This window comes from Alistipes provencensis (assembly GCF_900083545.1).
Taxonomy (GTDB): Bacteria; Bacteroidota; Bacteroidia; order Bacteroidales; family Rikenellaceae; genus Alistipes; species Alistipes provencensis.
On sequence record NZ_LT559262.1, the window covers coordinates 864672 to 1326044 of the forward strand.

At 58.3% G+C, this 461373-nt stretch carries 356 protein-coding genes, 2 tRNA genes and 1 pseudogene (2 of these 359 running past the window's edge); 183 read left to right on the top strand and 176 right to left on the bottom strand.

Annotated elements, in window-relative coordinates; genetic code table 11:
- The 5 genes from BN5935_RS03485 to rimI all read left to right on the top strand — a co-directional run.
- Positions 1–773, top strand: the end of a protein-coding gene (locus BN5935_RS03485) for a glycogen debranching enzyme N-terminal domain-containing protein (RefSeq protein WP_204244883.1). It extends 1333 nt beyond the left edge of the window; the window shows 773 of its 2106 coding nt (coding positions 1334–2106); the start codon falls outside the window, past its left edge; it ends in the stop codon at positions 771–773.
- Between the two features lie 143 nt (positions 774–916).
- A complete protein-coding gene (locus tag BN5935_RS03490) occupies positions 917–2236 on the top strand; it encodes a glycosyltransferase family 4 protein (protein ID WP_317041638.1) in 1320 nt (439 codons plus the stop codon).
- Between the two features lie 8 nt (positions 2237–2244).
- Positions 2245–3462: a glycoside hydrolase family 57 protein gene (locus BN5935_RS03495; protein WP_064974876.1), complete on the top strand. Its 1218-nt coding sequence runs from the start codon at positions 2245–2247 to the stop codon at positions 3460–3462.
- 127 nt (positions 3463–3589) lie between these two features.
- The gene (locus tag BN5935_RS03500) at positions 3590–5065 is read left to right on the top strand and encodes a RimK family protein (protein WP_064974877.1); all 1476 of its coding nucleotides are present in this window, start codon (positions 3590–3592) and stop codon (positions 5063–5065) included.
- Positions 5062–5535, top strand: a complete 474-nt coding sequence (gene rimI, locus BN5935_RS03505; RefSeq protein ID WP_064974878.1) for a ribosomal protein S18-alanine N-acetyltransferase — start codon at positions 5062–5064, stop codon at positions 5533–5535. Before BN5935_RS03500 ends, rimI begins: the two co-directional genes overlap by 4 nt.
- Here rimI and BN5935_RS03510 read toward each other — a convergent pair.
- Positions 5507–5854, bottom strand: coding sequence for a winged helix-turn-helix transcriptional regulator (locus BN5935_RS03510; RefSeq protein WP_064976820.1), 348 nt, complete (start codon positions 5852–5854; stop codon positions 5507–5509). The two genes, rimI and BN5935_RS03510, sit on opposite strands and share 29 nt — an antisense overlap.
- Before the next feature lie 166 nt (positions 5855–6020).
- On the opposite strand from BN5935_RS03510, the gene BN5935_RS03515 reads away from it, so the two are divergent.
- Positions 6021–6548 (top strand): DJ-1/PfpI family protein, encoded by a 528-nt coding sequence (locus tag BN5935_RS03515; protein WP_064974879.1) that lies wholly within the window; start codon positions 6021–6023, stop codon positions 6546–6548.
- A 35-nt stretch (positions 6549–6583) separates the two neighbouring features.
- Here BN5935_RS03515 and bla read toward each other — a convergent pair whose 3' ends face one another.
- The 4 genes from bla to BN5935_RS03535 form a co-directional block, all read right to left on the bottom strand.
- Complete coding sequence (gene bla / locus BN5935_RS03520) at positions 6584–7465, bottom strand: class A beta-lactamase, subclass A2 (RefSeq protein ID WP_064974880.1); 882 nt, start codon at positions 7463–7465, stop codon at positions 6584–6586.
- 6 nt (positions 7466–7471) lie between these two features.
- A complete protein-coding gene (locus tag BN5935_RS03525; RefSeq protein WP_064974881.1) occupies positions 7472–8386 on the bottom strand; it encodes an AraC family transcriptional regulator in 915 nt (304 codons plus the stop codon).
- Positions 8387–8506: 120 nt separating this feature from the next.
- The gene (locus tag BN5935_RS03530; protein ID WP_064974882.1) at positions 8507–9373 is read right to left on the bottom strand and encodes a diacylglycerol/lipid kinase family protein; all 867 of its coding nucleotides are present in this window, start codon (positions 9371–9373) and stop codon (positions 8507–8509) included.
- Positions 9374–9380: 7 nt separating this feature from the next.
- On the bottom strand, positions 9381–10391 hold the full coding sequence (locus tag BN5935_RS03535; RefSeq protein ID WP_064974883.1) for an FAD:protein FMN transferase: 1011 nt from the start codon (positions 10389–10391) through the stop codon (positions 9381–9383).
- Positions 10392–10581: 190 nt separating this feature from the next.
- On the opposite strand from BN5935_RS03535, the gene rpsO reads away from it, so the two are divergent.
- The 6 genes from rpsO (at position 10582) to BN5935_RS03565 (ending at position 17403) form a co-directional block, all read left to right on the top strand.
- A complete protein-coding gene (rpsO, locus tag BN5935_RS03540; RefSeq protein ID WP_064974884.1) occupies positions 10582–10854 on the top strand; it encodes a 30S ribosomal protein S15 in 273 nt (90 codons plus the stop codon).
- Positions 10855–10946: 92 nt separating this feature from the next.
- The gene (pnp, locus tag BN5935_RS03545; protein ID WP_064974885.1) at positions 10947–13190 is read left to right on the top strand and encodes a polyribonucleotide nucleotidyltransferase; all 2244 of its coding nucleotides are present in this window, start codon (positions 10947–10949) and stop codon (positions 13188–13190) included.
- A 207-nt stretch (positions 13191–13397) separates the two neighbouring features.
- Entirely contained in the window at positions 13398–15119 is a 1722-nt protein-coding gene (locus BN5935_RS03550) for a hypothetical protein (RefSeq protein ID WP_064974886.1), read from the top strand.
- Positions 15120–15292: 173 nt separating this feature from the next.
- Positions 15293–16174, top strand: a complete 882-nt coding sequence (gene deoC, locus BN5935_RS03555) for a deoxyribose-phosphate aldolase (protein ID WP_064974887.1) — start codon at positions 15293–15295, stop codon at positions 16172–16174.
- Between the two features lie 139 nt (positions 16175–16313).
- Positions 16314–16868 (top strand): 4Fe-4S dicluster domain-containing protein, encoded by a 555-nt coding sequence (locus BN5935_RS15080; protein WP_147625764.1) that lies wholly within the window; start codon positions 16314–16316, stop codon positions 16866–16868.
- Complete coding sequence (locus tag BN5935_RS03565; RefSeq protein WP_064974888.1) at positions 16849–17403, top strand: RNA polymerase sigma factor; 555 nt, start codon at positions 16849–16851, stop codon at positions 17401–17403. The genes BN5935_RS15080 and BN5935_RS03565 overlap by 20 nt, the downstream gene beginning before the upstream one ends.
- Positions 17404–17464: 61 nt before the next feature.
- Here the strand turns inward: BN5935_RS03565 and BN5935_RS03570 are convergent, their stop codons facing one another.
- From BN5935_RS03570 to BN5935_RS03580, 3 genes are read right to left on the bottom strand one after another with little or no spacing between them, the layout of a single operon-like run.
- On the bottom strand, positions 17465–17683 hold the full coding sequence (locus BN5935_RS03570; RefSeq protein ID WP_064974889.1) for a hypothetical protein: 219 nt from the start codon (positions 17681–17683) through the stop codon (positions 17465–17467).
- On the bottom strand, positions 17676–19310 hold the full coding sequence (locus BN5935_RS03575) for a S41 family peptidase (RefSeq protein ID WP_064974890.1): 1635 nt from the start codon (positions 19308–19310) through the stop codon (positions 17676–17678). The genes BN5935_RS03570 and BN5935_RS03575 overlap by 8 nt, the downstream gene beginning before the upstream one ends.
- Entirely contained in the window at positions 19310–20527 is a 1218-nt protein-coding gene (locus BN5935_RS03580) for a DUF3078 domain-containing protein (RefSeq protein WP_064974891.1), read from the bottom strand. The genes BN5935_RS03575 and BN5935_RS03580 overlap by 1 nt, the downstream gene beginning before the upstream one ends.
- 95 nt (positions 20528–20622) lie before the next feature.
- Here BN5935_RS03580 and nfo point away from each other — a divergent pair, with 95 nt between their 5' ends.
- Positions 20623–21471, top strand: a complete 849-nt coding sequence (gene nfo, locus BN5935_RS03585) for a deoxyribonuclease IV (RefSeq protein WP_064974892.1) — start codon at positions 20623–20625, stop codon at positions 21469–21471.
- A 29-nt stretch (positions 21472–21500) separates the two neighbouring features.
- On the opposite strand, the gene BN5935_RS03590 is transcribed toward nfo, so the two are convergent.
- The 5 genes from BN5935_RS03590 to BN5935_RS03610 form a co-directional block, all read right to left on the bottom strand.
- Entirely contained in the window at positions 21501–22700 is a 1200-nt protein-coding gene (locus BN5935_RS03590) for an aspartate aminotransferase family protein (protein ID WP_064974893.1), read from the bottom strand.
- Positions 22693–23403: a TrmH family RNA methyltransferase gene (locus BN5935_RS03595; protein WP_064974894.1), complete on the bottom strand. Its 711-nt coding sequence runs from the start codon at positions 23401–23403 to the stop codon at positions 22693–22695. The genes BN5935_RS03590 and BN5935_RS03595 overlap by 8 nt, the downstream gene beginning before the upstream one ends.
- Entirely contained in the window at positions 23384–24301 is a 918-nt protein-coding gene (rsgA, locus tag BN5935_RS03600; protein WP_064974895.1) for a ribosome small subunit-dependent GTPase A, read from the bottom strand. Before rsgA ends, BN5935_RS03595 begins: the two co-directional genes overlap by 20 nt.
- Positions 24291–24809: a CvpA family protein gene (locus tag BN5935_RS03605; protein ID WP_064974896.1), complete on the bottom strand. Its 519-nt coding sequence runs from the start codon at positions 24807–24809 to the stop codon at positions 24291–24293. Before BN5935_RS03605 ends, rsgA begins: the two co-directional genes overlap by 11 nt.
- A 109-nt stretch (positions 24810–24918) precedes the next feature.
- Positions 24919–25137: a helix-turn-helix domain-containing protein gene (locus tag BN5935_RS03610; RefSeq protein WP_082944188.1), complete on the bottom strand. Its 219-nt coding sequence runs from the start codon at positions 25135–25137 to the stop codon at positions 24919–24921.
- Between the two features lie 152 nt (positions 25138–25289).
- Here BN5935_RS03610 and BN5935_RS03615 point away from each other — a divergent pair, with 152 nt between their 5' ends.
- Together BN5935_RS03615 and BN5935_RS03625 are read left to right on the top strand one after the other, a co-directional pair.
- Positions 25290–28739, top strand: a complete 3450-nt coding sequence (locus BN5935_RS03615) for a hypothetical protein (RefSeq protein ID WP_064974897.1) — start codon at positions 25290–25292, stop codon at positions 28737–28739.
- Positions 28740–29079: 340 nt separating this feature from the next.
- On the top strand, positions 29080–31113 hold the full coding sequence (locus tag BN5935_RS03625) for a glycoside hydrolase family 2 protein (protein WP_064974899.1): 2034 nt from the start codon (positions 29080–29082) through the stop codon (positions 31111–31113).
- Here the strand turns inward: BN5935_RS03625 and BN5935_RS03630 are convergent.
- Both BN5935_RS03630 and ispG read right to left on the bottom strand, forming a co-directional pair.
- On the bottom strand, positions 31034–31636 hold the full coding sequence (locus BN5935_RS03630; RefSeq protein ID WP_204244884.1) for a WbqC family protein: 603 nt from the start codon (positions 31634–31636) through the stop codon (positions 31034–31036). The genes BN5935_RS03625 and BN5935_RS03630 overlap by 80 nt on opposite strands.
- A complete protein-coding gene (gene ispG, locus BN5935_RS03635; protein WP_064974900.1) occupies positions 31633–33117 on the bottom strand; it encodes a (E)-4-hydroxy-3-methylbut-2-enyl-diphosphate synthase in 1485 nt (494 codons plus the stop codon). The genes BN5935_RS03630 and ispG overlap by 4 nt, the downstream gene beginning before the upstream one ends.
- A gap of 163 nt (positions 33118–33280) precedes the next feature.
- Here ispG and recG point away from each other — a divergent pair, with 163 nt between their 5' ends.
- From recG to BN5935_RS03650, 3 genes are all read left to right on the top strand, one after another.
- On the top strand, positions 33281–35392 hold the full coding sequence (gene recG / locus BN5935_RS03640; RefSeq protein WP_064974901.1) for an ATP-dependent DNA helicase RecG: 2112 nt from the start codon (positions 33281–33283) through the stop codon (positions 35390–35392).
- 77 nt (positions 35393–35469) lie between these two features.
- A complete protein-coding gene (locus BN5935_RS03645) occupies positions 35470–36267 on the top strand; it encodes a DUF3108 domain-containing protein (RefSeq protein WP_064974902.1) in 798 nt (265 codons plus the stop codon).
- A gap of 112 nt (positions 36268–36379) precedes the next feature.
- Positions 36380–37315 carry a hypothetical protein gene (locus BN5935_RS03650; protein ID WP_064974903.1) on the top strand — a complete coding sequence of 312 codons (936 nt, stop codon included), beginning with the start codon at positions 36380–36382 and terminating at the stop codon, positions 37313–37315.
- Between the two features lie 70 nt (positions 37316–37385).
- On the opposite strand, the gene BN5935_RS03655 is transcribed toward BN5935_RS03650, so the two are convergent.
- Both BN5935_RS03655 and BN5935_RS03660 read right to left on the bottom strand, forming a co-directional pair.
- Complete coding sequence (locus BN5935_RS03655) at positions 37386–38459, bottom strand: SGNH/GDSL hydrolase family protein (protein WP_064974904.1); 1074 nt, start codon at positions 38457–38459, stop codon at positions 37386–37388.
- Between the two features lie 88 nt (positions 38460–38547).
- Positions 38548–39552: an ROK family protein gene (locus BN5935_RS03660; RefSeq protein WP_064974905.1), complete on the bottom strand. Its 1005-nt coding sequence runs from the start codon at positions 39550–39552 to the stop codon at positions 38548–38550.
- A gap of 194 nt (positions 39553–39746) precedes the next feature.
- On the opposite strand from BN5935_RS03660, the gene BN5935_RS03665 reads away from it, so the two are divergent.
- The 12 genes from BN5935_RS03665 (at position 39747) to BN5935_RS03720 (ending at position 54095) form a co-directional block, all read left to right on the top strand.
- Positions 39747–40718, top strand: a complete 972-nt coding sequence (locus BN5935_RS03665; protein WP_064974906.1) for a polyprenyl synthetase family protein — start codon at positions 39747–39749, stop codon at positions 40716–40718.
- Positions 40719–40721: 3 nt separating this feature from the next.
- Positions 40722–41981, top strand: coding sequence for a peptidase U32 family protein (locus BN5935_RS03670; protein WP_064974907.1), 1260 nt, complete (start codon positions 40722–40724; stop codon positions 41979–41981).
- 2 nt (positions 41982–41983) lie between these two features.
- The gene (locus BN5935_RS03675; RefSeq protein ID WP_064974908.1) at positions 41984–43114 is read left to right on the top strand and encodes an acyltransferase family protein; all 1131 of its coding nucleotides are present in this window, start codon (positions 41984–41986) and stop codon (positions 43112–43114) included.
- 167 nt (positions 43115–43281) lie between these two features.
- Positions 43282–43476, top strand: a complete 195-nt coding sequence (locus tag BN5935_RS03680; protein WP_064974909.1) for a hypothetical protein — start codon at positions 43282–43284, stop codon at positions 43474–43476.
- Between the two features lie 287 nt (positions 43477–43763).
- A complete protein-coding gene (locus BN5935_RS03685) occupies positions 43764–45122 on the top strand; it encodes an MFS transporter (RefSeq protein ID WP_064976824.1) in 1359 nt (452 codons plus the stop codon).
- Positions 45123–45124: 2 nt separating this feature from the next.
- A complete protein-coding gene (locus tag BN5935_RS03690; RefSeq protein WP_064974910.1) occupies positions 45125–46117 on the top strand; it encodes a S66 peptidase family protein in 993 nt (330 codons plus the stop codon).
- A gap of 202 nt (positions 46118–46319) precedes the next feature.
- Positions 46320–47711, top strand: coding sequence for an aminopeptidase P family protein (locus BN5935_RS03695; protein WP_064974911.1), 1392 nt, complete (start codon positions 46320–46322; stop codon positions 47709–47711).
- Between the two features lie 25 nt (positions 47712–47736).
- Positions 47737–47967, top strand: a complete 231-nt coding sequence (locus BN5935_RS03700; protein WP_064974912.1) for a hypothetical protein — start codon at positions 47737–47739, stop codon at positions 47965–47967.
- A 4-nt stretch (positions 47968–47971) separates the two neighbouring features.
- Entirely contained in the window at positions 47972–48640 is a 669-nt protein-coding gene (locus tag BN5935_RS03705; RefSeq protein ID WP_064974913.1) for an SGNH/GDSL hydrolase family protein, read from the top strand.
- Between the two features lie 182 nt (positions 48641–48822).
- A complete protein-coding gene (locus tag BN5935_RS03710) occupies positions 48823–50985 on the top strand; it encodes an elongation factor G (protein WP_064974914.1) in 2163 nt (720 codons plus the stop codon).
- 321 nt (positions 50986–51306) lie between these two features.
- A complete protein-coding gene (locus BN5935_RS03715; protein ID WP_064974915.1) occupies positions 51307–53532 on the top strand; it encodes an inorganic phosphate transporter in 2226 nt (741 codons plus the stop codon).
- A complete protein-coding gene (locus BN5935_RS03720; RefSeq protein WP_064974916.1) occupies positions 53532–54095 on the top strand; it encodes a DUF4924 family protein in 564 nt (187 codons plus the stop codon). Before BN5935_RS03715 ends, BN5935_RS03720 begins: the two co-directional genes overlap by 1 nt.
- A gap of 24 nt (positions 54096–54119) precedes the next feature.
- Here BN5935_RS03720 and BN5935_RS03725 read toward each other — a convergent pair whose 3' ends face one another.
- Complete coding sequence (locus BN5935_RS03725; RefSeq protein ID WP_064974917.1) at positions 54120–54617, bottom strand: GNAT family N-acetyltransferase; 498 nt, start codon at positions 54615–54617, stop codon at positions 54120–54122.
- A 69-nt stretch (positions 54618–54686) separates the two neighbouring features.
- On the bottom strand, positions 54687–54848 hold the full coding sequence (rpmH, locus tag BN5935_RS03730) for a 50S ribosomal protein L34 (protein WP_010261331.1): 162 nt from the start codon (positions 54846–54848) through the stop codon (positions 54687–54689).
- 200 nt (positions 54849–55048) lie between these two features.
- Here rpmH and murA point away from each other — a divergent pair, with 200 nt between their 5' ends.
- From murA to BN5935_RS03790, 12 genes are all read left to right on the top strand, one after another.
- Positions 55049–56374, top strand: coding sequence for a UDP-N-acetylglucosamine 1-carboxyvinyltransferase (gene murA, locus BN5935_RS03735; RefSeq protein ID WP_064974918.1), 1326 nt, complete (start codon positions 55049–55051; stop codon positions 56372–56374).
- Between the two features lie 147 nt (positions 56375–56521).
- Positions 56522–57091 carry a thymidine kinase gene (locus tag BN5935_RS03740; RefSeq protein ID WP_064974919.1) on the top strand — a complete coding sequence of 190 codons (570 nt, stop codon included), beginning with the start codon at positions 56522–56524 and terminating at the stop codon, positions 57089–57091.
- Positions 57092–57281: 190 nt separating this feature from the next.
- Positions 57282–58196, top strand: a complete 915-nt coding sequence (locus tag BN5935_RS03745; RefSeq protein ID WP_064974920.1) for a dihydrodipicolinate synthase family protein — start codon at positions 57282–57284, stop codon at positions 58194–58196.
- 26 nt (positions 58197–58222) lie between these two features.
- On the top strand, positions 58223–60775 hold the full coding sequence (locus tag BN5935_RS03750; RefSeq protein ID WP_064974921.1) for a sodium:solute symporter family protein: 2553 nt from the start codon (positions 58223–58225) through the stop codon (positions 60773–60775).
- Between the two features lie 124 nt (positions 60776–60899).
- Positions 60900–64118 (top strand): SusC/RagA family TonB-linked outer membrane protein, encoded by a 3219-nt coding sequence (locus BN5935_RS03755; protein WP_064974922.1) that lies wholly within the window; start codon positions 60900–60902, stop codon positions 64116–64118.
- Between the two features lie 22 nt (positions 64119–64140).
- A complete protein-coding gene (locus tag BN5935_RS03760) occupies positions 64141–65610 on the top strand; it encodes a RagB/SusD family nutrient uptake outer membrane protein (RefSeq protein WP_064974923.1) in 1470 nt (489 codons plus the stop codon).
- Between the two features lie 13 nt (positions 65611–65623).
- Positions 65624–66907: a sialidase family protein gene (locus tag BN5935_RS03765; protein ID WP_064974924.1), complete on the top strand. Its 1284-nt coding sequence runs from the start codon at positions 65624–65626 to the stop codon at positions 66905–66907.
- A 12-nt stretch (positions 66908–66919) separates the two neighbouring features.
- Positions 66920–69160: a fimbrial protein gene (locus BN5935_RS03770; protein WP_064974925.1), complete on the top strand. Its 2241-nt coding sequence runs from the start codon at positions 66920–66922 to the stop codon at positions 69158–69160.
- A gap of 72 nt (positions 69161–69232) precedes the next feature.
- The gene (locus tag BN5935_RS03775) at positions 69233–70789 is read left to right on the top strand and encodes a calcineurin-like phosphoesterase C-terminal domain-containing protein (RefSeq protein ID WP_064974926.1); all 1557 of its coding nucleotides are present in this window, start codon (positions 69233–69235) and stop codon (positions 70787–70789) included.
- 87 nt (positions 70790–70876) lie between these two features.
- Positions 70877–71593 (top strand): FadR/GntR family transcriptional regulator, encoded by a 717-nt coding sequence (locus tag BN5935_RS03780; protein WP_064974927.1) that lies wholly within the window; start codon positions 70877–70879, stop codon positions 71591–71593.
- A 23-nt stretch (positions 71594–71616) separates the two neighbouring features.
- A complete protein-coding gene (locus BN5935_RS03785; protein ID WP_235820999.1) occupies positions 71617–72810 on the top strand; it encodes a sialidase family protein in 1194 nt (397 codons plus the stop codon).
- Positions 72807–74477, top strand: coding sequence for an arylsulfatase (locus BN5935_RS03790; RefSeq protein WP_064974929.1), 1671 nt, complete (start codon positions 72807–72809; stop codon positions 74475–74477). The genes BN5935_RS03785 and BN5935_RS03790 overlap by 4 nt, the downstream gene beginning before the upstream one ends.
- A gap of 6 nt (positions 74478–74483) precedes the next feature.
- On the opposite strand, the gene BN5935_RS03795 is transcribed toward BN5935_RS03790, so the two are convergent.
- Both BN5935_RS03795 and BN5935_RS03800 read right to left on the bottom strand, forming a co-directional pair.
- Positions 74484–75176, bottom strand: a complete 693-nt coding sequence (locus BN5935_RS03795) for a hypothetical protein (RefSeq protein WP_064974930.1) — start codon at positions 75174–75176, stop codon at positions 74484–74486.
- Positions 75157–76629, bottom strand: a complete 1473-nt coding sequence (locus tag BN5935_RS03800; RefSeq protein ID WP_064974931.1) for a carbon starvation CstA family protein — start codon at positions 76627–76629, stop codon at positions 75157–75159. The genes BN5935_RS03795 and BN5935_RS03800 overlap by 20 nt, the downstream gene beginning before the upstream one ends.
- 128 nt (positions 76630–76757) lie before the next feature.
- On the opposite strand from BN5935_RS03800, the gene BN5935_RS03805 reads away from it, so the two are divergent.
- The 5 genes from BN5935_RS03805 to BN5935_RS03820 all read left to right on the top strand — a co-directional run bounded on the left by BN5935_RS03805 (position 76758) and on the right by BN5935_RS03820 (position 82073).
- Positions 76758–76829: transfer RNA gene (locus tag BN5935_RS03805), tRNA-Thr, on the top strand.
- A gap of 181 nt (positions 76830–77010) precedes the next feature.
- Complete coding sequence (locus BN5935_RS03810) at positions 77011–78213, top strand: site-specific integrase (RefSeq protein WP_064974932.1); 1203 nt, start codon at positions 77011–77013, stop codon at positions 78211–78213.
- An 87-nt stretch (positions 78214–78300) separates the two neighbouring features.
- A complete protein-coding gene (locus BN5935_RS03815; protein ID WP_235821000.1) occupies positions 78301–80646 on the top strand; it encodes a DEAD/DEAH box helicase family protein in 2346 nt (781 codons plus the stop codon).
- Positions 80647–80879: 233 nt separating this feature from the next.
- The gene (locus BN5935_RS15085) at positions 80880–81566 is read left to right on the top strand and encodes a hypothetical protein (protein ID WP_147625765.1); all 687 of its coding nucleotides are present in this window, start codon (positions 80880–80882) and stop codon (positions 81564–81566) included.
- 234 nt (positions 81567–81800) lie between these two features.
- Entirely contained in the window at positions 81801–82073 is a 273-nt protein-coding gene (locus tag BN5935_RS03820) for a hypothetical protein (RefSeq protein WP_064974933.1), read from the top strand.
- 44 nt (positions 82074–82117) lie between these two features.
- Here BN5935_RS03820 and BN5935_RS03825 read toward each other — a convergent pair whose 3' ends face one another.
- Positions 82118–83218 (bottom strand): ComEC/Rec2 family competence protein, encoded by a 1101-nt coding sequence (locus tag BN5935_RS03825; protein WP_064974934.1) that lies wholly within the window; start codon positions 83216–83218, stop codon positions 82118–82120.
- Between the two features lie 55 nt (positions 83219–83273).
- Here BN5935_RS03825 and BN5935_RS03830 point away from each other — a divergent pair, with 55 nt between their 5' ends.
- From BN5935_RS03830 to BN5935_RS03855, 7 genes are all read left to right on the top strand, one after another.
- On the top strand, positions 83274–84014 hold the full coding sequence (locus BN5935_RS03830; protein ID WP_064974935.1) for an AAA family ATPase: 741 nt from the start codon (positions 83274–83276) through the stop codon (positions 84012–84014).
- Positions 83983–84999 (top strand): DUF3871 family protein, encoded by a 1017-nt coding sequence (locus BN5935_RS03835; RefSeq protein ID WP_064974936.1) that lies wholly within the window; start codon positions 83983–83985, stop codon positions 84997–84999. Before BN5935_RS03830 ends, BN5935_RS03835 begins: the two co-directional genes overlap by 32 nt.
- Positions 85000–85387: 388 nt before the next feature.
- Positions 85388–86125 (top strand): Fic family protein, encoded by a 738-nt coding sequence (locus BN5935_RS03840; protein WP_064974937.1) that lies wholly within the window; start codon positions 85388–85390, stop codon positions 86123–86125.
- 558 nt (positions 86126–86683) lie between these two features.
- Positions 86684–87442 (top strand): hypothetical protein, encoded by a 759-nt coding sequence (locus tag BN5935_RS03845; protein ID WP_147625766.1) that lies wholly within the window; start codon positions 86684–86686, stop codon positions 87440–87442.
- A gap of 59 nt (positions 87443–87501) precedes the next feature.
- Positions 87502–88074: a WG repeat-containing protein gene (locus BN5935_RS03850; protein WP_064974939.1), complete on the top strand. Its 573-nt coding sequence runs from the start codon at positions 87502–87504 to the stop codon at positions 88072–88074.
- 134 nt (positions 88075–88208) lie between these two features.
- Positions 88209–88727, top strand: coding sequence for a hypothetical protein (locus BN5935_RS15090; protein WP_147625767.1), 519 nt, complete (start codon positions 88209–88211; stop codon positions 88725–88727).
- Between the two features lie 588 nt (positions 88728–89315).
- Positions 89316–89714, top strand: a complete 399-nt coding sequence (locus tag BN5935_RS03855) for a retropepsin-like aspartic protease (protein ID WP_064974940.1) — start codon at positions 89316–89318, stop codon at positions 89712–89714.
- A gap of 340 nt (positions 89715–90054) precedes the next feature.
- Here the strand turns inward: BN5935_RS03855 and BN5935_RS03860 are convergent, their stop codons facing one another.
- The 8 genes from BN5935_RS03860 to BN5935_RS03885 form a co-directional block, all read right to left on the bottom strand.
- Positions 90055–92115 (bottom strand): fimbrillin family protein, encoded by a 2061-nt coding sequence (locus BN5935_RS03860; RefSeq protein WP_064974941.1) that lies wholly within the window; start codon positions 92113–92115, stop codon positions 90055–90057.
- Between the two features lie 21 nt (positions 92116–92136).
- Positions 92137–92268 (bottom strand): hypothetical protein, encoded by a 132-nt coding sequence (locus tag BN5935_RS15640; protein ID WP_262481022.1) that lies wholly within the window; start codon positions 92266–92268, stop codon positions 92137–92139.
- A gap of 75 nt (positions 92269–92343) precedes the next feature.
- Positions 92344–93702: a fimbrillin family protein gene (locus BN5935_RS03865; RefSeq protein ID WP_064974942.1), complete on the bottom strand. Its 1359-nt coding sequence runs from the start codon at positions 93700–93702 to the stop codon at positions 92344–92346.
- A gap of 45 nt (positions 93703–93747) precedes the next feature.
- On the bottom strand, positions 93748–93897 hold the full coding sequence (locus tag BN5935_RS15285) for a hypothetical protein (RefSeq protein WP_162272046.1): 150 nt from the start codon (positions 93895–93897) through the stop codon (positions 93748–93750).
- Positions 93898–93938: 41 nt separating this feature from the next.
- Positions 93939–94217 (bottom strand): hypothetical protein, encoded by a 279-nt coding sequence (locus tag BN5935_RS03870; protein ID WP_235821001.1) that lies wholly within the window; start codon positions 94215–94217, stop codon positions 93939–93941.
- A gap of 23 nt (positions 94218–94240) precedes the next feature.
- A complete protein-coding gene (locus BN5935_RS03875; protein WP_064976827.1) occupies positions 94241–95410 on the bottom strand; it encodes an OmpA family protein in 1170 nt (389 codons plus the stop codon).
- 50 nt (positions 95411–95460) lie between these two features.
- Positions 95461–95925 carry a hypothetical protein gene (locus BN5935_RS03880; RefSeq protein ID WP_082944190.1) on the bottom strand — a complete coding sequence of 155 codons (465 nt, stop codon included), beginning with the start codon at positions 95923–95925 and terminating at the stop codon, positions 95461–95463.
- A 452-nt stretch (positions 95926–96377) separates the two neighbouring features.
- Entirely contained in the window at positions 96378–97286 is a 909-nt protein-coding gene (locus BN5935_RS03885) for a tyrosine-type recombinase/integrase (RefSeq protein WP_147625768.1), read from the bottom strand.
- Between the two features lie 483 nt (positions 97287–97769).
- On the opposite strand from BN5935_RS03885, the gene BN5935_RS03890 reads away from it, so the two are divergent.
- The 23 genes from BN5935_RS03890 to BN5935_RS15485 all read left to right on the top strand — a co-directional run bounded on the left by BN5935_RS03890 (position 97770) and on the right by BN5935_RS15485 (position 131546).
- On the top strand, positions 97770–100568 hold the full coding sequence (locus BN5935_RS03890; RefSeq protein WP_064974945.1) for a helix-turn-helix domain-containing protein: 2799 nt from the start codon (positions 97770–97772) through the stop codon (positions 100566–100568).
- Between the two features lie 260 nt (positions 100569–100828).
- Positions 100829–103987, top strand: a complete 3159-nt coding sequence (locus BN5935_RS03895) for a SusC/RagA family TonB-linked outer membrane protein (RefSeq protein ID WP_064974946.1) — start codon at positions 100829–100831, stop codon at positions 103985–103987.
- A 15-nt stretch (positions 103988–104002) separates the two neighbouring features.
- Positions 104003–105538, top strand: coding sequence for a SusD/RagB family nutrient-binding outer membrane lipoprotein (locus BN5935_RS03900; RefSeq protein ID WP_064974947.1), 1536 nt, complete (start codon positions 104003–104005; stop codon positions 105536–105538).
- Between the two features lie 53 nt (positions 105539–105591).
- Entirely contained in the window at positions 105592–106425 is an 834-nt protein-coding gene (locus tag BN5935_RS03905) for a glycoside hydrolase family 16 protein (RefSeq protein WP_082944019.1), read from the top strand.
- Between the two features lie 225 nt (positions 106426–106650).
- Positions 106651–107376, top strand: coding sequence for a GntR family transcriptional regulator (locus tag BN5935_RS03910; protein WP_064976829.1), 726 nt, complete (start codon positions 106651–106653; stop codon positions 107374–107376).
- A 183-nt stretch (positions 107377–107559) separates the two neighbouring features.
- Positions 107560–109335 (top strand): class I mannose-6-phosphate isomerase, encoded by a 1776-nt coding sequence (locus BN5935_RS03915; RefSeq protein ID WP_064974948.1) that lies wholly within the window; start codon positions 107560–107562, stop codon positions 109333–109335.
- A 27-nt stretch (positions 109336–109362) separates the two neighbouring features.
- A complete protein-coding gene (locus tag BN5935_RS03920) occupies positions 109363–110535 on the top strand; it encodes an MFS transporter (protein WP_064974949.1) in 1173 nt (390 codons plus the stop codon).
- Positions 110522–111631, top strand: a complete 1110-nt coding sequence (locus tag BN5935_RS03925; RefSeq protein ID WP_064974950.1) for an ROK family protein — start codon at positions 110522–110524, stop codon at positions 111629–111631. The genes BN5935_RS03920 and BN5935_RS03925 overlap by 14 nt, the downstream gene beginning before the upstream one ends.
- 39 nt (positions 111632–111670) lie before the next feature.
- Positions 111671–114730 (top strand): SusC/RagA family TonB-linked outer membrane protein, encoded by a 3060-nt coding sequence (locus BN5935_RS03930; protein ID WP_064974951.1) that lies wholly within the window; start codon positions 111671–111673, stop codon positions 114728–114730.
- Positions 114731–114756: 26 nt separating this feature from the next.
- Complete coding sequence (locus BN5935_RS03935; protein WP_064976830.1) at positions 114757–116298, top strand: RagB/SusD family nutrient uptake outer membrane protein; 1542 nt, start codon at positions 114757–114759, stop codon at positions 116296–116298.
- Positions 116299–116316: 18 nt separating this feature from the next.
- Entirely contained in the window at positions 116317–119037 is a 2721-nt protein-coding gene (locus BN5935_RS03940; protein WP_064974952.1) for a GH92 family glycosyl hydrolase, read from the top strand.
- 21 nt (positions 119038–119058) lie between these two features.
- Positions 119059–119523 (top strand): hypothetical protein, encoded by a 465-nt coding sequence (locus BN5935_RS03945; RefSeq protein ID WP_064974953.1) that lies wholly within the window; start codon positions 119059–119061, stop codon positions 119521–119523.
- 11 nt (positions 119524–119534) lie between these two features.
- Positions 119535–120503, top strand: coding sequence for a DUF4961 domain-containing protein (locus BN5935_RS03950; protein ID WP_064974954.1), 969 nt, complete (start codon positions 119535–119537; stop codon positions 120501–120503).
- A 10-nt stretch (positions 120504–120513) separates the two neighbouring features.
- Positions 120514–121941, top strand: a complete 1428-nt coding sequence (locus tag BN5935_RS03955; RefSeq protein WP_064974955.1) for a sialate O-acetylesterase — start codon at positions 120514–120516, stop codon at positions 121939–121941.
- A gap of 3 nt (positions 121942–121944) precedes the next feature.
- Entirely contained in the window at positions 121945–123498 is a 1554-nt protein-coding gene (locus BN5935_RS03960; protein ID WP_082944021.1) for a sulfatase family protein, read from the top strand.
- 15 nt (positions 123499–123513) lie between these two features.
- Complete coding sequence (locus tag BN5935_RS03965) at positions 123514–124623, top strand: DUF4185 domain-containing protein (protein ID WP_064974957.1); 1110 nt, start codon at positions 123514–123516, stop codon at positions 124621–124623.
- A 77-nt stretch (positions 124624–124700) separates the two neighbouring features.
- Positions 124701–125303, top strand: coding sequence for a TetR/AcrR family transcriptional regulator (locus tag BN5935_RS03970; protein ID WP_064974958.1), 603 nt, complete (start codon positions 124701–124703; stop codon positions 125301–125303).
- Between the two features lie 139 nt (positions 125304–125442).
- The gene (locus BN5935_RS03975; RefSeq protein ID WP_064974959.1) at positions 125443–125898 is read left to right on the top strand and encodes a hypothetical protein; all 456 of its coding nucleotides are present in this window, start codon (positions 125443–125445) and stop codon (positions 125896–125898) included.
- A gap of 78 nt (positions 125899–125976) precedes the next feature.
- Positions 125977–126618, top strand: coding sequence for a hypothetical protein (locus tag BN5935_RS03980; RefSeq protein ID WP_064974960.1), 642 nt, complete (start codon positions 125977–125979; stop codon positions 126616–126618).
- A 10-nt stretch (positions 126619–126628) separates the two neighbouring features.
- On the top strand, positions 126629–127966 hold the full coding sequence (locus BN5935_RS03985; RefSeq protein WP_064974961.1) for a hypothetical protein: 1338 nt from the start codon (positions 126629–126631) through the stop codon (positions 127964–127966).
- A 21-nt stretch (positions 127967–127987) separates the two neighbouring features.
- Positions 127988–129070, top strand: coding sequence for a serine protease (locus BN5935_RS03990; protein ID WP_064974962.1), 1083 nt, complete (start codon positions 127988–127990; stop codon positions 129068–129070).
- A gap of 15 nt (positions 129071–129085) precedes the next feature.
- The gene (locus tag BN5935_RS03995; RefSeq protein ID WP_064974963.1) at positions 129086–130426 is read left to right on the top strand and encodes a peptidase S54; all 1341 of its coding nucleotides are present in this window, start codon (positions 129086–129088) and stop codon (positions 130424–130426) included.
- Positions 130427–131150: 724 nt separating this feature from the next.
- A complete protein-coding gene (locus tag BN5935_RS15485) occupies positions 131151–131546 on the top strand; it encodes a hypothetical protein (RefSeq protein ID WP_235821002.1) in 396 nt (131 codons plus the stop codon).
- Between the two features lie 65 nt (positions 131547–131611).
- Here BN5935_RS15485 and BN5935_RS04005 read toward each other — a convergent pair whose 3' ends face one another.
- The 11 genes from BN5935_RS04005 to BN5935_RS04060 all read right to left on the bottom strand — a co-directional run bounded on the left by BN5935_RS04005 (position 131612) and on the right by BN5935_RS04060 (position 160039).
- Positions 131612–134014, bottom strand: a complete 2403-nt coding sequence (locus BN5935_RS04005) for an alpha-L-rhamnosidase-related protein (RefSeq protein ID WP_064974965.1) — start codon at positions 134012–134014, stop codon at positions 131612–131614.
- A 39-nt stretch (positions 134015–134053) separates the two neighbouring features.
- On the bottom strand, positions 134054–136375 hold the full coding sequence (locus BN5935_RS04010; protein WP_064974966.1) for an alpha-L-rhamnosidase-related protein: 2322 nt from the start codon (positions 136373–136375) through the stop codon (positions 134054–134056).
- 15 nt (positions 136376–136390) lie between these two features.
- The gene (bglX, locus tag BN5935_RS04015; RefSeq protein WP_235821134.1) at positions 136391–138649 is read right to left on the bottom strand and encodes a beta-glucosidase BglX; all 2259 of its coding nucleotides are present in this window, start codon (positions 138647–138649) and stop codon (positions 136391–136393) included.
- Positions 138650–138713: 64 nt separating this feature from the next.
- A complete protein-coding gene (locus BN5935_RS04020; protein ID WP_162272056.1) occupies positions 138714–140381 on the bottom strand; it encodes a right-handed parallel beta-helix repeat-containing protein in 1668 nt (555 codons plus the stop codon).
- Positions 140382–140453: 72 nt separating this feature from the next.
- Positions 140454–143834 (bottom strand): hypothetical protein, encoded by a 3381-nt coding sequence (locus tag BN5935_RS15095; RefSeq protein WP_147625769.1) that lies wholly within the window; start codon positions 143832–143834, stop codon positions 140454–140456.
- A 10-nt stretch (positions 143835–143844) separates the two neighbouring features.
- The gene (locus tag BN5935_RS04035; RefSeq protein ID WP_064976832.1) at positions 143845–146994 is read right to left on the bottom strand and encodes a glycosyl hydrolase; all 3150 of its coding nucleotides are present in this window, start codon (positions 146992–146994) and stop codon (positions 143845–143847) included.
- A 90-nt stretch (positions 146995–147084) separates the two neighbouring features.
- Complete coding sequence (locus BN5935_RS04040) at positions 147085–149568, bottom strand: glycoside hydrolase family 2 TIM barrel-domain containing protein (protein ID WP_064974970.1); 2484 nt, start codon at positions 149566–149568, stop codon at positions 147085–147087.
- A gap of 69 nt (positions 149569–149637) precedes the next feature.
- The gene (locus tag BN5935_RS04045) at positions 149638–151899 is read right to left on the bottom strand and encodes a RagB/SusD family nutrient uptake outer membrane protein (RefSeq protein ID WP_082944024.1); all 2262 of its coding nucleotides are present in this window, start codon (positions 151897–151899) and stop codon (positions 149638–149640) included.
- A 13-nt stretch (positions 151900–151912) separates the two neighbouring features.
- On the bottom strand, positions 151913–155008 hold the full coding sequence (locus BN5935_RS04050; protein ID WP_064974971.1) for a SusC/RagA family TonB-linked outer membrane protein: 3096 nt from the start codon (positions 155006–155008) through the stop codon (positions 151913–151915).
- A gap of 32 nt (positions 155009–155040) precedes the next feature.
- Positions 155041–156927 carry a RagB/SusD family nutrient uptake outer membrane protein gene (locus BN5935_RS04055; RefSeq protein ID WP_064974972.1) on the bottom strand — a complete coding sequence of 629 codons (1887 nt, stop codon included), beginning with the start codon at positions 156925–156927 and terminating at the stop codon, positions 155041–155043.
- Positions 156928–156946: 19 nt separating this feature from the next.
- Positions 156947–160039, bottom strand: a complete 3093-nt coding sequence (locus tag BN5935_RS04060) for a SusC/RagA family TonB-linked outer membrane protein (protein ID WP_235821003.1) — start codon at positions 160037–160039, stop codon at positions 156947–156949.
- Between the two features lie 564 nt (positions 160040–160603).
- On the opposite strand from BN5935_RS04060, the gene BN5935_RS04065 reads away from it, so the two are divergent.
- Positions 160604–164476, top strand: coding sequence for a hybrid sensor histidine kinase/response regulator transcription factor (locus BN5935_RS04065; protein ID WP_064974974.1), 3873 nt, complete (start codon positions 160604–160606; stop codon positions 164474–164476).
- Here the strand turns inward: BN5935_RS04065 and BN5935_RS04070 are convergent.
- The 3 genes from BN5935_RS04070 to BN5935_RS04080 form a co-directional block, all read right to left on the bottom strand.
- On the bottom strand, positions 164418–166130 hold the full coding sequence (locus BN5935_RS04070) for a DUF5722 domain-containing protein (protein ID WP_064974975.1): 1713 nt from the start codon (positions 166128–166130) through the stop codon (positions 164418–164420). The genes BN5935_RS04065 and BN5935_RS04070 overlap by 59 nt on opposite strands.
- A gap of 9 nt (positions 166131–166139) precedes the next feature.
- The gene (locus BN5935_RS15490) at positions 166140–167888 is read right to left on the bottom strand and encodes a glucosidase family protein (RefSeq protein WP_235821004.1); all 1749 of its coding nucleotides are present in this window, start codon (positions 167886–167888) and stop codon (positions 166140–166142) included.
- Positions 167889–169557: 1669 nt separating this feature from the next.
- Positions 169558–171522, bottom strand: coding sequence for a sensor histidine kinase (locus tag BN5935_RS04080; protein ID WP_064974977.1), 1965 nt, complete (start codon positions 171520–171522; stop codon positions 169558–169560).
- Positions 171523–171892: 370 nt separating this feature from the next.
- Here BN5935_RS04080 and BN5935_RS04085 point away from each other — a divergent pair, with 370 nt between their 5' ends.
- Genes BN5935_RS04085 through BN5935_RS04120 form a run of 8 tightly spaced genes read left to right on the top strand, consistent with a single transcriptional unit; the run spans position 171893 to position 181217 of the window.
- Positions 171893–172261, top strand: coding sequence for a response regulator (locus tag BN5935_RS04085; protein WP_064974978.1), 369 nt, complete (start codon positions 171893–171895; stop codon positions 172259–172261).
- Entirely contained in the window at positions 172258–173430 is a 1173-nt protein-coding gene (locus BN5935_RS15680; protein ID WP_064974979.1) for a sugar transferase, read from the top strand. The genes BN5935_RS04085 and BN5935_RS15680 overlap by 4 nt, the downstream gene beginning before the upstream one ends.
- A gap of 3 nt (positions 173431–173433) precedes the next feature.
- On the top strand, positions 173434–174246 hold the full coding sequence (locus tag BN5935_RS04095) for a TolC family protein (RefSeq protein WP_064974980.1): 813 nt from the start codon (positions 173434–173436) through the stop codon (positions 174244–174246).
- A gap of 12 nt (positions 174247–174258) precedes the next feature.
- Positions 174259–176448: a GumC family protein gene (locus tag BN5935_RS04100; RefSeq protein WP_064974981.1), complete on the top strand. Its 2190-nt coding sequence runs from the start codon at positions 174259–174261 to the stop codon at positions 176446–176448.
- Between the two features lie 24 nt (positions 176449–176472).
- Positions 176473–178017, top strand: a complete 1545-nt coding sequence (locus tag BN5935_RS04105; protein WP_064974982.1) for an O-antigen ligase family protein — start codon at positions 176473–176475, stop codon at positions 178015–178017.
- Between the two features lies 1 nt (position 178018).
- Positions 178019–178909: a glycosyltransferase family 2 protein gene (locus BN5935_RS04110; protein WP_064974983.1), complete on the top strand. Its 891-nt coding sequence runs from the start codon at positions 178019–178021 to the stop codon at positions 178907–178909.
- Entirely contained in the window at positions 178906–180099 is a 1194-nt protein-coding gene (locus tag BN5935_RS04115; protein WP_064974984.1) for a glycosyltransferase family 2 protein, read from the top strand. Before BN5935_RS04110 ends, BN5935_RS04115 begins: the two co-directional genes overlap by 4 nt.
- On the top strand, positions 180096–181217 hold the full coding sequence (locus tag BN5935_RS04120; RefSeq protein ID WP_064974985.1) for a glycosyltransferase family 4 protein: 1122 nt from the start codon (positions 180096–180098) through the stop codon (positions 181215–181217). The genes BN5935_RS04115 and BN5935_RS04120 overlap by 4 nt, the downstream gene beginning before the upstream one ends.
- Before the next feature lie 56 nt (positions 181218–181273).
- On the opposite strand, the gene BN5935_RS04125 is transcribed toward BN5935_RS04120, so the two are convergent.
- A complete protein-coding gene (locus BN5935_RS04125; protein WP_064974986.1) occupies positions 181274–182530 on the bottom strand; it encodes an LruC domain-containing protein in 1257 nt (418 codons plus the stop codon).
- Between the two features lie 148 nt (positions 182531–182678).
- On the opposite strand from BN5935_RS04125, the gene BN5935_RS04130 reads away from it, so the two are divergent.
- From BN5935_RS04130 to BN5935_RS04160, 7 genes are read left to right on the top strand one after another with little or no spacing between them, the layout of a single operon-like run.
- Entirely contained in the window at positions 182679–183284 is a 606-nt protein-coding gene (locus BN5935_RS04130; RefSeq protein WP_064974987.1) for an acyltransferase, read from the top strand.
- Between the two features lies 1 nt (position 183285).
- Positions 183286–184377: a glycosyltransferase family protein gene (locus BN5935_RS04135; protein WP_064974988.1), complete on the top strand. Its 1092-nt coding sequence runs from the start codon at positions 183286–183288 to the stop codon at positions 184375–184377.
- Entirely contained in the window at positions 184358–185836 is a 1479-nt protein-coding gene (locus BN5935_RS04140; RefSeq protein ID WP_064974989.1) for a lipopolysaccharide biosynthesis protein, read from the top strand. The genes BN5935_RS04135 and BN5935_RS04140 overlap by 20 nt, the downstream gene beginning before the upstream one ends.
- Before the next feature lie 6 nt (positions 185837–185842).
- Positions 185843–186976: a glycosyltransferase family protein gene (locus BN5935_RS04145; protein ID WP_064974990.1), complete on the top strand. Its 1134-nt coding sequence runs from the start codon at positions 185843–185845 to the stop codon at positions 186974–186976.
- Positions 186973–187719, top strand: coding sequence for a glycosyltransferase family 32 protein (locus BN5935_RS04150; protein WP_064974991.1), 747 nt, complete (start codon positions 186973–186975; stop codon positions 187717–187719). Before BN5935_RS04145 ends, BN5935_RS04150 begins: the two co-directional genes overlap by 4 nt.
- 10 nt (positions 187720–187729) lie before the next feature.
- Positions 187730–188902: a glycosyltransferase family 2 protein gene (locus BN5935_RS04155; protein WP_064974992.1), complete on the top strand. Its 1173-nt coding sequence runs from the start codon at positions 187730–187732 to the stop codon at positions 188900–188902.
- A 58-nt stretch (positions 188903–188960) separates the two neighbouring features.
- Entirely contained in the window at positions 188961–190127 is a 1167-nt protein-coding gene (locus BN5935_RS04160; RefSeq protein ID WP_064974993.1) for a hybrid sensor histidine kinase/response regulator, read from the top strand.
- Here the strand turns inward: BN5935_RS04160 and BN5935_RS04165 are convergent.
- Entirely contained in the window at positions 190117–191121 is a 1005-nt protein-coding gene (locus tag BN5935_RS04165) for an endonuclease/exonuclease/phosphatase family protein (protein WP_235821005.1), read from the bottom strand. The two genes, BN5935_RS04160 and BN5935_RS04165, sit on opposite strands and share 11 nt — an antisense overlap.
- Before the next feature lie 149 nt (positions 191122–191270).
- On the opposite strand from BN5935_RS04165, the gene BN5935_RS04170 reads away from it, so the two are divergent.
- On the top strand, positions 191271–192230 hold the full coding sequence (locus BN5935_RS04170; RefSeq protein ID WP_064974995.1) for a UDP-glucuronic acid decarboxylase family protein: 960 nt from the start codon (positions 191271–191273) through the stop codon (positions 192228–192230).
- Positions 192231–192318: 88 nt separating this feature from the next.
- On the opposite strand, the gene BN5935_RS04175 is transcribed toward BN5935_RS04170, so the two are convergent.
- A complete protein-coding gene (locus BN5935_RS04175; RefSeq protein WP_064974996.1) occupies positions 192319–193716 on the bottom strand; it encodes a Gfo/Idh/MocA family protein in 1398 nt (465 codons plus the stop codon).
- A gap of 95 nt (positions 193717–193811) precedes the next feature.
- Between BN5935_RS04175 and lnt the strand changes: the two genes are divergently transcribed.
- Together lnt and BN5935_RS04185 are read left to right on the top strand one after the other, a co-directional pair.
- On the top strand, positions 193812–195401 hold the full coding sequence (lnt, locus tag BN5935_RS04180; protein WP_064974997.1) for an apolipoprotein N-acyltransferase: 1590 nt from the start codon (positions 193812–193814) through the stop codon (positions 195399–195401).
- A 12-nt stretch (positions 195402–195413) separates the two neighbouring features.
- Entirely contained in the window at positions 195414–196703 is a 1290-nt protein-coding gene (locus tag BN5935_RS04185; RefSeq protein WP_064974998.1) for a bifunctional folylpolyglutamate synthase/dihydrofolate synthase, read from the top strand.
- A 54-nt stretch (positions 196704–196757) separates the two neighbouring features.
- On the opposite strand, the gene BN5935_RS04190 is transcribed toward BN5935_RS04185, so the two are convergent.
- Positions 196758–197063, bottom strand: a complete 306-nt coding sequence (locus BN5935_RS04190; protein ID WP_064974999.1) for a DUF3467 domain-containing protein — start codon at positions 197061–197063, stop codon at positions 196758–196760.
- 340 nt (positions 197064–197403) lie between these two features.
- Here BN5935_RS04190 and BN5935_RS04195 point away from each other — a divergent pair, with 340 nt between their 5' ends.
- The 10 genes from BN5935_RS04195 (at position 197404) to yidD (ending at position 205449) form a co-directional block, all read left to right on the top strand.
- On the top strand, positions 197404–198081 hold the full coding sequence (locus tag BN5935_RS04195) for a LysE family translocator (RefSeq protein ID WP_010261566.1): 678 nt from the start codon (positions 197404–197406) through the stop codon (positions 198079–198081).
- Entirely contained in the window at positions 198068–198766 is a 699-nt protein-coding gene (gene cmk / locus BN5935_RS04200) for a (d)CMP kinase (RefSeq protein WP_064975000.1), read from the top strand. Before BN5935_RS04195 ends, cmk begins: the two co-directional genes overlap by 14 nt.
- Before the next feature lie 35 nt (positions 198767–198801).
- Positions 198802–199665: a 4-hydroxy-3-methylbut-2-enyl diphosphate reductase gene (locus BN5935_RS04205; protein ID WP_064975001.1), complete on the top strand. Its 864-nt coding sequence runs from the start codon at positions 198802–198804 to the stop codon at positions 199663–199665.
- A 23-nt stretch (positions 199666–199688) separates the two neighbouring features.
- Complete coding sequence (locus BN5935_RS04210) at positions 199689–200159, top strand: hypothetical protein (RefSeq protein ID WP_064975002.1); 471 nt, start codon at positions 199689–199691, stop codon at positions 200157–200159.
- Positions 200152–201813: a S41 family peptidase gene (locus BN5935_RS04215; RefSeq protein WP_064975003.1), complete on the top strand. Its 1662-nt coding sequence runs from the start codon at positions 200152–200154 to the stop codon at positions 201811–201813. Before BN5935_RS04210 ends, BN5935_RS04215 begins: the two co-directional genes overlap by 8 nt.
- 9 nt (positions 201814–201822) lie before the next feature.
- Entirely contained in the window at positions 201823–202998 is a 1176-nt protein-coding gene (locus BN5935_RS04220) for a sensor histidine kinase (protein ID WP_064975004.1), read from the top strand.
- Positions 202998–203942: a DUF4271 domain-containing protein gene (locus BN5935_RS04225; RefSeq protein WP_064975005.1), complete on the top strand. Its 945-nt coding sequence runs from the start codon at positions 202998–203000 to the stop codon at positions 203940–203942. Before BN5935_RS04220 ends, BN5935_RS04225 begins: the two co-directional genes overlap by 1 nt.
- 102 nt (positions 203943–204044) lie before the next feature.
- A complete protein-coding gene (locus BN5935_RS04230) occupies positions 204045–204839 on the top strand; it encodes a uroporphyrinogen-III synthase (RefSeq protein ID WP_064975006.1) in 795 nt (264 codons plus the stop codon).
- Positions 204840–204923: 84 nt separating this feature from the next.
- The gene (locus tag BN5935_RS04235) at positions 204924–205232 is read left to right on the top strand and encodes a ribonuclease P protein component (RefSeq protein ID WP_064976834.1); all 309 of its coding nucleotides are present in this window, start codon (positions 204924–204926) and stop codon (positions 205230–205232) included.
- Positions 205189–205449: a membrane protein insertion efficiency factor YidD gene (yidD, locus tag BN5935_RS04240; RefSeq protein ID WP_064975007.1), complete on the top strand. Its 261-nt coding sequence runs from the start codon at positions 205189–205191 to the stop codon at positions 205447–205449. The genes BN5935_RS04235 and yidD overlap by 44 nt, the downstream gene beginning before the upstream one ends.
- Positions 205450–205651: 202 nt before the next feature.
- On the opposite strand, the gene BN5935_RS04245 is transcribed toward yidD, so the two are convergent.
- From BN5935_RS04245 to BN5935_RS04275, 7 genes are all read right to left on the bottom strand, one after another.
- A complete protein-coding gene (locus BN5935_RS04245) occupies positions 205652–206554 on the bottom strand; it encodes a cation diffusion facilitator family transporter (protein WP_064975008.1) in 903 nt (300 codons plus the stop codon).
- Entirely contained in the window at positions 206551–207483 is a 933-nt protein-coding gene (locus BN5935_RS04250) for a helix-turn-helix transcriptional regulator (protein WP_064975009.1), read from the bottom strand. Before BN5935_RS04250 ends, BN5935_RS04245 begins: the two co-directional genes overlap by 4 nt.
- Positions 207484–207558: 75 nt before the next feature.
- Positions 207559–209391: an LTA synthase family protein gene (locus BN5935_RS04255; RefSeq protein ID WP_064975010.1), complete on the bottom strand. Its 1833-nt coding sequence runs from the start codon at positions 209389–209391 to the stop codon at positions 207559–207561.
- Between the two features lie 136 nt (positions 209392–209527).
- Positions 209528–210184, bottom strand: coding sequence for a uracil phosphoribosyltransferase (gene upp / locus BN5935_RS04260; RefSeq protein ID WP_064975011.1), 657 nt, complete (start codon positions 210182–210184; stop codon positions 209528–209530).
- A 23-nt stretch (positions 210185–210207) separates the two neighbouring features.
- The gene (gene hflX / locus BN5935_RS04265; RefSeq protein ID WP_449353803.1) at positions 210208–211404 is read right to left on the bottom strand and encodes a GTPase HflX; all 1197 of its coding nucleotides are present in this window, start codon (positions 211402–211404) and stop codon (positions 210208–210210) included.
- Positions 211405–211541: 137 nt separating this feature from the next.
- Entirely contained in the window at positions 211542–212219 is a 678-nt protein-coding gene (locus BN5935_RS04270) for an energy transducer TonB (RefSeq protein WP_064975013.1), read from the bottom strand.
- Positions 212220–212318: 99 nt separating this feature from the next.
- Positions 212319–213002, bottom strand: coding sequence for an energy transducer TonB (locus tag BN5935_RS04275; RefSeq protein WP_064975014.1), 684 nt, complete (start codon positions 213000–213002; stop codon positions 212319–212321).
- A gap of 157 nt (positions 213003–213159) precedes the next feature.
- On the opposite strand from BN5935_RS04275, the gene rlmN reads away from it, so the two are divergent.
- The gene (gene rlmN / locus BN5935_RS04280) at positions 213160–214188 is read left to right on the top strand and encodes a dual-specificity RNA methyltransferase RlmN (RefSeq protein ID WP_064975015.1); all 1029 of its coding nucleotides are present in this window, start codon (positions 213160–213162) and stop codon (positions 214186–214188) included.
- 142 nt (positions 214189–214330) lie between these two features.
- A complete protein-coding gene (locus BN5935_RS04285) occupies positions 214331–214759 on the top strand; it encodes a thioredoxin family protein (protein WP_064975016.1) in 429 nt (142 codons plus the stop codon).
- A gap of 163 nt (positions 214760–214922) precedes the next feature.
- Here BN5935_RS04285 and BN5935_RS04290 read toward each other — a convergent pair whose 3' ends face one another.
- From BN5935_RS04290 to BN5935_RS04300, 3 genes are read right to left on the bottom strand one after another with little or no spacing between them, the layout of a single operon-like run.
- Positions 214923–215543 carry a 16S rRNA (guanine(527)-N(7))-methyltransferase RsmG gene (locus BN5935_RS04290; protein ID WP_064975017.1) on the bottom strand — a complete coding sequence of 207 codons (621 nt, stop codon included), beginning with the start codon at positions 215541–215543 and terminating at the stop codon, positions 214923–214925.
- A 4-nt stretch (positions 215544–215547) separates the two neighbouring features.
- Positions 215548–216111, bottom strand: a complete 564-nt coding sequence (locus BN5935_RS04295; RefSeq protein WP_064975018.1) for an RNA polymerase sigma factor — start codon at positions 216109–216111, stop codon at positions 215548–215550.
- Positions 216102–217256, bottom strand: a complete 1155-nt coding sequence (locus tag BN5935_RS04300) for a glycosyltransferase family 2 protein (protein ID WP_064975019.1) — start codon at positions 217254–217256, stop codon at positions 216102–216104. The genes BN5935_RS04295 and BN5935_RS04300 overlap by 10 nt, the downstream gene beginning before the upstream one ends.
- Before the next feature lie 252 nt (positions 217257–217508).
- Here BN5935_RS04300 and tgt point away from each other — a divergent pair, with 252 nt between their 5' ends.
- The 5 genes from tgt (at position 217509) to BN5935_RS04325 (ending at position 223713) form a co-directional block, all read left to right on the top strand.
- Entirely contained in the window at positions 217509–218639 is a 1131-nt protein-coding gene (gene tgt, locus BN5935_RS04305; protein ID WP_064975020.1) for a tRNA guanosine(34) transglycosylase Tgt, read from the top strand.
- Between the two features lie 3 nt (positions 218640–218642).
- On the top strand, positions 218643–219746 hold the full coding sequence (locus BN5935_RS04310) for an LptF/LptG family permease (protein WP_064975021.1): 1104 nt from the start codon (positions 218643–218645) through the stop codon (positions 219744–219746).
- Positions 219747–219756: 10 nt separating this feature from the next.
- Positions 219757–220710, top strand: coding sequence for a PASTA domain-containing protein (locus BN5935_RS04315; protein WP_064975022.1), 954 nt, complete (start codon positions 219757–219759; stop codon positions 220708–220710).
- Positions 220710–221795 (top strand): RluA family pseudouridine synthase, encoded by a 1086-nt coding sequence (locus BN5935_RS04320; protein ID WP_064975023.1) that lies wholly within the window; start codon positions 220710–220712, stop codon positions 221793–221795. The genes BN5935_RS04315 and BN5935_RS04320 overlap by 1 nt, the downstream gene beginning before the upstream one ends.
- 139 nt (positions 221796–221934) lie before the next feature.
- Entirely contained in the window at positions 221935–223713 is a 1779-nt protein-coding gene (locus BN5935_RS04325) for a YgiQ family radical SAM protein (protein ID WP_064975024.1), read from the top strand.
- A gap of 85 nt (positions 223714–223798) precedes the next feature.
- On the opposite strand, the gene BN5935_RS04330 is transcribed toward BN5935_RS04325, so the two are convergent.
- The 5 genes from BN5935_RS04330 to prmA form a co-directional block, all read right to left on the bottom strand.
- Complete coding sequence (locus tag BN5935_RS04330; RefSeq protein ID WP_064975025.1) at positions 223799–225076, bottom strand: YeiH family protein; 1278 nt, start codon at positions 225074–225076, stop codon at positions 223799–223801.
- Positions 225077–225086: 10 nt separating this feature from the next.
- Entirely contained in the window at positions 225087–226142 is a 1056-nt protein-coding gene (locus BN5935_RS04335) for a porin (protein ID WP_064975026.1), read from the bottom strand.
- A gap of 121 nt (positions 226143–226263) precedes the next feature.
- A complete protein-coding gene (locus BN5935_RS04340; RefSeq protein ID WP_235821006.1) occupies positions 226264–226638 on the bottom strand; it encodes a hypothetical protein in 375 nt (124 codons plus the stop codon).
- 34 nt (positions 226639–226672) lie between these two features.
- Positions 226673–227398: a DNA repair protein RecO gene (gene recO / locus BN5935_RS04345; protein ID WP_064975028.1), complete on the bottom strand. Its 726-nt coding sequence runs from the start codon at positions 227396–227398 to the stop codon at positions 226673–226675.
- A gap of 133 nt (positions 227399–227531) precedes the next feature.
- Positions 227532–228362, bottom strand: a complete 831-nt coding sequence (gene prmA, locus BN5935_RS04350) for a 50S ribosomal protein L11 methyltransferase (protein WP_064975029.1) — start codon at positions 228360–228362, stop codon at positions 227532–227534.
- Positions 228363–228432: 70 nt separating this feature from the next.
- On the opposite strand from prmA, the gene xerD reads away from it, so the two are divergent.
- Positions 228433–229329 (top strand): site-specific tyrosine recombinase XerD, encoded by an 897-nt coding sequence (gene xerD / locus BN5935_RS04355; RefSeq protein ID WP_064975030.1) that lies wholly within the window; start codon positions 228433–228435, stop codon positions 229327–229329.
- 8 nt (positions 229330–229337) lie between these two features.
- On the opposite strand, the gene BN5935_RS04360 is transcribed toward xerD, so the two are convergent.
- The 15 genes from BN5935_RS04360 to BN5935_RS04430 all read right to left on the bottom strand — a co-directional run bounded on the left by BN5935_RS04360 (position 229338) and on the right by BN5935_RS04430 (position 243297).
- The gene (locus BN5935_RS04360; protein ID WP_235821007.1) at positions 229338–229649 is read right to left on the bottom strand and encodes a cytosine deaminase; all 312 of its coding nucleotides are present in this window, start codon (positions 229647–229649) and stop codon (positions 229338–229340) included.
- 1 nt (position 229650) lies between these two features.
- Positions 229651–230478, bottom strand: coding sequence for a DUF4296 domain-containing protein (locus BN5935_RS04365; protein WP_064975032.1), 828 nt, complete (start codon positions 230476–230478; stop codon positions 229651–229653).
- A 1-nt stretch (position 230479) separates the two neighbouring features.
- Positions 230480–231685 carry an FtsX-like permease family protein gene (locus BN5935_RS04370; protein ID WP_064975033.1) on the bottom strand — a complete coding sequence of 402 codons (1206 nt, stop codon included), beginning with the start codon at positions 231683–231685 and terminating at the stop codon, positions 230480–230482.
- A 120-nt stretch (positions 231686–231805) separates the two neighbouring features.
- Positions 231806–232147: a 30S ribosome-binding factor RbfA gene (rbfA, locus tag BN5935_RS04375; RefSeq protein ID WP_010261662.1), complete on the bottom strand. Its 342-nt coding sequence runs from the start codon at positions 232145–232147 to the stop codon at positions 231806–231808.
- A 12-nt stretch (positions 232148–232159) separates the two neighbouring features.
- On the bottom strand, positions 232160–232969 hold the full coding sequence (locus tag BN5935_RS04380; RefSeq protein WP_064975034.1) for an outer membrane beta-barrel protein: 810 nt from the start codon (positions 232967–232969) through the stop codon (positions 232160–232162).
- Position 232970: 1 nt separating this feature from the next.
- Positions 232971–235010, bottom strand: a complete 2040-nt coding sequence (locus tag BN5935_RS04385; RefSeq protein ID WP_064975035.1) for an Ig-like domain-containing domain — start codon at positions 235008–235010, stop codon at positions 232971–232973.
- On the bottom strand, positions 235007–235975 hold the full coding sequence (locus tag BN5935_RS04390; protein WP_064975036.1) for a hypothetical protein: 969 nt from the start codon (positions 235973–235975) through the stop codon (positions 235007–235009). The genes BN5935_RS04385 and BN5935_RS04390 overlap by 4 nt, the downstream gene beginning before the upstream one ends.
- Complete coding sequence (gene folK, locus BN5935_RS04395; RefSeq protein ID WP_064975037.1) at positions 235972–236475, bottom strand: 2-amino-4-hydroxy-6-hydroxymethyldihydropteridine diphosphokinase; 504 nt, start codon at positions 236473–236475, stop codon at positions 235972–235974. The genes BN5935_RS04390 and folK overlap by 4 nt, the downstream gene beginning before the upstream one ends.
- Positions 236476–236478: 3 nt before the next feature.
- A complete protein-coding gene (locus tag BN5935_RS04400) occupies positions 236479–237624 on the bottom strand; it encodes a DNA polymerase III subunit (RefSeq protein WP_064975038.1) in 1146 nt (381 codons plus the stop codon).
- Position 237625: 1 nt separating this feature from the next.
- Entirely contained in the window at positions 237626–237808 is a 183-nt protein-coding gene (locus BN5935_RS04405; protein WP_064975039.1) for a hypothetical protein, read from the bottom strand.
- A 6-nt stretch (positions 237809–237814) separates the two neighbouring features.
- Positions 237815–238522: a peptidylprolyl isomerase gene (locus BN5935_RS04410; protein WP_064975040.1), complete on the bottom strand. Its 708-nt coding sequence runs from the start codon at positions 238520–238522 to the stop codon at positions 237815–237817.
- A gap of 14 nt (positions 238523–238536) precedes the next feature.
- On the bottom strand, positions 238537–240003 hold the full coding sequence (locus BN5935_RS04415) for a lipopolysaccharide biosynthesis protein (RefSeq protein WP_064975041.1): 1467 nt from the start codon (positions 240001–240003) through the stop codon (positions 238537–238539).
- A 311-nt stretch (positions 240004–240314) separates the two neighbouring features.
- Positions 240315–241298 (bottom strand): magnesium transporter CorA family protein, encoded by a 984-nt coding sequence (locus tag BN5935_RS04420; RefSeq protein ID WP_064975042.1) that lies wholly within the window; start codon positions 241296–241298, stop codon positions 240315–240317.
- Between the two features lie 69 nt (positions 241299–241367).
- Positions 241368–241922, bottom strand: a complete 555-nt coding sequence (locus BN5935_RS04425; protein WP_235821008.1) for an MqnA/MqnD/SBP family protein — start codon at positions 241920–241922, stop codon at positions 241368–241370.
- Between the two features lie 151 nt (positions 241923–242073).
- Positions 242074–243297 carry a glycoside hydrolase family 27 protein gene (locus BN5935_RS04430; protein ID WP_064975044.1) on the bottom strand — a complete coding sequence of 408 codons (1224 nt, stop codon included), beginning with the start codon at positions 243295–243297 and terminating at the stop codon, positions 242074–242076.
- A 501-nt stretch (positions 243298–243798) separates the two neighbouring features.
- On the opposite strand from BN5935_RS04430, the gene BN5935_RS04435 reads away from it, so the two are divergent.
- From BN5935_RS04435 to BN5935_RS04475, 9 genes are all read left to right on the top strand, one after another.
- Positions 243799–244857, top strand: a complete 1059-nt coding sequence (locus BN5935_RS04435; protein ID WP_064975045.1) for a hypothetical protein — start codon at positions 243799–243801, stop codon at positions 244855–244857.
- Positions 244848–247199: a hypothetical protein gene (locus BN5935_RS04440; protein WP_064975046.1), complete on the top strand. Its 2352-nt coding sequence runs from the start codon at positions 244848–244850 to the stop codon at positions 247197–247199. The genes BN5935_RS04435 and BN5935_RS04440 overlap by 10 nt, the downstream gene beginning before the upstream one ends.
- Entirely contained in the window at positions 247199–247465 is a 267-nt protein-coding gene (locus BN5935_RS04445; protein WP_064975047.1) for a hypothetical protein, read from the top strand. The genes BN5935_RS04440 and BN5935_RS04445 overlap by 1 nt, the downstream gene beginning before the upstream one ends.
- Positions 247462–248334, top strand: a complete 873-nt coding sequence (locus BN5935_RS04450) for a Clp protease ClpP (RefSeq protein ID WP_064975048.1) — start codon at positions 247462–247464, stop codon at positions 248332–248334. Before BN5935_RS04445 ends, BN5935_RS04450 begins: the two co-directional genes overlap by 4 nt.
- A gap of 123 nt (positions 248335–248457) precedes the next feature.
- Positions 248458–249435, top strand: a complete 978-nt coding sequence (locus tag BN5935_RS04455; RefSeq protein WP_064975049.1) for a hypothetical protein — start codon at positions 248458–248460, stop codon at positions 249433–249435.
- Positions 249436–249503: 68 nt separating this feature from the next.
- A complete protein-coding gene (locus BN5935_RS04460) occupies positions 249504–250730 on the top strand; it encodes a phage portal family protein (protein ID WP_064975050.1) in 1227 nt (408 codons plus the stop codon).
- 133 nt (positions 250731–250863) lie between these two features.
- The gene (locus tag BN5935_RS04465) at positions 250864–251337 is read left to right on the top strand and encodes a DUF6712 family protein (RefSeq protein ID WP_064975051.1); all 474 of its coding nucleotides are present in this window, start codon (positions 250864–250866) and stop codon (positions 251335–251337) included.
- A complete protein-coding gene (locus BN5935_RS04470; protein WP_064975052.1) occupies positions 251312–251737 on the top strand; it encodes a phage holin family protein in 426 nt (141 codons plus the stop codon). Before BN5935_RS04465 ends, BN5935_RS04470 begins: the two co-directional genes overlap by 26 nt.
- Complete coding sequence (locus BN5935_RS04475; protein WP_064975053.1) at positions 251730–252131, top strand: structural protein P5; 402 nt, start codon at positions 251730–251732, stop codon at positions 252129–252131. Before BN5935_RS04470 ends, BN5935_RS04475 begins: the two co-directional genes overlap by 8 nt.
- 49 nt (positions 252132–252180) lie before the next feature.
- Here the strand turns inward: BN5935_RS04475 and BN5935_RS04480 are convergent, their stop codons facing one another.
- The 12 genes from BN5935_RS04480 to BN5935_RS04535 form a co-directional block, all read right to left on the bottom strand.
- Positions 252181–253359: a DUF5009 domain-containing protein gene (locus BN5935_RS04480; protein ID WP_082944028.1), complete on the bottom strand. Its 1179-nt coding sequence runs from the start codon at positions 253357–253359 to the stop codon at positions 252181–252183.
- Between the two features lie 12 nt (positions 253360–253371).
- The gene (locus BN5935_RS04485; protein ID WP_064975055.1) at positions 253372–254421 is read right to left on the bottom strand and encodes a glycoside hydrolase family 18 protein; all 1050 of its coding nucleotides are present in this window, start codon (positions 254419–254421) and stop codon (positions 253372–253374) included.
- Between the two features lie 10 nt (positions 254422–254431).
- Positions 254432–255805, bottom strand: a complete 1374-nt coding sequence (locus tag BN5935_RS04490; protein ID WP_064975056.1) for a PKD domain-containing protein — start codon at positions 255803–255805, stop codon at positions 254432–254434.
- Between the two features lie 26 nt (positions 255806–255831).
- Positions 255832–257433 (bottom strand): beta-N-acetylhexosaminidase, encoded by a 1602-nt coding sequence (locus BN5935_RS04495; RefSeq protein WP_064975057.1) that lies wholly within the window; start codon positions 257431–257433, stop codon positions 255832–255834.
- A 1-nt stretch (position 257434) separates the two neighbouring features.
- The gene (locus BN5935_RS04500; protein ID WP_064975058.1) at positions 257435–258991 is read right to left on the bottom strand and encodes a family 20 glycosylhydrolase; all 1557 of its coding nucleotides are present in this window, start codon (positions 258989–258991) and stop codon (positions 257435–257437) included.
- Between the two features lie 10 nt (positions 258992–259001).
- A complete protein-coding gene (locus BN5935_RS04505; RefSeq protein WP_082944193.1) occupies positions 259002–260150 on the bottom strand; it encodes an acyltransferase family protein in 1149 nt (382 codons plus the stop codon).
- Between the two features lie 65 nt (positions 260151–260215).
- Positions 260216–260560, bottom strand: coding sequence for a PKD-like domain-containing protein (locus tag BN5935_RS04510; RefSeq protein WP_235821009.1), 345 nt, complete (start codon positions 260558–260560; stop codon positions 260216–260218).
- 33 nt (positions 260561–260593) lie between these two features.
- Positions 260594–262471: a SusD/RagB family nutrient-binding outer membrane lipoprotein gene (locus tag BN5935_RS04515; RefSeq protein WP_082944029.1), complete on the bottom strand. Its 1878-nt coding sequence runs from the start codon at positions 262469–262471 to the stop codon at positions 260594–260596.
- Positions 262472–262485: 14 nt separating this feature from the next.
- The gene (locus tag BN5935_RS04520; protein WP_235821010.1) at positions 262486–265698 is read right to left on the bottom strand and encodes a SusC/RagA family TonB-linked outer membrane protein; all 3213 of its coding nucleotides are present in this window, start codon (positions 265696–265698) and stop codon (positions 262486–262488) included.
- Positions 265699–265732: 34 nt separating this feature from the next.
- Positions 265733–266935, bottom strand: a complete 1203-nt coding sequence (locus tag BN5935_RS04525) for a family 20 glycosylhydrolase (protein WP_235821136.1) — start codon at positions 266933–266935, stop codon at positions 265733–265735.
- A gap of 4 nt (positions 266936–266939) precedes the next feature.
- A complete protein-coding gene (nagA, locus tag BN5935_RS04530; protein WP_064975062.1) occupies positions 266940–268109 on the bottom strand; it encodes an N-acetylglucosamine-6-phosphate deacetylase in 1170 nt (389 codons plus the stop codon).
- A 4-nt stretch (positions 268110–268113) separates the two neighbouring features.
- A complete protein-coding gene (locus BN5935_RS04535) occupies positions 268114–269430 on the bottom strand; it encodes an MFS transporter (RefSeq protein ID WP_235821011.1) in 1317 nt (438 codons plus the stop codon).
- 278 nt (positions 269431–269708) lie between these two features.
- Between BN5935_RS04535 and BN5935_RS04540 the strand changes: the two genes are divergently transcribed.
- The 8 genes from BN5935_RS04540 (at position 269709) to BN5935_RS04575 (ending at position 280100) form a co-directional block, all read left to right on the top strand.
- On the top strand, positions 269709–270485 hold the full coding sequence (locus tag BN5935_RS04540; protein ID WP_064975063.1) for a 6-phosphogluconolactonase: 777 nt from the start codon (positions 269709–269711) through the stop codon (positions 270483–270485).
- Positions 270486–270529: 44 nt separating this feature from the next.
- On the top strand, positions 270530–271582 hold the full coding sequence (locus BN5935_RS04545) for a substrate-binding domain-containing protein (RefSeq protein ID WP_064975064.1): 1053 nt from the start codon (positions 270530–270532) through the stop codon (positions 271580–271582).
- A 28-nt stretch (positions 271583–271610) separates the two neighbouring features.
- Entirely contained in the window at positions 271611–273089 is a 1479-nt protein-coding gene (locus BN5935_RS04550) for a ComEC/Rec2 family competence protein (protein ID WP_064975065.1), read from the top strand.
- Positions 273086–274231, top strand: a complete 1146-nt coding sequence (locus BN5935_RS04555) for a THUMP-like domain-containing protein (RefSeq protein ID WP_064975066.1) — start codon at positions 273086–273088, stop codon at positions 274229–274231. Before BN5935_RS04550 ends, BN5935_RS04555 begins: the two co-directional genes overlap by 4 nt.
- A gap of 31 nt (positions 274232–274262) precedes the next feature.
- Positions 274263–275567, top strand: coding sequence for a YihY/virulence factor BrkB family protein (locus BN5935_RS04560; RefSeq protein ID WP_064975067.1), 1305 nt, complete (start codon positions 274263–274265; stop codon positions 275565–275567).
- Between the two features lie 20 nt (positions 275568–275587).
- The gene (locus BN5935_RS04565; RefSeq protein WP_064975068.1) at positions 275588–276367 is read left to right on the top strand and encodes a Rossmann-like and DUF2520 domain-containing protein; all 780 of its coding nucleotides are present in this window, start codon (positions 275588–275590) and stop codon (positions 276365–276367) included.
- Entirely contained in the window at positions 276343–276888 is a 546-nt protein-coding gene (locus BN5935_RS04570) for a KdsC family phosphatase (protein WP_064975069.1), read from the top strand. Before BN5935_RS04565 ends, BN5935_RS04570 begins: the two co-directional genes overlap by 25 nt.
- Positions 276889–276986: 98 nt before the next feature.
- Positions 276987–280100, top strand: coding sequence for a glycoside hydrolase family 2 TIM barrel-domain containing protein (locus tag BN5935_RS04575; protein WP_064975070.1), 3114 nt, complete (start codon positions 276987–276989; stop codon positions 280098–280100).
- 57 nt (positions 280101–280157) lie between these two features.
- On the opposite strand, the gene BN5935_RS04580 is transcribed toward BN5935_RS04575, so the two are convergent.
- Together BN5935_RS04580 and kbl are read right to left on the bottom strand one after the other, a co-directional pair.
- Positions 280158–280631 (bottom strand): Lrp/AsnC family transcriptional regulator, encoded by a 474-nt coding sequence (locus tag BN5935_RS04580; RefSeq protein WP_010261751.1) that lies wholly within the window; start codon positions 280629–280631, stop codon positions 280158–280160.
- Positions 280632–280639: 8 nt separating this feature from the next.
- The gene (gene kbl / locus BN5935_RS04585) at positions 280640–281827 is read right to left on the bottom strand and encodes a glycine C-acetyltransferase (RefSeq protein WP_064975071.1); all 1188 of its coding nucleotides are present in this window, start codon (positions 281825–281827) and stop codon (positions 280640–280642) included.
- Between the two features lie 227 nt (positions 281828–282054).
- Between kbl and galE the strand changes: the two genes are divergently transcribed.
- The 3 genes from galE to pth all read left to right on the top strand — a co-directional run bounded on the left by galE (position 282055) and on the right by pth (position 284354).
- Positions 282055–283083, top strand: coding sequence for a UDP-glucose 4-epimerase GalE (gene galE / locus BN5935_RS04590; protein WP_064975072.1), 1029 nt, complete (start codon positions 282055–282057; stop codon positions 283081–283083).
- 123 nt (positions 283084–283206) lie between these two features.
- A complete protein-coding gene (locus BN5935_RS04595) occupies positions 283207–283782 on the top strand; it encodes a 50S ribosomal protein L25 (RefSeq protein WP_064975073.1) in 576 nt (191 codons plus the stop codon).
- Between the two features lie 8 nt (positions 283783–283790).
- Positions 283791–284354 (top strand): aminoacyl-tRNA hydrolase, encoded by a 564-nt coding sequence (pth, locus tag BN5935_RS04600; protein ID WP_064975074.1) that lies wholly within the window; start codon positions 283791–283793, stop codon positions 284352–284354.
- Positions 284355–285113: 759 nt separating this feature from the next.
- On the opposite strand, the gene BN5935_RS04605 is transcribed toward pth, so the two are convergent.
- The 15 genes from BN5935_RS04605 to BN5935_RS04675 all read right to left on the bottom strand — a co-directional run bounded on the left by BN5935_RS04605 (position 285114) and on the right by BN5935_RS04675 (position 303858).
- The gene (locus BN5935_RS04605) at positions 285114–285509 is read right to left on the bottom strand and encodes an RNA-binding S4 domain-containing protein (RefSeq protein WP_064975075.1); all 396 of its coding nucleotides are present in this window, start codon (positions 285507–285509) and stop codon (positions 285114–285116) included.
- Between the two features lie 2 nt (positions 285510–285511).
- On the bottom strand, positions 285512–286855 hold the full coding sequence (locus tag BN5935_RS04610; RefSeq protein ID WP_064975076.1) for an FtsW/RodA/SpoVE family cell cycle protein: 1344 nt from the start codon (positions 286853–286855) through the stop codon (positions 285512–285514).
- Positions 286856–286859: 4 nt separating this feature from the next.
- Entirely contained in the window at positions 286860–288209 is a 1350-nt protein-coding gene (gene murD / locus BN5935_RS04615) for a UDP-N-acetylmuramoyl-L-alanine--D-glutamate ligase (RefSeq protein ID WP_064975077.1), read from the bottom strand.
- A 1-nt stretch (position 288210) separates the two neighbouring features.
- Positions 288211–289455 (bottom strand): phospho-N-acetylmuramoyl-pentapeptide-transferase, encoded by a 1245-nt coding sequence (gene mraY, locus BN5935_RS04620; RefSeq protein ID WP_064975078.1) that lies wholly within the window; start codon positions 289453–289455, stop codon positions 288211–288213.
- A 20-nt stretch (positions 289456–289475) separates the two neighbouring features.
- Positions 289476–290933: a UDP-N-acetylmuramoyl-L-alanyl-D-glutamate--2,6-diaminopimelate ligase gene (locus BN5935_RS04625; RefSeq protein ID WP_064975079.1), complete on the bottom strand. Its 1458-nt coding sequence runs from the start codon at positions 290931–290933 to the stop codon at positions 289476–289478.
- Position 290934: 1 nt separating this feature from the next.
- Positions 290935–293196: a penicillin-binding protein gene (locus tag BN5935_RS04630; RefSeq protein ID WP_064975080.1), complete on the bottom strand. Its 2262-nt coding sequence runs from the start codon at positions 293194–293196 to the stop codon at positions 290935–290937.
- Between the two features lie 6 nt (positions 293197–293202).
- Positions 293203–293718, bottom strand: a complete 516-nt coding sequence (locus BN5935_RS04635; RefSeq protein ID WP_064975081.1) for an FtsL-like putative cell division protein — start codon at positions 293716–293718, stop codon at positions 293203–293205.
- A 4-nt stretch (positions 293719–293722) separates the two neighbouring features.
- Positions 293723–294625, bottom strand: a complete 903-nt coding sequence (gene rsmH / locus BN5935_RS04640) for a 16S rRNA (cytosine(1402)-N(4))-methyltransferase RsmH (RefSeq protein ID WP_064975082.1) — start codon at positions 294623–294625, stop codon at positions 293723–293725.
- Positions 294626–295339: 714 nt separating this feature from the next.
- Entirely contained in the window at positions 295340–296326 is a 987-nt protein-coding gene (locus BN5935_RS04645) for a hypothetical protein (protein WP_064975083.1), read from the bottom strand.
- Positions 296316–296609 carry a helix-turn-helix domain-containing protein gene (locus BN5935_RS04650; RefSeq protein WP_147625770.1) on the bottom strand — a complete coding sequence of 98 codons (294 nt, stop codon included), beginning with the start codon at positions 296607–296609 and terminating at the stop codon, positions 296316–296318. The genes BN5935_RS04645 and BN5935_RS04650 overlap by 11 nt, the downstream gene beginning before the upstream one ends.
- A gap of 241 nt (positions 296610–296850) precedes the next feature.
- Complete coding sequence (locus BN5935_RS04655; protein ID WP_147625771.1) at positions 296851–298551, bottom strand: hypothetical protein; 1701 nt, start codon at positions 298549–298551, stop codon at positions 296851–296853.
- Between the two features lie 375 nt (positions 298552–298926).
- Positions 298927–299691 (bottom strand): DnaB-like helicase C-terminal domain-containing protein, encoded by a 765-nt coding sequence (locus BN5935_RS04660; protein WP_064975086.1) that lies wholly within the window; start codon positions 299689–299691, stop codon positions 298927–298929.
- A 151-nt stretch (positions 299692–299842) separates the two neighbouring features.
- A complete protein-coding gene (locus tag BN5935_RS04665; protein ID WP_064975087.1) occupies positions 299843–301666 on the bottom strand; it encodes a DEAD/DEAH box helicase in 1824 nt (607 codons plus the stop codon).
- Entirely contained in the window at positions 301663–302589 is a 927-nt protein-coding gene (locus BN5935_RS04670; protein WP_064976838.1) for a helix-turn-helix transcriptional regulator, read from the bottom strand. Before BN5935_RS04670 ends, BN5935_RS04665 begins: the two co-directional genes overlap by 4 nt.
- Before the next feature lie 69 nt (positions 302590–302658).
- The gene (locus BN5935_RS04675) at positions 302659–303858 is read right to left on the bottom strand and encodes a tyrosine-type recombinase/integrase (RefSeq protein WP_064975088.1); all 1200 of its coding nucleotides are present in this window, start codon (positions 303856–303858) and stop codon (positions 302659–302661) included.
- Positions 303859–304264: 406 nt separating this feature from the next.
- Here BN5935_RS04675 and BN5935_RS04680 point away from each other — a divergent pair, with 406 nt between their 5' ends.
- Both BN5935_RS04680 and BN5935_RS04685 read left to right on the top strand, forming a co-directional pair.
- Entirely contained in the window at positions 304265–305092 is an 828-nt protein-coding gene (locus BN5935_RS04680) for an acyltransferase (protein WP_064975089.1), read from the top strand.
- 28 nt (positions 305093–305120) lie between these two features.
- Complete coding sequence (locus BN5935_RS04685; protein WP_064975090.1) at positions 305121–306128, top strand: glycine N(alpha)-acyltransferase GlsB; 1008 nt, start codon at positions 305121–305123, stop codon at positions 306126–306128.
- A gap of 22 nt (positions 306129–306150) precedes the next feature.
- Here BN5935_RS04685 and BN5935_RS04690 read toward each other — a convergent pair whose 3' ends face one another.
- A complete protein-coding gene (locus tag BN5935_RS04690; RefSeq protein WP_064975091.1) occupies positions 306151–307242 on the bottom strand; it encodes a hypothetical protein in 1092 nt (363 codons plus the stop codon).
- A gap of 202 nt (positions 307243–307444) precedes the next feature.
- Between BN5935_RS04690 and BN5935_RS04695 the strand changes: the two genes are divergently transcribed.
- On the top strand, positions 307445–308950 hold the full coding sequence (locus BN5935_RS04695; protein WP_204244887.1) for a BACON domain-containing protein: 1506 nt from the start codon (positions 307445–307447) through the stop codon (positions 308948–308950).
- A gap of 180 nt (positions 308951–309130) precedes the next feature.
- Here BN5935_RS04695 and BN5935_RS04700 read toward each other — a convergent pair whose 3' ends face one another.
- The 3 genes from BN5935_RS04700 to BN5935_RS04710 form a co-directional block, all read right to left on the bottom strand.
- Positions 309131–309340, bottom strand: a complete 210-nt coding sequence (locus BN5935_RS04700; RefSeq protein ID WP_229096340.1) for a hypothetical protein — start codon at positions 309338–309340, stop codon at positions 309131–309133.
- A 228-nt stretch (positions 309341–309568) separates the two neighbouring features.
- Complete coding sequence (locus BN5935_RS04705) at positions 309569–310924, bottom strand: sigma-54-dependent transcriptional regulator (RefSeq protein ID WP_064975093.1); 1356 nt, start codon at positions 310922–310924, stop codon at positions 309569–309571.
- Between the two features lie 4 nt (positions 310925–310928).
- Positions 310929–313373, bottom strand: a complete 2445-nt coding sequence (locus tag BN5935_RS04710) for an ATP-binding protein (RefSeq protein ID WP_064975094.1) — start codon at positions 313371–313373, stop codon at positions 310929–310931.
- A gap of 199 nt (positions 313374–313572) precedes the next feature.
- On the opposite strand from BN5935_RS04710, the gene BN5935_RS04715 reads away from it, so the two are divergent.
- The 4 genes from BN5935_RS04715 to BN5935_RS04730 all read left to right on the top strand — a co-directional run bounded on the left by BN5935_RS04715 (position 313573) and on the right by BN5935_RS04730 (position 319316).
- Positions 313573–314493: an ABC transporter ATP-binding protein gene (locus BN5935_RS04715; protein ID WP_064975095.1), complete on the top strand. Its 921-nt coding sequence runs from the start codon at positions 313573–313575 to the stop codon at positions 314491–314493.
- A gap of 13 nt (positions 314494–314506) precedes the next feature.
- Positions 314507–315829: an ABC transporter permease gene (locus tag BN5935_RS04720; protein ID WP_064975096.1), complete on the top strand. Its 1323-nt coding sequence runs from the start codon at positions 314507–314509 to the stop codon at positions 315827–315829.
- 109 nt (positions 315830–315938) lie between these two features.
- Positions 315939–317201, top strand: coding sequence for a phosphoglycerate kinase (locus BN5935_RS04725; RefSeq protein WP_064975097.1), 1263 nt, complete (start codon positions 315939–315941; stop codon positions 317199–317201).
- An 81-nt stretch (positions 317202–317282) separates the two neighbouring features.
- Complete coding sequence (locus tag BN5935_RS04730; protein WP_204244888.1) at positions 317283–319316, top strand: M13 family metallopeptidase; 2034 nt, start codon at positions 317283–317285, stop codon at positions 319314–319316.
- A gap of 205 nt (positions 319317–319521) precedes the next feature.
- On the opposite strand, the gene BN5935_RS04735 is transcribed toward BN5935_RS04730, so the two are convergent.
- The gene (locus tag BN5935_RS04735; RefSeq protein WP_064975099.1) at positions 319522–321819 is read right to left on the bottom strand and encodes a patatin-like phospholipase family protein; all 2298 of its coding nucleotides are present in this window, start codon (positions 321817–321819) and stop codon (positions 319522–319524) included.
- 76 nt (positions 321820–321895) lie between these two features.
- On the opposite strand from BN5935_RS04735, the gene pheS reads away from it, so the two are divergent.
- The 5 genes from pheS (at position 321896) to mnmG (ending at position 328317) form a co-directional block, all read left to right on the top strand.
- Positions 321896–322921 (top strand): phenylalanine--tRNA ligase subunit alpha, encoded by a 1026-nt coding sequence (gene pheS, locus BN5935_RS04740; protein WP_064975100.1) that lies wholly within the window; start codon positions 321896–321898, stop codon positions 322919–322921.
- 12 nt (positions 322922–322933) lie between these two features.
- The gene (locus BN5935_RS04745; RefSeq protein ID WP_064975101.1) at positions 322934–324724 is read left to right on the top strand and encodes a tetratricopeptide repeat protein; all 1791 of its coding nucleotides are present in this window, start codon (positions 322934–322936) and stop codon (positions 324722–324724) included.
- A gap of 7 nt (positions 324725–324731) precedes the next feature.
- Positions 324732–325856, top strand: coding sequence for a murein hydrolase activator EnvC family protein (locus tag BN5935_RS04750; protein WP_064975102.1), 1125 nt, complete (start codon positions 324732–324734; stop codon positions 325854–325856).
- Between the two features lie 95 nt (positions 325857–325951).
- Entirely contained in the window at positions 325952–326386 is a 435-nt protein-coding gene (ybeY, locus tag BN5935_RS04755) for an rRNA maturation RNase YbeY (protein WP_064975103.1), read from the top strand.
- Positions 326383–328317 (top strand): tRNA uridine-5-carboxymethylaminomethyl(34) synthesis enzyme MnmG, encoded by a 1935-nt coding sequence (mnmG, locus tag BN5935_RS04760; protein WP_064975104.1) that lies wholly within the window; start codon positions 326383–326385, stop codon positions 328315–328317. Before ybeY ends, mnmG begins: the two co-directional genes overlap by 4 nt.
- 108 nt (positions 328318–328425) lie before the next feature.
- On the opposite strand, the gene BN5935_RS04765 is transcribed toward mnmG, so the two are convergent.
- The 5 genes from BN5935_RS04765 to BN5935_RS04785 form a co-directional block, all read right to left on the bottom strand.
- Positions 328426–329439 (bottom strand): branched-chain amino acid aminotransferase, encoded by a 1014-nt coding sequence (locus BN5935_RS04765; protein ID WP_064975105.1) that lies wholly within the window; start codon positions 329437–329439, stop codon positions 328426–328428.
- Positions 329440–329487: 48 nt separating this feature from the next.
- The gene (metG, locus tag BN5935_RS04770; RefSeq protein ID WP_064975106.1) at positions 329488–331530 is read right to left on the bottom strand and encodes a methionine--tRNA ligase; all 2043 of its coding nucleotides are present in this window, start codon (positions 331528–331530) and stop codon (positions 329488–329490) included.
- Positions 331531–331677: 147 nt separating this feature from the next.
- Positions 331678–333774, bottom strand: a complete 2097-nt coding sequence (locus BN5935_RS04775; protein ID WP_064975107.1) for a S46 family peptidase — start codon at positions 333772–333774, stop codon at positions 331678–331680.
- Between the two features lie 94 nt (positions 333775–333868).
- On the bottom strand, positions 333869–334810 hold the full coding sequence (nadA, locus tag BN5935_RS04780) for a quinolinate synthase NadA (protein ID WP_064975108.1): 942 nt from the start codon (positions 334808–334810) through the stop codon (positions 333869–333871).
- A 388-nt stretch (positions 334811–335198) separates the two neighbouring features.
- On the bottom strand, positions 335199–336251 hold the full coding sequence (locus BN5935_RS04785; protein WP_064975109.1) for an Mrp/NBP35 family ATP-binding protein: 1053 nt from the start codon (positions 336249–336251) through the stop codon (positions 335199–335201).
- A gap of 255 nt (positions 336252–336506) precedes the next feature.
- On the opposite strand from BN5935_RS04785, the gene sppA reads away from it, so the two are divergent.
- Positions 336507–338273 (top strand): signal peptide peptidase SppA, encoded by a 1767-nt coding sequence (gene sppA / locus BN5935_RS04790; RefSeq protein WP_064975110.1) that lies wholly within the window; start codon positions 336507–336509, stop codon positions 338271–338273.
- Positions 338274–338354: 81 nt separating this feature from the next.
- Here sppA and BN5935_RS04795 read toward each other — a convergent pair whose 3' ends face one another.
- From BN5935_RS04795 to BN5935_RS04885, 19 genes are all read right to left on the bottom strand, one after another.
- Entirely contained in the window at positions 338355–339761 is a 1407-nt protein-coding gene (locus BN5935_RS04795; protein ID WP_064975111.1) for a sulfatase family protein, read from the bottom strand.
- 19 nt (positions 339762–339780) lie between these two features.
- Positions 339781–340596 (bottom strand): alpha/beta hydrolase, encoded by an 816-nt coding sequence (locus tag BN5935_RS04800; protein WP_064975112.1) that lies wholly within the window; start codon positions 340594–340596, stop codon positions 339781–339783.
- Between the two features lie 24 nt (positions 340597–340620).
- Positions 340621–342096, bottom strand: coding sequence for an arylsulfatase (locus BN5935_RS04805; protein WP_064975113.1), 1476 nt, complete (start codon positions 342094–342096; stop codon positions 340621–340623).
- Between the two features lie 66 nt (positions 342097–342162).
- Positions 342163–343791: a sialidase family protein gene (locus BN5935_RS04810; protein ID WP_064975114.1), complete on the bottom strand. Its 1629-nt coding sequence runs from the start codon at positions 343789–343791 to the stop codon at positions 342163–342165.
- Positions 343792–344679 carry an endonuclease/exonuclease/phosphatase family protein gene (locus BN5935_RS04815; RefSeq protein ID WP_064976839.1) on the bottom strand — a complete coding sequence of 296 codons (888 nt, stop codon included), beginning with the start codon at positions 344677–344679 and terminating at the stop codon, positions 343792–343794.
- A 78-nt stretch (positions 344680–344757) separates the two neighbouring features.
- The gene (locus BN5935_RS04820) at positions 344758–345516 is read right to left on the bottom strand and encodes a S1/P1 nuclease (RefSeq protein WP_064975115.1); all 759 of its coding nucleotides are present in this window, start codon (positions 345514–345516) and stop codon (positions 344758–344760) included.
- A 25-nt stretch (positions 345517–345541) separates the two neighbouring features.
- The gene (locus BN5935_RS04825; protein WP_064975116.1) at positions 345542–346312 is read right to left on the bottom strand and encodes a S1/P1 nuclease; all 771 of its coding nucleotides are present in this window, start codon (positions 346310–346312) and stop codon (positions 345542–345544) included.
- Positions 346313–346338: 26 nt separating this feature from the next.
- The gene (locus BN5935_RS04830; RefSeq protein ID WP_162272057.1) at positions 346339–347802 is read right to left on the bottom strand and encodes a sialate O-acetylesterase; all 1464 of its coding nucleotides are present in this window, start codon (positions 347800–347802) and stop codon (positions 346339–346341) included.
- A 2-nt stretch (positions 347803–347804) separates the two neighbouring features.
- On the bottom strand, positions 347805–349685 hold the full coding sequence (locus BN5935_RS04835) for a DUF5017 domain-containing protein (RefSeq protein ID WP_082944031.1): 1881 nt from the start codon (positions 349683–349685) through the stop codon (positions 347805–347807).
- 13 nt (positions 349686–349698) lie between these two features.
- Complete coding sequence (locus tag BN5935_RS04840) at positions 349699–350688, bottom strand: DUF5017 domain-containing protein (protein WP_064975118.1); 990 nt, start codon at positions 350686–350688, stop codon at positions 349699–349701.
- 18 nt (positions 350689–350706) lie between these two features.
- Positions 350707–352317 carry a RagB/SusD family nutrient uptake outer membrane protein gene (locus tag BN5935_RS04845; protein WP_064975119.1) on the bottom strand — a complete coding sequence of 537 codons (1611 nt, stop codon included), beginning with the start codon at positions 352315–352317 and terminating at the stop codon, positions 350707–350709.
- A gap of 13 nt (positions 352318–352330) precedes the next feature.
- Positions 352331–355474 (bottom strand): SusC/RagA family TonB-linked outer membrane protein, encoded by a 3144-nt coding sequence (locus BN5935_RS04850; RefSeq protein ID WP_064975120.1) that lies wholly within the window; start codon positions 355472–355474, stop codon positions 352331–352333.
- A 26-nt stretch (positions 355475–355500) separates the two neighbouring features.
- The gene (locus tag BN5935_RS04855) at positions 355501–357273 is read right to left on the bottom strand and encodes an L-fucose isomerase (RefSeq protein WP_064975121.1); all 1773 of its coding nucleotides are present in this window, start codon (positions 357271–357273) and stop codon (positions 355501–355503) included.
- 22 nt (positions 357274–357295) lie between these two features.
- Positions 357296–358744: a sulfatase family protein gene (locus BN5935_RS04860; RefSeq protein WP_064975122.1), complete on the bottom strand. Its 1449-nt coding sequence runs from the start codon at positions 358742–358744 to the stop codon at positions 357296–357298.
- Positions 358741–360228, bottom strand: a complete 1488-nt coding sequence (locus BN5935_RS04865) for a sodium:solute symporter family protein (protein WP_064975123.1) — start codon at positions 360226–360228, stop codon at positions 358741–358743. The genes BN5935_RS04860 and BN5935_RS04865 overlap by 4 nt, the downstream gene beginning before the upstream one ends.
- 36 nt (positions 360229–360264) lie before the next feature.
- Entirely contained in the window at positions 360265–361176 is a 912-nt protein-coding gene (locus tag BN5935_RS04870) for a dihydrodipicolinate synthase family protein (RefSeq protein ID WP_064975124.1), read from the bottom strand.
- Positions 361177–361199: 23 nt separating this feature from the next.
- Positions 361200–362075, bottom strand: a complete 876-nt coding sequence (locus BN5935_RS04875) for an alpha/beta hydrolase (RefSeq protein WP_064975125.1) — start codon at positions 362073–362075, stop codon at positions 361200–361202.
- A complete protein-coding gene (locus BN5935_RS04880; RefSeq protein ID WP_064975126.1) occupies positions 362072–364132 on the bottom strand; it encodes an FG-GAP repeat domain-containing protein in 2061 nt (686 codons plus the stop codon). Before BN5935_RS04880 ends, BN5935_RS04875 begins: the two co-directional genes overlap by 4 nt.
- Before the next feature lie 50 nt (positions 364133–364182).
- Positions 364183–365241, bottom strand: coding sequence for a LacI family DNA-binding transcriptional regulator (locus BN5935_RS04885; RefSeq protein WP_235821012.1), 1059 nt, complete (start codon positions 365239–365241; stop codon positions 364183–364185).
- A 115-nt stretch (positions 365242–365356) separates the two neighbouring features.
- Here BN5935_RS04885 and BN5935_RS04890 point away from each other — a divergent pair, with 115 nt between their 5' ends.
- The 4 genes from BN5935_RS04890 to polA all read left to right on the top strand — a co-directional run bounded on the left by BN5935_RS04890 (position 365357) and on the right by polA (position 371665).
- Positions 365357–366496, top strand: a complete 1140-nt coding sequence (locus tag BN5935_RS04890) for a DUF6786 family protein (RefSeq protein ID WP_064975128.1) — start codon at positions 365357–365359, stop codon at positions 366494–366496.
- Between the two features lie 11 nt (positions 366497–366507).
- On the top strand, positions 366508–368133 hold the full coding sequence (locus BN5935_RS04895; protein WP_064975129.1) for a ribulokinase: 1626 nt from the start codon (positions 366508–366510) through the stop codon (positions 368131–368133).
- Positions 368134–368299: 166 nt separating this feature from the next.
- Entirely contained in the window at positions 368300–368752 is a 453-nt protein-coding gene (locus tag BN5935_RS04900) for a 6-pyruvoyl trahydropterin synthase family protein (RefSeq protein ID WP_204244889.1), read from the top strand.
- Positions 368753–368788: 36 nt separating this feature from the next.
- Positions 368789–371665 (top strand): DNA polymerase I, encoded by a 2877-nt coding sequence (polA, locus tag BN5935_RS04905; protein WP_064975131.1) that lies wholly within the window; start codon positions 368789–368791, stop codon positions 371663–371665.
- Between the two features lie 47 nt (positions 371666–371712).
- Here polA and BN5935_RS04910 read toward each other — a convergent pair whose 3' ends face one another.
- Both BN5935_RS04910 and BN5935_RS04915 read right to left on the bottom strand, forming a co-directional pair.
- Positions 371713–374469, bottom strand: coding sequence for a peptidase associated domain and porin domain-containing protein (locus BN5935_RS04910; RefSeq protein ID WP_064975132.1), 2757 nt, complete (start codon positions 374467–374469; stop codon positions 371713–371715).
- A gap of 28 nt (positions 374470–374497) precedes the next feature.
- A complete protein-coding gene (locus BN5935_RS04915; RefSeq protein WP_064975133.1) occupies positions 374498–375028 on the bottom strand; it encodes a nitroreductase family protein in 531 nt (176 codons plus the stop codon).
- Between the two features lie 77 nt (positions 375029–375105).
- Between BN5935_RS04915 and BN5935_RS04920 the strand changes: the two genes are divergently transcribed.
- Genes BN5935_RS04920 through folE form a run of 6 tightly spaced genes read left to right on the top strand, consistent with a single transcriptional unit; the run spans position 375106 to position 379392 of the window.
- Complete coding sequence (locus tag BN5935_RS04920) at positions 375106–375945, top strand: HAD family hydrolase (protein WP_064975134.1); 840 nt, start codon at positions 375106–375108, stop codon at positions 375943–375945.
- A gap of 2 nt (positions 375946–375947) precedes the next feature.
- The gene (locus tag BN5935_RS04925; RefSeq protein WP_064975135.1) at positions 375948–376538 is read left to right on the top strand and encodes a hypothetical protein; all 591 of its coding nucleotides are present in this window, start codon (positions 375948–375950) and stop codon (positions 376536–376538) included.
- Positions 376525–377175, top strand: coding sequence for an ATP-binding cassette domain-containing protein (locus BN5935_RS04930; RefSeq protein WP_064975136.1), 651 nt, complete (start codon positions 376525–376527; stop codon positions 377173–377175). The genes BN5935_RS04925 and BN5935_RS04930 overlap by 14 nt, the downstream gene beginning before the upstream one ends.
- Positions 377176–377200: 25 nt before the next feature.
- Positions 377201–377782 (top strand): RdgB/HAM1 family non-canonical purine NTP pyrophosphatase, encoded by a 582-nt coding sequence (rdgB, locus tag BN5935_RS04935; protein WP_064975137.1) that lies wholly within the window; start codon positions 377201–377203, stop codon positions 377780–377782.
- Between the two features lie 4 nt (positions 377783–377786).
- Positions 377787–378764 carry a Gfo/Idh/MocA family protein gene (locus BN5935_RS04940; protein ID WP_064975138.1) on the top strand — a complete coding sequence of 326 codons (978 nt, stop codon included), beginning with the start codon at positions 377787–377789 and terminating at the stop codon, positions 378762–378764.
- A gap of 19 nt (positions 378765–378783) precedes the next feature.
- On the top strand, positions 378784–379392 hold the full coding sequence (gene folE, locus BN5935_RS04945) for a GTP cyclohydrolase I FolE (RefSeq protein ID WP_064975139.1): 609 nt from the start codon (positions 378784–378786) through the stop codon (positions 379390–379392).
- 56 nt (positions 379393–379448) lie between these two features.
- Here the strand turns inward: folE and BN5935_RS04950 are convergent, their stop codons facing one another.
- Complete coding sequence (locus BN5935_RS04950) at positions 379449–381767, bottom strand: PAS domain-containing protein (RefSeq protein WP_064975140.1); 2319 nt, start codon at positions 381765–381767, stop codon at positions 379449–379451.
- A gap of 226 nt (positions 381768–381993) precedes the next feature.
- Here BN5935_RS04950 and BN5935_RS04955 point away from each other — a divergent pair, with 226 nt between their 5' ends.
- The gene (locus BN5935_RS04955) at positions 381994–382887 is read left to right on the top strand and encodes a hypothetical protein (protein ID WP_064975141.1); all 894 of its coding nucleotides are present in this window, start codon (positions 381994–381996) and stop codon (positions 382885–382887) included.
- A gap of 11 nt (positions 382888–382898) precedes the next feature.
- On the opposite strand, the gene BN5935_RS04960 is transcribed toward BN5935_RS04955, so the two are convergent.
- Positions 382899–385736, bottom strand: a complete 2838-nt coding sequence (locus BN5935_RS04960) for a helix-turn-helix domain-containing protein (protein WP_064975142.1) — start codon at positions 385734–385736, stop codon at positions 382899–382901.
- A gap of 288 nt (positions 385737–386024) precedes the next feature.
- On the opposite strand from BN5935_RS04960, the gene BN5935_RS04965 reads away from it, so the two are divergent.
- From BN5935_RS04965 to BN5935_RS05010, 10 genes are all read left to right on the top strand, one after another.
- Positions 386025–389135, top strand: coding sequence for a SusC/RagA family TonB-linked outer membrane protein (locus tag BN5935_RS04965; protein WP_235821013.1), 3111 nt, complete (start codon positions 386025–386027; stop codon positions 389133–389135).
- A gap of 17 nt (positions 389136–389152) precedes the next feature.
- Complete coding sequence (locus tag BN5935_RS04970; RefSeq protein ID WP_064975144.1) at positions 389153–390796, top strand: RagB/SusD family nutrient uptake outer membrane protein; 1644 nt, start codon at positions 389153–389155, stop codon at positions 390794–390796.
- Positions 390797–390815: 19 nt separating this feature from the next.
- Positions 390816–391769 (top strand): PKD domain-containing protein, encoded by a 954-nt coding sequence (locus BN5935_RS04975; RefSeq protein ID WP_064975145.1) that lies wholly within the window; start codon positions 390816–390818, stop codon positions 391767–391769.
- A gap of 21 nt (positions 391770–391790) precedes the next feature.
- Positions 391791–394478 (top strand): M26 family metallopeptidase, encoded by a 2688-nt coding sequence (locus BN5935_RS04980; RefSeq protein ID WP_064975146.1) that lies wholly within the window; start codon positions 391791–391793, stop codon positions 394476–394478.
- Between the two features lie 25 nt (positions 394479–394503).
- The gene (locus BN5935_RS04985) at positions 394504–395406 is read left to right on the top strand and encodes a glycosyl hydrolase (protein WP_064975147.1); all 903 of its coding nucleotides are present in this window, start codon (positions 394504–394506) and stop codon (positions 395404–395406) included.
- 5 nt (positions 395407–395411) lie between these two features.
- Entirely contained in the window at positions 395412–397211 is a 1800-nt protein-coding gene (locus BN5935_RS04990; RefSeq protein WP_064975148.1) for a glycoside hydrolase family 2 protein, read from the top strand.
- On the top strand, positions 397211–398455 hold the full coding sequence (locus BN5935_RS04995) for a glycoside hydrolase family 5 protein (protein ID WP_082944033.1): 1245 nt from the start codon (positions 397211–397213) through the stop codon (positions 398453–398455). Before BN5935_RS04990 ends, BN5935_RS04995 begins: the two co-directional genes overlap by 1 nt.
- Before the next feature lie 204 nt (positions 398456–398659).
- Entirely contained in the window at positions 398660–399301 is a 642-nt protein-coding gene (locus BN5935_RS05000) for a DUF4136 domain-containing protein (RefSeq protein WP_064975150.1), read from the top strand.
- Between the two features lie 26 nt (positions 399302–399327).
- Positions 399328–399954 (top strand): outer membrane beta-barrel protein, encoded by a 627-nt coding sequence (locus tag BN5935_RS05005; protein WP_064975151.1) that lies wholly within the window; start codon positions 399328–399330, stop codon positions 399952–399954.
- Between the two features lie 261 nt (positions 399955–400215).
- Entirely contained in the window at positions 400216–400995 is a 780-nt protein-coding gene (locus tag BN5935_RS05010) for a class I SAM-dependent methyltransferase (RefSeq protein WP_064975152.1), read from the top strand.
- Between the two features lie 58 nt (positions 400996–401053).
- Here BN5935_RS05010 and BN5935_RS05015 read toward each other — a convergent pair whose 3' ends face one another.
- From BN5935_RS05015 to BN5935_RS05065, 11 genes are all read right to left on the bottom strand, one after another.
- Positions 401054–402058: an aldo/keto reductase gene (locus BN5935_RS05015; RefSeq protein ID WP_064975153.1), complete on the bottom strand. Its 1005-nt coding sequence runs from the start codon at positions 402056–402058 to the stop codon at positions 401054–401056.
- Between the two features lie 77 nt (positions 402059–402135).
- Complete coding sequence (locus BN5935_RS05020; RefSeq protein WP_064975154.1) at positions 402136–403218, bottom strand: SGNH/GDSL hydrolase family protein; 1083 nt, start codon at positions 403216–403218, stop codon at positions 402136–402138.
- Positions 403215–404585, bottom strand: a complete 1371-nt coding sequence (locus tag BN5935_RS05025; RefSeq protein ID WP_064975155.1) for an MFS transporter — start codon at positions 404583–404585, stop codon at positions 403215–403217. The genes BN5935_RS05020 and BN5935_RS05025 overlap by 4 nt, the downstream gene beginning before the upstream one ends.
- A gap of 4 nt (positions 404586–404589) precedes the next feature.
- On the bottom strand, positions 404590–405507 hold the full coding sequence (locus BN5935_RS05030; RefSeq protein ID WP_064975156.1) for a glycerophosphodiester phosphodiesterase family protein: 918 nt from the start codon (positions 405505–405507) through the stop codon (positions 404590–404592).
- A gap of 95 nt (positions 405508–405602) precedes the next feature.
- Positions 405603–407294 (bottom strand): DUF6528 family protein, encoded by a 1692-nt coding sequence (locus BN5935_RS05035; RefSeq protein ID WP_235821014.1) that lies wholly within the window; start codon positions 407292–407294, stop codon positions 405603–405605.
- Between the two features lie 21 nt (positions 407295–407315).
- Positions 407316–408182, bottom strand: coding sequence for a sugar phosphate isomerase/epimerase family protein (locus BN5935_RS05040; RefSeq protein WP_064975158.1), 867 nt, complete (start codon positions 408180–408182; stop codon positions 407316–407318).
- A 9-nt stretch (positions 408183–408191) separates the two neighbouring features.
- Entirely contained in the window at positions 408192–410207 is a 2016-nt protein-coding gene (locus BN5935_RS05045) for a fibronectin type III domain-containing protein (RefSeq protein WP_064975159.1), read from the bottom strand.
- A 25-nt stretch (positions 410208–410232) separates the two neighbouring features.
- Positions 410233–411618, bottom strand: a complete 1386-nt coding sequence (locus BN5935_RS05050) for a RagB/SusD family nutrient uptake outer membrane protein (RefSeq protein WP_064976841.1) — start codon at positions 411616–411618, stop codon at positions 410233–410235.
- A 19-nt stretch (positions 411619–411637) separates the two neighbouring features.
- Positions 411638–415057 carry a SusC/RagA family TonB-linked outer membrane protein gene (locus BN5935_RS05055; protein ID WP_064975160.1) on the bottom strand — a complete coding sequence of 1140 codons (3420 nt, stop codon included), beginning with the start codon at positions 415055–415057 and terminating at the stop codon, positions 411638–411640.
- 101 nt (positions 415058–415158) lie between these two features.
- Positions 415159–416136, bottom strand: a complete 978-nt coding sequence (locus BN5935_RS05060) for a FecR family protein (RefSeq protein ID WP_064975161.1) — start codon at positions 416134–416136, stop codon at positions 415159–415161.
- 34 nt (positions 416137–416170) lie between these two features.
- Entirely contained in the window at positions 416171–416518 is a 348-nt protein-coding gene (locus BN5935_RS05065; protein WP_064975162.1) for a BACON domain-containing protein, read from the bottom strand.
- A gap of 187 nt (positions 416519–416705) precedes the next feature.
- Here BN5935_RS05065 and BN5935_RS05070 point away from each other — a divergent pair, with 187 nt between their 5' ends.
- Entirely contained in the window at positions 416706–417257 is a 552-nt protein-coding gene (locus tag BN5935_RS05070) for an RNA polymerase sigma-70 factor (RefSeq protein ID WP_064976842.1), read from the top strand.
- A gap of 63 nt (positions 417258–417320) precedes the next feature.
- On the opposite strand, the gene recJ is transcribed toward BN5935_RS05070, so the two are convergent.
- From recJ to lipA, 3 genes are all read right to left on the bottom strand, one after another.
- Positions 417321–419087 carry a single-stranded-DNA-specific exonuclease RecJ gene (gene recJ, locus BN5935_RS05075; RefSeq protein ID WP_204244890.1) on the bottom strand — a complete coding sequence of 589 codons (1767 nt, stop codon included), beginning with the start codon at positions 419085–419087 and terminating at the stop codon, positions 417321–417323.
- Positions 419088–419336: 249 nt separating this feature from the next.
- Positions 419337–420047, bottom strand: coding sequence for a lipoyl(octanoyl) transferase LipB (gene lipB, locus BN5935_RS05080; RefSeq protein WP_064975164.1), 711 nt, complete (start codon positions 420045–420047; stop codon positions 419337–419339).
- 2 nt (positions 420048–420049) lie between these two features.
- Positions 420050–420931, bottom strand: a complete 882-nt coding sequence (gene lipA / locus BN5935_RS05085) for a lipoyl synthase (RefSeq protein ID WP_064975165.1) — start codon at positions 420929–420931, stop codon at positions 420050–420052.
- A 347-nt stretch (positions 420932–421278) separates the two neighbouring features.
- Between lipA and BN5935_RS05090 the strand changes: the two genes are divergently transcribed.
- Complete coding sequence (locus tag BN5935_RS05090; protein ID WP_235821015.1) at positions 421279–421722, top strand: hypothetical protein; 444 nt, start codon at positions 421279–421281, stop codon at positions 421720–421722.
- A gap of 421 nt (positions 421723–422143) precedes the next feature.
- On the opposite strand, the gene BN5935_RS05095 is transcribed toward BN5935_RS05090, so the two are convergent.
- Together BN5935_RS05095 and BN5935_RS05100 are read right to left on the bottom strand one after the other, a co-directional pair.
- Complete coding sequence (locus BN5935_RS05095) at positions 422144–423067, bottom strand: AraC family transcriptional regulator (RefSeq protein WP_064975167.1); 924 nt, start codon at positions 423065–423067, stop codon at positions 422144–422146.
- Positions 423068–423215: 148 nt separating this feature from the next.
- Complete coding sequence (locus BN5935_RS05100; protein WP_235821016.1) at positions 423216–424163, bottom strand: hypothetical protein; 948 nt, start codon at positions 424161–424163, stop codon at positions 423216–423218.
- Positions 424164–424318: 155 nt separating this feature from the next.
- On the opposite strand from BN5935_RS05100, the gene BN5935_RS05105 reads away from it, so the two are divergent.
- Complete coding sequence (locus tag BN5935_RS05105; protein WP_064975168.1) at positions 424319–424918, top strand: ribonuclease HII; 600 nt, start codon at positions 424319–424321, stop codon at positions 424916–424918.
- Between the two features lie 51 nt (positions 424919–424969).
- Here the strand turns inward: BN5935_RS05105 and BN5935_RS05110 are convergent, their stop codons facing one another.
- From BN5935_RS05110 to BN5935_RS15710, 9 genes and pseudogenes are all read right to left on the bottom strand, one after another.
- A complete protein-coding gene (locus BN5935_RS05110) occupies positions 424970–425440 on the bottom strand; it encodes an ExbD/TolR family protein (protein ID WP_064975169.1) in 471 nt (156 codons plus the stop codon).
- Between the two features lie 3 nt (positions 425441–425443).
- Positions 425444–426049: an ExbD/TolR family protein gene (locus BN5935_RS05115; protein WP_064975170.1), complete on the bottom strand. Its 606-nt coding sequence runs from the start codon at positions 426047–426049 to the stop codon at positions 425444–425446.
- A 9-nt stretch (positions 426050–426058) separates the two neighbouring features.
- Positions 426059–426478, bottom strand: coding sequence for a hypothetical protein (locus BN5935_RS05120; protein ID WP_064975171.1), 420 nt, complete (start codon positions 426476–426478; stop codon positions 426059–426061).
- Between the two features lie 30 nt (positions 426479–426508).
- Positions 426509–427261 (bottom strand): MotA/TolQ/ExbB proton channel family protein, encoded by a 753-nt coding sequence (locus tag BN5935_RS05125; RefSeq protein ID WP_064975172.1) that lies wholly within the window; start codon positions 427259–427261, stop codon positions 426509–426511.
- 354 nt (positions 427262–427615) lie between these two features.
- Positions 427616–428644: an asparaginase gene (locus BN5935_RS05130; RefSeq protein WP_064975173.1), complete on the bottom strand. Its 1029-nt coding sequence runs from the start codon at positions 428642–428644 to the stop codon at positions 427616–427618.
- Between the two features lie 4 nt (positions 428645–428648).
- The gene (locus tag BN5935_RS05135; RefSeq protein WP_064975174.1) at positions 428649–429443 is read right to left on the bottom strand and encodes a TatD family hydrolase; all 795 of its coding nucleotides are present in this window, start codon (positions 429441–429443) and stop codon (positions 428649–428651) included.
- Positions 429440–430540, bottom strand: coding sequence for a DNA-processing protein DprA (gene dprA / locus BN5935_RS05140; RefSeq protein ID WP_064975175.1), 1101 nt, complete (start codon positions 430538–430540; stop codon positions 429440–429442). Before dprA ends, BN5935_RS05135 begins: the two co-directional genes overlap by 4 nt.
- A gap of 66 nt (positions 430541–430606) precedes the next feature.
- A complete protein-coding gene (locus BN5935_RS05145; RefSeq protein WP_235821017.1) occupies positions 430607–431188 on the bottom strand; it encodes a tyrosine-type recombinase/integrase in 582 nt (193 codons plus the stop codon).
- A gap of 63 nt (positions 431189–431251) precedes the next feature.
- A pseudogene (locus tag BN5935_RS15710) lies at positions 431252–431443 on the bottom strand (Arm DNA-binding domain-containing protein); the annotation flags it as partial.
- A gap of 353 nt (positions 431444–431796) precedes the next feature.
- Here BN5935_RS15710 and BN5935_RS05150 point away from each other — a divergent pair.
- Positions 431797–431867 (top strand) — tRNA-Cys (locus tag BN5935_RS05150).
- Positions 431868–431951: 84 nt separating this feature from the next.
- Here BN5935_RS05150 and BN5935_RS05155 read toward each other — a convergent pair.
- From BN5935_RS05155 to BN5935_RS05205, 11 genes are all read right to left on the bottom strand, one after another.
- Complete coding sequence (locus BN5935_RS05155) at positions 431952–432887, bottom strand: DUF362 domain-containing protein (protein WP_394330953.1); 936 nt, start codon at positions 432885–432887, stop codon at positions 431952–431954.
- 151 nt (positions 432888–433038) lie between these two features.
- Positions 433039–435156, bottom strand: coding sequence for a Tex family protein (locus tag BN5935_RS05160; RefSeq protein ID WP_064975178.1), 2118 nt, complete (start codon positions 435154–435156; stop codon positions 433039–433041).
- Positions 435157–435407: 251 nt separating this feature from the next.
- Positions 435408–436310: a sugar phosphate isomerase/epimerase family protein gene (locus tag BN5935_RS05165; RefSeq protein WP_064975179.1), complete on the bottom strand. Its 903-nt coding sequence runs from the start codon at positions 436308–436310 to the stop codon at positions 435408–435410.
- Between the two features lie 12 nt (positions 436311–436322).
- Positions 436323–437201: a 3-keto-disaccharide hydrolase gene (locus BN5935_RS05170; RefSeq protein WP_064975180.1), complete on the bottom strand. Its 879-nt coding sequence runs from the start codon at positions 437199–437201 to the stop codon at positions 436323–436325.
- A gap of 38 nt (positions 437202–437239) precedes the next feature.
- Positions 437240–438715 (bottom strand): Gfo/Idh/MocA family protein, encoded by a 1476-nt coding sequence (locus tag BN5935_RS05175; RefSeq protein WP_204244891.1) that lies wholly within the window; start codon positions 438713–438715, stop codon positions 437240–437242.
- 31 nt (positions 438716–438746) lie between these two features.
- The gene (locus tag BN5935_RS05180; RefSeq protein ID WP_010262072.1) at positions 438747–438911 is read right to left on the bottom strand and encodes a Sec-independent protein translocase subunit TatA/TatB; all 165 of its coding nucleotides are present in this window, start codon (positions 438909–438911) and stop codon (positions 438747–438749) included.
- A gap of 31 nt (positions 438912–438942) precedes the next feature.
- Positions 438943–440016, bottom strand: a complete 1074-nt coding sequence (locus BN5935_RS05185; RefSeq protein WP_064975181.1) for a Gfo/Idh/MocA family protein — start codon at positions 440014–440016, stop codon at positions 438943–438945.
- Between the two features lie 215 nt (positions 440017–440231).
- Positions 440232–441857: a DUF6377 domain-containing protein gene (locus BN5935_RS05190; protein WP_064975182.1), complete on the bottom strand. Its 1626-nt coding sequence runs from the start codon at positions 441855–441857 to the stop codon at positions 440232–440234.
- A 7-nt stretch (positions 441858–441864) separates the two neighbouring features.
- Positions 441865–444066: an alpha-galactosidase gene (locus BN5935_RS05195; protein WP_064975183.1), complete on the bottom strand. Its 2202-nt coding sequence runs from the start codon at positions 444064–444066 to the stop codon at positions 441865–441867.
- Positions 444067–444158: 92 nt separating this feature from the next.
- The gene (locus BN5935_RS05200) at positions 444159–446882 is read right to left on the bottom strand and encodes a peptidase associated/transthyretin-like domain-containing protein (RefSeq protein WP_064975184.1); all 2724 of its coding nucleotides are present in this window, start codon (positions 446880–446882) and stop codon (positions 444159–444161) included.
- Positions 446883–447009: 127 nt separating this feature from the next.
- Positions 447010–449841 carry an outer membrane beta-barrel protein gene (locus tag BN5935_RS05205; RefSeq protein ID WP_064975185.1) on the bottom strand — a complete coding sequence of 944 codons (2832 nt, stop codon included), beginning with the start codon at positions 449839–449841 and terminating at the stop codon, positions 447010–447012.
- A gap of 104 nt (positions 449842–449945) precedes the next feature.
- On the opposite strand from BN5935_RS05205, the gene BN5935_RS05210 reads away from it, so the two are divergent.
- The 11 genes from BN5935_RS05210 to BN5935_RS05260 all read left to right on the top strand — a co-directional run.
- Complete coding sequence (locus BN5935_RS05210; protein WP_064975186.1) at positions 449946–451208, top strand: anaerobic sulfatase-maturation protein; 1263 nt, start codon at positions 449946–449948, stop codon at positions 451206–451208.
- Between the two features lie 680 nt (positions 451209–451888).
- The gene (locus tag BN5935_RS05215; RefSeq protein WP_064975187.1) at positions 451889–452449 is read left to right on the top strand and encodes an RNA polymerase sigma factor; all 561 of its coding nucleotides are present in this window, start codon (positions 451889–451891) and stop codon (positions 452447–452449) included.
- Positions 452450–452502: 53 nt separating this feature from the next.
- Positions 452503–453300, top strand: a complete 798-nt coding sequence (locus BN5935_RS05220) for a FecR family protein (RefSeq protein ID WP_235821019.1) — start codon at positions 452503–452505, stop codon at positions 453298–453300.
- Between the two features lie 473 nt (positions 453301–453773).
- Entirely contained in the window at positions 453774–454334 is a 561-nt protein-coding gene (locus BN5935_RS14855; protein ID WP_204244929.1) for a DUF3575 domain-containing protein, read from the top strand.
- A gap of 188 nt (positions 454335–454522) precedes the next feature.
- The gene (locus BN5935_RS05230) at positions 454523–455122 is read left to right on the top strand and encodes a DUF3575 domain-containing protein (RefSeq protein WP_064975190.1); all 600 of its coding nucleotides are present in this window, start codon (positions 454523–454525) and stop codon (positions 455120–455122) included.
- A 16-nt stretch (positions 455123–455138) separates the two neighbouring features.
- Complete coding sequence (locus BN5935_RS05235) at positions 455139–456671, top strand: DUF3868 domain-containing protein (RefSeq protein ID WP_064975191.1); 1533 nt, start codon at positions 455139–455141, stop codon at positions 456669–456671.
- 66 nt (positions 456672–456737) lie between these two features.
- Entirely contained in the window at positions 456738–457859 is a 1122-nt protein-coding gene (locus BN5935_RS05240) for a hypothetical protein (protein WP_235821020.1), read from the top strand.
- 66 nt (positions 457860–457925) lie between these two features.
- Positions 457926–459050, top strand: coding sequence for a hypothetical protein (locus BN5935_RS05245; RefSeq protein WP_064975192.1), 1125 nt, complete (start codon positions 457926–457928; stop codon positions 459048–459050).
- Positions 459051–459107: 57 nt separating this feature from the next.
- Positions 459108–460253, top strand: a complete 1146-nt coding sequence (locus tag BN5935_RS05250) for a hypothetical protein (protein ID WP_064975193.1) — start codon at positions 459108–459110, stop codon at positions 460251–460253.
- A 69-nt stretch (positions 460254–460322) separates the two neighbouring features.
- Positions 460323–461234, top strand: a complete 912-nt coding sequence (locus BN5935_RS05255; RefSeq protein WP_064975194.1) for a FimB/Mfa2 family fimbrial subunit — start codon at positions 460323–460325, stop codon at positions 461232–461234.
- 38 nt (positions 461235–461272) lie between these two features.
- Positions 461273–461373, top strand: the beginning of a protein-coding gene (locus BN5935_RS05260; RefSeq protein WP_162272058.1) for a hypothetical protein. It continues 2827 nt past the right edge of the window; only the first 101 of its 2928 coding nucleotides appear in the window; the start codon lies at positions 461273–461275; its stop codon lies off the right edge, out of view.

Below are 461373 nucleotides of genomic sequence, written 5' to 3' on the forward strand. Positions count from 1 at the left end.
CGCTGCGGCTGGCGGGCGAGCACGGCGACAAGAAATTCGTGAAGGCTTGGGAGGCGCTGCCCGAAAGGACCGCCGCGGCGTTCAACGAGCTGTTCCGCCTGCCGGAAGGCTATCTGGCCGACTACATCGGCTGCGAGGGCGCTTCGACGGACATCCGTCCGAACATGATCCTCGCCTGCGGGCTTCCTTACAAGATGCTCGACGAAGAGACCCGGCTGGAGGTGATCCGCACCGTGCGCCAGCATCTCGTGACCCCCAAGGGACTGCGGACGCTCTCGCCCCGCAACCCGCTCTACAAGGGTTCGCAGGAGGGCACGCCCGCGGAACGCGACTTCGCCGGCAAGAACGGCTCGGTATGGCCGTGGCTGCTGTCGTTCTATGTGCAGGCCAATTTCGACATCCTCGGCGACGCGTTCCTGCCTCAGGCCGAGGAGATGCTGGCCAACTTCGAGGAGGACATCCAGACCTACGGCATCGGCTCGATCGGCGAGCTGTTCGACGCCGATCCTCCGTTCACACCCCGCGGAGCCATTTCGCAGGCGTGGAGCGTGGCGGCCGTGCTGGACATCTACGGCATGATCCGGCGCCGCAAGCCGGAAGAACAGCCCCGGAAGGCGGAGAAAGTCGTGAAAAAGTCGACAGCAAAGACTGCGAAAGCCCCGAAAAACGTTCGTAAGGAAGGGCCTGCCGTGAAGTCCGCAGCCAAGAAGCCCGCGGCCAAGACGGCCAAGTCCTCCGGAAAAACGGTAAAAAAGACAGCGGCCAAGAAATAAAACAACATTGTGTCGAAGGGAAGTCCCTGCCGAGGCGGGGATTTAGGGGTAGGTCAGACTTATAAACACGGCTGCAGGCCGTGAGCCGGAAACCTCGGGATGCGCGGGTACGATGAAAATTAGTTAAAACAAGGAGAAAAGGTATGAGAGTATTAATGTTCGGATGGGAGTTTCCGCCCCACATTGCGGGCGGACTGGGAACGGCCTGCTACGGAATGACCCGCGGACTGGCGCGCAACGGCGTCAACGTCACTTTCGTAGTCCCGCACGCCTACGGCGACGAGGACCAGCGGTTTACCCATGTGATGAATGCCAGCGACGTCGAGGCCATGTACGGTTCGACGGGCTGCGGTGCGGACGACATTCTGGAGAAGATGTCGTTCATCCACATCGACTCGAACATGGTTCCCTACATCTCGCCGGAGGAGTACGAAGCCTATCACGAAAAATATGTCAAATCGGGCGAACGGACGTGGTCGACGACCGATGTCTGGAAACAGCGCTACACCTTCTCAGGCAAGTACGGCGCCAACCTCATGGAGGAGGTCGCCCGCTATGCCGTGGTCGCCGCGCAGGTGGCCAAGGAGCTGGAAGGGCAGTTCGACGTAATCCACGCCCACGACTGGCTCACCTACTACGCGGGCATCGCCGCCAAACGCATCTCCGGGAAACCGCTCGTAGTGCACATGCACGCCACGGAGTACGACCGCTCGGGCGAGAACGTCAACACGCAGGTCTACGCCATCGAGCGCGCCGGCATGCACGCCGCCGACCGGGTGATCGCCGTGTCGAACCTCACACGCAACATCGTCATCAACCGCTACGGGGTTCCGGCCGACAAAGTCGTCACGGTGCACAACGCCGTGCGCTTCGCCGCGAACAGCGGCAAGGCGCCCGAACGGGGCGTCGAGGACAAGATCGTGACCTTCCTTGGCCGCATCACCTACCAGAAAGGCCCCGACTACTTCGTGGAGGCCGCCGCCAAGGTGCTGAAGCGCGTGCCCGACGTGCGCTTCGTGATGGCCGGGTCGGGCGACATGATGAACCACGTCATCCGCCGCGTGGCGCGGCTCGGCATCGCCGACCGTTTCCACTTCACGGGATTCCTGCGCGGGGAGGACGTGCACAAGATGTTCCAACTGTCGGACGTCTATGTGATGCCCTCGGTGTCGGAGCCGTTCGGCATCTCGCCCCTCGAGGCGATGCGTTCGAACGTGCCGGTCATCATCTCCAAGCAGAGCGGCGTGGCCGAGGTGCTGGACTACGCTGTGAAGGTCGACTACTGGGACGTGGACGCACTGGCCGACGCCATCTACGGGCTGATCAAATACCCCGCCCTCTCGGACATGTTCGCTTCGAAGGGACTCGAGGAGGTCACGAACCTCAAGTGGAACGACGCTGCGGCAAAGATCAAAACGGTTTACGAGGCCGTGATCGAAGAGAATAAGAAACAATCAAAATAGCCATCACCATGAAAACCGTTTGCATCTATTTTCAGGTACATCAGCCCTGGCGTCTGAAGAAATACCGTTTCTTCAACATGGGCAAAGACCATAACTATCTGGATGACCTCCTGAACCGCTCGATCATGCAGAAGGTGGCCCGCCAATGCTACCTGCCGATGAACGCCCTGCTGCTGAAGCTCATCAGGGAGAACAAAGGCAGGTTCCGCTGCTCGTTCTCGATCACCGGCATCGCCATCGAGCAGTTCCGTGCGTTCGCCCCCGAGGTCCTCGACTCGTTCAAGGAGCTGGCGGCGACGGGATGCGTGGAGTTTCTGGCCGAGACCTACTCCCACTCGCTGGCCTCGCTGGCCTCGAAGGAGGATTTTCAGGAGCAGGTCAAGCTGCACACCAGCCTCATCAAGAAGGAGTTCGGTGTAAAACCCACGGCGTTCCGCAATACGGAGCTGATCTACTCGGACGAGATCGGCGAGATGGTGGCCGGCATGGGCTTCCGCACGATGCTGGCCGAAGGCGCCAAGCATGTGCTGGGCTGGAAATCGCCTAACTACGTCTACGCCAACGCCATCGACCAGAAGCTGCGCCTGCTGCTGCGCAACTACAAGCTCTCGGACGACATCGCTTTCCGCTTCTCGAACAAGAGCTGGGGCGAATGGCCGCTGACGGTGGACAAATATGTACAGTGGCTCTCTTCGGACGAGACGCCGGGCGAGGTGGTGAACCTGTTCATGGACTACGAGACGTTCGGCGAGCACCAGAACGCCGACACGGGCATCTTCGAGTTCATGCGCGCGCTGCCCAAGGCGGTTCTGGCCAAGAAGAACGGACTGGAGTTCGCCACGGTGACCGAGGCGGCGAAGAAATACCAGCCGGTGGCCGTGCTCCACTGTCCGCATGTGATGTCGTGGGCCGACGAGGAGCGTGACGTGACGGCATGGCTGGGCAACGAGCTGCAGAACGAGGCCTTCTCGAAGCTCTACGCCTTGAAGGAGAAGGTCGCGGCGCTGAAGAACCCCGATTTCGATTATGTGTGGAGTTTCATGCAGACCTCCGACCATTTCTACTACATGGCCACCAAGTGGCTGTCGGACGGCGACGTGCACTCCTATTTCAACCCCTACGATTCGGCTTACGACGCCTTCATCAACTACATGAACGTCCTCTCGGATTTCAGCATCGAACTGGACAAGGCCGTGGAGGCCAAAGCGGTGAAAAAGCGGGCCTGAGAGCGCCGCAGACATCGACCAAACGGGTTCCCGAGGGAGCCCGTTTTTTTATTTCGCACAATCGGTGCGCAAAGTGTACAACCGATGCCTTATTTGCTTACATTTGGCCCGTTGAAAGCACTTTTTTATGAATAGCGTCCTCATCCTGCTGAACAGCCTCAACGACTGGAAGCCCTACTGCGAAACCGATTCGCTCGTCACCGTCACCGACTACCTCGAACACCGTTACGGGGAGCGGAAGCCCAAACTGGTCATCAACCTCAGCGACGACTACGGCTACAACTCCGAAGGCTACTACTGTTCGCTGCTGGCCCAAGCCCGGGGGCACCGGGTGCTGCCGGGCGTCGAGACCCTCAACAAGCTCGAATCGGGCGCCGGAATCCGCATGACGCGCAGCCTGCAGCAACAGTGCCACCAATGGATCGAACGCAACCGCATATCGGACGAAGTCTGGCAACTGAACATCTACTTCGGGACCTGCCGGGAGAAGGGGCTGGAGAAGATCGCCCGCTTCATCTTCGACCACTATCCCTGCCCGATCCTGCGCGTGGTGATGAACAACCATGCGCGCAACCAGATCGAATCGGTGCAGGCGCTCCCGCTGCGCCAGCTCTCGGAGAGCGAGCAGGACGACTTCGCCAATGCGCTGGACTGCTTCAACAAGAAGGTCTGGCGGTCGCCGCGCTCGGCCAAGCCCGCGCGCTACAACCTCGCCATCCTCTACGATCCGAACGAAAAATTCCCGCCCAGCGACAAGGACGCACTCGCCAAATTCCTCGAAGTAGCCCACAAAATGAACATCCACGCCGAGCTGATCACCGAGGAGGAAGCCACGCGGCTCATGGAGTTCGACGCGCTGTTCATCCGCACGACCACGTCGCTCAACCACTACACTTACCGCCTCGCCCAGCGGGCCGCGATGAACGACATCGCCGTGATCGACGATCCCGAGTCGATCATCCGCTGCACGAACAAGGTCTACCTGTGCGAGCTGTTCGAGAAGGCGCGCATCCCGGCCCCCGCTTCGCAACTGCTGTTCCGGCTCAACGACTACACGTTCGGGGAGATCAGCGAACGGCTCGGGGCACCCTTCATTCTCAAGATTCCCGACGGATCGTTCTCGGTCGGCATGCACAAGGTCGGCAACGAGGAGGAGCTGCGTGCGGCTCTCGGCGAAATGTTCGAACACTCGGCCGTGCTGCTGGCGCAGGAGTTCATCCCCACGGAGTTCGACTGGCGGATCGGCCTGCTGGACGGCGAACCGCTCTTCGCCTGCAAATATTACATGGCCAAAGGCCATTGGCAGATTTACAACCACGCCCACGACGACACGGGCCGCAACCTGTGCGGCGCATGGGAGACGGTGCCGCTCTACAACGTTCCGCAAAAGGTAATCGATACGGCGGTCAAGGCCGCGGCGCTGATCGGCAAGGGATTGTACGGCGTGGACCTGAAACTCATCAACGGAAAGGCCGTGGTGATCGAGATCAACGACAACCCGTCGATCGACCACGAGGTCGAGGATGCCGTGCTGGGCGACGAACTCTATTACCGCATCCTCAACCACTTCATCCACTGTCTGAACCGCCTGCACGCACAATGACGCCTGCGGTCGAAATACGCCCGGCGACAATCGGGGACCTCGACGCCGTGGCGGCCGTCGAACGGCGCTGTTTTCCGGAGGACGAGGCCTTTTCGCGGCGGCAGTTGCGTTATTTGCTAGAACAGGCCGAAGGAGCGTCCTACGTCGCCTGCCGCGGGCAGGAAGTCGTGGGTTACATCACGCTGCTGACGCGGCGCACGGCCCGCAACCTGCGCATCTACTCCGTGGCGGTAGACCCCGCGGCCCGCGGATGCGGAGCCGGGCAGGCGCTGGTGGATGCGGCAATTGCATTGGCCCGACAGCTCGGGCTGGATGAAGTAACGCTTGAAGTGCGCACCGATAACGCCCCGGCCATAGGGCTTTACGCCCGCAACGGATTTCGGGACGACCGACTGCTGCGGGGCTACTACTCCGACGGCGTCGACGCGCGGCGGATGTCGCTCAGGATTTCCGGCGGGCGGCGAGAATAGCCTCCTTGTTCGTCTCGGCCCACTCCACCAGTCCGAAAATATGCGGCAGCAGGCTCCTGCCACGCTCCGTAAGACTGTATTCCACGCGCGGAGGCACCTCGGCATAGACCTCGCGGCGGATCATTCCGTCGGTTTCGAGCATCCGCAGCGTGACGGTCAGCATGCGGTGCGAAATGTCGCCCAGCGTGCGGTGAATCTCGCTGAAACGCATCACGCCGTTGGCATCGAGCGTCAGCAGCACCAGCATCGACCATTTATCCCCCAGCCGGTTCAGGATGTCCCGGATCGGACAACTGCCCGTGGGCGTAAAATTCTGCAAACTTTTTTCCGCTTCCATCCGTTTGGTATTCAGCAATGGTTACTTCGGCGTAACCAACTCATCTTTAGGTGCGTTCTTGTTTTTGCGGGCGGCTTGCCCTATATTTGTACGCAAAGGTAACAAACTTACTGAAAATAACCATTGTTCCACTAAACGAATCGCAATCATGGCAAAGAAAGTAGCCGTCGTGGCCGTGAATCCCGTGAACGGGATGGGCCTGTTCCAGTATCTGGAAACGTTTTTCGAAAACAAGATTCCCTGCACCGTGTTCGCCGTGGCCGACAGCCGCGAGATCCGCACCAACTCGGGTCTCGGCCTGACGGCCGACGACGTGATCGCCAACCTCAAAGGGCACGAGGATGAGTACGACGCCCTCGTATTCGCCTGCGGCGACGCCGTGCCGGTCTTTGCACAGCATGCCGGCGAGCCTTGGAACAAGGACCTGATGGAGGTGCTGAAAACCTTCGGGGAGAAGGGCAAGCTGATGATCGGCCACTGCGCCGCGGGGATGATGTTCGGATTCGCAGGCGTCGCCGCCGGACGGCGGGTCGCCGTGCATCCGCTGGCCAAAGCCGCCGTGACGGGCCCCGTGGCGACGGACGCCCCGTTCGAGATCGACGGCAACTTCTACACCGCGCAGGAGGAGCACGCCATCCCGGCGATGATCCGACAGGTGGTCGAAGCACTGAAATAGCGTATGAAAAAGCCCCTCTGCGGAGGGGCTTTTCGTTATCGCCGGGTGGCGTAATCGTAGACGAGCCGCGAAATGCGGGCGATGACGGCGGCGTTGGTCCGGTCGTCCTCGCGGGAATCCATGACGAAGACCGCAATCGAATAGCTGCGTCCGTCGGGCAGACGGACAATGCCGATGTCGTTGTCGGCGACCATCACGCCCTGCGCATCGCGGAAAGCGCTACCGGTCTTGTGCGCCACGGCGACGCCGGGAGGCAGCAGGCCCCGGAGTTTGTCGGGGCCGGTCGCGGTGGCGAACATTGTCTTCAGCAGAAAATCCCCGGATGCGGCGGAGAGGAGCTCCCCGCGGCGGAAAAGTTCGAGCAGCCGCACGGCGGCCAGCGGCGTGGTCCAGTTGAGATACTGATTGTCCGTACGGCGGTGCATCGTCTCTTCGTCGGCGACGATCACGGTTTCACCGATGCCCAGTCCGGCGATATAGCGGCTCACGGCCTCCGGGCCGCCCAGAAACCGGAACAGCACGTCGCAGACGTTGTTGTCGCTCTGCGCGACGCTGTACGCCAGCAGTTCCGCCGCCGTGAACTCGCCGCCTTCGGGGCAGGCTTCGCGCAGCGGCGACCATGTATCGGGAAGCAGATCGGAGCGGCGGACCGGAATGCGCGTCGTGAGGGGAAGGCCGCGGCGGTCGAGGTCGTCGAGCAGGGCCAGCGCCTGATGGAACTTATAGACGCTCATCGTGGGATAGCGGCAGGCGTTGTTCACCACGAGCGTATCGCCGTCACCGAATACGACCGCGACGCCCACCGTCGCCCGCACCGAGTCGGTCACGGCGCGGACAGCCCGTTCGAGGGATTCGTTACGGGCCGAAAGGGGCATGGCCGCCGCGAGGCAGCAGCAGAGCAGGAACAGTCGTTTCATGGGGTGTTATCCCTTCCGTTTGTAGCGCGAGGGCGAGGTGCCCGTATGCTGTTTGAAATACTTGCCGAAAAAGGACTGGGTCGAGAAATTCAGGTGATAGGCGATCTCCTGAATGCTCATGCCCGAGTATTTGAGCAAAGCCTTGGCTTCGAGGATCACCGATTCGTCGATCCACCGCGCGGCAGTCTTGCCGCTCACCTCCTTCACCACGGACGAGAGGTATTTAGGCGTGATATTGAGCTGCTTGGCGTAGAAGCTCACATTACGCTCACGTTTGTTGTACTGCTGGAGAAGCGACATGAACTCGTCGAACAGCACCTCGCAGCGCCCCTGTTTGATCTCGCCGGGCTGCTCGCGCTGGTTGATCTCGGTGATGATGTAGAACGCCGTGGTGAAAAGCGTGCGGATGATCTCGTGGCGGTAGCGCTCCTTGTCGCTGCGCAGCATGGTCTTGATAAGCTGGAACAACTGGCGGATCTCATCCACGTCCTGCGGTGTCACCTCCAGCACCGGGGCCTTGCCGAAACGCATGTAGACCGGCAGCGAGGTCGAGAGGTCGATCTGGATCTCGTTGACGAACGATTTCGAAAAAGCCAGCAGGTAGGCGGCGGCATTGGACGAGCATTTGACCGTGCGGATGATCGAATCGGGGTTGAAAAAGACGATGGTGTTGGGCTTGATGTTGTAATTCTGCATGTCGATCGACACCGTAGCTTCGCCGGCCATCATGATGATGGCCGTAAAACCGTCGATCGAAGTCGGATAGTCGGCCGTGGTGTTCTTGTCGGCCGTGAGCGCGGAAATGACCAGATCGTCCGAAAGGTAAAAGACATCGCTCATCTCCTTTTTGAGCCGGGAGATGGAAACTTTTCGCAGGTTTTCGCGTCCGCTGCCGCGCGTCGCCTTGCCATTATCCGCCATATCGTCGTAGTTTTTCCGACAAAAGTAACAAAAACGGTCCAAAATCGCAATACCGCCCCCAAAAAGAGTCGGAAAATATTTCACAAAACCCTCTCCGAACCCTCCGCCCGCAGCGGTTCCCTATTGCTGTTTTTCGCACATGATGCGCAGGCCCCCGGCGATGCACTCGATGTGCAGCGGGAATTCGGCGCCCTTCTGTCCGTCGACATCCGTCGGTTCGTTGACCGTCGAACGGATGTCGATCGTTTGCGCCTGCAGGTGGCGGACGATCTTCGGCTGCCCGCCCGCCAAGTAACGGCACATGGCCAGCGTCGAGCGGAAAAAGTTCTTCTTCTCGAGCAGGATGCAGTCGAAAAGGCCGTCCTTGATCGACGAGCGGCGCGCCAAATGGAAACCGCCGGCCGTCTCGCCGTTGAAGATGAGCACCATCAGCGACCGCAGGTCGAAGCGCTCGCCGTCGGCCTCGATCTCGAGCGGCACGGCGTGCATCGAACGGAACTCTTTGACCCCCTCGATGATGTAAGCCAGCTTGCCGATCCGGTGCTTGCGTTTGTCGGGTGTGCGCTGCGAGGTGGTCGTGAAGATGCCGAACGAGAAGATGTTGACAAACCAAAGCCCGTTCACGCACCCCACGTCGACCCGTTCGACGCCTCCCGAAGCGATCTGCCGCGCCGCTTCGAGCGGTTCGCACGACATGCCCAGCGCCCGGGCGAAATCGTTGGCCGTACCCGAGGGAACCACTCCGACGGGAATATCCAGCCCCTTGCCCTTCATGGCGTTGACCACATAGTTGACCGTGCCGTCGCCGCCCGCCACGACCATAAGATCGATTGCCTCGTTGCCGTCGAAGGGGTTTGCACCGAAATCGATCAGTTGGGGCGTGATCTCGTAGCCGTAAGCCCGGAAGACGGTGCAGATGGCCTCGACGTTGCGGGCGACCTTGCCTTTGCCCGACTGCGTATTATAAAGAAATACAGCCTGTTTCATGATATTATTATTGCATAATCAATGCTTCCATAGCCGGTGAAACATACTCCTCGTAACCGTCGCTGCCGTCCGCGAGGATGAAATAGACCTTCACCCCGGGCATGGCGGCCGCAGCAGCCAGCGCATCGTCGGCGCCCATGGCCAGAAACATGGTCCCCAAGGCGTCGGCTTCGGCGCACGTCGGGGCCACGACCGTCACCGACAGCAGGCGCGAAACAGCGCTGCGGCCCGTGCGCGGATCGATGGTGTGGGCGACTTTATTACCCTCCTTATCGAGGTAGAAACGGCGGTAGTTGCCCGAAGTAGCCAGTCCGCCGTCGTGCAGCCGGACCCGTTTCTGGAGGTATTCGCCGTTCGACATATTGCCGTCGAAAGGGGTTTCGATGCCGATGCGCCACGGATTACCCTGCCGGTTGACGCCCCGGCAGCGGACCTCGCCGCCGATGTCGACGATGTAATTCTCGGCACCGTATTTCTCGACCAGAGCGGCCAGCAGGTCGACCGTATAGCCCTTGGCTATCGAATTGAAATCGAGCTGCACGCGGGGATCGTCCTTGACCAGACGTCCGGCCTCGATGCGCACCTTCTCGCGCCCCACGAATTCGAGGATCGAATCGACGTTCGGATGCTCGGTGCGCTCCTTCCCGGCGAAGCCCCACGCCTCGACCAACGGCTTGACGGTCACGTCGTAACGCCCGTCGCTCAGGGAGCCGATACTGTCCGCAAGGCGGAGGTTAAAGGCGATATGACGGTCGACGCTGTCCGTTTCGTTGCGGTTCAGGCGGCTCAGCAGCGACGTGGAGTCGTAGATCGACATCGACACCTTGGCTTCGCGGTCGAGCTCCATGACGGCGGCGTAAAGCTCCTGCGGCGAGACGTCCCGGACGTCGGCCACCACATGCAGCGTCGTGCCCAGCATCACCCCGTCGACCGAGACGTAGGCGGGACGGCGTCCGCAGCCCCAGAAAGCGGTCGCAACAAGCACGGCCAAAGCCCCGCAGATCCCCTTTTTCAGCATAATTCTCACTTGTTTAGCCGCAAAAATACGATTTTCCGGAGTATATTGTAAGTTTTCCGGCCAAAAAGGCAAATAATTTTCTGTTTTGAATGCTTAATTCTTAATTATTTCGTACCTTTGCGGAACGCTCTGGCGTTATCCACGGTAAGGGGGATGCGTCGTAGAGTGGAACGTAAACAAATTTTACACAATGGCTTATTTAACAGCTGAGAAAAAGCAGGAGCTTTTCGGCCAGTACGGCAAGTCTAACACCGACACGGGTTCGCCCGAAAGTCAGATCGCGTTGTTTTCCTACCGTATCAGCCACCTTACAAACCACCTCAAAAGCAACAAGCACGACTTCGGAACCCAGCGCGCACTGCTGCGTCTGGTCGGCAAGCGCCGCGCGTTGCTGGAGTACCTCAAGGAGGTCGACATCGAGCGCTACCGCGCAATCGTCAAGACGCTCAATCTCCGCAAGTAATCCCGAGGAAGAAATGAAGGCAATTCCCGAGAGGGGTTGCCTTCATTTTCGTTGCGAAAACAATCAAAAACACTCATAGGTTTAAATTTTTTATGGAAGAAAAGAAGCTGTACAACGCAGTCCGTAAAACGATCACCCTGGCCGACGGACGCCAGATCGAGATCGAAACGGGCAAACTGGCCAAACAGGCCGACGGCTCGGTCGTCGTCAAGATGGGCGACACGATGCTGCTCGGTACCGTCGTGGCCGCCAAGGATGCAAAACCCGACACCGATTTCATGCCCCTGCAGGTAGAGTACAAGGAGAAGTACGCCTCCATAGGCCGCTATCCCGGCGGCTTCATGAAGCGCGAAGGCCGTGCAAACGACAGCGAGATCCTCGTTGCCCGTCTGATCGACCGCGCACTCCGCCCCCTGTTCCCCGCAGACTACCACGCCGAAGTCTACGTTACGGTCAACCTCATCTCGGCCGACAAGGACATTCAGCCCGACGCGCTGGCCGGACTGGCCGCATCGGCCGCGCTGGCCGTGTCGGACATCCCGTTCGGCGGCCCCATCTCGGAGGTCCGCGTAGCCCGCATCGACGGACAGTACGTCATCAACCCCAACTACTCGGAGATGGAGAAGGTCGACCTCGACATCATGGTCGGCGGTACGATCGACAACATCCTGATGGTCGAGGGCGAGATGAAGGAGGTTTCGGAAGAGGTCATGCTCGGCGCCATCAAGTTCGCGCACGAGGAGATCAAGAAGCACTGCGCCGTACAGATCGAACTCTCGAAGGAGCTGGGCAAGGACGTGAAGCGTACCTACTGCCACGAAGTCAACGACGAGGAACTCCGCCAGACGATCATCAAGGAGCTCTACGACAAGGCTTACGCCATCGCCACGAGCGGCACGATGAAGCACGAGCGCGAGGACAAGTTCAACGCCCTCGAGGCCGAGTTCGCAGCCCGCTACTCGGAGGAGGAGCTCGCCGAGAAGGCTCCGCTGATCCACAAATATTTCCACGACGACGTGCAGAAGAAGGCCATGCGCAACATGGTCCTCAACGAAGGTCTGCGCCTCGACGGCCGCAAGACCGACGAGATCCGCCCGATCTGGTGCGAGGTGGGCTACCTGCCCGCGGCACACGGCTCGGCGATCTTCACCCGCGGCGAGACCCAGTCGCTCACGACCGTGACGCTCGGCACGAAACTCGACGAGAAAGTCAAGGACGAGGTGCTCGTGCAGGGCACCGAGCAGTTCGTGCTCCACTACAACTTCCCGCCGTTCTCGACGGGCGAGGCCAAGGCCGCACGCGGCCTGAGCCGCCGCGAGATCGGCCACGGCCACCTCGCATGGCGCGCCCTGAAGCCGATGATCCCGCTGGGCGAGGAGAACCCCTACGCCGTGCGTATCGTGTCGGACATCCTCGAGTCGAACGGTTCGTCGTCGATGGCTACGGTCTGCGCCGGAACCCTCGCGCTGATGGACGCCGGCGTGAAGATCAAGAAACCCGTATCGGGCATCGCCATGGGTCTGATCTCCGATTCCGAGACCGGCAAGTGGGCCGTGCTGTCGGACATTCTGGGCGATGAGGACCACTTGGGCGACATGGACTTCAAGGTGACGGGTACCAAGGACGGTATCACCGCCACGCAGATGGATATCAAGGTCGACGGACTCTCCTACGAGGTGCTGGGCGCCGCGCTGGAGCAGGCCCGCAAAGGCCGCATGCACATCCTCGGCAAACTCACCGAGTGCATCGCCGAGCCGCGCGAGGACTACCGTCCCTGCGTACCGCGCATCGTACAGATCACCATCCCGCAGGATATGATCGGTTCGGTGATCGGCCCGGGCGGAAAGGTCATCCAAGACATCCAGAAGACCACGAACACCACCATCACCATCACCGAGAACAACAACCAAGGTTATGTCGACATCTTCGGCATCAACAAGGAGGCTCTCGACGGTGCGCTGGCGCGCATCAAGGCCATCGTGGCCATCCCCGAGGTGGGCGAGACGTACCACGGCAAGATCCGTTCGATCGTGGCCTTCGGCGCCTTCGTCGAGATCATGCCCGGCAAGGACGCCCTGCTCCACATCTCGGAGATCGACTACAAGCGCTTCGAGACCATGGAGGAGACCGGCCTGAAGGAGGGCGACGAGATCGATGTCAAGCTGATCGGCGTCGACCCCAAGACCAACAAGCTCAAACTGTCGCGCAAGGCGCTGCTTCCCAAACCCGAGGGTTATGTGGAGCGGGAACGCCGCCCGCGTCCCGAGCGCGGAGAGCGCGGCGAACGCCGCGACCGCGGAGAGCGTCGGGAGCACCACGAGAGCAAGGAGGAGTAAAACGACTGTTAATGTGGATATTTCGGACGGAAATACACCGTTTTTTCCGTCCGGAATATTGCATAATTAGCAAGAGTTTTCTATATTTGCGCTGTTCCGCGGGCTGAAAATGGGCGAATACGCCCGGAAACGGGTTCCGGAACGGACTGAAATAGGGCAAACAAATTTAAAATAAACACATTAATTTTACCTATTATGAAAAACTTAATGAAATTGAGCATGGTGCTCGTAGTTGCCGCACTGGCATTCTCGAGCTGTAATTGCTTCAAGAAGATGGCCAAGAACCGGGACGACATCAAGCTGACGGTCACCCCCGAGATTCTCACGCTGAACAACGGCACCGTTGCCGCCGACATCAATGTCACCTTCCCCGTTGAGTACTTCAACAAGAAGGCCATCATCAAGGTTACCCCCGTCATCGTATTCGAGGGCGGCGAAGTGGCCGGCGCTACCAAATACTATCAGGGTTCGAAAGTGGACGAGAACTACGCTGTCGTAGACAAGATCAACGGCGGCAACTTCACGCAGCATGTGGAATTCCCCTACGATCCCCGCATGGACCAGTGCGCACTGCAGCTCCGCGCCGAGATCAAGTGCCCGAAAGGCAAAGCCAAGGAGTTCGTACTCGTTAACCTGAACACCGGCGCCATCCCCACCAAGGAGCAGGCTGCCGTGCTGGCCGGCAACGACGCCGCTGCCAAGGCCGCTATCGCCAAGGAGTTCGGCCTGACGGTGGCTTACGGTCTGAACACCCTGCAGAAGGACCTCAAGTATGGCGACCTGATGGATCAGATGGCCAACAACTACAAGAAGGTGACCACGGTGGTTGACAAGACCGACCTGCTCTACGCGATCAACTCGTCGGTAGTGACGAAAAAGAACGAGAAGAACGCCGACCTCGGCGCCTTCAAGGAGAACGTGGACAAGAACCTCACGAACGACCGCGCTACGCAGAACATCGCCGTGAAGGGCTACGCTTCGCCCGACGGTCCGGTAAAATTCAACGACAAGCTCTCGCAGGCTCGCAGCGAGTCGGGTAAGAAGGTCGTTGCCAAACTGCTGAAGGACGCCGGCCTCGACATCGACGCCGCTGCCTACGGTGAGGACTGGGACGGCTTCAAGGAGCTGGTCGAGAAGTCGAACATCAAGGACAAGAACCTCATTCTTCAGGTGCTGAGCCTCTACAACTCGCCCGCAGAGCGTGAGACCGAGATCAAGAACATGTCGACGGTATTCGAGGAGCTGAAGAAAGAGGTGCTTCCCGAACTGCGCCGTTCGCAGATCGTCAACAGCACCGACCTTCAGGGCCTGACCGACGCTGAGATCATGGCCGCTTACCGCAACGGCGGCGAGCTGACCGCAGAGCAGTACCTCTATGCCGCTCAGGAGCTGGCCAACGGTGCCGAGGAGCAGGTTGCCATCCTGACCGCCGCTTCGAAGAAGTTCAACGACGCCCGCGTATGGAACAACCTCGGCGTGGCTCAGACGCAGGCCGGCGACAAGGCCGCTGCCCTGAAGTCGTTCGAGAAGGCTGCCAAGCTGGATTCGTCGAAGGAGCTCAACAAGAACCTGCTGCTGGCTAACCTGGCCAACAACAACACCGCCGAGGCCAAGAAGTACGCTGCTTCCGCCGACGCTCAGGCCAAGGCTGCCATGGCTGCCGCCGAGGGTGACTACAAGGCTGCTGCCAAGGGTCTCAAAGGCTACAACGAGGCTATCGCTCTGGTTCAGTCGAACGATCTGGCCGGTGCCAAGAAGGCTATCGCCAAGGACAACTCGGCTGACGCCGACTACCTGCGCGCTGTGATCGCCACGAAGGAAGGCGACCTCAAGACCGCCGAGGCACAGTTGAAGAGCGCCGTTTCGAAGAACCCCGCGCTGGCTCAGAAGGCTGCCAAGGACATCAACCTGAAGCCGCTGCAGAAGTAATTCCGCACGAACCGATAAAAAGAGTCTGAGCCGAAACGGTTCAGGCTCTTTTTTTGCATCTGCTCCGGAGGGTCCGGGCAACAAAGGTCCGAACGGGCCCGTTCTTAAAATAAATGGCCCGGAAGCGACGCGGGATCGAATAATTTTTCTAATTTTGTAAAAAACAAGATCACATGGAATACGCCAACCATCTGAATGAATACGCTCCGGCATGGAGCGCCGCGCAGGTCGACGCCGAAGTCGCCCGCATCCGCAAGGTTGCCGAAACACACAACCACAATACCGAGGTCTACAAATTCTGCTACTCGGCCGTCGACCTCACGACCTTGTCGTGCAACGATTCGGTGACCTCCGTCACGGAGTTCGCCCGCAAGGCCGTGGAGTTTTACCAGAAATACCCCCACATTCCCAACGTGGCGTCGATCTGCATCTACCCCGCATTCGTGGAGACCGTGGGGCTGGCCGTGGACGGCACGCCGATGAAGATCACGAGCGTGGCAGGCGGATTCCCCGCCGCGCAGACGTTCCTCGAGGTGAAGGCCCTCGAGGTGGCGATGGCCGTGGAGAACGGAGCCGACGAGGTGGATATCGTGCTGAACGTGGGCCGCATGCTCACGGGCGAGTACGACGAAGCGGCCAACGAAGTGGAGGTGATCCGCACGGAGATGGACGAGGATGTGGTGCTGAAAGTCATCATCGAGTCGGGTGCGCTGAAAACCCCCGAACTGATCCGCAAGGCTTCGCTGCTGTCGATGCTGGCCGGGGCCGATTTCGTGAAGACCTCGACGGGCAAGATCGACGTGGCCGCAACGCCCGAGGCCGCCGTGGTGATGTGTCAGGCCATCAAGGACTATTTCGACAAGACGGGCCGCAAGGTGGGTTTCAAGGCCGCAGGCGGCGTCCGCTCGGCCGAAGACGCCGCACTCTACTACACCGTCGTCGAGGAGATTCTCGGCAAGGAGTGGCTCACGACCGACCTGTTCCGCATCGGTGCCTCCTCGGCCGCCAACAACCTCCTCTCGGCCATCGAGGGCAAAGAGGTGAAGTATTTCTGACCGCCGGAACATCCGGCAACGATATGCAGCAGTTCCTTCAGAGGGACTGCTGTTTTTCATATCCCGAGGGGGGGGGTAATACAGGCCGTTTAAAATATCCGGGGTGCACAATCGTCTGCATAAGTAGAGAGCAGCGGCAATGACAACCCGAAAACGAAAAATCGTCTTATACACCTTCGACTGCACCGGATGCGGCTACTGTGTCAAGGTCTGCGGCAACGAGGTCCTCAAACTGGTGGACAACGGAGCCTGCCGCTTCGTCAACGTGGCCGATGCGTCGCGCTGCAACGGATGCGGACGGTGCGAACAGCGATGCCCCAACGGAGCAATTTCACTAAAACAACCGGATATCATGAAAGAAAAACTGAAAACCGCAGGATTCTGCCTCGGAGGTACGGCCCTGCTGGCGCTGGGCGTAGCCGTAACGATGTGGCTGTGGAATGCGCTGATCCCCGAAATCGTCGGATGGACGAGCATCAACTACTGGCAGGCGCTGGGCCTGCTACTGCTGATCCGGCTGCTCTTCGGCCCCTTCGGGTGGTCCGAGCGTCCGCGCATGTCGCGCCGGGAGCACCGCCACCTGCACGAAGCGATGCGCGGCATGTCGCACAGCGAAAAACGGGAGTTCATCCGGCGACGGATGCGCGATTTATGCGAACGGGGAACCGCAGCGGATGAAACCGGAAAAGAATAACCCGGCGGAGGTATTCGAGAACTACCGCCGGCAACTGCGGGCCTTCATCTCGCGGCGCGTGGACTCCGAAGCGGAGGGTGAGGACATTCTCCAAGAGGTTTTCATGCGCTTCGTGCAGACCGACACGGTGAACCCCATCGGGCAGGTCGCGGCATGGCTCTTCCGCACGGCCCGCAACCGCATCATCGACCACAGCCGCAAGCGCCGCGAGGAGCGGATGCCGCAGATGCGCGACCCCGACGACGAAAGCGGATTCGTCAGCGAGATCACCGCCCTGCTGGCCGACGACAGCAGTTCGCCCGAAATGGAGTACCTCCGGGCGCTGGTCTGGGAGGAGGTCGAAAAGGCCCTCGGCGAACTGCCTGCCGCCCAGCGCGACGTGTTCGAACTGACCGAAATGGAGGGATTCACCTTCCGGGAGCTCGCCGAGGACACCGGAATCCCCATAGCAACGTTGCTTTCGCGCAAGCATTATGCGGTGAAATACCTTCGCAACCGGTTGGCGGATATCTACGAGGCTTTCCTCTCGGACTGAACCCTTTACGAAAAACGGCGGCCCTTTTGCGGGGCCGCCGTTTCTGTTTATACGGATAACATCAGATCGAGTCCGCGACTCCGACGGTCAGCGAATCCGCAGCGGGGATGGCCGGCTGCATGGGAGTCGGCACCACCGGAGCGGGCGCCACCGGAGCGGGCACCGCCGGGAGTTCATCGCGCCGGATCATCGACTCGAACTTGTCGCGCCGAAGAAAGACGATGACGATCACCGCGATCACCGCCACAGCCACGAGTATGCCGATCAGCCTCTTAATCATTTTTATCCTCCTTCAATATCCCGATAGCGCGCACGATCACGTTGTCCACGGGATAGATGTTCGCATAGAAACCGTTATCCTCCAGCGTCGTGTTGCGGCCGATGTAGGCTCGGAGCTGAGCCTCGATCAGCCGGCGCGAGCGGGCGATGTCACCATAGCGCGGCGCAACGCCCTTGCGGGCGGCATAGCGGACGAAATCGTCGACAAGGGTCTTGTCGCTGTCGAGCAGCGCCTGCAGTTCGTCGATGGTCTTCACGGCGTTGAGCGCCTCGCGGTGCCGGTCGGCATACTCGATCGTATAGCGGTAGAGAATGTTGCGGCCCGACACCTCGACGAAGTATTTCGTCACGTCGGTCGTATCGGCCGGGATGAAGACGTCGGGCATGATGCCGCCTCCGCCGTAAACCACCTTTCCGCCCGGCGTCGTCCGTTTGAGCGAATCGGCGAAATGAATGCTGTCGGCCGAGAAAAACTCGTTGTTCTTATACCGGTTCCAGATATCCTCCTCGTAGCTCTCGTCGTCGCCGATGGTGTAGGGCTTCTGGATCGAGCGGCCCGTGGGGGTGTAGTAACGCGCCGTGGTCAGCCGCAGGGCCGATCCGTCGCTGTACGGTATTTGACGCTGCACGAGTCCCTTGCCGAAGGAGCGGCGTCCGACGATCGTTCCACGGTCGTTGTCCTGCAACGCTCCGGCGAGGATTTCGCTCGACGAGGCGCTCCCCTCGTCGATCAGCACCACGACCTCCATGTCCTGTGCCGAGCCGTTGCCGTCGGCATATTCCCGGAGCTGTTCGTGGCGGCGGTCTTCGGTATAGACAATCAGTTGATCCTTGTGCAGGAACTCGTTGGCCACGGCGATCGCCTGATCGAGGAACCCGCCCGAATTGCCCCGGAGGTCGAAGATCAGCTTCGTGACTCCCTCGGCTCGCAGCGAGGCCAGCGCCTTGTGGAACTCGTCGTAGGTGGTCCGCGCAAACTGTCCCAGTTTGACATAACCCACGCCGTCGACGATGCGGAAAGCCGATTCGATGCTCCTGATCGGGATCACGCCGCGCTCGACGTCGATCGGCACCAGTCCGGAGATGCCCTGCCGCCCGATACCCAGATGCACCGTCGTGCCGCGCGGTCCGCGCAACATCTTCACAACGTTGTTCTGGGGGATTTTCCGCCCGGCGACCAGCGAGTCGCCGATCTCGATGATGCGGTCCCCGGCCTTGATCCCAGCCTTGTCGCTGGGCCCGTGCGGGATGACATTCAGCACGATCACCGTGTCGGTAGCCATGTTGAAGACCACGCCGATACCGTCGAACTCCCCTTCGAGGGGCTCGTTCAGCGCCTGCATCTCCGAAGCGGGGATGTAGACCGAATGGGGGTCGAGTTCCTTGACGAGCAGCGGAATGACGTGCTCCGCAAGGGAGTCCATCGACACCGAATCGACATACTGGTTCTCGATCAGCGACAGCGTATAGGTCAGCTTGTTCGTGGGCAGCGCCATGCGCCCGAGCATGCTCTTGAGCTGCGAAGTGGTGGAATTGCGTCCCAGATACTGCCCCAGAAGCAAGCCCAGAACTACACCCGCGGCCAGCAGCAACGGGAAAAGGACGGTGTGTTTCGAGTTTTTGTACATTACTTGTTCTTAAAGGTATACGTCAAACCGACGCTCAGCAGCGTCCGGGTCTGCACGTCGACATTCTGCGCCCGGTTGTAATACAACTGGAAACTCAACGTCGTCGAGAGGTATTTTGTTGCCTTGATGTCGATGGTATTTTCCCAACGCACCGTGGGGTGGATCGGCAGGCGGGGTTTGTCCTTGATATTGCTGCCGTCGGCAACCCATTTGTCGTAAGCCGTCAGGTATTTGGTATAATCGCCGATCTTGTTCTTCTGGCCGATATCGGAAATCCAGCCGTAGAAAGACTGGACCGTAGTGCGATAGCGCAGATAACCCGTCTTGCCGAAGGTCCGGTCGAAACCGATTTCGACCGACGAACCTCCCTCGTATTTCGAAGTCTTGTCGGGGTCTTCGATACCGTAGGGATAGGCCGGTTTGATCTCATTATTGTCCTTATCCACCTGCCGCATGCGAATCCAGTCGCTTTCGGCGAACGTGGCGTTCAGGGCGAGCGGCGAGATATTGACCGTGATCGGGAACTTGGGCTTGGGGCTCTTGTAGGTGATACCGAACGAAATATCGAGATAACCCGGGGTCATGAACTTGCTTTTGAGGTGCTTCTTCTCCTGCTCGGAACGCGATTTATAGCCGTTGACGAACTGGCTGCGGAACTGGATGATCGAACCGTAGGACCAGTTCTTGGCCATCTCGAAGGCAGGGTTCACCCAAATCAACAACTCATCCTGATTCTTGAACCAGACACCCTCGCTGTCCATGATCTTGTTTCCGCTCTCGTCGACCATCGGCTTACCGTCCGGACCCACGCGCTGGGTCTCGACCTTCATACGGTTGTAGCCCAGCTTGGCACTGAACTTGGTTTCGATGGAAAAGAGGTTCTTCTTGAAGACATGGCGCAGGTTGAAAGTCCCGACCAGTGCAATGGAGTTATCACCGCCCGAGACCGAAATCCACGGGTCGTTGTAGGAGGTCAGCGAACCTTGCAGGCCGCCGCCGAACTCGAGGTAGTTGCGCTCCTTGCGGATGGCCGCACGTTCGGCCTTGTAACGGGCCAGATTGAAATAGTCGACGTCGACGGGGGTGGACTTCAGCTTATCCTGAAAAGTCACGCTCTGCTGCTCGGCATTGACCTCGTCGATCGAAATCTGGGCCGAAGCCGGAATGGACACGAACAGGAGGGCCGCCAGTGCGAGGATCGGGTAAAAATGTTTCATAGCGAAGCGATTCTATTGATTTTCAAGGTACAAATTTATGAATTTATTTACAAAATCCTTAACTTTGTCTGAAAGATAAACTGAAAGAACTAATTATGAAATATTTCGGAGCTCATGTAAGCGCCGCGGGAGGTGTGGACAACGCCCCCGCCAATGCGCACGCAATAGGGGCCACGGCCTTCGCACTCTTCACCAAGAACCAGCGCCAGTGGGTGGCCAAGCCGCTCACCACGGGCGAGATCGACGCTTTCCGCAAGGCGTGCGACACCTACGGCTACCGCCCGGAACAAATACTGCCCCACGACTCGTACCTCATCAACCTCGGGCATCCCGAGGAGGAAGCATTGGAAAAGTCGCGCGCAGCGTTTCTCGACGAAATGCAGCGATGCGAACTGCTGGGGCTCGACCGCCTGAACTTCCACCCCGGCAGCCATCTGCAGAAGATCACCGAGGAGGAGAGCCTCGACCGGATCGCCGAGTCGATCAACATCGCCCTCGACAAGACCCGCGGCGTGACGGCCGTGATCGAGAACACCGCCGGGCAGGGTTCGAACCTCGGGTTCCGCTTCGAACACCTCCGTTACCTGATTGACCGTGTGGAGGACAAGTCGCGCGTAGGCGTCTGCATCGACACCTGCCACGCCTTTGCAGCGGGGTACGACCTGCGTACCGCCGAGGCGTGCGACGCGACGTTCGCCGAACTGGAGCGCGTCGTGGGATTCAACTACCTGAAAGGCATGCACCTGAACGATGCGATGAAGATTCTGGGCAGCCGCGTCGACCGTCACACGCCGCTGGGCGAAGGGATGATCGGCATGGAGTGTTTCCGCTACATCGCCCGCGACAAACGGTTCGACGGCATTCCGCTGATCCTCGAAACCCCGGACGAAGCGCGCTGGGGCGAGGAGATCGCCCGATTGAAAGCATTCGCCGAAGAGGCATAGAAAAAAGGGAGGTTTCAGACCTCCCTTTTTCAGACCCGATCCAGACAATCCCGGATAATCGCAGCGCTTTCGCGGACCTCTTCGCCGGAGATCGTGAGCGGCGGCGAGATGCGGAACGCCGTGTCGCAGAACAGGAACCAGTCGCTCAGGATGCCCGCCTCCTTGAAAAGCTCCATGATGCGGTAGAGTTTCGCCGGCTCGCCCAGTTCGACGGCCAGCAGCAGTCCCGAGCGGCGAATTTCCCGCACGGCAGGATGGCCGGCGAGCAGCGATTCGTACAACGCTCCCTTCGCCTCGACGGTTTCGACCACCCGGTTGTCCAGCAGGTAGTTCAGCGCCGCCAGACCGGCCGCACAGCAGACCGGATGGCCGCCGAAGGTGGTGATATGCCCCAGCACGGGGTTTTCCTGCAAGGTGTCCATAATTTCGCGGCTCGAAACGAACGCCCCCAAAGGCATGCCGCCGCCGAAGGCTTTGGCCAGACAGACGATGTCGGGCGTGACGCCGTATTTGAGCATGGCGAACAGTTCGCCCGTGCGGCCCATGCCGGTCTGAATCTCGTCGAAGATCAGCAGCGCCCCCACCTCGTCGCAACGCCGGCGCAGGGCCTCCAGATACCCCGGATGCGGCGGCCGGACGCCCGCCTCGCCCTGCACGGGCTCGGCAAGTACGCAGGCCGTGCGGCGCGTGATGCGGTTCAGGGCGTCGAAATCGTTGAACTCGATGGCCTGCACATCGGGCAGCAGGGGCCGGAACGCTCCTTTCCACTCCTCGCCCTCGGGGGCGCCCATCACGCTCATCGCCCCGTGCGTCGAACCGTGGTAGGCGCGGCGCATGGAGATCATTTCGGTGCGTCCGGTATAGCGTTTGGCCAGTTTGAGAGCCCCCTCGACCGCCTCGGCGCCCGAGTTGACGAAATAGACGCTTTCGAGCGGCGCAGGCAGCAGCGACGCAATCTTCGCGGCGTACTCCACCTGCGGGGTCTCGACCAGTTCGCCGTAGACCATCACATGCATGTAACGTGCGGCCTGCTCCTGCACGGCACGCACCACGGCGGGATTCGCGTGACCGACATTGCTCACCGACACACCCGCCACCAGATCGAAATAACGTTTCCCTTCGGGGGTATAGAAAAACGAACCCTCGGCGCGCGCGACCTCCACCAGCATCGGCGACGGCGAGGTCTGAGCGACATGCGCGAGGAATTGTTTGCGTAAAATACTATTCATTTTCACTGAATTTTCTTGCAAGGATCGCCTCTGCATCCTTCACGCTGGCGCGCATCCAGCCGTCGAGCACCTCGGCCTGCGCATCGGGCGGCAACTGCCAGCCGTCGACCGTGAGGCGGATGCGTTCGGAGAGCATATAGATCAGGATAGCCGCCGAGGCCGAGACGTTCAGGCTCTCGACCATGCCGCACATCGGGATGCGCAGGAATTCATCGGCCGAGGCGATCACCTCGTCGGAAATCCCGGCGTGCTCCGTGCCGAAAACCAGCGCGAAAGGTCCCCGCCCGACGTCGAAAGTCTCGGGCATCACATCCTCGCGGTGGGGCGTGGTGGCGACGATGCGGTAACCCGCCCCGCGAAGCGCGGCGATGGCCTCCGTCGTCGAGGGGTGCTGCCGGACGTCGATCCACCGCTCGGCGCCGCGTGCGATGTCGGGATTGGGTTCGAAAGAACACAACGTCTCGACGGTGTGCATCTCCTGCACGCCGAACGCCTCGCAATGGCGGATCAGCGCCGCGGCGTTCTGCCCGTGGTACATGTTCTCGGCCAGCACGGTCATATAACGGGTCCGCATGCCGACGGTCTTGCGCAGCACCTCGTAGCGTTCGGGCATCATGAACTCCCGGAGGCAGGCGATGCGTTCCCCGCAGGGTCCGGATTCGGGGCCGAACTCCGGCAAAACGCTATTTGCGGTATTTTTCATCGTCGTCGAGGATTTTCAGGTAACTTTCGTAGCGCGACCACGCGATCTCCCCCGCCTTGACCGCTTCGACCACCGCGCAGCCCGGTTCGTGGGTGTGCGTGCAGTTGTAGAAACGGCAGCCCGGGGCCACGCGCATCATCTCCGGAAAATAGTGCCAGAGTTCGGCATCGTCGATATCCAGCAATCCGAATCCCTTGATACCCGGAGTGTCGATCACCGCCCCGCCTTCGGCCAAGGGGTACATCGTCGAGAAGGTCGTGGTATGACGCCCTTTGTGGTGGCTGTCGGAAATCTCGCCCGTGCGGATATCCAGCGAGGGGTCGATGGCCTGAATCAGCGTCGACTTGCCGACGCCCGAATTGCCCGACACGAGCGTCGTGCGCCCCGCCAGCAGTTCCCGGACCTTCTCCACACCGCGCCCCTCCTTCGCAGAGACCTCCAGCACCCGGTAACCGGCCCCTTCGTACACCGCGCGGAACTCCGCGACGGCCTCCGCGTCCTGCAGGTCGATCTTCGAAAGCAGGATCGTAGCCGGGACCTTGTAGGCCTCGCAGGTCACCAGAAAGCGGTCCGCGAACTCCTTGGGCGTTTCGGGCGAGCGCAGCGTGACCATCAGCAACGCCTGATCGACGTTGGCAGCGATGATGTGCGACTCCTTGGAGAGGTTCGAAGCCCGGCGGATCACATAGTTGCGGCGCGGCGCAATGTCCACGATCACGCAGTCGCCGCCCTCGGCCTCGCACACCACTTCGTCGCCCACGACCACGGGATTGGTCGACCGCACGCCCTTGAGGCGCAGTTTGCCCCGGATGCGGCAGCGCAGCGTCGCGCCGTCGTGCAGGACGTCGTACCAACTGCCGGTGGCCCGGACCACGGTGCCCGTAAATCTATTCTCCATCGGACGGGGTATTTTCGCTCTGCCGCGGCACTTGGTCGCCGACCCACTCCAAGAAAGGGAACACGGCTTCCGAGAGGCGCATGACCGGTTTATAACTTTTCGATTTCTCGATCGTCTCCGGCCCCACGAGGGTATAGTCCTCGTTCAGGTTGTCGAACGCCGAAAAGAGGACGCTCAGCACGAGCAGGTATTTCAGCACCGAGACCGCAATGCCCAGCAACGTATCGGCGATGCCGAACCCCGCGAAGTGGAACAGCTTGCGCACGAGCCGTCCGGCGATGGCGACGATGAGGATGACCGCGACGAGCACCGTGACGAATCCGCCCGCGGCGGCGATGTCGGGGTCGAGCCGCAGCCACTCGCCGACCTGCGTGCCGAACTGCGCCGCGAGCCAGATGCCCGCAACGATGCCCGCCAGAGAGCATACCTGCAAAATGAAGCCCTGACGCCACCCGTTCCAGACGGCCAGCACCAGCACCAGACAGACGATCAGATCAACAGCGTTCAAAAACAACGTTCAATTTGTGTCTGTAAAGATACACATTTTACCGAAACAGCCCAAAAAAAGCACATAAAGGACGATTTGGAGACAAGTATATAAATATAGGTGTCGATCCTCAGCGTATCACGTCGCGCAGGTTAACATTCAGCGCATTACAGATGATGCACATGGTTCTTATGGTCAGATTGGTCCGTCCCGCCTCGATACGGCTCAAGTTGGATCGTTCCATGTCGCACCGGTATGCCAACTCCTGTACGGTCAGCATACGCTCCTTCCTCAACTCCTTGATCCTCGTAGAGATATATCGGATCTCCTCCTGATAATCCATTCCCATTTTAAAAATTTGGACAAAAATTTTGCTGTGCAAATTTTTATATATATATTTGCACCATGCGTATCATATATGATACCATAAGTCAGCGTCGCAAATGAGTAACAAATTGAAAATTACATGCAAAACACATCTTCATTTCAATCTTTCGTACTATGAAAAACAACTTATTCAGAAAATTTCTGGCAGTGTTCCTGACCGGAACATTGCTCGGTGCCGTCGGCTGTAAGGACTACGACGACGACATCAACGACCTGAAGGGTCAGATCGACGACCTGAAGGGCAAAATCGAGCTGAAGGCCGACGCTTCCGCCCTTCAGACGATCACCGACAAATTGCAAAATGTCGACTTCTCGACATTCGTCACCAACGCCCAGCTGGATACCAAGCTAGCCGGTTACGTCGAGAGCAGCAAACTGGTTGACGAAGTAAAAAAACTCGGTTACAAGACCGAAAAGGAGATCCTGGACCTGATCGCTAACAACACGCTCGATCAGGCAGCCATCGACAAACTGATCGAGGCTCAGTTCACTTTCGCCAATATTTGGACGAAGGAGGTTCAGGCGGAAGTTCAGAAGCTGATCGAAACCGAGATCGGTAAGATCGAGGGTGTAACTGCCGCCGATCTCGCCACCATTAAGGCGGAGATCATCAAAGCGATCAATGACGACAAAGAGGTTGACGGTATCCGCGAGGCTATCTCGAATATGGTCGGCTCGGGCTTCTCCCAGTACATGGCCGAATATATCAAAGGCAATCAGGATGTCTGGGCCGGTCAGGTAGGCAATGCCGCTATCGCTGCCATCGATGCTGCCGGTTCCGAACTGAAAGAGAAGATCCTCGACATGATTTCCGAAGACGGCACATTCCTGGAGCAGGATGACCTCACACAGACATTCGCCGAGTACGACAAAAAGATCACGGCTATCTGGAGCGCTATCGACGACCTCGCCGGCCGCATCCAGTCGATCGTATTCGTCCCGACGGAGGTCGGAGCCGATTATGACGTAAACTTCGGCGGTTCGTACATTGCTGGCGCTAAGGCAGCCGACAACATTCCGCTGGCTTCTTCCCCCAAGGTGAAAATCGCTTTCCGTGTAGCTCCTGCTGCTCTTGCCGGAACGCTCGCCGAGCAGATCAACGAGGGAGAGGTAGAGGTTTCGTTCATTCCCGAAGAGGTTAAGACCCGCGCTGCCGAAGCCGAAGCTCCCGTAACCTACGAGGGCGACGTAGTTGCCGAGGACGGCAAACTGATCTTCACGGCTGTTGCCGACGAGGCTCTCTACGAGGAACTCAAAGAGGAGGGCAAAACCTATGCTGTCGCCCTCTGTCTCAAGCAGGAAACCAAGCCGAACGAAGACGGCAACGGATACAAATATGTAGGCTTCGAGATCGTTTCGCCCTATATCTCGACCACGGGTGCATCTGCGGATGTCAAAGCCAATTTCGTACTGGCCAAGGCCGGCGAAGAGGACAAACTCGTCGAGTACACGGATGCCGCCGTTTATCCGCTGGTATGGAACTCGACCGAGACGATAGTACTGTTGAGTGACTATCAGCTCGCTTACAAGGACGGAGAAGAGATCCTTTCGCTGGAAGACGCTGCCGCCAAGTATCTCTGGGATGCAGGTGTTGCCGAAAAGCTGGCATTTGCATACACCCACAAAACTGTAGCCTACTCTGGCAACGCCGGTGATTTCAGCAACCAGACCCAGCTCACGATCGATCCGAAAGACCCGACGAAGTCCGGAGACAGAAACAAGCAGATTACCGTCAAGAACAACGCTGCAAAACAGAGCGTTGATAATGTAGGCGACGTATTCACTGTCACCGACGATCTCACGATTACTTTCGATAAGAAGAGCATTGCATGGCTCTCCGGTATCAAATCGCAGGTTGAGATTACGGGCGACAAGGCTGCCGAGCTGACGGAGATCGACGGCGTGGTCAACTGGAAATATGCAACCTATGCAGCTGATAACACCTACTCGTTCACGGTTACCGTTCCGGCCGACAAAGCAATGGATTGGGAAATGTTCAACGAGTTGCCCGCATCGATCGATGCAGAGGTAGCAGCACTTCCCAAGGATAGCAAACTGGTTCTGGACGGTCAGGATGTACCTGCCGTAACGATCGCTCCGGTCAAGATGCTGAATGCCGAATCGGCACAGCAGCTCACGGTAACCGTAGCCAAGTGGCTGAACGGCAATGGCGAAGTAACCTTCACCGCCGCACCCAAGGTAGGCTCCACCGAAACGTTTGTCAACATCTCCGGTAAGGTAACCTTCAACGGACTGCCTGCATTCTCCTACGAGATAAAGAACGAGGGCGCCAAGGTAGGTGACAACTATGAGATCTCGTTCGAGAAAGTCAACGAAACGTTCTTCGACAAGCAGTATTTCGCAGACAAGGCAGCCGTAGCTACCTTCCTGAAGAACTTGACGCTGAACTATAGCGGTGTAAATGTAGCCGGAAACGACAAGGTAACCCCGATCGTTCTGCCCGCTGAGATTACGCTCGTAGACGGCGCAACGCTCAAACTGGCATTCGACGACGCGAATATCAACTGGGAGAAGCAGCCTTCGTACACCTACACCGTACCGACCGGAACGGGCAAGGGCAGCATCGTCAGCGACGACAAGGCATTCGAAATCAAGCTGACCGGTTCCTACACCCTGACCAACGAAATCTTCTCGCTCAAGGCCAACGATTTGTACCTCAAGCCCGGAGCCGCAGGCAAGAATCCGTTCATCGAACTGAATGCCGGTGTCAAAGACAACGCTGTTGTCCTGAACGCTATCGACCTCAAGCGTGCATACGATATGACCGAAGAGGCTAAGGCTGCAGGCGCAACGGTCAAATACACGCTGGTAAAGGACAATGACGATTACAAGACCTACGAAAGCGTTTATGGCAAAGGCGACGCCTCGAAATGGCCGTCGATCTCGGGCAGCAGCATGAGCTGGCAGAACTTCATCCTGTCGTCGTGCACGGTCAAAGCCGAACTGTTCGACAAGAACGACAAACTTTGCGCTACGGAAGAGTTCGACGTTACGCTGGTAGACCCGATCGACTTCGATTCGTGGAACTTCTTCCAGGGCGGCGAAGTCATCCTCCCGGCTGCAGGTGAGACCGCCGCTACGTTCAACATCGTGAACAAAGTGCTCGCCATGTCGACTGACGGCCGAGAGCCCGGCGAGTACAAGGAGAACAACAAGCCCGTCACGGTTGTCGCTGTTGCACGAGATGTCCTCGGCAATGAAATCTATACAAAGAACGAAGACGACTATACACTGTCGACGCTCGCTACGGCAACCAACGGCTACGGGTTCTTCTACAAAAATGATGAAAACACAGACCTGTATGTTGAATACGGCGAACTGAAATGGGCTACTTCCCCCATCGTAGGCGTAACGTTCGACAACAAGACTGGTGTCATCACGGCAGTAGCCAGCAACGAATCGGTAGCTGCCACGACGGCAACGATCGACGTAACCTACCGGTATCGTTTCGCTTACGAGCCCACCACGGACGATAAGGGCAAGGTAACGGGCTACGAAATGAAGCCGTTCACGAAGTCGATTAAGATCAGCTTCAAGAAATAACACCCGGAGTCAGCTTCCCGGGGCCAACGGTTCCGGGAAGCCCTCCCCTATCTTACGCAGGGGATGGCACCCAAGGAGTTGTTTTTTAGTTAACAAGTTTCACATACATCCTCTGCTTTTTGGCGGACCGAAGAGGCGCGGTCCGCCATTTTTTTGCACCCCTCTCAAAAGGGTCTGCCGGGCACAAAATCCCATCGGTTTGGGTTTGTGCCCGGTTTGTATTATCTTTGCCGAAGATAAACTTCGGCTTAGACAGGCGGCGCCTCGGCATAGTCAAATAAATTTGCCTCTGCCCTCGGCTTGCACTGTCTTTGCACAAGAACATTAAAAACAGCCTGCCATGAAACGATACATAGCGATTCTCCTGCTGCTCACGGGTCTCGTCTCGACGGCCCGCGCCCGCGAGGTCTTCCCGATCAACGAAGGTTGGCGCTTTTTCTTCAAGTCGGAGAAGACCTCCGACAACGCCCGCCACGTCACCCTGCCCCACAGTTGGAACACCGATCCGCTGGCCCAAGGCTACTGGCTCGAAACCACGGGCAACTACCAGAACGGCATGTACCTGCCTGTCGAATGGGCCTCGAAGCGCCTGTTCGTGAAGTTCTACGGCGTGCAGTCGGTGGCCGATCTTTTCGTCAACGGCAACTATGTCGGCACGCACCGCGGCGGCGCCTCGGCCTTCACGTTCGAGATCACCGACAAGGTTCGTTTCGGAACCGACAACGCCATGCTCGTGGTGGTCAGCAACAGCGGCCGCGACGACGTGCTGCCCACCTCGACCGACATGAACCTCTACGGAGGTATCTACCGCGAAGCCGAGCTGATCCTCACCGAGCGCACGGCCATATCGCCGCTCTATCTCGGTTCGGACGGCGTACTCGTGCGGCAGCAAACCATAAATCCTGAGAAAGTCGAGGGTGAGGTCGAGGTGCACATCACCTCGAAAGGCGACAACTCCTGCATGCTGAACGTGGCCATCACGGCCCCGGACGGCGTGCGCACCTACACCAAACGCCAGCGGGCGAAACTCGACGGCAAACCCGTCGTCGTACCGTTCACCATCGAAAACCCGGCGCTCTGGAGCCCCGACCGGCCGGCGCTCTACACCGTGACGGCCTCGATCGGCGACGAGACCGTGACCGACAGCGTCACGGTCCGCACAGGTTTCCGCGCGATAGCCGCCAGCACAGCCGGCGGGCTGACAATCAACGGGGTGCGGGTACCCGTACACGGCGTGACGCTCTACCACGACAACGCCCTTTCGGGCGGTACGCTGACCCCGTGGGATTACGACGCCGACCTCGGGCAGATCCGCACGCTCGGGGCCAACGCCCTGCGTTCGGCGGTAATGCCGCATGCGCAGTACCTCTACGACCGCTGCGACGAGCAGGGGATGCTGGTCTGGGTCGATACGCCGCTGCACCGCTCGTCGTTCTTGGGCGACGTGGCCTACTACGCCATGCCGGGATTCGAACAGAACGGGATGGAGCAGTTGCAGGAGATCATCGCCCAGAACATCAACCACCCCTCGGTGGTGATGTGGGGCATTTTCTCGCGCCTCTGGACCCGGGGCGACGACGTGACGCCCTACCTCAAACGGCTGAACGACGCGGCCCATGCGCTGGACCCGTCGCGTCCGACGGTGGCCTCGAGCGACCAGAACGGCAATATCAACTTCATCACCGACCTGATCGTCTGGCGGCAGGACGTGGGCTGGCGCCGCGGTTCGACCGACGACGTGATCCTGTGGCGCAACCAGTTGCAGAAGAACTGGTCGCACCTGCGTTCGGCGGTAAGTTACGGAGGTCCCGGATTCATCGGCCACAAGAGCTACACGGCGCAGGCCGAGCCGCGTTCGAACTGGATGCCCGAGGAGAAGCAAACGCGCTTCCACGAGGAGTACGCCAAAAACCTGCAGAACGATTCGCTGTTCTGGGGCATCTGGATCGACAACATGTTCGACTACGGAGCGTCGCGCCGTCCCTACGGGGTCAACGGCGCCGGGCTGGTGACGCTCAACCGCCGCGAATGCAAGGACGCCTATTACCTCTATAAAGCGATGTGGAACAAGGAGGAGCCGACGCTGCATATCGTCGACAAACGGCGCCGGCTGCGCGACCACGACATGCAGGCTTTCCGCGTCTACTCGTCGGCCGGAGCGCCCGTGCTGATCGCGGGCACCGACACGCTGGCCATGACCGAATACGCCCCTTTCCAGTACCGGACGGATTCGGTAGCCATGAAGGGGGTGGTCGAGGTGAAAGCCGCGGCGGGAGCGCTGCGCGACAGTGTGACTATTCTTGTCGGCAACGTGCTAAAACCGAAACGGACGCCGGTCCTTCGGCGAACAGCAGGTCCGCAAACGACAAATTAGGGCAGAAGGGCATCCGCTCGGAGAAGACCTGAAAATAGGGCTCGGCAACGAACGCCGGGCCCTCTTTGTGTTTGGGCCGCAGGTCGAGGTCGTCCGGGGCGGCGTCGACATAACTTTCGGAGAGCGCCGGCATCGGGACCTTCGCCAGCGAACACAGCGTGTCGAGCAGGGAGAGGTTGTAATCGACCAGAAATTCCCACTCCCGGCGGTAAAAGGGTTCGAAACGTTCGGCGTAGAAGTCGAAATAGGGCGACGACTTGTAGGAAGCCACCAATGCGCCCCAATGCTGGTGCTGCCAGCGTTTGGAGTAATCGAGGCGCACGTCGCGCATCGGCTGGCGGGGGCGGTTGGCGTTGCGGACGTGGACGGTGAGGTCCATCACCCCGTCGGTGGCCAGTATCCGCGCACGGTTGCGCTCGGAGCGCTTCACGAAGTGCTCGCCGAGGTCCACGACGCAGCCGCCGCGCAGGAGGTGCGTGAAATACTCCACCGAGGGGAGGTATGCGAGGGGAAGGATGGTCATGGCTCGATCCAATTCCCGTTGGCTTTTATCAGTTCGACCAGCCGGTCGAGGGCCTCCTCCTGCGGGATGTTGCGTTCGACGACCTCGCGCCCCTTGTAGAGGGTGATGCGGCCCGGGCCGGCGCCCACATAGCCGTAGTCGGCGTCGGCCATCTCGCCGGGACCGTTGACAATACAGCCCATGACACCGATGCGGAGGTTTTTCAGGTGCGACGTGCGGGCCTTGATGTCGGCGAGGGTCTTTTCAAGGTCGTAAAGCGTGCGGCCGCAACTCGGACAGGCGATATACTCGGTGCGTGAGAACCGCGTGCGCGCGGCCTGCAGAATCATCAGTTCGACCTCGCGGATCTCCGCGTCCGAAAAGCCCGGGGCATCGATCCAAATGCCGTCGGCCAATCCGTCGAGCAGCAGCGGCCCCAAGTCGGCGGCGGCTTTCACGGCGAGCGTCTCCAGCGAGGATTCTTCATAGCGACGTCTGACCACGACCGGTTCGTCGGGAACCTCGAGGTTCAGGATCGCGGCGCGCAGTTCGGCCGTCGGATTGCCCGACACGGCTTCGATCACGCGGAACCCGTCCAGCGGCTCGGTGTGCACGACGGGCACCGTCACGCGCGAACGACGACGGTATTCGGTCGGCGAATAGCGTTCGGGATGCAGCACCTCGAAGCGGCCCGGACGGTCGGAGAAATGGTCTGCAAGCAGTTGTGCCACGGGAATCTCGTTCTCGGGAGCCTCGGTGAGCGACACGCGGATCGTGTCGCCGATGCCGTCGGCCATCAGGGCCCCGATGCCCACGGCGCTCTTGATGCGCCCTTCGATGCCGTTCCCGGCCTCGGTGACGCCCAGATGGATCGGGTAGTGCATATCCTCGGCATCCATCGCCCCGACCAGAAGACGGTAGGCGGCGACCATCACGCGGGTGTTCGACGACTTCATCGAAACGACCACCTGATCGAAATCCCGCTCCCGGCAGACCCGCAGAAATTCCATCGCCGAGACAACCATGCCCTGCGGCGTATCGCCCCACTCGTCGAAAACGCGCTTGGCGAGCGACCCGTGGTTGACGCCGATGCGCAGGGCGGCGCCCCGCTCGCGGCACTGTTCGATCAGCGACTCCAGTTCGCCGTTCTGCGTGCGGTAGTTGCCGGGGTTGATGCGCACCTTGTCGACGTATTTCGCGGCGACGGCCGCGACCTCGGGTACGAAATGGATGTCGGCGACAATGGCCGTTGAAAACCCGTCGGCACGCAACTGCCGGACGACGTTTTCGAGGTTTTCACCCTCGCGGCGGCCCTGTGCCGTGAGGCGCACGATGTGCCCCCCGGCGCGGTCGATACGCTCGATCTGCGCCACGCTGGCGGCGGTGTCGTTGGTGTCGGTATTGGTCATCGACTGCACGGCGACGGGGTGTTGCCCGCCGATCGCAACCCCGCCGATGCGCACCTCGCACGCCGGGCGGCGTATGAATTCCGAAAGATTCATCTGTTTTTCACTTTTACAATTACAAAGATAGTGCAAGGTAAGCGCAATGCCAAACAAGTTTGGCGATGCGCCCGACTTTCACTATATTTACAGAACATAGGATGCGCCTCGGCAATGCTCAAACAAGTTTGGCATTGCGCTCGACTTTCACTATATTTGCCGGGTGGATATACTCGACAACGATATCAAATTCGTAGCGGGCGTCGGCGACGCCCGGGCCAAGCTCCTCGAACGGGAGCTGGGTATCCGCACGCTGGGCGCCATGCTCAGCCATTACCCTTTCCGTTACATCGACCGCACGCGCATCTACCGCATTTCGGAAATCACCGATGCGGCAGGTCTTTCCTATGTTCAGTTCCGGGCCCGCGTGACGGGCATGGCCTATGCCGGTGCAGGACGCAAGCGCCGCTTCACGGCCTTCGTCCAAGACCCCACGGGATCGGCCGAACTGGTGTGGTTTCAAGGCGTCAAGTGGATCGAGAAACGGATCGAAGTCGGACGCGAATACCTCGTCTTCGGGCGTCCGTCGTTCTACCGCGGGGAGCTGTCGATGGCCCATCCCGAGCTGGAGACCATGGAACAGGCCCTCTCGCGCAAGGCCGAGAGCGGCATGCAGGGCATCTACCCCTCGACCGAAAAGCTCGGCAACGTGCTGGGCACAAAGGGCATGTACCAGATCATCTGCAACGCATGGGCGCTGGCCAAAGACCGCATCGCAGACCCGATGCCTGAAGCCGTCCGCACCAAATACGGGCTTATTACGCTCCGCGACGCCATCTACAACATCCACTTCCCCCAGTCGCAGGAGTTGCTCCGGCAGGCCCAATACCGCCTGAAATTCGACGAACTGCTGGGCGTGCAGCTCAACATCCAGCAGCGCCGCACCGAGCGCCTCGCCAAAAGCAACGGGTTCCTTTTCCCGAAGGTCGGGGGCGTCTTCCATACTTTTTACAACGAAAAACTCCCGTTCCCGCTGACCGGGGCCCAGAAACGGGTCATCAAGGAGATCCGGCAGGACACCGTGACGGGATTCCAGATGAACCGCCTGCTGCAGGGCGACGTCGGCAGCGGCAAGACCCTCGTGGCGCTGATGACGATGCTGCTGGCCGTGGACAACGGCTATCAGGCCTGCATGATGGCCCCGACCGAAATTCTCGCCCGCCAGCATTTCGCCACCATCTGCAAGATGCTCGACGGCATGGATGTGAAAACGGCCGTCCTGACCGGATCGTCGAAGGCCAAGGAGCGCAGGCTCGCCCTCGAAGGCATCGCCTCGGGCGAGGTGGACATCCTGATCGGCACCCACGCGCTGATCGAGGACCGCGTGCAGTTCGCCAATCTGGGATTCGTCGTGATCGACGAACAGCACCGCTTCGGCGTGGAGCAGCGTGCGCGGCTCTGGACCAAGAACGAACAGCCGCCCCACATCCTCGTGATGACCGCCACGCCGATCCCCCGCACGCTGGCCATGACCCTGTACGGCGACCTCGACGTGTCGGTGATCGACGAACTGCCCCCGGGACGCCGTCCGATCAAGACGTTCCACTACACCGACGCGGCACGTCTGAAACTCTTCGGCTTCATGCGGCAGGAGATTGCCAAGGGCCGGCAGGTCTACGTCGTCTACCCGCTCATCAAGGAGTCCGAGGCGATGGACTACAAGGACCTCACGGACGGCTACGAAGCCATCTCGCGGGATTTCCCGCTGCCGCAGTACGTCACGGCGATTTGCCACGGCAAGATGAAGCCCGCCGACAAGGAGGAGTCGATGCGCCAGTTCAAATCGGGCGAAGCCCAGATTCTCGTGGCCACGTCGGTGATCGAGGTGGGCGTCGACGTGCCCAACGCCACGGTCATGGTCATCGAGTCGGCCGAACGTTTCGGACTCTCGCAGCTCCACCAGCTGCGCGGCCGCGTGGGCCGCGGCGGCGAACAGTCCTACTGCATCCTGATGTCGGGCGAGAAGCTCTCGCGCGAATCGCGGGCGCGGCTCGAAGCGATGTGCGAGACCAACGACGGCTTCCGGCTTGCGGAGCTCGACCTCAAACTGCGGGGCTCGGGCGACATCAACGGCACGCTGCAGAGCGGCATGGCATTTGATCTGAAGATCGCCAGCCCCACGACCGACGTGCAGATACTCACCGTCTCACGCGAGGCGGCGGCCGAGATTCTCGCCGCGGACCCCGCGCTGGCGCATCCCGCCAACCGGGGCCTCGAGGCGCTGAGGCGCCGCTACTCGGGACGCGAGGAGATCGATTTTTCACGCATCTCGTAATATCGAACACCTTACGAACGTTATTTTATCATTAACCCGTCAACACGACCCTGTCTTATCCAACAAAATCCGTTCCGATGAAACGCTTCCTGACCACCATACTCCTGCTCGCCGCAGCCTCGCCCCTCGCCGCGCAGCTCTACCATCCGGGCGAACAGCTCTTCTACCGCGTGAGCTACAAGGCCAAGATGTTCCCCAACACGGAGGTCGGCGCCGTGGAGGTCAAGACCACCGAGGAGAGCGCCGACGGCAAAACATACTACAAGGTCGAGGGCATCGGCCGTACACTGCCCACCTACCGCTGGTTCTTCAACCTCGAGGATGTCTACACGGTGTGGATCGATACTTCCGAGCTGCGCCCCGTGCGTTTCGTGAGCGACATCCGCGAGGGCGACTACACGTTCCAGAGCTATTACACCTATGTCTGGCCCGATTCGGTGGTCCGCACCCGCTGGCGCAGCCGCCAGAACCCATTTCAGGAGAAACAGATGCCGCTGAACGCCGAAAGCATGGACGCCATCTCGCTCTTCTTCAACCTGCGTTCGGCTTCGGCCGAGGATTTCCACGTCGGGGAGCCGGCCACGCTGCAAATGGTCCTGCAGGATACTGTCCGCCACCTCCATTACCGCTACCTCGGACGCGAGAACAAGAAGATCCGCAACATGGGCCGCTTCCGGACGCTGAAATTCGAATGCCAACTGGGAACGACCGAGGGGTATTCGTTCACCGACGGCACGATCTTCACGATCTGGATCTCCGACGACCGGAACAAAATCCCGCTTTACATCGAATCGCCGGTCAAGATCGGCAGCATCAACGCCTACATTTCGGGCTACAAAGGGCTTAAATATCCCGTCGAGAGCCTGATGAAATAATTTTTTTCGTATATTAGCGGAACAAAATGAACGTTTTCGTCAAGCCGGGCGCAGCACCGAACGAAATTCGGGCCATGCCGAAGCGGGAAAACGAAGAAAGAAATTCAACCTTATGGAAAACAGACAGGGATACGATCCTTCGGAATTCGAAGACGACGATTACATGAACCCCCAGCCCGACGCCGGGAAGTCGATCCGCGGATACCGCATCGTCATCATCATCCTTTCGGTGATTCTGGTGGCGATTTCGGTACTCTATTTCAGCATCCACCGCCAGCAGATGCTCGACAATGAACTGCTGCAGGCCGACCGTGACTCGATCCAGAACGATCTGGGACGCCTGATGACCGACTACGACGATTTGCAGATTTCGAACGACTCGATCTCCGCCGGACTGAATTTCGAGCGTGAGCGTGCCGACTCGCTGATGACGCGCCTCAAGAAGGAGCGGTCGTGGAACCTCGCCAAGATCAAGCAGTACGAGAAGGAGGTCGGAACGCTGCGCACCATCATGAAGGGCTATGTGAAACAGATCGACTCGCTCAACACGCTCAACAAACAGCTTATCAAGGAGAACGTCGGCTTCCGCAAGGAGATATCGTCGGCCAAGCTGCGCGCCGACATGGCCGAGGAGAAGGCCGCCGAGCTGGACAACAAGGTCAAGGTGGGTTCGGTGCTCCGCGCCCGCGACATCCGCCTTGCGGGCCTCAACGAGCGAAGCAAACCCGTATCGAGGGTCAAGAGCGCCGCACGCCTGCGCGTGGATTTCGTGCTCGCGGCCAACGAACTGGCCACACCGGGCAACAAGGCCATCTATGTGCGCATCACCTCGCCCGACGGCTATGTGCTGACCACCGAGGCGATGCCGACCTTCGAATTCGAGGGCGAGCGGCTGAGCTACTCCGCCATGCGTGAGGTCGATTACCAGAATCAGGACCTCGAAGTGGGCATCTACTACAACTCGACCGGATTCGCAGCCGGCACCTACCAAATCCAGCTTTACAGCGAAGGCCGTCTGATCGGCCAGACGCAGGTGGTGATGAAGTAACCCACATGGCGACAAACGTAAAAAAGGGAGGCTTTCCGCGGAAAGCCTCCCTTTTTTATCGTCCGTCCGATCAGCGGATGCCGTGTTTCTTCAGGACCTTCAGCAACTCGGGCTGCAGGTTCTGCGCCCAGCGCCAGTAACCCAAATCCGAGGGATGCGTGCCGTCGGCCGAAGTGACGTGGTCCGCACCCGTGAGGTCGGCCTTGTCGATGAAGTAGACGTTGTCGAAGCGTTTCATCGCCTCGGCCATCTGCTGCCGGGCCATCGCCTGCTTGGCGGCCTCGTTCTTGTCCGATTGGAGATCGAAGTTGCGGCTCTCGCGGTAGATCGTCTGCACGAAGATCAGCGGCGTCGTGGGCAGCGACTCCCGGATACGCGCGATGAAGGGGATCAGCCGCTCGGCGATCATCTCGGCATTGGGATTCGAAAAGGCGTCGAAGACCATCGCGTCGGCATCCTTCACATCGGCGAGGTAATCGGCGAAATAGGGCTGGAGCTTGCAGTTGCCGCTGCAGGCGATGCTGCAAAAGTAAAGCCCCGTGTTGCGGGCGATCTGCATCGGGTAGCTCATGCCGGCGCGGCTGGTGCTGACGCCGTGCGTGAAGCTCGAACCGAAGATCACGATCTTGTGGCGGAAGGGATTTTCCATCGGTACGATCTTCGCATCCGTATCCACGCCGACCTGCAGCGAGGTCAGTTCGTTGTAGTTGGGGAGGTAGAGCAGACACTCCTTTTCGGAATCGTCCATCCCCTTGATCAGCGTGAACGCCTCACCGCGTTTGCGGGGAGCGCGCGAAAAGGCGTACACCCACTCGCCGTCCTTGCGGATGTAGAGGTCGAAGCCCTCCGAAGCCACCCGCGGGGTGCTGGCGCCGTTATAGACGAACGAGGTGTACTCGGGCAGCAGGTCGATGCGCGACGAGTTGGTCTTGAACACCAGCGCCAGACCCGCTCCGCAGCGGACCTGCTGGTTCTCGCCCTTGGTGAAACCCTTGTAGGCGACCGTGTCGATCCGGTGGTAAGGGTGCGGCGTAGGCAGGGCCTTGCCGATCAGATTCAGTTCGGTGGCGTCGACGAACCGCACCTGCGCGGCCGCCGCCCAGACCGTCAGCAATGCGACGGAGAGTAAAAGAAGACGTTTCATAGTTTTTGACGTTCGGATTTATGGATTATCAGTTCAAAAAAAGGGCGAAGTCCGCAAACCTCGCCCTTGCGGGAACGGCCGCCGGGGCCTATTTCGCAGCTTCCTGCCAGATCAGCGCCGAGGCGCCGAGGATGGCGGCATTCTTTCCCTGAATACCGCTCGGAAGCAGTTTCACCTTGTTCTTGAAAACGAAGAGCATGTTCTCCTCCATGAACCACTGCGTGGGCTCGAAGAGCAGTTTGCCGGCCTTCGAAAGACCTCCGAAGAGGAAAATCGCCTCGGGCGACGTCACCGTCACCACGTCGGCCAGTGCGCGGCCCAGCATCTCGCCCGTGAAGCGGAACGCCTCCAGTGCGATGGGGTCGCCCTGCTCGGCAGCGGCCGAGATCATCGAAGCGTCGAAATCCTCGAACGCAATGCTCCGCAGCTTGCTGGGGGCATTCATCTTGGCCATCAGTTCGAACGCCGTGCGCTTGATGCCCGTCGCCGAGACATAGGTCTCCAGACAGCCCTTGCGCCCGCAGCCGCACTCGCGGCCGTCGCGCTCGACGATCACATGACCGAACTCCCCGGCAAAGCCGTCGTGGCCGTAGATCATCTCGCCGTTGGCGACGAACCCCGATCCGAGGCCCGTGCCGAGGGTTATCATCACGAAATCACGCATGCCCTTGGCATTGCCGTAGATCATCTCGCCGATCGTAGCGGCGTTGGCGTCGTTGGTGACGATCGTCTTCACACCGCCGAAGCGTTTCGAAATGTCGCTTCCCAGCGGAAAGACGCGGCGCGCCTCGTCGGGATTGGGGTCCTCGGGTTTGAATTTCCAGAGGTTCGCGGGGTTTTCGATCGTGCCCTTGTGATAATTGGCGTTGGGGGCGCCGATGCCGATGCCGGCCAGCTCGTATTCGAACGAAAGGCTCTGCGCCAATGCGCGCATGGCGTCGCAGAGCTCCTCCACATAAGCCGGATAGTCGTCTACATGGGGATATTTGCGGGTCGAGATGACCGATTCGGCATAGAGGTCGCCGTTTTCGTCAACGAGTCCGAACGCGGTGTTGATGCCGCCGATGTCCACACCGATAGCGAGTTTTTTCATATTGTGATTCAGGTTAAATGTTGAGTTTTCCCTCCATATTTTCTCCGCTCGGCATAATCCGAACAAGTTCGGCTTCTGCTCTTGCTTAACGAAAATGTTAGATTTATCCTGTCAAAGTTAATTTAAAATTCGGCTACTCCAAACTTTTTTTCTACTTTTGGGACAGATTCAGGCCCAAAACCACTACCCGGATTATGCAAAGCAACGAACAGATACTTTCCGCCATCGAGAATTACCTCGCACAGGCCGATTTTCCGGCCGAACCCGAATTGTTGTACGCGCCCATCGGCTATTCGCTGGCCGGAGGCGGCAAACGTCTGCGGCCGATGCTGCTGATGCTCGCCTACGGCACCTTCGCCGACGACCTGAAGCAGGCGCTGCCTGCGGCCGCGGCCGTCGAGGTGTTCCACAATTTCACGCTGCTGCACGACGACATCATGGACAACGCCGCCGTGCGGCGCGGCAAGCCCTCGGTCTATGCCAAATGGGGCCGGAACGTGGCTATCCTCTCGGGCGACGCCATGCTGATCTACGCCTACCGTCTGCTGAGCACCGTCCCGGCGGAACTGCTGCCGCAGGTGCTGACGACGTTCAACAACATGGCCCTCGAGGTGTGCGAGGGACAGCAGTACGACATGGATTTCGAGCAGAAACCCAAGGTCTCGGTGGTCGAATACATGCACATGATCGAGCTGAAGACCTCGGTGCTGCTGGCCGGGGCCGTGGTGATCGGCGCCATGCTGGGCGGCGCCTCCGACGAGGACTGCCGCCGCCTGCGCCGCTTCGCCGTCGAGCTGGGACTCGCTTTCCAGTTGCAGGACGACCTGCTGGACAGCTACGGCGACGAGCGGCTGGGCAAGGCCATCGGGGGCGACATCCTCGAAGGCAAGAAGACCTACCTGATGATTACGGCCATGAGCCGCGCGGACGAAGCGTCCCGCGAGGTACTCCGCACGGCCTACCGCGATCCGAAACTCAGCGACGCCGAAAAGATCGCCGCCGTGAAGGCGGTCTATGACCGGCTGGAGGTGCCGCGCCTCACCGAACAGCAGATATCGCTGCGCTTCGAGCGGGCGCTGTCGATCCTCGACACCCTCTCGGTGGAGCCCGCACGGACCCGACGGATGCGCGACTACGCCATGAGCCTGATGGGGCGGAAAAACTAAGCCATGAAACGCTCGGACATCGAAATAATGGCCCCGGTGGGGTCGTATGAATCGCTTGCGGCCGCCATCGGGGCCGGAGCCGACGCCGTCTACTTCGGGGTCGGGAAACTCAACATGCGCTCGGCCTCGGCAGCCAACTTCACGCTCGACGACCTCGAAAAGATCGTCGCCACGGCCCGCAAAGCCGGGGTGAAGAGCTATCTGACGGTCAACACGGTCGTCTACGAGGACGAGATAGCCGAGGTCCACGCCGTGATCGACCGCGCCAAGGCCGCAGGGGTCGACGCCGTGATCGCCTCCGATCTGGCGGCTATCCTCTACGCCCGGCAGATCGGGCAGGAGGTCCACATCTCCACCCAGTGCAACATTTCGAACTCCGAGGCGGTGCGGTTCTTCGCCCAGTGGGCCGACACGGTGGTGCTGGCGCGCGAGCTGACGCTGGAGCAGGTGGCCGGGATACACCGCAGGATCGTTGCGGACGACATCCGCGGCCCGCGGGGCGAACTGGTCGAGATCGAGATGTTCGCCCACGGCGCCCTGTGCATGTCCGTTTCGGGCAAGTGCTACCTCTCGCTCTACGAGACCAACTGCTCGGCCAACCGCGGCGCCTGCCGCCAGTTGTGCCGCCGCAAATACACCGTCACGGACAAGGAGACCGGGGCGCAACTGGACATCGACGGCCGCTACGTCCTCTCGCCCAAAGACCTCTGCACGGTCGATTTCCTCGACAAAATGATCGGCGCGGGAGTCCGGGTGCTGAAGATCGAAGGACGCGCCCGCGGTGCGGAGTATGTGAAACGCGTGGTCGAATGTTACGACGAGGCGCTCCGGGCCATCGAAGCCGGGAGCTACACCCCCGCTCTGGCCGAAGGGCTGAAAGAGCGGCTCCGGACGGTCTTCAACCGCGGATTCTGGGAGGGTTACTATGCCGGGCGTCCCGTCGTGGAGCACAGCCCGGCCTACGGATCGTCGGCCACCCAACGCAAAGTGTATGTGGGGAAAGTGGTGAATTTCTACAAAAAACTCTCCGTTGCGGAAGTCGCGGTCGAGGCGGCGCCCCTCGCCGTCGGAGAACCGATCTTCTTTCTCGGGGCCACGACCGGCGTCGCCGAGCAGACGCTCGAAGAACTGCACGGACCCGACGGTTCGCCCGTGGATTCCGTCGCGCAGGGCGAACTCTGCGCCATCCGCACGCCCGGGGTGATCCGCCGCGGGGACCAGCTCTACAAATTCATTCCGGCAGACAACGCCGGAACCCGATAACGATGAAACCTCAACCGACCAAACCGACCGCCCCGCAGCGGCTTCTCTCGCTCGACGCCCTGCGGGGTTTTGACATGTTCTTCATCATGGGCTTCGCAGGGCTCGTCGTCGCCCTGTGCAAACTCCGGCCCGGCGGTTTCGCCGACTGGATGTCGGCCCAGATGGGGCATGCCGAGTGGGACGGGTTCTTCCACCACGACACCATCTTCCCGCTGTTCCTCTTCATCGCGGGCATCTCGTTCCCCTTCTCGCTGGCCAAGCAACGTGAAAAAGGGATCGGCGAACGGAGCATCTACACGAAGGTGATCCGCCGCGGGCTGACGCTGGTGGCGCTGGGACTGGTCTACAACGGGCTGTTCAACCTCGACTTCGCGACGCTGCGCCTGCCGAGCGTGCTGGGCCGCATCGGACTGGCGTGGATGTTCGCGGCGATGCTGTTCATCCGGTTCGGAATACGCACGCGCATCGCCCTTGCCGCCGGGATTCTCGTCGGTTACGGACTGCTGCTGCAATTCGTCGGGGCGCCCGACGCCGCAGGGGCCGGACCGCTGACCGAAGCGGGCAACATCGTGGGCTACATCGACCGGACGATCATGCCGGCACACCTCTACGGCAACCGGGGATTCGACCCCGAAGGGTTGCTGAGCACCCTGCCGGCCATCGTGACGGCCATGCTGGGCATGTTCACGGGCGAATTCGTCCGCCGTTCCGAGGAGCAGATTTCCGGCAGCCGCAAAGCGCTCCGGATGGCCGCCGGGGCCGCCCTGCTGTTGGTGCTCGCGCTCTGCCTCGACCCGTTGCAGCCCGTCAACAAGAAACTCTGGACCCCGGCTTTCGTCTTTGCCGCAGGGGCTTATTCGCTGGGGATGTTCGCGCTGTTCTATTATATCATAGATGTACGGCAGTGGCGGCGGTGGAGCTATTTCTTTCAGGTCATCGGCCTCAACTCGATCACGATCTACATGCTCCAGCGGATCGTCCGGGTGAGCTACACCTCCGAGTTCTTCTTCGGAGGACTGGCATCGAAATTCTCGCCCGAGGTCGCCTCGGTGATCTTCTCGGCGGGTTACGTCACCGTCTGCTGGCTGTTATTGCGGTTCCTCGACCGGAAGAAAATATACCTCAAGGTCTGAGACCCTCCCCATCGGAAAAGGCGCATCTTTCGGGATGCGCCTTTTTACATACTCCGGAGGTCGTTTTTTTCAACTATCGAGATTTTTTTATCGAAATTCAATAAATATCAGTTGTTTTTCAAAAAATATTTCGTATATTTGCAGTGTCAAACAAAAGACACATCGCCATGGAAACCGAAAAAGTCATCCGCATCCTGAGCCTCTTTCTCGTCGTGGCCGCCTTCGCCGTGAAGGTCGCCACAGAGCTGATGTTCCCCCAGTCGCTGCACGGGTTCGACCTGCCGATCGTCATCGTACTGATTCTCTGCCTGACGAACATCTGGCGCCGGCCCGCCGAAAAGAGCGAAAAACCAAACAAATAAAACCCACGAAAAAACTCCTTGTCATCGCCGCAATAGCCGCCGCGGCTATCGCCTGCACCTCGAATCACAACCAATTAAAATAAAAAGTTCAAACACGGGTCGACCCGGAGGCGGTCCTCTTACCGGCCGCAGCGACGGCAAAACCCAATAATAGTTGTGTGGCGAAGGCCCGGAATGTTCCGGGTCTTCGCGTTTTTTCGTACCTTTGGGGGCGTAACGCCCCTTTTCATATGCCGGACCGTTTTGTCACACCTTACATACCGGAACGCCCCACGGACGGACTGCCCATGCCCCGGCGGCTCGGGGCCATCCTTGCCGTAGCCTTCGGCGTCTCGCTATCGGTGATCGACGGAACCATCGCCAACGTCGCCCTGCCCACCATCGGGCAGGAGCTGGGCATCTCGTCCGCCGATTCGATCTGGATCGTCAACGCCTACCAGTTGGCCATCATGGTCTCGCTGCTGTCGTTTTCGGCGCTGGGCGACGTGGTGGGTTACCGCAAGGTCTACATCGGCGGGCTGATGCTCTTCACGGTGGCGTCGGTGGGCTGTTCGCTCTCGGGATCGCTCCAGACCCTCGTGCTGTCGCGCGTGATGCAGGGATTCGGCGCCGCGGCCATCACCTCGGTCAACACCACGCTGATCCGTTTCATCTACCCCAAAGCCCAACTGGGACGCGGTATGGGTATCAACGCCACGGTGGTCGCCGTGTCGTCGGTAGCTGGGCCGACGCTGGCCGCGGGTATCCTTTCGGTGGCCGGCTGGCCGTGGCTCTTCGCCGTCAACATCCCGATGGGGCTCATCGCCCTGTCGCTCAGCCGGAGGTTCCTGCCGGCAAACCCCGTGCGGATCAGCGGGCACCGTTTCGACTGGCGCGACGCGGTGATGAACGCCCTGACGTTCGGCCTGCTGATGGCTTCGGTCGAGGGATTCTCGCACGGATTGGACCCGCGCCTGCTTACGCTGGGCGTCGCGGCGCTGCTCGTCATCGGCTTTTTCTTCATCCGCGGCCAACTGCGCGAACCCTATCCGATCCTGCCGTTCGACCTGCTGCGCATCCCGATCTTCTCGGTGTCGGTCGCAACGTCGATCTGCTCGTTCCTCGGGCAGATGCTCGCCATGGTGGCGCTGCCCTTCTATCTCCAGCAAGCCTGCGGCTACAACGACGTCGAGACGGGTCTGCTGCTGACGGCCTGGCCCGCGGTAATCATGATCGTCGCCCCCGTTGCCGGCATGCTCGTCGAACGCATCCACGCCGGACTGCTCGGCGGCACGGGCCTCACGATGATGGCCGCAGGACTGTTCCTGCTGGCGTTCCTCCCGGAACATCCGACCGATTTCGACATCATCTGGCGGCTGGTGCTCTGCGGAGCGGGATTCGGGCTTTTCCAGTCGCCCAACAACAGCATCCTGATCGCCTCGGCACCGCCCGAGCGCAGCGGATCGGCCAGCGGCATGCTCGCCACGGCCCGCCTCATCGGACAGACAACGGGCGCCGCGCTGATGGCCCTGCTGTTCCACATCGTCCCCGAAAACAGCACCCACGCGGCGCTGCTGCTGGCGGGAGGTTTCGCCGTCGTCGGCGCCGCCGTCAGCCTCGCACGCATCTCGCTGCCCCTGCCCGAAGGGCTCACCCGACACAAATGACCATGAAACACCTTTTTCCGATATTGCTCCTGCTCGCTCCGCTCTTCGCCGGAGCCCAATGCCCCGACACCGCCGATTTCATCCGTCCGCCCTACCTGCAGCGGGGCGACACGGTGGGCATCGTCGCCCCGGCGGGCAAACTGCCGCTGAAGACCGACACGGCGAAAGTCCGTCAACGGTTCGAATCGTGGGGCCTGCATGTGAAATTCGGCGCCCACTGCGCCGACCGCGAACAACCCTATTTCGCCGGGACCGACGAGGAGCGCGCCGCAGACCTGCAGGCGATGATCGACGACCGGTCGGTCAAGGCCGTCATCGCCTACCGCGGGGGTTACGGCTCGGTGCGCCTGCTGCCGCTCATCGATCTCGGGCGGCTGCGCGAGCACCCCAAATGGGTGGTCGGGTTCAGCGACATCACCATGCTCCATCTGGCGCTGCGGCGACTGGGCATCGAGAGCATCCACGGCCCCATGCCCGGGTCGTTCCTCTTCGACGAGGAAGATCCCTCGGCCGAATCGCTCCGGCAGGCGCTGTTCGGCGAGACGGTGCGCATCGAGGTCGAACCCCATCCGCTCAACCAACCCGGAGAAGCCTCGGGGCGTCTGGCCGGGGGCAACCTGACGGTGATCGGCTCGGCGACGGGCACGCCCGAAGAACTGCTGACCGATGCGCCGACCGTTCTGCTGATCGAGGAGGTCGGGGAGTTTGTCTACCGCATCGACCGGCTGATGCAGAGCCTCGCACGCAGCGGCAAACTCGGAAGCGTCAAAGCCGTCCTCGTGGGCCACTTCTCGGACATGATGGGGATGAAGAAATTCGGCGTGGCGGACGCCGACGCGGTCATCTCGGCCTACACGCGGCCGCTGGGGATACCGGTCGTCTTCGGATTTCCGGCGGGGCACGTCGAGCCCAACGCGGCGGTTTACCTCGGACGCCGGGTGACGGTCAGCGTGGACGAAGAGGGCGCCCGCGTGGAATTCGCCCCGCAGGATTGACCAATCCCGATTTTTTTGTTATTTTTGTAGAAACCAAACGAATTATATACTTTAGTGTACCGACTGTCCCGAGCGTACGCCATCTCCCTCCCTGAGGGAGGGCCGGGGTGGGGTCAGATTTGTAAATGACGCCGCAGGCGGCAACAACAGCAGTCGAAAGCAACCGGAACACCAAAGTATACGATTACCAAACAAAGTGCTTATGTTTTCAGCAAAAACCTATACCGCGCGCCGTCACGAACTGCGCACCAAGATCGGGAGCGGCATCATCCTCTTCCCGGGCAACCCGCTGTCGCCGAACAATTACCCCAACAACACCTACTATTTCCGGCAGGATTCGTCGTTCCGCTACTACTTCGGGCTGAACGTCCCGTCGATGGTCGGCATAATCGACGCCGACACGGGCGAGGAGGCGCTCTACGGCGATGATTTCACCGTCGAAGACATCATCTGGACCGGTCCGCAGCCCACGCTGCGCGAGATGGGGACCGGGGTCGGCATCACGGCCACGTTCCCGATGGCCGAGCTCGAAAAACGCCTGCGCAGGGCCGTCGCTCTGGGCCGCCGCATCCACTTCCTGCCGCCCTACCGCGGCGAAACCAAACTCCAGTTGTCGGCGCTGCTGGGCATCAAACCCGAGCTGTTGCACGAATACAAGTCGGTGGACCTGATGTTCGCCGTGGCGGAGATGCGCGAAAAGAAGAGCGCCGAGGAGATCGAAGAGATGGAACGCGCCTTCGGGATCGGTTATGAGATGCACACGACGGCGATGAAGATGTGCCGCCCGGGCATCGTCGAGCGTCAGATCGCAGGTGCCATCGAGGGCGTCGCCAAGGCGATGGGGCAGGGCGTATCGTTCCCCTCGATCGTGTCGCAGCACGGCGAGACGCTGCACAACCTCAACGCCGACGGCGTGTTGGAGGAGGGCCGCCTGCTGCTGTGCGACGCCGGAGGCGAGAGTGTCGAAGGCTACTGCTCGGACCACACCCGCACCTACCCCGTGAGCGGGCGCTTCACGCAGAAACAGCGCGAAATTTACGACATCGTGCTGGCCGCACACGACCATGTGGCCCGCATCGTCAAGCCCCACATGATGTACACCGAGATACACAACGCCGCCTACATGACCCTCGCAGAAGGGTTGGTGGGAATCGGACTGCTGAAAGGCTCGGCCGCCGATGCGGTGGCCGCCGGGGCGATGACGATGCTCATGCCTCACGGACTCGGGCACGGCCTCGGAATGGACGTACACGACTGCGAGGCCATGGGCGAGCGGTCGTTCGACTTCTCGTCGATCGCCGAGCGCGCCACCAAGTCAGGCACATGCATCTACCGCGCGGCGTGGCGCATAGAACCGGGAACGGTGATGACCGACGAGCCGGGGCTCTATTTCATCCCCGCGCTGATCGACAAGTGCCGCGCCGAGGGGCTCTACAAAGGCATCGTCGATTACGACACGCTCGACGCCTACCGCGATTTCGGAGGCATCCGCATCGAGGACGACATCCTCGTGACGGAGACCGGCAGCCGCATCATCGGCGACCGAAAGATTCCTATTACAGCAGAGGAACTTGAGGCTATTGTAGGACGATAACAGACCGACTAAACAGAAAACTGCCATGACAGCCAAAACAAAATGGATCATCTACGGATCACTGGCGCTGATCGCCGTGCTCCTGATCGCCATCTTCTCGAAAAACATCGTCAACGGACTTGAAAACCTCTTCGTGAAGATCGCCATTTACCTCATTGTCTTCTGCGCCGGATGGCTCTTGGGCCGCTTCGGTGGAAACCGCCGCCGGAACGACGACGAGCGCAACGCCCGCAACATCACCCAAGCGCAGAAGTAGACCGATGCGGAAAACAATACTCCTGCTTGCCCTCGCACTGCCCCTGCTCGTCGCGGGACAGCAGCGCGACTGGGCCAACTACGGTCGTTACGCCGGGGCCAACGCCTCCCTGACGACAGCCCCCGCCGTCGTATTCATGGGCAATTCGATCACCGAAGGATGGGGACGGAACCGCCCGGAGTTCTTCGCCGAAAACAATTTCGCCTGCCGCGGAATCAGCGGGCAGGTCTCGGCCCAGATGCTCTGCCGCTTCCGCGCCGACGCGATCAACCTCCGCCCGAAGGCCGTGGTGATCCTCGCCGGGACGAACGACATCGCCGGCAACAACGGCCCCATCGAAAACGAACACATCGCCGAAAACATCGTCTCGATGGCCGAGCTGGCCCTCGCCGCCGGAATCCGGCCGATCCTCTGCTCGGTGCTGCCGGCCGCGAAATATCCGTGGCGTCCCGAGATCGAATCGGTGCCCGAAAAGATCGCCGACCTGAACGCCCGGCTGCAACAATACGCCGCGGAGCGCGGACTGACGTGGGTGGATTATTACAGCGCGATGGACGCCGGCGACGGATCGATGCGCAGCGAATACACCAAGGACGGCGTGCACCCCACGCCCGAAGGATATGCGGTCATGGAGGGCGTCATCCGGCCCGTACTGGCGGAGTGGCTGCCCTGACGGGCGGACATATTCCCGACAGACTGAAAAATCGCCTCCCGGGGGCGATTTTTTCATTCCGGGAGTTGTTTTTCCCGAATATTTCGTATATTTATAGTCGCCGTCGCCAAAGCAGCCCCGAAGACGGAGACGGCACGGGAAATGAGAACCTAATTACGAATACCTTAAAACCATACGGGAATATGAAAAACTATTCAGCCAAAGAGATCAAAAACATCGTACTCATCGGCGCGCCCGGCACGGGTAAAACTACCCTTGCCGAAGCGATGGCCTTTGAAGGTAAGGTCATCGACCGCAGGGGTAGTATCGAGGCGAACAACACGCTCTCGGACAACACCGATATCGAGCACGAATACAAGCGCTCGATCTATTCGACGATCCTCTTCACCGAATTCATGGACCGCAAGCTCAACATCATCGACTGCCCGGGCTCGGACGACTTCTGCGGAAGCCTCTTCTCGGCATTCAAGGTCGGCGACGTGGGCGTCTTCCTGTTCAACGCCCAGAACGGCTGGGAGGTCGGCAGCGAGATACAGGCCCGCTATGCGCGCCTGCTGAAGAAACCCGTCATCGGCGTGGTCAACCAGCTCGACGCCGACAAGGCCAATTTCGAAGCCACCATCGAGTCGATCCGCACCGCATCGCGCGTGAAGCCCGTCATCGTGCAGTATCCCGTCAACCAAGGCGCGGAATTCAACGCCTTCATCGACGTGCTGCTGATGAAGATGTACCGCTTCAAGGACCACGACGGCCACCGCGAGGAGTTGGAAATTCCCGCCGAGGAGCTGGAGAAGGCTCAGGAGCTGAACAAAGAACTGGTGGAAATGGCCGCCGAGCACGACGAGGCGCTCATGGAGCTCTATTTCGACAAGGGAACGCTCACGCAGGACGACATCCGCTCGGGTCTGAAGATCGGCGTTTCGAAGCGCGAGGTGATGCCCATCTTCTGCACCAGCGGCAAACGCGACATCGGCACCAAGCGTCTGATGGAATTCATCATCAACGTGGCCCCCGGTCCGCAGAAGGCTCCGGCGTTCCTCTCGACCGAGGGCGAGGAGATCACGGCCGACGAGACGGCGCCCGCCGTGGCGTTCGTCTTCAAGAGCCAAGTCGAGCAGCACATCGGCGAGATCACCTATTTCCGTGTGATCCGCGGCAAGATCGCCGAGGGCGCCGAACTGGTGAATACCCGCACGGGCAATAAGGAAAAACTTTCGCAGTTGTTCGCCGTGGCAGGCAAGAACCGCGTGAAGGTCACGGAGCTCATGGCCGGCGACATCGGATGCACGGTGAAGCTGAAAGGCACGCGCACGAACGACACGTTGTCGGCTCCGTCGGCTCCGGTGACGATCGAACCGATCGTATTCCCCGAGCCGCGCTACCGCGCCGCCCTCAAATGCAAGGATCAGGCCGACGAGGAGAAGCTGGGCAAGGTGCTCAACGACGCCAAGTTCGAGGACCCGACGATTCTGGTGGAATACTCCAAGGAGCTGAAGCAGACGATCATTCAGGGACAGGGCGAACACCACCTGAACATTCTCCGCTCGCGCATCGAGAAGGAGAACAAGCTCTCCTACGAATATATCGCACCGAAGATTCCCTACCGCGAGACCATCACCAAGGTGGCTCAGGCCGACTACCGCCACAAGAAGCAGTCGGGCGGCGCCGGTCAGTTCGGCGAGGTGCACATGATTATCGAACCCTACTACGAGGGGATCGGCGAGCCGAAGAACTACAAGGTTCCCGGAAAGGGCGACATGGTCGTCAACCCCAAGACCAAGGAGGAGTACGACCTCCAGTGGGGCGGCAAGCTGCAGTTCTATTCGGCAATCGTGGGCGGCGCCATCGACGCGCGCTTCATGCCCGCCATCCTGAAAGGTATCATGGAGAAGATGGACGAGGGCCCGCTGACGGGATCCTACGCCCGCGACATCCGCGTGGTGATTTACGACGGCAAGATGCACCCGGTGGATTCGAACGAAATCTCGTTCAAGCTGGCGGCCCGCAACGCCTTCAAGGAGGCGTTCCGCAACGCCGGGCCCAAGATCATGGAGCCGATCTACAACGTCGAGGTGCTGGTGCCGAGCGAATACATGGGCGCCGTGATGTCGGACCTGCAGAACCGTCGCGCGATGATCGCCGGCATGGAGTCCGACAAGGGCTTCGACCGCCTGAACGCACTGGTTCCGCTGGCCGAGCTGTACCGCTACTCGACGACGCTCTCGTCGCTGACATCGGGATCGGCGACCTACACGATGAAATTCGCAAGCTACGAGCAGGTTCCGGCCGACGTGCAGGACAAGCTGCTCAAAGCCTACACCGACACCGACGAAGATCCGGCGTAAGACGCCGCCCGCCTAAGAGCCGGGTTTTAGGGGCGACGGAAGGACAGGATGGCTCAGATCCAGTTCTGCGCCCGGCCAAGAGGCGGGGTTCAGGGGCGACCGGAACATTTCGCATATCGGAACCTCACGTCCGCAAGGACGACAACATGCCCATCCACAGAAAATGCAGCGGACCCTTGCGGGCTCGCTGCATTTCGTATCATAAGGAACGGCCGTTTTACGGCCCGACTTATGTTAAGTTAATGTTAACAATGGATTACGAAACCGTTTCGTCGGAAAAAATGGCGTAAATTTGTTCACAATTTGCACTAAAACCCCAACATGAGCGAAATATACACTGTTATTGTCGGCATTCTGGGAATCCTCGCTATTTCAGGTCTTTTCGTCGGCGTCACGAACGACGCAGTCAATTTCCTCAACTCCGCTATCGGCTCCAAAGCAGCCTCGATGAAGGTCATCCTCACCGTGGCGTCCATCGGCATCATCGTCGGTGTCGTGACGTCGAGCGGCATGATGGAGGTCGCCCGCAGCGGCATGTTCAATCCCGGACTGTTCACCTTCCACGAAGTGATGATGCTCTATCTGGGCGTCATGTTCGCCAACGTCATCCTGCTGGACCTCTACAATTCGTGGGGACTCCCGACCTCGACCACCGTGTCGCTGATCTTCTGCCTGCTGGGCGCCGCGATCGCCGTGTCGATCTACAAGATCTCCAACGATCCGGATCAGGGCGTCTCGGCGCTCGGGCACTACATCAACACCTCGCGCGCCATGGGTATCGTCTCAGCCATCCTGCTGTCGGTCGTGATCGCCTTCACCTGCGGCACGTTCGTGATGTACATCTCGCGCATGATCTTCTCGTTCCGCTACACGGTACTTTTCCGCCGTTACGGGTCGCTGTGGTGCGGCGCCTCGCTGACGGCGATCGTCTATTTCGCCGTTTTCAAGGGCCTCAAGTCCATCCTCGCCGACAATGCCTTCGTCCAGCTCGTCGACAGCCACCTGCCGACGGCTCTGTTCATCTGCTGGATCGTCTGCTCGCTGCTGCTGTTCTTTATCCAGCGGTTCAAGATCAACATTCTGCGCATCACGATCCTGTCGGGTACGTTCGCGCTGGCGCTGGCCTTCGCGGGCAACGATCTGGTGAACTTCATCGGCGTGCCCGTCGCCGGGTTCGACGCCTACTCCATCGCCCGGGAAGCCGGAGATACGCAGATGCTCATGGGGGCCCTGAACGAGAACGTTCCGGCCAACTTTCTGATCCTGCTGGCCGCAGGCTTCCTGATGATCCTCACGCTGTGGACCTCGAAAAAGGCCATGCACGTCTCCGAAACCGAGCTTTCGCTTTCGGCGCAGGACGACGGGGGTCAGCAGCAGTACGGATCGTCGGTCTTCTCGCGCACGATCGTCCGCGCAGCCCTCAACGTCAGCGCAGGCATCGAACGCACGGTCCCCAAGCACCTGCGGGATGCGATCTCGCGCCGCTTCGAATACGAGGACGTCGAGCACAGTGGTTCGCCCTACGACATGATCCGCGCAACGGTCAACCTGACGACCTCGGCGCTGCTGATCGCCATGGCCACGTCGCTCAAACTCCCGCTGTCGACCACCTACGTCTGCTTCATGGTGGCGATGGGTTCGTCGCTCGCCGACCGCGCATGGGGCCGCGAAAGCGCCGTATACCGCATTTCGGGCGTCATGACCGTCGTGGCCGGATGGTTCGTCACGGCGTTGGGCGGATTCCTCATCGCCTTCGTCGTGGGACTGGCGCTGATCTACGGCGGAACGACCGCCTTCATCGTCATCACGATCCTCTGCGGCTGGATGCTCATACACAGCAACTTCCTGAAAAAGAGCAAGGAGAACACCATCGTCAAGGAGCAGGCCGAGACCAACGACGACATCATCGCCAACCTGCGCGACGAGGTGTGCCACACAATGGAGTGCGCCACGAAGATCTACGACCGCACGCTGATCGCCGTCTTCAAGGAGAACCGCAAGGTGCTGCGCGACATGGTCAAGGAGTCGAACGACCTCTTCTACCAGTCGCGCGAACGCAAATACTCGCTGCTGCCGACGCTGAAGAAACTCCAAGGCGGCGATGTCAACACGGCCCACTACTATGTGCAGGTGGTGGATTACCTCAATGAAATGACCAAGGCGCTGATGCACATCACCCGCCCGGCGTTCGAGCATATCGACAACAACCACGAGGGATTGTCGAAAGAGCAGGCCAAGGACCTGATGTCGATCAACGACGACGTGGAGTCGATCTACCGCCACATCAACCTGATGCTGCGCGACGGCGACTTCTCGGAGATCGAAATGGTGCTGACATTGCGCGACCAGTTGTTCGAATCAATCGCCGAGGCGATCAAATCCGAGCTCACGCGCATCAACGAGGCCCGGTCGAACACCAAGGCGTCGATGCTCTACCTGACGATCCTGACCGAGACCAAGAACATGGTGCTCCAGTCGCGCAACCTTTTGAAATCGCAGCAATACTTCCTCAAGCATCTGCCGGGGCCCAAAACATGGATTAAATAATGGATATCGCCAAAGCAAAACGGCGTGAGAATATCGCCGAATACATCCTCTACCTGTGGCAGTTGGAGGACCTGCTCCGGGCCCTGCAATTCAGCCCCGAGGCGGTCTTTTCGACGCTCATCGCCCCCCGCAAGGACATCGGCGAGGAGCAGAAGCACGTCTTCCTGCTCTGGTACATGGACCTCGCCAACCTGCTCCGGCAGGAGGGCAAAGAGGAGAAAGGCCATCTGGAGCATACGCTGCATCTGATTCAGGACCTCCACGACCTGCATCTCCAGTTGATGAAACTGCCCGTGGGCGGGCACTACCGCGCCACCTACGCCCGTCTCGAACCCGAGCTGCCGCGTCTGCGCGCCGTGCTGGGAAATCCCGGAATGAGCGACACGGAACTCTGCTTCCGGGCCCTTTACGCCGCGATGCTCTACCGCATCAAAGGCGAGGGCGACAAACAGGCTGTCGTGGACACGCTCGAATATATCTCCCCGGTGATCGCCGACCTGGCCGACCTGCACGGCAAAGTCGAACGGGGCGAAGTAGATCTGTTCAAAACGGAGGAGAAATAAAGAGGGTTGGCCGCGGCCAACCCTTTATCGTATCTCCAGTCCCATGATATAATCGTTCATGTAATAACCGTCGCCGATGGGGAAATCCCCTTCGCGCAGACGCCGCATGCCCATACGTTCGTAGAAGTGCAGGGCGGGGTTGCGGCGGTTGACGTTGAGCTCCATCAGGCAGGGTGCGGGATGCACGCTCCGGATATGCTCCACGGCCTGCCGGAACAGGAAAGCCCCGGCGCCGAGGCCCTGAAAACGGGGCAGGACATAGATCTTCTGCAGGTGGAAAAGGTCCTCGTCCTGCCGCTCGACCGAAACATAGCCGCACGGCTCACCGTCGGACGAGGCGATAAACCAGACGTGGCCCGCGCGGAACTGCTCCCGCAGGCTCGTCTCGGAGTACATCCACTCCATCATGTAGTCCAACTGCGCGGGGGTGAGTATCTCGCGGTAGGTGGCCGGAAATACCTCTGCGGCCATTCGGCGGATCAGCGGGCAGTCGGTTTCGGCGGCTTGTCGAATGGTAAGCATAATCAATGGGATTGTCTTAAACGAAAGAAGGCCGGCAAAAAGCCGACCTTAAATCTTTCCTGCAGGAAACTAAGCGTACTTGAACGTCGACTCGTCCGATACGGTGAGTTTCTTGCGACCCTTTGCGCGACGCGCAGCCAATACCTTGCGACCGTTGGCCGTAGCCATACGAGCACGGAAACCGTGCTTGTTGATGCGCTTGCGACGCGAAGGCTGGTAAGTTCTCTTCATTGCCATAGCTATCTGATTTTTGTTGTTTCAAACATTTTTACGGATTGCAAAAGTACAACAAAAAAGTGATCCGCAAAAGTTTTTCACGAAAATATTTTCCAAAACCGCGAAAAAAGCCCGGAATCTTTCTATCTTTGGTGTCAGTGCCGTAACGGCTCTTTTATTTGTCACATTTTTCAACGGATACGCTTATTTCGGATATGGCCATATTCAAAGTCGAAGGAGGGCACCGCCTCCACGGGTCGATCACGCCTCAAGGCGCCAAGAACGAAGCCCTGCAAATACTCTGCGCCACGCTGCTGACCCCTCAGCGGGTCGTCGTGCGGAACATTCCCCAGATTCTCGACGTCATGCAGCTCATCGAGCTGCTGCGCCGCATGGGCGTCGTCGTCGAACAGCTCGCCGACGACACCTACGCCTTCTGCGCCCGCGACATCGACTTCGAATACCTCCGGTCGGACGACTACCGCCAGCGCTGCACCCGGCTGCGGGGTTCGGTCATGCTGATCGGTCCGATGCTGGCGCGCTTCGGCGTGGGATACATCCCCAAACCGGGCGGCGACAAGATCGGCCGCCGCAGGCTCGACACCCACTTCATCGGATTCCAGAAACTCGGCGCGAAGTTCAATTTCGACATCGCCGACGAATTCTTCATGGTCGAAGGCCGGGAGCTGCGCGGAACGTACATGCTGCTGGATGAGGCTTCAGTGACGGGTACGGCCAATATCATCATGGCCGCCGTGATGGCCCGGGGCTTCACGACGATCTACAACGCCGCGTGCGAACCCTACATCCAGCAGTTGTGCAAGATGCTCAACCGCATGGGCGCCCGCATCTCGGGCATCGCCTCGAACCTGCTTACGATCGAGGGCGTCGGGGAGTTGGGCGGCACGGAACATACGTTGCTGCCCGACATGATCGAGGTAGGCAGTTTCATCGGCATGGCCGCGATGAACCGCTCGGAGCTGACGATCCGCAGCGTGTCGTTCGAAAACCTCGGCATCATCCCCGCGCAGTTCGCCCGCATGGGCATTCGGTTCGAGCAGCGGGGCGACGATATCTACATCCCCCAGCAGGATCATTACAGCATCGAGACGTTTCTCGACGGGTCGATCATGAACATCGCCGACGCCCCGTGGCCGGGACTGACGCCCGACCTGCTGTCGATCTTTCTGGTGGTGGCCACGCAGGCCAAAGGCGCCGTGCTGATTCACCAGAAGATGTTCGAAAGCCGCCTGTTCTTCGTCGACAAGCTGATCGACATGGGGGCTCAGATCATCCTGTGCGATCCCCACCGCGCCACCGTCATCGGCCACGACCACCGGATGTGCCTCCGGGCCACACGCATGACCTCGCCCGACATCCGTGCGGGCGTGGCGCTGCTGATCGCCGCGATGTCGGCCGAAGGGGTCTCGACGATCCAGAACATCGACCAGATCGACCGCGGATACAAGGACATCGACGGACGCCTGAACGCCCTCGGCGCCCGGATCACCCGTGTCGACGAGTGCGAGGTGCGAAAATAGCAAAACAAGGTTATAAAGTTCCCCTTATCAAAGGGGGATTTAGGAGGATTGTCTGTACTGAAACATAAAACGAAGTAACGGGCGGTCCCACATGAAATACCGATCGATAGACATACCAATACAAAGAATCAAGCCAAATATCGTTTTATGTTTTTGGAAAATGCCAGCAAGAAAGGCTGGATCGAAGTCATCTGCGGATCGATGTTCTCGGGCAAGACCGAGGAGCTGATCCGCCGTCTCAAACGGGCCCAGTTCGCCCACCAGCGGGTCGAGATCTTCAAACCCCGCATCGACGTGCGCTACTCCGAGGAGGAGGTCGTGTCGCACGACGCCAACGCCATCCGCTCCACGCCGGTCGAATCGCCGCAGAACATCCTGCTGATGACCTCCGATGTCGACGTGGTGGGCATCGACGAGGCGCAGTTCTTCGACGACAGCATCGTGGACGTCTGCCGCCGTCTGGCCAACAACGGCGTGCGGGTGATCGTCGCCGGGCTCGACATGGACTACACCGGGAAACCCTTCGGCCCGATGCCCCACCTGATGGCCACGGCGGAGTATGTCACCAAGGTCCACGCCATCTGCGTCCGCTGCGGCAACCTCGCCCACCATTCGCACCGCCTCACCAGCGACGAGAAGCTGGTCGTCTTAGGCGAAACGGACTCCTACGAAGCCATCTGCCGCCATTGTTTCAACAAGCTGACCGAAAAATCGTAACCCCGGCCCGGTCAGCGACCGCTCACGGGATACACAACTCTCAAATATCCTTTTTCGCGGACGGCGGAAACACCTTACGCAAAAAATTTCCTGAAAATCCGAAAAAATTCCCGACTTTTTTGGATTTTCATTTTATCTCACTATATTTGTCATACAAATAGGATTATTCAGCCTATTATTAAAAAAACTTATGAACGCCCATACCATGATCAAACTCTCCGGACTTATCCCTGCCGTATTCACACCGTTCGACAAGAACGGCGCAGTCAACCTCCCGCAAATCCGGCCCTATGCCGACAAACTCGTCACAGACGGTGCCGACGGCGTGTTCGTCTGCGGTTCGACGGGCGAATGCACCTCGATGACCGTCGCCGAGCGCAAAAGCGTCCTCGAAGCGTGGGTCGAGGCCGCCGCAGGCCGCATGCGCGTCATCGCACATGTAGGCGGCACCTGCCAGGCCGACTGCATCGAACTGGCGCGGCATGCCGCCGGACAGCGAGTCGACGCCGTCGGCGCCATCGCTCCGTTCTATTTCAAACCCGCTTCCGTCGAGGAGCTCGTGGATTTCTACAAGCCCATCGCCGCAGCCATCGCCCCGATCCCGTTCTACACCTATCACATGCCTTCGGTAACGGGCGTCAACCTGCCGATGAAGGAGTTCCTCGAAAAAGGCTCGCGTGAAATCCCTAACCTGAACGGCATCAAATTCACCTCGAACAACTTTATGGAGATGCTCGAATGCATCCGTCTCGAAGACGGGCGTTTCGATATCCTCAACGGTTTCGACGAAATGCTGCTCTGCGGCATGGCCGTGGGCGCCCGCGGAGGCGTGGGCAGCACCTATAATTATTCGCTGTCGACCTACCGGAACCTTTACGACGCATTTCTCGCAGGCGATATCGAACGCGCCCGCGTCTTCCAGCAGGAATCGGTGGACATCGTGCATGTCATCATCCGTCACGGCGGCGGTGTCCGCGGCGGCAAAGCCATCATGAATCATCTGGGAATAGACTGCGGCGACTGCCGGCTGCCCTTCGCGCCTTACACCGAGTCCGAGATGCACCGACTGGGCGAAGAACTCGACCGTATCGGCTTTGCGAAATAACGATACCTGCCAACCCCTTCTGACCCATGAGAAACCTGATATTGACTCTTTTCCTGCTCCTCGGCACGGCCGTTTCGACAGCCGGAACTCCCACGACACAACTGACAGAGACCGATGCCATCCGCTGGGACTCCTCGCTCAGCCTGCCGCAACTCGACGGGACGCCCAACATCGGCATCGCCGGCGTCTTCTCGGGGCGTATCGACGGAAAACTGCTGATCGCAGGCGGCGCCAACTTCCCCGACCGCACCCCCGAGGCGAACGGAGAGAAACGATATCATCGGGATTTATATATCTATGACCCTTCCGGGAGCTGGCAAGTCATTCGCGACGCCCTGCCCGAACCCCGGGCCTACGGAATCTCGGTCACACTGCCCGAGGGCGTGCTCTGCATCGGCGGCTGCAACGCCTCGGACTGTACGGATCAGGTATTACTCCTGACACTCGACGGCAACCAGCCCCGCTTCACACCATGGCCTTCGCTCCCGCGCCCCTTGGCCAATGCCGCAGGGGCCCTGATCGGCCATCGCATCTATGTGGCCGGCGGTATCGAGCAAGTAGAGGAGGCCGCCGCCACCCGCAACTTCTTTATGCTCGATCTCCACGACCGCGGACGCGGGTGGCAGGAACTGCCGCCGTGGCCCGGGCCGGCCCGGGCGTTTGCGGTAGCGGCTTCGCAAAGCGACGGGTTCGACAACTGTTTCTACCTTTTCAGCGGCCGCGACTTCTCGGGCGATTCAGCTTGGACCGTTCATAAAGACGGCTACCGTTACAACCCGCGTCTCAAAAGTTGGAACCGGCTCGAAGGAGAATTTCCTGTCATGGCCGGAACAGCAGCGCCATTCGGCACCAACCACATTCTGCTGATCGGCGGCCGCAACGGAACCAATTCCGACGACCAGTTGCTGCGGCTTTACCACACGGTCACGGGAACCCTTACGGAAACTCCCGTTCCCGAAGGAATCATCCTTCCAGTCACGACAAACGTCCTTCCGGACGACGACGGCATCCTGATCACGAGCGGCGAGATACGCCCGGGCGTGCGCACTCCCGTTCTGCTGCGGGGAACGCTCCAAAGCACCATCCACCGCCTGACGGGGCTCGACATCGGCGTCATCACCCTCTATTTCCTTTCGCTGGCGCTCATCGGCTGGTATTTCTCGAAAAACCAGAAGACCTCCGACGACTATTTCAAGGGGGGGGGACGCATCCCGTGGTTCATCGTCGGGCTGAGCATCTTCGGAACGGCGCTCAGCGCCATTACTTTCATGGCTATTCCGGCCAAAGCCTATGCCACGGATTGGAGTTACCTGCTTTTCAACTCGGGCATCGTGCTGGCCGTACCAATCATCGTGTTACTGTTCATCCCCTTCTACCGCAGGCTCAATGTCACCACGGCCTATGAATACCTCGAAGCGCGGTTCAATCCCCTCGTGCGCATCCTGTGCAGCATCGCCTTCATCCTCTTCCAGATCGGACGTATGGGCGTCGTGCTGTTGCTTCCATCGATCGCACTCAACGTCGTCACGGGTTTCGACATCTTCCTCTGCATCACCCTGATGGGCGTCCTGAGCCTCGCTTACACGCTCATGGGCGGTATCGAGGCCGTGGCGTGGACCGAAGCCCTGCAAGTCGTCGTGCTGCTGGGCGCCGCCGTCACGGTGCTGGTCATCGTGTGCCTGCAACTCCCCGAGGACCTCGGAACCATCGTCGCTTCGGCCGCCGAGGCCGGGAAATTCGACCTCGGATCGACGGCTTTCGACCTGCGCCAGCCGACGGTGTGGACCGTGCTGATCGCAACCTTCTTTACCAACATCACCACCTACGGCACCGACCAGACCATCGTGCAGCGCTACCTGACCACCGCCACCGAACGCGAAGCCCGCAAAGGAGTCTACGTCAACGCCGCACTGACCATTCCGGCCACCATCCTCTTCTTTCTGGTGGGCACGGCGCTGTGGGCCTTCTACCGCCACTTCCCGGCGGAGCTGAGCATGGCCGTCCGCGACAGCGACGCCATCCTGCCGTGGTATATCAGCACCCAGCTTCCGTCGGGCGTACTGGGACTGATAATCGCCGGTCTGTTCGCCGCCGCCATGTCGACGCTCAGCAGCAGCATGAACTCCGCCGCAACGGCCTTCGTCACGGACATTCACCGCAAACTCTGCCCCGCCGCGCGCGACGGCCGCGCGCTGCTGCGCACGGCGCGCCTCTCGACCCTCGTACTGGGACTCGTCGGCGTAGGATTCGCATTGATAATGGCTTCGTGGGAGATCAAATCGCTGTGGGACGAATTCTCGAAAATCCTCGGCATCCTGCTCGGCGGTCTGGGCGGATTGTTTCTGCTGGGCCTCACGACCCGGCGCGCCAATACGTTCGGCGCCCTGTGCGGCATCGCGGCCAGCGTCGTCGTGCAGATTCTCGTCGCCCGCAGCGGGTATGTCAACCTGCTGCTCTATTCCACGACCGGATTCCTTTCGTGTTTCATCGTCGGTTATCTGGCAAGCCTCTGCGTCCCCCGCAGCAGCCGCGACACCGATTCGCTGACCATCTACGGAAAACGGAAAACCGGTGCGTAATCCGAACTTAACCACTTCTTCACGACCTTGTCGTCGTGAAGAACATACTCTTCGGCTATATTTGTCTTATAAAACAAATAAATAATAACCAACCCTATATCATGAAACTTAAAATTTCCGCCAAATGAAAAACTCTACCACAAAGAGGCGTTTCGACTCCGGATATGGAGGATGGAGCGTCGCATCGAGATGCCTCCTCTGTCTGGCATTTTTGCTCGCCGGCATGAGCGTCTGGGCTCAGACGCACCGCCTGACGGGGCGGGTCACGGACGACAAGGGCCAAGCCGTCGTCGGGGCTTCGGTCATCGTCAAAGGCACGACCCAAGGCATCACCACGGACTCGAACGGCAATTTCGCACTCGACTTGGCGAACGGCGACGCCACGCTGGTCGTATCGTTCATCGGTTACCGGATGCAGGAGGTCGCCGTCCCCCGTTCGCAGAGCCGCATCGACATAGAGCTGGCGCCCGAATCGATCGCCGTGGACGAGGTCGTGGTGGTCGGCTACGGCGAACAGTCGCGCCGGTCGGTGACCTCCTCGATCGCCAAACTCGACGGAGAGGCGCTGCAAAACATCCCGATTTCGACCGTCGGCGAAGGCCTGAAAGGCAAGATCGCCGGTCTGAAAGTCACGCAGACCAACTTCTCGCCCGGCGGCGGATTCTCCTACCAGATCCGCGGCGGTTCGTCGATCAACGGTTCGAACTCCCCGCTCGTGCTCGTCGACGGCGTCGAACGCGACTTCTCGGCCATCAACCCCAACGACATCGCCTCGATCGACGTGCTGAAAGACGCCGCTTCGTCGGCCATCTACGGTGCGAAGGCCTCGAACGGAATCATCCTCGTGACCACCAAACGCGGCGGTTACAACAAGGCTCCCCGCATCACGTTCGAAGCCAACTGGGCATGGCAGGACACCGAGACCGAAATCGAGTTCCTGAACGCCCGCGAATATATCGAGGTCGTACGCACGGCGGTCGCCGAATACCTGAACATTCCCTCGCGTGCATCCGACGCCCTTAGCTACCTGAACGGAGCCCACTCGGCCGGTGTCGGCAACAAGCCCGACGGTATCTTCTCGACTCGTTATTACGATCCCGCAACGGATGTGCTGCCCGCCGGATACAGGACGATGCCCGACCCGGTCAACCCCTCGAAAACGATCATGTACCGCGACACCGACTGGCAGGACCTGCTCTACAACGGCGCATGGTGGCAAAACTACTACTTGGGAATCGACGGCGGCGGCGAACGGGTCCGCTACTCGGCCAGTCTGGGATACACCGATGACGAAGGCGTGGCCCTCTCGACGGGTTACGACCGCGTGAACTTCAAGAGCAACCTCGACGCCAAGATTACCAAGCGACTGACAGCCAGTTTCGGCGTGGATTTCGCCCGCACCAACACCGAAGCCTACGCCAACCAGCGCAACACCATCTCCCGCGCACTGGCCAATCCGCCGACGATGAACGCCTATTACGAGGACGGCTCGCCGGTCGAGGGCTACAACTCCTCGTCGCAAACCCCGCTCTTCTACAACAAATACTACGACCGGAGCAACCGGAAAAACTACCTGTCGCTCATCGGCGGTCTGAGATGGGAGATCATCGACGGTCTGACGGCCAACGTGCAGGGTTCGTTCTTCCGCACCGACTCGAAAACCAAACAGTTCATCAAGGCCAATGTCTTCGACGCCACGCGGAAATCGTCGTGGGCCCAGACCATGACCGAACGCCAGAAACTCGAAGCCTACGTTTCTTACAAGAAGACGTTCGCCGAAGATCACAATTTCTCGATCATGGGCGGTTATTCCTACCAGAAACGCGACTACGAAACAGTCAGCATGGCCGGATCGGGCGGCACTTCGGACAAGGTCACCACCATTAACGGCTCTTCGGTCTTCGAGCCCGACGACATCTCCTCGTCGGAGCAGGCCGAGTGCCAGATCGGATTCTTCGGACGCCTCAACTACGATTACAAAGGCAAGTATCTGCTGACGGCCACCTTCCGCGAAGATGGATCGTCGAAATTCGCCAAAGACGACCGCTGGGGCTTCTTCCCGGGCATTTCGGGCGGCTGGGTGCTGACCGAAGAGCCTTGGCTCAACGACATCCGGAGGCTGAATTTCCTCAAACTGCGCGCCAGCTACGGTTCGACCGGAAACAACGCCTCGGTAGGCATCTACGACGCCTACGGTTCCTACGGCGCCAGCTACATGTACAACGGGAACTCGGGCATCAAGCCCTCGGAGATGCCCAACGAAAGACTGCAATGGGAGACCTCGAACCAGCTCGACATCGGTATCGAAGCCGGCCTGTTCAAGAACCGCATCTACATAAGCGCCGATTTCTTCGACAAACGCACGCGCAACCTGCTCTACGAGCAGAAGCTGCCCAACACGACGGGCTTCTCGAAGTTCTGGACCAACCTCGGCAAAGTCCGCTTTTGGGGCTATGAACTGGAACTGACCACCCGCAACATCGTGAAGAAGAATTTCAACTGGGAGTCGAAACTCGTACTGAGCTACCAGCAGAACAAAGTGCTCAAACTGCCCGACAACGGGATCGACAAGAACCGCACGGGCGGCATCGCCTTGGGCGACGGCACTTTCTTCGGCGGCATCGCCGAAGGCGAACCCCTCAACCGCTTCTACGGCTATGTCGCCACGGGCATCATCGAGACCGAAGAGCAGGCCGCCAACGCCAATTACGACGCCCTGTCGCGCCTGCCCCAGAAAGGGGCCAAACGTGTCGGCGACTACGAATGGGCCGACCGGAACGGCGACGGACAGATCACCACGGCCGACCAGTTCTGTCTGGGAGTCACCGTTCCGCCCTTCACCGGCGGTTTGCAGAACACGTTCCGGCTTAAAAACTGGACCCTGTCGCTCTACTTGGACTGGGCCACGGGGCACTCGATCTTCGACGAATCCTATTCGCGCTACTTCTACGGCACCTTCACCAACAACTACGCGCTGGCCAAGGATGTGCTGAAAGCGTGGAAAAAGCCCGGCGACAAAACCAAGTACGCCAAGTTTTACGCCAACGATTCGAATTGGGGCAACGACAACTACAACCGCCGCGCGACCAACACGTTCACCTACAAGGGCGACTACCTCTGCCTGCGCGAAATCACGCTGCAATACTCGCTGCCGTCGAAACTCTTTACGAAAGTCGGGCTGAAAGGCGTCACGCTGACCGTATCGGGCAACAACCTCTGCTATTTCACCGAGGTCAAAGGCATTTCGCCCGAAATGGGATCGTCAACGACCTACGACGGCGACGTATTCTACAATTATCCCCCGATCCGCCGTTTCTCGTTCGGCGTACGTCTGATCTTTTAATCAACTTCAAGCAAGAACCGTCATGAAAAACAGACTCATACAACTCGTGCTGCTCGCCGCGGTCTCAGCGGGTTCCGCTTCGTGCCTAGGCGACATGGACATCATCCAGAAAAGCAAGATCACGACTTCGAACATGTGGCTCGACGAAGGCGACGCCACGGGAGCCCTCTACGGCATGTACCACCAGTTCCGCGCATCGTTCCAGACCGCCATGATCTACTGGGGCGACTACCGGGCCGGAACCTTCGCCAACGGAGCCGGCGGCTCGGGATCGGCCGACAAAATGTTCAACAACGCACTCGACAGCAGCGAAACCAAAGGCACCAACTGGGGATCGAGCTACACGACGATCAACAACGCCAACCTCATCCTGCGCCATGTGCCGGGTATCGCGTTCTCGGACGAAACCCGGAAGAATCTCATTCTGGCCAACGCCCACTTCGTGCGCGCCTACACCTATTACAACATCGTCCGCGTATGGGGCGACGCACCGCTGCTTCTGGAGGGTTTCGAGTCGAGCGACAGCGACCTGCAACCTTCGCGCAGCGACGCGGCACTGATCTACGAACAGGTCGCCCGCGACATCGACGATGCACTCCGCCTGATGCCCGCATCGGCCGCCGACTGCACCATCGCCACCCGCAGTGCCGTCCAGATGCTCAAAGCCGACTACAATCTCTGGCTCTACCAGACCCGCGAAGGGGGTGACGACGCCCTCACGGCCGCCGACGAAGCTCTGGCCGAGGTGTTCAAGGATTCACGGCTCGACCTGATCGGCTCCTATGCCGACATCTTCGACATCACGAAAAAGAACAATGCCGAAATCATCCTCACACTCCACTTCGGGCAGGGCGAGTATGAAGGTGGCTATGCCAGCACCTACCTCATCCCGCAAACCCGCTTCCATTCGGCCAGCGAGCATATCGAAACGCATGTCAAACTGATGACCTCCGACGACCAGCGTTTCATCTTCTCGCCGAGCCTCGTGGAACTGCTCTACAAGGACGAACGCGACACCCGCACCCCGGTCAGCTACGGCGACTGGACTGATGAAGAGGAGGGTTACCGCTACACATGGGTCAACAAGTTCGCCGGCAAGTGGGCCGACAACAAGCGCTACTTCATCTCCGACCTGCCGCTCTACCGCTATGCCGAAGCGCTGCTCTTCAAGGCCGAGATCGAGAACGAACGGGGCAACGTCCCGACGGCGCTCGAATACCTCAACCGCGTCGCCAAGCGGGCCTACGGCATCGACAACTATTATGCCTCCTCAGATTACCACAGTTTCAAGGAGTCGCTGATGACCGAGTATCTGAAAGAGTTCGCCGGCGAAGGCAAGAGCTGGTGGAACTACATCCGTCTGGGCTACGCCTTCACGAAGATCGAATCGCTCCGCGGCCGCCAGAACGAGACCAACATCCTGCTGTGGCCCATCACGACCGCCTGCATGAACGAAAATCCGAATATCCGTCAAACGGTAGGTTACAACTAAAAAACACGCCACGATGAAAACCAGAATACTGAACCTCCTGCTTCCCGTGCTGGCCCTGACGGCCGCCGCTTGCGGCGACTCCTTCGAATTCGGCACGCCGACCCACGATCTCGACGAAGGGACCGACCTTTCGGCCGGGACGACACAGGTGCTGTGGAAAAACAAGGGAGCCGTCTATCCCACCAAGCGCATCCATAACTTCCGCATCCCGGGACTGGTCCGGACCCCGCACAAACTGATCGCTTTCTGCGAGGCCCGCGAAGAGACCGGCTCGACCAACAAGGACGGCGGCGACATCGACTTGGTCTACCGGGTCTCGACCGACGACGGTCAGACATGGGGCCCCTCACAGGTATTGTTCGACGACGAGGACAACACCTGCGGAAACGCCTGCGCCGTCTGGACCGAAAGCGGCCGTCTGGTGGTCTTCTGCTGCTGGGCGCGCACCGGAACCACCGAAGCGAAATTCAAAAGCAACTACTTTTCGTTCGAAGAGTCGCAGCGGTATCACAACCATGTAGTGAGCTTTTACTCCGACGACGAGGGCGCAACCTGGTCGGGCCCGTTCAAGCACTTCACCGAGGGCCGCAATTCGAACCCCGACCGCTACCTGTGGACAGGCTTCTTCAAAGCGGGTCCCGGACACGCCATTCAGTTGAAAACCGGCGAGCACAAGGGACGCATCCTCGTCGGCTGCGACCACAAATATCAGGTATTCGGCGGAACGGCCGTACCCGCGGATTCGGAGGATGAAAACTACTACGGTTCGCACGTCGCCTATTCCGACGACAACGGCGAGAGCTGGCATATGCTCGAACTCGACGAGGAGCTGCATTACGGCAACGAATGCGTGCCGGTCGAGCTGTCCGACGGCCGCATCTATCTCGACATGCGCAGCACGGGAGCCTACAAAAACCAGCGCGGCTGGAGCGTCAGCGGCGACGGCGGCATCACATGGAGCCGTTATACGCCGAACCCGCTGCGCACGGACCCGGGATGCCAAGGGTCGATCGTAAACTACAATACGAACGGCGTTCCTTCATCCGTCATCTTAGCCAGCAGCAACAACAGTACGGGACGCGACCATCTTTCGATTCGGGCCAGTCTGGACGACTGCGCCACATGGAAAACGGATGTTTACCAGATTACCGAAGGCAAGTCCGGCTATTCGGATCTGGTCGTCTTCGACGACGGCAGTGTCGGCGTACTCTATGAAAACGGGACATCGGTTTACCGCGAGCAGATCTCGTTCCGCAGGATTCCGGCAGCCACGATCGCAAAATATATCAACGAATAAACCCTCCGAGTCATGAAAAAACGAACCATAAGCCTCCTTTGCGGGCTCCTCGCCATAGCCTGTTCACCCGACCTGCACGACGAGAACAGTGTATTGGAGAACAACCGGCAACAGGCCGAGATGAGCGTCGAGGTGCAGGTCAGCGGTACGATGATCTCGACCCGCTCGACCGCTTCGGCCGAAGAACGGGCCGTCACAAGTTACGACATCTATGTTTTCGACGTCACGACCGATGCCCTGCAATACTACAAGCAGGGAATCGTCCCCGCGGAACCGGAGAAGATCGCCGGAACGCACAACTACCGCATCGGCAGCGAGCAGATCGTGCTTCCGACCTCGGGACAGAAGCACGTCTTCGTGCTGGGCAACGCAGGCAGCAGCGTCACGCTTCCGACGCTCGTCACGCTCGACGAAGCGACCGAGAGCGTCCCGGCCACGGCGCTCAACGATTTCCGCAACGGCGTCGTCGTGACCCCGGCCGGCTCCAAAGCCCCGGCAGCCCCCTTCGTCATGGCCGGCACGACCTTCATCGCCAGTGCCGCCAACGCCCGTGTGCCGGTATGTCTGGCCCGCACCGTCGCCAAAATTTCGCTGCGCAACACGCTTCCCGGCGAGATCGTCCTCTCGGATGTCTCCGTTTCGGGAGCCTCGGCGAGCGTCTATCCTTTCGTAAAGACCATTTCGGTCGATCTGCCGACCGCCGACTACACCGCAGCAGCCGATCCCGCTGCCGGCGAGGAGGCCGGGGCCTTCTACCTGCTGCCGGCGACAGCCAACCAAACGGCCGTCACGGTGAAAGGCACCCTTTCGGGCAGCGATTTCGTCTGCAAGACCACGCTCGCCAGCACCCTCTACGCCGACTACGACTACAAACTGACGCTCCGCAACCGGGGCGGGGAGGTGACGGCCGTGCTGTCGCCCGATTTCAGCGGTGCGGCCGAAGTGGACGCCATCCAGATCACGGGCGAATGGCTTTCGGACAAGAACACCGTGACGCTGCCTTTCACGCCCGAACCGAACTACGGCTTCACGATCGGCTATATCCTCAACGTCGACGGCTCAGCCGAGATCGGGACCATATCGGAAGACTGGTACGACGCCGTCATCGTCAAGGAGGGCACCATCCGTATCCGCACGCTGAAAGAGAACCCCGGCGAGGACCGGACGGCCTCGTTCGCCGTCAATGCCGGCGGTGCGACCTGCAATGTCAAGGTCGTCCAGCAGGGTCTCGCAGGCATCAAGACAATCAAGTTCGGCGATCTGGAATGGATGGACCGTTCGATCGGCGCCACGCTCAGGGCCTCGCAGGCCTTTGCCAACGATGTGCGCAGTTTCGGCTACCTCTACCAGTGGGGCCGCACGATGCCCTTCCCCGCAACCGGCGAGGTGGAGACCGTATCGGCACAGATGACCCCCGCAGAGGCTCTCGCCAGCCCGGCATTCATCGCCTACACGGGCGAAACGCAGGACTGGAATTCGCAGGGCGTCGAAGGCTCCTTCGACCAATACTGGGAATCCGTCACGACGAATCCCTGCCCCGCCGGATGGCGGCTGCCGACCTACGAGGAACTGGCCGGTGTCATGCTCTATCGCAACAATGCCCTGATCTTCGCAAACGGCCAGCAAAAAGCAGCCGAAATACTGCCGAACGGAGTGACGCACCCCTATGTAGGCTTCGGATCGGGAGCCATCACGAAGGATACGGAGACCATGTTCCACTCCGGCATCAAACAAAAGGGTACGGCCAACGCCTGGTACGTCCGCTATCTGTGGATCAATAAAGGCGGCACGCAGACCACGACGCCGCCCTCTTACACCAAAACCCATGAGAAAGACGGACAGAATTACATGACCGGCGGCGAAAATATCCTGCGCATCGACCGGCTCAAAGCCGACGCTTCGGCTGACTTCACAGCGGCGGCGAATGCCCGGAATTTCTGGACGGAGCATGAGACCGATCCCGGCGTGGAGACGCTGGTATTCCCCTGCGGCGGACGCCGCGATGCCACCGGAACCGTCGTGGAATCGAACAACGCCGCATTCTACTGGTCACGCTCGATGTTCACGGGCGGGGACAATCAATATTCGAAGACAGCCACAACCTATGCTTCGGGACTGCTCTATTTCCGTCCGGCGGGCCGTTATATGTTCCTATACGCTCCAGCCATCGGCACGGCCCAAGTTCATGCCGACACCGAAGACCTCGGCTACCGCAATCAAGCGATGCAGATCCGCTGCGTGAAAGAAAAATAAAACACCCGGACCGACCGGAGGGAGACGCTTCAAGGCGTCTCTCTCCGGCCTGCTCCGTTCACCGAAACGAAAATGAAAAAACTGCTCCTTTTAACCGCACTTTGCGCCGTCTGGTGCGCGCAGGCGCAAAAGCCCAATATCGTGGGCCGGGTCACCTGCCAAGGGAAACCCGTCGCCGGAGTCATCGTCTCGGACGGCGAACTGGTCGTCCGGACCGATTCCGACGGACATTATGAAATGTCCTCCTCGAAACCCTGCGGATATGTGTTCATGTCCATCCCCGGAGGTTACGAAACGGCCGCCGACGGCCTGATCCCGCGTTTTTTCGGTTACACGACCCATTGCGACCTCGACGTGATCGATTTCCAGCTCGAAAAACGCCGTAACGACAACTTCACGCTCTTCGTCTCGACCGACACCCACCTTCGGGGCGACCCTGAGGAGCTCGACCTGCCGCAGTTCCGCAAATGGTACCTGCCCGACATTTCGCGCGAAATCGAGCGCACCAAAGGTCCGGTCTATTCGCTCCATCTGGGCGACATGACCACCGACATCATGTGGCACAGGAACGACTTCGCGCTGCGCAAGTACCTCGACGTGATGAAAACCTATCCCTCGCCCGTCTTCCACATCCCGGGCAACCACGACAACGAGCGGTTCGTCGATCCGGCGGTCCCCGACGCGCAATGGGACAGCATCGCGCAGCGCCCTTACCGCCAGATCATCGGTCCGAACTACTACTCGTTCAACCTCGGGAAGGTGCATTTCGTCATGCTCGACAACACCATCGTCCGTAAGGGAGCGCTCAAAAACGGCAGGCGTCCCTCCCGCAACGACTACCGGCTCGACGAACGCCAGCTCCGCTGGCTGGGCCGCGATCTGGAAACCGTCGGCAGCGACACTCCGCTCGTCGTCTGCATGCATGTACCCGTCGCCGACTGGACGGGCATCGGCAGCGACGGCACCCCCGAATTCTCGGCCAGAGAGAACCAGCGGGCCATGCACGACCAGCTCATGCCGCTGCTGGCGCGGTTCGACGACGTGCGGCTGCTGACGGGGCACAACCACCGATTCATCAACATCCCGCTGACCGACCGCATTTTCCAGCACACACTCGTCTCGGCCTCGGCCGTGTCGTGGAAGATCAACGGCCCCGAAAGCCGGCTGGTGAGCGAAGACGGTTCTCCCGGCGGCTATCTGATCCTGCGTTACCGAGGCGGCCGCGCCGACTGGCAGTTCAAACCCAACGGCTACCGGGCCGACCGCAACCAGTTCCGCGTCTACGACCTGAACCAGGTCCCCGAGGAGTTCGGCGGCCAACCGGGCAGCAACCGCTGCCTGATCAACGTCTACAACTGGGACGAACGATGGACGGTGCGCGTGCGCGAGAACGGACGCGACCTGAAAGTCGAGCAGGTGTGGGCCAAAGACCCGCTCTATATCCTGATCCGCCGCGACGCGCTTCCCACGCGCCCCACGGCCTTCCGCGCCGTGGCCAACCCGCACATGTTCTCGGTCGAAGCCTCGGCCCCGGACACACCGCTCGAAGTGACCGTCACGGACCGCTTCGGCCGCAAATACCGCCAAACGGTCCGACGCCCCAAGCGATTCGACTGGCAGACGGAATGACCGGCCGGACCGATCCGGATTCGATTTGTCCGAATAATTTGACATGACAACAAAAATAATTCGTATCTTTACGGAAAATTACCGCAGATGGAGGTACTGAAACTGGACAACCGCAATACTACGCTCGTCGACAGCGTCGAAGAGAGTTTGATTCGCTTCTTCAAGGAGAAGGGCCTGCGCCCGGGCAGCAGCATCCCCAACGAGATCGAGCTGGCCGCATCGCTGGGTGTCGGGCGTCCGGTTCTGCGCGAAGCGCTGAGCCGTTTCAAGATGACCGGCATGATCGTTTCACGCACCAAGAAAGGGATGGTTCTGGGCGAACCCTCGCTGCTCGGCGGCATGAAGCGCTGCATCAATCCGCTGTTGATGAACGAATCGACGCTGCGGGACATTCTGGAGTTCCGCATCGCGCTCGAAATCGGCATCAGCAACAACATCTTCAGCAACCTCACCCCGCAGGACATCGAAGAACTGGAGCAGATCGTCGAAATGAGCCAAGTGATCGGCAACAACAAATACGCGCCCATCAGCGAGCATCGTTTCCATACGAAGCTCTATGAAATCACGGGCAACCGCATCATCTCGGAGTTTCAGGACATCATCTACCCGGTGCTGGATTTCGTCAAGGAGAAGTACCGTGATTTCTTCGAACCCATCGAGCAGGAACTTATCCAGAACAGCGAGCTGGTCACCCACCACCATCTGTTAGAATACATCAAACGCGGCGACCTCGAAGGTTACAAACATGCCATCGTCGAGCATTTCAAGCTCTACACGATCTACCTCGAACGCCACAAACGGTAAAACCCGTCCACATACCGATTACCATGAAACAGACTTTGCGAAGCCTTGTCGGGGGAGTCATGCTCCTCGGCATGATGCCGGCCGCCGAAGCGGCAGCCGCATCCACCGCCGCCGGAGAGTCCGGCGGGTCCGTCCGCAACTCCGCATCCGCCGCTCCCGTCGTCAGCGAAGCGGTCACGGTCTATGCCGAAGGCGAGAAAGGCTATGCGGGATTCCGGATTCCGGTCGTCATCCGCACGAACGACGGCGCACTGATCGCCTTCGCCGAAGCGCGCCGGAACGACAAACGCGACAGCGGCGACATCGACCTCGTGATGCGCCGTTCGGAGGACGACGGGCACACATGGGGCCCGATCACGACGGTCTGGGACGACGACGGCAACACCTGCGGCAATCCGGCTCCCGCGGTTCTCGACGGCGGACGGATCGTCATGCTTGCGACGTGGAACCGCGGCTGCGACCGCGAGCGGCAGATCGAACAGCGCACGAGCGTCGATACGCGGCGTGTTTTCGTGCTCCGCTCCGAAGACCATGGCAGAACATGGAGCCGTCCCGAAGAGATCACCTCCGGAGTCAAGGACCCCGACTGGACTTGGTACGCCACCGGTCCATGCCACGCCATCGTCAAACGCCGCGCTCCCCACAAAGGACGTATCGTCGTACCGGCCAACCACAAACGGCTGGAAAACGGCGGCCATGTCGAATCCTATTCGCAACTGCTCTATTCCGACGACGAGGGCCTCACATGGCAGTCAGGGGCTGTTTCGCAGCGCGGTGGGAACGAAAGCACAGTCGCCGAACTCGCAGACGGCTCGCTGCTGCTGAACATGCGGCATTACGAACGCGGCGACAGCCTCCGACTTTACGCCGTGAGCCGCGACGGCGGGACAAGCTGGAACGTCCAAGGCGAACATTCCGAATTGGTCGAACCCCGCTGTCAGGGAAGTCTGCTTAACCTTACGCACGGCGGCCGTCCCACCCGGAGACTGCTCTTCTGCAACCCCCACGACGCGCGCCGGCGCCGCAACCTTTCGCTGTGCGAGAGCCGCGACAACGGCCGGACATGGCGGCATTTGACAACCGTCTGCCCCGGACCGTCGGCCTATTCCGATCTGGTTCGGCTTGACCGCAACCGCGTAGGCGTGCTCTATGAAAACGGCGACGCCGACGACCTCTACCGCCGCATCTCATTCACCGTCGTTACGCTCCGCCCATGAATCCCCGCACGCTCCTCCTCCCGGCCGCGCTGACCGCCGCCGGAACAGCATTGGCCCAACCCGCGCAGACGCCGCCCAACATCGTCATCATCCTTGCCGACGACCTCGGTTTTTCCGATCCGGGATGCTTCGGAGGCGAAATCGAAACACCCGTACTGAATCGGCTGGCGGCTGAAGGCCTGCGGCTCACGCAGCTCTACAATTCGGGGCGAAGCTGCCCCTCGCGGGCCTGCCTGCTGACGGGACTCTACCCCCATCGGGTAGGTATCGGCGAAATGGTGCGCGACCACCGGGAAGCGTGGCCCGAAGGCTACCGGGGCTATCGCCAAGACAACAACCTCACCATCGCCGAGGCGCTCCGCTCGGCCGGCTATCATACCGCCATGGCAGGCAAATGGCACATGGGAAAGACACATACCCCCGTCGACTGCGGCTTCGACGATTTTTACGGATTCCTCAACGGCGCCATGACCTACTGGAATCCCGAACGTTACGTCCGGCTGCCCGAAACGGCGCCCCGGCGGGAATATGCCCGGGGCGAATTTTACGCCACGGACGTCATCACCGACTACGCCATCGACTTCGCGGCCCGGGCGCGCGAACTGCACAAACCGCTCTTCCTGCATGTGTCGTACAACGCCCCGCATTTCCCGCTGCAGGCGCCCCGCGAACGTATCGATCATTACATGGAAATCTACCTGAAAGGCTGGGATGCGATCCGGGAGGAGCGCGAAACGCGTTTGCGCCGTCTGGGCCTGCTGTCCGACGAAGAGCAGGCCGCCGAACGGGGCGTAGTGCCGGCAAGTCAGTTCATCGACCGCACACGGCCGATCCCGGCATGGGTAGAACTCCCGGAAGAACAGCAGCACGATTTGGCGCGCCGCATGGCCATCTATGCGGCCATGGTCGACATCATGGACCGCAATATCGGACGCCTCGTCGAAGCGCTGCGCGACAACGGGCAGTTGGAAAACACGCTCCTGCTCTTTCTCTCGGACAACGGAGCCTGTGCCGAATGGCACGAATTCGGATTCGACGGTCGCAGCGGCACGAACTACCACATCCACACTGTCGACGAACTCGCCGGCATGGGACAGCCCGGAACCTACCACCACTACGGCACCGGCTGGGCCAATGTCTGCTGCGCTCCGTTCCGCCTCTACAAACATTTCGCACACGAGGGCGGGATCTCGTCTCCGAGTATTCTGTGGTGGGGCGGCCGGGTGAAACGCCCGGGCGGCATCGACCACCAGCCCTGCCATCTCATCGACATCATGGCCACCTGCCTCGACGCCGCAGGAACCGAATATCCCGCGCAGTACGAAGGACGCCGTCTGGCACCGGCCGAGGGCATTTCGCTCCTGCCCCTTGCCGAAGGGCGGCGGCTGCCCGTCCGTCCGATCTTCGCCGAACACGAGGGGAACCGTATGGTGCGTCTCGGACGGTGGAAACTCGTAGCTTCCTATTACAAGGGGCAGCGCTGGGAACTCTACGACATTGCGCACGACCGCACTGAACAGCACGACCTTTCGGCCCAGCATCCGCGCAGGGTCGCACGGATGGCGCAACTCTATTTCCAGTGGGCCGACGCAAACGGCGTACTGCCCTATCCGCAGTTGATGAACGAATACGGCGGACAGCAGATGAAGATTTACAACGAGCGGTAAAAAACCTTACCGGACGGCCCGCAGGGCATCGATGAATCCCGGCCAGAGAACCCACAAGTTTTCAGTCTGGAGCCACAGCTCGCGGGCCTGCGCCCCGAGCGAGGGGTGTTCACCCTCGATATCGTGCAGATAAGCATCGTCGGCAGGGTGTTCGTCAGCCGTAAATTCGGCGAACCAAGGTGCGAAGCGCGTGCGGAAACGCTGCAACTCTCCCTCGGGCAGTTTGCCGTCACGGCGATAGGCCGACCACAGCAGCAACAACTGGCGGCTGGCATATTTGTCCGAGACGTCGTTGATCACCTCGTCAAACAGTTCCTGCTCGTCCATGGCCAAATAATCGAAAGCCAGCAGTTCGCTCCCTTCCAGATGGTCCTCGGGATCGAGCTCCAACAGCATCTCCAACAGCCCCGCCGACATTTCGAAATCGTTGATCAGGAAGTGGTCGATGGCCGAGGCGAGGACCAGCTCCAGCGCCGCACGCGAATTGCGGTGGTTCCATTCGAGGTTGATCTCCTCGTCCTCGGGGATCAGTTCCGCAAGGCGCTGAAAAGCCTGAAAACGCTCGTTACAGGCCTCCTCGACATCGCCGGCGGCCTGCATTTCACGGCTCCGGGAGAGGATTTTGACAAAGTTATAGGGGCCCTCGCCGACGACCTCGAAAGTCTGGTCGGGCGTAGGGTTAAGGAAGGCTTTCTGCATTGTTGTTACGGAGTTTGAAGATCATTGCGACCAAGACTGCCAGTGTCACGGCACCACCCAGCAGGTAGGCCGCCGTACGGTTCTGCATGCCGAACATCAGCGGCGAGACAAAAATATAGCTGGCACAGACGTAGGTCATGACAAGCGCCGGAATCAGTCCCGGCCAGACGGCGCGCTTGCGGGAACGCAGGTAGGCGACGATCATCCAGAGCGTCACGGCCGCAAGGGTCTGGTTCATCCATGCGAAATAGCTCCACATGGTCTGGAACGGCAGTCCGAAGATGATGAGCAGTCCCAGTGCGAACAACGGAATGCTGATGTAGATGCGTTTGCGCAGCGAGCGCTGTTCGACACCCATGAAGTCGGCGACGATCAGCCGCGCCGAGCGGAAAGCCGTATCGCCCGAGGTGATGGCGCAGGCCACAACGCCGAAGATGACGAAGACGGCCAGCACCGGACCCAGCGTCTTGTTGGCGATCACGTCGACCAGCACGGCGGCCTGCCCGCCGTATTCGGCAATGGCGTCGTTCAGTCCCCCGACATTGCCCCAGAAGGCCATGGCGATGGCGGCCCAGACGAGAGCGATGATCGACTCGGAGATCATGGCGCCGTAGAAAATCGAACGGCTCTCGCCTTCGCTGCGCATGCAGCGGGCCATCAGCGGCGACTGTGTGGCATGGAAGCCCGAAATAGCCCCGCAGGCGATGGTGGTGAAAAGCATCGGGACGATGGGGAAGGCTTTCGCATCGGCGATGCAGTTCTCGAAGGAGGTAAATTCCGGGATGGTATATTCCCCGCTGAAAAGCAGGACCACGAGGATGCCGACAGCCATGAAGAGCAGTGCGAAACCGAAAACGGGATAGATGCGCCCGATGATCTTGTCCACGGGCAGCAGCGTGGCGGCGATGTAGTAGATCAGAATGATGCCCAAGATAATGAGCAGCAGCCACGAGAAATTCCCGAAAGCGATACCTTCGAGCGCCGGGATGTCGAGCCGGTTGGCGACAAGCGACGCGGGCTGTGAAAGAAACACGGCTCCCACGAGAATCATCAGTCCCGCGGAAAAGAGGCGCATGACAGCTTTCATGCCGTTGCCGAGGTACTTGCCGGCCGTTTCGGGTAGGCTCGCACCGTCGTGGCGAAGCGAAATGACCCCGGCGATGAAATCGTGCGCCGCACCCATGAAGATGCCTCCGAAAGTAATCCACAGGAATGCCACGGGGCCGTAGGCAGCGCCGAGCACCGCGCCGAAGATCGGGCCGAGACCCGCGATGTTCAGCAGTTGGATCAGGAAGATGCGCCAACGCGGCAGGGGCACATAGTCCACCCCGTCGTACAATCGGCTGCAGGGTGTTTCGGCCTTCGGGTCGATACCGACGAGCCGTTCCAGATAACGTCCATAGGTAAAATAGGCTGCAACCAAAAGCGCGAGGCACACCAGAAAAGTAGTCATATCACAGGTTCGGGTCAGTTTTGACGCGAATATAGCAAGAAAAGAGAGAATTTTTGCAAATTTGTTGCGAGAAATAATTTTTTTTCGGATATTTGCAATCCCAAAGGGAACCTCGGTGTTCCTTGAAGGCTGAATTAGCTCAGCGGTAGAGCACTTCACTCGTAATGAAGGGGTCCCGAGTTCAAATCTCGGATTCAGCTCAAAATAAAAAGACTGATAATCAAAGGATTATCGGTCTTTTCTTTTATATCCCAATCCCTGAAATCCCCGGTTAAAACAGGGCCAAAAGAGGCATTTTCAGTAGAAAATGGGTACCTATTTGGGTACCTATTTTAGTTGGTAACCCTCCTATTCCTTTTCATCTGATAATCCTGCAACAATATGATTATCAAGATTCAACCTATTTGCAAAAAGAACAAAATCAGAAAAGATGGCTGGGCTCCCATATATCTCCGGTTTACCTATAATGGAGAAAAAAGGTATATAAGCACAGGAATCTATATTCGGACTGAGGACTGGAATACTGATAACCAGTGCTTTATAACTGAGAAGCCAGAAAATGAAGAACTCCGACTAAAGATTGAGAGCATCAAATATAAATACCTCAAGCGGCTAAAGCAACTGGAAGCCTTGGATAAAGAAATCACGCTGGATGCCCTGCTTGATGAGAAAAAGGTAAGGACTACCGCCTATACAGCAAAAGAGTGCTTGGAACAGACCATCGAGCGGCTGGAGGTCTTAGGAAAATACAACTCCGCGTCAAAACATAAAGCACTCCTATCTCTGCTCCGACAGTACAAATCCACACCTATTCGACTGGAGGAGATAGATATACAATTTCTGAATGATTTCGAACTATTTCTAAGGAAGCGAGGGAATCGGAATAATAGCATAGCGACCAATTTCAGTATTTTGAAAGCCGCCTATAACAAAGCTGCTGAGGAAGATAAATTTAAGTCTAAATCCAATCCCTTTACTAAATTCAAAGTGGGAAAACTATGGACTGTAACTTCCAAGAGAGCTATCAGTAAGGAGGATATTCAACGTATCGAACAATACACCCCTCTTTCAAAAGCTCCTTATTTGGCATTAGCCCGTGATATTTTTCTGTTCAGTTACTATACAGCCGGAATTAATTTCTGCGATATCGCACGACTTAAACCGAAAAATATTATAGGTGAAAGACTCTATTACACACGGCACAAGACTGAGAAACTGCTATCCTACAAGCTGATGCCCAAAGCTCAGGAGATAATACAGAGATACCAGAAACCGGATTCTGAATACCTATTTCCAATTCTCGACAGCAGTCATAAAACTGAGTTGCAAAAATTCAACCGGATTCACAAGTCCCTTGCGAAAACCAACAAAGCCCTCAAACAAATTGGCGAGGAACTGAAAATCCCCGGCAAACTGACGACTTATGTTGCAAGGCACAGCTACGCAACAGTCCTCCGGAGGGCAGGAGTATCAACCTCTATTATCAGCAGTTCCTTGGGGCATAGTTCCGAGAAAGTCACACAGATTTACTTGGATAGCTTTGAAAATAAACAAATTGACGAAGCGATGCAAAACCTTGTATAAAGTTAAGGGGAACAGCAAAATTTCCCCTTAACTTTTGCTATATTTGCTCAGATAGAATCTATAATAATTATTAAACTAAGTGCGACCGTGGGAAAGAAATCCAATGCATCTCAAAATACAGAGAAAAAAGACCTTGAACTTTTGCAAGATGGAGATATAGATGATATAGATACATCCGGAATTATTTTTAGTGAGTTCTCCCCCGCTACTGCGCCAGATAAGATAGAACAGCCCCAAAAGATAGCAACCAAACAAAATCAAGAAAGAGAACAAAATCCGGAGGTGCAATCTAAAAATATTCCTAATACCTATGGGGATTTATTCGATACGTCCCAAGAGCAGTATTATGATTTTGACGAAGATATTTGGAAAGCTACCCCTATGGATACTCCGATAGATAGCTTGGAGAATCTGAGCCTTGAAATGGATTTTCCAACAGATTGGAGTGCATTAGAAGCTGAGCTAAGTGACCACACAAGCAATCTTGATCTGGGAATTGTTAAAACCAAAGTTAAATTTGAAACAGAAAGATTCACCTTATCTTCTTTTATCCAGAAAATGCCTCATGGCATAGTAGATAAGCAAATAGCAGGCATCGGAGCAACTACTCTGGAGATTAATTCAAAAAGAAATTCTATTATTGTAGTTCCGACAAAGATTTTGGCCTATAACAAATATGCAAAACATAAGGATATAACACTTTATGTCGGAGGAAAGGTCAATAGAGAGCGTAGTGCCACGAGTGATAAAGAGATAATAGGCTATCTTAAAGACGAGAATATTAAGCCTAAAAAATTCCTTGTGGTAGCAGACAGCTTAGCCCGACTATTAGGGGTCATAGGCCAAGAGGCGTATAAGGATTATTTTCTAATGATTGACGAAGTGGATATGATTCAATCAGAGAGTAATTATCGCCCGAAATTGGAATCTTTGATAGACTATTATTTTCAATTTTCACCCAAAAACAGATGTCTTGTAACAGCCACCTTGCGGGAGTTTTCCAATCCTCTTCTGCGGCAAGAATGTAAATTCAAACTTACATGGAAAGATAAACCCCAACGGGATATCAAACAATATTATACAGATGATTTGGATACTTTGACGGCACAGCAGGTTCAATCAATTCCTCAAACCGACAAAATAGTAATTGCCTTTAACTCCATCCGTCATTGCCTGAATATTATTAAAATGCTTTCCGAAGAAGCTCAAAAAGAGTGTGCAATTCTATGTAGCGATTCATCCAAAGAGGAGGCCGGGGATTATTATGCGGAGCTAACAAACACAAATCATCTTCCCCAAAGAATTAATTTCCTAACAAGCTGTTATTTTGCAGGGGTGGATATTGAAGACAGCTATCACCTTATCACGGTTTCCAATGCACACCAAAATTATCAAATGCTGTCTTTAGACAAGCTGACACAGATATATGGACGGTGCAGAATAGCCAAAGGTATATTAAGCGACACTATTATAGCGAATAGCCGTGATGATAGACAGACCAATGCCAATAAAAGCGATGAAGCAACCTTGTTAAAGCAAGTGGATGCAATACTCCAGTTACAAAAGGCCGCATCAGAATTAGGCAGTAAAGATGCAGACCTTGCAGATTTATTCAAGGTAGTGAAAACTGCTATTCGAGAGAAAGCGGCTGTAAAACTTCCCAGAGAGGAACCTGTCAAACTCACCCGAGAAAATATTTACGGGGAAAGTGTTCCTGCCTACATGAATATCGACTATTTGGTTGAACGGCAAAAATTGTGTAATACAATTTATAACTCCAGCCGGAGTCTGAGTTTGGCATTGAAGAAACAGGGCCATACTGTCAGCTATGAATATAAACCAATGTCCTCTACAGCGACACAAGCCGAATCGGAATTATCCTATGAAAAAGAAGCCCGGGATATAATTGATACTCAGCTACAGAAAGCCATCGAGGAAATCCGAGAAATTGCAAAACAAAAAGCAGGACTTTCAAAGGGCAATTTGGCTGAGTATCTTACGCAGAAAAGTTGTAAAGGCTATGTACAAAGACTGTATAAGCTCCGGGAACTGGCTGATGCTGAGACATTGATAGACAAATTATGGGAAATCCGCCATAGCGATAAAAGAGCTTATCATAACCTACAAAATGCCGCTGTATTCTGGGCTTTGGATGACAAGCATCCATTCAAACGGGATTTATTCAGGACATTTAAAATCGGCCGGAAATATAAGACCTCGGAAATCCATGAATTGCTTGCTCCTCTTGTGAAATATCACCTTCATAAGACTATTAAGCAACGTGCGGCAGTCAGTCTGCTGAAAGCCTTGTTTTTAATAGAAAGGCCCAAAACTTACCTCATAAAAGGCAAAAATCCCATGGGATTTAAGAAACACGGTAGTCTGAAAATCCCGAGGACAGAAGAAAATCTGCTGAAATATTTTGTGATATAAAATGCTGATATGCAATAAAATACCCGTCAAAATATTTGCAAAAGTCAAAAATTTTTCTTATATTTGTATTGTCTTTTAGGAGGTTAAGCCCTCCAACAATCAAAATATAAGTTTCATTTTTAAGTGTGTTCGCATTTTATGCGAATCTATATTACCTACTTATAAGATAATAAGGGGAATATAAGGTAAGTATTATAGAATAGCCTAAAATACGAACACTTCTTTTGTAATCCATGAAAAATTACACGGTTATTCAGAATGAGGCGGCTGAAAAACTGTCTCTCAATGATCTTTTTGTCTTCACAGTTCTCTCCATGACTGCCCATGATGACAATACCACAGATGTTACCTATGAACAATTAGCAGAGTTCACAGGAACCTCCATAGGCTATATAAAGGACCATTTTGCTAAGAGATTGAAAAATAGCGAACTATGCGTTATTGAAGAATTTGTAAAGGCAAGTAGAAGACGAAAAAAATATATTCTCCCATCCATTACAAGTAATTTCCGAATAATTCGAAAAGAATTAATTAATGACCGCTTCCTCAGTTCTGAAGAAAAAGGTTTCCTGATAGCACTCTATTGTATTTCAGCCAATAACACTTTTAATATGGGACTACCTGCAGGTCAGGCTATAAAGAAACTGGGTATTTCAAAAACAGCCTACTACAAACACTTAAAATCTTTACAAGCTAAAGGTTATATAAACTTTGTTGGTGATTATCCTCAAAATCCTCAATATGCGAATAATCCCGAATCTTTAATGCTCACTTGTGATTGGTTGGGCTATAAGAATTACAAAGAATGGCTACATAGACAGGAACCATTTGAACATGATACCCCAAAGTCCCTATTTATTATCTATCACACAAATATCTCAGTTAATTCATTATACAATAATACAACTAAGTGCGCATAAGGGCTGGAGTATTTAACTCCTGCCCTTTTCCTTTCTAATCTCAGTCCTAAGCCCTGAGTAAGTATATTATTAATAAGACATAATTTACTGAGTCAAAGGAATCCAAAAATTTTATTTTTTTAATTTTTTTTCAGCTTTATCCGCACAAATCCATTTCAATCCCCACATGACCCCTCCCCGCCTACGGCGTGGGGGATAGTCCCCCGTCACAACCCTTTAAAATCAAATTTTGGTATGGAAAGTACTTTGAAATTCATCAAGACGTGGGAGGTTGCCCAGTTTAAAGCCCAGCAGGAGGTTGATAAGCTGGAAGTAAAGCGAAATCCCCACACAGGCAAGGTATTCTTCGTCTATGGCTTTGAAACAGGCCCTTGCAGCCGGAAAGTGGAAGAGGGGCTTCTGACAGACCCCGTAGTCTCTCAGGTGTGCAATGCCGAGACAGGGGAGATGTTTATGATGCTCCACCAGCGTGGAGAGGGAGGAGCACCTACATTGGCTGTGTTTTAAGTTTTATATTAACAAGAGAGCTGAAAAAGCTCTCTTGTTATATTTTAATATTTCACAATATGTTCGATAAAACATGTTGTAGGGTCATTTGTCACTTGAATTGGATAACAATCTCTCGATAAAATGTCTGCTAAAACTTTACAGGACGGATGTTTGTGAGTATTATTCTTTCCGACGGAAATTATACAGGAAAATGAACCATTATCAAGCAATGATGGATTAAAACTTTTCAACGAGCCGTGATGGGGTATTTGGATAGTCCCAACATCGTAATATTTCTTGATTGCATTAATCCAATTTAAGATATTAGTGTCGATAGTGGCGTCTCCCGTGTATATACAACCAACATAATGGGATATAATAGGACGACAAAAATGACAATACAAATATTGTATGTGTCGTCTAATGTAATATGTGTCTTTCTTAATTGGGCCAGAGTACATTAAAAGAGAATTCTCATTTGTACCGCCAATGCTTTTGTCTTTGTATATAGCTCTAATCTTATTGCAAATGTGTGGTTTTGAAAGACTATCTGCTATATTATCTATATCAAAATCTTTGTCATCTTTAAATGCCTTTTCAAATAACGTCGTAATTAATTTACTTTTCGAGCCATCGTCATGATTATATGGAATAAATATCCAATCGGCAGAAACGGGAATACTGATTCCTTTTCCACTGTCTATTCTTTGTTCATCCTCTAAATTTTCAATAGAATATGGAGGTCTTTCCTCATTATTATAATAGTAGTCCCTCTCCCTATCTGCGGGCCTAATCCATATAATTTTAGCTCCATTGAAATATTTTTGGGGATTTAAAACAATATCGTAAAGATTTTTGTCCTCATAGGTGCTTAGAAAAAAGGCTTTCTGCTCTGGAGACATTAAAGGATAAATTACTGTTTGAATATCCTTAACGGTTTCTTTGAGTTTGGGTATTAAATTGATATGATCTTCATCGAAATGGGATATGACCAAAATATTGATAATATCTTGGTGGTTAAAACTTTGCGCCACAACAGGTGCCAGTAGGTTCTTCCCAGATTTTGTCCCGCAATCATAAACCAAGTTGAAGTTATTAATTCTTTCAGAATAGAAAGCCCCTTGTCCTACCGGATGAAATGTGCGAATGATATTATCAGCCATAATAAGTCTTTTTAGTCATCTAAATATACTATAAATAATTTAAATTTCACCTATCATGTTAACCATCCGCCCCTCTACAAGACACCGTGCTAAAATCAAATTAGCCCTCCAAGGCTGTGCAGGTTCCGGGAAAACCTATTCAGCCCTTTTATTAGCCTATGGCATGACCTCCGACTGGTCTAAAATCGCCGTCATAGATTCAGAAAATGGCTCTGCTGACCTCTATGCCCATCTGGGAAGCTACAATGTGGTCTCCCTCGGAGGAGACTACTCCCCGGAACACTACATCGAGGCTATCGCCCTCTGTGAGAATGCAGGCATGGAGGTAATCATCGTGGACAGTATTTCCCAATGCTGGGACTACCTGCTGGATTTCCATGCAGGACTGCAAGGCAACTCCTTTGCCAACTGGGCCAAGGTCACACCCCGTCAGAATGCCTTCGTACAGAAAATCCTCCAATCCCCGGCACATATCATCTGTACCATGCGTACCAAACAGGATTATGTGCTCAATGAGAAGAATGGCAAGTTAGTCCCGGAGAAAGTAGGGCTGAAAGCCATGCAAAGGGATGGCATGGACTATGAATTTACCGTCGTCTTGGACATAGACCTCAAACACCATGTGCAGGCTTCCAAAGACCGGACAGGGCTATTCATGGGCCGTCCCGAATTTACCATCACTCCGAAAGTAGGCCAAGCCATTCTGAACTGGTGCAACCTCAATTCCCAGCAAACTATCGTACAACCCCAAACATCCCAAAACTATGGAAACAGCACTCCAGCTCCATCCTGTTAGACATAATCTGATTCCCCTGCCAGTATCTCCGCTTCTTCCAGCCTCTGACCATTCGGAAGAGAAACCTTTGAAACCCTTTGTGGAAGCCAACACCAAAGCTGTCACCTTACGGCATCTGCAAGAGGATTGTGTGGTTCCTGTCTTCTCCAAAGACAATGAAGTGACTATCTCCCATCCGGCCTTTGTGGAGACAGTCTATGAGGCGGCACAGGAGTTCTTTCGGGGAGAGAGCATCGACAGCCCTGAGATAAGGGTAAGCCATATCATCAAGGGGAGAATCCCCGAAGCTATCCATAAGCCCGTGAACCAGCTTTTGGAGACAGACAAGACCATCTACTACGAGCGGATGATGTTCTGCTTTGAAATCCCTACTATCTGCCGGACTATCGACCAAAACCCCTTGAAGCTGACCATAGGAGGCGTAAGAGCCTATAACCATGAAAACCTCTACAACAGGAAATCGGCGGAGAAATTCAAGGTCTTCGTGGGCTTCAAAAACATGGTATGCTGTAATATGTGTGTAAGTACGGACGGCTATAAGAGTGAAATCAAAGTAATGAACACACAATCTCTCTTTAAGGCTGCCATGGAGCTGTTTCAACTCTATAACCCCGAGAAGCACACAAGACAGATGCAAAACCTGCTGAGTTCCTCCATGACTGAACACCAGTTTGCTCAGTTTTTGGGTAAGTCACGGCTATATCAATGTCTGCCTCAGGAGGAGAAAAGGAAACTGCCCCAACTGCTGATGACCGACACCCAGATAAATCTGGTGGCAAGGGCCTACTACCAAGACGAGGATTTCGGGGTGGATGCATTCGGCCGGGAGATTTCCATGTGGAGGGTCTACAACCTCCTGACAGGGGCCAATAAGTCCTCCTACATCGACAATTTCTTGGACAGGGCACTCAATGCCTCACAGTTGGCTGAGGGCATCAACAAGGCCCTTTATGGAGAGAGTGAATACAGGTGGTTTGTGGAGTAAGGAAAAGACTGTCGGATTTTCAGAACCTGCACCTTATAGGGAAATGGAACAAAAAAATTCGACAGCTTACCCACCTTACGCACTTACTTTCTATATATTCCAAAACTAAGTGCGTAGAATGACTGTCTGAGATTCCAAACCCTCTTTCTTTTCAACCCACACCTCAGTCTTATCACCCACACTCTTTAGAGTATCACTATCCCTCTCACCCTTTCTCCATTATGATATGAAAGTTGGAGGATGCGCACTTAGTTGGTTGTAATAATACAATCTATCTGCGCATAGACTGTACATCTATCTCCCTTATATAATAGAAAGATAGGTGTACAAGCCCCCAAAAGAGCGACGGAAATTATCTTTTGTCTGAAAATTGTGTATTTTTGTGCGTATGGATGACAAGTTGAAACAGATAGACACCCTTTTAGGTGAACTGAATCAATACAGGGCCAATGAAAATTACCGCATTACGGAGGCTCTGGAGATTGAGTATACCTATGACAGCAACCGCATCGAGGGAAATACGTTGACCCTCAATGAGACGGAAATGGTGGTCAACAAAGGCATTACCATTGCAGGCAAAGGGCTGAGGGAGCATCTGGAAGCTATCAACCACAAAGAAGCTATTGACTTTATCAAGGACATAGCACAGAAAAAAGAGCCTGTCTCGGAAAGGGTGCTGTTGGATATTCACTCCATTGTCCTGCACAGCATAGATAAGGAGAATGCTGGAAAATACCGTCGTGTACCTGTCATTATCAGCGGTAGTAAACACATTCCACCTCAGCCTTATTTGTTACAGCCCAAAATGGATGAACTGTTTCAATGGTATGAGGCAAACAAGGATTCCATGCACCCGGTTGTATTGGCAGCTCAGATGCACGAGAAATTCGTATCTATCCATCCCTTTATAGATGGCAATGGCCGGACAGCACGCCTGTTGATGAATCTTATATTGATGCAACACGGCTATCCCATTGCCAATATCAAAGGGGATAATGACACCAGACGCCGCTACTACCAAACTTTGGAAGAAGCATCTTCGGGGGATAACTCGGCTTTTGTGGAGTTCATTGAAGAGGTGGTGATTCAAAGTCTGGAATACTATCTGCAAATCATCCGGGGATAAACCGGAGTTTTGAGCATGAAAAGGGAGGTGTGGAGCAATCCATGCCTCTTTATTTTTGTCCTCCCCTCAGGGGATAAATCCGATTTAACTTTAAATTCACGCTTATGAAAGATTTGTATATAACGCTTGTTGTCTGGGCTATAATCTGCCTTGTGGCTTACATCAGGGCAGACCCCCGCAAGCAAGAGTAAACATTTCTGAAAGTCAATGTTGATTTTCTGAAACTTTAAACCGAAATTTGTTACTGCAACAGCCCTGAAATTTAGGGTAAGTTATTGCATTATCCGAGTTAGTTTTCTACTTTTGTGGAACATACTAACTGACACGGAAAGTGTAAGTTTATTCCCATAAAGCGAATCTGGAAAATTCATTGATGGTGAGAATAAGCGGACTTATCCTTTCGTCGTATACTTATCACAAGTATATAGGCGTAGGGCTGTTGCTTGTTTTATCCATCGAGGTATTCCAGAACCTGCTTTAGTAAAATAGGCTTTCAGTCCTACGCTTTCTTTTTACTACTAACCATCTGTGGGGGACGGCAGATTTGTCGAATGATATATGCTGACCAAAGAAGAACTCCGAAATTTGATAGGAGCATTTCATCGAGCTGAATACAGAATAAACAATTCTTATGACTGGAATTTTTTGTGTAGTAAATCATTAACATTTTTTGAGTTTGAGGCACAAATGAAAGTTAGTGATATTAAGATAAAAGATAATCCAGACCAATGTAAGATTTCTCACATTATAGCCCAAGGACCCTCTAATAAATATATGGAGTTTGAAACTCAAAATGGGAAAATGCAGGGTCTTGTGAGTCCTAAGATTCAGAAATATGGGATTCTGGGGGCTGTACTTAATACTACACCTATGGTATCTTTAATACATACCAAAGGTATGCTACGATTAGAGCCGTCCTATGAGTATGAATGGATGCTTCATACTGCTGACGAACTAATACAATCTAAAAATAAACTTGGGAGTTTGGTTGCATTATTATTATTGGACTTTTTCAAGAAACCGTTATTGGCATTATGGGAAAAACAGCATTATGGCAGTATATCTGATTTTATAGAAGAAATTGAACAATCTCGCGGTTGGCATTTGGATATTTATTCAAAAGCGCTTATTGACCAAATAATAGCATGTTGGAAGGACGGAGCAATTGAATTGTTATTTGCAAATGACAATACTGAATGGATAAATGAAAAAACATTAGAAGCCTATCAGGATATTAAGCATATTCGACAAACAGAATATTGGAATAAAGAACTACCGGATATAGATGATATAGATGAAGAGGATGATTGGTTTTAATATGTAAATTGAATTCGATTTTTTTTGTTAATATTATGTCGCATAAAAAATAAGAAATTATGAAATACAATTTTCAAAAGCACAATGTAGGCATAATGATTAATAGCAAAATTCTTGCTTCGATAAATCTATTTTTAATCCCGATTATTGGTAATGGAAAAATTGGATTTATTAATAAAAATGAAAAAATTATCATAAACCCTCAATTTGAAGAAATGAAAGACGAATTTTTCACAGAAGATTCTCTTGTTCGAGTAAAACGCGACTCTAAATGGGGAGTTATTGATGCTTTTGGGAAAGTTCGCATTCCTTTTAATAATCAAGAAATCAATAAGTACGGAGATGGGTTATATGAAATACGCGTAGGTCTTGGTGGGCGAGATTCCCGAGGATTAGTCGACTCTAACAACAATATAATTGTTCCAATAGGAGTATATGGCAATTTCTATTATTATAAAGAGTTTGCTATAATTATAACATTGGATAATAAATATGGTGCTATGGATAAGCATGGAGCTGTAATAGTTCCGCCTATTTATGACTCTATTGATTGGACACAAAAGACCGACCCAATATTAACAGCGAAATTGGGAGATGAAAAAATAGAGTTCAATTTAAATCTCCTGAGATAATTATTACTCACTTACTTTTCTATAATATACAAAATCTAACTGCGCAAAATCTGATGGTTAATCAAGTCGTAAAATGCACGGGCTTAATAATATTCGCAATTTGTATATTTAGAAACGCGGTTTATAGTCAAAATTTGAGTTTTACAGAAGCATTCAATTCTGCAAGAATAGAACTCGGGGAATATGGTGCTTTTGAGTACCAAGGGAGACTCTATGGAACATATTATTACGATGATTGGATAAAACTAACAAATTCTGAGAAAAGGCATATATCCCTATTGATACAAATGCGGCATAAAGTTCGAGAATTAGTAAAAAAACATTTTTCTGAATTTGGTAATATCTCAAAATATCAAGAAACCTATAATCCTGACCAAACAATTAATATTTATTTGGAAGTCTTTTCTACAAAACATGGTTCACAAACCTCTGATCGCTATTATCAAATCTATTATACAATCGACTTAACAAAAGATCGACTAAAATATTTATCAGAATATTTTGACCGGAATTCTGTTCCACAACCATACAAAGGGCAGGCTTCAACTATCTATACTGGGTGGATGCAATATTATGAACGGGATTATATTCGAGAGGCATCGGATTTGGCAAAAGAAATTCGAATGATTCTTAATCAAGGTAAAAAGTCTTGATGAAAAATTATATATTCATATTTATTGTATTACTGATGTTTAGATGTTAGATACATATTGAAAACATAAAAGCTATTTAATATATTTTATGATGACGTGTTACGAATGCAACTGTAAGGTTTGCCAGCACATTAACTGTAGTGCTATTCTGCCTCCCAATACTGGTAATGTTATTTTGCCTACCGGTATTCGAAGGGATTCTTCTGTGAATAAAGAATCGATTTTTATCACAGGCTTAATTTATGTTTTTTTGCCTATAATTTTACCTATAATTATTCTCTTGTGGTTAGTATCTTGCGGCGCAAAATATATTAGAAATTATTATTTGCTATGCTTATACACGGATTTATCCCAAAAGGAAGTGATAAAATTTTCTTTTCATATTGATAAAATACTTAGAATTAAAAAAGACAAGAATAACAGCATCCCATTTTCAACAAAGTTTAAATATGACTTATTGATGCTTATGAACGAATATCCTTTCACATGGACTCGTTATTGTGAAAGACATGAAACCATTGTCATTTCGCAACAATTTTATGTATAAAATGATTGATGCCATACAAATCTTTCTGATAGATTACGCCAATGAGAAACTTATCCATAATAGGCTTGCCCCAAGTGGGGTTACCCCTCCTCATAGTACAAGCACAGGCCAAAAACCTGTGCTTTTTGCTTGATACGGGGAGTAATGTCAATGTCCTTGACAGACGAGTAGCTGAGTTCTTCCAACTCTCGGGAGAAACAGCCAAACAGCGTCAGTTTGGAATAGATGGAGAACTCCGAACAACAGACGTTGTTGAACAGGCTTTTTCTTTGGAAGAGCAGGAATACAAAGCTAATTTCTCAGTCATGGACTTGTCTTCAGCCTTTGGAAAAATAGAAGAGGAATCGGGCATACAGATTCATGGCCTCTTAGGATGCTCTTTCATGGAACAGCAAAAATGGATTCTCGATTTTGAAAAACTATGTTTGTTCACTCCCTAATTTCCTACACTCTCAATACACACTCAGTTTTCTATCAATATAAGAAACTAAGTGTGCTATTACCCTATTGTAAACACACTTTCAACCACAGATGAAAAGGTAATTTGTGTTACCTATTTGGTTACCTGTTGAGGTTTTTGGAGAATTTCGATTTTTTAATTAGCTGATTTACAAATTAATAAACATTCAATCAGTTGACAGGGTATTCCACTCGTAATGAAGGGGTCCCGAGTTCAAATCTCGGATTCAGCTCGAAGAGGCGTAAAAATGATCGCGCCGTTCTACGAAGAAAGCCTTGCATAACGAATATGCAAGGCTTTTTCTTTTGTGTATATTGCCGTCACTCGTTGCAGCGGATCGACCACTTGTTGTTGTTGCCGATGACGGCCCGGACCAGATCGTCGCCATAAACCTCCATGTTCGACCAAGTCTGCCCGTAGGTCATCGTCGCGTGCGACGCCCCGGCGAAGTCCATCAGCACGATGCCGACGTTCCCGCGGAAATCGTGCCGGTTGAGCCGGTCGGCCGTATAGCGGTTGTAGAGGTTGGCGCAGTAGTCGTAGTCGCCGACGGCACCGAAGATGTTGATGCCCGAGACCGAACAGTGGGCCGTATCGTAACAGCTCACATAATTCATGCACCACCGGGTGACATCCGTCGTGTTGTAGGTGTAGTCGATACACTCCTCGATGGCCGCATACTTGGTCTTACCGTCCGAGGAGCCGTTCTTGATGTTGTAGAGGTCGTTCACCCGGATCGGGGCCTGCCCGACATCGTTACCGGAGAGCGTCGTGTCGAAAACCACCTTGTCGTGCGTCCAGTTCAGGTAAGCGCCCAGATACTGCCCGTCGTTGGACGATTTATAGTCCTCGCGGATGATGAAGAGGATCTTGCCCCGGGCGTCGGCCAGCGTCATGCGGGGATGGAAGTCGGCGATGCGCCCCTCGCAGTGCGACCGGATCAGGCTCACGACGCTCCTGTCCCACCCCGTCTTGCCGGTGCCGCTGGTATTTTCGTATTTCAGGTGCACCAGCACCGTCTCGCCGGGATGCGCCTCGAGGAACCGCACGAAGCGGTCGAGCACCTGCGAAAGCATAAAGGGCGAGAGTTCCTGCCGGTCGGTCCCGCCGGGTGTGTAGCCGCCGAGCGACGGGTCGCCCAGCGGGGCGATGCCGTGTTGGATCGGGAGGTCCTGAACCGAGGAGCCCGACGCCGAAGGACGCACGTCGAACATGCGCACCCCGGCCGCAAGCTGCTCCTCGAGGGAGAGCTCCTGCGCCTTGATCATCTTGGTGATGTTCATGTAGCCGAACACCACGTTCTGCAACCATTTGAAATGGTAGCGTTCGCTCGGTTTGCCGCTCGTAGCTTCGTAATGCGATCCGAAGATCGTGCAGGCATCGTGCGACCCCGGAATGGAGAGCTGCGAAAGATAGGCGTTATCGGGTAGGCCGGCCATCCAGTCGGAGTAGTCCCCGCCGATCCGCTGCGCCTGAGTCGGCATGTCGCCTACCGTGAAGGTGTAGCGGTGGCCTGCCCGCAGGGTCGCAGTAGAGGTATATTCGTAGGTCTTGCCCTCGGTCGTAACGGCCGAAAGAGTCAGCCCGCGGATATCCTGCGGCAGCATGAAAGCCGTCACGAGGATTTTCGAACCCGCATCGAGGCGGATGTACGGGACCGCTCCGGTGGTCAGGTGCACGGCCAGCACCTTGGAGGTTTTGCCCGGATCGGTCGTGCAGACGCCCGTCGCAATGTCGTAGGTAAATGCTCCCGCCACGGGGTCGTCGCTCGACAGCACGAGCTTCTGCACCTCGACGGCCTCGGAAAAGCCCGTCTGGATCGTGACCGTGGTCATCAGGGGCCGGAATGCGAAAGGCACCTCGGCGCCACGTTCCACGCCCTCGCTGCAGGCGGCCATGTAGGCCAACTGCATGTTGCATTCGCCGTTGTTGCAGGTCTGCACGGAGGGAACGGCCGTCAGGACGATCGACCCGCTGTTGGCCCTGACGGCCGCAGCCGGGTAGAACGCATAGAAATTGTAACGTTCGTCGCTGCCCCACGCCATACCCGTATTGCTGAGGTCCGTCTCGCTCTCCGTCGCTCCGGAGACGCTGACCGTGACCGCGGCACGCTGCGGGGTCGTCTGGGGGCAGAGGATCTCCACCCGGTCGCCATTGCGCCAGTAGATCGGATAGCCGCCGTCGCGCAGGGGCCCGTAGGCCGTGCGGGTCTCGGGCGGAGCGTCCGCCTCATCGTCGTTGTCGATCGAAAAACGGCAGGCGATGCCGTCACCCCCGCTCCCGGGATCGCCGGGACCACAGGCCGTCTCCGTCAGGTCGGTTCCGCACCCGGCCAGCAGGAGCGCAAGCGCCGGCAGCCGGAAAATAGTTCTGTATCTCATAGCGTCTGTTCTGAATGGGCGTTAGTACTCATCGTCCGCAAAGTCCAGCGAATCGGGCCCCAGCTCCCCGCCGTGCGGCTGGGAGATCGCAAATCCCGCCTCCGCCGCAACCGCGAACACCTCCAACTGCGGCTGTATGTAAACTGCTTTCATCAGGTATCTACTTTTATAGACATATCGGGACGGCGTTGCCTCCGTCCCGATATATGCAGGTTTTCTTCGCCGGAATTACTCGATCGTATAGGTGAAGTCGGCGAACTCGACGTGGTAGGAACCGGCCGTACTCATGATCTTGATCATGATCCGCTGTCCGTTCGAAACCGTAAAAGTATGGGTCTGCGTACCGGAGCGGCACTCGTTGTCGTTTCCGCTGATGATATTGTTCCGGTCGCGGAGCCAAGCCTCGGTGATCGGACCGTTGCCCGTCACGCCGATCCGGTACTTGATGTTCACCAGCGCGCGGTTGGTAGCCACCTCGAACGATATCTTCACGGTCTTCTGTCCGTCGCACTGGATCGGAGCCGTCACGAAGGAGCCGTTGTTACTGCTGTTGGTACCGGCCGGAACCTGCAACTGAATACGGTTCTTCTTGAGCTTGTCGTCGCCGTTCTTGTCGCTCTTGATCTCGGCGCGGTAGAAATACCAGCCGTCGAAGAGTCCGTCGGGATCGTACTGCGAAGCCACGGTATAGAATCCGTTGTCTTTCCAAGTATCCGAGCCGTACTTGCTGTCGATGGCATCGGGAACGGTGATCGTAACGGTCTTCTTGTTGCAGGGAACGCTCATCGTGTAGTGGTGGTTGCGCTTCAGACCGGCCAGAGTCAGCGACTTGTCCGAATAGGTCAGGCCGTCGGTGGTCATGACACGGACGGTCAGGGTCGAGTGGATGCTGACCGGGAGCAGGCCGATCACGAACTCCTTCTGTCCGGTGGGAATGGTGATCGCATTGGTGACGGACGAGGCCGTGAAGTTCCCCAGAGCGTCGATCGTACCCGCCGTCGGCAGGACGTTGGCGTCGGTCTCCAGCATGATCTTCTTGGGCGTTTCGCTGGCACCCAGTCCGAGCGTAATCTTCAGACGGGCCATCAGCGGCCTGAAGGTGAAGTTGACGGGCAGCACGGTCGAGGTCTCGTTGACGCTGAAGGGATCCTCCCAGATGTTCGTGTACATGAAATCGTAGTCGGCGAGGTTCGACGTGCAGTAGGCGTCGCCCCATGTGTGCTTGAACGTCTTGTTCACGGCATCGAACGAGGCGTTGCAGTCGTAGGGATAGTAGGCCGCAGCCATCGTGTAGGAGCCGACGGGCACGTCGCCCGAGAACGTGGTGGTCGGGCCCGACTTGTCGGCCGTGAAGAGACAGGTCCGCGTCACGGAGCCGTCGTAGAGGAGCACGGCGACCCGGTCGCCCTCCACCCAGTTGGTGGTGTTGCCGTCGATGGCTGTACGGGTCTGCGCCGAGACCATCTCCTCGGGAATGGTGACCTGCACATACTTCTTCGTATCTTCGAGCGAGGTCACATCGCTGTCCTTGCTGCATGCGCTCATGCCGACTGCGGCAAAAAGGGCAATGGCGAATAATTTTTTCATAAGGCGTCTTTCGTTTTTGTCGTTAATTCTCAACAGGCACTGCCGTTATTCGAAATCGTCGAACGAACGGGAGTTGTCGCCCAGCTCTCCGCCGCCGGTTCCCGGCTCGATGTCGCTGCTTGCGGCGAATCCTTTCTCAACGCATACGGACATGACGTACAGGTCCGGAGCTTCATAAATCAATTGTGTCTTCATTGTCATTTTATGGTGTTTAAATTAGTTGCACATTTCCGTCACTATGCCGCGACGCAGAGCACCCGCATGTATTGCCGTTCCCCGCCGGCGAAAAGGCAGACTTCCAGCACGGCCACCCGGTCTCCGGAGCGGCGCAGGCGGTGCAGTTCCGCTTCGATCCGCAGCTCTTCCGCTTCGGGAAGCTGCCGGCCGACCCACGCCCCGAGCGAATCGGGAGCGTACACGCAGAGCCGCTCCTCCTCGAAGTAGGCCAGCAGGTAGTACGGCGCCGAAGCGGACCGGGGCGTTTCGCCCATGGCAGACAGTGCGGTTCGGGACATGCGGGAAACATTGTCGGCAGTCATTATTCCACGATCACGGCGCGGTTCAGCTCGGGTTCCGCAAAGCGGTTGTTGGTGTCGCCCTCGGCCTTCTTGACGAGGCGGTCCGGAGCGACGCCGTATTTGTTCTTCAGCAGGTTGTAGACATACTCCATCCGCTGCTCGCTGAGGCGCTGGTTCAGCTCGCGGCTGCCCGTAGCCTTGTCGGCCGAGCCGATCAGCGTGAAAGTCTTGTCCTTGTCGGCCTTGATGGCGTTCTTGACATAGAACTCGAGGTTGGTGAGCTCTTTGCTGTCGAGCGTCGCTTTGCCGATCTTGAAGAACAGCACCACGGGCGATGCGGAGACCTTCCGCTCGACAACGACCTTGGCGGGCGCGTTGCGCAGTTTCTCGTTCTCGTCGTTCAGCACGGAGTTTTTCGAAGCGAGTTCGGAATTATTATCTTCGAGTCCCTTGATCCGGTTGAGATAGGGCGTGATGTCGATCGGCTGTACGTCCGAAGCGCGTTTGAAACCGCGGCGGTTGAACTTGTAGGCCAGACCCGCCGTGACGGAGAGCATGCCCTCGCCGAGACGTCCGCCGCTCACGCCGTCGAAACGCTGGTTGACGAGCAGGCAGCGGGCCTCGATCGTCAGGTCGAGCGACTTGCAGAGCCGCACGACGTTCAGCAGGCCGACATCGAAGCCGATCTCGTTGTCGTGGGTGTCATTGCCGTAGGAGCGCGCCCAGCCGACGCCGGCATAGGGCACGAAATTCCAGGTGCGGTCCTCGCGGTAGCCGCTCAGGGCGTTCGAAAGGTTCCACATGGCGTCGGCGTGGAGGTACATCACGCCGAATTTCTCCTTGAACAGGTTGCCGTCGGCGCCCTTGGCATAGAGCGAATTGGCGGCGGTCCAGCCTTTGGCCTGCAGTCCGGCATACCCGACGCGGGCGCCGATCGAGGGAGTGAACCATTTTCCGGCGTGGATGTCCAGCGCCGGGGCCAGCCGTTTGCCGAATTTACCCTCCGAATCGTTCTCACCGAAATAGAGGTTCACACCGCCGGCGACGCCGACAAAAATATTGTCGAACAGCCGGTTGGTTTCGTAAGGGCCGCGCACGATGCGGCCCTGCGCATCGCGGTTTTCTTTCTCCTGCGCCTGCGCAGCGAGGCCGAAAAACAGGAGGAGGGCAAAAAGGCAAAAGTGTTTCATGTTCAAATGTTTTGTAATGAATTAATTGTTTGACATTCGTTTTCGGCAGGTCAGAGCGGTCCCGTCCCGGTACTCCCGCCGCCCGACAGATCCGGCTGCGACAGCTTGAACCGGCTCTGCCGCGACAAGGCAAGTGATTCTAATTCTTCGATTTGTATTTCTGACAGATAACTCTGCATGAGGCGGTCGAAATCCATGCATACCTTCCGCAAAGGCTGCATGGTGAGGATATTCTCGTAGGACCAGAAAATGTTGGAGGCTTCGCGCAGGTCGCCCTCCATCCGGATGACCAGATCGTAGAGCGTCGGACAGGAATCGGGATTCCAACTGTAAGAGGTCTTTCCCGACTGGAAAACACAGGTCACATAATCGGTCTTCGCGACCAGCTTCCGCAGCGTCCGGCGGTACAGGTAGCTGTCCGCTCCCGGACCGATGCAGGCCGCCTGCAACTCGCGGCCCTTCATCAGAGGGGCCCCGGCAGCGGAAGCCTTGCGCAGCACGAGCAGAATTTTCACCGCCCAGAGTATCCTTACAGACAGCATAAAACAGTAACTATTTCAATATCAATATTTTATATATAACTACCGAGACCCATTATTACCAATAATGGGTCTTCTTACAGGTATATGTCTGATTACCAGATAGCAGATACGCTATTCGGACACTCCGGCGAGGGCAAAACGAATGCAATCCGAACGTTTTCAGTCAGTTCGGATCAAGCGAGGCGGAAATAAAATTTAATTAGCTAACAGTCAAAGTCTTACCCCATACGATACAATTTTTCCCCGTAAAATATTTGGTTATATTTATAATTAATCCTACTTTTGCCAACAGTTCAAAATGTCTATAATACAATTCATTAGGTCTTCAAGATACATTATTGGTAATAATGGGTCTTGAATTTTTTTATGTCCTTGTTCCTTTCTCTCCATCCGAAAAATCCGAACGGCTTACAGAACCGGCTTTTCTACAGATCGATGATTTTGCGATTCGCCCGGTCGATGATATTGTGATCGAGCTGCGTGAGGTAGATGTGCGTCGTCCTCTCGGACGTATGTCCCATCCCGGCGCTGATCACCGTGAGCGGCGTGCCGCAGTCACGGGCCAGAGTAGCCCATGAATGGCGTGCGACATAGAATGTCAGCGGTTCCGGGAGATGTAACAGGACTCCGATCTTTCGAATGAATTTGTTCAGCTCGCGCTGCTGCTGGCGGTAATTCTGATAGCTGTCGTCTTTCGCCAGGATCGGAAGGATGTAAGGCGACGCATTGCGGTAACGGTCGATGAGCTGCTGCAACTGCGGCTCGATGCTCATCAGCAGCGTCTGGCCCGTCTTATGGCGCACATAAGTCAGCACGCCGTTGCGGATGTTGTCTGTCCGCAGGTAACACATATCCACGAACGACATGCCGCGGGTGAAGAAGCTGAACAGGAATATATCACGCGCAAGAGCATATCTGGGGTGATACGACGAGAGGTCGAGGCTGAGGATCCGTTTGAGCGTCGCACGCGACAGCGCCCGTTTGCGGGTCACGGTCTGCCTGACGGACAGTTGGCCGAAAGGGTTGGCGTGGGAGGCGGGAATCAGCCGTTTCCTGACGGCCCGGTTGTAGACCGCCCGGAGGTTGCGCAGGTGGAAAATCACGGTGTTTGTCGTCACACCGCGGGCCCGGAGCCAGCGCTCGTAGCGCTCGACCCACCGAACGGTAAACTGCCTCGGCGTCAGACGCAGCCCGTTCAGATAACTCAGCAACAACCGGAACGATGCCCGGTAATTCGCTGCCGACCCTTTTTTTCCTGCCTTTTCGTAATCGAAAATGTGTTGCGAGAAACACGACACGAAGTCGAATTGCTCGCTGCTACGGGCACGACTCATCCCGGACGGGTATGACCCGACAACCGGATGCCGCCCCGTAAAAGCGGAATCTGGGGAATACATAATAATAAAAAATTAATACGAAGAATTAGTCACTGTATGCAAAGATACAAAATTAGCTCCATCTCCAAACATGCAGCGCGGTGATACAGCGCGATTTAGTCTTCCGCCGGCGGACTTTTTAAGCCCCTCACGGAACATTCCGCGCAACCGTATATTCCATACGACACGTTGATAATAGAATATTTAATGCCTTTTCCGACCCTTTTTGAGCCCTGATTGTCCATTCTCCCGTATTCGAGCCGACCGAATGGAATATTGCTCTTTTTTCGACAAAACCGGCGAATCAACCCGCCAAAGTCCGGATTTCGGGGTCATGCGCCGCGGAATAGTCGCTCTCCGAAACCCAGAATTGCAAATAAAATTCCGGCGCGTCGGGATTTTTTATACATTTGTCCGAAAGACCCTCTTGTTTTTAAAAACATGCACTTTCACCTGCACCGCATATTTTTGCCGATTCTCGGACTGATTTTCCTACCGGTCCTCACCGCAGCGGAGATCACGGTTCCGGACAGCGGACAGCTCCGCATACCGATGCACCGGACCCTCGTCCGGAACGTCGAAGCCCGCGACTATCTGGGCGACGTGCAGGTCTGGGACCTCACGACCGATGCCGACGGCCGCCTCTTCGCCGCGACGGGTGCGGGACTGAGCGTCTGGGACGGCATCCGCTGGAGCCTCTGCGAGACGCCCGGAAGCCCCATCCTCCGATGCCTCGCCTACGACCCCGCCGCACGGCGCATCTATGCCGGGGCGGACAACGAGGTCGGCTATTTCACCAAGGACGCCCGGGGCGGGTATACCTATACCTGTTTGTACCAGAACCCCCGGGACGAGGTTCCCGAAATCTTCTGGCGCATCATCCTGCAGGACGGCACGGGCTATTTCCAGACCCACGAACGGATTTACCGCTGCAACCTGCAATCGGGGCGGATGAAGCCCGTCGTGCAGGAGGGCGCCGTCGGCTATATCCATGCCGTCGGAGATGCCGTCTGGTTTCAGGACGGGACCGAATTGTATGCGCTCGGCCCGGACGGCATCGCCCGGACGGGCATCGCGCTGTCCGACCGCGTCATCGCCGTCTATCCCGAAAACGGACGGCACATCCTCGTCACGGAAGGGAGCGGGATTTTCAGTTGGGACGGCGATAGGTCGGTTCCGGCCGACCCGCAGCTCAACGCCCGGCTGGCTCAGGTGCGGCTTTTCGCCGCAAACCGCACCTCCGACGGACGCTACCTGCTGGGCAGCGTGATGGACGGTCTCTACGTCGTCGACGGGGAGTGGCGGATTCGCGGCCATTTTGGGTCGCAGGAGGGATTGCAGCATACGACCGTTCTCTCCGTCGAAGAGACCGCCGCAGGCGACGTTTGGCTCGGGCTCGACGGCGGAATAGCCCGCATCGAGGACTCGGGACCCGGGGTGGTCGTAACGAGCCGTTCGCAGGAGATCGGCAGCGTCTACGATGTCGCCGAATACGGCGGGGCACTCTATGCCGGGACCAACAAGGGGTTGTTCCGATACGACGGGAACGGCGAATTCCGGCTGGTGGAAGGGACTCAAGGGCAGGTATGGCGCCTGATCGACGCCGGCGGCACGCTGGTCGTCAGCCACGACGCCGGGACCTTTACGCTCCGGGAGGGTGCGCTCGTCCGCAGCGAAGGCTGCAACATCTGGCAGTTGCTGCCGTGGACCGACGGAAAACGCTGGCTCGGAGCTGATTTCGAAGGCGGGTTCACGCTCTACGAGGTTCGCGACGGGAAGCTCATCCCCCGAAAGAAGATCGAAGGTTACAGCGGCGTGCACTCCGACATGGGGATCGACCGCTTCGGGAATATCTGGGTTCAGAACCGCGGAGGCGACGCCGTGCGCATCCGGATCGGTGCCGACGAGCAGGTGACGGAGATCCGCACCTACTCCCGGGGAGAATCCCCGGAACCGCTCTACCGGGCACGGCTGGACAATGACATCTACTTTTTCCGCGGCCGCGAGGTACTCGGCTACGACATACACCGCGATTCGCTGGTACGCAACGACTATTACACCGGGATGCTCGCCGTCGTGCGCGACGCTCCCACGGCGCTGACCCAGTCGGGCGACTGCGTTTTCGCCATCTATCCCGACGGAGTGGGCGCCATCGGCCGCCGGGGAAACCGATTCTTCGATTACGGACGGCTGAACATGCCCGAAGGACTGAACATGATCCCCTCGCATGCACGCCGGATCATTCCGCTGGGCACACACACCATCGCCGTGGGACTGCAAAACGGCATCTTCTTCCACGACATGCGCGTACAGGAGGCCGAATACGAAAATCCCCGCACACTGCGGCTCGAACGGCTGCTGCTGCACCTGCGCGACAGCTCCGTATTCCTGCCCGTGACGCCCCGGGAGGAGCCGTATGCCGTGCCGCAGAACTACACCTCGGTCGAGGTCCGGCTGTCGAACCTCTATACCCACGGGCAGATCCGCTATTCGGTCGACGGCGGGGAGTGGACGACCGCCCCGGGCGTACCCGCACTGCGGATCAACGGCCTGCAGAGCGGACGGCACACCGTTCTGATCCGCAACCTCGACCCCGTGAACCCGCCGCAGGAGCCGCTGGAACTGCTCTTCGACATAGCTTATCCGTGGTATCTGCAGGGACGGTTCATCGCCTGCCTGCTTCTGGCGGCCGTGCTGCTGGGGCTGGCCGTCCGGTTCCTGTTCAAACGGGTCGTGGAGCGGCAGCGCCGGGCGCTGCTGCGCGAGCAGGAGCGGCTGCTCGAACGCGAGAAGAAGGAGCACGACATCGAGCTGCTGCGGGTCGAACTGCGCGAACGCGAGCGCAAGCTCATCAACCTGACCATGATGGGCATTCAGCGCAACACGATGCTGGGCGAACTGCGCCGCGAGGTGGAGCAATTCCCCGAGGAGGATCGGCGCCGGCGCGTACTGCGCAAGATCGACTCCTACATGAACGACAAGGAGAACCACGAGCTGTTCGAAAAATATTTCAACACCATTCACGACGGATTCTACACCCGCCTCCTGCAGCGGCATCCGGGGCTCACGCCGAACGAAATGCGCATCTGCGCCTACATCAAGCTCAATCTCAACACCAAGGAGATCGCCGCCTATATGAACATCTCGCCCAGCAGTGTGGAGATCGCCCGCCACCGGCTGCGCAAGAAGATGGAACTGGCTTCGGAGGTCAACCTCCAGCACTACATCTCCGCAATCTGAACCCCTGCGGGCAAAGAGTCCTCCGTTCAACTATTTTACCGCCCTGCTGTAAAGGGTAAAATCTGTGTTAACCGTTTAGTATCAATTTTTTATAATATTTTATTTAGCCTTTTGTAAAGGTCCCGATTTTTTGGTTGTTAAGGTGTAAATGGTTTGTAAAGCCGACTTTTTTGCCCGGCCCGGATTTCTATTCTATTTTTGATCGAAGCCCCGGGCATCGAACCGGGCACACCTTAACCAAAACTACTAAAACATTGCTTATGAAAGGTCTCAACCCCAAGAGCAAGCCGACGAAAGCGGGCCGTCTTGCCGTCCGTCTTCTGGCGGCATTGATTTTCGTGATGAGCGCGGCCGGCGCCTATGCACAGCAGCCGGTCAGCGGAACCGTAAAGGACAAAGCCGGTCAACCCATGGCCGGCGTATCGGTCATCGTCGAAGGCACGACCATCGGCACGACGACCAACACCTCGGGTACATTCACGCTCAACGTCCCGGCCGACGCGACGCTCAAATTCTCGTTCATCGGCATGACGCCCCAGCAGGTAGCCGTGGGCGGCCGCACGCAGATCGAGGTGACGCTGGAGGACGACGCGATCGCCATGAACGCCGTCGTGGTGACAGCCCTCGGCATCAAGCGCGACGAAAAGGCCCTCGGCTACGCCGTGCAGAAGGTGAAGGCCGACGAACTGCAGACGGTGAAGGGCGTCGATGTGGCGACTTCGCTGTCGGGCAAGGTGTCGGGCCTGATGGTCAAGAACCCCTCGGACTTCGCCGAAGCCCCGACGCTGACGCTGCGCGGCGAGACACCGCTGCTGGTGATCGACGGCGTACCCTATTATAACATGACGATGCGGGACATCCCGGCCGACGACATCGAGTCGATCTCGGTGCTGAAAGGCGCCACGGCATCGGCGCTCTACGGCGCCCGCGGCGGCTCGGGAGCCGTGATGGTCACCACCAAGCGCGGGCTGGACAAGAAAGGGTTTTCGGTGGACATCAACTCCTCGACGATGTTCCACGCCGGATTTCTGGCCATTCCCGAGAAGCAGAACATGTACGGCCGCGGCACCACGGGCGTCTACGCATGGAACGGCGACCGCCAATGGGGTCAACTGATGGACGGCTCGGTGGAGATCGAGCAGTGGAACCCCCGCACCAAGCAGATGGAGCTGCGGCCCTACTCGGCGGTGGGCAAGGACAATTTCCGCAACTTCCTCGAATCGGGCTATGTCCTCAACAACAGCATCAGCGCCACGCAGCAGGGCGAACTGGGGAGCTTCCGCGCCTCAGCGTCGTGGATGGACACCAAAGGCGTCTACCCCAACCAGAAATTCGACAAGTACACATTCTCGATCGGCGGCGACATGAAGTACAGGAACTTCTCGCTCTCGGGCAACGTCTCCTACAACAAGCACCACACGCCCAACGCCGGGCAGAACGGCTACACAAACTACGACCCGATGTACTCGCTGCTGATCTGGAGCGGCGCCGACTGGGACATCCGCGACTACCGCGACTACTGGATCACGCCGGGCGAGGCGACCAACAACCCCTACACCCGCGTGCTGGACGACGGCACCATCCAGCAGGCCGGATCGCTCGACAACCCCTATTTCATTCAGGAGGAGCGCATCCGCGAACAGACCCGCGACGTGATGAACGGCAACATCAGCATGAGCTACGACATCATGCCGTGGCTGAAACTGAGCGTCCGCTCGGGACTCGACTTCTATGTCGACAAGACCGAGATGCGCATCGCCAAGGGCAGCCTCACCAACTCGGGCAACACCTACGGTTCGGTCGTGGGTGCCAAACTGGGCTATTTCCGCACGCAGCGCGACACGGGTTACAGCACGAACAACGACTTCATTCTCTCGGGCGACTACACCTTCGGGGACTTCCGCGTGGACGGGCTCTTCGGCGGCAGCATCTTCTACCGCGAGGCCGAGACGCTGATGGCCTACACGGCCGGCGGACTGAGCCAGCCCGACTTTTTCTCGCTCAACAATGCCATCGACGGCGCCAAGGCGACCTCGTCGCTGAAAAAACAGCAGGTCAACAGCCTCTACGGCCGTCTGGCGCTCTCGTGGCGCGACATGATCTACGTCGAGGCCACGCTCCGCAACGACTGGAGCTCGACGCAGGCGTCGACGCCCTACAAATCCTACATCTATCCCTCGGTATCGGGCAGTTTCATCGCTTCGGAGCTGCTGCCCAAGACCGACTGGCTCTCGATCTGGAAGCTCCGCGGTTCGTGGACCATCTCCAAGAAACCCGCCGACATCTACGCCACCAACACCAGCTACAAAGTGACCGCCGACACATGGAACGGCATGACGGGCGCCGCGCAGAACACCACAGGCTACAACATCGCCATCCTCCCCTCGGCCTTCGAGACCTTCGAGGTCGGCACGATGGCCTCGTTCTTCGGCAACCGCCTCTCGTTCGACGTCGCCTACTACCAGCGGCGCAACTTCGACACCCAGAAGAGCGTGGCCGTATCGAACGCTTCGGGTTACTACAACAATCTGGTGAACACCAAGGAGGAGATCACCAACAAAGGCTGGGAGATCACGCTGGGCGGCACGCCCGTCAAGACCCGCGACTGGCGCTGGGACGTGGCGTTCAACTGGTCGCGCTACCGCCGCCACTACACCCGGATCGACCCCGAATACTCGACCGACCGTCCGTGGGTAGCCGTGGGCAAGCGTGCCGACCACATCGTACTCAACACCTTCCAGCAACATGAAGAGACCGGGGAGCTGATCCACGACGCCAACGGCCTGCCGCTCTTCAACACCTATCAGTCGGTCTACGGCTACTCCGATCCCGACTGGATCTGGGGCGCGACGACGACCCTGCGGTGGAAGAACCTCTCGCTGTCGCTCTCGTTCGACGGACGTGTGGGCGGCATGACGCAGAGCTACACCGAAACCTACCTCTGGATCGCCGGAAGCCATCCCAACTCGACCACCGAGGCGCGTTACCTCGACGTGACGAACCCCGGCACGAAGAACCACCTGAGCGAGGGCCTGCGCGTGGCGAGCGGTTCGGCGACGTGGGACGCTCAGGGCAACAAACTCACCGACACGCGCGTATTCGTTCCGAACGACGTCAAGACCACCTACAAGGACTATGTGGGCCGCGTGCACAAGAACAACGTCTGGGGAGGCGTCGCCTCGCCGCTCGACATGTTCCGCACGACGTTCCTCAAGCTGCGCGAGATATCGCTCACCTACGAGGTGCCGGCCAAATACTGCCGCATGATCCGCAGCCGAGGCATCTCGGTCTCGTTCGTCGGCCAGAACGTATTCATGTCGGCCCGCGACTTCAAATATTCCGACCCCGACGGCGGCACGGAGAACCTCTCCGACCCCTCGTCGCGCTACCTCGGTTTCAATGTCAAACTTTCGTTCTAAATCCATGCTAAAGCTATGAAAAGCATATTCAAATACATCGTTCCCGGCATCGCGGTCCTGCTGGCGGCCGGCGGTTGCAGCAACTTCGAGGAGATGAACACCGATCCCGACAAGACGACCAAGGTGAACCCCGCGCTGCTCTGCACCTCGGCGCTCACGACCATGGCCAAGTTCAGCGGCGACGCCAAGGCCTACATCGCCACGGCGGCCCTGCCCAAATACATCGCCTACGCTCAGGAGGGCCAGATGGCCGAACAGTACAACAACATCGGCCGGGGCAGCTTCTCGCTCTACGCCGTCTTTCCGAACCTCGACGACATGGTGTCGTTCGCATCCAAGAGCGGAACCTACGAAGTCTCGCCGTACCGCGGCGTGGAGCATTTCGTCAAAGCCTATATCCTCTACCGCCTGACGATGGAGATGGGCGACATCCCCTGCTCGCAGGCCGGAAAAGGCATGACGGAGGGCATCATGAAGGTCAAATACGACCCGCAGGAGCAGGTATTCGCCACGGTGCTCGCCTACCTGCAGACGGCGGCCGACAATTTCTCGCAGAGTTCGGCCAATTTCGCGGGCGACATCTTCTTCGGCGGCGACCCCTCGAAATGGCTCAAGGCGACCAACGCCCTGCGGCTGAAGGTGCTCATGTCGCTCTCGGAGCATACGGACAACACGACGCTGAACATCAAAGCGGCTTTCGCCGACATCGTGCGCGACGGGCGCCTGATGGAGAGCAACGCCGACAACTTGGCGCTGGCCTACGTCGACAAACCCAACAGCTACCACCCGCTCTATTCGACCAACGACAAATTCGTGGTCAACACGATGATGAGTTCGTTCGTGGTCGACAAGCTCAAGGCGCTGAACGACTACCGTCTGTTCTACTATGCGGCGCCCTACGAGAATGCCGCCACCGACGGCTACACGGCCGACCAGATGGAAGCTTACCGGGGTGTGGACGTGACGCTCGACTTCACGGGGATCAACACCGCCTACAACAGCCGCGACTATTCGCTGCTCAACAAGCGCTATGTGTCGCAGAAGGCCAGCGAACCGCTGGTGCTGATCGGATATGCCGAGCAGTGCCTGCTGATCGCCGAGGCGATCGAGCGCGGCTGGGTGAACGGTACGTCACAGACCTACTATGAAAACGGTGTCAAGGCGGCCCTCGCATTCGTGATGGGGCTGGATGCCTCGACCGTCGGCAAGGCCGTGACGCAGGCCTACATCGACGGCTATTTCACGGGCGAAGCGGCCTACAAGAGCTCCTCCACCGACCGGCTGCACCAGATCTGGGATCAGAAGTACCTGATGACCTTCCTGCAGGACTGCGACAACGCCTACTTCGAGTACCGCCGCACGGGATGGCCCCAGTTGCCGATTGACCCCTCGACGAGCCTCAACGTCAATGCACCCGACAAACTGCCGGTACGCTGGATGTATCCCTCAAACGAGGAGACCACCAACAAGAACAACCTGCTCGAGGCGCTGAACCGCCAGTTCGGTAACGAAGCCGACGAGATCAACGGCCTGATGTGGCTGCTTAAATAGGAACAACCCGGGGAGGGGCGAACCGTTCCTCCCCGGGTCATGCAGATGCGTTTATGAAAAGAATCATTTTATTGCTGGCCGCGACATTTTTCGTTCGCGCAGCCGGGGCCGAAGAACCGGCTGCGACGATACGCACCCCTTCGGGCGCCGCATGGCGGCTGGTCTGGAGCGACGAGTTCGATTACAAGGGTCTGCCCGACCCTGCCAAATGGGATTACGACATCAGCGGCAACGACTACGGATGGGGCAACAACGAGTTGCAGCACTACACGGCCGGACGCCGCAGGAACGTCGGCGTGAAGGACGGCCTGCTGACCATCACCGCCCGCAGGGAGTCGCAGGGCGGCAAGCAGTACACCTCGACCCGGCTGGTCACGCGCGGCCGCCAGACATGGCAGTACGGACGCGTCGAGGCGCGGGTGCGGTTTCCCGAGGGACGCGGAACGTGGAGCGCCGTGTGGCTGATGCCCGCCGATAGCCGCTACGGCGACTGGCCCGCCAGCGGGGAGATCGACCTCGTGGAGCAGGTGGGTTACGATGCGGAGTGTATCGTCGGGACGGTACACACCACCCGCCATTCGCATCTGGACGGGACGCAGAAGAGCGGAAATGTCCGCTCGGCCGACGTAACGCGGGATTTTCACCGTTACGCGATCGAGTGGGAGGCTGACGAAATCCGGTTCTATTTCGACGAGCAGCTCTATTTCACCTACGAGAACGACGGCACGGGCCCCGAGAGCTGGCCCTTCGACCAGCCGTTCTATGTGATCGTCAACCTCGCCGTCGGCGGCAACTGGGGCGGCCAGCAGGGCATCGACGACCGGGTCTTCCCCCAGCGGATGGAGGTCGATTATGTGCGCGTCTACGAAAAGGCGGCGGACGAATAAACCCGATCCCCAGCGGCAGGACAGCGCCGGATTTCACGATCCGGCGCTGTTTTTTTACCAAATGCGATTTGTTGTTTAAAGAAAAAAGTGCTATGTTTGCACATATACTACGAACCCAACGAATCAATTTCGGCGGCTGCAACCGTACAAAGCACTCATAATGGGACGCTTGAAACACGGAAACAGTCATAGGACACATACATAACTCACAATATGTCATACGCCATGACCGAAGTGAAAGTGAACAAACCGCTGCATGTGTTGGCGGAGGAGGCGATCAAGAAGATGATCGTGCTTCCCGAATACCAGAACGGCAAACTGCTGCCCAACGAGATCGAACTCGCGCGCAGCCTCCATATTTCGCGTAACACGCTGCGACAAGCCATCAACAAGATGGTTTTCGAAGGGTTGCTCTGCCGCCGCAAGGGATACGGCACATGGGTCGCTAAGAAGACCATCACGGGCGGCGTGAAAAACTGGCTGAGTTTCTCGCAGGAGATGCAGCGATTGGGCATTCAGGTCAAGAACTACGAACTGCATGTATCTATGGAACAGCCCGATGAGAACGTCCGCCGGTTCTTCGGCATGGAAGACAGCGCGAATGACCTCTGCCTGAAACTGGAGCGTGTGAGGGGGCATGCCGAATATCCGTTCGTGGTTTTCATCTCCTATTTCAACCCCAAATTCCCGATCAGCAGCGACGACAACTTCGCCAAGCCGCTCTACGAGTTGCTCGAAAAGCAATACGACATCGTCGTGCACACCTCCGTCGAGGAGATTTCGGCCCGGTTGGCCGGAAAGCGGGTCGCTTCGAAACTGCGCATCCCGGAAAACGACCCGATTCTGATCCGCCGCCGCTTCGTCTACGATATCAAGGGCGTACCCGTCGAATACAACATCGGCTACTACCGCGCCGACAGCTTCACCTACACGATCACGGCCGAGCGATAGCCGCACAATACAGTTTTGACAGCCTTTAGGTGCTGTTTTCCGTATCGGAAGGAAGTCTCCTTCCGACTTTTTTCATCTCCGGACCAAAAAAAAGTGCCAAACTATTTTGTATTTACAAAATATGTTACTTTATTTGCACAAACAATAATATGTATGAACATATATAACAATATAAGATACACCATGTATAGAAAATCAGACAGTTTCTTGGCCCCCGTCGAGGCGGCCGAAACACCGGCGGGTGAATACGAACTCTACCCGGCATTCGAAATCGGAGATGAGATATTCAGCCGGATCGAGGTGCTCGCAGAGCGGATCGCCGCAGAAAAAAGCGTCGTCATCGACGGTTACGAAGGCGTCCTGTGGGAGAAATTCATCGAGTCGCTGGTCCGCGCCCTCGAATCGCAGGGCCGGAAGGTAGCGACCATTCCCGTGGCCGGAGCGCTGAAGAGCGAGGAGGAGATCGACGCGCTGATCGCCCCGTTCATGGGCGAGGAGGATTCGATCTTCGGCCGCATGACCGACCTGCTGCTGATCGACTTCTTCGACCGTGCGGCCCTGCAGCGACTCACCCCCGACGCAGAGGCGGACATCACCATCCTCTACGGCTGCGGTGCCGCGCTGGCGGACTGGAAAGCCCCGCTCGTGTATGTCGACCTGCCTAAGAACGAACTTCAGTTCCGCATGGCGGCCGGAGCGGCCTTCAACGTCGGCACGACACGCCGCATGGACGCCCGGGAGTCCTACAAACGCTGTTATTTCATCGACTGGCCGATCCTCGACGCCTACAAGGGGGCGCTGATCCCCCGCATCGACTGGGTCGTCGACGAGCAGCGCATCGACGCCTACACGTTCATGAGCGGCGACGCCCTGCGCGAAGGCTTGCGGCGGATGTGCCGCAGCAGTTTCCGCGTCCGGCCGTGGTTCGCACCCGGCGTCTGGGGCGGCACCTACCTGCGCGACCACATCCGGGGCCTCAACCGCGAGGCGCCGAACATGGCTTGGTCGTACGAGCTGATGGCCCTCGAGAACGGCATCATGTTCAAACATAACGACACGCTGCTCGAAGTATCGTTCAGTTTCCTGATGTCGTACGGCTATCGCGAGGTGCTGGGACATTGCGCCGAGGATTTCAAGGAGGATTTCCCGATCCGCTTCGACTTCCTCGACACGATCGACGGCGGCAACCTCTCGATCCAGTGCCACCCGCGTCCGGAGTACATCCGTTCGCGGTTCGGCAAACCCTACACGCAGGACGAGACCTATTATATACTGCGTGCGGCAGACGACGCGCACGTCTATCTGGGATTTCAGGAGGGTGTGCGGAAAGCGCCCTTCACCGCCGCGCTCGAAGAGAGCCAGCGCACCGGAAAGGCACTCGACATCAAGCAGTATGTGCAATGCTTCCCGGCCCGCAAGCACGAACTGTTCCTCATTCCGAACGGAACGATCCACGCCTCGGGCGCCGGCAACCTCGTGCTGGAGATCAGCAGCGCCCCCTACATCTTCACCTTCAAGATGTACGACTGGGTGCGCCTCGACATCGACGGCCGTCCCCGCCCGATCAACATCGAGCACGGACTGAACAACGTCCGTTTCGAACGCAGCGGCAAGGTGGTCCCGGAGACGCTCATCAGCAAGCCGACCGTCATGGAGAGCAACGAAAGCTACACGCAGGAGCACCTGCCCACGCATCCCGACCACTTCTACGACGTGCATCGCTACCACCTGCACGACGCGCACAGCCTGAAGATCGACACCGACAACCGCTGCCACGTCTGGATGGTCGTCGAAGGCGCCGGCGTCGAGGTCGAGACCGCCGACGGGCGCAGGGAACGTTACAACTACCTCGAAACGTTCATCATTCCGGCAGCCGCAGGTTCCTACACGCTGCACAACGCTTCGGGAGACGACGTCATGATGGTCAAAGCCTTCGTGAAAGACACCTACCGACTGTAAACAGAACTCCAACCTAAAACCCGAACCATGAATAACACACACACCCTGAGCCACCTGCTGCCCGTGCTTTTCGGATTCTTCATCATGGGCTTCTGCGACGTGGTAGGCGTGGCGACGAGCTATGTGCAGCAGCATTTCGCGCTCTCGGAAAGCCTCGCGGGACTCATTCCCTCGATGGTCTTCCTGTGGTTCCTGCTGCTGGCCGTGCCGGTGGCTTTCTGGATGAACCGCATCGGCCGCCGCCGCATGGTGATCGTGGGCAACGTCATCACGATCGTCGGCATGCTCACGCCGCTGGCGGATTACTCGTTCGCCGCCTGTCTGATCGCCTTCGCCCTGTTGGGCATCGGCAACACGATCCTGCAGGTGTCGCTCAACCCACTGCTGACGAACGTCGTCGACGGACGCGCCCTCTCCAGCTCGCTGACCGCCGGGCAGGTCATCAAGGCGGTCTCCTCGTTCAGCGGCCCCTTCATCGCCACCTTCGCCGCCGCGACGCTGGGCAACTGGATCTGGATGTTCCCGATCTTCGCCGGGGCGTCGCTGATCTCGGCACTGTGGCTGCTGGCAACTCCCATTCAAGAATCCCCGGCCGAACGGTCGTCGTCGATGGGCGAGGTTTTCTCGGTGCTCCGCGACCGGAAGATCCGGCTGCTCTTCCTCGGCATCGTCGCCATCGTGGGCATCGACGTCGGGCTGAACACGCTGGCCCCGAAACTGCTGATCGAACGGTGCGGCATGCCCCTCGAAAGCGCGGGCTACGGGTCGAGCGTCTACTTCTTCTGCCGCGTGATCGGGGCATTCACGGGAACGCTGCTGCTGACCCGCCTCTCCGACCGGACCTACTACTTCTCCCACATCCTGCTGGGACTCGCCGTACTCGGCGCACTCTACTTCGCACAAAGTCGCTACGCCATCCTGATCGCCCTCGGGGTCGAAGGATTCGCCTTTTCGAGCATCTTCGCCGTCATCTACTCCCAAGCGCTCAAGCATATGCCGGCCCGCGCCAACGAAATCTCGGGACTGATGATTACGGGAGTCTTCGGCGGCGCCGTCGTGCCGCCCCTGATGGGCGTGCTGACCGACGCGGTAGGCTCGCAGGCCGGTTCGCTGGCCGTGCTGACCCTCTTTGCGCTCTACCTGCTGGGCTGCGGCCTGATGATCCGATCCGAAAAAACCGAAAGCCATGTATCAGCATGATGACAGAACCGTCGTAACGCTCGACGCGGGCGGTACGAACTTCGTTTTCGGGGCCATGCGGGGCTGTGAGTTCATCACCGAACCCCTCTGCCGCCCCTCGAACTCCCACGACCTCGACCGCTGCCTGCAAACCCTCGTCGAGGGATTTCGGGAGGTGATCTCCCGCCTCGACACGCCTCCCGTGGCGATCAGCTTCGCATTCCCGGGACCGGCCGACTATCCCCACGGAATCATCGGCGGCAATCTGCCCAACTTCCCGTCGTTCCGCGACGGCGTAGCCCTCGGACCGTTTCTCGAGATGGAATTCGGCATCCCGGTCTTCATCAACAACGACGGCAACCTCTTCGCCTACGGCGAGGCCATGGTCGGGGCGCTCCCGTGGGTCAACGCACAACTGGCCGCCGCAGGATCGCAGAAACGCTACCGCAACCTGCTGGGCGTGACGCTCGGGACGGGATTCGGCTGCGGCGTGGTCGTCGGCGGAGAACTGCTGTTGGGCGACAACGCCTCGGGCGGTGACGTCTGGTGCTTCCGCAACGGCAAATATCCCGAATACATCATCGAGGAGAGCGTCAGCATCCGGGCCGTGAAGCGGGTCTACGCCGAACGCTCGGGCGACACGTCCGACCTCACCCCCAAAGATATTTACGACATTGCCAAAGGCTCGCGTCCGGGGGATGCCGCAGCAGCCCGGGAGAGCTTCGCCGAACTGGGACGCGCCGCAGGCGACACGCTCGCCGCAGCCGCAACCATCGTCGACGGCATCATCGTCATCGGCGGCGGACTGACCGGCGCAGCGGAGTTTTTCGTTCCGGCGATGCTGGAAGAGATGCGCAGCCCGCTGAAGATGATGAACGGCACCGCCTTCTGCCGCATGCAGACCGAAGTGCTGAACCTCGACGACGAAACGTCGCTCCGCCAATTCGTCGCCAACGGCGGACGGCCGCTGAAGGTCTACGGGTCGGACAAGGTCGTAATCTACGACGCCGACAAGCAGATCGGGCTGACCGTCAGCCGGCTGGGAGCCAGCCGCGCCGTCTCTGTCGGCGCCTATGTCTATGCGCTCAACCACATCGGACAAACGGATTCCATTTGACAAGAGAAAGATACAACTAACCAAATACTTGAAATAACCATGAAACAAAAACAACTTGACTTCCGCAGAGGATGGGCATTCCGGAGCTTCACCGCCCTTGTCTGCCTGTTACTGCTGGGTGTTTCCGGAGTCCGGGCCCAGAGCCAGTACGAAGTTTCGGGCGTAGTCACGGACCGCAACGCACAACCCGTCGCGGGAGCCTCCATCGTGGAGAAGGGAACCAACCGCGGAACGGTCACCTCGGCCAACGGCAGCTACACGATCCGCGTGTCGTCGGACAAGGCCGTGCTGGTCTACTCGTTCTTCGGGTGCAAGACCCAAGAGCTCGCCGTCACAGGACGCACGCAGATCAACGTCACACTGCAGGAGGATGCGATAGCCCTCGAGGAGGTCGTCGCCATCGGCTACGGCTCGATGAAGAAATCCGATCTCACGGGCGCCGTCTCGTCGATCAAATCGGAACTGCTCGAGAACAAGCCCATCGCCTCGTTCGACAACGCCCTGCGCGGCCAGATAGCCGGTGTGCAGGTACGCCAGAACGACGGACAGCCGGGGGGGGGAGCGTCGATCCGCATCCGCGGAACGAGCTCGATCAACGGCACCAACGAGCCGCTCTATGTGATCGACGGCGTGCCCCTGATCAGCGAATCGGTGACCGAAGGACAGGGTCTGGTCATCAACCCGCTGTCGAGCCTCAGCACCAATGACATCGAGTCGATCGAAGTATTGAAGGACGCCTCGGCGACCGCCATCTACGGAGCCCGCGGCGCCAACGGCGTCATCCTCGTCACGACGAAGAAGGGCCGCGAACAGCGCGGCGAAGTGCGCTTCACCGCCACCCTTTCACTCCAGACCCCCGAGCAGGCCTACACGATGCTCGACGGCGCACAGCTCGCACAACTGGGCAAGGAGGCTTACGAAAATGCCGGGATGTCCGTTCCGGCCTATTTTCAAGACCCCAAGTCGGTGGTAACGCGCACCAACTGGCTGGACGAAATCTTCCGCACGGCCATCACGCAGAACTATCAGGTGAATTTCGGCGGCGGATCGAAGAAGGTCACCTACAACTTCTCGGCGGGCTATTTCAATCAGGAAGGTATTCTCATCAACACCGATTTCAACCGCTACACCTTCCGCGGACAGGTGGCGGCCGAGATCAACAAATACATCAGCTTCGGCAGCACGATGGGTTACTCGCAGGTGCAGTCCGAAGGTTACGGCAACGCCGACCAGTCGCTGAGCATGATCTCCATGGCCTACGACATGAACCCCGCGCTGCCTGTGTATGACGCCGACGGCAACTACACCTTCCGCAATAATCTCTCCTCGTCGACGGGCGTCTACGGCGGCAACCCGGTCGCCACGGCCCGCAAAGCCGATATGCAGAACCGCCAGAACCGCTTCACGGGCAACATCTACACCGACCTGAAATTTCTTGGCGACGACCGGCTGGTATTCCGGACACAGTTCGGCGTGGACGACATCTTCAGCATGGACCGCATGTTCCTCCCCAACGACCTCGCAGTGTCGGTCGACGGCCCCGGCAAGGGGAATGTCGCCACGTTCAACACCAAGACGTGGGTTTGGGAGAACACGCTCACCTACAAGAACACATGGGGCAAGCACAACCTCTCGGCCATGGTCGGCCAGACGGCCCAGAAATTCACGCAGACCGTCTTCCGGCTGGGCGTCAAGAACTTCGAGGACAACCGCCTCGGCTACCACGACCTGAGCGTCGGCAAGGATGTCTGGCTGAACCAGACGACCGATTCCGAGTGGGCGATGCTCTCCTACATCAGCCGTATCCACTACTCGTTCGACAACCGTTACCTGTTCACCTTCACCGGCCGCGTGGACGGCTCGTCGAAATTCGGCGCCAACCACAAGTACGGCTTCTTCCCCTCGGGCGCCTTCGCATGGCGCATCTCGGAGGAGAAATTCATGAAGGAGGTAAAGAGCGTCTCGAACCTCAAGCTCCGCCTGAGCTACGGTGTGGTGGGTAATGCGGGCATCTCGCCCTACCAGTCGCAGGGTACGCTGGTCTCGGTAAAACCTCCCTTCGGGGACGGCATCGCCAGCGGCGGACTGGCCCCGCTGACGCTGCCCAACGCCGATCTGGCGTGGGAGTCGACCTCGCAGTTCGACGCGGGCATCGACATCGGCCTGTTCGACAACCGGCTGAGCATCACCGCCGACTACTATCGCAAATACACCACCGACCTGCTCTACGCCGTCGACCTGCCGATGTATTCGGGCTACATGTTCTCGATGCGCAATCTGGGCGACCTGAGCAACCGCGGCTTCGAGTTTTCGGTGACGGGCGTTCCCGTGACCACGCGCAATTTCAACTGGACGTCGACCTTCAACATCGACACCAACGTCACCCGCATCGAAAAACTCAACATCGCCGAGGGCGAATCGGCCGGCACGGGCGTGACCCGCATGGTGGTCGGCGACAAGCTGAACAACATCTGGGGCTACAAGACCAACGGCATCGCCCAGCTAGACGAGGACCTGACACAGGTGGCCCAGCTACCCAACCGTCCGATGGTGGCCGGCGAGCAGAAATACCAAGACATCAAAAAGGACGGCATCATCGACCTGAACGATGAGGTCATTCTGGGCAACCTCGCGCCGAAATTCTCGTTCGGATTCAACAACAGCTTCGTGTACAAGAACTTCAACCTCAACCTCTTCCTCGAAGGCACCTACGGCAACGACGTGATCAACTACACGCGCAAGGAGCTGGAGTCGATGGACGGCTCGTACAACAACATCACCACGGTACTCGACCGCTGGACGCCGGAAAACCCCAACGGGAAACTGCCCCGCGCCGACGCCGTGTCCAATTCGTCGGGCTTCTCCGACCGCTGGGTCGAGGACGGCAGCTACCTGCGCATCCGCGACCTGACGATCGGTTACACAATCCCCCGCAAGGCCCTGCGCGGCATCGCCAGCATCAACGTGTTCGTGTCGTTCGAGAACCTCTACACCTTCACCAAATACTCGGGCAACGACCCCTCGATCGGCGGCGGCATCGACCAGAACCTCTATCCCACGTCGCGGAAATATTCGCTGGGCGTCTCGATGACTTTCTAAGCTACTGACCAATAATGATTACGAAGATGAAAAACAGATTCATACATACGATTTTGGGCCTGTCGCTGGGACTTGCATCCTGCAGCGGGTTTCTGGACGAAGTGCCCCTGTCGAACGTGACGGACAAGAATTACTACACCACCGAATCGGACGCCGAGGGCGCCGTCAACGCCATCTACGAAACGGTGGGCATCGGTTCGGTCAGCCAGTGGCAGGGCACGGGCAATGCGAACACCCCCTACGGAGGCGTTTTCTACAACGACTTCTGGCTGTCGCAGGACCTCTTCTCGGACAACGCCCTTCACGACAACTGGCTCTATGCCAACTTCGACAACTTCAGCCTTCCGGAGACCGACGGCAAGGTCAAGACCCTGTGGTATTCCTTCTACCGGGCCATCAACACCGCCAACATCGCCATCGACCGGATTCCGGCCATCGACATGGACCCCGACAAACGCGACCACCTTGTGGGTGAAGCCCGCTTCTGGCGCGGCCTGCTCTATGCCGAGATGGTCAAGATGTGGGGCGACATGCCGCTGCGGCTGAAACCCAGCGAATCGGTCGACGAGCTGTTCGGCGTGGAACGCACAGACCAGATCACGGTGCTCGGCACGGCAATCGAGGACCTGCAGTTCGCCATAGACAATCTGATGGACAACTACCGGTCCGGCTACGGACGCGCCGACGTGCTGATGGCCAACGCCGTGATGGCGAAGGTGTACCTGATCAAGGCCGCCCGGACACACGACGCCGCCGACTACCAGAACGCCGCCGACTACGCCTACGAAGTAATCAAAACCGGGAAATACGACCTCTTCCCCAGCTTTGCCGACAACTTCGTCATCAGCAAGAAGCACGGTATCGAATCGGTCGTGTCGATCAACTACGGCGGCGACGACCTCTGGAAATCGCAGTTCAACGTCTCGCTGCTGCCCGCGGAGATTCGCCAGAACAGCCCCGGCGGCAGCGAAGGCCCCTCGAACGCCAACTCGTGGATCGTTCCGACGGAGAATCTCTACAAATCGTTCGCCGACGGCGACACGCGGCGCGACGTGACGATCATGAAGGATTTCACCTACAGCGACGGATCGACCCTCGTCTTCTCGGAAAGCGCCAAGTATCCCTATTATTTCTGCAAGTTCTGGGACCGCGAGGCGGAGCCCAACGGCCAGAACTCGAACCAGAACTACCCCTATATGCGTTATTCGGAGCTGCTGCTGATCTATGCCGAGGCGCTGAACGAGGTGCACGACGGTCCCACGACCGAGGCTTACGACGCCATCAACAAGGTGCGTGACCGCGCCTTCCAAGACAACGGATCGGGCGACCACGACCTGAAAAACCTCGACTTCGTCGGATTCCGCAAGGCGGTACTCGACGAACGCCGCTGGGAACTCACGCTCGAAGGTTCGCGCTGGTTCGACCTCGTGCGTCTCTCGACGGATTTCGCCGGCGAGGTGAAGCGCGCCAAGCCCGCCGCCTACGTTGCCGACAAGCACAAACTCTACCCGATTCCGCAGTACGAGCGGCTGCTGAACAAGAAAATCACGCAGAATGACGGTTATTAACGGAACAACTCGAAACCAATGAAAACGATAATCAGCATACTGGCCCTCGCAGCACTCTTTCCCCTGACGGGCCGGGCTGCGCAGAACAACATCGCTCCGCAGGCGCACGCGACCGTTTCCGACGCTCTGAGCGAACAATACGGCGCGCAGGGGCTCAACGACGGGGTGATCCGCTACGACGGGCGTGGCGAATGGGCCTGCCAAGGAGCCGTGGCCTCGTGGGGCGTGATGCACATGCCGTGGGCCCAACTGGAATGGGACGAGGAGGTGACGATCGAGCGCGTGGTGCTCTACGACCGCGTATCGCCCGAGGAGCACCTCGCCGGAGGCACGCTCCGCTTCAGCGACGGCTCGGAGGTCAGCGTGACGGGGATTCCCAACGACGGAGGCCCCCGAAGCGTGACGTTCACACCCCGAAAAGTGAAATGGATGCGTTTCGAGGCGACCGACGGCGCGGGCAGGAACATCGGTCTTTCGGAGATCGAGGTCTTCCCGGCCCGGGACGAACGGACTCCGTATGTGGAGTGGGTCGACCCTTGGATCGAGACCACACGCGGACGCTGGTTCTTCTGCACCCCCGCGGCACGCCCGATGGGCATGGTGGCGGCGCACGCCTTCACCCGCAACAAGAATCAGGGCGGCGGCGGTTACAACTACAACTTCCCCGACATCCTCGGATTCACGCAGGTCAACGACTGGATGATCGCCGGACCCAACATCATGCCCGCCGCGGGCGACGTAGACCCGATGCAGGGCATGTCCGGATGGAAATCGCCTTTCAAACATGAGAGCGAGATCATCCAGCCGGGTTACCACCGCCTTTACCTCGACCGTTACAACGCATGGGTCGAATACACGGCGACGGACCGCGCGGCGCTCTACCGTGTGAACTACACGAAAGGCGAGCAGGGCAAACTGCTCGTGGACGTGGGCAGCACGCTGGGCAACTGTTCGATGAACCGGGCCACGCTCTACCGCATGAGCGACACGGTGATCCTCGGTGAACTGATGACGACGGACCGCTTCTGGGGCGGACCGGACAGCATCGCGCTTTACTTCGTACTGGAGTGCAACCGGCCCTTCACGAGCGCCGACGGCTGGAACGAGAAGGGCGTAATGCCCTGCGCGGAAGCCATCGCAGGCGATCAGGCGGGCATGGTGCTCAACTTCGACCTGAAGGAGTCGGGCGAGGTGCTCTTCAAGATCGGCATGTCGTACACGAGTCTGGAAAACGCCGTGGGCAACCTGAAGGCGGAACTCAACGGATGGGATTTCGACGCCGTACGCGGCGAGACGCAGGCCATCTGGAACGAGATGCTGGGCCGCATGGCCGTCGAAGGGGGCAGCGAGGCGCAGCGGATCAAGTTCTACACCGATCTGTGGCATGTGCTGCTGGGGCGTCACAAGATCAGCGACGTAAACGGCTGGTATCCCGACTACACGGGCGGAAAATATGTGGACAAGCGGACATCCGACCCGATGAGACTGCGCCGCGTGGAGCTCGATGCGAACGGCGCGCCGAAATTCAACATGTACGGCTTCGACGGCATCTGGCTCACGCAGTGGAACCTCAACATCCTCTGGGGGCTGGCATGGCCCGAGATCATGGACGACTTCACGGCCTGTCTGGTGCAGTATGCCGACAACGGCGGCCTGCTGCCGCGCGGCGCCTGCGCGGGAGGCTACTCGTTCATCATGACGGGCTGTCCGGCGAGCAGCATGCTGGTAAGCGCCTACATGAAAGGCATCATGAAGAAGACCGACCCGCTGCACGCCTACGAGATCATCAAACGCAACCACCTGCCGGGAGGCATGATGAGCTACGAGAACGCTGACGACCTGAAATTCTACATCCGCAACGGCTGGTGCCCCGGCAACGCGGGCAAGACGCTCGAATGGGCGTTTCAGGACTGGGGTCTGAGCCGCATGGCGGCGCGCTTGGGCAAGAAGGCCGACGCCCGGGAGTTCGAACGCCGCGCCCACGGATGGACACCGCTGTTCAACGCCGAACAGGGGCTGATCCTCCCCAAAAAGCAGAACGGCGAATGGCTCCACCTCGATCCGCTGGACGGCCGGGGCTGGGTCGAGGCCAATGGCTGGCAGGGCACATGGTCGGTATCGCACGACCTGCCGAAACTCGTCGAACTGATGGGCGGAGGCGACGCCTTCTGCGACAAGCTCAACTACGCCTTCGAACAGGCCCGGGAACTCGATTTCGTCTACGCCTACAGCGGCGGCTATGTGAGCTACGCCAACCAGCCCGGCTGTTCGAACGCCCACCTGTTCACCTACGGCGGCAAGCCGTGGCTCACGCAGTACTGGGTGCGCCAAGTCAAGGAACGCGCCTACGGCGGCATCACCCCCGACAAGGGTTACGGCGGCCACGACGAGGACCAAGGTCAGATGGGCGGCGTGAGCGCGCTCATGGGCATCGGTCTGTTCAGCGTCACGGGAACCGAATCCGACGTGCCCTATTACGACATCACCTCGCCGATCTTCGACCGGGTGACCATCCGGCTCAACCCCGACTACTACCCCGGGGGCGAGTTCGTCATCACGACGCACGACAATTCGGCCGACAACTGCTACATCCGCCGCGCCGAGCTCAACGGCCGGCCGTGGGACTACGCCCAGTTCGACCACGAACAGTTCGTCCGCGGCGGCAAACTCGAGCTGTGGCTCGGAGACCGGCCCGCCAAGGAGTGGGGCAAACTCAAATACCTGAATCCGAAACAATAACAACATCCAAAAACTACCGACATGAAAACACCGCATGTTTTCCTGATAACCGCGCTGAGCCTCCTCGCGGCAAGTTGCACCAACGAGCTGGAGAGCGGCAAGGACTACCCCGCACTGGCCATGGGCAACGAGACGCTGGTATTCAAAATCGACAAGGTGATGCAGAACGACACCGACGTAAAGCCTTACTTCACCTTCTTCGACGGCGTGGAGCTGACGCTGAGCTACAAGGACGGAGAGCCCTCGCTGCTGACCTTCACGCAGACCGGAGCGCCGTTCCGCGTAACCACGAAAGATTATGTGGACGTGGAGTGGGAGATCTACACCGGTAAAAGCCCCTATGAGATTCGTGAGAAAGGGACCGGCGAGGTGATCTGCTACATGACGCGCGACCGTCTGGTGACCTTCCCGTTCAAGCTGGGAGCGCCTTCGAACCAATACGAGTATCAGCTCCTGCCCGTTCAGGACGAGAGCGAAAACCAATAAACGAACCGAAGATGAAACGCTATTACAGATACCTGACCATCGCCGCACTGGCGGCCATCGTCGCGGGATGCATGGAATTCCTCAGCATCAACCATCCCGAAACGGCCCCCGTAAACACCGGCGTCGACGCCACGTTCGACGTCAAGATCAAGATCGCTGAGAACATCGGCAGCCGCACGACTCCCGTGGTCGCCATATTGGCCCCCGCGGCGTGGAAAATGGCCGAAAACGCCGTCATCACCTACACGACCAGCGACGGCAGCGGAACGATGGAGATGCGCCTGACGACGGGTGCCGACAAGGAACCCAAAACCGGCGGTACATGGTCCGCGGCGCTGAAATCGCGCATCGGGCTAAAAGGCAACTACGAACCCGTGGAGTGGGTGGCCTTCATCGCCACGACCAATCATAACTGGGTCGACAACGACGAGTTCACGGGAACGATCACCGTCCGTTTCACCACGGGAAGCGAGAACCTCAAGACCAACCTCGCCTATTTCATCGGCAACACGCAGGACGGCGTGCACGACGACGCGCAGTACTACCTGCTCCACGAACAGCCGTTCGAAACCACGGGAGGCAGCAACGCCACGATCGACTACACGCTGCCCAAGATGTGCTCCATTTCACCGGAGGCCTTCACATGGGAGGATATCGTGTCGATCAAATACGACGCCACGATTCAGGTCGACGGGGTCGATTCGCCCCTGAAAGGCGCCGACAAGGTTTACCTGATGGCCCGTGCCTCCTACAACGGCGGGACGCAGGAAGCCGTCGTCGACGAAGTGAGCGCCAAAACGCTGATGACCAAGAACGGGAAGGACAAGTGGATGCTCTACCTCTATCCGCACGAGTTCTTCGGCGTTCCGGCGGGCGTGAAGATCGACAAGGTCAGCTTCTACATGGTCAATGCCGACAAGAGCATCGAGGTGAAGATGCCCGACGGCGAGGAGTTCTCGTTTGCCGAGAACGACAAATAGTCCGGCAGCCATGAAACGCCTGATTCTGGTCGTCCTGTTCGGGTTCTGCGCGTCCTTGGCCGGCGCGCAGGGCCTCGAACTGCCTCCCATTTTCGCCTCAGGCATGGTGCTCCAGCAGCAGACCGGCGTGGAGCTGTGGGGCAAGGCCCGGCCCGGCGCTCGGGTGCGTGTCCGGGCGAGCTGGACGAAGGCCCGGCCCGAAACCGTCGCCGACGACCGGGGCCGCTGGTCGGTGAGCCTGCGGACGCCCGAAGCCGGGTATGAATCCCGGACGCTGACGGTGGAGAGCGGCCGGGAGCGACTGGAACTGACCGACGTGCTCATCGGCGACGTCTGGTTCGTCGGCGGGCAGAGCAACATGCAGATGAATTTCCGCGGCAACCCCGACCAGCCCATCGAGAATGCACAGCGGATACTGCTCCGCAGCAACCGTCCGGGAATACGGCTGTTCCGCGTGGAGAACGGCTATGCGCTGGCTCCGAGCGACACGCTGCGCATCGACGGCTCTTGGGGGCCTGCCGATCCGGAACATGTGAAAGAGTTCAGCGTCGTGGGATATGTCTTCGGCGAAAAGATTCACGAGGTGACCGGCATCCCGATCGGCCTCGTGCAGTCGGCACACGGCGGTTCGACGGCCGAGGCATGGCTGGACCGCACCGTGTTGGAACGGTTCGGAGGCTTCGACCTCGAACTCACGCCCGCAAAGACCGATCCGGTCTGGTACGCCGTCCTGCCGACGGTGCTCTACAACCGGATGCTCGCGCCGCTGCTGCCGATGAGCGTCAAAGGCGTGATCTGGTATCAGGGCGAGTCGAATGTCACCCGCCCCCGGCAGTACCGGGAGCTCTTCACGCAGTTGATCGAGTCGTGGCGCGACTATTTCCGTAACCCGAAAATGCCGTTCTACTTCGTGCAGATCGCACCCTATGAACATCAGGGCGCCAATTCCGCGGAGTTGCGCGAAGCGCAGCTCGAAGTGATGCGCACGGTGCCCGACACGGGCATGGCCGTGACGCTCGACGTCGGGGAACGCGATGTGATCCACCCCGCCCGCAAGGAGGTGGTCGGCGAACGGCTCGCCTACTGGGCGCTGAACCGCGACTACGGTCATCCGGCTTTCGGATGCCGCGGTCCGGAGTTCCGTTCGATGGAGGTGCAGAAAGGACGCGCCCGCCTGACATTCGATTATGCCCCCAACGGGCTCTCATTTTTCGGAAAACAGCCTTCGGGCTTCGAGGTCGCCGGCAGCGACCGCATCTTCCACCCTGCCGAAGCGCGCATCGTACCGGCATTCTGGGGCAACGAAGGGCTGGAGGTCTGGAGCGATGCGGTTCCCGATCCCGTTGCCGTGCGCTACGGATACACGAATTACGTCGACGGTTCGCTCTACAACACCGAGGGGCTCCCGGCCTCCTCGTTCCGGACCGATAATTGGTAATCCATGCAAGAAAGAATCATATGCAGTTGTGCCGCCGGACTGACGCTTTGCGCTTGTGCAAACCGTCCCGCGGAATCGCAGCCGAACGTAGTTTTCATCCTTGCCGACGATCTGGGATACGGCGACCTGTCGTCCTACAATCCACAGGGCCGTATCCGGACCCCGCAACTGGACCGGCTGGCTTCGCAGGGCGTTCGATTCACCAATGCACATAGCTCGGCGGCAGTCTCCACACCGACTCGATACGGACTTCTGACAGGGTGCTATCCTTGGCGAGGACCGCTCAAACAGGGCGTGATATGGACATGGGCCGATCCGCTGCTGACCGATGAACTGACGCTTCCGGAACTGATGCGCCGGAAAGGATACGCTACCGGGCTGGTAGGCAAATGGCATTTAGGGATCGGTTTCGCCACCACCGACGGTGCTCCGGTCGACCGAGCCGCGAACGGGGCCAATGTCGACTATACGCAGCCGCTGCAGGACGGCCCCACGCATCATGGGTTCGACTACTATTACGGAGATGACGTGCCCAACTTCCCACCCTATGCCTTCATTGAGAACGACCGCTTTCCAGAAATTCCGGACCGCCCGTTCGAAGCGGGAATGCCCGGGGTTCCGGGAGTCATGGCAAAGTCGTGGCAGCCCGAAAAACTGTTGGCTACGGAGACCCGCAAAGCGATGGAATACATTCGGGAGCACCGCGACCGACCATTCTTCCTGATGGTCAGCCTGACGGCTCCCCACACGCCCATCGCCCCGTCGGCGGAGTTCGAAGGGCGAAGTCGCGCCGGACGTTACGGCGATTTCGTCGAGGAGATCGACCATCGGGTCGGAGAAATCCTTGCAGCACTGCACGACGCGGGGATCGAAGAGCGGACACTCGTGGTTTTTTCGTCGGACAACGGCTCTTCGTTCCAAGATGGGGGTACGAACGATGAAGAGCGTTACGGCGGTCGTTTCGGCTCGATTCTCGACATGGGCCACAATCCCAGCGGACATTTCCGGGGGATGAAATCCGACTCTTGGGAGGGAGGCCACCACATTCCGTTCCTGCTGCGCTGGCCGGGCACCATACCCGAAGGCATCGTAACGGACGCCCTGACATGCGATCTGGACCTCTACGCGACGCTGGCCGACATATCGGGCGCGACACTCCCCGAAGGAGCAGCCGTCGACAGCCGGTCGCTGCTGCCCCTGTTGGAGGGACGGCAGCCGATCCGGACGACAGCGGTCGCACAATCCGGAAACGGAGTACTCTCCTACTTCAAAGGCCCGTGGAAACTCATTGCCGGCTCCGGATCGGGCGGATCACTCAATCCGTACGGCATCCCCGACCGGCTGCCCGAATACGACAAGTCATCGGGGATCTGGCACAACGTGCAACTGTACAACATGGAATCCGACCCCGAAGAACGTTACGACATGGCCACCCGGCAGCCCCGACTCGTACAGGAAATGCTCGAGGCACTGGCTGGTGAAGTGAAAAAATACGGGACCGGCGACTGGGAACCGGTAGCATGGACGTCGGCGTTCGAAAGTTCTGTCAAACCCTAAAAAACATTTCAAATTATGAGAACACCTGAAATCTGCTATTGCCTGCCGTTCCTGCTTCTTACAGCCTGCGGCTCGAACACCCCGGCGGAAGCCCCTTCCGCACGCGTGGACACCCGCTTCACGACGCTCTATTCGCCCGACTCGAACGGCGTGACGGGCTCCGACGGCACGATTTCAATCGTGCTCGACGACGGCAGCTCGCTCTTCATGACCGGCGACTGTTTCCTCGGCGAGGTCGTCGGTGGAAAACGCGACTTCAGCTACGAGATGATCAACAATTCGCTCATCCACATCAGCCCCGACTACAAATATCTGGGAGCCTATTACGGCGGCACGCCCGAGACGCCCCAGTCGCTCTGCACGCCGTTGGAAGCTGCGACTTCGCAATACGTCTACTGGTACTGGCCCGGGCACGGTTTCCAGCGCGGCAACACGCTCTACCTCTTCATGACCAAATTCTATCAGGGCGGCGAAGGCCAGTGGGGCTTCCGTTTCGACGGCACGGACGTCGTGAAGATCGACATGGCGGATTACAGCGTCAAGTCGATCGAAGAGATTTACGACGACCAGTGCCCCGTCCACTGGGGACACTGTGTGATGAAGCTGGGCGACTGGTACTACGTCTACGGAACCCGTTCGGGCGCCGGTTACGACCCCGCACAACTGTGCGTTTCGCGGGCGAAATTCGACGAGGCGGCTGACGATCTGGGCCCCTACGAGTATTTCGACAGCAAAGGATGGAGTGCCGATCCGGCCGCGGCAGCAGCCTGCCAAGGTCTCGACGTACCCGTCTCGGAGCAGTTCTCGGTCTTCAAACACGGTGATCGCTATGTATTGGTCACGCAGCGCCGGGCACAGCAGGCAGGCGACATCTACTCCTACATCGCCGACACGCCTGTGGGACCGTGGCGGAACAAACAGTTGCTCTACGTCACCACCGAGCAGGACAACGACCGCGAACTGTTCACCTACAACGCCATGGCGCACCCGCAGTTCATCAACGAAGCGAACGAACTGCTGATCTGCTACAACATCAACAGCTACAACCTCCAGAAACCCTATCTGGATGTTTCGACCTACCGGCCCGTGTTCCTCCGCGTGCCGATGAGCATGATCCTCGAGTAGGGAAATCGCACAGAAAAGGCCGTTCCGGAAAGGACGGTCTTTTTTGTTTCCCGAATTTTTCGTATTTTCGTAGCGTCATGAAGACCAACCGCGACGAGATACTGAGAAACTGCTTTACCGTATTCGTCTCCAAGAACTACGAAAAAGCGACCATCACCGAACTGTCCCGCGCCTGCGGACTTTCGCGCATGGGCATACACCACTATTTCCCCAACAAACAGGCCGTCTTCATGGCCGTCGCCGACCGCTACGTCTTCGAGATACAGACCCCCGAAAACAAATTCACGGCCGCAGACGGGACGCTGGCCGAGTTCATCGAACGGTATATAGACGGCGTAAGGCAAACTATGGCGCAACTGCTGGTGCTATGCAAGGGGGGGGGTGACGTCGCGCTGAACATCTACTACCTCAACTTCATGATGCAGGTGCGCCAATACTACCCGGGGGCAGACCTGAAATTCCGGGCGCTGATGCGGCAGACCCAGCGGCACTGGCAGCAGGCCGTGGAGAACGCCGTCCGAAGCGGCGAACTGCGCCCCGGTCTCGATCCGGTGCGGATCGCGGAGTTCTTCCATCAGATTCATTTCGGGCTCTCGTTCGAACAGGCATTCCTCACGGGTCTGGACGCCGACCATCTGGCCCGGCAGTTTCACAGCCTCTACGAACTGCTCCGCAACTGAAAAACAAGACCTTAACAAAACGCATCGAATTTTTGCGCATAAAAAGTATACGTTCGTATATTTTTAGCTGTTCTTTTCACTATATTTGTTCGTCCGGCATGTCCGGACATACACAGCAGTCACCCATACTTTCTTTTTTATGAAAACATTCAACTACACCCCGGCAAGCCCGGTCATGAGCAAGCTCTCGACGATCGGCATCTCACTCTTCATGATCGTATTTCCGCTCATCGCCCCCTTCGGTATCCGCATCGGCCGCATGCGCATTCTCGGGCCCACGGCCGTCACCGTGATCTTCGTGGTCGGAGGCATTGCCCTGCTGATCTTTACCCTGCTTGAAATCCGCAAAGCCCGCGTACTGGCCGCCCAAGGAGCCTCGATCACCGTCGACGGCGACACGGTGACCTATCCCGTGGTGAAAAAGGACAGAATCGAACAGGGCCGGTTCAACATCACGGACATCGAGTGGGTCAAATACGACGAGGAAGAGAACGAGTGCAAGATCAAGACCGTCGACGACCACATCATCCTGCGCACCGATTTCTTCGAGAACTGGGAAGCCTACGAAGCCTTCCGCGCCCTGCTCGGCAAATAAATCCGCCGAACCCGAAAAAAAGCGCCCGTTCCCGGCAGAAAACAAGCGAATTTTGTTATCTTTGATATAGTAAACATCATGCAAAAGATTTTTTACAGCCTGATTACGGCTATCGCGGCCCTGTGCGCCGTCTCCTGCAATGTAATTTCCGGCAATCCCGCCGACAAGGCGGAAAGCTATGCCAAAGCCATCGAACTGACCCGAAAGAACGTCGACGGCGAACGGTTCAAGATCTATTCGGTCTCCTTCATAGAGATGGGCGAACTGTCGAACGACCTCGGACTCGTCACCGTGAAGATGGTCAACAAGGACGACCGTGCCTTCTCGCAGAGCTACTACCTCTCGGGAGCCGAGCCGACCGACCTGCGTGAAGAGCAGAGCGTGTTCGAGGCGCCGGAGTACGAGACCACCGTGGGCATCGATCTCGGCAAGCTCTCGCCCGAGACCATCGCCGCGCAGATCGCCGAAGCCAAGTCGATGCTGCCCGAAGGACACACGTTCAAGTCGGTAGGCCGCTACGAGATCGAGGAAGAGGTTCCGGCCGGCATGTCGCACTTCAACAGGAACAAGGAGCCGGGCAAGCAGACCACCTCGTTCACGGTGCGTTTCACCGAGGACGGCAAGGAGACCGAGAGCAGCGCGGGCAAGACATCGATCATTTATTACGAGGGAAAGGCGACGGTCAACTCCGACGGAAGCCTCTCCATCGAAGACAACTAAACACCGACCCATGAAACAGACACCGATTTTCGTAGCTCCCGTCCTCGGCTCGACCCAGAGCAAGGTCAACACGGAGCTCCTCGAGCAGAGTGTGGAGCGCTACGGCGAGGGCAAGCACCTCGAGGCTTTCCACCTGCTCCTCGACCACCTGAATCCGGAGTTCCGGGCCAAATACGGCAACGCCGACGGCACGGAGTTCAGCATCCCCCACGGCTCGATACTGGTCAACATCCGGATCGCCGGCGGGCAGATGCATATCAGCGTCGATTTTCTGGAGATTCCCGAGAAGGGCCGCGTAGCGATGCTGCGGCAGGTCGCCGACCTGAACATCAACCGCCTGATGCTGCCCCGCTTCCGCAAGGAAGGCGACCTGCTCAAGATGGAGTACGAATGCCCGATGGCACAGAGCCACCCGCACAAGCTCTATTTCGTGCTGCGCAACATCTGCCACGTCGGGGACCGCTACGACGACGAGTTCTGTTCGAAATTCGGGGCTAGACGCACCTACGAACCCCGCATCACGCCCTATTCGGACGAGGAGACCGACCGCGTCTGCGAAGCCGTCCGGCAGGTTTGCCGCGAGACGCTCGACGCGCTGGCCGAATACGCCGCCGAACGCCGTTACGGTTATGCATGGAACGTGCTCGACACAGCGCTCTACAAGATCGCCTACTTCGCCCGTCCGCAGGGACAGTTGATGAACGAGCTGGACAAGGCCGTGGACGACATGGACAAGGAGCTGCCCGTGGCCGAGCTGGTCGCCAAGGGCAAGGCGTTCCTCGAGAAGCTGCTCGCCGCATCGCGCGAGGAGCTGGCGCAGGACCTCTACTTCGCCGACACGCTGATCTCGACCAAACGCCGCTCGTCGCTCAACAACGTGCAGGAGAACATGAAGGATGTCTACAACGAAGCCACCGAGGCGATTCAGGCCGAGAATTACGAGCGCAGCGTCGTGCGCATCCTCTACAAGTTCTACGAGATGTATTTCTACAACGACGTGCAGGACGACCTGAACGCCGTCGTGTCCCGGGCCCTCGAACGTTCGGCCGGCAAGCCGATGGAGGAGGCTTCGGAAATCCTTTACGAAGCGCTGGACAACATCATGGAAGGCGAACTGGACACGGATGACGACGATGCGCTGAACGGACTGGCCGAAGCCATGACGGGCGCGATGGCCGGGGCCGCCGGACAGATGCAGCAGATGGCTTCGGCGATGGAGTCGCAAATCGCCGACATGCAGGCCAAGATGCAGGAGGCGATGATGCGGGGCGACATGGCGGAGTACATGCGTCTGGCGGCCGAATTCCAGCAGAAGATGATGGAACAGGCCATGGGTAAACAGGAGTAACGACAAGTAAAGCGCAAGACAATGGAACAAAACAATATCTATCAACTGGTATTCAAAGTGACCCACGCCGGAGGCTCGGGCAGTTGCTTCTACCTGAAGAACTACGACCTCTTCGTAACCAACTACCACGTCGTCGAAGGATTTCACACGGTCGCCATACACGACAATGACCGCAACCCCTATCTGGGAAGGGTCGTGCTGGTCAATCCCGCGCTCGACATCGCCCTGCTGGCGGTCGACGGCGACTTCTCGTCGCTGCCCGAATTGCAGTTGGCGGGCGACGACTCGCTGGCCATCGGCGGCAAAATCTATGTGGCGGGCTACCCTTACGGCATGCCGTTCACCGTCACCGAAGGTTCGGTGTCGTCGCCCAAGCAGCTCGTCAGCGGCAAATACTACATCCAGACCGACGCCGCGGTGAACCCCGGCAACTCGGGCGGCCCGATGCTCAACGAACGCAACGAGGTGGTCGGCGTGACGGTCAGCAAATTCACGCAGGCCGACAACATGGGATTCGGCATCCGCGTCGAGAATCTGCGCAAACTGCTCGAATCGGTCGGCGAGCTCGACCGCACGGTCTTTCAGGTACAGTGCGGCAGTTGCGACGAACTGATCGCCGAGGAGGAGGAGTTCTGCCCCTCGTGCGGGGACAAGCTGCCCGAAGGAGTCTTCGACGAGCACGACGCATCGCCGCTCGCAGAGTTCGTGGAGAGCGCCATCGCGCAGATGGGCATCAACCCCATTCTGGCCCGCGACGGTTACGACTCGTGGCTGTTCCACAAAGGCAGCTCGGAGATCCGCATCTTCGTCTACGACGGCGACTACCTCTTCTCGACCTCGCCGATCAACCTGCTGCCCAAGAAGGAGGTGGAACCGGTGCTGGACTACATGCTGAGCGAGGATTTCGGTCCCTACAAACTCGGCATCGAAGGCCGTCAGATCTACATCGCCTACCGCATCCACCTCTCGGACATCACCGCGGAGTCCGAGGAGACGATCCGGCAGAACATCGTCAATCTGGCATTCCGGGCCGACGAGATGGACAACATGATGGTCGAGCGTTTCGGCTGCGAGTTCTCGGAGTACTCCAAGAGCGAGGCGTAAACGGACGGGAATGCGATGAACCACCTTTTCCGGCTTCTTTTCGCACTGCTATTCACGATAAACGGCGCGGCGGCGCAATCCGCCGACGCCGTTTTTTATATGGAGATGGACACGCTCGGCGGCGGCATCCGCGCCGGGCAGGAGTACGATCTCTACTACAAGAGCGCCATTCCGTTCGACTCGGTATCGCCCCCGGTGTTCGACGCGCGGATCGAGGTCATCAAAGGCCCCCTGCCGTGGCGCGGGAGCAGCTACACACTCGAAAACGGCCGGGAGAAATCCACCTCCGGCGAAGGGTTCCGCTACCGGATACGTTTCGCCGGCGAAGGGGCGGTCGAACTCCCCGCGGCCGGCATCAAAAAGGGCGGCCGGGAGTATGTGACGCCCGCTGCCGTCGTGCGCGTCCTGCCGGCGATCGGCGATCCGCAGGAGGTCGCCTGCCGGATCGAACTGCGCCCGGAGAAGCCCGGTCCGGAGGAAGATTTCTTCATCACGCTGACCTGCTCGGCCCGCCCCGACAGCAAGGAGCCCACCATCACGGCCTCCGGGCTCCGATGCCGCCCGATCAGCAGCGGTTCGCAGGTCCGAAACGGCGAGGCGCAATACACGTTTACATTCCTCGCCAATGCCGAACGGGGCGGCAAATATGTGCTCCGGGCCGAAAATCTCACATTCGGAGGCAAACCCTATCCGCTGGATCACACCCTGCAAATAGGCCGCATCCGCACCGCGTGGATACACGATTACGGCCCCCTGCTGGCGATCGGCGCCGGGCTTCTGTTCGAAATGCTGTTCCTGCGGCTCCTCTTCCGCCGGGAGCGCAAGGCGGATTTCGCCGCCTTCGTGCTGCGTCACAAGCGCATTCCCCTGACTACAAGTTGGGCGCTGACCCACTACGGAATCCCGTTCTTCCTTGTGAACATCCCGATGTTCTATTGGACAGCCATCCTCTCCGTGGAGTATCCCGCCGCCCGGGAGGGCAGTCTTTGGCCGGACCTCGGGATCGGTGTGTTTCCGCTGCTGCTCGCCGCATTGCTGATCCGGCGGCAATACCGGAAACTCTTCTTCACCCCTGTCCGCACGACGCTCCCGCCCGGGGAACTCTACCCGGCGATCGAGCGGCTTTGCCAAGAGCACGAATGGGTGCCCGACTACGTCGGGGAGGAGTGTTTCGTGGGCCATACCCCGACCGGGGCTTTCTCGTGGGGCGAACAGTTGTTCATCGTATTCGACAAAGGGCGGGTGTGGATCAACAGCGTCGGCAACATGGACCGGCGGGTCTCCGTCTCCTCGTTCGGACGCATCCGCCGGAACAAACGTCTGTTGCAGAAGGCGATCGAACAGACCCGATCCTGACACGGCAAACAAAAAAAGGGCCCTTGATAGGACTACCTTTGAAAATTTGCAACAGTCTGAGCAATCGGGCTGTTGCATTTTTTTACATAGGCGGAGGTAATGAAAAGGCAACGGTTCATTTTCAGTTAATCGCATAAAAATACCGCATTTCAAATAACCTATTGCAATATACGAAAATTCGCAAAATGGGCAAATCCTATTCGATCAAAGAAAAAATAACTAAGTCGACAAGCTATTGCAATAGCAGTTTAAAAATTTGAAGGATCTATCTTTTCTGATAAAATATTTCTAACTCTTAACGACAAGCGTATCGATGTATATGAAATTTAGATTAAAAACAAGACGAATTTTTCATTCATCTATTATTTGCAACAATTTTTGATTGTTCCCATATATAATAAAGCAATGATGAATGAACTTGATTTTCCTGATATCCATAAATAATCTTTATATTTTAATGAAAATCCCTGCAATCAACGATTGCAGGGATTTGGATGGACGACGGAATGCGTTGTTTAGGATATTTAGACGAAATGAATACCTGCATGGTTTTTAGCGACGTCGATGAAAGTCGATATGTTTTCGAGCGATGTGTCGCTTTCGACAGAATGGGAAGGCGAAAAAATGTATCCACCTCAGCACCGATGCCTAGAGGGTGTTCCGATTCCCAGTGCACATCCTCGGGAGACCCGAAAGGCAAGGTGCGTTGCATGGACAATCCCCCATGAAAAGCGAGACGTCCCCGGTATTTGGTGAGCATCGTATCAACGTTCATCACTTCGGGCTGGAACGGATTGAACCAATTCAACCCACAGTCGATCAGGTCGTCAAAAAGCTCTCCCTCGTCTCCGCAACTATGGATCATTACATATTTACCAGCATGGCGTACATGTTGATACATCCGCCGGATACGGGGATAAAGGAACTCCTTCCAGATATCGTATTCCATAATCAACCCCCGCTGCTGTCCCTAGTCGTCGCCGAAATAAACGGCGTCGATATCGAATGTGAGCGCTTTATCGACCTGAGCAATGTTGTAATCGCAAATAGCGTCAAGCAACGAATGGACGAATTGCGGATGGAGATAAAAATCCATCAGCAGGTTTTCGATGCCTTGTAATGACCAAGCCGCGACGAACGCAAACCTCAGACAAACCTTTATCTTCATTCCATTCAATAAAACCGTTACCGAACCGTTATTACCTGCCAACCCTCTTTCAGCGAATATTCCTTCCCCCGCCAGATGAACGTCCCGGCAACCCCTTCAGGCAGATCGATCCGGGCACGGAGCGCTCCGCGACCATCCGCCTCGTAATCGACATCTATTTTCCCGGCCGGGTGCGGAATAGCCCCGGAAACCCGTTTCAGATCGCCCAGCGCAGGTTCGATCCTCACCCGCCGGAAGCCCGGAGCATCGGAATCAATGCCCAGAACGATCCGGTAGAATTCGATGTTCGGGCTGGCGCTCCAGGCATGGCAATCCGATCGCGAAGGTTCGGGCTGTTCGGCCCAGGTAGTCAGCCCCAATGCAAGTTGGTCCCGCCAGATCTGTAAGCCCTCGAACAACATATCGCCGCTCCCGGCACTCTTCATCGCCAGTTGAAGATAGTAACGGAAAAAGACGCTGCATGGCATCACCGTCCGATCGTCTGTTATCCGGTGCAGCAGCGCCGAAGCCTCCTCCCCTTCCACAATGCGACAAAGAATCGCCAGTACATTGACATGCTGGGAGAAATCGCATTGCCCGAACGTATCGGCGAACATGCCTTTTCGGGCATTCCAATATTTCGGACGAATCGTGCCCGAGATAGCATCCGCCGTTTCGGAATACTCCCTCGCAACGGCTGCCGACCCGAATGCGGCCTCCATTTGCGATGCCGCACGCAGCGCATAGACATACAGCAAATCCTGAAATGCCGAATTACCCGCTTCTTCCCGGCGAGGTTCTCCGAGAGGAGTTCCGCTCCAGTCGGCAAAAAACCAATAGGGGATGCGCCGCAGACTATGATCGGGACGCAAATACTGCGCAAACCACGACAGAATGCTCCTCCATGCAGGCAGAAGCGTCCGCAGATACTCCTCGTCGCCACGGTACATCCAATAATCGTGTCCCATGGCAATCCACCACAGCGAAAACGACGGGATGAACTGGTGCAGGTGCGAGGGATAGCGGCTCATGGTGATACCGTCCGGGACGAGTGAACGCCGTCCCTGCTCCAACGCGCTGCGGACCAACCGGTCGTCCCGCGTATTGAACATCGTGATCATCGCCTGAATACGCGCATCGCCGAAATACTGCAACTGCTCGTAATAAGGGCAATCCATATAACTCTCATGGGCGCACAACCGGACCGTCCGCCAACCCGTTTCGAGTATCTCATGCAATACGGGATTCTCCTCAGCCCGAAATTCGCTCTCCCGACGCATCGGGTACATCGAAGTTACAGCCCGTATGTCGTCGATCCTCAACGGCTCGTCCGAAGTCCGGACGCAGATGCGCAGATAACGCCACGTCCGCCACCAAAGCGGTGAGAACACCCGCCCGGAAGCTCCATCGGCCACAATCACATCTTCATAACCGACAAACTGTTTGCCTTCCGTCCGGTCCCGGTTCCCCTTTATTCCACGCACGGGATCTTCGTAGAGCGCCTCGGCGTATCCCAGCGAAATCTCCGCATCACGGCCACCGCTGTAACAAAGAAGCGGATAACCGGTGGTCAGCACCCGGTTATCCAACAATAGCTCGGCCTCGGTATGGGCCGGAACGGTAACGGGAGCACACTCCGCCGGGAAGCACCCGGGAAGCGCAACCTTTTCGGCCCGCCGGACACAAGGGATACGGACCGTATCTGTCTCCATCGGCGGGATAGGACTCGGGACAAGCTGCCAGCCCGGATAATCGGCCGCCCCTTTCATGGCCGCAACGATCCGGCCTACCGCCGGATGCCAGTGCGAATCGTCATACTCCGGGGACTCCCATCCCCAGGGATATTTCGCCGCCACGACCCGTTCGCAGGCCCCGGCCGCATAATAACCGAATACGGGCCGTTCGTGCGGAGAATACGCCTCATTGCGAAGAGTGACCCATGACGTATCAGTATTGACAATCTCTTCACACGGCGTATTACCTTGCAGGAGGAACGCCGTTTTACCGAAACTGATCTGGGCGAGCGGCCGTTTATCGGCGAAATTCCACACGACGGCGGCAACCACGTTTCGTCCGGCGGTCAGATACGGCACGAGATCTACCGTTTCGAAATTCCAGTTCAGCACATCGCCGCAGGCAGGGCCCGTCGAAACCGGGATTCCGTTGACGTACAGTTTATACCGGTTATCGGCCGAGACATGAACGACGAATTTTCGGGGTAACTCCGACAGCCGGAACTCTTTCCGGAAATGACAAACACCGTAAACGCCGTCCGCCAGATCGGGCGCCGAGATCCAACTGGCGGACCAACGCCCCGAAAAGAGCCGGGAATCGATCTCCGGCTGCCTGTACCCTTCGAGCCGCATCTGGGCCCGGACAGACCATGCACACCCCAGCAGGAAACAGCAGCAAGCCGTTTTCAGCAGGATGGCAGGAAACATTCGCAAAAAGGACATATCGTCAATGGTTTATTTCAAGGTTCAATCTCGCTCCGGATCGAATACAGTCTCGATCCGATAGACTCCGGATGTCAAATTCAGTTGAAGGCGCTCCGGTTTCCCATACTTCTCCGCAATCCGTAACTGACCGGCAGTCGGAGCCCGTCCGTCCACTTGCAAACCCTCGGCCTGTTCCGGCAGCGTAACAACGGCCGTCGTGCCCTTCGGCACGGTCACGCTCAACACAAGCTTATTCCCCGCTATCCGCATCTCCTCTTCAATAATGCCCCTGACGGTCGGCACCCGGATCGAAACATTCCGAAGAGAGGCCGGGTCCGGCTCCACCCCGAATACGGAATAGCCCGGTTCCAACGGCCGGATGCCGCAGAGCTGTCCGGCGATAACGGTCAGCGCCCCACCGCTCCAGGCATGGTTCGTCGTACCGCCTCCGTAGCCCTTTTCGCCAATGCCCCATCCTTCGAAGAGCGTCGTATAGGCAGGATCATCGACCATATCGGCAAAACGCTGCGCGGTCCGCTCCATCGCATAACGGCCGTATCCCATCCGGAACAACGCCTCCATGACATATTTTTCCATATAGGGGCTGGCATGGAACTGCGTCCGGAAAACCTCGGAGAGTTTCCCGTAATAGGATTCATCCGCAATGCCGGACAGCACGGCAAGGGCCTGAACCCGGTCGTCCGTACAGCCGTGATACCCGGGATGTCGAAAAGCATGCCCGTTCCAACAGCGAAGGAAACCCTGTTTCACCCGGACCATGAGCACACGGTAGTCCGCGGCATCGTCCGGCCGCCCCAACGCAAGCGCCATATCAGCCGCACTCTCCAGAGCCAAGTAATGCCACCCGGCGAAAATCAGCCGGATATCGCGGTTATCGCCCCAGTCGCCCCAGGTCCAGCCCCCTTGCCGGAAAGCCGTCAGCCCCGTATCGTCCGTCTTCCAGAGCGAAAGATAGCGTTTCACGGCCGGATAAACCCGCCGGACCGTCTCCAGATCCCCCGTGTTCATATAATAATTCCAGAAGCCGTAACGCCCCACGGACGCCAGCATCTGCCCCGGAAGCTCTGAATCGTAATTACCCGCAGGGATCGGAGAAAAAAGCCCGCCATCCGGTTTCTGCCACCCTGCCAGTTCCAGAATCGCCTTGCGCATCAGGGCATGCGTCGAAGTCGAACAAGTATAAAAACTCTCGCCCATCAGCACGACGACATCACCCCACCATTGAGCACGTTCCCGATCAGGACAATCGAAATAGTTGTCGCGCATATTGACGTAGAGCGTGCGCAGGGCCTTTTGCCAAAACCGGTTGTAGAAATCGTCGTCACAGTGGAAGCGGCCCTGCAACTCGGTATCATAGCCGGTTTCCCGATAAGCGACTCGCGTCAGCGCCACATGCTTCGGCAGGGTCAGCCGCAATTCCTGGCCATTCATCCAACCGAACGACTCGTAGATCTGAAGCCCCTGCCGGGTGACATACTCCGCCCGGACGTTGGATGTGCCTCCTGCAAAGGTATGATCGGTCGAAATGCCGACCACGCTTCCGCCCTGCGGGTCATCGACCGTAATCACCGGGGTCATCTGCATATTGTAAGGCAACCGCACGACCACGCTGTCCGCCTCCCCGGCGGAAAACCGTTCGAAACGGGCCTCCCGCACCCCGAAATCCTTCCATTGCGGAATCGGACGTTCGACCAATCTGCCCCAGGGGGCATCGCCCCACCGGCCGATCTCCCGGGCATTCCGAAATCCGTCGAGATCGGACTGATCAGCCGTCTGCCACGCTCCGATATCCCGACGCGCATCGAAACGGATATTCGACTCGGCCAGCCTGAAATTCGGATGGGGCTCACCCGTATTCCCGAAAGCCGGATGGACACGGCAGAGCCACAGGGAGTCGCTTTGCAGGGAAAAATGTTTCCCGACCACCGAAAACAACAACCCGGCCCGGCCGCTGTCCTTGTGGGAAAAACCGTCCTTCCCGAAATGCCACAGCAGGACAGCGATCCGGTTCGTCCCCTTGCGCAGGAAAGGGGCGACGTCCACCCGGTCGTAATACATATCACCGGGGGTCGGGCCCCGTTTCAGGCCACCTTCGAAAACAACGCACTCGCCGTTGATCCACAACCAGTATTTCGTATCGGCCGCAATGCACACCGGTGCGATTGCCGGCAGGGCTTTCAGTTCCACATCGCGCCGGAATGCAATCCAACTGTTCGGAAGGTCCACACCGCTCTCCGACGAGGTGATCCAACGGGCATCGGGGCGCTCCCCGGCCGACGCTCCGAGGTTTTGCAACGGCAAAACCGCAAGCAGGCAGACAAAAAAGCGGATTCTCACGGCCATGTCTATTTTATGATCTTACAATGCGTTAAACACGGATTTACTCAGTTGACCACTATTTGGTCCAACCATTACCTCGAACTCGCCCGGCTCATAGATATAGCGCAAATCGGGCGTGTAGAACTTCAGCATTTCCGTATCGATCGAGAAATCGACCTGCTTCGTCTCCCCGGGCTCCAACCGTATTTTCCGGAACCCCTTCAGTTCCATGACCGGCCGCGTAACCGAAGCCATCCGGTCACGCAGGTAGAGCTGTACAACCTCACTGCCCGGACGTTTGCCCGTATTGGTCACCCGGATACTTGCCGTGACGCACTCTCCCGGCGCCATCTGCGTCCGGTCCAGCTCCAGATCTCCGTATCGGAAATCGGTATAGCTCAGCCCGTATCCGAACGGATAGAGCGGCAACACCGTCTCGTCGATATAACCGGTAACATAGGCGCGGATCGTCCCGGCCTCATCAGCCGGACGGCCTGTCGACTTATAGCTGTACCGCAGGGGAGCCTGCCCGACCGTGCGAGGAAAGGTCATCGTCAACCGCCCGCCGGGCTCCGCATTGCCAAACAACACATCGGCCACGGCCAATCCGGCCTCGGTTCCCGGGAACCAGACATTCAGGATCGCATCCAGATTCGCATCCTCCCACACGAGGGTCATCGGACGCCCTGCGAAGAGGACCAGTACGACCGGTTTTCCGGTCCGTTTCAGCTTTTTCAGCAGTTCCTTCTGGGCGTCGGGAATATCGAGGTAAGCACGTGAAGCCCCCTCGCCCGCCAACTCAGCGGCCTCGCCCATAACCGCCACGATCACATCGGCCTTCCGGGCAACGGCAAGAGCCTCAGCCTCCAACTGTTCGACCGTCCGGTCATCGCGGTCGAAATGTTTATAAGGGGTACCCCAATTCTGCGTAACCCGGTCTTCCATCTCTTTGTCATAGGTCAGGTTGCTACCTTTAGCATAAAGCAGTTTGACCCGGTCGCCGACTACGGTACGCAGCCCCTCCATCACGGAAACAGCCGAATATAAGTCTGCACCCATTGTCCAAGTCCCCAACATATTCGGCTTATTATCGGCCAGCGGGCCAATAACGGCTACGGTTCCCCCGGGCGCAAGCGGCAGCAACTGATTCTTGTTCTTCAGCAGCACGAAGCTTTCAGCCGCCATCCGGCGCGCTTCAGCCCGGTGTTCCGGAGTGAACACATCCGACCGGATTCGCATCGTATCGTTGTATTTGTAAGGATCGCTAAAAAGCCCCAACTTATATTTTGCCCGCAGTATCCTGCGACACGCCCGGTCAATATCCTCCATTCGGACCTTGCCCGCATCAAGCGAGGCTTTCAGCGTGCCCCATAGCCCCTGACTGGCCATATCCATGTCCAACCCGGCCTTAAGACCGCGAGCCGAAACCTTCTGCAAATCCCCGATACCGTGCACGGTCATCTCCCGCACGGCATCCCAATCCGAAACGACGAATCCGTCGAATCCCCAGTCCCGGCGCAGGACATCGTTCAACAACCACTCGTTCGCTGCGGCAGGAACACCTTCCACCTCGTTAAATGCCGCCATCACGCTGCCGGCACCGGCGTCGACAGCGCTTTTGTAGGGCAGAAAATAATCCGTATACATACGCTGACGGCTCATATCCACCGAATTATAATCCCGGCCTCCTTCCGGAGCTCCGTACAGCGCGAAATGTTTGACGCAGGCCAGTATCTGATCGTTACGGGAAAGGTCGCCCTGATACCCCTTCACATAAGCCTCGGCGATCAGCGAAGCCAGATAAGGGTCCTCGCCGGAGCCCTCGGCGACACGTCCCCAGCGCGCATCGAACGAGATATCGACCATCGGGCTGAAAGTCCAGCTCACACCCTGGGCACTCGCCTCGACTGCCGATATCCGGGCCGACCGCTCGATCGTCTCCGGATTCCAGGTGGCAGACATGCCCAACGGTATCGGGAAAACGGTGTTATAACCATGTATCACATCCATACCGAACAGCAACGGAATTCCCAAACGGCTCTCCGTCACTGCAGCCTGCTGAAGTTCAAGCATCTTCGCCGGCGACATCACGTTCAGCAACGCCCCGATCTCCCCTTTGGAAATGCGGTCACCCGTAGCCGATTCCGTCACCGGTCCGGTCATGGCGGACCCGTCCACCGGGACCAGATTCAACTGCCCTATTTTCTCTTCCAGAGTCATCTCGGAGAGCAACTTATCGACAAACCGGTCCATCTCACGATCACCGCTGTCCATCCCCGGATGCGAACATCCGACCATACCCGTACATAATCCCAACAGTACGGTTCGCTTCAATCTCTTCATCATCTTAACCATATTCATATCATTGAACCGGAACGAGTGTGACGGCATCCACGAAAGCCGTCTTGTCTTCTTTGCTGAAACTCCGTATCTCTATCATCCGAATCCCCTCCTCGACGACGAAAGGAGCGCTTTCACAGACCTCATAAGCCGTGGCATCGGCCGGTGAGAACACATCGCTTACCTGTTTGCCGTCGACATAGAATGCCATACTCTGCCCCAAGCCCGAACTCTCTCGATAAGAGGCCTTGCAGGTCATTCTATAGGTCCCGGCAGCCAACGAAACCCACTGCGTCACATCACTCGCCCCTTGCAGGAAAAGCACCTGCGAACCTTCCGGGGCCGGAGGAGGGTTGAAGTCGCTCCCATAGCGCGCAACACCCGAATTTCCGCGGAAAGTCCACACGCCGCCCATGGGACGATGCTCGTATTTTCCATATTCGAGGGCGGGTGATTCGAATCCCCCGTTCGCCAGTGCAGGTGTGCCTGTGTAGGCGGGAGCAATAACGAGCAGCCTCCCGTCGGCCAACTTGTTGCCCTCGATGGTCACCGAGGGATCGGCCGTGGAGACAAACATCACGCCCTCGGGAAGAGAAAACGTATTGTTGCGGATGATACCGTAGTTATTATCATCGAGATGGGTGAAATGGATCTCAAATCCGCGGGGCGAATAGGCATTGCGATGGTTGTTCTCGAAACGGCAATTCTCGATCGTACAATGATCGTTCGCCTGCTCCGAACCACCCCCGCTCTCGAAAAACATAATGGCACATCCGGCATTGTCGTGCATATAACAATTCCGGATAACGACATTGCGGTTATTCCGCTCGAAGTCGATAGCCTCCCCATCGGGGTCCGTGCCGAGACGCTGCTGAAAGGCGAATTCCGAATCGACGACCTCGTAGCCGTCGACGATACCGAGGAAGAGGCCGCAAGTCCCCTGCGGAGCCGCCTGCTGCCCGCCGTAAAACGACTTGCAGTTCTTCATGGTACCGCCCTTCACCCCGATGATCGAATAACCTCCGTAATGGCAATACTCCGCCTCGCAGTCGGTCACATTGATATTCGTACCGCCCGAAACGGCAAACAAATGCATGGTGCGTTCCGAAGTGCAGGAGACGATCTCGACATTGCGGTTGTGTTCCGCATTGAAAAAGATGCCGACATAAGGCATATCTGCCGTATGGATGTTCCTCATCACGATATTGCCGTGTGTCCCGCCATCGTTGATACCCATAACAACGCCGTATCCCGTACCGTTGGAGATCTCCAAGTTCTCGACCTCGAGATAATCCGAATTGTTAATCGTCAGAATGCTGCTCCCGGCAGGCGCCGTCGGGGCCGTCAGGCGCGGCTTCGCACCACTGCCGTATGAAGAGATGACGATCGGTTTTTCGGCCGTTCCCTTAAACTTGGAATTAATCACCGTCACCCCGTTCCATGTATCGCCCGATCGGAGCAGGATGCGGTCGCCCGGTTCGAACGTTCCCCGATTGATCCGGTCCAGCGTTTTCCAGGGGGCATCAGGAGAAGTTCCCGGATTCGAGTCCGAACCGAGCGAGCTGCTGATGTAATAGGCCGGGCCGGCATCCTCTCCGCCGCCTTCGTTGCCGCCTTGGTTACCTCCGGTCGGATTCGGGCCCTGCGACTCCCCGCCGCATGCGGAAATAGTCAGCATGCAGCCAAACATACAAAAGAGTTTTCTAAGTGTCATGGTTCTATGGTTTATCATTCAGTGCTTGTTGAAAAAACTAATCAATTATCAGTAACGTACAATAATTCGCTGTTTTCGTTCATTTTTCGGAAGAACGATCGCCTGACGCTCTGCATCCCACTTTGTCCACAGTCGATCATTAATCGTCACTTCCCGAATCGGCTTTCCAAACGGAGCGTGTACAAAAAGCCGTACGTCAGGCAAACAATCCGGAAGCATAACTTCCGCCTCTATCGTATTGGCGTCAGCACCCGGTTTGAGAACATAGCTAAATAATCCGAAACGGGTTTGTACTCCGAAAAGTTCGACTCGCTGCCCCACCTCCAACCATCGTTGTGGAACTCCATTCGCCAACCAGACTTCATCACCCTGTTCGTCAATTAACATATCGAGAATCTGGCTGACCATGCGTGCTTCATCCGGAGTTTTGTAAAACGGGCCGCTGGCATGTTCCCACATCCGATATTCCTCCGACAACATGACGACATCCGGATAATACAAGGCTGTAAAATTATTGTAGAGACTGCGTATCGCAGCTTGGGTTTCATGGCGATCGAGATAAACACTGATCGGATTCTGCAAACCCGCCTGAAAAACCATTCCGCCTCGGCTAAACCAAAATTCATCGTCCACCCATCCGTGTGTGTTGAGTCCCATCGAAGAAGAGAGCGTCAGATTATCTTCCCAATCGTTCAAAATCCACTCGGCCATTTTGGAATATGGATCTATAAGTCCCGTTTTCAACAAAGTGACCGGCCCATAAAGGACCTCACGCGTAGCCGACAAACGAAGCGTAGGGCGGATATTCATCCCATAACGGTCGTAATACTCCGATTTTTTCGCTCCGAAGTAACGAAACCGCTGATAAGGATGCACCGGGACATAAGGGATACAGGTATTATTACGCAGCCGTACAACAGGAGCCTGTTCCATAGCGCGCTGCAAACTGTGAAGAATATCTGTACGGTATGCCTCAGAGGCCACTCTGTAATATTCAGCTTGTGGCATCTTCGCTTCGGCAAAGGCCTCGGCCATGGATTTCATGCCCAGATAGGCATAAGCATTGGTCGCATACCAATAACGCCATTCGTAGCAATCCTCCAGCATACCGGCAGGCAACAACCCGTAATGCAAAACCGGTTCTCCGTTACGGTCGAAAAGTTTGGTCTGATTGCGCTGCTCGATAATCCAATCGGCGGCGCGCATCAGTTGAGGCGCAACCCGTTCAAGCCACACCTTGTCCCGTGAATGCAGATAGTGATGGGCCATGCCCCAAAGGACAACGCCATGATTCATATTATAGCCTAACGCCGTATAATCAATATCCTCGGAAATGCGGACACCATGAAAAACACTTTTTTGGTCTCCGGTATAAGCTCCAGGCAATTTACAACTTCCCTGTAACTGTAAAAACGTTTCAAGGCAATTTCTGACCGTCTCGACGTCTCCCAACCGGTCCAACAGATGGGTCTGAAAAATGGATTCGTTCGCATAAACCGGATAACTGAATGTAGCGGCAGGAGCCAGATACAGCCCGCTCTCCGGTTCTTTGGTAATACTCATCCGGATATGGGCGACGGTCGACTTGGCCAATGCATTGAAAGTCGGCTCGGGAACATTGAAAACGGTGTTTGCGGAGATAACGCCACGCCAATACTCGATAACCCGATCCCGTTCTGCCGCATAATCCAACAGAGCCAGACGCCGGGCATCAACCGGAGTAAGATTTCCGATAAATGGGAATCTAAAATAAAAAGTTTCCGATGAATTCGCATCCAAGAAGAAGCGACAGCCAATTCCGTGACCGGCATCATCATTGAACACAGCAGTCTGAATAGCATCATTTTTCACATGCGAAACCTGAGCCCGCAGAAATTTTTGCCCGCCAACCAGATCGTATACGGAACCATCCTCAAGTGCGACTTCCGTCAATGCGCTATTCCCTTGCAGCCGGAGATGGGCCTGACGGGCCTGCAACGAAGGATTGGAAACCCGCAACTTCACCATTAAAACGGCCGGTGTAAATTCATTACGCGCCGTATCAATCGGAGAAAAAGAAACCCCGTCGGCGAAAGTAACGAAAGTCTCCTCCTCGAAAAGCAGTCCCTCGTGCCGCCATTGCGCTGAAACGACAGGCAGGCAATCATTCAAGACGGACATGCGACAATTATCTTTATTACGAAGATAACAAGGCTCCTCCCCTGTGCCGAAACTCCATGTAAGCGCATGACCTTTCCAATTACAAAGCGAGAGCGCTTTACCCCGCAGATTTGTCCGGCCTTTATCAATAATCAAATTTCCACCCCATTCAACAGCAAATTTCTGCCAGTTCGCATCACATGCCAACGGAAGATAAATACGATTGCCCGATTGATCATAGGTAGGATCCTTAACCGGAATCTCGTGGCGGGCCCTATCGTAAGAATGTTCGGCTTCGGACATAATTTGCGATCGTATTCCCGAACCATGAATGACTGACGGTAAAAAGGATACAGAGTCATTTGCTGAAGTAATGCAGGCCCCGAAATCGGGAAGATACATAGGTCCGTCAGCGACATCGTCCGTGGCGAAAGAGAACGTTCCCCGATTCGTCCGTACAGTCAGTATAGTCTCTTCATTCGATCCAGACAATAGACACCGGGCAGTTGAGGCCTCGATAACCACACCTTTACGCTTACCGTCGTCGAGCTGCCATCCGGCCTTTCCTGATTTACGGTCTCCCTTTGCCCAATTCCAACCCGAAACATGATGTATGAATCCGTTAAATGCCGAGACACTGCCCATGGCCTCGCCATCTTGCAGAAACTCTATCCGGAAACGTTCTTTTCGGAGCGCAGCCATCGTATATGCTTCCACGCTGTCAATCACACTTCGATATTCCGACGGAAATTTCACCCGTATTTTGAGTGTTCGACGATAGAGTATCTCTCCGGGCAGCCGGTCCGCCGTAGGGAGCTCCCCGATACGAAGCGGCAGGAACGTGCAAACGACACGATTACCATTGACAAGGGTCCGAATATCGGCTTGCACCCACTTGCCACGCCACAAATCATCCTCCTCATCTTCATAAGAAGGCATTTGCGGAGGACGATCAGGCCAGGTATCGTGCCAATATTCCACTCTAAGGCTATCGACCATTTTCTTTAAAGGCGGCGTATGGCACACGATCTCCAGACGCTGGATATCACGAGGCATCGACCAGCGAATTCCCAAATTTCCGACCGGGTCTTCACCTAAAAGGGACGTTCCGGAAACAAGTTCGCAGCCCAATGGCGAGTCGTCATCAGACCAGTAACATGGAGTACCGAAAAAGGCAGCGTTCAAATATTCATCTTGTATAACACGAGTTATCCGATTTATGCCATAGATTGAATTATTCAACATGGACAAAATCGACAATATAGTAATGCTTATAATCCTTTTTTTCATTACTACTCTCCTATTTTACAATCTCATAATCGAACTCCTCGACGACCACCGGTCCGAGCAGTCCGGAAGACTGCAACTCCGAAGATGCGGTCCACGGGTTGACGGGCGTCCAAGTCTTGCGCTGTCCGGGCGACAACCGCTGGTCACCGATCAACCGGTTCATCCAGTTGTTCGCCACCTCGACCTCCAGCGTATTTTCACCTTTCCGTACCAAACCAGAAACATCGACCCGATAAGGGGGCGTCCACGTTCCTCCGGCACAAACGCCGTTCAGGTAAACCCGTCCCATGACCATCACCTTGCCCAGATTCACATAGACAACGCCGGGACCGACGCTTTCAACCTCGAAAGAGGTCTTGTAACGGGCCGTTCCGGAGAAATAGCGGATACGCGGATCGTCCGCCGCCGTCCAATCACAAAGCCGATCGAATACGACCGGACCCTCGGGAGCATCCAGCCCTTCGAAAGTCACCTTCCACGGACCCTCGGCCCGGGCCAGCACGGTCGCTCCGGGAAAATTCCCCACAGATGACGGCCGGGCCTCTTTCTTCCGGTCGAAGACAATGAACGCACTGCCATATGGTTCCAGTTCCAACGGAACTGTCGTAATCCCGTCCTGCCGCGAGAACCCGGGCAGTTGACGAATGCCGCCGGTCAAGGCATCCCACAGTTCCGGTGCACCGCTCTCCGTCCGGAAGGCGGCCTCAAACACGACCTTGCGTTCCTGCTGGTTCGACAAGAAATAGACGTCACCCTGCTCCGTTGCCCGATGGATGAACCGGATATCCATATTCTGCCCCTCGATGCGGCAGTCGGGCCGCATCGAAAGAAATGCGAAAACCTCCTCCAGCGAACAACCGTCGCCAAAAACGCACCCTTTGCCGTAAACGTTATATTTCACCGCAGCCTCGGAGGGCCACATCCGTTCCGCAGTCTTTTTCACCCGTTCATCCGCCCCGGGGTATCCGGCCAAACCGGGCGATCGCTCCGGTGCCGGGCCAAGCACGGTCAGTCCGGCACGAACCATCCGTTCGATCGCATCGAGCAGTTCGGGACGCATGGTACGGAGCTTCGGCAGCACCAGCACGCGGTACTCCATCCCGCCGTCCAGCACAAGCCGTCCGTCCCGTACCTTCGAATGTTTCAACAGCACCTCTGCATTGATATAATCGAACGAATAGCCGTTCGGAAGCGCCGGATCGCACACGCCCGTCATCTTCGGCGCATCCTCCCCGATAAAATAGGCCACATCAGCCACATAACGTCCCTGCTGCAACAGATAGCCGGTCCGCTTGAGGTAATCGACAAAGGCATCCAACTGGCTGAACCATGTGTTTTTCCGATTGAATTCATTGCCGAACCAGGAGCTCATACCCGGGAAGCAGTCTTCGTAAGGCTGATGAATATAGACATGCAGCAGCGTACTGTTGATGCCTTCGGCAAAGAAACGGTCGCCGCGCTGTTTCATCAGGTAGGGGTAGCGGCTGAAGCCCTGCAACCCCGCGGTGAACGATTCGGCCCACACGCGGCGCTTCCCGTAAATGTGCGCACAAGATGACGCCGCCCGATTCTCGATGTCACCCAGCGAGCCCTCGCTCCAGAACTCCCCGGCCACTTCATCGGACTGTCCGCCATATTGCAGAAACTCGCCCGGAAAACCCCAATGGCCGTAATTTTCCAGCCAGGTCGTCAGGCCGTGTTTATGGCTCTCCTCCCGCAACCCGCCGACATAATCATAAGAGACACGGTCGGCGATGAGCCGGCGAAGATCCCAAAGGAAACGGTCGGAGATATCTTGGCTCCCGACAACCGTCCCATGCAAAACCGGAAGATAAGGAAGCGGATCGTAACCATAGGTCTCCTCGAAACGCTCCGCCATATCGTCGGTCCAATTCTGCCCTCCGGTCTCGTAACTATCCTGCACAACCACTTTGAAGGTCCGGCGATCCTCTGCCGGAATACGGCGCAGTATCTCTCCGATAAAGGCATCGAAATGGCTCGCCACATGCTTCTTGCTCATCTTATCGATCTCAAGCCCCAGTCCCTCGGGGCTGGCCGGACCGTTCGTCACGGTCGTAGAACGCATGGCCAGGCGCTCCACCCGCCATTTCCCGGCAGGGACTTCCCAACGCAACGTTCCGTCGCTGAAACTTGCGGTAATATCCTTCACTGCACCCGGATCGACCGGCAGCGATTCCTGTACGACGGGCTGAGGTTCCCAAAGATAGTCATGCCACATGGGAAGCGGCGTCTGGAACATCTTTGCAAGCGTCTTTTCCGGGAAGCGTTCCACCTGCGGAAGAGACGACAGCATAGCTTTAAAAACAGCGCTGCCCGGCGCCGGAACGACCAACCGGTAAGCTGTCGAAAGTGTTTCGGGAAGGGAGACGACGATCGGGGCCAGAGGGTCAAACCCGACGTTCATCTGCAAATTGCTTCTGTCGATGGCAAACCGCTTCAGCAACCTGTATCCTCCGTTTTCCCGGCAGTAAAGCTCCGCCGACGTAAGGATCGGCCTGTCCACCCAAATCGTAAGGCTACGCATCGGCTGCTCTCCCGACACGTTCCAGTCCAGACGCAACTCCTCTCCGTCATGCTTCACCGCCCGTTTCGTATCGCTTTCGGCCGTCCCGGGCAATGGATAGGCGATGACCCGCACATCCTTCGCATCAGCCCCCACCTCCGGGAGGGGGCCCTCGAACAAAGCCGGGCCTTCGATAACGGTCTGCGCCGACGCCAGATAACGCATGCTCTGCTGCGGTTCGACCCAGGGACCTCCCGACTGACTCCACCCGGGACTATTAAAAATACCGATCTCTATATCGAGCTCCCCAGCACGCTTCAACGCAGCGTGCATCACACGCCACCACTCCGGCGAAAAGAGCTGATGCTCCCCATAAGGTTGATCGCCGATGCCAATGTTGCCGATAAAGGCACGGTTGATACCGACCTCCTTCATGGACTCGAGGTCCCGAACCACCCCTTCCTCGGAGATGTTGTCCGACACCCAGTACCAGTAGACGGCCAACGGCGTTTCATCGGGCACACTCCGGAACGCATTACGCATCTGTTCCATCGAAGGGCCGTCGCAGGCCGTTTCACGACATGAAACCGAAAAGGCCGCTACGGCCAACATCATCAGCAATAAGATTCGTTTCATCATAGAGAAAGTATGTTTACAGGTCTATCATCCCTGAAAGGAATATCAAAATAACGACATTATCCGGAATACACAACGCCATCCGGAGGATTATTTTACAGAAATCTCCAACCGCGCTTTGCGCAGGCTCCCGGCCGACGCCTCGAACCCGATCTTCCCGGGATGTTCCCCCGACTGGACAATCGCCACGAGCTGTCCCTTGAAAGCCTTCATCCGCGGATGGTGGAACGGCTCCAAACAGGTCGGATCTCCGTTCGAAACCGCCCGGAACACTCCAACCCCGGTAACCCGGAACGAGATCTCCGGATCGGCATCCGGACAGAGATTGCCGTCCCGGTCCACCACCCGTACCGTGATGAACGAAAGGTCCTTACCATCGGGACGAATGGTTTGCCTGTCGACCGCAAGCTCCAGCCGATAGGGCTCACCGGCCGTATGTACTTCGGTTTCGGCCGCCGGTTGCCCGTTCTTATCATAAGCCACCACCCTCAGCGTACCGGGTTCATATTTCACATCCATCCACATCAGCCGGTAACGGCGCTGGCGCCAAAGTCCCCGGGCGGCCTCTTCGCTGTCGGTCGCGGCCTGTGTCATCGTCGTATCCTTAGCAATACGCCCCTGACTCTTCCCGTTGACAAACAGTTCAGCAGAAGGATAGTTCGTATAGACGAATACGGGCGTCACCTCCCCTTCGCGGCCGGGCCAGGTCCAATGGGGCAGGACATGCAAAGTCTCTTCCTCGGGCCGCCAATGGCTCCGATAGAGGTAATAGCGGTCCTTGGGCAGTCCGGCCAAATCGACAATGCCGAACAACGAACTGTGGTTAGGCCATATCTCGTGGTAGGGCGTAGGTTCACCCAGATAATCAAACCCCGTCCATACAAACTCACCGATACACCAGTCATAATCGTCATGCAGCACAAAATCGTCTTCGGGCAGATTGGACCAACTGCCGCAATCCAGATCGTAGCCCGACGACTGGTTGTCCGGACGGACTTTGTTCGTGGTACGTTCCACCGGAAAATGGTAGGTTCCCCGCGAACTGAATGCAGAAGCGGTCTCGGAACCCATCAGTATTTGCTGAGGAAGCTCGTGATATGCCTTCGTATAGAGATGAGTCCGGTAGTTAAAGCCCACTACGTCCATAATGGCCGCAAAATGGGTGTCGATAGCATCCTGCACCCGGTCGATCCCCATGGTGACAAGCCGCGTCGGATCTTCCCGATGGCAGATATCCTGCAACCAGCGGGCAATTTTCGCTCCCTCGTAGCTGCTCTGGTCGGGAACTTCGTTGCCGATGCACCACATCACCACCGACGGGTGGTTGCGGAAACGCCGGACCGTATTGGTCAGATCCCGTTCGGCCCACTCGTCGAAATAGAGGTGGTAACCGTTCTTCATCTTGGGAGCACGCCACTCGTCGAACGTCTCCACCATCACCATTAACCCCATCCGATCACATAATTCGATCAGTTCCGGAGCCGGGATATTATGCGCGGTGCGGATGGCATTGGCCCCCATCTCCTTGAGGATCGACAGCTGACGACGCAGCGCACTGACGTTGACCGCAGCGCCCAACGGCCCGAGGTCATGGTGCAGGCAAGCCCCCCTGAACTTGATCGGTTGTCCGTTCAGGAACATGCCCCGGTCCGGGACAATCTTCAATTCGCGGATACCGAACGTAACCAGTCGGATCTCCTGAAGTTGCCCATCGGCATAGAGCCGGAGTTCGGCCTCATACAAGTCGGGGGCATCGGGCGACCACAACCGCGGAGCATCAATGACCAAATCCTGACAGAAGGTTCCGCCATCGTATTTGGAAAGCGTTGTTTCGGCCTCCGAAACAGTCCGTCCCCCGGCATCCCGAAGAAGCGTTTTCAACACCAGCCGCGAATCCGTTCCCGCCGGCAATTCGACATCCGCCTGCACCCGCACCTTCGCATAGTCCGGACGAATCTCGGGTGTCGTGAGGCGGATTCCCCACAACGGGATGCGGACCGCCTCCGAAACGACCACATGCACATTTCGGTATAACCCGGCCCCCGGATACCACCGGGAGGACTCGGGATAATTCTCCAACCGTACGGCCAACACATTATCCGCCGGCTTCAACAACCGGGTCGCATCCAGTTGGAAGCTACCGTATCCATAGGGCCAGTAGCCAAGTTTCTCTCCGTTGAGATAGACTTGGGCATTGCTCATGGCACCGTCGAAAAGAATACCTGCCCGTTTCCCGACTGCGAAATCCGGCGCATCGAAACGAATCCTGTACCAGCCGGTACCGACAACGGGCAATCCCCCGGTGCGTCCGGCCTTGAGCGACGGAACGGTCTCGCCGTCCTGCTCGATAGCCACGAACTGCGGATCATTGTTGATGTCGAAAGGCCCGTAAATCGCCCAGTCGTGCGGAACCGTCACACGCTGCCAGCCCGAATCGTCAAAATCCGGACGAACGGCTTCGGCCCGGTCTTCCCGGGTAAACCTCCACCCCTTTTCCAGTTTGAATTCCGTCCGTGCGGCAAATGCGGAAAAAGCGGTCAGTAAAAAAATCGCGGTAAAAGATAATCGTTTCATTCAGCGTTTTGTCATTTATCGGGAAATCCGGCACGGCGACGAACATGGCGCCGTGCCGGAGATCGGCCGTTACCAGCCCGGGTTCTGCCAGTTGCCCCCGGTAAATTCCTGCATCTTGTTCACTTCATCCTGATCGATCGGATAGATATAGTATTTATCCCTCCAATTCGAGCGGGGGAAGCTGATGCGTTCGTATGCATAACCGGCATCCTTCTTCGTAATTTTCATTCCGGTCACGCATTTGTCCGTCTTGTCCAGCACCTTCCAGCGCCGCACGTCGAAGAAACGGTGTTCCTCGAAGGCCAGCTCCACACGACGTTCATTGCGGTAGCGGAGCTCGAACTCGTCTTTCGACATTCCGGCAGGCAGCGAGGGCATCCCGGCACGCGCACGGACGAAATTCACGGCATCGCGGGCCGAAGCCTGGGTTCCGGCTACATCGACCGTCCCGTCGGGGCCCTTGACCTGATAAGCCGCTTCGGCGAAATTGAGGTATATCTCGGCCAGACGGAACAGGCGGATGGCACCATCGGCATTGTTGCTCACGTTCGACTGCCAGTTGTTGAACTTACGCATGTAATAACCCGTGCGGGTACTACGGCGGTTATTCGTCGAGATGCCATCGGTAGAGCCGACATAGGTATAGACATTGGGATCAACCTCGACTTCCGACTCCTCGTATTCGATCGTGATCTTGATCGAAGCCATCACCATGTAGGCAGCAGCCTCCTGCTCCAGAAAATCGAAGCGAATGTACGAATCGGAGCCCCACGAATCGGCGAAATTGTTCTTCATGTGCTCGGTCATGTCGAACGAGAACTCCACGACCTGGCCATTCGTAGGCGCGAGGTCTCCGAGTTCAAGCCGTTTGGCCGGGTCGATCGCGCCGTCCACCACGAAGAAGAATCCCAGATTGCGGAAACGGTCCGTCGTCTCATCGGTCAGATAATAGAACGAAAAGGTCATCTTTTTCAGGCGGTCCCAGTCGATGCCGAAGTTCACCGGTTTGAAATAGGCATAGGGATCGCCGCCTGAAGTAAGAACCGTCCAAACATCCTTGTATCCCTCCCATTCGGACATATAGTTGAGTGTCACATCGTTGTAAGGAGGATCCTGGAATTCCATCAGGAACTCCTTCCGGTCACCGTCTGCGTCGCCCAGCACTCGCTGCGCACCATTGTAATAGATCGAGGCATAGAAACGCGGATCGCGGTTCTCATAGGGATTCTGCGGATCGTAGGTACTGTTGTCTGGATTGTAATTGGGCTGCCGGTGCGTATCGTCCGTATAGGGATTCGCCAGATTGAGCACGGGCTGCCCGTCGGCCGTTTCGTAACAATCGACCAGTTCCTGCGAAGGGCACGGGCCAGCCTTGAGCTGACCGGGCGTGGAGAGCAGACCGGCCTGACGCCATACCTCCATCTGAGCGCCGACCTGAAGGATGGTCTCCTTGTCGGTCGAACGGCGGTCATCGGAACTGGTGATGAAATAGAGCGCGTAGGGATTCTGTGCGATACCGGGCGAAGGAACATTGTCAAAGAGCTTGTAATCGTGGGTCAGCAGCACGGAGAGTGCCTCACGGTTGACCTCGAGGGCATCTTCCCAGTCATACGTCCCGTCGGACCACAGCGGGCTGGCGGCATAGGTCACGGCCTGTGATTTGATGGCATAGGGAACGGCGCGGGTCATGATCCCGAACGACGCTTCGGGAATACCCCAGCCGAAAGCCGTCTCGCTGTAAGCAAGCGCCGCATCGCAATCCTCGACGATGAACCGGACCACCTCGGAAAAGGGAGCCCGAGCGTCTTCCGTATAGTCATGGTCCTGTTCGTAGGTGTTCTTCAACAGCGGCACATCGCCGTAGCGCTTGATGAGCTGCAGGTAGTAGAGCGCACGCAGTACATGCGCCTGAGCGGTCCAGCCGCCCACCTCGTCGTCATTGGACTGGATCAGGGCAGGATCGACGTCTTTGATACGCTCGAGGAACACGTTACAATGGCGAATACCCTGATAAAGTCCCGCCCACGGACTGCCGTCGGTAGAGTAAGAGGCATAGTTCGAAGCGCTCACAGCGTCGGTGTACCATGCGGCATAGCGCGAACCGGCCAGAATATCGTCGGCGTCCTGTGCCTCGTCGGTCAGCGACGAGCGGTCCATATAGGGGGCCGGGCAGTATCCATAGCACGAATTGAGATAGGCCCTCACTCCCCGGCGCTCGGAGAAGAGCGCATCGAGGGAGGTACGTCCGTCGTAGGGAAGGTCCATGACATCGTTGCAGGACGAGGCCAGGCAAATCACGACGAGCAAAATATAATACAATATCTTTTTCATCTGTTCGGTAGATTTAGAAGTTCAGAGAGAGTTTGACGCTATAAAACCGGTAGACCGGAACGGAAAGAAAACTACCCTCGGGACCGAAGTCGGACGATTTCATATTATCCCATGTGAACGGGTTTTGCACGCTGAAACTCAACCGCAGGTTCTCGGCCGAGATGGCTCCGGCCCATTTGCGGGGCAGCGTGTAACCCAGTTCAATATTCTTCAGACGCAGGTAGGAACGATCGTAGAGAAAGAACTCGCTGGTCTCGTGGTTGGTGTTCTTCTGGGTCGACAGCGCCGGGTAGTCGATACGCGCGCCGCTGCGGGCGCGTTCCGCGGTCCACGCGTTACGGTGCAGCGAACCGAACACACCGTCGTAATCGTATTCGTAGATACCCGCCCCGCTGAAGGTCGTGGAATATTTGCCGACACCCTGAAACAGCAGGCTCAGGTCGAACGATTTGTACTTGGCTTCGGCGAAGAAAGCATAATAGACTCGCGGAATGGAACCGGTACCGATGGGAGCCTTGTCACACTCGTTGATCACCCCGTCCTTGTTCAGGTCGAGATATTTCAGGTCGCCGACACGGGGCGTACCGAACTCATAGGTAAGACCGCTCTGGGCAAGCTCTTCCGGTGTGTTGTAGAACGGAGAGCCGTTGCTGCGGTCGAGCAGGTAACCGAATTCCTGCCCGTGGGGAAATCCCTCCTGCCATCTCCGATAGGCATAGTCGGCGTTTTTTTCGGTCTCGCCGCTGCGGATGACCTTGTTCTCCGTATAGGTCAGCCAGCCGCCGACATCGATCTTCAGCCCGTTCTTAAAGGCTTTCGAATAATGCAGGCTCACCTCATATCCCTTGCTCTCGAACTCGCCCGAGTTGGTTGCCGGCAGGTACTCCAGCGGTACACCCTGATACGAGGGAGTCGTCGCAGCACCCGGAACGACCATATTGTCCATCCGGTCGCGGAAGAGTTCGAACGACAGCGAAAGATTGTCGAAAAGCGAGAGGTCCACACCGAAATTGAATTTCTCAGATATCTCAGGGGCGATATCAGGGCTGCCTACCTGCGTTTCGGTCACGGTATTGGAGAACGCGGGGATACTGCCGCCGGCAACCAGCGTCACATTGTCCAGATAGGCATAACGACCCAGCCCGGAACGCTCGGTAGCAGTCTGCCCCCAGGCGACGCGGAACTTGAGATGGCTCAGCCACGAAACGTCTTTCAGGAACGCCTCATTGGAGGCGACCCATGCCGCCGAAAAAGCCGGCGTGGCTACAAAACGATGAGCCCGGGCATATTGTTCCGACCCGGAATAACCCACGTCGAACTTGAGCAGGTAACGGTCATCGAAATTATAGTTCGCCTCAAATCCGCTGACCAGCTTCCGGTAAGGGAGCAATCCCGGCATGGCCGTCTCTTCCGTCGAAAGATCCTGATAGAAGAGATAGGCCATGGCGCCCACCTTGTGCCGGCCGAACTGCCGGTCGTAACCCAGCATACCGCGATAATCAAGCTGGTAATACATCGACGAAGTCTTGCCATAGGTGAGGTTACCGTTAATGTCGCTTCCGTATTTCGAGAACGTGCCGTCCGTGGAACGAATCCATTTTTCATAGGTCTGCGACGTGGAGAGGCTGTTGACCGAGTTGGTCCGGTAACCGAACGAACCGCCCGCCTTCAGGCCCGGCGTGATAAAGCTCAAATCAGCGTTCAGGGCAAACTGCGCGTAGATATTGGTAACCGTATGGCGCACGAATCCCGCACGGTTGATCTGACCGTAGGGCGTGGTCTGTATCTTGTCCGTCACAACGACTCCGCCGCCGCCCGCCACAGGCTCCCCCGTCACCGGATCGACCACAGGCACGGTCGGACCGTAAACCGACGACGGAACCGAATAGAGCAACGGATAGATGTCGGCCAGAAAACCTCCGCCGGGCGTACGCTCACGCTTGATATTGCCCGCCAGACGGAGCGAGGCGCTCAGGAACTTGTTGACCTTGAGGTCCACGTTCGAGCGCACGTTGGCCCAGATGAAATTATTGTTGGATTTGTATTCGTCCTGATCGGTATTGTAGAAACCTCCCTGATGCATCAGGTTGACATTGGTGTAATAAAGCACCTTGTCGCTACCGCCCGAGATATCCACACCGACACGCTGCATGCTGCTGACGTTCTTCAGGAACATATCCCGCCAGTCATTGTCGGGATAGAGGTTACGGTCCGAACCCGTGCGGAATGCCGTGATCTGCTCATCGGAGTAATAGTAATTCTCTCCCAGACCATCGTTGAAGGCCGCCTCGTTGCGCAACGACGCATATTCGGCCGAATTGATGAAAGCGGGTTTCGTCGTCATCTGCTGGAACGTCTGATCCAGCCGCACACCAATCTTCAAATCACCCTGACGACCGCGCTTGGTCGTAATGACCAACACGCCGTCGGCGCCCTGGATGCCGTACAGCGCCAACGATGCCGCATCCTTGAGCACGGTCACTGACTCGATCTCCTCGGCACTGATGTAGTCGAAGGTCTGGAGCATATTGTAGCTGATGACCATCCCATCGATCACGACGACGGGTTGGTTGGCGCGTATCGAAGAGATGCCGCGCACATACATACCCGTATTGGCCCGCGAGGGTTCGGAGTAAGACTCCTGCATAAGCAGACCTTGCAACCGCCCCGCCATAGCCATCGAAAGGTTGCTCGTGGGCGACTTGGCGAGCTCCTTCCCGCTGACCGAAGCCACCGATCCGGAGATATCGCCTTTCCGCTGAACGGTATGGCCCATGTAAACGTGCTCTTCGAGATCGAAGGTCTCGGCGCGTTTCAGAACGATGCTGTCCCGTACGTCCGCCACGGTCACCCGTTCGGAACGATAGCCCGGCAGGTAGAAAAGCAGTTGCTTCGTCCCGTCCGGCACGGTGATCGAATAGAAGCCGTCGGCATCGGTCAACGCCGCACCCTGATGATCGTCTGCGCGGACCATCACGCCCGCCAGCGGAGTGCCGTCATTATCGAGCACCTGGCCCTTGACAATGGTTTCCTGCTCCGCGGCAAGAAGCCGGCCGGCAGCGAACAGGCAAACGCTGAATATTGTGATAAGCTTGATTATCTGTCTCATAATCGTTAATTCGTTTTAGAGATTACTGCCCGTTACCATCCGGGATTCTGCCAATTCACGCCCGTCAGCGTCGTCATGAGGTTCGCCTCGCTCAGCGGGATAGGCAGCCACAGGAATTTGTTCTGGTAGCACAACCGCTCCCCGACCAGTTGACGGGTATAGGAATAATCGTTGTCTCCGTTCCGTGTAACACGCACGGCCGTCAGGTAACGGTCGGTCTTCGAAAGGTCTCCGGAAGGAAGTGACCAGCGGCGTACGTCGTAATAGCGGAAGCCCTCCATGGCCAGCTCGACACGACGCTCGTTGCGGATGCGCAGCATCAGTGCATCGCCGCTCAGCCCGGCATCCAGCCCCGGCATGCCGACACGGCTGCGTATCTCGTTCACGGCCACGATGGCCTCGTCCCCGTGCCCGGCCTCGGCAGCAGCCTCAGCGAAATTGAGGATCACCTCTCCCAAACGGAACATCTTGAAATTCGCCCCGACTCCACCCGGATAGGTCGGCGCCGCGTATGGATGGAGGAACTTACGTTCATAATACCCCGTCCGGGTCCGCTGCGCCCCCTGACCGGCTCCCATAAGGCCCGTGAAGGGCTCCTCGGGATAGGTAGCGATGATACGCGTGCGGGTACCGGGCTCGCCCGGATAGTTCTCGATGCACTTCGGGTCCTCGGTGACTTTCCAATAACAGTGGCGCTTCGAACCGTTGTAATAGATCGAGGCATAAAAACGCGGATCGCGGTTCTCATATGGATTCTGCGGATCGTAGGTGCTGTTATCCGGATTGTAATTAGGCTCCAGATGCGTTTCATCCGCGTAAGGGTTCGCCAGATTGAGAATAGTCTTGCCGTCGACAGTCTCATAGCAATCGACCAGCTCCTGCGAAGGATTGGTTCCCGACTTGTCCCCATTAATTCCGATGCCGTCCATCTGGAAGACCGCACCCTGATCCGCCCTGTTCTGGTAAATGGTCTCACGATCGACCGGATCGGCGGTGTATTCCATCGTCGAGGTGAAATACTCGTTGTAAAGCGCCGCTCCGTCGTTGGGCAGAAAAGCGGTCGCCTCTTTGAACTCCGGATAGTTGACCTTGTTGTAAAGTGTGTAACCGTTCTTTTTGAGATTGGTCACCGCCTCCTTGGTAATACGGTAAGCCTCATCCCAATGGTCCTGTCCGTCGTTATAGAGCGGACTGGCCGCATAGAGAATCATGCGGGCGCGAATCGCTTCGGCCACGGCCTTGGTCATGCGGCCCGCCTCGGCGGTAGTCGTGATGCGCCACGGCAGCTGGGAAATCGCCAGCGCCGCGTTGCAGTCCTCGATCACGAACTGCACCGATTCGTAGAAACTCGGCTTGGCGACCTTGCCGAAGTCGGTGTCCAGCGCATAAGCCTCGCGGACGATGGGCAAGCCGGTACCGTACCAGCGCAGCAATTCGCTGTAATAATAGGCCCGGAGTATGTGCGCCTCGGCTTTCCAGCGCATTTTGTCGGACTGAGAGGTAACATTAGCACCGTCAATGTAGCTCAGAAAGACGGCACACTTGCGGATAGCGGCCCAATAACGGTTCCAATAGTCGCCGTTGCCGAAATTAGCGCTGAGATTCACGATCGGGTGGTTGTCGGCCGAAGCCTGCCCTTTATAAAGCAAGCCCGACATCAGACCAGCCCCTTCGTCGCTGTCCCATGCCTCATCGCTCCAAACCACCAGACCGCGCGACCAGTAATGGAACTTGATACCCATTTCGGGAATGTATTCATAACAAGTATTCAGCCAGGCGCCCGTCTGCTCGTTGTCCTGAAAAATTTGCGGGATGGAGACATATCCGTCGGGAGCCATGTCCAGGGCGCTTTCACAGGCGCTCACCGTCGCCAAAGCGAGCAGGCCCGCCGCTGTACGATATAATTTCGTCAATTTCATAATCTTGGTATTCCTCGGGTTAGAAAGAAAGGTTTACACCGATGTTGAACATCCGGGTCAGCGGATAGTGCATCGGGTTCAAAGGCTCCGGATCGAGGTGATCGGCCAGCAGCCGCGACCAAGTGACCAGATTCTGGCCGCTCAGGAAGACGCGAAGGTTCGTAATGCCGGCCCGGCGCAGCAGGTGTGCGGGAATCGTGTAGCCGATCTCCATGTTCTTGAGCCGCAGGAAGGTCTTGTCCTGAATGAAAAAGTCGTTCCGCTGATGATTGGTGTTATTCGACGTTCCCAAAGCCGGGTAAGTGATCTTCTCGCCGTTCTTCCAGCGCTCCTCGGTCCACGCATGGCGATGCCAGTTGAAATAGGAACCTTCCAGAGAAGTCTCGGTCGCCATATTGCCCAGATAAACCGAATGGAAGCCGCCCAATCCCTGGAAGAAGACACTGAAGTCGATACCCTTCCAGGTCAGTCCGAGCGAAAGGCCATAGGTGCGGCGCGGAACGGTACCGTTACCGATCGGCGCCATGTCGCGTTCATTGATATGACCGTCTTTGTTGAGGTCGCGGTAAACGAAGTCACCGGGACGGGGCGTACCGAAATCATACACGAGGTCCGTCGACGCGAGCGTCTCCTTGGTCCAGTACCCACCGTTGTTCGACCGGTCGATCAGGTAGCCGAACTCCTGACCGAGCGAATAACCGGTCTTGCGGTACTGATAGGCATACCCTTCGCCGAGAGGGATCTCGTCGGCAAACTTCACCTCGTTCCGGTTCAGGCCGAAATTACCGCGAACCATCAGGTACAAGTCCTTTCCGATCTGCTTGTTATAGCTGACTTCAAACTCAACGCCCTTATTCTCGACCTCGCCCATGTTGACACGGGGCAGCTGCGACGCCGTGATACCCTGAAACGCAGGAATGGTATTGCGCTGCGTAAGAATATCGTTACGATCCTCGCGGAACAGGTCTACCGAAAGCGAGAAATCGCGGAAAAGCCCCACATCGACACCGATGTTGTATTTCGAAGCCGTTTCCCATGTGATGCCGGTATTACCGACAATCGCTTCGTTGATACGCTGTCCCAGACCCAGGCTGGGAAGATAGCCGCCGCCAGCCACCGAGATCTGGTCGAGGTACATGAAACGCGCGGCGTTCATCTGGTCGTTGCCGACCTTGCCGTAGGAGGCACGCAGTTTGAGATTGGTCAAGACATTGTTGTCCTTCAGCCACGCTTCATTGCTGACCACCCAGCCGGCAGACACCGCGGGGAAGACACCGAAACGCTTCGCGGGAGAGAACTGTTCCGAACCGTTGTATCCGAGGTTGAACTCGGCAAAATAGCGGTTGTCGTAATCGTAGGTGGCACGCGCTGCGATACCCACGACATTGTAGGGCATTTCGCCGCCGCCCGACTCCCAATGGTCGCGTTGGGCCACGAACGTGGCACCGACCGTATGTCGGCCGAACGTACGGTTATAGGAGAGGATCGCCTGCATGTTGATCTTGTACGACGTGCCGGCGCCCTTGTAGACGATCATGTTGATGTCGTCGGTGAAAGAGTGCATGTAGTTGAACGACTCGCCATCGCTGCCCACCTGAAGGGCGTAGTTCTTGCTGCGCTTGACGCCTTCGGTCGATGTCTGCGAAACTGCATCATAGGAGATCATGCCACGCAGTACGAGTCCTTTGGTCACGAGTTTGCCCAAGTCCCATTCCAAAGCGAAAGTGGAATTCAGGTTAGTATTGACCCGGTTGTGATATCCGAATCCATTGGCATATTCGTAACCGGAAACGCCGAGATAGGTACCGCCGGTCACCGGCGAATAGGCACCCAGAAAGCCTCCTCCGGGGATTCCCACCCCGTGTCCGGGAAGCGTCAGCGGACCGGGCGACAGCGGAAGCATCAGTGAAGAGTAGAAGAACATGGCACCTGTCATCACCTGAGGATCACCGAATCCGGCCCCTGAATAGCCCGGCATACCGACCGTCTCAATATAGGTACCCAGATTCAACGACGCCTTCAGCGACTCGGCCAGCTTGTAGTCGAGGTTCGAGCGGAAACTCCAACGGTTCATGCGCATCGAGGCATCGTAGCCCAACTTCGATTTGGGTTCAGTCTTCAGGTGACCGCCCTGATAGGTGTAGCCCACATTGACAAAATAGGAAAGCCGTTTCGTACCGCCCGAGACATTGGCGTTGACCGTAGTCTGGGGCGCAAACTGCTTGAACATCGCACGGTATTGGTCGATATCCGGATAGAGATATCGGCGGTTGGCCGCTTTCGTGGCGTAGTCCGGATCATTGGGATCAAGCCCCTTGAGCGGATTCTCATACATGGCCGTCAATTCGGGATCGATTCCGGTCTTACCGTCATTAGTCAGCGCCTCGTTACGCATACGCAGGTAATCCAGCGAGTGCAAACGCTCCGGACGCTTGGCAAAAGAGGCAAAGCTCTGCGTAGCATTGATTGAAAGTTTGGCTTTACCCTCCTGACCGCGCCGCGTGGTGATGAGGATGACGCCGTTGGCACCGCGCACTCCGAAGACGGCCGTCGCCGAAGCGTCTTTCAGCACCGAGATCGACTCCACTTCGTTGGGATCGATCGTACGGATATTGTCACGGGGCACGCCGTCGATCAGGATCAGCGGACTGGTCACATTGGTCGTACCGGCACCGCGCAAATAGAGCACGGCATCATCGACACCGGGCTGGCCGCCCGTCGACTGGGTCGAGGTCAGACCCGAGATTCGGCCGGCCAATGCACTGGACAAACTCGTCGAAGAACTTTTTTTGATATCGCTGGCGCTCACAGAAGAGACGGAACCGGTCACCGAGACCTTTTTCTGTACGCCATAACCGACTACAACGACATCTTCGATGGCCGAAGCCTCCTCCTGCAGTGTAACTTCAAGCATGAGGCGGCTGCCGACCGGCATCTCTTCGGGCTTGTAGCCCATGAAAGAGAAGACGAGCACACTCTCCCTGCCGGGAACCGAGATCGTAAAGGCGCCGCCCGAATCGGTGACCGTACCGACCGCCGTGTTTTTGAGCAGGACCGTCACACCCGCCATCTCCATACCGTTGGCATCACGCACCACTCCCTTAACGGTCAACGACCGCTCCTGGGAAAAGGCTGACCCGACACAGAAAAACGAGAATAACACCGGAATCAGGAATGTTATTCCGGAACGTAAAAGTTTTAGCATAACATGATGGGTTAGTTGACAATTTTTAGATTCTTGAAAATGAATCGCCGGAATTCGGCATACCGATAAAAAAAGGATTTGTCATAAGTTGGGTTTTAAAGGTTGATTTCAGATAAGGCAAAATTATTCAATAAACAATAGACCCGGAGTCGCTCTCCGTTCATTTTTTTTCATTTCCCGGTCGATTCCCCTCCGGCAAACTTTGCAAATCCGTTCAAATTATTTTGTTTTCCGGTACCCCCGTTGCTCCGTTCTGAAAAATTACTTATCTTTCCTTAACCTTTTAACGCAAGCCCGAACCTTATGCCGATCAAAGCCTTTTTATGTGTTCTGCTGTTCAACTTCTTATCCAGTAATGCCCGGGGGGGGGACGCCATGATGCCAGACCATATCACCCGGTCTGCCGGCGCGACCTCGCCCAACTTGAGCCACCTGTGTGTCCGGAGTTTCTGTCAAGATAGCCTCGGATATGTGTGGATCGCCACAGCAAGAGGACTGAACCGCTACAACGGTTATGAGTTCAAACACTTCTTCCACGACAAAAGCGACTCCCTCTCGCTGGACAACGACATGATATATTGTGTTTTTCTCGACTCCCAACACCAGTTGTGGGTTGGTACCAGCACGGGAATCAACCGTTATGACTTTGCACACGACCGGTTCCTGCACTATAAAATGCCCCGCACCCAGTACATACTCTCCATCACCGAAGACTCGCACGGCACGATCTGGGCTACCACTACTTCGGGTCTCGGAATAATTGACCAGCAGAACCGGTGCGTGGAGATGGTTTCCGACGAAAGCCTCCAGTCCTCCACGGTCAGTACATTGGTGGAAGATAAGTCAGGAACCCTATGGGCCGGCACCCACAAGGGGCTGGCCTCCCGGACCGGATCGGGCTGGGCATCCGTTGCGCTCGACCGCGACAAAAGCGTGACCTGCATCTGCCCCGATCCCCAAGGGATATTCATGCTCGGGACCAGTTCAGGGATCACCCTTTTCGATCCGGCGACAAGTTCTTTCCTAGAAACGCCAACCATCCTGGCGTCGAATCCGGCCCTGACCAAGGCTTACATCCATTTCATCCGGGAAATCAGACCTCTCAAATACCTGATCGGAACCTCGGCCGACGGAATATTCCTTTACGATGCCCTCCGCCAGACTCTCCAGCAGGATCCGCCCGAATATACGGAACCGCTCCACTCGCGCGAACCCCTGTGCTGTTACGTCGACCGGCAGGACAACGTATGGATCGGATCATTTGACAACGGATTTGCGGTAATCAATACCCAACATAGTTTTTTCAATCTCGATCACGAGATCGACGATACTTTCAAAGATGTTTTCTCCACACGAATCATCGAGGACGAACACCAGAATCTGTGGGTCGGAACACGCTACCGGGGCCTTTGGTTCTACGGAAAGAACCACACGGTCAAACGATACAATGTTTCGAACTCCCCGATATTCAAAGCGGACAACCTTGTCGAAGAGCTCTTCATCGATTCCCAAAACCGGTTGTGGATCGCCGGCTCGGAACAGCTAGCGGCAGGGACATATGACCATAACGGCCAAATCTCCGTCCTGCGCACCATCCCGCACCGGGGGATCGGTTCTGCGACAATTACGGAGGACAGAGCCGGAAACATTTGGTTCGGACTCGCCAGCGGTCTGTTCGTAATCCGGAACGGCAACCTCTCCGGGAAACTGGAAAAAATATACTCCGGAAATATCTCCAAAGTTTATTCGCTTTCCGACGGCAGACTGCTCTTTTCCGCATTCGGAAACGACGTTTACTCCATCGACGCCCAAACCATGTCCGTCTCACCGATGAAAATGCCGTCGCCCGAGACCTCGGCCATCAGCCGGCACTGCGTCGATATCTTCGAAGATTCTCAGAAGCGGATCTGGTTCGGCAGTTACAACGAAGGGCTCATGTACAGCAAGGGTTCGGAATACCGCACCCTGAGCATGGCGGACGGATTGCCCTGCAACGACATCACATGTATCCAACAGGACCGCCTGGGCGACATCTGGCTGAGCACAGCCTACGGCATATCCCGGATCGACCGGGACATGGCCATCACCAACTATTTCGAAAACGACGGCACGAAAGGCAACCTTTTCCACGAAAAGGCGAGCCTGCTTCGTTCCGACGGCACTCTTTTTTTCACAGGCAATCACGGACTGACCTTTTTCGACCCCCAGATCCTGACCCGGAACGACCGCCGCTCCCCCGTGGTGATCGAAGACCTGAAGATCAAAAACGAAAGCGTCATTCCGGCGGAAAAAGGCTCCGTACTGAAAAGAAATATCTCCTATACCGATGGAATCACGCTCTCCCACAAACATTCGGTCATCACGATCGACTACTCGGGAATCGATTTCCTGACCTCCCGCAAGTTGACTTATGCCTACAAACTCGAAGGATTCGACGAAAAATGGAATTTCGTCGGGGAATACCGCCGGGCCTCCTACTCCAACTTCACCCCGGGCGACTATGTTTTCCATGTCAAGGCTTTCAATGGCGACGGGCTGGAAAGTTCCGTTCCCGCAACGCTGAGAATCACCGTAAAACCCGCCCCATGGGCAACATGGTGGGCTTGGAGCATCTATATCCTGCTGCTCGCCGCCGCCATCCTGTTTTTCACCAACCTGCGTATTAAAATCCGGCTCCAGCAGGAACGGCTGGAATTGGAAGCCAACGAACACAAGCGGGAACAGGACGTGAACGAAATGAAGATGACCTTTTTCACCAACATCTCCCACGAACTGCGCACACCCCTGACGCTGATCTCCGCCCCGACCCAGCAACTCATGCGGCTGATCGATCCGGAAAGTCCCGCAGGCAAGCTCCTGACGACGATCCACCGGAACTGCAGCCAACTGCGCCGCCTGATGGACCAACTATTGGATTTCAGAAAGATGGAAGACGGCATGCTCTCGTTGAAGATCGTCCATGCTGACATAGCGGCCGAACTGGAAACCATTATCAGGAGTTACCGGATCGTCGCTGCCGAGAAAAACATATCCGTCGTCTTCTCCCCGCAGGAGCGTCCCCTGAAGATATGGTATGACCCGGACAAGATCGAAAAGATCATGCATAACCTGCTCTCCAATGCCATGAAATACACCCCGGAGAATGGCCGGATCGAAATCGTCGCCGAAGAGCGCAGTATCATGGATATCCACGAACGTTACAAAATCGAATCCCCACAGGAAAGATATTTGGAGATCTCCGTATCCGACAACGGCCCGGGCGTCCCCGAAGACAAGCTGAACGAGTTGTTCGTCCGATACCGGCAAATCGAATCCCCCGCAGGACTGAAACCCGATTACACGGGCAGCGGCATCGGACTCCATTATACCCTGCGACTGGTCGAAATGCACCACGGAAAGATCGTTGCCGAACTCCGGAAACCGACGGGCCTGCGGTTCTCGTTCATCCTCCCCTCCGGCGACGTCTACCGTCCGGAGGAGAAAGCAGAAGCAGGTATTTCCGAAACCGGCGGCGAACTCGAAACCGCTGCGGACATCGACCGGACTCCGGAACTGCGAGATGCCCGGAAACATGAATATACCATTCTGATAGCCGAGGACAATACCGAACTGATGATCTACTTCAGGCAGATGCTCGGCGAAGAATACAATGTGATCGAGGCCACCGACGGGGCCCGGGCCTGGGAGATCCTGCAGAGCGAATGTCCCGACCTGATCCTGAGCGACGTAGTAATGCCGGGGCTTTCGGGCTACGAATTGTGCGCCCGGGTCAAACAGCATCCGGACCTGAGCCATATCCCCGTGATCCTGCTCACGGCGAAAACCTCGATGCCCGAGCAGATCGAAGGCCTGACACACGGTGCCGACGCCTATGTCTGCAAACCTTTCAATGTCGAATACCTGCTGCTGCTGATCGGCAACCAGTTCCGCAATCGCAGCAAACTGCGCAGCTACTATTTCTCGTCACGATCGAAAACCGCCCAAAAAGAACTTCCGGTCAGGTTAAATGCGTTCGACCGGAAATTCATGGACAAACTGATGGAACTGCTGGAAAAATCACTGTCCAACATGGATCTGAATATCGACGACATCGCCAGCGAGCTGGCTTTCAGCCGGACCAGTTTCTACCGCAAGCTCAAGGGACTGACCAACATGGCACCCGCCGATTTCATCCGCGTCTACCGGCTACGGCGGGCCGCAGAGATGATCGAAGAGGGTTCATGGAATCTTTATGAGGTGGCCGAAAACGTGGGATTCAGCAACTACACCCATTTTTCGGTGATTTTCAAAAAGCATTTCGGGGTATCTCCGAAAGATTACAGGAATCGGGGAAATCACGAATGATATTCCAGTCGCTGATCCCTATCACCGGCAAATACTTCCGGAACACCGCCTCTTCCTGCGGTGTTCCCGCCGCTTGGTAGACATGCCAGACCTCTTTTCGCTCCCGTCCGTCCTTGGGGAACTTGCGTAACCCGATACGCAGGCCGTACTCTTGTTCATGGTCCGCCCAGTTATGCCACACATGAGTGTCTATCCCGTCCAGCGCGGCGATCTTTTTCCAGCCCCAGGCGAACCCCGCCGCCTGTTCGCACTGATCCCCCTCGGCGTAGCTCGGCGAATTCGTGCCGTTCTCCGACAGCCAGAGAGGCCGCTTTTCGCGTTCTTCATACCGGTTCCGGGGCGACCGTATCCAACGGTCAAGTACCTCAAGGTTTTTATAGGTGACAATCGGCGTATCCTCGGTATAGAGCGCCTTTTCATCGAGCCACGTCTTGGGTTCGTAAAGGCTGTGAGGATAACAATGAAAAGCCAGCCCCCACTTGAAATCCCCTTCGGCGCGGCAATAGGCATTCAGTATCTCCAACATCTCCCGCGAGGCATAGGTCTTCGGATTGTCGGCAACAGCCCACGCATGGGTATGCGAAGCCATCACCCATGCATGGGTATCGTAGCGCCGCACGATGTTGTGACATAAACGCATGGATTTCACATAGGCATCCATGTAAACCTCCACCGGTTTGCCGGGTCCCATATTGGTCCACTCCAGCCCCGAATCCACCTCGTTGTGCATGATCCAGTAATGAATCCGGCCGTAACGTTCGTCCGACCGGCAATAGCGGGCCGCCAGAAAATCGAGGGCCGCCGCATAGGTCTGGACGCTGCGGAAAGTGGACATGTCGGGCATCGAATAATTTCCCTCTGGCGTATAATCGGGATGCTGCAGCAACGGCCCGATCACGGGATCGACGGCAGACGCTGCATTGTTTATCAGGATGATCGCCGCCACCGCGATCCGGCGGTCCCGGCAAATCTTCAGCGACTCGTCGAGCGCCCGGACATAACCCGCATCGAAATAGTACTTTTCCCCTCCGTAGGTATGTTCGACCCGTCCCGGTCCCGACAGGGAGTACATGAAGGTCGTAATCCGGATATTGACCGTAGCGCTCGTAATGCCGAGCTCGTCCAAATCGCAAATCATCAGCGAATCCGCATGGACATCGCCCAACCCCTTTTTCGAAGCAGGGGACAACGGCCGAGTCTGCTGCTGCGGCTCGATCCGGTCCGCATAGCGGGCATGCGACAGCGGCCGATTCTCCGAGTCCCCGGTCCTGACAATGACCCACCGAGACAACGTGCGGTCATACGACACCCCGTCCCGCACTACATAGCGGTCGAAAGTCCGGTCGAAAACAAGTTCCTTCTTCCCGTTCCCGAGCCGGCACCGGAACGCCCCGGCATCGCCTATCTCCCCGAACGGCATCAGCTCACAGAGGCTGAACGGACCGTCGCCTTCGATCCGCCCGCAAACCCTTATCGCCCTCAACCCGGCATCGATCCGCGTCACGGCACAAGGAAACCCAGCATTCAGGTAATTCCGGATATTTCCGGCTAATTCCGACTCCTTCTCCGAGAAACCGGAAGGGCATCCCGCACTTTGCAGACACAGCCCCGATACCGTCATCGTGACGGCCAACAACAAAATCTTCGCTTTCATGGGAATATTTTAGTCGAATTCCAGAACTATATGCGCAGACCCGTTGAAATCGTCTACCATCACCGTTTCCGTTTCGGGCAGATAGCGACCGCCGGAAACTTTCACTGCCCGGCAATTTCCGGGATGCGGAAGCCTTACGGCCACACGGTGCGGTTTACGATCCCCCGTACAAGTGACAACGGCTTCGATCCGCCCCTCCTTCAACCCTTCGGCGATCACATCCACAGCCCCGAAATAACTCCGCACGCCTTTCAGGACAATCCGTTTCCCGGTCTCGAGCCAAGCCCTGGGGATTGTCCGGAAGAGATTCAGCGTATCGCCCTGCTCCTGATAGAGCATCCAGCGGGTCTCCATCAGAAATCCGGCCTCCTCATGCGTCTTATGGGAGCTCAGACGATAAAAATGCTCCCAAAAGCTATATGTTTCCCGGTCGGCATGGGCCGACACGGTGGTATAATAAGCATCGAGGAACGGTTTGGCCTGTCCCGTTTGTAACATCCACCAGTTCAGTTTACCGTAATAGGGCTGGCTGAAACCCGTGTTCCCCTGACACATCAGCTCTCTGATATAAGTCATCAACATCCGGGAAAGCGACTCCTCCGGTCCGAATACCTCCCCGAACACCAGATATGCAGGCCCCAAACCCGCATCGGGCGCGGTAAAGGTTCCGTGCGAACGGAATTTTTCCGGTTTCTGATACAGCAGCCGGGGGCCGGGGGCCTCGGTCCAGGGTGGAAGCGTCGGGCTCCAAGTCCCATCACCCAACGGCACAACGGGCGATGTCGCCCAACTATCCAGTGCAGCTTTGCGTATCGAACGCCGCCAATCGTCGGCCTCGGCACGCAGGCCCTCCGCCTCGGGCCTTCCCAATGCCTCCATCACTTCGGCCATACGGCTCATGCCCAGATATCCATAGGCATTGAGCATGAACTGATGGTAACTGTCTTCGGGATCGGCCACTTTCCCGCTGATCATCCCCGAACCGTCTTTGCCGTCGCGTGCACGCCATTCGGTCAGGAACTCGCAGGCTTTCAATAACCGGGAGAGCATTCTCCCGATCCAGACCGTATCACGGGTATATCGAAAATACTCCCCGACGCACCACAACACGGCCCCGGTCTCGATCGTATAACCGTAATAGTTCATGATCTGCCCGTTGTCCTGCTGCGTAGCCATAAAATAATCGAGCGACCTGCGGGCCAGATCGGTCCACCCCATCGAGCAATAAAACTGGATAATCGGTGCACTCTCCGTCCCGATAGGGGAATAGACCCCGACTTTGGCAGCCAGCGGCTTGTCGGGGCCCTCGCCGATCGTATTCAGGTCGAGGTGCAACAACCCGGCATGTACCATTTCGTCGATCCGCTTCTCCGGCAGGCTGACCTGCGCAGCGACGGCGAGTCGCTCCTTCCAATAAGCCTTGCAGTTCTCAAAGACCTGTACGAACGGTCTTTCGGCAAGCTGTTCAGCCCGGGCACGGGAAATCGGCGAATGGGGCATCCGGAACTCGAAACAGGCCGTATCGCCCGGCTGCAGCAAGACCGCCAGCTCCTCATTGGGCATCGGGCACCCGTTCCACCGGGATACGCAGAACACCCGCTCTCCGGAATATCCGGAAAAGCCCGTTCCGCCCTCAAACCCATAGGCCGCACCCACGCCCGGAACGGGAACCTTGACCCAGGCATACCGGGGCACACGCCCCGTGTTGCGTATCTCGGTCCGGCAATAAAGCACCGTTTCTTCTGCGGGTGTCTTCACCTGCGAACGGATTTCTTTCAATTGTTTTTGTTGCGTTTCCGTAAAAACCCGGCCCGGGCTATACGAATCAGAAATCATAAAATGCGTTCCCTGCACAGCGCCGGCACCAAGAGGTGAATTTTCGAGTGCGGCGAACAATATAGAGTGATAGACTACATCGTCATCACGCATCTCCGAGTGATAAATCGGCAAAACGCCCTCTTCCAAGGAACGACGGATATTGTTCAGTGCCCCGACACCCCGCCCCAGAGCATACCGGTAGAACAGCGGATGGCCGCCCGTCTCCGGAAGGCCGAAAGCCGACGAAGACATCGTGGGCTTAACGATTTTGTCTTCATTAGGGCTGTCCTGCAACTCTTCGGTAATCTCGAACATACGCATATCCCGGCCCAGTCCCAGCCAAATGGGAACGCTCATGTTCCGCGTACAGGGTGCTATCCGGTCGAAAGCGGCCTCGGGTTCCCGCTCGGTTCGCTGCGCTTTGGTCAAAAGCCCGCGCGAAAGAATCCCGCGTTCTATCCCTGCATAATCCCGGCCATCCGTCGCAGGAACGACAATGGCGCCATAGCAGGGCAGGTAGATCGGACAGGAATCCTGCACGTCCCGGAGGAAAAAAGAAAAGGCATGGGCAGAGGTCCTTACCGTCACCAGCGTCGGCTCAGGTCCGGGAGCCAAATCCGGAGAGGCAATCTGCAACTCCAATCCCGGAAACTGCCGCCCCACAATACGGAATCCATCTCCCCTGACCGCCCGGTCCGAGCCTATGACCTGCATCCGGCACAATTCCCCGTTATGCACCTCGATATTCCCGGAAATCCCAGACTTGTTCCACAAAATACGAATCGTGGAGACATTCCGGCCGGTTTGTGCCGGAAGCTGCCAACACATCAGATATACAGATGCCCCGAAAAGAACGCACACCCGTAACAGTATCCTGCTCATAATTTTTTCATTTGGTGATTTACTGCAAAGATAAACGGCGGTCGAAACACTCCGGATGATAATCCCGTTCAAAATCCTCCGTTTTCTATTCAAAAGAGCAAATTACGGCACAAGAACAACCGTCAGCTCACCGAGTTTTCGGGCGACATGGCCTTTCAGATCAGCGAATCTCGCTACAGCCAGACGGATATCGGCTAACGCTGCCTTCATGTTGCGAGTGAGTAAATACCGCTCTCCCTGATAACGAAAGAGCTTGTCAAGGGAGGGTAGAGGCAGGTTCAAGCCGGCACATAGTTACTGGGCTGCACGAGTTCAAGGGATTCGAGGGTCAATCAACAAAGCCACAGATCCACACGATCATATTGCCCGAACCGACTTCATTTCATTCATCCTAACTAGCACATAAACTGTTCGAGCATTTTGTATTCTGACCGTAATAATACTTCTTGTTCTAGTTCGTTTCAACAAGAACTTTGTATGCTTGAGAAAATGTAATACCCATGGATAAAATACCGCCCTTTTTATGTTTCTTACAATTGGTTATTTGAAATGCGGCATTTGAACGCAATAGACTGAAAATAAACCGTTGCCTTCTCGTTACCTATTCTCCTATACAAAAATGTAACGACTCGAATTATCGAATCGTTACATCTGTTTAATTCCACTCTCCGCAAGGGCCCTTTTCAATTCATATCGTCCACCGGTTAAAAAGAGGGACTGGCGCTGCTCAGATAGTCAATTCCCCCCCCCCCTCGCGGTTCTCCCGACCGGAGTCGAGACCGATGGGATGGGCGAAGATGAAACGCGCACCGCCCGTATAGGTCGGATCGACCCAGATGCGGCCCCCGACGATCATGGCGATCTGACGGCAGATGGCAAGACCCAAGCCCGTGCCTTTCTTCTTGTTGCCGTCGAGTTTCTCGAAACGGTTGAAAACCATCTCCTGCTTGTCGAGCGGGATGCCCGGGCCGGTATCGGTCACCGAGAAAAGCACCTCGTTGTGCTCCTCGTCGATGCGGACCCCCAGCGTGATGCTGCCCTCGGAGGTGAATTTGCCGGCATTGGTCAGCAGGTTGATCAGAATCTGCGACAGGCGGTGGGCGTCGGTAGTGAGCATGAACGAATCGACATCGCAATCGAAGCGCCCCTCGACACCCTCCTGACGCGTATGGGCCGTGGTCATCAGCACATGCTGGCAGATCTGCACGATCTCCTCCGAAGCATAGTTGAACCGAATCTTGCCGCATTCGAGCGACGAAATGTCGAGGATGTCGTTCAGCAGCGTGAGCAGCATCTCGGAGTTGTTCACCACGATGGCGCAGTACTCGGCGCGCTCCTCCTGCGACAGCTCCTCGCTCTGCATGAGCGACGAGAAGCCCACGATGGCGTTGAGCGGCGTGCGGATCTCGTGGCTCATGTTGGCCAGAAACGCCGATTTGAGCATGTCCGACTCCTCGGCCTTCTCGCGGGCGACGACCAACTGCTCCTCGCGCTCCTCGAGCGTGCGCTTGAGCCGCTGCACGCGCAGCAGCAGCCACGTCACGAACAGCAGCAGTACGACCAGCAGCAGGATACCCAGCACGAGCAGTTCGATGTAGTGGGAGTATTTCGAGAGCTTGGTGGCCATCGCATCCTCCACGACACTGCCCTTCGGAAGGGCGTATTCAGCGATCTTCCAGTCCTTGAGCTTGCGCGAATCGAAGAGGTAGATGTTCTTGCTGGTATGGAACTGCACGCCTTCGATCTTACCGGTATCGTAGTACTTCTTGATCTGGGCGGCGATCAGCGAGGCCCCGTTCTCATACTCGGGAACATAGCCGCCGATGGCCACGTCGCCGATGCTCGTGCGGGTGATCGAAAAGACCGGGATACGGGGGTTGCTCTGGACCAGTTCGTTCAGCGAACGCTGCATGAAATACTCCCCGTCGCTGCCCACGCGCCATGTGCCGAGCATCACGGCCGAACGGGGCGGCAGCGAAGCGTAGGTCTCGTGCACCGCCTCGTCGCCCTCGCGGCTGTCCACGAGGATCAGGTTCAGATCGGGGTAGTTCTTCCACTCCTCGCGCACGAGGGCCTGCAACGAAATGCCACCGTAGGTGTTGTCCGTGATGAGAGCGATGTTCTCCACCTGAGGATAGAACGAACGGATCAGGTCGACGTTGCGGCGGATGTTGTAGCGGTTGAGCATGCCGCCCACCGTCTTCAGACTGTCGGTCATGCCCTGATACTCGACCGAACGGGGCTTCCACGTCTGGAGCGAATCGGGCGGCGCCGGCAGCATGATGCCGTTCGAACTGGCGAAACCGCTGAAACACATGACTCCCTCGGGAATGCGGCCCAGCGACACGAACGAGGCCCACGCCTCCTGCCCCAACAGCACAATGGCCCGCAGCGAACGGTTCTCGTAACGCGAGATCATATTGTCGATCAGCGACATCCACAGCGGAGCATCGGCAATACCCTTGCTCTCGAGCGTTTCGATATAGATGTCGCACGGTACGCCCGAGGCCAGTATCTGCTGTTCGAATTCGGTGATGAAACTCGCCATGCGACGCGTATCGGGATTGTACGACGAGATGATCAGGATGCTTTCGCGGCCCGGCGTCTCCTGCGAACGAACGAACAAGGGCGCCAACAGCATGCAGAAGCACAGCAGCACCCAGCCCGGTTTGATCACGTTGTTTCGGTTCATAGATTCATTTTTACCTCCCGGCGGAAATGGCCCGTTTCCGGATTTTCCGCCCGAAGGGACCGCCCGGAAGATTATCATATCCGGCCTTTCATCGCCCACTTTCGTTTTGCAGCAACACCTGATGAAAAGCACTTTTTGGAAAACGGAGCAAGGGGTTTGGCACAAAAATACCAAAAATTTCGGAAATAACCCGCTCACCGACAAAAATCTATCGAAACAGACCGTTTTTGTGGGCTTATCACTCCGAAATTGTTAATAATCCAATTATTTTACCTATATTTGTAAAATTAAAAAGCGACGGGATAACCGCTTTTCAATTTTTTACCACATTTACAATTTACACCCGCACGGGAGCGGACACATTTTATACATGAGCAAGAAATCAATACTGATTGTCGACGATAAAGAGCAGATCGCCAAAATTCTGTATGCATATCTCCACAGGGACTACGATTGCATGTACAAACAAAACCCCGTCGAAGCACTCGCATGGATGCAGAAGGGCAATGTCCCCGATCTGATCATCTCGGATATCCGCATGCCCGAAATGCGCGGCGACGAGTTCCTGAACCACCTCAAACACAACGAGCTGTTCCGCGGGATACCCGTCGTGATGCTCTCCAGCGAGGACAGCACCACGGAGCGCATCCGCCTGCTGGAAGAGGGCGCCGAGGACTACATCGTCAAGCCTTTCAACCCGATGGAGCTCAAAATACGCATCAAAAAGATTCTGGATTGAAATACCCGGTCATCTATATCAAAGGCAGAGGCGACCACACGGCCCGTTTCGCCGAACTTACCGGCGGAAAAATGCGCGTCGTCACCGACATCAGGTCCGCGGCGCAGGCCCTGACGGCCCTGCATGCCGACCATGCCGTAATCCTTTACGAACAGCGCGACACCGAGACCGACAGCGGCAACATCCGCTTCCTGCGGTCACGGTTTCCCGGAACGGGAATCATCCTGATCGCCTCGGCACCGCTCGAGGACACACAGCGCCGCAGTTACCTGCGCGCCGGGGTCAACAGCGCCGTGACGGGCGACATCACCGCGGAGGATTTCCTCCGCACGGTGCAGTTCATCACCGATTACTCGTTCTCGCACAAGCCGGCGACCGAACAAGGCGGGGAGGTGAAGATGTTCCGCATGCCGCTCTGGAAACGCACGTTCGACATCGTGGCGTCGCTCGGAGCGATCGTCGTACTCTCGCCGCTGCTGCTTGTCGTGGCCATTGCCGTCAGACTCGACAGCCCGGGGCCGGTGATCTACAAATCGAAGCGCGTGGGGAGCAACTACCGGGTCTTCGACTTCCTGAAATTCCGTTCGATGCGCAGCGATGCCGACCGCCGGCTCAAGGAACTGAGCGACCTGAACCAGTATGCCGCGGAGGAGGAACCCGACGCCGACGCCGCAAAGATATCGCTCGACGAGGAGGAGATGAAGAAACTGCTCGCCGACATGGAAAACGGCATGCTGTTCGCCGACGACTTCGCCATTCCCGAGGAGGAACACCACCAGATCGTGGAAACCGAGCAGGAAAACGCATTCGTGAAGATCGAGAACGACCCGCGCATCACGCGGCTGGGACGCTTCCTGCGCAAATACAGCATCGACGAACTGCCGCAGTTGTTCAATATCCTGCGCGGCGACATGTCGGTGGTGGGCAACCGCCCGCTGCCGCTCTACGAGGCCGAGCGCCTGACCAGCGACGAGTATATCGAACGCTTCATGTGCCCCTCGGGCCTCACGGGGCTGTGGCAGGTCGAAAAACGCGGACACGCCGGCAAGCTCTCGCCCGAGCAGCGCAAACAGCTCGACATCCGCTACGCCCGGGAGATGTCCCCGTGGCTCGACCTGAAAATAATTTTACGGACGTTCACGGCATTCATCCAGAAAGAAAACGTTTAGACTATGAAAAAGATCCTGCTCCTCCCCGTCCTGCTGACGCTCCCGGTCCTGCTCCGGGCTCAGGCTCCGGCTTCGCAGGCCGCCGCCGACAGCCTTCCGGCTGCAACGCCTCATACGAACTATACCGATCTGGCGCGCATGTCGGCCGAAACCTATATCAACCTCCATCTGCCGCCGCTGTACGTCCTGCTGGAAAACGCCCGCGAGCGGTCGCCGCAGGTCAACCAGTTCGCGTCGACCAAGGAACAGGAGGAGCGCGAGATCAAGACCCTGCGCCGTTCATGGCTCAAGAACATCAAGCTCAACGCCCAGTACAGCTATGGCTCGACGGACGTCAACAGCCAGATATATCAGGATATAAACCTCCCGATCATCCAAAACGTCACGGGAACCACCCAAGCGTGGTGGACCGTAGGCGCGGGCATCTCGCTGCCGCTCGACGAGATTTTCAACCGCCGCAACCGCATCAAGCAGCAGCGCAAGCGGCTCGAAAGCATCGAGTACGAGATGAACAGTTGGTACGACGAAATCTGCCTGAAGATCATCGAGGCATACACCTCGGCCGTCGAGAACCTCTCGCTGCTGGAGTCCTCGGCCCGGTCGATGGTGGCCGCCAAGGCCCAGTACATCGCCGCCGAATCGGACTTCGTGAACGGTAAGATCGACGCCCAGACGCTCAGCCGTCAGAAAAGCATCGAGAGTTCGGCCGTCAGGGAGTACGAACAGACCCGTTCGCTGCTCAACAAGGCCCTGCTGCAACTGGAGGTGCTCTCGAAGACCCCGATCATCAGCCAGCCGACCAATTCCACCCGTTAAACCGCCGCGCTTATGACAACATACATCGCCTATATCCTGAAATTCCTCTTCCGCATCAAGTGGTGGCTGATCGTCTGCCCGGTGCTGGTCGCGCTGCTGGTTTACATCTACATGGGGCGCCAGTCCCGCTATTACCGCTCGACCACGACCATTTATACGGGCATCGTCTCGGGTTACGACCTCGAGAACGGCGAGGGTTCGCGTCAGGACTGGAACATCATCAACAACGCGATGGACAACCTCATCAACATCATCAAGTCGCAGTCGACGCTGCACAACGTTTCGCTGCGTCTCTACGCCCGGAACATGGCGTACGGCAACCCGGATGAGGACAACAACTACATCTACGCCCGCAACTACCGCAGCGAGGTGTCCCACACGCCGCAGGAGGTGCTCGACCTGATCGACCGCACGAGCGAGGACAAGACGTTCCGCAACCTCCTCGACTACGAGGTCGCCGAGCACGGCAACCACGTCTACGGACTGTTCCACTGGACCCACCGCTACTACAGCTACCAAGCGCTGAGCCGCATCGAGGTCCGCCGCATCGCCAACAGCGACATGCTCGAAATAAGCTATGAGAACGACGATCCCGGGGTGGTCTACAACACGCTGGAACTGCTCAACGACGAGTTCGTCGAACAGTACAAGGAGCTGCGTTTCGGCGAGACCAACGACGTTATCCGGTTCTTCGAACAGGAGCTGGCCCGCGTGGGCAGCGAACTGCGCGAACAGGAGGATTCGCTGCGCGATTACAGCGTCGAAAACCTCATCATCAACTACGACGAGCAGACCAAGCACATCGCCATCCTCTCGCGCGACTTCGAGCTGCGCTACGAGGAGACACGTCTGAACCTCAACAGTTCGGAGTCGCTGCGCCGGAAGATCGAGGCACAGCTCGAGGACCTGCAGATCTTCCGCAACAACGCCGCATTCGTCGAACAACTGCACAAGATCGGCGATCTCCAAGCCCAGATCACAGCCGCCGAGGCGTTCATTCCCGACCCCGCATCGGGCCGCCAGCCCGTCCGGGAGCCCGTCGACGTGAGCCGGCTGCAGGTGCAGATGAACCGCGAGACCGACAGCCTGCGCAACCTCACCTCGGCCATCGCCAGCCAGCAGTACACCAAAGAGGGTATCGCCACGGGGTCGCTCATCCAGCAATGGCTCGACGCCGTGCTGCTCTCGACCAAGTCGCAGGCCGAAATGGAGGTGGTGAACGAGTGGAAAAAGTCGCTCGACGACCGCTATGTGCAGTACGCTCCGGTCGGTTCGACGCTCAAGCGCAAGAACCGCCTGATCAGCTTCACCGAGCAGTCGTACCTCGCCATGCTGCAGGCCCTCAACACGGCCCGCCTGCGCCAGAAAAACCTGCAGATGACCTCGGCGACGCTCAAAATCATCAACCCGCCCGTGCTGCCCATCTCGGCCGAGCCGACCAAGCGCAAGATGATGGTCGCCGCGGCGTTCTTCGTCACGGCCGTCTTTATCCTCGGCTTCTTCATCCTGCTCGAACTGCTCGACCGCACGCTGCGCGACAAGATCCGTGCGGAGCGCATCACCGGCGGCAAGGTCATCGGGGCCTTCCCGGGCCCGGGACGCTTCGGCGAACGGCGCTTCGCCCGGCAGTACCGCGAGATCGCCTCGCGGTTCATGGGCAATGCCGTGCTCAACTATTTCGATCCCCGGAAGCGGCCCAACGTGCTGAACATTCTCTCCACGGAGCAGGGCGACGGCAAGTCGACGCTCGCCGAGCATCTGGCGGCTTATCTGCGCGAAACGGGCATGAAGGTCCGCATCGCCTCGTGGAACAAGGATTTCGACTCCCATCAGAAGGATTTCCTGCTGGCCTCGCGGCTGGAGGAGTTCGTGCACGACACCGAAGGCGAAACGCCGCTGGCCGAAGCCGACGTGGTGATCGTGGAATACCCGCCGCTGGACGACAGCGCCATCTCGAAAGAGCTGCTGCAAAACGCCGCGCTCAACATCATGGTGGCCCCGGCCAACCGCACATGGAAGGAGACCGACCAACTGCTCTATGAAAAGAGCGTCGAGATGGCCGGCGAAGCGCCCACGGCGCTGCTGCTCAACTGCGCGGGGCGCGACGTCGTGCAGACCTTCACGGGCCTGCTCCCGCCCTACACCCGCCTGCGCAAACTGGGCTACCAGATCAGTCAGTTCGGTTTCACGGCGGTCAAATAATCCGCCCCGAATATCCGTAACCCGATGCAGCTTACCGGCAACATAACCGCTCCGCTGAGCATTTCGCGCGCACTCGTGACACTGGTGCTCGCCGGAGGCGTGGCGGCCATCGCCTACGCCTTCACCCACTTCGGGCTGCCGGCGGGGGCCGCGATCGCCATGCTGCCCTCGGGACTTTGCATCCTGTGGCTGTCGATGCGCAACCCCGCGTTCTCGATGCTGGGAATGCTGGTCCTCAACTACTTCATCATGTACCTCGGCCGCGAGTTCCTCCACGGAGCGCCGGTCGGCGTGATCCTCGACGCCGCGCTGTTCTTCAATCTGGCGATGCTCATCCTGCAGGCCCTCGTGCACCGGGTCGAGTGGCGGTGTGCCAAAACGGGGCTGACCCTCGCCGCCGCGATCTGGATGATCTACTGCGTGCTGGAGCTCTTCAACCCCCAGAGCATTTCGCCCAAAGGGTGGACCATGGCCATCCGTTCGCTGGCGTTCTATTTCTTCCTGATCGTGGTGCTCACGCAGCTCACGATGGCCCGCTACAAATACCTGAAACAGATGCTGGCCGTGTGGTCGGTGCTGACGCTGATCGCCGTCGGGAAAGCCCTCGCCCAGAAATACCTCGGGTTCAACGCCGCGGAGAACTACTGGCTCTTCGTCGAGGGAGGCGCCACGACCCACATCATCTACACCGGCGTGCGCTACTTCTCGCTCTACAGCGACGCCGCGAACTTCGGCGCCGGCATGGGGCTGGCGATGGTGGTCTTCTCGATCTCGGCGCTCTATTACCGCAATCCGTGGATGAAGGTCTACATGCTGACGGTGGCCGCGGCGGCCTGCTACGGCATGCTGATCTCCGGCACGCGCAGCGCGCTGGCCGTACCCTTCGCCGGATATGCCGTCTTCGTGATGCTGTCGCGGAATTTCCGGATGGTCGTGGCGGGCGTGTTCCTGATTATCATGGCCTTCTGCTTCCTGAAATTCACGACCATCGGTCAGGGCAACCCCATCATCCGGCGCGCCCGGAGCGCCTTCAACACCGAGGACGCCTCGTTTCAGGTGCGTCTGGACAATCAGGCCCGGCTGCGCGAACTGATGCGCGGCAAACCCTTCGGCGCGGGACTGGGGCACGGCGGCGGCAAGGCCAAGGTCTTCGCCCCCGATGCACCGCTGTCGCAGATACCCACCGACTCGTGGTTCGTGATGATCTGGGTCGAAACGGGCATCGTAGGGCTGCTGCTGCACGTCGGCATCCTGCTATACGTCCTCGGAAGAGGCGCATGGCTGGTCTTTTTCAGGCTCCGGAACACCCAGCTCAAAGGATTCGTCGCGGCGCTGACGGCCGGCATCGCGGGCGTCGTGGTGATGGCCTACGCCAACGAAGTGCTGGGACAGATTCCCACGGGCGCCATTATCTACATGAGCATGGCCTTCATCTTCCTCTCGCCGCGTTTCGACAAGGAACTGGCGGAAGCCGAGGAAGCCGAACATACGATCCCTGCCAAAAACCTGCTTGCCGTGCGGCCGCACAGGACATCGGCGCTTCCGTCGGCAATGGCCAAACAACAATGACATGAAGGCACGCATATCGGTCATATCGGTCAACTACAACGGCTTCGCGGTCACCACGGCGATGATCAACTCGCTGCGGCGCCACGTCACGACGCCGATGGAGATCGTCGTCGTGGACAACGGTTCGGAACGGGACGAGGCGGCGATGCTGCAGGAACGCTATCCCGAGATAATTGCCATACGGAGTCAGGAAAACCTCGGCTTCGCCGGAGGCAACAACCTCGGCATCCGGGCCGCGACGGGCGACTGCCTGCTGCTGCTCAACAACGACACGGAGGTCGCGGACGACACGCTGCACCACCTCTGCGACACGCTCGACGCCGACCCAGCGATCGGGGCCGTCTGTCCCAAAATCCGTTTCCATGAGCCTCCGCAGGCCATCCAGTTCGCGGGATACACGCCCCTGACGCGCATCACCCTGCGCAACGCCCTCATCGGGTTCGGCGAACCGGACAACGGGCGGTTCGACACTCCGCACGACACGCCCTATGCCCACGGCGCGGCGATGATGGTGCGGCGCGAAGCCGTCGAACGGGCGGGAATGATGCCCGAAGCGTACTTCCTCTATTACGAGGAGCTGGACTGGTCGGTGCGCATCCGCGAGGCAGGTTACCGCATCGCCTACGACCCGCGGGCCACGGTATTCCACAAGGAGAGCGCCACCACGGGCCGCCAGAGTCCGCTGCGGAGCTATTACCTCACGCGCAACCGCCTGCTGTTCGCCCGCCGCAACCGCCGCGGAGCCGCACAACGGCTCTCGGTCGTCTATCAACTGGGGGTGGCGCTTCCCAAAAGCGTCCTCACGTCGCTGCTGCACGGCCGCAGGGATTTGGCGGCGGCCGTCCTGCGCGGTGCGCGGGATTTTCTGCGACATAAAACAGGAAAAGAATGATAGTGAACATCATAGACTGGATCTTCATCTTCGCGCTGCTGCTCCCGGTGCTCTATCTGTTCGTCTTCGCGGCGTTCTCGATGCAGCGGAGGCGGGAGCCCTATCCTCCGGCCCGGAAACAGCGTCGTTTCGTGACGCTGATCCCTGCCTACAAAGCCGACGCGGTCGTCGTCCGCACGGCGCAGGCGGCACTGGCACAGGAGTATCCCGAGGGATTGCACCGCGTGGCGGTGATCGCCGACCAGTTACAGCCCGCAACGCTCGGAGAGCTGCGCAAACTGTCCCTGACAGTGATCGAGGTGACGTTCGAGAACAGTTCGAAAGCCAAGGCCCTGACTGCCGCCGTCGAGGAGCTGGGGCCCGAGGCGGCCGATGCCGTGGCGATCCTCGACGCCGACAACCTCGTGGGCGGGGAGTTCATCGCGCGCCTCAACGAAGTCTTCGACGCGGGTGTGGAGGCCGTACAGGCGCACCGCACGGCCAAGAACCGCGACACGGACACCGCGGTGCTCGACGCCGCGGGCGAGGAGATCAACAACTCGATCTTCCGCCGCGGACATGTGGCGCTGGGATTTTCCTCGGCGCTGATCGGCTCGGGCATGGCGTTCCGCTACGACTGGTTCTGCGCCAACATCCGCCGGTGCGTCACCGCCGGCGAGGACAAGGAGCTCGAAGCGCTGCTCCTGCAGGAGCGCATCTATATCGACTATCTGGACGACGTGGAGGTGCTGGACGAAAAGGTGCAGGGCGAGGAGGCTTACTACAACCAGCGGCGGCGGTGGATCGCGGCACAGTTCTATGCCCTCGGCTCGGCGGTGAAGAACCTCCCCGGAGCCCTCTTTTCGGGGAATTTCGACTACTGCGACAAGCTGCTGCAATGGTGCCTGCCCCCGCGGATGCTGCTCATCGGCCTCGTACCGCTGTGGGCCGTCGTAATGACCTTCCTCGACCCGTGGGGTTCCGTCAAATGGTGGATCGCCCTCGTGCTGATGCTCTTCGCACTGGCCATGGCCCTGCCCGACGCGCAGACCGACGCCAAGCTGGGCCGCGCCCTGCGCCGCGTTCCGGTGCTGGTGCTGCTCACGGCCGCCAACCTCTTCCGCCTCGGCGGAACCAAGGATAAGTTCATCCATACCCAACACACCGGCGCAGCCGACTCCGCACCGGATAAAACAGACCCGAACGCATGAAAATAGCCATCGAAGCGCAGCGCATCTTCCGCCCCAACAAACACGGCATGGACTTCGTGGCGCTCGAAACCATCCGCTGCCTGCAACGGCTCGACACCGAGAACGAGTACTTCATCTTCGTGGGCGACGGTCCCGACCGCTGCCTCGAGGAGACGCCCAACGTGCACATCGTCACGCTCCGCTGTCCGTCGTATCCGCTGTGGGAGCAGTGGGCCCTGCCGCGGGCCGTGGCGCGCGTGAAGCCCGACCTGCTGCACTGCACGAGCAACACCGCCCCGGTGTGGGGATCGACGCCGCTGGTGGTAACGCTCCACGACATCATCTTCCTCGAGAAGCAGGCCGGACGCAACTCGTCGCTCTACCAGTCGTTAGGACGCCAGTACCGCCGTCTGGTGGTGCCGCGCATCCTGCCCAAATGCCGCCGAATCATCACCGTGTCGCAGTTCGAATGCGACCGCATCCGCACGGCCCTCGGCCTCGACCCCGAACGGATCATGGCCATCCACAACGGCTACAATCCCCGGTTCCGGCCGATGGACGACACGGCGGAGGTCACCAAGCGCTACCTGCCCGATGCGGAATACCTCTTCTTCCTCGGCAACACCGACCCCAAGAAGAACACTCCGGGAACGCTCCGCGCCTATGCCGAATATGTGCGCCGCTCGGAACATCCGCTGCCGCTGCTGGTCGCGGACCTCACGGTGCAGGCCGCGGAGTCGATTTTACAGCAGATCGGCCAGCCGGAACTGATGGAGCGTCTCCGCCTGCCGGGATATATCCCCAACGGCGACCTCCCGGCCGTCTACAACGGCGCCTCGGCATTCCTCTACACCTCGCTGCGCGAGAGTTTCGGCATTCCCCAGCTCGAGGCGATGGCCTGCGGGACGCCCGTGGTGACGTCGAACACCTCGGCCATTCCCGAGATCGCGGGCGAGGGGGCCATTCTCGTCGACCCGACCTCGCCGGAGGCCATAGCCGGCGCCCTCCTGCGGCTCGAGACCGACGACGCCTTCCGGACGGAAACGATCGCCTACGGGCTGGAGCGGGTGAAGCTCTTCTCGTGGGAACAGACGGCCCGGAAACTGCTGGCGCTCTACCGCGAACTGGCCGGACAATAAAATAAGGGGGACGATTCGAAATCGTCCCCCTTTTCAATTCTTCCTGCGCGGTCCGGCTATTTCCGGCTCACCAGATTCGCTTTCTCCCCATGCTCATACCAATCCTTCGCAGCATTGCCGCCCGACTGCACCCACTCGGCAAAATCGGGATAAGCTTTCAGGAAATCGATATCCTCATAGGCATGGGGGATATTTTCGGGAATATTGATCGCCCAGACCATCCGGTCGTTCGAATAGTAGAACGTCGGAGCCTTGACCGTATTGGCATTCTTGCTCTCGCGCTCGTAAACCGCCATGCCCGCCGCAGTAGGCTCCACACCGCCGAAGTGGATCTCCTTGCCGTCAGCATCGGACAGGAAGAAATCGAACGAGTCGAACGTCAGCCCGGACTGCGCCACCGAATTGCGGAGTTCGATGAAATAGACCACCGTGATCAGATCGTCGTCCGCCATCTCCTGTCCGCGTTCCGTATTGAGGTAGGCCGAACCCACGGGAGCGTGTTTCTTCGTACTGATTCCCCGGAACTCCAGCACCGCGGGATCCTTGACATTGTTGCCGGGATTGAGCTGGACAAGTTCCGCATCGTCAGGGACATTCATGCCTCCGTAGCCCGCTTCCCGCGACAGGTCCTCGATCTCCGCGATCTCACCGCCCTTGACGCCCTTCATCCGCAGATGAGGCGTATAGGGAAGCGTGCCGCCGATGGCCTTCACGCGCACGCCGATCTGCATCCACCGAACCATGTTCTTGTTGTTGGCGTAGAGCTGTATCTTGTAGTTCAGGACGAAATCGTTGAAGTCGTAGTCGCCGTAAGCGGGCCAAAGGTCCTCGAACATCAGCGTTCCCCAGCCGCCCCGGATGGCCGGCACATAAATCACCTTGTCATAGTCGTTGCCGCCGCCGCGGGTCATGGCTGCCGGAGCCGCATCGGCCCCGATAGCGAACGATATTTTGCCGTTCGACACAGCGACGGTTTTTCCAACCTGACTGCCGTCGGCCTTTCGGTAGCTGACATAGAGCGAACCGGTCGACGCGGGAATGTCGAGCACGACCTTTTCGGCATCGTCGCCGACGGCGAACGAAGCGAAAGGCTCCTCGCCGGAAGCGAACGCCACGGAAACCACGGCCGGAACCGCAGCGGTGACGTCACATTCGACAGCACCCGTGGTCTTCCAGTCGAAAGAGGCGGGGACCGCAAGACTTTTAGTTTCCAAAGGTGCCTCCGGAGTTCCGGGCCCCTTTACATCCGAAATGCGGTCGACGCATCCTGCGAAAACGACCGCTCCGCAAACGGCCAGAATGATTCTTTTCATGGAGTGAAGTTTTATGACGAGACAAAGTTAAATATTATTTTCCAATTTTTATCATATTCATCCTTTCTTATAACAAAAAAGCCCGATAAATGAAACGGGATCACTCCGAAACAGACCATATGAACCAAAAGTTTATTATCTTTGTTCGATGATCGCGACTATCAAACAAAATCCCCGCCTGCGCCGTCTGGTGCTGTGGCTGCTCACCCCGTCCAAACGGCCCCGGCCACGGTGGTGGCTGAGGCTGCTGCGCCCGTTGCTGCACCCTGCGGGAAAAGGATCGAAAATATGTTCCCATGCCCGGGCGGACATCTTCCCCTGGCACCGCTTCATACTGGAGCGGGACGCTCAGATCGAGGATTACGCCGTGGTCAACAACGGCGCCGGCGACGTCCGCATCGGCGAGGGCTCGCGCGTGGGCGTGGGTTCGGTGGTGGTCGGGCCGGTCGATATCGGCCGTTACGTCTTCCTGGGACAGCACGTCTCCGTGCAGGGGCTCATCCACGGTTACGAGGACGTGACGCAGGACCCCAACCTCCAGCCGCTGATGCTGCGGCCCGTGAAAGTCGGCGACTACACCCATCTGGGGACCAACTCCACGATCATGGCCGGCGTCACCATCGGCGAGCGCTGCCAGATCGGCGCAGGGTCGGTCGTCACCAAGGACATACCGCCCTACAGCGTGGCCGTGGGCAACCCGGCGCGGGTCGTAAAACGTTACGATTTCGAAAAAAAGGAGTGGGTCCGGGTCTGAAATGAAAATACTGATCGTCTATAAATCTTCGGGGCTGAGCGACAACCCCTTTGTCCGGCTGCTCGCCGAGGGCATCCGCGCCTGCGGCTTCGAGGTCGTCTGCTCGGCCGACGAGTTCTGGCACAACGCCGCGGCATACGACATCGTTCATTTCCAATGGCCCGAGGAGCTGTTCGGCTGGAGCTACCCTTCGCCGGGGCAGGTTGCGGAACTGGGCGAACGGCTCCGCATGCTCCGTGAACAGGGAATCCCGATCGTCTACACCCGCCACAACACGCTGCCGCACAAGGGCGACGACCGGGTCCGCGAGGCCTACCGGCTGATCGGGGAGTATGCCGACGCGGTGGTTCACTTGGGCGATTACAGCCTCCGGCAGTTCCGGGAGAGATACCCCGATTCGCAGCAGATTCACGTCGTGATTCCGCACCACATTTACGAGGGCGTGTACGGACCCGGCATCTCCCGCGGGGAGGCCCGGCAAAGGCTCGGCATCCCGGCCGACAGCTTCGTCGTACTGGCTTTCGGGGCGTTCCGCCACGCCTTCGAGCGAAAACTGACGTGGAGGGCATTCCGTCGCCTGCACGTTCCCGAAAAATTCCTGCTGGCACCCCGTCTGTGGCCCTACACTCTCAACGGATCGTACCGACGGGGGCTGAAACGCTTCGCCACGCGGATGCTTTACTACGGGGCGCACGCCGCCGAAAGGCTGTTCCGCTGCCGCATCACCTCGACCGAGGGGCTGATCCCCGACGCCGAACTCCCGGCCTATTTCACGGCCGCCGACGTGGTCTTCATCCAGCGCACCGACATCCTCAACTCGGGCAACGTGCCGCAGGCCTTCGCCTTCGGCCGCGTGGTCGCAGGCCCCGCAGCGGGCAACATCGGCGGGATGCTCGAAGCCACCGGAAACCCCGTTTTCGACGCCGCGGACCCCGCATCGGTGGACCGCGCGCTGGCCGAAGCGGCCCGGCTGGCCGCCGCAGGGCACGGCGACGAAAATCGTAAATACGCCCTCGAACACCTCCGCCTGCCGCAGATCGCCGCGGCATACGGACAACTTTACACCCGATTGCATGACGCAGAACGACGATAAACAGCCCCAATCCGTAGGACGCGAGTTAGCCTCGGGAGTCTTCTACACCTCGGTCGCCAAATATGCCGGCGTCGTGGTGACGATCCTCGTGACGGCGGTGCTCTCGCGTCTGTTCACCCCCGAGGAGTTCGGCGTGGTGAACATCGCCACGGTCATCATCGCCTTCTTCGCCATCTTCAGCGACCTCGGCATCGGCCCCGCAGTCATCCAGCACCGCGACCTCTCGCGCCGCGACCTGAGCAGCATCTTCTCGCTCACGATCTGGTCGGCGATCGTCATCGCCCTGCTCTTCTTCGCCGCCTCGGGGCTCATCGCCTCGTTCTACGACGGCTCGACGGAGCTGCGCGACATCTGCCGCATCCTCTCGCTGAACCTCCTTTTCGCCACGGCGAATATCGTTCCCAACTCGCTGGTGATGAAAGACAAGCGTTTCCGCTTCGCCGCCGTGCGTTCGCTCGCCGTGCAGGTCGTCGGAGGAGCCGCGGGCATCATCGCCGCCTATGCCGGGGCGGGCATCTATGCCCTGACGATCAACCCGGTCTTTTCGAGCGTGATGCTCTTTGCGATCAACTACCGCGAATATCCCGTCCGCCTGCGGATGAAACCCGCACGCGAAGCCCTCTCGAAAGTCTTCTCGTTCTCGGCTTACCAGTTCTCGTTCCAACTGCTGAACTTCTTCAGCCGCAACCTCGACAAACTGCTGATGGGGCGTTACATGAGCCTCTCGGATCTGGGCTATTACGACAAGTCGTACCGCCTGATGATGATGCCGCTGCAGAACATCGCCTTCGTCATCTCGCCGGTCATGCACCCCGTTTTCGCGCAGATGCAGCACGACCTGAACAAGCTGGGTGAAGCGTATCTGAAAGTAATTCGCCTGCTGGCCTTCATCGGACTGCCGCTGTCGGCCGTACTGTGGTTCACGGCCGAGGAGCTGGTGCTCATCATCTTCGGCAACCAGTGGATGCCGTCGGTGGCGGCGTTCCGCATCTTAGCCCTCTCGGTCGGCATCCAGATCGTGATGTCGACTTCGGGGTCGATTTTCCAAGCCGCCAACGCCACGCGGATGCTCTTCATCTGCGGACTCTTCTCGGCGACGCTCAACGTCGCGGCCATCTCGACGGGCATCTTCGCCTTCGGGACGCTCGAAGCCGTGGCATGGGCCATCTGCATCTCGTTCGCCGTCAACTTCGTGCAGTGCTACCACGCGCTGTTCTGTCTGACGCTGCGCACCGGATGGGGACGCTTCTGGCGAAGCCTTTTGCAACCGCTGCTGCTCACGGCGATCCTCTCGCTGGCGCTGGCCGGCATCGCATGGCTGCTCCCCGCAACGACGCCGCACCTGCCGTCGCTGGCGGCGAAATGTGCCGCCGCCCTCGTCGTCTGGCTGGGATACCTCCAGTTGAGCGGAGCGTACAACCTCAAAGAACTCGCCGCACGCCTGCGGCCCGGAAAATAGAGAGCCATGAAGGGACTGTTCATCGTATTTCACGGATTCTCGGCCCACAGCGGCATCTCGAAGAAGATCTTCGCCCAGTGCGAAGCCCTCCGCCAGAACGACGTAGACATCGCGCTGTGTCATATGGAAATCGACTCCGACGGCACGCAGCGCCGCATGGCGGGCGACGCCGTGATACGCACTTTCGGGAGCGGGCTCCGCGCCAAGCTGCTCAAGCGCATCTCCTACGCCGACATCACCGACTACATCCGCCGCGAGGGAGTTCGGTTCCTCTACATCCGCCACGACCTGAACGCCAATCCGCTGCTCGTCGCGTGGCTGCGCCGCGTGCGGCGGCTCGGGGTGCGCATCGCCCTCGAAATCCCCACCTACCCCTACGATGCGGAGTTCCGCGAGGCCGGACGGAAGGAAAAACTCCAGTTACAGATCGACCGGATGTTCCGCCGCAGTCTGGCCCGGCAGGTCGACCGCATCGTCACCTTTTCCGACGACGGGGAGATTTTCGGGCAAAAGACCATCCGCATCTCCAACGGCATTGATTTCAGCACGATACCCCTCAAGACCGAGGTGCACGCCATCGCCCGCGAGGTGCGGCTGCTGGCCTTGGCCAACATCCATCCGTGGCACGGTTTCGACCGCGTGATCGAGGGGCTGAAAGCCTATTATGCCGCGCCGCACGACCGCATCGTGAAACTGCGCATCGTGGGCGACGGCATGCCCGGCCTGATCGACGGCTACGCCCGCAGCATCGCGGCCTGCGGGCTCGGCGAATACGTCGAAATCACGGGACCCCGTTCGGGCGCGGCGCTCGACGCCGAGTTCGCATGGTGCGACATGGGCGTGGCGAGCCTCGCCCGCCACCGCAACGGCATCGAGAGCCTCAAAAGCCTCAAGAACCGCGAGTATGCCGCGCGGGGCATTCCGTTCATCTACTCCGAGCGGGACAGCGACTTCGACGCCATGCCCTATGTCCTGAAAGCCCCCGCCGACGACACGCCGCTCGACATCGCCGCCCTCGTGAGCTGGCTCGACGCCGCGGACCGCACCCCGGAGCACATCCGCACGACGATCGAGGGACGGCTCTCGTGGGAGCGGCAGATGCAGAAGGTAATGACCGAAATGAAAACCCTGATACCATGATCCCCAAGCAAATCCACCTCTGCTGGCTGAGCGGAGACCCCTACCCGGCCAAGATCGAGAAGTGTCTCGCAAGCTGGAAAAAGTTCCTGCCCGACTACGAGGTCGTGCTCTGGGACACGAAACGTTTCGATCTGGATGCAGTACCGTGGGTGAAACAGGCTTTCGAGGCCAAAAAATATGCCTTTGCCGCCGACTACATCCGCTTCCACGCCCTCTACAACTACGGGGGCATCTACCTCGACTCGGACGTCGAGGTGCTCCGGAGCTTCGACCCGCTGCTGGACCTGCCCTACTTCGCGGGGGCCGAGACCGCCGGGACGATCGAGGCCGCCGTGCTGGGCGCCGAGAAGGGGTGCGACTGGATCAAGCAGTGCCTCGACTACTACGAGGGGCGCAGTTTCATCCGCGAGGACGGGTCGTACGACATCCGGATGCTGCCCGAGATCATGCAGGAGCAGATTCCGAAGCTGAAACCCATCATGAAGGTGGAGGGAGGTCTCGAGCCCCTGAAGCGCAGGGACCTCGACGAAGCGGTCTACATCCTGCCGCGGGAGTATTTCTCGCCGAAGGTCTTCGACTCGCGCAAGGTCGAACTCACGCCCGACACCTACGCCATCCACCACTACCAGAATTCGTGGTTCTCGCCCAAGGCCTTCGCCTACTACCGGGTCAGGACCTTTTTCGTCAACCTCTTCGGATACCGCTTCGTGCGGGGTGTCGAACGGCTCATCCGCCGCAAATAACTCGAAGTCCATGACTGTCACAGCAATCCTTTTCTGGGCCTGCGCGCTGTTGGTCGTCTACACCTATGTCGGGTACGGCGTCCTGCTGGCCGCACTGGTGAAGCTCCGCGAGGCCCTGTGTCCCGCCAAACGGCATCCCGTTCCGGCCGAAACGGTCGAAGCGACGCTGCTGATCGCCGCCTACAACGAGCAGGAGATCGTGGCGGAGAAGATGGAGAACTGCCGGGCGCTGAAATACCCCGCCGGAAAACTCCGTATCGCTTGGGTGACCGACGGCTCGACCGACCGCACGCCCGAACTGCTGGCGGCTTACCCCGGGGTCACGGTACTCCACGACGCCCGTCGCGGAGGCAAGACCGCCGCCCTGAACCGGGCGCTGGAGTACATCCACACCCCGATCGTAATCTTCACCGACGCCAACACGATGCTCAATCCCGAGGCCGTGGAGGAGATCGTGCGCTGTTTCGACGACCCGAAGGTCGGGTGCGTCGCGGGCGAGAAGCGCGTGGCCGCCGCGGAGGGCTCGGGAGCCGCCGCGACCGAAGGGGCCTACTGGAAATACGAGTCGAAGCTCAAGGAGCTCGACTACCGCCTCTACTCGGCCGTGGGAGCCGCCGGAGAGCTGTTCGCCGTGCGGCGCGAACTGTGGCGGACGATGCCCGAGGACACGCTGCTCGACGATTTCATCTGTTCGATGCTCATCGCCGCCGACGGCTACAAGATCGCCTACTGCAAGGAGGCATACGCGCTGGAAACGCCTTCGGCCGACATGGTCGAGGAGGGCAAGCGCAAACGCCGCATCGCGGCGGGCGGACTGCAATCCGTCTGGCGCCTGCGCAAACTGCTGAACCCGTTCCGCTACGGAGTGCTGTGGTTCCAGTACGTCTCGCACCGCGTGCTGCGGTGGACCGTCACTCCCGTGGCGCTTGCGGCGCTCGTGCCGCTCAACATCGCCCTGTTATGGTCGGGCCATCCGCGGCTCTACGCCGTGATTCTGGCCCTGCAGGGGCTCTTCTACCTCACGGCCGCCGCCGGTTGGATGCGCGAACGCCGCGGACGGCAGGGAGGCGTGCTTTCGGTGCCTTATTATTTCCTTTTCATGAACCTCAACGTTTTCCGCGGGGCATGGTACCTGATTACCCACCGGGGACGCGGAGCATGGGAAAAGGCCCGGCGCGCCTGATTTTTGCACATCTGCGGAATTTTTATTAGATTTGTTCTTCACAAACACCTGAACCTCCATGAAAAACATCGCCATAAAGCCCGAAGACTACACCATTCTGGCTGTCGACGACATCGCCACGAACATCATGCTGCTGAAAGCCGTGCTGAGCCGTGCGAAGTACAAGATCGTCACCGCTTCGGGCGGGTTCGAAGCGCTGGAAAAGGTCGCGGAGGTCAACCCCGACCTGATCCTGCTGGACATCATGATGCCCGATCTGGACGGGTACGAGGTGCTGAAACGGCTCAAGGCGGACCCGGCGCACGAGGATATCCCGGTGATTTTCCTCACGGCACTGCACAACCCCGAGGACATCGTCAAGGGATTCAAATTCGGGGCCAGCGACTACATCTCCAAGCCGTTCAACCACGAAGAACTCATCACCCGCGTGGCACACCACATCTATCTGGCCGCCGCGCAGCGAACGATCCTCCAGCAGCGCGACGAACTGCAGGCGACGGTCGAAGCCCGCGACAAGATGTATTCGGTGATCGCCCACGACCTCCGGTCGCCGATCGGAACGTTGAAGATGGTTTTCAACATGCTCTCGATCAACCTGACGGCCGACCAGATCGGCGAGGACAGTTTCGAGATGATTTCCATGGGCAACAACATCACCGAAAGCACCTTCATGCTGCTGGACAACCTGCTGAAATGGACCAAGAGCCAGATCGGACGCATGAACACGGTGTTCCAAGAGGTAGACATTTCGGAGGTGGTGCTTTTCGCCAGCAAGATGTCCGACGTGGTGGCGCAGGTGAAGAACATCGAGGTCGAATACGAGATTCCGGGGCCTATCACGGTCAGTTGCGACGTGGACATGGTCAAGACGATCATGCGCAATCTGATGTCCAACGCCATCAAGTACAGTCAGGAGGGCGGGAAGATCGTTGTAGCGGTCAGCGAAACGCCGACGCATGCTGCGATTTCCGTGCGCGACAACGGCATCGGCATCAAGGAGGAGGACATTCCCAAACTGCTCAACCCCGAGACCCACTACACCACCTACGGCACGAAGAACGAAGAGGGGTCGGGACTGGGACTGCAACTGGTGCAGGACCTCACGCACCGCAACGGCGGCTCCCTGACCATCGAGTCGAAAGAGGGCGAGGGTTCAACCTTCACCTTCACCATTGCCAAGGAACAGCCCAAACAGGAGCCCGGCAAAGACGAAGCTACCGCCTGAACCGCAGTTCGGCGATGACGGCCTTATGGTCGCTCACATCATCCTGCGGCATGTAGTAACCTACGCCCGCAAACCGGTTGTCATAGAAGATATAGTCGATCCGCAGCACGCCGCCCAGATAGCGGAACGTGCCGCCGAATCCGTTGCCGACAGCCCGGAACCCGTCGGTCATGTTGCCTTTCAACCGGCGGTAGGTATAGGACGAGGGGGTATCGTTGAAATCCCCGGCCACAATGACCGGATAGCGTGTAGAGTCGATCACCGTGCGGATTTCGCGGACCTGCTGCGCGCGGATGCGGCTGTTGCGCTCCAGCTCGCCGATCACCCGTTCTACCGGGGCATCCTGATCGTAATCCTTGCGGAAACGGTGCCGGAGGCTCGAAATGCCCGACGTCTGCAAGTGCACCGAGAAGATGCGCACCGTGTCGTCGCCGATCTTCACGTCGGCCTGCAGGTAGTCGTTGCCCGAGTCGGGAAAACGGACATAGCGGTGGCCGACGATCGGGAAGCGGCTCAGAATAGCCTGCCCCTCCTGATGGACGAACCAAGGCATGCGCGGGGCGAAAAGCCGCGCGATGCTGTCGGGTGGAAACGTCCGGTCATCGATGAACTCCTGCAGGCACACCACGTCGACCTTCTCGCGCTTCATCAGCGACGCGATGCCGTAGCCGGTGACCGAGGTGGGGCCGAGGCGGCGGAAACCATAGGTGTTGAGCGTCGCCACACGGATGTCATGGGGGCCTTTGCTGTCGAAATCGGGCAACTGGACCATCGCCGAAATGTAGCCCAGATTGAGTGCCAGCGCGGCAATGGGCATCAGCGCCACACCCCACTGGCGGCGGAAAAGCCACCAGATGAGCGCCGCGAGGTTCAGCAGCAGGATAACGGGCATCAGCAGCGCGATCGAAGCCCAGAAATTCCCGGCCTCGGGCGAGATGAACGACGAACGCCAACTCAGCACAGCCGCGGCCAACAACAACACAGTAAAGGCCACTGCGAGACCTTTTAATAAATAAGATACAGCTTTTCGGCCCATAAGGTATATTATTTCGACCTAATTTGTTTATTTCGTTTGCAAAGATAGTTCATTTTTAAATAATAATCCTACCTTTGTGCTTCGGAATCAAACCCCTTCACCTGAGAATGAAGCGAATATTAATATCGGGCGGCGCCGGATTCATCGGCTCGCACCTGTGTGAAAGACTCTTGGCGGAGGGTAACGACGTCATCTGTCTCGACAATTATTTCACCGGGCACAAAAGCAATATCCGGCACCTGCTGCCGCACCCCAACTTCGAGGTGATCCGCCACGACATCATCTACCCGTATATGGCCGAAGTCGAGGAGATTTACAACCTCGCCTGTCCCGCGTCGCCGATCTACTACCAGCACGACCCGATCAAAACCACCCAGACGTCGGTGATCGGAGCCATCAACATGCTGGGCATGGCCAAATACAACCGGGCCAAAATCCTTCAGGCTTCGACCTCGGAGGTCTACGGCGACCCGTTGATCCATCCCCAGCGCGAGGATTACTGGGGCCACGTCAACCCGCTGGGCATCCGCTCGTGCTACGACGAGGGCAAGCGCTGCGCCGAATCGCTCTTCATGAGCTACTACCGCGAACACGGCATTCCCGTAAAGATCATCCGCATCTTCAACACCTACGGCCCGAAAATGGACATCAACGACGGCCGCGTAGTTTCGAATTTCATCGTTCAGGCGCTCCGCGGCGACAACATCACGATCTACGGCGACGGCGAGCAGACCCGCTCGTTCCAGTACATCGACGACATGGTCGAAGGGATGATGCGCATGATGAACAACACGCCCGACGACTTCACCGGACCGGTAAACATCGGCAACCCGAACGAATTCACCATCGCCGAACTGGCCCGCGAAGTGATCTCGCTGACGGGTTCGAAATCGAAGATCGTACACCTGCCCCTGCCGGCCGACGACCCCCAGCAGCGGCAGCCCGACATCTCGCTCGCCCGCAACATGCTCGACGGCTGGGAGCCGAAAATCCAGCTCCGGGACGGTCTTTTAAAGACGATCGCCTACTTCGAGGGGGTACTTTCGCGGGGCGGAATCCGTCGCTGAGGCTCAACCGGTACATACAAAAACACGACCATAATTCATAAAAGGCGGAATCGAAATTCGATTCCGCCTTTTATGCAACGAATGCGTCTTATCGGACCAGCATCGCGTGGTGATAGCCGTCGGTCTTGTTCCAGTCCCCGCGCGTGAAGTCGGGCACGGCCACCGGAGCGCTGTTGTGTTCGAGCGACACGGCCGTCAGCTCCCCGACACACGACCATTCGGCGGCATCGTAGACATCCTGATCGAGCGGCAGGCCGTGCTGCAGGCAGTAGATCAGGCGGTAGTCCATAATGAAATCCATGCCGCCGTGTCCGCCGACCTCCTTGGCTTTCTCCTCGATCTCCATAGCGATCGGGTGCTTGTAACGCTGCATCAGCGCCTCGCACATCTCCTTGGGCACGAAACTGTGGCCGCTCAGGTTCTCATGGTCGGGCACGCCCGACTCCGCAAGCTGTCCGGGATCGAAAGCATAACCTTGGATGGGGTATTTGTTGGCAAAGCCTTTCGTACCGGTCACTTGGTACATGCGGCTGTAAGGACGCGGCGTGTAGACATTGTGCTCCAGCAGGATCGTGCGGCCCTTCTCGGTCTTGATCAGCGTCGAGGTGTGGTCGGCGTTGGCGAACTCCGTGGCGCCCATCTTCTCTTCAGCCAGTTTCAGGCCGTTGACCGACTTGGTGTCCACGGCCACGAGGTAGTTCATCTTGTCGCCGCGGTGGATGTCGAGCACCTGACAGGCGGGGCCGAGGCCGTGCGTGGCATAGACGTCGCCGCGGTGCTTCTGGTTGAAGTCGAGGCGCCAGTTACCCTCGTAATAGTCCCAGAAAGCCTCCAGATCGTGGATATACGATCCTTCGACGTGGAGGACGTCGCCGAACAGTCCCTGTTTGGCCATGTTGAGCGTCGTGAGTTCGAAAAAGTCGTACACGCAGTTCTCGAGCATCATGCAGTGGCGCTGGGTCTTCTCGGCGGTGTTCACCAACTGCCAGCACTCGTCGAGCGATGTGGCGGCGGGAACCTCCACGGCGACGTGCTTGCCGTGCTCCATGGCGTAGACGGCCATCGGAACGTGCTTCTGCCACGGGGTGACGATGTATACGAGGTCGATATCGTCGCGTTCGCAAAGTTGTTTCCAACCCTCCTCGCCGCTGTAAGCCTCCGCGGCGGGAAATCCGCGGCGTGCGAGGATCGCCTGCGCGCTGTCGACCCGCTCGGGGTAGAGGTCGCAGAGGGCCTTGATATCGACCCCGTGCAGGTGGGTGAAGCGCTCCACGGCGCCCGGGCCGCGCATGCCCAGCCCGATGAAGCCCACGCGGACCGTCTTCATCGGAGGCGTCTTGAGCCCCAGCACCGACTTCTGGCCCGGTTCGCGGGCCGGAGTGTCGAACACGATCACTCCGTCGATCGTCTTGTAGCCCTCCGATTGGCAACCGGAAAACAGAAGCGCACCCGCAAAGGCGCACAGTAAAAGAAGGAATCTCTTCATTTGTATCGCAGTTTGATTGGTTTCAAGACAAAAGTAGGAAATATTTTGAAAACTGCGCTCATTTGAGTACTTTTGCGGTCATAAAATCTCCTTCCATGTTTCGTAGACTCGCGGCGGTAATCCTTTCGGCCCTCCTGCTCTCCCCGGGATGGCTCAGCATGACGGGGCTGACGCTCCTCGCGGGGTTCGTCCCGCTGCTGTGGGTGAGCGCGTCGTACGACGACTCGCGCCGCTCGTGGTGGAAGGTTTTCGGCTGGGCGACGCTGACCTTCGTGCTGTGGAACGCGCTGACGATCTGGTGGATCTGGTACGCCACGCCCGTAGGCCCCCCGGCCGCCACGCTGGCCTCGACGACGATGAACATGATCGCCTTCATGCTCTTCCACACGGTCTCGAAAAAAGCCCCCAAAGCCCTTGCCTACACCACCCTCGTCACGGCGTGGATCGCCACCGAATACTGGTACACCGTCGGGGATTTTTCGTGGCCGTGGCTCATTCTGGGCAACGGTTTCTCGCACGAAGTGTGGGCCGTGCAGTGGTATGAATATACGGGCGTCTTCGGCGGCACGCTGTGGGTGCTGCTCTCGAACATCCTGATCTTCGAAGCCCTCAGGGCGCGCACCGTGCGGCGGTGGACAGCCGCGGCGTGCGTCGTCGCGGTGCCGGTAGTCATCTCGCTGGTCATCTGGGGAAGCTGGAAACAGCCCGACGAGGGGACGGCCGAAGTGAGCATCGTCCAGCCCAATGTGGACTGCTACAACAAGTTCCACGGCGACACGGAACGACAGGAGGAGAACATCCTCGACCTGCTGAACGACGTGCCTGCCGGAGCGCAGTTCATCCTGCTGCCCGAGACCTCCGTGCCGGGTTATTACCGCGAACCCGCGCTGAGCGATTTCTGGCTGGGAGCGGCCGGCACCCCGGGCGAATTCTGGCAAACGCTCGCCGACACGCTCCGCAGCAACCATCCCGAAGCCCTGCTCATCGCCGGGGCCAACACCACGCGCCATTATCCGGCGGGTGCCCAGACTGAAACGGCCCGTGCGGAGCGCTTCGGAAACGGCTATTACGACGTCTTCAACACGGCCGTGGGGCTCGACTCCGCAGGCCGCACACAGCTTCACCACAAAGGCCGGCTGGTGATCGGCGTCGAGAACACCCCGACGTGGGTATTCGACATCATGCGGTTTCTCGTCATCGACCTCGGCGGCGTCGTGGGACAGATCGGCAAGGGACAGCACGGCACGGCCTTCGAGCACGGCGGCGTCAAAGCCGGGCCCGCGATCTGCTACGAGGGGCTTTACGGCGACTTCTACGGCGATTTCGTGCGCCGCGGCGCGCAATTCATGGCCATCATCTCGAACGACGGATGGTGGGGCGACACGCCGGGCTACAAGCACCTCTTCACCATCTCGCGCCTGAGAGCCATCGAGCACCGCCGCGCCATCGCCCGCTCGGCTAACACGGGCCGCTCGGGATTCATCTCCGCCCGCGGCGACGTAGGCGAAACCCTCGGCTGGGAGGAGCGCGGCGTGATCTCCGCCGCAGTGCCCCTCAACTCGGAACTGACCGTCTACACCCGCTACGGCGACTATCTGGCCCGCATCTCGGAATACATCCTGTTGCTGTGCGTGCTCTACTACGTCGCCTACCGCGTCAAACGCAAGAACCACCTCGTCAAATAAATCCCCGTTGTCATGAACTACACCCAAACCCTCGAATTCCTCTTTCAGTCGCTGCCCGCGTTCGAAACCAGCGGCGCAATGGCCTACAAACCGGGATTGGAGCGCATCTCCGCATTCTGCCGCCATCTGGGCAACCCCCAGCGTAATTTCTTTACGATCCATGTGGCCGGCACCAACGGCAAAGGCTCCGTGGCCCACATCATCGCCTCGGTGCTGGAGCAGGCGGGATACCGCACGGGGCTCTTCACCTCGCCCCACCTGCAGGACTTCCGCGAACGCATCCGCGTCGACGGCGAAATGATCCCCAAGCAGAAAGTGGTGAATTTCGTGGACAAGCACCACGACAAGATGGTCGAGCTCGAGCTGTCGTTCTTCGAAATGACCGCCGCGATGGCCTTCGACTACTTCGCGCAGAGCGACGTCGAGGTGGCGGTGATCGAGACGGGACTCGGGGGACGGCTCGACGCCACGAACATCATCGTGCCGATCCTGAGCGTCATTACCAACATCGGACTGGAGCACACGGCCCTGCTGGGCGACACGCTCCAGAAGATCGCCGCGGAGAAGGCGGGAATCATCAAGAAGAGCATTCCGGTGATCGTCGGCGAGGCGGACGTCCGCTACAACGAGGTCATCGAGCAGGCCGCGGCAGCCAACAAGTCGCATGTAATCTACGCCGAGCGGGAGTTCATCTGCGAGGATCATCGCCCCGAGGGCAGCCGCCAGCATTTCCGCCTGCGCCGCACGCGCGACGGCCGGGATTTCGACGTCCTGCTCGACCTGCAGGGCAGCTACCAGTGCCGCAACATCGTGACAGCCTCGGCGGCGATCGACTTCCTGCACGAGGAGACGCCGTTGACGATCTCCCGCCGCGCCTACCTCGAAGGAATGTGCTGTGCGGCAGCCAACACGGCGCTGCTGGGCCGCTGGCAGACGCTTGCTGAGGCACCCCTCACGGTCTGCGACACGGGCCACAACGCCCACGGCATCGCCTACGTCGCCGAACAGCTCAAGGCGACGCCCCACAAGGCGCTCTACTGCGTGATCGGATTCGTGCGCGACAAGGATCTGGCGCACATTCTGCCCCTGCTGCCGCACGATGCCCACTACATCTTCACCCAAGCGCATTCGGAGCGTTCGCTCCCGGCCGCGGAGCTGACGGCGAAAGCCGCCATCTACGGTCTGCACGGCGAAGCGGTGGAGGAGGTGACGGCCGCCATAGCCCGGGCCCGGGAGCTGGCCTCGGACGGCGACATGATCTTCATCGGCGGCAGCACCTATGTCGTCGGCGAGGCGCTGTAAGGAACCAGACGGAAATGAAAAGTCCGGGGCGCGGCCGCTCCGGACTTTTTCTATTTACGCCTCCCCCATCTTCGGCCCCGCTTCGGGCGTGGGCGGAGGGGTCGGGATCTCGATCTTGCCCACGTTGCTCTCGTAGCGCACGATGTTGTCCTGCAGCGAGCGCAGCAGGCGTTTGGCGTGCTCCGGCGTAAGGATGATGCGGCTCTTGACGCGCGCTTTCTGCACGCCGGGAAGGACCGTAGCGAAGTCGATGATGAATTCCGAGGTAGAGTGCGATATGATCGCCAGATTGGAATAATGGCCTTGGGCCACGGCGTCGTCCAGTTCAAGGTCGATACCGAATTGTTTCATCTCTGCCATAAGCTGTGGAGTGTTTGTGCAAAATTATTCACTTTCAGGGGACAATATACAAGCATGGGGCCAAAGTTTTCGATATTTTATCAACATATCCGCCGTCCGGGACAACCCGCCGCGCCCTTTTTCCGCTTTTTCATGGGCGGATTTACGGCTTTTTCTTATCTTTGGCTTCGCCGAAGATACTCCGTCTCGGAAAAAATGCAAACGAGCTTGCTTTTTCTCTCGGCTTATTCGTATCTTTGGCTTCGCCTTAAATACTTCCGCTCGGCAAAATGCAAGCGAACTTGCTTTTGCCCCCGCTTATTCGTATCTTTGTCGTCTATAAAAACAGCAAACCCGAAAAATGGCATTGGAAATCGTCGAAACCCTGTTCCGCGGCATCTGCGTAGGTGTGGCCGCTTCGATCACGGTAGGCCCCGTAGCGGTGCTCTGCATCCAGCGCACGCTGTCGAAAAGCCGCCGCTCGGGGATCGTTTCGGGCATCGGCGTCGCCTGCGCCGATACGTTCATGGCCATGGCCGCGCTGTTCTTCTATTCGATGCTCCAGACCCAGATCGAGCAGTACAACACGCTGCTGCGCGTCATCGGCGGCATCTTCGTCGTCATCGTCGGGGTCTTCATCTTCGCCCAGAACCCCGTGCCGCAGATTCGCCGCAACCGGGCCGGCAAAACCTCGCTGTGGCAGGATTTCGTCTCGATCTTCGGACTCACGATCGCCAACTTCATCATGGTGATCCCCTATATCCTCGCCTTTTTCGCCGTCTTCAAGATTTCGGGCGGCGATATGGCCGACCACACGTTCGGAGGCTTCATGCGTTCGCTGTTCGTCATCGCCGGGTTCTTCGGCGGCGCCGTGGGATGGTGGACCCTGCTGGCTTTCGTCATCAACCTCTTCCGCCGCCGCTTCCGTCCGCGGCACATGCTCACGATCAACCACGTCGCGGGCCTCATCATCGGCATATTAGGAGTTTACACCATATTATCGACCTTCTTTGATATATTCCCCAATGTCGGACACTAAGCATAAGATCATCATCGCCGTCGACGGATTCTCGTCGTGCGGCAAGAGCACCTTCGCCAAAGCCATCGCAGCCCGCTTGGGCTACATCTTCATCGACACCGGCGCCATGTACCGCGCCGTAACGCTCTACGCCCTCGAACACGGGGCGATCCGTTCGGGCATCGTCGACGAAGAGGCCGTCGTGAAGCTGCTCGACAAGATATCCATCACTTTCCGTTTCAACCCTGAACGCGGCGCCAGCGACATCTACGTCGACGGCGATCTGGCCGAAGGAAAGATCCGCACCATCGAGGTTTCGAACTGCGTGAGCCGCGTGAGCGCCATCCCCGAGGTGCGCAGCAAGCTGGTGGCCATGCAGCAGGAGATGGGACGCCGCCGCGGGGTGGTGATGGACGGCCGCGACATCGGCACGGTGGTCTTCCCCGACGCCGAACTGAAACTGTTCATGACGGCCGACCCCGCCGTGCGCGCCTGCCGCCGCTACAAGGAGCTGACGGGCAAAGGCATGACGGTGACGATGGAGGAGGTCGAACGCAACATCCTCGAGCGCGACAAGGCCGACATGAGCCGGGCCGTCTCGCCGCTGCGCCAAGCCGACGACGCCATCGTGCTCGACAACAGCCACATGACCGTCGACGAACAGATGGCGTGGTTTATGGAGGAGTTCGCAAAAGTCTGCAAATAGATAAAAGCGCCGCCGGGCGCACCTGCAAAACGGCTATGGTAGTCGAGATCGACGATAAATCGGGCTTCTGCTTCGGCGTTGTCCGCGCAATCACGGAGGCCGAACGGGCCCTCGGGAGCGGCGCCACGGTCTATTCGCTCGGTGACATCGTCCACAACCGCATCGAGGTCCAGCGCCTCGAACGGCTGGGACTGCGGACCGTCACCCACGCCGACATGCCGCGTCTCGCGGGCTGCCGCCTTTTCATCCGCGCCCACGGGGAACCCCCTACGACATACGCCGCCGCCCGGGAGCTGGGCATCGAGGTGATCGACGCCACCTGTCCGGTGGTCGCGCGCCTGCAGCGGCGGGTGAAGGAGGCCCACGAACGGATGCGTCCGCTGGGCGGTCAGGTCGTAATCCTCGGCAAGCGGGGCCACGCCGAAGTGGTGGGGCTCACGGGGCAGGTCGCAGACCCGACGATCGTGGTCGAAAGAACAGAAGATTTGCAGGCGGTCGACTTTTCGCGTCCGGTCTATTTCCTCTCGCAGACCACGCAGAGCATCGCGCTGTTCGAGGAGCTCGGAGCGGAGATGCGCCGCCGGGCCGCCGATCCGGACACGGTCTGCATCGACGACACGATCTGCCGGCAGGTCTCGAACCGCGAACAGCACCTCACGGAGTTCTCGGGACGGTTCGACGCCGTGGTCTTCGTCTGCGGCCGCAAATCGTCGAACGGCAAGGTGCTCTCGGAGGTGTGCCGCCGGGCCAACCCGCGCACGCATGTCGTCGAGGAGGCCAGCGAGATCGCCCCCGAATGGTTCGAGGGTATCGCCTCGGTAGGCATCTGCGGCGCCACGTCGACCCCCAAATGGCTGATGCAGGAGGTTGCCGACGCCGTTCGTAAAATCGGAAAATGAAAAACATATAATCAGTTTTCGCTATGAAATACTTCGTCCGTTCGTTAAAATATTTTTGCGCTCTGTGCGTTCTCTGTGTAGTCCTGATGGGGCTGATGCTGATGACCGGCACCTCGGCGCTGTCGCTCGACGACACGCTCTACGCCATGTTCCACACCGACCGCTACCTGACGCTCTTCACGGCCATCGTGGTGCTGGCGGCCCTCTATCCCCGATTCGGGTTCGTCGAGCGCAAGGTCGAGGGTGACATGGAGGCGAACCGCGAACAGATCGTCAACGCATTCCGCTCGTCGGGATTCTCGCTCCGCAGCGAGGAGGACGGGGAGATGGTCTTCCGCGCCGACACCATCCTGCAGAAGCTCATGCTGCTGGGCGAAGACGAAATAAAAGTTTCACAGTACGGACAGTGGATCGTGCTCGACGGGATTCGCCGCGGCGTGGCCCGGGTGCAGTACCGCCTCGATTCGTACATACAAATGACTCGCAATGATTAGAAAATACCGTTACCTGCTCACCGCGGCCGCCGCTGTCGCCGCCGCAGGCCTCATGACCTTCGCCGCCCGCAACGATTTCGGGCTGGGCCGCAACATGGAGATCACCGTCAACATGATGCGCGAGCTGTCGCTCAACTACGTCGATCCCGTGGACCCCGACCGCCTGATGGAGGGGGCCGCCGCCGGCATGGTCAGCGATCTGGACCCCTACACGGAGTACATTCCCGAGGAGGGGATGCAGGATTTCGAACTGCTCACGACGGGCAAGTACGGCGGCATCGGGTCGCTCATCCGCCAGAAGGACGACTATGTGCGCATTGCCCAGCCTTACGAAGGATCGCCCGCCGACAAGGCCGGGCTGAAGATCGGCGACAAGATTCTCTCGATCGACGGCAAGGAGGCCAAGGGCTTCACCACCGAGCAGGTCTCCTCGCGCCTCAAGGGTGAACCGGGGAGCAAGGTCAAGGTGACCGTCGAACACCTCGACGGCACGCAGCAGACCGCGACGATCCGCCGCGAGCGCATCGCCATCCCGGGCGTACCCTATGCCGGATGGGTTGCCGACGGCATCGGCTACATCCGCCACAACGATTTCACCGAAGGGTGTTACGAGGAGCTGCGTGCGGCCATCGAAGGGCTGCGCAGGGAGGGCAACCTCAAGGGCCTCGTGCTCGACTACCGCTCCAACGGCGGCGGCATCATGCAGGAGGCGATCAAGATACTGGGAATGTTCGTCCCCAAGGGCACGGAGGTGCTGAGCACCAAAGGGCGTTCGGAGGAGTCGAAACAGACGTTCCGCACCGATTCGGAACCGATACTCCCCGACCTGCCGCTGGCCGTGCTCATCAACGGCAATTCGGCCTCGGCGGCCGAGATCGTCGCCGGAGCCCTGCAGGACCTCGACCGCGCGGTGCTGATCGGCCAGCGCAGTTTCGGCAAGGGACTCGTGCAGGCGACGCGCCCGCTGGGTTACAACACCATGCTGAAGCTCACCACGGCCAAATACTACATCCCTTCGGGCCGCTGCATCCAAGCCATCGACTACTCCCACTCGCAGGAGGGTTCGGTGCGCATGGTGCCCGACTCGCTCATCTCGGAGTTCACGACCAAAGCGGGCCGCAAGGTTTATGACGGCGGCGGCGTGATGCCCGACATCACGACCGACCCGGAGTATATCTCGCGCTTCGCCATGACGCTCTACGCGCTGGGATTCATCGAGGATTTCGGCGACGAATACATGCGCCGCAACCCGGCCCGGGAGATCGACGTGCGCACCTTCTCGATCACCGACAAGGACTACGCCGACTTCGCGGAGTTCATGAAGGACAAGAAAGTCCCCTACGAATCGGACACCCGCCGGGCGCTCAAGGCACTGAAGAAAGCCGCCGAGGACGACCGTTTCGCCGAACTGAAGAACAAGTTCGAGCAGGTAGAGGCCGAACTGAAGGACGACACGCAGACCAATCTCGAAACCTACCGCAAACAGGTCGTCGAGGCGATCAACAACGACATCGTGATGCGCTACGGCTATCAGGCGGGTGTGATCGAACACTCGCTGCCCGGGGACAAGGAGGTGAAAGCGGCGATCGGGGTGCTGGACAACCCCGCAGAGTATGCCCGCATCACCCGCGAGCAGGACACCAAGCGCAAATAAGGCCGCGCCATGAAGCTCAGCACGAAATATTTCTCGTTCCGCAACCGCGTGGTGGTGATCGTCGTCGGGGTGACGCTCGGCGCCGTGTCGCTGCTCTACACCAACAACATGGCCCAGCGGCTCAAATGGAAGGAGCAGCACGACGTGGCCCTGTGGGCCCACGCCATCGAACGTGTGAGCCGCGACGTGCTGGGCGGCACCATTCAGGACCCGCTCGTGACGGACATCATGTCCAACGGCAACAACATCCCGTTCATCATCACCAACGAGAACCTCGAGGTCATCAATTCGCACCTCGTTCCGGACAAGATCATCGACCATCCCGACCGGCTGCGAAAGCAGATCGACAAGTTCACCACGGAGAACACGCCGATCCCGGTGAATTTCCTCTGGTCGTCGCAACACTACCACATCATCTTTTACGGTCAGTCGGCGCTGCTCAAGTCGCTCTACTATTTTCCCTATGTGCAGTTGCTCGTCATCACGGCCTTCATCGCGCTGGGGTTCATCGCCTTCCGCTCGTCGAAGCACGACGAGCAGAACCGCGTGTGGATCGGGCTGGCCAAGGAGACCGCCCACCAGTTGGGCACGCCCACCTCGTCGCTGCTGGGGTGGATCGAATACCTGCGTTCGCAGAATGTCGACCAGACGGCTGTCGAGGAGATGAACAAGGACCTCACGCACCTGATGAAGATCGTCGACCGGTTCTCGAAGATCGGTTCCGAAACGCCGCTCACCCCCGCCAACATCAACGAGGTGGTGGGCGAATCGGTCATGTATTTCCGCAAGCGCATCCCCCGCAACGTGACCCTCGACTATAACGGACTGGCCATCGCCCCGGTGCAGGCCAACATCAACGCCGCGCTGTTCGAATGGGTCGTGGAGAACCTGATGAAGAACTCGCTCGACGCCCTGCAGGGCCACGGCGCCATCGACGTAAGAATCTCCTCGGACGACCAGCATGTCCTCATCGACGTCAAGGACACCGGCAAGGGCATTCCCAAGAGTAACTGGAAACGCATCTTCGAACCCGGATTCACCACCAAGACCCGCGGCTGGGGCCTCGGGCTGTCGCTCTCGCGGCGAATCGTCGAGGAGTACCACCAAGGACGGATCGCCGTCATCGACTCCGAGATCGGCAAGGGAACCACCATTCGCATCACCCTCAAACGCACCTTCGCCTGATGATCGACTCGCCGGCACATAGCTTGACAGCCGGACCTGCGGCGGATTCGGCGGCAGGCAGCCCCGACAGCGCGACACTCGCGGGACGGACGGACAGCATCCCCGCACCGGCCGCGGATTCGACCGGGCCGGCGACGGACGACCCGCTGTTTTTCCGGCATCTCCGCACGACGGACGCGGGAACGCCCTCCGTCTGGCGCGACACCACGTCGGCGGCCCTTTTCGGAGAGGCATCGGTCACGGTGAAACCCCTGCGAATGCAATCCGCACCGCCGGTATCGCTCACCGAGAACGCCGTTTTCCAGAGTTTCGTCCTGCTGCTCGCCGCGACTTATGCCATGCTGCTCTACCGCAATTTGGGCGACGTGCGCACGCTGCTCGACCGCATTTCGCGCGACACGGCCAGCGGGCAGCGCCTCTCGGAGGACCCGGGCGGCAGCGGTTTCTCACGTTTCCTGAACATCACAACCACCATCGGCATGCTCTTCTTGGGGGTCATGGTGGTCAAATACGGCGACTCGCTGATGCCGGACCGGTTGAGGGAGACCCTCTCACACGGCGCCGTGCTGGCCCTGAGCCTGCTGGCGACGGCAGCCTGCTGCGGCGTGGCCGTCTACCAGATGACCGTCGTCCGCCTGACGGGGGCCGTCACGCTCACGCAGCCCTTCATCTCGCAGCTCGTACTGCTCAAACGCACTTATTTCTCCTTGGGAGTGATCGTCATATCGCCCGCGCTGCTGCTCTTCGCACTCTGCCCCCGAAGCACCGGAGGCCTCTGGTTCTGCATCATTGTCATCGAGTTGATTATTACGGTCGGTCTATACCTCCGGGAGACGCTAAATCTGTTTATTGCCAAAAAAATTTCGATTTTGCATTGGTTTTTGTACCTTTGCACGGTGGAAATCTTTCCAATCAGCCTTTTGTGGTTGCTCACGGTGAGATGACCCAGCAACAACAAACCTAAATTATTCGCAACGTTGAAAGTAAAGAGTGTACTGGTTTCGCAGCCGAGGCCTGCAGTTATTGAAAAATCCCCGTTCTACGAATTGTCCCAGAAATACCATGTGGAGATCGCCTACAGGCCCTTTATCCGCGTCGTCGGCGTCTCCCTGAAGGAGTTCCGCGCCCAACGGGTCGAAATACTCTCGCACACCGCCGTCATCTTCACATCGCGCACGACGGTCGACAGTTTTTTCCATATCTGCGAAGAGGCGCGCATCACCGTGCCCGAAACCATGAAATACATCTGCCAGACGGAGGCCGTGGCGCTCTATCTGCAGAAATACATCGTCTACCGCAAGCGCAAAATCTCGTTTGCCGACGGGTCGTTCACCTCGCTCGTCGAGCTGATCATCAAGCACAAGGAGGAGAAGCTCCTGCTGGCATTGAGCGAACCTCATCGTCCCGAACTGCCCGAGACGCTCTCGAAGCTCAAGCTGTCGGTCAGCCCGGTCATTCTGGCCCGCACGGTGGCCGGGGATCTGGATGACGTAAAACTGTCTGATTACGGCCTGCTGGCGCTCTACTCGCCGTCGGATGTCAAGACCCTCGTCGAGAAATTCGGCACCGACAACCTGCCGGCCATCGCGGTCTTCGGCGAAAGCACGCTGCGCGCGGCCATTGCAGCCGGGATCACCGTGCTGGCCAACGCCCCGACGGCCGAGGCCCCTTCGATGGTCAAGGCCATCGACATCTTCCTGCAGAAGGTGCAGAAAGGCGAGGAGCCGGAACCCGTCGAACTGGTGGCCGACGCCCGCAAGGAGGAGTTCATCCGCAGCCAGCAGAACAAGCTGGCCAAGAAGAGCCGCACACGCCGTCCCGGAACGGAAACCCGCAAATAAAGGGCCCGAAAGCCCCCTGCCGTCATGTCCGCAAACTCACTGCCCCGCACCGAAAGGCTCCGTTCGCTCGGTGTCATACGCCGTATGTTCGAGAGCGGTGAGAGCGGCTTCATCTTCCCGTTCCGCTACGTCTGGTTCGCCGAACCCGACACCGAGCAGTCGGTCGAAGTGATGTTCTCCGTCCCCAAGAAATTCCACAAACGGGCCAACAAGCGCAACCTCCTGCGCCGCCGCACGAAAGAGGCTTACCGCCTGCAGAAACAGATCGTGCACAACGGCACGCCGGTCAATCTGGACTTGGCGCTGATCTACTCGTCGAAAGAGGTGCTGCCGTATAAAACCGTCGCAAATGCCGTCCGCAGGATTCTGGAATCGGTCGTGGAGCATCTTTAAACGGGTGTGCGCCTTTCCGCTGATCGTACTGGTGCGGTTCTATCAGCTCTGCATCTCGCCTTTCACACCCCCGTCGTGCCGTTTCACCCCCACATGTTCGCAGTACGCCCTCGAGGCGCTGCGCAAATACGGCCCCCTGAAAGGGCTGTGGCTCACCGTGCGCCGACTGTCCAAATGCCATCCGTGGGGCGGCAGCGGCTACGACCCCGTACCCTGACGGCATCTGCAAAAAACGGACGGACGGCTATAAAGCCGTCCGTCTCCCTTCACAAACATTGCGTCACAACTCTTCGTCATTGAATCCATTCTCCGTTGCAGGGACAAAGATTGCGCCCTTTTTTCGAAAAATCAATCCCGACCCTAACATTCAGGGTCGGGATTCCGTCTTTCGTTCAACCGATTCCGTCCAACTATACGATTCAGTCGTGAAAATCGCAACATTGCTCGGCAGCGGACTCGAATTCGAGCGTCGCATGGGGAATTCCCTCATGCTCCAACAACTCTTTCAAGGCGTGTTTCACCCCCTCCATTCGGGAGAGACTGTCGAGCACGACGTGCGCCGTAAGGGCATTCTCGGTCGTACTGATGGCCCAGACATGGATGTGATGGACCGCCCTGACGCCCGGAACGGCCGTCATCGCCTGTTCGATCTCGGCGACGTCGATGCCCCCGGGAACCCCGTCGAGCGAGAGGCGCAGGCTGTCGCGGGTCAGCGACCAGACCGAAGCCACGATCACCCCGGCGACGACGAGCCCCACGATCGGGTCGACGATGGTCCAGCCGGTCCACGAGATCACGAGGCCCGAGACCAGCACCCCGACCGACACCAGCGCATCGGCGGCCATGTGCAGATAGGCGCCCTTGACATTCAGGTCGCGGTCCTTATCCTTCATAAAGAGCCACGCCGTGAAGCCGTTTATCACCACGCCGACACCCGCAGTCCAAGCGATAGCCCCGCCTACGACCGGTTCGGGATGCATCATGCGGCCGATACTCTCGGCGACGATGACGCCGACGGCAATGAGCAGGATCACGGAGTTGAGCAAAGAGATCAGCACCGTGCTCTTCTTGTAGCCGTAGGTATATTTGGGCGTGGCCTTGGCTTGGGCCAGCCGGAACGCCAGCATCGCCAGCAACAGGCTGGCCACGTCGGAGAGGTTGTGCCCGGCGTCGGACAGCAGGCCCATCGAGCCGTAATAGAGCCCGACGGCGAATTCGACGACGACGAAGCCCACATTGAGGGCGATACCCCAGATGAACGCCTTGTTGAGCGACGTGATCGTATGATCGTGGTGGTGATGATGTTCGTGTTCGTGTGTCATGACTGCGAATCGGTTATGGTATCCTTGATCTCGGACAGTTCGACCAGTTTATTGACGATGGCATAGATCGTAAGCCCCGCTGCGGAGTGTATCTGCAGCTTGGCGGCGATGTTGCGGCGATGGGTGATGACGGTGTGGGCCGAGATGCAGAGGGCATCGGCGATCTGCTTGTTGGTCATGCCCTTCACCACGCAGACGATGATCTCCTTCTCGCGGACGCTCAGCGGTTCGGGTTTCACCACGCGGGGTCCCGTCGCCGCCAGCCGCTCGACGGCCGGGATGAAAATTTCGTCCTCGACGGCGTTGTGCGAAGCGAGTTCGTGTTCGCAGTTGAAGATGTCGAACAACACGCCGTTCAGCTCGTTCGTACTGCCCGAAGGGTAGTATTTGATGATGATGTTCTTCAGCTCGCGGAGCTTGATCTCCACCTGATCGTGCTGGCGCCGGAAAATGTCGATCGAATAGACCGTACTTTTCTCACCGGCCAACAGCGACTCGACATAGGGAAAAACCGTCTGTTCCTCGTAGGACATATGCCGCTGAACCTCGGCGGCATACTCGTCGAAAAAGCGCATGATGGCGAACGACACGTCGCTCTGGGCGCAGTCGACGGCCTCGATCAGCTTGCGGCGGATGGCCGGCAGCCGGAAGTCGAGGAAATAGCTGTGCGAGTTGTGCAGATAGTCGGTCAGCGACCGGACCGAGACCTCGCCGGCCAGTTCGGCGCCGTTGCCGAAGTTCATCAGCATGTTGACCACCGCGAGGAACGTCGCGGCATCGACCTTGTTCTCAGCACACACCTCGGCGATGGTCTTGTCGCCGAACCCCAGTGCGATACCGAAACGGCTCATCACCTGCAACACGGCATAGCGGTCGCACACCAGATCACACATCCTGTCGTCGCCCGTATATCCTCCATTCTTATACATAAATATGGGTATTATTTTCTGTGCACAAAGATATCCGGGCAAGGCCCGTGCCGCAATACCTAAAACACGGTATTTTCAGCGGCTTCCGATATCCACATAAGTCGTCTGCAACATCGTGCGGCCGATGTCGAGCAGCTCGGGATTCGTCGCCGTCACCACCCGGTCGCCCGTCGCGTCCCACACCGCCTCGCCCGAAGCATCCACGACGCCGAAGCCATCGTTGAAGGTATAGTAGGCGAACTTGCGGGGGGGGGTCGGTGCGAAAATGTCCTTGCTGTAATCGAAATCACCGTGCGCAATGCCCAACTGGGCCAGCAGCGTCGCGGCAATGTCGATCTGCGCGGCGTACGCTTCCACCACGCGGGGTTCCGCGACCGCACCGCCCGTCCAGATCATCGGGATGCGGTGGCGCAGGGGCTCGTTATAGGTCAGTGTCCGCGGGTAGGGATAGCCGTGGTCGGCCACCAGCACCACGAGCAGGTCTTTCCATGCGGGAGAGGCTTTCAGACGGTCGATCATCTTCCCGACGCACTCGTCGGAGAAGGCCATGGCGTTCAGCACCTTGTCATCGAATTTCGAATAGGGAACGTCGAAGGGAGTATGGCTGCTCAGCGTGAGCAGCCCCGCAAGAAAAGGTTTTCCGGCATCGTTCAGCGCGATCACCCGATCGGCGAACCAGTCGCACATCAGCGCATCGTCGTAGCCCCAGTCGGCCGCAGGAGTCCCGAAATGCAGGTCTTTCTGCCACGTCAGCTCCTGCCACCCCGTGGCGTACATATAGGAGGCCTGATTCGTGAAATTGAGGTCTCCGCCATAGGCGAAACTCGTCGCATAACCCGCTCCGGCCAGCGAACGGGCCACCGAGGGCAGGTTGCGGCTCTTGGCCGGGAGTTTCATGATCGACATGCGCGTCTGGGCCGGAAATCCGCTAAGAATCGCCACCTCGCCGCGATCGGTGCGGAACGAATTGGCGAAAAAATTCTCGAACCAGATGCCCTCGCGCTTCAGCCGCTGCATGTGCGGCATGACGGGCTCCCCGTCGACCTCGGCATCCATCACCGTGCGGGCAAAACTCTCCAGAATGACGATCACGACGTTAGGACGGCTGGTGTTCAGCACCGGCTCCGTCGGTCCTGCCGCCGCGTTGCCCCGCAGGGCGTCGAACTTCGCGGCACGCACCGGCTCTTCGAAGAAAGGATATTCGTCGGCATAATCGACCCGGTCGCCCAGACTGGCGAGGAACGAGAAGACGGGATTCGTGGCGGCATGGTTCAGAAACTGCGTCGGGCTGAAATAGACCTTCGAGACATTGGCCACCGAAGCCCCCGTACCGCCCCGGATGGCCAGAAAATCGAATCCGGCAAGCATCACTACGGCGACGCTGCCCAACAAAGCGACCCGCCAGCCGACAGCGCGTCCATCGAAGATGCCGAGAATGCGGCGGTAGCCCCAGATCATCCCCGCAGCATAAACCACAGCCAACAGTGTCTGCCGCACGCCGAGCCAGAAATCGACGCTCGCCATCGCCTCCTCGGGATCGGTGAGGTAGATCAGCACCGTCGAATCGATGCGGAATCCCCAATGCTCGTACAGGGCGACGTCGACGGCGAAGATCACGGCCGTCGCCACGGCGACCAGCACGAACCAAGTCGTCAGCACACCCCGCCACAGCCGCTCCGGGAGGCGAATCCACAGCGAGAGCAGCGTCACGAGAATCGGCAGCACGGTGACATACCCCGCGACCGTGAGATCGAGCGTCAAGCCGTGCCGCAGCACGTCGACCCACCCGCGAAAGCCCGCTCCGGATGCCTCCACGGCGTAATAAGCCATGAACACGGGTTTCTGCACGGCCATCATCACAACGGTCGCACAGAACACGGCAACGGGGAAAGCGAGTTTTCGGCGCATTACTTATTTATATTTTTTGATTTTAGACAGGGTAGTTTCGGGCATCGCGCCGCACGGGACGGATGGGTAGTACTCAGGTACGTCCCATTCGTCACGCGCAAGGGATGTGCGAAAATAGCCGCATAAAATCGAAAAATCAGATTTTTTCGCCGTAGGCCAAATCCCCCGCATCGCCGATACCGGGAACGATGTAGGCCCGCGAGGTCAACTCCTCGTCGACAACCGCCGTCCAGATGGTCGTGGTCTTGCGCGGCATGTTCTTCATCGCGTAGTCGATACCCTGTTCGCTGGCGACGACCGCCGCGACATGGGTATAGGCGGGAGTGCCGCCCCGCTCGCACAACGCATTGTAGGTCAGCACGAGCGACGATCCCGTGGCCAGCATCGGGTCGACCAGCAACAGCGTCTTGCCCTCCAGACTGCCGCACGAAATGTACTCGACCTTCACGGTGAACTTGCCGTCCTTGGTGCTCTTGCGGTAGGCCGACACGAAGGCATTCTGGGCATCGTCGAAGTAGTTCAGAAACCCTTGATGGTAGGGAAGCCCCGCGCGGAGAATCGTCGCCACGACCAACTGGTCGTCGATCATCTCGACGGTGGCTTCGCCCAGCGGCGTCTCGACCACACACGGTTTGTAGTTGAGCGCCTTCGAAATCTCGTAGGCCGTGATCTCCCCGATACGCTCCATGTTGCGGCGGAAGCGCATCGAGTCCTTCTGAATCTGTTTGTCACGGATCTGGGCGATGAATTTGTTGAGAACCGTGTTCTGCTCGGAGAGGATATGCAACGTCATAAATTGAAGGGAAGATTTGGTTGTCAATAGAGGAAATTGTTGAACGGATAGCGCCCGGCATGGATCTCACGCACCATGCCGTAGAGGTCCGCACGGAATTTTTCGAGGTTGGCCTTCGTCCGCGCCGAGAGGAAGATGCAAGGCGTATTGGCCCGTGCGATCCAGCTCTGTTTCAGTTCGTCGAGCGAACGGTTCTCGCGCGTCGGGGGTGTCAGGTCGTCCTCGTCCTTTTCAACATAGGTATAGGCGTCGACCTTGTTGAAGACCAGATAGACGGGTTTTTCGCCCGCGCCGATCTCCTGCAGGGTCTGTTTCACCACGTCGATCTGCTCCTCGAACTGCGGATGCGAGATGTCCACCACATGCACCAGCAGATCGGCTTCGCGAACCTCATCCAGCGTCGATTTGAACGACTCGATCAGCTCCGTGGGGAGTTTTCGGATAAATCCCACGGTATCCGACAGCAGGAAAGGCAGATTGTCGAAGACCACCTTGCGGACCGTGGTGTCCAGCGTGGCGAAAAGTTTGTTCTCGGCAAAGACCTCGCTCTTGGAGATGAGGTTCATCAACGTCGATTTGCCCACGTTGGTATAGCCCACCAAGGCTACGCGGACCATCGCGCCGCGGTTCGAACGCTGCACGGCCATCTGACGGTCGATCTTCTTCAGGTCCTCCTTCAGTTTGGAGATGCGGTTGCGGATGATACGCCGGTCGGTCTCGATCTCACGCTCACCGGCACCGCCGCGGGTACTCGTGCCGCCCCGCTGGCGTTCGAGGTGGGTCCACATACCCGACAGCCGGGGCAACATGTATTCGTAATTGGCCAACTGCACCTGCGTCTTGGCATAGGCCGTCTGTGCCCGGGACATGAAGATGTCGAGAATCAGACGCGTACGGTCCAGCAGGCGGCAGGGCATCTCCTTCTCGATGTTGCGCGTCTGCGAGGGGCTCAGTTCGTCGTCGAAGATCACCACGTCGATCTCGTTTTCCCGGCAATATCCGGCGATCTCCTCCAGTTTGCCCGGACCCACATAAATACGCGACGAAGGCTGCGGCAGCCGCTGGGTGAAGCGTTTCACCGAGCGGATGTCGGCCGTCTCGGCCAGAAACTCCAGTTCGTCGAGGAACTCCTCGGCCTGACGCGGATCCTGATTGTCACGGATGACCGAGACCAGCACGGCACGTTCGCGGTCGTCGGCCGGCACCGAAACATCCGCCACGGGGTTATTTTTGTTCTCTTCCAAAATTGTCTTTACCATTTAAATCCGTTTCTCTGTCATCGTGCTGCAAACACGATGCTACAAATAAGGGTATCCGCCCGAAAGCAGGATACCCTCAAAAAGTTGAGCCATACGCCTCAATTCTGCACGCGAAAATCGACCGGCAGGGTGAATCTCACACGCACCGTCTGGTTCCGCTGCTTGCCGGGGCTCCATTTCGGCGATTTGTTCAGCACGCGGACCGCCTCTTCGGCCAGCGAGCGGTCGGGGGCCTGCAACACCTCGATGTTGGTCAGGCGTCCGTCCTTGTCGATCACGAACGACAGGACCACGCGGCCCTGAATGTTGTTCTCAAGGGCGATCTGCGGGAATTTCACGTTCTGCATCACCCACGCCCGGAAGGTCTCGATACTGCCGTTCATAAATGCCGGCATCGTTTCGGCCACCAGAAAAACCTCGTCGTCAACGATCGGTTCGGGTTCCACAGGAACCAGTTCGATCGGGGTATGCTCGTCGAATTCCTCAAACGGGATATCCGTCTGAATCTTCCGGTCGTTCCGGACGATCTGGATCACATCCCCAATGGGTTTGACCTCGACCTTTCGGACCGCCTCACGGGGTTTCTCGCGGGTGATTTCGGTCATCTGCACATCGACGACCGGCGCATAGGCCAGACTACGCTGCTCGATCCGGTACTCTTTCGGCGTATAAGCAAAGGCAGCAACCACAAAAACCAGTGCCACTACCAAGCCGATCTCCAACAGGAGGCCCCGCTTATTCCCGAGGTCCGCCTTGAATGATTTTTTAGTCTCCATATCAATCAGATTTAGGGGTTGGTACGCGAATCGGTGCAGCCTATTTAAAAACGAAATTCCACCCGGCTGCCGGGCGGAATTTACGATCTCCCGACGGGATTAGTTCTGTACGCGGAAGTCTACCGGAAGGGTGTACTTGACGCGCACCACCTGGTTACGCTGCTTGCCCGGGCTCCACTTCGGCGACTTGCTCAGCACGCGGATGGCCTCCTCGGAGAGCGAGCGGTCGGGGGTCTGCAACACCTGAATGTTGGTCAGACGGCCGTCCTTCTCGATCACGAACGACAGGACCACGCGGCCCTGAATGCCGTTCTCGAGGGCGATCTGCGGGAACTTCACATTCTGCTGCACCCAGTTGCGGAACGTATTGAGGTCGCCGCCCTGAAACGAGGGCATCGTCTCGGCGATCAGGAACGGCTGGTCGTCCTCGATGGTCTCCTCGGCCACCTCGACCTGCTGGATCACCTCGGTATTCTCGTCGAACTCGGCGAAGTCGACCTCGGTGGTGATCTTCGTGTCGTTGGTCACGACCTGCAGCAGGTCGGTGATCACCTTCAGCTCCACCTTACGGGGAGCCTCGGGCGGCTTCTGGTCCTGACGGGTGATCTCGGTGATCTCCTCTTCGACGATGGCCGCCTGCAGGTCGACTTTTTCAATTCGGTGCTCCTTCGGCGTATACGCGAAAGCCCCGATCACAAGACCGAGTGCAATGACCAGACCGATTTCGAGCAGAAGACCCCGCTTGTTCTGAAGGTCCGCTTTGGGTGATTTCTTGATTTCCATCTATTATAAAATTTTTTAATTGTTCGGGTATAAGCGCGCATGGGCACGCTATGCACCACAAATATATGGATAAAAATTCAAAAATGCACGACCGGGTGCAAAAATCTTCGTTTTTTGCCTACTTTTGTGGGGTAAAAGAGCTCTGAAAACGGTAAAAATGGCTGAACGCGAAACATTATACGGCAAAACGCCCGAGGAACTCGCCGCCCTGTGCAGCGGGTTGGGAATGCCGCGTTTCGCCGCGCGGCAGATCGCCCGCTGGCTCTATGTCCGCCATACGGAGGACCCGCTGCTGATGACCGACATCGCCGCCGCACACCGCCAGCGGCTCGCCGATGCGTTCGCCCCGGCGCTGAGCGCCCCGGAGCGGGTCACGGAATCGGCCGACGGCACCAAAAAATACCTGTTCCGCATCTCCGGAGGGCATTTCATCGAGTCGGCCTACATCCCCGACGGCGAGCGGGCCACGCTCTGCGTCTCGTCGCAGGCCGGATGCCGCATGGGCTGCCGGTTCTGCGCCACGGGGCGGCAGGGGCTCCAGCGGTCGCTCACGGCGGCCGAAATCCTCAACCAGATCGTCTCGCTGCCCGAACGCGACAAGCTCACCAACGTCGTTTTCACGGGCATGGGAGAGCCGCTCGACAACACCGGCGAGGTGTTGCGGGCGCTCGAAATCCTCACCGCCGAGTGGGGTTTCGGCTGGTCGCCGACGCGCATCACCCTCTCCACGGCAGGCGTCGTGCCCGAACTCAGACGGTTCCTCGACGCCACGAAGGTCCACCTCGCGGTGAGCCTCCACAACCCTTTCCACGAGGAGCGGGCCGAAATCATGCCCGTCGAACGGGCGTGGCCCATTGCCGAAGTCGCCGCGATCCTGCGCGAATACGACTTCACCCACCAGCGGCGGGTATCGTTCGAATACATCGTGATGAGCGGACTGAACGACTCGCCGCGCCACATCCGCGAACTGACGCGGCTGCTGAACGGCATCAAATGCCGCATCAACCTGATCCGCTTCCACAAGATTCCCGATTCGCCCTATTTCTCGCCGGACGATGCGGCGATGGTCCGTTTCCGCGACGCGCTGACGGCCCGGGGCATTCAGACCACCATCCGCGCCTCACGGGGCGAGGATATTCAGGCAGCCTGCGGCCTATTAAGCACCCGGCAAAAAGCCGAACTCTAAGCGCACCCGGCTGAAAGCCGGGTTTTAGGGGCGAGAGAGCCTTATTACGCTATTGAACCCATTCTGCGCCGCTACCCCATAAAAGCCATTTCTTAAATGGCCGGTGCGGTTTTTGCAGCCCGAATTATAAAATACGCTCGTTATGAAAAAACTGTTTTTAATCCTCCTGCTGGCACTCTGCGCGGGCGCCGTGCAGGCTCAGGTGAAGTTCGAGACCAAATCAACGGACGCCGTGCGCGAAATGGCCGTCAAGCAGGGAAAGCTGGTATTCATCGACCTCTATGCCGACTGGTGTCCCCCGTGCCGGATGATGGAGCGGGAGGTCTTTTCGCGCAAGGACGTGGGTGAATTCATGGACCAGCGGTTCGTGGCCGCCAAATACAACACCGACAAGCCCACGGGCCGCGAACTGCTGAAGAAATACGGCAGCGGCTCGATTCCGCTCTACCTCGTGTTCAACACCCGAGGCGAACTGCTGGGCCGCATCACGGGCGCCGCCGATGCCGAGACCTTCATGGACAATCTCCGCACGATCATCGCCCGGCAGAAGCCGCTTAAAAAGCAGCCTTAAGGGCGACGGAGGGAGGTTATGACGGTGGAGAACTCCGCTGTTTTTGATTATCCCGGAGCAGGTTTCGGGCTTCGCGAAGCAGGGCAAGGCAGGAGCATACTTGACGTATGTGACTGTCTTGGCATGCAAGGGAAGTGCGAAAGATGCCCGGTAGAATCGGAAACTACCTCGGAGTATAGACCACTTTCTTGGTCTCGAAGAAATCCTCTTCGAAGAAGCGCGGGATGTCGTAGAGGTACCACCGACGGCCGGTGAGGGCCAGTTCCTCGGCCAGATCGCCGCCCTTGAGGTAGAGGATGCCGTTCGGCAGCGAGCCATTCTCTCCCCGCTCGATCAGGGGCCAGACCCACTTCACAAACTCCGGCATGGCCGTCACGGCCCGCGAAACGACGTAGTCGAAACGCTCCTTCAGGGTCTCGACCCGCACGCAGCGGGGCGTGAGGTTTTCGAGCCCGAGGCTCGCCGCGACCCCTTCGACCACGGTTATCTTCTTGCGGATCGAACCCGCGGCGGTGAAAGGCGCCCGGGGGAAGAGGATCGCCAGCGGCCCCGACGGAAACCCCCCGCCGCACCCCACGTCGAGGATGCGCGCGCCGTCGCCGAACGTGCAGACCTTGGCGATGGCCAGCGAGTGCAGCACATGGCGCAGGTAGAGCTGGTCGAAATCCTTGCGCGAGACGACGTTGATCTTCGCGTTCCACTCGGCGTAAAGGTCGTACAGCGCCGCAAACCGCTCGCGCTGCAAATCGGTAAGGTCCGGAAAATATTTCTCGATCAATTCCATGGAATCATTTGTTTTCGCCCGCGGCGATCAGTCGGCACATCTGCTCCCGGGCACGGTGTATCTGGGTTTTGACTGTCCCCAGCGGCAGCGAGAGCTTCGCGGCGATCTCTTCGTAGGAGTACTCCTCGAAGAAACGCATCAGGATCAGTTGCCGGTAGCGGGGCGCCAGCCGGTCGAGGTACTGCTCGATCTGCGACCGCTGCTGGAGGTTGATGACGCTCTCCTCGGGGGTCGGGGCGCTCGAGGCCGGGGCATAGAAGCGGTCGTCGATCGACAGGTCGTCCTGACGACGGCGCACGAAGTCGATGAACGTATTGCGGGCGATGGTGTAGACCCACTGCCCGAACGTATAGTCGGCGCTGTAACGGTGAATGTTGATATAGACCTTGATAAAGGTCTCCTGCAACAGGTCGTCGGCGTCGTTCGCACCGCCCAGCCGCTGCACGAACAGCCGGTGGATGGCGTCGCGGTAACGGTTGAAGAGGTATTCGAAAGCGGTATTGTCCCCCTTGAGCACCCGGTCGACCAGCTCCCGGTCATCGGCTACGATATAGTCGGCTATCTCCATACGCGGTCGTCACGGCGGAGCAGCATGACCCACAGCACCGCGGCCCACAGCGGACTCAGCAGGTCGTAAATGAAATAGCGGCCCATGATCCCACTCTCACCCAGCCGCCGGGCGACGCGCCGCACCTCGAGAGCCACGGCAACGTAACGGACGGCCACCAGCGCCAGCGCTGCGATCTTGTACTCCAAAGGCATCACCGCCAAGGCACAGATCACCGTGGCGAAGAAAAGCACCCGCGACCAAAGCTCCCAGCCGACGTAGGTGCGCACCGCCTGCGGATAGAAGCGGAACGCCGAGCCGTAATAACGCAACTGGCTCATCCACCAGCCCATGCCGCCCCACGTCTTTTCGCGCAGCGTGGCGCGCGGCGAGAGGATGACGCTCACGTTGTCGCGGGTCATGACCCGCTGCATGAACAGGTCGTCCTCGCCGATGTTCATATTGAGGTGGCTGAAGCCGTTGGCCCCGAAGTAGATGCGTTTGGTGAATCCGTAGTTGTGCAGCGTTCCCCGGTAGGCACGGCGCTGCACGGCACGGGCGATCCACGCGGCGGACTGCATCATCCGCCCGGTGCGCATCAGGTAGTTTGCCAGTCCCTTCCTGCGTTCCACACCGCAATATCCTACGACAATCTCCCCGCGCATGAAACCCTTGGCCATGAGCGACAGCCAGCGGTCGGTCTGCGGCACGGCGTCGGTCGAGGTGAAGACCATGCACTCGTAGTGCGCCGACTTGATGCCCACGTTGAGCGCCATCTTGCGCGAGATCGGAAAACGCGGGTCGAGCTGGATCTTCGTCGTGGTGATCTGCGGGAACGACTGCTTGAGCCGCGCGAGGTCCTCGTAAAAATCCGAGTCGTGGCCCACATAGACGATCACCACCTCGAAATCGGGGTAGTTCTGGGCCAAGATCAGCGGCAGGCGCTCCTCGACGAACGAGTAATCCTCGGAAAAGAGGGGCACGACCACCGACACGGGCGGTTCGGTCTCCATCTCCGCCGCACGCCGGTTGTTCTTGTACCCGGGGATGCGGCCGTAGACGAAAATATAGTAATAGAACTGCACACCGAGCATCAGGAGCATCGACCCCGCGAGGGCCGCCCCTTCCCAGCCGTAGCATGCCAGAAAATTATCGATGAATTGCATATCTAACACGGGTCCGACGTAAGAACCCCATTAACCTTTGTTATGTTCGGTACGAACGGCAGGTCCTTACGTCGAACCCGCGTTAAGGCGTTTTCAACGCCTCGCCCCATTTTTAAAATCCTCTCTAAATCTCTCCTTTGCAAAGGAGAGACTTGCATCCGTCCGAAAAATCCGATTTTAACGAACAAGCGATATTAAGGAAATATGCGCAAAGATAACAATATTTTGTGTATTTTTGCCGAATAGTTGAGTATGAAATTTACCCTGCAACATAAAGATTCGTCGTCCCGCGCCCGCGCGGGCGAACTCCGGACCGACCACGGCACGATCCGCACCCCGATCTTCATGCCCGTGGGCACGGCGGCCACCGTCAAGGGCATTTTCCACCGCGACGTGCGCGACGAGGCGCGTGCCCAAATCATTTTGGCCAACACCTACCACCTCTACCTGCGTCCCGGCATGGAGATCATCGAAAAGGCCGGCGGCGTACACCGTTTCTCGACATGGGAGGGCCCGATGCTCACCGACAGCGGCGGGTTTCAGGTTTTTTCGCTGGCGGCATGCCGTAAGCTCAAGGAGGAGGGGTGTCACTTCCGCTCGCACATCGACGGTTCGAAGCACCTCTTCACGCCCGAAAGCGTGATCGACACCGAACGGACGATCGGCGCCGACATCATGATGGCCTTCGACGAGTGTCCCCCGGGCGACGCCCCGCGCGAATACGCCGCCAAGTCGCTCGACCTCACCGAACGGTGGCTCGACCGGTGTTTCAACCAGTACCACCGGACCGCGCCGAAATACGGCCACTACCAAGCTCTGTTCCCCATCGTGCAGGGATGCACCTACCCGGATCTCCGGGCCCGGGCAGCAGAGAACGTAAAACAATACAACGCAGACGGTTACGCCATCGGCGGACTGGCCGTCGGCGAACCGACCGAAGTGATGTACGAAATGATCGAAGTGGTCGACGCCATACTGCCGGAGGACCGTCCCCGTTATCTGATGGGAGTCGGTACGCCGGTGAACATCCTCGAAGGCATCGCACGCGGCGTCGACATGTTCGACTGCGTGATGCCGACGCGCAACGGCCGCAACGGGCAGTTGTTCACCGCCGAGGGGGTCATCAACATCCGCAACAAGAAGTGGGAGGACGATTTCTCGCCCATCGACCCCGCAGGAACGGCTTTCGTCGACACGCTCTACTCGAAAGCCTACCTGCACCACCTGACGGTCTGCGGCGAAATGCTTGCGGCGCAGATCGCCTCGCTGCACAACATCGCCTTCTACCTGAGGCTGGTGGGTGCGGCCCGCGAGCACATCGTCGCCGGGGATTTCGCGGCGTGGAAAGAGGGGATGGTCGCCAAACTGCAAAAAAGGCTCTAAACGATGAAAATGCGTTTTCCGGGGTTCAAGATCTTGGACCGTTACATACTGGGGAAGTTCCTCACCACCTACTTCTTCTCCATCGCCATGATCATCGTCATCGTGGTGGTCTTCGACTATGTGGAGAAGATTGACGACTTCACGGAGCTGCACGCACCCCTGAAATCGGTCATCTTCGATTACTACCTCAACTTCATCCCCTACTTCATCAACCAGTTCAGCGGCCTGTTCACCTTCATCGCCTGCATCTTCTTCACCTCGAAGATGGCCTACCAGACCGAAATCGTGGCCATGCTCTCGGGCGGCATGTCGTTCCGCCGGCTGATGTGGCCCTATTTCCTCGGGGCATTCATCATCGCCTCGCTGTCGCTGACGCTCAACCTCTGGCTGATCCCCATTTCGCAGCGCCACATCGTCAATTTCGAACAGCAGTACATCAAGCGCAAGCAGAACACCAAGTTCAACCGCCACATCTACCGCCAGATCGAACCCGGCATCTTCGCCTACATCCGCGGCTACAACGACGGAGCCCGCCAAGCGTCGTTCTTCGCTCTGGAACGCTACGACAGCGGCACGATGACCCATTCGCTCGAGGCTTCCGACGTGAAATTCAACCCCGAGACCCGGCGCTGGACCGCACCGCGCTACACCAAGCGCGAATTCGACTCGCTGGGGATGGAGCGTTTCGAACAGTTCCGCAACCTCGACACGCTGATCAACCTCGACGTCACGGAGCTGGGCGAGATCAACGACCTGATCCAGACCATGAACATCACCGAGCTCAACGAATTCCTCGACCAGCAGCGGGCCAAGGGTTCCGACTCGATCAACATCATCGAGGTCGAGAAACACGCCCGCTATGCCTATCCGCTCTCGACGTTCATTCTCACACTGATCGGCGTCTCGCTCTCCTCACGCAAGGTGCGCGGCGGCACCGGCCTGCACATCGGCATCGGCACGGGACTCTGCTTCTCGTACATCCTCTTCAACCGTTTCTTCGAGGAGTTCGCCAAGAGCGGAACCCTCCCGCCCGGGCTGGCCGTGTGGCTGCCCAACATCATCTATCTGTTCATTGCCGTCTACCTCTACCGGAAGGCGCCGAAATAACCCGTAATCCATGGAGAAACGCCCCAATTACCTCTCCCGGCTCCGGCAGAACCCGCTGCTTTGGAACCTCACGCTGATCGTCGCCCTGATCCTTGCGGCAGCCATCGCCGCCCATATCCTGATGCGGGCCGGCACGCGCCACGGAGCGCGGCGCACCGTGCCCGATTTCTCGGGCGTCGCGCTGCACGACGCCCAGCGCATCGCCCGCAAGCACGACCTGCAACTGCACATCAACGACTCGCTGTTCGTCCCCGCCTACGAGGGCGGCATCGTCCTCGACCAGCTCCCCGAAGGGGGTGTGGAGGTGAAGCCCGGACGCACGGTCTACATCACCATCAACTCCTTCCGCCAGAAGATGGTTCCCGTGCCCTATGTGGCCGGACGTTCGCTGCGTCAGGCCAAAAACATGCTGGAGATCGCCGGACTGGAGATCGCCGAACTGGTCTACCGCCCCGACATCGCCACCAACTATGTGCTGGAGGAGTACTGCGACGGGAAACAGATCACGCAGTCGACCCGCATGGAGGCCGAGATGGGCTCCGGCGTAACGCTTTATGTGGGCGTCGAGAGCGGTCGCGAAACGACCGTCGTGCCGCGGCTGGTGGGACTGCCCCTGATGCAGGCCAAGGGCCGCCTCTGGGAACTGGGGCTCAACGTCGGGAAGGTCGATTTCGACGAGGGGGTCAACCTCCTCAACCAGAAGGATACGCGGGTCTATGTCCAGATTCCGGGCGCGGAACGGAGCGCAACGCTGGGTTCGAAGGTCGACCTGCGGCTGACGCTCGACGGAGCCAAGGTGGACAAACACCGGGCCGAGGCCGAGAAGCAGGCGCAGGCTGCCGCCGAGGAGCGCCGGCTGGCCGAACAGCAGCTTGCCGACTCACTCGCGCAGGCGGCATTGGAAGAGGCTGTGGAACCGGCCGCGGAACAGCCCGCAAACGATAACGAAGGATTTTTCGACTGATGACCGACGAACGCCCAATCGAGGAACTGGACCCGGAGGTGATCCCGGCGGACGGGGAGGACGAAGAAGAAGCGGGCCTCTACGAGCACTTTGCGGTGACGGCCGACAAGGGGCAGACCCCCATGCGGCTGGACAAGTTCCTGACCGTAAGGATGGAACACTGTTCGCGCAACCGCATTCAGGCGGCGGCCGACAGCGGCAACATCCTCGTCAACGGCAAAGCGGCCAAATCGAGCTACAAGGTCAAGCCGCTGGACCGCATCCAGATCGTGATGCCCTACCCGCGGCGCGAGGTGGAGCTCCGGGCCGAAAACATCCCGCTGGACATTCCCTACGAGGACAAATGGCTGCTGCTGGTCGACAAACCCGCCGGAATGGTCGTCCATCCGGGGGTGGGCAACTACGACGGGACGCTGGTCAATGCGCTGATGTACCACCTCAACGAGCAGGGAATCCCGGCCGAGGAGCAAAACCGCGCGGGGCTGGTGCACCGCATCGACAAGAACACCTCGGGACTGCTGGTGATCGCCAAGGACGAGCAGACCCACGCACGGCTGGCCAAGCAGTTCTTCGACCACACGATCCAGCGCCGCTATGTGGCCCTCGTGTGGGGCAACTTCGAGGAGGACGAGGGGACCATCACGGGCAACATCGGCCGCAGTCCCAAGGACCGGCAGAAGATGTTCGTCTTCGCCGACGGTTCGGACGGCAAGCACGCCGTGACCCACTGGAAGGTCCTGAAACGCTACGGATATGTGACCCTCGTGGAGTGCCGCCTCGAAACGGGACGCACGCACCAGATACGGGTACACATGGCATGGATCGGCCATCCGCTGTTCAACGACGAGCGCTACGGCGGCGACCGCATCCTCAAGGGCACGACCTTCGCCAAATACCGCCAGTTCATCGACAACTGCTTCGCGGTGATGCCGCGCCATGCGCTGCACGCCCGCCTGCTGGGCTTCGAACACCCCGCGACGCACGAGGAGGTGCTGTTCGAAAGTCCCCTTCCGGCCGATTTCCAAGCCCTGCTGGCCAAATGGGACACCTATGTCTCAACAGCAAAGGAAATCGAAGAAAATTAACGTGTCATTCCGGTCGCGACGCGACAAGCCCCTCCCGAGGGAGGGGTTTGGGGTGGGGTCAGATTTGCAAACGCGGCAAAGCCGCGAACAACGCCGATCGAAAGAAATGCAACCGAAACAAAACAAATAACAAACGATCTTGTTTCTACCGACGACCATAAAGGAGGTCCGCGAACGCGGATGGGACCAGCTCGACGTGATCTTTTTCTCGGGCGACGCCTACATCGACCACCCGGCATTCGGCGCGGCCGTCGTGGGGCGCCTGCTCGAAGCCGAAGGGTACCGCGTGGCCATCGTCCCCCAACCCAACTGGCGTGACGACCTGCGCGACTTCACTAAGCTGGGCACGCCACGCCTCTTTTTCGGGGTCTCGGGCGGGTCGATGGACTCGATGGTCAACCACTACACGGCCAACCTGCGCCTGCGCCACGACGACGCCTACACCCCCGGCGGCAGGGCGGGATTCCGTCCCGACCACGCCGTGACGGTCTATTCGCAAATCCTCAAGCGCCTCTACCCGCACGTCCCGGTGGTCATCGGGGGCATCGAGGCCTCGCTGCGCCGCCTGACCCACTATGACTACTGGAGCGATGCGCTGAAACCCTCGATACTGGCCGATTCGGGCGCCGACCTTTTGATCTACGGCATGGGCGAACGGGTCGTGCAGGAGGTTGCCCGGGCGATGCGCAACGGCTACAACGCCAAGCTGCTGCGCAAAATCCGGCAGGTGGCGTTCCTCTCCGACGAGAATTATGTTTCGCGGCTCGACCCCGCAACGACGATCCGTCTCAACAGCTACGAAAAGTGCGTCGCCGACAAGGTCGCTTTCGGCGAGAATTTCACGGTCATCGAGACCCAAAGCAACCTGATGAATCCCGAGGCGACGCTCGTGGAGGCTGTCGGCGACCGCTATACGGTCGTTACGCCCGCCAACACAACGCTCTCGACCGAAGAGCTGGACCACTCGTTCGACCTCCCCTACGAACGCGCCCCGCATCCGCGTTATGCGGGTAAGGGCGACATCCCGGCATGGGAGATGATCAAACATTCGGTCAATATTCACCGCGGCTGCTTCGGGGGCTGCTCGTTCTGCACCATCTCGGCGCATCAGGGCAAGTTCATCAACTCGCGCAGTGAACGCTCGATCCTCTCCGAAGTAGAGAAAATTACGCAAATGCCGGGATTCAAGGGCTATCTGTCCGACGTCGGGGCCCCTTCGGCCAACATGTACCGCATGGGCGGCCGCGACCGCGAGCTGTGCCGCAAGTGCCGCCGCGCATCGTGCCTCCACCCGAAGCCATGTCCCAACCTCGACAACGACCACCGGCCGTTACTGGCTCTGTATGAGAAAATCCGCGCTGTAAAAGGTATCAAAAAGGCCTTTATCGGCAGCGGCATCCGTTACGACCTGTTCGACCGGTCGCCCTATCTGGAGACGGTGCTGAAGCACCACACCTCGGGACGACTTAAAGTAGCGCCCGAACACACCGAGGATAACGTATTGAAACTGATGCGCAAACCTCCGTTCGCACTCTTCGAACGGCTGACCGCCGACTTCCATCGCATTTGCAGTCAGGAACATCTGCCCTATCAGTTGATCCCTTACTTCATCTCGTCACACCCGGGATGCACCGAGCGGGATATGAAATCGCTGGCCGACAAGGTGTTGGGAAAGATGCATTTCAACCTCGAGCAGGTGCAGGACTTGACGCCCACGCCGATGACCCTCTCGTCGGTGATGTTCTACACGGGCGAAAATCCCTACACGCACGAAAAAGTCTACGTCGCCCGTTCGCAGGACGACAAACGGCGGCAGAAATCGTATTTTTTCGGCGGAAAGGGAGGTCCGGGACAGCAACCATTCCGGAAAGGAGGCCCGGGAGCCCGTCCGGAGCGGAAATACACGAAAAAAGGCTGACGGATTCGTCAGCCTTTTTGTCGGTAACAGCGCAGAACCGGATCGGAAAAGCCGCGCACCTGCCATCGCCCCGAAAAGCCCTTTCTTAAAGGGCCGGTTTGAGGATGCCGAAGAGCAGACAGGCGATCAGGAACGTCACGACGATATTGAAGGTCTGTGCCGCGAGGAACGACCAGAGGACGTTGCGGTTCTCCTTCGAAACGATGTCCTTGAGGCGTGTGTCGAGGCCGATGCAGACGAACGCCAGCGAGAAGAAGACCGTCGAAAACATCTTCGCCACGCCCGGTTCGAGGAGCTTGCCCTTGGCGCTGAGCGTGAAGAGGTCGTTCGACTGGCAAAGACTGAAAACCAGCGATGCCGCCACGAACCCGAGGATGAATTTGGGGAACTTCTCCCAGACGATACCCAGCGAGGGGGCCTGACCGCCCTTCTCGCCGCGGGTCGAAAGGTAGAGCGCGATGAAGAACGCCACGACGCCGATCAGCACGTTCTGCGCCGCCTTGATGATCACGGCATGCTGGTTGGCGACCTCACCGACGATCATGCTCGACGCGGCGACGCCCGACGTAGTGTCGATCGTACCGCCGATCCACGCCCCGGCGACCTCCTCGGCCACCTCGGGGGAGAACAGGTGCGGAAGGATCAGGTTAGCCAGCCACGGCATGAGGTAGATCATCGGAACGACGACGATCAGCACCAGCGAGACGATGTAGGAGAGTTTCTTATCGTCGCCGCCCACCACGCGTGCGGCGGTGATCGAGGCCGAGACACCGCAGATCGAGACGCCGCTCGAAAGGATCATCGCCGAACGCTGGTCGACCTTCATGCGGCGCGAAAACCAGAAGGCGAAGAACCACACGACAGCCACCACGAGACAGGCCTGCACGAGACCGAAGACGCCCGACTTCATCACGTCGCTGAAGAGGATCGTGGCGCCGAGGCACACCACGCCGATCTTGATGAAGAACTCGCCCTGAATGGCAGGTTTCATCCACGCGGGGACACGCCACACGTTGCGGATCAGGAGGCCGAACAGCACCGAAAAGAAGACCGATTCGAAGCCGTAGTACGACACCGCCGGGATCTTGGCCACGACCTGCGCCAGCAGCGAGACGGCGAAAACGACGACCAGCGACGGCAGCAGCCCCTTGAGGGGGCGCCGCAGCAGCAGGCAGCCGACATAGAGCACCACCAGCACGATGGCGAACAGGTAGGCGATATTGTACCATGCGACCTCGCCCACGAGGGTCGAGGGGACATTGGGCAGATCGGCGGGAATGAGCGCCGCAAGCAGCAGCAGCGGGATGGAGACCCAGACCACCACCCAGTCTTCGACGCGGAGTTTTTCGAAAAAGTTTTTCATAGCGATTCGATTAGAATATTCCGGAAAGCATCAGCGACACGACATTGCGGTTCGAAGCGTCGCGCGACGCATAGTCCTCATAGGTATAGTTAAGCTGGCAGCGGAAGAATTTCACGGGCTGCCACAACAATCCCACCGTATAGTTGGTCTGGCGGGAGGCGCTTTCGGAGACATCTTCGCGGAAAGTGTCGTAGCGCACCACGGGCATCAGCTTCGGCGTCACGCGCCAGCCGCCCACGGCATACCAGCCGTCGCTGTCCAGTTCGCCGCCACCCTGAGGAAGCCCCGTCGTGCCGGAAATCCACTCGGCGCGCAGCACCAGCGGACCGCGGTCGTAGCAGGCGCCCGCACCGTAGCGGACACGTTTGAGGTAGTCGGCACCGTATTCGCCCCAGTAATAGGAACCGGCGATTTGCAGTCCGGCAACGGGACGCAGCGTCAGCCGCGCCACGATATCCTTCGACTTGTTCTTATCCTTTATGTTGAGCCCCTCGCCGTTGAAGACGCCGAAATTATAGCTCAGGATGCTGAACTCCCTGCGTTTGAAGAAGCTGCCGCAGAGCATGGCGCCCATGTCGCGGCCCGTGGCCGAAAGCCCGCAGACGTCGTTGAAGCCCATCAGCCGGCGCAGGGGAAGCGGGTATTCGATGAATTCGTATTTGAGGGGTACATACTCGGTGTTCTCGATCGAAAAGGGAAGCTTGAATTCGCCGAGCTGGAAATTCAGCGCATCGAAAGGCCGGTAGCGGATGTAGGCATCGACGATCTTCGGCGAGACGAACTCGACCTGCACCCGGTAGTCGAGTTTCGGAGCGATGGCGCCCGCGAGGTTCAGGCGCACGCGTTTGATGAAAAAGGACGAGGAGGTCTCCGACCACTCGTAGCCCGTCTGCACATAACCCGAAATCTCGGGCAGGCGGGCGAGAACCTTGTCCCACGTCGAGGTTTTGGCTTTCAGGGCCTCGATTTCGGCCGACAGCTCCGCAACGGAGGGTTCGGCGGCCGGTTCCCGGGCCTGAACCCCGAGGCAAAGCAGGACAAAGAGCAGCGTAACGATCGGTTTCATAAGCAGCTAACTTGAATTCGGGTACAAATGTCGGGATTTCATCGCTGCGGGTCAATACGCCTAAATACCTAAAAAGGGCCGGATTGCTCCGGCCCCTGAATCAAAATAGTCCCGTGCGGCGCTACCGCGGCATGGGAAACGAAAGCGTACGCGCGTCGAGATAGGCGTCGGGGAATGGACTCCAGTTCCACGCCTGTCCGTTCGAAAGGGTGAAATGCTGTCCCAGACGCAGGGTGTTGTTGTCGATGACGGTGATGCGCGAAGGCAGGTTCTCCTTCTGAATCACCACCACCGAGGTCATCGACACCGTGGGTTTGGTCTTCACCGGCACCATCGTCTTATAGTCGGGTTTCCAAGGCGACATGTGCGCCAATGAATCGGGAAGCGCAAAGCCCGACGTGCGGGTCGTATCGCGTTTGAAATCGAATTTCGGCTCCTGAGCGGAGGCGGTCAGCGCAACGGCGAGCGCAACGGCCGCAAACAACATCTTTCTCATAATTTTTCCCTCTGTTTATCTTTATTCATTAACGCTAAAACACTTCCCGTAGTATGCGCACCGACTGCACGGCGCTGATGGCATCGAGGTGATAGCCGAAATAGGCCAGCATTGCTCCGAGAAAGTCCGACCGCCGGTCGCGGTTCAGCCCCACTTCGCCCAGCCGCCGCACGTCGCAGTGCAGCATCGTGTCGAGCAGCTCGGCGCACTCCTGCGTCATCACCCCCGGATGCGCGGGCCGCACGGGGGTATACAGTCCCTCGCGGATGTCGAACCACGCCCCCGGCGTATAATCGTTGCCCGGGCGGTAGCCCAGCAGGCGGCTCAGGTTGGCCAAGAACCAGAGGTGGAAATTCGAAACCCCGTTGTCCATCGCATCCAGCGCCTCGGCCGAACTCCACACGAAATCGAAAAGCGGCTCGTTGGGCTCGCTCTCCCGGACCAAGCGGTACAAAACTTCGGCCATAAAGAGCGCCATCGTCGACTTGCGGACGTCGAACGGCAGGCTTTGCAGCACGAACCCCGCGCGCACCTCCTTGAAGCGGTCCATCTGCTGCCGCGGGGATTCCAGCCCCTCGAACTCGACGGGAAACATCGGCTGGAACAGCGCCAGCTTCGATCCCCGCCCGCTGCGGCTGCGGACCCCCTGTACCATGTAGCTGCGGCGGCCCCCGACGTCGGTCAGCAGATAGGCGACCATCGACGAATCGCCGTATTTGAGCGTGTGCAGCACGATGCCGCGGCCCTTGTAGCTTTTCAAATCACTAAATCAATCTCTTTTATCGAACGCCTTCCGAACCGGACCGCCGTTCTCGCGGCGTTCCGCCGCGTTTACAAATCTGACCCCACCCCAAACCCCTCCCTCGGGAGGGGCTTATCGCATGCGATCGGAATTACTCCCGTTTTTTAGCATGTACAACAACCCAGTTATCACGGGTTTTAACAGCAACAATCTCCATTCCCAGTTTTGCGGCGGCCTCCGTGACCGCCGGGACATCCTGTTCCAGAAATCCGCTCATCACCAGATCGCCGCCCGGAGTCAATGCCGCGGCATAGGCCGGCATGTCGGCCACGAGGATGTTGCGGTTGATGTTGGCCAGAATGAAATCGTAGCTCCGGCCCGCGATGCGGCGCACGTCGCCCAGCATCGGGGTAATCCGTTCGGAAACGCCGTTGGCGGCGACATTCTCGCGGCAGTTTTCATCGGCCCAGTCGTCGATGTCCACGGCGTCGACATGCGCGGCGCCGCACTTCGCGGCCACGATCGCCAGCACGCCCGTGCCGCTGCCCATGTCGAGACCCGTGCGGCCCGCAACCCCGAGATCGAGCACGGCGCGCGACATGAGCCATGTCGTGGCATGGTGCCCCGTGCCGAACGACATCTTGGGCATCACGACCACCTCCATTTCGCCCGCGGGAGCCGCCTCGTGGAACGGCGCGCGGATACGCAGGCGGCCGTCGACGTCGACAGCCGGGAAATTACTCTCCCACAAGGCGTTCCAGTTCTGCGTTTCGATCGAGATATAGCGTCCGCCGACGCCGTAGCGCACCAGCAGGCCGTCGACCTGCTCCTTGCAGTCGGCCAGCCGCTCCTGCGGGATATAGGCTTTCAGCACGCCGTCGCCGGTCTCGAAGCTCTCGAACGGATAATCGGCCAGTTCGGCAGTCAGGATCCCGGCCAGTTCTTCGTCGGCACACGGGACATTGAGCGCGATGTAATCCATAATTATGTAAAATTTTCGTACCTTCGTCGGAACAAAGTTACTCAAATTATCGACATTCAGCGGATCGGAGATGGCAGAAAATACGAAAAAGTGGGAGGAGGTCGGACGCCGCTACCGCACTTATATCAAATTGGAAAAGCGGCTCTCGAAAAACACCGTCGAGTCGTACATGCGTGACCTGAGGCAGTTCGCCCATTTCATCCTGCGCCAGTGGGACGTCGCGCCCCACAAGGTCGAGGAGGCGATGATCGAGCGTTACATGGCGTGGCTCTACGACAAGGGGCGTGAAAAGACGTCGCAGGCGAGGGCGCTGAGCGGCGTGAAGAGCTTTTTCAACTTCCTGATGATCTCGGACAAGATCGAGTCGTCGCCCGCGGAGTTCGTCCTGACGCCCAAATTCGGACGCCAGCTCCCCGACGTGCTCACGACCCCGGAGATCGACCGCATCATCGCCGCCGTGGACACCTCGACGCCCAAGGGGCTGCGCGACTGCGCCATGCTCGAAGTGCTCTACTCGTGCGGACTGCGCGTCTCGGAGCTCACGTCGCTGAGGATGCAGGACCTCTTTTTCGGCGAAGGCTACATCCGCGTGATCGGCAAGGGCGACAAGCAGCGGCTGGTGCCGATCAGCGCAGCGGCGCGCGACCGCATCCAGCTCTACCTCGAAAAGCGGCGGAGCGCCCGGGCCAGCGAGGAGATCGTATTTCTGAACAACCGCGGCGGGCAGCTCACCCGGGTGATGATCTTCACCATCCTCAAAGAGGCCGCCCGGCGGGCCGGGATCACCAAGCGCATCAGTCCCCATACCTTCCGCCACTCGTTCGCCACGCACCTGCTCGAAGGCGGCGCCTCGATCCGCCAAGTGCAGGAGATGCTGGGGCACGAGAGCATCCTGACGACCGAGATATACACCCATCTCGACCGCGAGCACCTGCGGCGCACAATCGAAGAGCATTTGCCGATCTGACAAAGAAATTATAACATGCGGATTTGCGACCGGGACGTCAGTCGCAGCGATTCGTAGTCGAGCCCCGAGATCACGACCAGCACGCCGCCGGGCGTCACCGTCTGCGCGAGCAGTTCGGGCAGCGGCGTCGCCGAATCCCGGCACAGGCGTTCGAAAGCCGTGCGGTAGTCGGCCGGGAAGCCGGGGACCAGCAATCCCGAATAGAACTCCGTGGCGGCGAGGCGGTCGGGTTCGGGACAGCTATCGGACGTGAGCACACGCCCGTCGGACGACAGCGTCAGCAGCGGATTGCGGACGATGCCCCCGGGGGTCCAGAGCAAGTTAGAGGCTATCCGCCGGGTTGGCTGCGCGGAAGAATTCATCGGCGAAGATGCGGATATCGAGTTGCTGTTCGTAGAGCCTTTCGACCGCCGTGCGCGTCGGAGGCGTAAACTCGACCTTCAGGTCGGTGACCGTCACGGAAGGGCGCTGGGGCTTGCCCGTGAAATTCAGGAAGTCGATGCGCAGCCGCCGATGCGACGAATCGGCCGTCAGCCGGCGCGAGAAAGTCTCCTCGCGGTTGCGCCGCAGGGTCGTGGTATAGACTCCCGTGCGGGTGCTGTCCCGGCGTTCGAGCCAGACGGAGCCTTTCAGGCCCTTGTCGTTGCGGTCGAGCGAATCGACGAGGTATTTGAGCGAGAGCTGGTAGTCGCCCGGCTCGACGTCGAGCGAGAAGCTCAACCGGGCCGTGTCGGAGAGCGACCGCACGCGGATCAGCGAGTCGGCGAGCACGGTGCGGGTGAAGGTCCGGCGGGCCACGTTGTCGATCGTGTCGAGCACGGCGACCTCGCGGTTATAGAACTTGCCCTCCCGTTCGAGCATCTCGATGGCCCGTTCGACGATGTCGCCCAAGCGGGCGCTCTTGCGCTTCGAGAAGTTGCCGATGGTGTAGTGTACGTCGTCGGTCGTATAGCCGTAGCTGACGAAGATCGGCTCGTAGATACGCAGGGAGTCGGTCCGGACGTTCTCGTTGTTGATATAGGCGTTGGTGAGAAACGCATCGTGGAAAATCTGCGCCAGCTTGTCATCGGGGATGATCTTGTGGCGGGCGCAGGCGGCAAAGAGCACCACCAAAGCGGCGGAAGCCGTTATGCGGAGAAATCGTTTCATATCATTCGTTGTTTTTTATCATGCTGCGCACCGTGATGCCCGACAGCAGGGCGGCCACGGCGGCGAAAGCGGCAAGGACGGCCAGCAGGTCGGACGGACGGAACTCGACGGGGTAACTCTTCGTGAGAAATGTCTCGGCGGGAATTTCGATCAGCCCGAAATGCTGCTGCACGAGGCTCGCGCCGACGCCGATAACGACGCCGAACAGAGCCCCCAGACCGCATATCAGAAATCCCTCGGAGCGGAACACGGCCCGCACCAGTCCCGTATCGGCCCCCAATGCCCGGAGCGTCACGATGTCGCCGCGTTTCTCGACGATCAGCATGGCCAGCGCACCCACCACCGAGAACGAGGCGATGACGAGCACCAGCAGGGCAATGAAGAAGATGCCCCACTTCTCGTAGGTCATGATGCGGTAGAACGAGGCGCGGAGTTCATCGCGCGTGCGGACCCGGAAGTCATCACCCACGACCTCGGCGACCGCCCGGCGGACCCCGGCGGCATCGGCCCCCGGATCGAGGCGCAAGACCAGCGACGAGGCGCGGCCCGGGTATCCGAAAAGCTCCTGCGCCAGCCGCAGCGAGGAGAGTACATAGGTGCGCTCGGTGTCGAGGTCGAGCGAATAGACCCCGCCCACGGGTTCCGTGCGGCGCGTATAGTTTTCCAGCGGCAGCAGCGTCGAGAACGAGCCCCGGCGCACGGCGTAGAGCGTCACGTCGGCATCGGCCAGCGACCGGATGCCCAGCATCCACGCCATCGACTGTCCGACGACCAACCGTTCCAGGTCGCCCAACCGCACCCGCCACTCCCCGGCCGACACGGCGTCGCCCAGGGCGAACACCTCGGCATAGGCGTCGTCGACGCCCCGCACCGTAGCGGTGGCCTGACGCCCTCCGTGTTCGAGCAGGGCGCTCTGTTCGAGGGTGAACGACAGCGCCCCGACACCCGGAATGCGCCGGAGGGCCGCGGAGTCGATCTCCTCCTGCCCGAAGGTCTGCCCCTGCCGCGGGGTGACGGTCAGGTCGGCATCGAAAGCCGAATACATCGACTTTACGAGCGACTCGAAACCGTTGAAGACCGACAGCAGGATAATCATCGCCGCAACGGGCATCGCCACGGCCGCGACGCTCAGTCCCGCGATCAGGTTGACAACCGACCGGGATTGGGACGAAAAGAGGTAGCGGCGGGCGAAAAGCTGCGGCAGCATAACGGGCAAACGGTTAGGTACGGGACTCCGAAGCCCCCGCCGAGGCGGGGGTTTGGAGGTGGGTCAGGTTTGTAAACGACGCCGCAGGCGGCGCGAACGACCGGCAGAAGCGCATAGCCATCAATCTTCTTTCAACGCCCTGTCTATGTTCTCGATATATTCCAGCGAATCGTCGAGGAAGAACTGGATTTCGGGAACGTTCTTCAACTGGTTGCGCAGCCGCTGCCCCAAGGCACGGCGGATAAACCAGTTCTGGTGTTCGAGGCGCTGCATCACTTCGTCGCTCTGCTCGAAGGGGAAGATGCTGACGTAAATCTTGGCGTAGCTGAAATCGGGCGAGACACGCACGGCCGTAACCGTGACGAGCGCGCCGCGGACGATCTGCGCCCCCTCCTTCTGGAAGATGTCGGCGGCGTCCTTCTGGATCTGTTTGGCGATTTTCTGCTGACGGGTGGTTTCCATAATCTGCTGTTTTTACAACCCATATTTGAAGACCTCGCGGTTCTTCTCCTTCTTGGGTCTTGGTTTCCATGTTTCGAAGCCCTGTTTGTTGAAACGGTAGTTGAGCCCCACGGAGATCGTGAGGTTGTCGAGCGGCGAGCGCAGCGGCGTGGCCCAGAAGGGATTTTCCGACCCGTCGCCGGTGTTGTCGGCGTACTTGTTGCGGTTGCGGACGATGTCCGAATAGCCGAAATAGTAACGCACGCGGAAATTCAGTTCGAAGCGGCGGATCAGGAACGCGATACCGCCGCCACCGGCCAGTCCGTAGCCCCAGCGGTTGTCGCGCGGGAGTTTGAAATCATAGGTTCCCTTCCAGTCGGAAGAGCCGTTGGCCCGGGCCTGCTCGTTCTCGTAGGTGGACGAAAAGTTGTACGAGAAAGTCGCCGCGGCCTCGAGGTAGACGCGCACATGGTTGCGGAACATATAGACGTGGGGCTGCCAGACGATGGGCAGCACCACCGAATTGATATGCCGCGAGTAGTAGAGGTAGTCCTTCTTCTCCTCGACCAGCGAGGCGTTGGGCGCGAACGAGAAGCCCTGCTGCAAAAACTCCAAGTCGACGCCGAAACCGCCCACGAAGCGCTGCATGCCGTAATAGCGCCACGAAAGGCCGCCGCTGTACATGCCCCACATCGCCCGCATCTCCTGCTGGGGCTGGAAGCGGCCGTTGCCCATGCCGTAACCCACTGTGAAGCCGAGCGTATGCTGCGCCGAGGCCCCCTGCCACGCCGTGAGGACGGCAAAGGCGAAGAGCACGTTCCTGATATGTCGTTTCATCGTCATCCTACCTGAAATTATTGAACATGCCGCCCGCAGAGTTGAAATTGCTGTTCTGCTGCTGTTGCTGGCGTTCGCGGTCCTGCTGGTTCTTCTTCGGACCCTCCTTGAGCCGTTTCTCCTCCTCGCGGCGCAGCCGCTGGGCTTCGCGCTCGTCCAGCAGGCGCGAGAGCGACTGCATCGTGACCGGAGCGAAGATGCGGTTCATGTCCATCGTGAACTCGATCTCCCAGTTGGTCTTGGTGGCGAAGGTGTCCTCGCCCTCGTCGTTGGCATAGATTTCGGCCCGCTCGGGCTGGCGCCGTTCGACCAGATTACCCGTGTCCCACTTGCCGTTGCCGTTCTTGTCCTCGATGACGCGGAACTTGATCTCTCCGGCCGGGACATAGTTGAACTGGATGTCGCCCGTCACCACGTCGCGCCGCTCCTGCTTGAGGGCGTTGTTGCCGTCGAGCAACTGGACGATGTATTTCGTGCCGTCGTCGCGTCCGTTGACGCGGATCTTCACCGTGGCGAACTTCTCGGGGTCGAGGACCGTATATTTGCCGACGATCGAGTCGTTCGACAGGCCCGCGACGTCGGTAATCGTCCCCTCGGGGATGGTCAGCGTATATTGTCCGGCCGTCTTCCACGGGGCCCGGATGTACCATTTGCGCAGTTGTCCCGTATCGCGCACCATGCGCACGGGGACGTCCTCGACCGAATTGTCTTCGAGTAGGCGCGTCAGCAGCAGGCGCGACGAATCGATCTTCACCAGCGGGTAATCGAATTCGACGGTGAGGTGGTTTTCGGGGTTGATATCCCCCGAGGTGGGGAGTTTGAAGGCAAAGGGATTCGGCTTTTTGGGTTCGATCCACTCCTCGCCGGCGGCTTCGGCCTTGCGGCGGTCGCGTTCGAGCTTTTCGCGTTCGCGCTCCTGCTCCTTGGTCTCGATCAGCCGCCAAGCGAGTTTCAGCGGCTCGGTGACCTCCTGCAAGCGGTTGACCGTATCGTGCTTGAAATAGGTGATCTCACCCTTGATCGTATCGGGGAGGTCAGCCGAGGGAACATTGAACCACAGGGCGATCGTATCGCGGCCCACGGTCTGGGGGTCGAAGATGACCCGGTCGGCGGGAATGCTGTCGAAGCGCAGGCTGGTGATCTTCGGATGCGCCGAGGCGAAATAGAGCATCGCCTTGTGCTGCTGGGGCCGCTCGGACTCCGAAAGCATCTGCCGGCGGAACGCCTTGTCGGTGAACATCCGGAAATAAAGTTGCGGCTCGGCAGTCACATACTGCCGGATCGAGTCGTACCACATGGCGAAATCGGGCATCTCGGCCGGGTTGTAGGTCTTCTCGAGGAAGCCCACCTGATCGTTGCCGGGCTCGTACATCTGGTTGTCGTTCTTGTCCTGAACGGCATAGACCCGGTAGGGGATCGGCTTGAGGTTCTGGGCGATGAAGATACCGTTGTTCTCGGCGCGGGCGATCGACGCAGGCTTGTACTTAAACACCGTGGAGTCGTATTCGGCGACGTTCTCGACCGAATCGGCCGGGAAGAACCAGATGAAGGTCTTCGACACGGAGTCGGCCTTGTAACTGTCGGCCGTATAGCCCGTGAGGAGCATCGAGTCGATCTCGGGGCCCGTCGAAAAGACGTAACGCATCGAATAGAGGGGGTTGCCCTCGTTGTTATCGCGGATGGCGCTGCCGAAATTGAGCGAATAGGTCGTGTTCGGGGCCAGCGTGTCGCGCAGCTGGATCACAACGCCGCGGCCGCGCAGGGAGACCGTGGGTTTCTTCTTCATCGCCGGCGAGGTGAAGAACTCCTTCTGCTGGTCCTTGAGCTGGACGAACTCGTCGAACTCGATATAGATCTTCTCATGCCCGACGAGGGGCCGGTTGGTCGAATTGTTGTCGGGCGTCATGTTCACGATGACGGGCGGAAGCGAGTCGCGGGGACCGCCGGTAGGGGTCATCATGCTCGCGCAGCGGCTCAGGAAGGCCGACACGAAGAGCAGCGCCACCACAAGGCGCAGCAGGTAAAGGGTATGTCGCGGCGTGTTCATCGGCGGCGTGCTTGTGTTTGCGTATTCGAATCCTTGTCGGGGTCGAGCTCCGGGTTGACGACAATCCAGCCGTTGGGCTCCTCATCATCAATCCACTGCTGAATCCACGGACGGAACAGAACGGGGAAGGTCGGCGAGGCGCCCTCGAGGTCGACCTCCTTTTTCGTATAGGCGTAGAGGCGGTTGACGCGGTCCACGACGACGACCATCAGCGTCGGGGTCGAAACCTGCATCTTGTAGAGGGTCGAGTTGTCCTCCTTGTAAGCCGTGAAGTTGGGGTTGGAGCGCGTGAACGAATCGTCGTCCTTCGACGTGATCTTGCCCGCCACGGCATCGTCGTACGAGGCGATATACCACGCCGTGGTATCGGCTGCGAAAGCGTAGGCCTTCAGGCTCGAAATCTCGCCCGAAGCGCCGCCATCCTCGGTCTGGACCGCGGGCTCGATGAAGCAGTCGAGGTAAGTGGGAGGCGTATAGAATTCGTTGTAATAGCTCCAGTTGCCGTCCTTGTAGGAAAAGCCCTCCTTCCACGGTTTGAAAGGCAGCGCCACATACAGGACCGGGAGGTTTTCGGCCAATTCCTGCTGGGTATAGGCGTAAATCTTATGCTCCGTATCGACGGCCAGAACCATCTGCGTCGAGTTCGACATCGGCATCTGGACCCATCCGGCAGCCCCCTCGCGTTCGTAGGGCTCGGCCGTAGCGAAGGGCTGGAGCTGTTCCGAGGGGTTGTCCTTCAGACTGGCGATACCCTCCAGCGCATCCGCATAGGAAGCGACGGTATAGAAAGTCGTGTCGGCATTGAAAGCATAGGCTTTCACCCCCTCGAGCGCCAGATACGGGTCGCCCGACAAGTCCTGCACCAAGGGCTTGATCACATAGTTCGTCTTGGTCGACACGTCCTTGAAGCACCCCGTCAGGAGCGCCGCGGCAGTCAGGAAGAGTATCGTTCGTTTCACGTTCATCTCCGTATTAATGGGTTGCGCAGGGCATCGAGCATCTCCCCGACAGTGACACCCGTCACGGGATGGGGATGCCGGCGCATGATCTCCGCGAGCGGCTGCAGCGCGAACTCCCGTTCGGCAAGCAGCGGATGGGGAACCGTGAGGCGTTCGTCGTCGATCACCTCGTCGCCGTAGAAGAGGATGTCGATGTCGATCGGACGCGACGAATAGGCGGCACCCGACGAAGCCTTCTCGACCGCCTCGGCAGCCCGGTTGCGGCCCAGTTCACGCTCGATCTGCTGGCAGGCGTCGAGCACTTCGAGCGGCGAGAGATCGGTCGAGACCTCCAGCGCCTGATTCGAAAAACGCTCCGCGGCCGGGAATCCCCACGGCTCGCTCTCGTAGCGGTGCGAACAACGCAGAACAGCCCCCACACGGGAGTTTATCAACTGCTGTGCCGTTTGCAGGGTACGCTTCACATCGCCCTGATTTCCGCCTAAAAGAAGTGCCACACGCGCCATAACTCACAAATGTTTTATCATCTTGCTCACCGAGAGGGCAAAATGGGTGAAAACGATCGTCGGATTGCCGTTCTGCACGATCTGTGCGGAGGCGCTCTCGATCTCGGCGATCAGCGGCTCGATATTCTGCGAGCCGACGAAAGGGGCGAATTTCGAACAGAAGGCCAGCTCCTCGCCCCAGAGGTAGCTGACTTCGCGGATGCCCGCGTGGAGCATGTAGCTCTCGCGCAGAAGCCGAGCAGCATCGCGCAGAAACGCCCGCTGCTGTTCGCGCGAAAGCTGCGCCGCATCCTCGGCCCAAGAGACCAGTTCGAGGTGCTTGTCGTTGTAGCTCAGGCGCATCAGGCCGCAGAAAAGGTCGAAGTTCTCCTTCCGCAGCGCATCGCTTTCGCCAGCGACCAGATGGTTCAGTTCCAGCAGGTTGCCGCCCGCCAGCCGCGCCATGTTGCGGGCCTGCAGGGGATCGGAAACACCCTTTGCGGCCGCGACCCGTTCGAGCACGTCGGGAGCGATGCGCGGCACGGCGACCTCCTGCGTCCGCGAGATGATCGTCGGCAGCAACCGGTCGGGCTGCTCGGAGACCAGAATGAAGAGCGTCCGGTCCCACGGTTCCTCCAATATCTTGAGTATCTTGTTCGCGGCCTCCTCGTTCATCGTCTCCGGAAGCCAGATGAGCATCGTCTTATAGTCGGCCTCGAAACTCTTGAACGAGAGTTTGCGGATGATCTCGTCGGCCTCGCGGGCCGCGATCATGCCCTTGAGCGTCTTGCCCAGATCGAGCCGGTCGTACCAGTCCTGCGGCGAGACATAGCCGCCCCGTTCGGCGAACAGCGTGCGGAACAGGGGCAGGAACTCGTCGCTGCGCATCACCTCGCCCGACTTCTTGCCCTGTTTGTTCACGGGGAAGACCAAGTGCAGGTCGGGGTGCGCCAGCGTCTCGATCTGCTTGCAGTCGGGGCATTCGCCGCACGAGTCGCCGTCGCGGCGGTGGCGGCAGCAGAGGTACTGCACATAAGCCACGGCCAGCGCGAGGGCCCCGGAACCGGCCAGCCCCGTGAAGAGCTGAGCATGGCTCACGCGGCCGGCGTCGACCGACTGCGTCAGGTGCCGTTTCAAATCGTCCTGTCCTATGATATCCGCAAAACGCATTTTACTTTTTCTTTTTCAGGTGCCGGGCCGTTTGCAGGCCGGCAATGGTTAACAGTCCTGCGAAGACCAGTGCGAGGATGACGGTCCGCGTTGTCCCCCGCTCCATCTGGAGGGCGGCGGCCCCGCCGAGGAAGAGCGCGAAACTCACACCCATCACCACAAGTTTTCCGGTCGTCTTTTTCATCTCCGTCTACTTTTCGTCCACCACTTCGGCGCGGATGATTCGCACGTCCTCCAAAGGCCGGTCGGCCGGATCGGTCTCCACGCCCTGAATCGCCTCCACAACCTCCAGCCCTTCGGTCACACGGCCGAAGACGGTATACTGCCCGTCGAGGTGCGGCGTGCCCCCGAGGGTATTGTAAATCCCCCGCAGGGAGTCGGGAATCGGGATCTCCCGTCCCGTCGAAGCGGCGATGCGCACCTCGATCCGGTCGAGCGCCTCGTTGTCGAACGGCTGTCCCCAGACGATGAAGAACTGGCTGCCGGAGGACTTCCGCTCGGGATTCACCGAATCGGGAGTCCGGGCCGCAGCCAGCGCACCGCGGGTATGCGCCAGCGCCGGATAGGTGATCTCGGCGGGAATTTCGTAACCCGAGTCGCTGTTGCCCAGCATTTCACCTGCCGGGGCGCGGCGCGAAGCGGGGTCGCCCGCCTGAACCATGAAACCGGCGATCACCCGGTGGAAAAGCAGCGAGTCGAAGAACCCTTCGCGCGTCAGTTTCAGGAAATTGTCGCGGTGGAGGGGCGTCCGGTCATCGAGTTCGATGCGGATGTCGCCCGCCGTGGTATGCAGCAGGACCTCGGTCCCCTCCTGCTGGCGGGGCTGGCCGCAGGCGGCGATGAGCATTGCGGCCACTGCGGCCGCCGCGATCCGGGGAAACAACGTTTTTTTCTGCATACTCCGTTTTGGTTTTATCTGTGCAGGAATGCGCGCAGCATCGCCCCCACATCGATCCGCTCACGGCGGACGAGGTAGACGGCATACAACGCAAAGAGCACTATATTAAACGCATAGCTTACGAACATATTGCCCGTACAGGACGATACGGCCTCACAAGCGGCGAAAATGACGAGCGCCGCGGCGACATACTCGCCGATGCGGCGCCAGTCGTAGGGCGTCGGGTAGTAGCGGCGGTTGAGCCACCAACTGACGGCGACCATCACCGATTCGCTCGCCAGACGCGCCCAAGCGGCCCCGTAATAGCCCCACAGCGGGATGAGCCACACGCCGCAGGCGAACATCGCGACGAGTCCCGAACCCGTGACCACGATGGCCAGCGAGGTTCGCTCCTCCCGCTTGTACCAGAACGAGAGGTTGAGCCACACGCCCGTGAGGACATTCGCTCCCAGCACCACCGGCAGGATGAAGATGCCCTCGCGGAAATCCCGACCCACGATCAGCGCGAACACGTCGCGGAAGAGTGCGATGCCGAGGAAGATCATCATCGAGGCCATGACGTAGTATTTCAGCGCCGCGGCGTTCATCTGCACGAAATCCGATTTCTTGAAGTTCGAGAGGAAGAACGGTTCGGCGGCGAGGCGGTACATCTGGTAGAAAAGCATCATCACCACGGCGATCTTGGTGATGGCTCCGTAGACGCCCAACTGCGCCATAGCCCCCTCGGGAACGAGGTATTTGATCAGTTGGCGGTCGATGAACTCGTTGGCCGTGCCAGCCAGTCCGCCCACCAGCAGCGGCAGCGAATAGGCGAAAACGGCGGCGAGCAGCGCCCAGTTGATCTTCGGGACCGTGCGGTCGACGGTGGTCAGGATCAGCAGCCACGTCGCGGCACTGGCAGCGAGGTTGGCAACGAAGACCCAGCCCACGCCGAACTCCGTGGCGAAAAGCCCTGCGACACCGAACCCGAAGGCCAGAACCACATTCAGGACCACATTGAAAGCCTTCAGCCCCACGAAAGTCATGGCCCGGCCCTGTTCGCGCAGGCGCGAGAAGGGGATGCAGGCCCAAACGTCGAAGAGGATGACCAGACCGACCCAGACGACATACTCCGGATGCGAGACATACGCCTCACCCATGGCGTGGGCGATGCCGCTGCGGAAAAAGGCCGCCGCAAGAAAGAATACCGCGGCGGCAAGCGACGTGACGCCCCATGTGGTGGCGAAAAGCCTGCGTTTGGCGGCCTTTACGTCTCCGCCCGCCTCTTCAGCCTTGGCCGAGAACCGGAAGTAACTCGACTCCATGCCCATTGTCAGCAGCGTGAGGGCCAGCGGAATAAGGGCGTAGATGTCGGTGACGATGCCATAGGTCTCCTGACCGAAAACCCGCGTGTAGTAAGGCGTGAGCAGGTAGCTCAGGAACCTCACCACGATGGTGCTGATACCGTAGACGGCAGTTTGTTTGGCCAGTTTTTCGAGCATGACGGGAGTTTATAGCTTGCAAATATACGAAATTTACCGGGAAAAGTCTTCTTTCAAAGAAAGAAGGGAAAAAAGAGGGCTGTACTTTTGATGCCAAAAGTACCAAAAGCACGGGCTTAAGAAGCCCGATTTAGAGGCGAAAACCGGCCGACTCGCCAACCACCCGGTTCTGCGCTCCCAACCCAAGTTTTTGATTTAAGAGGAGCAGGTTTGCGCTTAAACGAAGCGGGGCACGGATGGGTAGTATCGAAATACGTCCCATTCGCGCCCCGCAAGAGCAAGTGCAAAGATGCCCTATAAAATCGAAAACATCAGAGCCACTTCTTATACTTGAAGTACCAGATAGTCAGCGCCGAACAGAAGATCATCATCCCGATGGCGAAGATGTAGCCCACGGGGATGTTCCAGCCGTTGCCGAGCGTCAGCGTCCAGTCCAACTCGGGCATGAATTTGAAGTTCATGCCGTAGATCGAGGCGATGAGCGTCGCGGGCATGAAGATCACGGCAGCCACGGAGAAGATCTTGACGATCTCGTTCTGCTCGATGTTGATAAGACCCAGCGCCGCATCCTGAATATAGTCCAGTCGCTGGAAACTGAAATCGGCGTGGTTGATCAGCGAGTTGACGTCCTTGATCATCAGTTGCAGGCGCGGGTAGATATCGTTGGGGAAGCGTTCGGAACGCAGGATGCCCGACAGCACGCGCTGGCGGTCGAAGATGTTCTCGCGCAGCGACATCGTAGACTCCTGCAGAGCGCTGATGCGGTGCAGCACCTCCTTGTCGATCGAATCCTCGGAGTTGATGTCCTTCGACAGCGCCGCGACCTGCTTGGCGATCAGCTCCACGAGGTCGGCATCGAAGTCGATGCGCACCTCCAGCAGCGAAATGAAGAGGTGATAACCCGTCGAATAGCTGCGGTAGTTCATCTGGAGCCGCTTCTCCGTCTCGCGGAAGGTCCGGAACTCGGCGTTGCGCACCGAGACCAGCACACCCTCGTTCGAGATGATGAACGACACCGGCTCGACGAGGAACGAATCGCCCGTGGGAACGAAAAAGTTCGAGTTGGAGATGATGGAGTTCTCGTTCTCGGAGTATTTCGACGTCGACTCGATCTCCTCGACCTGCTGTTTGGTCTGGAGGCTGATCTCCATGAAGTTCTCGACGGCTTTCTGCTCCTTGATCGTGGGCAGCAACATGTCGATCCACAGGATGTCGTCGTAGCCCAGCTCATCGAAGAGCTTGGTGTCGGCATTACGGATGATCTTGTTGTATTGCTTGAGGTAAATTGTAATCATAAGACGCTCTCTTAAAGTTCGTGAATCCGTTTACATGCAGAGAGGCGGATATCCGGTCCGCTAAGCTCTTCAGCCGGGATTGGCCCGCGGTGCTACCTTGAGGCCCGAGTCCCAGAACTGTTTAAGCGCTTTGTCTTTCTGATTGTCGAAGATGTAGTCGAAATGCGAGAGCCCCTCGTAGGCCTGCCCGGGGTCGGCGGCGAAGGCCGATTCGAGAATAGCCTCGTAACTGTGTTCGAGGCCGAAGGTCAGCGCATGCTGCAGGGCCTCGACCGTCTCGGGCTCCACATCGCCGTGCGCCACCCAGACGGCAAACGCGAAGGGGAGTTTCCCGAAGGGTTTCCACGCCCCGACCAGCGGGTCGTCGTCCGCAAGCAGCGCCGCCTTGGCGGCAGGGACGCCGCCGACGCAGTACTCGGTGACGATGCGCGCATCCTTCAGCGAGGGCACGGCGGCGGCAGGCATCAGGGCGATGTCGGCACGGCGTTCGGAAAAAGTGCGGATTACGTCTTCGGGATCGGACAACAGCAATTCGGCGCGGAGATTACCTTCGCGCTGGATACCATAGATGAATGGGGTCGTGCTGAGGCACGACACGACGGCTATACATGGAACTATGACCATCATCCATAAGGTGTAAAACTGTTGGTTTGCGGAACAAAGATAGCACTTATTCCGGAAAAACGGGAATAATCCAAAAGATTTCTTTCCCCGAACGATTCCGCCCCGGGAACGCAGGGGTTTCCGGGGGCGGGTAAGGCGGGGATGGAAAAGGTTATTTCTTTTTAACGGGAGTCAGTCGGTAGAGCACCACGTCCTCGGCCGGAACGACCACCTCGCGGACACGGTTCGTGCGGAACGGCTTGCCGCCGAACCAGAGGTCGCGCCCCTCGTAGACGATCTTGTCGAAATCGGTCGAACGCTGCGAAACCTCGACATCGGTGAAGCAGAAGCGCTGCCAGTCGATCATGTAGCGGCGCGGCTCGAGCGTCCGGTTGAGCAGGCAGAAAGCCCAGTCACCGCCGGCGAGCGGCTTGAACCACACCTCCAGACCGTTGTCGGTCTCATAGCGAAGGCCCTGCACGCCCAGCGAATCCTGATCGATGGCGATCACCTCCCGGTCGAGCAGGATGGCAGCCGTCTCGTCCGACATCGTGCGGACATCGTTGCCCAGAATGAGCGGTGCGGACATCATGCACCACATCGTGAAATGCGCACGGTCCTGATTGACCGGCATGCCGTTGCCCACCTCGAGCATGTCGGGGTCGTTCCAGTGGCCCGGTCCGGCAAAACGGCGCAGGCCGGCGTTGGAGTCGAGGTTCTCGAGAACGGTACGGGGCCGCCAGTCGACCTTGAAATCGGCCGGATCGGAAAAGGCGAGGCCGATGTCGCCGGTCGTCCGCCACAGGTGGCCGACCTCCTGCGCCCACTCCCAAGGCTTGTTGGAACCCCATTCGCAGATCGAGAAGAGGATCGGGCGGCCCGCGGCGCGGAGTGCGTCACGCATGAGCGTATAGGCCCCGACCGGGTTGATGTTCTCGCTGTTGCACCAGTCGTATTTCAGGTAGTCGATCCCCCAGCGGGCATATTGGAGCGCATCCTGATACTCGTGGCCGAGGCTGCCGAAACGCAGGGCGCAGGTCTTGCACCCGGCATCGGAGTAGATGCCCAGTTTCAGCCCTTTGGCATGCATGTAATCGGCAAGCGCCTTCATGCCGCTCGGGAAACGCTCGGGATCGCACTGCGGAAATCCGTCGGCATCGCGCTCGGCGGCGTGCCAGCAGTCATCGATATTGAGATAAACGTACCCGGCATCGGCAAGGCCCGAAGAGACCAGCGCGTCGGCGATCTCCCGGATCATCTTTTCATCGACGTTGCAGGCGAATTTGTTCCACGAACTCCAGCCCATCGGCGGAGTATCGGCAAGACCCTCCCACTTTTGGGCGTGGGAAACCGCCGCACAGCAAAGGGCGGCACAAAGCAGGAAGATACGTTTCATCGTTATTTTCGGTTTAGGTTAATAAACAAATTTAGTTTAGGCTGGTTTTCAGATAAAATTCCTTACAAATATAGCCGTTTTTCCGGGAAATCCGGCCCGTTTTTCCACAAAATTTAGAAAAAGTGCGCAGGGGTATTGACAAGGGGGTACCGGCTGTCGTATATTTGTCCTGCAATTCACAGCGAGCCGTCGACGGCACCGGAATTATCAACAATGAGGAACTGCTCTGTTCCAACAGATTGTGAATTGTTCTCACCAATTATCAACAGGTTTTCAACCAATTTATCGACAAATTGGATCTCCTTGTACTTTTGTGCCAAAAGTACCAAAACCACCGGCGTAAGACGCCGGATTGAAGGGCTTCGGCCGTATTTTACACATCAGTACCCGATCTCCGCCACCACTCTTCCTGAAACTCGTCTCTCAGATGAACACCGGGAAAGACGGCACAAAGCCCGCGCGAAAATCGTCTCAATTTTCCCTTTTTCTAAAAATCCCATTATGCAATTCACACAAATTCCTCAACAGTATGCCCCGCTCGGCGGAGAACTCCGCTACGCCGTCGGGCAGGCGGCGGCCGGGAATATCGACATCCGCATCGTCGAAGCGGCGGCCGAGGCCAAAGCAGTCGCGTTGGCCGACGACACAGGCGGGGTCGGCACATCCGGCATGGCCGGGCAGACCGACGGCCCGGTCGGTGACGGAAATCCCCTGCTGGGCGCAAAGCGGTTCGCAGCGGTGACTGCGGCCGGATTCGACATCGCGCCCTATCTGCGCCGCCGCGTGCAATTCGTCCCGGCAACGGGCGGCACGGGGTTCCGTCCCGCGACGGGCCGGACAGTCACGGCCGTCGTCGAGGCTGCAGCAACGGACGGAGCAGTCGAAGCCGTCTCCCCGGTGCGCACGTTCCGCCCGGGCGACGGAGCTGCCGAAGCGCCCTGTCTGCTGACCTCGATGCCCCTCAGCCGCCTGATCCCCGAGGGAGCGTGCGACGAACTGACGCTGCTGACCGACGGGCCCTGCACCGTGACGGTGACCGCGCTGGCCGGGGACACCGCGACAGCCGAAAGTTACCACGCAACGGAGCCCGGGTTGCATCTCTTCCGTCTCGACCTGCGCGATTTCCCGGGCGCCGAGTCGCTGACAGTGGATGCCGGAGCCTGCGGAACCGTAACTTACTCCGTAATTCCGGCCCGGCAGGAGGCTGTGCGGCTCGCTTGGTGCAGTCGGGCGGGATCGGTCGAGCATTACACCTTTCCCGTCATGCAGACGGCAATCGTCCGGAGCGTCCGGCAGCAGGCATACGGGACGGACGGGCGCACGGTGGCAACGGCGGAGACAGACCGCGAGACAGTGCTCGTATCGGCCTACGAGGGCCGGCAGGTGTTGGAGGCGCTTGCGGAGCTGACGGCGGCACCCGAGGTCTGGATCGCCAGAGGCGACGTATACACCCCGGTGGACATTGCCACCGACGAAGCCGTCATACAGCGCCACGGCACGCTGAGCTGTCTGGAAATCGCCGTTCGTCCCAAACGCAAAACCCGCACGTCATGGAACTGAGAATCGACGGACAGCCCTGCGACCTGAGCAAGAAAGCCATCGCCGTACCCGGTTACGACGCCGCGAAACTGGCCGACCCGGAGGCCTGCCGCGAAGGGCGGTCGCTGAAAATCACAATCCCCGCGACACGTCGCAACGACGCCGTGGTGGCCTTTGCCGGGGACCCGCACGCCGCCGGGCGGTTCAACGAAGCACTCCACACGGCGGAACTGACGGCGGAGGGATCGGTGCTGATCGGCGGGACGGTGCGCCTGCTGGCGACATCGGAGACGGGCTACACGCTCGAAATCCGCGACGGAGGGGTCGGCTGGGCCGAGAACGCCGCCCGCAGGATGTTTTCGGCTCTGGGCGTGGCGTGGCAGGCGGAGCTGACGCCGACGACCATCTTCGAAAGCTGGACGGATGCCTCGCCCGTGAAGTTCTTCCCCATTCACCGCGACGAATACGAACAGCAGAACAGTTCACAGGACCTGCTTCCGGCCGAACGGCTCCTCTCGGTGGACGACTACCACCCCTTTCTGCACATCGCCACCCTCGTCGGGCTGATTTTCCGCGAAGCCGGTTACGACGTGAAGAGCCGCTTTCTGGAATCGGCGTTTTTCCGCTCGCTCTACATGAGCGGGGCCTACTCGTCGCGCGACACCACGGCGGCGGCCAACCGCATGGGATTCGCGGCCCGGAGGCTGGCCCCGGCGACGGCGGCGGCCAACGAGCTGGGACGCGTCTCGGCCAATCCCAAGGCGATAGCCAACACGGTGGGCAACATCGTCGAGACGGCCATACCGCAGAGCGTCGATGCGGACGGCGAGGCCGTCAGCGGGCTCTGCAACAACGGCAACTGCTTCTCGACGGAGAACGGGAAGATCGTCTTCACGCCGCCCGCGGAGATCTGCGTCGGGTTCGAATACTACCTGAAATACACCTCGGAGCACCGCATCGTTTCGCGCACGCGGCTCAAAGGGTTCGACACCATCTACCTCGGGCCGGGGTCGGAGTTCCGGTTCGAACTGGCCAACCGATACGAGGACCTCCGCGGGACGATCGTGCCGAACTTCACCTACCGGGCGCTGGTCTTCGACCACATAGCAGGGGTGCAGTACCGCCTGACCTACACCCGCAACGGAGCGGCAGGCACGGTGTGGACCGATTTCGCAGCCCGTTCGGCGCAGGTCACGACCCCGGCCTCGGGGACGGTCGCCGATCCGGTGCTGCTCGTCCGCAGCGGTTCGCAGTGGGTGCCCTATGCCGGGGACTGGGCGCTCTACAACGGCTATGTCGGCGAGACGGGTGAAACGACCGTCGAGGTGCGGCTCCGCACGGCTGCCGAGAGCGTCTCGCCGCAGTCGCCCAAATACTTCAACCTGATCTACTTCGCGGGGGCCGAGGAGGGGATGAAGCTGACACTGCACAAGGAGTGCTCGCTGCGTCCGCGATTCCTCGCAGGGCCCGGATTCGGGTCGCGGATCGCCTTCGCCGACGTGGCGCAGCACCGCATCCGGCAGGCGGAACTGCTCGAAGCGCTGGGGCACCTCTTCAACCTGCGGTTCTACACCGAAGAGGCGACCCGAACGGTGTGGATCGAACCCGAAGGGGAGTTCTTCGGGGCGGGACCCGAGGTGGACTGGAGCCGCAGGACCGATTTCTCACAGCCGGTCGAGCGGCGGGAGATCGCCCCGGAGATTCACGAGGTGCGGACATGGCGCTATCAAGACGGCGACGGGGCCGTGACGCGCTTCGACGCCGGGGAGGAATCGCCGCTGGGGTCGTGGAGCTTCGACGCCGAATCCTACGCCGCCCTGCAGGGCGAAAAGGTGCTGAGAAACCCGCTGTTCGCCCCCTCGCTCAACGCCGCAGGGCACTACCTCAACGCCCCGTCGGCGTTGATCCTCCGGGTCGGCGACCGCGACGGCGCGGAGGAGGACGGCACCAACTTCACACCCCGCATCGTCCGTTACGCCGGGATGCATCCGCTGCCTGCGGGCGAACGGTGGGGATATCCCTCGGGGCGGGCCGAGTATCCGTTAGCGGCGTTCCACCTCGCCGGGGACGAGGGGTTCACGCTCTGTTTCGAGGACCGCGACGGGCAGGCGGGACTGCACCGTTACTACGACCGTCAAGTCCAGCGGGAAGCTTCCCGCGAGCGCATCACCCTCTCGCTGCGGTTGGCGCCCCACGAGTTCGAAGCCCTCTTTTCGCCCGGCACGGGAGCCCCGGACATCCGTTCGGTCTTCCGCATCGACACCGGGGCAGGCGTGGTGCGGGCCGCGCTGCACGCCGTCGGCGACTACGACCCCGAAAAAGCCTCGGTGCGCTGTACGTTCAATCGGTTAACAGAGGACTGATGACCCGGCACGACGAAATGCTGGCCCAAACGGCCCTCCGCGAAGTGCGGGGACTCGAAACGGCGAAGGCCGTGCGGCGGTTGTTCGAACTGGGACTCATCAGCCGCCGGGGGTGCGAACGGCGGGCAATCCGCGACGAGGTGCAGCGCCTCGAACGGGAGGGAGTGCCCCGCTGCGAAGCGCTGGAGGCCGCGGCCGGGAAATACTGCTGCTCCTACGAAAAGGCGCGCAACGCATTTTACACCTATTACAAACACAAATCATGAAATCGGAAATCCAAATCAAAAATTCAGCCGAGGTCTGCCAGATCGACATCGAAGGGACTATCGGCATCCCCGAGGAGTGGCAGTTCGACGACCCCGAAGCCCGGGTGGCGACCTACGAACGCTTCCGCAGCGCCCTGCGGGGCATCGCCGGGATCGAAGCCCCGGAGGTGGTGGTCAACATCCGCTCGACGGGCGGCGACGTGAACGACGCACTGCTGATTCACGATGCGCTCAGCCAGCTTCCGGCGCGCATCACCACCCGCTGTTACGGCTACACGGCTTCGGCCGCGACGATCATCGCACAGGCGGCCTCGGAGGGGCGACGCGAAATCTCGGCAAACGCCCTCTACCTGATCCACACGGCGGTCTGCGCGACCGAGGGCAACGCCGCGGAGCTTGCCGGGAAACTCGATCTCCTGCACCAGACCGACAGCCGCATCGCCTCGGTCTACGCCGCCCGTTCGGGACGCCCGGCCGCGGAATTCGAGGCTCTGATGGCCGAGAACAACGGCAACGGCCGCTGGCTCTCGCCCGAAGAGGCCGTCGCGGCAGGGCTCGCCGACAAGGTCGTCGAAGCAGCGGAACGCCCGGCACCCTCGCTGGCGAAGAACATCGTCCGGGGCTGGGAACGTCTGCTCGCCGGTATCGGCCTGCGGCCCGGGGCGGGAAAGCCCGCCGACCGCAACGTCCTCCACTTCGGCGAGGAAGTGCGGGCCCTGCAACGGCATTCGTCCGTTGCGGCAGACGAGGCCCGGCAGCGCGTCAGGGCGACCGTCACGCAGCCCCGCGAGGACCCCTCCTACGGCGACACGGTCCGCTCGGCCAACGAGCGCGCCTATGCCGAGGACGCAAAGCGTTTCCGCGGATAAAAACGAAGAATCAAAATTGCCGGAGAAGAAGCCTCCCCTTACTAAAAAGAGGTCAGGCAACACCCGTCCCCGACGGCAAAACCAAACAATCAAATCAAACAAACAATTAAAAAAATCATCACCATGACCTATCTCGAAAATTCGAAACAGTACACCGGCACCGATCTCGAAAACATCTTCTTCCGCCCGATGCTGACCGGAGAGTCAGCGCAGGAACTCGGCGTGCGCGTACTCTACAACATGCCCCAGCCCACGCACATCCAACTCTGGGACGGACAGCGCAACATCCTCCAGAAATTCACCTCTGCGGGCTGGACGGGAGGCGCCCCGGCGACCAAAAAGGAGAAGACCGTCAACCTCAGCCGCGTGAAGGCCGAACTGGGATTCTCCGCCGCAGACTACTTCTCGATGGTCTACGAAAAGATCACGGCGCTGGCCAACGTCAACATGGACGACCTCTCGGGCACCGACCTCGAACAGGCCGAAACGATGCTCTTCAGGCAGGCTCTCGCCGAGAACATCCGTGCCACGATGTGGGTCGGCAACACGGCCGGCGCATCGGGCTACAACACCTTCGACGGCTTCCTGAAGACGATCACCACCCAAGTCAGCGACGAGGCCATCTACAACTTCACCTATCAGGAGGCATCGCTCGCCGACCCGGCCTATGTCGTGGAGTTGTTCGACAAGCTGTGGAACAAGGCCGACCTGCGCGTTCAGGACCTCAAGGCCGACGGACAACTGGCGTTCTTCGTCACCTCCGATCTCTGCCACCTCTACGAGAAATACCTCGATTCGAAGGGCGCCGACGCCGCCTACACCGATGCGGTGAACGGCCGCCGGACACTCGCCTATCACGGGATTCCGGTCATCGACCTCCGGCTGGGCGGCTACCTCGCGGGAACCTCCTACCACCAGTCGTTCGGCATGCTGACCGACCGCCGCAACCTCGTGCTGGCGGTCAACACGTCCGACATGCCCGGCAACGAGGTGCGTATGTGGTACAACCCCGACGAGATGGAGAACCGCCAGCGCGCGGTCTTCATGGCCGGAAGCCAGATCCTCGACGCATCCCTGATCACCTACGCCTACAAACAGTAACCCAACCCGGGACCGCGCACCCGCAGGGATTTTCCTGCGGGCCGCGGCCTCCAAACCCGAAAAACGCCATGAGCAAAGCGAAAAAAATCAAAACCGCCGTGGGGGTAGCCAACCGCACCGACCCCTACTTCGCGCTGGGAACGGCGCGGGTCGAGAGCGACCGATTCTGGCGCTGGGGCGACGACAACCTCTTCCCGGCGGCGCTGGCCCTGATGGCCCGCCGCTCGACGACCCACCGCCGCATCATCAACGACAAGGCCGACTACATCTCGGGCAAGGGATTCACCTGCGACGAAACCCGGGAGCCGCTGCTGGCGGCGTTCGTCCGCCGCGTCAACGGCAGCGGCGAGAGCCTGAGGCAGGTGCTCAACAAGCTGGCCTTCGACAAGTCGCTGTTCGGCAACGCCTTCCTCGAAATAGTCACCGACGAGGAGCACGCCTTCCTGTCGTTCTACCATCAGGACGCCTCGCGCTGCCGCGTGGCCCGCGACTCGGAGCACATCCTGCTGCACCACGACTGGGCGGCGTTCAAACCCGCCGAAGCACGGTCGCTGCCCCTCTATCCGCAGTTCGAGCGGCAGGAGGACGGCTCCCTGCGGTCGATCGTCCACTACAAGGATTACGAACCGATGTTCGAACACTACGGCGTGCCGCCCTACATCGCGGGCTTCAGCGTCTCGGCCATCGCGTGGAAAACCGACCGCTGGAACATCTCGCGGCTGGACAACTCGTTCCAGTTGTCGGGTGTGATGATGCTCGACTCGTCGGCGGACAACGAAGCCGAGGCCGAACGCATCGTGCGCCTCGCCGAGCAGAAGTTCGCCGGGAACCCCGGGCAGGTGATGTTCGTCATCCGCGACGGGGGCGACGACGACCATTCGCGCTTCATCCCCATCACGGCGCAGAACGAAGGCGACTGGCAGGCGCTGCACGAACAGGCCGTCGGGGACATCGTCGTGGCCCACTCGTGGTTCCGGACCCTGAGCGGACTGGACTACGCCTCGGGATTCAGCGCCGAGCGCATCCTCCACGAATACGAGGTGGCGCTCAACACGGTGATCCTCGCCGAGCAGGCCGAACTCACCGAGCCGATCCGCGCCGTCATAGGCTCGGTGCTGGGATTCGACACGGCGTCGCTGCAGGTCGTCAACCGGCCCCCGACGCGTTCGAAACCCATCTACATGAAGGTCTGGGAGGCCCGCAAGGCCGACGGGCTGGACTACGATCCGGAGGACCCGAAACAGCAGGCTTTCCTCTCGGAAATAACGAAATACAATATTAAAAGTATCGACTAACCCGATCTCCCGTTTCACTTCCGCAGGTTTTATTCGCGGCGTACCGCCGCGTTTACAAGTCTGACCCTCCCCTAAATCCCCTCCTCGGAGGGGACTTATCGCATGCGACCGAAATTTCTCAAATCCATTCCCTATGAAAACATTAATCACACCCCTGCAGGTCCTGCGCCTCGCGTTCGGCGACGGGGAACAACTGCCGCCGGAGACCATTGCCGAAGCCGACATCGCCGGGGCCGAACAACGCCACATCGTCCCCGTCGTGGGGCGGACCCTTTACGAAAAGCTCCTCGCAGGCTCCTATCCCGACTTCCGGACCGAATACCTCGCGGCCCCGGCAGCCCTGTTCACCCGCCTCGCCATCCAGCCGCGGCTCGATGTCCGCACCGGACCATGCGGCACGTCGGCCCCGAAATCGGCCTACGGCCAGCCCGCCGGAGAAACGGCACTCCGCACCCTGCGGCAAGGTCTGCAAACGCAGGCCCGGACGCTGCTGCGCCGCGCCGCGGAACATCTTCACGCACACCGGGACGAATTCCCGGAATACGACCCCGAAAACGACATCCTCAACCGCTGCACGACCGATGGAGGCTTTGTTCAGGTTCGTTAGCGGCGCAGCGGCGGGGATCGCCGCCCTGTTCGCCCCGATCGGGCCGCTGGTAGCCACCACTGTGGTCTTCATCGGCATCGATTTCCTCTCGGGTGTGGCCGCCGATCGCACCTCTGCCCGCCGCGAGGGCCGTGCGTGGTACTTCGAAAGCTGCAAGGCATGGCGCACGGTGGTCAAACTCACGCTGGCGGTCACGGCGATCGCCATGGCATGGCTGATCGACACCTGCGTGCTGGATTTCATGCAGTTGAACGTAGCGAAACTCCTCACGGGATTCACCTGCGGGGTGGAACTGTGGTCGTTCCTCGAAAATGCCGCTCAACTCTCCGACGCCCCGCTGTTCCGCTGGCTGCGCCGCTATGTCCACCGCCGCATCCAAAAGGAGGCAGGCGATGAGTAGGGGGCTGTCGAACTGTAATCCGGGGAACATCCGCCAGTCGGGAGTGCGTTACAAAGGCGAGGTGCGGCCCTCGCGCGACCCGGCCTTCAAGCAGTTCGAGTCGCTGGCATGGGGTTACCGGGCGGTCTTCATGCTGCTGCACACCTACCGGGTGCGGCACGGATTGCGGACCATCCGGGAGATGATTTCGCGCTGGGCCCCGCCCTCGGAGAACCACACCGAGGCCTACATCCGCGCCGTGTCTGCCGACACGGGAATCGGTCCCGACGAGGTGCTGGACACGCTCGACCCGGCGGTGATGGTTCCCGTCGCGGCGGCCATCTCCCGCGTAGAGAACGGCGCAACGGCCGACCCGGATGAAATAAGGCGTGGATGGAAACTGTTCTCGACCTAAAAAGGGGCTGTCATTACGACAGCCCCTTTTACACATTCTCCGAATCAGGTTAAACCTTGAGCTTCACCCCTCCGCGGCCCAGTAACCAAACGGCCCAAATAAGCAACAGGGCATAGAGGAACGAGTTGACAAGACCCAGAACTCCGACCGAAAACTCGGGACGCAACAGCGGATCGGAAAAGATCAGGTTCTTCAGCGGATTCCACGCATAAGCCACCACATAGCACGACAGCGCCGCCGTACCGGCCGGCTTTACCCAAGCAAACCAACGGGTGCGCCCCCGGACATCGGTCAGGTAGTAGAGTAAGGCGAAGAGCGGGAAAAAGATCGCGCAGCAGTAGAAATACCAAGTCGGCGTAGCAGCGAGTTTGGAAACAATCCAGAAACGGTGGGCAATAAGCCCTGCAACGAGCATCCCCGCACCGATGAACAGGGAAATCCAATAGAAACGGGATGGAGTCCGGATATCAGCATAGCGTTCGAGCAGCAGCGAAAGCAGCACCCCCGTACTGCCGAAGGCAAAAATCGTCAACTGATTGGGCAGAAGCCCCCCGGGGATCAATCCTGACGCCTGCATCACAGCTCCCGTCACGACTAACGCAACAACAGCAACATTCGCTGCCAAACGCTTGCCGATTGCCAGAAACATCAATGCGCAGAAGAGGTAGGTCCACCCGATACGTCCCAGAATGCCCCACCACCGGACGGAAAACCCCGAACCGTCGCTACCCCGGAAGATCACCGCCAGCCAGACCAGCAGCGCCACACCCACAAGTTGCAACAGCAGAATACCCCGCTTTTGCCAGACATTCCCGGCCTTCGGATAGACATTCCACACCAGAAAGAACCCCAAGACCATGAGCATTGCGTAATTCCCACGGGAAAGGCCCGTGCCGGCAGCCGAGAAGGCATCTCCGAAATTGACCGTCAGCAAACCCATAACCACCAGAGCAAAGGCTCGCGTGAAAATATGCCATACGATCTTCACCGTCGAATCGCCTTTGGCCCGACGGCCGGCGACCGCCAACGGAACCGAAGCCCCCATGATGAAGAGAAACGCCGGGAAAATCGTATCCGAGAAGCCCAGCATGTCTTCGCCGCGGGCCGCATGCTGCAACCAGTGCGGCACTTCGCTCAGGCTCCAGAAGGAGTTCACCCACAGCATGAAGAACATCGTCAGTCCACGAAAGACATCGATAGCGGCTATTCTGTTACGTCGTTCGACCATGGTTTCGGCGGTTTACTTTATGTCAGCCACGCTCTTGATCGCACGCAGCAGCGAAAGCGGATTGTCATAGGGCATATCCTGCGAAAGCTCCCAGATCGTAAGTCCCGCATAGCCGTTATCCAATACATACTGCGTCTTCTCCTGCATCAGATCGACACCGTTGAAGGCATAGCCTCCGTAGGCATTCGAAGAGGCCGTGATCGCACCACCCGCCATGGCACAAAGCGTATTGTAAGACTGTGTTACGACCGGCGACACGCTTTTGTTTCCTCCATAGAAAGGTACGCCGACAATGATCTTCGAATTGGGCACGCCTTTGGCCGCATAGCCGGCAAGCGACTCTTTCAGGACACGCATCGGCGCATGGGGATAACCCTCCTCTTCGGTACCATAAGTATCGTAGATCATCACGTTGATATGGTCGACGTAATCGACGATCCGGCCGCCCATCGATTGTCCGCGCGTACTGGAAGAAAGCGCCGCTGTCAGTTGACGCACCTTTGTGCCGGCGGGAAGTTCGGCCATCCGCGCCCGAATCTGTTGCAGCAGGTCAACCATATCGTCCTCGGGGACATGCAGAAACGGTTCTACCGACCAATCGGTTTCCCAATCGACGTCGATCCCGTCGAAACCGCGTTCATGCGCATATCCGACGACCGCCTTGGCAAAAGCGGCCCGTTTAGCCGGATCGGTTCCCATACGGTACATGTTGCCAGCCGTAGCACCGCCGCCCACAACAAGGAAGGCCTCCTGTGAGGCAGTCATAGCCGCGCGAATCGTGTTCTGCTGCCGCTCACGCTCGGGATTGACGTACCATACGCCCTGAGCATCAGGCGAAATGCCGAAACAATAGATGCGCGTCGGATATTTCAGATAGGGATAATCGGCCGGCGACGCCGACGAAATGCGCCCGGCGTTGGAGTAACCGGCGACGATGCACCGCGAGACGGACGGCTTCGGCCCGTCGGGCTCCTCGCCGGAAGAGGAGGAGCACGAAGAGCAGGAGGCGAGCGACATGAGTGTCAGCGGAAACAGGAAATACGAAAAAAAGGCGTTTTTCATAATCGGATGCTTATTTCAAAAATTCGATATCGTCGAAATAGACCGTACGGTTATCGGTCGCGGGATCGCCCGTGTAGATGAAATTGGAATGGTCCCAGTTCGACAGCGGCCGAAACTGGAGCTCAACAGCGGCCCCGAGGTTCGTACTCAGATCGTAGACCAGCACGTTCCAGTCGTCCGTTCGCACGATCTTCCGCCACTCCTCCTGCGATTCGTAAGTCTCGCCGTTGACCGTAACGGGCAGGGCGTAATCGGTGAAATAGATGTAGGGATAGTAGAGGTTCGTACCGAGGTAAATCTTCACACGCAGAGTCGAATACTGTTCGGGGTTGGAGACGTCCGATAACAGGAGTTTGAACATACCCGAGGTGGTCCAGCCACCCAGTTTATTCATCAATACCGCAGCGCTCGCGTTCGTTGCGGTTTTGAAGGGATTTTCCACCAACGACAACGCCTTGTTGCTGTCCTCGATATCGGCCGGAAGAGCTGCAAGGCCCTCGAAATCGGCGAACAGGTACGTCGCTTCGACCGTCCATGAAGCCGTCACGGTCTCCTGTTCGGTATTTCTGCCCTCGTAAGCGACCGCATAGGTGCCGGGATGCGTGAAAGTGTATTCGAACATCGCGTCGTCGGAGACCTTCGCGCCGTCGACCGTCCAGACATGTACGAGTCCGTCCCCGCCATATTTCACGTCGGTCCCGATCTTCACGGAGGAGCCCGTTTCACAGCGGATCGACGTCTTCGGCGCAGGCGAGAATTCGATCGTCAGCGGCATTTCGACCTCGGCCACCTGAATCGTCCAGCTCTTCGCAGCGGTCATCTTATAAGCATTGGCTCCCGCATAGGCAAGCGTAAAGGTCCCGGCATCCATGAACGTATAGGTGAAATCGGCCGTCTCGGAAACGACTGCGCCGTCGATGCTCCAAGAGTGCTTCACCTCCTTGTCGCCACCCACCACGGTTGCCGTAATATGTACCTCGTCGCCCTGATCGCAGGAGAGCGCATTTCCAGATTCAGAGAATTCCACCTCCAGCGGAATCCCGTTGACTTTCACCTTATAGACTTTCGCGATACGCCCTCCGCCGTTGTACACTTCGCAGCGCACGGTATAAAGCCCCACTTGGGCGAATGTGTAGGCCATCGTCGGCGTGGAAGCGGCCACGACACCGTTCACATACCAAATGCAGTCGGCTTCCTCATCGTTTTCGACGACGGCTTTGAACGTGATTTCCTCCTCCACATCCACTTCCATTTCGGCATCCGTCACGGGAAACGAAACGACGGGCGGCGCCACCGTCGCCGTCTTGTCATCGCTGCAACTTCCGAACATAACGAAAATTCCGGGCAGCAATACCCACAGCGCTCTTTTCAATACATGTTTCATAGTCGGTAAATTTTACAAGATAGGTTTCAATTTTGAATGAAAATATGCTTCGCATAGTTGAATCCGCACAGATCGTAGATCCTGCGCAGCGACTGCATGCGCCGTACGAAATCGTCGTAATCCTTCCGGTCGTACGACCACCCGTTCTCGGCCATTGCAGCCATACGCGGCAGCACCATGTACTCGACATGCGGCATGGTAGAGATATATTCCGTCCAGAGATTGGCCTGCACGCCCAGAATCGCCCGGCGTTCCCCGGCATTGAGCTGGTCGTAAGGATCGTATCCATACACCTTGGAAACAGGGACATAGCCGCCGATGGCGAAAGGTTCGTTCGCCGTATCCTCTGACTGATAATAGTCCAGATAACTGAATTTCGACGGCACCATGATAACCTTGTTGCCCCGTTTGGCGGCTTCGATACCTGCCTGCGGGCTTTTCCACGACATCACGGTCGCCGTCGGCGATACACCCCCTTCGAGAATCTCTTCCCAGCCGATGATCCGGCGGCCCCGGCTGTTGACGAAACGTTCGATGCGCTTCATAAAGTAGCTTTGCAGTTCGTGCTCATCCTTAAGTCCCTCTTCGGCGATCCGCTTCTGGCAGGCCGGACACGCTTTCCAGCGCGTTTTCGGGCACTCGTCGCCGCCGATATGAATATACCCCGAAGGGAAGAGCGCGATCACCTCGTCGAGCACGCCCTCCATGAACTCGAAGACCCGGTCGTTCCCGGCGCAGAAGACATCGTCGAAAACGCCCCACGTCGGGGACACGGCATATCCCTCGCCGCGGCATCCCAATTCGGGATAAGCGGCCAGCGCGGCCAGCGCATGCCCCGGCATCTCGATCTCGGGAATGACGTCGATATAGCGGTCGGCGGCATAACGAAGCACTTCGCGCACATCGTCCGCCGTATAGAACATCCCCTCGCCATAAGGCTTTCCGTCATATTCCTTACTGGTCCGGGCATGCCCGACGACAGTCTGGGCACGCACGGTACCGATCTCGGTAAGCCGCGGATATTTACCGATCGCCAGCCGCCAACCCTGATCATCGGTCAGATGCCAATGAAACGTATTGACCTTATGCAGCGAAAGGATGTCGATATAACGCTTCACCTCCTCCACGCTGCGGAAATGACGGCAGACGTCGAGCATCATACCCCGATAGGCAAAAAAGGGCTTATCCTCGATCCGAAGCGAAGGAATCACCGTTCCGCCCTCCCCGGTGCAGCAGGCAGCGATCTGACGCAGCGTCTGCATGGCATGGAACGCCCCGCGAGGCGATCCGGCCGTAAGGTCGATGCGCTGTCCTGAAACCTCGATGCGATACTCTTCTTCGGCGAGTTTTCCATCGAGAGAGATATTGACAGCACCCTTTTTCGCCTTTGCACAGACCACCTCGGGTTTAAAAGAGACGATCCGTTCGAGCTGACCGGCGAAAATTCCGGCCGGAGAGAGCAGCTCGGAAACTGCGACCCGCAGCGTAAGCGGGTCGGAAAGGCGAAACTCTTCGCGGTCCGAAACCTCCATAAAGAGCGGCCGGGGTACGACGTCGATCTGCTTTGCGGCAGTGCCGCCAACGGCTGCCAACAAAGCGACAGCGGTTGCAAGAATGGTTTTCTTCATCTTATCGGATGTTGTTTGTCAGTCGTTCGTAAAGTGATTTCATCTTCACCGAACGCATGGTGTTTATATACTCTATTTCATGCGTTTTGAGGTAACCGCCGTTGAGCCGCGCAAAGCGACGATCCAGCGTGCGTGCTTCGGCGAGCAGCGTTTTCAGTCCAGACAGCAGCTCCGGAATCCCGGACCGATCGAAGGACGCCGACTGGTAACGGGCCTCGACCGCCTTGAAATGCAGGTAATTGATCCGGATATCGAGCATCAGCAGATAATGCGCCACCTGTTCTGCATTTTTACGGGGTTTGAGCAACGCCAATTCACCGCGCATGCGTACACACTCATCAATCACCTCCTGCAGATCGCGCCCGGAAGTATCCTTTGCTCCGGAAGCCGAAACCGTTATGCTCTCCTGCGGCATCGAGAAATAACGCCACAATACACCGGCCTCCGTTTCGTTAAGGCCCAGCTCCGTCAGGGCGTAGCGCCGCACAAACGCCTCCGGTTTGAACGGCGCATCGATCACGAACGCCTCGCAGCAGGCCGCCTCCAAAATCCGGAACGCCGACATGGGGTAAACCAGTCGAACGGGCTGCATCGAGAGGATCTCGTGTCCGTTATCGAACCAATAGCCGTAAGTGCCGCTCGTAGACCACGAAGTCTCGATCATACCTCCATAATCATGCTCACGCGCATACCCGACAAAAACAGCCAGATTGTCGAAATGCTTTTTCCACTGTGTCAGATAGAGGTTATCCGGTCCGGAGCGCAATGCCGGCGCTCCCCATAATTTTACGCCGCGGGAGAGAAGATTGTCCAGCTTGCCGAAACGGTCCGGTTCCCAGCCGTAGTTCCAGTCCACGAAGATCAGGTCGTCGGGCAACTCGTCGAGTGCTTCGGGGTATTTGAGGATAATGTCGGCCCAGATAACGGGTGTCTTGCCCAGACGGTGCACGATCTCGCACATCGCCTTGACATAGTCCACGAACAAACGGGACTTGCCTTCCCGGTCGGCCGCGGCGCGGCAATTCCCGCACAGACCGAGCAGATAGGTTTCGTCGGCGCCGATATGGAAATATTTCGACGGATGGAGTGCCGCCACTTCTGCAAACAACTCCGAGAAACAGGCTGTCGCCTCCTCGATTTTCAACGGACAGACCTGCGAAGGGTCTTTGGCATCCTCCCGCAGAGCGCGGTACCGCTCATGCTGCAGGATGTATTCACAATGTCCGAAGCAATTCTGCAACGGAATGACCTCGATGCCCCGTCCGCCGCAATAGTCGATGAACGAAATCACCTCCTCGCGGGTAAAAGCGGATGCATTCGACAGCGTGGCATGTTTATCGAAAGGAAAGGTAGCCTCCCACTCCATGACAAGCGTGTTGATCCCCCGTTCGGAAATCCGGTCTACAAAACGTTTCATTGCATCGAGCGTCATCACCTCGGTACGGAAATCGAGGTGGAAGGCCCGGATAGGGAAATTCCCGGTCCGGGCATCACAGGTTCCGATGCCCGCAAAAAGCATCAGCAACCCCGCGACAAGATTCGAAAAGCGGTATCTCATGGCAGCATTTTCAGATTTTGATGTAAATTTTCCGGCGGTACAACACCAATCCGAGGCTCCAAACCAGCAAAATGAAGCACAACGAATAGACCAGCGACCCCGAAGCGTCGCCGAACAACGGGTCGATCAGCGTCGTATAGAACCAGCTCTTAATTGAAAGGGCGCCCAACGTAACCGACAGGACCCAAGCAGCGACATAGAGGAACAACGGGTTGACACCGAATACCCGGAAAAACCCGGTCCACCGCACCTGTTTGTGCAGGTCGATCACCCAGCACAACAGCCCCAGCAGCAGCGATGCGAATCCCGAAGTGGCCAGTGCGAACGAACTGCTCCAAATCTTTTTGTTGAACGGATCGCCGTATTGCAGCAGCAGCCCCGTAAAGAGCAGCGCCGTTCCGAATGCGAACAGACGGCCGAAACGCATCGGGGCATCCTCTTTCGCAAGCAGTATCCGCCCGGCGGCGCATCCCAGCAGGAACTGCGCGATCCGCGGCAAGGTGCTCAACAGCCCCTCGGGTTCGAAAGCCAGCCGGGTACCGTCGGGCAACCACTCCTTGTAAAGATGGCTTTCGCCCAAAACGGCACGGTCTACCACCGCGATGATGTTGTCGGCCGAAAGTGAATAGCCATTACCCGTCTGAAGCAGCACCAGATAGAGGAGCAGCAATCCTCCGGCGGCAACAATCAGATGCCGGAAACGCAGACAGAGCAATGCCGTGGAACCAAACAGGTAAACCAGCGCCAGACCCTGCAGCACACCCAGAATCCGAAACGTCCGGAACGGGAAAACCGTTTCGAACCAAGTTGCGCCGGCAGGTGTCTGCCCCGACAGGAAATTCGCTGTCCCGTAACCAAAATAACTGATCTCCTGCAACAGCAATCCTACGCCGAAGATAATCACGCTGCGGCGCAGTATCCGGGAAAAAGCCCCTCTGTTAACCCCTTCATAACGCTTCGAAAGGGAAAAGAAAGCCGATACCCCCATGATGAAGACGAAAAACGGATAGATCAAGTCGGTCGGCGTCATCCCGTGCCAGAAGGCATGTTGCAACGGAGCATAGGCTTTACCCCACACAGCCGGATTATTCACCAGAATCATGGCGGCGATTGTCATACCACGCATGACATCGAGCGATAGCAGTCTTTCGGATTTCATCATTTTTTCCATTGGTCGGCAAAAATCCCGGATTCCGGAGGTTAGCCTCCGGAATCCGGACAGGGTTAATTGGCTGCGGTCACAGTAAGCGTATAGCGCATCGAAATAGCCCGTGCACCGCGCACCGCCTCGAAACGCAGTGCGAAAGTACCCGGTTGGGTAAAGGTGTAGACCAGATCCTTCGAATTGCCGATGGCCTGTTCATCAAGCAACCATGTGCACTCCACCGAACCGTCGTTCGGAGAAACTATCAGACTCAGTTTGAACTCCTGCCCGACAACTGCGGTCAACGATTCGGCGGTCTGGTCGTAAATGTAGAGTTCATCGTCCGCAAAAGGCGGATTACCCTCATCCTCGCTACAAGCAAAACAAGCGAGCCCGGCCAGTAGAAGCAATATATATTTCAACATTTTCATAATCTTTTCGTTTTTCGGGTTAAACAGTTACTGTGCATTCTGCACATCCCACCATACGGGCACCGTCCAGTCATCCGAACCACCCATACGGTCAACGGCCTCCTGCCAGTTGACAGTGTTCTTACTCTGCTCCTCGATCGGATAGGTCAGACGCAGCGGACGCAATCCGTTCGACTGGTTTTCTGACGGATAACGATTATACCATTTGCAATAGGCCGTAGGCATACCGTTCGTACGGCGCAGATTCGACCACGCTTCAATAGGATCCATGAAGTGGAGAATCCAGATTTGCTTGTTGATCTCCTCAAGCGCCCGGGTACCGCCCGCCGCCACTTCCGGAAGCAGGTAGGTCGTCATATAATCCTGTATCTCCTCATCCGAAGGCATGTCGGCGGCGCTCACCCCGAACAGCGAGAACTGCTTCACGGCCGCTTCGTAGCCCTTGGCAAAACGCGATTCGGCCGTTTCGGTGTCGATTCCCCAGCCCCGAATGGTCGTCTCGGCCAACAGGAACTGCGTTTCGGCATAGCTCATGTGAATCCACGGGCTGTCCACGGCCATGATGGTCCGCGAAGGCGAAAGACGGTACATAGCATGGGGCACCGTATAGCTGCCGATCGCACGCTTCAGTTCGGCACGCTCCTCCTCGGTCATCCACGTTGCGGCATCGACCATAGCGGACGTAATGCCCTGAGCCCAGACGCTGCGCGTCTTCGCCGCACCCTGATAACCGTTCTCTCCGGGCCCTTGATTACCGCCGCCATAGGTGAAATCCTGAGCGGGCAACGTGAGATAACCGCCGATATTGATGTAGCCGTCGACAGTCGCGCTCAAATCAGCAGGCCCCTGATTGCCGGCATATCCGGCATTGAACTTACGCATCAGCTCGGTTACCTCGACCGCATCGCCCCAAGCAGGAAGTCCCGCACCCGAAGTCGTCACATAAACACCGGCAATAAGCAACAGACGAGGGTCGAGCGCCAAATAACGCCGATAGGGAGGCGTCGTATATTGCTGGGGGTCCATCGCGCAGAGAGACTTGAAGAATTCCGTTGTCATCTTGTACTGCGTAATACCGAGACCCGTATTACCCGTCACCTGCAGAATGATGTCCGCATAACCGTTACCGGCGCCGAGCGTCTCATAGTCTTCGGCATGCTTGACCGCTGCAATGTCGGCATTCGAGGTCATCACCCCGGCCTCAAACGCTTCCCGGGCTTTCTGCTGGGCCACATCGGGCTTCACCTTGATCAGACGCATCGCTATGCGCAGTTTGAGCGAAGCGGCAAAACGCTTCCATTTCTCCACATCGCCTGCGAAATAACAATCTGTCGAAGGCGACGACTTCGAGGCGTCGAACTGCGCGATGGCCGCATCCAACCGTTCGAAAAAGTCATTATAAATGGCCTCCTGACGGTCGTATTTGGGCGATAAGATCGACTGGTAATAGCCCTGTCCGCCTTCAAAATAGGGAACGTCGCCATAGCAATCGGTCAGCTTGAGAAAGGTCTCCACACGCAACACTTTGGCAATTGCGCTGTAATTGACCATCTCGGGATCATTATCCGCGATATTCTCGAGCGCCACGACATTTTTCACGGCCTCGGGGTAGAACAGGTCCTGCCACAGACGTGCGAAATAGCCGTTGTTGCGGATACCCTTGCCGCCGTATTCGACATTTCCCCACGAGCCGCTCCAGTGGTTGACCCATTCGCCGGGATAAGTAAAGAACCGCGCCGCATTCTGACGCCCCATCGAGTGAGACATCTGAATGGTCGGAACCAGCAGCGAGGGATCGATGGTTCCGTTGGCTTTCGTCGGATTGATATTCAGTTCGGTCAGGTCGCTGCAACTGCTGGCGACAACCGCAAGTGCAGACAACAGGTATATTGATAGTTTTTTCATGGTCGGAAAATCGTTTAGAATTTAACTTTGATACCGAAACCGAAGGTTCTTCTCGAAGGCAGCGAACCGTACTCGAAACCCTGACCGTTTCCGTTGTAGTAAGAAGACTCGGGGTCTATGTTCTTCACGTTCGTATAGAGAATACACAGGTTGCGGGCAAAGGCTGTCAGTTGCACGCCGGCGATAGGCGTCTTGCGCAGCCAGCGTTTCGGGAAATCGAACGAAAACGCCAGCTCGCGGAACTTGACATACGACGCGTCGATGATGAACGGCTCGGGCGAGACGTCTTGGAAAGCCTGCCAGTAGGACTGCGGATTGACGTAAATGTCATTTTCGGCATAGATCGGATTGCCCTGATCATCCGTCCCGGTTATTTTCACACCGTCCACCAGATAACCGCCCGTAGCTTTCCAATCGGCAGGAGAACCGGCAGCACGTTTGGCCTGTTCGGAACGATACCAGCCGTCACGACCTTTAAGCGTCTCTTTCGCGGTACCGTTGTAATAGGACTGCATCATCGACATCGAGTACATATCGGCACCGAACTTGGCATCGAAGAGCATGCGCAGGTTCAGATTTTTCCAAGTGAAGTTGTGCGACCAGCCGAGCGTATGGGCGTAAGTGCCCTTGCCGAGCACCGAAACGTTGGTATCGAAGGTCGGCAGGCCCTTTTCATCCACGATCACGCGGCCGTCGGGCGTGCGCTTCTGCGCCTGACCCACGATCACGCCATAGGGCTGATTCTCCATAGCATAGATGTAGGCGTTGGCCCAGCGTGCAGCAGTCAGTTCGTAGGACGGGACGTCGGGATGCAACGAAAGCACCTTGTTATCGTTCGTGGCATAGGTGAAAGTCGTCTCCCACTGGAATGACTTGACTTTCATAGGAATACCTGTTACAGCCAACTCGATACCGCGGTTACGGATCTCGCCGGCATTGATCAGCGCCCGTGTAAAGCTCGAACTCGAAGAGATCGGCAGGCTCATGATCTGATCCTTGGTCGTCTGCTGGTAAAGCGTCAGATCAAAACTCAGCCGGCTCTGGAAGAAACGGACGTCGAGGCCGACTTCCATCGAGTAACTGGCCGTAGGTTTCAGGTCATAATAGGGAATCACAGTACTGGACACCTCGCCCAACGACTGTCCGTTGAGTTTGAAACCCTTCGTACCGAAGTCGAGATAGAGCTGGTAAGGATCGGTGTCGCCGCCGACATTGGCCCACGAAGCACGCAGTTTTCCGAACGAGAACCAGTCGCCGTGATTGAAAAGGCTCGAGAAAATCAGGCTGCCCGAAACTGACGGATACCAATAGGAGCGATTCTCCGGACTGAGCGTCGACGAAACGTCGTTGCGAATCGTGGCGTCGAGGTAAGCCCACCCCTTATATCCGAGGCTCACGGAACCGAACATCGAACGCACCTCCTTTTTATAAAGGCCATGCGTAGTGTTGATGCGCTCAAAGGCGTTGATATCGTCCACACCCGGCATCACCTGCTTGAGGCCCTCGGTAGTAAACTGTTCGTTTTTGTTCCGCCAAAGGCTTCCGCCGATAAAGGCGTTGATATCAAAATCGCCGTATTTTTTCGCAAAGGTCAGCGTCGCTTCGAGGTTCGTCTGCGTGACGTTCATGACACGTTCGTTGATGGCACCCTCGACCTGTCGTGGCGTCGAAATAGGCGAAAAAGTAGTAGCCCGGAAGTTGTAGGTATCCAGTCCGCCGCGCCCCGCCAGCTTCAGCCACGGGGTGATGTCCCACGAAATACGCGCATTGCCCATCAGTCGGGAACGGTTCGATTCGTTACGCATCTCGTTGATGACCCAATAAGGGTTGAATCGATAGTCGCTGCCATTCCACTGATAATAATTCCCGTTCTCGTCCTTGTAGGAATCAGCCAGCCAGTTCTGGTCGAAGTTCGGAGCAATACCGATCAGCGCGTTGCCGATGTTGCTGGCGTTGTCGGTCAGCGCCGGACGGTTCTGCACGTCCTCGTAGATATACGAAGCCGAAGCGTCTACCGAAATCGTCTTACCCAGCTTCGTCGTACCGCGCATGGTGATATTCGTGCGGTTGAACTCCGACTTGGGAACGATATCCTTGTTGCGCATGTCGGTCACGGCAAAACGGAACGAAGTCTTTTCGGTCGCATTGGAGAGCGACACCGAGTTCTGAGCGGTGAAACCCGTATCGAAGAACGACAACACATTATTGTTCACGTTGCCGTAAGGCTTCCATTCGCCGTTATAGATTTGAATCATGATATTCGGATCGAGCTTACCGCCCCATGCAACCTGTGTCGTACCACGACCGTCGGAATCGGTGAGGGGAATGGTACCATTACGCCCCTGACCGTAGACGCGCTGGTAATCGTCGAACTTCGACAGCAGCGTCGTGAAGCTGATATTCGACGACACCTCGATACCGAGCGATTCCTTGCGGGCCGAACCGGATTTGGTCGTGATCATCACGACACCGTTCGAGGCCATCGAACCGTAAAGCGCCGACGCAGAGGGCCCTTTCAGGATCGTAACGTTCTCTATATCCTCGGGATTGATCGACGACATGACGTCGCCGAAGTCGAAACCCGAACCGCCCCACTTGCCGTCAGCACCTTGTAACTGCGAATTATCGACCGGCATCCCGTCGACGACATAGAGCGGCAGGTTCGAACCCGAAAGCTGGGAGTTACCGCGAATCAGCACGCGCGACGATCCCGTCGGACCGGCCGTCGTCGTCGAAATGTCGACTCCGGCGACTTTTCCGATCATCGCCTGCATGATGTTCGACTCGCGCCCCGCCGTCAGGTCTTCCTTGCCCACCGACGACACGGCGTAACCCAAAGCCTTGGCCTCGCGTTTGATGCCGAGGGCCGTGACGACGACTTCGCCCACGGAAACAGCCTCCTCCTTGAGTACGATCTCGAGGTTGGTCTTGCCGCCGACGGGAACCGACTGCGTAGCCATACCGATAAACGATACCTGCAGGGTGGCGTTCTTGTCGGACACGCTGAGCGTGAACCGACCTTTCGAATCGGTTGTTGCACCACGAGTCGTCCCTTCCTGAATGACCGTGGCCCCGACGATCGGTTGCTTCGCCTCATTCGTTACGATACCCGTAACGGTAACATTTTGCTGAGCCACTGCCGCGGAGCAGCAGAGGACCGACAGGATCAGCACGGATAAAAACCGCGCCAATCCGCCGCAAATCTGTAATTGTAATGGTCTTAGCATATCATTTGAATTAAGTTAGTAAGGTTTTCTTCTATCACTGTCCGAATACGGGGATATCCTCTTTCACAATTTGCGAAGTACCTCCGTTCTCGGAAAACTGCCGGAGATAGGATTTAAAGAAGCGGTAATTCCCTGCCGCGCAGAACTCCTTCTCCGAACCGTTGCGGTATTCGTCCAAAAACAATCCGAAGCCCGACCATACGGTCTGCATGTACCCCTTGAAACGCGCCGACATATATTTTGAAGAGTGCCTGCGGAAGCGGAGCATGTCATCGAGCTGCATCCGCGTAATATCGGGACGCTCCCAGCCGCAGGTGATGACATCGAATCCCTTGATGGCGAAATAGACGGCCGACTGCTCCGCATCGCGGTAATGCCAATCGCACATCATAACACTCCGGTCGATCCGGTCGATCGCACGATGGGTGTTGCCGATACTGGCCGACCACTCGCCGTAACCGCTCGCATCGCGCCGTCCGTCGATCAGCCGGTCGGCCCACATCCAAAGGCGCACCCCCTTCCGACGCAGATGGCCGGCAATCCGGTTTACCTCCCCGGCGAAGACTTCCGCGGGGTCCAGCCCGCCGCAGCGCGGACAATTCGGATCGGCCAGATCGAACACTTCGTCAAGTCCGGCATGGAAATCCGTCGCGCCGAAAGCCTCCACGACTTCGTCCACGCAGTCGAACACGACGGCATGCACTTCGGGATGGTTCGGGCAGTAACTCTTACAATAAAGACGGTCCGGATTGGGCCAAACATAGTTTTCCGGAAGTTTTACATGAGGTTTCTCATCGAATTGCGGATAAACCTGCAACAACCTGCCGGCTGTACCGTGCCACGACTGATGACCCAGCAAATTGATCAACGGCACAAGTGTCACCCCCTTCTCACGACACAATGCAGACAAACGCTCCGCCAGAGAGCGGTTCCATCCATCGGGATCGGCCAATTCAGGACGCGATTCAAAATCGTAAGCCCAATTCACCCGGATTACCAGTGTATTGATCCCTGCAGGAATCAGATCGTTCTCTACGAAATCGAGAAACGCATCGGCCTGTTTTACAGAAGGAAGAGCAATAGAGAATGCCCGAACAGGAAAACCGTTATCGAGCACAGAACGGTTTACAAAAACCGAATCATCCGACCGGGGGGGGGAAATTCCCTCCCCGGCGGCGGTTGCCGTAAGGACACAGCCAAATAATAGCAGAACAGCTAAGATACGCATTGGTTTCATCACGCTAAAAACGGGTTTCGCCACCTATTACGACACGCTGAATTCCGATATCATCGTTGAAAATCAGGATATCGGCATCTTTTCCTGTTGCGAGCGAGCCTTTCCGCCCGTCGATATGCATCACGCGCGCCGGAGTCGCCGTCATCATCTTTACCGCCTCGGGGACCGAAACTTCGGCAAGACGGTGCATAGTTCTTACACAACGGTCCGCCGTCGCCACACTCCCGGCAAAAGCGCTTCGGTCGGTCAATTTGGCTACCCCGTCTTCAACCACGACCTCCATACCGGAATCCCGGGCACCGAGCACATACCGGCCTTCAGGCATACCGGCGGCACGCATCGAATCGGTGATAAGCACTGTCCGGTCAGCCCCTTTAAGCTTATAGACCAGTTGAAGCAGGCTCTTGGGCAAGTGTACGCCGTCCGTAATGATCTCGACCGTCATGTCATCGAGCCAATAGGCGGCCTCGACAACTCCTGCATAGCGAAAAGCATTGCGACGGACAACCGACGAGGTACAGGAATAAAGGTGTGTCACATGCGTATAACCATTGTGGAACGCTTCGACCGCCTCCTCGAACAGCGCATCGGAATGGGCGATCGACGCCAGAATCCCCTTTGAGCGCAATACCCGGCCCAATTCAAGCGCCCCGTCGAGTTCAGGAGCCAGCGACATACGCCAAATATCGTCGCTGGCGGCAAGGATTGCATCGTATTCCTCGGGACGGGGATTGCGCAGATAGCGCGGGTCCTGTGCTCCACGCTGGTTGTAGGCGAAATAGGGTCCCTCGAGGTGCAACCCCGGCATGTTCGCACCTTTCGTATTGAGAGGCAGCGCGCGGCGGAACACCTCGAACGTCTCGAACAGATTCTCGTTCGTACTGGCCAATGTCGTCGGAAAGATCGTTGTGGCACCATGGCGCGCCGACATCTCCGCAGAACCTAAGTAAGCTTCGATCGTGCAGTCCATAAAATCGTAGCCGCCAGCGCCGTGAGTATGAATGTCGATAAACCCGGGAGACACCCATTCACCACCGGCATCGGTGACCAACCCGGCATCTCCCTTGTATTCACCCTCACCGACAGCCGTGATCACACCATCGCTCCATTCCACATAGCCCCGTTCTGCCGTCGTAGGACCGATAATCCGCCCGTTTACAATCGCTTGCTTCATTGTCTTATCTTTTTTCCGCGCTGTGGCGGTTCCAACATTCAAGTTTATATCCCCGCAGTGCATAATACAAAAGGAAAACGAAACAGGGAATCATCAGCCAGTAAGCCGACTGAGCATCGTTCAGGCGGGTCGCCTCACCGGCATAGAAAAGCGGGAAAACGCCGCTCGAGGCCAATGCCATGACCAGCCACGCAGAGCCGAGGCTCGTATGGCGTCCCAGTTTGCGGATCGCCAGCGGCCAGATACCCGAATAAAGAAAAGCGTTGGGGATACCCATCAGAATCAAAATCCACATCGCACTGTGCACCTCCACCCCGAAAAGCGAAATCCGTCCGCTGACGCACAGCACCGCCACCGACGCGATCAAGTTCAGCAACGACGCGATCCGCAATGCCGTAAGCTGCGAAACGACGCGCGGAATAAGCACCGTACCCAATGCAAAACCGATGAAAGTGGAAAACAGGATCATCGGCGGCAACAGCTTGGCCTGAGCGATATCAGTCCCGAGCGACACGGATGACGTAACCAGCGTATTGATACAAAGTGCCTGCGTGCCGAGATGGCACACCATCGCCACGACTCCGAGCACCAGATAAGGGTAGCTGAAGATGCTTCGACGGGCGCCGTCTTCCGTTTCAACGGCTTTCGCTCCGCCCGCAATGTCAGGCAGCGGCGAACGACGGACATACAGTCCAAAACCAATCAATACGACAGCCAAAATCAGATAAGGAACGATCACGCGACGTACCATTTCGTCAAGTACCATCTCACGAGGCAGCCCTCCGATGGTATCCATCCCTGATTCTGCCTGTTCGAAAAGCGCAGCATCCCCCGGACGGATAATCACATAACCCAGCACTAACGGAGCAATGATCCCGGCCAGTTTGTTACATACGCCCATAACGCTCATCCGTTTGGCCGCCGACTCCATTGGCCCGATCACCGTCACGAACGGATTGCCGGCCGTCTGCAAAACAGCCAACCCGATCCCGAGCAGGAACAGCCCTGCAAGAAACAGCGCATAACAACGAGTCAATGCAGCAGGGACAAAGCACAAGGCACCGAGAGCCATCACAAACAACCCATAGCTGATTCCCCGTTTGTAACCGACCGCATCAAGCATCATCGACGAAGGAATAGCCATAACCAGATAGGCGATGTAGAAAACAAAACCTACCAAATAGGCCTGCGCCAACGACAATTCACACGTTACCTTAAAATAAGGTATCAATACAGAATTGACCCAAGAGATCATTCCGAAAAAGAAGAAAAGCGTCCCCATGATCGCCATGGAAGCATAATATTGTCGTCGGGAGTCCATATCGTACGCAGTTCGGTCAGTTTACAGAGTTTTTCGCTTCATTTCGTGTTCGAACACGGATTATCCAGTCGTAAAGGTAGTAAAAAAATTATATCCGACAACATTTAAGTTAAAAAATGCACAATAAAAAAATCATCTGCAAAAATAATGCGCTATTATTATATTGATAATAAGCAATATATGAAAATAATTTGATTTTATTTGGGAAAACGAAGTAAAATCCATAATTTTGTGCTCGAACACGGAATGAACCGCATTCTGATTAATATTTAAGAATTATGGATGGACTGATAAAAGAATTCTACGTCGATAAATTGCATGTATTAATCTACAAAACCCGCCAACAGATGGGACTGGCAGCCTCTGCGCACTACCTGCAGCGATTGGAGGCCATCCTCGCCGGTCAACCCGCAGCCCGGGCCGTATTCGCGGCCGCACACTCGCAGGATGAATTTCTGGCAGGGCTTGTAAGCGCCAAGCATGCAGGGTTCGACCGGACCGAGGCATTCCACATGGACGAATACATCGGATTGCCGGCCGATGCGCCGCAGCGTTTCGGCACATTTCTCTCCCGGGCAATTTTCGACCGGATACCTTTTCGCAAGGTGTATCTGATGAATTCCGACACCGGAAACGGGCAGCAGGAGTGCATCCGCTACAGCGAACTGCTCCGACGCGCCCCGCTGGACATCGTATCGCTCGGAATCGGAGAAAACGGGCACATCGCCTTCAACGATCCACACGAGGCGCGCTTCGATGACCCCGAAACGGTAAAGGTCACCACGCTCGATGAACCGTGCCGTCAACAGCAGGTCCATGACGGTGAATTCACCGACATCTCGCTTGTCCCGCATCAGGCAATGACGCTGACCATCCCAGCGCTGATGTCATGCCGCTGCGTAGTGGGCATCGTACCGCTCGACCGCAAAGCAAAAGCCGTACATGACGCGCTTTACGGCCCCATTTCGGAAAAATGTCCGGCTTCGATCCTCCGTACCCACGACGACGCGGCGCTTTTCCTCGACGAAGGAGCGGCTTCGTTGCTGAGAATCTGAGTGGAATCCATTACCAATCGAAAATATTTTCGTACTTTCGCCCTATGGACCGCAAAAATTATAAGATCAAGGATATCGCCGCGATGGCCGGCGTATCGGTCGGTACGGTCGATCGGGTGCTGCACAACCGGGGCGACGTTTCGGAAAAAAGCAGGAAAAAGGTGGAACAGGTGCTCGAAAAGATACTCTACCGCCCCAATCTGCTCGTTTCATCCATCGGCGTCAAACGCAAAATCACCCTTGCGATCGTCCTTCCCAGCCATCAGCAGGGTGAATATTGGGAACAGATCGAAAAGGGTATCCATCAGGCGCTCTACGACTTTTCGAAAATACGCACCGAAACAAAGATTTTCTATTACGACCAGTTCGATCTCTATTCCTGCCGCACGGCTTACAGTCAGGCATTGGAATACGCCTGCGACGCCATGATCATCGGTCCGACCTTCCGTGAGGAAACCGTGCTTTTCTCTCGCAAACTCGACGAACAGGGAACCCCTTATATCTTCATCGACACGCTTATCCCGTCGTGCAACCAACGGGCGTTCTTCGGACCCGATTCACGCATGCTCGGATACATCGAGGCCAAACTCCTTTCGGACGTGATCGGCGAGGAGAAAGACATCGCCATCCTGCATGCCGTGCGTTCAGGGAACGAAAGTTCGTTGCAGACGGTCGTGCGCAAGGCCGGATTCTTCGAATATTTCGATACCGTATCGAGCAAAAACAGGTTTCTTTACGCCAACTATTATACCCAAGACGTCGAGCAGAGCTGGAAAGAGTTCGACCGGCTCTTCTCCGGGGAAAACAACATCGGCGGCGCCGTGCTCTTCAACTCCCGTTCGTATATCTTCGCCAGCTATCTGGAGCATCACGGCATCACCGGCGTTAAGGTAATAGGCTGCGGCGTAACGCAGAAGAACATCGAATATCTGAAAAAAGGTTATTTGTCGTTCCTGTTGTCGGAACGCCCCGACCTGCAAGGATATCAGAGTATCAAATATGTATTGGAATACATCCTTTACGGTCAGCACGAGCAGATCATCAAACACACGCCCATCGAGATCATGATCCGCGAGAACATCGACTCGTTGCTTTGACAATTTCGTCGATATACCCGGGAAATCAATGAAAATATCCCGACTATACGAACGGCTCGACCGCATGCCCGTACTGAAACTCCTCGTGCCGTTCGCGGCCGGGATTGCGCTGGCCGGCCGGTACGAACTGCCCCTGTGGTTTCTCGCAGGGGCTTTCGTGTTGTCGGGGGTCGTGGCGCTGCTGTTCCGTTCGCAGGCGGCGGCCGTGGGAATGCTCCTCACGGCGGGATTCGCCGCGGCACAGCTCCGGGCGCCCTCGCCCCCCGTGCCGCGGGGAATCGAAACCGTTTACGAAATCACCATTGAAGGATTTCCTGCCGACCGGGGCCGTTATGTCTCGGCCGACGCCTCGGTAGCGGCGTGGCGCGACCCCGCGGACGGGCATTGGTACCCCTCCGACGCGCGGGTCCGGCTCTACGTCGACTCGCTCACCGACCTGCGGCCCGGCGAACGCCTCCGCTGCCGGGGTACGGTGCGGCCTTTCCGGGGCGGGGCTGAGAGCTACCGCCGTCTGATGCAGCGGCGGGGTTATGCCGGAACGCTGTGGGTCTCGGAGCGAACGATCCTCGAACGCCTGCCACAGCAACACGCCGGATTGCACCGCACCGCCGTCGAACGCCTCGCCCGGCTGCCGATGAAACCCGAGGCCGAGGCCGTCGTCGAGGCCATGGCAGCGGGCGAACGGCGGGGCATCACCCCCGAACTGCGCACGGTCTATTCGCGCAGCGGACTGTCGCACCTGCTGGCCGTGTCGGGACTCCACACAGGAATCGTATTCGTGTTAATCAACGCCGCACTGTGGTGGCTGCCGCTGCTGCGCCGGGGACACCTGCTGAAAAACCTGCTGGCGGCGGGGGCCGTGTGGCTCTTCGTCGCGGCGGCGGGATTTCCGCCGAGCGCCGTGCGGGCCGCCGTGATGTGCACCGTCCTGCAGGCGGCGCTGGCATCGGCTTCGGAGTACGTCGGGATGAACGCCCTCGCGGCGGCGGCGTTCGGGATGCTGTTGTGGAACCCCAACTGGTTCGGGGACATCAGCTTTCAGCTCTCGTTCCTCGCCGTGGCAGGCATCCTCGCGTGGGGCGTGCCGCTCTGCCGCCGCTGCCGCACCCGATGGAAGGCCCTGAACATCGTCATAGACGCCTACCTGATCGGGCTGATTGCGACCGTCGCCACGGCGCCGCTCGTCTCCCACACCTTCGGCATCGTACCGCTGGCGGGAATCGTCGTCAATCCGCTGGCCATCGCGCTGGCGGGGGTCGTGGTCTTCGGCGGGGCGCTGTGGATGCTCGCGCCGGTCGGATTCCTCGCCCCGGCGTTCGGGTTCGTGACGGGCACGGCGGCCGGATGGATCAACGCGCTGGCCCGGCTGACCGCCTCGCTGCCGGGCGGCGCGGCGGATTACACCCTCGGGGGCTGGCAGACGGCGGTCATATACCTCGTTTTCGCCCTCGCAACCGCCGCCGCGTGGAGCGCCGAACCGAAAAAAAGCGTACCTTTGCGGACGTGATAACGTCCGAAGAATACACACTCCTGCTGACCGGCGAGGTACAACGTGCCATTGCCGCCGCACGCGGCCGCGACCCGTTCGAGGTGGCGAAGGACCGCCGGATTCCCCATGCGCGGCTGGTCGCCACGCAGGTCAAATACCTCGCACGCGCCGCGCAGAAACTCCCGTCGTATGCCGCGGCGCAGTGCATCCTGCCCCCGCTGGCCTTCGAACAGGCGTCGAGCGAAGCCTGCGCCGCCCACAAGAGTCTCGAAGGCGACACGGCGCTGGACCTCACCTGCGGACTGGGCGTCGATGCGTTTTTCCTCAGCCGCCGTTTCCGCCGCGTGGTGACGCTTGAGCGCAACGACATATTGGCCCGCGCGGCCGCCGAAAATTTTTCGAGACTGGGCGCGACGAACATCGAGGTCGTGAACACCTCCGCCGAGGAGTATCTCCGACGCAACGGCCTGCATTTCGACTGGATATACGCCGATCCCGACCGCCGCTCGGCCGAGGGCCGCAAACTGGTGCGGCTGGAGGATTGTTCGCCCGACATCATCGCCCTGAAACCGCTCCTTGACCGGATTTCGGGGCGTCTGTGCATCAAGAACTCCCCGCTGTTCGACGTCGGCGAGGCCCTCAGGCTCTTTCCCGACAGCCGCGTGGAGGTGCTTTCGCTCGGCGATGAATGCAAGGAGGTGCTCGTTTACGCCGACGGCACGGGACCGCTCGTCACCGCCACGGCCCTCGGGCGCGGATCGTTTTCGGCCCGGCCCGGCGAAACGGCGCCCGACCCGGGGCCGTTCGACCCGGCACATTACCACTGGCTCGTGGCACCCGACGTGGCTTTGCAGAAGGCCCGGCTGGCCCGGTTGCATCTGGCGGGAAAGGCCGCCGTCTGGAGCGAAAACGGCTACGGATTCGCCGCCGAAGAGCCGCAGGGGGTGATCGGAAAGGTCTTCCCAATCGAGGGCATCGAGCCTTACGACCCCAAACGGCTGAAACGCGAGCTGAAGGGCCGCGGCGCGGAGGTACTCAAGCGCGATTTCCCGCTGGCGGCCGAGGAACTGATGCGCCGCCTCGGGCTGCACCCGGGAGCGGAACTGCGGCTGGCCTTCACGAAAATCGGGAACGATTTTTGGGTTATCCGCTTAAAATAACTACATTTGCCTGATTGCCAACGGCCTCTATATGAAACTCAGCGAATTCCTGACATATTTTACCGACACGATCTTCCGGCGCGACGTGAACGAATGGCGCAACCCCGTCGTGCGGTGGCTCGTGCAGCAGTACCGCCTGCTGTTCTACACGGCGCGGGGACTACTCGAACACGGGACCATCGTCCGCTCGGCGGCGCTCACGTTCTACACCCTGATGTCGCTGGTGCCGATCGTCGCCGTGGTCTTCGCCATCGTCAAGGGATTCGGACTGGCCGACGGCCTCACGGAAAACCTCTATGCCCTCTTCCCCCAGAACCCCGAGATCATCGACTACATCGTCGATTTCGCCGAAAACGCCCTTGCCCGCACGCAGGGCGGCGTGGTGGCCGCCGTGGCGCTGGTGATGCTCTTCTGGGCCGTGATCCGGGTCTTCGGGTCGATCGAAAGCGCCTTCAACAACATCTGGGAGGTCAAGGTCGCGCGCAGCATCACCCGCCAGTGGACCGACTACATCGCCGTGGTGATGATCGTGCCGATCCTCTGGATCGTGGCCAATGCCGTAGGCAACTACGCCCAGGAGCTGGTGGGATTCGACGACAGTTGGTACTTCGAACTGCTGTCGCGGCTGGCCTCGATGATCGTCATCTGGGTGATGTTCACCTTCCTCTACATCATCATCCCCAACGCCAAGGTCCGCTTCGGAAGCGCCCTGATGGCCGGTATCGTCGCCGGAACCATCTTCCTGCTCTTCCAGTGGGGCTATGTCTACGTCCAGCGGTGGATGACCTCGTACAACGCCATCTACGGCAGTTTCGCGGCCCTGCCGCTGTTTCTGATATGGATGCAGACCTCGTGGGAGATACTCCTCTTCGGCGGCGAGCTGTCGTTCGCCTACCAGAACATAGCCCGTTTCGGCGAGGAGCGCGAATCGCTCCTGATCAGCTACGACCAGCGCCGCAAGGTGCTGCTGGCCGTGATGCTCATCGTGGTCCGGAATTTCCGCGACCGGGGAGGCGCCATGCCCGCGGACGAAATCCGCACGCAGCTCGACCTGCCCACGCGCATTGTCAACGACGTGCTGTTCCAACTGGTGCAGGCCGGGCAACTGATCGCCGTGCGCAGCGGCGACGGCGAACGCGAAATGGCCTTCACCCCGGCCCACGACATCGCGTCGATGACCGTCTACGGCGTACTGGAAGCGGTCGAGCGGTCGGGACAGACCACCTTCGACTTCGGGCAGACGCCCGAACTCGCCCGCGTGGACCGCGAACTGGAAATGCTGAAAGACTCGGCCCGCCGATCGCAGGAGAACGTGCGGCTGGTGGACCTGCTGTGATACCCAAACCGGAAAAGCCTATGAAACGCGTCGTCATCATCGGCAGCGGGAATCTGGCGGAAGCGCTGGCCCGCGCGGTCGCGAAAAGCGGCCTCGAACTCGTGCAGATCTTCGCCCGGAACGCCGAACGGGCGCGCATCGTCGCGGAAGCGGCCGCGACCGACTGGGCGACGCATCCGGAAATGCTCGCACAGGATGCCGACATCTACCTGATCGCCGTGAGCGACCGGGCCGTGGAGCACGTCGCCGCGACGCTCCCCATCCCCGAGGGCGCAGCCGTCGCCCACACGGCCGGCAGCGTACCCCTCGCGGCCATCCCCCCGAAATTCACCCGCCGGGCGGTTTTCTACCCGATGCAGACCTTCACCAAAGGCCGCGAGGTCGATTTTTCGGTCATCCCGATCTTTCTCGAAACCCCCTCGACCGAGCTGCGTCCCGAACTGGAAGCTTTCGCCCGGCAGCTCTCCGGCACGGTGATCTGGGCCACCTCCGAACAGCGGGCCAAGGTACACCTCGCGGCGGTTTTCGCCTGCAATTTCGCCAACCACATGTATGCCGTGGGCGAACGCATCGTGCGCGGCGCCGGGCTGGATTTCGACGTGCTGAAACCGCTGATCGCCGAGACCGCGGCCAAAGCCTGCGACGCCCGCTCGCCGCTCGACGTGCAGACGGGGCCCGCCGTGCGCAACGACTTCGCCACGAAAGCCCGCCACGGCGACCTGCTGTCGTTCGACCTCCGATTGAAAAACATCTATTCAACTATAAGTCAAAGTATATGGGAAACTTCAAAGAAGATATAGCGCGCTGCGAGGCGTTCGTGTTCGACGTCGACGGCGTGATGACCGACGGGGGCATCATCCCCACGGCCGACGGCGATTTCATCCGCCGCTACAACGCCAAGGACGGTTACGCACTGGCCTATGCGATCAAAATGGGCTATAAGGTCTGCATCATCACGGGAGGCCGCGGGCGGACGCTCGAAAACCGCCTCCGGATGCTCGGCATCCGGCATTTCTACATCGACTGCATGGACAAGATCACGGTGCTCCGCGAATACCTCGCCAACGAAAGGCTCGACCCGCAGAACGTGATCTACATGGGCGACGACATCCCCGATCTGGAGTGCATGCGCGAGGTGGGAATCCCGGTCTGCCCGTCGGACGCCGCGGCGGAGGTGATCGAGGCGTCGCGTTATGTCTCGGAGTTCCGGGGCGGCGAAGGCGCCGTGCGCGACATCGTCGAGCAGGTGCTCCGGGCCCGCGGCGACTGGGCCCGCGACTCGCAGGGAGTCACCCCCTCGTCGCTCGCCGCGTCACGGTAAAACATGCATTTTCATCCGAAAAAAACGCCGCAATCCTCAAAACAGGTTGCGGCGTTTTTCGAAAAATGCTTACCTTTGATGTAAATCCAACCTGAACGATGAAAAAACTGTTCCTGACACTGTTGTGCGCATGCACGGCTGCCGGGCTCCGGGCCCAAAGCAACGAATGGCTCGACCCTGCGGTCAACGAAATCAACCGGATGCAGATGCACGCCGCATTCTTCGCCTACGAATCCGCCTACGCCGCCCGGAGGGGCGACCGGACTGCCTCCGAGCGTTTCCTCAACCTCGACGGAACGTGGAAATTCGCGTGGGTCCGCAACGCCGACCAGCGTCCCACGGACTTTTTCCAGCCCGGCTTCAACGACGGGGCATGGGGCGAAATGCCCGTTCCGGGCATGTGGGAGCTGAACGGCCACGGCGACCCGCAATACCTCAATATCGGCTACCCGTGGCGCGAACAATTCGAAAACAATCCGCCCGAGGTGCCCACGGCCGAAAACCACGTCGGCTCCTACCGCCGCGAAATCGAAATCCCGGCCGCATGGTCTGACAAGCAGATCATCGCCCGTTTCGGATCCGTTACCTCGAACATCTACCTGTGGGTCAACGGCCGCTTCGTCGGTTACAGCGAGGACAGCAAGCTGGAGGCCGAATTCGACATCACGCGATTCGTGAAACCGGGCAGGAACCTCATCGCCTTTCAGGTCTTCCGCTGGTCGGACGGCACCTACCTCGAGGATCAGGATTTCTTCCGTCTCTCGGGCGTGGGCCGCGCCTGCTACCTCTATGCCCGCGAAAAGCGTCACATCGCCGACGTGCGGCTCGACGCGGCCCTCTCGGAGAACTACACCCGCGGCCAACTCGCCGTGGAGCTGGCCCTCCCCGCAGCGGCCAAAGGCTGCACGGCAGAGGTGACGCTCACGGCTCCCGACGGCAGGGCCGTGGCTTCCGAAACGGCGAAGATCGCCGGAACGACGGCCCGTCTGACGCTCGATGCCGGGAAAGTACAGCCGTGGAGTGCCGAAATACCTGCGCTTTACGGCGTACAGGTCTCGCTGAAAGCCCCCGACGGCACGGAAATCGAGGTCATCCCCCTGCATGCGGGTTTCCGCGAGGTGAAGATCGAGGGCGGTCAGTTGCTCGTAAACGGGCAGCCGGTGCTTATCAAAGGCGCCAACCGCCACGAAATGGACCCCGACGGCGGCTATGTCGTCTCGGAGAAACGGATGATCGAGGATATCCGCATCCTCAAGGAGAACAATTTCAACGCCGTGCGCACATGTCACTACCCGGACGACGAACGCTGGTATGCGCTCTGCGACCGCTACGGGCTCTACCTCGTAGCCGAAGCCAACATCGAGTCGCACGGCATGGGCTACGACGAAAAGACGCTGGCGAAAAATCCCGCCTTCGCCCGGGCGCATCTGGAACGCAATCAGCGCAACGTGCGGCGCAACATCAACCATCCGTCGGTCATCATCTGGTCGCTGGGCAACGAGGCGGGCGACGGCCCCAATTTCGACGCCTGCTACGACTGGGTGAAGGCTTACGACCCCTCGCGGCCGGTCCATTACGAACGTGCGGTCTACAACAACGGAGGCCGCAACACCGACATCGTCTGTCCGATGTACTGGAACTATGAACAGTGCGAAAAATACCTCCGGAACAATCCCCGAAAGCCGCTGATCCAGTGCGAATACGCCCATGCGATGGGCAATTCGCTGGGCGGATTCCGGGAATACTGGGAGCTGATCCGCAAATATCCGCATTATCAGGGCGGATTCATCTGGGATTTCGTGGACCAATCGCTGCGCAAGACGGGTAAGAACGGCGCGATGATCTACGGCTACGGCGGCGACTGGAACCCCTACGACGCCTCGGACTGGAATTTCTGCGACAACGGGCTGATCTCGCCCGACCGTGTCCCGAATCCCCACATGCACGAGGCCCGCTACTGGCAGCAGCCGGTGTGGACCACGCTCGGCGCGGACCGGCGCACGCTGACGGTTTTCAATGAAAATTTCTTCCGTCCGCTCGACAACTGCTACCTGCGCTGGACGGTGCTCCGCGACGGGGAGCCCGTGCGCAGCGGTATCGTCGCCGACCTGCGCGTCGCCCCGCAGCAGAACGCGACCGTCGTGCTTCCCTACGACCCCGCACAGCTCCCCGCCGGGGGCGAACTGCTGCTCAATGTGGAATACCGCCTCTGCGACGCCGAACCGCTGCTCGCACCCGATCACCGCGTGGCCTACCAGCAGTTCACGCTGCGTGCGGCCGAACCCGCACCGCTCGCCGTCGCCGAACGGATGGCCGACCGTCACAATTCAATCGGCACGCTGACGGTCCGCGACAACGACCGCAACTACCTGATCGTCGAAAGTCCCGCCGCACGCATCGACTTCCGCCGCGCCGACGGCCTCGTGACCCGCTACGAGGCGGATGGCATGCGCCTGCTCGACGAAGGGGCCGTCGTGGAGCCCAACTTCTGGCGGGCACCGACCGACAACGACTTCGGAGCGAAACTCAACGAAAAGAACCGCGCGTGGGCCGATCCGGGGCTGAAACTGCTGTCGCTCGACCACACGCTGTCGGACGGCGTGGCCGTCGTCACGGCACGTTATGACTTCCAACGTGTAACCGGACGGCTGGAGATCGAATACCGCATCGACAACGCCGGGGAGATACTGATCCGCCAGACGCTGCACGCCGCCGCGGACAAGGGCGAACCCGACCTGATGCGCTTCGGCATGCGGATGCGCATGCCCGCTGCCTACGACCGCGTAGACTACTACGGCCGCGGCCCGTGGGAGAATTACGCCGACCGCAAGGACGGCGCCCTCGTAGGCCGCTACCTGCAGACCGTGGACGAGCAGTTCTACCCCTACATCCGTCCGCAGGAGACCGGCACCAAGAGCGACGTGCGCCGCTGGCGGCAGTGCGACATCGCAGGCCGCGGCGTGGAGATCGTCGCCGAAGCTCCCTTCTCGGCATCGGCCCTGCACTATGCGCAGGAGGCGTTGGACGAGGGCCTGGCCAAAAAGCAGGGACACTCGCAGGAGATCGAGCCCGACGATGCCGTCTGGCTCTGCATCGATAAGGCGCAGTACGGACTCGGGTGCATCAACTCGTGGGGAGCCCTGCCGATCCGCAAATACCGCATGCCATACGGCAACTACGAATTCCGCTTCCGGATCACGCCGGTCCGGTAAAAACAAACAGCGGCCGACATACATGTCGGCCGCTGCTGTATCCGGGGAGAACCTGAGTTACTCCTCGATGAAATCGATGTTCACCTCGCGCTGGAAAACCTCCTGCAGCGAGATGTTCGTCTCGGTGGTGGCGATGCCCTGAATGCGCAGGATGCCGTCGAAGATCGTGCGCATGAGGTGTTCGTTGTCCACGCAGTAGAGCTTCACCAGAATGTTGCCGTTGCCCGTGATGAAGTGGCACTCCACGATCTCGGGGACCTTGCGCAGCTCCTCGACGGTCTTCTTCAACAACTGCGGGTCTTTGAGCGTGATGCTGATGTGGGCGCAGACGTCGAAACCCATCATCTTGGGATCGACGATCAGGCGGCTGCCGAGAATCACCCCGGCCTCGTCCAGCTTGCGGATGCGCTGGTGGATGGCGGCTCCCGAGATGCCGCATTCGCGGGCGATTTCGAGGAACGGCATGCGGGCGTTCTTGATGAGGTATTTGAGAATCTTGCGGTCGATCGCGTCCAGTGAAGTTTTTACCATAGTCGTACTTATTTAATGACGTTTAACGCTTTGCCCACCTTGACGAAGGCGGCGATGCAGCGGTCGAGCTGTTCGGTGGTATGGCCTGCCGAGACCTGCACGCGGATGCGGGCCTGTCCCTTCGGCACCACGGGATAATAGAACCCCGTGACGAAGACCCCTTCGTCCTGCAGCTTCGCGGCGAACTCCTGCGACAGGGGGGCGTCGTAGAGCATCACGGCGCAGATGGCCGACTGGGTGGGCTTGATGTCGAAGCCTGCATCCATCATGCCGTTGCGGAAATGTTCGACATTGGCGACCAGCCGGTCGTGCAGTTCGTCGCTCTCGCCGAGCATTTTGAACAGCTCGATCCCGGCGCCGACCACGGCAGGGGGCAGCGAGTTGGAGAAGAGGTAGGGGCGCGAACGCTGGCGGAGCAGGTCGATGATCTCCTTGCGGCCCGTCGTGAAGCCGCCCACGGCGCCGCCGAAGGCCTTGCCCAGCGTACCCGTCAGGATGTCCACCTGCCCGCGCAGGTCGTAGAGTTCGGTGATGCCGCGGCCCGTCTTTCCCAGAACACCCGCCGAGTGGCACTCGTCGACCATCACCAGCGCGTCGTATTTCTCGGCCAGTGCGCAGATCTTGTCCAGCGGCGCGGCGTTGCCGTCCATCGAGAAGACCCCGTCGGTGCAGACGATGCGGAAGCGCTGGGCCTGCGCCTTCCGGAGACACTCCTCCAGTTCGCCCATGTCGGCATTGGCGTAGCGGTAGCGCACGGCCTTGCACAGACGCACGCCGTCGATGATCGAGGCGTGGTTGAGCGAATCGGAGATGATGGCGTCCTGCTCCGTCAGGAGCGGTTCGAAGACACCGCCGTTGGCGTCGAAACAGGCGGCGTAGAGGATCGTGTCCTCGGTGCCGAAATAGTCGGCAATGGCCTTTTCGAGCTCCTTGTGGATATCCTGACAGCCGCAGATGAAGCGCACGGACGACATGCCGAAGCCGCGTTCGTCCATGGCGCGCTTGGCGGCGTCGATGAGCCGCCGGTTGTCCGACAGACCGAGGTAATTGTTGGCACAGAAATTCAGAACCTTCCGACCTGCAACCTCGATCTCGGCCCGCTGGGGCGAACAGATGACCCGTTCCCGTTTGTAAAGCCCTGCGGACTCGATTTCGGCGAGTTCATGCTGCAGGTGCTCTTTGATTTTTCCGTACATATCCCGTTATTGTTTTGATGAATTTACGAGCGTAAGGTATCGAATTGTTACAAATGTACGATAATTTTCCGGAAACCGCCACTTTCCGTCCGCTTTTTTCACACCCCGGGTTACGATTTGTTAGCAAGTTCCGTCCCGAAAGCATCCGCATCCGATTTCCGGGCCCGTTTTTTGGCCGCCGCCGAAAAAATTAATATCTTTGCTATTCAAACAACAACCAGCAACCTATGAAAAAATCGTGTGTATTGGTCAGCGGCGGTGCCGGCTACATCGGCTCGCACACCACCGTGGAACTCATCAATGCCGGGTATGACGTCGTGATCGTCGACAACCTGTCGAACAGCGACCTGAACGCCGTCGAAGGCGTGCGCCGGATCACGGGCGTCGACATCCCCTTCGTCGAGGTCGACTGCTGCGACCGCGCGGCCTTCCGCAAGGTCTTCGAACAGTACGAATTCGACTCGGTGATCCATTTCGCGGCGTCGAAGGCCGTGGGCGAATCGGTCGCAAAGCCGCTCGAATACTACGGCAACAACCTCACGTCGTTCATGAACGTCATCGGCCTGATGCGTGAATTCGGACGCAGCAACATCGTCTTCTCGTCGTCGTGCACCGTCTACGGCGAGCCCGAGAAGCAGCCCGTGACCGAACAGACGCCCCGCAAGCCGGCCACCTCGCCCTACGGCAACACCAAGCAGATGTGCGAGGACATCCTGCGCGACTCGATCGCCGCCTATCCCGGCATGAAGGGCATCGCCCTGCGCTATTTCAACCCCATCGGGGCCCACCCTTCGGCGCTGATCGGCGAACTGCCGCGCGGCGTGCCGCAGAACCTCGTGCCCTTCATCACGCAGACCGCCGCCGGACTGCGCGAGTGCCTCTCGATCTTCGGCGACGACTATCCGACGCCCGACGGCTCGTGCATCCGCGACTACATCGACGTCGTGGACCTTGCCAAAGCCCATGTGGCAGCCATCGGCCGCATGATCGACGGGAAGGAGAAACAGCCCTACGAAATATTCAACATCGGCACCGGCAACGGCGTTTCGGTGCTGGAACTGGTGCACAAATTCGAGGAGGTCAACGGCGTGAAGGTCTGCCACAAGATCGCACCGCGCCGTGCGGGCGACATCATCGCCATCTGGGCCGACCCCACGCTGGCGAACACCGAACTGGGCTGGAAGGCCGAACGGACGCTCGACGAGACGCTCCGCGCCGCTTGGGCTTGGGAGAAACACCTGCGCGGCATTAAATAATTTTTAATTTCCAATTATTTACACTACCTTTGCGCACCCAAAGCAGGCGGAAATGGGATGCGGTCCGCAGAGGCCGCATTGAGAACCGCCGAAGGTAACACACTTAAAAACAAACAAATCATTATGAAAACCATTTCGGTAAAGGCTGTAAAGCGCAACGATTTCGGCAAGAAAGCAGCCAAGGCTGTACGCCGCGAAGGCATGGTACCCTGCGTACTGTGCGGCAACGGTGACACGGAGACCTTCTCGGTCGATCCCCGCGAGATCAAACCCCTGATCTACACCCCCAACTCCTACATCGTAGAGTTCGACATCGAAGGCAAGAAAGAGCTGGCCGTACTGCGCGAGGCCCAGTTCCACCCCATCCGCGAGGAGATTCTCCATCTGGATTTCTTCCGCGTCGCCGACGGCAAGCCCGTGTCGATCGCCATTCCGGTACGCCTGACGGGTACCGCCGAGGGTGTGAAGGTCGGCGGTAAGCTGGCCCTGTCGGCCCGCAAGCTGGTCGTCAGCGCTCTGGTCGAGAACCTGCCCGACGAGATCGTCGTAGACGTGACCGAGCTGGGTGTCGGCAAGACCATCTTCGTCGGCGACCTCAATATCGAGAACCTGAAGTTCGTGACCCCGGCAACGACCGCCGTCTGCGCCGTCCGCGTGACCCGCGCATCGCGTGGCGCCGCCGATGCCGCCGCGAAATAAGCCGGAGTATGAAATACCTCATTGTTGGGCTCGGGAACATCGGCGCCGAGTACGCCGGAACCCGTCACAACATCGGTTTCAACGTGTTGGACGCCCTTGCAGAGGCGTCCAACACTGCTTTTACGACGGCCCGTTACGGCGACATCGCCGAAGCGAAATACAAAGGCCGGACGCTGGTGTTGCTGAAACCCTCGACCTACATGAACCTCTCGGGCAAAGCCGTCCGCTACTGGATGGAGGCCGAGAAGATTCCGCTGGAGAACCTGCTGGTCGTCTCGGACGACATCGCGCTGCCGTTCGGCACGCTGCGCCTGCGCCCGAAAGGGAGCGCCGGGGGTCACAACGGCCTGAAGAACATCTCCGAACTGCTCGGCACGGAGGAGTATGCCCGGATGCGCTTCGGCGTGGGCGGCGATTTCCCCCGGGGCCATCAGGTGGAATACGTGCTCGGGGAGTGGAACGACGAGGAGCGGGCGGCCCTGCCCGACCGGCTCAAGGTTTTCGTCGATGCCATCCGGTCGTTCGCAACCGTCGGAACGGCGATGACGATGAACTTTTTCAACAAGAAATAAGAAAGCGGCTTTCGGGCCGCTTTTTTGCCACATAACGCCCCTCGGGCGGTTGTTGTTTTCTGCTTGTTCAGGGCCCGCCAAAAGCCTCAGATGTCAGGATTCGGCGCCGCCCTTTTTCTATTTCCCCCGGTTCAGCCCTGCTGCGGAGACTACGCAACCGAATCTTTTTTTTGCATTGTCCGGCTTTTTCGCTACCTTTACTGCGTAAAGCCCCGACTTTATTGCGTTCTTGACATATTTCCATTGTATCGCATCCTAAAATTTTGGCGAATTTTATGCAACGAAGATACAGTACCACCCCGAGGGGTGTGTGCTGTTTTCTTGTCGTTGCGGGCCCGCCAAAAGCCTTAGGATGCAGGATTCGGCGCCGCCTCTCTTTTTTGCGTCCTGCCGGATTCCGCTGAATAAAGAGCCCGGCAGGTTGCCTTCTTTTTCCCTTCCGAATTCTTCAGGAAAAAGACAGGGTTGCGCTCCTGCCGGGGCTCTCCCGGCTAAGAGCCGGGTTCTATGGGCGATGCAAACTGCCAGAGCTTCGAAACCAGCCCTGCGCCCCCGGCTAAGAGCCGGGTTCTATGGGCGACGCAAGCTGCCAGAGCTTCGGAACCAGCCCTGCGCCCCCGGCTAAGAGCCGGGTTCTATGGGCGACGCAAGCTGCCAGAGCTTCGAAACCAGTTCTGCGCCCCCGGCTAAGAGCCGGGCTCTATGGGCGACGCAAGCTGCCAGAGCTTCGAAACCAGTTCTGCGCCCCCGGCTCAAACATCACTCCTCCTCGTCATAGTAAATCTCCTCCATCAGCCCGTCCAGCTCGCGGCGTTCCTTCTTGGTGGGACGGCCCGTGCCGCGGTCGCGGAAGACGAAGATCGTTTCGCGGGGCACGTTGAGCTTGTCCAGCTCCTCCTGCGGCGTGATGTTGAGGCAGTAGGCCGGGACGTTCTTGGCCGGCTGGCGGCTCGACACCAGGTCGAGCACCTTGTAGGAGTAGGTTACGGCCTGCTTGCGCACGGCGATCACGTCGCCGATCTTCACCTCGCGCGAGGGCTTGGCATAGCCGCCGTTGACCGTCACCTTATTGTTACGGACAGCGTCGGCAGCATCGCTGCGGGTCTTGAACACCCGCACCGCCCAAAGGTATTTATCCAATCGAATCTCTTCCATAACTATTTTTCGTACAATGTTTCGCTTTTCGGCCGGTCGTGCGACTGCTCGTCGTTCTGGCGGCTGACGCTCAGGATCATCCCGAAGGCGATCATCGTGAAGAGCATCGACGATCCGCCGCGCGAAATCAGCGGCAGGGTCTGCCCCGTCTCGGGAATCAGGTTCACCGTGACCATGATGTGCAGCAGCGCCTGACACGTTATCAGCAGCGCCAGCCCCAGCACCAGCAACCCCGGAAAGGCCGTTCCGCAGCGGCGGAATATCTCGATTCCCCGGAAGAAGACCCACAGGTAGAGCATCAGCAGCACGACTGCCAGAATGATGCCGTACTCTTCGACGAAGAAGGCATAGGCATAGTCGCTCTCGGGGTGAATCATCTCCACGCGCATGGCGCTCTGCCCGGCGCCCTCGCCCAGAATGCCGCCGTTGTGAATGGCGATCATCGAACGTTCGGTGTCGGAGAGGTGCTCGATGGGCTTTTCGGTCTGCGACTTGGTCCAGAGGTGAATCCACGTCGAAACGCGCCCTTCGGCCGTCTCGCTGCGCCCGAGGTTGAGCGTCATGATGACGACAATGGCCGCGACACCCCATCCCACGAGTTTCATCAGTTCGCCGAAGCGCACACGCCCGATGAGCATCATCACCCACGACGCCAGACACACCAGCACCGCCGACGACGTGTGCGCCGGGAAAATCACCATGGCCGAAACGACCACCGGCATCAGAATCGGCCATGTGCCCTCGCGCCAGATTTTCCGCTGGGCGGGCGACGAGCGCCACGTCCAGAATTTCCACGTCGGCACGATGCGTATCTTGTCGATCTTCGACTGCCGCCCGGCCAGTTGCTGGGCCAGAAAGAGCACTGTGGCGACTTTCAGCGCCTCGGAGGGCTGGAACTGGAAAGGCCCCAGCGGAATCCAGCGGGCCGCGCCGTTGGTCGTGGCGCCGATGAAATAGACGGCGACGGTGAGCACCACCGAGAGGAAATAGGCAGGACGGGCCAAGAGGTTGTAGATACGGCAGTTGATCCGCTGCACGACGAACATGACGAGGAGGCTGACGACCAGCAGGATCAATTGCTGGCGCAGGAAATGCGCCGTCGTGCGGGCCGTATGGGCGTCGTAGGCCATCTTGGCCGTCGAGGAGTAGACCACCAGCACCGAGATCACCGCCAGCGCGACGAGAATGATCCACAGCACCCGGTCGCCCGTAAAGACGCGGAATTTGTGCCCTTCGTCCGTCTCCGGGACATCGGCTGCCCTGTCTGCGGCGCACGCCCCGTCCGCGGGCACGCTCCGGCGGCCGCGCCGCATCCGTTCTTCGTTCGTACTCTCGTCCCGGTACATCGTCCTATCCCTTTTCCGTTACCCAGTTCTTGAACAGTTCGCCGCGGTTCTCGTAGTTTTTGAACAGGTCGAAGCTCGCGCAGGCGGGCGACAGCAGCACCGCGTCGCCGGGGCGCGCCGCGGCCTTCGCGGCCTTCATGGCGGCCTCGAGCGAATCGGTCGAAACCACCTCGGGAACCACTCCGGTGAACTCCTTCACCAGCTTGGCGTTGTCCAGCCCCATGCAGACCAGCGTATGCACCTTGGCGCGGGCGAACGCCTTCAGCGGCTCGTAGTCGTTGCCCTTGTCCGTGCCGCCGGCGATCCACACCACGGGGCGCGTCATGCTCTCCAGCGCATAGTAGACCGAATCGACGTTGGTGGCCTTCGAGTCGTTGATCCACAGCACGCCGCCCTTCTCGGCCACGGGTTCGAGCCGGTGCTCGACGGGAGCGAAATCGTAGAGCGACTTGCGGATCTTCGCCGGGGCGACGCCCGCCGCGAGGGTCGCCAAAGCCGCCGCCATAGCGTTGTAGGCATTGTGAAGCCCCTTGATTTGCAACTTTGCGGTGTCGATCTCCACCGACGCCTTGCCGGCCGTCGCCGTGAATTTCCCGTCGCACAGGAACGCATCGCCCGCGCCGCTCGCCACAGCCGCATGGGCCATGAACGGCAGCTGGCGCATCCGGAAATCGTACTTCGGCAACTGTTCGCGGATCACCTCGTCGTCGCCCGAATAGACGAACCAGTCGCGCGAGGTCATGTTCTGCGTGATGCGCATTTTCGAGTCGACATAATTCTGGAAACAGTGGTCGTAGCGGTCCAAGTGGTCGGGCGTGATGTTCATCAGCACCCCGATATGCGCCCGGAACTTATACATGCCGTCCAACTGGAACGAACTCAGCTCCAGCACATACCAGTCGTACGACCCCGTAGCGACCGAGTAGGCGAAGCTCTCGCCGATGTTGCCGCCGAGGGCGACGTTCATCCCCGCGTCGCGCATGATCTTGTAGATGAGCGACGTGGTGGTGGTCTTGCCGTTCGAACCCGTGATGCAGATGCACCGGGCCTTGCCCATGTAGCGGCCCGCGAACTCCATCTCGGAGATCACCGGAATGCCCGCCGCGCGGATTTTGCACACGATGGGCGCCGTGTCGGGGATGCCGGGGGATTTCACGACCTCCGTGGCCGCGAGGATACGCTCCTCGCTGTGGCCGCCCTCCTCGTAGGGAACCTCCCATTCGTCCAGTTTGGCCTTGTAGCGGTCGGCGATGCGTCCCGCGTCGGAGAGAAAGACCCCGAACCCCTTCTTTTTGGCGAGGATCGCGGAACCGTAGCCGCTGATGCCGCCGCCCAATACGACGATCTGTTTCATATTATCTGATCTTCAACGTTACCAACGTAATGGCCGCCAGCAGCAGCGAAATGATCCAGAAGCGGAGGACGATCTTGGTCTCGAAAATCCCCTTTTTCTGGTAGTGGTGGTGGATCGGCGACATCAGCAGGATGCGCCTCCCCTCGCCGTAGCGGCGTTTGGTGTATTTAAAGTAGCTGACCTGCATCATCACCGAGAAGCTCTCGACGAGGAAGACGCCGCACAGCAGCGGCAGCAGCAGCTCCTTGCGGATGCAGAGCGCAAAGACGGCGATGATGCCGCCGATGGCCAGCGACCCGGTGTCGCCCATGAATATCTGCGCCGGGAAGGAGTTGTACCACAGGAATCCCACCAGCGCACCCACCAGCGCCGCGGCGAAGACCACCAGCTCGCCGCTGTCGGGGATGTACATGATGTTAAGGTAGTCGGCATAGACGATATGGCCCGAAAGGTAGGCCAGCGCCCCCAGCACCGCGACGATCGGCACCGAGACGCCCGTCGCCAGTCCGTCGAGGCCGTCGGTGAGGTTGGCCCCGTTCGACACGGCCGTCACCACGAAAATCGCCACCAGCACATACAGCAGCCATGTGGCGGTGTCGTTGCCGCCCGTCAGCCAGCCGTAGTCGAACTCGTTGTTCTTGACGAAAGGAATGGTCGTCTGCGTGGTCTTGAGGCTCTCGGAGCTGAGCACCACGTTGCGCTGCACGCTCCCGACCACTGTGCCGTCGGCATCCATGTAGACCGTCTGCACGGGCTGGGTGACCTTCTCGCGGACGACGATGTCGGACGACACGCACATCGTCGTGCCGACGATGATGCCGAGACCCACCTGCCCCACGATCTTGAAACGGCCCTTCAACCCCTCTTTCCGGTGGCGGAAGACCTTGATGTAGTCGTCCAGACCGCCGATGAGCCCCAGCCAGACGGTCGAAACCAGCATCAACTGGACGTAGACGTTGTTCAGGTTGCCGACGAGCAGCATCGGGACCAGTATGGCGATGAGGATGATGACGCCGCCCATCGTGGGGGTGCCCTTCTTTTGCAGTTGGCCCTGAAGCCCGAGGTCGCGGATGTCCTCGCCGATCTGCTTGCGGCGCAGGAAGTCGATGATCCGGCGGCCGAAGATGATGACGATCAGCAGCGACAGGATGATGGCCGCCGCGGCACGGAACGAGAGATACTGGAACATACCCGAACCGGGCAGGTTATAGGCTTCGTCCAGATACTTGAAAAGATGGTAGAGCATGTCTTATTTTCGCTTGTTTTTTAGTTAATCAGTGTTTCGAAAGCCTTGCGGACCTCCTCGCGGTCGTCGAAATGGTGTTTCACGTCGCCGACGATCTGGTAGGTCTCGTGGCCCTTGCCCGCCACGAGCAGGATGTCGCCCGGACGCGAGAGCATCACGGCCGTGCGGATCGCCTCGGCCCGGTCGGCGATGCGCAGGTAGCGCACCCCGGGGTCGAGCCCCGCGGCCATGTCGTCGAGGATCGCCTCGGGCGACTCGTGGCGCGGATTGTCCGACGTGAAGATCGCCGTCGAAGCGTATTTCACGGCAATCTGCGCCATCTCGGGACGCTTGGTCCGGTCGCGGTCGCCGCCGCAGCCGCACACCACGATCAACTGCTGTTCGGGGGTGCGTATCTCCTCGATGGTCTGGATCACGTTCTCCAGTGCATCGGGCGTGTGGGCATAGTCGACGATGGCCGTCGTGCCGTTCGCCGCGCGGACCTTCTCGAAACGGCCGCTCACGGCGTGCAGCACGCTCAGCACGCGCAGCACCTCGCCCCGGTCAAGCCCCAGCAGCGCCGCCGCGCCGTAGACCGCCAGCAGGTTGTAGGCGTTGAACCGTCCCAGCAGGCCCACCCACAACTCCTGCCCGTCGATGCGCAGCAACATGCCGTCGAGGTGCATCTCGACGATCTTGCAGCGGAAATCGGCCATCGCACGCAGCGAGTAGGTGCTCACCGCAGCCGCCGTATTCTGCACCATCACGCGGCCGTTGCGGTCGTCGGCGTTCGTCAGCGCGAAAGCCCCTTTGGGCAGGCGGTCGAAGAAGAGTTTCTTGGCCCGGATGTATTCGGCGAAGGTCTTGTGGTAGTCGAGGTGGTCGTGGGTGATGTTGGAGAAGATGCCGCCCGCAAAGTCGAGACCCCGCGTGCGTTCCTGCACGATGGCGTGCGACGAACACTCCATGAAGCAGAATTCGCACCCCGCGTCGGCCATCTCGCGCATCATAGCGTTCAGGCGGATCGGATCGGGGGTCGTGTGGGTAGACTCGACCTCGCGGCCGTCGATCTTGTAGACCACCGTCGAGATCAGCCCGGCCTTATAGCCCATGGCCCGCACGAGGTCGTACAACAGCGTCACGGTCGTGGTCTTGCCGTTGGTCCCGGTGATGCCCACCAGTTTCAGTTCGCGGCTCGGAAAGCCGTAGAAGGCCGCGGCCATGTCGGCCATCGCCCCCGCCGAATCTTCGACCACGACATACGCGACACCTGCGGCCGCCTCCTCGGGCATCCGTTCGCAGACCACCGCGGCGGCTCCTTTCGCAACCGCCATCGGAATATAGTCGTGGCCGTCGCTCTGCGTGCCCGGAACGGCGAAGAAGCAGTCGCCCGGCTTCACCGCCCGCGAATCGTAGACCAGTCCGGCGACGGCAATGTCCGCATCACCGCGCACCTCCCGAACGGGTGTGTTTTTCAGAATATCGGTTAATTTTCTCATCTTATTTCAACGTTATGGTTACCGCCGTTCCCGGTGTGATGCGGGTTCCGGCGGAGATCGTTTGCTGGGTTACGGCTCCCTGTCCCGTGAAACGGACCTTCAGGCCGCGGCTTTCGAGGATGAACAGGGCGTCCTTGAGCCCCATGCCGCGCACGTCGGGCATCACGCCCCGGTCGTCGGGCAGGCTCGTGATCGAAACGTTCGCGAGGCTGTCCACCGAAGCGCGTCCCCATCCCGTGCGGCTGTCGAACGAGGTGCGGCGCGAGAGACGGTCGGCCACGCGGCGGATCTGGGCGATATCGCCGCCCTTCATCCGCTCGGGATAACGGCGCGGACCGTCGTCGTCGATCCGGGCGTACCAGTCGTGGCCGCGGTTGTAAATGTAGTCGACCATGCGCTTCACGACGGGACCCGCCAGCGGACCTCCGTAGTAGGCTTTTCCGGCCTGCGCACGGGTCTCGATGGTCGTCAGCACCGTGTAACGGGGCTCGTCGGCCGGGAAATAGGCGACCATCGAACCCAAGTAGTAACGCCCCTCGCGGCTGCGGGCGTCGGTGATCTGCGCCGTGCCGGTCTTGGCCGCCACCCGCACACGCGTCGTGTCGCGGAAGAAAGCGCTGGCCGTACCCTCCGTGCAGACCGCCTGCAAACAGGCATGCACCTCGCGCAAAGCCGACCGCGAGGCGATCGACGAGGCGATCGTCCGGCTTTCGAACTCCTCCTCGACCCGTTCGCCGCGGCGCAGTTCGCGCACCAGCACCGGGGAGATCATCTTGCCGCCGTTGGCGATGGCGTTGTAGAACGTAATCATCTGGATCGGGGCCATCCGCACACGGTAACCGTAGGCCATCTTGACCAGCATGACGCCCGGGTCGGGAACTTTCCAGTCCGTAGTGATCGAGGGTTTCCGCTCGCCGAGGCGTTCCAGCCCGACGGTCTCGCCCAGATGCAGTTCCTTGTGGAGGAAATCGCTGTATTCCTGTTTCTTACCCGTAATTCCGTAACGGTCCCAGATCGCCTTGGCAAAGTAGACGTTCGACGACGAAGCCACGGCGCGCCGGAAGTCGATCTCGTGGTCGCCGCGGTGCGAATCGCGGATGTTCTTGGCCGGACCCACCGTCACCGGGTCGCCGTTATGGGTGTCGTAGACCGTCGAAGGCCGCATCCCGGCATCGTCCAACAGCGTGAGCATCGTCGCCAGTTTGAAGGTCGAACCCGGCTCCATGCTGCGTCCCAAGGCGTAATTCTCGCGTTCGGCAAAGGTCCCGTCGGCATTGCGTCCGAGGTTCACCATCGCCAGCACCTCGCCCGTGCGGACCTCCATCACGATCGTCGTGCCCCACAGGGCGTTCTGCCGCTCCAACTGCCGCCGCAGGGCCTTGTCGGCCACATCCTGCAGGTCGAGGTCGAGCGTCGTCACCACGTCGCAGCCGTCCACCGGATCCACATGGTCGCCGCCGGCCACACGACCGTAAAATCCGCGAGCGATACGCTGGCGCACGGCCTTGCCGTCGCGTCCGGCCAGCTCCTCGCGGTAAGCCTCCTCGATGCCATAGTTACCCTTGTCGCCCGTCAGTCCGATCGTCCGGCGGGCCAGTTCGCCCTGCGGGTAAATACGTTCGTCGCGCTCGATGAGCCGGTAGACCATACCCATGTTCCAGTTCAGCAGCGGGTAGCGCCGGAGGGTCTCCCACTCGGCGAAATCCACCTCCCGGGGGAAGATGTTCACGGGCGTATGGTCGCGGATCGTGTCGTAGATGCGGCGTTTGACCCACTCCTCGCCGCGCATGCGGTCCATCATGCGCGAGAACCACCCCTCGGAACGCAGATAGGAGGTGTCGCGGGCGTTCACCAGCCGGTAGCGGCGGGCGTGCTCGTCGCGGAAACGTTTGGCGTAGGCCGAAGCGGGTTTGTCCTTGAAAAAGGCGGCCAGCAGTTTGGCCAGCGAGTCGGCCTGCTCGTGGAAGGTCCTGAGCGAATCGAGTCCGGGCGATGCGAAATCGAACGCGGCCTGATAGCGGAAGATCGACGTAGCCAGCGGCTCTCCGTCGCGCGAAAGGATGCTGCCCCGCTGGGCCGGGATCACCTCCTCGGTGAAGATGCGGCCGGCGAGGCGGTCGGCGTTGTAGGCCACCTCCGCGCTGAACAGCTGCACCCAGACGAGCCGTGCGAGCACAATGCCTCCGGCGAGGATGAAAAGCACGTACAGAAGCCTCACCCGCAGCAGGATATCGCTTTTTACCTTCGACCGTTCCTGTTTCATCGCCGCCTAATCGTCAATGATTTCACCCGGAGCGAGCGGGTCGTAGAGTTCGATGCCCCGCGCCTCCAGCTGCCGGACGATGGCCGAATGGGTCGTGCGCTGGTAACGCTGCTCCTGCAGGCGGATCGAGCGTTCGCGGAGTTTCTGCACGTCGCGTTCGAGGCGCGTGTAGCGCATGTCGAGATGCAGCGACCAGAACATCACCATGATACTCAGGAAGAACATGCCCGCAATGGTCAGCATGTAGGGGTAATATTTCGAGACGCCCTCGCGCACGAGGATCGAGCCCGAGAACAACTGCCAGAAGGTGCTCGCCCTGCGGCGGCTCTCCCTGCGTTCGCGTTCCTCGGCTTCGGCGCGCTCTTCGGCCTCCCGCTCCTCGTCGGCACGGATGTCCTCCTCCGCCTCGCCGCGCTCCATGCGCAGCACTTCGCGGCGCACACGGCGCGCGAACTCCTCCTCCTGCTCGCGGCGGGCCTGCTCCTCGGGGGTTACGGGGTCGAATTCGTGGTCGCAGTACATCGTATCAGCGTTTTACGGCCGCCCGGAGCTTCGCCGAGCGGGAACGGGGATTGCGGTCGAGTTCTTCGGCCGAAGGGGTCACGGCCTTGCGTGTCAGGGCGTCGAACGGCACCTGCGGACGGCCGAAGAAGTCCTTTTCGACCGTCCCCGAGAAATTGCCGCTGCGCATGAAATTCTTCACCAGCCGGTCTTCGAGCGAGTGGTAGGAGATCACCACCAGCCGCCCGCCGGGTTTCAGCACTTTGAGACTCTGTTCCAGGGCCATTTTCAGCGCCTCCATCTCGCCGTTGACCTCGATGCGGAGCGCCTGGAAAAGTTTTGTCAGGAATTTGGATTCGTCCTTCCGGGGGGTGCAGGGCTTCACCGCCCCGACCAGCTGCGCCGTGGTGGTCACGGGCTCCGCGGCCCGGGCCTTCACCAGGCAGTTGGCGACCTTCCACGGGGTTTCGATCTCGCCCCAGTCGCCCAGAATGCGGGTCAGCTCCTCCGCGGTATAGTTGTTCACGACATCCGCCGCCGTCAGCCGTCCCCGCTGGTTCATGCGCATGTCGAGCGGTGCCTCCCCGCGGAACGAAAAGCCCCGCTCGACGGCGTCGAAATGGTGCGACGAGACGCCGAGGTCGGCCAGAATGCCGTCCACCTCCGTGACGCCCCGCAGCCGCAGCGCGCCCCGCAGGAAGCGGAAATTGCTCTCCACATAGTGGAACCGCGCATCGTCGGGACAGTTCTCCAACGTATCGCGGTCCTGATCGAAGCCGTAGAGACGCCCCTCGGGCCCCAATGCGGCGAGGATGCGGCGCGAATGGCCGCCCCCGCCGAAAGTGAGGTCGGCGTAGGTGCCCGCCGAATCGATACCGAGCAGTGCCACAGACTCTTCCAGCAGTACGGGAGTATGGTATTGCGACATAATGATTGTTTGCAAAGGTCTATTTGGGTGTAAAGTTAGGGATTTTTCAAAAAAGAATACCTATATTTGTAAATATAATCGAGGCCAATTTAGCACCTCACTATAAAGCGTTTAAAGCAACGCAAAAACTACTAGGGTTACAATTAGGGTTAAAACGGAGTTGCATCACCAATTCCAAACCATTAAAACTCACTCCAATACAGCCTCTCTAATCTAATCGGAATTTATAACTCCGCCGCGTGATAATGCACTATTAGAGCCGCTCCCGCCCAAGACGGCTACATGATCTTCAATAGCGGCCCACTGAGAGGAACTGGTAATCGAGCTGTAATTAAATGCCCCGGCCATCGCTATTCGTCATTTCCTATCATCGGGGGGGGGCACCTCAACGAGAGAATCTCGATAAGGCCAAAAAGAAGCAATCTCCAAGCGCTTCTTCCTCCGGACGGGAGCGTAGCTCGTTACCGGAGACAGATCGCTAAAATCGACGTTAAACGAGATTTTCGCAAACGAGAGAGATTACCAATCGGAGATAGGGTTTTTAGATGACAGGAGGCTAATAGGACGATCATCAGAAATTCCAAGGGTCATCGAATCCATTATTCTCCTTAGGATAGTGTCCCTATATCTCCCACTACCCCCTTTCGCTATAAATAGCGAAGGGAACCCTCGCCTATTCCAGCGGGGGATTTCCCCTCGGTTTTTAACTTATATTTAATCATCTCGCTGCCGGGCGTTCTTTTGGATCAAAGCAACCAATCGCCACTTAACCGCTTCGATAAGTTCGAACTGATAGTCCGGCTTGGCGTATTCTCGTTCCCGTTTCTGGAGTTCCCGCAACCGCTTTCTGAAATCCCGCTGTGCCTCCTTCTTTAGTCTCTGGATGTGGCCGTCCAGTTCAGTAGGGGAAAGAGTCGACAAACCGAGAATCGTAAAGAAGTCGGTCAGTTCCTTCATGCTTCCCCGCTTTGGCCGGAACGACGGTCTACGTCCGATATTATCAAAAAAGAACTTATGACAATTCCGCCAAAAATGATTCACGATGCTGTTATACTCGTCAATCAGGCCGCCGAGCGTTCCGACCTTTAATCGGGCGAGAATACGCCGCCGTCCGCCTTTTAGCGTAAACTCAATACGAAGAATATTCTTACCCCGGTGCATCTCCGGGTCTTTGATTAAAATATTTCTATTTTTCTTATTAATCTCGGCTATTTTGTCGTAGCATTTGGCACTATAAAATTTCGTAACATATTTCCGACATGTAGGGCGTGAATCGTTCAGTTCGTAGCATCCCGACCTAAATCCGCGGATTCGATGTATCATTTCGGAGCAGATCATGTCAAGCGGGACATTTTGCCCTATTTCGACCATCGAGATTTCGAAAGTCCGCAGACTGTCGAACGAAATCCCGAGCCGTGCGGCGACTTTCTGCCAAGCCTTTTTTAAATCCTTTTTCGTCAGATCGTCCAACGAAACGGCACCGTAGTACCATTTACGGATACTGCCGTAAATCTGCATCCAATCGTCATGATACCCAAATTCGATGGTCAGTTCATGGGCATTATCACCACTTTTTCCATTACTTAGTTTTAGTTTAGCATTTTGCCGTTTCAGCCAAGTCGATTTTTCGACGAAGGTTCCATAAATTAAGTGTCGATATACATTTGCATCATAACACTTAAAGACAGCATTATCGACCATATTTCCTTAATTTTAAGAGTTCGTCTTTGGGGTATCTCTTCGAACGTCCGAGCCGCACGGGCTTAATCCAGCCTTTGGCCTCCCAACGGCCAAGCGTCGAGCGGCTGATCTTCATCGAGGCCTCGACTTCTTTGGCGGTCAGCATCTCCGCTCCAAACAGCGATTTCGACAGGTACCCGAGAATCCACTCCTTGTTCTGGGCTATCCCCAATTTGATCAGCGTTTGAAGCATCTTCGGCGATACGGTGATTTCCCCGTCCATTCTTAATTTTAAATTTTTCATAACTCTCTAAAATTAATAGATCAAAATTAGCAGACGATTTCTCGCCCTTTACCTCCCAATATATAATGGTGAACAATACGAAGGTCTATTCCCGGGTAATTATTTATATACCAATTAATTAAGCCCAAAACAGTCTCAAAACAGCCCCAAAATAGAACCAACAGACCATTTTTACCGACTTATAGAGCACAAAAAGACCGCCCCAAAAGGGCGGTCTACGAGGATCGGAAGCGTCCGCGTTCTATTCGGTCAACGCGTGCCGAATCTTCTCAAATCCGTTGTCCTTGCAATTATTCGGCGTAACATAGGTCTGAAGGTGATTCTTCAGAAGGACCAGATTCCGATAGGTTTCCAATCCTTCAACAGCCTTATACCATAATTGGTCACTCCGGGCGATCACGATTACCGCCTTTCTCTCCATCAGGTAGCGCACTAGTCTTACGGCAAATTCCTGCGTTGGTAGTAATCCCGATTCCGACTTTATCAATCGTTTCGGCATATCGTGATACTTCACCGAATGGTAACCGAAGTACTGAATGATCGTTAAATAATTAACGGCATCATCCGAGAGTTTCATCACCTCACGCAGACGGTCATTCCAATACCATGTATCCACGGAATTTATATCTTCATCGGTCGTCGGGTACGGGTCGCCTTCCAATGCCAACGCTTTTGCCTTCGACCGCACAAATTTCCGCTGGGCTTCGGGTGACAGGGCGTCAAATAGTGCGATGTTTCCTTTTTCAGTTTCCGTCGATTCTGCCCAGCCGGGATTCAGCGTCAGAATAGCGACTTTGGCATCGAAAAAATTTCCCATGACGGGTTCCGGTATCCATTCGGAATGGAGGCAGTGGATAGGCTTTGCCTTTTCGTTAAACGCCGCAATCGCTTCACGATCGAGAGGACTGGCGTTGTTAGCCAGTCGGCCTGCATAATCCTTTTTGGCAAGTTCTTCGGCGACAGCCCGCCACGGATTGTCGTTCAGTAAGGTTTCTTTCGTGTCCATAATAAAAGGTTTTGTAGTTAGATTTCCAAAGATAAGTTTTTCACGGCTTTTTTCCACACTTAGTTTTTTAATCTCCATATCCAGCCGCTCCTCTCCGTCGTAGTCTATTTCAATCGAGTAGGCGCAGTTCGACCGTCCGTCCCAACAAAATACGTCCGTCAGACGCTCTCGAAGTTCGGCGACGAGCAGAACCGTCAACTGATATTCGGAAAGATAGGCTATTTCCAAAAGAAAGCAGTTTATTACCGAGGTCGCCTTACCCGTTCGTAAATAACCAATATACTCGGCCAAGACCTCGGAAATCCGATCCGCATAGTCCGGATGATTCGTTCTGTATCGCTCCAAGAGATAACTTAAATCACCTCCGTAATGGATATACAACGCGAGGTTCAGTAATTTCTTCTCCCAATCCAGACGTCCAAATTCGAAGCATAGATCGTCCCAATAGGCCCGTCGGGCAATAAGATTGCAGTAGATTTCCTGCATTTCGAGTAGGGTGGCGTCGGGCTTGCTGAAGGGTGCCGGAACCGACTGACACTTATCGCGGTATTTCCGAACCACAAACTCCTCGTCGCAGACAGCATCCGTATCCATCCAGTTCCGGAAATAATCCGACCTCTCGGCCGCCTCTAGTTTCGTGAAATCGTCCGCGGTCAAAGCCCTACTCCAAAGATATTTTAAAAATTTAGCCTCCAAGGTGTACATTCGGCTTCCCTCAACCGCGGCATACAGAAATTTCGGAGGAAGTTCCTCGATCCACATCGTCGAGCGGATGGCCTCCCGAAACCGCCTTGCCTCGATCTCATCCAGTAGGGGAAATTCTCCCCGAAAAGGTATCAGCCGCGACGGCACGGCACGGTCTACGAAACGGCTTGCCATTCCGCCAACCACGGAGCACATTCGCTCTCTCGTCGTGAGTTCTTCTGCCTTTTTCATATCTCGTTGCCTTAGTCAAACCCGGTTCGGCAAATTTAGTCGCCGCTTCCGCCAGTCCCCGGCGCAAGGTCGAATTATTTTTGGCTGCTGGGGTGTAAATAAAGAAAGCGTGGCGCTGAAGGCTTATCTTATACGGCAGGCTCTGGAATAGCCCGAATACTAAAATAAGCATCAGCCCACGCCCTTTTTCAGGGACATAGGAATAACAACGCTTATTCCCGTATTCATCAGAATTTTCCAGATTCGCCGTAGAGAATAAACTTACGCTTTCGCGTCAATCAGTATGTCGTAAACAAAAATACGAAAAATTCGCGGATTTCCAACAAAAAAGGCTTCGACCTAAATCGAAGCCTATATAAACTAAGGCAGGAGCGCCTAAAAACCCCTATCAGGCATATCTTCTAATGCAAGAAACCGACAATAAGGTTTATCAAAATAAAGATAAAGGGTACATTCTCCAATAATAATTTCGGCAAACCCATCCAGCGGCATTCCATATTCATCGTGTGATATTCCGCAAAATTCAGGTCTATAAAGTAACATTACATCTCGAATAACCATTTTTTCTGCTTCAGAAATATTTAAATCGTCATAATTCGGGCGGCATACTCCGTTATTTTTACCGAAATTGGTTGGGGCAAGAACAACGATGGCTATCCGCAGTTCCTCGGCTAAATGACTTAACGTACATAAAAATTCCACTCTCTCAGCTGGGGATAACTCGTTCGTACGATTATCAAACGGAAATTTCAAGTCATTAATATAGATAATTTTTATTCCTTTTCGCACCGCATTTCGTACGAATTCACACACTCCCGAAAGATTCCGAACCGTAGATGCATAGATCATATCGGTAGGAAAATCCTCAAACATTAACCGAAGTCGTCGAACAAGGTGTAATTTTATCGTCGTAGTAAGGAGCACACTCAGCATTTTATACCGGGTAGCTTGTTGATACATCATCGATAATATTAATGCCGTCTTTCCCATACCCGGATCAGCAGCTAAAAGGTATAATGCCGGGGAAAATCCACCGTACATTACACGGTCTAATGGGGGAAACCCAGTTGGACATTTCGTTTCTCGTTCTTTATCTATTCGCTTAATAATCTCGGCAAGCGTTATTATTTCGTCATCCATAATAATACATAATTTTTTAATTCTTAGGCCATTTCTTCGGGTTCAACAAATAAATATCTTTCCATCATTTAGTAACCACACTCTTCCCGAAACCACATGGTCCGTAATACCTCTTTGCATCGGGAATTTATTCAAATCAGTCATATCAGAGCTATTTACAGGTTCTTATGATTTCCGACAAAAGCTGTCCCCGCTGGGCTATCCAATAGCTACGATCGCACACGATCACAATCCGTTTCTTCGCCCGACTTATGGCCGTATTCAACACGTTCAGACCTCGGGATATGCGATTCTTCGAATCAGAGAACCACATATCCTGCGTATCAACCACGCTGAGTATTACCGTATCCCATTCCCGTCCCTGACTTTTATGCACGGTAAGAATATTCATATCCTTCCGTTCATCGGGCATGTATTTACCAAGCAGGTCCAGCTGTTTGCGGTAAGGCGTCAGAATGACATAGCTGCCCAATCGTCCGGCGTTCTCCGTCAGGTATCGGCGAATAGCCACGACTTCGTTCAACGAGGTCCGGCGGGCGTCATTCGTATCTTTTACGGCATTAAGGCACGTCAACTCCATTTCCCGGCGGTCCAGATTCGAGTGAAATCCATTCTTATAGACGTATTTATCCAGCAGGGCCGCCAAGTTCGCCGGGAACCGAAACGTCGTATTCAGTTCCATTTTCTTCATCTCGGGAATCCGGTCATGCCGATCTCTTAAATAATCTTCCAATAAAGACCTTACCGTCATTCCGGATTGGAACATACACCCGACGTAAATAGCCGATTCCGCCCAAAGGACCAATTTATCGTAGTTCGAGTTCCTCCCCAATTCGGTTACTTCACATACCGGAGGTAACTGGAGATGATCGCCTAAAAAGGTAACCGGCTTATTCTGCCGGAAAAGCGGCAACGCTTTCATCAGACTCGCATATCCGACCTCGTCGAGAAACAGATGGTCGGCCTCCAAGTCCTCGGTGATATACCGATCCAGCGTACAGGCTACGACCGCAGCAGTCTTTATCCGGGACGTCAGCGTCCGGGACGCCAATTCATCGCGTTCCCGCTTACATTCAGACAATTTCGTCCATAATTCCTCCTCTTTGGCATTGACGTATTCGGTTTTTATCAACGCGGCGAGTTCTTCTTCCTTCAAGCCGTCATCAAGTCCCAACATCGACTTATAGATCTGAATCTGATGTCCTACCTTCGCAATCTTATCGTCGAGGTTCGCAGTTTCACAGACCTCGGGATATTTTCGGACGAAATCCCACGAAGGTATTCCTAAACGCAGTACCTTATCCCGGCTTATATCGTGCGTACGGTCGATCATCGCCAAGACTCCCCGGAGTATCTGCTCCACAGCGTTATTCGTCGGCGCACAAATCACGACTCGTTTATTATTTCGGATATAGTGCATTATGGCATACGCCAATACGAATTGAGTCTTTCCCGATCCGGGCGCTCCCCAAACGTAAGTGAACGGATTCGAGAAAATAGCTTCAATAGCCCTTTTCTGCTCCTCGGACGGTTTACACTCCGGCAGATAATCGGTCGGAGCTCCGAGGTCGGGACAAGCCGCCGGAATCATCAGCTGACTACCGTTTTCCCAATACCACTCTTCAAGCCGTTGTACCAAGAATCTCAAATCGGAACCGACGAGAATATCCCAGGCATTCAAGTGCTCGAAAGCGGGATAGGTTTCGGGCGTCGGCCTAATAATCAGAATATTCCTATCACGGTCGTAAGTTATAATTTCAGGGTCGGAATACCGGGTTCCCGTCGTCAGTATTTCGAAATACAGCGCCTCGGTATTCAATAATTTCCCGCCTAACAATAATTTTATCAGATGCTCTTTCCCGTATTCAATCGAAATAACACCAAGCGTTTGGACTCCCCGGTTCGTTTCCGTCAAATAATCATAATATTCAGACGCACTCGCAACGGCAAGATCGCGTATTTCCGTCGCTGTCATTCCGTCAAATAGTTTTTACACATTCGTTCCACTACATTTTTCACCTCCTCCCGGAACCACGCGGGTCGTAATATCTCTACGTCCGCACCGTGCGACAGCAGTTCCATCCGGAAATCGTAGGCCGGAGCCAGCCAATATTCGAATACCGAATATTCTTCGGTCCGTTCGGTTTCACGCTGGGTAGCGTGCAGGGGCAGAGTCCGAATATAGTTCGCCTGCTCACCAAAGACACGGATTTCGACCCGTTCGGCCCGCCGACCTTCCTGACGTATAATTCCGAAGGCATCGGTAAAGAAATCGTTGCAATCGAAATCCAACGGGATTTTAGCCTCGTTTCCCGTCAGAGTCATGCTATGTACCCGATCGAGGGCGAACGTATAAATTTTACCCATTTCTGCGCTATTTGCGACGAGATACCATCGCCTCCGGAAAACCTTCAATCCGTACGGTTCGACCTCATAACGGCTTTCTCGTTTTTCATCGTAGTTATGCCGGTAGACTATCTCCAAACAGCGGTTCTCTTCCATCGCCCGGAGGATGTCGGTCAGATAGGAATAACCCGACGGAACCGGCTCCAACGCAATCCGTCGCCGTAATCGTTTGCTGTTAGCCAAAAGGTCGTTCACGGCAAAAGTTTCCAAGAGCCAACGACGCAGATCGTCACGCTCCAAATCCTCGCCATAGCGGATATAGTATTCGTTCGTCCGACGGTTGCAGGCGATATCCACGTCGAATAACTCCTCTACGGCTTTCCGGTGATTCTCGAAGGTCTTACGGGGCAGCTCCTCTCCACCTGACAACTCGTTTCTTTTCCAGCGCTCACGGATTTCGTCGAGGGTGATCCGGCCCGCGGAGGAGATCACCTCCAAGAGCCACAGATAGCGACGGAACAGCGTCGCGGTATTATTCGTCAAAGCATTCATCATTTTGTAGTTTGGAGCAAAGATAGAAATAGCTTCCGCCAAAACTCGGCGAAAGCTACTCTTTTTTCATTAAGCGACCACTTTTCTGATCGCGTTCACCAAATCCGTTCGGTCGGTATTCGTATAGACCCGATGCACCATGTCGAGGCTTTTGTCTCCCAAAAGTTTTGCTACGAGGTAGAGGGGTATTCCTTCGTTCGCCAAATGGGAGGCAAAGGTATGGCGGGAAACGTGGAAGGAAAGACATTTCTTGATCCCAGCCTTTTTCGCCAATATCTTCAACTTCAGATTCGCGCAATTATTCGATATTCTCGGAAAAACATACTCATTCGTAGACACGTTCCGGTACTTAGCCAACAGAACCTTTACCCATTTCGATAGTAGCGGAATTTCGACCAACTCGCCCGTTTTGCGTTGAACTTTGGATATATACATCATCCCTTGGGCGTCTTTCTTCAGATGCTCCCATTTCAGATCCAGCACGTCGCCGAAGCGCAGGCCCGTGTTGCAACAGAAGATGAACAACTCGCGCACCAATTTCATCCTCGCGTCGTCCGGCAACGCTTTGTGCAGAAATGCCTCATATTCGTCCTTTGTCAGAAAGATCGTCCGAGGCTTCGACCGGGTCATAAACCTTAATCCTTTCCCGAACGGGTCGTCGATTGGATAACCCAGCCGTCCGGCCCACTTCACCACCGAACGCAGGCGGTTCAATTTCGTATTAATCGTATTATCCGCATTCCGCCGGACCGTCCGCAAATACTTTTTATACTCCTGAATAAAGAGAATATCAAGCTGGTCGATCGTCCGTTTCTTACTCCGTTTTGAAAATTTCGCTATATCCTTTTTAAGGTCCAATATACCTATAATCGTTCGCTCGCTGCGGTTATCTGTCCGCAGTTTATCTACATAGGCATCGAAGATTTCATCGAGGGTGGCGTTCGTCTTTTCACGCGAGGACGTCCGCGCCTTTCCGGTAAGAATTTCACGGATTCGCTCCAGATCGACAGATTCCCCCAATACGTCGCATTGAATCAGATAACGTTCGTAATCGGCCTCCTTCCCGCTCAGATAGGCGTTAATGACGCTCTTTTCGGAGCAAGCCCCGATAACACGCCCCGACTGCTTATCCCAATAGGATGGAGCGACTGAGTGAGGGGTTGCGAACTTTGTTTGGCGGCCTTTTAGGTAAACCCGCAGGTCGATACGTTTCTCCGGACCTTTCGTCGAAAGATCGTCGCGTAAAATAGCTTTTATCGTTCTTTTCATCTTGGTATATGTTTACCCTATTAATAACCGGAGTTATTGGAAACAATCGGGGATTTTTCTCCCGCATACGCTAAATTAGTTCCAAAACATTGATTTTAAAAGAGTTGTCGATTGGAAAATTTTATAAAAAAATTCGTTTACCAGCTAGACAGACGCCTTGCCGAGTTTTTGGGCACAAAATATTTTTTGGAAAAAAGACTGGATGAACCCGAGTTGCAGAAAACGGCCTTGGAGAGCTCCGCCAAGTCGCTAGGGTTACAATAGGGGTTAAAAATTCGACACAAAGTGAGACAAATTGAACCACCCAACCCCAACGAGAACAGATTTTAACGATGATTAACGTCCAACAGCGCTCAACTTATAGCAAAAAAACCGTATATTTGTGATTATAATTTTTGAACGTTTCATGCCAAAAATCGACATCGGCGCCGTACTCAGGAGCAAGGCCCCGCGATTGGCCCGCTGGATACCGCGTCCGTTGGTGAGCTGGCTGCGCCGGACCATCCACGAAAAGGAGATAAACTACATTCTCGAACACTACTGGAACCTGCCGCCGCAGGAGTTCATCCGCGCGGCCTTCCGCGAATGGCAGGTCACCTATTCGATCGAGGGGCTCGAGAAACTCGACCCCAAAGGACGCTACCTCTTCGCCTCGAACCACCCGTTCGGAGGCATGGACGGCATGATGCTGGCCGACAAGCTGATCGACCGCTTCGGCGACGCGAGGGTGGTGGTCAACGACCTGCTGATGTATATCGATCCACTGCGTCCGCTATGGATACCGGTGAATACGCACGGTGCGCAAAACACGGCCTATGCCCGTAAATTCGACGAGGAATTTTTCGGCGAACTCCCGATCCTGACCTTTCCCGCGGGCCTCTGCTCGCGCTGCATCGGCGGCGAGATCACCGATCCCACATGGAAAATCAGCTTTCTGAAAAAAGCCTACGCCTCGCAGCGGCAGATCGTCCCGGTCTTCGTCGAAGGGGAGCTGTCGAAATTCTTCTACCGCGTCTACCGGATACGCAAGGCTCTGGGAATCAAGTTCAACATCGAGATGCTGTGGCTCCCCGACGAGATGTTCTCGCAGAAGGGCAAACACTTCCGCATCGTCGTCGGCGACCCGATCCCCGTGGCCGACCTGCAACGCTACGGTTCGCTGCACGAACAGACGGAGGAAGTACGCAAAAAAGCGTATTTTTTGAAAAACAAGCTCGACACCCCGGCAAAGTAGCGGTAAAATTGGTATTTTTGCCCCGTCTATGGAACAGAAAGAGATGGTACCCATTATAGCACCCGTCGACCGGGGGTCGCTGCTCGCGGAGCTGACACCCGCCCGCAAGATGCGCGACACGAACAAGGCAGGCAACGAGATCTACATCTTCGCAGCCTCGGAATGCCCTGCGCTGATGCGCGAGGTGGGGCGTCTGCGCGAGGTCGCCTTCCGCGGCGCCGGAGGCGGCACGGGACAGGAGGTGGACATCGACGAGGAGGACCTCGCCGGCGACGGCTATTACCAACTGATCGTCTGGGACCCGGCGGCGGCGGAGATCGTCGGCGGATACCGCTTCATCGTCTGCACCACGCCCAATCCCCGCCATCTCTCGACCGAGCACTACTTCCGCTTCAGCGAGCGTTTCCGCCGGAAATTCCTGCCCCGAACCATCGAACTGGGGCGTTCGTTCGTGCAGCCCGCCTACCAAGCCCGCGGCAACGCCAAGAGCATCTATGCGCTGGACAACCTCTGGGACGGGCTCGGGGCGCTGATCGTGCTGAATCCCAAGGCCAAATACCTCTTCGGCAAGGTCACGATGTACACCTCCTACAAATCGGTGGCGCGCAATGCGCTGATCTGGTTCCTGCGCCGTTACTTCCCCGACCGCGACAAGCTGGTGGAGGGCATCCATCCGATCGACCTCGACCTCGACGATCCCTACTACGAGGAGCTGTTCTGCGGCGCGACCTACATGGAAAACTACCGCATCCTGATCCAGAAGATCCGCGAATTCAACGAAAATATTCCGCCGCTGATCAATGCTTATATGAACCTCTCGCCCACGATGCGGGTCTTCGACACGGTGTCGAATCCCGATTTCGGCGGTGTGGAGGAGACCGGCATTCTGGTGACGATCCGGGACATCTATCCCGAGAAGCGCCTGCGCTACACCCGCTGGCTGGGGTGGAGGGCCAACCTCAAACACCGCCGGGAGGAGTTCAGCGAACACCTGCGCGAACACCTCGAACGGATGAAGAAAAAGCGGAACGCCTGAGCGCTCCGCTTTTTTATTGGAATCAGTTCAGGATCAGGTCATAGGGGACACGGAGAAACCGGGGCCGGTAAATGGAGGCATCCTCCCAGATATCCCGCGGGCGCTTAGAATTCACACAGTAGCTCACCAGCAGCATCCCGTCACGGTCGTACTGGGGATGCGCCATGGCGTTGTAGGTGTACAGCCGATCGTTAGAGGCCGGTTCGGGCGCCGTGTAGAGCATTTTTTTGTTTCGCCAAGGACCCGTCGGACCGTCTGCGACGAACGAATAGATGTCGTTGGAGAGAGCATCGCCGTCCTGCGTCAGCAGAATGTACTTCCCGTCGTGCGGAAAGATGCTGAACTGGGTGCTGATCTTGATGTCCAAGCCCTCCAATTTACACGTTTTCAAGGGATCGCGGCTCCATCCCACCCCGTCGAAATACTCCCAGTCGCACAGTTCATCGTCCACCAGCCGGGCCCGCGCGGCATGCAGCTCCCGGGACTCTGTGCCGCCGTAGGTATAATAATAGTCGCCGAGCTGAAACCACCCGAACCCATACCATACCTTGTTGACGGGATAGGCCGCATCGTCCCGCTGGTCGATCAGCTCATAATCGGGAAGGCGCATCCGGATATAGGAAACCGAGTGCGTGTAGAACCACAGCACGGGGTCAAAAACGATCCGCACCATATATGTGTGGAGAATCCCGTTCCGAACGAACCCGTGATGGGGCCAGTAGACGGCCTGTTTGCCATCGACACTGTCGCTCGGGATGACCGGCTGCGGATGTCGGGGCGTTCCCCCGCAAATGGTCCGGGCTCGCTCCCCGTCGAGTTCGACGAAGAGATTCCCATAGATGAGCGGGGTCGATACCGAGTCGCCCCGCTGGTTGTCGACCACTTCGCCCATAAAGGCGTCGCCCCATATCCAGAGACTTTTGCCCTCCGATACGGGAACCGAGATCGCCCCGTCCGAGCCGGTGAAGATGTCTTTTCCCGGCGGGCAGAGCAGCCCGAGCATCGTCGTATCGGGCACGACGCCGTTGCCAACCACATTGCCGCCGCAGTTCGTCAGGAAAAGCAGGGCGAAAAGTGCTGAAAGGGATTTCAGGGTGGTCAGAGTTCGCTTCATAAAGGTCTGTTTTAGGGTTTATATGTACATACATATATCGATATGTGCAAATAAATATAAAATTTCCCGGATATGCAACCTTCCGATAGTCGTTTCTTCCGAAAAAATAGTCCGAACGGCCTGAATATTGCAATTACATGCAGTAATCCCCCGGCAGGTACATTTAACAGAAAGCACTGAAAACCCAAAAACATCTCTTGATATGAAACGACTATTTCGCCTTTTCCCGGTGTTCGCCCTCCTGACGGGAGTGTGGGCCTGCTCCGACGACAAGACTTCGGAGGTCCGCATCAACGACGGCACCGAATTCCTGTCGCTCGACTATCTGGCCCGCAGCGGCAAGATCACCGTCACGGCCCCCGGTCCGTGGAGCATAACCTTACCCGAAGAGGGGGGGGGAAACGACTGGTTCACACTCTCGCCCCTGAGCGGTCCGGAGGGCTACTCGGAGATCGAGGTCACGCTTGAGGCCAACGCCGGTGAGGCGCGCAGCGCCCTCCTGACTTTCGTCTGCGAAGGCAAAAGCTATCCGTTCCAACTCTCGCAGAGCGCCAAAGACGCGGGATTCGACTCCCCGGACTACTATTTCTACGCCGCATTCGGCACGATGCCGGCCCTCTATTCGGGACTGCACCTGCTCTCGCACGACAAGCCGAGCTACTTCTTCTACGAACGTCCCCAGACCTACGACCCGAAGTTGTTCCCCGATTACGCCACGGTTTTCACCGCCGCGAACCCCAACGCCGGAGCCACTACCGAGGAGATTTACGCAATGAGCGAGCAGATGAAACGCCGCATTCTGGAGATCAATGCCGAGGACCCCACGGCCGTATTCGGGCTCTATGTCACCGATCTGGTCTGCCGTGCGGGCTATGACTGGTTCGTCGGGCAGGGCATCGACTCGGCCCGCGTGAAGGTGACGATGCTCTCCGACGGCACGGGAACCTACAACAACTTCCACACCTTCTTCGGCGACCCCGCCACGGCCGAGCAGAACTGGAACGACTACGCCGCTCAGGTCGAGGCCCTCGACTGGGACCACGGCGGCCGTTATCCCGAAACCCGGGCCCCGCAAAGTCTCGTTTCCGATGAGTGGATCGCCTACCTGTCGACGCGTCCCAACTACCGGCTGATGCTCCAGAATGCCTCCCTGATGGAGTCGTCGGGGCCCTTCATGACCGAAAAGCTGGCCGAGATGAAGATGGAGAGCGTCCAGCCCTACGAGTTGCTGACGGCCCTTCCGGAGAACGCCAAGCAGGAGTTCTACCGCATGGCAAACTTCAGCTACGACCAGTTCAAGGCCCTGTTCGACGCCTCGCCGAAAGGGAACCTCATCATCCTCGGCACGAGCCACACCACCGACGAGAGCCGCCAGCAGCAGGCCGCCTATGTCCGGCGCATCATGGACCAGTACGGCAGCGAATACGACGTGTTCTTCAAACCCCACCCGGCGGACAACTCGTCGTCCGACTACGAAGAGCGGTTCCCGGGACTGACGCTCCTGCCGGGACAGATGCCGTTCGAGATCTTCGTCTGGTCACTGCTCGACGAGGTGAACCTCATCGGCGGCTATCCCTCGACGACGTTCCTCTCGGTGCCGCTCGACAAGGTCGGATTCCTCTTTGCGACCGACGCCGCGAGCCTTCCCCGGCCGCTGAACCTGCTCTTCAGCGACGCCCCGAACGTGGAGTGGATGCAGCAGCCGTGACGCACGGCCGCGGACGAACGAACGGCGCCTTCCGACAGTCGGAGGGCGCCGTTCGTCGGATATGGAGTGCGGCACATCGGAACGGAGCACGACAAGCGCCCCGCCGCCCATAAAAATACCCCGCCCGAAGGCAGGGTACCAGGCAAACAATCGTTTAACTAAATGATTCCGGACAGACGGCTATCGAATGAACATGTCATAGGTCAGGCCCTCGGTCTTCTCCGTCTTTTCGGGCTCGTCCTTCTTCGTCGGTTCCGACTTCTCATCGGGCTTCTGCTCGGGTGCGGGGTTCTCCTGCTTCGGAGCTTCGGGCTGTTCGGGCTGCTGGGCAAATGCCATACCGCCGGCCATCATCATCATCGCGGCCATCATTACAACTGTCTTTTTCATAGCTTTAAGAATTTAGTGGTTAAACTTCATTTTCTCAGTTCTGCGGTCTGTTTCCTTTCCGTTTCTGTTCTTCTGAAATTCAAGCCCTATGCCATGCGGACAGACAATCTGCAACGCACTGTATTTCAGCCGAAAATACAGCGTGCCGAAAATTCGGGGCATGTGGAAAAAGTGTGGAACCGGAGTGCGGAGTGTGGAATAATTCCACACCCGGGGTGTGGAACGGCGCTATTCGATGCCGTAAAGGTGCAGTTTGTTGTAGAGCGTCTTGCGGTCGATGCCGAGGAGTTTCGCCGCCTGCGACTTGTTGCCGCCCGCCGCCGCAAGGGCGCGGCGTATCTGCTCCTCCTCCGAGGCGCGGTCGCGCAGCGGAAGGGGCGCCGCAGGGGATTCCGCCGCCGGACCGCCCGTAATCTCTCCCGGCAGGTCGCGGCAGGTGATGTATTCGCCCGCGGCGAGCAGCGTCGCCGAAAGCACCGTGTTTCGCAACTGACGCAGGTTGCCCGGCCACTCGTAGGCGGCAAGGGCCGCCGCGGCCGCCGGATCGAATCCCACGATCCGCTTGTCCAGTTCGCGGTTGGCCTGATCGAGGAAGAAATCGGCATAGAGCGGAATATCCTCGCGCATCTGCCGCAGGCAGGGCATGCGGAGTGTGAAGGAGTTGATGCGGTGGTATAGGTCGGCGCGGAACGTCCCGCGTGCGATGGCCGCTTCGAGGTCCTCGTTGGTCGCGGCCACGAGACGGATGTCGACGGGAATCTCCCGGTTGCTGCCCACGGGGCGGATGCGCCGCTCCTGCAGGGCGCGCAGCAACTGCACCTGCGTCTCGTAGGTGAGGTTGCCCACCTCGTCGAGGAAAAGCGTGCCGCCGTCGGCCGCCTCGAAAGCCCCCGTCTTGTCGGAAAGGGCTCCGGTGAACGAACCTTTGACGTGCCCGAAGAACTCCGAGGCCGCCAGCTCGCGGGGAATGGCCCCGCAATCGACCGCCACGAAGGGTTTTCCGGCCCGCTTGCTCTCCCGGTGGACCAACTGCGCCACATGCTCCTTGCCCGTGCCGCTCTCGCCGTTCACCAGCACCGACATATTGGTCGGAGCCACCAGCCGGATGTGTTCGTACAACTGCCGCGCGGCGTCACTGCGCCCCTCGATATAATTGAGCGTCCCGCCCGAAGCCCCTTTTGCGGACTGCGGGGCCGGTTTTGCCGCCGGAGTTTTCGGTGCAGGCGTGTCCAGCGCCTCGCGTATCTTTTTCAGCAGTTCGTCGGGATTCACCGGCTTGGCCACATAGTCGCAGGCGCCGAGTTTCATGCACCGCACGGCATTCTGTATCTCGGCGTAACTCGTCATCACGATCACCGGCGCCGTCACGCCCGCCCCGGCCATCCATTGCAGCAGGGCGATACCGTCCTCGTCGGGCAGACGCATATCGCTCAGCACCAACGAGAATCCGCCGGCTCCGAGGGCTGTTCTGGCCGCCGCTACCGACGAGGCGGTCTCGACCCCGAAACCGCGCTTCGAAAGCCATGTGCGCAGCATCAGGGCAAAGGTGATGTCGTCGTCTACGATCAGGATACGCTCTTCCATAACGCTACAAAGTTATCGTTTTTTCAGCTTCCGCGACAATCGCGCGGATTTTTTCGACCGCCGCGCGCAATTCACCGCACAGCGTGTCGGTCAGGGGCCCTTCGTGGTTCTCGGCCCGGCGCAGGATGTCGGCGACTTCCGCCGCACCGAGCATCGTGAAGATCGGCAGCATCTTGTGCGACAGGGCCCTTACCGCTGTCGCATCGCCGCTTCCGACCGCCTTTTCGAGCTCCCGGACATTGGCCGCAGTCTGTTCGGCGAAAGAGGCCAGAATATTCCGCGCCGCACCGGCATCGTCCCCCGCATAGACCGTCAGGGGGTCGAAATTCGTCCCCGACGCCGGAACCGGCGGTTCGTCCCCTTCCGCAACCGCCCCGCCGCAGACCGCACGGACCACGGCGACCAGTTCGCTGTAGGTGAACGGTTTGCGAAGGCATCCCGCAAATCCGCGGGCCGTAAAATCCGCAGCATCCAGCTCCCCGCGGGCCGACACGGCGACCACGCACAACGCGGGATCGACTCCATGCACGGCCGCCAGCACGCTGAATCCGTCGGCCGAAGGCATCTGTATATCGGTCAGCACCAAATCGAACCGCCCGTCGGCGACCAGTCTGGCGGCATATTCGGGATACTGGCAGCACTCGGCGCCGATCCCCGCCCGGCGGCACATCGCGGCGGTCATCTCCAACTGCAACGGGTCGTCGTCGACCAACAGCACCCGCAGTCCCGGCTGAGGCGAAGCCGGTTCCTGCACCTCCGGGGGCACCGCCGCAGGTCCGGCCTCCCCGACGGGCACCGACACGATGAATTTGCTCCCCTCACCGAGACGGCTTTCGAGCGAAATAGTCCCCTCCAACAGCTTCACGAGACGGTCGACGATCGACAGCCCCAGTCCGAACCCGTCAACGCCCTGCGCCGAACTCAGCCGCACGAACTCCCCGAAAATCCGTTCCTTCTCCTCGCGGCCGATGCCGCGGCCCGTATCGCGGACCGAGAAGACCAGCCGTCCCTGCCGGACGTCCGCGCGGAGCGTCACGGAACCTTCGTTCGTAAATTTCAACGCATTGGAGATCAGGTTGTCGGCGATCTGGCGGATGTGGAAAGCATCGCCCATGACCGTCCGCGCGGCATCCGGCCCCGTTTCCAGCCGCAGTTCCAGCCCTTTGGCCGCTGCGGCGGCGGCAAACCCCGCCCGAATGGTCTCGAACAACTGCGCCGGGCTGAAGGCCACCCGGTTCACCTCGATCTTGTTGATATCCAGCCGGTAGAAATCCAACAGACTGTTGACCAGCGCCAGCAGGTGTTCGGAAGAGTCTTTCATGTTGTGCAGGTAGAGTTCCTGCCGCTTGTCGGCGGTCAGCCGCGACAGCAGGTCGATGTAACCCATCACCGACCCCAGCGGAGCCTTGATGTCGTGCGTGATGGCCAGCATCAGCTTCTCGCGGGCGGCCAGTAGCGCCTCCTTGTCGCGGTTGGCCTGCTCCAGCTCCCGGCGGTAGCGGTTGCTGCGGCTGATGTCGCGCCAGAGCATTCCGACGAACAACAGCATGAGCACCACGGCCCCGATGGCCACGCCGCCCAGCACGCGCGACGACCGCCGGCGGAAAGCCTCCGTCTGCTCGATGCGCCGCATCAGGAACTCCGTGTCCTCGGCCTCGAAGTCCATGATAAGACGATATATCTTCGTATTGACCAGCTCGTTGCTGTAACTCAGCCGCAGTCCCTCCTGCCATGCATGGTCGTAGATGTCCAGACGGTTGCTCGTGACGCTGTCCTGCAGGGCCCTCAGCACCAGCGTGATGGTGTCCTTCACCGATCCGGCGGGCACCACGGGGGCTACCAGTTCGCGGCGGGAGATCACCACGCTCGAATCCTCTTTCGGCGGGCTGAACAGGTCGCCCAGCCGCTGGAAGAAACGCCGCCGGGCCCGCGGCACGGCCGTCGTGTCCTGCTTCACGACGCGGCGGAACGGCGTCGTATCGGCCACAATCCCCTGCTGGGGACCGATCAGGTCACGGATGTTCTTGTCCAGCAGGCTGGCCGTGGACCCGGCGCGGATCGAACGCCGCAGGCTCATCGTGCGCCGCTCCTTGTCGGCCAACAGCCGCGTGATGCTGTCCAGACGCATCGTCTGCAACGAATCCCGGTCGTCGGCCAGCGACCGCAGCGAGTCGATGCAGCCCCTCACGGTACGCAATTCGCGTTTGTAACGCGCCTCGTAGGACTGGTAGCCGGCGATCATCAACTGGCCGTAACTTTCGGCCTGATAGAGGTGGTAAAGGGTCCGGTTTACGGCGCTGCGCTTGGTCTGCAACAGCGTGTAACTGCTGTCGGGAGCGGAAAAACGGACCGCCACACGGTAGACATAGCCCACCGCGAGCACACAGACCGCGATCAGCAGGACATAGCCTGCGACCATCTTCGCCTTGACGAATTTCGACTCCTTCACAGCGTCAAATATAGTGAAAGGTGAGTTCAATGCCAAACCCGTCCGGAGATCCCCGAACCGCATTCCGAAGCGGCCCGGGGATTCCGCAGGGAGGGCAAATACAAATATTTATCGTTTTTCGATAAATATTTTTTGATATTCAAAATTTGTTCCTATATTTGTCGCCGTAACGATCCGAAAAAACAAACATTCTGCGACTATGGATTTACTCACAGTAGAACACGTCACCAAACGCTATGCCTCGCACACGGCGCTCGACGACGTATCGCTCGCCATCCCCCAAGGCTCGGTCTACGGACTGCTGGGCCCCAACGGAGCGGGCAAAACGACCCTGATACGCATCATCAACCGCATCACGGCGCCCGATTCGGGCCGCGTGCTGTTCGGCGACCGCGAAATCGCCCCGGAAGATGTCTACCGCATCGGCTATCTCCCCGAGGAGCGCGGCCTCTATAAAAAGATGAAGGTGGGCGAACAGGCCGTCTTCTTCGCCCGCCTCAAGGGACTTTCGCGCCGCGAAGCCGTCGTGCGGCTGAAGGAGTGGTTCATCCGGTTCGGCATTCAGGACTGGTGGGACAAGAAGGTCGAGGAGCTCTCGAAGGGCATGGCCCAGAAGGTGCAGTTCATCGTCACGGTGCTCCACGAACCCAAACTGCTGATCTTCGACGAACCCTTCTCGGGATTCGACCCCATCAACGCCAACCTGCTGAAAGACGAGATACTGGGACTGCGCGACAAGGGGGCTACGGTCATCTTCTCGACGCACAACATGTCCTCCGTGGAGGAGATCTGCGACCACATCACGCTCATCAACAAGTCGCGCAACATCCTCTCGGGCAAGGTCGACGACATCCGCCGCCGTCACGGGTCGAACATCTTCGAAGTGGCCTACCGGGGTGACGAAGCCGTCCTGCGGCAGGCCGTCGCCGGACGCTGCGAGATACTCGACGGGACACAGGAGGAGTCGGTCTACCGGATGATCAAGCTCCACGTCGACAACGACGCCGAGGTGCGCGGGGTGATTTCGGCCGTCAACGAAGCCGTCGAACTGCGCTCGTTCCGCGAGATCATCCCCTCGATGAACGACATTTTCATAAGGGCCGTCAACGGCAAACTCTAAAACGAAAAACGCCATGTCCAACATATCCATCATTATCCAGCGCGAGTTCAACGAGCGCGTACGCAAGAAATCCTTCATCATCACCACGCTGCTGATGCCGCTGCTGATGATCGCCCTGATGGCCGCCCCGGCGCTCATCATGCAGTTCTCGCGGGGCGACGAGAAAGTCATCGCCGTCATCGACGAGAGCGGCCTGATAGCCCCGAAGCTCGAAAGCGACGAGGAGGTCCGCTTCGAAGCCACGGAACTTCCGACCGAGGAGGCCCGCAGGGAGCTGACCGAAAAGTTCGGCGTGCTCTGGATCGGCGGCGACATTCTGGAAAATCCCAACAACGTCCGCCTCTACGCCAACTCCTCGTCGTCGCTCTCCCTCGAAAGCAACATCACGGGGCAGATCGAGCGCATCCTCGAGGCCGAGAAACTCAAGGCCTACAACATCGAAAACCTCTCGCAGATTCTCGAACAGGTCAAAACCAAGGTCAATATGCAGACCTTCCGCAACGACAAGTCGCAGGAGGAGGACACGCAGGCGCAGTCGTCGGCCGTGGCCACGGGCGTGGGCTATGTGCTGGGATTCATTCTCTACATGTTCCTGCTGATCTACGGCTCGATGGTCATGCAGTCGGTGATCGAGGAGAAGAACAACCGCGTACTGGAGGTGATGGTCTCGTCGGTCCGCCCGTTCGACCTGATGATGGGCAAAATCCTCGGCGTGGCCTCGGTGGCCATCGTGCAGGTGCTGATCTGGGGCGTGCTGATCGCCGGAGTCGGGGCCCTCGTGATGCCCCACCTGATGCCCGAAGACGTGATGGCGGGCGCCCAAGCCATGCAGCAGGGTATGCCCGACGCAGCTTCGATGACCGACATGAACCCCGAAATGCTGCAGGCCGTGGCCGCCATGACCGATCTGGGCTATATCGTCAAGATTTTCGCCAGTCTGCTGCTGTTCGTCTTCGGCGGCTACCTGCTCTACTCGGCGATGTTCGCCGCCGTGGGCTCGGCCGTGGACAACGTGCAGGACGCCTCGCAACTGCAAATGCCCATCACGCTGCCGATTATTCTGGCCCTGCTGATGATGTTCGTCGTCATCCGCGACCCCAATTCGCAGATGGCCTTCTGGTTCTCGATCATCCCGTTCACCTCGCCGATCGTCATGATGGCCCGCATCCCCTACGACATTCCGCTGTGGGAGATCGTCCTCTCGCTCGTGGTGCTCTACGGCTCGTTCGTGGGCATGGTGTGGGTCGCCTCGAAGATCTACCGCGTGGGTATCTTCATGTACGGCAAAAAACCGTCGCTCAAAGAGCTGTTCAAATGGATTCGGTACAAGTATTGAGTTTTTTCCGTTAGCGGAATAACAGATTTACTGAAAATTTTCATAAATTTGTCCCGGATTAGGCTTTACCGAAAATCATTTCAACAAAATACTTAAAAATCAAACAGCTATGATCTCGATCGACAACTACGATTTCAAAGGCAAACGCGCGATCATCCGCGTGGATTTCAACGTGCCCCTCAACGAGAAGGGCGAAGTGACCGACGACACGCGCATCCGCGCCGCCATGCCCACCGTCAAGAAGGTGCTCGCCGGCGGCGGTTCGGTGATCCTGATGTCGCACATGGGACGCCCCAAGAAGAACCCCGATCCCAAGTATTCGCTCGAGCAGATCGTTCCCGCCGTCGAGAAGAACCTCGGCGTGAAGGTCCTCTTCGCCGGCGACTGCATCGGTGAGAAGGCCGCCGAAATGGCCAAGAACCTCAAACCCGGACAGGTCATGCTGCTCGAAAACCTGCGTTTCTACGCCGAGGAGGAGGGCAAGCCCCGCGGTCTGGCCGAAGACGCCACCAAGGAGGAGAAGGACGCCGCCAAGAAAGCCCTGAAAGAGGGTCCGCAGAAGGAGTTCGTCAAGAAGCTCGCTTCGTATGCCGACTGCTACATCAACGACGCGTTCGGCACGGCCCACCGCAAGCACGCCTCGACCTATCTGATCGCCAAGCAGTTCCCCAACGACAAGATGTTCGGCTACCTGATGGAGAAAGAGGTGAAGGCCATCTCCTCGCTGATGGAGGCCCCGGCACATCCGTTCTGCGCCATCATCGGCGGTTCGAAAGTGTCGTCGAAGATCGGCGTCATCAAGGCCCTGATCGAGAAGGTCGATTCGATCGTCATCGGCGGCGGCATGACCTACACCTTCGCAGCCGCACAGGGCGGCAAGGTCGGCGACTCGATCTGCGAGCCCGACATGTTCCCCGTAGCGCTCGAGATCCTCGAGCTGGCCAAAAAGAAGGGCGTAGAGCTGGTGATGTCCCCCGACGCACTGATCGCCGACGCATTCTCGGCCGACGCCAACACCAAGGAGGCTCCGGCCAACGACATTCCCGACGGCTGGGAAGGTCTGGACATCGGCTCGGAAGGCAAGAAGGTCTTCCGCGACCACATCCTGAGCTGCAAGACCATCCTCTGGAACGGCCCCGTGGGCGTGTTCGAGATCGACAAGTTCGCAACCGGCTCGAAGGAGGTGGCGCTGGCCATCGCCGAAGCCACCAAGAAGGGCGCCTACTCGCTCATCGGCGGCGGCGACTCGGTAGCCTGCATCAACAAGTTCGGTCTGGCCGATCAGGTATCGTATATCTCGACGGGCGGCGGCGCGCTGCTCGAATACATCGAGTTCGGCGACCTGCCCGGCGTTGCGGCTATCCGCGAGTAAACCGGACGTCCCGAAACAATCATCCGAGCGGGGGCTTCCGGTTTACCCGGAGGTCCCCGTTCTGTTAAAAACCCGAACAATATGAAAAAAATTATTCTCTTCGCAGCAACAATGGCCTGTATGACAGCCTGCCAGAATACCCCGAAGACCCCGGCGATCGACATGGCCAACTTCGATCTTTCGATAGCCCCCAACGCCGACTTCTACGAGTACGCCACAGGCGGCTGGCAGAAGAACAACCCCCTGAAACCCGAATATTCGCGTTACGGATCGTTCGACATCCTGCGCGACAACAACGAGACGCGCATCAACGAGCTCTTCTCCGGCATGACCAAGCAGACGGCACAGCCGGGAAGCGTCGAGCAGAAGATCTCGGACCTCTACAAAATGGGCCTCGACTCGGTGCGCCTGAACGCCGAGGGCGCCGCCCCGATCAAGGCCGCCGTGGAGGAGATCCTCGCGCTCGGCGACCGTGCGCAACTGACCGCCGCCGTAGCCAAGCTCCACACCTCGATCGCCAACCCGTTCTTCGGCATAGGTGTGCAGTCCGACCTGATGAACAGCGACATCAACGCCCTCTACGCTTCGCAGCCGAGCCTGATGATGGGTGACCGCGACTACTACCTCGACGCCGAGAACGAGTCGATCCGCACCGCCTACAAGGAGTATCTGGGTAAGATTTTCCGGCTGGCAGGCGTTCCGGAGGCCGACATCGAGAAGGCCGTCGCCGGCGTGATGTCGATCGAGACGAAACTCGCCGAGAAGAACTGGTCGAGCGTCGAGCTGCGCAACATCCCCGCCATGTACAACCCCACGTCCAAGGCCGATTTCGAGAAGGCTTACGACGCCATCGACTGGGCCGAATACTACAAGACAATGGGCATCGGCGATTTCGAACAGATCATCGTGACGACCCCCTCGGCGCTGGCCAACGCCAACTCTCTGATGAAGACCGCTCCGCTGGACGACATCCGTTACTATCTGGCCGCACAGTACATCGACGCCGCGACCAGCTACCTGAGCGACGACTTCATCAACGCTTCGTTCGACTTCTACGGACGCGCCATGTCGGGCAAGCAGGAGCAGAAGCCCCGCTGGAAGCGCGCCATGTCGGTGCCCAACAGCACCCTCGGCGAAGCTGTCGGCGAGATGTATGTCGCCAAGTATTTCCCCGAGAAGGACAAGGTCCGCATGATGGAGATGGTCAAGAACCTGCAGACGGCGCTTTCGCAGCACATCGCCGGTCTCGACTGGATGTCCGACGCCACCAAGGCCAAGGCACAGGAGAAGCTCTCGGCATTCACCGTGAAGATCGGCTATCCCGACAAGTGGAAGGATTATTCGACGCTCGCGATCGACCCCTCGAAGAGCTACTGGGAGAACATCGTCGAGGCCAACAAGTGGTACACGGCCGACAACATCGCCGAGCTGGGCAAACCCGTGGATAAGGACGAGTGGCACATGACCCCGCAGACGGTCAACGCCTACTACAACCCCACGACCAACGAGATCTGTTTCCCGGCCGCCATTCTCCAGCCGCCGTTCTACAACCCCGATGCCGACGACGCCGTCAACTACGGAGCCATCGGCGTGGTGATCGGCCACGAGATGACCCACGGATTCGACGACCAAGGCCGCAACTTCGACAAGGACGGCAACATGAACAACTGGTGGACCGAAGAGGATGCCGCCGCGTTCAAGGCCAAAACGGAGATTCTGGTCAAGCAGTTCGACGCCATCGAGGTGCTTCCCGCCAAGGATGGCCAGCCCGCGGTATTCGCCAACGGCGCCCTCTGTCTGGGCGAGAACATCGCCGACCAAGGCGGTCTGCGCGTAGCCCGCACGGCTTACCGCAACTCGCTCGAAGGCAAGGAGGCTCCCGCCCCGATCGACGGTTTCACCCCCGAACAGCGTTTCTATCTGGGTTACGCCACGCTGTGGGCCCAGAACATCCGCGACGAGGAGATCGCCCGCCTCACGAAACTCGACGTACACTCGCTGGGCAAATGGCGCGTAAACGCCTCGCTGCGCAACCTGCAGGACTTCTACGACGCCTTTTCGATCACCGACGGCGCGATGTTCATGCCCGAAGAAGAGCGCGTCATCATCTGGTAACCCCCGCCTAAGAGGCGGGTTTTAGGGGCGAAGGGTACTCACCGGGATTCCGGTCCGGTTCTGCGCTACCGCCCGGCTAAGAGGCAGGTTTTAGAGGGCGATGCCGGGTCATCGGATTTCCGAGCCAATGTTTCGCACCCTGCCAAATTAAGAAAAGCGTCCGGAAATTCCCGGACGCTTTTCTGTTTTCAAAGTTAAAACCCAATCAATAAAACGTCCCCTTCGGAGCAAAGATCGCATAGCCGAAATTGAAGGTCAGGTACATGTTCTTCCAGTTCTGCACTTCGTATTTCGTCAGGGCGAGGCTCACGGGGCCGATCGGGGTGTGGTAGACAAACGACGCCTCGGCGACGTAGTGCCAGCGCCGGTCGGGCTCCCCGAGCGGGTTGAAGTCGCGCTTGTCCCGGTACATGGCGTAGAAACCCGTGCGGAAGAAGAAATTGGGCATCAAATCGAAGGTCGGCATCAGCCCGCCGGCCACGAAGCGCCGGGCCCGGTAGTCGGGCATGTAGACCATCCGCATGTGCGACACGGGGGCGTAGTCGGGCATCGACATCAGCGTGGCGGACTCGGTCAGGAACGACGGATGGTTCGTCAGGACGGCATCGACGTTGAAGCCGAACGAGAACCAGTTGCAGCCCGGCACGTCGAAAAACTTGTCCCAGGTGAAACGCCCTCCGAACCACTGGCGGCCTTCGCGCGAGATGAAACGCCCCGAATCGTAGGGCTGGTACTTGTCGCGTCCGGTGACGAAAATAGCCGAGAGCTGCAAGTCCGAACCCCGCCGGGGATAGAGGAACTTGTCGAGCGTATTGCGGGCGATCCCGGCCCGCAGGCCGAAGAACGAGAAGCGCGAATGGTCGGTGTCGTCGGCGAACAGCACGTCCGAATCGTAGCGGTAGTTGACGTGTCCGGCGTTGGCGCGCAGCGTGAAGACGCTGCGGTGGGTCAGCGGCAGGCCCGCGGCCGTGGAGAAGAAACTCTCGCTGTTCTTGACCTGCTCGGCATTGCGGACTTTGGTGACGTTGCCGAAATAGCCGTGGCGGAAGTTGCGGACCGCAAAGTTGTAGGAGTAGTCGAGGAAGATCGGTTTCCATGCGTAGAAATCCGTGCGGCCGCCGACCGCACCCCATGTATAGATCGGTCCCAGATAGAGGTCGGCTCCCAACTGCTGCGACACGCGGCCGATCCAGTGGTGGTTGATGCCGATGTAGGCTTGGTTGAAGGCCGTCGAGGAGATGTTTCCGCCAACGGTGATCTTGAAGTTGGGCCGCGTGCCGAACCGGGCTTCGAACGAATAGCCCTTCCGGACCGAATCGTAGCGCACGACGGGGAAACCCATCGTGAATTCGCCGCCGGCAAGCACCTCGAAGAGATTGTCTTTCAGCTCCTCGAATCCCATCGGCCGCTGGATGCCCGGCGTACGGCGGTCCACCTGCACGAAATCGCGGATATATTCCCGTTGGGCGCGTTTCAGCCCTTCGAGTTTGTAGTCGTTGAAAACCAGCGGCGGGCACCTCTTGCGGAACGCCTCGCGGCGCTCTGCATAGTATGCCGAGTCGCGCCGCTCCCCGACCTTTTCGAGCAGTTGCGGCATCGCCGCCATGGCGTCCTCGTAACCCGCATCCATGATCGCTTCGGCCTGATCGAAGTCGAGCATGTTGACATCCACGGCGCGGCGGATCGTGATGCTGCGATCTTCGGGCAGCGTATAGTCGGTTTCGTGCATCGCCAGCATGAAGGCCTGATCCATGATGTTGTTCCGCTCGCTGGGCGGGGTGTTACCCTCGGTGCAGATCGACCCGACGATCAGGTCGGGCCGGAAATCCCGGTCGAGGGGCTTCCAAGGGAAGTTATCGTAAATACCGCCGTCGAAGAGCAGCATCGAATCGACTTTCATCGGTCTGAAAACCAACGGGATGGACATCGACGAGCGGACCGCCTCGCTCAGATCGCCGCGGCGCATCACCACCGGCCCGCGGCTGTTCATGTCGCTGGCCACGCAGAGGAACGGGACCATCAGGCGGTCAAAATCGCCGTCCGCGGCGGCTGTCGCCGGGGCGAACAGCTCCGTGAGAGCCATGTCGATCTGCGTCGAGGAGATCAGGTTCCGGGGGGCCCGCAGCCGCTTCCCGGCGGGTCCTTCGACGTCGATGCGCATGCTCAGGAAGCCGGGATTATTGCCCAACTGCCGGTAATAGGCCATGTAGCGGTTGGGGTCGATGCGCCCCGAGACCCACTCGCGGACCACGCCGGAGCTGACGATCGCCCGCATCTCCGCCGGGGAGTATCCTGCGGCGTACATGGCCGCGATGATCGAGCCCATCGAGGTTCCGGCCACATAATCGATCGGCACGCCGTTCTGCTCGAGCGCCTCCAGAACGCCGATATGGTAAAGCCCCTTCGCGCCGCCGCCGCTCATCACGACCCCGACCTTCTGGGCCGAGGCGGGGAGCGCGGCCAGCAGGAGCGTCAGGACAAATGAGCCGATTTTACGCAACATATCTCAATTTTTTTATAACTTTGCACATTACTACGATATCTCTCAAAAGTAGGCAAAAAAGAAACACGAGCAAAATATGATCGACAAAATCAATGAACTCCTCCGACGAGTCGAGGAGTTTAAGCCCAAAGCCGCCGCCGAGATCGAGGAGTTCCGCATCAAAATCCTCGGCAAGAAAGGCGAGCTGACCGCCCTGATGGAGGAGTTCAAAACGGTAGCCCCCGAACTCAAACGCGATCTGGGACAGCAGTTGAACCGCCTCAAAAACGAGGCCACGGAGCGCATCAACACCCTGCGCGAGGAGTTGCAGAACGCCGTGGCGGACAATTCCGCCCGGACGGACGACCTGACGCGCCCCGGCTCGGCCGAACACCTCGGGTCGCGTCACCCGATCTCGCTGGTCAAGAACCAGATCGTCGAGGTCTTTTCGCGGCTGGGCTACACGGTGGCCGACGGCCCGGAGATCGAGGACGACTGGCACGTTTTCTCGGCCCTGAACTTCCCGCCCGAGCACCCGGCACGCGACATGCAGGACACGTTCTTCATCGAGAAGGACCCCGACATCCTGCTGCGCACGCACACTTCGTCGATTCAGGTCCGCACGATGGAGCACCAGAAGCCTCCCATCCGCGTCATCTGCCCCGGCCGCGTGTTCCGCAACGAAGCCATTTCGTACCGCGCACACTGCATCTTCCACCAGATCGAGGGCCTCTACATCGACGAGGGGGTCTCGTTCGCCGACATGAAGCAGTCGCTGCTCTACTTCGCCAAGGAGGTTTTCGGCGAGCAGACCGCGATCCGCATGCGGCCGTCGTATTTCCCCTTCACGGAGCCTTCGGCCGAGGTCGACGTCTCGTGCAACCTCTGCGGCGGCAAGGGGTGTCCGGTCTGCAAGGGCACCGGATGGCTGGAGATCATGGGCTGCGGCATGGTGGACCCGAACGTTCTGAAAGCCAACGATATCGACCCCGAAAAATACGCGGGATTCGCCTTCGGCATGGGTATTGAGCGCATTGCCATGCTCAAATACGGCGTGAAAGACCTGCGTCTCTACTTCGAGAACGACGTGCGGTTCCTCCACCAGTTCGACGAAGCGCTCTAAATACCCCTGCCCATGAAACGCCTGACAGCGATAACGCTTTTCTGCCTGCTCTTCTTTTCGGCATTCGTCGCCGGGAAGGGCTCTCCGGAAGCGCCCGGATACCCTGATTCGCTGCGCAGCGTGTGGCTCTACACCGAGGGAATCAAGCAAAACGTCATTTCGGGCGATACGGCCCGGGCCCGGAAGCTGTTCCGCGAAGCGATCCTGAACGATTCGACCTACGCCCCGGCCTACTACGAACTGGCCGGCAGCATCCTCGAATCGTCGCCCGATGAGGCCGTGGAGCTGGCCCGCCGCGCTTTCCGGCTCGACACCGCGAACAAGTGGTACCACCAGTTCTACGGGCAGGCGTTGATTATGTCCAACCGCCTCGACGAAGCGCTGAAAGTCTACCGCCGCCTGCTGGAGAACGACCCCAAGGACCCGGACAACTACCGCATCGTGGCGGCCCTTTACGAGCAGAAACGATCGCCTTTCATGGCCCTCGCGACGCTCGATTCGGCGGAGCTGCGCTTCGGCCGCATACCGCTGCTGAGCGCCATGAAACGGCGTATGCTGGTGGCTACGAACCAGATCGGCAAAGCCGTCGACGAAGCCCGTGCGATGGTCGAAGCCGCCCCCTACGAGGTGCAGCACCACATCGTGCTGGCCGACCTCTACGGCGTCGACGGCAAGGATTCGCTGGCCCTCGCCGAGTACAGCCGGGCGTTGCAGATCGACTCCACGAACGTTCAGGCGCTGATGGCGCTGGCCGATTTCCACACCGCACGGCAGGATTACCGGTCGCTGCTGGCCGTCACCCGGAAGCTCTTTCTCTCGGACGTCGTGCCGCTCGAGACGAAGATCAAACGCTTCGAACAGTTCACCTCCGACACACGCTTCTACCGCGAATATTATTTCCAACTCAACGACTTGGCTTCGACCCTCGCCATCCGCTATCCCGGGGATAAGCGCGTCGTGGAGCTCTACGCCGGCCATCTGATCGCCTCGGGCGAACTGGAGCAGGCCCTCGCGCTCTACAAGAACCGCCTCGGAGACCAACCGCCGGTGGAGGATTTCTACCGGTCGGTGATCGACATCGAAACCTACCTCCAGCACCCCGACTCGGTGGAGAAATACGTCATCCGGGCTCTGGAGCTCTTCCCCGACAAGATCGACTTCCACATCTCGAAAGGGCATGTGATGAACAGTTCGAAACAGTACGGACTGGCGGTCAAAGCCTACAAGGAGTCGCTCCGCTATGCCGACACCGATTCGCTGCGGGGCGTGATCTGGGGCATGATCGGCGACACATGGCACCAGCAGGCCGCCGCGGGACTCCCCGAGTGGGACGAGAGCCGTGCGGCCAAAGAGGGCCGTTCGGGTCCCTACCGCAAAGCCATGAAGGAGTGTTACAAGGCCTACGAGCGCAGCTTGGCATACCGTCCCGACAACCCGATGGTGCTCAACAACTACGCCTATTTCCTCTCGCTGGAGGAGCGGGACCTCGAACGGGCGCTCTCGATGTCGAGCCGCGTGGTGGCGCTCACCGACAACAACCCGACCTATCTGGATACCCATGCGTGGGTACTCTTCAAGCTGGGACACACGGACGAAGCCAAAAAGGTCCTGCAAAAGGCCGTGGCGCTCGACGGACAGAAAAGCCCCGAACTGATGGTTCACTACGGCGATATCCTCCACGAGCTGGGCGAGCAGTTCATGGCCGAAGTTTACTGGAAACGCGCCCTTGAAAAGGGATACGACGCCCGGCAGATCGAACTGCGGCTGAAACAACCCGCCAAGAACGTCAAAACCGCCGAATAATCCGCCCATGAGACCCCTCCGCATACTGATCCCCGCGTTCCTGCTCTTCTCCCTCGCCGCCGTGGCCCAGCAGACCATGGACAACCGCATCGAGGCGCAGAAGAAGGTCATCGCGGCCCTCGAAAAACGGATCGCCACCGAGGAGCGGGAGATTTCGAAGCTCCAGAAGGGCCGTTCGGACTCCGAGGAACGGGTCCGCCGTCTGGCGCGCCAGATCGACTCCCGGAACCAACTGCTCGACGAAACCGAGAAGCAGGCCCGCCTGCTGCGCGAGGAGATCGCCCGCACGGACAGCGTGGCCGGAAACCTCTCGGCAACGCTCAGCCGCGACCGGGCGCAGTACGGCGAAATGGTGCGCGAAGCCTACCGCAACTACAAGCACAACAACTACCTGACGTTCCTCTTCTCGTCGCGCGACTTCACGGACGTGGCCCGCAAGATCACCGCCCTGCGCGAAGTTGCCTCACTGCGCGAACGCAAGCTGCGCGACATCGAGGAGCTGACCGTTCAGGTCGGCCGCGAAAAGGAGGAGCTCGACCGACGCAAGCAGTCGCTCGACTCGGTGACGCGGAACCTCTCGGCCCAGCGCGAAAAGCTCCAGCGCGACGCCCGCAACGCCAAAGCCAGCATCCGCTCCCTGTCACAGAAGGAGAAGCAGGCCCTCCAGCGCAAAATTTCGCAGGAGCAGCAGCTCGACGTGGCGATCGGCGAACTGCGCAAACTCACGAAGGGCAACACCGAGGGCGCTTCGTTCTCGACGAAAACCTCGGGATTGCGGCTCCCCGTCACAGCCGGGCGTGTGAAACGCTACAAGGAGAACATGGCCGAGATAGCGGGGCCGAAGGGCGCCCATGTGATTTCGATCTACGACGGCAAGGTCGTCGACATCAAACGCAACCGCATCACCAACAAATACGACGTTTATGTGGCCCACGGCGAGTATATAACCTCCTATGCCAACATGGGGACGATCTGCGTCGAAAAGGGCCAGAAAGTGGCAAGAAACGCACAGTTGGGAACCATCGGCTCGTCGGTCGATGTGATGACCATGGAAACCGAATACAAACTCGTCTTCGGCATCTACCCGCCCAATCCCGGGCAGAAGATGCGGGCCGAGGACTGTTTCAAATAAAACCGCCGGTCCCTGCGGTTCGTCCCGGCGACCGGCACGGCATCCGCCCCGGCTCCGAAACCCCGGGACGGACGCGACTTAACAATAACGAAAAAATGGCTGTCAGATACTATACCGACGACTGTTCCTACCGCCTGCCGCAGAAACGCCTCACGGCCCGGTGGCTCCACGATGTGGCCGAGGCCGAAGGTTACACGCTGGGCGACGTCACCTACATCTTCTGCTCGGCGCAGCGCCTGCTGGAGATGAACCGCCAATACCTCGGGCACGACTATTTCACCGATGTCATCACGTTCGACTACAGCGACCGCAAAGACACGCGGATCGTTTCGGGCGACATCTTCATCGACATCGAGACCGTGGCCGACAATGCCCGCCAATACGGTTTCACAGCCTTGCAGGAGATGCGCAGGGTAGTGGTCCACGGGGTGCTGCACCTCTGCGGTCAGGGCGACAAGACGCCCCGCACCAATGCACAGATGCACCGCAAAGAGGATAAATACCTGAAATTCTGGGAGAAAAAACTATGACGCTCGATTACGACATTATCGTTATCGGCGGCGGACACGCCGGATGCGAGGCCGCCTCGGCCGCCGCACGATTGGGTTCGCGCACGCTGCTGCTCACGATGGACATGGACAAAATGGCAGCCATGTCGTGCAACCCGGCAGTCGGAGGAGTGGCTAAAGGACAGATTGTCAGAGAGATAGATGCATTAGGCGGCCAAATGGGTCGCATCACCGACCTCACGACCATCCAGTTCCGGATGCTCAACCGGTCGAAGGGCGCCGCGATGTGGAGCCCCCGGGCACAATGCGACAAGACCCGCTTCTCGGAGGAGTGGCGTCACACGCTCGAAAACACTTGGAACCTCTATATCTGGCAGGATGCGGCGACCGAACTGCTGTTCGACGACAATGCCGCACAACCGACCCCCCCGGGCGCAGACTCGGATCCGAAGCAGGATAACCTCCGGTCCCCCCGTATTACGGGAGTGCGAACCCGCATGGGAGTCCAATTCACCTGCCGCGCCGTCGTGCTCACCTCGGGAACTTTCCTCGGAGGACTGATGCACTGCGGCGCCTCGCATGCCGAAGGGGGCAGGCCAGGGGACGCCGCTTCGCACGGCATCACCGAATGCCTCCGGAAAATTGGCTTCGAAACTGGACGCATGAAGACCGGAACCCCGGCGCGTCTCGACGCCCGGACCATCGACTTCGAACGGCTCGAACCCCAATACGGAGACGAAAACCCAGCCAAATTCTCATTTTCCCCGGATACACAGCCGGTCAAAGATCAACTTCCTTGCTTTCTGGTCTACACCTCCTCCGAAGTTCACGACATCCTGCGCAGCGGATTCGACCAGTCGCCGCTGTTCAACGGAACCATCTGCGGCATCGGCCCGCGCTACTGTCCCTCGATCGAGGACAAGCTCCGGACCTTTGCCGACAAGGAGCAGCACCAGCTCTTTCTGGAGCCCGAAGGACGCACGACCAACGAGTATTATCTCAACGGTTTTTCATCGTCGCTGCCTTGGGATGTGCAATGGAAAGCATTGCACAAGATCAAAGGGTTCGAAGATTTGCACATCTACCGTCCCGGATATGCCATCGAATACGACTTTTTTCCGCCCACGCAACTGCACCATTCCCTCGAAACCAAACTGGTTTCAGGACTCTACTTTGCCGGGCAGGTCAACGGAACGACCGGTTACGAAGAGGCCGCAGCACAAGGTCTGATGGCCGGAATCAATGCGCACCGGGCATTGGTAGGGGAGGAGCCGATCGTGTTGAAACGCGACGAAGCCTATATCGGCGTCCTGATCGATGATCTCGTGACCAAGGGAGTCGACGAACCTTACCGGATGTTCACCTCGCGGGCCGAGTATCGCATCCTGCTCCGACAGGACAATGCCGATATCCGGCTGACTCCGTTAGGATATAAAATCGGACTGATTCCGCAGAAAAGATACGAACATTTCGCCAAAAAAAATACGCTCGTAGAATCGCTTGTAGAATTCGCGCGCCGACAGAGCATCAAAGCAGCCGAAATTAACGACTATTTAAAATCGGTAAATTCAGAGCCTTTGACACAGGGCAGGAAGCTCTATGATATCCTGATGCGCAACAATGTTACGTTCGAATCGTTGCAAACAGCACTTCCCAAGCTAAAGAAATTCATCGCCGAAAACGAGATAGATGCAGAGGTAATCGAGGAGGCCGAAATCCAAATTAAATACAAAGGTTACATAGAACGCGAAAAATTCATCGCCGAGAAACTCCATCGCCTTGAAAATATCCTCATCCCGGACGATTTCGACTTTCATTCGATGAATTCCCTGACCATTGAAGCTCGTCAGAAGCTCTCGCGAATTCGACCCACAACGATAGGGCAGGCATCGCGTATTCCCGGAGTATCTCCGGCTGACGTTAATGTCCTGCTAATAAAGTTCGGACGATAAAAGGTTCCACGTGGAACAATAACAAGTAAACAAATCAAGTGTTCCACATGGAACAAAATAACAAAGGTCGCCTTATAGGCGACCTTTGTTATTTATTACAGATACTAATTACAGAACAATCGTACACCAGTCATACTTATCCTCAGCACGACCGTATTGAATATCTTGCAAACGAGTATAAAGTTCCATACAAACTTTGCCTACCTCTTCGCCATATTTATACTCCGCCTTAGTCTGCATATCATACACATAACCAATAGGGGAGATAACAGCCGCCGTTCCGCAGGCGCCACACTCCTCGAAAGTAGCCAGTTCCTCGACCGGAATATGCCGTTCCTCAACAGTCAGCCCCATATCACGGGCGAGCTGACGAAGACTCATATTAGTGATGGAAGGCAGCACAGAAGGAGATTTCGGTGTAATATACTTACCATCCTTAATACCGAAGAAATTGGCAGCACCACACTCCTCTATATACTTATGTTCGGCAGCATCGAGGTACATGATATTGGAATAACCCAATTCATGCCCTTTTTCACCCGAAAGCAGACTGGCCGCATAATTACCGCCGACCTTCACATCGCCTGTTCCACGTGGAGCAGCACGGTCCTGTTCACGGTCGACAGCGACCCGGATCGGCTTGATTCCTCCCTTGAAATAGGCACCAACCGGTGAGCAGTAAACAATCAGCAGAGCTTCCTTGGCAGGCTTCACACCCAGTCCGACCGTCGTTCCGAACATCACGGGACGCAGGTAGAGTGAAGCACCGGTTCCGTAAGGCGGTACGAAACGCTCGTTGCGCCGGACGACTTCGACACAGGCATCGACGATCATTTCGATCGACGGCACCGGCAGGCAAAGACGCTCGGCCGAGGACTGGAGACGCCGCGCATTGTCGGCGACACGGAACAGGCGAATCTTTCCGTCAATGCCGCGGAAGGCTTTCAAACCTTCGAAGAGTTCGATGCCATAGTGCAGGCACGAAGCCGACATGTGCATCTTGATATACTCGTCCTGTGTAACCTCCATCGGGCTCCACTTACCATCGGTGTAGGAGTAGCGGACATTCCAATCGGTCTTGCGATAGTCAAACCCCAAGGCGCTCCAATCTGTTGTTTCCATATCAATAATTGTTAAAGAATTCCAAAAATCATTCGTTTCATTTTGCGCTTATCCGACGACAGCCCCATTGTCGGTCGGTTCTCCGGGCTGCAGCAAACGCAATTTTCCCGAGGCATCTTCCGCCATCAGGATCATACCATTGGAAAGAATACCCTTCAATTCGCGCGGAGCGAGGTTCACCAATACGAGCACCTGCTTGCCGACAAGCTCTTCGGGAGTAAAATATTCGGCGATTCCCGACACGATAACCCGCTTATCGATACCCGTATCGACCGTCAATTTCAGCAATTTTTTGGTTTTTGCGACTTTTTCAACCTCCAAAATCGTCGAAACGCGAATATCCATTTTCTGAAAATCGTCGAACTGAATCATATCCTTTTGAGGCTCAACAGATTGACTCAATTCAGCCGCCTCATTGGCTGCTTTCGTCGCCGCGAGTTTATCCAACTGCCGCTGAATCACGTCATCCTCGATTTTCTCGAACAGCAGGGCTGGTTCCCCGATGGTGTGACCGGCCGGAATCAAGTCCATGGCTCCCAGCCGTTCCCAACTGAATTTCTCAACCGCGAGCATTCCGAGAATCTTCCCCGCCGAAAAAGGCATGAAAGGTTCGATGGCAACGGCTGTATTCGCCGTGATTTGCAGGGCGATATTGAGGATCGTCTCCACCCGCTTGGGATCGGTCTTGATTACCTTCCAAGGTTCGGTGTCGGCAAGGTATTTATTGCCGATGCGCGAGATATTCATGGCATCTTTCAGCGCCTCGCGGAACCGGTAATTCTCGATATTCGCCTCGAGCGAAGCCTTCACGGCGGCCACCTCGGCAATGGTCTGACGGTCGTAATCATTCAGTTCGCCGCAGGCCGGAACCTTGCCGTCATAATATTTCTGCGTCAGCACCAGCGCCCGGTTGACGAAATTGCCCAGCACAGCCACCAGCTCGTTGTTATTACGGGCCTGAAAATCCTTCCATGTAAAGTCGTTGTCCTTGGTTTCGGGGGCGTTGGCGCACAGCACATAACGCAGTACATCCTCCTTGCCGGGGAACTCCTCGAGGTACTCATGGAGCCACACGGCCCAGTTGCGCGAGGTCGAAATCTTGTCGCCCTCGAGGTTCAGGAACTCATTGGCCGGAACGTTCTCGGGCAGGATGTAATCGCCGTGCGCCTTGAGCATCGCGGGGAACACGATGCAGTGGAACACGATGTTGTCCTTGCCGATAAAGTGCACCATCTTGGTGTCCTCCGACTTCCAGTAACGCTCCCAATCGGGCGTAAGGTCCTTTGTAGCAGATATATAACCGATCGGGGCATCGAACCATACATAGAGCACCTTTCCCTCGGCACCCTCTACGGGAACCGGAATGCCCCAGTCGAGGTCACGGCTCACGGCACGCGGCTGGAGACCTCCGTCGAGCCAGCTCTTGCACTGCCCGTAAACGTTCGTTTTCCACTCCTTGTGTCCGTCCAGAATCCATTCGCGGAGGAATCCCTCATATTGATCCAGCGGGAGGTACCAATGCTTCGTTTCGCGTTTCACGGGCACCGAACCCGACACGGCGCTGTGGGGATCGATCAATTCGTCGGGCGAGAGGGTAGAACCGCACTTCTCGCACTGGTCGCCATAGGCGCGGTCGTTGCCGCACTTGGGACAGGTGCCGACGATGTAACGGTCGGCCAGAAAAGTCTGCGCCTCCTCGTCGTAATACTGCATCGAGGTCTTTTCGATGAACTTACCCTCGTCATAGAGCTTCCGGAAAAAAGCCGAAGCGGTCTCCGCATGGGTTTTCGACGAGGTGCGCGAATAGATGTCGAACGACATGCCCAGCCCCTCGAACGACTTCTTGATCAGCGCGTGGTAACGGTCCACGATCTGCTGGGGCGTCACGCCCTCCTTGCGGGCCTTGATGGTGATGGGCACGCCGTGCTCGTCCGATCCGCAGACCGAGATCACGTCGCAGCCCCTGAGCCGCAGGTAACGGGTATAGATGTCCGAAGGTATGTAAACTCCCGCCAAGTGGCCGATATGTACCGGACCGTTGGCATAGGGGAGTGCCGATGTCACGAGGTAGCGTTTGAACTCTTTTGCCATAAAACAGATACAATATTACTAATTTCTGTCAAAATTACTAATTTTTGAGATATTCGGGAACTAAACACCCACAATTTGTGAAAGGTTATCAATAAAAAAGGGCGCAGCCATCAGGCGCGCCCTTTTGTTCCACCGCAAAATCCGGATTTACTCGAACTGCAATTCGTCCAACAGCCATCCGGCACCGGCGAACTTGTCGATGACGAACAGTACATAACGTACATCGACCGCAATCGTTCGCTGCAATTCGGGTTCGAAAGCCACGTCGCCCGACATCGCCTCCCAGTTGCCGTCAAAGGCCAGACCGATGAGCGATCCCTTGCCATTGAGCACCGGCGATCCCGAGTTGCCGCCCGTGATGTCGCAGTCGGCGAGGAAGCAGGTCGGAAGCTCTCCCGCGGCATTGGCATAACGGCCGAAATCCTTGGCGGCATAGAGTTCCTTGAGCTTCGCAGGCACGGTGAATTCGGTCGGATTGTCAGGATTCTCCTTCTCCATCACGCCCTTGAGCGTCGTATAATAGTTGTAACGGATACCGTCCGCCGGATCGTAGGGCAGTACGCGGCCATAGGTCAGACGAATCGTGAAATTGGCATCCGAAGCCCACGCTTTCTTGGGCTGCATGCGCATCAGGCCCGCGATATAAAGGCGGTGACCATCGGCATATTTCTGCTGCCCGTCGCGCTGAACCTCGCTCAATGCACGCATTTTTTTGGCAACGGACCTGCTGAGCAGCACGGCCGGATCTTTCGCGAAATCCTTGCCGGATGCAGCGGCAGCCAACGCCTGCGTTTCGTCAGCAAGCACCGAATTGTCGTAGAGGTAATCCACATAAGCATCCGTGCTGCCTCCGAACTCCTTGTCGATCACCTCGGCGAACACCGACGGCAGTTCCTTGCAGTTCTCCTTGACGATCTGGAACATGCGCTTGGCGACACGACGGTCCGTCGGCATGTTGTAATCCTTATAGAAACCCTTCAGCGCATTCTCCAGCTCTTCCCCCTTCAGCGAAAGCGCGTAACGCGCCGGAGTGAGGATTTCCACGGCCCGCAGGAACGCCTCCTGCAAATACTGCCGCGACGCGAAAGCAGGAAGGTTCTCCTCCACCGATTCGCGGATCTTGTCCAACGCATCCACATACCCTTCGGTCGGCAGCGTGTTCTTGGCCGCCCACGCCCGGAACGCGGCCTCCTGCTCCTGTTTGCGGCCCTTTACGTCCAAGCGTTTGATGCCGCGCGACATGCCGATCGAATTCTTCCAGTAGTTCGACGACTGGGCGTATTTCGACGCATACTGAATGCGGACCTTGTCGCTGGCGGCCATATCCTCCTTGAGGATCGCCTGCCGCTCGCCGCGGATAAAGATGCGCTGGGGATTCTCCACCTCCAGCATCCGGTCGATCTCGTAGGAGGTCATGTAACGCTGCGTCGAACCCGGGAAACCCATGATCATCGCGAAGTCGGCTTCGTCGTAGCCGTTCAGGGATACCTTCAGAAATTTTTCGGCCTTGTAAGGGCGGTTTTCGGGCGCATAGTCGGCCGGCTTATTATCGGGTCCGGCATAGACCCGAAAGACCGAGAAATCGCCCGTATGACGCGGCCACATCCAATTGTCGGTGTCACCGCCGAACTTGCCGATCGATGTCGGGGGCGTGCCGACCAGACGCACATCCGAAAAGACCTCGATCACGAAGGCGAAGAACTGGTTGCCCCCGAAGAAGGGTTTCACCGAAATTTCCATGCCGGGATTCTCCGTTTCGAAGCGGCTCGTCACGGCCTCCACATGTTCTGCAACCAAACGCGAACGCTCCTCGCCGCCCGCGATGTCGGGCACGGCGCCCAATACGTCGGACGTAACGTCGACGATCTTGCGGATGAAGCGCACCTTGAGCCCCGGAGCGGGAATCTCCTCGGCGCGCGACATGGCCCAGAAGCCGTTTTTCAGGTAGTCGTGCTCCACCGACGACAGAGCCTGAATCGACCCGTAGCCGCAATGGTGGTTGGTGAACAGCAATCCTTCGGGCGAGACGATCTCCCCCGTGCAGCCGCCGCCGAAGATGACGATGGCATCCTTCAACGACGAGTTGTTCATGCTGTAAATCTCCTCGGCCGAGAGTTTGCAGCCGCGGGCCTTCATGTCCTTGGCGTTCATCTTCTGGAGGTAGGGCAGCATCCACATACCCTCGTCCGCTGCGGCCGAAAAGGTGACGCACGCGGCAGCGAGCAGTAAAAAGAGTTTTTTCATGTTTTCTTGTTATTTTTTATTTTCAACTATAATTTATATCATTTTGTTTTTTCTATAAAAAAGAAAAAATTAAAATCCAAAAAGAAGGAAAAATCTATTTGATCGCAATCATATTCCGGATCGAACGTTCGGCGCTGCGGCGCACCTCCTCATCGAGCACGATCTCGGGCGACTCGTTTTCAAGACACGCACAGATGTTCTCCAGCGTCACCATCTTCATATAGCGGCAGTTATTGCAGGCACAGGTCTCGTCGTCGGGAGGCGCCGGGATGAAAGTCTTGCCGGGATAGCGTTTCTTCATCTCGGCCAGAATGCCCGATTCGGTCACGACGATAAACGCCTGTGCATCGCTCTGCCCGCAGTACTCCAGAATCCCCGCCGTGGAACCCACATAATCGGCCGCCTCCAAAATATAGGCGCGGCATTCGGGATGCGCCACGACCTTGGCTTCGGGATGCTCCCGTTTGAGTTTCAGGAGTTTTTCGAGCGAAAACTCCTCATGGACATGGCAGGCGCCGTTCCAGAGCACCATGTTCTGCCGTCCGGTGAGCTTCTGGATATAGGCGCCCAGATTGCGGTCCGGGGCGAAGATCACGGGCTGGTCGGCGGGGATCGACTCCACGACCTTCAGGGCGTTGGACGAGGTGCAGCAGATATCCGTCAGGGCCTTGACGCCGACCGTCGTATTGACATAGGAGACCACCGTGTGGCCGGGGTGCTGTGCCTTGAAGACCGCGAACTCCGCGGCATCGCACGACTCGGCCAGCGAGCATCCCGCCTCTGGGCAGGGAATGAGCACCTTTTTTTCGGGGCAGAGGACCTTGGCGGTCTCGGCCATGAAGTGCACTCCGGCGAAGAGTATGATATCGGCATCGACCGACTGCGCCCTCACCGACAGGGCGAGCGAGTCGCCCAGAAAATCGGCGACGGCCTGCACTTCGGGCGTCGTATAGTAGTGCGCAAGGATCACGGCGTTCTTTTTCCGTTTGAGCTCCCCGATGCGGCGGCTGAGTTCGGCTGAGTTATCGACGTTCATTTTTTATTTTTATTTTTTTAATTAATTTAAATAATAAAGAAGAATAGATATAATAGCTGTTGATACTGTTGACAACTTCGGCTGTTATTTTCCTATCAACACTTTCCCTTTTTTCTTTTTCTTATTTTAATTTATAATCTATTAAAAATCAAAATAATAGAAAATGAATCAACAGTTGTTCAAAACGGTTATCGACATGCTGACACGAATTTGTTCTCAACATTGCGTGCCGTTTTCCCGGCTTGGGGCAGTGCCATAACTTTTGAAAAGAAAATTTGGTTTCGGGGAAAAGCCGTATATAGCCGCATCGTTTCTCAAAAAGCAAATTTTCGGGCCTCTACTTTTCACCATTTTTCCAACGGTTATCGACAGGTTGTTGGGGGAGTTATCAACCGTTTTTCATCACTTTTGAAACCACCTTTTCGGCGATCGCCCGGTAGTTCTCCTCCACGCGGGAATCGATCCCGGCAGCAGGACGACCCTCCTCTCCGCCTTCCATAATCGACTGTACGATCGGTATTTCGCCTAAGAAATCCACGCCGCTCTGCTCGGCGAAAGCCCGGGCTCCGCCGTGTCCGAAGATGTAGTAGCGGTTTTCCGGGAGTTCGGCGGGGGTGAACCACGCCATGTTCTCGATGATACCCGCCACGGGAATGTTGACATTTTCATTGCGGAACATCTCCACACCGCGCACGACGTCGGCCACGGCGATCTGCTGGGGAGTCGAGACGATCACCGCGGCGTCGATCTTCAACTCGCCGATAATCGAAAGATGCACGTCGCCCGTGCCGGGAGGCAGGTCCGCCAGCAGAAAGTCGAGCGTTCCCCACCGGGTCTGGTGGATCATCTGCTTCAGGGCGCTGACGGCCATGGCCCCGCGCCACAGCAGGGCATCGGTGGGTTTGATGAAGAAGCCTATCGACATCAGCCGGATGTCCATCGACTCGGCCGGGACGATGTGGTCCACGCCCTCCTCGGCAATGGCTTCGGGGACATACCCTTCCACGCCGAACATCTTGGGCTGCGAAGGTCCGTAAATGTCGGCATCGAGGATTCCCACGCGGAATCCCATATTCCGCAGAGCGACGGCCAGATTGGCCGTGACGGTGGACTTGCCTACCCCACCCTTGCCCGAGGCCACGGCGATCACCTTGGCGATGCCGCCCGTGGTGGTCTGCAGCTTGGGTTCGGGACGCGGCGCGGCTCCGCCCTCCTTGATGACGACCAGCACTTCGGCGTTCGGAAACGCCTCGCGCAAAAGGGCTTCGGCTTGGTTCTTGATCTTCACCGCGAACGGATCGCGGGCCTTGGCGAAGCGCAGCACGACAGTGACTTTCCCGTTTGCGGCCGCCGTATGTTCGATGAATCCGCTCGTGACGATGTCCTGCCCCGTTTCGGGATGGACGACCGACGCGAGCAGGTGTTTGATCTTTTCTTCCATGGAATAAGAACGCTTTATATAAATACAAAGGTATAAAAAAGGCGGATGGTTTCAAAACCGGATTGTCTGCGGTTCGGCAAACCTTCCGACCGATAAAAGTGTCGTTACGACACGAAAGATAACGCATATTTTGGATAATAAATATAGCAGGTCGCTCTTTTTTATCGAAAAACGATAAATTTTATTTGTTTTTCGTAAAATATCGCTATCTTTGTATCGAAGAAAAATGGAATACAAACAAAAAAATAACGAATTATGAACTTTGTAAAGACTTTTCTGGCCGGGCTCCTTGCGGTTGTCGTGGGGACGTTTCTGGTGTTTTTCCTCTGGATCTTCATTCTGTTGGGCATCGCCGGGTCGATGGACAAGAGCGTTGCCGTGCATCCCGAGTCGATCCTGAAGATCGACTTTTCGGAGGTGTTGACCGACGCCCCCTCGTCCGATCCGCTGGCCGGCATCGACCTGATGACGCTCCAGACCACGCGGCAGTTGTCGCTGTTCAAAGCCCTCCGGGCCATCGAGGCCGCCGGGGCCGATGACCGTATCAAGGGCATCTACCTGCGCATGAACGGCGAAGGCGGTGTCACGGGATCGGCGTTGCTGGAGGAGCTGCGCGAAGCGCTGCTCGAGTTCAAGCAGAGCGGCAAGTTCATCATCGCCTACAACGAAACCTACTCTCAGGGACAGTATTACCTCGCTTCGGTCGCCGACAAGATCTACCTGCAGCCCGAGGGCGGCATGGACTGGTCGGGGCTCGCTTCGAACGTGATGTTCTACAAGGGATTGCTGGATAAGCTCGACCTCCGGGCCGAGGTGTTCCGCCCCACCGCCTGCAAATACAAAAGCGCCGTCGAGCCCTTTATCCTCGACAAAATGTCGTCCGCAAACCGCGAACAGATGCAGGCGCTGGTGAACTCGATGTGGGGAACCATTTCGGGTGCCGTCTGCGAGTCCCGCGGCATCGATTCGGTGAAGATGCGGCGCATTACCGACAACCTGCAGGTGACGCTTCCCGAGGAAGCCCTCGAGTATGGATTCGTCGACAGTCTGGTCTACGAGGACCAGATGGAGGATGTCTTCGCCGAACTCGGGGTTTCCGACGACTATGCCTTCATTACGCTGGGCGATTACGCTTCGCAGGTCGGCGCCGATCTGAAAAATATTTCCGCCGACCAAGTGGCCATCGTCTATGCCGACGGCCAGATCGTCGACGGCGAGGGCTACGGCAAGGAGATTTACGGCAACACGCTGGCCGCGAAGATCGCCGGTGTGCGCGAAGACGAGAAGGTCAAGGCCGTGGTGCTGCGCGTCAACTCCCCCGGCGGCAGTGCACTAGCTTCGGACGTCATTTGGCGGGAGGTCGAACTGCTCCGGGCCGAGAAACCCGTTATCGTATCGATGGGCTCCTATGCCGCCAGCGGCGGTTACTACATCTCCTGCCCGGCGGACGTGATCGTGGCCGACAAACTGACCCTCACGGGCTCCATCGGGGTCTTCGGCATGATCCTCGATACCCGCGAGGCGCTGAAGAACAAGCTCGGCATTACGATCGACGGAGTGAAGAGCAACGCCTCGTCGAGCTTCCTCGCCACGGAACCCCTCACCCCCATCCAGCGGTCGATGATCATGCGCGGCGTGGACAAGGTCTACACCACCTTTACGAACGACGTGGCCGAGGGCCGCAACCTGCCCATCGAGAAGGTCCTCGACATCGCCGGCGGACGGGTCTGGTCGGGCGTGGATGCACTGGGCATCGGTCTGATCGACACCTACGGCGGCCTGAAGACGGCCATTGCGCTGGCGGTGGACAAGGCCGGTCTGGGCGACAACTACCGTGTGACGGAGGTGACCGAAACCCCTTCGGGCTTCGCGGCCTTCATCGCTTCGCTCAACGTGAGCGTCCGCGAGGCCTTCACCCGCTCGGAGCTGGGGCTGATGATGAAAGAGTACAACACCGTCCGCGAAGCCTTCCGCCAGCAGGGTGTGCTGATGTACTCGCCCTACAAGATCGAGATGCGGTAGACTGTAGACGTTCCAACGAAAAGGGGCTCTCTTGTCAAAAGAGAGCCCTTTTTCTGTGCTATACCTTTTCGATCTCATTTGTCAGAACGGGTTATTGGGTTCAGCAAAGTCGTAGAACGTACCGTAATCGCCCCGCCGCGGAGCACCGGGCATGTCGGGACGAAAATCGGGACATTCTTCGACCCGTGCTTTCAGCTTATGGTAGATTGCCTTCACCTCGTCGCTGCACACTGCAATATCAATCGGATGCTCTTCCATAAAGTCCTCTTTGGTATTGTAGAAGCGACCGTCCCAATAGTATTTGTATTCGGCGGTACGGGCAGCCCGCGAAGCATACGGCGCCGGCGCTGTCGGCCAAAGCGGATTGTAGTGCATCAGCGAAATCTCTTTCTCCAAGGGTTTCTGTCCCGCGATCTCGGGATAGAGGCTCACGCCGTCGAGTTTCCACTCCGCGGGAACCCCGATCCGCATGGCGTCGGCAAACGTGGGGAAGAAATCCGTAAAGTCGGCCAGCCGTTCGCTCGCGCGCGGCGCGATGCGGTCGCCCCAGCAGACGATCAGCGGAACCGAAGTTCCCACGCCCCGCGGATCGCCTTTACCGCCGCGGCGCAGCGTTCCGTCGGCCATCTGTGAAACGATACGCGTCGAGGTGCCGTTATCCGACGTGAAGATAAAGATCGTATTGTCCCACTGCCCGTTCTCCTTGAGCCGCTGCACCATGCGTCCGACCTTCTTGTCCAGATAGGCTACCATGTCGCGGAAATTGGAGGTGTCCTTCCCGAAGCGCCCGAGGAAATCCAGATCCCAGCTCTCAGAATCGGGGGTCGGCGTATGGGGCGTATGCACGAGGGGCGTGGAATAATAGAGTAAGAAAGGTTTTTCGGATTCTTTCTGCCGGTCGAGGAACTCGAATGCCGCACCTTCGAACCCGTCGGGGCCGTAGGTCGAATATTCGTAATGACCGTGGTTGTCCATCATGCAGTTGGCGTAACGGTCGGTGCCGGTCGGACCGTTGAACTCCTTGTACACTTCGAGCTGGAAAAGGCACCACTCGTCCCATCCCAGACGCGTGGGCATCTCGCGGTCACGACCGAGCTGCCACTTGCCGAACATACCGGTCGTATAGCCGGCCTGCCGGGCCAGTTGGGCGAAGGTGGGTTCATCGTCGTTCATATAGCCGAAGCAGACGTAGTTGCGGTCGTTGTACTGACCGGTCATCAGTTGCACGCGCGAGGGAGAGCTCAGCGGCTGGGCGTGCATATTGCGGAAGAAAAGGCCGTTGCGGGCCAGCGAATCGATCGTGTGCGTGTCGTAGGAGACGCCGCCCATGCAGCCGAAACATTCGGCGCCGATGTCGTCAGCCAGAAAAAGCACGATGTTGGGACGTTCGGAAGATTCAATCCCCGGATGCTGCTCGCCGCAGCCGACGGCCGCAAGCGATAACGCCGATAGACCGGTTAAACGAAGTGTGGCATTAGTAGTCGTCATATTCTTATGTTGAATGTCGTTATTTTTTGAAATCACGGATGTAACGGATCGTGAGATAATGTCCTGCCTGAGGCATATTGCCGTGTTTGAAACCGTCGAACTCCCGGAGTTGTACGTTCGGATGCTTTGTAACCTGCATCATACGCCAAAAATAAGCAATTTCTTCATACCGTCCCTTTAATTCCAGTTCACGATCTCCCGAAAGCAGCAGGATCGGCGGACAGTCCGCTCGGACATGATTCAGGGGTGCCATATCGTCTACTATGACCTGCGTTTTGGGAATCCCCAGTTCTTTGCGGCGTGCGAAATGGGTAACCACCTGTCCGCTATAGGGAATCAATGCTGCGAAAGCCGTATCCGGATCGATTCCGTAAGGGGCCATCCAACGTTTGTCGAGCCCGATCATCAAGGTAAGATAACCCCCGGCGGAATGGCCTGCAATGAAGATCTGAGAGGGGTCTCCACCGTAAGAGGCAATATGTTTGATAGTCCATGCCGCCGCCGCTGAGGCGTCATCCAAGCAATCGGCTACTTTTACATGCGGCGTCAGGCGATAATCCACCCCGACAACGGCGAATCCCTTGTCACGCAAAGTATTCGGAATATCGCGTTTGCCGCCAGTAAGGCTGCCGCCGTGAAACCAAACTATGGTCGGAAAGCCTTTCTTGTCGATCGGATAGTAGAGATCGAGCCTACATAGCGAATCGATATAGGCATCGCCTGCCGCATCCCGGTAGGCGATATTTTCGACCGTTCTGTATGATGCCGTTTCCTGGGCAGGGATTTCCGGTCCATACAGGACCAGCGCAAAAAAGAGCAGTATGGTTCTTTTCATGATTATAATAGAATAAGATATGGATTACTGTTTTTCATCGATCCGTCCAAAATGGAATACCGATGATGGCGTATGGGCCGAGCGCATGATTTCGGCTATCTGGGAAACGATTTCCGGATGTTCGTCCGCAATATCATGATCTTCATGAAAATCAGAGGCAAGATCGAACAATTCTATTTTCGCTTCGGAATTATCCATCACTTGTAAGCGGATGCCTTTCCAGTCGCCCATACGAACCGCTGTTTTGCCGCCGTCCTCGTGAAATTCCCAATAGAGATACGCGTGTTCCTTTTGTCCGTCTCGCTTCAGCAAGGTGGGCAGCATCGAGATTCCGTCGGTTGCGACCGGAAGCCGGGTTGCGGTCATCTCCGCAAAGGTGGGCAGCACATCCCAGAAGGTCGAGATATGGTCCGACCGACTGCCGGCGGGAATCAGTCCGGGACACGAGGCGATCATCGGGACACGCACTCCGCCCTCGTACAGATCGCGTTTGTATCCTCGGAGCGAACCGTTGCTCGCAAAGAAATCGGGATCGCCGCCGCCTTCTCGATGCGGTCCGTTGTCACTGGTAAAGACTATGATTGTTTGTTCCCTGATTCCGAGACTATCGACCAATGCCATAACCTCCCCGACATAGTTGTCAAGGCGCGAAACCGTGGCAGCGAAAGCGGCATGCGGCTCAGGTTGCGAACAATAGCCTACCCTGCTTTTCTTTTCGGGCGTATAGTCTCCCGCCTTTTTACCCCGCGAATAAGGTGTTTCTTCGAACTGTCCGCGATATTTTTCCATCAGTTCATCTTCCGGAGGCAATAACTCTGCGTGCGGCAGGATATAAGGTAAGAATGCAAAGAATTTTCGGTCACTATTATTTCGGATGAAGTCGAGTGCCTCTCGATGAATGATGTCCGGCGCATACTGGGTCCGATTGACAAGGTTGTTTCCCATAAGCCAGACCGTGTCGCGGTTGTGCCAGAGATACTCTTGGTAATATTTGTGCGCAAGTGCCTGACAGTTGTAGCCGAAGAATTCGTCGAACCCCTGAAGCGTTGGATCTCCTTCCGATCCGGGTGATCCGAGTCCCCATTTCCCGAAGGCTCCGGTTACATAACCTGCCTGCTGGAACATCCGTCCGAGCGTGTAGGTGCCCTTCGGAAGCGGCGCTTGACCCTCGCTATTATCGCCGCGCCCTACTCCGCCCCTGTTGGCACGAATGGGAGTATGTCCCGTATGTAATCCGGTCATCAGTACCGAACGGGATGGGGCGCTAACCGAACTGCCGGCATAGTGGCGGGTAAAAAGCATGCCTTCGGAGGCCAGACGGTCGATGTTCGGGGTCTCTATTTTCGTTTGTCCGTAGCAGCCGAGGTCGCCGTAGCCGAGGTCGTCGGCAAGGATGTAGATGACATTAAGCTCCTCGGCCGGAATTTGCCGGGAAGAGCAGCCGGAGGCTATTGCTCCCAGCGCCAATACGGCAAGAACGTTGTTTCTTTTTTGGGTCATGAGTAGAATTTTTGGGTTTCAGATTCGTGCTTGATGCGTTGAGTCTAAATTTGCTGCCGTACTTCGTCAGAGCTGATCGCAGCCGATCGTGATTGTTTCGAATTTTGCGTCCCGGAAATTCCGGATACGGTGAAAAGTCAGAAAATTCGCGTCGTGTTGGCGGTTGGGCAGTCCGCGGCTTTCGGAAAAAGCCGTGCGGCTGACAGCAATGATGTCATCGCCGTCGAAAATCCAATCGACATACTGGAATCCGTGAAAAAAACAATTATTGCTGGAAATCACCTCTTTTTCGACTGTCCAGTTCCGCAGGTCCGGCGAAGAACACAGTACGAGCCGCGATCGCAGGAAAAGCGGATTGATCCGATCATGGTACCATCCGGAGTGAACTTGCCGGCGATCTTCGTCATAACAAGGATTGACAAGAGTCCAATATTTTCGGCTTTGCTTGTCGTAATGGATGGTGAATTTTTTTCCTCCGCCCGGCATATCGATAAAATCCGTGGCAGGATCGAAAGTGATCGTGTATTCGTCAGCGACATGGATTAAGGCTGCCGCGTCGCTCCAATTCGATTCATCGATGCGGGTTACAATCGTCAGCCCGCCTTCCGGATCGGGGACGATACATCCTTCCTGCCATTGGTTGAAACTGCGTTGTGTGTCGTGCGTAATTCCTGAACCTGCGAACCAAGAGTTTGGACCGCCTCCGAGGACGTTGGTCAACGTCCAGTTCTCTTTACGCATGGGATCGGCATCTTGTGCGATGGAGAGAACGGCAATGCCCATTTTTCCCGTTTCGGGTGAAGTGCCCATGGCATGCCAGATACGTTCCCGATATTCGACGTAGGGTGTCGGGGCTCCGTGATAATCTCCTTCGAAAAGCGTTGTAAGGGCAGACCACGAACGCCCCCTGTCTTCGGACTTGCGGATGACGATATTACCGCGTTTGGCTGCGGAAACACCTACTTCGTAGAGTGTACGACGGTCGGAAGGACGTGTGAAACACTTGCAGAAGTTCATATAGTCCGGATTCGAAATCCTTTCCCATGTACGGCCCTTGTCCGTCGACCGGAAATAGGTGTTGCCTTTGGGGTTCGGACCGGAACTGCCTGCGAAATAGCTGCCGTCATCGAGAATCATGATGCTCGGATTGCTGATGTTGCGTTTGCGAAGTTCCGTGGCGCGGGCGATAATGGTTCCCGGGGGATCGGGAACTCCTATTACGGAAAATTTCTTTCCGAACACCAAAGTCGCGGCAACCCCTCCCGACGGGATCTCCACCCATTCCCCGGGTGTGTCGTAGAGGAGGGAATATAACTGATAATGAAACTTCCCTGTCTGAAATCTCGTCTTTTCGGCCGTCCACCCTGTTCCGGGATCGGTTCCCATTACCAGGGCGATCTGCAAGGTCGTCGGATAGTCTGCGCGAACCCTTTCTACTCCCCGGTATTCCCGGAGCGATGTGGCATAGAGCCTTCCTGTTCCGAGTACGGTTGTGTTTTGTGCGGAAAACGTGAATTCATCGTTTTGAGGATATACCATTTCACCCTCCTGTACTTTTCGGATGTCGATCATTGAACCTTCGACGTATAGCACGGCTTCCGGATTGTAGACCGGGTTGTCGGGCGCCTGTTCGTCGGATTCCGGCGAACAGGCGCTCAGTAGCACGATCGGAAGTATAAAAGCGTTGCGTTTCATTTATTCCGTGCGGGGAATTACGAAAACAGCCTTTATCGGATAGTGGTCCGAGATATAGGGCGCTCCGTAGTTTTGCGTCAATGTTTTGAATCGGTAGGCCAGGCAGTTCGAGAAGAAAATATGATCCAATTTTCGGGTTGCGGTATCCTTATAGCCGTTGAAAGTTGCCCGGTCATCGGTGATCGTAGCCAGTTTGCGGGCGTCGTGCATCACCTTGAATAACGGGGAGAAAATGGTTTCGTCGGTATCGGAATTGAAATCGGCGGTCAGGAATATCGGATGGGCCTCCGGATTGATCTTCTTGACCTTATCGGCGATCAGCAGCAACGATTGCTTGCGGGCCATTTCGCCCGAATTATCGAGGTGCGTGTTGAAGAAATAGAAGTTGCGGCCTGAGGATTTGTGTTTGAAATATCCCCATGTACAGGAGCGGTTGTAATTGGCGTCCCAACCTTTCGATGGTACGTCGGGTGTCGTCGAAAGCCAGAAAGTTCCTTTGTCGAGCAGTTCGACCTCCGATGTCCTGTAGAAAATGGCCATGCACTCCTCGGCGGCATAGGAATCGGTTTCGGGCGGGCATTCTCCCGTGTCGCGTCCCAGACCGTACCAAGCGTAGTCCGGACAGTTTTTTGCCAGATAGGTAATCTGGTGCGGCTGTGCTTCCTGCAATCCCAGCAGAGTCGGCTGTTCGGATTCGATCATGGCCACGGCTGCTGCCTTGCGGTTTTCCCAGACGTTGTCTCCGTCAACGGGATTGTCAACACGGATATTGAATGAAACGACACTGACGTTCGTCGATTTTTGGGGTTTGTCGTCATCGTCTGAACAAGCCTCTGTAAACAGCAGAGGGCAGCAGAGGAGCATTTTTATATAAAGATTTGCTTTCATGGTGTTGAAAATTATGTTTTGCATATCGGTTATGTGAATGTACTCCGGACGGAAAATTTTTTCCGCCCGGAGTACATTCTATTCGCTGAAAATTTCGTTCAGCAATTTCGCCAAGCGGTATGAAGCCCGTAGCATTTGTTCTTCGGCCAGCGGATAAGCCTTGTTGATGAAGGGCCTTCCGAGGGCGTCGCCCTCTTTTGCCCAATCGTAGATGCCGCGGCATCGTTCGGCATTTTCGCGAACCCAGCCGGTCGGTGTTCCGGCTGCCATTTCATTCATTCGGTCTTCCGAAAAACGATCCAGTTGTTCCTGATATTCGCGATAGGTCCACAGATGGTTGTTGTCGAGCATTGCGTCCCATATCGAATGGTAACTCCGGGATCGTCCGTTGAGCGTTACCGGAAAGGAACGGGCTATCTCCGGGTAAACGATGTGCACCGGACAATGGATGTCGGCGATCAGATGGACAATGAATTTGATGTCGAGAGCCACCGTATCCTTCGGATGGGCAAAGCGGTTTTCGAGACGGTCGATCGACTTCATAATGGCGTTCATGGCATCGAGTTCCGGACGTTTCGACAGCGGGAGGGGTTCGTTGTCGGCATCTACCATTATCGTATGTTTATAGGGGATATGTTCGTGCTGCTGATCCATCCAAGCTGCGTAATAGACGATCGATCGACCATCGAGATACTTTTCGATGGCTGTTTTCGCCGAAGAGGTGAGATGTCGTTCGGCAATATAGGCGATCGCTTCGTGTCCCGTACGGTTCCATGCGCAGGCCGACTGGACGGTATAGTATGCGATGCATACAAGAAGAAATAATTTCGTTTTCATCCGCGTCAGAGTGTGTAAGGTTCTGTCAATCGAATAAGTCGTTCAGTATGCGTGCGAGGCGATACCCCGCTTTCAGTATTTGCCGCTCTGCCAACGGCTGTACGTTCAGCATGAAATCGTGCGACTGTGCCTTTGTAAGGTTGTCGCCGGATTTGATCCAGTCGTAAATCACGCGGCAGGTGCGGGCATTGTCATCGGCCCATTCGCGGGGTGTTCCGGCGGCAAGCGCCTTACGCTCCGTTTTGGAGCAGCGGTCGAGTTGGTAGCGGTAATCCTCATATCCCCAGGTGTGGATGATATCCGGGACGGCATCCCAAAAACTGTGTAACTGGTATTCCCTGCCATAAATTTTGAACAGGAACTTTTCATACCACGGATACCTGATATGCACCGGACAGTGCATATCCCCCACCAGATGCACGAGATAACGAATGGCCGTGCAGACCGTGGAGTCGTTCTGATGGCGGTAGTCACGAAGCGATGCCGCAGCCTCTTCGATAGCCAGTACGGCATCCTCTCCGGGGCTCGGGATGTATTTGGCTTCGGCATCTGTGGCGAAACCGTGCCATTTCGAAGTGCTTCGGTAGGGTTTTGTGAAACGCACCTGATCCATCCATGAGGCATAGTAGACTATTGATCGCCCGTCGAGGTATTTCTCGATATTCTTTTTCGCACGTGAAGTGAGGTTGCATTCGGCAATATAGGCGATGGCATCGTGGCCGGTTTTACCCCAGCCGAAAGCCGGTTGAAAAGCACTGCATACGATGCATGCGAGTAAAATCAATTTTATTTTCATAGTCGTATTATTGTCTGTGTACTTAATTATTTTTCCCGAGCGAGCTCAGCCGCAGCCTTGTCTGCAATGATGAAGGGGGAATCCGTTCTGAATGGTGCGACGGGCAGTCCTGACGAGTCTTTCAGGTTTCCTATGCCGCCGTTACTGAACATATAACGCACGGCAGTCGGTCTGCGAACGGTATCGTTCCAGACAATCAGCGAACCGTTTTTTTTGTCGATGATGGCCCGTGCCGGATGGAAAACACCGGAAGCATCGCATATTTCGAGAGCTTCGGCAGCTTCGCCGTCGCTGTGGATGCCGCCTTCGGCGTCGTTGAATTCGATTACGGCTTTCTGGCCCTTGATCTTCATCGAAGCGAAACTCGCATGCCGGTATTTTCTCTGGGGTTTGCCATAAGTCTCGGCTAATGCCCAATTCGCCAGACGGCGCCCCACTTCCTGTTTTCGGCGCGGATGGATGCTGTTGACATTGTCGACCAGATCGGAGACTACAACCATGCCCGTTTTTTCTTTTAGGACTGCGACCCGCGCTTGTTGTTCACGGATAACTGCGGCGCTGCCCGGATTTTTGTATTTGGCATAAGGGGCGATCTGTACGAAATAGAAAGGCAGTTCGCGTCCGAATCCGGAACGCCACGAATCGATCAGCAGCGAAAATGCGTCGGCATAACTCGTGTGTCCCATATTGGCTTCTCCCTGATACCAGATGACTCCGGCCAACGGAAAACCGGTGATGGGATGGATCATGGCGTTGTACATCGATCCCGGCGAATAGCGGTATGTACCTTTGCTTTTGCGGTGCTTGGACCAGCATTTTTTGAGTTCGGGCTTTTTCTCCAATTCCGTTTTCGGAATCCACGGTTCGATCGGCGAACCTCCCCACGAGGTGTTGATCAGTCCGACGGGCTGGTTCAGCTTCTCGGCGACGGCCTTCCCGAAGAAATATCCTACGGCACTGAACCACAGCGCGCTTTTGGCATCGCATACCTGCCACTCTCCTTCGCAGTCCTCTTGGTACCACGGGGAACTGTTGCGCGTGACCGTAAAGAGCCGGATTGAAGGATTCATGGGCTTTTCGAGTTCTTCCTGCATATCGGTAATACCTTTGGCTGCGCTGTAATTCATGTTGGACTGGCCGCCGCACAACCATACCTGACCTATGAGTATGTCTTTGACGACGGTGGTGCGGTGTCGGGTCTCGATGGTCAGCGTATGCGCCTTGTCGCTTGCCGGAGGAGTCGGGATGCTTGCCAGCCATTTGGTATCGCCGGTTGATTTGGTCCGGATGGTGTCCTGCGACCACGAAGGAATAATCCGAATCTCGTTGTCCGGTTCGGCCCACCCCCAGATCCGGGCGTTCGTATTTTCCTGCAATACCATATGGTCGCCGATGACCGACGGCAGCCGCAGGATCGGCTGTGCTGCCGCCCCTCCGCATATGAGGAGCAGCAGCAGTGCCGATACGAATATTTTCGATGTTCGATTCATGGTTATTCCGTTACCGTGATCTCGAATCGTTTGACAACTTCTTCGTTGCCGGCGAGCGTGGGTACGGTGATCACGAAGACGACGTTGTAGACGCCGGGGGTCGAGAAGACATGCTCGTAGCCTTCGCCCGTTGCGGAGATTGTTACGCCCGTGTCTGACGATATGATCTGTGCGGCGGGCCGGTAGATGGCACGGGTAATGCAGTAGGCATCCTTGTCGCCCGACGGCGCGTTGTCTTCCGTCATGCGGATGACTTTCGTGCCGGACGTAGACTGTCCCATTTTGCATGGGTTTTTGGTGCTCCATGTATTGGGCGTTACCAGCGTCATGGCGCTTTGATTCTCGCTGTTGAAACCGAGGATGCGCGAAGGTGCGCTGTCGCCGGGATAGGCTCCCGATACCTCGCAGTAGTAGAGGTCCCACATGGTCCGGTTGTTGGGCCTGCCGCTTCCTTTTTCATCCACGAAGTTCGGATCGGGCGTGTGTACATGGTAGAAGAAGGCGAAGTAGACCGGTGTGTCGTAATCCTTGAACCACGAGGTAATGTCCACTGTTCCCGAGTCGTAGGGGTTTCCGGAGAGGTTGGCTTCGGCTTCGCCGGGGTTCTTATCCGACGATCCCGAGATATAGGGCGGCAGAGTGAACAGTTCGCTGACATCGGTCCATGTGGCGGCTTTTACCGCTGCGTCGTCGTAGATTCCGCTGAAGTCGGTCGAATATCTGACCGAACCGCAGTTGCGCTGGCAGCCGTTGATGTAGAGCGAACCGAAATTGAGAAATACCGATGCTTCGAACGTGCCGCCGATGTCGGATTTGGAGTAATCGTGGCCTTCTTCTCCCGACCAGAATACAATGTCGTCGGCTTTTCCCGAGAAGTCGAATTGCAGTGTCTCGCCTGTCTTGACGGTCTGGCTTGCAGGGGTTACGTCGAACTGCTCCTGCTGTTTGAATCCGTCGAGAGCCAGTTCGACGCTTTTCGTATAGTGACGGTTCGAGCGGAATTCCACATCGCCCGGCAGTGTTACCGTATTGACCGAATTGTCGATGGCGGTTACTTCCAGTGTAATGTCGCCGGCGGGATGGCTGCCGGGAAGTACGACGAAATAAAAACTGCCGTCCTTTTTTGTCAGTTGGGCCGTCTCGTCGAAGGTCAGGTTCGCCGATCTGCCACCCTCTTTGACGGTGACGGGAAGGATGAAATAGCCTGTTTCGACGGGAGCCGTGAGATCGATTTCTGCCTGCGGGGCGACCAGGTCGGTCGATGACGAACTCATGCGGATACTCCGGATAGGTACGCTGCTCATGGACGAAGCGGCGTTCAGGCGGAGTTTCAGTTCGACGATGGCGAAGACATTGTGGAACTCGAAATTGACACCGGATGCGGGGTCCTTGACCGTTGCCGGAACGGCTTTCATGAACCCCAGATTGGCTGGGTTTTCCATACTGCCTGCCGCACTTTGGTATTGTTCTGCGGGAAGCGAAAGAGCGACGGCCGCGGGCGAAGTCCCGGCATCCTCGTCATAAGGATAATAGGCATAGTAGGTGTTGTCCCGGGCAGGGTTCTGGAACGCTTGTCCCGGATTCAGATAACGGAAAATGCAGGCTTCGCCCTTTTCGCTGATTTCCTGAACCTCGTAAGGATAATTGTCTCCCAGATTCCGGGATTCGGCCGATCCGTAGATACCGACCAAATCGCCGGCATCCCACGCCACGGTCAGGGTCTCGTCCTCTTTTCCGATGACGGTGCGGGTTTGAGTAATCTTTCCGCTCGAGAAACGGACGTAACCGTCCGCTACGGACTGTGTGCCGTCGGCAACATCCGTCTGACATGCCGCCGATACTGCGGCAGCCAATAACATGCATATTTTGATTGTCTGTTTCATGGCTGTAACGGTTTTAGTCGTTCCATTCCCCGCCGGAGGGCGGTACGATGGAACCGGTGTCTTCTTCCACGACTTTGAGCTTGATGCTTCGGACGGTCTCTTTGCGGCCGTATACGCTTGCGTTGATGCCTACGAATGTCACCGTATAGTCGCCCGGTTCGCTGAACGTATGTTGATAGGAGGCGGGCATCGGGTCGGAGTTCGCTTTGATGGGCGTCGACATGTCGGGGCCCATGTTGACGCTGGCCTGTTTGTAGAAGGGTCCTCCCACGAACCAGGCTTTCTTTTCGGTTTTGACGTTAGCACAGCGTCCCAGCAGGCGAGAAGTATTGACATCGGGTTTCGAGTTCTTCGAGTCGCTGTAGCTATCTTCGTCGGTGACGGCCTGCCAGTTGCAGTCTGCGAAACGGTAGATAGTCTCTTTCCCGACAGGTGTTATGCCGGAAATGAGGAAACTCTGGATATTGACATATGAACGGGTCCAACTGCCCGGCATCGACGGATCGACATGGTAGTAGTAACTCAGGTAGAGGGGTGTTTCGCCGTCGACGAAGAATTCGGTGATGTCGACCTCTCCGGCGGGAATGTGTACGCTCGCCTGAGGAGTAGTCGGCTGTTTGAACAGATGCGAAATGTCGTGCCATGTGGCAGCCTCGATGTCTGCCTGCGTGTAGATGCCGCCCGGATCCGAGCATTGCAGGTCGTTGGAGTAACGAAGCGGCATGTAGCCCGGATTCGTTCCGTTTGACAGAATGGTACTGTATGAGATGGCGATTGCGGTTTCGACCACACGGTCGTCGAAACGCTGTGCATAATCGTTGCCGACCTCGCCCGAATAGAAGGCGATCATGTCGCTTTGTCCCGAAAGGAAGAAATCGACGGGCGCTCCAGCCTTGACCACCGTCGAGGCGACGGTGACTCCCAGTTCCGGAGTTTCGACCTCGCCCCGCTCGCAACCGGCGAACAACAGCGCCGTGAGCAGCAGTATCGTTGTGTTTTTCATCGTTTGACTTTTTTAAGTTTAGAATCCGGTATTCTGTACCAGTTTTCGATTGACACCCAGTTCATACGAAGGAATCGGCCATACCACGTCGCGGCGCGATACATTGCCGTAGTAGATGCGCCCCATGACGTAATAGTTGGAGGTGTAGGTGGGTGGAATCATGGCTTTGACGGCCACCATTCTGTCGTAAAGTTCGCCCCAGCGCACTAGGTCGTCTTTGCGCAGCGCTTCGAAACCCAGTTCGCGCGCACGTTCGTCCTTGATGTTTTCGAGGAGCTGTTGTTTGTTCTCCTGTTCGAGGTCCACCGTGGCGTCGGCGACCAGCGGGTCTTTTCCGAAACCGCGGCGGCGCACCATGTTGACGTATTCGTAAGCCTGCTTCAATTCCTGCGCCGATGAATCGGGATCGGCCGCCACGGCTTCGGCCCACATCAGCAGTACGTCGGAATAGCGCAGTACCGGGAAATTGATCGGGGTATACTGGTTATCCTTCGGATCGGAGAGTTCGTATTCCCGACGGAACTTGCCGCAACAACGCCGCCAGTAGTTGGTGCCGCAGTCGTGTTTGTAGTCGAGGGGTATTCCCTTGTCGTTTTCGGAGTTCTGGTAATAGAACGGAGCGATGGTCCAGTCGCGGCGCAGGTCGCCCTCTTCGTAGAGCGTGTAGAAATAACTCGAAGCCCGCAATGCGCCGTTACTCGGCCCGATATTCGTCAATGCCGTGTAGGCCTGAATACCGTTGATACGGCCGATCTGCCCGGCGGTTGCTGTGTAGGTCGACTGGTTGTTGCCCCAGAATTCGATCTCGAAAATGGTTTCGCGGATGTCATACTTGTCTTGGATCATGTTGATGAAAACCTCTTCGAACGAAGGATTCAACCGATGGAAATCCAACTCGATCACCTTGCCTGCATACTCCTTGGCCTTGGCGTACATACTTGTTTCTTCGAGAGGCTGTCCCGCCATATAGAGCGCTGTGCGGGCTAGGATGCCGTAGGCTGCCGATTTGCTCAGATGGCCTCCGCCCGAGAGCGTTTCGGCATCGGGCAGTCCGGCGACGGAAGCCTCCATTTCGGAAATAATCATCCGGTATGTGTCACGCGGAGCGCTTTGGGCAATCTGTACGCTCTCTTTGTACCCATCTTTCGGAGATTGGAGCATGACGGGAATATTCTGGAAGCGGTTGACCAGCATAAAGTGGAAATAAGCACGCAGGAAACGTGCTTCGGACTCGATCCGGGCCCGGACGGTTTCGTCAATGGCCGGTCGGTCGATGCTTTCCAGCAGTTTATTCGCCCGGTTGATGCCGGCATAGCACAGGCGCCAATAGGTGAGTACCATCGCGTCGTTGGTCGACACGTCGTAGAATCCCACGCTGGACGAATCGTAATCATAAGTTTCGTAACCGATGTCGGCGCTTAGGCCGAGCCGGGCGGGAATGTTCATGCCGTAAAGGCCGTTGTCAGCCAAGGTCATGTAGACGCCTCGCAGCGCGGCTTCCAGTTCTTCCTGCGTATTGTAGAATTTGTCGGGCGTGATAAAGTCCTGCGGTTCGGTGTCGAGCAGTGTGCAGGCGGGAAGCGTCAACGCTGAAAAAGCGATCAGAATATATCGTTTTATCGTTTTCATAGATACTCGCTGATTAGAAAGTTAATTTGATGCCGCCCGTGAATATTCGATTGCGGGCATAGGCCGAATAGTCGAATCCGGGCGTCAGGGCCGAATTGCGGGTCGAAACCTCGGGATCGAGCCCCGAATATTTCGTCCAGGTCCAAAGATTCTGTCCCGACACGAATATTTCGAGACGTGACAGATGCAGTTTGTTCGTCCAGGTCTTCGGCAGCGTGTAGCTCAGTTGAAGGGTCTTCAGACGCAGGAACGAACCGTCTTCGATCGTCCGTGAGGTGTAGATGCCTGAAGGACCTTGTCCGCCTATACGGAAGTTACGGCTTTCTTGATTCTCGGGCGACCAGCGGTCGACGTAGGAACGGTATTGGTTGATGTTTTTGTTGAGCGCATTGCCTTCGAACATGATGCGGTTGGCGTTCATCACGTCGTTGCCGTAGCTCCATTGGAAAAAGATATTCAGGCTCAGGCCTTTCCATGAAAAATTGTTGTTGAATCCTCCCGTATGGATCGGTTCGCCCCGGCCGATTACGACCATATCCTTGGCGTTGACCACGCCGTCGCCGTTTTGGTCGACATATTTCACATCTCCGGGCATGATCTTGTCGCGTTCGTCGCCGTTGGTCGGCACACTTTTTTTAAGCGAGAAGCTGCCGTCAGAATTGAACGCGAAGTCTTCGTAACCGTATACGCCGTCCCATTCATATCCGTAGAACTGCGCCATCGGATCGCCGATACGGGCGATGTAGAGGTAGGAATTGTTATAGTCGTTGGTGAAGCTGACCTTCGAGAGCAGGAACTCCTCACCTTCGGAAAGCGCCATGACGCGGCTGCGGTTGAAGCTGATGTTGAAATCGGAGGTCCAGGTGAAGTAACGGGCCTTGACGTTCACAGTGCTGAGTGATAGTTCGATACCGTCGTTGCGGACCGCTCCGATATTTTTGAATACGGTCGTGTATCCCGAACTGTATGGAAGGTTGGAGTTCAACAGCAGATCTTTCGTATTTTTACGGTAGATGTCGAAAGTGAGGTTGATCCGGTTTTTCAAAAACGCTAGGTCGAGACCGATGTTATACTGTGTCGTGCTCTCCCACGTCAGGTCGCGGTTGCCCAGTGACGAAGGGATGTAGCCTTCGAGCGGTGTGCCGTTGTCGAACGAATAATAGTCGCCGAGCGTGATCGAGGGATAGGCCGAGAAGTTGCCGATTCGGTTGTTGCCCGTTACGCCGACGCTGGCGCGCAGTTTCGCATCGTCGAGCCATTCGGCATTGCGCAGCCACGGTTCTTCGCCGAAGCGCCAGGCGAAAGCACCCGAGGGGAAGTAACCCCAGCGGTGTCCCGGCATGAATTTCGAAGAACCGTCGGCGCGGAACGAAGCCGTGAACATATAACGCGAACGGTAGTTGTAATTCACACGCATCAGCATCGACATCAAGGTGTTGTCCGAAAGCGTGGCGGTCGTGTTGTAAGGCAGGCCGTCGTCCATGCCGCTCAGTCCGAGCCCCTCGTTGGGGATGTGAGTCGTTTCGAATCCGTAGGTCTGGGAGGTGGTTCCCTGCATCGTGAAACCGATCATTGCGTCGAAGTTGTGACGATCGTTGTATTTACGCTTGTAAGTCAACAGGTTTTCGTTCATCCAGTCGTTGCGGGTATAGTCTGAAATAGAAGCGTTGACACCTTTGCTGTTGCTTGGACGCGGATAACCCTTGAAGGATTCGGAGTTGTTGAACTCCGTGGTCAGCGAATTGTAGTTCGTATATCCGCCCCGGATGGTAAGAGTCAGCGCCTTGGCCAGTTTGAAGTCCAGTTTGGCATTGGCCATCATCGTTGTGCGTTTGGCATGGCGGTTTTCGTTGATCGTCGAGATGTAGGGATTCATTACGCCCGTAGCAGCCGAATCGTCGTCGAACATATCGGCGATGTTCTGGTTTTTGAGCAGAAGGGGCCGATAGGCCCAGGTGCGGTACATGAGGTATGTGGCATAGGAGTTGGTCGTCGACAGCGCTGCGGAAGAGGTCTGCCCGCTTACTTTGTCCTGCGTGTAATTGACGCTTGCATTGAAGCTGACGTATTTGCTCAGTTTTTGGTCCAGCGTGATTCGCCCCTGATATTTCTTATATCCCGAATTGCGGATGACTCCGTCCTGATCGTTCAGTGATGCGGAGACGGAATATTTGGTCGACTTGTTGCCGCCGCGTACCGAGAGGTTGTGCATGTGGACGAAGGCCGTACGGAATATTTTATCCTGCCAGTCGATGCCTTTCATGTTACGATAGTCCTCCAACGTGCGGTTCTCGTTGGCGAGGTAGGTTCCTTCGCTGGACGGGTCCCGTTCGATCTGATAAGTTACGAACTCGTAGGGGCTCATCATGTCGATCTTTTTGGTGACGCTCTGCACGCCGAATGTGCCTGAGTAGGTAATCGTAGGACGTCCGACTTTGCCTTTTTTCGTCTCGATGATGATGACGCCGTTGGCGCCGCGCGAGCCGTAGATAGCTGTTGCGGAGGCGTCTTTGAGAACAGTCAGCGACGCAATGTCATCAGGGTTGAGCGCGGCGTTGGAGAAGTTCTCGATCGGAAATCCGTCTATCACATAGAGCGGGGAGTTGTCCTGCGTGAGCGAGTTCGCTCCGCGGATGACAATGTTGAAGTCCGTACCCGGCTGGCCGTCGGACGAGGTGACGTTGACACCCGCCACGCGGCCCTGCAATGCCTGGTCGAAAGAGCTTACCGGGGCCTTGACCATGTCGTCTACCTTGACGATGCCTACCGATCCGCTGACATCGCGTTTGAGCTGCGATCCGTAGCCGACTTCGACGACGACGGCGTCGATTTGCTTGGTGTCTTCCGCCAAGGTGATGTCGATGCGGGTCTGCGCTTCGACTTTGACGGTCTGGGGCGTATATCCCAACAGCGAGAATTCGAGTATGTCGTTCTTGCCGGCGCGGATCGTATATTTACCGTTTTTGTCGGTTACGGTTCCGCGAGTGGTCTTCTGCACGAGAACGGTCACACCCACGAGGGGCTGTTTGTTTGCATCGACGACCGTACCCGAGACAGTCGGTGAAGCGGCGGCCTGCGCATGGATGTTTTCCGGTAAAAGCAGGCAGACTGCCAGCCATAAGGCGCCGAAAAACGCTGTTTGTAAAATTCTGTTCATTTGTGTAGTGGTTTAGGAGATTTGCGTTATCGGTAGACGGGCCCGTAGTTGCTGCAGGCGCGGTAGTCGGAGCCTTCGGGATCGGAGCCGAAGGCGGCCCAGGCCGAAGGACGGAAGATCTTGTCTTCGTCGACGTTGTGCATGCAGACCGGGATGCGGAGCATTGCGGCGAGCGTGATGAGGTCGGCCCCGACATGGCCGTAGGTGATGGCTCCGTGGTTGGCGCCCCAGTTGTTCATCACGTTGTAGACGCTCCTGAAGGCGCCCTTGCCCGTCAGCCGGGGGGCGAAATAGGTCGTGGGCCACGAGGGGTCGGTGCGTTTGTCGATGTGCTCGAAGATCGCACGGTCGACGTTCACGGCCCATCCTTCGGCGATCTGCAGCACCGGACCCTGTCCTTTTATCAGGTTCAGGCGGCACATCGTGACCGGCATGTCGCCGCGCGTGAAGAACTTCGACGAGAAACCGCCGCCGCGCATGTATTCGCGTCCGGCCGGGTGCCATGTGGTCGCTTCGAGACACCGCTCGGCATCCTGCTCGGTGATCTCCCAGAAGGGTTTCATCACGGGTTCGCCAGCGGCGTCGGACATCGCGCCCGAAGCGTCCAGTGCGCTGCTTCCCGAGTTGATGAGGTGGATGATGCCGTTGGCGGCCTTGCCCGTCAGCTTTTTGCCCGTGGCGCGTTCCACGGCCTCGGGACTCCAATAGGAGCGCACGTCGGAGAAGAGCTGCGCTTGGTTGGTCAGCAGGTGCATGAAGAGCATCGAGACGCCGTTGAGCGTGTCGTTTTCGGTGGCGAAGGTGAAGGCCTCGCGGATGCCGTTCCAGTCGAACGACGTGTTGAGGATAGCCTCCGAGAAGTCGCCGTCGGGCCGGAAGTCGGTCCACTGGCGCTGTCCTTGGAATCCGCCCGCGATGGCGTTGTGGCCCATGGCCTCCTCCTCGAAGCCCATTTGGGTAAGGACGGGGTTGCCGATCATCAGGTCGCGGAAGATGATGGTCATCTTGACGACGTATTCCCACACCTCGTCTTTCTTCTTGCGCGAATAGCGGAGATGTTCGGGGTTCAGGTCCTCGCCTTCGTGTGTTTTACAGTACTTCTCGGTCCATGCCATCGCCCGTTTGAACTCCTCTTGGTCGAAGATGCCGAGTTCGATGCGGCGCGCGATCTCGGAGCAGTCGACATACTCGTTGCGCATGCCGAGATACTCTTGGAAAAAATCGGGATCGGGCATCGAACCGGCGATGCCCATCGATACCGAACCGATGGAGAGGTAGGATTTACCCTTCATCTGCATGACGGCAACGGCGGCGCGGCCGAAGCGCAGCAGTTTCTCCTCCACGTCGGGGGTGATGCTGTTGTCGTCCTGTTCCTGCACCTCCGAGCCGTAGATGCCGAATGCGGGCAGTCCCTTCTGGTTGTGTCCGGCCAGTGCCGAGGCGAGGTAGACGGCGCCCGGGCGCTGGGTCTTGTTGAACCCCCAGATGGCCTTGGGCATCAGCGGGTCCATGTCGATGGTCTCGGAGCCGTAGCACCAGCAGGGTGTCACCGAGAGGACGGCCCCGACGTTGTTGGCGGCGAATTTCGCCGTGGCCATGGCGGCCTCTTTCACGCCGCCGATGGTGCGGTCGGCGATGACGCACTCGACGGGAGTGCCGTCGGCATAGCGCAGTTTGTCGGCATAGAGCTTCGCGACGCTTTGGGCCATGCCCATCGTCATCTCTTCGAGGGATTCGCGGATACCGCCGCGGCGGCCGTCGATGATCGGACGGATACCGATTTTAGGATGGTTTGTCATAGGTCGGATGTTTTTTCGGTTCTTATTCGTAAATTTTCGGATGAGGGAGCGTCACGAAATCTTCGTCCTCGATCATCTTGTAGGTCAGTTTCAGAATCAGGTCGTTGCGGACCTCCTTCAGTGCCGGATCGTCGATCAGGTTGCGCTGTTCGCCGGGATCGTTCCGCAGGTCGTAGAGTTCGAACATCGGGCGTGTCGCCGGGAAGTAGAGGCGGCTCGAACGCGCATCGAGCCGGCCGCTTTCGTGCATACGCTTCAGTTCGGCGAACATCTCCGTGCCGGCGAAATCGATGGGAACCCACGGCTGTCCGGGCAGCAGGTTGTAGATGAGTTTGTAGCGTTCGCCGACGATGCAGCGCATCTGGTCGAAGACCGAAGTGTCGGTCGGCAGCGAATTGGTCGCGTGGCAGCTCCGTACGGAATAGACCCATCTTTCGGCCGGGGTCTGGCCCTGCGTCATGAGGGGCAGCAGATTTTCGCCCTCCATCTCTTCGGGGACCGGCAGTCCGGCGGCCGCTAGACAGGTCGAAGCGATGTCCACGTTGGAGACCACGGCGTCGGTCACGGCCGGAGCGATGTGCCCGGGCCAGCGGATCATGAACGGAACCCGGATGCCGTTTTCATAGAGCGTGCCTTTGGCCATGAACTGCGCTCCGCCGTTGTCGCCCATGAAAATGACGATCGTATCGTCGCTCAGTCCGTGCTCGTCGAGGTAGCGAAGCACCTCTCCGAAATCGGCGTCCATCCGATGTATCTCGTCGTAATAGGCTGCCGTGTATTCGCGGACCAATTGCGTGTCGGGATAGAACGGCGGGAGGGTCAGCGACCGGGGATCGTGCACCTTCGGGGCGTCGTAAGGCGTGTGGGGATCGGAATAGCAGAGTTGCAGGAAAAAAGGCTTGTCCTTGTCGCGGCGTTCCATGAAGGTCCGGAACTGCGCGTTGATCTTCCAGTGGCTCTCGCCTTTGCGGGCGTCGGCGACGACCATGCAGGTGTCGAGCCGGTCGGGGAAGGTCTTGTAGCCGTGCTCCGCATAGTAGAGTTCGACCTCCTTGATCTTTCCGACCCGGCCGCTGACGGCTCCGTCGAGGTGGTAGCCGCGTCCGGCGACGCCCGTGTAGTACCCGTTTTCGCGCAGGTATTCGGGAAAGGCACGGAAGCGGCGGGCGAGCGTCACGTTGAAGCGGGTCATGTTTACCGCCACGGGCGAACGCCCCGTCATGATCGAGGCGCGCGAGGGTACGCTCTGCGGCGAGGTGGCGTAGGCGCGGTTGAAGCGCACGCCCTCCGAAGCGAATCGGTCGAGATTCGGCGTCCGGATGTCGGCGTTGCCGTAACAGCCGACGGCGAAGGCGCTCTGGTCGTCGCTCAGCACCAGCAGGATATTGGGCTGTTTCTGAGCTGCGACGGCGGCAGTGCCGCCCAAGACACCGCCGCAGAGCAGCAGTCCGGTTTTCAGTCGGGTTTTCATGCGTTTTCGGCTTTGCGGTTCGTGAATTTCGTGAGCAGGAAGCCCGTGAGGAAGATGACCGTCGTTCCGAAGACGATCGTCAGGTAGGTGTGCAGCGGGCTGTGGAAGCGGTAGAAGGGCGAACCTTCGTTGATCAGCGGCGAGAGGCTCATCCATGCGATGGTCAGCAGGCCGAGGATCACCGCGATGACGGCGTGGGCCCGGCGTACCGTCTTGCAGACGACGCCCAGCAGAAACAGTCCCAGCATGCCGCCGCTGAAGATCGACGCCAGCTTCCACCATGCGTCCAGCACGCCGTCGATGCGCATCATCATCAGTCCCATGATGATGCCCAGCGTACCCACGACGAATGACGTGGCGTAGAGTACCCGCATGCTCTTCTTTTCGGAGAGCTCCTTTTTCGAGAGCCGTTTGGCGAAGTCCGTCAGTACGATCGTCGCCGAGGAGTTGATGCTCGTGGCGATGGTCGACATGCCGGCCGAGAAGAGCGAGGCGATCACGAGACCCGTGAGGCCCGTGGGCAGTCCGTGGACGATGAACCACGGGAACACTTGGTCCGACGGCGTTCCGGCGGGCAGCAGTTCGGGCTGTGCCGTGTAGTAGGAGAAGAGCGCGGTGCCGATGTAGACGAAGACGAGCGACACGGGGATGTAGAGCAGTCCGCCGAAGAGGGTCGACTTCACGGCTTCGGCCGTCGAGCGGGTCGTCATGTAGCGCTGCACATAGTTCTGGTCGATGCCGTAGTTCTGCATGTTGACGAACAGTCCGTAGATGAGCACCACCCAGAAGGTCGGTTCGGTAAGGCTCGCCCCGAAGCTGCCGAGACTGAACTTGCCGTGCTCCGAGGCTATTGCGAAGAGCTGTCCGGGGCCTTCGGGCATCGTGAAGGTGAGGATCGCGGCGCAGGCGACGGCCCCGACGATGAGGATGATGCCCTGAATGGCGTCGGTCCAGACCACGGCGGCGATACCGCCCAGCAGGGTGTAGATCAGCGTGGCGATGCCCGTACAGATGATGATGGTCTGGATGTCCCAGCCGAACATCGTGTTCAGCGGCAGGGCCAGCAGCAGCAGGATCGAGCCCACGCGGGCGAGCTGCGTCAGCAGGTAGCAGACGGCCACATAACAGCGGGCCCAGTATCCGAAACGCATTTCGAGGTAGTGGTAGGCCGAGACGCTGTTGATCCCGCGGTAGAGCGGGATGAAGACCTTGGCCGCGAGCCATGTGGCGATGGGGATCGAGAGGCTGAAGACGAAGGGATTCCAGTTGCCTTTGTAGGCGTCGCCGGGAAGTCCCAGAAAGCTGATGCTGCTGACGAACGTGGCGAAGATCGACATGCCCACGACCCATGTGGGCAGCGATCCTTCGGCGGCGGTGAATGCCGCGGCGCCTTTACGGCTGCGGAAGTAGAACGAGCATCCGAAAAGGGCGACGCCGCCGACGAAGATGAAAAAGACGAGGTAATCGAGTATGGTTATCTCCATTTTTTATCGGGTTAGGTAGTTTGGTCGTGTGTTATGCTATTCGCCGCATTTGATGCCCAGCGCTCCGAGGGCCTGACGGATGCGGTCGCGTTCCTCGGTGCGGAATTTCCGGTAGGGATAGGAGAGGTAGTCGTCGCAGATGCCCAGCAGCGAGAGCGCGCATTTGACGCCTTTCAGGTAGCTCGACCCGTATTTGCCGACGGTGTAGAGCGACGTGCTGATCTGCATGATGCGGTGCTGGAGCCGGCGGACCCGGGCGATGTCGTGGGCTGCTGCCGCGTCGTACATCTCGACGTAGAGTTCCGGGAAGATGTTGGCGCCGCCGTTCACGCCGCCGTCGGCGCCCATCACGACGCTCTCTCCGGTGAGCTCCTCGGGACCGACGTAGAGTGCGAAGTCCTCGCGGTCGCCCAGATGGTAGAGCAGCGTCTGGAAATAGGTCATGTTGGCCGAGCTGTCCTTCAGTCCGACGATGTTCGGATGGTCGGCCAGCGCCTTGACGGTCGCGGGTTCGAGGAACACCTTCACATGCGAGGGCATGTTGTAGAGGAAGAGCGGCAGCGGCAGTGCGTCGGCCAGCGCCGTGTAATATTCGATCAGTTCCTGCTGCGAAGGCGCGAAATAATAAGGCGCTGCGGCGACCACGCCGACGGCTCCGCAGGCGGCGGCATGCCGGGCGAGCTTCACGCTCTCGTCGAGCGACGTGTCGGTGACGCCCACCAGCACGGGAACGCGCCCGGCGACCGTGCGGCAGACCAGTTCGACGAAATCGTAGCGGCACTTGTAGGAGAGGCTTTGCGCCTCGCCGGTGGTGCCGAGGAGGAAGAGGGCGTGGACGCCGCCGGCGAGGATGTGCTCCGTGAGCCGTACGGTGCCTTCACGGTCGATTTGGTCGTCACCCTTCAAGGGGGTAATCATCGGGGGAATGATCCCTTTGATAGTCTTCATCTTTTTTATGGTTTGGGTTTTAATCAGTTGTTCGTTTTGTGTCGTTCGATCCACCGGATGACGGCCGGATAGGTCTCGTCGCCGTAGGCGTAGCGCTCGCGCATCCAGAAACCGTGGCCTCCCTCGGGATAGATGTGCATTTCGGCCTTCACCCCGCGGCGGTTGAGGGCCCGGTAGAAGGCGATGGAGTTGTCCGGGACCACCCCTTTGTCGTCGTTGCACAGCAGGAGCATCACCTCGGGCATCTCTTCGTGGACCTGTCCGAAGGTCGAATGGCGCTTGCGCAATGCCTCCTCCCCGCTGCGGGCCCCGAGGAGGTTCTCCCGGGTCCGGACGCTGGAGTATTTCATCGAGATGACCGGGTAAACGAGTACGGCGAAATCGGGACGTGTCTCCGCGCTTGTGTATTCCGTGATGAGCGTCGAGGCGAAGTGGCCGCCCGCCGAGAAGCCGATAATCCCTACGCTGCGGGGATCGATGCCCCATTGCACGGCGTTGCGGCGGATGACGCGCATCGCCTGCTCGCCGTCCTCCAGCGGAATCCCGGGATGGCCGTTCGGCATCCGGTATTTGAGGATCATCGCCGCGATGCCGTGCTCGTTGAGCCACTCGGCGGTCTTGTAACCCTCGTGCGTGATGCAGACTTTTTCGTAACTTCCGCCCGGCACGACCAGCATGGCCTGTCCCGTGGCGCGGGCCGGATCGGGAAGATAGACCAACAATTCGGGATCGCTTACGCCGACGTAGTACCCCTTCTCGTTGATGCTTTCGGACAGCTCCTCCAGCCCGGTTTTCGTCGGGGTTCCCTCCGGGAAGAGCTTGATGCGCAGCGGCTCGGCCGCCTGCGACACGGCGACGGCCAGCAATAGAGCGCAGAGTGTTGTGAAACAGGTTTTCATCGCGCCAGCCGATTTGCCATTCGGTAGAAATGGCCGTCCTCGGCCCCCAGCAGGAGTTCGGGCGTGCCGTCGCCCCGCCAGTCGATGGGGGTTGGGCAGGTCGTGTGGCCGGCCAGCACGCGCTCGCTGATGTTGCCCATATATTCGTACCACACCTCGCCGTTCTCCTCGCGGACGTTGCGGAACCAGCAGGCGTTCTGGCTGTCGACGATCAGGTCCAACCGTCCGTCGCCGTCCCAGTCGATGAAACAGATCTTGCGGCGTCCGGATTGTCCGCCGATGCCGTCGTTCAGGCGCAGAAGTCCTTCGGAGCTCTCCATAACCCCGTTTTTGGCGCTGTAGAGCGAGCAGTTCGTGCCGTGGAAGATGCGGCGTCCGGGGCGGAGCAGCAACTCGCCGTCGGGCGTGCGGAAACGTTCGTAATAGGCGAGGTAACCTTCCTGATCGAGAACGATGAGGTCCGTCAGGCCGTCGCCGTTCCAGTCCATGGCCACCGGCGTCGTGCGCCATTGCGTGACGAGCGTGCCGGATTCCGGCGTCCACCAGTTCCATGCGGGTTTGGGCGTTTCGCCCTCCCAAGCTACGCGCACGGGCTGTGCCGGAGCGAGTTTCAGTCCGTCTTTGCTGCCGAGGTTGCGGAACCATTCGATTTTGCCCCAAATCGAGTTGACGATGATGTCGGGGTGTCCGTCGCCGTCCCAGTCGGCCACGGAGAGTACCGTGTAGCCCCATTTGCGCTCGGCGGGTCCCTGTATGGAGCCGTTCTCTCCGGCTTGTATGCGGATGGGTTTGCCGTTGACGGTGAAGAGCTGCGGGGCATCCCAAACGGGGTTGTCGCCGCCCGAAAGGTTGCGGATGAAAGCGATCTCCCCGGCCGAGTTCCCGGCAACGATGTCCTGTTTGCCGTCGCCGTCCCAGTCGTAGGCGCAGGGGGTTGAGAGGGCTCCGAATTTCACCAGATCGGCTTGTTGAGTGAAGTAGACGGGCGATTCGAACTGGGGCATGCCTTTTTTGACCTTCCCCGTGTGGCGCACCCAAGCCACGCGGCCGTCTTCGTCGCCGACGATAAGGTCGGGATGTCCGTCGCCGTCGAAATCCGAAACCACCGGGACGATCATCTCCAGATGGAGGCGAATCTCCCCGTGTTTGTTGGCAAGCGGACGTCCCGCCGCAAAGCGGGGCTCCGTGCGGCTCCCGATGTTCTCGAACCAAGTCAGCCCGTCGACGAATTCGCCGCATATCAGGTCCAGATCGCCGTCGTCGTCGAAGTCGGCGATACACGGATTGGGAGCTCCGTAGACGTCGATCGGGGCGCCTGCCGCCTCCACTTTGCCGCGGTTGACATATCCTTTGCCCGTGTTTTCGAGCAGGTAGACGTAGCCGTGCAGCGGACCCCGGGTCCAGCGCCCGAGGCTGTCGAAGGCGTTGTCCCAGCCGTAATCGTCCCATGTGTCGATGCCCACGACGATATCCTTGTCGCCGTCACCGTCCCAGTCGACGTAGTTCCACATGTTGCTCCGCGACTTCTTGTAGGTGGCGCCGAGCTCCTCGCCCTCGTAGCGGAGACGCCGCTTCTTGGCGTAGGGAGCCTTGAAAAAGTCGGGGTATTCGAAGTTCTTGGAGAGGACATACGGTTTGCCCTCCACCTCCGAAAGGCGGATGTTGTTCATCCCCTTTTCGCTGATACGCTCTGCGGCGGCGAAACGGGGATGGCGCGGCGTTCCGATGTTCCTGAAAAAATAGAGTCCTTTGTAGGGGCGGTCGGGGCACGACACCAGCAGGTCTTTCACGCCGTCGCCGTCATAGTCCACGGGCAGCGGAATGCCCCACAGTCCGACCCCCAGATCGACCGTGAGGTCCGGGTTGTTGTATCGCAGGATGTCCTTATCGGATTGTGCCGGGGTTTCACCCCCCCCCTTGGGATCAGTGGTAGGTGACGCCTGTCGAATGTCTGTTGCGGCCGATGCCGATGTCGTGATGAGGAGTGCGGCGGCCAGCGCGGCACTGCGGACGGCGAAAACGCTCGCCTTGTAAAACGGAAGGATTGCCGGGTTCATGGGTTTATGCAGGTTTCTTATAAATCGTTTTAGCCTCAGGGTAAATATTTTTAGCCTTCCGCGACGGCCTGTTCCACGCTCCGCAGTTCGTCTTCGGGAGCGCTCTCGACGATCTCGGGCGTCAGCACGATGCGCGTGCAGTTTCCGGGTTTGTCGCGTTGTTCGATGCTCTTGATCAGCAGGTCGAGGGCTTCGGTCCCGAACTGTTCGATGGGCTGACGGACATAGGCGATGGCGGTTTTGTAGATGTCGAAGGCTTCGTTGGTGTCGAAGCAGGCGATGGCAATGTCTTGGGGCACACGCCAGCCGTTGCGGAAGATGGCGCTCAGTCCCTGACCTGCCAAGGTGTTGGTGGCGAAGAGGAAAGCCTCGGCGCGGCGTTGCCGGGCTTCGCGGATAATATCCTCGATCTTGGCGAGTTTGTCATGGCGCAGGTGGTGTATGACGGCGTTTCCGCCCTTTTCATACGCCTGCATGCAGCGGCGGTAGCCCTCTTCGCGCTCGCGGATGTTCGAGAGCCCCATCGAGTAGGAGATCATCTCGATGCGGGAGAACCCACGCCGGATCAGCGCTTCGGTCGTTTCATATCCGGCGCGGCGGTTGTTCAGCACGACGCTGCTGACCTCCAGATCGGGGACCTCACGGTCGAGCAGCACGAGCGGGATGTTCTGGTGGGCGATGTCGCGGATGATCTCGTCCGCACCCTCGCACGGAACGACTATCAGACCGTCGATCCCCTTGTTGCGGAAGACCTCGATCAGGTTCTCCAGCTTTTGCGGATTCTCGTCGGTGCTGCCGAACAGCACGGTATACTTATGTTTATATGCGTGGTTTTCGATACACCGGGCGATGTCGGCGAAGAATTTGTTCGAGATGTCCGAGACGATGACGCCGATGGTGTTGGTCTTGCCGCTGCGCAGGGTGCGGGCGGCGTTATTGGGCTGGTAGTTCAGTTTCTGCGCGACCTCCAGAATACGCTGTGCGGTTTCCTTGTTCACGCGGTAGGTATCCTTGCCGTCGGCTTTGTTGTTCATCACGAACGAGACCAGAGCGATCGAAACGCCGGCCTCTGTGGCTATATCTTTTATGGTTACTCGCTTCGTTCGCATATTTTTTGCGTTTTTTTGCAATATCTGGGATTTTCTGTTACTTTTGCAAAAGTAATTAAAACGTTTTAATAAACAAATTTTTTCTTCGATTTTTTGATTTTATCCCTTTCGAAATATGAAAACTTACGGTGAAGCGCGCTCATTTATGGAGACTTACGGCGTTCAGGGCGTGGAACTGTCCGATGAATCGGGACGTGCCCGGATCTATCTGGTTCCGGCGTGGCAGGGACGTGTGATGACCTCGACCTCGACCGGACCCGAGGGGCCCGGCTACGGCTGGATAAACCGTTCGCTGATCGCTTCGGGGGTCCGGAAATCCCAGTTCAATCCCTTTGGCGGTGAGGAGCGTTTCTGGCTTGGGCCCGAGGGCGGCCCCTTCTCGCTCTACTTTGCACCCGGCGCCGAGCAGGTCTATGCCAACTGGCAGGTCCCGGCGGCGCTGGACACCGAGCCTTTCCGGGTGGTCGGCCGCGACGCCCGGCAGGTGCGCTTCGAGGCCGGGATGTCGCTTCGGAATGCCACCGGAACCCGCTTTGAGGTGGGTGTGGCGCGGCGTGTCGAGCTGCTTTCGCACCGACAGGCCGAGGCGGCGCTGCGGCATGCCTTGTCGCCGGAACTCGCTTTGGTGGCCTACCGCAGCGAGAACCGCATCGGGAACTGTGGTCCGGACGCTTGGACGCCCGAGGGCGGCGCTCCGTCGGTCTGGATGCTCGGGATGTTCACGCCGTCGCCGTCGACGACGGTCTTCCTGCCCTGCGACGGGGAGGATGTCGAAACGGCTGTCAACAGCGACTATTTCGGAACGCTCCCGGCCGATCGGCTCTCCGTGTCCGGAGGGCTCGTATGCCTGCGGATCGACGGTGCTTTCCGGTCGAAGATCGGCCTGCCCGCGGGCCGCGATACGGGACTTTGCGGCAGTTACGACGCGGCGGCGCACCAACTGACGCTGGTCCGCTACCGGCGTTCCACGACGGGCGACCGTTATGTGGAGAGCCGCTGGGGGCAGCAGACAGACCCTTTCGGCGGGGACGTCGTCAACGCCTACAACGACGGGCCGACCGAAACCGGCGAGGTGATGGGCCCGTTCTATGAGATTGAAACCTCCTCGCCGGCGGCCTTCCTGCGGCCCGGCGAGACGCTGTGCCACACGCAGGAGGTCTTCCACCTGCAGGGGGACGAGGCCCTGCTCGAAGAGCTCCTCCGCGGACTGATACCCGGAGGATTGCGGGCTGTGAAAGAGGCATTTAACTATTAACCGAAATAACTATGCAATCTCGAACCAACTATCTTTTGGGCGTCGATTTCGGGAGCGATTCCGTGCGGTGCCTCGTCGTCGACGCTGCCGACGGGTCGGAGCTCGCCTCGGCGGTGGTGGCTTATCCCCGGTGGGCCGAACGGCTCTATTGCGACCCCTCGCACAACCGCTACCGTCAGCATCCGCTCGATTACATCGAGTCTTTGGAGACGTCGGTCCGCAAGGCTTTGGCGGCCTGCGGACGCGATGTCGCCGACGCCGTTCGCGGCATCTCCTTCGACACCACGGCCTCGACCCCGGCGCTGACCGATGGCAAAGGCACTCCGCTGGCCCTGCTGCCCGAATTTGCCGAGGAACCCGATGCGATGTTTATCCTCTGGAAGGACCATACGGCCCTCGCCGAAGCGGACAGAATAAACGATTTAGCAAAAAAATGGGAGATCGACTATACCCGTTACAGCGGCGGCACTTACTCCTGCGAATGGGTCTGGGCCAAGATGCTCCACTGCCTGCGCCATTCGCCCCGGCTGCTGCCGGCGGCCTATTCGTGGGTGGAGCACTGCGACTGGATAAGCGCCCTGCTGGTCGGCGACACGATGCCCGAGACGATCGCCCGCAGCCGCTGCGTGGCAGGGCACAAGGCGATGTGGCATGCCTCGTGGGGCGGTCTTCCCGCACCGGAGTTTTTGGAAACGGTCGATCCGCTGCTGCGCGTCTTCCGCGGGCACCTCTATTCCCAAACCGTTACGGGCGACGCATGCGTCGGGCGGTTGTGCGGCGAGTGGGCTGCCCGGCTGGGACTGAGGGCGGGCATCGCCGTCGGCGTGGGGGCCATCGACTGCCATGTCGGGGCCGTCGGGGCCGGTATCGTCCCCGGAACGCTGGTCAAGGTGATGGGAACTTCGACGTGCGATATCGTGGTCGGCACTTACGAGGAGGTCGGCAGTCGTGCCGTGCACGGCATCTGCGGTCAGGTCGACGGTTCGGTATTGCCCGGATATATCGGTTTCGAGGCCGGGCAGGCCGCTTTCGGCGACCTGTATGCTTGGTTCCGGCGGGTGATGGCGTGGCCGCTGCGGCAGATTGCCGAAAGCGACCCGCAGCTCGAAGAGCGAATCCTCGGGGAACTGACGGCCGAGGCTGAACGTCTGCCCTTGACGGACGAGGACCCCGTGGCGCTCGACTGGCACAACGGACGCCGGACGCCCGATGCCGATCCCCGGGTGCGGGGTGCGCTGGACGGGCTGACCCTTGCGACGTCGGCGCCGGCGATTTACAAAGCGCTGGTCGAAGCGACGGTCTTCGGCTCCCGGGCCATCAACGAGCGGATGCTCGAAGAGGGCGTGCCCATCGACAACATCCTCGCCATCGGCGGCATTGCCCGCAAATCGCCTTTCGTGATGCAGACGATGGCCGACGTCATCGGCGTTCCGATCCGGGTGGTCGACAGCGATCAGGCCTGCGCTCTGGGGGCGGCGATGTTCGCGGCGGTTGCCGCTGGACTCTACCCGTCGGTGCCGGAGGCCCAGCGGGCGATGTGTCCCGGTTTTTCGGACGAATACCTGCCCGATATGGAACGGCATGCGATTTACGACCGTCTCTATGACCGCTATTTGAAACTCGGAGGCCGTCGGTAAACGGGATGCTCCGGATAATTGACACCGCAGGTCGCGGGCAAAAGCCGACAATTCGTTTGGCTTTGTCCGCGGCTTGCACTATCTTTGACTTTGTCTTGGATAGGCGGCGGTTCGGAAGTGCTCAAATAAATTTGGCACTCCGCTCACCTTGCACTATCTTTGTCCTATGACAGTGATCAGATTGACCAAGGAATTTTCGTTCGAGGCGGCGCATGCCCTCGACGGATACGACGGGCCGTGCCGTGAGATACACGGGCACTCCTACCGGTTGTTCGTGACGGTGAAAGGCCGCCCGGTCGAAGATGCGGAGAATCCCAAATGCGGGATGGTGATGGACTTCGGGGTGCTGAAGCGGATCGTCAGCGAGGAGATCGTCTCGTGTTTCGACCATGCGCTGGTGCTCCGGGATTCGGCGTCGGGCGCGGAATTGCGCCGCGTGCTCGCCGCGCGGTTCGGCAACATCGTGACGGTCGGTTACCAGCCCACCTGCGAGAACATGCTCGCCGATTTCGCCCGCCGCATTGCTGTCCGGCTCCCCGAAGGTGTTGCGCTCCATTCGCTGAAGCTCCACGAAACCGCAACCTCGTTTGCCGAATGGTTCGCCGACGACAACGAATGATGGCCCTCCGAACACAAGTGACGCAACCTATCTAATATGAAAAAACTCTTTCTGGTCGACGCCTATGCGTTGATTTTCAAGTATTACTATGCCTTTCTGGGGCGCCCGATGCGCAACCGCGCGGGGATGAACACCTCCGTGGTGTTCGGGTTCGTGAAGTTCCTGCGCGACATCCAGAAACGCGAACGGCCCGACCTGCTGGGTGTGGCCTTCGATCCCAAGGGCGGCAGCTTCCGCCGCGACATTTTTCCGGAATACAAGGCCAACCGCACCGAAACGCCCGAGGATATCCTCTTGTCGGTACCCTATGTCAAGCGGGTGCTCGAGGCGATGTGCATCCCGATCCTCGAGGTCGCGGGCTATGAGGCCGACGACGTGATCGGAACCCTCTCGCAAAAGGGCGTCGAGGCCGGTTACGATGTCTACATGGTCACTCCGGACAAGGACTACGGGCAGTTGGTGCGCGATAACTGCCGCATCTACAAGCAGCGGGGCGCCGAGGGGAGCATCGAGATCGTGGGACGCGAGGCTATCCGCGAGAAGTACGGCATCGACGATCCCCAACTGGTGCGCGACATTCTCGCGTTGTGGGGCGACGCCTCGGACAACATCCCCGGCGTGCCGGGCATCGGCGAAAAGAGCGCCTGCAAACTGGTGCAGGAGTGGGGAACGGTCGAGAACATCCTCGACAACGTTTCGAAGATCAAGGGCAAGCAGGGCGAGAAGATTGCTGAGTGGGCCGACAACCTGCGGCTGGCCAAGCGCCTGACGACCATTTGTCTCGACGTGCCGATCGAACTCCGCGAGGAGGACCTCACGGTCTGCGATCCCCATGTCGACGAACTGCGCGGGCTTTTTGCCGAGCTCGATTTCAAGGCCTTCATGAATGACCTTAACAACCTCGCGCCGCCCGAGGCGCTGCCCGAAGGTCCCCGGCAGGAGGCGCAGACCCAGTTGGCGGAGATGGCCCGTGCCAAGTCCGCTGCGGCGAAGAAAGCCGCGCTGGTGGGTCAGGGCAACCTGTTCGGCGATCCCGTGGTGCAGATGCCGGAGGCTCAGGATGTTCCCGTCGCCGAACTGCAGGCCGAAGCCGACGCGATGCAACTGGCGACGGCCCAGAACACGCCCCACGAATACACGCTCGTGGAGAGTGCCGCGCACTTGCGCGAGGTGATCGCCGAGGTCGGGAAATACGAGGAGTTCTGCTTCGACACGGAGACCACCGGATTCGACATCTTCAACGACCGGATCGTCGGCCTGTCGCTCGCCGTGGAGCCTTTCAAGGCGTGGTACGTCCCCTTCAAGGAGGAGAACACACCCCAATATGCGGAGATCGTGCGGCCGCTGTTCGAGAATGAGAATATCGCCAAGATCGGCCAGAACATCAAGTTCGACCTGATGGTGCTGCGCCGGCTGGGCATTGCGATCCGGGGCCGCAAGTACGACACGATGATCCTCCACTACCTGCTCGATCCCGAGTCGCGCCACAACATGAACGCCCTTTCGGAGCGCTACCTCAACTACAAGCCCATCGAGATCGAATCGCTGATCGGAAAGGGTTCCAAGCAGTTGACGATGGACCTCGTGAATATCGAGCGTGTCAAGGAGTACGCCGCCGAGGATGCCGACGTGACCCTGCGGCTCAAGCATGAACTCTACCCGATGGTCGAGAAGATCGGTCTTCAGCACCTCTATTTCGAGGTCGAGGAGCCGATGATTGAAGTGTTGGCCGACATCGAGATGGCGGGCGTAAGGATCGACACCGGGGCGCTGGCCGTCTATGCCGTCGAGCTGAACCGCAAGCTGGCCGAACTGGAGGCGGCGATCCGTACCGAGGCCGGCGAGTCGAACCTGAACATCAACTCCGCGCGTCAGTTGGGCGAGGTGCTGTTTGCGAAGATGCGCATCGCCGAGAAACCCAAGATGACCAAGACCAAACAGTTCTGCACCGACGAGGATTACCTCCAGTCGTTCGCCCGCAAACACCGCATCGTGGACCTGATTCTCGAGTACCGGGGCGTCAAGAAACTGCTTTCGACCTATGTCGAGGCGCTGCCCCAGTTGGTCAACCGCACCACGGGGCGCATTCACACCTCGTTCAATCAGGCCGTGACCGCCACCGGGCGCCTCTCGTCGACCAACCCCAACCTGCAGAACATCCCGGTCCGCGACGACATGGGCCGCCGCATCCGCAAGGCGTTCATCCCCTCGGACGATGACCACCTGCTGCTCTCGGCCGACTACAGTCAGGTCGAACTGCGCCTGATGGCCCACCTTTCGGGCGACGAGTCGCTGATTGCGGCCTTCGAGCACGGCGAGGACATCCACACCGCCACCGCCGCCAAACTGTTCAACAAGTCGCTGGAGGAGGTGACCTCCGAGGAGCGGCGCCGGGCCAAGACGGCCAATTTCGGCATCATCTACGGCATCTCGGCCTTCGGCCTGAGCCAGCGGCTCGAAATCCCTCGCAAGGAGGCCAAAGAGATCATCGACGGCTATTTCGCCTCCTATCCCAAGGTCAAGGAGTACATGGACAACGTGGTCGAGAAGGCCAAGGAGGAGGGCTTCGTCTCGACGATCTTCGGCCGCCGCCGCTACCTCAACGACATCTCGTCGCACAACGCCGTGGCGCGCGGACTGGCCGAGCGCAACGCCGTGAACGCCCCGATACAGGGCTCTGCGGCCGACATCATGAAGATCGCCATGATCAACGTCCACCGCCGTTTTATCGCCGAGGGCATCCGTTCACGGGTGATTCTGCAGGTGCATGACGAATTGGTCGTGGACATGCTCCGCTCGGAGCAGGAGCGCGTCACGGCCATCGTCACTGAGTGCATGGAGTCCGCGGCGAACCTCAAGGTGCGGCTCATCGCCGATGCCGGCGTCGGCGACAACTGGCTCGAAGCGCATTGACGCGGTATGTTGAAACTGAAAATCGCCCTCGGAAAGAGGGCGATTTTTTAGAAGGTATAGGAGACCTCGATATACCAGTAGCGTCCGAGCAGTGCCGTCTGCGAAGTCGTGATGTAATCGTTGACCACCTGCGTCCGGCGGTTCTGGCCCTGATTGAAGATGTCTACCACGCCCGTCAGTAAGCCCAGCCGGTTTTTCGCGCCGAATTTGCGGCCGATATCGGCGTTGCAGTAGACCGCGTCGCGGGCCGCCTGCTTCGAGACGTCGTTGCGGTAGAGGTTGTAGAAGACTATCGCGCTGGCCTCGTATTTTTCGGCGAAGCGTGAACGCAGGGCGCCGTTGATCTGTGCGTCGAGGTAGCGGCTCTTGCCGTAGGGACCGCTGGCGAACTCCCCGATCTGCGCTGTGCAGCGGATTTCGGGCGTGAGGTGCGAGGAGAAGCCGCCAGTCAGGTAGAACTCCAGTTGCATGGAGTGCTGGTCCGTTGTCCGGGCGACGCCGTTCAGGAAGAACGGAACCTGCGAATAACCGTATTCCAGTTTGCTCCGGATCGTCGTGCGTATGGCCTTGAATTGCTTGCTCATCGACAGCGAGGCATTCAGGTTGAGGTATCCCCCGGCATTGTCGAATGTGGAGAGCGTGGCCCCGCGCTGCGCCGTGTAGTCGTATTCGGGCAGCGGGGTCTCTTGGGTGAAATAGATGGTCTTGTCGGCGATGTAGTGGAGCGTATGGCTGCCGTCGAACCGGGCAGCCCAGTTGAAACTCCTTTCGGCGATCTGCTGGTTGTAAACAAGCGAGAAATCGGTCTTCAGGGGTTGTTTCAGGTCGGGATTTCCCACGCGCAGCAGCAGGGGGTTGCGCGTGTCGATCACGCCGCGCAGTTGTTCAAGCGAAATATCGTCTACGCGCGACTGCGCCCTGAAAGAGAGGTTCTTCTGCGGGGAGAAACGATATGAGAAATCCAGACTGGGGATCACCGACCAGAATGTCCGGGGCGTGTACGCATCGTAGGGCAGCCGCTCGTCGCGGTTAGCGACGGTCACATTGCCGCCGATGCCGGCTCCGAAGCGCACCTTCCGGTTCGGGCGGAAAGTATAGCCTAGGGTCAGGGTGTTGTGGCTCGCATTGACCGTATAGTCGTAGGTATTCAGCAGGTCGGGGACTCCCAGCGGGTCGTTGAGGAAGTCGACCGACCGTTCCTGCGACCGTTCGTTCCGGTATGTGAAATCATACCGCAGGTCGATCGACGAGGATTCCGAAACATTCTTTGTAAAGACGAACTGTCCCCTCACATTCCAGACGGAGCCGTCACCGGCGTTGCGCAGGTTCGTCTTGAAACTCGTCGTTTCGAGCGTATCGACCGTCCAGCCGTCCCGGTTGTTTTTCGAATACTCCGAGGAGACCGAGGTCGTGATGAATGCGTCGTTTTTCAGCCCCAGCGAATAGCTGACGGAGGCTTCCAGCGTTTTCGAATCCCGGTCCGAAAGGCTCTGACGCAGTTGTGAGAGGACGTTTCCGTCGGTTCGGTCGGTCATCCGGTTCGTTCCGAGGTTTGACTGTGTACCGTAACTTCCCGTGATGCGGGCCTGCAGCATGTGGGTCTGACGGGCATGTGTGAAGAGGCCGCCCAGATTATAGGTATTGTTTTTCGTCAGCGCGTTCGACTGCGATTCCACCCGGCGGATCTCGTAAACCTCGGTCGGGAAATAGTCGGTCATACTTTGCTGTTCAGTCTCACTCCGGTCAAGATATACGGAAACGTTGATGCCGTATTTCAGCGAGTCGCCCTTCCGGTGGCTGTAACTGCCGTTTATTTCGGTGTACCGGGATGGTGTCGGAGGGGTGTAGTTCGACATTGCGTTTAGCCCTAACCGTTGTCCGGCATTGCTGCCGTTGTAGCCCATCAGGCTCATGCTGTTCTGGGGCGTGTTCAGGCTGATGACGGCACGCTCGTCATGCCGTGCCGTATGTTTGCCGTTGTAGTCGGCCTGGGTGCTGACGCCTCCGGATGCCGCGAGCATAATATTCTTGATTATCTTGGGCTTGCTCTTCGTGGTGACGTCCATCACCTTGTCTTTCGGGGCCCGGGTGTCGCCGATGCGTTTCGCCACGGGATTGTCCTCGTCGTAGACCTTCACATCTTTGATATCCGCCGTCGTCAGGTCCCGGAGCGCAGCCTTCGTGTCGTCGCCGAAGAAGGTCTGCCCGTCGACATAGACGCGCTTGATCTCCGCCCCGTTGGCGAAGATGCTCCCGTCGCGGACCTCGATACCCGGCAGTTGTTTGAGCAGTTCTCCGAGCCGGTCCCCGGGCAGGGTCTTGAAAGCGGCGGCATCGTAGATGGTCGTGTCGCCGCGGATAATCATGGCGATACGGTCGCCCCGCACCTCCACCGCGGCGATCTGTCGTTCGTCTTCGGCCAGATTCACGTCGATATTGCCGACAAAATCGTTCGCTTCGTATCGCTTCGAAAAGGGTTTGTAACCTATGAAACTCACGGTCAGCTCCACCGGATGCCGGAATCGCCGGAAACATTCGCACCGGGCGCTGGCTACGGTGAGTTGCATGCTTTTCACCGTTGCATACGCAATCGTATCCTTGCCGGATACGATGCGAACCGTCGCCCCGACTAGCGGCTCCTTGGTCAGGCTGTCCTGCACATAGATCACCGTTCGGGCGCTGCTCGGGGGGCGTATCATATTGCTCATGACGATCACCTCCTGTCCGTTTACGGGCAGGAAAAGACACAGGCAGAAGCACAGCGTAAACAGGCTGCGGAGACAACTCGGGATCGGGTCGGTCATGGTATATCGGTATCGGGTTTCCGGGGCGTTATTTGAGCCGGATAATCCGCGCCTCGTCGTCCGCGGCGGGCAGCGGGGCGGGGGTGAAATCCGAGTACCCCGCGGCGATGGCGCAGAGGGGTTCGCAGCCGTCGGGAATGGGCAGGAAGGTCCGGAGATAGTCGGCAGCCTTCTCTCCGTCGGGAACATCCTTGCGCCGGGGGCGTCCGTTGATGTGCACCCAGCACGACGCCAGCCCCTCGTCGACGCAGGCCAGTTGCACCACCGTCGCCGCAATCGCGGCATTCTCGCGCCACAGGTCGCTCGACGACGTGTCGCCCAGCACCACGATCGCCAGCGGCGCACCCGTCAGGAATCCCGATCCGTAGTCGCGCATGTCGGCCATGCGGGCCACCAGCGCGGGATCGTCGACCACCAGCAGGCGTGTCGAGCGCGTGTTGCGGGCCGAAGGGGCCGTGAGGGCTTCGGCGAGGATGCGGTCCACGACCTCGCGGGGCACCGGGCGGTCCAAGAATTTGCGCACCGAGCGGCGTTTTGCAATCAATTCCTTGAATTCCATAATCTTTTGCGTTTTCGTACGTTTATTGCAAAAGTAGTAAAAAAAACATATCTTTGAGAATTAAAACCTTGAAACCGATGGAATTCAGATTCACCATAGCACTCATCTACGACTTCGACGGCACGTTGGCTCCGGGCAACATGCAGGAGTACGATTTCATTCCTGCCGTCGGCAAGAGCAACAAGGAGTTCTGGACCGAGGCCAACACGCTGGCCGAGGAGCAGGACGCCGACATGGTCCTCACATACATGGCCCGGATGATTCAGGAGGCCAAGTCGAAAGGCTTGTCGCTGCGCCGTGAGGCATTTCAGGACTCGGGCCGCCGCGTGACGCTCTTCGCGGGGGTCAAGGAGTGGTTTTCGCGCATCAACGCCTACGGCGCCGAGCGGGGCATCCGCATCCTGCACTACATCAACTCGTCGGGGATGAAGGAGATCATCGAGGGTACGGAGATCGCCCACGAGTTCCGCAAGATCTACGCCTGCTCGTTCCTCTACGACGTGGACGGCATCGCCTACTGGCCCGCCGTGGCGGTCAACTACACCAACAAGACGCAGTTCATCTTCAAGATCAACAAGGGCGTCGAGTCGGTCTTCGACGCGAAGCTGGTCAACCGCTATATCCCCGAGAACGAACGCCCCGTGCCGTTCAAGCACATGATCTATGTGGGCGACGGAACCACCGACATCCCCTGCATGCGGCTGGTCAAGAACTCCGGCGGCCACTCGATCGCGGTCTATAACCCCGACCAGAAGGGGGCCCGCAAGGAGATGGCTTCGCTGATCCACGACAACCGTGTGAGCCACGTCTGCCCGGCCGACTATCGGGCGGATTCGGAGATGGACATCCTCGTGAAGACCATCATCGACAAGATCGATCTCGACGACAAACTCGAAAAACTGGAAGTCGTCCGATAACCATGTCCTCCGAACGAGTGCGGCATATCTACTCCGGGCGACTGGTGCGCCCGGGCATGTTCGGCGGATCGCCCGAATGGACCGCCGGTGTGCGCCGATGGCCTGCCGCGGTCGTTGCGGCGGTGGTCGTGCTGGCAGTTTGTGCCTGCATCCCCTATGCCGGATTCCCGGCACTCTACCTCGCAGCGGTGGCCTGCGGGGTATTCTATACCTCGAACGAACCCCTGCAGCTCCTGCTGCTGCCCGGGATGGGCGCCGCGCGGCTGCTCACCCGCAAGGTCCTTACGGCTTGGCGCAACTATTTTCTGATGACGGCCCCTTTTGCCGTGCTGACCTTCGTTGTACAGCCCCGTTCGGCTTGGATGGCCGCGGCGTGGGCTCCGCTGGCGGCGCTGGCACTGCTCTACTTCGTCGCGGCCAAATACGCCCGTTACGATGCGGCGGTCGATGCCCCGCGCTGGCCGCTGGCCGCCCGGCTGGGCGCCGCGGGATTCCTCGTTCCGCCCCTGCTGCCCCTCAGCCTTTGCCTTGTGGTGAGTTACCTGCTCCGGACCGAACGCAACCTCAACCGTTACCTCTATGATTTCGATTGACGCCCTGCGGATTTGCGACGGGGAGCGTCGGCTCCTCGACAACGTGACGATGCACCTCCCGGCGAATGCTGTCCACGGCATCGCGGGCGAAGGGCGGAGCGCGCTGTTGAAGGCGTTGTACGGGCTGATTACACCCGATGCGGGGCGCATCACCGCCGGGGGACATCCCCTTCGGCGGTGCGATGTGGGGCTTGCGGAGGCGGAACCTCGCTTCTGGCCCGGGCTGACGGTCCGCGACCATTTCGACCTTGTGACCCGTTATAACCCCGGGGCGAATCCCGCCGTCATGCTCCGGCGCCTGCCCGTGCCCCTCGACGTTGAAGCCGCGGCGCTTCCGGAGGCGGAACGGAAACGACTGGCGCTGATCCTGCTGCTGATGCGTCCCAAACGGGTCCTTTTGCTCGACGAACCCTTTCGCGGGCTCGATATCGGGAGCGTCTTCATGCTTCGCCAACTGATCCTGCAACTCGGCTCGGAGGGGCGCACGGTGCTCGTCGCCGCCCGGCTGGAGGAGCTCGACGGCATCTGCGACGATTTCTATGTGCTCGGCGGTGGCGGAGTCCGCGGCCGTTACGAACACTATGAGTTCGCCCGGGCGGTCCGGGCGACGGCCGCTTCGGGGATTGCGGAAAAATAAGTACTTTTACGAAAAATTTCACGCCATGAAAATTGTTTTCGCCACGAATAACGCCCACAAGCTCACGGAAGTACAGGCCGTGTTGGGCGACACCTACACTCTGCTGACGCCCCGCGACTGCGGCGTTGAGGAGGAGATTCCCGAGGAGCAGGCGACCCTCGAGGGCAACGCCTCGCAGAAATCGCACTACCTCCGCGGCCGCACCGGGCTCGACTGCTTCGCCGATGACACGGGGTTGGAGGTCGAGGCGCTGGGCGGCGCCCCGGGCGTGCATTCGGCCCGCTACGCCACCGACGGCCATGATTTTGCGGCCAACAACCGCCTGCTGCTGAAAAACCTCGAGGGCGCGGAGAACCGCCGGGCCCGCTTCCGCACGGTGATATCGCTGATCCTCGGGGGTGAGGAGCATCTTTTCGAAGGCATCGTCGAGGGCCGGATCATCGACCATGAAGCCGGGCACGAGGGCTTCGGTTACGATCCGCTGTTCATTCCCGACGGTTATGAGAAAACCTTCGCCGAGATGACCACCGACGAGAAAAATGCCGTTTCGCACCGCGCCCGCGCCGTGCGCAAACTGGCGGCATTCCTCCATTCGATCGAAAAATAGCCGTATGAAAAACATCAACTGGGGAATTCTGGGCTGCGGCGACGTCTGCGAACGCAAGAGCGGCCCGCCGATGTACAAGACGGCGCACTCGGCCCTTGCAGCCGTCATGCGCCGCGACGCTGCGAAGGCGGCCGATTTCGCCCGCCGGCACGGCGTTCCGAAGAGCTATACCGATGCCGACGCACTGATTGCCGACCCCGATGTGGACATCGTCTACGTCGCAACCCCGCCCGACAGCCACCGGGAACTCGCCCTGAAAGTGCTGGCGGCCGGGAAGCCGGTCTATGTCGAGAAACCGATGGCGATGAACCATGCCGAGTGCCTCGACATGATCGCGGCGGCGGAACGCTCCGGGCAGAAACTCTTCGTGGCCTACTACCGCCGGGCGCTGCCCTACTTCCTCAAAGTCAAGGAGCTCCTCGACGGCGGGGCCGTCGGCGATCCGCTGGGCGTCGAGGTGCGGTATTTCCGCCCCGAGAGCCCCGGGGACCGTGATCCGGCCCGCCTTCCGTGGCGGCTGCGCCGCGAGGTCGGCGGGGAGGGTTATTTCTACGACATGGCGCCCCACACGCTCGACATCCTCGATTTCCTGCTCGGGGAGATCGCCGACGCCCGGGGACACAAGGCCAACCGCGGAGGATTCTACGACGTGGCGGACACCGTTACGGCGTCGTTCCGGTTCCGTTCGGGGCTTGTCGGGACGGGGGCATGGTGCTTCGTCGCTCCGCCGTCGGCGGTCGAAGATTCGGTCGTCGTCACGGGGCGCAAAGGGTCGGTGCGTTTCAGCACGTTCGCCTTCACGCCGGTCGAACTGGTGACGGCGCAGGGCGTCGAACGGTTCGAAATCGCGTCCCCGGAGCATATTCAGGGTCCGCTGATCGAAACCATCGTCCGGGAACTGCGCGGCGAGGGGCTGTGCCCCTCCACGGGAATCTCCGCGGCGCGAACTTCCCGGGTGATGGATGAAATAATGAAAGAATAAATCGTTATCTTTGCGCCCTATGGAAACGAAGAACTACGACAAGGAGGAGCGTTTCGACCCTGCGACCATCGAGGCGCTGAAGCTCCACTATGCGGAAATCCTGCGCCTGCTGGGGGAGGACCCCGCACGCGAAGGGTTGCTGAAAACCCCCGAACGGGTGGCCAAGGCCATGTCGTTCCTGACGAAAGGTTACGACGAGAATCCGCTCGAAATCATCCGTTCGGCGACGTTCCGCGAAGAATATCGGCAGATGGTGCTGGTCAAGGACATCGAGCTCTACTCGATGTGCGAACACCACATGCTGCCCTTCTACGGCAAGGCCCATGTGGCCTATATTCCCAACGGTTACATCACGGGGCTCTCGAAAGTGGCCCGTGTGGTGGAGTGCTTCGCCCGCCGCCTGCAGGTGCAGGAGCGGCTGACGGTGCAGATCCGCGACTGCATTCAGGAGGCGCTCAACCCGATGGGCGTGGCCGTGGTGATCGAGGCCAGCCACATGTGCATGCAGATGCGCGGTATTGAAAAACAGCAGTCGGCGACCACGACCTCGGCTTTCACGGGCGTTTTCCTGTCGAGCCAGCGGACCCGCGAGGAGTTTATGACCCTCATTTCGCACCGGTACCGCTAAATCGGAACGCATCCATATAAAAACCCGCACACCGGAACGTGTGCGGGTTTTTATGCTTATTTTCGTTTCAGGTCGACGAGGGCGGCGTTCAGGATCTTGTTGAGCGAATACTGCGACAGGGGTTTGGTCAGGAAGTCGTTGCACCCGGCTTCCCGGGCCAGTTCAGGCTCGTTGCCGTAGGAGTAGGCCGACATGGCGATTATGGGAACGTCGGGCGATATTTTGCGGATTTGCCGCGTGGCCTCCAGTCCGCCCATCACCGGCATCCGGACATCCATCAGCACGGCGTCGGGATGCATGTTGGCGAACTGCTCCACGGCTTCCGCTCCGGTCATGGCGCGCACCAGTTTGAACCGCTGCCCCAATACCGCTTCGATCAGTCTGAAATTCATGTCCGAATCCTCTGCGACGAGGAGCGTCCACCGGTCCGACTGCCCGGGCATGCCCGACACGCAGCCGTCGATGCCCGGCAAACCCCGCGGTTCGACCGGGATCGAGAAGTGGAACCGGGTGCCTTTTCCCACCTCCGAGTCGACGCCGATCGTGCCGTCCATGCGTTCGACGATCATCTTCGAAATGGCCAGTCCCAGTCCGGTCCCGGCGGCGAAGTCGTTGAGTTTGACGAACCGGTCGAAGACGTCGCGGACCTTCTCCTCGGGGATGCCCACGCCCGTATCCTCGACATAGAACTCCACCCGGTCGTCCTTGAGGTCGAAGCCGAAACGGATCGAGCCCTGCTCGGTGAATTTCGAAGCGTTGTTCAGCAGGTTGGTGATGACCTGTGCGAGGCGGTTCTGGTCGCAGACGATCTGCACGTCGTCGTATTTCTCCTCGAAGACGAGTTCCACGCCGGGCTTCACGCGGGTTTTGTGCACTTCGTATTCCGAGCGGCACAGGTCGTTGAGGTTCATCGGCTTGAACCGGAACTCGAGGGTCCCGGCCTCGATCTTCGAGATGTCGAGGATGTCGTTGATGAGTTGGAGCAGCAGCTCGGAATTGGTGTCGATGATTTCGGCGAACTGCTGTTTCTCCTCCTCGGTCTCGGCCGAACCGATCAGCTTCGCAAAGCCCACGATGGCGTTGAGCGGCGTGCGGATCTCGTGGCTCATGTTCGCAAGGAAGGCCGATTTGAGCTTGTCCGACTCCTCGGCGCGGATGCGCGCTTCGACGATCTCCAGTTCGGCGTTTTTCTCGTCGGTGATGTCCCACGACACGCCGATGATCAGCGGCAGGCGGTTCTCGACCGGGACCAGCGATTTGGAGGTGTTGACGATGCGCGTCTCGCCCGCGACGTTGACATACTCTTCGACGAAGGTCACGCGCTCGCCCGTGCGCAGCAGTTCGAGGTCGTCGCGGCGGAAATGCTCGGCGTCCTTCGGGTTGGGGAAGATCTCCAGATCGGTATGCCCCAGCGCCCGTTCGGCCGGAATGCCCGAATACTCCTCGAACGCGCGGTTCCAGTAGAGGTAGCGGAATTCGTTGCCGGGGTCTTTGACGAAGAGGTAGACCGGAATGTTGTTCAGGATGCTGTCGAGGATCGAATTCATCTCCTTGACCTTGTTCTCGTGCTGGATGCGCAGCGTGACGTCGCGGCCGAAGAACCAGACGATCTCGCGCTCCTTGAAATGGTCGTAGATGATGTAGGCCACCACGTCCCATGCCACGACGTTCCCCTGATCGTTCTTGAAACGCACCGTGTACTTGTGTGCGCCGTTGTCGCGGCGGATTTTCCGGAGCCGCTCCTCCCATTGGGCCTTCGTGCCGCGGAACGACCAGAAATCGTAGACCTTGTGTGTGGACAGTTCGTCCGTGATGCCGTGGTGTACGCGGTACTGCTCGTTGGCATACTCCATCGTACCGTCCAGATCGCAGGCGTAAATCTCCTCTTCGACGTTGTTCAGGGCGTATTTGACCATCTCCAGCTCGTACTTCGCCGTCTCGGTCTCGGTGATGTCGCGGCAGATGCAGAGCGCATGCTCGCCGTCGAGCGGGAAGATGCGGTTTTCGTAGTTACGGGTCTCGCCGTGGAGCGTGATGTCGTGGTGCGACGCCGAGCCGTGGCCCGTGGCGAAGACGTTGTCGAGGTTGTTGCGCACATTGCGGCACGCCTCGGGGGAGAGCACGGCTTGGATGTCCTGACCGATGAAGTCGCTGCTCGAGACCCCGACGTGGTTGGAATCTTCGGCGGAGACCAGTTCGACGAGCTTTCCGTGCCGGTCGAGTACGGTCAGCATGTCGGGGATCGAATCGAGGATTTCACGCGCGAACCGCTCCCGGAATCGCGCCGGAGCCTCGGTTTTGGCTCCCTGTTGCCGTTCGAGTTCCTCGATCCGGCGAATCAACTCCTCGCGGGAGCAATTGTCATATCGGCCCATACGCTATGATATTATGCACTACGCAAAAACAAGATAAAAAAGGCGGAAGGGGTTCAAAACCTGATTGCATGCGATCCGGCAAAACCTTCCGACGGATAAGCGGGTCGTTACGACTCCGACATCAAAGATAGGTTATTTGGACAAAAGAAAGAACGACACATGTGACAAATTTTCCGGAAACGTTGAAAATCACTATATTTACCGCTGCAAATTAACCCGATTCTTCATGAAACGACTCTCCGCATGTTATTGCGTTCTGCTGCTGTTCGCCGCAATGCCCGTTCCGGCTCAAACGCCGGCTCCCGAAAAAGAGACCGTCGTGGTCGATTTTTTCCTCCGCGACCGTGCCGTGCCGGCTCCCTATGCCGAGACACTCCGGGCGTATGTTCTCGGGGGCTTCGCCGATCGGGGGCGCCACAACGTCATCGATGCCGAAACCGTGCCCGTTCTCGCGGGCTCCGTACCCGGACCGGGGATCACCACTCCCGAAACGGCGCCTACCGACATGGGGGCCTTTCTGGAACTGCGCGCTCCGCTGGCCGCGGCGGGCGGGGCCCGTTACCTCATCGCCGGTGCGATCGTCGGCTATAAATTCGAACACGTCCAACTGCCGGCTGCCGACAGCAAGAATCCGCCCCGTTCCGGATTCAAGGCCACCTTCTCCGTGGTCCTCTCGGGGCTGGATCTCAAACTGAGCGAACGGCTGCCCGACGAGACGTTTACCCTGACGGCTTCGGCCCCGGCAGCCACCGATGCCGATCTGGCGGCACTGGCCCGCATCCGCGGGTCGCTGGAGTATTATATCGACCGCAATTTCAAATTCGAAACGCTGATCCTCGAACTCTGTCCGCCCGACAAAAAGGGGCGCGTCCGCGAACTCTATATCCACAGCGGGACGCTGATGGGCGTAAAGCCCGGCGACCTGTTCATGGTCTACGAGGAGGTGCCGATCGGGGGTGTCATGACGCGCCAGAAAGTCGGCCGCCTGCGGGTGAACGACGTCGAAAACCCCGACGTGGCCCGCTGCAAGGTCACCAAGGGCGATGCCGAGATCGCCGGGGCCTTCGGCGCGGGGCGCGGCCTGATCTGCGTCAGCGACGGCAAGGCGTTCGGCTTCTGAGGCTGCTTCCGTTATTGGAGGATCGACCCGATATTGTCGTTTGACCCCAGACCCAGCTTTTTGCGCAGCCGGTAGCGGGCCATCTCCACGCTGCGCGGTGAAATGTTCATCAGTTCGGCCGTCTCCTTGGTCGACAGGTTCAGTTTGATGTAGACGCACAGCCGCAGGTCGGTTTGTGAAAGCGACGGGTAATTGGCCCGGAGCCGGTCCAGCAGGCCGTCGTAGATCGTATTGAAGTAGTTTTCCGACAACTGCCAGTCGCTGTCGTCCTTGAGCTGGATGTTGATCTGGCGGATGATCCGGCTGACGATCGTCTTGATCCGGCCCGGCCCTTCGGCAGTCATCAGTTCCGAGACCTCGCTTTTCAGTTCGTTGAGCATGTTGTTGCGGCGGATGCTGTTCATCGTGATGTTTGCCAGCCGCTTGTCCTTGTTGCGCAGGTCGGTCTTCAGTTTCTCGCGTTCCAGTTCCGAAATCCGCTTCTCCTTGAGCAGGTTTTCCCGTTCGAGCTGTTCCAGCTCCTTTTCCCGTCGCTCCTTCTCCCGGCGGAGAACCTCCTCTTGCGTCAGGCGGTTTTTGCGGATGTAGTAACTCCGTACTCCGGCAAGCAACAGCGTGACGACCAGCATGTAGAGGAGGATCATCGGCCATGAAATATACCACGGCGGGCGTACCCAGACTTCGACCTGACGGATATCCGACGGATCGGCGGCGCCCGGGGCGCGCAGTTCGACGACGTGGCGGCCGTGCGGTAGTGCCGGGACCTGCAGATATTCGTCGATACGCACCGTCTGCCAGTCGGGGGCCAGTGACGCGATGCGGTATTCGAGCTGCTGCCCCGGCGGAAGTCGGATCGGCCAGATGCGCAGCGTGTTCATCGATGCGGGAATTTCGAAAACGGGGTCGCCGAGGCGGTGATAACACGTCTTGTTGGGGCCCTGCGCTGCTACCATGCCGACCTCGACGGGCTGCAACGGGGTGTTGCCGCCGTAGGAGAACCCGATGCCGTTCCGAAATCCGATGACTCCGGCGGTGCCGATAGCCCGGAATCCGCTCGAAATCCGCTCCTTGGTCGCCTGCTCGAGAATGCCTGCACAGCGACTCAGGGAATTGCCTGTCCGTTCGACATATCCCGTCCCGTCAGCCGCCACATACCAGAAGCGATTGTCCTGTTGCACAATGCTTTTCACCCCCCCCCGGCCGCAAAGCCCGAGAATCTGTTCGGCACCGGGGGCGCGCACGAGCGAATCGGTGACGTAATCGATGCGGTAGGCCCGGTCGTTGCAGCATAGGATCAGCTCCTGATCGATGCGTGTCGAAAGTACATTGTTGTCTGTTCCTGTCGCCATGTCGAAATTGCGGGCGTCGATGACACTGCACTTATCTTCGGAGAGCGTCAGCCGCACGAATCCCACGCCCAGCACGGTGACCCAAATGCGGTCTTTCTCGTCGATGCGGATATTGCGGGTGAACCCGCTGTAATTGGCGATGTGCGACACGAACTGCAATCCTTCGCCGGTATGTCGCAGCAGGCTGATGCCCGAATAGGTGCTCATAATGTAAGACTGTCGGTCGTTGCGGCATCGGCGCAGCGAGTAGACGCCGCTCTCCGTGACAACCGGTACGAGCCGCAGTCCTTCCGACAGTCGGAATAATCCCAGATCGTGAAGCACATAGGTTCGTCCGTCGATCTCGTCCAGCTCCCAGACCGAACCCGTACTGCCCGGGATCAGGCTCAGCGAACCGTCGCTGTCCAGCAGGAAGAGTCCTTTGTTCGAACCCACGAGCATCCGGTCATCACTGAGACCGAGCACGCCGTGCACCTGTCCCAACCGCGTATCGGTGAAATAATAATCCTGCGTACTGTTGTCGATGGACGCCACGCCCGAATCGAGTCCGAGCCAGATGTTGCCGCGCTCGTCTGTTGCGGCGCTCAGGATCGTGGTGTTGTCGAGTTGCTGGCCATAGGGGATCGAGTGGTCGGCCGAGCCGTCGTTGTTTATCAGGAACAGTCCCCGGCGGGTAGTCCCGACCAGCAGCAGTTCGGCGTTGTAGCGCCGGCAGCACATGATCTTGGCATCCGCCAGCAGGACATTGGTCGCGGCGTTGAGCGGCGTGACGCGCCCTTCGTTGTCGATGGAGAACATGCCGGCATGCTCCACCGCCGCCAGCAATTCGCCGTTACGGCCCGAAACGAGGTTGATGATGCGGCTCGGGACGTTGCAGACGGCCTCGCGGCTCAGGTCGTCACCCATGCGGTAAAGCGTGGCGCTGTCCTGAAAGTAGATGCGTCCGTCGACTTCGTACATATATCGGAAGGCATCCTGCGGATGCAGTTCCCGAATCGAGCCCGACAACAGATCGTAGATGCAGATTTTTTCCCGGCATTGAAAGTAGACCCGTCCCGAATGGGTTTCGAGCGCGATCCGCCAGAAATCATTGCTTCGGGAGCGAAAATCGGGGTTTCGGTACAGCGGTGTATAGGCGAGCCGTCCGTAGTCGTCGCGCTTCCAATACCCGAACTCGTTGACCCCGGCTGTATAGAGGCGGCCCGTCTCGGTGTCATAACGCAGGGCGCGGAGCACCGCGTTCCCTTCAGGATGGTAGTTGCTCCAGCGGATCCCGTCGTAAACGCAAAGTCCGTCGTTGGTTGCGAAAAAGACCCGGCAGCCGTCCCCTCCGTCAGCCGTGATGTCCCACACCTGCGTATGGGCCACCGCGTCGGTACCCTGCGCGAAGCGTTCCACATGCCGCAAGCCGCAATGGATTGCGGCGGAGGCATTTCCCGCGAAGGCTGTCAGGGCAAGCGACAGCAGTACACGGAGCGAAGTGAGAGTCGGTCGGTTCATCGGTCGGAAGCGTTTTCTTTTTACAAATATATTAAATATGTTAAGAAAAACAGCCCGCCGCAAAATTACCCGAATGTTGTACCCGGCTTGAATCCGGGATTTTGATAATTAAACAGTTGATAATTATTTTGTTATAAATGAATTTGTAGGGATTTGGATGATTTTGGAAAACGGGTGTGTAGTAGTTTTGTAGGGGCTGAAAAATTCGGATTCATTCCATGAAATTTTACTTTTGGGCAGGAACTATTTTTAAAATAATTCATATAGCTAACCTAAAATCCAATTTCTATGAGTGAAAATCTACACGGAAGAGCCGTTCTCCCGGGATTTCGCAGGATGCTGCTGGCTTTGGCCGGTCTGTTTTTCCTGCTGTCGGGGTCGGCACAGTCCCAAAGTACCGTTTCGGGAGTCGTAACGGATGCGTCGGGAGAGGGTATTGCCGGTGTGGCGGTCATCGTCAAGGGGACTACCACCGGAACTTCGACCGACATGAAGGGCGCTTATACGATCCGGGCGTCGAAATCCGATGTCCTCGTTTTCAGTTTCCTCGGATACAAGACCCAAGAGGTGGCGGTGCACAACCGCATGGAGATCGACGTGCGGCTGGAGAGCGATTCGCAGCAGGTCGACGAAGTCGTTGTCGTAGGTTACGGCGTCCAGAAGAAGAGTCTCGTGACGGGAGCCATCTCGTCGGTCAAGGGTTCCGCCCTTGAAACCACGGGTATCATGCGTGCCGATGACGCTTTGGCCGGAAAGACGGCCGGCGTACAGGTCGTATCGAACTCCGGACAGCCCGGATCGGACGTACAGATCTACATCCGCGGTATCGGCACCAACGGCACGGCGACGCCTATTTATATCGTTGACGGAATGGCCGTCTCCGGCATCGAGTACCTCAATCCGAGCGACATCGAGTCGATCGAAGTGCTGAAGGATGCCGCTTCGTCGGCCATCTACGGAGCCCGCGGCGGCAACGGCGTTGTGATCATCACGACCCGGCGCAGCAAGGACGGGCAGTGGAGTGTCAACTATGACTTTTCGTACGGCATCCAGAACATCGCCCGCAAGATCGACGTGCTGAATGCGCGCGAGTACGCCATCATCCAGAATGAAGCCGCGATAAACGGCGGTAAAGAGTTGCTCTTCACCGACGAGCAGATCGCCTCGTTCCGTCAGGGAACCGACTGGCAGGAGGCTATTCTCAACCGCAATGCGGGCGCTCAGCGCCACAATGTGCGCGTATCGGCGGGTACGGCCCGCTCGTCGTTCAACGGATCGGCTTCGTACCTGAATCAGGACGGTATTCTGGCCAAGGGCAAATCGAATTTCAAGCGCTATACGATCAACCTCTCGGCCGAACACAAGCTGCTGCGCAACGATGCGCTGACCGTCGGCGAGAATGTCGTGGTAAGTCATGTCAAGAAACAGTCCGTGACGCAGAACTCCTCGACGGCGGGACCGTTGGTCGGAGCCCTGAGCATGGACCCCCTCACCCCGGTTTACGATCCCTACCAGACCGATGAACTTTATGGAGGGTTCGGTGTTTCGAAATATGTGTCGCAGGAGGTTGTGAACCCCGTGGCGCGCATCTACTATTCGAACGGCCGCACGCTCTACACCACGATGAAGGGAAGCGTTTTCGCAGAACTCAAGTTCCTGAAGGATTTCCGGCTCCGGGGTTCGGCCGGCGCCGACATCACATGGACCGACGGATTCGGCTATTCCCCGATGTACAAGCTCAACTCGACGACCGGGAATACGTCGGCCAACGGTGCTTCGCAGAGCTACGACCAGAATCGCCGCTTCAATTACGAAGGCTATCTCACATGGGGGCATACCTATGATGACCGGCATGAGGTGTCGGCCATGCTCGGCGCCTCGCTGCTTCAGCGCAGCACCCTTTCGCTGAGCGCCAGCCGCAATGACCTGAAGATCGACGACGAGGAGCACGCCTATATTTCGATGGCGACCAATTCGTCGGCTTCGGCCAGCGGTGGTCCGGGCAACCCCTCGGCCATCGTGTCGTTCTTCGGTCGCGTTAATTATGCCTACGATAACCGCTATATGATGACGGCCACTGTCCGCCGCGACGGTTCGTCGCGTTTCGGGCCCAACAACCGTTTCGGTACATTCCCCTCGGTATCCGTGGGCTGGAATGTCGCCAATGAGAGTTTCCTGCGTGACGTGCGTTGGCTCGACGCCCTGAAATTCCGTGCTTCGTGGGGACAGAACGGTAATGAGAATATCGGGGATTTTGCCTATCTGGCAACCATTTCGACCTATGGTCTTGGTTATCCTTTCGGGGCGCAGGATGCGAACGGAAACCTTGCGGTGGGTGCGGCCCCGACCAAATTGGCCAATCCCGACCTGAGGTGGGAGACTTCCGAACAGACGGACATCGGTCTCGACGTGCGGCTTTTCGGTTGCCTCGGGCTTACGTTCGATTACTATGTCAAGAAGACCAAAGACCTGCTCGTCACGATACCTATTCCGCTGATGTTGGGCAACTCGTTCCCGACGGCCAATGCCGGTAACGTGAAGAACTCGGGTGTGGAGTTCGCCGTGGATTTCCAGCGCCGGTTCGGCAAATGGAATATCGCCGTAAACGGCAACGTCTCCTATAATAAAAATAGAGTCACCTATGTCGGAACCGACACCGGGTACGTCACGGGTTCGACCGTTCAGGGCATTACGGGTGCTGTAACCCGCATGGAGGCCGGACATGCCATGTCGTATTTTTGGGGCTATAAGACGCTGGGCATCTTCCAGAATCAGGCGGAGATCGATGCGTGGGTCAATTCGAAGGGCGTACAGATCCAGCCCGACGCCCGCCCCGGCGATTTCCGGTATCAGGACACCGACGACAGCGGCTCGATTGACGACAACGACCGCGTGGATTTGGGCAATCCCTTCCCGACGGTAACTTTCGGACTGAACGTCAACGTCAGCGCCTACGGATTCGATCTGGGCATCACCTCGGCGGGACAGGCCGGCAACAAGATCTTCAGCGTACTGCGCCGTCCCGACCTGACGATGAGCAACTACGGGGCATGGGTGCTCGACCGCTGGCATGGCGAGGGAACGTCGAATTCGATTCCCCGCGTAACCTCCTCCGATACGAATCTCAACTGGACGCGGCCGTCGGATTTTTACCTCAGGGACGGGGATTTCTGGCGCATCCGCAACATCACGCTCGGCTATACAGTCAATATCCCCGAGAAGTACTACCTGCGCAAAGTGCGCGTCTTCGCATCGGTCGACAATGCCTTTACATTCACGAAGTACGACGGTTACGACCCCGAAGTGGGCAACGGCGGATCGATTCTCGGATCGGGCATCGACCGGGGTGTCTATCCCCGTCCGCGTACCGTGTCGGTCGGCCTGAACCTCACCTTCTAACCCGAAAAACAAGCGTTATGAAACATACTAAGATTTATTTGATCGTCGCCGCAGGCCTGATGTGTCTGGGAGGCCCGGCCTGCAACTCGCTGCTCGACCTCACCCCGCCGATGAACGATGTGGAGGATAATTTCTACAAGAAAGAGACCGACATGTACCAGTCGCTCACTTCGGCCTACAATGTGCTGACATGGAGCGCCCCGAAAGCCGTCGGCGGCGGTGCGCAGAACTGCGCGTTCGAAGTGGTCAGCGAAATTCTCGGCGACTGCTGCTACGCCGGAGGCGCCAATGCCAACGACGCCGTGCAGACCAGCCGTCTCGACCGCTTCACGATGCTGGTTTCAGACCTCTATCCCGAGGCCCTGTGGCACAAGTATTACACCGGCATCTACCGCTGCAACAAGTTTTTCGAGAAGATCGACGGCGCCGTATTCAACGACGAGGATTTGCGTGCGATGTATAAGGCTGAGGGGCATTTTCTGCGTGCCTACTACTATTTCGATCTGGTGCGCCTGTTCGGTAATGTGCCGCTGATCCTCAAACCGCTCACTCCGGCCGATTATGCCCAGAAGCAGGCCGAACCGGCGGTCATCTACGAACAGATTGCTACCGACCTGATGGCGGCGATTGAGATGACGCGTGCCGACGGCTCCCCGGCGATGGCCGAGGCCGCCAATCAGTTCGATGCTGCGGACAAGGGCCGCGCCACGCTTGATGCCGCCAAGGCGCTGCTTTGCCGCGTATGGCTTTACTACACGGGTTACTACGGCCAGCAGGAATTGCCCGGGGTATCCGCGGCGGAGATGATCCGCATGATCGAGGAGGTGGCCGACAGCGGCAACTACTCGTTCCTGACTAACGCCTATGCGAAAGATACAGCCAGCGGTGTCTCCCCGCTGTGGAACGTTTCGAACAAGAACTGTTCGGAGGAGGTTTTCACCATCCAGTATTCGGCGCTTTCGAAGTGGGGCGACTGGACCAACCGCGAAGGTTGCATGGGCAATCAGGCTGTGATCCTGTGGGGCATCCGCGACGTCGGTTCGCCTTATGCCGCCGGCTGGTCGTTCGCTCCGGTGGCCAAGCGCCTTTTCAATGCCTACGATCCCGCCGATCCGCGCCGTTGGGCGACGCTGATCAATGCCAATGCCGCTGACGGCAGCAACGACGGCGAAGGGCTGAAATATACGGAAGGATTCCAGAACACGGGCTATTTCTGCCGCAAGTTCACGCCGCTGACGGCCAACAATGCTTCGTCGGGTTCGCGCGAACTGAACTACCCGAACAATTACCCCTCGATCCGCTGGACCGATGTATTGCTGATGGCTGCCGAAATGGAGTTCCGCTACGGTTCGCAGGGCAAGGCGTTCGAATATTACGCCAAGGTGCGTGAACGTGCGCTGGGAGCCGGATCGGCCGGCAATGCCGGAGAGCTGACGCTGAACAAGATTCTCGACGAGCGTCTGCTCGAACTCGCCCTCGAAGGCCACCGTTACTGGGACATCCTGCGTCAGGGCGACACCTATGCTGCCAGCGTGCTGACCAACGGCGAGGAGGGTGAGTTCGCCGTAACGTGGGACAAAACGCGCCGCGGCCTGCTGCCGATCCCGCAGTACGAGATTACGCAGTCGCGCAATTCGCTGGTACAGAATCCCGGCTACTAACCATCAAAACGAACTTGCTATGAAAAAAATAATCAGCATACTGACCATCGCGCTCGCGGCCGTGGGGTGCACGATCGACGAGCGCCCCGAACTGCCCGACGGACGAGTTTCCGACCTGAAGATCGTCGTGACCCCGGGCGAGGTGCAGAACACCTACCTGCTGCGCACGAACCGCACCGACGTGATCGCATTCTGGGACCTTGGCAACGGCAATACGGCTTCGGGAGTCAATTCGGTAATGGCCGAATACCCTTTTCCGGGCGATTATACGATCTCGCTGAAAGCCTACGGCGACAACGGCCGGACGAACGACGTTTCGGTGAAACTCTCCGTGACGACGGAAAACCTCTTCCTGCTGAGCGATCCGATGTATACCTATATCGCCGGAGAGATCGGCGGGCAGGGCAAGACATGGATGCTCGATGCCGAACGTCAGGATCACATCGGCCTGTTCAATCCCGAGAATGTGAGCGACCGCTGGTGGGGCGTCAGCCCGAACGGAAAGGCCGGCTGCGAGCTCTATGACGACGAGGCGACGTTTATCCTCAACAGCGAACGCGGGCAGGGCTTCGCCTATGTGAACAACGGCAAAAGCTCGACGCTGAACAACATGACGCCCGCCATGGAACTTTACAACGACGGGGCGTGGAGCGCGACGGCCTATAACTTGGCCTCGACGAACGACTACATCGTCACCTGTACGCCGCCTTCGAACATGGGCTGGAGTCTTTCGCAGACGGGAGGCCGCTATTACATCTCCTTCCCCTCGACCAATGCCGGCCACGGCGGCTACCTCTTCTATTTCTGCGGCTGGAACACGCAGTATGAGGTACGGGCCATTTCGGAGACCCATATGAAGGTCTTCATGTGGTCGACCATCGACGGCAAACTGTCGCTGCGCCAACTGTTGCTGCGAACCAAGGAGACCGAGTCGAACAACGATCCGATCGAGTGGATCTGGTCGAAGGATTAACCCGCAAAAACGAATGTCATCATGAAAAAACTGCTTTATATCCTTTGTGCCGTCGTGCTGGCCGCGGGATGTTCGGACGACGACACTTCGTCCTACTACCTCGACGAACTGGTCATCGACACGGCCAACTGCCTCGCTGAAGGCAGTTATGTGCAGGGTGTCGAAACCTCCGACCTCTGCCGCATAAAGATTCCTTATGAAAACGCCAAGGGCGGCACGGCACGCATCAGTGCGCCCGAGACCAACGGTCTGCGCATCGACGCACAGGAGGTTGCCCTCGCGCCGGGTGCGGGTGAGGCGACGGTCGTCGTCAAAGGCACGCCCCTGCTGCTTGAAACCTCCTTCCTGCAGCTCAATATCGAATACCGGGCTAAGACCTACCTTTCGAGCGTCGAGATCGCCGTGCTGGAGGATGTGGATCCATCGGGATCCATCGAGTTCGAGATCGACCAGACCCCGCTTGCCGGGTTGACCGCCCCCAAGAGCATCACCTTCACCGTCAGCCCGACAATGGCTGCGATTGTCGAATCAGGAACGACTCCCGACGGATTGCGTGTCAACGTCGTTTCAGACCCCGCTACCGGCGAGGGAAGCGTCACGCTGACCCCTGCCGCCAATTTCCTCGGCGGCGAGGTGGAACTGACCGCGTCGTTCGGTGCCCGAGCACCGCAGGTGCGCAAAATCCGCGTCAGCGCATTCGCCGCCGGCGAGGGTACGGTCGCGTCGCCCTATGAGGTTACCTCTGCTGCCGAACTGGAGAAGATCGGCTATGGCTTTGACAGGGCTTTCCGCCTGACTTCGGATGTTGTCCTCGACAACAACTGGACGCCCGTCGGTACCGGGGCGCAGCCTTTCACGGGCTCGCTCGACGGCAACGGCCGTAAGATTACGCTGGCGCTCGACCGCCCGGCGGAGGACTATGTGGCCCTTTTCGCCCATGTCGGTGCGGGTGCCGAGGTTAAAAATCTGGTTCTCGACGGCAGCGTCACGGGCCGTAATTATGTTTCGGCACTGGCTGCCGACAGCGAGGCTTCGCTTACGGCCGATGTTACGGCCGTTACGGTCAAGGGTGAGAACTTCGTCGCTGCATCCGTCGCTTCAGGCACGGGTAAGGATGCCCGGGTGATCGAATTCGGCACGGTTCCCACCGCTGTGAACATCACGATGGGCATGGATTCGGCCACCGAGTCGCTGGGGCTTGTGACCAAAGGTGCGACGGTGACGTTCGACCCGGCTGCGACTGGCACGTCGTGGAGTTATGACGACGCTTCGGGGAACTTCACCGTTACCAAAGAAGCCGATTTCACAGGCGGCGACGTAACGTTCCAGGTCTCGCTCGGCGACCGTGTGACTTCAACGACGCACTCCATTGCGGTTTCTTCGAAGAACATGTACGAAAGCGGTTCGGGCATCGAAGGCGATCCCTATGTGGTGGTCGACGCCGACCAGTTCACCGCGACGCTGCATACTTACTCGGCTGCCCATGTGAAACTGACGGAAAACATCTCCGTTTCGAACTGGGAGACCATTACCTCGTTCACGGGTTCGCTCGACGGCGGCGGACATACGGTCGAGGGGCTGACGGCTCCTTTCGTCGCGACACTTACGGGTACGGTGAAGAACGTGAAATTCTCCGGGGTGAATATCTCTGCCGGAAAGAGTGCCTGCGGAGCCGTGGCCAATCTGCTCGACGGACATGTCGAAGGAGTGGCCGTGACAGGTACGCTGTCGGCGGAGTCGGGAGCGTCGTCAGGCGATACGGGCTTCGGAGCCATTTCCGGACAGGCGCAGGGCAAATCGGTGATCGATAACTGCTATGTGAACGTCACGATGACCACCAATTCGAACTTCGCAACGGGAGGTCTGGTCGGTGTCATCAAGGGGACCAATGGTGTCACCATGTCCAATTCCACGGTCGAAGGCTCGATTTCCGGTGCGATTTCCGGTACGAAACTGGGCGGTATTCTGGGTCGCAAGACCAATGCGAATCAGAATTCGAAGGACATCATCACGGGCTGTCTGGTGACTGCCGAAGTGAAGATGACCGGCGAGGGTTCGAATATGATCGGCGGTATTTTCGGTGCTTTGCAGGGTGCGACCGTCAGCGGCGATTACGTCGGCGGTATCACCATTGAGAAGAGTGCCTTTACGGGAAGTGTCAGCGGCGGAAATGCCGTGGGCGGCATCGGCGGCGTATGTTGTTCGGTCCGCGACTGCTATGTCGGCGGATCGGTGCAGGCGGTCAGCGTGTCGTCTTCCAGTACGGCCGCTGCAGCAGGCATCTCGGCCGCGGTGAAGGGCGACGTGGTGCGCTGCGTAGTCTACGGAGCCCGTGTTACGGGCGGTCCGAAGGGTTCTTCCTTTACGGCCGGTATCGTGAACGTGAAGAACGGCAATGCTCCGAAAGCGACCGGTTGCGCCGTGATTGCCACGACGGTTCAGACCGGCGGGTTCGCCATTTACGGTACGGCTTCGGGCGACATTACCGCTACGTCCAATTATCGTTGGAACGTCTCCTATGCCGATGCGTCGGCTTACATACCGCTGGATGCTGACACATATGGACAGGACGGAACCGAGCAGGAACCGACGCAGAGTCTGTTCGAGGAACTGGGCTACGACTTCTCCTCGGTGTGGACTTGGGACGCGGCGGCCTCGGCCCCGAAACTACAGAAGGCGGGCTGTGACGATGCCGTGAAGATCAACTAATTAACCGCGAACAAGAAGATTGATTATGAAAAAGATACTGTTTATCCTCGTTGCTCTGGTGTGCGCCGTTACGGCGTGCACCAAGGAGCAGTTGATCTCGGACCTGCCCGAGGACATCAATAAGCCCGACGGCGGGATGTCGGGTGCCACGAAAGCCAAGCGCGGCGTCTGCCAGAGCACCAACACGCTGGACTTCGGGCAGAAACTCGTCGATCTGAAAGCCAACTGGTACTATACTTGGGGCCTCGAACCGAGCAATGCGGTCGAAGGTGCGGAGTTCGTGCCGATGTTCTGGGGAGCCTCGTCGGTCACCAAAGACAACTGCGATAAGATCAACAAGCTCTACGAAGAGGGGCGGGTTTTCTATGTGCTGGGATTCAACGAGCCCGACCTGAAGGAGGAGTCGAACATGAGCGTCAGCGACGCCCTTGAAAAATGGGAGTTCCTCTGTAAAAACCTCGACAGCCGCATCAAACTCGTGAGTCCGGCCCCGTCGTATCCCACGCGGGCGTGGCTCGATGAGTTCATGGCCGGTGTCGCGCAGCGGGGACTGCGCTGCGACTATGTTGCCGTACATATGTATGCAGGTATCGGGACCCAGAATTACCAGTCGGTGATCCGCGACGTTTACAATAAATTCGGTAAGAAGATCTGGATTACCGAGTTCGCTCCACGCGACGACAACGCCAAAAACAACGGCTACAACAGCTATACTGAGAGTCGCGTACTCGACCAGATGAAGGTGCTGCTGCCGGCTTATCAGGGAATGAACGAAGTGTTCCGCTATTCGTGGTTCGGATGCGCTTCGCCGACGATGATCGGCCTGATCACCTCGCGCTTTTTCGGCGACGACGAACAGATCACCTCGCTGGGCGACTATTACGCCACGCTCGAACCCAATGAAAATATCCAGCTTAAGAATCAATAAACCGCATGAAAAAAGTACTGATCCTGGCAGCCCTGCTGTCGGTCTCACTTTCCTACGGACAGCGCACCGAAGGGCTCGACCCGCTGATCCAGAACGTCTACGGACGTGAAACTCAGTCGCTGAACGGGTATTGGAATTACTTCGCCGACCCGCTCGAAACCGGCTATTACGACTACCGCCGCCGGCCCGATCCCAACGGGTTCTTCAAGGATAAGCAGGTGGACAACGTCACCACATGGAAGGAATACGACTTCGACCTTTCACCCGTGATGGCTGTTCCCGGCGACTGGAACACGCAGGTATACCAGCTTTTCCATTACGAAGGAATGGTTTGGATGCGCCACAAGTTCACGGCTGCCCGGGAGGCCGGGAAACGGAACTACCTCTATTTCGGAGCTTCGAACTACCTCACCCACGTCTTTCTCAACGGGGAGCATGTCGGCGACCACGAAGGCGGTTATACGCCTTTCAATTTCGATGTGACGGACCTGCTCCGCGACGGGGAGAACACGCTGGTGGTCGCCGTGGACAACAAGCGGCTGCCCGAACGGGTGCCGACCATCATCTGCGACTGGTTCAACTACGGCGGCGTCACGCGCGACGTGATGCTGGTGTCGGTTCCCGAGCGTTTTGTCGAGAGCTACACCCTACGGCTGAAACCCGGCACGGCCGATACCGTCGAGGCTTTCGTGCACATGAACCGCAAAGAGGCCGGGCAGCGTGTCGGACTGACGATTCCCGGGCTGAAGATCGACCTGCAGGGGACGACCGACGCCGACGGCATCGCGCGGTTCGAGAAACGCGCCAAAATCGGTCTTTGGTCGCCCGAATCGCCGAAGCTCTACGCCGTGACGATCGCATCGGACGATGACCGGGTGGAGGACGAGGTCGGATTCCGCACCATCGAGACCCGCGGCCGCGAGATCCTGCTCAACGGCAAGCCCATTTTCCTGCGCGGCATCTCGATCCATGAGGAGGCGGCGTTCCGCAACGGGCGTATCGCCAAGGTTGAGGAGGACCGCACGCTGCTCAACTGGGCCAAGGAACTGGGGTGCAACTACGTTCGTCTGGCCCACTATCCGCACAACGAGCAGATGGTACGCGAGGCCGAACGGATGGGGCTGCTGGTATGGAGCGAAATTCCGGTTTACTGGACGATCCTCTGGGAGCGCGGGGATGTTTATGCAAATGCCCTGAACCAGTTGGACGAGATGATCGAGCGCGACCAGAACCGTTGCAACGTCATCATCTGGTCGATTGCCAACGAGACGCCCCACGGTGACGCCCGCGACCGATTCCTGTCGTCGCTGGCCGCCTATGCCCGCGAAAAGGACCCCACGCGCCTGATCTCGATGGCCATGGAGCGCAACGACAAGAGTCCGGAGGTGCTCTCCGTGCAGGATAACATGAACAAGTATGTCGACATCATCAGCCTGAACGAGTATGTGGGCTGGTACGACGGGACGAACGAGAAACTCGACCGTGTGCGCTGGGAGATCGACTACGAGAAACCGATCATGATCTCGGAGTTCGGCGGCGGAGCGCCTTACGGCAAGCACGGCGAAGCCACGGATATCTGGACCGAGGAGTATCAGGCCGACCTCTACCGCAGGACTCTGCGGATGATCGAAGAACGCATGCCTCCGGTTTCGGGCATTTCGCCTTGGGTGCTCAAGGATTTCCGTTCGGCGCGTCGGCTGCTGCCCCAGACGCAGGACGGGTTCAACCGCAAGGGGGTCATCTCCGACCGCGGAGAACGCAAACAGGCATTCTATGTACTTCAGGACTATTACAAAACGAAATGATGGCTGCTATTCTCAAACACCTCACCCTCTCTCTTGCCGTGCTGTGCTGTGTGGCATGCGGCGACCGGGCTGACGGGTCGGCGGATTTCATCCGCACCGACGGTGTGAATCTGATCGACGGAAACGGGGAGCGCTTCGAAATCCGGGGCACGAACCTCGGGCACTGGCTCAATCCGGAGGGTTACCTCTTTCAGTTCCCCAAAAGCGCCAACTCGCCCCGTCGCATCCACGAAGGACTGTGCCAGCTGGTCGGTCCGGCCTACATGGAGCGGTTCTGGCGCACGTTCCGCGAGAATTATATTACGCGGGAGGATATCGCTTACATAGCATCGACCGGAGCTACCACCGTGCGCCTGCCGCTCCACTACAAGCTCTTTACCGGGGAAGAATATCTCGGGCTGCACACTCCGGAGGAGGGGTTTGCCCTCGTGGACAGGGTCGTAGGATGGTGCCGTGATGCCGGACTGCGGCTGATCCTCGACATGCACGCTTGTCCGGGCGGGCAGACCGGCGACAATATCGACGATTCGTATGGCTACCCGTGGCTGTTTCGCAGTCCGGAGATGCAGGAGCGCTTCGTTGCCGTCTGGCGCAGCATTGCGGCCCGCTATGCCGATGAATCCACGATCCTCGGCTATGACCTGATGAACGAGCCGATCGCCCACTATTTCGAAGACAAGGAGGAGCTGAACGCCGAACTCCAACCGTTGATGATCCGCACGGCGAAGGCCATCCGCGAGGTGGACCCCCGTCATATCCTGATCCTTGCCGGGGCGCAGTGGAACACGAACTTCAAAGTCTACGACGATTGGACTTTCGACGACAATCTGGTCTTCACATGCCACATCTACAAGTGTCCCCCTTCGGTCAATTCGCTCAAGGGATTCATGGCTTTCCGCGACAAGTCGCAGTGCCCGATGTACATGGGCGAGACCGGCGAGAATACCGACGAGTGGATCGAAAGTTTCCGCAAGGCGCTCGACGAGGTGAATATCGGCTGGACCTTCTGGACCTACAAGCGGCTCGATGCGCAGCGGTCGTTCGTGAGCGTGCCGATGCCCGAAGGCTGGCAGAAGATTTGCGACTTTCTGGCCGCCGACCGCTCCGAGTACGCCCTCATCCGCGAGGTGCATCCCGATCAGTCCGAGATGCGCCGCATCCTCGATGTTTACCTCGAAAACTGCAAATTCGCGAACTGCCGCCCGAATGACGGCTATGTCGCCGCGCTGGGACTGAACCCGTAATTGCCTCCTTGGGATAACGGCCTGATCCTTAAATCGAAAAAGCGCCCCGGAATCTTCGAATGATTCCGGGGCATTTTTGTTGCAGTGCGGCAGGGGAAAACGGTCTCTTTATATACAATTCGGGCTCTGTTCGGGGAAACCCGCGCGCGAGGAACGGAATTTGAAATGACGGTTGGGACAGCAAACCAAAAAAATTAAACAACCATGAACGTCAAAAAATTACGTTACATTGCGTTCGCACTCATTGCAGTTGCGTTCTGCGCGTGTCAGAAGGAGCCTTCGACGTCGGACCTTCACCGGGATTATCTGGTCTACACAGCCCATGACACCGACACCGATTTCGCCGCCATCGACACTTACTATGTTCCTGACAGCATCCTCGTGATCGGGAACAGCGACAAGACCGAATACTGGAAAGACGCCGACGCCTTGGAGATCATCGGAACGGTGGTCGACAAAATGGACGCTGCGGGTTACACGCGCACCGAGGACAAGGATGCCGCCAACGTGGGCATCCAGCTCAGCTATGTCGAGAAGGTAACCTACTTCGTCGGCTACGACTACCCCTACTGGTGGTGGTATTACCCCTACTACTGGGCTCCCGGATACTGGGGCGACTGGGTTGGTTGGCACTACCCCTACAGCGTCTATTACGGATACACGGCCGGTTCGCTGCTGCTGGAGATGCTGGACCTCGAGGCCGATCAGGAGACCGGCAAGAAACTGCCCGTCGTGTGGGACAGCTTCATCGGCGGTCTGCTGACTTCCGATGCGGAACTCAACCAACAGCGCACGATCGCCGGCGTCGAGCAGGCCTTCGAGCAGTCGCCTTATCTGGCAAAATAGTTTAACAGCAAAAAAATCGTCCGATTATGAAAACATCGAAATACCTCAAAACCATCGCTTTCTGCGCTGTAATGCTCGCCGCGGCCCTGCCGGGCAAGGCGCAGGTATTCCCCAACACCTACATCAACGTCGACTGGCAGGTAGGTGTGCCTTTGGGAGCCGATTTCGCCGACAAGACCTCGGGTTGGGGCATGAACTTCGAAGGCGGCTACTTCGTGACGCCGGCCATCACCGTGGGTCCGTTCATCTCCTACCAGACCAATCTGCAGAGCATTTCGCGTCAGACGCTCGATCTGGGCGACGGCTCGGCGCTGACCACCAACCAGAAACACGCCCTGTTCCAACTGCCGTTCGGTGTTACGGGTCGTTACAACTGGCTTACCGACAGTGTATTCCAGCCCTATGCGGGTCTGAAGCTGGGTGCCAGTTACGCGGAAATGTCGTCCTATTACTACGTCATCAAGCAGTACACCGACACATGGGGATTCTTCGTTTCGCCGGAGATCGGCGTGTCGATCTTTCCGCGCCCCGACTACCGGCTGGGCTTCCATGTGGCGCTCTATTACAGCTACGCCACCAACAGCGGCGATGTGCTGACCTACTCGATCAACAACATCAACAATTTCGGTATTCGCGTCGGTATTTCATTCTGACGCCCATCGGGTGACGCCTCACCGGAAACGCCGGACTCTTTTACAGGGTCCGGCGTTTCGCATTCCCGCATTTGGCCGTTTCGTTTTAAAAACCTATCTTGCGGGACCAAAACCATTGGATGTTTAAAAAGGATACGGCATTGTAGGAATCCATGCCTTGAAATGGATTCCGTTTTCTTCGCACATCCGGGCAAATCTGTCCGGTAAGATTTCCGTATATTATTTTCAGCCGTCCGACAGACGGCCCAAACATCCGAAACCATGAACAAAGAAAACAAAGAACCGATCTTCGAATTCGATTTCTCCTTTATAGCCAGCTTTTTCCGTGCCCTCGAACGGCAGGGCCCCGGCGGTGACGAACAGACCCTCCGGGCACTGGAATTCCTTCCCGAAACGCGCTCCGGGCTCCGCATCGCCGATATCGGCTGCGGCACCGGACATCAGACCGAGGTGCTCGCCCGGCATCTCGACGGTACGATCACGGCCGTGGACCTGCTTCCCGAGATGATCGAAGAACTCGAGGCGCGTATGCGCCGCGCCGGACTGGACGACCGGGTCACGGCCCTCGTAGGGTCGATGGACGACCTGCCTTTCCGGGATGGGGAGTTCGACATCATCTGGGCAGAGGGGTCGATCTACAACATCGGCTTCGAACGGGGGCTCGCCGAGTGGCGGCGCTTCCTCAAACCCGGCGGCGTGATCGCCGTCACGGAGTGCTCGTGGCTCTCGGGCGCACGCCTTCCGGAGTCGAAGTTCATCCGGGAGAATTTCCCCGATATCGACACCCCTTCGGCGAAGATCCGTATCCTCGAAGAGACGGGATACGCTCCGCTGGCGCATTTCGCGCTTCCGGCACACTGCTGGACGGAGAATTACTTCGCTCTGGCGGCCGCCCGCCTTCCCGGCTTTCTGGAGGAGCAGGGGCACAGCCCGCAGGCTATCCGCTTCGCCGAGTTGATGCAGGAGGAGGCTGCGCACTACCGGGACTACGGTTCGTATTACGGCTATGTCTTCTATATAGGGCGTAAAACGGAGGAATAACCGACGCGAAGAGGTCCGCTTTCCGATGAAAGCGGACCTCTCTTTTTTCGTCTTGGGATCATCCCCGCGACAGGGCGTCGATTTCAGCCAGCTCCTCGTCGGAGAATGCGCCGTTTTCCAACGCCCGCAGGTTGTCCCCGATCTGGGCCGTCGAACTGGCCCCGATGATGACCGACGTGACGCGCTTGTCGGACAGCAGCCATGCCAGCGCCATCTCGGCCAGCGTCTGCCCGCGTCGGCGGGCGAGGTCGTTCAGCCCCCGGATGCGGGTCAGCATGGCGTCGGTCAGCACGTCGCTCCGCAGCGAACGGCCCTCGGCCATGCGCGAATCCTGCGGAATGCCGTTGAGGTACCGTCCGGTCAACAGCCCTTGCGCCAGCGGCGAGAAGGCCACGAATCCCGAGCCCGACTCGGCGGCCAGCGACAGCACGCCCGACGTTTCGGGTTCGCGGTTGAAAAGGTTGTATTTGTCTTGGAAAAGCAGGCACGGCACGTCGCGCTCGGCCAGATAACGGAACGCGAAACGTTCCGCTTCGAGCGGATAGCGCGACAGCCCGACATAGAGCGCCTTGCCGCTGCGGACGATGTCGACCAGCGCCTGAAGCGTCTCTTCGAGCGGTGTTTCGGGATCATGGCGGTGCGAATAGAAAACGTCCGCATAGTCGAGCTTCATGCGTCGGAGGCTCTGGTCGAGGCTCGCCATGAGGTATTTGCGCGATCCCCAGTTGCCGTAAGGCCCCGGCCACATGTCGTATCCCGCCTTGGTGGCGATGAACATTTCGTCGCGGTAGGGGCGGAACGACCGCTCCATCAGGCGTCCGAAATTCTCCTCGGCGGTTCCGTAGGCCGGACCGTAGTTGTTCGCCAAGTCGAAGTGCACGATTCCGTGGTCGAACGCGTAGTGGGCCATCTCCTGAACCTTGGAGAAGGTCTGCTCGCTGCCGAAATTGTGCCACATGCCCAGCGACAGGGCCGGTAGCTGCACGCCGCTGCGTCCGGCGCGCCGGAAAGTCATGCCGCCCTCGTAACGCGACGGCGACGGCTGGTAAACGGGTTCGATCATAACTGTCCGATTTTAAGTTCCGAGACAAAGATACGATTTTTTCGCAGCCGTTCTTCGGTCCGGACCCGATTGCCGGCCTACTCGACCCCGTATTTTTTGAGGATGTGGGCGATCTGGGGTGTGAGCCGGTTCAGCATGCGTTCGAACCCGAGGTCGGTGGGATGCACGCCGTCGACGGTCGCTTCGTGGTCGTCACCCAAATCCATGCCGGGCTCGATAAAATAGATGTTCGGGTCCGTTTTCAGGAGCTTCTGCATCCCCTCCCGGGCTATGGCCCGCTTGTCGGCTTCGAACGCCCGCTTCCTGAGGTCGAAGTTCCCGCTTTCGCGGACGGCAGTCTGGATGAATATCAGCGGCGTCGTGGGATGGCTTTCGCGGATTCGCCGCACGAAAGGCTCCAGCCGCTCCCCGATCTGCTGCGGCGAGGGGTTCGAGAAGACGTCGAACAGAAAGGCGTCGGCCCGGGTCTCCGCCGCGATGCGGGCGAAGAAGGCGTCGAGTTTGCATTGCCCGCTGGCTCCCAAGTTGATGAATCCGAATCCCAGAGTGCGGCCCAACCGGGCGGTGTAGGTCATTCCCGGACGGCTTGCCGAGGAGCCGTGCGTGATGCTCGATCCGATCACCACGATCCGGTGGCGGAAGGGATCGGGGGCTGCCTCCAGCCGTGCGGCTTGGTCGGTCCCGATTTCGAGCCGGGTGAGCCCGTCGTGGATCGGGAGATACAGCAGACACTCTTTCATCGTGGTGTCCATGTTCTCCACAAGCGGGGCTTCATGCTCCGTTCCGGTGTTTTTCGGTACCCCGACCCCGGCGAACACCCATTTGCCGTCGCGGCGGATGTAGAGGTCGAGCCCCCGTTGGAAAATGAGCGTCGAATTCGCTCCCGCCTGTTTGTTGACCGTTGTCCAGTGGGCGCGGATGTTGCGGCTGTCGGTGCGGAACGCGACGGCCAGCCCCGTGGGATAGCGGTAGTATTTCGTGACCGTCGGGGTCAGCTCGGGGTAGCGGGCGACCTCGATGCGCTCGAATGCAGGACCTCCGGGCTGGGCCTTGCCGACGATCGTGAGACTTGCCGCATCCGTATATTTTGTCGGCGTCTCCTCCGCGGTTGCCATCGCCGGGATCAGCAGGCAGAGGAATGGATATATCAATTTTTTCATATTTCTGGTTTTTGTTTTTTGTTCACCAGCGGGAGCAGGAATGATATTACGGATGCCGCGATCCAGAATAGTGCCACGGGCCCGAAATCGTAGTGCTTCGCGCCGTCAGCCGCCACGGTGATGTGCCTGTCTATAAGCCACCCCGACGCTACGTCCTGAATGCCCGCCGCGATGTAGCTTGCTATTCCCACGACCCCCAGCGCGGCTCCCGTGGCCTTTCGCGGCACGATGTCCACAGCCATCAATCCTCCGAGGAAGCAGATCAGCACTCCGATGGCTATTCCGAACAGCACCATCGAGAGGACGTTCACCCACATGGCGTCTCCGCCGTATAGGAACAGCGCCAGCGCCACGGAGTTCAGTATGCCGAACAGCAGCGCGGGAATCTTCCGGTCGCCCTTGAACAGCTTGTCCGAGAACCACCCCGAAAGTACCGTTCCGAGTATTCCCAGCAGTGCGTTTATCGAGACGATCGAGATGGCCTCGACGTCGGAGAATCCCTTTGCCTCTTGGAGGAACAGCACGCCCCAACCGTTTATGGCATAGCGCGAGATGTACATGAATGCGCTCGCCGCAGCCAGCACCCACACGGCCGGTGTTCTGAGCACCTGCTTCTGAATCTCTTTGACGGACTTCTCCGCTCCGGGGACGGGTTTTTCATGGGCCAGCGCCTCGACCGGGGGCAGTCCCTTCGACTCCGGAGTGTCGTGGAGCCAGCAGAGTACCAGCACCACGCCGATGGCTCCTGCCACGGCCGATCCGAAGAACCCGGCCTGCCACCCCGCAAAGGAGACGATGGAGCCTACGAAAAGGAATGAGAAGAACTCCCCGAGGTTGTGGCTTGCGGAGAAGAATCCGTAGTAGGTTCCGCGCTCCTTGAGCGGATACCAGCGGGAGAGGGATATGATGGCCGGAGGCGCCCCCATGGACTGCGCCCACCCGTTCAGTCCCCACATCACGGCGAATGCAACGAATATCACGGCCGTTGGGACTACGGAATGTGCGAGCCCCATGAGCCCCATCAGGGCATTGGCTGCGGCCGAGACGATGAGTCCCGTGGCCATGAAGCGCTTGATGTTGCAGTAGTCGGCAATGAATCCGTTGACGAACTTGCCGATGGCATAGGCGAAGAGGAGTGCCGAGCCGATGACTCCCAACTGCGATGCGTCCAAGGACCCGCTGTCGAGAATGGGCTTCTTCATGACGTTGAGACTGGTGCGGCAGACGTAGTAGAGACTGTATCCGAGCGTTGCGGCGGTGAATGCCTGCAGGCGCAGGCGGCGGTAGTACTTGTCACGCGACACCTCGTCCTGCTCCCGGGCAGGAGCCGCAGGGCTGATGCGGTAGAATTCCGTAATACGGCTCATGGCGTCAGTCGTGCAGTCCGCGCGAGCGGAGGTAGGAGATCAGCAGTTCGGGCCGGTCGGTCTGGATCAGCGTGGCGCCCATATCGACCAGTTTCCCATATACCTCGGCCGGGTCGCCTTCTATCGCGGCATCGTCGCAAAGCCCGCCGTTCAGGGAGGGCCACAGGGAGTTCACCCACAGTTTCGAACCGCCGGCGATGACTTCGCGCATGCAGGTCTCGACCTCGGGCGTGTATTCCGACCAGCAGATTTCGTAAGCCAGTGGAGTGATGCCTTTGTCCCGGTATTCGGCGAAAAGCGCCTGTCCTTTAGGTTTGAGTATGTCGATGATGGGCATGTACATCATGTTGCGGGGGTATTCGGAGAACTTTGCCGCAACGATATCCGTGGGGCGTTTGCCCTTGATGAGTATTTGCTCCGTGACGCCGAGTTCTTCGGTGACGGCCAGCGCAAGGTCGTAGTAATCGTAGCCTTTGTCGATATTCACAACGATGCGGTCCTTACAGACTTCGAGCGCTTCGCGGAGCGTCGGCATCCGGTGTGAGGTGGCAACGCCGTGGCCCGATTTGAGATAGCAGTGGCGGATCGAGTCGTAGGGAATGGAAGCGATAAGTCCCTTACCGGTGGTGGTGCGGTTCAGCGTCCGGTCGTGGCAGACGACCAGCACGCTGTCCGAAGTCAGCGCCAAATCTATTTCCACGATGTCGGCGCCCATGTCGATCACCGATTCGATCGCAGGAAGCGAGTTCTCGGGCCAGTTGCGCCAATCGCCGCGGTGGCAGGCGACAAGCACCTTGTCCGAGGAGGGGTCGTGGAGCTCCGAGACAACCCAATCGGCATGGTTTCCCGGAACGGATGCGGAGTGTGAACAGGAGGTTTGTAAAAGCAGCAGTCCTGAAAGAAGAATAAGCAGTTTTTTCATGGATTGTTTGGGTTGGTGTCAATGAAACGCAAATATATGGAGAAAATCGTGTATTCGCGTGGACATACACGATCTTCCCCCGGAATTGATCTCTGTTACCAGTTCATGACGCGGACTTTGTACATGTCCAAGTCCGGAACCTTGATCGTCCGCGTCTCCGTCGAGGCATTTTTATCCGTAGCGTAGCGGATGGTCTGCGTCGACCACGATTGCGAGCCCTCGGGGTTGGTGGAGTCCGTGTACCACAGTTCACCCGTCTCGTCGTTGTAGTTGATCGACTTGATCGCTGTCGAAGCGGCGAAAAGCGTCATCTCGGTGAACTGGTTGGCCCCGATGTCGTAGAGATAGGCCCGGCGGCCGCCTATGCAGAGCGTGTTGGAATTGACGTAGCTCATGTCGTGCAGGCCGCCTTGGGGTGTCTGTACGGTCTTTTCCAATTCGAGCGACGGAGATGCCGTCTCCCAGTCCTTGAGCTTGTAGACTTGCAGGCTTTGGCCGCCGATGGCATAGAGCCGCTGCGTCGTCTCGTTCCATACCACGCCGTGCGCCGAGCCGAGTGCCGACTGATAGAGAATCTGGTTGGGCTGCGAAATGTCATAGAGCTGCACCGAGTTGTTGCCCGAGCCGCTTCCTTCCGAGCAGGCCACGACCAGACGGTTGTTCGGCAGCAGTTCGGCCGAGTGGGCGTTGGGCGTGGCTGTGGTGTGGAAGAGGATCTCTTTCGTGGCGATGTCGAGTAACACGCACCAGTTGTATGAACTGGTACACAGAAGTTTCTTGCCGTTGTCCACCGGCTTGCAGTCGTCGAGGTGGTTGCATCGGTTCTCGGCCAGCCCGAGTGTCGAAGCGGCCGCGGTCGCATCCCAGCTCCATGTAATTGCATCTTTGTAGGTGGTCTCGTCGGCCAGTCCGGCGTCGATCATGTAGACCATGTTGTCGCCGCAGAAGATCAGCTCGGTCACATAGCTCGACTGGGCGTCGTCGGTGTCGTGCTTGCCGCCGGCTTCGAGGTTCACGGCGTCGGTCCTGCCGACCGAGAACGAGTTGCCGTCGGTGTCGGTCAGGGTCACGGTGTACCCTTGCGACAGGGTCACGGGGGCGATCATGACCGGGATGAGCTGTCCGTCCTTCGAACAGTCGAGCGGCGTGGGGAGCGTCACGGTGATCGTCTGCTCCGAGGCGCTGAACGACCAGTCGCTGACACCGACCGTGAGGTCCCCGGCGATGGCCTCGCCGCCGTTGGCCTTCACGACGGCCTTGCTGATCGAGTAGTTGCCCTTCTTTACGCTGACATACATCGTGCAGAAGAGGTTCGAGAGTTCCATGCTGCAACCCTCGTAGGCATTGAGGCGCGCGGTGGCTTTACCGGCCAGAACCGGGGAGACGGCTCCCGTCTGTGCCGTCGGGACGACGGTTTTCAGCATGCCGTTTTCACATCGGACGGCGGCGTCCGAGGGCCAGAAGGCCACGACGGTCGAGGCCGCGTGTTCCGGAGCGTTGAGCGTGAAGAGGAAGAGCGATTTCTGCGATCCCGACAGGATCGGTGCGGCGTATACGGCTTCCGGGGCGCTTTGGTCCGCAATGAACAGGCCGGCCTTGTCGTTGCTGTTCCAAGTGGGCAATGTCGTCGCACCCTTGTCGTTGTGGTATTTCGACAGCGTCAGGGTGATTTTCGAGGCGAGCTCCCGGGGCGAATCGTCGTCGTCGTTCGAACAGCCCATGGCGAGGAATCCCGTTCCGACGCAGAGCAGCAAGACCCGGAGCAGATGGAATTTCAGGTTATTCATCGTTTTATGCATTTTTGAGGGTTATTTTTTCTTTTTGCCGAGAATGACCTCGTTGTAGGCCTTTACGACGTTTGCGGGGGTGGCGTTCTCTCCGGCGCGGACCTCGTGCATGAAGACGCCTTCGTAACCCGATGCGCGCAGGCGGCGGAGGAAGTCGGTCCAGTCGATGACGCCCTCTCCCGGCAGCCAGTGCCGCTCGTCCTTGCGATCGTAGTCCGATGCGTGGATCGTGCCGATCCGGTTGCCCACGGTCTCGAAGAAATGGGCGTGCTCCTCCTGAAGCAGATGGTTCGAGTCGAAACAGACCATCACTTCGGGAAAGTCTCCGATCAGCCGCATGATCTCACCCGAGTCGCATCCCAGACAGGTGCGGGGCAGGTTCTCGATGCAGAGCACCGCGCCGATCCCCTTGGCGGCCAATGCGAGGCGGCCGATGGAGTTGGCGGAGTTTTGCAGGCGGGTTTCGCGTTCCTCGTCGGTGATCGGCTCCGAACTGGGGTGCAGCACCAGTCGCTGCGGGTGGAAAATCTCCGCCAGACGGATCATCCGCTCCATCAGCAGGACATTCTCTTCGCGCAGTTGCGGATCGAGTACCGAGATGTCAAGCGTGCGGCTGAAGGGCAGGTGGCACGACCAGACGCCGAGTCCCGCTTCGTCGAGCATCGCCTTGACGCGGTAGGCCCGGGTGTAGCACTCGTTTTCGGGGGCGTTGCGCCAGAAATAGTTGAAGACGACCTCCACATGGTCGATGCCCGCGGCTTTGATCTGCGCGAGTTTTTCGGGCTCGGGCACCTTTACCATGCCGAGTGATACGCCTATGGGGTATTCGGCCCGGGCAGCCCCGGCGGCCAGCAGAAAGGCTATCGTTATGAACAGTAGTTTTTTCATCGTTTCGTCCTATTTTACGCAGCACGATCCGCAGATGTCGCCGCCGTGGGTACTCCAGCTCGAGGCCCGCTCGCCGCCGACGTACTTGCCGACGAAAATGCCGTTCTTGCTCGATCCGCCGATGAGAGCCGAATAGATGACTCCGTCGAGGTAGTTGTTGCCGCCCATCTGCTTCTGGTTGTTGTCGCCGCTCTCGTAAGTCCATGAATCGACCACGTTGCCGTTGGCGTCGAAGATGTAGGTCGTGTTAGAGGTCTGTCCCGAAGTGATGTAGAAGCGGTTTTCGCTGTCGACGCACGGGTGGGCATAGTTGAAGGCGTTGGCGAGGGGGCTGCCGTTGTGGACATATTCCCAGTTCACGGCCGAAAGGTCGCCTTTCACGTTGTAGACCGAGCCGTTTTTCGAACCGGCGAAGATGCTTCCGTTGGGGGCCACGACGGGTTCGTAGACGGTGTTGGGATTGGTCATGGTGGTCAGCAGCGGGGTTTTTGCGGTGTGCGTCGTCAGGTCGACGGCTCCGATGTAACCGTTTTTCGCTCCGAAATAGGCCAGCGTCTTGTCGTTGCTGACGGCGAATCCGGTGATATCGGACATCTCGCAGCCCAGTGCCACCTTGGCAATCTGGTCGCCGGTCTCGATATTGAGGAAATAGGCGCTGGTACCCGCCCCGATCAGCAGTTCGCTGCCGTTGACCAGCAGGCCGCCTCCGGCGGTGCCGGCGGCGAAGCTCCAGATCTTCTGTCCCGATGCCGCATCTATGGCGAACACGTTACCCAACTTGTCGCAGATGTAGACCACCGTTCCGGCGGCATTGACGGCCGGAGATGCGCTCTGCATCGAACCGGCTTCGGTGAAGGTCCACTTCAGCTCGCCTTCCTGCGTGACGGCGTAGAATTGCCCGGCGGTTTGCGTACCGTAGTAAATGTCGCCCGTTACGGGGTTTACGGTGAGCATGTTGTAACTGCTCGCCTTGGCGGAGGGGACGTAACGCCATTTTTCTTCGCCGGTGGCAAGGTCGAACGCATAGAGTCCGGAGACCTTGTTGAAGGTGACGATGTAAACCGTCTTTCCGTCGGGCGAGAATACCGGGCAGGAACCTTTGAAACCGTTGTAGTTCGAACCGTCCTGCGCCCAGTCGGTGCTGTAGATGACGTATTCGCGGATCTCGACCTCGAGGGTCCATGTGCGCAGGTTGCCGTCGATCGTGGCGTTGAGCTTCACGGTCTGTGTGCCCACCGACCCCAGTCCGTATTTCACGACGGTTCCCTCTTTCACGACGTCGCCCGGGAAGGTCCATTTTATGTCGGTGGCCGTCGGATAGTCTGCGGTGTTGAACGAGAAGGTGATCGGCTGGTTCTTGGCAGCCTTGTCGCGGTCGAGGATATAGGGAATCGCCAGACTCGGCATTGCCTTGACGCTGGCGGGCTCCGAAGCGCCCTTGGCATAGTTGGCCACCAGCGAGAAGTAGTAGTTCTTGTCGTTGACCAGCTCGTCGAGCGTGACGGTCGTTGCGTCCTTGTCGATCGACTCCTGTCGCACGTCGTCGGGATTGTCCTCGTTGTAATAGGAGAGCGTGTAGGAGAGCACCGTCGTCGTGGGCTTCGACCATGCGAGAGTCACATAGCCATCGCCTGCATCGACCGTCAGGTCGGTGACCGGGAAACGCGTCGTCGCAGGTTTGCAGACGGCGGTGACGTAGTTCGAGACCAGTTTTCCGTAGACGGCCTGCACATAGAAAGTGTATTGCGTGCCGTTGGCGAGCCCGTCCACCGTATAGCTCGTCATGCCGTCCGTGCGCAGGGTGATCGTCTCCGATTCGGCGTTGGTGTAGTAAACGATGAAGTCCGTCGGGTTCCAGCCTTCGGGCATGGTCCATGCGAGCTGCACCTCCTCGTCGCCCGGCGTGGCCACGAGATCGGTGACCTGATGGCGTGCCGCTCCGGTTTCGGGGATGTCTTCACTCCAGCATGCCGTGAGGCAGGAGGCGATGAACGATATCAGCAAAAGGTTGATTATCTTTTTCATGCTTGTTCTGACTTAAAGTGTTGGATTAATTAAAACCGGGATTCTGCCACAGAATCGACGGGTTGTTGACGATCTCGATCTGGTCCTGCGGGATCGGGAAGATCAGGTTGTGCGAATCGAGCGAGTAGCCCAGTCCGCGGAAATAGTCGACGGCCAGTCCCAGCCGCACGAGGTCGAACCAGCGGTGGCCTTCGAGGGCGAACTCCCGGCCCCGTTCGGCGGCCAGTTCGCTGCGGAATTCCGCAAGGCTCTTGACCTCGTCGGTCGTCAGCTCGTCCAGCCCGGCCCGTGTGCGGGTCTTGTTGAGCCACGTCAGCGCATCGCCCAGACTGCCGCCCGATTCGGCCAGCGCCTCGGCGTACATCAGTACCACGTCGGCATAGCGCAGGTGCGGAAAGTCGTTGCCCACTTGCGTCGTGTAGGTCGCGTCGTAGGTGTCGTACCACTTGGTCATGGCGAAGAGGTTGCTCGAAATTTTGGTATAGGTACCGATCAGCGCCAGCCGGTTGTCCCCGTCGCCGTAGATCGCCTTGAACTCGGGGGTCGGGTTCCGGATATCGGCCATTACGTCGGTGTTGGCGCTGTACCAGTAGCCGTGGCCGTTGTCGTTGGTCTTGTTGTAGTAGAGTGCGAAGATGATCTCCTTGTTCATCTTGTTGCCCACGTCGAAGGCTTTTTTCGTCGTGGATTCCAGCCCGTAAGCCGTGTTTTTCATCGCCTCTTCCAGAGCCGTTTTGGCTTCGGCGGGCTTTCCGAACGTGAGGTAGACCTTCGCCAGCAGCGTGTAGGCCGCGATGTTCGCCACGCGGGCCTTCTCGGCGCCGGGCGTCGACGGCAGCAGTCGGGCGGCTTCGGCGAGGTCTTCGGTCAGCAGGGTGTACATCTCCTCTTCCGTACAGCGGGGGATGAGCTTGGCGGCCGCCGGGGCCACTACGGTGCGGGTGATGGGAACCACTCCGAAAACCCGGTAGAGGTTGAAATACCACCACGACCGCATGAAGAGACATTCGCCGCGGTATTTGTCGTAGTTGGCGATCTTCGCCCCGGCCATGTGGTCGAGTACGTCGTTGCAGCGGTAGATGCCGTTGTACCAAGCGTTCCAGATGTCGCTCAGGATGCCGTTGCTCGGCGTCTCGGCGAAGTGGTCGATGTCGTAACGGTCCTGTGTCGACACGGCCATCGATTCGAGGACGTTCTCGTCGCTGCGGTAGCCGATTTCCGTGAGGTGGAAGCTCATCTGTGTCTTGAGTTTGGCATAGCACGACACGACGCCCTGATTGAAATCGTCGTCGGTCTTGTAGAAATTGCCCTCGGTGATGTTGTTGCTCGGGTACTGTTCGAAGAACCCTTCGCCGCACGAGCTCAGGCCCAGTGCGAGGAGACCCGGGAGAAGAAAATATTTCAGTTTCATGGTCATCGTCATTTTTTGATTACAGGTTGAAGTTCACACCGACGCTGAACGTGCGCGACAGCGGGTAGGAGCAGTAGTCTTCGCCCGGGCGCAGGGCGTCCGTCGAACGTTTGTTGACCTCGGGGTTGTAGCCCGAATAGTCGGTCCATGTGAAGAGGTTCGACCCCTGTACATAGATGCGCAGCTTCGAGATGCCGGCCTTGCGGGTCCAGCGGTCGGGGAAGGTGTAGCCCAGCGAAAGGTTCTGCAGGCGCAGGTAGGAGCCGTCCTCGAGGTGGAACGTCGAGGTGCAGGCGCCGTTGTTGCCGCTCGATTTACGGGTCGCGCGGTTCAGTTCGCCGTAGGGATAGCGCTGCAGGGACTCCTTCATCATGTTCGACGAAGCCTCCATGTTGAGCAGGTAGCGGCGTTCGAGGTTGAGTATCTCGTTGCCGTAGACACCTTGGAAGTTGGCGGCCAGATCGAATCCCTTGTAGGAGAGGTTGACCGAAAAGCCGTAGTAGAAGTCGGGCATGTAGTTGCCCACGATCACCCGGTCGGCGTCTTTCTCAAGAATGCCGTTCCCGTTGGCGTCGACGAAGCGGAAGTCGCCGACCTGCGTGGTGTCGAAATGGGGGTAGGAGTTCAGCTCCTCTTGGTTATGGAAGATGCCGTCCTGTACGAGCAGGTAGTAGCAGCCGACGGGCTGGCCGACGCGCGTGAGGTAGTAGCCGCCCGCATAGGAGGACTCCTTGATGATGTCGGCGTTCTCGTCGCCGAGGCTCAGCACCTTGTTGCGGTTGAGCGACCAGTTGGCCGCGAAGGCGTAGGAGAAGTCGCCGAAGCTGCGCCGCGAGGTGAGCGCCAGCTCGATACCCCGGTTTTGCATCGAGCCGATGTTGACATTCGACGAGGTGAGTCCCGACACCGACGAAACCGGAACGTCGAAGAGCATGTCGGTGGTCTTCGAATAGTAATAGTCGGCGGTGAATCCGAGGGTGCCGCGCCAAAGGCTGACGTCGAGGCCGATGTTGTACTGCGTGTTCTTCTCCCAGCCCAAGTCGTTGTTGGCGATCTGCGAGGGATAGACCTGCGAGGTGAGTCCGTTGCCGAGGTCGATGTTCGTCGTGCCGTAGAGCGCCAGATATTCCGAGTTGCCGATCTGGGCGTTGCCGGTCTGGCCTACGCTGGCGCGGATTTTCAGGTCGTCGAGCCATTTTACGTTGCGCAGGAAACGCTCGTCGCTCATGCGCCAGCCTACCGAGGCCGCGGGGAAATAACCCCACCGGGTATTGGGGGCGAAGCGCGACGAGCCGTCGCCGCGGATCGACGCCGAAACCATGTAACGGCCCTTGTAGGAGTATTGAGCACGCACGAGCCACGAGGCGAACGTGTAGGCGTACTTGTTGTTGTAGGTGTTGTCCAGATCGAGGGTCTTGCCCTTGGTGGTGCGGATCTTGTCGTCGCCGGCCGTGCCGGTGCCCACGATCTGCGAGGTCTGGATGCTCTGTTTCTCGGCTTCGTAGACCGCCACGGCATTGACCGAGTGGTCGCCGAAGGTGCGGTTGAAGGAGAGCTGGTTGGAGAGCGTCCAGTGGAAATAGGAGTTCATGTTGTTCTGCGCCTTGGGGTCCGACGGGGCGTCGATGTATTTCATGCCCCGCAGCGGGATATACGACGGGCGGTAGTAGTTGCGGATGTAGGAGTAGTAGTCGCCGCCGGCGGTGAATTTGTATTCCAGCCCTTTGATGAACTCGTAGGAGACATAGGCGTTGCCCAGAATGTTGATCTTCTCGCGTACGTCGTCGATCTCGAGTGCCAGCGCCACGGGATTGAGCACCTCGTTCACCTGCGTATCCCATGTGTTGGCCCGCAGGAATCCGTTTACATCCCAGTTGTAGGAGCCGTCGGCGTTGTAGACCGGGAAGACCGGGGGTGCCATCAGCGCCGAGGCGATCACGCCGTCGCCGTTGTACTGCGTGTCGGAGGAGATGTAGTTGGTCTTCGAGTAGGAGGGTGAGAAGCTGACGCCGTATTTCAGCCGGTTGCGCTTGCCGTCGATGTTGGCCCGCAGGCTGTAGCGTTCGAAGTCCGAGCCGATGATCGTACCCTCGCGGTAGAGGTAGTTGGCGCCGATGTAGTAACCCAGCGTCTTGGTGCGCCCCGATACCGATACGGAGTGCTTGTGCGACAGCGCCGTGCGGAAGATGGCGTCCTGCCAGTCGGTGTCGGTCATGGTGCCGGTCTTGTCCTGCAGGTAGGCCGTGATGAGCGGGTCGACGCGGTGGTAGGTCTCGGGTCGGCTTTCGTAAGGATCGTCGATCGAACCCGTCGGGACGCTGAACAGGTAGGAGCCGTCGCGGGCCTCCTTGTACAATTGGGCGAACTCATAGGCGTTGAGCATGTCGATCGTTTTCGAAACGTTCGAGACGCTGAACTGGCCGTCGTAGCTTACGACGGGGCGTTCTCCTTGACCGCGCTTGGTGGTGATGAGGATGACGCCGCACGAGCCGCGCGAACCGTAGATCGCCGCGGCCGAAGCGTCCTTGAGCACTTCGAGGCTCTCGATGTCGCTGCTTTCGAGGTTCGAGAAGGCGCGGGCGTCGCACGGGACGCCGTCGATGACGTAGAGCGGGTCGTTGCCCGAGGTCGCCGACTGGATGCCGCGGATGCGGATCGAGACGTTGCCGTCGGGCTGTCCGCCCAGCGTGAGTACCTGCACGCCCGGCATCTTGGCCGCCATGGCGTCGCGGAAGTCGGCCGTCGGCATGCCGGCGAAATCCTCGGCCTTGATGGACGAGATGGCCGTCGTCACGTCGCGTTTGTTCTGGACGCCGTAACCTACGACCACCACGTTGTCCATGGCGATCGCCTCGCTTTTCAGCGTGACGTCGGCCTCGGTCTGTCCGTCGGAGAGCGCCACCTCGACCTTGTTGTAGCCGATGAGCGAGAAGACGAGCACGGCATCGGCCTGCCGGATGTCGATCGCGTATTCGCCGGCGGCGTTGGTCGCCGTGCCGGTCGTGGTACCCTTGAGGATGACGGTGGCGCCGATGACGGGTGCTCCGCTCTCGTCGGTTACGAGACCCCTGACCGTGCGGCCGGCGTCAGCAGGTTTGCGGGTCTGAAATTCCCCCCCCCGTTTGGCTGTGAGGACAATTTTCAGGCCCTTAACTTCCATGTTCACATTGGGAAGCACCTCGGCGATGATCGAGGCGATGCTGCGGTTGACAGCTTTTACCGACACCCGTTTGTCGGGGTTGATGTCGGCGTCGACATAGGCGAACGTGTATTGGCTGTTGGCTTCGATGCGCTGCAACAGCTCCTTGATGGTAACGTCCTTCGCGTCGACGGTGACGGTCGGCACCTGAGCCGAAGCCGTGGCGGCCGACACCGCGCAGAGGAGAATCGCCAGAAGCAGATGCCGGCAGATCCTTTTCAAAACGTTGAGTTCATTCATAATAGTTTCGGTTTGTGTTTGGTTCGATTTTTCAAATGGAGGGTATGCCGGAGCCTCTCTTTACGGAAGACGCCGGAAGTAACTCGTTATGTTACCGTGTTTTATCTCTTCATGATCAGTACGCGGTTGCCGTCTATGCGATAGCGGATCGACATCAGTGAGGACATTACCTCCATGAGGTCTTCCAGCGGCTCGTGGCAGACGACGAGCGACAGCCGTTTTTCAGGCGAGATGTTCGCCGAGAGGGATATTTCGATATTGTACCTTCGTTCGAGATTCGTGATGATGTCCCGGAGCGGCGTGTTGTCGAAGATCAGACGCGGCGAGAACCACTGGCTGTAGTTCCGGGCGTCGACCTTTTCGACGAAGGCGCGTTTCGAGCGGCGGTCGAGTGCGAATTTCTCGTCGGGGCGCAGCAGCACGGGCTTGCGGAGGTGTTCGCCGGAGATTTTTACCGAGCCGGTCTTGAGCACGACCTCCTCGCTCGATCCGAACGAATAGCTCATGGCGTCGAACGAGGTGCCGAGCACTTCGACCTTGAGGTCGTTCATGCTGACGCGGAACGGCCGCAATGAGTCTTTCCGGACTTCGAAGAACGCCTCGCCCGAGAGGGCCACGTCACGCGTTTTGCCCGAGAATTCCGCATTGTATTTCAACTGGCTTTCGCCGTTGAGCCACACCTTCGTTCCGTCGGGCAGGGTGAACTCCCCGACATGTCCCTTGGCCGTCAGCAACGTGACTTCCTCCACGGGGCGGAGCATCTGCGTGGCGGAGAAATAGCCTCCGAGGAATACCAGCACCACGGCAGCGGCCATGCCTGCATAGCGCAGGACGCGACGGGGTAGCGTGCGGACCCGGCTCGCACGGAGCGATGCCCGGAGGCGTTCGAGCCCCTTGCGGTCCTCCTCTTCCGAGACGGGTGCGGTATGCGTGTTCCATATCTCCCACAGGATCTCGTCGATCTCGGGTTCCTGCTCCCGGGCCAGCATCCAGCGTTCGAACTGAAGCCGGATATCTTCGGGAGTGTCCGGGTGGCGGAATAGGTAGTCGATAATGCGCTTGCGCTCCGTTTTGCTCATCGTGTGCCGGTTTTAGGGAAGGTATCCGCTGCGGTTACTGTGCTTTCTGGGTCAAGGTGTAGGTTTCCGAGTAGGTCCCGGCATTGAAAACGACGCTGCCGGTGCGCGGAGAGCCCGTGTCGTTGGCTCCGAAGCTGAGGTGGACGGCGAAAATACCCTTTTCGCCTCCCGAGAGAGGTTCGATCGTGACCCAGTCGTCACCCGACGCCTCCCATGCGCAGGTGGTGAAGATCGTCACGGATTGCGTGCCGGCGCCGGCTTCCACGGTCGCCGACGTGCTGTACATATAGAGGCTGTCGGGTGCGGCCGGATCGTCGTCCTTGCAACTGCCCGCCAGACATGCGCATAACAGGAACGCAATGAATAGTAGCTGTTTTTTCATCTTCAGTTTTTAAAGTTAAAAGGTTGTTTTCGGACCGGTTCCATTAATAAGACAACTGACCGGCGGTTATTGCCAGTCAGTTCGTACAATTTTTTTTATTTTTCCGGTGATCTGTTAAAAAGCAGTGAAAAAAGATGAAAAGATTTTTGATTTATTCGCTTTAAATCTATATTTGCACCAGCCGACCATGGACAGTGACGAACATATCATCCTGAAAAAATTGAGGGACGGGGACTCTGAAGCATTGGATATCCTCTACCTGCGCTATGCCTCCAAAGTCCGCGATTTCGCTTTCCGGCTTCTCAAGGACAGTACTGATGCCGAGGATGTTACACATGATATTTTCCTCAAGATCTGGGAGCAGCGCCGGGATATGGGGAAGATACTTTCGTTCCGGGGCTATCTGTTCCGCATGACGCGCAATGCCATTTTCAATGCCTTCAAGTACCGGCAGGTCCGGTACAAGTACCAGACGCAGGTCGGGACCGGGGAGAATCCGCTTGTTCCCGAAACCGAAAATCGGGTGTCGACGGACGATCTGCTGGAGATGATCGACGTGGCCGTCCGCAACATGCCCGAGCAGCGGCGCCGGGTTTTCTGCATGAGCCGTTATGAGAACATGTCCTACAACGACATTGCCGAGGCGCTCAATATCAGTCCCAAGACCGTGCAATACCATATTTCCGGGGCGCTGGCCGAATTGCGCAAGCTCCTTTCGGCGATGGTCTTCTTCGTGTAGCCGATCCGGGCGTAAATAAAAAGGGCGGGGTTGATCCCCGCCCTTTTTTCGATTTTGCACTGATTACCGGTTCAGCACCGGCTTGATGTCCTTGATGCGGAGCTGGGTGGTCACCATGCCCCGGTAGTGGTTCTCGACGATCTGGTAGCAGACGTCGACCGGACGTCCTGAGCGCACCCATTCGTAATGCGTGGGTTGCTGGAAGGCGATGGCCTGAATCTTCGTATTGGGCTTCTGGCGCTGCATCAGGTCCATGCGCAGGTGTTCGCACTCCACGCCGACGAGCTTGGCGTCGCCGTGGTTGCTCACGCCGCATGTGGCGAAGACCGGAGCCGTGTTGCCCGGTCCGAACGGCTGGAAACGGTTCAGGTCCTTGCGGAACGTCGGCGTGATGTCCGAGAACAGCAGTTCGCTGTCGATGTCCACCTGCGGCACGAGCATCTGCGGGTCGATGTTCTCCTCGACATAGGCGTTGAACCGCCGGGTGAACTCCTCGACATTTTCCGGACGCATCGTCAGACCCGCGGCGTACATGTGTCCGCCGAAGTTTTCCAGCAGGTCCGAACACGATTCGACGGCCTGATACAGGTCGAATCCCGGTACCGAACGCGCCGAGCCGGTCACAAATCCGTTGCTCATCGTCAGCACCACCGTCGGGCGGTAGTAGGTCTCGATCAGGCGCGAGGCCACGATCCCCACGATGCCCTTCATCCAGCGCGGGTTGTAGATCACCGTGCTCTTCAGGGCCTTCATCGCGGGGTTGCGCTCGATGAAATCGTGCGCCTCCTGCGTGACGGAGCGGTCGATCGACTTGCGGTCCTGATTGTAGGCGTCGATCACGCTGCCGAACTCCTCGGCGATCGACTCGTTACCCTCGATCAGCAGTTCGACGGCGGCATGGCCGCCCGAAGGCGACGCGTTCTCGTCGTTCTCGTCCATCCGCATCCGGCCGGCGGCGTTGATGCGCGGCCCGATTTTGAAGACGATGTCGTCGATGGTGATGTTGTGCTTGTCCAGCCCGCAGATCTTGATGATCGACAGCAGGCCCTTCGATGGTTCGCGGTTGAGGTATTTCAGCCCGAAATAGGCCAGAATACGGTTCTCGCCCACCAGCGGCACGATGTCCGAAGCGATCGACACGACCAGCAGGTCCAGCAGCGGCACGATCTGCTCGAAGGGAATGCGGTTTTTCTGTGCATAGGCCTGCACGAGCTTGAATCCCACGCCGCAACCCGACAGTTCGTCGAACGGGTAGGAACAATCGACCCGCTTGGGGTCCAGAACGGCTACGGCCTTGGGAATCTCCTCGGCCGGGAGGTGGTGGTCGCAGATAATGAAATCCACGCCTTTCGTTTTCGCATAGACAACCTTTTCCGTGGCTTTGATGCCGCAGTCGAGGGCAATGATAAGCCCCACGCCCTTACGGGCTGCGAGGTCGATACCTTTGATCGAAATACCGTAACCTTCGGTATAACGGTCGGGGATGTAGAACATCAGGTTCTTGTGCCCGATCTGGCGCAGGAATTTGTAAACCAACGCGACGGCCGTGCAGCCGTCCACATCGTAGTCGCCGTAAACCATGATCTTCTCATTGTTCGCGACGGCCCGTTCGACCCGTTCGACCGCCTTCTCCATGTCCTTCATCAGGAACGGATCGTGCAGGTCGGCGAGGTTCGGTTTAAAGAACTTCTCCGCCTTCTCTACAGTGTCTATGCCTCTTTGTACGAGCAGATTGGCCAGCACGGGCGAGATCCGCAGAGCGGCAGCCAACATGGCCGCCGTCGCGGGGTCGCCTTGTGGCTTCACTACCCAGCGTTTTTCTATAGGCATACGAATTGTTATTTATATATTTTAACATTACTTTCTAATTACCGTTATTGCGTCTTCATATCGTTTCGGCGCTGTCCGCCGCTGTTTTCGCGGCCTGTGGCCGCGTTTACAACCCGGCTAAGAGCCGGGATTCGGAGGCGGTGTAAAATAACAACGCGCTGACCCGGTTCTGCGCTCCCATTTCTAAAAGCCGTTTTTTAAACGGCTCTCGGGGAGGGAGATGGCGTACTCTTTTTACGGCTGCGCGGTTTAAAGGGCTGTTGCGATTTCGCATTGTAGCACCTTGCCCAATATCTCGATAACCGCCCGCTTTACCTCCTGTATCGGCGGCTGCAATCCCGTTTCCGACGCAATCGAGGTGACGCCCCGGTCGGTAAATCCGCAGGGGTTGATGCGCGTGAACCACCCGAGGTCGGTCGAGACGTTCAGCGCGAACCCGTGCATGGTAATAAAACGCGACGAGCGTACGCCTATTGCGCAGATCTTGCGAGGACGCCTGCCTCCGGGGTCGATCCAGACACCCGAAGCCCCGGCGACGCGTCCCGCCGTGATGCCGTAGCGGGCCACCGTGCGGATCACCGCCTCCTCCAGCGCTTCGATGTACTCCCTCAGCCCGATGCCGATGCGCTCCAGATCGAGGATCGGATAGCAGACCAACTGCCCGGGCCCGTGGAAGGTGATGTCGCCGCCGCGGTCGATGTGAAAGAACTGTGCGCCCATCCCTTCGAGCGCCTCGCGGGTCACGAGCAGGTTTTCCGTATGCCCGCTTTTGCCCAGCGTGTAGACCGGAGGATGCTCCACCAGCAGGATCGTGCCCGCATCGTCCGGATCGCTTCCGGCGCCCGGGACGGGATGTGAACCTGCTCTTTTCCGGGCGATCAGCGCGTCGAACAGCGACTGCTGCAAATCCCAGCAGTCCTTGTAGTCCATCGCTCCGAGGTCCCGGCAGGAGACTTTCATCGTTACAAACTTTTTACACTTTGCAGGGCCTCCTCAGCCATGTACGACGAGCGGACCAGCGGTGCGCTCGCACAGTAGCTGAAGCCCATTTCCAGCGCTCTGAGCCTGTACCATTCGAATTTTTCGGGAGTGATATACGCCGCAACGGGGTAGTGCTCCAGAGTAGGCCGAAGGTACTGACCGAGTGTCACAATCCGCACGCCCGCTTCGCGCAGGTCGTGCAGGGTTTGCAAAACTTCATCATCGCTCTCGCCAAGTCCGACCATCAGTCCGCTCTTCGTTACGACGCCCTGATCGCTCAGGTAACGCAGGGTCTCCAGACTCGTGTGGTACTTGGCTCTGGAGCGCACCACGGGGGTCAGTCGCTCGACGGTTTCGATGTTGTGCCCGATGATACCGGGCTTCGACGCAATGACCACGTCCAAGAGGTCGGGCCGTGCGTCCAAATCGGGAATAAGGAGCTCAATTACGGCGTCGCTGTTCTGTGACCGGATGGCCTCCACGGTTGCGGCCCAGTGCCGGGCCCCGCCGTCGGGGAGGTCGTCGCGGGTCACGGAAGTGACGACGACATACCTCAGTTTCATCAGGGCGACGCTTTCGGCCACCTTCCGGGGCTCTTCGGCGTCGGGGGCAAGGGGATGTCCGGTCTTGGTTGCGCAGAAACGGCAACCCCGGGTACAGATGTCTCCCAGAATCATGAAGGTTGCGGTTCTCCGGCTCCAGCACTCGGCCTGATTGGGACACATGCCGCTGCTGCAAATCGTGTGCAGGTTATGCTTTTCGACGATGTGCCGCACTTCGGACCATTCGGGGGTGCGGTGGAGACGGATCTTCAGCCATCCGGGTTTTTTCAGTACATCTACCTTGTCATAAAACTTCGGCATTTAAGTTCATTATTTTCCAATTGATGCAAAAATAATAAAAAATAATTGAAAAACCCCGTGAAACGCCCAATTATTGTTCCGATGCGCGGCCGGATATGCCCGAGGGGATGCGGATTTTTTTGGAGGGAGCCGAAATTTGCCGTATATTTGTCCCCGCAACGGTTCTCTCCGGCGCAGTCCGGGCCGTTCGCATTTTTACGACTATGTGATTCTACCTCTGCATCATTCGCACATTTGAAAATCGGCAGTCTGTCGAAGACCGCATCGACGGGGATTTTATGCCCTGTTGCGTTCTTTGATTCACTTCGGCAGGCTCCGGTGTTTGTCTAATTTCAAAATGTGCTTTTATGAAAACAATGCAAACCAGCAAGGCGAACTACCGCCTTGCAGCCCGCCTGCGCGGAAACGAATTCTGGTTAGCTTCGGATCTCCGCAAAGCGATCGAGGACGAACATCTGCAGGCAGTCCGCCGGACGGAGGGACTGCGTTGCCGAGCCGACCTGCGCGCTTTCGCCGAGAGCGTGGAGTGGGAGCGCTTCGGCGATTTCTTCCTCCGCATCGGGTCGCGGCCGTCGGCTGTGCGGGCCTATCGGGAGGCGGCGCTCGCCTGTCTCGACGGCGACTATTACGACCACGGGACCGAGATGCTCCCCTGCCGCTTCCTGCGGCTCCGCTATCTGCGGATGGCCGAGACGGCGGCGGCCTGCTGCGGCAGCGATGCGCGGCTGCGCCCGCTGCTTGCAGACGACTCCCTGTTCCGGGAAGAATACCTCCGCTTCGCGCCCGTCTAAGAGACGGGTTTTAAGGTGCGGGCGTGCTGTCCCGTCGCTAATCACCCGGTTCTGCGCCCGCCCGTCTAAGAGACGGGTTTTAGGGTGCGGGCGTGCTGTCCCGTCGCTAATCACCCGGTTCTGCGCCATGCACAGCAAAGAGCTGGGTTTTGGGGCGTGGGGGCAATGTTCTGCTGCTATCCGTCCACTTCTGCCCCCCCCCTCAATTAGAAAAGAGGTCGGACACCTGCCGGTATCGGACCTCTCTGGTTAGGTTAGTTAGGTTAATGAGAGTGGGAGAATCCCACGTTTGTTACACAAAGGTAAAACGAAATTTACGAAAAACCAAATGTTTTGTAACATTTTCCTAAAACCTGACGCTATTTTGTTAATAGATTATAATTAAAATTTTTAAAATACCCCCGAATTTATAAGTTTTTGATTAAAGCGCTTCGCGCATCTCCACGGCCTCCGGAGCGTCCTGCAACGCGGGCTGTTCGGCCGTCAGCGACGAAATGTGGCGGTGACGGTAGGTGGCGGGCGTCATCTGGTACTCCTTCTTGAAGAGCTTGATGAAATGCGACGTGTTGGGGAAGGTGCACTCGTTGCCGATTTCCGAGATGGATTTCGACGTGGAGATGAGCAGCAGGCGCGAGTGCATGAGCCGCTGGCGGATGTACCATTTGTGGGGCGGCATCTGGAAATGGCGGCGGAATTCCTTCTTGAACGAGGTCAGCGAACGGTTGGTGAGCTTCGAAAGCTCCTCGATCGATATGTCCTTGAAGATGTGGTCGTAAACGATCTGTTCGAAGTTCTCCTTCGCAGAGTCGACGTTGCTGAGCAGCTTGCTCTTGATGCAGCAATCCTCGTGCGAGGCGAGCAGGTAGATCAACTCGGTCATCTTGATGTTCTCGGCCGTCTCGTCGTGACGGAAGTCCTCATCGCGCAGATAGTTGTTGGTGTTGATGAAAAAGTTGCGCAGCGAGTTCCAGGCAGGCGCGGCCACATGCGACCGGTTACGGCAGTTTTCGCACGAATGTTCGTTCGAAATGTTCAGGCCGTAGGTGATGTTCAGGTGCATGAGGATACGTTGCAGGTCGTCCGGCGTGTAATAAAAGAGCACCTGCTCGAAAGGCTGCCCGCCTTCGGGGAAGTTTTCGATGTAGTGGTGCCCGATGCCCAAGTAAAATACGTCGCCGCGCGAAAGTGTCTGACGCTTATCGCCGTCGTAGATGTACTTCGTGCCGCGGAGGATGTACCCGATGGCATAACGTGAAAGAGCCTGCGATTGGATTCCGTTGTGAAGCGCCTCTACATACTTCACGATCATCGGCTGCTGCACCGATGAAGTCAATGAATTCTTCATAGTAATTGTAATTTAAGTTTTTCTGAACAAAGCGTTGCGTCACTCGTGTTCGTTCTCAAATATACAATTAATACTTTTTAATCTACTATAAAAAATAGCACATTTGGACACAAATACCCAAATAGGACTGTTTATGCTATAGTTTGAGCTAAATAGAATATTGTAAAACTGTGCCGACTATTGCAGAGGCGAGCAATAGCAGGTAGAGAAGAAGGGCGATGCTCCGGTGAATTCTTACGAACATGAAGGGTAATAACATGGCCGAAGGCACAGCTGCGAAAGCCACGGCACCCGGGGTCGCGGCAGGTCCGCACAGCACGGCGGCGGTCAGGACGAGAACGCTTATATTATATATAAGTATCGTCCGGGATTTGGTCCCGACAGCGTAGATGTCCGAAAGGAAAAAGAGCAGGGCCAGCAGGTCGAGGACGAAAATGCCGCCCAGCAGGATGAGGTTCCGGAAGGGGATTGCGGTGAACAGCATGAGGGGCTTTCCGGCGATGAATGCGTTGCCCAGCGCCGTAAGCGGAGCCGGGAAATCGCCTCCGGCGCCCCAGTTGATGTAGCAGATTATAAAGGCCGGGAGCAGCAGTCCGGCAGCGGCTACGGTGACTTCGCGCAGCGTGCGCCGGAAAAGCAGCACGGCCAGCGGCATCATCAGGAGCAGCGGCAGTGCGGCGGTGTTGACGAAGGGCAGCAGTCCGAGGTAGAGCGACGCCCGGAAGATGGCGTCGAAGCCGTATCCGTTGCAGAACGAACGAGCGAAATTCTTGATCGAGAGGGCCAGCAGAGCCGATGCGGTGAATACCGGCAGGTAGTCGTCCCCGACAGCGAGGCCGCATACGATGGCCCCGAAGAGCGGAATGGCGAGGCAGGTGCCGACCGAGTAAAGGTTGTAACGAATGGTCATCCGACCGGCGCACATGCCCGTGAAGATAATCAGCAGTCCGGCGATCCAGCGCGCCCATACGGGATGTGCGGTCTGGAATTGCAGCAGCAGTTCCCCGGGGGACGCCGTAGTCAGGGCCCCTTCGGGCAGTATGGCTGCGCTGCCGGCCAGCGCCGGGTCGCAGCCACGTCCGGCCGCGCCCCACATCGCGGGCCGCGCCCCACATCGCGGCGACGGCGAGTGCGGCGAGGGTCAGAAAAGCCGGGACGAGCGGCTGCCGGGCGATGTCGAATTTCATATCGGGAATTTTCCTTGTCGCAAAATTAGCGAAAAAAGCCGGAATATTATGTAACTTTGCTTCGATGTTGGAAAACCAGTACCAATACGAGCTCCGGGAGGCCGGATGCGACGAGGCCGGGCGGGGATGTCTGGCCGGACCGGTGTTTGCTGCGGCGGTGATCCTGCCGCCCGATTTTCACGACCCGTTGCTCAACGACTCGAAGCAGATGACCGAACGCAACCGCGACAAGCTGCGGTCGATCATCGAGCGTGAGGCTGTGGCATGGGCCGTCGAGGCCGTTTCTGCGGCCCGGATCGACGAGATCAACATCCTGAACGCCTCGTTCGAGGGGATGTCGCTGGCCGCGGCGCGGCTCGATCCTGCGCCGGGATTTCTGGCTATCGACGGCAACAGGTTCCGGACGCGGCTCGAAATTCCATACCGCTGCATCGTCAAGGGCGACGGGAAATATGCCGACATTGCCGCCGCTTCGGTCCTTGCCAAGACCCATCGTGACGAGTATATGCTCCATCTGGCGGAGGAGTTCCCCCAATACGGCTGGACCAAGAATAAGGGTTATCCGACGCGTGAACATCGGCTGGCGATTCGTGAATACGGACTTACGCCTCACCACCGGCTGACGTTCAACCACGAGATCGATCAGTTGGAATTTCAGTTTTAAAACAAAAAGAGCAGGCTTTGAAGCCTGCTCTTTTTCAAATGATTCTTCGGATTAATATCCCAGCGACTTGGAGGCCGCATAGGATATCTTCAGGGCATTGGCCCGGCGAAGCTCCTGCTTCACGTCGGTCACGATACCCATCTTGGTAGCTTGGTCGGCCTTGAGGCAGATGGTCATCGAGGCACGGTCGGCCTCGTTGAGCTTATCGCGTTCTGCGGCGACGAAGTCCAAGATATCCCGGGTCGATTTGTAAGAGTCGTTCAACTGGATGCGCGGCGCGGTACCGAACTTTGCCTGCATCGTCATCGACGGAGGACCGATGTGGATGAAACTTACGAGCGATTTCTTCTCGAGTTTCTGTACCTCGGTGGCCTCCGGGAGTTTGTATCTTACCAGCAGTTCCTGATCGCGCATAGTCGTCGAGACCATAAAGAAGAAGAGGATCATGAAGATCACGTCAGGAAGCGATGCGGTCGAGATGGGGGGCAGACCTTTGCTGCCCTTCTTTTTCATTACTGCCATGGCTTACTTCTTTATGTTACGCGGTTCCGCCTCCGAAATCTTCAGAGGAACTGCCTTGGAGATTACATTGCGCTGCTCTTCGGGAAGATCCGAGAACTTGGCGCCGAATTTACGCAGTGCCACTTCATCACGCACCTCGTTGAAAGCGCGCGTGAGTTCGTTCTGCACCATGATGTAGGACTGGTAGCCCGTGTCGCGGGTCGTTTGCAGCGAAACGACGCCCTCGCTCACGGGATAGACCCACTTGCTGCCGTCGGGAAGATCGATCTCCCTGTTCACCTTTTCGGGAAGGTTTTCGTCGTCCAGCGGGTTAACGATGAACTCCTTGGTCCTCTCCGTAAGCTGATGCAGATCGATCGCCTCCTGCTTGCCCGAAGCTCCTGCCATGATGTCGCCCCTGCCGTTGATGAACACAAGGAAGAGGTTGCGTTCCTTGACCTTGATGTCCTCCTGTTTCTGATCTTCAGGAGGCATCGGCGGAAGCATACGCACCAGACCTGTGTCCGTGTTCATGGTAGTGGCGACCAGGAAGAAAATGAGCAGCAGGAAAGCGATGTCGGCCATTGAACCGGCATTGATCTCCTGTATTTGTCTTTTATTTCCTGCCATTTTCGTTTATTATTTAAAGGCGCCGTAAATTTCGGTAACTACGGCCGTCAGGAATGCTGCAACCATTGCAACATAGGTTACGAGAATGCTGGTTTCGGTAAGCACGGTCTCTCCGGCTCCGAAGAAGCCGCCGTTGGCCAGGTCGGGAATGTTGATCGAATGTCCTGCGGAGATGAAATAGGCCGCACCTACGATTACGATCATCAGGGCAAGGGACAGGATGGTCCCCTTGATGCCCGCCGGGTTTTGAATCATTCCGAAGACGGCGCAGAAAATGGCTGCGGCGACGGCAAACACGACGAGGAAGTACCCCCAGATCAAGTTAATGCCGATCGCAGCATCCGAGCCGCCGGTAGCTATCGCGTATACCAGAAGTACCGCCGTGATAGCCAGCAGAATGCCCAGCAATATGTTCAATATCTTTTTCATAAATGCTTTTGACTTTTTATCAGCGTTGGATTATTTCTTGTTGTAAGCCGTCAGGATATCCATCAGCGTGATGGACGAATCCTCCATATCGTTCACCAAAGAGTCGATCTTCGAAACGATATAGTTGTAGAACAACTGAAGAATAACCGCAGCGATAAGACCCATGAGGGTCGTCAGAAGGGCGACCTTGATACCACCGGCAACGAGCGTCGGGCTGATATCACCGGCTGCCTGAATCTGGTCGAATGCTTGGATCATACCTACTACGGTACCCATAAATCCCAACATAGGCGAAAGGGCGATGAACAGGCCGATCCACGTCAGACCCGACTCCATCTGGCCGGTTTGAACCGAACCGTAGGAAACGACAGCCTTCTCGACCGAATCCAGTCCCTGGTCGTAACGATCCAGCCCCTGGTAGTAGATCGAAGCGATCGGGCCGCGGGTGTTGCGGCAAACTTCCTTGGCAGCCTCGATGCCGCCGTTCTTCAGGGCTTCTTCAACCTTGACGATGAGTTTCTTCGAGTTGATTGTCGAAAGCGACAGATAGAGGATACGCTCGATAGCCACAGCCAGACCGATCACGAGGAACACCAGAATCGGGAGCATCCATGCCCAGCCGCCCTCGAGGAACTTCTGCATCATGACGTGGTGCAGGCTGTCGCCGGCGATCTGAGTTTCGGCAACAACCGTTTCGGTTGCGGCAGCAGCATCCTGCGCGAACGCACTAACGGTACCCAGTACGGACAGGGCAGCCGACGGAATCAAAAAAAGTTTTTTCATAGTTGTGTTAGATAAAATAAATTTGATTAGTTGAATTTTTATTTGTTTTGAGTCTTTTGGTTTCCTCCTTTCCCGGTGGTTCGGTTTCTTTCCGGGCGCTTATTTTTTCACTAAAATAGTTATTTTTTTTGTCTTTAGCGGCTGCTCCGGGGGCCTTTTGTAATTTTAAACGCCGCCGGAGAGTCATTTTCACGCACATAACCGAATCCCGGACAATTCACCCCGAATTCGCTCAATCGTTTGTGGTTCAATCGCTTTGCCTGTCTTTTGCCCCCTTTGCCGCCCGGTATTCCCTGCGGAAAGGGTACATTAGCAGTGCGAAATATAGAAAAAAAAATTGTTCCGTGCAATGCCTTAGGCCGTAAATTCTCCGCGCAGGGGCTTCCGGAGCAGTGCGCGCGTCGCGTCGTCGGAGAGCCCCAGCCCGAGCACATACATCAGTTTGGTGACGGCGGCTTCGGTGGTCATGTCATAGCCGCACAGGACGCCGGTTTTCTGGAGCTTCAGGCCGGTTTCGTAGAGTTCCATCGAGACCCGTCCGCCGCCGCACTGCGTGATGTTGAGGATGATGATTCCGCGATCGACGGCCTCCTTCACGACCCGGATGAACCACTCGGAGGTGGGGGCGTTGCCGGCGCCGTAGGTCTCGAGCACCACGGCCCGCAGTCCGGGGGCCGCGAGCATGGCCCGCAGGATCTCCTCGCCCATTCCCGGGAAGAGTTTGATAAGTTCGATGCCCCCGGAGAGCTTCGTGGCGATGCGCAGTTCCGGAGAGGTCTCGGCGGGTTGCAGGATCGCCGGCAGGTTGTAGGCGATGTTGACCCCGACCTCGGCCAGCGGCGGGTAGTTGTACGACCGGAAGGCGCTCAGGGCTTCGGCGCTGCGCTTGGTGGTGCGGTTGGCGCGGAAGAGCCGGTTCTGGAAGTAGAGTGACACTTCGGGGACCTCGGGACGGCCGTCGAGGTGGGCCCCGGCGATCTCGATGGCCGTGATGAGGTTCTCGCGCCCGTCGGTGCGCAGCACGCCGATCGGGATCTGGCTGCCGGTGAAAACCACCGGTTTGCTGAGGTTTTCGAGCATGAAACTCAATGCCGACGCCGTGTAGGACATGGTGTCGGTGCCGTGCAGCACCACGAAGCCGTCGTAACGGGCGTAGTTGTCGCGGATGAGTTCGGCCAAGGCGATCCAGTGGCCCGGCTCGACGTTCGACGAGTCGATCACGGGTGACACGGTGTGCACGTCGATGTCGACGTTGAGACGCTTCAGCGAGGGAAATTCGTCGTAAATGGCGCTGAAATCGAAGGGTACCAGCGCCCCGGTGACGGCATCGGTCTTCATGCCGATGGTTCCGCCCGTGTAGATGATGAGGATGGATGAACGCATAGGGTCAGATTCCTTTGAAAATTCGTTTTGCATTTTCGGTCGTTGCGGCGGCGACCTCCGCGGGTGTCAGCCCCTTGAGTTCGGCGACTTTTTCGCAGACATAGTGCACATAGGCCGATTCGTTGCGCTCGCCCCGGTGGGGTGCGGGCGTCAGGTAGGGACAGTCGGTTTCGAGAACGATGTCCCGCAGCTCCATTTCGCGCACGACCTCGGCCAGTCTGCTCTTTTTGAAGGTCACTACGCCCCCGATACCGAAGACGAAATCGCCCAGTTGTTTCAGTTCGCGGTAGGTTTCGATCCCGTCCGAATAGGCGTGGAAGACACCCCGGACACCCCGGCCGTGGAATTCGCGCATGAGGGCCGCGGTCTCGGGCCACGCATCGCGCGTATGCACGGCGATCGGCAGTCCGTATTGCAGTGCGAGTTCGATCTGGCGGCGGAAAACCTCGGTCTGCTCCGCATGAAAATCGCGGCTCCAATAGAGGTCGAGCCCGATCTCACCCACGGCGCAGAACCCGGCGATCCCCCCGGGCGGGGTTTGCAGGTATGTTTCGACCAGCGCCAGCTCCTCGCGCCAGCGGGGGTTGTCGTTGACCGAGGTGGGGTGCAGGCCCATCATCGGGATACACCGCTGCGGGTGGCTGCGGCAAAGCCCGAACAGTCTTTCGTGGCTTTCGGAGTCGATGGCCGGGAGCAGTAACAGCCCGACGCCCTCGGCTGCGGCGCGGGCCAAAGCCTCGTCGCGGTCGGCGTCGAACGCCTCGTCGTAAAGGTGTGAATGGGTATCGATCAGTTTCATAGCTTCATGTATCGGTTGCCGGGCAACTGGCGCACGGCGCCGGCCAGTTCCAGCCCCACGAGCAGCGTCGCCAGTTCGCCGGAGTTCAGCCCGCTCAACTCCCCGAGCGTCTCGACCGACAGCGGGTCGTCGGTGCGGAAACAACCGAGCAGTCCCGCTTCGTCGGGCGTGAGCTCCGGTGTCGAAGGCTTCGCCCGCAGTGTCGCGGGATTCTCTCCGAGGTCCCACATCAGTTCGCGGATCACGTCGTCGGCCGTCAGCACCAACTGCGCCTTGCGGTTGCGGATCAGGTGGTTCGTTCCGGCCGATGCCCGGTCGGTAATGCGCCCCGGAACGGCCATCACCGTCCGGTTGTAAGCGTCGGCACAGTGGGCCGTGTAGAGCGAACCGCCCGTGTCGGCTGATTCGACGACGATACATCCGGCGCTCAGTCCCGCGATGATGCGGTTGCGTGCGAGGTAGAAATTGCCGTTCTGCTTCGACTGCGAGTGCAGTTCCGTGACCAGCGCACCTCCGTGGGCGAGGATGTCGCGCGCCACGTCCGTATGCTGTGCTGGCGTTACGCCGGGCAGCGGATTGGCTACCACGGCAACGGTCGGAATCCCGGCCGCAAGCGCCGCGCGGTGTGCCGTGACGTCGATGCCGAAAGCCAGTCCGCTCACGATGCAAAGCCCCGGGATGCGTTCCGCCAGTCCTTCGACCAGCCGGTTGCAGGCTGTCTGTCCGTAAGGTGTCGCTTCGCGCGTGCCCACGACCGAGATACAGCGGGACGAGAGGGCCTCGATGCTGCCCCGGACATAGAGCACATGGGGATAGTCGGGAATTTCGCGCAGCAGCGGCGGGTATTCCGCGTCGGTCGAAGCGATGGCCGTGATGCCGTTGCGGCGGCAGTGGTCGAGCTCCTTTTCAGCGGCAGGGAATCCTTTCCGGCGGAGTATCTGCTGGGCCGCCTCGGGCCGCAACTCCGCATCGCCGACCAGTTCATCGGCCGAGGCCGCGAAGATGCTCCGCGCATCGCCGAACTGTTCCAGCAGGTGCACGGCGCCTTTCAGGCCGATGCCCGGCGTCATCTGAAGGGCAATATCCTCGATGGTCATACCGCTAAAAAAGGATTGTTTTTGAAAAGTAAAGTTAACGATTTTTAACGAATAACGTAAATTTATTTACGAAATGGCGTAAAGTTGGGTGGAAGTTTTGCAAAAATTGGAAATGTTTGTTTTTTTCTGTCGAAAGTTGAGTTGCATTTGATTGTCCGATCCCGTCGTAATGTGGTTCCACGTCAGATTACGGACATCTGAAAGTCGTAATCCCGTAAAACAACAAAATAAAAATGATCTTTTGACAACTTCGTTCCTACTGGGGGTGGCTATCAATTTTTTGAGTTCCGATTCGGTCAGGTACTCTTTGTGAGATTGTACTGTCGTCGGGGAATCCACCGATTTGGTCGGATCATGGGCCAACAATTCATCTTTGATTGCCTGATGAATAATCATTTTCAACGAGGCAAAAATATTGTGTTGAGTCGATTGTTTGAGGGTTCGTTTCTGTCTGCCGGAATTTGCCGATATTGCAGAAGACAAATATCGGACGAATCCGTTCAGGTACTTGACATCTACATCTTTCAACAGAATTCGATCACCCTTGTATTTTTTCAGGTGGTATATCAACATCCGTAGAGAACCGGGAACCCCGTTTTTGCCGATCTTCTGTTTGTTATTACTGACCTGTTCGATGTATTGTATCAAATTGACATCGGGTTTTTTGCTGGTGAACCCGTGTAGATCATTGAAGAACTCGACGGTTCTTTGGGATTTGATTGCATTTGCCAACCGGAGGGTTTCCTCGTTTTTAAGTCGGTCGGATTTTGTTCGTTCGGGGACAAGATACAGATGCAAAAATTCGTATCGACGATCTCCTCTGTAATACAGATCGAGGTACAGGGACCGATTCCCACTACCGGTCGGTTTACTTCGCAATTTTATGATTCCATTATTTGTCATATTTTATTTTTAATATTTACATATTATATGAGGGAAATAATGAATCGATTAAATTTGTCCGGATTTTTTTTATTTGGATTTTCGGAGTTTTTTTCGTATATTATAAAGTAACAACGGGGTAACAAATCAAGACCAGCAAACAGTCGTGTAAAACAGTTATTCACAGACTCCGGATTATATTTCTGACAAATGGAATGAATTGACTGCCATTTGCTGCCGTTCAATGATTTTGTATGTTTTATTAATTTCTTTTTGGTGGTCAATAGTTTTTTTGTATATTTGCACTCCCGATGCGTTTGGAAATGGCCTCGAATACTTTCGGGTCAGGGAAAGCGAATATAATTTGGGAAAAGGGTCTGATGGCCGAGTGGCTAGGCAAAGGTCTGCAAAACCTTGTACAGCGGTTCGAATCCGCTTCAGACCTCAATTTTAAAGAAAAAGTCCTCGGAAGTTATTGCTTCCGAGGACTTTTTCTTTGTATGGGCACGAGCTCGGGCCCGTGGCGGGATTATCGGAGTGTGATGAGTTCGTACTGCTGCGATCCGAGGCCGATCGTCTCGGCATGTTCGAGCGTGTGGATGCCGTGGCGCGACTCCATGCGTTCGATCAGGTGCACTTTCCCGGGGTCGTCCGACGCATAGACCATATCCACGCATGCCTTGTCGAGCGCCACCGGGTCGAGCGAAGCCAATATGCCGATGTCGCACATCCGGGGCGCTTCCGGATGTGCGTCGCAGTCGCAGTCGACCGAGAGGTTGTTGGCCACGCTGATGTAGAGTATCCTGTCGCCGCAGTGGTCGGCGACGGCCTTGGCGGCTTCGGCCATCGACTCGAGGAAATCGTCCTGCGCGGGGAGGTTGCCCCACATTTCGCCGGCATTCTTCGTCTTGCCGGCGGAGTGTATCCATGCCTTGCCTGCGGATGAGGCGATGCCGATCGAGATGTTTTTGACGGCGCCTCCGAAGCCGCCCATGGCGTGGCCCTTGAAGTGCGAGAGGACCATCGTGAAGTCGTAGTTCAGGTAGTTCCTGCCGACGAAATCTTCTTTGAGGTGCTTGCCGCCCTTGACCGGCAGCGCCGTTTCGCCGTCGGCGTCCATGATGTCCACTGGGGCGATGGCCGTGAAGCCGTGGTCGGCGGCGGCTTTCAGGTGGTCGGCAGTACTCGCGCGGCCTCCGCCGTAGGCGGTGTTGCACTCCACGATCGTGCCGTCGACCTTTTTCACCAGATCGCCGATCAGTGCCGGCTGGAGGAAGTTGCTGCCGCCCGGTTCGCCGGTCGAGAGCTTGACGGCCACCCGGCCTTTGGCCTCACGGCCGAGGGCTTCATAGATTTTGACGAGGTTCTGCGGGTTGATCTCCCGGATGAAGTAAACCTTGGCCGGGGTATTATCCGGCGTGCGGTTCGCGCTGTTCGCCTGTCCGCAGGCTGCGGACAGCAGCATGACGGCGCCAGTCGTGATTGCTATTCCCAATTTTTTCATGGCATTTTCGATTTTAATTGCCGATTCATTCACGATACAAAATTAATGGAGGACAACGGTTTTTTCCTTACCTGGATTACCGGGATCGTTACCCCTATTCCGGTTTTCGGGTTTAACCGTTCCTGCGCATGGTCAGCGAGATACGGTTGCGGACGGTGTCGATGCCCGTCACCTTCACCTCGACGTGCTGGCCCAGATGCACCACATCCGCGGGCGATGCAACATACCGGTCGGCCAGTTGCGAGATATGCACCAGCCCGTCCTGCTTGACGCCGATGTCGACGAAGGCGCCGAACGCCGTGATGTTCGTCACGATGCCCGGCAGGAGCATCCCTGCGCGCAGGTCGTCGATCGTGTGCACGTTGGAGTCGAACGAGAAGACCTGCAATTGCTCCCGCGGGTCGAGGCCCTGCTTGTCGAGCGCTTCGAGAATGTCCGTCACGGTCGGCAGTCCCACTTCGCCGCTCACATACTTTTCGGGGCGGATGGCCTTGCGCAGAGTTTTGTCGGCAAGCAGTTGCTCGACGCTGACGCCCGCATCGGCGGCCATGCGTTCGGCAATGTGATACGATTCGGGATGCACGGCGCTGTTGTCCAGCGGGTTCGTGCCACCCACGACGCGCAGGAATCCGGCGGCCTGCTCGAAGGCTTTGGCCCCCAGCCGCGGCACCTTGAGCAGCGCCCTGCGGCTTTTGAAATCCCCGTTCGCGGCACGGTAGGCCACGATGTTCTCCGCCAGCGCGGGGCCCAGTCCCGAGATATAGGTCAGGATGTGTTTCGATGCGGTGTTGATGTTCACGCCGACCCGGTTGACGCAGCTCTCCACTACGGTGGTTAGGCGCGCCTTGAGTTTCGACTGGTCGACGCTGTGCTGGTACTGCCCGACGCCGATCGACTTGGGGTCGATCTTGACCAGTTCCGAAAGCGGGTCGATCAGTCGGCGTCCGATGCTCACGGCGCCGCGTACCGTCACGTCGTAGTCGGGGAACTCCTCGCGGGCCACGGCCGACGCCGAGTAGACCGACGCGCCGTCTTCGCTCACCATGAAGACCTCGACGTCCTCCAATCCCAGCCCGCGGACCAACTGTTCGGTCTCGCGGCCCGCCGTGCCGTCGCCGATGGCGAATGCTTCGGCCTTGTACTTTGCGGCCAGCGTTTTGAGGGTTTCGGCTGCTTCGGCGTAGCGGTTTTGCGGTGCGTGGGGATAGATCGTCGTGTTGTGGAGCAGATTGCCCTGCGAGTCGAGCGCCACGACCTTGCACCCCGTGCGGAACCCGGGGTCGAGGGCCACGACGCGCTTCTGCCCCAGCGGCGACGAGAGCAGCAGTTGTCGCAGGTTCTCGGCGAAGACCCGGATCGCCTCGTCGTTGGCCTTCTCCTTGGCCGCCGCCAGTTGCTCGGTCTCGATCGAGGGGCGCATCAGGCGTTTGAACGAATCCGTGGCCGCGGCCTCCATCCATGTGCGCGTCGCCGAACCGGGACGGATGAACCGGCGGCAGAGCCCCTCGATGCAGCGGTCGGCGTCGATGTCGACCGTGATCTTCAGGATGCCCTCGTCGGCTCCGCGGCGCATGGCCAGAAACCGGTGCGACGAGATGTTGCGCAGCGGCGTCGCGGCATCGAAATAGTCGGAGTATTTGGCTCCCTCGGCCTCCTTGCCCTTGACGAGTTTCGTGTGTACGACGCCTTCGCGGGCGAAAGTGCGGCGCAGGCCGTTGCGGGCCTGTTCGTCCTCCGAGATGCGTTCGGCGATGATGTCGCACGCTCCGGCGAGGGCCTCCTCGGGCGTCGGCACCTCGGCCGAGATATAACGCCGGGCCTGCTGCGCCGCGTCGCGGGCCTGCTGGGCCATGATGAGGTCGGCCAGCGGCTCCAATCCCCGCTCGCGGGCCACCGTGGCACGGGTGCGGCGCTTGGGTTTGTAGGGGAGGTAGAGGTCTTCCAGCTCCACCGGATCCCAGCACCCCTCGATGCGCCGGCGCAGTTCCGGGGTCAGTTTCCCCTGCTCCTCGATGGTCGAAAGCACGGTCTGGCGGCGGGCGTCGAGTTCGGTGAGGCGTTCCAATTGCTCCTTGACGGCGCCCACCTGCAGTTCGTCGAGCGAACCGGTCGCCTCCTTGCGGTAGCGGCTGATGAAGGGAATCGTCGCGCCGTCGCGCAGCAGGCGTACGGTGCCCTGCACTTGCGGCAGGGTGATCTGGAGTCGTCGGGAGATGATTTGTTCGATCATGTTCGAAAATCTTTGGACACAAAGATAGTGCAAGGTGAGCGGCAAACCAAACTTGTTTGGGTTTGTCCGAACCGCCGCCTGTCTAAGGCGTAGCCAAAGTAGTGCAAGGTGAGCGGCAAACCAAACTTGTTTGGGTTTGTCCGAACCGCCGCCTGTCTAAGGCGCAGCCAAAGTAGTGCAAGGTGAGCGGCAAACCAAAATATCCGGCAACCCGCAAGGGCCGCCGGATATTGTTGATATAACCGAAACGGTTATTTTTGGTAGGACGCTTTTACGAAAGGCGCTTTCTGGAGGTATTCGATGCACTCGCGGACACTGCGTACAATGTCGTTGTAGCTCGAACCTTCGATCTCGACGATGATGTTCTCGACACCAGCCGTTCCGGCATTGGCGAAGATGGCGTCGAAACCGACCATTCCGCTCTGTCCGATCTCACGACGGTCCTTGATGTGCAGCAGCTTGAATCGTCCCGGATACTTCTTGAAATAATCCACCGGGCTGGCCTTTCCCATCACGGCCCAATAGACGTCCATTTCGAACAGCACCTTGTCGGGATCGGTGTTCTCGATCATGTAGTCGAGCATCACCCGGTCCTCGATCTTCTCGAATTCGCGCGAATGGTTGTGGTATCCGAACTTCATGCCGGCGGCCTTGCAGCGGGCTCCTACTTCGTTGAAATAGCGGCAGTAGGTCGCCAGTTCCCCGAGTGTCGTGATTTTCCGCATCGAGGGAACGACGATGTATTCCGCTCCGGCGGCCTTGTGCGCCGCGATGCATTGGTCCCACCATTTGAGGGCCTTCGAGAAATCGCCCGAGGCCAGCTCCTCGTCGGAGAGGTTGAGCGTGCAGTGCGTGGAGAGGACCTTCATGCCGGCCGCCTCGACATCCTTGCGGAACTGCTCCGGAGACTGCCCGTAGAGTTTGCCGTCGGCATAGCTGGCGGCCTCGACCGAGGTGTATCCCATGTCGGCGAGCTGTTTGAGCACGGGCTTGTAGTCTTGGCTGTTGTTGCCGAAGGCCCCGATCAGGCTCCGCACGGAGTAGAGCTGGATGCCGACCTCCTTTTTCGGCGCTTTCGCCTTGGCGGATGCTCCTCCGGGGAGCATCGTCAGGGCGAGCAGCGCGCAAACCGCTGTAAAAAGATGTTTTTTCACGATGCGGTGACTTTAGTCGAGGACTTTGACGCGGATGTTACGGAACCATACGTCGTCGCCGTGGTCCTGCAATCCGATGTATCCTTCGTGGTTCTCACCGCCGCAGTTGTTGAGCAGTTCGAATGCCAGAGGCCATTTTTCGGGGCTGAACTTGCTGTTCTCGAGCATCTCGGTCCACTGGGGCGTCCAGAGATGGTATTCGACGACGTTCTTGTCGTTCTGTCCGTGTACGACGGTGCCTTTGTAAACCATGATCTTGGCCTTGTTCCACTCGCCGAAAGGTTTCTGGTTCTGGGGAACGGCCGGGATCATGTCGTAGAGCGATGCCGACTGTCGGTTTCCGTCGACACCCAGCTTGGCGTCGGGGTGGTTGGCGTTGTCGAGGACCTGATACTCAGGGCTCGAGATGTAGATGGGCTCCATCTTCTGCTTTCCGTCCTTGGTCGTTGCGACCTCCTGTGCCAGATAGAAGATTCCGGAGTTTCCGCCCTTGGATACTTTCCACTCCATTTCGAGTTCGAAGTTCTTGAACTTGTGTGCGAAGATCAGGTCGCCGCCCTCGCCGGTCTGGGCCTCGCCGCCGCCCGATCCGTTGAACTTGATGGCTCCGTTGTCGATGGTCCAGCGCGCAGGCACGGCGTCCTTGCCGTAGCCGCGCCAGCCGTTGAAGGTCTTGCCGTCGAAGATCACATAGTAGCCGTCCTTGTCCTTCTGGAACGATGCGAGGTCGGCCTGCGGGTTGTTCAGAACGGTGTATTCGGGAACGGTTTTCTTTGCCGTCTGGGCGTCTGCCGTTTCAGCGGTCTTGGCTGTTTTGCCGCCGGGGCCTCCGCAGGAGACCAGCGATGCGGTCAGTGCCGCGCATGCCGAGAATAAAAGGGTCTTTTTCATATTCGTACAGTTTTTAGGTTTTGTTGGATCGTTTCTGTTTAGAGCGGCATGGCGGGGAGTTCCCAGCCTTCGCGGTAGGTGTGGCGAATCAGCTCCTGCGCGAACTGCTGTGCGTTCACGGGATCGGTCCACGTTTTGTCGAAGGTCGGATGTCCGTCCTTGATGTGGAATCCGTCCTTGATGACGGTCTTGATCATGGCGTCGTCGGGAATGTTGGTGAAGCGCATGTTCTCACCGTCCCAGTGCAGCTCCTGATTGAGGCTTTGCAGACGGACGGCCAGTACGCCCATCACGACCATTTCGTTGAACGGTCCTGCCTCGGAGAAGTCCGAAGCGGACAGAATGCGGTCGTCGGCATCCTCCTTGCAGGCGCGCACCCAGTCCATCTGATGCGACTCGGTGATCTCGCGCAGCACCTTCGGGGCGTCGGGCACGCGGCCCGAGACCAGATAGGGGTCCTTGCCGTAGCAGCCGCAGATCAGCGTGTCCTTCGTTCCGTAGAAGATGGCGCCGCCGCCGCTCATGTTGAGGTCCTTGCCTGCGGGCAGTCCTTCGGGACGCTCGGGCATCAAGCCTCCGTCGTACCAGTGCACCTCGACTTCGGGCATGGCCACCTTGGGCATGTTGTCGCGGGCCGGGAATACGAACTTCACGCGCTGTGCCGTCGGAGCCGACTCGTTGAGCAGGAGCGTCGAGCTGCCCTGCACCTTGGTCGGGTAACCCAGCTTCAGACTTTTGAATACGGGATGGAGAATGTGGCAGGCCATGTCGCCCAGTGCGCCGGTTCCGAAATCCCACCATCCGCGGAAGTTCCACGGGGTGTAGGCGGCGTTGTAGGGGCGGTAGGGGGCCGGGCCGATGAAGGCGTCCCAGTTCATCGTCTTGGGAACGGCCATGTCCTCTTCGGGTCGTGCGAGTCCCTGCGGCCAGATGGGACGGTCGGTGAAGGTGTCTACGCGGCGCACCTCGCCGATCTCGCCGTTCCAGATCCATTCGCAGACCTTGCGGACGCCCTCGCCCGAGGCGCCCTGATTGCCCATCTGGGTGGCGACCTTGTGTTTGGCGGCCAGCTTGGTGAGCAGGCGCGATTCATAGACGGTGTGGGTCAGGGGCTTCTCGACGTAGACGTGCTTGCCGGCGGCTATCGCTTCGGCGGCGATGATGGCGTGCGTATGGTCCGCCGTGGCTACCATCACGGCATCGGCCGATTTGAGCAGTTCCTTGTACATCTTGCGGTAGTCGTTGTACTTCTTGGCCGCGGGATAACGGCGGAACACATGGTCTGCATATTTCCAGTCCACGTCGCAGAGTCCGATGATGTTCTGGCTCTCGAGCCCTTTCAGCACCGAGGCGCCGCGTCCGCCGATACCGACGCCTAAGATGTTGAGTTTGTCGCTGGGGGCGGCGGCATGCCCGAAATTCTTTCCAAGGACCGTTCCCGGGACTATCGCCAGCCCGAGGGCCGCTGTGGCTCCTGTTTTCAGGAACGCTCTTCTCGACATTTTGTTTGCCATCGTTTTGGAGGTTTAAGTTGGTTTGTAGTGGTTATTTGATGTTTTTTTCGATACTGTCGATCTCGTCTTTGAAAACCTTGTAACCTTTTCCGAGACCCTTCATCAGTTCGGGAATTTTCGTGCCTCCGAAGAGCAGCAGCACGACTAGGGCGATGACGACGATCTGTCCCACGCCGATAAATAGCAGATGGTTCATAGTTCGGGTATTTTAGGGGTTTCTGAGTTTGTCATACGCGTTTGCGCAGGAGTCCGTAACCGTTCTTCATCGTGCGGCGGCGTTCGCGGATTTGCTGCAGGGTCTCGAGCTCGCCGATGGCCGGGAGGTCGTGGCCTCGGGCGTCCTGCAGGAACCGCCATGCGTATTCCGAGGCGATCGCCGCGTCGCGGAACGTCGGCAGCATTTCGCTGCGCGCTCCGGTTTCGAGCTGCCCGGCGAAAAGTTTGCAAAGGGTGTCGATGTTCTTTCCGCCGTAGGGCTGGATGAGCCGGTGGGTCTGGGTCACGCCGTGGAGCTCGACGATCGCTGTCTTGAAGTCGTGGGTCATGCGGGCGATGCCCTTGGTGCCGATGATGTCGACATAGGCGTTGTGGGTCTGGGTCTGGGCCAGTTGCCCGTAGACATGCCCTTGGGTGATGTCGAAGACCACGCCGTTCTCGAACGTGCCGTGGCACTGGAGCCACCAAGGGTCCTTGTAGTTCCACATGCGCAGGGCCTGTGCGTTCCAAGTCTTGAATTCGGACCCTGCGTACCAGCGCGCGATGTCGACGTAATGCATACCGCAGTCGTGGAACGAGGGGCCTTCGTATTCATGCCCTTCGCCCGGGACGAGACCGGGCGTCATGTGGCAGACGCGCACGATGGCCAGTTCGCCGATCTCACCCTGTGCGATGAAATCCTTGATCGTATTATGATACCATGAGTTGCGCAGATAGAGGTTCACGGTGGAGAACAAGGACGTGCTTTCGGCCATTTCGACGGCTTTCCATTCGTTCTCTATGCTGTCGGAGATGGGTTTTTCGGCGATGACGTGCTTGCCTGCGGCAAAAGCCTTTTCGATCTGCGCTTTGCGGGAGTCGGCCAAGGCGAAGAGTCCTACGACCTGAACCGTGGGATCGTCGAAAATGAGCTGCTCGTCGGCGACGACCTGCGCTCCGGGAGCGAGTTTATGCGCCAGATCGCGGGATTCGGCGCAGGTGTCGCAGATGTAGGCGACCTCCCACTTTCCGCTTTTGCGGAGTTCCTCGAGGTAGAAACCGCCCATGCGGCCGAAGCCGATCAATCCGATTCTGATGGGGTTCATTGTTATAGTTGGTAAAAGTTGGTTAAAAGCCGGTTCCGCTTTAATACGACTGTATTCCGGATCATAAGATCCGGGATTTTGCCGCCTGTTTTACAAAAATAACCCTAATCGATGTCGGTTTGGAGAATTATACCTGAAAATGTAGTACCTTGATTTATTTATAATATTGGTTTTCAGTGATTTGATATTGTGAAAACCCCGAAAAAATGTAGTTGTTATAGAATGGTCTGCGTGTCGTTTCGGCGGATACTTCCGATTTTCATGACCGTTTTTTCGAAATCGTCCCGCGATGCGGCGGCCCGGTTTCTCATTCTGGTCCGGTAGTTATAGACCGTGCTCAGTGAGCAGCGCAGGAACGAGGCGATCTTGACGCTGTCGGTAATGCCCAGCCGGATCAGGGCATAGATACGCAGCTCCTTGTTCAGCAGGTCTCCGGATTTGGGTGTGATCCGTTCGGTCTCGACCAGCAGCGCGTTGAAATCCTCGATGAAGGTCGGGTAGAGGTTCAGGAAGATCTCGTCGAAATTCCGGAAGAGCTCATCCTGTTCGTCCTCCAGCATCGACGTGGACCGCAGTTTCCGGTACAGTTCTTCGAGTTTCCGCTCCTGTGCCATCTTTTTCAGCGATTTGCGGTAGTTGTCCATCTTGTCGATGTACATCGAACAGAGGTCGAAAAAGCGGGCGATGTATTGTACCTTGACGGTGTTCGCGTCGGACAGTTGTTCGTTGATCTCGCTCAGCTCGATGTTGAGCCGTGCGAGTTCCGCATTCGTCCCCGAGAGCTCTTTCCGGACCCGGGAGAGTTTCCGGACCTGCTGGTAGGCGTAGACGAACAGCAGGATGAGCACGACCGAAAGGACGCTGATCAGGATCAGGTAGTGTTGCAGTTTGACCTTGGTTTTGGCCTCTTTGTCCTGATGCGAGGCGATGATGATCGAGGAGAGCTCCGTCATCCGGACGATTCGGAACTGCATGTTGCTGCAAAGGGCGTCCTCGAGGGCCGACTGGGTGTATTTGTAGGCCCGCGAATAATCCTTGTGGTCGAAGTAGAGCTTCGCCAGCGAGAGTATCGCGCCGTTCTCTTTCGTGGCGTTTTGGATGTCGGCGATCGCCGAGAGGGTGTAGTATTTTTTCGCCAGCCAGTCGTCGCCGTGGGCCCGGTAGTGGTCGCCCAAGGTATTGGCGGTCTTGGCGTACTCGGGGGTTCCGGGCGGGATCTGTGCGAGGCGGTCCAGCAGCCGCTGCTCGGCCTGCTCGCGGGTTTCGGAGACGTTTGCCGGGATTCCGAGGTACCGCCGGAGCGAATCGCGGTAAATCTCCCGGTTATTCGTCGGGAAGCTGGAGCCGGAGAAGACCTCGTAGCATTCGTAAAAGAAGATATAGGTCCGGTAGTAGAGCTCGAGAAAACTGCGTGGCAGTTCCCTGCGGACTGAGTCGAGCAGTTGCCGGGCCTCGATGCAGGCGCCGCGGGACGAATAGAACCGGGCGAGCCGGATCGCTGCGGAAGCCGAACGGTCGCGGTCGCCGAGCCGGCGGGCGAGTTTCAGGTTTCGTTCGCCGTAGCGGATGGCCGAGTCGAGGCGGTATTTGTAGAAGACCTCGCTGAGGCTGTCGTTGATCGCGTATTCCTGCGCCGGGGTCAGGTTGGGCACATGCAGCATGCGCCGGAAGATGTCGATCCGCTCCTCTTTCTTTTCGTCGAAAAGCCGCTTGTTCCTGATCATGTAGTCCAACTGCTCCGAGAGCGGGGCGGTGTCGTCCCGGCTGCAGGCAGCCAAGAGGATCATGCCAGCTATCAGCAGGAGGTATCGTTTCAGGGATATGGGCTTTCGCGGTTTCATGGGACGTCTACTGCGCCTTGAGGACAAATACGGCGCTGTCGTATATCTTCGACAGGTGGGGGTTTATGCCGGCATTCATGAGCAGTTCACCGCTGAGGGTCTTGCCGTCGAACCAGAAGCGGGGTTTGTCGACGTTCAGCTCCCGCACGGCGTACCCGGCCTTGGGGTCGAGCCCGTCGAGGCGGAATTTCGGGATCAGCGAACGGCCCTGATAGTGCAGGCTGTAGGCGAAGAGCACGGCCTGCCGCTTGTCTTTCGAGACATACAATACCCCGTAGCTGCCGCTCTCGTCGTAGGGCGTGCCGATGCGGTAGAGGTCGCCCTGCATCACGATGTCGCGGTACTCCTTGTAGCTGGCGATGGCCCGGCGTGCGAATTCCTTCTCGGCGTCGGTCATCTGTTTGGGCTGGAGCTCCATGCCGAGACGTCCGGCGCAGGCCATGTCGAAGCGGAACTTGATCGGCGTGACGTTGCCCGTCTGGTGGTTGGGCACGGCCGAGACGTGCGAACCCATCGCCACGGCCGGATAGAAGAGGCTCGTGCCGTACTGGATGCGGGCCCTCGACAGCGCTTCGGTGTTGTCGCTGGTCCAGAATTCGTCGAAATACCGGAGCGCCCCGTACTCCACGCGGCCGCCGCCCGAAGCGCAGGCTTGGATCAGCACGTCGGGATATTTGGCCCGGATGCGCTCCATCACGCGGTAGAATCCCTGCGCATAGTCGATCCAGAAGTGCGACTGCTCGTCGGCGGGCAGATAGGCCGAACCCACGTTGTTGGCGTTGCGGTTGGCGTCCCACTTGATGTAGTCGATCTTGTCCGAGAGCTTCATCGTGTTGTCGAATGTCTCGAAGACGAAGTCCTGCACGGCGGGGTTCGAGAGGTCCAGCAGCCATTGCCTGCGGGTCTCGGGCGCGTCGCGCTTCGGCGGCCGCACGATCCAGTCGGGATGCTTCTCGGCCAGTTCGCTCTTGGGGTTGACCATCTCGGGCTCGATCCAGATGCCGAATTTCAGCCCCTTGCGGTGGGCGTAGGAGGCGATGTCGTCGATCCCGGCGGGGAGTTTCTTCTGGTTGACCTGCCAGTCGCCCAGTCCGGCGTTGGCGGCGTTGCGCGGGTACTTGTTGCCGAACCAGCCGTCGTCCAAGACGAACATCTCGAGCCCCATCGAAGCGGCATCGTCGATCATCTGTTTCAGGACCTTGGCGTCGAAATCGAAATAGGCCCCCTCCCAACTGTTGAGCAGCGTCGGGACGACCCGTTCGGCGTGGTAGACGCCATAGTTGCGGCCCCAGTCGTGGAGGTTGCGCGAGGCACCTCCGGCGCCGCGCAGCGAGTGGGTGTAGATCATCTCCGGGGTGGTGAACGACTCGCCCGGCCGGAGCCGGTATTCCGAAGCGTTGGGGTTGGCCCCGGCCAGTATGGTCAGCGCGTCGTATTCGTCGACCTCGAAGTTGAGGCGGAAATTGCCGCTCCACGCCAGCGCTCCGGCGATCACTTCGCCGCAGTTCTCGCTGAAGGCGTCACTCCCCAGCGTGAGCATGAAGGAGGGGTTCTCGGTGTGCGTGGTGCGCACCTCGCGCATCGACTCGATGCTTTTCGACCCGTGGGTCAGCAGCGTGTGGTCGACCTGCGCTTCGCGCGCCCAAGCACCGTAGAGATGTGTCAGCAGGTATTTGTCGGCTTTCAGCGTCAGGGCCGAGGAGTAGAAACTGTGTAGTGTGACGGGACCCTGTTCGCGGTTGCGGATCACCGCGTGCGTGGTGATGACGTTCTCCCGGGCATAGGCCGTGAAGACCAGTTCGACGTCCAGCGCCTGACTGCTGTCGCTCATCTTCACGACGGTCTCGGTGACGTTGGGGTCGGCCAGTTGCCGCGACGTGTGAGACACATAACGCAGGTCGGTGTTCATGTCCCCGTCGGCGTGGGTGACGCGCAGGGCCGGTTCGCGGAAATTCCGCCCGCCCATCGCGGGATAGGCCAAATCGTCGGTCCCGTGGTCGGCGCGGCGGGAACTCTTGTAGTCGGACAATGGGGCCGGGTCGTCGATGCGGCCCCCGAAGTGGCGGAAATAAACCTCTCCGCCCGAGCGGGCGGCAAGCACCATCGACACGTCGTCGGTGCGGATGTCGATGAGTTGTTGCGGAGTGGCGGCGGAAACCGCGCCTGCGGATAAGGCGGCGGAGAGCAAGGTCAGCAATCGGTGTATCATAGTGCGGTTATGGGGTTAGGCTCCCAAGATACGAAAATATCCGGACATATCCGAAACGATCCGAAATCATTTGTATTTCGGATGGGTTTCATTCAGAATGTGTATGCCACGCGCAGATAGCCGTAACGGCCCAGATAGGAGGTTGAGGAGGTACGCATGTAGTCGGTCTCGAAGACCGTCGAGGCGTAGTCCGGGCGGTTGAGGATGTCGACGACGCCCGCCGAAAGTCCCAGCCGGTTCTCCTTGCCGAATTTGCGGCCCGCCGCGGCGTTGAGGATCACGTTGTGGCGCGTTTGCGCATGCGAGTTGCTGTTGCAGTAGAATTCGTAGGCGTTCGCCACGGAGATGAAATATTTCCCGAAACGCAGGTCGAGCCGGGCGCGGACCGTCTCCCGCAGGTCCTGCGTGGTGCTTTTCTGCGTGGCATAAGAGCTCATCGAGGTCGAGGAGGCGACGGAAATCTTGACCTTGGACGAAAAACCCGATTCGAAGCCGGCGTTGAACGAGAGTGCATGGCGTCCCGAGTGGTAGAGCGCCTCGTCGAGGAAATAGGGGGTCTGCTGGAAACTGTAGTTGATTCTGACCCTGACCGTCGAACGCAGCGAGGAGATTTGCTGCGAGAAATCGGCCGATCCGCTGAGGTTGTAACAGCCTTCGACGTTGGTCTGTGTCGAGAGCTGTGCGCCCTTCTGGGCCGTATAGTCGTACTGGGGCAGGTAGGTCTCTTCGAGGAAGAGCCTGCGCTGCGAGGTGATGTAGTTGAACGTGTACCCGCCGCTGAAACGGATCGAGAAGGTACGGGCCTTCGGGGCGTTGTTGAACGAGAGTATCGCCAATCCCGAGAGATCGTTCGGCAGTTTGAGGTCGGGATTCCCGGCCCGCAGCGAGAGGGGACTCGTGGCATCGAGCGTCGAACGCAACGACTCGGTGGGGATCATCTGCGAATTGGACATGATGGTGACGGAGAACCGTCTGGCGGATTTGCCGGTCATGAGGTTGAACCAAGGATTCAACTGGAAGAATTGTCTCGGGAAGCGCCGCTTCTCCGGAAAGCGTTCGTTGCGGGCGATCTGGTAGATCGCTCCCGCGATAGACCCCATGATCCAGAGCCCGTCGCGGCCGTAGTTGATGCCGGCCCGCAGGCTGTGCGAATAGTTGTCGTTCGTGTAGCTGTAGGAGTTCACGGGATCCAACTGCCCCTTGGGATCACCCAGAAAGTCGATGGCCAGCATCTTCGAACGGTCGTAGTTGCGGTCGAAGGAGTAGGAGGTCGAGAACCGGGCGTTTTCCCCGATTTTATAGTTATAGTCGACCGATGTGCTGAAACTGTATTGGCTGCCGTCGCCGTTGTTGCGCAGCTTGACCTGCAGGCCCTGCACCGAAGCCGTCGTGTCGATCTGCCAGCCGTTCTGGTCCTGCGAACCGTAACTGCCTCTGACCGAGAACGACAGCGACGAGCGCTTGGAGAGGGAGAGGTAGTAGGAGAGTTGGGTGTTGAACCGGATATTCCGGTTGTCGGAGTCGTTGTTGAGCCGGGTGCGGGTTTCGTCGTCGTCGATCTGCCGGAAAGTGACGCTGCGGCTGTGCGACGAACCGTTTTCGAACGAAAAATCCGTCATGGCGAAAAAGGTGTTCTTCTTACGCTGGATGCTGGTCAGGTTGGAGATACTTGCTGAAAGGGCTTTCGAGAGGGACTCCCCGGAATTCTCCTCCGTCCGCAGGTCGTAATCTTCGGTGGGGAAATACTCCGTCGTCGAACGGGAGTTGCTGCTCTGGCGGCGGCGCTGGAAGTTGGCTCGGGTCGAGATGTTCGTCGTGTCGCCGCGGCGGTAGGTATATTCCGCCTGCACGTCGGTCTGCTTCGTCGGCGTGATCTTCGAATTGAACGAAACGTCTTCTGCCTGAGTGTCGTCCTTCAGGTTGGAGGCTTCGAGCCGCCAGTTGCCCTTTTCGCTGTTGCGGTAGTAGGTTCCGGTCTGCGAATGGCGGATTTCATGCCGTCCGGAGTAGTCTTTTTCGAGGCTTGCGCCGACCGAAGCCGCCAGATTGCCGCCCTGAAGGACGCTGCGCTTCGACTTGGTCTCCACATTCATCACCTTCTCCTTCCGGGCCGTGGTGTTGCCTTGCCGTATCGCCTCGGGGCTCAGCTCCTCGTAGACCCGCACGCTCTTGACGTCCGAGGCTTCCAGATCGCTCAACACATACTGGGAATTTTTGCCGAAGAAGTTTTTGCCGTCGATCAGCACCCGTTTGACCTCCTCGCCGCCGGCGAGGATCTTGTTGTCCTTGATCTCGACGCCCGGAAGCTGTCGCAAAAGCTCCTCGAAACGGTCGTCGGCCATGGTCTTGAACGCTCCGGCGTTGTAGACCGTGGTGTCGCCCTTGAAGACCATGGCGACCTGCTTGCCTACGACCACGACCTGCGCGATCGACTGTTCGTCGACCTCCATCTTGACCTCGATGCGGCTTCGGAATTCGGTCGCGGCGAATCGCTCTTTATAGGGTTTGTATCCGAGGTAGGAGACCTCCAGATCGACCGAGTCGCGGAAGATGCGGTCGCATTTGTAGACGGCCAGCGTGCGGTAGAAATCCTCCTTGGAGGTGGTGCCCCGCAGCGTGTCGGCGCCGCTCATGATCGAAACCGTGGCCCCGATCAGCGGGTCTTTCGTCTCCTTGTCCTCGACGGTGATCGTGACCCGGGCGCTGCGGGAGCCGGAGCTGAGGTAAACCCGCGACATTCCGCCCCGCATGATCTGTGCGGAGAGCGGGCCGGAAAGGCTGAAAAAGGCGACGAGCAACAGGGCGTAACGTGTCAAGCCGAAAGAAAAAGAGAGGTTTTGCGATGCAAGATAGCAATTTCTGTCCCAATCGCACAATCCGTCCGCAAAAAAGAATATTCGGCCGCCGGACGATCGGATGCGCGATGCTGCCGGCGACGTTTTGTTATTTGCCTTGCAGGGCATCCATGACGGCATTGCTCTGGCGGCGGTAGAGGCGCAGGTTATAGGTGAGCTGGAACGAGACGTAGCGGCCTATGGCCAGATTCGTCACATTGCGCAGCGTGGTGCCCGTCACCGAGCGGCGGAAGGTCGTGCCGTTCTGGTCCAGCAGGTCGTTCACTCCGACACTCACCTCGCCCAGCCGGTTGCGGAAGAGTTTCAGCCCCAGCAGGACGTTGCAGATCAGGCGCTCTTCGAGGAACGTGTCGGTGATTCCCTTGTAGTAGTTGTAGTCGGCGTTGGCGCGTACGACGAGGCGTTTCCACGCCACGAACGTGGCTTCGGCCTTGGCGGTCTGGCTGAAATAGGTGTTGTCCAGCGTGCGCACCTGCGACGAACTCTTGCTCACGTTGTAGCGGCCCGTGTAGCTGACGCGGAAATCGACGTTCTCCGAGATGTTGCTTCCCAGCACCACCCCGGCATTGTAGGAGCTGTTGGCCAGTTCGTTGCGTTCGCCGTTGATGATGCTCGGGATGCGCCCCGTCGAGACGCCCGCCCGGAGGTTGAGGTTCGAACGCAGCCACCGCACCGGCATGCCGTAGTTGACGCTGGCGCGCATGTTCCAGAATCCCGAGAGGTTCACCGGCTTGGTGAACTGGTTGCCCTCGCCCAGCAGCGTCCCTTCGTCGTCGATGACGAAATCCGGTGTGTCGATCACCAGCGAGTCGGTGATGGTGTTGGGGCTGGCCGAGAACTCCGCCGAAACGGTGAACGTGCGTCCCCGCTCCGGACTGGTGCGGATGTACTGCCCCGTCAGCCGGTGGGTGTAGACCGGGTCGAGATGCGGGTTTCCGGCGAAAACGTTCTGGCGGTTGGTGGTGTTGACGATGCCCTGCAGGTCGGTGGCGCGGGGATTCGACGTGCGGCCCACGGCCGTGAATTTCAGGGTGTTGTTGCGGGTGATGCTGATGTTCGACACCACGTTGTAGGTGAGGTTGTCGAACGACGCGTCGGTTTTCTGCCGGTAGGGAAAGGCGTAGTCGCTGTTGAATTCGGCGTGCTGGTAGTAGAGCGTCGCCGCGACCTTCGTCTTTTTAAAATAGTATTGATAGGTGCTGCCGACGCGGTGGGTCAGGAACGCATAGTCGTACTCCGTGGACTGCTTCGGGTTGCGTTCGTCGGGGAATACGTTCTCCTTGGTCAGCACGAACGTACTGCGGTCCACGCTGTTGTCGGTGTAGTTGATGCGGTATTCGAGGCTCAGGCGCGACCGTTTCGTGAGCGCCCGGGTGTAGCTTACGCTGCCGTTCACGTCGTAACCCGGCTGGTCGCGGTCGGTGCGTGTGATGTTGCGCGAAGAGTAGTCCGCCGTGTCGCACTCGATGTTGTCGGGGTCGCGGAAGGTGTACTGCCGGGGAAAGCTGAACTGCTCGTAGGAGCGGTAGGTGCCCCCGAAACCGAACGTGAGGTTGTGCGACTTCTTACCCGGCAGGCGGTAGCGGTAGATCAGGTTGTTCGAGACGTTGAATCCCTTGCTGTCGCTCAGTCCGAAGTTGTGGCGGCGGTTGACGAAGCGGATGTCGTCGTCGGAGAACTTGTTGTCCGTGCGGCTCAGGAGCTCGTTGCGGGCGTTGTTGTCCTGCAGGCTGAACGACGTGCGCATCATCAGCGAATGACGCTCCGTGAATTTGTAGTCGATGCGCGAGTTGAAGCGGTGGTTGAGGTTGAGCGCCTTCGAACGGTTCTCGTCGTTGTAGAGCACCAGCTTGTCCGACGACGTGAAGGTCTGCTTGTCGCTTTGGCTGGTGTTGTGGTTGTCGGTGCGGTTGAAGAAGTAGCTGGCCGTGACCTTGCCCTTTTTGCCCCAGTCGTCGCTGTAGTTGACGCCCACGGCCTGCACGGTCGAGATGCCGTCCATCGGGCGGACCATGAAGTTCTTGTTCGAGGTCCGGGAATTCGATTCTTCGGTGGTCCCGAGGATGTCCTCGAACGAGAAGTTCTGGCGGCTGACGTTGTTTACCAGCCCGATCACCGAGATGCGGCGGTCGTTGTTGAAGATGTTGACATTGCCCCCGCCGATATATTTGTCCGGGATGCCGTAGGCCCCGAACACGCGGCCGAAGGCGCCCCGCCGCTTGTCGGGAAGCGTCACGATGTTCAGCGCCGTGACCCCTTCGCCGGTGTCCACGCCCGTGAACTCCGACTGGTCGCTCTGCGTGTTGTAGATGTCGATGCTCTCGATCATGTCGGCCGGGATGTTGCGCACGGCCGACATCACGTCGTTGCCGAAGAACTCGCGGCCGTCGACGTAGACGCGCTGCACGTTGCGGCCCTGCGCCTCGATCGCCCCGTCGGCGATTTCCAGTCCGGGCATCTTCGAAATCAGCGAACCGGCGTCCGACCCGAACGATACCTTGTAAGCCGAGGCGCGGTAGGAGAGCGTGTCGCCGCGGACCGACGAGCGGAGTGCCGGGACCTCGACCACCACGTCGTCGATGGCCTCGGCGCGGGGCGCGAGCCACAGCGAGTCGAGCGCCACGGCGGTCGTTCCGACCCGCAGGTCGGTGCGCAGCGAGTCGTAACCCAGCGAGGTGACGGTCAGCCGGTATTCGCCGTGCGGCACGCGGGGGAAGAGACCGCGTCCGTCGATGTCCGAAGTGGTGTAGAGAGCTGCGGCCGCGGTATCCGTGCGGCTGCGCAGTTCGGCGACGGCGCCTACCACCGCGTCGCGTGTCGCGCGGTCGGCGACCCGGAAACGCACGGTGACGGGCTGTGCCGCGGCGGTCGCGGCGCAGAAAAGGCAGAGCAGGGCGGAAAATGCTTTCTTCAGAGACATCGGTCGGTAGTCGTTCAACGTGCAAAGATAGTGGTTTCCAAGTGTCCGGGATTTCTTTTTTTCGTATATTTGTCGAAATAATTCCGTTTACTTCCCGGGGCGCTATGAAAAACAAGGATATCTTCACTTTCCGCGATGCGGAGAAGCAGGCGGGGCCCGTCGCTTTCTCGACGATGCTCAAACCGGCCGGCTCGGCGTGCAACCTCGACTGCCACTACTGCTACTACCTCGACAAAGCCGTGCAGTACGGCGGCAAACAGGCCGTCATGAGCGACGAGCTGCTCGAACTTTACGTCAAACAATACATCGGGGCCAACGACGTCGACACGGTGCAGTTCTGCTGGCACGGCGGCGAACCGCTGCTGCTGGGCGTGGACTTCTACCGCCGGGCGATGGCCTTTCAGCAGAAATACGCCGACGGCAAGCGGATCGAGAACACCCTCCAGACCAACGGTACGCTGGTCGACGAGGCATGGTGCGACCTCTTTGCCGGGAATAATTTCTTGGTGGGCATCTCGCTCGATGGTCCGCAGGACATCCACGATACGTTCCGCCTGACGAAAGGTGGCAAGCCGACTTTCGAGCGCGTGATGCAGACGATCTCGATGTTCCAGCGCAGCGGTGTGGAGTACAATACGCTGAGCGTGGTGAACCGGCTGTGCGAGGGGCGCGGCGGGGAGATTTACCGCTTCTTCCGCGACACGGTCCACAGCCGCTACATGCAGTTCCTGCCCGCCGTGGAGCATGTCGTCGACAAACCGGGCTTCCACCGCCCGCTGATCGTCTCGCCCGAGCGGGAGGGGGCGCGGCTGGCCGAATGGTCCGTAACGGCCGGCGGCTACGGCCAATTCCTGTGCGACGTCTTCGACGAGTGGGTCGTGAGCGACGTGGGGCGCTGCTATGTGCAAATGTTCGACGCCACGCTGGCCCAGTGGTGCGGCGTGCAGCCGGGCGTCTGCTCGATGGGCGAGACGTGCGGCGACGCGCTGGTCGTGGAGCACAACGGCGATGTCTACTCGTGCGACCATTTCGTCTATCCCGAATACAAGCTGGGCAATATCCGCGAGACGCCGCTGGCGGAGATCTACCGCTCGCGCAAGCGGGTGGATTTCGGGCTGGCCAAACGCAATGCGCTGCCCGCCGAGTGCCTGCGGTGCAAATACTACTTCGCCTGCCGGGGCGAGTGCCCGAAACACCGTTTCGAGACGGGGTCCGACGGATGCCGCAAAAACTCGCTCTGTGAGGGGCTGTACCGCTATTTCCGCCATGCGGAACCTTATATGGATTACATGCGCGAGCTGTTGTCGAAACAGCAGGCCCCGGCGTGGGTCGTGCCGTTCGCCCGCAAGCGCATGGGGCTGATGTAAAAGTGCGGCGATCCGGATCTGTGAACAGGGCCTGAGGGCCCTGTTTTTTTGTGCCCTGTTCGGGGCGGCGGCCTAAATAATTAAAATTTTTTAGTTTTATTTCGGGTGGCTTTAACGATTAGCAGGCAGTGTTTTAGCGGCCGGTCGGACCCCTTTTTCAGCCCGGCCCGGATCGGGGCGGTGCAGTCAAAACGGAGTTTTCCCGTTTTAAGAGTGATGCTATACACAGAAAATATCAAATCCTACCCCTCGATTCTTCAAGCGTACATCGTTTCCTATTACCGCTTACTGGAGGACGTTCCCTTGCTGTAGCACATCTTTTTTCCGGGACGTCATACTCACCTTTTGAGGCCGTAACGCCGGCTTTGTCAGCGTCAGACCAAAGCTAACATTTCAAGCACCATACACAATGTGTGCTTCACCGTCTTCGCATTCCTGCGGAGCGCCTGCAGCACCCTGCCCGTCCGGATCGTTCGGGACGGCGCCGACCGTATCAGTTTCGTTGCGCTTAATTCCTTGTCTTTTATACCTTTGTGCGCACTCGAAGTCACTTGTTGCGTAAGTGCCGTCGCCGGAGATAAACGGGTACGGCCGCCCCCTTTATGTCCGGACCGGACATTTTCTTCACTTTTTCTTGGGACAAAACCGTCCCTGCCATCTCTACACTAATAGAAGACAATATGGATCATCACTTTTGGAATTTGATCCGCGAGGGCGATGAGCACGCCTTCAGGACACTATACAATCTGTATGAGGACAGATTATTCCGGTATGGAATGGGAATCGCGTATGACGAAGAGCTGATAAACCATGCCATTCAGACACTGTTTACCTATCTGTTCGAGCGGCGGCGGAGTATTTCCGTGCCTGTGTCGCCGTTCGCCTACTTGGCCAGTTCGCTGCGCCGGTTGGTGCTGAAAGAGGTGGGAAAACGACGCAACGACTGCCTGTCGATCGACGACGTGCAGGTCTCGGGTTATGATTTCGATCTGGAGATCGACGCCGAGGCCACGATGGTCCGGACGGAATGTACCGAGCAGACGATCCGGGCCCTGCAGGGGGCGCTGAACGGACTTACGAATATGCAAAGAGAGATTATATATCTGAAGTACTACGAGGGATTGGACAACAAGAGCATTTCCGAAATCACGGGATATGCCGACAAGACGATCCGCAATGTGGCCTCCACGGCACTTGCCCGCTTACGGAAAGACAAGATGCTTGGTCAGGCGTACGGGTGATCGTTCCGGATGATTTTTAATGGGCGTTGAATAAAATTAGGAGGAAAAAGGAGATGGAGCAAACTGATATGGACGACTTGTTGTCGAAGATTGTACTGAAGACTCCGGCAAACCGGCATATGGAGGAGATCGGCGAGATTCTGGCCCGCAAACGCGCCGCCAGCCGCCGCAATGAAACCTTCCGCCACAGGCTGACGTTGTGGGGCGTGGCGGCTTCCGTCGTCGTGATAACGGTGGTGAGCAGCCTGATCCACTTTTCGGAGACCGATTTCGAGAGCGGGGGAGAGGAGCTGGTCCACCTGCTGCCCGACAACTCCGAGGTCATCGTCATGCCCGATTCCCGGGTGTCGTACAACCGTTTCACATGGCTTTTCAACCGCCGGGTCCGGCTCGAGGGCGAGGCCGTGTTCTCCGTCACGCACGGGCCCCGCTTCAGCGTGGGAACCCGTCAGGGCGAGGTCGTCGTTCTGGGAACGCGCTTCCGTGTGAAGCAGCAGGAATACGACCTGCTGGTCGTGTGCTACGAAGGATCGGTGCGGGTCGTCGTTCCCGTCGGGGAACTGGTGCTGCAACCCGGCCAGAAAGTCCTTTACGACTCGGCCGGCGTCCGGCTTTCGGACATTGCCGAGCCGCTGCCGCCCGTCCTGTCGTTCAATGCCGTTCCGCTCGAAGAGGTCATCCGGAGCATCGAAGAGATCTTCGGCGTCTCGGTGACCGGGCAGGAACCCTATGAAACCATCGTATTCACCGGGTTTATCACCACCTCCGATCTGAACGAGACGCTCGAGGCCGTTTTCCGGGCCTGCGGCATCCCGTATCAGGTTTCCGGAAATGAAATATCGTTGAGGTGATGAAGCGCTTGTTATGCACGCTCGCGCTCGTGATCGTTTCGGGTGCGTCGGGCTTCGCCTTGTCTGCGCAGCCCGTGAACCTTACCGGCCTGCTGGAACGGCTCTCGGTCGAGCGGAATGTCCACATCGCCTTCAGCCACATGCTGACCAATCCCGTCGTCGTGCGGGACCCTTCGCCGGAGGGGGACGTTCCCGCCGTGCTGGAACGCTGGCTCGACGGCACGGACCTGCGCTTCAAACACTTGGGTGAAAACTATTATATATATAGGAAGTACCGGCGGGATACTTTGCCCGAGGTCTCGACCGCACCCGTTTCCATGCCTGTTCCGGTGTCCGATCCGCTGCCGGCCGTCGAGCCCTTTCCGCTCCCGCAGTCTGTGGTGAAGCTATTCCACGAACCCATTCGGACGGCCTCCGTGCCGTTTTCCGCTCCGCAGTCCTTCCTCGGACCCGTCCGGCTGGAACCGGTCCGGATTCTGCGTCCTGTGGCCGACTTGCCGGCGCCCGGAAGCGGGTATCTGCCGACATGGGCGGTCAAGACCAATCTGCTGTACGATGCGACCCGGACACTTAACCTCGGCATGGAGTTCGGCCTTGCGCGCCGGTGGACGCTGGATGTTTCGGGAAATTACAATCCGTGGACCTTTTCGGAGAACCGGAAGATGAAGCATTGGCTCGTCCAGCCGGAGGCCCGCTGGTGGAGCTGTACTCGTTTTTCGGGACACTTCGTGGGGTTTCACGCACACGGCGGCGGATACAACTGGGGCGGGATGCTGCCGTGGGGAATCCGTCCGGGCGAGGGGCTCCGCAACCACCGCTATCAGGGCTGGCTTGCCGGCGCGGGCGTGAGCTACGGCTACCATTGGGCGCTGGGTAACCGCTGGGGCCTCGAGGCGACGGTCGGTGTGGGTTATGCCTATCTCGATTACGACGAATACCCGTGCGAACGCTGCGGCCGGAAAACGGGCAGCGCCACCGAACATTATTTCGGTCCCACCAAGGCGGGTATCACGCTGATTTTCATGATTAAATAAATTTCTCCCCGAATCTGCGCAGAAAATAGTCGAAAAATCCTTGGGACAAAACCGGGATTAGGGTCTCTTTACTTACAGAGCGACTTCCCTGATGAATTTTTGGAATAAAATCGGAACCGAGAAGACGGTTCCCGAGGTATGCGCTCGCATGTGGGATAGAAGACGCATAAATACAATACGAGAAAAAGATGAGAAAAGCTTTGATGCTGGTCCTTGTGACGATATGCTTCGGCTGTTACGGGGCGTATGCTCAGAAAGCGGCGGTCAAGACCAACCTGCTTTACGACGCGACCTCGACGCTGAATCTGGGCGTGGAGTTCGGCCTTGCGCGCCGGTGGACGCTGGACGTCTCGGGGAACTACAATCCGTGGACCTTTTCGGAGAACCGGAAGATGAAACACTGGCTCGTCCAGCCGGAGGTTCGCTGGTGGAGTTGTACCCGTTTTTCGGGCCACTTCGTCGGACTGCACGCGCTCGGCGGCGGATACAACTGGGGCGGGATGCTGCCTTGGGGCTTCAACACGGGCAAAATGTTCGGTTCGGTCCGCAACGAAAATATCCGGAACCACCGCTACGAAGGCTGGCTCGTCGGCGCGGGCGTGAGCTACGGCTACCATTGGGTGCTGGGCAACCGCTGGGGCCTCGAGGCGACGGTCGGCGTGGGCTATGCCTACCTCGATTACGACAAATATCCGTGCGCCAAGTGCGGCCGGAAGATCGGCAGCGAGACGCAGCACTATTTCGGCCCCACCAAGGCGGGTATCACCCTGATATTCATGATTAAATAAATTGGAGTTTCCGACTATGAAAAAAATACGCATGATCTTGTTGGCGGCATGTCCGGCGCTGGCCTTTCCCTTTGCAGACGGCATGGCCCAGATGCGGCAGGGCAATGTCACCGTGCAGGTGAACGAACTTGCCCAGCGCGGCGATTCGCTCTACGTCGATATGGCCGTGACGACCCGGGGACGGAACGTCCCTTCGCGGATGAGCGCGGATTTCACACCGGTGCTCGCCTCCGGAGAGCATTCGCTGGCCCTGCCCGCCGTTTCGCTCATGGGGCGCAACAGCTACAAGAACCACCGCCGCGCACTGGCGCTGATGAGCGAGAAGGAGCGTGCGGCCTATGAAAAATCGGCTCCGTATTATGTGGTGCCGGATTATAAAGGCGACAGCCGGATGGACTACCGTCTGGCGCTGCCTTACGAGTCGTGGATGTCGTCGGCGCAGTTGAGCCTTCAGAAGAATGACTGCGGCTGCGGCAAATCCAGCGTTACGGACGTGCGCCTGCTGGCCGGCAAAGTGGATCTGGAGGAGGTGATCGTCATCGAGCGCTATCTTATCGAACCCCATCTTGCCTATATACAGCCCGAAGCCGAGGCGGTGAAGAGCCGTGCCGAGCAGGGCGAATCGTTCCTCGACTTTGCCGTCGGGAAGACCAACATCAACCCCGAATTCGGCCGCAACGCGACGGAACTGGAGAAGATCCGCCGGATGATCGATCTCGTGCAGGACGACAAGGATGTGACGATCAACCGTATCTCCATTACGGGCTACGCCTCTCCCGAGGGATCGCTGGCCATGAACGAACGCCTGTCCGAAGGCCGCGCGAAAGCGCTCCGGGACTATTTGCAGAGTCGTTACCCCTCGATTCCCGGGTCGCTCTATTCGGTCTACTTCGGCGGCGAGAACTGGGACGACCTCGTGAAGGCGCTCCAGACCTCCGACATGCCCGACCGGCAGGCCGTGCTCGACATCATCGACCGCTATTCGATCACCCAGGGCCGCGAGGCGAAGCTGATGGCCCTCAAGGGCGGCACTCCGTGGCGTTACATGCTCCGGGAGATGTTCCCCGCCCTGCGTAAGGTGACGGTCATGGTGGATTACAACGTGCGGAATTTCGATATCGAGGAGGCGAAGGCCGTAGTGAAGACCCGTCCCCAGAACCTGAGCCTGAACGAGCTCTATCTGGTCGCCAACACCTACGAACCGGGATCGGCGGATTTCAACAGCCTGTTTGAAACCGCCGTGCGGCTCTACCCCGAAAGCGCCGCTGCGACCGTCAATGCGGCGGTCTCGGCCCTCGAACGACGCGATTTCGTCGGCGCCGAGCGGTACCTGCGGAGCGTGAAGTCCCCGGACCGGATTCCCGAATGCGACAATGCATGGGGACTGCTGCTGATGCTGCGTGATCAGGATTACGACCGCGCCGGAGCCTATTTCGAAGCGGCGCAGGCCGCGGGCCTCGGGGCCGCACAGCAGAATCTTGCCGAGATCGCACGCCTGCGGAAGAATCTCGACCAGATCCGGGAAGCGGAGCTGAAGAACCGAAAATAAGAAGAAAGATTGCAGAATCAAATAGTTAGACGCCTTATTTATTATTAAATGTTCAAAATTATGAAGATGAAGACTTTGTTTGTTGCCGCTCTGGCAACAATGTCCATGGTTGCTTGCAACAAGGACGCCGAACCGACTGGAACCCCTGCCGGGAACGGCGGCGGCAAGACCAATTTCGCCGTGTCGCTTCCGGGCGCGCCGGATACCTACGCGGTCGAGGACCCGCAGGCGGGGGCTATCACGCCGTATTACGACAATGTGATGGTTTATCTGGCCGATGCCGGTGAGAATGTGGTGGGCTACGCATGGACCGATGCCGAGATCAAGGCGCGGGAGAAGCGTTTCGAGCAGATCACCGAACCGGTGGCCGTATTGGTTATCGTGAACTCGGGCAGCGCTGTGCTGCCGACCGGTTCGCTTTCGCTTGCCGCACTTAATAGCAGCATCGACGCCATCACGGTCGCCGATCAGAACAAAGCCGTCAAGACCCTTGCGGCCGAGGATTCGAAAGGCAACGCTGCCGGGACTTACGGTCCCATCCAGCAGGTGATGCTCTTTGGTCAGCAGGATACGTTCACGACGGAGACTCCCACCGACGGCCACACGCTGAAAAAAGCTGCCATAGAACTCAAGTCGATGGCGGCGCGTTTCGAGGTGGGCACCGTGAAGCCGGGCACCGGTCTGGACGCACTGACCGTCGAGGCCGTTTATCTCAACAACTTCTACCTCGACCACGGACGCCTCACCGCTCAGGAGTTCACTGAACTCACTTGGCCGACGGTGTACACCCCCGCATGGGCTACCGACGGCTACAATGCAGCCGTAACGTCCAACGCCGGAACCAAGGTCTATGCTTATCAGGTTCTCCTCGGCGATAAGATTCCCCATATCATCTACAAGGTGAGCGGTACGGTTTCGGCCGGTTACAAGCTCTCCGACGGTACGGGCGACATGGACAATCCGACTCCGTTCACCGACATGTACATCACCGTGAAAGGTTTCCGTGAGAACGGTTCGCTGCTTACGACTATCGAGGGTCACAAAATCTACAAAATGGGTCTGGCCGACGGCGGTATCGCAATTACCCCCGACAAGATCACGCCCGATCCCGAGAAGAACAAGATCGACCTGATCGTAGCTATCACGGTTGCCGAGTGGACATCGGCGAACGTTACCCCCGAATTTTAAGTTTTATTGAACAGCCCGGGGGAGGGAATCCTCCTCCGATTTTTTACTGAAAGTTTTATGAAAAAAATGTATAAAAGCCTTTGCCTCCTGACCGCGCTGGTCATGTTGGCAGCTTGTAACAAGGATGCCGAGCCGAACGGTTCGGCTGCCGTTGGTGCGAAGACCAATTTTGAAGTAGTCCTCCCGGGCGCCATGGAGACCTATGGAGTCGAGGACCCGCAGAGTGCAGGCGCGATCGTGCCGCTCTATAATGACGTTACGGTTTACTTGGTGGATGCCGGTAATAATTTTGTAGGCTATGCTTGGACCGATGCCGAGATCAAGGCAAGAAAGAAACAACTCACGCAGGTTAACGAGCCGGAAACCGTGCTGGTGATCGTGAACTCGGGAGTTACGATGCCGACCGGCTCCCTTTCGTATGCGACTGTTCAGAGTGCAGTTGCCTCGATTGCCGTAGCTACCCAGAATCAGGCGGCCAAGACTCTTGCTGCCGAGGATGCCAAAGGTAATGCCGCAGGTACTTACAATCCTGTCCAGCAGGTGACGCTCTATGGCGAGCAGGATACATTCACGACGGAGAGCGTTGTCGACGGCTATACGACGAAGAAGGCAGCCGTAGAACTCTCGTCACTGGTAGCGCGTCTGGAGCTGGGCACCGTGAAGCCGGGTGCTGGTCTGGATGCGCTGACCGTCGAGGCGGTCTATGTCAACAATTTCTACCTCAATGCTTTCGATGAATCAGCAATCCAGAACTTTACCGAGGGAACGTGGCCCGGGTCATTCACGCCTGCATGGGCTACCGATGGTTACAATGCTGCCGTGACCTCCAACGTGGGGACCAAAGCCTATGCTTATCAGCTTTTCGCTTTAGGCAGCCTGCTCATGCCCCATGTCATTTACAAGGTGAGCGGCACGGTTTCGGCCGGTTATAAGCTCGCTGACGGTACGGGCGATTTGGACACCCCGACGGCTTTCACCGATAAGTATATCACCGTGAAAGGATTCCGCGAAGGCGGTTCGCCGGTCGCATGGTTGCAGAACAACAAGATCTACAAGATGGGGCTGGAAGACGGCGGTATCGCAATTACGCCGGACAAGATCACCGATAAGCCCGAGAAGAACAAGATCGACCTGATCGTAGGCATCACGGTTGCCGACTGGACGTCGTCGAACGTCACCCCCGAGTTTTAAATTTTGTCGAATTACCCCGGGGAAGGTTCCCCTTTCCCGGGATTTATTGAATGATTTATGAAAGCAATCTATAAAAGTCTTTGTGTTCTGACGGCATTGGTCCTGCTGGCATCCTGCAGTAAGGATGCCGAACGGAACGGTGTGCCCGTCGATGGCGCCAAGACCAATTTCGAGGTATCGCTTCCGGGCGCGTTGGATACCTATGCGGTCGAGGATCCGCAGGCCGCGGGCCAGATCACGCCCTATTACGACAATGTGATCGTTTATTTGATGGATGCCGGAGGCAATGCGGTGGGTTATGCTTGGACCGACGAGGAGATCAAGGCGCGCACGAAGCGTTTCGAACAGGTCGCGCAACCTCGCAGGGCTTTTGTCTATGTGAATACGGGCAGCGTGTCCATGCCGATCGGGGAGACCCGGCAAGCCGATTTTTATGCGAAATCGGATGAACTGACCGTGGCTGATCAGAACAAGCCGGTCAAGACCCTTGCCGCGGCTGATGCCAAAGGCAATGCAGCCGGAGATTATCTCTCCGTGCAGCAGGTGACGCTCTTCGGGCATACGTCCGTCTTCTCGGATGTGGCTTCCGACGACGGCCATACGCTGAAAAAGGCCAACATAAGTCTCAAGTCGCTGACGGGGCGTTTCGAGGTCGGGACCGTAAAGGCCGGTATGGGACTGGACGCGCTGAATGTCGAGGCCGTTTACATCAATTATTTCCAGTATAACTGCGACGGAGTGTACGGCAACGGACAGGGCTTTTCCAGCCAGCGGTTCGGCGAGTCGACATGGCCCGAACCCTACACCCCCGCTTGGGCGACCGACGTTGCCGATGCGGGTGTAACTTCGGCGTCCGGTACGAAGGTTTATGCTTATCAGGTGTTCGAAAGCGATCTCGTTCCCCATATTGTCTACAAAGTGAGCGGTACGGTCTCGGCCGGTTACAAACTCTCCGACGGTACGGGCGACGCGGACAATCCGACCCCCTTTACGGGCAAATACATCACGGTAAAGGGGTTTAAAACGGTAACGCCCGTCGATCGTGTCCAGCCCCACCGGATTTATAAAATGGGTCTGGAGAACGGCGGTGTCGAAATCACCCCCGACAAGATCACCGACAAGCCTGAGAAGAGCAAGGTCGACCTGCTCGTAGCCATCACGGTTGCCGAGTGGACGACCGAGAACGTTACTCCCGAAATTTAAGTTTTGTCGAATTACCCCGGAGGGGGAGAACCGTCTTTCCCCTCCGGTTTTTACTAAAAAACGTTATCCATGAAAATACTGTCGAAAATCCTTTTTGCCATGGCCGCAGCCGCTTTGTCCGCAGGCTGTATTAACGAGGACATGAGCGATTGTCCGCCCCCGTTCAATGCCGAACTTACGTTCAGCTACCTCGGCGACGGTCAGGACGCGGCGATGTTCTCCCGAGCGATCGACGGAGTGACGCTGTTCGTTTTCGACAGGGCGGGCGGACAGAATGTCCTGCAGAAAACGATCGGCAAGGCCGACCTGAACCGGTTTCAGGGAACCCAGCTCTACCTGCCCGCGGGCGATTATCGGATCGTCTGCTGGGGCAATGCCTTCGACGACACGGAACTGCTTTCCGGCAGTCTCTCCGGAGGCCGCGTGCATGCGCCTGCGTATGGCGCCGGTGGCAGGATCGCCACCAACGATCACCTCTATTACGGTGATTACGACATAACGGTTCCGGCGGCCGCCAATGCGCCGGAGAAAGTGACGGGAGACATTCCGTTCAGGGGCGCGCATATCGACATGAATGTCTATGTCAAGGGCTTCGGCCAATCGTCCGACCCGGCTACATGGCCGGTGGTGGAGATCGGCAACCTGATGCCCCAATACGATATCCAGATGAACGCCGTACAGCCTTTCGGCACGACGTATCATCCCGTGGTGGCTTGGGACGGCGCGAAAAAGTCCATGTCCTCCGGTTTTCAGGTCCTGCGTTTCGCCGACGACAATCCGGTGACGGTCACCGTCCGCGAACCCGCGCCCGACAATACCGTCAAAGCGGTGGTCGACCTGCGCAAATACATGGCCGACAACAGCCTCACCGTGGACAACCTGCACGAAGCGGCGGTCGACATGCTGATCGAATTCACCGACCTCGGAATTTCGGTCACGGTCCCCGACTGGACCTCGACCGGCACGGAACCGGAAATTTAGCCTCCGGACTTAGTTAAAACCGAAAAAGCGATTGAGCGATGAGAAAATATACTGTTTTGCAAACCTTGGCCCTGATCCTTCTTTTGTCGGCCGTTTTCTACGGCTGTGCCAAAGACAGCACATATGGCGGCGATAAGAC

Bases quoted from the DNA above. Each gene is read 5' to 3' on its own strand.
- BN5935_RS03490 (WP_317041638.1), top strand. From the start codon at position 917: ATGAGAGTATTAATGTTCGGATGGGAGTTTCCGCCCCACATTGCGGGC.
- BN5935_RS03495 (WP_064974876.1), top strand. From the start codon at position 2,245: ATGAAAACCGTTTGCATCTATTTTCAGGTACATCAGCCCTGGCGTCTG.
- BN5935_RS03500 (WP_064974877.1), top strand. From the start codon at position 3,590: ATGAATAGCGTCCTCATCCTGCTGAACAGCCTCAACGACTGGAAGCCC.
- rimI (WP_064974878.1), top strand. From the start codon at position 5,062: ATGACGCCTGCGGTCGAAATACGCCCGGCGACAATCGGGGACCTCGAC.
- BN5935_RS03515 (WP_064974879.1), top strand. From the start codon at position 6,021: ATGGCAAAGAAAGTAGCCGTCGTGGCCGTGAATCCCGTGAACGGGATG.
- bla (WP_064974880.1), bottom strand. From the start codon at position 7,465: ATGAAACGACTGTTCCTGCTCTGCTGCTGCCTCGCGGCGGCCATGCCC.
- BN5935_RS03525 (WP_064974881.1), bottom strand. From the start codon at position 8,386: ATGGCGGATAATGGCAAGGCGACGCGCGGCAGCGGACGCGAAAACCTG.
- BN5935_RS03530 (WP_064974882.1), bottom strand. From the start codon at position 9,373: ATGAAACAGGCTGTATTTCTTTATAATACGCAGTCGGGCAAAGGCAAG.
- BN5935_RS03535 (WP_064974883.1), bottom strand. From the start codon at position 10,391: ATGCTGAAAAAGGGGATCTGCGGGGCTTTGGCCGTGCTTGTTGCGACC.
- rpsO (WP_064974884.1), top strand. From the start codon at position 10,582: ATGGCTTATTTAACAGCTGAGAAAAAGCAGGAGCTTTTCGGCCAGTAC.
- pnp (WP_064974885.1), top strand. From the start codon at position 10,947: ATGGAAGAAAAGAAGCTGTACAACGCAGTCCGTAAAACGATCACCCTG.
- BN5935_RS03550 (WP_064974886.1), top strand. From the start codon at position 13,398: ATGAAATTGAGCATGGTGCTCGTAGTTGCCGCACTGGCATTCTCGAGC.
- deoC (WP_064974887.1), top strand. From the start codon at position 15,293: ATGGAATACGCCAACCATCTGAATGAATACGCTCCGGCATGGAGCGCC.
- BN5935_RS15080 (WP_147625764.1), top strand. From the start codon at position 16,314: ATGACAACCCGAAAACGAAAAATCGTCTTATACACCTTCGACTGCACC.
- BN5935_RS03565 (WP_064974888.1), top strand. From the start codon at position 16,849: ATGAAACCGGAAAAGAATAACCCGGCGGAGGTATTCGAGAACTACCGC.
- BN5935_RS03570 (WP_064974889.1), bottom strand. From the start codon at position 17,683: ATGATTAAGAGGCTGATCGGCATACTCGTGGCTGTGGCGGTGATCGCG.
- BN5935_RS03575 (WP_064974890.1), bottom strand. From the start codon at position 19,310: ATGTACAAAAACTCGAAACACACCGTCCTTTTCCCGTTGCTGCTGGCC.
- BN5935_RS03580 (WP_064974891.1), bottom strand. From the start codon at position 20,527: ATGAAACATTTTTACCCGATCCTCGCACTGGCGGCCCTCCTGTTCGTG.
- nfo (WP_064974892.1), top strand. From the start codon at position 20,623: ATGAAATATTTCGGAGCTCATGTAAGCGCCGCGGGAGGTGTGGACAAC.
- BN5935_RS03590 (WP_064974893.1), bottom strand. From the start codon at position 22,700: ATGAATAGTATTTTACGCAAACAATTCCTCGCGCATGTCGCTCAGACC.
- BN5935_RS03595 (WP_064974894.1), bottom strand. From the start codon at position 23,403: ATGAAAAATACCGCAAATAGCGTTTTGCCGGAGTTCGGCCCCGAATCC.
- rsgA (WP_064974895.1), bottom strand. From the start codon at position 24,301: ATGGAGAATAGATTTACGGGCACCGTGGTCCGGGCCACCGGCAGTTGG.
- BN5935_RS03610 (WP_082944188.1), bottom strand. From the start codon at position 25,137: ATGGGAATGGATTATCAGGAGGAGATCCGATATATCTCTACGAGGATC.
- BN5935_RS03615 (WP_064974897.1), top strand. From the start codon at position 25,290: ATGAAAAACAACTTATTCAGAAAATTTCTGGCAGTGTTCCTGACCGGA.
- BN5935_RS03625 (WP_064974899.1), top strand. From the start codon at position 29,080: ATGAAACGATACATAGCGATTCTCCTGCTGCTCACGGGTCTCGTCTCG.
- BN5935_RS03630 (WP_204244884.1), bottom strand. From the start codon at position 31,636: ATGACCATCCTTCCCCTCGCATACCTCCCCTCGGTGGAGTATTTCACG.
- ispG (WP_064974900.1), bottom strand. From the start codon at position 33,117: ATGAATCTTTCGGAATTCATACGCCGCCCGGCGTGCGAGGTGCGCATC.
- BN5935_RS03645 (WP_064974902.1), top strand. From the start codon at position 35,470: ATGAAACGCTTCCTGACCACCATACTCCTGCTCGCCGCAGCCTCGCCC.
- BN5935_RS03650 (WP_064974903.1), top strand. From the start codon at position 36,380: ATGGAAAACAGACAGGGATACGATCCTTCGGAATTCGAAGACGACGAT.
- BN5935_RS03655 (WP_064974904.1), bottom strand. From the start codon at position 38,459: ATGAAACGTCTTCTTTTACTCTCCGTCGCATTGCTGACGGTCTGGGCG.
- BN5935_RS03660 (WP_064974905.1), bottom strand. From the start codon at position 39,552: ATGAAAAAACTCGCTATCGGTGTGGACATCGGCGGCATCAACACCGCG.
- BN5935_RS03665 (WP_064974906.1), top strand. From the start codon at position 39,747: ATGCAAAGCAACGAACAGATACTTTCCGCCATCGAGAATTACCTCGCA.
- BN5935_RS03670 (WP_064974907.1), top strand. From the start codon at position 40,722: ATGAAACGCTCGGACATCGAAATAATGGCCCCGGTGGGGTCGTATGAA.
- BN5935_RS03675 (WP_064974908.1), top strand. From the start codon at position 41,984: ATGAAACCTCAACCGACCAAACCGACCGCCCCGCAGCGGCTTCTCTCG.
- BN5935_RS03680 (WP_064974909.1), top strand. From the start codon at position 43,282: ATGGAAACCGAAAAAGTCATCCGCATCCTGAGCCTCTTTCTCGTCGTG.
- BN5935_RS03685 (WP_064976824.1), top strand. From the start codon at position 43,764: ATGCCCCGGCGGCTCGGGGCCATCCTTGCCGTAGCCTTCGGCGTCTCG.
- BN5935_RS03690 (WP_064974910.1), top strand. From the start codon at position 45,125: ATGAAACACCTTTTTCCGATATTGCTCCTGCTCGCTCCGCTCTTCGCC.
- BN5935_RS03695 (WP_064974911.1), top strand. From the start codon at position 46,320: ATGTTTTCAGCAAAAACCTATACCGCGCGCCGTCACGAACTGCGCACC.
- BN5935_RS03700 (WP_064974912.1), top strand. From the start codon at position 47,737: ATGACAGCCAAAACAAAATGGATCATCTACGGATCACTGGCGCTGATC.
- BN5935_RS03705 (WP_064974913.1), top strand. From the start codon at position 47,972: ATGCGGAAAACAATACTCCTGCTTGCCCTCGCACTGCCCCTGCTCGTC.
- BN5935_RS03710 (WP_064974914.1), top strand. From the start codon at position 48,823: ATGAAAAACTATTCAGCCAAAGAGATCAAAAACATCGTACTCATCGGC.
- BN5935_RS03715 (WP_064974915.1), top strand. From the start codon at position 51,307: ATGAGCGAAATATACACTGTTATTGTCGGCATTCTGGGAATCCTCGCT.
- BN5935_RS03720 (WP_064974916.1), top strand. From the start codon at position 53,532: ATGGATATCGCCAAAGCAAAACGGCGTGAGAATATCGCCGAATACATC.
- BN5935_RS03725 (WP_064974917.1), bottom strand. From the start codon at position 54,617: ATGCTTACCATTCGACAAGCCGCCGAAACCGACTGCCCGCTGATCCGC.
- rpmH (WP_010261331.1), bottom strand. From the start codon at position 54,848: ATGAAGAGAACTTACCAGCCTTCGCGTCGCAAGCGCATCAACAAGCAC.
- murA (WP_064974918.1), top strand. From the start codon at position 55,049: ATGGCCATATTCAAAGTCGAAGGAGGGCACCGCCTCCACGGGTCGATC.
- BN5935_RS03740 (WP_064974919.1), top strand. From the start codon at position 56,522: ATGTTTTTGGAAAATGCCAGCAAGAAAGGCTGGATCGAAGTCATCTGC.
- BN5935_RS03745 (WP_064974920.1), top strand. From the start codon at position 57,282: ATGAACGCCCATACCATGATCAAACTCTCCGGACTTATCCCTGCCGTA.
- BN5935_RS03750 (WP_064974921.1), top strand. From the start codon at position 58,223: ATGAGAAACCTGATATTGACTCTTTTCCTGCTCCTCGGCACGGCCGTT.
- BN5935_RS03755 (WP_064974922.1), top strand. From the start codon at position 60,900: ATGAAAAACTCTACCACAAAGAGGCGTTTCGACTCCGGATATGGAGGA.
- BN5935_RS03760 (WP_064974923.1), top strand. From the start codon at position 64,141: ATGAAAAACAGACTCATACAACTCGTGCTGCTCGCCGCGGTCTCAGCG.
- BN5935_RS03765 (WP_064974924.1), top strand. From the start codon at position 65,624: ATGAAAACCAGAATACTGAACCTCCTGCTTCCCGTGCTGGCCCTGACG.
- BN5935_RS03770 (WP_064974925.1), top strand. From the start codon at position 66,920: ATGAAAAAACGAACCATAAGCCTCCTTTGCGGGCTCCTCGCCATAGCC.
- BN5935_RS03775 (WP_064974926.1), top strand. From the start codon at position 69,233: ATGAAAAAACTGCTCCTTTTAACCGCACTTTGCGCCGTCTGGTGCGCG.
- BN5935_RS03780 (WP_064974927.1), top strand. From the start codon at position 70,877: ATGGAGGTACTGAAACTGGACAACCGCAATACTACGCTCGTCGACAGC.
- BN5935_RS03785 (WP_235820999.1), top strand. From the start codon at position 71,617: ATGAAACAGACTTTGCGAAGCCTTGTCGGGGGAGTCATGCTCCTCGGC.
- BN5935_RS03790 (WP_064974929.1), top strand. From the start codon at position 72,807: ATGAATCCCCGCACGCTCCTCCTCCCGGCCGCGCTGACCGCCGCCGGA.
- BN5935_RS03795 (WP_064974930.1), bottom strand. From the start codon at position 75,176: ATGCAGAAAGCCTTCCTTAACCCTACGCCCGACCAGACTTTCGAGGTC.
- BN5935_RS03800 (WP_064974931.1), bottom strand. From the start codon at position 76,629: ATGACTACTTTTCTGGTGTGCCTCGCGCTTTTGGTTGCAGCCTATTTT.
- BN5935_RS03810 (WP_064974932.1), top strand. From the start codon at position 77,011: ATGATTATCAAGATTCAACCTATTTGCAAAAAGAACAAAATCAGAAAA.
- BN5935_RS15085 (WP_147625765.1), top strand. From the start codon at position 80,880: ATGAAAAATTACACGGTTATTCAGAATGAGGCGGCTGAAAAACTGTCT.
- BN5935_RS03820 (WP_064974933.1), top strand. From the start codon at position 81,801: ATGGAAAGTACTTTGAAATTCATCAAGACGTGGGAGGTTGCCCAGTTT.
- BN5935_RS03825 (WP_064974934.1), bottom strand. From the start codon at position 83,218: ATGGCTGATAATATCATTCGCACATTTCATCCGGTAGGACAAGGGGCT.
- BN5935_RS03830 (WP_064974935.1), top strand. From the start codon at position 83,274: ATGTTAACCATCCGCCCCTCTACAAGACACCGTGCTAAAATCAAATTA.
- BN5935_RS03835 (WP_064974936.1), top strand. From the start codon at position 83,983: ATGGAAACAGCACTCCAGCTCCATCCTGTTAGACATAATCTGATTCCC.
- BN5935_RS03840 (WP_064974937.1), top strand. From the start codon at position 85,388: ATGGATGACAAGTTGAAACAGATAGACACCCTTTTAGGTGAACTGAAT.
- BN5935_RS03845 (WP_147625766.1), top strand. From the start codon at position 86,684: ATGCTGACCAAAGAAGAACTCCGAAATTTGATAGGAGCATTTCATCGA.
- BN5935_RS03850 (WP_064974939.1), top strand. From the start codon at position 87,502: ATGAAATACAATTTTCAAAAGCACAATGTAGGCATAATGATTAATAGC.
- BN5935_RS03855 (WP_064974940.1), top strand. From the start codon at position 89,316: ATGAGAAACTTATCCATAATAGGCTTGCCCCAAGTGGGGTTACCCCTC.
- BN5935_RS03860 (WP_064974941.1), bottom strand. From the start codon at position 92,115: ATGAGATACAGAACTATTTTCCGGCTGCCGGCGCTTGCGCTCCTGCTG.
- BN5935_RS15640 (WP_262481022.1), bottom strand. From the start codon at position 92,268: ATGAAAGCAGTTTACATACAGCCGCAGTTGGAGGTGTTCGCGGTTGCG.
- BN5935_RS03865 (WP_064974942.1), bottom strand. From the start codon at position 93,702: ATGAAAAAATTATTCGCCATTGCCCTTTTTGCCGCAGTCGGCATGAGC.
- BN5935_RS15285 (WP_162272046.1), bottom strand. From the start codon at position 93,897: ATGAAGACACAATTGATTTATGAAGCTCCGGACCTGTACGTCATGTCC.
- BN5935_RS03870 (WP_235821001.1), bottom strand. From the start codon at position 94,217: ATGTCCCGAACCGCACTGTCTGCCATGGGCGAAACGCCCCGGTCCGCT.
- BN5935_RS03875 (WP_064976827.1), bottom strand. From the start codon at position 95,410: ATGAAACACTTTTGCCTTTTTGCCCTCCTCCTGTTTTTCGGCCTCGCT.
- BN5935_RS03885 (WP_147625768.1), bottom strand. From the start codon at position 97,286: ATGAGTCGTGCCCGTAGCAGCGAGCAATTCGACTTCGTGTCGTGTTTC.
- BN5935_RS03890 (WP_064974945.1), top strand. From the start codon at position 97,770: ATGCACTTTCACCTGCACCGCATATTTTTGCCGATTCTCGGACTGATT.
- BN5935_RS03895 (WP_064974946.1), top strand. From the start codon at position 100,829: ATGAAAGGTCTCAACCCCAAGAGCAAGCCGACGAAAGCGGGCCGTCTT.
- BN5935_RS03900 (WP_064974947.1), top strand. From the start codon at position 104,003: ATGAAAAGCATATTCAAATACATCGTTCCCGGCATCGCGGTCCTGCTG.
- BN5935_RS03905 (WP_082944019.1), top strand. From the start codon at position 105,592: ATGAAAAGAATCATTTTATTGCTGGCCGCGACATTTTTCGTTCGCGCA.
- BN5935_RS03910 (WP_064976829.1), top strand. From the start codon at position 106,651: ATGACCGAAGTGAAAGTGAACAAACCGCTGCATGTGTTGGCGGAGGAG.
- BN5935_RS03915 (WP_064974948.1), top strand. From the start codon at position 107,560: ATGTATAGAAAATCAGACAGTTTCTTGGCCCCCGTCGAGGCGGCCGAA.
- BN5935_RS03920 (WP_064974949.1), top strand. From the start codon at position 109,363: ATGAATAACACACACACCCTGAGCCACCTGCTGCCCGTGCTTTTCGGA.
- BN5935_RS03925 (WP_064974950.1), top strand. From the start codon at position 110,522: ATGTATCAGCATGATGACAGAACCGTCGTAACGCTCGACGCGGGCGGT.
- BN5935_RS03930 (WP_064974951.1), top strand. From the start codon at position 111,671: ATGAAACAAAAACAACTTGACTTCCGCAGAGGATGGGCATTCCGGAGC.
- BN5935_RS03935 (WP_064976830.1), top strand. From the start codon at position 114,757: ATGAAAAACAGATTCATACATACGATTTTGGGCCTGTCGCTGGGACTT.
- BN5935_RS03940 (WP_064974952.1), top strand. From the start codon at position 116,317: ATGAAAACGATAATCAGCATACTGGCCCTCGCAGCACTCTTTCCCCTG.
- BN5935_RS03945 (WP_064974953.1), top strand. From the start codon at position 119,059: ATGAAAACACCGCATGTTTTCCTGATAACCGCGCTGAGCCTCCTCGCG.
- BN5935_RS03950 (WP_064974954.1), top strand. From the start codon at position 119,535: ATGAAACGCTATTACAGATACCTGACCATCGCCGCACTGGCGGCCATC.
- BN5935_RS03955 (WP_064974955.1), top strand. From the start codon at position 120,514: ATGAAACGCCTGATTCTGGTCGTCCTGTTCGGGTTCTGCGCGTCCTTG.
- BN5935_RS03960 (WP_082944021.1), top strand. From the start codon at position 121,945: ATGCAAGAAAGAATCATATGCAGTTGTGCCGCCGGACTGACGCTTTGC.
- BN5935_RS03965 (WP_064974957.1), top strand. From the start codon at position 123,514: ATGAGAACACCTGAAATCTGCTATTGCCTGCCGTTCCTGCTTCTTACA.
- BN5935_RS03970 (WP_064974958.1), top strand. From the start codon at position 124,701: ATGAAGACCAACCGCGACGAGATACTGAGAAACTGCTTTACCGTATTC.
- BN5935_RS03975 (WP_064974959.1), top strand. From the start codon at position 125,443: ATGAAAACATTCAACTACACCCCGGCAAGCCCGGTCATGAGCAAGCTC.
- BN5935_RS03980 (WP_064974960.1), top strand. From the start codon at position 125,977: ATGCAAAAGATTTTTTACAGCCTGATTACGGCTATCGCGGCCCTGTGC.
- BN5935_RS03985 (WP_064974961.1), top strand. From the start codon at position 126,629: ATGAAACAGACACCGATTTTCGTAGCTCCCGTCCTCGGCTCGACCCAG.
- BN5935_RS03990 (WP_064974962.1), top strand. From the start codon at position 127,988: ATGGAACAAAACAATATCTATCAACTGGTATTCAAAGTGACCCACGCC.
- BN5935_RS03995 (WP_064974963.1), top strand. From the start codon at position 129,086: ATGAACCACCTTTTCCGGCTTCTTTTCGCACTGCTATTCACGATAAAC.
- BN5935_RS15485 (WP_235821002.1), top strand. From the start codon at position 131,151: ATGAAAAGCGAGACGTCCCCGGTATTTGGTGAGCATCGTATCAACGTT.
- BN5935_RS04005 (WP_064974965.1), bottom strand. From the start codon at position 134,014: ATGTTTCCTGCCATCCTGCTGAAAACGGCTTGCTGCTGTTTCCTGCTG.
- BN5935_RS04010 (WP_064974966.1), bottom strand. From the start codon at position 136,375: ATGGCCGTGAGAATCCGCTTTTTTGTCTGCCTGCTTGCGGTTTTGCCG.
- bglX (WP_235821134.1), bottom strand. From the start codon at position 138,649: ATGGTCGGATGTTCGCATCCGGGGATGGACAGCGGTGATCGTGAGATG.
- BN5935_RS04020 (WP_162272056.1), bottom strand. From the start codon at position 140,381: ATGTTTGGCTGCATGCTGACTATTTCCGCATGCGGCGGGGAGTCGCAG.
- BN5935_RS15095 (WP_147625769.1), bottom strand. From the start codon at position 143,834: ATGAAAAAAAGGATTATAAGCATTACTATATTGTCGATTTTGTCCATG.
- BN5935_RS04035 (WP_064976832.1), bottom strand. From the start codon at position 146,994: ATGAAACGAATCTTATTGCTGATGATGTTGGCCGTAGCGGCCTTTTCG.
- BN5935_RS04040 (WP_064974970.1), bottom strand. From the start codon at position 149,568: ATGAAACGATTATCTTTTACCGCGATTTTTTTACTGACCGCTTTTTCC.
- BN5935_RS04045 (WP_082944024.1), bottom strand. From the start codon at position 151,899: ATGAAAAAGATATTGTATTATATTTTGCTCGTCGTGATTTGCCTGGCC.
- BN5935_RS04050 (WP_064974971.1), bottom strand. From the start codon at position 155,008: ATGAGACAGATAATCAAGCTTATCACAATATTCAGCGTTTGCCTGTTC.
- BN5935_RS04055 (WP_064974972.1), bottom strand. From the start codon at position 156,927: ATGAAATTGACGAAATTATATCGTACAGCGGCGGGCCTGCTCGCTTTG.
- BN5935_RS04070 (WP_064974975.1), bottom strand. From the start codon at position 166,130: ATGAAAGCGAAGATTTTGTTGTTGGCCGTCACGATGACGGTATCGGGG.
- BN5935_RS04080 (WP_064974977.1), bottom strand. From the start codon at position 171,522: ATGAACCGAAACAACGTGATCAAACCGGGCTGGGTGCTGCTGTGCTTC.
- BN5935_RS04085 (WP_064974978.1), top strand. From the start codon at position 171,893: ATGAGCAAGAAATCAATACTGATTGTCGACGATAAAGAGCAGATCGCC.
- BN5935_RS04095 (WP_064974980.1), top strand. From the start codon at position 173,434: ATGAAAAAGATCCTGCTCCTCCCCGTCCTGCTGACGCTCCCGGTCCTG.
- BN5935_RS04100 (WP_064974981.1), top strand. From the start codon at position 174,259: ATGACAACATACATCGCCTATATCCTGAAATTCCTCTTCCGCATCAAG.
- BN5935_RS04105 (WP_064974982.1), top strand. From the start codon at position 176,473: ATGCAGCTTACCGGCAACATAACCGCTCCGCTGAGCATTTCGCGCGCA.
- BN5935_RS04110 (WP_064974983.1), top strand. From the start codon at position 178,019: ATGAAGGCACGCATATCGGTCATATCGGTCAACTACAACGGCTTCGCG.
- BN5935_RS04115 (WP_064974984.1), top strand. From the start codon at position 178,906: ATGATAGTGAACATCATAGACTGGATCTTCATCTTCGCGCTGCTGCTC.
- BN5935_RS04120 (WP_064974985.1), top strand. From the start codon at position 180,096: ATGAAAATAGCCATCGAAGCGCAGCGCATCTTCCGCCCCAACAAACAC.
- BN5935_RS04125 (WP_064974986.1), bottom strand. From the start codon at position 182,530: ATGAAAAGAATCATTCTGGCCGTTTGCGGAGCGGTCGTTTTCGCAGGA.
- BN5935_RS04130 (WP_064974987.1), top strand. From the start codon at position 182,679: ATGATCGCGACTATCAAACAAAATCCCCGCCTGCGCCGTCTGGTGCTG.
- BN5935_RS04135 (WP_064974988.1), top strand. From the start codon at position 183,286: ATGAAAATACTGATCGTCTATAAATCTTCGGGGCTGAGCGACAACCCC.
- BN5935_RS04140 (WP_064974989.1), top strand. From the start codon at position 184,358: ATGACGCAGAACGACGATAAACAGCCCCAATCCGTAGGACGCGAGTTA.
- BN5935_RS04145 (WP_064974990.1), top strand. From the start codon at position 185,843: ATGAAGGGACTGTTCATCGTATTTCACGGATTCTCGGCCCACAGCGGC.
- BN5935_RS04150 (WP_064974991.1), top strand. From the start codon at position 186,973: ATGATCCCCAAGCAAATCCACCTCTGCTGGCTGAGCGGAGACCCCTAC.
- BN5935_RS04155 (WP_064974992.1), top strand. From the start codon at position 187,730: ATGACTGTCACAGCAATCCTTTTCTGGGCCTGCGCGCTGTTGGTCGTC.
- BN5935_RS04160 (WP_064974993.1), top strand. From the start codon at position 188,961: ATGAAAAACATCGCCATAAAGCCCGAAGACTACACCATTCTGGCTGTC.
- BN5935_RS04170 (WP_064974995.1), top strand. From the start codon at position 191,271: ATGAAGCGAATATTAATATCGGGCGGCGCCGGATTCATCGGCTCGCAC.
- BN5935_RS04175 (WP_064974996.1), bottom strand. From the start codon at position 193,716: ATGAAGAGATTCCTTCTTTTACTGTGCGCCTTTGCGGGTGCGCTTCTG.
- lnt (WP_064974997.1), top strand. From the start codon at position 193,812: ATGTTTCGTAGACTCGCGGCGGTAATCCTTTCGGCCCTCCTGCTCTCC.
- BN5935_RS04185 (WP_064974998.1), top strand. From the start codon at position 195,414: ATGAACTACACCCAAACCCTCGAATTCCTCTTTCAGTCGCTGCCCGCG.
- BN5935_RS04190 (WP_064974999.1), bottom strand. From the start codon at position 197,063: ATGGCAGAGATGAAACAATTCGGTATCGACCTTGAACTGGACGACGCC.
- BN5935_RS04195 (WP_010261566.1), top strand. From the start codon at position 197,404: ATGGCATTGGAAATCGTCGAAACCCTGTTCCGCGGCATCTGCGTAGGT.
- cmk (WP_064975000.1), top strand. From the start codon at position 198,068: ATGTCGGACACTAAGCATAAGATCATCATCGCCGTCGACGGATTCTCG.
- BN5935_RS04205 (WP_064975001.1), top strand. From the start codon at position 198,802: ATGGTAGTCGAGATCGACGATAAATCGGGCTTCTGCTTCGGCGTTGTC.
- BN5935_RS04210 (WP_064975002.1), top strand. From the start codon at position 199,689: ATGAAATACTTCGTCCGTTCGTTAAAATATTTTTGCGCTCTGTGCGTT.
- BN5935_RS04215 (WP_064975003.1), top strand. From the start codon at position 200,152: ATGATTAGAAAATACCGTTACCTGCTCACCGCGGCCGCCGCTGTCGCC.
- BN5935_RS04220 (WP_064975004.1), top strand. From the start codon at position 201,823: ATGAAGCTCAGCACGAAATATTTCTCGTTCCGCAACCGCGTGGTGGTG.
- BN5935_RS04225 (WP_064975005.1), top strand. From the start codon at position 202,998: ATGATCGACTCGCCGGCACATAGCTTGACAGCCGGACCTGCGGCGGAT.
- BN5935_RS04235 (WP_064976834.1), top strand. From the start codon at position 204,924: ATGTTCGAGAGCGGTGAGAGCGGCTTCATCTTCCCGTTCCGCTACGTC.
- yidD (WP_064975007.1), top strand. From the start codon at position 205,189: ATGCCGTCCGCAGGATTCTGGAATCGGTCGTGGAGCATCTTTAAACGG.
- BN5935_RS04245 (WP_064975008.1), bottom strand. From the start codon at position 206,554: ATGACACACGAACACGAACATCATCACCACCACGATCATACGATCACG.
- BN5935_RS04250 (WP_064975009.1), bottom strand. From the start codon at position 207,483: ATGTATAAGAATGGAGGATATACGGGCGACGACAGGATGTGTGATCTG.
- BN5935_RS04255 (WP_064975010.1), bottom strand. From the start codon at position 209,391: ATGCGCCGAAAACTCGCTTTCCCCGTTGCCGTGTTCTGTGCGACCGTT.
- upp (WP_064975011.1), bottom strand. From the start codon at position 210,184: ATGACGTTGCATATCCTCTCCGAGCAGAACACGGTTCTCAACAAATTC.
- BN5935_RS04270 (WP_064975013.1), bottom strand. From the start codon at position 212,219: ATGGAGACTAAAAAATCATTCAAGGCGGACCTCGGGAATAAGCGGGGC.
- BN5935_RS04275 (WP_064975014.1), bottom strand. From the start codon at position 213,002: ATGGAAATCAAGAAATCACCCAAAGCGGACCTTCAGAACAAGCGGGGT.
- rlmN (WP_064975015.1), top strand. From the start codon at position 213,160: ATGGCTGAACGCGAAACATTATACGGCAAAACGCCCGAGGAACTCGCC.
- BN5935_RS04285 (WP_064975016.1), top strand. From the start codon at position 214,331: ATGAAAAAACTGTTTTTAATCCTCCTGCTGGCACTCTGCGCGGGCGCC.
- BN5935_RS04290 (WP_064975017.1), bottom strand. From the start codon at position 215,543: ATGGAATTGATCGAGAAATATTTTCCGGACCTTACCGATTTGCAGCGC.
- BN5935_RS04295 (WP_064975018.1), bottom strand. From the start codon at position 216,111: ATGGAGATAGCCGACTATATCGTAGCCGATGACCGGGAGCTGGTCGAC.
- BN5935_RS04300 (WP_064975019.1), bottom strand. From the start codon at position 217,256: ATGCAATTCATCGATAATTTTCTGGCATGCTACGGCTGGGAAGGGGCG.
- tgt (WP_064975020.1), top strand. From the start codon at position 217,509: ATGAAATTTACCCTGCAACATAAAGATTCGTCGTCCCGCGCCCGCGCG.
- BN5935_RS04310 (WP_064975021.1), top strand. From the start codon at position 218,643: ATGAAAATGCGTTTTCCGGGGTTCAAGATCTTGGACCGTTACATACTG.
- BN5935_RS04315 (WP_064975022.1), top strand. From the start codon at position 219,757: ATGGAGAAACGCCCCAATTACCTCTCCCGGCTCCGGCAGAACCCGCTG.
- BN5935_RS04320 (WP_064975023.1), top strand. From the start codon at position 220,710: ATGACCGACGAACGCCCAATCGAGGAACTGGACCCGGAGGTGATCCCG.
- BN5935_RS04330 (WP_064975025.1), bottom strand. From the start codon at position 225,076: ATGAAAAACTTTTTCGAAAAACTCCGCGTCGAAGACTGGGTGGTGGTC.
- BN5935_RS04335 (WP_064975026.1), bottom strand. From the start codon at position 226,142: ATGAAACCGATCGTTACGCTGCTCTTTGTCCTGCTTTGCCTCGGGGTT.
- BN5935_RS04340 (WP_235821006.1), bottom strand. From the start codon at position 226,638: ATGAGAAAGATGTTGTTTGCGGCCGTTGCGCTCGCCGTTGCGCTGACC.
- prmA (WP_064975029.1), bottom strand. From the start codon at position 228,362: ATGGATTACATCGCGCTCAATGTCCCGTGTGCCGACGAAGAACTGGCC.
- xerD (WP_064975030.1), top strand. From the start codon at position 228,433: ATGGCAGAAAATACGAAAAAGTGGGAGGAGGTCGGACGCCGCTACCGC.
- BN5935_RS04365 (WP_064975032.1), bottom strand. From the start codon at position 230,478: ATGAAACGATTTCTCCGCATAACGGCTTCCGCCGCTTTGGTGGTGCTC.
- BN5935_RS04370 (WP_064975033.1), bottom strand. From the start codon at position 231,685: ATGCTGCCGCAGCTTTTCGCCCGCCGCTACCTCTTTTCGTCCCAATCC.
- rbfA (WP_010261662.1), bottom strand. From the start codon at position 232,147: ATGGAAACCACCCGTCAGCAGAAAATCGCCAAACAGATCCAGAAGGAC.
- BN5935_RS04380 (WP_064975034.1), bottom strand. From the start codon at position 232,969: ATGACGATGAAACGACATATCAGGAACGTGCTCTTCGCCTTTGCCGTC.
- BN5935_RS04385 (WP_064975035.1), bottom strand. From the start codon at position 235,010: ATGAACACGCCGCGACATACCCTTTACCTGCTGCGCCTTGTGGTGGCG.
- BN5935_RS04390 (WP_064975036.1), bottom strand. From the start codon at position 235,975: ATGAACGTGAAACGAACGATACTCTTCCTGACTGCCGCGGCGCTCCTG.
- folK (WP_064975037.1), bottom strand. From the start codon at position 236,475: ATGGCGCGTGTGGCACTTCTTTTAGGCGGAAATCAGGGCGATGTGAAG.
- BN5935_RS04400 (WP_064975038.1), bottom strand. From the start codon at position 237,624: ATGCGTTTTGCGGATATCATAGGACAGGACGATTTGAAACGGCACCTG.
- BN5935_RS04405 (WP_064975039.1), bottom strand. From the start codon at position 237,808: ATGAAAAAGACGACCGGAAAACTTGTGGTGATGGGTGTGAGTTTCGCG.
- BN5935_RS04410 (WP_064975040.1), bottom strand. From the start codon at position 238,522: ATGCAGAAAAAAACGTTGTTTCCCCGGATCGCGGCGGCCGCAGTGGCC.
- BN5935_RS04415 (WP_064975041.1), bottom strand. From the start codon at position 240,003: ATGCTCGAAAAACTGGCCAAACAAACTGCCGTCTACGGTATCAGCACC.
- BN5935_RS04420 (WP_064975042.1), bottom strand. From the start codon at position 241,298: ATGATTACAATTTACCTCAAGCAATACAACAAGATCATCCGTAATGCC.
- BN5935_RS04425 (WP_235821008.1), bottom strand. From the start codon at position 241,922: ATGGTCATAGTTCCATGTATAGCCGTCGTGTCGTGCCTCAGCACGACC.
- BN5935_RS04430 (WP_064975044.1), bottom strand. From the start codon at position 243,297: ATGAAACGTATCTTCCTGCTTTGTGCCGCCCTTTGCTGTGCGGCGGTT.
- BN5935_RS04435 (WP_064975045.1), top strand. From the start codon at position 243,799: ATGCAATTCACACAAATTCCTCAACAGTATGCCCCGCTCGGCGGAGAA.
- BN5935_RS04440 (WP_064975046.1), top strand. From the start codon at position 244,848: ATGGAACTGAGAATCGACGGACAGCCCTGCGACCTGAGCAAGAAAGCC.
- BN5935_RS04445 (WP_064975047.1), top strand. From the start codon at position 247,199: ATGACCCGGCACGACGAAATGCTGGCCCAAACGGCCCTCCGCGAAGTG.
- BN5935_RS04450 (WP_064975048.1), top strand. From the start codon at position 247,462: ATGAAATCGGAAATCCAAATCAAAAATTCAGCCGAGGTCTGCCAGATC.
- BN5935_RS04455 (WP_064975049.1), top strand. From the start codon at position 248,458: ATGACCTATCTCGAAAATTCGAAACAGTACACCGGCACCGATCTCGAA.
- BN5935_RS04460 (WP_064975050.1), top strand. From the start codon at position 249,504: ATGAGCAAAGCGAAAAAAATCAAAACCGCCGTGGGGGTAGCCAACCGC.
- BN5935_RS04465 (WP_064975051.1), top strand. From the start codon at position 250,864: ATGAAAACATTAATCACACCCCTGCAGGTCCTGCGCCTCGCGTTCGGC.
- BN5935_RS04470 (WP_064975052.1), top strand. From the start codon at position 251,312: ATGGAGGCTTTGTTCAGGTTCGTTAGCGGCGCAGCGGCGGGGATCGCC.
- BN5935_RS04475 (WP_064975053.1), top strand. From the start codon at position 251,730: ATGAGTAGGGGGCTGTCGAACTGTAATCCGGGGAACATCCGCCAGTCG.
- BN5935_RS04480 (WP_082944028.1), bottom strand. From the start codon at position 253,359: ATGGTCGAACGACGTAACAGAATAGCCGCTATCGATGTCTTTCGTGGA.
- BN5935_RS04485 (WP_064975055.1), bottom strand. From the start codon at position 254,421: ATGAAAAACGCCTTTTTTTCGTATTTCCTGTTTCCGCTGACACTCATG.
- BN5935_RS04490 (WP_064975056.1), bottom strand. From the start codon at position 255,805: ATGAAACATGTATTGAAAAGAGCGCTGTGGGTATTGCTGCCCGGAATT.
- BN5935_RS04495 (WP_064975057.1), bottom strand. From the start codon at position 257,433: ATGAAGAAAACCATTCTTGCAACCGCTGTCGCTTTGTTGGCAGCCGTT.
- BN5935_RS04500 (WP_064975058.1), bottom strand. From the start codon at position 258,991: ATGAGATACCGCTTTTCGAATCTTGTCGCGGGGTTGCTGATGCTTTTT.
- BN5935_RS04505 (WP_082944193.1), bottom strand. From the start codon at position 260,150: ATGAAATCCGAAAGACTGCTATCGCTCGATGTCATGCGTGGTATGACA.
- BN5935_RS04510 (WP_235821009.1), bottom strand. From the start codon at position 260,560: ATGTTGAAATATATATTGCTTCTACTGGCCGGGCTCGCTTGTTTTGCT.
- BN5935_RS04515 (WP_082944029.1), bottom strand. From the start codon at position 262,471: ATGAAAAAACTATCAATATACCTGTTGTCTGCACTTGCGGTTGTCGCC.
- BN5935_RS04520 (WP_235821010.1), bottom strand. From the start codon at position 265,698: ATGCTAAGACCATTACAATTACAGATTTGCGGCGGATTGGCGCGGTTT.
- BN5935_RS04525 (WP_235821136.1), bottom strand. From the start codon at position 266,935: ATGAAACCAATGCGTATCTTAGCTGTTCTGCTATTATTTGGCTGTGTC.
- nagA (WP_064975062.1), bottom strand. From the start codon at position 268,109: ATGAAGCAAGCGATTGTAAACGGGCGGATTATCGGTCCTACGACGGCA.
- BN5935_RS04535 (WP_235821011.1), bottom strand. From the start codon at position 269,430: ATGGACTCCCGACGACAATATTATGCTTCCATGGCGATCATGGGGACG.
- BN5935_RS04540 (WP_064975063.1), top strand. From the start codon at position 269,709: ATGGATGGACTGATAAAAGAATTCTACGTCGATAAATTGCATGTATTA.
- BN5935_RS04545 (WP_064975064.1), top strand. From the start codon at position 270,530: ATGGACCGCAAAAATTATAAGATCAAGGATATCGCCGCGATGGCCGGC.
- BN5935_RS04550 (WP_064975065.1), top strand. From the start codon at position 271,611: ATGAAAATATCCCGACTATACGAACGGCTCGACCGCATGCCCGTACTG.
- BN5935_RS04560 (WP_064975067.1), top strand. From the start codon at position 274,263: ATGAAACTCAGCGAATTCCTGACATATTTTACCGACACGATCTTCCGG.
- BN5935_RS04565 (WP_064975068.1), top strand. From the start codon at position 275,588: ATGAAACGCGTCGTCATCATCGGCAGCGGGAATCTGGCGGAAGCGCTG.
- BN5935_RS04570 (WP_064975069.1), top strand. From the start codon at position 276,343: ATGGGAAACTTCAAAGAAGATATAGCGCGCTGCGAGGCGTTCGTGTTC.
- BN5935_RS04575 (WP_064975070.1), top strand. From the start codon at position 276,987: ATGAAAAAACTGTTCCTGACACTGTTGTGCGCATGCACGGCTGCCGGG.
- BN5935_RS04580 (WP_010261751.1), bottom strand. From the start codon at position 280,631: ATGGTAAAAACTTCACTGGACGCGATCGACCGCAAGATTCTCAAATAC.
- kbl (WP_064975071.1), bottom strand. From the start codon at position 281,827: ATGTACGGAAAAATCAAAGAGCACCTGCAGCATGAACTCGCCGAAATC.
- galE (WP_064975072.1), top strand. From the start codon at position 282,055: ATGAAAAAATCGTGTGTATTGGTCAGCGGCGGTGCCGGCTACATCGGC.
- BN5935_RS04595 (WP_064975073.1), top strand. From the start codon at position 283,207: ATGAAAACCATTTCGGTAAAGGCTGTAAAGCGCAACGATTTCGGCAAG.
- pth (WP_064975074.1), top strand. From the start codon at position 283,791: ATGAAATACCTCATTGTTGGGCTCGGGAACATCGGCGCCGAGTACGCC.
- BN5935_RS04605 (WP_064975075.1), bottom strand. From the start codon at position 285,509: ATGGAAGAGATTCGATTGGATAAATACCTTTGGGCGGTGCGGGTGTTC.
- BN5935_RS04610 (WP_064975076.1), bottom strand. From the start codon at position 286,855: ATGTACCGGGACGAGAGTACGAACGAAGAACGGATGCGGCGCGGCCGC.
- murD (WP_064975077.1), bottom strand. From the start codon at position 288,209: ATGAAACAGATCGTCGTATTGGGCGGCGGCATCAGCGGCTACGGTTCC.
- mraY (WP_064975078.1), bottom strand. From the start codon at position 289,455: ATGCTCTACCATCTTTTCAAGTATCTGGACGAAGCCTATAACCTGCCC.
- BN5935_RS04625 (WP_064975079.1), bottom strand. From the start codon at position 290,933: ATGAGAAAATTAACCGATATTCTGAAAAACACACCCGTTCGGGAGGTG.
- BN5935_RS04630 (WP_064975080.1), bottom strand. From the start codon at position 293,196: ATGAAACAGGAACGGTCGAAGGTAAAAAGCGATATCCTGCTGCGGGTG.
- BN5935_RS04635 (WP_064975081.1), bottom strand. From the start codon at position 293,718: ATGTACTGCGACCACGAATTCGACCCCGTAACCCCCGAGGAGCAGGCC.
- rsmH (WP_064975082.1), bottom strand. From the start codon at position 294,625: ATGTCGCAATACCATACTCCCGTACTGCTGGAAGAGTCTGTGGCACTG.
- BN5935_RS04645 (WP_064975083.1), bottom strand. From the start codon at position 296,326: ATGGTCGATAATGCTGTCTTTAAGTGTTATGATGCAAATGTATATCGA.
- BN5935_RS04650 (WP_147625770.1), bottom strand. From the start codon at position 296,609: ATGAAAAATTTAAAATTAAGAATGGACGGGGAAATCACCGTATCGCCG.
- BN5935_RS04655 (WP_147625771.1), bottom strand. From the start codon at position 298,551: ATGAAAAAGGCAGAAGAACTCACGACGAGAGAGCGAATGTGCTCCGTG.
- BN5935_RS04660 (WP_064975086.1), bottom strand. From the start codon at position 299,691: ATGGATGACGAAATAATAACGCTTGCCGAGATTATTAAGCGAATAGAT.
- BN5935_RS04665 (WP_064975087.1), bottom strand. From the start codon at position 301,666: ATGACAGCGACGGAAATACGCGATCTTGCCGTTGCGAGTGCGTCTGAA.
- BN5935_RS04670 (WP_064976838.1), bottom strand. From the start codon at position 302,589: ATGAATGCTTTGACGAATAATACCGCGACGCTGTTCCGTCGCTATCTG.
- BN5935_RS04675 (WP_064975088.1), bottom strand. From the start codon at position 303,858: ATGAAAAGAACGATAAAAGCTATTTTACGCGACGATCTTTCGACGAAA.
- BN5935_RS04680 (WP_064975089.1), top strand. From the start codon at position 304,265: ATGCCAAAAATCGACATCGGCGCCGTACTCAGGAGCAAGGCCCCGCGA.
- BN5935_RS04685 (WP_064975090.1), top strand. From the start codon at position 305,121: ATGGAACAGAAAGAGATGGTACCCATTATAGCACCCGTCGACCGGGGG.
- BN5935_RS04690 (WP_064975091.1), bottom strand. From the start codon at position 307,242: ATGAAGCGAACTCTGACCACCCTGAAATCCCTTTCAGCACTTTTCGCC.
- BN5935_RS04695 (WP_204244887.1), top strand. From the start codon at position 307,445: ATGAAACGACTATTTCGCCTTTTCCCGGTGTTCGCCCTCCTGACGGGA.
- BN5935_RS04700 (WP_229096340.1), bottom strand. From the start codon at position 309,340: ATGAAAAAGACAGTTGTAATGATGGCCGCGATGATGATGATGGCCGGC.
- BN5935_RS04705 (WP_064975093.1), bottom strand. From the start codon at position 310,924: ATGGAAGAGCGTATCCTGATCGTAGACGACGACATCACCTTTGCCCTG.
- BN5935_RS04715 (WP_064975095.1), top strand. From the start codon at position 313,573: ATGGATTTACTCACAGTAGAACACGTCACCAAACGCTATGCCTCGCAC.
- BN5935_RS04720 (WP_064975096.1), top strand. From the start codon at position 314,507: ATGTCCAACATATCCATCATTATCCAGCGCGAGTTCAACGAGCGCGTA.
- BN5935_RS04725 (WP_064975097.1), top strand. From the start codon at position 315,939: ATGATCTCGATCGACAACTACGATTTCAAAGGCAAACGCGCGATCATC.
- BN5935_RS04730 (WP_204244888.1), top strand. From the start codon at position 317,283: ATGAAAAAAATTATTCTCTTCGCAGCAACAATGGCCTGTATGACAGCC.
- BN5935_RS04735 (WP_064975099.1), bottom strand. From the start codon at position 321,819: ATGTTGCGTAAAATCGGCTCATTTGTCCTGACGCTCCTGCTGGCCGCG.
- pheS (WP_064975100.1), top strand. From the start codon at position 321,896: ATGATCGACAAAATCAATGAACTCCTCCGACGAGTCGAGGAGTTTAAG.
- BN5935_RS04745 (WP_064975101.1), top strand. From the start codon at position 322,934: ATGAAACGCCTGACAGCGATAACGCTTTTCTGCCTGCTCTTCTTTTCG.
- BN5935_RS04750 (WP_064975102.1), top strand. From the start codon at position 324,732: ATGAGACCCCTCCGCATACTGATCCCCGCGTTCCTGCTCTTCTCCCTC.
- ybeY (WP_064975103.1), top strand. From the start codon at position 325,952: ATGGCTGTCAGATACTATACCGACGACTGTTCCTACCGCCTGCCGCAG.
- mnmG (WP_064975104.1), top strand. From the start codon at position 326,383: ATGACGCTCGATTACGACATTATCGTTATCGGCGGCGGACACGCCGGA.
- BN5935_RS04765 (WP_064975105.1), bottom strand. From the start codon at position 329,439: ATGGAAACAACAGATTGGAGCGCCTTGGGGTTTGACTATCGCAAGACC.
- metG (WP_064975106.1), bottom strand. From the start codon at position 331,530: ATGGCAAAAGAGTTCAAACGCTACCTCGTGACATCGGCACTCCCCTAT.
- BN5935_RS04775 (WP_064975107.1), bottom strand. From the start codon at position 333,774: ATGAAAAAACTCTTTTTACTGCTCGCTGCCGCGTGCGTCACCTTTTCG.
- nadA (WP_064975108.1), bottom strand. From the start codon at position 334,810: ATGAACGTCGATAACTCAGCCGAACTCAGCCGCCGCATCGGGGAGCTC.
- BN5935_RS04785 (WP_064975109.1), bottom strand. From the start codon at position 336,251: ATGGAAGAAAAGATCAAACACCTGCTCGCGTCGGTCGTCCATCCCGAA.
- sppA (WP_064975110.1), top strand. From the start codon at position 336,507: ATGAACTTTGTAAAGACTTTTCTGGCCGGGCTCCTTGCGGTTGTCGTG.
- BN5935_RS04795 (WP_064975111.1), bottom strand. From the start codon at position 339,761: ATGACGACTACTAATGCCACACTTCGTTTAACCGGTCTATCGGCGTTA.
- BN5935_RS04800 (WP_064975112.1), bottom strand. From the start codon at position 340,596: ATGAAAAGAACCATACTGCTCTTTTTTGCGCTGGTCCTGTATGGACCG.
- BN5935_RS04805 (WP_064975113.1), bottom strand. From the start codon at position 342,096: ATGACCCAAAAAAGAAACAACGTTCTTGCCGTATTGGCGCTGGGAGCA.
- BN5935_RS04810 (WP_064975114.1), bottom strand. From the start codon at position 343,791: ATGAAACGCAACGCTTTTATACTTCCGATCGTGCTACTGAGCGCCTGT.
- BN5935_RS04815 (WP_064976839.1), bottom strand. From the start codon at position 344,679: ATGAAAGCAAATCTTTATATAAAAATGCTCCTCTGCTGCCCTCTGCTG.
- BN5935_RS04820 (WP_064975115.1), bottom strand. From the start codon at position 345,516: ATGAAAACGAAATTATTTCTTCTTGTATGCATCGCATACTATACCGTC.
- BN5935_RS04825 (WP_064975116.1), bottom strand. From the start codon at position 346,312: ATGAAAATAAAATTGATTTTACTCGCATGCATCGTATGCAGTGCTTTT.
- BN5935_RS04830 (WP_162272057.1), bottom strand. From the start codon at position 347,802: ATGAATCGAACATCGAAAATATTCGTATCGGCACTGCTGCTGCTCCTC.
- BN5935_RS04835 (WP_082944031.1), bottom strand. From the start codon at position 349,685: ATGAAACAGACAATCAAAATATGCATGTTATTGGCTGCCGCAGTATCG.
- BN5935_RS04840 (WP_064975118.1), bottom strand. From the start codon at position 350,688: ATGAAAAACACAACGATACTGCTGCTCACGGCGCTGTTGTTCGCCGGT.
- BN5935_RS04845 (WP_064975119.1), bottom strand. From the start codon at position 352,317: ATGAAAACGATAAAACGATATATTCTGATCGCTTTTTCAGCGTTGACG.
- BN5935_RS04850 (WP_064975120.1), bottom strand. From the start codon at position 355,474: ATGAACAGAATTTTACAAACAGCGTTTTTCGGCGCCTTATGGCTGGCA.
- BN5935_RS04855 (WP_064975121.1), bottom strand. From the start codon at position 357,273: ATGACAAACCATCCTAAAATCGGTATCCGTCCGATCATCGACGGCCGC.
- BN5935_RS04860 (WP_064975122.1), bottom strand. From the start codon at position 358,744: ATGAAAACCCGACTGAAAACCGGACTGCTGCTCTGCGGCGGTGTCTTG.
- BN5935_RS04865 (WP_064975123.1), bottom strand. From the start codon at position 360,228: ATGGAGATAACCATACTCGATTACCTCGTCTTTTTCATCTTCGTCGGC.
- BN5935_RS04870 (WP_064975124.1), bottom strand. From the start codon at position 361,176: ATGAAGACTATCAAAGGGATCATTCCCCCGATGATTACCCCCTTGAAG.
- BN5935_RS04875 (WP_064975125.1), bottom strand. From the start codon at position 362,075: ATGAAAACCTGTTTCACAACACTCTGCGCTCTATTGCTGGCCGTCGCC.
- BN5935_RS04880 (WP_064975126.1), bottom strand. From the start codon at position 364,132: ATGAACCCGGCAATCCTTCCGTTTTACAAGGCGAGCGTTTTCGCCGTC.
- BN5935_RS04885 (WP_235821012.1), bottom strand. From the start codon at position 365,241: ATGCGAACGAAGCGAGTAACCATAAAAGATATAGCCACAGAGGCCGGC.
- BN5935_RS04890 (WP_064975128.1), top strand. From the start codon at position 365,357: ATGAAAACTTACGGTGAAGCGCGCTCATTTATGGAGACTTACGGCGTT.
- BN5935_RS04895 (WP_064975129.1), top strand. From the start codon at position 366,508: ATGCAATCTCGAACCAACTATCTTTTGGGCGTCGATTTCGGGAGCGAT.
- BN5935_RS04900 (WP_204244889.1), top strand. From the start codon at position 368,300: ATGACAGTGATCAGATTGACCAAGGAATTTTCGTTCGAGGCGGCGCAT.
- polA (WP_064975131.1), top strand. From the start codon at position 368,789: ATGAAAAAACTCTTTCTGGTCGACGCCTATGCGTTGATTTTCAAGTAT.
- BN5935_RS04910 (WP_064975132.1), bottom strand. From the start codon at position 374,469: ATGACCGACCCGATCCCGAGTTGTCTCCGCAGCCTGTTTACGCTGTGC.
- BN5935_RS04915 (WP_064975133.1), bottom strand. From the start codon at position 375,028: ATGGAATTCAAGGAATTGATTGCAAAACGCCGCTCGGTGCGCAAATTC.
- BN5935_RS04920 (WP_064975134.1), top strand. From the start codon at position 375,106: ATGGAATTCAGATTCACCATAGCACTCATCTACGACTTCGACGGCACG.
- BN5935_RS04925 (WP_064975135.1), top strand. From the start codon at position 375,948: ATGTCCTCCGAACGAGTGCGGCATATCTACTCCGGGCGACTGGTGCGC.
- BN5935_RS04930 (WP_064975136.1), top strand. From the start codon at position 376,525: ATGATTTCGATTGACGCCCTGCGGATTTGCGACGGGGAGCGTCGGCTC.
- rdgB (WP_064975137.1), top strand. From the start codon at position 377,201: ATGAAAATTGTTTTCGCCACGAATAACGCCCACAAGCTCACGGAAGTA.
- BN5935_RS04940 (WP_064975138.1), top strand. From the start codon at position 377,787: ATGAAAAACATCAACTGGGGAATTCTGGGCTGCGGCGACGTCTGCGAA.
- folE (WP_064975139.1), top strand. From the start codon at position 378,784: ATGGAAACGAAGAACTACGACAAGGAGGAGCGTTTCGACCCTGCGACC.
- BN5935_RS04950 (WP_064975140.1), bottom strand. From the start codon at position 381,767: ATGGGCCGATATGACAATTGCTCCCGCGAGGAGTTGATTCGCCGGATC.
- BN5935_RS04955 (WP_064975141.1), top strand. From the start codon at position 381,994: ATGAAACGACTCTCCGCATGTTATTGCGTTCTGCTGCTGTTCGCCGCA.
- BN5935_RS04960 (WP_064975142.1), bottom strand. From the start codon at position 385,736: ATGAACCGACCGACTCTCACTTCGCTCCGTGTACTGCTGTCGCTTGCC.
- BN5935_RS04965 (WP_235821013.1), top strand. From the start codon at position 386,025: ATGAGTGAAAATCTACACGGAAGAGCCGTTCTCCCGGGATTTCGCAGG.
- BN5935_RS04970 (WP_064975144.1), top strand. From the start codon at position 389,153: ATGAAACATACTAAGATTTATTTGATCGTCGCCGCAGGCCTGATGTGT.
- BN5935_RS04975 (WP_064975145.1), top strand. From the start codon at position 390,816: ATGAAAAAAATAATCAGCATACTGACCATCGCGCTCGCGGCCGTGGGG.
- BN5935_RS04980 (WP_064975146.1), top strand. From the start codon at position 391,791: ATGAAAAAACTGCTTTATATCCTTTGTGCCGTCGTGCTGGCCGCGGGA.
- BN5935_RS04985 (WP_064975147.1), top strand. From the start codon at position 394,504: ATGAAAAAGATACTGTTTATCCTCGTTGCTCTGGTGTGCGCCGTTACG.
- BN5935_RS04990 (WP_064975148.1), top strand. From the start codon at position 395,412: ATGAAAAAAGTACTGATCCTGGCAGCCCTGCTGTCGGTCTCACTTTCC.
- BN5935_RS04995 (WP_082944033.1), top strand. From the start codon at position 397,211: ATGGCTGCTATTCTCAAACACCTCACCCTCTCTCTTGCCGTGCTGTGC.
- BN5935_RS05000 (WP_064975150.1), top strand. From the start codon at position 398,660: ATGAACGTCAAAAAATTACGTTACATTGCGTTCGCACTCATTGCAGTT.
- BN5935_RS05005 (WP_064975151.1), top strand. From the start codon at position 399,328: ATGAAAACATCGAAATACCTCAAAACCATCGCTTTCTGCGCTGTAATG.
- BN5935_RS05010 (WP_064975152.1), top strand. From the start codon at position 400,216: ATGAACAAAGAAAACAAAGAACCGATCTTCGAATTCGATTTCTCCTTT.
- BN5935_RS05015 (WP_064975153.1), bottom strand. From the start codon at position 402,058: ATGATCGAACCCGTTTACCAGCCGTCGCCGTCGCGTTACGAGGGCGGC.
- BN5935_RS05020 (WP_064975154.1), bottom strand. From the start codon at position 403,218: ATGAAAAAATTGATATATCCATTCCTCTGCCTGCTGATCCCGGCGATG.
- BN5935_RS05025 (WP_064975155.1), bottom strand. From the start codon at position 404,585: ATGAGCCGTATTACGGAATTCTACCGCATCAGCCCTGCGGCTCCTGCC.
- BN5935_RS05030 (WP_064975156.1), bottom strand. From the start codon at position 405,507: ATGAAAAAACTGCTTATTCTTCTTTCAGGACTGCTGCTTTTACAAACC.
- BN5935_RS05035 (WP_235821014.1), bottom strand. From the start codon at position 407,294: ATGAATAACCTGAAATTCCATCTGCTCCGGGTCTTGCTGCTCTGCGTC.
- BN5935_RS05040 (WP_064975158.1), bottom strand. From the start codon at position 408,182: ATGAAAAAACTACTGTTCATAACGATAGCCTTTCTGCTGGCCGCCGGG.
- BN5935_RS05045 (WP_064975159.1), bottom strand. From the start codon at position 410,207: ATGAAAAAGATAATCAACCTTTTGCTGATATCGTTCATCGCCTCCTGC.
- BN5935_RS05050 (WP_064976841.1), bottom strand. From the start codon at position 411,618: ATGAAACTGAAATATTTTCTTCTCCCGGGTCTCCTCGCACTGGGCCTG.
- BN5935_RS05055 (WP_064975160.1), bottom strand. From the start codon at position 415,057: ATGAATGAACTCAACGTTTTGAAAAGGATCTGCCGGCATCTGCTTCTG.
- BN5935_RS05060 (WP_064975161.1), bottom strand. From the start codon at position 416,136: ATGAGCAAAACGGAGCGCAAGCGCATTATCGACTACCTATTCCGCCAC.
- BN5935_RS05065 (WP_064975162.1), bottom strand. From the start codon at position 416,518: ATGAAAAAACAGCTACTATTCATTGCGTTCCTGTTATGCGCATGTCTG.
- BN5935_RS05070 (WP_064976842.1), top strand. From the start codon at position 416,706: ATGGACAGTGACGAACATATCATCCTGAAAAAATTGAGGGACGGGGAC.
- recJ (WP_204244890.1), bottom strand. From the start codon at position 419,087: ATGCCTATAGAAAAACGCTGGGTAGTGAAGCCACAAGGCGACCCCGCG.
- lipB (WP_064975164.1), bottom strand. From the start codon at position 420,047: ATGAAAGTCTCCTGCCGGGACCTCGGAGCGATGGACTACAAGGACTGC.
- lipA (WP_064975165.1), bottom strand. From the start codon at position 420,931: ATGCCGAAGTTTTATGACAAGGTAGATGTACTGAAAAAACCCGGATGG.
- BN5935_RS05090 (WP_235821015.1), top strand. From the start codon at position 421,279: ATGAAAACAATGCAAACCAGCAAGGCGAACTACCGCCTTGCAGCCCGC.
- BN5935_RS05095 (WP_064975167.1), bottom strand. From the start codon at position 423,067: ATGAAGAATTCATTGACTTCATCGGTGCAGCAGCCGATGATCGTGAAG.
- BN5935_RS05100 (WP_235821016.1), bottom strand. From the start codon at position 424,163: ATGTGGGGCGCGGCCGGACGTGGCTGCGACCCGGCGCTGGCCGGCAGC.
- BN5935_RS05105 (WP_064975168.1), top strand. From the start codon at position 424,319: ATGTTGGAAAACCAGTACCAATACGAGCTCCGGGAGGCCGGATGCGAC.
- BN5935_RS05110 (WP_064975169.1), bottom strand. From the start codon at position 425,440: ATGGCAGTAATGAAAAAGAAGGGCAGCAAAGGTCTGCCCCCCATCTCG.
- BN5935_RS05115 (WP_064975170.1), bottom strand. From the start codon at position 426,049: ATGGCAGGAAATAAAAGACAAATACAGGAGATCAATGCCGGTTCAATG.
- BN5935_RS05120 (WP_064975171.1), bottom strand. From the start codon at position 426,478: ATGAAAAAGATATTGAACATATTGCTGGGCATTCTGCTGGCTATCACG.
- BN5935_RS05125 (WP_064975172.1), bottom strand. From the start codon at position 427,261: ATGAAAAAACTTTTTTTGATTCCGTCGGCTGCCCTGTCCGTACTGGGT.
- BN5935_RS05130 (WP_064975173.1), bottom strand. From the start codon at position 428,644: ATGCGTTCATCCATCCTCATCATCTACACGGGCGGAACCATCGGCATG.
- BN5935_RS05135 (WP_064975174.1), bottom strand. From the start codon at position 429,443: ATGAAACTGATCGATACCCATTCACACCTTTACGACGAGGCGTTCGAC.
- dprA (WP_064975175.1), bottom strand. From the start codon at position 430,540: ATGACCATCGAGGATATTGCCCTTCAGATGACGCCGGGCATCGGCCTG.
- BN5935_RS05155 (WP_394330953.1), bottom strand. From the start codon at position 432,887: ATGCTGCTGTCCGCAGCCTGCGGACAGGCGAACAGCGCGAACCGCACG.
- BN5935_RS05160 (WP_064975178.1), bottom strand. From the start codon at position 435,156: ATGATCGAACAAATCATCTCCCGACGACTCCAGATCACCCTGCCGCAA.
- BN5935_RS05170 (WP_064975180.1), bottom strand. From the start codon at position 437,201: ATGAAAAAGACCCTTTTATTCTCGGCATGCGCGGCACTGACCGCATCG.
- BN5935_RS05175 (WP_204244891.1), bottom strand. From the start codon at position 438,715: ATGGCAAACAAAATGTCGAGAAGAGCGTTCCTGAAAACAGGAGCCACA.
- BN5935_RS05180 (WP_010262072.1), bottom strand. From the start codon at position 438,911: ATGAACCATCTGCTATTTATCGGCGTGGGACAGATCGTCGTCATCGCC.
- BN5935_RS05185 (WP_064975181.1), bottom strand. From the start codon at position 440,016: ATGAACCCCATCAGAATCGGATTGATCGGCTTCGGCCGCATGGGCGGT.
- BN5935_RS05190 (WP_064975182.1), bottom strand. From the start codon at position 441,857: ATGAAACCGCGAAAGCCCATATCCCTGAAACGATACCTCCTGCTGATA.
- BN5935_RS05195 (WP_064975183.1), bottom strand. From the start codon at position 444,066: ATGATACACCGATTGCTGACCTTGCTCTCCGCCGCCTTATCCGCAGGC.
- BN5935_RS05205 (WP_064975185.1), bottom strand. From the start codon at position 449,841: ATGTCTCTGAAGAAAGCATTTTCCGCCCTGCTCTGCCTTTTCTGCGCC.
- BN5935_RS05210 (WP_064975186.1), top strand. From the start codon at position 449,946: ATGAAAAACAAGGATATCTTCACTTTCCGCGATGCGGAGAAGCAGGCG.
- BN5935_RS05215 (WP_064975187.1), top strand. From the start codon at position 451,889: ATGGATCATCACTTTTGGAATTTGATCCGCGAGGGCGATGAGCACGCC.
- BN5935_RS05220 (WP_235821019.1), top strand. From the start codon at position 452,503: ATGGAGCAAACTGATATGGACGACTTGTTGTCGAAGATTGTACTGAAG.
- BN5935_RS05230 (WP_064975190.1), top strand. From the start codon at position 454,523: ATGAGAAAAGCTTTGATGCTGGTCCTTGTGACGATATGCTTCGGCTGT.
- BN5935_RS05235 (WP_064975191.1), top strand. From the start codon at position 455,139: ATGAAAAAAATACGCATGATCTTGTTGGCGGCATGTCCGGCGCTGGCC.
- BN5935_RS05240 (WP_235821020.1), top strand. From the start codon at position 456,738: ATGAAGACTTTGTTTGTTGCCGCTCTGGCAACAATGTCCATGGTTGCT.
- BN5935_RS05245 (WP_064975192.1), top strand. From the start codon at position 457,926: ATGTATAAAAGCCTTTGCCTCCTGACCGCGCTGGTCATGTTGGCAGCT.
- BN5935_RS05250 (WP_064975193.1), top strand. From the start codon at position 459,108: ATGAAAGCAATCTATAAAAGTCTTTGTGTTCTGACGGCATTGGTCCTG.
- BN5935_RS05255 (WP_064975194.1), top strand. From the start codon at position 460,323: ATGAAAATACTGTCGAAAATCCTTTTTGCCATGGCCGCAGCCGCTTTG.